A 461,373-nucleotide genomic window follows, 5' to 3' on the forward strand; every position below is an offset into this window, starting at 1 on the left:
CGCGCCAGTTGCTCGGCACTTCCTCGTAGCGGCGCGTGACGAAGCCGTGGATGAACGGACGCACCGACTCGAAGTCGTCGCGCGTGATGCCGTAGTTGCCGATCAGCGGAAACGTCATCGTGACGATCTGCCCGCAATACGACGGATCCGAGATGACCTCCTGATATCCTGTGATGCCTGTATTAAATACGACCTCGCCCACCGAAGCGCCTTCTGCGCCGAACGATTGCCCCGTAAACAGGGTGCCGTCTTCAAGTAAAAGTCTCGCTTGCATCCCGATCACTCCTCGCTGCTATTAAGTATGCCTTGTTCTTCGCTCCAGACCGTCTTGCCTGCGACTATTGTGAGCGTCGGCCAGCCCGACAGCTTCCAGCCCGTAAACGGCGTGTTGCGTCCCTTCGTCAGGAAGCTCGCCGGATCGACTTCGCGTTCGCCGTCAAGATCGATCAGCGTAATGTCCGCCGGCGCCCCGACTTCCAGCTTGCCCGTATCCAGCCGGAACACCCGGGCGGGATCGCTCGTCATTCGGCTCAGCAGGAATCCGAGCGTCCAGCGGCCGGTCTTGACGAACTTCGTGTACAGCAGCGGAAATGCCGTCTCGAAGCCGACGATGCCGAAAGGCGCGCGCTCCATGCCCTTTGCCTTTTCTTCCTCGCTGTGCGGCGCATGGTCGGTGACGATGATGTCGATCGTCCCTTCCTCTAGCGCCTTGATGCAGGCTTCCACGTCCCGCGGCGTACGCAGCGGCGGGTTCATCTTCCAGTTGGCGTCCATGGTGTCAGGAATATCCTCGTCCGACAGCAGCAGGTGGTGCGGACATACCTCCGCGGTGACGTTCACGCCGACCGACTTGCCCAGCTTGATCAGCCGAATCGACTGCTCGGTGCTGACATGACAGACGTGGTAGTGCACGCCCGTTGCCTCCGACAGCAGAATGTCACGTCCGACGTGAATCGCCTCGGATTCGTTCGGAATGCCCTTCAGCCCATGGCGCTTTGCAAACGCACCTTCGGAAACCGCGGCGCCGACGACCAGCGAATCGTCCTCGCAGTGCGCGATGATCGGCATGTCCAGCGACTTGGCCAGCGCCATCGCGTTTTTCATCATTTGCGCATTCTGCACGCCAACGCCGTCGTCGGTGAAGCCGATCGCGCCGGCGCTTTTAAGCGCCTCGAACTCGGTGAGCTCGCGGCCGAGCTCGTTTTTGGTAATTGCCGCGTACGGGAGGACGCGCACGCCGCAAGCCTCCTGGGCTTTGTCCAGCACCAGCTTCACCGTGTCGGGCGTATCAATGACGGGCCGCGTGTTCGGCATGCAGGCGATCGTCGTAAAGCCGCCCTTCGCCGCCGAGGCCGTGCCGGTCGCAATCGTTTCTTTATGTTCGAAGCCCGGCTCGCGCAAATGCACGTGCATGTCGATCAGTCCGGGCGATACGAGCTTGCCTGCGGCGTCGATCACTTCCGCGCTTCCCGCGTCCGGCTCAGCAGAGCCGTCGAGCCATTGCGCGACCAGGCCGTTCTCCAATTTCAAGTGCTTCTTGACCGTATTGCCGGTCTCGGGATCGATCGTAAGTCCGTTAAGTATCCAGGTCGTCGTCAAAGGATTTCCTTCCTCCTTTTGCTAGTAAAGCAGCCCAGTTCGATTACGATATGCTTAGCCGCCCACTTCCGCTTCTCGCGGATGCTTGATCATCACCCGGTCGTCGCCGTCGATCTCCGTCAGCGACACCTCGATCTGCTCGTGCTTGGACGTTGGCACGTTTTTGCCGACGTAGTCCGGCCGGATCGGCAGCTCGCGATGCCCGCGGTCCACGAGGACGGCCAATTGGATCGACTGCGGACGTCCGCAATCCATGAGCGCGTCCATCGCCGCCCTGATTGTGCGTCCCGTGTAGAGCACGTCGTCGAACAGGATGATGCGCTTGTCCTTCACGTCGAACGAGCGGTCCCCGTCGCTGCATACGATACCCGCCGCCGCCCCGTCCGCGAGCGGGCGATCGTCCCTGTACCGCGTAATATCGAGCTCGCATGCCGCGATCGGACTGCCCTCGATCTCGCGGATCCGCTCTGCGATCCTTCGGGCCAGGTAGACGCCCCGCGTCCGAATGCCGACGATCGCGCAGCCTTCGATCCCTTTGTTTTTCTCCAAAATCTCGTGCGCGATCCGCGTCAGCGCCCTGCGGATGGCTGCCTCGTCCATGATGATGTTCGGGGAATCCTGCACGGGTGCGCCTCCTTCTCGGTAAGACGGCATCAAAAAACCTCCTTGGCTAGCCAAGGAGGTCGGGACATACGAAGATGATGACGCTGGGAACCGTACCGCATAGCCAGTCCAAGTACGATCCGCGTCGGATCTCATCCATAGTATTCGCGCCACCTTGCCAGTCTCACGGGACTGAATTAAAGGTACGGTTTCATTGGAACTCATTATCTCATTTTCGACATGGACTGTCAACAAAAAGCGGGGGCCCGAAAGCCCCCGCCTAAGCCAAATCTTAAAATTCGAATTCGACGTCCGTCAGACGGCGCTTGATCTCGCCGATGACGCGGCGCTCCTCTTCCTCGCCGGCGGCGAGGAACGTGACGGAGAAGCGTACGAAGTGTCCTGCATCGTCCCACGGAACGGACGAGATGAGCTTTTCGCGAATGAGGAATTGGGAGAAATCCTCGCCCGTCTCAAAACGCTGACCGCCCTTGATGCCCTTCGGCGCTTCGACGTACAGGAAAAACGAGCCCTTCGGTTTTTCGGCCTTGAAGCCGATTTCGTTCAGCGCGGCGACCAGCAGGTCGTGGCGGCGCGAATACTTCTGCGCGATCGCTTCCGTGATCGAAGGATTCGCAAGGCCGTATGCGGCGGCTTTTTGAATCGCGATGAACTGACCGGAATCGTTGTTGTCCTTGATGTCGCTGAACGCCTTTACGATCAGCGGGTTGCCCGCGACGAAGCCGATCCGCCAGCCGGTCATGTTGTAGGACTTGGACAGCGAGTGCAGCTCCACGCCGACATCCTTGGCGCCGGGTACCGACAGGAAGCTAAGCGGTTTTACGCCGTCATAAGTGAGTGCAGCGTAAGGCGCGTCGTGCACGACGACGACTTCGTTTTTCTTCGCCCATTCGACGACTTCGGCGAAAAACTCGGGGCTGGCAGCCGCGCCTGTCGGATTGTTCGGGTAGTTCAGGTACAGCAGCTTGGCGCGCCTCGCGATATCGGCCGGAATGGCGGACAGATCGGGCAGGAAGTTGTTTTCCTTCGTCAGCTTGACGTTATAAACTTCGCCGCCCAAATACTTGGTGTGCGTGCCGAGCACCGGATAGCCGGGTACGGTCATGATGGCGACATCGCCCGGATTGATAAATGCCGAAGGCATCATGGCAAGCGCGGGCTTGGAGCCGATCGAGTGGACGATCTCGGTGGCCGCGTCGATGCCGTCGACCGAGAATACTTCCTTCAGGTACTTCGCGGCCGCAGCCTTGAATTCGGGAATGCCGTTATCGGCGTAGCCGCGGTTTTCCGGCTTGGCCGCTTCCTCGGCGAGCTTGGCGATGATGCCGTCGTCCGCCTTCTCGTCCGGCTCGCCGACGCCGAGGTCGATCAGCTCGATGTCGGGGAACGCAGCCTTGGCCGCGGCCTTGGCGCGCTTGATCTTTTCAAACTTGTAGATGTTCGTATCCTTGCCGTAGTTCGCGCCGCCGATGCGGTCCGCGAATTGTTGTTGAATGAAGGTTCCTTGATATTGTTCGACGCTCACTTGACGACACTCCTTGTCCGATGGCGGACGTGTGATGGGATCGCTTGCTTAATGGTATCACTATGCCTTAAAAAGGGCCTTCGCCGCCATGGACAAATCCGTCGATCATTTGCAGAAATTCTAGCGCGTGCGGAGCATGTGCAGCGCATGCTCCATGTCCTGGGGCAGCGGGGCCTCGAACAAAATCCGCTCCCCGGTGCGCGGATGATCGAACCCGAGCACGCCGGCATGAAGCGCTTGTCCTTCCATGCCTAGCGTACGGCCGGCGCGCCCACCATAGAACGGGTCGCCGACGATCGTATGTCCGATATATTTCATATGAACCCGGATCTGATGGGTCCGTCCCGTCTCGAGCTGCAGCTCGACCAGCGTATAATCTCCGAAGCGCTCGAGCACCGTGAAGTGGGTCACGGCCCGCTTGGCGCCCTTCTCGGTCACCGTGAACAGCTTGCGGTCGCCGCTGTCGCGCCCGATCGGCGCGTCGATCGTCCCGCGGTCGTGCGGCACGTTGCCGTAGACGAGCGCGGTATAGCGGCGGGTGACGGAGTGATCCTTGAGCTGCTGGGCGAGCGAGGCATGCGCGAGGTCGTTCTTGGCCGCCATGAGCAATCCCGACGTATCCTTGTCGATGCGGTGAACGATGCCCGGACGCAGGTTCCCGTTGATTCCGGACAGATCCCGGCAGTGATGCAACAATGCGTTGACAACTGTACCCGAGGCGTGGCCCGGCGCAGGATGCACGACGAAGCCCCGCGGCTTGTCGATCACGATGACATCCCCGTCTTCATAGACGACATTCAGCGGGATATCTTCAGGCTGAGCCTCGATCGGCGCCGCGTCGGGCACGTCTACGTTCAAGACGCTGCCGGCATGAAGCTTGGCGTTCGGCTTCACCTTCATGCCGCCTACCGTCACATGACCGTCGCGGATCCAATCCTGGATTTGCGAACGCGACACGGACTCGTCTTCGATCGCGCCGGCCAGAAACTTGTCGACCCGCTGGCCCGCCGTTTCCTCGTCGATTTCCCAGGACAATGTGCCTGCAGTAACTTCTTCATCCTCGTCGGATATGGCGGACGGACGCTCTCCTTGCGGAGGCGCAGTTAAAGTCAATTCATCGTGTTCAGACGGGCTGGCGTTCGCTCGGTTCGTTCTGTTGTTCATTCTTGGTCTCCTGTGTCGGTGTTGGCGTGAGCAGCGAATCGAGAATAATCAGACATACGCCGACGACGATCGCGGAATCGGCAATATTGAAGATCGGAAACGTATAAGAGCCGAAGTTGAATTGCAGGAAATCGACGACCTGTCCGTAAAAAGCGCGATCGAGAAAGTTGCCAAGCGCCCCGCCCAAAATAAGCGACAGCGCGGCGAGCATCAGCCTTCTGTTGTTCCGGTGCGACCGGTTCAGATAGATGACGATGGCGCTCACGACGACAACGGTGATCAGCAAGAAAAACCAGCGCTGCTCCTGCAAAATGCCGAAAGCCGCTCCACGGTTATGAATAAACGTGATGAGGAAAAAGTTGCCGATGACCTTGATCTGCTCGTTCAGTTCCAGGTTGTGCTCGATGAGCTTCTTGGATACGTAATCGATGGCGAATACGATCGCAGCCGCGAAATAGTACACCCATAAGCCGATTTGACGTCGTTGCATGTCCGGATTGCCGCCCTTCCGCGAATGATTCTGACCGCTTTGGCCGAATGCACTGATTTTAACATACCGCCGGAGCGGGCGTCCAACGTCTTTCGCCAATTCGCGGCAATGCCTCCAGTAGATGTTCATCCCTTGCCCGACATGATTCGCCGGCCGTCCGAGCAAACTATCTCTCGTATGGAACGCCATGTCGCTTCGCGACAAAATCAAGGAGGGATCGGCATGCATCGTACGTTGCCCGACAGCTTCATGTCCCTGCAGCGCCGCCGGCTGCTGGACCTTCGGGCCGATATCGAGCGCCGCGTCGGCGCGAACGGTCACTTCGGCCTGACGGATAGCTACCGCGACGCCACGGGCGAACTCAGCGGCATCGATAATCATCCCGCGGACGCCGGTACGGAGACGTTCGAGCGGGCCAAAGATATCGCCCTGCTTGAACGCGAGGCGCTGACGCTGGAAAAAATAGAAGCCGCTATCCGCCGCATGGAAACGGGCGAGTACGGCATTTGCGAAGCCTGCGGCAAATTTATTCCGACAGAACGGCTCGCAGCGCTGCCGACAGCGGTGTACTGCGTCGAACACGAGCCGATTCAGGCCGAAAAAGAAGGCCGGCCGGCCGAGGAGCTGTTCCTGCATCCGCCGTTCGGGCGCACCAGCATGGACGAGAGCGAAGATCAGAACGGCTTCGACGGCGAAGACGCCTGGCAGATCGAATCGTGGGGCAACTCGGACAGTCCGGCCATGGCGGAAGGCAACAATAACGACGACTACGGCGCGCTTTATATCGAATCGGATGAAAACGACGGCTTCGTGGAGCCGATCGAGAGCTTTCTCGCCGCCGATATTAACGGCCGCTCGAGCGGGATCGTGCGCAACAGCGCCTATCGAAGGTATCTTGAAGCGCATGAAGGCGAAGGCTTGCTGGAGCCTGACGTTTGGACCGACGAACAAACGAACGACTGAAAAACCGGACGCCGGCCCGCAAGGCCGGCGTCTCTTGGTATCTCAAGAAAAGCCCCCACGACCTTTCAATAATGCTCGATCTCCAGCTGCCGCTGCACGATCTTGACGATCTCGGCGATGTAGTCGCCGATAATCGGCAAATTCAGCGCGCCGAGAATTTGAAGCAGCCATACGATCGTAGCCGCAAAAAAAGTAAAGCCCAGCGCGATGCCGATCCCTCTGGCGATGCCCGACAGCCAGTTGCGCCATATGAGCTGCCACGGCCTGCTCATCAGGTTGACGTAATCTTTAAGCTGTGCCTTTTCCATCTGCACGGCCAATTCGTCAAGCCTCGTGGACAAGCCCTCGAGCAACCTCCGCAGCGCGCCCGCTTCTTCCGCCAGCGTCTTCATCCTGGCGTCCGATCTCGCGCCTGGTTTGTCCTCGCTCATGCCGCCTTCCCGCCTCCCGCGCAAAAAACGAGTCCTGCCGCCGGAACGCCTGGCCGGATGGCCTTGCGTTCAACTGCGGACAGGACTCGTTATAGCTTCCTGCTCTTAATCAGGTTGGCACAAATCGCCGCGGTTCATACCCCTTCGGCGCGGGGCGATCATCGGTTGCAATAGCATGCCGGAGCATTACCGAAGCTTAACCGGCGTTTAGCCGGCAACGATCGCGATGCCGATCCGCAGCTCGCCGGCCTGCACCGTCTCCGTCGCATCGGTGCGTCCGAACGACACGTCGTTCACGAGCACGTTGTCGCGGAGCACGTCGTCGAAGGCGCGCAGCGCCGCTTCGGTCTCGGCGTCCGCCTCGAGCACGAGGCCGACTCTTTGCTCGATCGGCAGATCGAGCTTTTTGCGCTGATCCTGCACGGCGCGGATGACCTCGCGCACGATGCCTTCCTGCACGAGCGCAGGCGTCAGCTCGGTGTTGAGCGCGACGGTGACGCCGCCGCCCGACGCGGACGCGAAGCCCGGCTTCGCCTGCTTTTCGACGAGCAGTTCGTCCAGCGTCACCGTGAGCGCCTCGCCTTCCGGCGAATTATAGGCCAGCTCGCCGGACGATACGATCTCGCGCGCTTCCTCCGCCGACAACGACTTCAGTCTGCCCTGGATGGGGCCGACGTGCTTGCCGTACTTTTTGCCCGCGAGCTTCAGGTTCAGCTTAAGCGTATAGTCGACGAAGCCGCTGTCTTCGGTCACAAGCGTCACGGACTTGACGTTGATCTCGTCCTTCACGATCTCCTCGTACTCGGCAGCGTCGAACGGCACGCTCAGCGCGACGAGCAGCTCGGACAGCGGCTGGCGCGTCTTGAGGCCCGTTTCGTTGCGTACGTTGCGGGCGAGCTCGACGATACCGCGCGCGGTCTCCATGTCGCGCTCGAGCGCGACGTCGATCTCGCCGGCATCCGCTACCGGATAATCGGCCAGATGAACGCTGCCCTTGCCGCCAAGGTTGCCGTATAGATCTTCGGCAAGGAAAGGCAGGTACGGCGCGATGAGCTTCGCCAACGTCAGCAAAACGTTGCCGAGCGTCTGGTACGCCGCGACCTTGTCTTCGCCCAGGCCGCTTCCCCAGAAGCGGTCGCGGGAACGGCGCACGTACCAATTGGACAGCTCGTCGACAAACGCCTCGATGCGCTTCGCAGGATTAAGGAAGTCGTTGCCGTCGAGTCCTTCGACGGTGGCGCTGACGAGCGAGTTGAGACGCGACAGAATCCAGCGGTCCAGCTTGTTCGCCGAACGTTTCGCCGGGTGCTCCTCCGGCTTGTAGCCGTCGATCGTCGCATACAGCGCATAGAATGCGTGCGTGTTGACGATCGTGTCGACGACCTTCGACTTCGCCTCGGCGACGATGCCCTTGGAGAACCGCTTGCTGTTCCAAGGCGCGCTGTCTGCGAGCAGCGCCCAACGGAAGGCGTCGGTGCCGAACTCTTCAATGATGTCCCAAGGGTCGATGACGTTGCCCTTGGATTTGCTCATTTTCTGACCGTTCTCATCCAGTACGTGCCCGGTCGAGATGACTGACTTGTAAGGCGCCCTGCCGTTGTATAACGTGGATACCGCCAGCAGACTGAAAAACCAGCCGCGGGTCTGGTCGATTCCTTCGCAGATGAAGTCCGCGGGGTATTGCTCCTCGAACCGCTCCTTGTTCTCGAACGGATAATGCTGCTGCGCGAACGGCATCGAGCCGCTGTCGAACCAGACGTCGATGACTTCCGGCGTCCGGTGCATCTTGCCGCCGCAGTCGCAGCGAAGCGTGATGGCGTCTACGTAAGGCTTGTGCAGCTCGATATCCTCAGCCACCTCGCCCACGGCCGCAGCGCGCAGCTCCGCGATGCTGCCAGGCGATTTTTCCGCGCCGCAGTCTTCACAGGTCCATACGTTCAGCGGCGTGCCCCAATACCGGTTGCGGCTGATGTTCCAATCGACCAGGTCTTCGAGGAACTTGCCGAACCGGCCGTCGCGCAGGTGCTCGGGATACCAGGCGATGTCTTTGTTGTTTTCGATCAGTTGCTCCTTGACCGCCGTCGTCTTGATGAACCAGCTCTCGGTCGCGTAGTACAGCAGAGGCGTCTTGCAGCGCCAGCAAAACGGATAGCTGTGCTCGTGCTTCTCCTTGTGATACAGCAGGCCGCGCTCGGACAGCGACTTCACGATGTCGATGTCGACCTCCGGATCCTTGACGAAACGTCCGGCAAAATCCTTCACCTCGTCCGTGTAGCGGCCCTGGCCGTTCACCAGCTGCAGCATCGGCACGCCGTGCTCGCGGGCGACGCGATAGTCGTCCTCGCCGTGCGCCGGCGCGATGTGGACGATCCCCGTACCGCTCGAGTCGGAGACGAACGCTGCGTCGATGATGCGGTACGCGCCGTCGAGCGGCCCGCCTGTATAAGGGAACAGCGGCTCATAGGCCAAGCCGACGAGGTCTTTGCCCCGCACGGTGCCGAGCGTCTCGTACTCGCCCTTCATGACCTTTTCGGCCAGCGTGCCGGCCACGATAAATGTCTCGCCGTTTTGGCTGACGCGCACGTACTCGATGTCCGGATGCACGGCGAGCGCGACGTTGGACGGCAGCGTCCAAGGCGTCGTCGTCCAGGCGAGGACGAACTCGCCGCTGTCCTTCAGCTTGAACTTGGCCGTAGCGGTCAAGTCCTTGACGTCCTCGTAGCCTTGGGCAACCTCGTGCGAGCTGAGCGTCGTCTGGCAGTCCGGGCAATATGGACTGACGCGATGGCCGCGGTACAGCAGTCCTTTGCCGTGAATCGCGGACAGCAGATGCCACACGCTCTCGATGTATTTGTTTTCCAGCGTGATATATGGATTGTCGAGATCCGTCCAATAACCAATCGCCTCGGTGAGCTCTCTCCACTGGCGTTCGTACTCGAACACGCTCTCTTTGCACTTTTTGATAAACGGCTCGACGCCGTAGTTCTCGATCTCCTGCTTGCCGGAAATGCCGAGCTGTTTCTCGACGCCGAGCTCGACAGGCAGGCCGTGCGTGTCCCAACCTGCCTTGCGCGTGACGCGATAGCCGGACATCGTCTTGTAGCGGCTCACGAAGTCCTTGATGACGCGGCCGAGCACATGCCCGATGTGCGGTTTGCCGTTCGCGGTTGGCGGGCCTTCGTAGAAGACAAAGTTCGGCTTGCCGTTGCGGTTCTCGATGGACTGACGGAACGTATCCTCGGCCTTCCATTGCTCCAGTACGCGCAGCTCGCGGCTGCGGGCTTTTTCTTTAACGTCCACGCGACGCATGACCATCATTCCTTTTCTCGTAAGTTGCGATCGGTTCTGAAAATAAAAAAAGCCCGTCCCCGTAAAAGGGACGAGACATCTCTCGTGGTACCACCCTTGTTCAGCCGCTGTCCCAACCATGGATAGGATACGGCGCTCAAGCCGGACGTCCGGCATGCGCGAGGCATGGCGGTCGAGCCGGTATCCCGTAACGGGGGAAGGACCGGCCGGTCTTAGTAATCCGGCACTGGCGCCGGACGTTCGGATCGGCGTCTCGGGGAGGATGGGCGATGCGGCGTCCAACGTTGGCTCGCAGCAGCCGCCAACTCTCTGGGATGGTTCATCCGCACGCCGTTCCCGTCGTCGACGTTAACGCGTATAACCCATTTATACGGCGAAGAGGCCGATTTGTCAAATCGGCGTTCGTCCATATTATCGTCGCTTCGCCTTCGTCTATTCGACGATCTCGCGAACCCGCGGCTCATTGTCCCGCGAGCGGGACTCCGGCGGCTCGAGCTTCTCCCAGCCGTCCTGCGTAAGCAGGTCGAGCTGCGTCTCGACAAGCGTACGGAAGCGCGCTCGATAGATCGCCGCCTGTTTCTTCAGCTCCTCTACCTCCAGCGCGTACTTGCGCGATTTGGAGAGCGATTCGTTGATAATGCGGTCGGCGTTCTTCTCCGCTTCCTTGACGATGAGCTGGGCTTCCTTCTTGGCATTGCTCTTGACCTCGTCGGCAGCCTCCTGCGCGACGATAATCGTTTTGCTCAGCGTCTCCTCGATGTTCGCGAAGTGGCCAAGTCGCTCTTGAAGACCGACAATCTGGTTCTGAAGATCTTTGTTGTCGCGGATCATCGCTTCGTAATCCTTGATGATCTGATCGAGGAACTCGTTCACTTCGTCTTCGTCGTAGCCGCGCAATCTGCGCCCGAATTCCTTGTTATGAATATCCAATGGCGTTAATGGCATTGGCCGTTCCTCCCGTGAATCGTGTTCTTAATCCGCGACAGCTCGCTAGATCGCTATTTAAGGCAGATTCGACGCGAGACGCGCAATTCCTGCTTGATTCTACACATATTTGCCGATCCGCAAGCGAATCCGGCCGCTTTTAGAGATGCCTTCGGCCTCCAACACGCGGAATCTGCCGAATCCTTTGAACGATACGATGTCTCCTTCGCGCAGCTGTGCGGACGGATCCTCCACCGTTTTGAAGTTCACGCGGCAGCGCCCGGCGCGGATCGGATCCATGATCTTTGCACGGCTGACGCGCAGCACGTCGCTCGCGATGCCGTCGAGCCGCATCGAGGCGACGGAGATTGCGCTCTCCTCAAGCTTCACCGGAACAGCTAGGAGCCGGTCCAGCGGCAGCACCGACGTCGACGTCTCGAGCCGGTGCACCTGCTTCAAATGTGAGCGCAGGAAGTCTCCGATCTCGGTGGCGATCAGCACATGGCAGCCGTCCTCGCGGACGTGAATGTCGCCGATTTTCTCCCGCTTGATCCCGAGCCCAAGCAGCGCGCCGAGATAATCGCCATGATCGAGCTCGGCTTGGCGGCGGTCGTCGCTTGCGATTTCGAGCACCGCGATGCCGGCATCCTCGTCCTCAAGCGGCCGGTAATCCGGCGCGATCAGCGCCCTGACCCGCTCCGCGCCTTCGTAACCGCCCTCGAGCCGGATCGCGGCGTCCGGGTGTCGATTCGCCAGCGCATACAAAATATGCGCCTGGCGCGGGTCGAGAAAATCGGTGCGCCGAAGCTCATGCTGCTCGGCGGCCCGCTCGACCCACTCCCAGGCGCGGTCCACGAAGGACTTTTCGTCAGGAAGGAAGTGTGCGTAAATATCGCTCTTGCTCATGCTGGTCCGTTCCTTTCCCTTTAGGACACGCCGAACAGGCCGGCGACAAAGCGGATAACTTCTTCAAGGCCTCTCACCAAAAACCTCAGTGCATACCAAGCGATGATCGGCGAAATGTCCAGCACGCCGCCGATCGGCGGAATGATCTTGCGAAAAGGCTTTAGATAAGGTTCTACGATCTTGCCGAGCAGCTCGCCGATGTAGCTCTGCTTAACGTTGGGCAGCCAGGACATCAGCACGTAGATTAGGATAAGCCAGCTGTAAATGAGCTGCAAACTATACAGATAATTAATGACCTGATCCAAAGCCGTCAATGCTGCTGTCACCTCATTTTAGTGTAGTCCGCATCCTCCGCGAGAAGCTCCGAGATCGTCCCTGTGATCTCGACCGAATCCGGCGTACACAAAAAGATGTTCGGTCCGAGCTTGGAAATGTGTCCGCCGAGCGCATAGACTGTTCCGCTCAGGAAATCCACCATCCGGATCGCCTGATCTCTGCGCACCCGCTGCAGGTTCACGACGACGGAACGTCTTGATTTCAGATGGTCCGCGATCTCCTGAGCTTCGTTGTCGTACGTTCGCGGCTCCGTCAAAATCACCCGAACGTTTTTCTGCGAATGGATGCTCACGATATTATTCTTCCCCGTAGGTTTACGCGCCTCGAAGGCCGAGGTTTCAACTTCCGGCTCATCCTCGTACCCCATCGGCTCTTCCCGCTCCCGGTCCCGCTCTTGTTCGTCCTGAAGGCCGAGATAGTTCAAGAACTTGTTAACCACGCCCATCATGATCCCTCCGTTATCCGTCGTTCTCTTCGTGACCGACCAGGACGCTGCCCAGACGCACCCATGTGGCGCCTTCTTCGATCGCGACTTCAAAGTCGCCGGACATGCCCATCGACAACTCCGTCAGCGGCTCGTCCAGCAAAGACATGCCGTTGATCTCGTCCATTAACTTGCGAAGGCCGGCGAACACGGGCCTCGTCTTCTCGGCATTGTCTTCGATCGGTGCCATCGTCATGAGACCGATCAAGCGGATACCGGACAGCTTGCCGAGCGATGCGACAAACGCGGACACCGCCCCGGGAGCAAGACCATGCTTGGAGTCTTCGCCGGATACGTTCACCTGCAGGAAACAAGGCACACGAATGCCCAGCGCTTCGGCACGCTTATGTATCTCCTCTGCAAGTGACAAGCGATCGAGTGAATGGATGTAATCGAACTTGCCTACGACATCCTTGACCTTTCTGCTCTGGAGCGAGCCGATATAATGGAAAACGGCCTGTCCCTCTAGCAGCCGCCACTTCTCCTCCGCCGCGGGCCAGCGATTCTCGCCGATATGCCGCATCCCGGCTTCGACCGCGCGCTTGGCTGTCTCCGCGGACACGTATTTCGTCACGGCGACGACATTCACGCTCCCCGGCTCCCTGCCGCATCTTGCGCAAGTCTCCGCGATGCGACGCTCTACGTCCTTTAGCCGCTGCTCCAACGTCATCGCGGCATTCACCTCTATTTCTTCTTACCCAGCCAGCTCATCATTCGCCCGGTTTGTCCCCGTTCCTTGCGATGGGAGAAAAACAAATCCGTGCTGCAGCTGGTGCACCACCCAGACATTTCGATGCGGCTCGGCAATATTCCTGCTTTAATCATAAGATGCTTGTTGATTTCTTTCAAGTTTAGCCGAGATTTGCCTTCGGAAGACGGAACATGGAAGCGTTCGTCGTCGGGTACGATGCCGCGCACGCGATTCATGACGATATCGTCCACTTCGTAGCAGCAAGCCCCGATTGACGGCCCGATTGCAGCATGCAAATCCGACGGCTGGGTACCGAACGCGTCTCTCATTGCGCGGATCGTCTCGGCGGCGACGTCGGCTACTGTCCCCTTCCAGCCTGCATGGGCGAGACCGAGCGCGCCATGCACGGGATCGTAAAAATATAAAGGCACGCAATCTGCGAAGTACATGACCAGCAAAATGTCGGGCTCGTCCGTAATAAGCGCATCCGCGTCCTGAATCGCGCTTTTGCGCGACAGCTTTCCGAGGCCCCGCTCCGCGTCCGTGACCCGGACGACGCGGCTGCCGTGCACTTGCTCTGCGCAAGTCCACGCCTCGAACGGCCAACCCAGCGCCTCCGCTATCGCGCGGCGATTAGCGATGACCGTTTGCTCATCGTCGTCCACATGGAGCGCCGTATTCAAGCCGTCTCTCGGCGGCAAGCTGCTCCCGCCAAGTCGCGCGGAGAAGCCGGCGGTTAAGCCTTCAAATTGCGACCAGGGCGCTAGGGGCAACAATCCGGGCTCGTGACGCTCGGCTTCCGCAGACTCGATCGTAAATTCGAATGGTTCCATATTGCCCCACCTCCGCAACAAGTTTACCACAGGGGCGGCGCCGAGGCGATATTCGTCAGCGCCCGCCGTTTTCAGCCTCGATGCTTTTGTATGGCCTCGCTTCCTCTAACCGGACCAGCACGACGTCGGTTCCTATCTTGACGATGCTTCGCCAGGGGATAACCACATCCTCGCCCCCGCCGAAAATACCGAGCACTCTCCCTCCGACCGGCACTACGATCGCGTCAATACGCCCCTGCCTGAGATCCAGCTCCAGATCGGCCACATGGCCAAGCTTTTTGCCGTCGACGATATTAATGACGTCTTTCGCCTGAAAATCGGATATTTTCATGCCAGCGCTCCCCGCTTTCCGCGGCCCGGGACGCACTGTTTTAGACCCGGTCAACCGCCCATGATTTAATATATGAGCCATGCCCGGAAATGTTGACCGCCGGGCCTTGGCCTGCTGCTCTCGCGGCGCAAACGACAAAAAGACCGGAGTCGCCTCCGGTCTCGCAAGCTATTTTAGGCTTACGCTCAAGTCTTGACGTGCTTTTGCATTTGCTGGATCGCCGACTTTTCAAGCCGGGACACCTGCGCCTGCGAGATGCCGATCTCGTCGGCCACTTCCATTTGCGTCTTGCCTTCGAAGAATCGCATGGACAAGATCATTTTCTCCCGGTCGTTCAGCTTGCGCATCGCTTCCCTGAGCGCGATCTCCTCTATCCATTGAATGTCTTTGTTGCGTTCGTCGCTGATTTGATCCATCACGTAGATCGGGTCTCCCCCGTCGTGGTAGATCGGTTCGAAGAGCGACACGGGGTCCTGTATGGCGTCCAGGGCGAAGACGATGTCTTCTTTGGGAACGCCGAGCACTTGCGATATTTCCAAAATCGTCGGTTCGCGGGAATGACGGTTCGTCAATTGATCCCGGACCTGCAACGCTTTGTAGGCAATATCGCGCAGGCTTCTGGACACCCGAATCGGATTGTTGTCCCTCAAGTATCTGCGTATTTCACCGATGATCATGGGCACGGCGTAGGTGGAAAAACGGACGTTTTGGCCTAAGTCGAAGTTGTCGATCGCTTTCATCAGGCCGATACAGCCGACCTGGAACAGATCGTCTACGTATTCGCCGCGGTTGTTGAACCGCTGAATCACGCTGAGCACGAGGCGCAGGTTTCCGTTGACGAGTTTTTCCCGGGCTTCGAGTTCACCGCGGGTTTGCAGAGCCAGGAACAGTTCCCTCATTTCGGCGTTGGTGAGGACGGGCAGCTTTGAGGTGTCCACTCCACAAATCTCCACTTTGTTGCGGGTCAAGTTGTTTCCCTCCCGGGAGCAGCATTACTGTAAAGTATCTCCTGGGATGGGCTTTTTATTCCCATGTCAGTCTGCCGGCTACGGGTCATACCATCTTGTTGAATTCCTTGCGGAGCCGTTTAATAATTCTTTTTTCTAATCTTGAAATGTAAGATTGAGAGATGCCGAGCAAATCGGCAACGTCCTTTTGAGTCTTTTCTTCGCCGTCGGCCAGACCGAACCGAAGCTCCATAATCGTGCGCTCGCGGTCAGCCAGCTTGTCGAGCGCCTTGTGCAGCAGCTTCCGATCGACTTGCTCCTCGATATTGCGATAGATCGTATCGTTCTCGGTGCCAAGAACGTCGGACAGCAGCAGTTCGTTGCCGTCCCAATCGATATTTAGCGGCTCGTCGAAGGACACCTCGGTCCGGGTCTTGCTGTTGCGGCGCAGATACATCAAAATTTCGTTCTCGATGCATCTTGAGGCATAAGTGGCGAGCTTGATTTTCTTTTCCGGATCGAACGTGTTGACTGCTTTGATGAGTCCGATCGCACCGATCGATACGAGATCCTCGATATGGATGCCGGTGTTCTCGAACTTTCGGGCGATGTAGACGACTAATCGCAAATTACGTTCGATCAGCATCGCGCGAATCGCCGAGTCGCCAGAAGGAAGCCGCTCCAGCAGGTACTCCTCCTCCTCCCTTGTAAGGGGAGGCGGGAGCGCTTCGCTGCCGCCGATATAGTACACTTCTTCGCTTTTCCAGCCCAGCCAGAACAACAGGCGATAGTACGTCAGCTGATACATCAACTTTAATTTAACGGGCACTTGCACAACCTCCTGTTAAGCGGTCTGGGGTGATGATTCCGGTACTTCAACGCTCGCGAGCGTCAGATCGGAATGGATGATCGCACGATAGGCGCCCTCCGAGGACAACGATCCCCCGTCGAGGCCGACGAGGACGCGGCGATGGACGCAAGCCGCTTCCTTCCCGGCAGGATCCTTGATTGACACGCTGTCCGGCTTGACGGCCAGCATCAGCTTCGAGCTCCCCCCGGCAGCTCGGTAGGGAACGAGACGGTATCGGTCCCTGAAAGCGGACAAGCCGCCCTCGGCTTCCTCCAGCTCGCCGATAAGTCGATCTGCGGATTCGGACTTCAGACGATCCGCCCAGCCTATCGGAAGATCATCGCGCCATAGGGAAGCCTCGAGAATCATGACCGGAATGCGGGTGAGCGGATCGTAGAGACGGTTGCCCGTATCGACGAGCCCTCTGCACGACCATTCCCGTTCACCGATTCGAATCGTTACGTCTACAACTAGTGCCTCCAACCGTTTCCTGCTTTCCCTGCTCTCCGCCTCGCTTCTGTACAGCCAGATCGCCACGCCCAGCGTCACGGCCAGCATGAAGGCCTGTACGTCAAACGACAGCACCATACCGCCGTCTTCCGTGAAAGCAATTCCTCTCCAAGGCGACCCCGACCATTTGACCAGCGAAGAAATGCCGATCACAGCGCCAAGCGTCGCAAAGTTCACCAGGTAAAACGAACCCATCGTTCTGGCGAATTTGAGAGGTCCTCCATAACCGAACGTCACATAAACCATCAAAGCCGAAATCATGAGTTTGGCGCCGAACGAATACAGATAAGGTACGGAAGTCACGAACATGGCAGCCGCATACGCCGCCCCGATACTGGCAGACAGCGCGACCCGTCTTCGGCGCGGCCGAAGGTGCCTCACCTTTGCCGTCGTCATCAGAATGGACGCGTCGATCGTCAGATTGGACAAAAAAACCAAGTCCACGTATACCGTCATCGCGCTCCACCCTTTCTTGCACTCCCATCGCTTACGTTTGTCCCTAGGGCGAAATGGATTGCTCTCAGTATACGCGGGCACCTGCGAGGTGTCTGTCTAAACACGCCGCAAGTTCGGCTGTTTTTTTGTCGAGCAAAATCGGGTTGAGAGTGGTAGAAACTAGCCCTCAAGATACTGTAATATTATCCCAGACCCAACGGCGCATAGGGGTTCCTGTCTCGTTTCCGACCTTATCCCCTTCGCTCACTTTGACTTAATATGTCAATAAAAAGCGCTGGTTCGTTTTAATAATTTAATATATCGGAAGAAGAAAATTAGAAGCCGAAGAAGAGCGGTCGTTATAAATTAGCGCGGAGTCAATCGAGTCAAAAAGTACAGTGCTTCGTTTATAAAAATAGATCTCCAACTAATTCATCTTATCCCCTTTGCTCAAAAAATTTGCATTTAAACATAGTTAATTTAGTAGATCGGACGCTACTAACTTGCCCCAGTGAGTTCGCGATACGTAATCCTATCGCTTATTGCACAGAGACGCAGCAGATAAGGAACGACTTTGGAGGCTTTCTTCGCCATGTTATAAACGAAAGATTGATGGTTCAAATAGGCCTGTAAGTGCTTAGGCCCAATGCCTTGGAGCGTATGATCGAGCCAACGAAAAACGTGCGTTAAAGCTGCCGACAAAGGCGCAAGCTTGTTCATGCCAAAGTAAGGAAAAGCTTTAACTGCCTTCACGTCATCGGAAACATAAAAGTCTGAGAATTTCATATGCGCAAAGCGACTGATTAAACGTGAATTCCCGGAATCGCGTCTGTCAAGGTGCTCCATCTTAATCTCTCGGATTTCTTGATCGCTGTCCATCGTTCCTCCTATTGCGACCGGCTGATCCGTAGGCTTCATTTCCAGGCTGCTGGAAGCCCTCCTCCATCCATAGATTCCGCCCGTAACCGCAACGACGCCGGACAATTGCTGCTCATTCGCTTCTTGAGTCAGTGCATCTCGCAGTTTATGTCCGATAAGCCAAGCTGTCTTGTAGGTAACACCCAATAAATCGGAAAGTTCGACAGAAGTAGCTTCTTCTACGAGCCAAATCATAGCCCGAAACCACATACGCAGTGGCGTTCGTGTACCATGAAAAACAGTGCCTGCGGTAACGGAAGTTTGATGTCGGCAAGAAGAGCAAACGTATAAGGGATACTTGCGGGATCTGATCACTGAGCAATGAGCATATGAACAACGCGGGCACCGAAAACCATCCGGCCAACGCGCATTAAATAAAGCCTCGACGCAGCGGTCTTCTGTCCAAGTTTCCCAAGAACCTTCAGGAAAGGCGAAAAAACTCATTTCTTCACCCCTCATAATAGGAACGTTTGTTCTTATTTTAGAACGTACATTTGTTCTTGTCAATCTCTTCCCATGGAAAATATGAGCAATCGGGATAAGCTCAATAAGGCGGATAACTTCTCCTTGAGCAAACGGGATAAGGTCAAGAAAGGGGACTACGAGGCGCATGCGACAAAATTGAGCGAAGAGCATGAGGGTCGTAAAGTCAGAAATTCGAAGATGTCGCTCGCTGAATTGAGCGAAGGGGATAAGGTCGGTAAAGGGTGAAAATAACATGTAATTGTGCTCAAAATTATTGCAGCAATTAAAAAGCCTTCGCACAAGCGAAGGCAAGCTAAAAAAGCACACGTGGAATTATCCGAACTTTAATTATGCTAACTTTAAACGACTTTAGGGAGTAATTCGTCGAGCGACAGAAATTGAATATCCTGCTGCGACATTTCGCGAACACGCTGCAGCGTATCCGGAGGCAGTTTCATAAAGGCTTCTACGACTGCGGGACAAAATTGGGAGCCTGCGAAGCGGCTCAGTTCGGCAAGCGCCGTTTCATGAGATTTGGAAGCACGATACGGACGGTCCGATGTGATGGCGTCATAGGTGTCGCACACGGCGAAAATTCTTGCGCAAATCGGAATCTGTTCGCCGCTCAGGCCGTCCGGATAACCGAGACCGTCCCAACGTTCATGATGGTAGCGGACGACGTCCAGCGCGGGTCCTAAAAATTCGATATGCGCGAGCATTCGCACGCCCATATTGACATGGGTCCGCATGATCGCCCATTCCATCTCGTCCAGCGGTCCTTCCTTGCGCAAGATGGCGTCCGGAATGCCGATCTTGCCGACATCGTGCAGCAGCGCACCGCGGTATAGCATCTCCAGTTCTTCCCCTTCGATGCCCATTTGCTTGCCCAGCAACCATGCATAGGCCGTTACACGTAAAGAATGTCCTTGCGTCTCGTTGTCTCTGCTATCCAGCGCGCTGCTCATCGCCTGTAAAGATTCGTCATAAGTGCGATGCACGCGATCGAGCATATCGCTTAGTTCTTTGTTCTGACTCTCGATGACGCGCGACGATCGCAAAAAAATATGCCGCAGGCTGAAAAAGAGAATCGTCATCCCTGCAGCCACGAGGAGGACGATCGTCAAGCTGATTTTGAATATTTTAGCGCTCTGTGCCGACCAATCTTTGGACACTTCCGCGACGCCTATCAATGTCCCCTCTGCCGAACGGATCGGGATCCACAGATTTAGCACTGTCGTCTTTTTCGCGGTCAACATTGACCCTTCATCCATCACCCGGTCAAATCTCACTCGATCGTGTCCGGTTAACGCAAGACCGATGTTAGCGGGACTATAGCTGAACCATACTTGAGCGCCTTGGCCCATGAAACGAATTTGCCTTATACCGTAAGGATCAAAAGCGGCATGAATATTAGCCGTTAATTCCTCTTCGTTCGCCCTGGAGTTAGTCTCGACCTGACTGGCGTCAGTTTGACCAGCGACCGTTTTATCCGAAGGCGGCTTCTTGAAAAGCATCTCTGCGTCCGGCAAGCCGGATATGTATTCTTCAACCGCATCGCGCGTCAGGCCGCTCGTCTCGCCAATCAGCTCATGAGAGATAAACCAATAGGAAACGGCGGAAAGCAGCACCCCAAAGATGACTACAAACGCCGTCAGCATAGTTGTAAAGGAACGATAGGGATTGCTCATCATGTGCCTCCTGTGCGGATAACGCTAAGCTGTGCTCAGAGAGTTCGACAGACAAAAGGCGATTACCTGCTTCTTGAAGCCAAAAAAAGAAGACCGCATATTTAGCCGGTCCTCGACATGAGTGAATACTATAGGGTCAAAAGCGCCGTAATGCCTGTTATCGATCGCCGCGCGGACGATTCCGCAAAAATGCCGGAATGTCCAGTTGCTCGCTGGAAGTGGAACCACCGCCGAAGGGACGCAGGTTATGACCGCTCGCACGCGAATCCTGATGCTCTGTCTGCGACGGAGGATTCGATTGAGGCGAGGAAGACGAGATCGGCCGACGTACCGGACCCTTGTGTTCGAAGCCGGTAGCAATAACCGTAACTTTGATGTCGTCCTTCATGCTGTCGTCGATGCTCGCTCCGAAGATCATGTTCACTTCGGGATCGGATGCCGAGATAACGATCTCTGCCGCTTCGTTCACTTCGAAGAGCGACAGGTTCGAACCGCCAGTAATGTTCATGATGATGCCGCGCGCGCCTTCGATCGAGGTCTCGAGCAGCGGGCTCATGATCGCCTTGCGCGCCGCGTCCATCGCGCGGTTTTCGCCGGAGGCGACGCCGATTCCCATCAGAGCGGAGCCGCGCTCCGTCATGATCGTCTTGACGTCCGCAAAGTCGAGGTTGATCAGTCCGGGCACGGCGATCAGATCGGAGATGCCCTGTACTGCTTGACGAAGAACATTGTCCGCTTCGCGGAACGCTTCCATCATCGGCGTCTTCTTGTCGACGATCTCGAGCAGACGGTCGTTAGGAATGACGATGAGCGTATCGACCTTTTCCTTGAGGGCTTCGATGCCCAGTTCAGCCTGTCCGGAGCGCTTGCGCCCCTCGAACGTGAACGGCCGCGTCACAACGCCTACCGTAAGCGCGCCGCACTCCTTGGCCAGCTCGGCGATGACCGGAGCCGCGCCCGTGCCCGTGCCTCCGCCCATACCGGCAGTAACGAATACCATGTCCGCGCCCTTGAGCGTGTTCATGATGCCATCCCGGGATTCCTCAGCAGCCTTTTTTCCGACATCGGGATTGGCGCCCGCACCCAATCCGCGTGTCAGCTTGTCGCCGATTTGAAGCTTTTGCTCGGACTTGGTCAGGTGCAGGGCTTGCGCGTCGGTATTGACGGTAATGAATTCGACGCCCTTGACGCCGTTCTCGATCATGCGGTTAACTGCGTTGCTGCCTCCGCCACCGACACCGATGACTTTTATTTTCGCGAGCGGTTCCATTTCAAAATCAAATTCCAACATATTTCAATACTCCTCCTCGCTTCGCTGGTGAATCCTCGTCAGTGGCGGCTTATATGAATTCTTTGAACATATTCTTAAACCATTCCATGACGCCCGTCTTGTTGGCAGGCGCTGTGGCCGCCGAAGCCTTGCTCTTCGTCGGACGCTTGGCGGGCGGCGCCCCCCGTGTCCGTACGTACTTCATCACGTACTGGATCATGCCGACGCCGCTGCTGTACGAAGGATCCCGCACCCCGATAAAATCGGGAACAGCGATCCTCACGCTCGCTTCCAGTTCGATCTGGGCGAGGGACAACACGCTCGGCATGGATACGGATCCGCCCGTCAGGACGTAGCCGTTGAGCTTGTCCAGAAAGCCCAGGCGCTTGACCTCTTGGCGGATCATATGGAAAATTTCCTGCATGCGCGGCTCGATGATGCTGGCAAGATCGACTTGGGAAAATTCCTTTTCCACATTGCTGCCGACCCGCATGACCTTGAATCGGACGTCGTCAGCCGCCTCGTCCTGGCGCGCGCAGCCGTATTTCAGCTTGATCTTCTCGGCGTGCTCCGTCTGCGTCTTGAGACCGTAGCAAATATCGCTCGTCACGTAATCCCCGCCAATCGGCAGCGTCGATACGGCTGCCAGGCTGCCGCCTTCGAAAACCGCGATCGTCGTCGATCCTGCGCCGATGTCGGCCAGCACCGTGCCCATTTGCTTCTCGTCCTTGGTCAGGGCCATCATCCCTGAAGCCAACGACATCAGCACGATGCCGGAAATGCGTAGGCCTGCCTTCTCGACGCAGCGCATAAGATTATGTACGGCAGCCTTCGTCCCGGTAACGATCGTACATTCGACTTCGAGCCGCACGCCGATCATGCCGCGCGGATCTTGGATGCCAGCCAGCCCGTCTACGAGGAACTGCTTGGGCAGCAAGCCGATGATCTCCCGCTCGGGCGGAAGCGCTACGACCTTGGCCGCTTGCAGCACGCGTTCGATATCATCCTCGCCGATCTCCCGGTCTTCGTTCGAGACGGCGACGACGCCATGATTGCTCTGCAGCGAGATATGGTTGCCAGCGATGCCGACATATACTTCGCCGATGGTGATGCCGACCATTCGCTCGGCATGGTCCACGGCGTTGCGGATGGACTGGACCGTCTGATCGATGTCGACGATGGCGCCTTTTCGGATGCCATCCGAGTCCGCCGATCCTACGCCGATGATATTGATCGCTCCGTTGCTTATTTCTCCGATAATCACCCGAACCTTAGAGGTTCCGATGTCCAGACTGACGATGAGGTCGTTGTTGCTCAACCGGTGGCACCTCCCGTAAATACATAAAAAACTTTGCAATCCGGCCGTCCGGCCATTCGTTAGATTGGTCGCGACTTATTGAAATCCGTTGCGGAATGAAGGAGTTGTTCAAGGGGTTCCGAACGAAGCCAAATCGGTACACATTCAGTACTTATTCAACAAAGACGGGATTTTCCCTCTTTTTTCAACAAAAAATTTAGTTCCCTCATTCTAGCAATTCTGCTTGAGGTTCCGTCTCGCTCCCGCATTCGCGCGGGGTAAGCATACGCAAATTCTAGCATTAAACCGCGCGGTTGAGTAGAGTCCTTTTCCTTAAGTTACGGGGCTTCTGCGTCATCCGGCGGGTCCGTTTGTGCCGAATAAGGCGAGTATGTGTCCGAATCGAGCAGAACGACAGTACCCGGCTCCCTATTCTCTACGAGCTCGCTTAAAATCGCGATCTTTTCCTTAAGCATGCCGACGGTCGTCAGTACGTCGAATCCGGAGCGCGTGAAAATGCGAATGCGGTCGGGATAAGCGCTCGAAGGATCCGGCGAGATCTCCGAGAAGTCGGCAAGCCCCTGTGGGGTCAAGCTGCCCAGTGCCATACACAACGCGGCGCGCTGTGGATCGTTTTTCGTCCAGCCGGTGAGTACGGGCTTGGCCGGAAGCGCCTCGCCGGCTGCAGATTGAACGCCGACGCCGTTGGCCAGAATGACGGACAAGCCGCCTTTGTCATCCAGCTCGAGCGCCACAGGCGCGTACTCCTGGACCTTAACGTCAAGCTTGCCGGGAAAATGCTTGGAAATCTTAACGTCCTTGATCTGTGGCAACTGCTTGACCCGCTCCGCAAGCTTGTCCGAAGCCGGCATGAAAAAGGAATCTCCGATTCCGACGCCGAGCTGCGTCTTGACCTGGTCTTGTTTCAAATAGGTCAGGCCCTCAACCTCTATCACGCTGATGCGGGAAAGAGAGGATCTGAAAAACAGTACGATCAGCACCGCGACGAACAAGGCAATGACGATCCACAGCAGCTTGCCGCCGCGCCGTCTCGTCCCCGTCCGTTCCCGCGGCAAAGCGGGAATTCGCTCTATCATCTTGCGCGCTCTCCTCTCGACAGCCGGCGGAAACGCATAGCTTGTCCTCAATCCGAAAAGCAAGGCGGCCCGCCCGGACGGCCGATCGGAGGCGAGATACTCCCGTTCCCCCGCCGGCCCGGAAGCGGATAAGCAAAAACGCTTATCCCTCCCGGTCGATCGTCGCTTGATTAGGTCTAGCTGTCGGTGACGCGAGAGATATCGCCGCCCAAGCTTGCGAACATTCGCTCGATCTCGTCGTAACCGCGGTCGATATGATGCACCTGCTCGACGATCGTCGTGCCTTGTGCCGCGAGCCCCGCGATGACCAATGCGGCGCCGGCTCGCAGGTCCGTCGCTTCGACCGTCGTTCCGTAAAGCCTGGGCACGCCCCGGACGATCGCGGAGTTCAGGTCGATGCGTATATCCGCGCCCATACGGCATAATTCGTCTACGTGCTTGAAGCGTCCCTCGAACACCGTCTCCTTGATCACGCTGACGCCGCCTGCAAGCGACAGGAGCACCATCAGCTGCGCCTGCATATCGGTCGGAAACGCAGGGTAAGGAGAGGTGACGATTCGGTCGACCGCTCGCGGCCGGCCTTTGGCGCCGACTCTTATTATACCATCCCCGGTCTCGATGTGAACACCGGCGCGGCGCATGACGTGAATCAAAGAGATCAGGTGGGCCGATTCGGCGCCTTCGAGGATGACCTCGCCGCGGGTCGCCGCTGCGGCTACCATCGCCGTTCCCGTCACGATCCGGTCGGGAATGATCTGAAAATCGCAGCCGTGGAGGCGCTCCGTGCCGTCGACCGTAATCGTATCCGTGCCTGCTCCGCGCACTTTGGCGCCGATCGCGTTGAGAAACCGCTGCAGGTCCTGAATCTCGGGCTCGCGAGCGGCGCCGATAATCGTCGTGCGTCCCTTCGCCATGACGGCGGCCATCATAATATTTTCGGTGGCGCCGACGCTAGGGAAGTCCAGGCTGATCTCGGCGCCGCTCAAGCGGTCTGCCTTGCATACGATCCTGCTGCCCGTCTCCTCGATCTCCGCTCCCAGCGCGGCCAGGCCGCGTAGATGAAGATCGATCTTGCGTTCGCCGATCGCGCAGCCTCCCGGCTGGTAAACCTGTACTTCGCCGAATCTGGCCAGCAATGGCCCCATTAAAAATACGGAGGAGCGCATCAAACGCATCAACCGCTCGGGCACGTGCGAGGAGCTCGCCACCGTGCCGTCGACCGTCACGGCGTCGCCGCGGCGCAGGACGACACAGCCGAGATCCCGCATGATGTCCAGCATGACTTCGATATCCAACAGCTTCGGAATGTTGCGAAGAGTTACCGGCTCCTGTGCGAGCAGCGTCGCGGCCAGGATCGGCAGGGCGGCGTTCTTGGCTCCATGGATGCGGATGGTGCCCGAAAGCGGTTTGCCGCCTTCAATCACCAGTTTGTCCAAGGAATTCACCTCCGGAATTACCGCTCGCCCATCAGGAGCACCTCGGGCACGAGTAATATGCCGAACCGTTCGTTCACGGTCCGTCTTACGCGTTCCATCAAGGCGAGCACGTCTTCGGCCTTCGCATGGTCTTCGTTAACGATGAAGTTGGCGTGCAGCTCCGACACAACGGCTCCGCCTTCCCTGGTGCCTTTAAGCCCTGCCGCCTCGATCAGCCTCGCTGCATGGTCCCCCTCCGGATTGCGGAATACGCTGCCCGCGCAAGCAAGCTGCATCGGCTGCGTACGCAGCCTCCGATCCTTGTAGGAAGCCAGCATGGCTGCGATCTCCTTGCGGTCGCCGGGCTCCAGGGCGAACACCGCTTCGGTCACGATGCCCCTTTTTTCTTGCAAAATCGAATGACGGTAGCTGAAATGCAATTCCTCGTTGCCGTACGTCCCCTTCGAACCGTCTTCCCAGACGATGTCGGCCGACTTTAAGATGCGCGATACGTCCGAATGATGAGCCCCGGCGTTCATATAAACCGCGCCGCCTACGTTGCCCGGAATGCCGCCGGCAAACTCCAGGCCGGTCAACCCTTCCTTGCCCGCCATGATCGACAGCTTGATGAACGAATACGATCCTCCGGCGATTACGAGATTGCCCTCGAACCGTACCGAGTCGAATCCTCCGCCCAGCTTGATCACGGCGCCGCGGACGCCGCGGTCGGAAACGAGCGTGTTGGAGCCGCGTCCGAGGACGGTCCAGGGGACGCCGTGACGGCCGAGGACGGCGATGGCCGAAGCCAGCTGCTCCGCGTCAGCCGGTACGATGAACAGGTCGGCGGGGCCGCCGATCTTCCAGGTCGTATGGGCTGCCAGCGGTTCGCTTACTTTGACGACTCCCGAATACGACCGTTCCAGGTCCGCGATCAACTGCTCCATCCAAAATCTCCTCCAATTCATTCTAAGGAGCTGCGGGTTCCGCTCGGCGCCTGGCTCATCATTGCGGACAGCCGCGACCACACCCTATCGTATGTCGCGCCGCACGGCATGGTGACAATCGCCCAGCCGGCCGCAACTTCCGCCGCGGCAGTCCTGGTCCCGCAGTCCTTTGCTTCTATAGAGCCCGCTAACGGCGGACGATGCGTTGCAATTGCTCGTAAATAACGCCGGCCGCTTCCGGCATGCCGATGGACCTGGCCGCTTCCGCCATTTTCACGCGGCGGGCTTCGTCGCCCATAATCCCTGCGACAGCCTCATAGAGCTTGGCGCCGTCTAGCTCGCGCTCGAGAATCATCATGCCGCCGCCGACGCGCACGACGCTCTCGGCATTGGCCTGCTGATGGTTGTTCGTCACGTTCGGAGACGGCACATAGATGGCCGGCACGCCGAGCGCGGCAAACTCGGCGATAAACGAAGCGCCTGCGCGCCCGACGACGAGCGACGTCGCCGCAAGCACTTCCGCCATATTGCTTATGTACGGCTTGACATGCAGCCGGCTCGCGACATTCGGGTCCGAGATTCGGCCGACTTCCGCCTTTAGTTCCTCATAATACCGCTCGCCGGAGGCAAATACAAAGTGCACGTCAGGCAAGCCGCCAAGCATGGCCGCCGCTTCCGCGGCCGCCCGATTCAGCGTCTGCGCGCCTCGGCTGCCGCCGACGATCAGCACGAAGCGCGTACCCGGCGCAAGCCCCAACGAGGCGTACCCGTTCATCGGATCTCCTCCGAGAATGGCCGTCGCGCAAGGGTTTCCCGCATATTCAACGCTTTTAACTCTGGCGAAATGCGGCTTGGAGTCGGCGAAGCTGACGGCCACCGCATCCGCATAACGGCTCAGAAACTTGTTCGTTAGGCCGGGCACGACGTTCTGCTCGTGGAGCAGCGTCGGAATGCCGAGCTTGGCCGCCGCATAGACGACAGGCCCGCATACGTAGCCGCCGGTGCCGACGACCGCGTCGGGCCTGAATTCCCGCAGCAGCGATTTGGCGCGCCGCACCCCGCGGATGAACCGCAGGGCGGTGCGAACGTTTTCCAGGGACAACGATCTTCGTATGCCCGTTATGTCGATGCTCTCGAAGCGCACGCCCCGTTCGGGCACAATACGGCTCTCGAGTCCCCGCTTCGTGCCGATGTACAGCAGCTCGCTGGCCGGATCGCGCCGCTCGGCCTCGCGGCCGATCGCGAGCGCCGGATAAATATGGCCGCCGGTTCCGCCGCCGGTCAACACGATACGCATAGCGTCACCTCGCAAATCTGGATAAGTTAAGTAATATGCCGAGCGCCGTCAATAGCAGCGTAAGCGACGAGCCGCCGTAGCTGACGAGCGGCAGCGTAATGCCCGTGACGGGCATCAGCCCGATGACGACGCCGATGTTGATGAGCACCTGGACGGCAATGATGCCCACGATGCCCGCTGCCAGGAAGCTGCCGAACGGATCGTCGATGGCGATCGCCGTCCGCATGCCGCGCCAGATCAGCAGCAAAAACAGCACGAGCAGCAGGCTGCCCCCGATAAAGCCGAGCTCCTCGGCCAAAATGGAGAAAATAAAGTCCGTTTGCGGTTCGGGCAAATAGTTGTATTTCTGCCGGCTCATGCCGAGCCCGAGTCCGACGAGACCGCCCGGCCCGATCGCGTAAAGCGACTGGATCGATTGATAACCCGCGCCCAGCGGATCCTGCCACGGATCGAGAAAAGCCGTGATCCGCTGCAGTCGGTAAGGCGCAGCGGCGATCAGGCCGACGAGGCCGACGACGCCAAGCATCGCAAGTCCCCCCAGATGCCCGATTCGGGCCCCGGCCGCATAGATGACGAGCAGCGCCGCACCGATCATGACGGCGCCCGTTCCGAGGTCCGGCTGCAGCATGATCAGCCCGAACGCGCCGAGCAGAATGCCGAGCGGCGGCAGAAGCCCTTTCGTGAACGACACGAGCTTTTGCTGCCGTTCGGCAAGGAAGCGGGCGAGAAACAAAATCATCGCCAGCTTCATAAACTCGGACGGCTGAATGCCGAAGCTGCCGATGCCGAGCCAGCTGCGCGCGCCGCCGCGCACGACGCCGACGCCCGGCACAAGCACGAGCAGCAGCAGTCCGAAGCACAGCAGCAAGCCGGGCAGCGCCCAGCGCCGCCAACGGCTGTAGTCCACGTTCATCGTCACGAACATCATGAAAATGCCGAGCGCGGCGAACAACAGCTGCCGCTTTACGTAATAAAACTTGTCGCCGTAATCGTGGAAGGCGGCTACCGCGCTCGCGCTGTATACCATCACGATGCCGACCGCCAAAATGCCGAGCGTCGCAGCGATCATCCAAATATCGGGGGCCTTGCGGACCTTGGCCATAAACCGGACACCTCGCCAAACGAAGAAGTGGGGACGAGCCCCCTTCTTACAGCGTATGCGCCGATTGCTTAAAAATGCGCCCCCTTACCTCATAGGAAGGGAACATGTCCCAGCTTGCGCAAGCGGGCGAGAGCAGCACGGTATCTCCCGGCCCGGCCAGGGCCGAGGCTTCCAGTACGGCTCTCTTCAGCGTCTCGGCGGCATCCTCTACAGGTTCGACGACCACGACGTTGGTTAAACCGGCTTCCTCCGCGACTTTGTGAATCTTTTCCCGCGTTTCTCCAATCGCGACGACGCCCTTGACGCGATCGCGAAACAGCGGAATGAGCTCGCGATAGTCGGAGCCCCGGTCGAGCCCGCCCGCGATCAGAACAAGCGGCGCCGGCAGCGAAGAGACCGACATGATGGTCGCCGTCGGATTGGTCGCTTTGGAATCGTTGTAGTAGCGTACTCCGCGAAAGGTTCCCACGTACTCGAGGCGATGCTCGACGCCCTTGAACGCCTCCAGCGGTTCCCGCAGCGACGCCGGCTCCGCGCCGGCGGCCAGCGCGATCGCGACCGCCGCCAGCGCGTTGGCGCAATTGTGCCGCCCCGGAATGCCGAGCCGGTCGACAGGAACGATACGCGTCTTTGCGCCGCTCTCGTCGCGCGAGACGATCCAACGCTCTGCGGCGCGCGTCTCCCGCGATTCATCTTCGCCGACCGCGGTAAAAGGAGGCTCGACGGATACGCCGACCGTAAGCCGCTTTGAGAGCGAGAACGGCCACTGGCGCCCGGCCGACGCGCGCCCGATCTCCGCACAGACGGCGTCGTCCGCATTGTAAACGGCCGTATCCCCTTCGCTCAGGTTGGCGAACAGCTTCGCCTTGGACGCCACGTAGTCTTCCATCGTGCCGTGATAATCAAGATGCGTCTCCGCCAGATTCAACAGACAAGCGATGCGAGGATGAAAATCGGTCGTTCCTTTAAGCTGGAAGCTCGATAGCTCGGCCACGAGCCAGCCGTCGGGACCGATCTCCTGCGCCGCGTCGGAGAGCGGACGTCCGATATTTCCCGCGACGATCGGCGAGAGGCCGGCTGCGGACAATATTTCGCCCGTCCAAGTCGTCGTGGTCGTTTTCCCGTTAGAGCCCGTTATGCCGATAATCGGAGCCGGAGACAGCTGCCCCGCCACCTCGACCTCGGTCACGATCTCTACGCCCATCGCCTCGGCCTGCCGGATGGGCGCCGCCGAATACGGAATGCCCGGATTTTTCACGAGCAGCGCCGTGTCCGACGTCACCAGATCGTCCGGATGTCCGCCGCAAACAACAGAAATGCCCAAAGCCTCGAGCTCCGAGGCTTCGGGACAGGCTTCCCTCTCCTTGCGGTCGTTCGCCGTCACGACGCTGCCCGCCTGATGGAACAGCTTAGCGGCCGCGGCGCCGCTGCGGGCAAGGCCCAGCACGACGACCTTGCGGCCGCGGTAATTCGCAAGTGGCATCATAGGTTCCCAATCCCCTTATACAGAATCAGACCGATCGCGGCGAAAACGAGCCCGGCCAGCCAAAAGGTCGTCACGACGCGCCACTCGGACCAGCCCGTCAGCTCGAAGTGATGGTGGATGGGACTCATCTTGAATACCCTTTTGCCGCGGGTCTTAAACGAACCGACCTGAATGATGACGGACAGCATCTCGAGGACGAAAACGCCGCCGATCACGATGAGCAGCAGCTCCGTCTTGGTCAGGATCGCGACCGCGCCTATGCCGCCGCCAAGGCCGAGGGAGCCCGAATCTCCCATGAACACTTTGGCAGGGTGCGCGTTGTACACGAGGAAGCCGAGCACCGAGCCGACGACGGCCGCCGAGAAGATTGCGGATTGCTGCTGCGTCGCCTCAAGCGCCACGATGGCGAAGGCGCCGAACGCGAGCGCGCTTGTCCCCGACAGCAGACCGTCGAGCCCGTCGGTAAAGTTCACTGCGTTTGTAGCCGCGAAAAAGATGATGACGACCAGTATGTAGTACGCCCAGCCAAGGTCCAGCGACCAATTCGTCCCCGGCACGCCGACTGCGGTGCTGAGGTCCATCCGGTGGATGATGAAGCAGAACGCGATCGAGACGACAAGCTGTCCGAAAAGCTTCTGCTTGGCCGTAAGGCCCAGCGAGCGCTTCATCGCGATCTTGATGAAGTCGTCCAGGAAGCCGACGAGCCCGAAGCCGAGACTGGCGACCAGCAGCGCCCAGAAAGGCCAGCCGCGATCCGAAAATTTCAGGAACGCCACAGTCATGGCAAGCAGGATAATAATGCCGCCCATCGTAGGCGTGCCTGTCTTTTTCAAATGAGACTGCGGCCCGTCATCCCGTACCTGCTGCCCGAACTTCAGCCGGCGAAGCATCGGAATGCATAGCGGGCCCAGCAATACGGCGAGCAGGAAGGAGACGCCGAGCGTCCAAAGCGTAGATGCGTAATCCATCAGCGTTGCTCCTCCTTCCCTTCTGCGAGGCGACGCACGATCTCTTCAAGCTTCATGCCGCGCGATGCCTTAACGAGCACGAGATCGTCGGGCTCAACGAGCGCCAGCAGCGCTTCGGCCAATTCGTTTTTGTCCGCGAAATGCCGAACCCTGCCCGCCGGCATCGACTGCGCTGCGGCTTCGGCCGTGTGCGCGGACAGCGGTCCGTAAGCCAGCAGTCCGTCGGCTTGCCCCTGCGACAGCTCTCGTCCGATGGAAGCGTGGAACTCGGCCTCGTCCGGGCCGAGCTCGAGCATGTCGCCGAGCACGAGCCATTTGCGGCGGTAGCCCTGCAGCTGCGCGACGAGCGAGAGGGCCGCGCGCACTGAAGCCGGGCTCGCGTTGTACGCGTCGTTCAGGACAAGCGCGCCGCTCTTCGCCCGTATGCGCTCGATGCGCATGCCCGTCAGCTTGGCTCCGGCCAAGCCGCGCGCGATGTCCGCGTCGGAGACGCCAAGCAGGCGGGCGACTGCGATCGCCGCGAGCGCGTTGACCGCGTTGTGCCGGCCGGGAATCGGCACGGAAAAGCGGAAAGTCTCTGTCTCGGCCGCTCGCTCGTTCAGGCCATTGTCGCCGTCGCCCGGAGAGCCCGCGGGGGCGAAGGCGGTTGCGACAAACGTCGCGCGCTCGGCATCCGTCGCGATGTCCGTCGCGCGCAAATCGCACGCAACGGACTCCCCGAACCTAATCGTCCTGACGGCGTCCGCCGGCAGCGCGAGCGCCGCCAGCTCCTCGCGAAGCAGCGGCTCGTCGCCGTTGTAGACCAAAGTGCCGCCGTCCTTCAGCCCCTCGGCGATCTCCAGCTTCGCCTGCGCGATGCCGCGCCGCGAGCCGAGATGCTCCAGATGGGACTCGCCGATGTTCGTGATGACGGCGATGTCGGGCTTTGCGATGCGAGAGAGCAGCGAGATCTCGCCGAAGCCGCTCATCCCCATTTCCAGCACGAGAACCTCCGTATTGCGGTCCGCCCGGAGGATCGTCAGCGGCAATCCGATATGATTGTTAAAATTGCCTTCGGTCTTCGCCGTCCGGTAGACGGTTGCGAGCGCCGAGTAGATCAAGTCTTTGGTCGTCGTCTTGCCGTTGCTTCCTGTGACGCCGACGACCTTCGGCTTCCAGCTCGCCAGGTAGGACTCGGCCAGCCGCTGCAAGGCGGCGAGCGTGTCATCGACGAGCAGCAGCGGAAGCCCGGCGCCGGCCGGCAGCGCGCGGTCGCGCTGCCAAAGCGCGGCTGTCGCGCCTGCGCTGGCGGCCGTCTCTATGTAGTCGTGTCCGTCGAACCGGTCTCCCGCGATCGGCACGAACAATTGCCCGGCTCCGATCGAACGCGAGTCGATCGATACGCCGGCAATCTCAGGCTCCGCGCCTGCCGGCATTCCTTGCAGCTCTGCGCCGCACCATGCGGCCGCTTCGCTAAGCGTCGCTCTTATCACAGCATCCTGCTCCTTATCGCGTCGCGCGCCGTCAGCCGATCGTCGAAGTCGTGCGTTACGCCGCCGATAATTTGGTAGGTCTCATGCCCTTTGCCCGCTATCAATACTACATCCCCGGGGCCGGCCATTTCAACCGCTTTGCGGATGGCCGCGCCGCGGTCCGGATCGAGCTCGTAGCGGTCCGGATCGATCGCGTCTTCCTTAAGCCCCGCCTCGATATCCCGCAGAATCGCAAGCGGATCCTCCGATCGCGGATTGTCGCTCGTCACGAGCAGAACGTCCGCAAGACCGGCCGCGATCTTGCCCATGATCGGGCGCTTCGTCCGGTCGCGGTCGCCGCCGCAGCCGAATACGCAGATGACCCGGCCCTCCGCGATCTCGCGCACGGCGCGGAGCACGTTGTCCAGGCCGTCCGGCGTATGCGCGTAGTCGACGACGACCGCGTACGGCTGACCCTCGTCTACGGCTTCGACGCGACCCGGCACGCCGGGCACCGCCTCAAGGCTCGCCACGGCGGCTTCAAGCCCGATGCCTTCGCACAGCGCGGCCGTCAGCGAAGCGAGCGCGTTGTATACGTTAAACTTGCCGACCATGCGCAGCTGTACGCTTCTCGAGCCGCGGAACGTCTCTACGTCGAACGACGTGCCCCGGGACGAGATTCGCACATTTCTGGCGCGTACGTCCGCGTTCCGCTCGATGCCGTACGTGACGACCTCTGCGGCGGTCAGCTTCGCGAACTTGGCCGAGACGGGATCGTCGGCATTCAACACGGCGTAGGCGCGGTCATCGGGACCGGCCCCGTAATCGTTGCCGAGTCTCGAAAAGAAAAGCCCCTTGGCGTCGGCGTAAGCTTCCATCGTCACATGATAATCCAGATGATCCTGGGTCAGGTTCGTGAAGATCGCGGTCCGAAACCGCGTCCCCCAGGTTCTGCCCTGCTCCAGCGCATGCGAGCTGACTTCCATAACGGCCCGATCTGTGCCGGCTTCCGCCATCGCGCCCAGCAGTCGCTGCAAGGGCAAAATGTCCGGCGTCGTACCCGACATCGGATAGCTCGCGCCGGCATATCTCGCTTCGATCGTGCCGATAACGCCGGGCGACACCCCGGCATCGCTTAATATGCGTTCGATGAGATAAGTCGTCGTCGTCTTTCCGTTGGTGCCGGTCACGCCGATCGGTCGCAGCTTGCGCGACGGATGCCCGTACCAGACGTCGGCCAGCACGGCGAGCGCCCGTCTCACGTCGGGCACGACCAGCTGCGGCAAGGCCAGCGGCAGCTCCCGCGACACGACAAGCGCCGCGGCCCCTCGCTCCAGCGCCTGCGGCGCGAAATCGTGGCCGTCAACGGTATGTCCCGGCAAGCAGAAAAAAAGCTGTCCCGCCTGCACGGCTCTCGAGTCAGCCTCGATTCCCTGAATAACGACGCCGCCATCGCCGACAATCCGATGCAGCAGCAGTTCCTTTGCTAATTGATCCAGTTGCATCGTACGTTCAGCTCCTTCGACTGCAGCAAAATAGTTGATTTAACACGGATAAGAATGCAGGGTTGCTTGATTTACCTATGCGTACATTATCCGCCAGGAGCGCTTTTCAAACAAGTGTCAGGAAACACTTGGCAGTCCGCTGCAAATCAATTTCGGATAACCGGCTAAACCGGGGGCACTCCAACGAAACGATCCCACGCGTCGTCGCCCCCAGCATTGTTACCCGATTTTTCCGGCTGTCACACCGCGGCGCTTGCAGCTCCGCCATCGCGGTTCAATGCGCGCCGTCCTCGGCGGGCGCCTGCTCGCCCTCGTTCCCCAAATATATACGAATGACCGAGCCCTTCTGAACCCGCTGCCCCGCTTCGGGCGCCTGGCGCAGCACGGTGTCTCCCTTGCCGGAGGCGGACAGCTGGAAGTTCATGTTCATGTCCTCGTACAGATCCGTCACCGACTTGCCGACAAGATTCGGCACGTTCACCATCGGCAGCTCGCCCAGCTTGTATTCCTTGCCGATCTGGTCCTTGCGCGGTTCTACGCCAAGATATGGCAGCGCGTCGGCCATAATGTTGCGCACGATCGGCGCCGCTACGACGCCCCCGAACTGAATGCCCTGGGGATTGTCGACCGCGACGTATACGATCAGCTGCGGGTCGTCCGCCGGCGCGAAGCCAATGAACGAAACGATGTGCTCGCTCGCCGAGTACACGCCGTTAATGACCTTTTGCGCCGTCCCCGTCTTGCCGCCGACCCGGTAGCCGTCCAGAAACGCATTGCCCCCCGTGCCCTGCGCCACGACGCTCTCGAGCGCTTCGCGCACCTGCTTCGACGTCTCCGGCGAGATGACCTGGCGTACGAGCTCAGGCTCGATCTCCTGCAAAGTTTCGCCCGTATCCGGGTTGACCCAGGCCTTCGCGACATGCGGTTTGAAGAGCTTGCCCCCGTTGATCGCGGCGGCGACCGCCGTGATCTGCTGGATTGGCGTCACCGACACACCCTGCCCGAACGCTGTCGTAGCCAGTTCGACGGGACCGACGTTCGCGAGCTTGAACAGAATGCCGTTTTCTTCCCCGCCGATATCGATGCCGGTTCTTTTACCGAAGCCGAAGTTTTTAATATACTCGAACAGCTTCTCCTTGCCGAGCCGCTGCCCCAGCGCCACAAAGCCCGGATTGCAGGAATTTTCGACGACCTCCAGGAACGATTGGCTGCCGTGCCCGCCTTTCTTCCAGCAGCGCAATCTCGCGCCGCCGACCTCGACATAGCCGGGATCGTAAAAGGACTCGTTTTTCAAATTGACTTTGCCTTCCTGAATGGCCGCGGACAACGTAATAATCTTAAACGTGGACCCGGGCTCGTACGTCATCCAGATCGGAAGATTTCGGTTGTATACTTCTGGCTCCGCTTCCTGATAACGGTCGGGCTGAAAAGTAGGACGGCTGCCCATCGCCAAAACTTCTCCGCTTTTCGGATCCATCGCGATGGCGATGACGTCCTTCGCCTGATACTTCAGCATCGCCTGATCGAGCTCGCGCTCCACGATGGACTGGATCTTCTGGTCGATCGTCAGCTGCAGGGTCAGTCCGTCCCGCGGCGGCTGGTAGGCTTCGGAAGAATTGGGCATCTGACGGCCGGCCGCGTCGGTCAGAAACGAAATGTTGCCTCGCGTCCCGGACAACAGCTGATTATATTGCTTCTCCACGCCGGTCAGCCCGCTGTCGTAGCCGGTGATGCCAAGCACCTGCGCGGCCATCGTACCGAACGGGTAAAAACGCTTGTTGTCCTCCGCCACATAGATGCCGGGCAGCGCCAGATCCCGAATCTGCTGCGCCAGCTCCAGCGTAATCTTGCGCCCCCCGGGGCGAAGATTCACGTTGCTCGCCTTCTTTTTGAGCATCTCCAGCACTTTGTCCCGGTCCATGCCGATGAGCGGAGCCAGCTTGCCCGCCGTACCTTCTTTGTCCTTCACCTGCGCCGGCACCGCATAAACGGTCGGCGAACTGATGTTGTAAGCGAGCTTGATGCCTGTGCGATCCGTGATCGTTCCTCTTTTGGCCTCGAACGGAATCTGGCGGCGCCACGACTCCTCCGCCTGCTCGGCCAGCTTGCCACCTTTGACCAGCTGTACGTATGCGAGGCGCGCGATCAGCGCCATAAACCCGATCCCCACTGCGAGCAGCGCCAGCAGCAAGCGCCGCCTCACCGTCACTTGCGAGATTCTCACGCAGGTCAGCCCCCTCCCCGGAATATCGGTGCGTTACTCACACCCTATTCCTTGGAGAAGGGGCTTAGAACAAGCTATGCTTGTCTCGCCTGACGAAGCCTTGACGGAAAACGCGTCAATCGCCTGCGTCATCCACCGCGCTGTCATCCACATCCGCTGCGCCCGCTCCGTCGCCGCCGGTGCCGCTTTGGACCTGCTTGTCGGTCGCGGTTTTGGTCGCGGCCGGCTCGATCGTCGTGCCCGCAGGCGGCGACAGCGTCAAGGCGATCGACAGCTTGTCGCCGTCCCTGGTCGCCTGCTGTCCGGACACGTAGCCCTGTCCGCTCGCCGTGCAGGAAGCGCCTAGAAGCGAGCACATGTCGAGCGCGTCGCGAAGCGACAAGCCCTTCAGGCTCGGCACGCTGCCTAGCGTTTTTTCGGTCATCAGATATACATGCTGGGAGGTCGGCAAAACGGCGCCCGCTTTGGGAAGCTGGGACACGACTTTGTCGCCCTTGCCGAGCACGATCGCCTCGAAAGAGCTGTTCCCAAGCTTGCTTTTCGCCTGCGTCACCGTCTGGTTCGTCACATCGGTCACTTTGGCGGTGACGGGGGCCGGCGTCGCTTCAGCTTCGTCCTTCTTGTCCTTGTCCGCATCCTTTTTAATGTCGGGCAGCACGCCGAGGTGCAAAAGCGATTTTTGCATAATCTCCTTGAAAATCGGAGCCGCGACCGAGCCGCCGCCAAGCGTCTTGTCGTCAGGCTCGTCGACGAGCACGTAGAGCACGATCTTCGGGTCCTCCACGGGTGCATAACCGATAAAAGATACGACGAACTTGTCCTCGGCGTAGCCGCCGGCCGCCTGCGCCTTTTGCGCCGTGCCTGTCTTGCCTGCGATCCGGTAGCCCTCGATGTAAGCGTTGCGTCCGGTGCCGATTTCTTTGTCGCTGACGACCTGCTCGAGGTACTCGCCGACCTTTTTGGACGTCTGCTCCGAGATGACCTGGCGGATGACCTTGGGCTCGGTCACGACCTTCTCGCCGGTATTCGGATCCGAGATCGACTTGATGATATGCGGCTCCATCAGCTTGCCGCCGTTGGCTACCGCGGCGACCGCCGCGACCTGCTGGATCGGCGTGACGGAGACGGCCTGGCCGAACGTAGCGGCGGCGTAATCCCGTTCCCACGTCAGCTGCGTCGTTCCCGCGATCTCGCCCGCCAGCTCGATGCCCGTCTTTTGACCGAAGCCGAAGTTGTCTATATACTGCTTGAACTTCGTCTTGCCGAGCTTCTCGTACCCCAGCTTGACGAACGCCACGTTACTCGAGCGCTTCAAACCTTCCAGGTAGGTGATCTCGCCCCAGCCGCCGCGCTTGATATCGTTAACGGGCTTGGATTTCGGGATCTGCACGGTGCCCGACATATACTTGTCGTTCGGGTTGAACAGCCCTTCCTGAACGGCTGCCGCCAGCGTGACGATTTTAAACGTGGACCCCGGTTCATAGATGGACTGCACCGCGTTATTTTTGAACGAAGACAGGTTTTTCGCGTAATCCCAGTAGTTGTTCGGATTAAAATCGGGCAGGCTGACCATGCCCAGGATGTCCATCGTCTTCGGATCCGCGGCGATCGCCGTCATGCTAAGCGGGTGATACTGCTCGTAAGCGGTTTTCATCGCCTGTTCCATATAATATTGAATATCCCGATCGATCGTCAGCATCACGTTTTTGCCGTCGACCGCCTGCTTCGCTTCGATCTCGCCGTCCGCGAGCTGCGTGCGCTTGCCGTCCTTGACGTACGTAATGGAGCCTTCCTCGCCCCTGAGATCGTCGTCGAGCGTCTTCTCCAGTCCCATGATCGCAACGCCTTCTTTGTTCTGGTAGCCAAGAATTTGAGAGGCGAGGGAACCGTTCGGATAGTAGCGCTTTTTGTCTTCGATCAGGTAAATGCCGACGTCCTTTTTCCCGGTCAGCTCACGCATCTGATCGCGGAAAGCGGTCAAGCGGTCGGCGACTTCCTTGTCGACCTTCCAGCCTTCGGGCTGCACCTCGCGCTGCGCGAAATAGGCGCCTTTGCTAGTTTTCGCATCGATGATCTTGCGCACTTCGGTCTCCGGCTTGCCCAGCACGCTCGTCACCTTGGCCGCGATCTGGTCGATCAGCTTCCACTGCGGATTGGCATCGTCAAGCTGGTGGATGATCTTGGGACTAAGCGCGAGCGTATACGCCGCGGCATCCCCGGCCAGCACCGTACCGGTACGGTCGGAGATCGTGCCGCGTTCCTGGACGAGCTTCTTGGTCGTAACCCATGTACTGCGGGCTTGCTCGGACCAGAACTCTGCGTGTGCCACCTGCACCCAGTAGATTCGCCCCCATAAAGCGACAAACAGGAGGGTAATTACCCCTCCCGCCAGCAGCGTGCGCAATTTGATTCGTTTCGTCATGCCCCTCACCTTCCGTTCAATCTCGGACTGCGTCTGTAGTCACGCGTCCGTCAGTTGCCGTCGGCGGACAGCGTCAACGGCTTTTTACCGTTGTCGTAGACATATCCCTTCTCGGCAGCCAGCTTCGAGATTCTGGCGGGATCCCGCAGCTTGTCCACTTCGCGCTGCAGTTCCTTCGTTTGATCGGCGCCCGTTTCGTACTCGCTCGTAATTTTTTGAATGCTGCGGTTCATCTCGTACAATCCTGCGTTGCGATACAAGATCAATCCCGCTACGGCGACGCAGACGAACACGGTAAGCAGATACAGCAGCTTCTCCCCGACCGGAATGCTCTTGCGGCGAACTTGGGACGCCGTCTGCGGCGCTGCCGTGCGCTGCTGCTTTTTCTGTTCCGGCTGACGCTCCTCGCGAACCGCCAGATTGCCATAATAACGCATGTTCTTCGCTCCCCCCGCGCTTGGATGTCTCCAGCTTGTCTATTTGATTTGCGGAAATCCGATTGTGTCCGAAAACCGGTGCGAAACCTACCCGCGCTCGTTCGCCGCGTCCGGATCCAGCTTTTCGGCGATTCTGAGCTTGGCCGACCGCGCCCGGTTGTTCAGCTCGAGCTCCGCCTCGGAAGGTACCATCGCCTTGCGCGGCGTAAGCTTGAGCCTGCCTTCGCCCCATACCGTAACAGGGAACCCGGGCGGACTGATGTTGGCCGGCACTTCCTTGACGAACGTCTCTTTGCAAATGCGGTCCTCGAGCGAATGGAACGTAATGACGGCGATGCGTCCGCCCGGGGCGGTGCAATCGATCGCCTGCTCCAGCGCGTCGCGGAACGCTTCAAGCTCGTCGTTGACGGCGATGCGGATCGCCTGGAAGGCCCGCTTCGCAGGATGGCCTCCCGTTCGCCTTGCGGCGGCGGGAATCGCGGTTTTCACCAGCTCGGCGAGCTGCGCGGTCGTCTCGATGGGTGTCTTGGCCCTTGTCTCTACCAAATGGCGGGCGATTTTGCGCGCGAACTTTTCCTCGCCATAGTCGCGCAGGATACGCGACAGCTCCCGTTCGTCCCACTCGTTCACGATCTCTCGCGCGGTGAGCGGTTGCGCGCGGTCCATGCGCATGTCGAGCTCCGCGTCGTGATTGTAGCTGAAGCCTCTGTCGGCTTCGTCAAGCTGCGGACTCGATACGCCCAGATCGAACAGGATGCCGTCTACCTGAGGCACGCCGTCTTTTTCCGGTACGCCCGCTTGCCGCAGCGCGTCCGCGAGATGCCGGAAGTTGCTTTTCACCAGCGTTACGATGTCGCCGTACGGCGCCAGTCGCTCCCGCGCGTGGGCGAGCGCAGTGTCGTCCTGATCCAGACCGATGAGCCTGCCCCCGGGGGCGAGATGCGAAGCGATCAACTCGCTGTGCCCTGCGCCACCCAAGGTGCAATCGACGTAGATGCCGTCTTCGCGGATATTCAGACCTTCTACCGCTTCTTCTTTAAGCACGGTGATGTGGTGGAACAAAGTATGGCCTCCCGGCAACCCTCGCGGTCATGCTGTCGGTTGCTTCTGTCTATGTAGTGGTGATGTGTAAACACGATTCGTGGCTGCGCGACGACGTCCTCTGCGATCAGAAATGAAAATCGAAATCGACCAGTTTCTCCGCGATCTCGTTGAACGATTCCTCGGAGGCATGACTGTAGGCTTCCCAAGTCGCCTTGTCCCAAATCTCCACTCTCGTGGATACGCCGATGATCGTGCATTCCTTGTCCAGCTTTGCATAGTCTCGCAGGTGGTTCGGAAGGTTGACCCTCCCCTGCTTGTCCCATTCGCCCTCGGAAGCGCCGGAGAACAGCAGCCGTGAAAAAGCTCTCGCGTTGGCCGCCATGGACGGCAGCGCGCGTATTCGCTGCTCCAGCTGCGCCCACTCTTCGCGGGGATAAACGAACAAGCAGCTGTCGAGTCCGCGGGTGACGATAAAGTCGGTGCCCAGCGCGTCGCGGAATTTAGCGGGAATAATGATTCGGCCTTTGTCGTCGATCGAATGCTGGTATTCCCCTAAAAACATGACCGCTGCACACCCCCTCCATATTCCACCACTTGGCCCCACTTTAAACCACTTATGATGACTATTCGCGCAAAAAAAAAGAAATCCTGCTTGAAAAGCAGGATTTCCTCAAAATATTTTAGGTTATTAAAAAATCGTCATTATTCGTGCCCGGCCCAGCTGTCCAGGTACGTTTTTTGCTCTTCGCTCAGGGTGTCGATCGAGATGCCGAGGGATTCCAGCTTCGCTCTCGCCACTTGTTCGTCCAGCGCGTACGGCACCTTGACGACCTGCTTGCCGATCGACTCGTATTTCTCGTTGACGTAGCGAAGGGAGAGCGCCTGCAGCGCAAACGTCATGTCCATGATCTCCGCAGGGTGACCGTCGCCGGCAGCCAGATTCACGAGACGCCCTTCGGCGAGCACGTAAATCTTGCGGCCGTCCTGCAGGCGATACTCCTCGATGTTGCGGCGCACGGTGCGCTTCGACACCGACATCGCTTCGAGCTCGACGAGGTTCACCTCGACGTCGAAGTGGCCCGCGTTGGACAGAATCGCCCCATCCTTCATCTGCGCGATGTGCGCGCCGGTGATGACGTCCTTGTTGCCCGTGACGGTGACGAAAAACTCGCCTACCTTGGCCGCTTCTTCCATCGACAGCACCGTGAAGCCGTCCATGTACGCTTCGACCGCCTTGATCGCGTCCACCTCGGTAACGACGACGTTCGCGCCGAGCCCCTTCGCGCGGAGCGCCACGCCTTTGCCGCACCAGCCGTAGCCGTTGACGACGACGGTCTTGCCCGCGACGACCAGATTGGTCGTACGGTTGATGCCGTCCCATACCGATTGACCGGTGCCGTAGCGGTTGTCGAACAAGTATTTGCAGAAGGCGTCGTTAACGGCCACCATCGGGAATTGAAGGGAGCCTTCGTTTTCCATCGCCTTCAGGCGCAGAATACCTGTCGTCGTCTCTTCGGCGCCGCCGCGGATGCCAGGCAGCAGATCGCGGCGCGTCGTGTGCAGCATCGTGACCAGGTCGCCCCCGTCGTCGATGATGAGATCCGGCTTCGTCTCGAGCGTCCGCTCGAGCAGGCCGTGATACTCTTCGGGGGACGGGTTGTACTTGGCGAATACGGCGATGCCGTCTTCGGCCAAGGCGGCGCACACGTCGTCCTGCGTGGAGAGCGGATTGCTGCCGGTGATTGCCACTTCGGCGCCGCCGGCCTGGACGACCTTCGCCAGATAAGCCGTCTTCGCTTCGAGATGGAGCGAGATGGCGACCTTCAGTCCCTTGAACGGGAGCTCCTTGGCGAATTGCTTGCGGATCCGGTTCAGCACGGGCATATGGGCGGAGGCCCAATCGATTTTGAGCTTGCCCTCGGGGGCGAGCGACGGATCGCGGATGATGCTGGACAGCGTCGATTTCATGAACAACAAACCTCCTGATGTCGGCCGCCGGGCTCGGCCTGCTGTTGGGCCATCAGGCGATGGCCACCGGTAACGTCGAACGGAATACAGCGAAGGGCGGACAGCCAGCCCATGCCGTAGCGATTAATAAAATGAACGATGCCGTAGACGCGCTCCTGCGGCTGCTCGAGCGGGCGGAGCGACTGAAGCATCCGGTCCCACTGGCGCAGCGAGGATTCGTGGCGCCCCGCCAGCGCGCCGGCCGTACGCTGCTCGAGGTAGGCGATCTGCTCGAGGATGAGCGCCAGGTTGCTCTCTCCCAGCTTGACCAGTCCCTTGTCCACCTGGGATACCATCTCGAGCACCGGCGCGTACAGCTCGCCGAATCGGTCTTTGACCTCGGCGAACCGGCCGCCGATATCCCACTTGTCCTGCGCGGCGAGCCATTCCCGCTTCAGCCGTTCGCCGTCCGCGGCGATCTGCTCCGCTGTGACGCCGTACTTGGCCAGCAGCTTCTCCACCTGCGGCTCGAGATAGGTGAACGACTGCCTGGGCACGATGACCGGCATCTCCAGCCCGAACGCCGCGAACGCCGGCCCGAGCGACGCCCAGTAGGCGATCTCGGAAGGGCCCAGCACGGTGGCGAGCACGGGGAACAGGTAATCCTGCATGAGCGGCCGCGAGAGCGCGTTGTTGCTCAGCTGCTCCGGACGCTCGGCCGCCATCCGCAGCAGCTCGTCTCTGCCGTAAGCGAGTCCGCCCTTGCGGTCCTCGAAGCGGTCGCCTTGCCGGAAGAGCAGCATGCGACCCTGCTCCGCGTGCACGAACAGGTTGGCGCCGTCGGGCGCAGACTCCGCCTGAATCGGGTACCCCAGCCGCCTGACAGCTTCCTCGCCGGCGGCGAGCGCGTCGCTCAATCGCTCGCTGCCCGTGACGAGCTCTCCGAACAAGCCGCCTTCGAGCCGGCGGATCGCAGGATCGTCCGCGTCCATCAGGACGAGTCCGTCGTCCGCGAACCACTCGGACAGCAGCCGGGCGAACGCCAGCGTCAGCGTCGGCGCGTCGCTCGCGTGCATCCTGATTTGCCTTAGCAAATTCGGTTTAAATTCGGTATCAGGGAGCGTCAGCGCAAGTTCCGTGAGCGCGACCTCCCAATCGACCGCGGAGAGAGGCGTTCTGCTGACGGCATGGCGGGGCCCTTCCGGCCGGCCCAGCTTGACCTTGCGCGGTTCGCCTTCGCCCGGGGAAACGTATAAATGATTGGCTTCTTCGAAGTCGTGGTCCTCGCCGGCGATCCAAAATACCGGCACGACCGTCCGGCCCAGGCTGCGCGACGCATGCTTCGCGGCCTGGATGACGGTCAGCGCCTTGTAGGCGATCAGGAGCGGGCCGCCGAACAAACCAGCCTGCTGGCCGCCGACCACGGCGAGCGCGCCGCCGCTCGCGAGCGCTTCGATGTGCTGCAGGGCCATCGGCCCCGGGCTCAGCCGGCGCTGGTAATCCAGCAGCGCCTCGCCGAGCCGCCTTCTGTCGACGCGGCCGCCCGCGCCTTGATCAAGCCGCGCGGCGCGCCGGCTCCAAGCTTCTATATCTCTGCAGTAGGCGCTTCCGAACAGCGCAGCGACCTGATCGTCGCCGCGCCTGTATGCTTCGGAGAGAGACTGCGCCGTCCCGTCATTAAAGGGAGTCGTATTCATCCCGGACATCCTCCCGTCCGAATGGTGTCATTCTCGATTGTACATGAAGCGGCCGGATATCGTCAAAGAAAGAAGGAGGAATTCCTATGTCCTTGCATTGGCGCATATTGAACGCGGCCGGTTGGCTGGGCGTCGTCGCGGTCAACGCGGCTGCCGCAACCGGCGGACTTTTCGGCAGATCGTCTGGCGAGATATCGGACAAAATCCCGACGCTCGTCACGCCTGCCGGCTATGCCTTCTCCATCTGGAGCGTCATTTATTTGCTCGCCCTCTGCTACGTCGTCGCTGCCTTCCTGCCAAGCCGCCGCAACGACAGGACGATGAAGGCGACCGCGCCCTGGTTTTTCGCCAGCTGCCTGTTCAATGTCGGCTGGCTGCTCGTCTGGCACTCGGAACGCTATACGGCGTCCGCGTTCGTCATCGCAGGCCTGCTGCTGACGTTAATCGGCGCGTATCTCTCCTCCCGTCCCGCCGCCCGCACGGCGAGAGACAGAGCCGGCTTCTTCCTGATCGCGCTGCCCTTCTCCGTTTATCTGGGCTGGGTGACGGTCGCGACGATCGTCAATATCTCGGTCGCGCTTCGGGCGGGCGGCTGGGACGGCTGGGGCGTCCCCGACCGCGCATGGGCCATAGCCCTGTTTGTCGTCGCAGCGACCCTTGCGGCCTTCGCCGCCTTTAAAGACAAGGATCCCTGGTTCCCGCTGACGGTCGCCTGGGCGCTCATCGCGATCGGCGTGAAGCAGCAAGCCGCTTCGCAGCTCGTCGCCGTCGCCGCCTGGACGGCCGCCGGCATCGCGATCGCCACCGCGCTGCTCAAGCTTCGCGGCATCGCAGGAATGAAACCGCGAAGAATGTGACTTCGCCTAGAAGGATTTGGCGTTCAACGATCGAGACCCGCCCCTTGCAGCTGCAAGGGGCGGGTCTTCGTTCTGCATGCGGGCTTATTCCCACTCCCCGCTGGCCAGAAATCGCACGATCTCGATCAGCATGAACAGCACGTACAGGGCTGCCAGACCGAAAAACGACAGCCGCCAGATCGCGCGGAACAGCTTGAGGCTGTCCACCTTGCCGCGTACCCGGTATTGCGCATTGCCGATCAGGCCTGCCCCCAGCAGCATGAAAAGCAGAATGATATAAAAGCCCATATGAATGCCGAACACCCGATTAAGCAGATAGCTCACAATTCCGATTAAAAAAATCGTCGTCATGTCCATCGCAAGCCCCATCGCGCGTTTCTTGTCCCCCGTCTGCATCGTGGAGATGCCGTACACGGCAGCGAACGGAATGACGGAGCCGATGGCCAATACCGCATAAGCGGATACTAACGCATTCCACAAGCGCGTTCACTCACCCTTCTCTGTCTTCGCCCCGCATCGCCGACACCAGCGCGACAAGCGACTCGTTATAAGGAGCGTCCGCCCCATGCTGCGCTGCCAGGCGCGTGACGGCGCCGTTGATCGCACCGATCTCAGTGGGACGGCCCGCAAGCACGTCCTGCAGCATCGACGAGCGGTTGGCAGCCGTGCGCGCGCAAAGGTCGAGCAGCTCTTCCCAAAGGCCTTCCGTCCGCTCGAGTCCGAGGGCCTCCAACACGGACAATGTCTCGTCGAACAACGTCCGCATAAGCGCGATCCGCTCGGGCGTTCGTACCAATTCGCCGTTCCGAACCCGCAGCAGCGACGTCAGCGGATTGACGACAGCATTGCCGAGCAGCTTCCGCAGCATTCTCTGTGCCATATCATTCGACAGCGTCGCGGAAAATCCTGCCTGTTTCAGCATCGACGCGAGCGGCGCCACGACGTTTATATCCCCCGCCGTAATATCCGCGCTTACCGGCTCGAATAATGGCGCCGGACCGAGCCGAATTTCGCCCCTGCCCGTATGGCGCACGGTCGTCGTCCCGACCCGAAGCGCCCCCTCCGTCGTTACGGCCGCAAAAAGGCTTCTCCCGGGCAAATGCGCAGCCAGCAGGTCGGTATGGCCGATGCCGTTGCAGAAAGCCGTTACCGACGCGCCAGGCGGCAGCACAGTTCCCAGGCGATATAGAAAAGCGGGCGTCAGCGCCGTCTGCTTGACGGCAAGCAGCGTATCGCTCACCGGCCCGGCGCCCTCGTCGTCCAGTGCCGCTGCGTCCACATCGGCGCGCACGTCCGCTTCTCCCAGCGAAGACTGCACGGTTACGCCCAATGCCGCCAGCTCGTCCGCCTGTGCGCGCGTTCTCGTTCTCACGCATACGCGGACGCCCGACGCCGCCAGCCTGCCCGCCAGCAACAGCCCGATCGCGCCGCCGCCGATGATCTGAATGCTTGCCATAGCGAAAACCCCTCCCGTTTCGGCGCTCGCCGTCCTTTTTATCCGTTCAGCCTGTCCAAGAAATACCATACCTTGTCTCGACCGCACGCACAATGGCGAATGGAGTCACCGCTCGATAACGCAAAAAGCCGTCCTCTTCGCCGCATGCGGCGAGGGACGGCTTTTCATCGGGTTCAATCTATTCGATTCGTTCCAGGTTGCCGTTGGCATCCATTTTAAATCTCGTTTTTTCCTCCTCCGACTCCTCGGACAGAATCGCGAGTCTGCGCGCCCGGTCCATGATTCGGATAAGCGCTTTATAATCGTCGTTGACGACCTGGTAGTCGGTTTGCGCCGCGTCGGCCTGCTTGGACAGACGGTCGTTGATCTCCCGGAGAGCGCTGAGCTGCTCGTTTTTTTCTCTCAATTCTTTTTCCAGCTGCTTCACTTGTTTGCCCAGCTCCTGAACAGAGCCCTTCCACTGCTTCAAATATCGGATGACGGCCTCGAGACTGAGCGCATCCGAGCTGATCAGCTCCCCTTTGCCCGTGTTCTCTTCTTCGGCGGAAGCCGAAGGCCGTTCGTCCGAAGGCAGTGCGATGGCGCCCTGCTTCTTGAGATAATTGCGCTTTTGCCGCTGTTGCTTGGAAATGCTGATCGCATCGTCGTAGCGCTTTCGAACGCAGCTGTTCCATCGGAATCCGCATGCCGCGGCCGTTCTTGCGATCCGCTGCCCGACCTCCTCGAACGCGGCGAGCTGCGTGCTCCCCTCCCGTATGTGGCGAAGCGTAATCTCCGCCAAAATAAGATCGTCATCCGCGCTCCATGCATCTTGTCTAATAGCCGCCATGCGGTCTATTCCCTCCTCGATCGCTCGCATAACTTGCTTTCTTTTTTTATCTGTATGCCCGTGATAGAAATCATAGAATCTATCGGATACCTCTAGGTATATCCATTTTTGCACGTCGTATACCTTCCGATCGCATGCTCCGAAAACTTGCTCGCGGCCATGCGAATAGCGGCTCGCCGGGAAGGCATAATAGGCTTGGACGAAAAGTTTGCCATTTCGTCACGAATCACCGTTTACACTGCCCCCGAACCGTGGGTATAATATGCTGTAGAAAAATGGTTAGAGAAACGCTGAAGGGGGATTACCATGGCACGCATGTTCCGGATGCTTGGTTTCTGGACGCTCGCGATCGCGCTCATGTCGTTTGCAGGCGATATGTATGAAATGGCGCTTCTGTTCTTTATCCAGACGGCCGCCTTCTTCTTGCTCGGTTACCTGAAGTTCACGGAGCGCACATACGTCTTCATGTTCTGGGGCTATATGATCATCGCGTTCCTCGGCTTTACCTACTGGTCCGTATTTGAGATGGGCTTGCCGGCATAACCGCAGGCATGCCTGAAGGCCGGAGCTAACCGCTCCGGCCTTTTTATGTTCATGAACGATTTTGCGCGATTTCAGGTTTCCCCACCGCCCCTCTCTCTTGCGAGGGTTCTTTTCGTCTATAATGAGGTAGAAATGCATAAGCTTGACTACCGCCGTACCCGTCTGCCAGAGAGAAAGGAGGGCCAGATGCGGAGACTCGTCCTGTTTGCCGTCGCCGTCATGCTCCTCATGGCGCTTTTTCCCGGAAAAATCGTACCGACGCCGCCTCCCGTCTATGCGGAGCCGCTCGCGGAGACGACCCGGCAGCTGCTAGAGAAAGGACTCAGCGTCGTAGAGATCGACAGAGAGATCGATCGGATCTCGGGGCTGCGAAAAGAAACCGAAAAAAGCATCGCGCTAAACGAAGCGAAGCTCGCGGAGCGCCAGCTCGCCATTGCGGCGCAGCGCGAAAAGGCGGGACGCGTACTGCGAGCCTACTATATGGGTCAGAAGGAAGCGATGCTCGGCGTCCTCGTCAGCTTCAAATCGCTCGCCGGACTGCTCAGAAGCTGGGACCTGATGGATACGATATTCGAAGCCGACCGCCGCACGCTGGCCGACTTCAATCGGGAATACGAAGAGATCCGCAAAGGCCAGGAAAAGCTGCAAAAAGACAAGGACGAGCTGTCCCGCGTAGCCGCAGACCTTGCGAGTCAGCGAGACCGGGTCGCGGCGCTGCAGGCCGAGATCCGCGCTGCCATCGACGGCAGCGCGGATCCCGCGATTGCACGCAAGCAGCTCGAGGAAATACAGTCCTATTGGCAAAGCGCGGGGCTGTACGAAGTAAGGCGCCACTTCAGCGCGCTCGCCAAAGCGATGAACAAGCTGCCGGATTGGATTCAGGAGCACCCGGAAGCGTTGAAAACGAAAGGCTTGTCGACGACGCTTACGTTGAGCGACGCGCAGTTGAACGAATTCCTTCATGCGCAAAGCGAACTGCTTAAAGACTTCAGCATTTCGTTTAAACCGGATCTTTTGTCTCTGCAAGGAAAAAGCGGCTCGATGGAGGTCGCCGTCACAGGTACTTATACGGTCGAGAACGAACCGAAAAACGCCATCATGTTCCATATGAATACGCTCGTTTTCAACGGGCTGGCGCTGCCCGATACGACGCGCGACGACCTGGTGCGCGACTTCGATCTCGGCTTCTACCCGCAGCAGGTGATGGCTTATTTAAAGGCCGACAGCGTGTCTCTCGAGGAGGGCAGGCTAATCGTGAAGCTCAAGATCGGCAAGTAGGCCGCTCCATCTCGGCGGCCAATCCGTCAAGGCAAGCCGGCCTTGCCGCCAGTCCGTCCAGTAAAGACCGACTTTTGTCATCAGCAGCGGCCATTCGGGGCCGACTTGAGGCGCCCAGTTCGGAAACTGCTGGGCCCCTCTGCCTGCCAGGTCCGGCAGGTTGCGTCGCTCGGCATACAACGACCGGTATACGGGCAAATACCCCGCCGCGTCATAATTATCGAGCTGACGCTGCGCTTCGGTCATCGCCGCGATCCAGGTTTTTGCCGCGCTCTCGCCCTGCGTGCCTGCGGCGATGACAAAGGAGGCGCCGCCTTCAAAGGCATACGCCTTGTCCCATCCGCTGCGGTCGATGGACAATCCGGCCGCCGCGTCCGCGCCGAGACTCGCAATGCCGGCCTGTGCCACCGATAGCCGCGTGACTGCGGCCGCGTATTGTCCCGATGCCATCGCTTCCCAGAACGGAGCGCCGGAATCGGGCGCCCGCAATCCGACCGTGCCGCGAAGGGTATCCAGCATCGTCGCGGCAGGGCCGGCGCCCCACTGTCCATTTCCATCGCCCAGCAGCAAATCCGGCCTGATCCCCGTCGCCGCGCCCAGCCAGGTGAGCAGTGCCGCCGAATCGCGCTCGTCGATCGCAAGCCAGGGCCGGCTCCCCTCGTTTGCCATCTCAGTCCCGAGCGTCGCCCAGTCTTCGGGACCGAGCGGCAGCGTCAAGGCGCTGCCGTCTTGTCGCGTAGCGGCCGACAATCGCGCGCGATTCCACACGACGACATAAGGATCGATATGATGCGGCACGCCCCATATGTACCCGTTCCACTTGAGCGGGGCGGCGACCGCCTCGAACTGTTCGGACAGCGCATCGCCTTCGAACGCCGAGTCGGCAGGCAGCAGCAGACCCGAGACGGCCATGCGCTTGACCCATAAACTCGGGACGAGCGCGACGTCGGCGATTTTCTCCGCCTCGCGCCATCCGTTCGGCAGGTCCCCAGAATTGCCGGGGTCGATGCGCTCCAGGCTGACGCGAATGTCCGGATGGCTGCGCTCGAAAACCGCCGACTGCCGCTCGAGCAGTCGAAACGTCTCCTCGTCCTGTATGATTTTCACGTTTAGCTCCGCATGCTGCTCCGCGAAGACGGGCTCCTCCTCGATCGCCTCTTGCCCCTCAGGCACCGCGTCCGGCGCAAGGTCCGGCTCCGGCGCGGAAGCCCAAGGCGAAGTGAGCAGCACCGCCAGCATAAGCAGCATGAGCACGACGACATACTTCCGGCGCGTCACGGTTAAGCCCCTTCCTCCGCCCGCTGCCGCAGGCGCGATTCGTTTTTTCCATGATAGCAGGATTAAGCCGCCTTGTCGCCTCCGTTATGCAAACGCTTTAGCCGCTATGCAGCCAGAATCGCGATTCAGACCAGCGGGACCGCATAGAGCGGGCCGGACGCCTTGCTCGCGTCCGGCCCTGCTTTTTTGCCCCGGCGATCTCGTTTACAGCTTCTCTGCGGCCAGTTGGGCAAGCTTGGAGCGCTCTCCCTTTTCCAGCGTCACATGCCCGCTGATGCCTTCCGCCTTGAAGCTCTCCACCAGATACGTCAGACCGTTGCTTTGCGCGTCCAGGTATGGATGGTCGATTTGCTCCGGATCGCCAAGCAGCACGATTTTACTATGCTCGCCGACGCGCGAGACGATCGTTTTCACCTCGTGCTTGCTCAGATTCTGGGCTTCGTCGATGATAATCAACTGCCCCGGTATCGAACGCCCGCGAATGTACGTGAGCGCCTCGACTTGGATGCTGCCGAGTCCCATCAAAATTTTGTCCAGATCCCCCGATTTTTTCGTATCGAACAAAAATTCCAGATTATCGTAGATCGGCTGCATCCATGGCCTCAGCTTCTCTTCCTTCTCCCCGGGCAAATAACCGATATCCTTGCCCATCGGCACGACAGGACGGGCGATGAGCAGCTTCTTGTACTTGTGTTCGTCTTCGACCTTCATGAGCCCCGCGGCAAGTGTAATGAGCGTCTTGCCTGTTCCGGCCCTCCCCGTCAGCGTCACGAGCGGAATATCGTCGTTCAGCAGCAGCTCGAGCGCCATGCGCTGCTGCGCATTGCGGGCGGTGATGCCCCATACCGGCTCGTTGGACAAATGCAGCGGCTCAAGCCTTGCGCCGTCCTGGCTCACCTTCAGGAGAGCAGACTTTGAAGTACCGAGCTCGTCGCGGAGAATGACGAATTCGTTCGGATGAAGCTTTTGCTTGAGTCCCATCTGATTGATGCTGAGGAAGCGATACGTATAAAATTCATCGATCTGCGCCGGATGGACGTGCAGCGTGACCTGGCCCGTATAATGGTCGGTGCCTTCGGCGATCCGGTCCGACAAGTAGTCCTCGGCGGTGACGCCCAACACGTCCGCCTTGACGCGAACCAGCACGTCCTTGCTCACGAGGATGACAGGGCGCGCCGATTCGGGCTGCTCCTGTTCCTCCAGATGATAGTTCAGCGCGACCGCCAGGATGCGGTTGTCGTTGGTCATTTCCCCGAATAGCTCCTGTACCCGTACAAAGCGGCGATGATTCATTTCCACCTTCAGCACGCCGCCGTTTTCCAGAGCAACCCCGTTGTGCAAATGCCCGATCTCCCGCATACGGTCGAGCTCCCTGGACACGAACCGGGCATTGCGCCCGATCTCGTCGGCCAGCCTTTTCTTGGAGTCGATCTCCTCGAGCACGACCGAAGGAATGACGACCTCGTTCGAGCCGAAGGCAAACAATGCGAGCGGATCATGGAGCAGCACGTTCGTATCGAGCACGTAAATTTTTTTCACGGCGGTTCCTCCCGGTTAAGACGGATTGTGACGTATTTACATACCGGCGCTTGGGACAGGGAAACATAATGCGAGGCGGAGCTTGCTTGAAGCCTTTAAGGCCTTCGGACATCCCCCCTTAAAAGAATTGATACCCACGAGGACGGTGATCCCCACATGTACGTTGGTAAGCCGGCCAAAGCCGGATTAATCTTGCTGCTGGCTTCGGCTCTGTTGTCCGCCGCCGGATGCGGCAACCGGACGGCAGCTCCCGGGCAGCCCGGACAGGACCGCCTGCAGGCGCACAGCGCGCCCGGCAGCGATGTCTCGGTTGGCGACCGCTCCGTCGCGGTCCGGCCGAACGCGAAGGCCGTCGCCGCCCACCTCGAGCAGCTGGCCGAGGGCGTCCGCGGCGTTCGCCACGCCAATTGCGTTATTTTCGGCAAATATGCCGTCGTCGGCATCGACGTCGACCCGAAGATGGAGCGCTCGAGAGTCGGGACGACCAAGTACGCCGTCGCAGAGGCATTCCGCAAAGACCCGTACGGTATCGATGCGCTTGTGACCGCGGACATGGATATGGCCCAGCGAATCCGGGAGATTCGAGCCGACGCGAAGCGCGGCCGGCCGATCGCGGGCTTCGCGGAGGAGATGGCCGATATCGTCGGCCGGCTCGTTCCCCAAGTGCCGCGCAGCATCGTGCCTCCAGCCTCTCCGGACGGTGCCGGACCGGCTGCCAGGTCGCACGCGGATACGTCCGCAAATACGCAAAGAACCCAGTGAAATCACTGGGTTCTTGTCCGTATACACATATGAGTTCAACGCGCGGCGCACAGACAGCGGAGACAGAACACGCGACGGCGTTCCGAAACCGAAGGAACGGCCCGGGACAAGCCTGACGCTCTGCGGGGACGACAGCAGGACGACTTCGCCGAATCCGGTGGATCTAGACCTTCTGCCTGCCATCCGCAACACTCCCTCGGCATCGTGGTTTAGAGACTTGGACACATTGCAACGGGATACGTTGTGCTCAGTATACCATACTGCTTTCGGTGAGGCCAAGCGATGCTTGCCCGAATCGCGCGGCATGACCGCCCGCCGATTATTTCGTTTCGCCGTCCGTTGCGGCCGCGACGCGGCCTTCGGGGGACATCTCTTCGGCAAGCGCGGCTTTGGCCTCCGCCACCGAATCTTTGTCCAAATAAACGTAAGGGCTTTTCCAGACGCCCGTGAGCGGGATGAAGCGGATGTCCTCGCGATTGATATCATAATATGTCTTTAACATATTCGTGATCTGCGCCTTCGGAATATCCGTCACCACATTTTTGCCCGCCACATCGATCACGCCGCTCAACTTCGTAATTCCGCCGAACGATTTCATCTTTTCGACGATGGCGCCAAGCACCTGGCTCTGACGCTCGTTGCGCTCGAAATCGCTTGAGGCCGCGGTGCCGCGGTTGGACTTGCGGTAGCGCACGAAGCCGAGCGCGTCCTCGCCTTTCAGCGTCTGCTCGCCCGCCTTCAGATCGATGTCGGTCCCGTCCGCATTGTCGACATAACGCATATCCTTGTCCACGTTCACCTTTACCCCGCCCAGCTTGTCGACGACGTCGACAAACCCCTGAAAATTCAGCACGGATGCATACTTGATGTCGATGTCGAAAAACTTGCCGAGCATTTGCTTCATTTCGTCGCGGGCATAGGCGTTCGCCGCCTCGCCTTTGGCGTCGCTCTTGCTGTGGAATCTGGCGTAAAAGGCGTTGATCTTCTGCGTCGAATAACCGTCCAGCTGCAGGTCCGAATCCCGTGGGATCGTCACGACCGTCGCCGTGTTGGACTTGGGATTAAAAGCCGCCACCATGATGACGTCGGTGTTCATGCCGCCGATCTTGGGTCTGTAATCCATTCCCAGCAGCAAGAGCGAGATCGGTTTGACCTGCGCCTTTTCGCCCTCCGGCACGGCCTGCGTCGACGCGCCCGAGGATGCGTCGTCCAGCGCGCCGTCCACCTCTCTCCATAACGAATATGCGTAAGCACCGAGGCCTAGAATGACAAGCAGGATAATCGCAAAAAGAATACGAGGCCATTTTCTTTTTTTCTTTTTCGGAGGATTCGCCCTGACAGTTGCTTTCGCGGCGCCCGAACTCCGGCGCGGCGGCAACGGGGTATTGGAACTCATCGCTTCACCTCTTCAATAAATTTAAAAAGGCGAATCCCGAAGAGCGCGGGGCTCTCCCGGGGTTCGCCGGAGCTGCATTCGATTCTAGGATTCCGTCCGCTTGACGGCCGCTTCGGCGCCGCCCCGCTTGGCCCGCCATTTGTCGTACATTTGGCGGCCGCGAAGCATGAGCATCATAATCACGGCGACCGACATGCACTGAATGATCGGCAGCTTGTCGAGCTGTAGCAGGAGGAGCACGAGGCACCCGATCGCCATGATGATATGCACGATGATCTCCTTCAGAATGGGCAGTCGGCCCATCCGGAAGACGGCATTAAAGATATAGATCGTAAATGCCAAGATCAGCAGGTAGGAAACGACGGGGTGGTCATGAAACCAGGTCTGCACTTGCGCTCCTCCTCCTCGTTTTTCGCGGCTGTCCGATTAAACGCCGGACTCGGCCATCTTGCGCTGCTTTTCCGAACGCTCGCGCTCGCTCTTGTTCAGCAGCTTCTTGCGCAGTCGGATCGACTTCGGCGTAATCTCGCACAGCTCGTCGTCGTTCAAGTATTCGAGCGCTTCTTCCATCGACATCAGGCGAGGCGACTTGAGCTTGACCGTCTCTTCCTTGTTGGCCGTACGGATGTTGTTGAGCGCCTTTTCTTTGCAAATGTTGACGATGATGTCGTTGTCGCGGGTATGCTCGCCGACGATCATGCCTTCATAGATTTCCGTGCCCGGCTCGACGAACATGATCCCGCGGTCTTCGACGCCCATCATGCCGTAGACGGTAGAAGAACCCGTCTCGCTGGCGACGAGCACGCCTTGGTGACGGCCGCCGACTTGGCCGCCCACGACAGGGCCATAGCTGTCGAATGCGTGGTTCATGACGCCGTAGCCGCGCGTCAGCGTCAGGAAGTTCGTGCGATAGCCGATCAGGCCGCGCGCAGGAATGAGAAATTCGAGACGGACTTGGCCGTTGCCGTTGTTGATCATGTTCACCATGTCGGCCTTGCGCGTGCCGAGGCTCTCCATGACGTTGCCCATGCTCTCCTCGGGCACGTCGATCATCAGGCGCTCGATCGGCTCGCTTTTGACGCCGTCGATATCGCGGAGGATGACCTCCGGCTTGGACACCTGCAGCTCGTAACCTTCGCGGCGCATGTTCTCGATCAGGATGCCGAGATGCAGTTCGCCGCGGCCGCTGACGACGAAGGCGTCGGGGCTGTCTGTCTCATCGACGCGCAGCGCAACGTCCGTCTCAAGCTCCTTGAACAGGCGCTCGCGCAGCTTGCGCGAGGTGACGTGCTTGCCTTCACGTCCTGCAAACGGGCTGTTGTTGACAAGGAAGCGCATCTGCAGCGTCGGCTCGTCGATCTTAAGCACCGGCAGCGCTTCGGGATTGGCCGGGTCGGCGATCGTCTCGCCGATGTTGACGTCCTTGATGCCCGCGATGGCGATGATGTCGCCGGCTGCCGCTTCTTCCATCTCGACGCGCTTCAGGCCCTGGAAGCCGAACAGCTTTTCGATACGGGCCTGGCGGATCTTGCCTTCGCGGTCCAGGACGGCGACCGGCTGTCCTTGGCGGATCTTGCCGCGGTTGACGCGGCCGATCGGAATGCGGCCCAGGTACTCGTTGTAATCGAGCAGCGTGACGAGGAACTGCAGCGGCGCGTCCTGATCTTCGGTCGGGTGCGGAATCTTAGCGATGATCGTCTCGTACAGCGGCTCCATCGTCGTGCCGAGCGTGCCGGCATCGAGGCTCGCGATGCCGTTCAGGCCGGACGCGTATACGACCGGGAATTCAAGCTGCTCGTCGTTCGCTTCGAGCTCGATAAACAGCTCGAGCACTTCGTCGATGACTTCGGCCGGACGCGCGGCCGGACGGTCGATCTTGTTGACGACGACGATCGGGGTCAGGCCCGCTTCGAGCGCTTTGCGAAGCACGAACTTGGTCTGCGGCATGCAGCCTTCGAACGCGTCGACGACCAGCAAGACGCCGTCGACCATTTTCATGATCCGTTCGACTTCGCCGCCGAAATCGGCGTGTCCGGGGGTGTCGACGATATTGATCAGGTGATCCTTGTAACGGACGGCGGTGTTCTTCGCCAGAATCGTAATGCCGCGCTCCCGCTCGAGATCGTTGGAGTCCATCGCTCTCTCCTGGACTTGCTCATTTTCGCGGAACGTGCCCGATTGACGCAGAAGCTGGTCGACGAGCGTCGTTTTCCCGTGGTCGACGTGCGCGATAATGGCGATATTGCGGATTTGTTCTTGTTGCATGGTTCCACTCCTTGTAATTTTTATATCTGTATCCATTACGACCGGCAGGCCCGCTTCGGCTAACGCGAACCCGTCGTCCCTAATTTACCGTGTCCAACACAAAACGCCGACGCGAGGCCGACGTTGTCTACATCCCTTCAATTATACGCTAAGCAGGCCCGATTGCCAACCCTCAGTTCGAGAACTCGGACAAACGGATCATCGGCGGCGTCTGCGCGGCTTGCGCCGGCTCAGAACGAGCCAGACCCCGAATCCGATCAGGGCGGCGGCGAGGAGATAAATGCCCCACGTCCATAGCAGCATGATGGCGAACAACAGCAACGATAGCGCTCCGATGCCCATTGCTGCATTCCAGACCGCGCGGTCTTTGCCGACACCGAAAACGGCGTATTCGTAAAGGCCGATCGCGATCGAGAGCAAAAAGAGCGGCCATATATACCGCATCGATCCCCAGCCGAACCAGTTGCCGACCATCAGCAGCAGCGAAGATCCGGTTAGGATGCCCGCGGGCACCAGCGTGACGGCCGGTACGATGCCGCCGAAATAAAGCACGTGGAGCAAGATGCCGACGATTAAAATCAGGATCGGCCAGAAAACGGCCCCGATAAATGAAAAGACGCCCAGCTTGCCGAGCAAAATGATCAATCCCGCAGCCAAAATCCATATTCCGACCGCGGCGGATTGCTTGTTCAACGCGTCTCCCCCACTTCGCTTGTCTATTGCGAACGAACGATATTCGTTTCTTTTATCTAACAGTTTAATGGAAGTCGGGGTAAAAAACTAGTTCGACGCCTTTAAAAAACATGAAAAGCCACAATCCTGTCACGAATGGACGCGGCTTCTCCGCTTCATCCACAGTGCCGCCGACAGGAGGGCGGCTACGGTTGCGAAGGGCAGCGCATGCAGTCCGCTCTCGCCCAAACCGGCGAGCAGCGGCGCAAGCCCCTTGTCCTTCAGCGCCATCTCGCAAGCGGCATAGGCGAGCAGCGCTCCGCCCGCGTACAGCAGAACGGGATACCGGTCGAGGAGATGCATAATGAACGAGCTCCCCCAAATAATGATAGGTATGCTCATCGCGATGCCGATCAAAAGCAGCGCCGTATCCTCGCCGGCGACGGCCGCCACGGCGAGCACGTTGTCCAAGCTCATGACGAAGTCGGCGACCACGATCGTCCAGACGGCGCCTGCGAGCGTAGAGGCTCCCGTGCCTGCGCTTACCTCCTCTTTATGATCCGTGAGCAGCTTGAAGGCGATCACAAGCAGCAGAACGGCGCCTGCCGTCTGCAAATAAGGGATGTCGAGCAGAAGCGCTGCCAGCACCGTGAGCGCGCACCGCAGCAGCACGGCTGCCGCCGCTCCCCACCAAACCGCTCGCCGACGCTGCGCCGGCGGAAGCCTGCGGCCGGCCATGGCGATAACGACTGCGTTGTCGCCGCTGAGCAGCAGATTAATGAGCACGATTTGCGCGAAAACGACCAAATGACCCCATAATTCCATGACGCGCACCTCCTTCCCCTGTTATATGTACAGGCAGGTCTGAATATGAAGGAGGCCCGCGGCGCAATTTTTTTTGAATCTTTCTTGTCCGGCCGCCGTATAACCGTTTATCAATTCAATGTTGGAGGGTCGGAAATGGATTTTTTGAATGCCGAATTTTTTACCGCTTTGATTACGATCGTCCTGATCGACCTCATGCTCGCCGGGGACAACGCGATCGTCATCGGCCTGGCCGCGCGGAACCTTCCCAAGGCCAGTCAGAAAAAAGCGATATTATGGGGAACGGCCGGCGCTGTCATCATTCGCGTGATCGCGACGCTGCTCATCGTATATTTGCTCAAGATTCCTTTTCTGCTCGCCGTCGGCGGCGTGGTGCTCATCTGGATCGCCTACAAGCTGCTCGTTCAGGAAGAGTCGCACGAGCATGTCGAAGCCGGCAGCAATCTGTGGAGCGCGGTACGGACGATCGTGATTGCGGATGCAGCAATGGGCCTCGACAACGTAATCGCCGTCGCGGGCGCCGCTTCCGGCAGCAATTCTTCCGATCACAGCACGCTGCTTGTCATCCTTGGATTGCTTATCAGCATTCCGATCGTCGTATGGGGCAGCACGCTGTTCGTCAACTTAATCACGCGTTTCCCGTGGATCATCTACATCGGCTCCGCGATTCTGGCTTATACCGCAGCCAAGATGATCACCCACGAAAAGAAATTCGAAGAGCTATTCGACAACGCCCCGACAAACTGGGCATTTATTATCGTCATCGTCATCGCGGTCCTGGTCCTCGGCATCTGGAGCAACGCCGCCAAAAACCGTAAAAACAATGCCCGCAAGCTCAACTCCCCGAATACGCCTTAACGGAAAAATAGCCTGTCCGGTCAACATCTGACCCGGATAGGCTATTTTTATGTTTCCCTTTAAAACCACCGATCCTCGGCCGACGGGACAGCCCGCTTTTCCTCCGGCCCCTGCGCCGTCATGACAACCGTATCGGTGCCTGCCACCGCTTCGGCCACCATACGCTCCAACTGCTCGCCGAGCGCATGCTCGATGCCCTCTACGACCCGCAGATTCGGATTCGTCGCCGGCGATTTGGGCACGAACAGCGTGCAGCAATCCTCGTAAGGCAAGATGGAAGTCTCGTACGTGCCGATCCGCTCGGAGATGCGAATGATCTCCAGCTTGTCCATCATGACGAGCGGACGCAGCAGCGGCAGCTGGGCGGCGCGCCCGATAACGTTCATGCTGCCCAGCGTCTGGCTGGCCACCTGGCCGAGGCTGTCCCCCGTGACGAGAGCGAGCGCCCCGGAGCGCTCCGCAAGCCGCTCCGCGATTCGAAGCATCGAACGCCGCATCAGCGTAATGATAAGATGATCCTGCTTCTGCTGGGCCAGCGTCGTCTGCAGCTCGGTAAAAGGCACGAGGTGCAGTTTAATGCGTCCTCCGTAGTAAGCGAGCCGCTTCGCCAGTGCGATCACTTTGTCGGTCGCCTGTTGGCTTGTGAACGGATAGCTGTGAAAATGGACGGCTTCGATCTCGAGTCCTTTGCGCATCGCGGTCCAGCCCGCAACGGGGCTGTCGATGCCGCCGGACAGCAGCAGCATCGCCTTGCCGTTCATGCCAAGCGGGAACCCGCCCGCTCCCGGCACAACCGTGCAATAGACGAAAACGCCCTGCTGTTGAATGTCCAGCCGCAGCTCGACGTCGGGTTCGCGCACGTCGACCCGAAGCGAAGGCGTGTTGCGCAGCACATGGGCGCCGACCAGATGATTCATCTCCATCGAATCGTGAGGAAAAGCCTTCCAGGCGCGCTTTACGCTCATTTTAAAGGTATACGGAACCGGCTGGTGCGCCTCCATGACGGCCAGAGCGGCCTTGCGGATGTCCTCGAGATCGTGCCTTGCCTTCAGTACCGGGCTGATCGTCCAGATACCGAACACGTCGGTCAATCTCGACAGGACGCGAGCGCCGTCCGCGCCGTTCAGCTTGATATAGACGCGGCCGAAGGCGCTCTCGTAAGAAAGCTCCGGGTATTCAGTGAGCGCCTGCTTGATCTTGCCGAGCATAAGCGACTCGAATTTGCCGCGATTGCGCCCCTTGAGCGTGAGCTCCCCCAGACGGACGAGCAGATAGTCAAAATTCATCGTTTAGTCCCTCTCCAACGGCTTCAGCTTGGCTACGGTCATCCGCAGCCGCTCGGCCAGTGTATCGATGTCCTCGGCGGCATGCTCGTCGCCGAAGCTGATCCGGATGCTGCCTGCGCCCCTCGCTTCTCCCAGTCCCATCGCCATCAGCACGCGGCTCGGTTTGAGGCTCTTGGAAGAGCAGGCCGATTGGGTGGACACAAGAACGCCGTGCTCCTCAAGCATGTGAAGCAGCACCTCGGGCCGCATGCCCGGATAGGATAGGTTGACGATCTGCGGGGATGCGACCCGTTCGTCCTCGGGACTGTTCAGTACAAGCTCCGAAATATCCTTCGCATAGGCTAGCAGCCTCCGCCTCAGCTCGTACATGCGCGAACGCCGTTCCGGCATCGATTCGAGAGCGAGGCGAAGCGCCTGCGCCATGCCGACGATGCCGGGCAGGTTGTGCGTGCCGCTGCGCGCATCGCTCTCCTGGCCGCCTCCGGCGAGCAGCGGACGAAGCTTCAGTCCTTCGCGAACGAGCAAAAAACCGGCCCCTCGCGGACCTCTGAACTTGTGGGCCGAAGCGCTGTACAGGTCCGCGCGGGAACGTGCCCAGTCGAACGGCACCTTGCCCACCGCCTGCACGCCGTCCACGTGGAACCGGATCCTCGGATGATCCCGGAGCAGCTCGCCGATCTCGTCGATCGGCTGCAGCGCGCCGGTCTCGTTGTTCACATGCATGACGCTCACGAGCGCCGTGTCTTCGGCGATCGCCGAAGCGACGTCCGCAGCGGCGATCCGGCCTTGCGCATCCGGCATCAGGTAGGTGACGCGCACGCCTTCGCTCTCGAGCTGCTTGGCCGTGGCGTGCACGGAGGAGTGCTCGATCGCGGTCGTGATCAGGTGCTTGCCCTTGCGCCCCGTCTGCCCCAGTATGCCCTTCATCGCCAGATTGTTGCTTTCGGTGCCGCCGGACGTGAAGACGACCTCGCTTGGCGCTGCGCCGAGCAGCGAGGCAATGGCGGTTCTGGCGCGTTCGACCAGCTTGCCCGCATCGGTGCCTGCCCGGTGAAGCGCCGATGGATTGGCATAATGCTCGGCCATCAGCTCCGCGACCGCACGGATGACGGATTCGTAGGGCGGCGTCGAAGCGCTATGATCGAAGTAATAGGTTTTCAATAGTCGGATTCCCTTCTTTGCCGCAAACAAAGAAAAAGACCAGAGGCGGCACGAGGCCGCCTTGATCCCTTCTCGCGTCAGCGTTCATTAATCTGGCGAACCGTCGCTTAAGGCAGCGTCCAGCCGCTGCGCGCCGCCAATACCTTGCCGATGTATGCCTGCGTCTCTGCCGGCAGCTCGGACAAGCGGGCCGCTACGTCCGCGTCCGATCGCAACCCGACGCGATCGACGCGTCCCGGCCCCGCGTTATAGGCGGCAAGCGCGGTCATCTCGCTGCCGTCGTATTTGCGCAGCAGATAAGACAAGTAACGGCTGCCGCCGTCGATATTCTGCGCGGGATCGAACGAATCCTCTACGCCAAGACCTGCGGCGGTCTTGTCCATCAGCTGCATAAGACCCTTGGCGCCGGCGGACGAGCCCGCGTTCGGATTAAACGAGGATTCCGTCTGAATGACGCCCTTGATCAAAGCCGGATCGAGCCCGTAGCGTGCGGCGGCTGCCTGGATCAACCCGTCGTAAGCCGAGGTGGAGGCGTTGGCGTCGGCCGAGAGCTCGCCCGTTCCGTCGAGATCTAGACTCTCGGTCGGGCTCGGGCTGTAAGAGCCAGTATTCATGGAGAGCAAGCCGAGACCGGTCGTCAGTCCCGACGTATCGGTAGACATGCTGTCCATCTCGCCTGCGCCGGCATAGCCGTAGCTGTCCATGCTGCCCATATATTGAGAAAGCAATTGGGTGAACAAATTATTGTCGCCGGTCCCCGACGTCACCGCATCGGCGCTGCCTGCGAACGGATCGACGCCTGAAGTGAACTGCGCCAGCAATAGCTGCTTCAACATACGCGGGTCGACAGAATTGCCTGCGATGCCGTTAATATATGTCATCGACGAATCCGCCCTTTTATTCGACATTTTTACCCTTTCCATTGTACAACACTTCGCGTCGGACGACCAGCTTAAGACAGCGAATATCCTTCATACGCACAATCGCCGTCCGCACCGGGCAAAACCGGTACGAACGGCGATCGGCAATACGGATGATCAGGCATTCGGCTTGAAGGTCAGGCAGCAGGTGCTCTTCGAGCTGACGGCTTTGTCGCGGTGTCCGGCGAACGATTCGTCCGCGAACTCCTCGTTCCAGTCGGCCCTGGCATGCGCGTCGATCTCGATGGCGATCTCTTCGGCGCCGCACCGGTTGCCCTTGTCCCAGAACGCGCAATTGCTAACGCTGCAGGCTACGCCTCTAGGCATAACGGATCACCTCCGCCGCTTAGTCTGGCCTTGAAAGGCCATCGCATGCGGGCGTCGGCAAGGGATGTAAAGGAGTGCTTGGCCTTATTTGGACTGCAGGCGGCACTGAATCAAGTATTCGCTCTCATAATAGGCGAGATCTTCCCGAAGCTCCTCGTAAACGCGCGAGACGCTCAGCACGAGATCACGGGCCGCAAGTACGGGCTTGGCGCGAAAACGAATCGCATCCTGGCCCGTGTACGCGTAACGGCCGTCTTCGGAATAGCCTTCGTTTTTCGGATAGAAAAAGGCATTGACGCAATAATGATAAACCTCATAAAGCGAACGCTCGGCAGCCTTCTCGTCAAAGTTCGGCCTGCGGAGCAGCGCGCCCAGCTTCTCGTACGACACCTCGGAAAAAACGAGCAGGTGGCGGAGATCGGACAGCAGTCCGGCATAAAACGATTCGGTGTTATCTTCGGCAACCAACTGCGGCAGCGCGTGTCCGTTCAGGAAGGACTCCAGTGGATCGATGGCCGCTTTGAGTTTGTCGCGGCTGGACTCGGCTAACGCCTTCACGTTGGCGGATGGCATAAATTGCTTTCCCCTTTCCGTCTATGCACATGCATGGGACGCCTCACAGATTTCCCGAGAGACGCAATGCCTTTATCGTATCATAAATCCGCTTCGAACGGTACTGCGCGAGGCGCAATTCCTCCGTATAATTTTCCTCCCTTTTCAAAGCCTATAAGGGTGAGGAATCAGAATCTTCGCGTTCACCCCTACATGCCAAAGGAGTCGATCCGCCCATGCGCCGCCGATATGCGTTTATCGGATTATTATTTACCGTAGCCGTGGCCATCTTCGCCGTGCCGATCATCGTACCGCAGCCTGGCGGACGGGACCATACTGCGTCTCCTTCTCCGCAGCGGCAAGAAAGCCGATACTCGGCTGCGGCCAAGGAGGAGCATGCCGAAAAGCTGGGGACGATTAAACAGGATATGGAGAGGACCGGCATGCTGTGCCGGATCGAATGCAGCAGCGACATGCGCAAGCTAGCGTCCGCGGCTTCAAAATCCGGCGCCGCGCCTCTTTCCGCTGCTCGAAAAAAAGCGTTGATGAAGGACATGCTGGCGGCCAATCCCCACTTTGAAGCGATGGCGTGGACCACCGCCTCGTCCGAAGCCGCTGTCGGCGTGAAACTGGACAACTATGACCGGCCGGTGCGGCAGGCCTGGCAGGAAGGCGTGTCCGCGGTCCGACAAGGACACAGCTATGAGTCCGCTACCCTGCCGGTCCGCAGCGACGGAGGCTACGTGCTCGCCGTTCCATCCGGAATTGGCGGCGACGGTCTCGTCGCGCTGATTCATAACGACGCCGTCGACGAGGTCGAAAAGCATCAGCGCCGCAATCTGCGGCTCGTTCCTTATCCCGACAATAACCGCTTCAGAACGCAGGCAACGGAGCCAGGCAGGCTGAAGGATAAAGAGGTGACGTCCGGCGACGCAAACGGCAACGCCAGCCATTACGCGGTCGACGAGGTCGTCGTCAAGCTGCGCCGCCAGCTCACGCCGCGGGAACTGCTGCAGCTGCGCAAAACGCTGAACCTCTCGGTCGCCCGCGAGCACCGCAGGCAGACCTACGTTTTCCGTTCGAAAACGCTCGGCACTGCGCAGCTGATCGCTTATTTCAAGAAAAACTGGAACCCCGTGTTCGCGGAGCCGCATTACTTGTATTTGACGAACGACGGCAAGCCCGCCAAGCCCATAGCGCCGCTTGCCGGACGCATGACGCCGCTCGCCGACGGCAAGCCGCTTCAAACCGACATCGTGCCCAACGACACGCTCTACGGGCAATATCAATGGAACCTGCCGGAGATCGCGACCGAGCGAGGCTGGAACGTCACCCGCGGCAAGCAGGACATTATCGTCGCCGTCGTCGATACCGGCGTCCAGCTGGATCATCCGGACCTGAAGGGCCGTCTGGTGAAAGGCACCAATATCGTGGATCCTTCGGCGCAGCCCGAGGACGACGTCGGCCACGGCACCCATGTCGCCGGCATTATCGCCGCCGAGGTGAACAACAATGAAGGCGTCGCCGGGATGACCTGGTATACGAAGGTGATGCCTGTCAAGGCGCTGGACAACTCCGGCGCAGGGACGACTTATTCCGTTGCCGAAGGCATTATCTGGGCGGCGGACCACGGGGCGAATGTTATCAATCTCAGCCTGGGCAACTATGCGGAGGCCCAGTTCTTGCACGACGCGATCAAGTACGCGCACGACAAAGGCGTGCTCGTCGTCGCCGCCAGCGGCAACGACAATACGGATCGGCCCGGTTATCCGGCCGCCTACCCTGAAGTCGTCGCCGTCGGCGCGACCGGTTCGGACGAGCTCCGCGCGCCTTATTCCAATTACGGCGACTATATCGATGTCGTCGCGCCGGGCACCTCTATCGCCAGCACGTATCCAGGAAGCCGGTACGCAGCTTTGTCTGGCACGTCAATGGCTTCCCCGCACGTAGCGGCGCTCGCTTCGCTCATGCTGGCCGCGAACGGCAGCCTCACGAACGACCAGCTCGCAGATCTGCTCGACAAGTCCGCAAGAGACCTTGGCGCAGCCGGCAAGGACACGGAATTCGGCTACGGCCAGATCGACGTGCTCGCGGCCGTCGACGCAGCCGCAGGCAGCAACGCCGCCCCTGCCGCCAGCAAACAAGCCAACCAGACGGCACAAACCGACATGCAAAACGCCGGCCAGCCCGACGTCGTCCAACAGCGGCTCATGGAGAGGCTCCAAAACTTGTTGTCCGACTTGCTCAGACGATGATGTCTTTTCCTCAAGTTTTGCCTTGCCGCTTCTAAACAATGCCGCACCTCTTGTCAATTTTCGGCCGACGAACCGTTTTGCTGCGAAGCTCGGGACGATCCGTTCCCGCGCCTCGCGCGGAACGGCTTTTATTTTGCCGCCTCGAAAACTACGATTTGTCGTTTGACCTTCGGACTTCTATAATAGAGAGAAGCGCGATCCGAAAGATCGACGAAATTGCGATGATTTTTCATCCGGAACGAAGGGGTAGAGCGTATTGGACAAGGCACAGCGGAAAAAAGAAGAACGTTTGAAAAGGGAAGCGCAAGCGCTCAAGCGGCGCAAGCAATCTCGGATCTGGGTTTGGACGACGGTCGTGGCCGCCGTCGCGATCATCGTGCTGGCGATCGTATTCCGCCCCGAGCCCGAGGATTTGAATTTCAATTACGAGACGCTGCCGACGGTCGGCCAGGCCGATGCGCCCGTCAAACTCGTCGAGTTCGGCGATTTCAAGTGCACGACCTGCAAATATTTCAACGACGAGATTTATCCGAAGCTGAAAACGGACTTTATCGATACCGGCAAAATATCGCTCAGCTTCATGAACTTCACGATCATCAGCCCGCAAACGGACTCAAGAACCGCTGCGCTAGCCGCACAGGCCGTCTATCATCAGAACAACGACGAGTTTTGGAAGTTTTATCATGCCGTATACGAGAATCAGGGCGCCGAGAGCGCGACATGGGCGACTTCCGACTTTCTCGTCAAGCTGGCGCAGGACAAGTCGCTCAAGCTGGACTTCGACAAGCTGAAAAAGGACATCGACGACGCTACATACAAGTCCGAAGTGGACAAGCACAACAAAATCGCGCGCGACAACAACTTTACCGGCACGCCGACGCTGATTCTGAACGGCAAAAAGCTGTCCGACAGTCAGGCGCTCACTTACGAAAATCTGAAAGCCGAGATCGAAAAGGCGCTGAAGGAGTCGCCGGAAGCACCGGCCGCCTCGTCCGCGACCGCTTCCGCCTCGGCCTCCTAAGGGGGACGTCAAGCGATGCGCTCGTTTATCCGGGCTAACTTCCTCTACCTGGCATGGGTCGTCTCGCTCGTCGCGACAGGCGGCAGCTTGTTCATGAGCGAGGTGCTCAATTACGCCCCCTGCAAGCTGTGCTGGCTCCAGCGGATCTTCATGTACCCCCTCGTGCTGCTGCTTGGTCGGGCCGCCATCCGCGGCGATCGGCGCATCGTGGGTTACGTCGCGCCGTTGATCGCCATCGGCGGTTTTATCTCGCTTTACCATTACGGCGAGCAAAAGGTGCCCGGCATGGCCAGCATCCTCCCCTGCACGGTGGGCGTTCCGTGCAATGAGGATTACCTGGATTGGTTCGGCGTCATCACGATTCCGCTTTTGGCGCTTATCGCTTTTATCTTGATCGGACTGCTGCTGTGGTTTGGGAGCAGGAAACGGGATCAGGACGGCTGGACCGATGTTGACGACTCGGAATTCGACGAACGTTAAGGGCAACAGCCATAGATATAACAGCCATAAAAAGAAAAAAAGGAGCTGCCCCAAGTCATGAGATGACGGGGCGGCTCTTTTGCTTTTCCGAGAGGACGGGCAAGCGGTTGGGCGAGGGCCATAGTTACGGGGTAGCTTAATCTTGCGCTATTTTGGAGTGTCGCGTATGCGGCTAGGGAGTTGGCTGGGGCTTTGGGTACGAGCATAACGCAATTCTGCGCTATTTTTGGGTGTCGCGTATGCGGCTTGGGAGTTGGCCGGGGCTTCGGGTACGAGAATAACGCAATTTTGCGTTATTTTTGAGTGTCGCTTGTGCGGCTTGGGAGTTGGCTGGGGTTGAGGGTGCGAGCATAGCGCAATTTTGTACGCCTGTTGATTATCAAAAAAATGGTAGCAAAAAGACCGCTCATTCCTGTAAAGTGTTTGTACCCCTACAAACCTTACGGAGGGTGAGACGGTCTCATGAACCATCGTACAATGTTAGCCCCTATTCTTCAATCCTTTATTCCTACTGAAGAGATTCAACCTTTGTTACAGCAAGTAGGTTATGTCGATACAGCAAGGAAATTTACAGTCTACGAGCTCTTTATTTTTCTTGCTCAAGCGGCGCTTGGGCAGTGGGATGGCTATCGGGACGGAGAAAAGCGAATGGTCGCCTGTGGGCTGCGCCAAGCAGATCACTCTACGATCTCCAAAAAAGCGAAAGAGGTTCCGTTCAGCGTCTTTAAGCAACTGCTTCATCTGTTGATTCGTAAATGCAATCGCTCCACGCGCAGGCGTCTTCGGCTTCCGAAAGAGCCGCTGGCAGTCGATTCCACGACCATTTCCGCCGGTCACAATCGGCTGCCTTGGGCGCCATCGGCCAAAGGAGAGAAGTGCGGCATTAAGCTGCACGTATCTTTGTTGACAGAGACCAGCGAACTCCATCGTGTAACGGAATCGACGGGGAAACAGCACGATTCGACCCTGTGCAGCATGGTAACAGACCCAAATTTCATTCTGGTTGCGGATCGTGCATACGGAAAGCATAAGCAGTTTGATGCCTACATGGAGCAAGAGCAGCGGCAGTATTTTGTCATCCGGGTGAGACACAACACGTTCCTGCATGAGCCTGTTTTTCGCGATCGAAAACGTCCCTACGAACATACGATTGAGCAAGATTTGACCTGCCAACTCGGAACAAAAGCGCGCTTGACCCGCCATCGATTTCGGGTCGTAAAGCTGAAGGATCCCCAAGGCAACCCGGTTGTTCTCGTGACCAACTTGCACCGTCCCTCGGCGGAGAAAATTGCAGAAATCTACCGACAACGGTGGCAAGTGGAAGTGTTTTTTCGATGGATTAAACAGCATTTGAATGTGCCCAAACTATTCGGAAGGACACCGAATGCCGTTTACGGACAATTATATACCGCATTGATCGTGTACGTGCTGCTTCAGTACGTGTATGTGCAGGGAAATAGCCAGGTTCACCCCAGTGCACGGTTGTGTTTTGCTGCGTTTGACCGACTGATGAGTTTAGCTGCCTTGCCTCCCGAATGGGTGGTTTATTTGGCTCACCATTTAAAACTACCATAACCTAGATACTGGTAAATCAACAGGCGTACAATTTTGCGCTATTTTTGAGTGTCGCGTATGCGGCTTGGGAGCGGGCCGGGATTTGGGATACGAGAATAACGCAATATTTGCGTTATTTTTGAGTGTCGCGCATTCGGCTTGGGAGCCGGCTGGAGTTAGGGGTACGACATAGCGCAATATTGCGCCATTTTTGAGTATTACGTGAGCGACGGGAAAACAGGTTGAGGCTGCGCAAGCGAGAATTCCCTTGCAGGTGCTGAAAACCGCGAAGAGGCTCTACCCAGAGCCTCTTTGTCTTGTCTATTGTCTATGGTTCCTAAACTACGCCGAGGTTCTGCCAGATGCCTCTTGCCTCTTCTAAGGTCGCGAAGCCGCGAATCCTTGACAGCCGAGCATCATGCCCAATTGCCGCTTCTGAAAATAGGCACGACCGTGCCGTCCTCCTGGTAGCCGTCGATATCCATCTCGGCAGACCCGATCATGAAGTCGACATGGGCGATGCTCGTATTGACGCCGTTTGCCGCCAGCTCCTCGGGCGTCATCGTCTTGCCGCCTTCGACGTTAAAGGCGTAGCCGCTGCCGATCGCGAAGTGATTGGACGCGTTTTCGTCGAACAACGTGTTGTAGAACAGGATATTCGACTCGGAAATGGGCGAGCGATGCGGGACGAGCGCCATCTCTCCGAGATAATGGGAGCCTTCGTCGGTCTCGACGAGCTGCTGCAGAATCTCTTCGCCCTCCTCGGCTTCGGCCTTGACGATCCGCCCGAGCACGAACGTCAGCTTGAAGCGATCGATAATATTGCCGGCGTAGCTGAGCGGCTTCGTGCTGCTCACATAGCCGTTGACACCGTCGCGCCGCGGAGCCGTGAACACCTCTTCGGTCGGCATGTTCGCCATAAAGTTGACGCCGTCCGGCGCGACGCTCGAAGCGCCGACCCACAGATGGCGATCCGGCAGTTCGACCGTCAGATCCGTGCCCGCAGCCTTGTAATGCAGCTTGCGCAGACGCAGGCCGTTCAGCCAGTCGACCTTGCTATGCAGGACGCGATCATGCTCGCGCCAGGCTTCGACCGGATCCTCCGCATGCAGCCGGACCGCGTCAAAGATCGCCAGCCACAGCTTGCTGAGCGCGATCTCGGGGGCGTCGCCGGGAAATACCTTTTGCGCCCAATCGTTCGAGGCCGCGGCAGCGACCGTCCAAGCGACCTTGTCCGATTGAATCGCCCTGCGGAATTCGGCGAGTCCTGCGCCGGCTGCCTTTTGATAATCGCCGATCCGCTGCGGGTCGACGCCCTTCAGCACGTCCGGCCCGGACGAGACGAAGGAGATGAAGCAAGCGCCTTTTTCCACAAAGCTGTTCCGCTTCAACGTCTCCCAAGCGGGAAACGTGCGGAAGACTTCGGGATGCGCGTGATCGTACTTAAGGCGGGACACCGCATCGTCGCTCCAATCCACATAAACGTTGGACGCGCCGGCCTCATAGGCCGCCGCAGCGACGAGACGCGTCAGCGGCGCGATCTCGATCTGGCTGACCACAAATACTTCCTGCCCTTGCTGAACGTTCGCGCCGACCTTGACGATCAGCTCCGCATACCGGGCCAACTGCTGCTCCAATGGTTCCACAGAATCATCCTCCGCATCGTGTAAATGTAGTCGACCGCAAACGCGTCAGTTCGCCCAGTTCCCGCCGCGGAATACAGGCACCGCGGTGCCGTCTTCCAAAATCCCGTCTATATCCATGTCGGCCCTTCCCACCATGAAGTCGACGTGAACGACGCTCGCGTTGACGCCGGCTTCGCGGAGCTCTTCGGGCGACATCGTCTTGCCGCCTTCGAGCGTAAACGGGAAGCCGAGTCCAATGGCAAGATGGTTGGATGCGTTCTCGTCGAACAGCGTGTTGTAAAATAAAAGGTTCGCGTTCGAGATCGGCGATCGATGCGGCACGAGCGCGACTTCGCCAAGATAATGCGAGCCGTCGTCCGTCTCGACGATCTGCCGGAGAATCTCCTCGCCTTCTTCCGCCTCCACGCCGACGATACGCCCGTTCTCGAACGTCAGCTTGAAGCGGTCGATGAGCGTGCCGCTATAGCTGAGCGGCTTGGAGCTGCTCACATAGCCGCTGGCGCCGTCGCGGCGAGGCACCGTGAACACTTCTTCCGTCGGCATGTTTTTCATAAATCCAACGCCATCTGGCTTGGTACCGCCGGCTGTCATCCACAAATGGCCCTTAGGCAGTCCGATCGTCAGATCCGTACCCGGCGCCCTGTAGTGCAGCTTGGCGAAGCGCTGCTCGTTCAGCCAGGCGGCCCGCTCCTGGAGGCTCGCATCGTGCGCGCGCCAATTGTCTACCGGATCTTCCGCATGCAGCCTGACCGCGTCGAAAATCGCCTGCCATAGCTTGCGGACGGAAACCTCGACGGATTCTCCCGGGAACACCTTGGAAGCCCATGCCTTGGTCGCGCTGCCCGCGATTGTCCAGGCGATCTTGTCCGACGCAGTCGCCTGCCGGTATACGGCAAGCGCCTCTCCTGCCGCCTTTTGATATTTGCCGATCTTCTGGGGATCGACACCGCTTAACAGATCTGGGTTGGACGAATTCAGGAAAATAAAGCAGCCTCCGCGCTCCACGACTTCGTTGCGGCGCAGCTTTTCCCATTGGGGAAATTGCGTGAAAACGTCCGTCGCGGCATGGTCGTACTTCAGACGGGTGAGCGCATCGTCCGCCCAATCCACGATCACGTTGCCTGCGCCGGCCTTGTAAGCATGCTCCACGACCAAACGGGCCAGCGGCGCTCCCTCGATCTGGCTGGAAACGTATACGTCCTGGCCTGGCTGCACATTGGCGCCGATCTTGACGATCAGTTCGGCGTACTTGGACAAATCACGTTCGAACTCCGACATGTCACACGCTCCATTTTCAGAATGCACGCTGATTTCTATATTGTACCGAATTCGCACATCGATCACAAACTGAACTGACCAGTCATTTTAAAGAAGCCTCGGACCCGGCTTTTCGGACAAACAAAAAACCCCGGGGTGGCCGGGGCTCGGCTACAGAGTTCATAACGCTTAACGCTTGTCATGTATTTAACGATTTCTCGATCGCGGATAAATTTTGTTTCATCATTCCGATGTAATCGAGGCCCCGCTCCTTGTCGTCCTTCGTCAGCCCTTCGATCGGATTGAGCACATCCGTCTTCGCGCCCGTCTCGCTCGCGATCGTCTCCGCGATCTTCGGGTCGACAAGCTCCTCGAAAAAGATCGTAGAGATGCCGAGCAACTTGATCTCCTTGACAACGGAAGCCATCTGCGCAGGCGTAGGCTCCTGATCCGGAGACAGTCCCGAGATCGGCAGCTGCGTCAGTCCATACTCGCGGGCCAAATAGCCGAATGCGGCATGCTGCGTCACGAATGTCTTGCGCTTCGCTTGACCCAGCGCCGCGCGGAAGTCTGCATCCAGCTGCTGCAGCTTGTCCATATAAGCTTCGGCATTCGCTTCGTAGTCGCCGCTGTGCCCCGGATCTGCCTTCGACAAGCCGTCCCGGATGCGCTCGACTTCCCGCTGCGCCAGCACGGGACTGAGCCATACGTGCGGGTCCATGCCGGCATGCTCGGCGCGGTCCGGCGCTTCTTCGCCGCCGCCCGCTTCGAGCACAAGCCCGGCAGAAGCTTCAACGTCGACGCGTTGCCCGCTTCCCGCGCTTGAGATCGCCTGCCCGGCCCAGCCTTCCACGATACCGTTGTACACAAAAACGTCTGCCTTGGACAGCAGCGCCATATCCTTGGGCGTCGGCTCCCAATCGTGAGGCTCCACGCCGCCCGGCACCATCAGGGTCACATCGGCGAGGTCGCCGGCGATCTGCCTGGCGAATTCGTACATGGGATAAAAACTGGCCGCCACCTTAAGCTTGTGCTGCGAGCCCGAATTGGGATCCGCCTTCGAGGCCGTGTTGGCCGCGCCGTGCGAGCCGCAGCCTGCAAGCAGCGTCGATAGGGCCAGCGACGTCAGTGCCGCCTTGGCCAGCATTGCCTTCATCCTCGCGATTCCCCCTTATCGAGAGCATCGGCGACGCGCGCCGTACTGCTGAAGCGTGCCGCTTCGTACGGCGAATCCGGCGCATCGACGGATCCGGCGCGGCCAAGCCTGCTCTTGCGCTTCGCCGCGCGAAGCGCCCCCTTCTTCAGCCCGATGCCGACGAGCAGGATCGCAAGCAGAATGAGCGCGATCGTCGCGCCGGGCGGCGTGCTGAAGGCATAGGAGGCGGCCAGTCCGGACCATACGCCGCCGAGGCCGAACGCCATCGACAGACCGATCGCCATCGCGAAGCTGGAAGCAAGCCGGATGGCGAGCGCCGCAGGCAGGACGACGAGCGAAGAGACGAGCAGCACGCCGACGATCGGCATCGCCGCGGCGACGATCATCCCGGTGACGACGCTGAACGCAAGCGACAGCCAATGAACCGGCAGCCCGGACGTCTTGGCCGTATCTTCGTCGAACGTCATCTGGTACAGCGGACGCCGCATTAAGATGAAGAACAGCGCGGCCAGCGCCGATACGACCAGCATGAGGATCAGCTCGGTGCGGTTGACGGCTACGACCGAGCCGAACAAGTAGGACGAGAAGCTTTTGTTCACGCTCTGGTTCAGGTTCATGATGATCACCGCGCTGGACAGCCCGCCGACCATTATGATGGCGACGGAGATCTCGCTGTACGTCTTGTACGAACGGCGAACGTATTCGACGGCGACAGCGCCGACGATCGCGATGGCAAATCCGGTAAGGGTGGGATTCCAGTGGAGATATGCGCCGGCGGCGATGCCCGCGAGAGAGACGTGCGAGAGCATGTCGGCCATCAGCGCCTGCCGGCGAAGCATCAGGTAGACGCCGAGCGCGGACGCGACGAGCGCTATGAGCGCGCCGGCGAGAAATGCCCTCTGCATGAAGTCGTAGTGCAGCATCTCCACTTGCCATCCTCCTTCCGTTCCAGCTCGACGATTCGGTCCAAATAAGGCGATACTTCGTCCAAGCCGTGCGTGACCATGACGACGGTGCGCCCGTACTGCTCCGTCTGCGTCTTCATCAGTTCATAAAAACCGAACCGGCTCTCCCGGTCCATACCGGTCGTCGGTTCGTCCAGTACGAGCAGATCCGGCTCCATCGCGAGCGCCCGCGCGATACAGATCCGCTGCTTCTGGCCGCCGGACAGCTCGCCGATCTTGCGGTGCCGCAGATGCCACATCCCTACCTGCTTAAGCGCCAGCTCCGTCTGCTCATGATCCCGGGCATTCATTCTTCTAAGCCAAGAGCCTTTGGTATATCGGCCGGAGCGCACGAACTCCAGAATGCTGCTCGGAAACCCGCTGTTGAACGCAGCGATCTGCTGCGGAACGTAACCGATCGTCAGCTTGCCGCCGCCAGTGCCTCTGGCGGCCAGACTGATCTTGCCTTTCCAAGGGGCCAGCAGGCCCATCATGAGTCGGAGCAGCGTCGTCTTGGATGCGCCGTTCGGTCCGGTTACGGCGACGAATTCGCCTGCGCCAATCTCAAGATTCACATCCTCCAGACTCGGTACATCGTCGTATCCGAACACGACCTGCTCCATCGCTACGAGCGCCATAGCTATCTCCTCCTCGTCCTTTATCGTAAAAGTTACGCTTTTATCGCATAACGAAAGCCCGCTTTTCAGCCGGCTTCGGAATCCTATTCATCTTTTATCCGTAACAATTACACTTTAACAATATAGCAGTAGGCCGAAACCGCGTCAACACGCATTCTTGCTACGACGGTTAACGGGCGATCGTCTTGGCGCCTTCCTGCTGGCATTCCTCGCATACGCCGTAAATCTCAAAACGGTGGCTCAGCACGCGATAGCTGCCGGGCAGCTCCAGATCTTCCTTCATCGGACAATAATCGAACGACAGCGTCTTCTCGCAATTGGTGCAGATGAGGTGGTGATGGTGGTGCTTGGCGCAATTCGCCCTGAACTTGAGCCCGCCGTCCATAAAATAAAATTGCTCCAGCACGCCCATATCGCTGAGCATCCGGAGATTGCGATATACGGTATTAAAGCTGACGCTCGGATACTTCACGGAGAGCTGATCGTATACGTCCTTCGGAGACAAATAGCCCTCGGTATCGGCGAAAATGCGGGCAAGCGTCCGGCGTTGGTCGGTAATGCGCCATCCGGCCCTGCTCATCATGGACACCATCTCTTGGACAGTCGCGGCTTCGCGATCCGAATCTTCGTCATGACCGCATGCTTCGTTGTGCTCGTGCACGCTCACCTGTGTCGACCTCCTATCCTTTATGTAAAAAGCAAGGACGGATTCATTAGCGCATAATCGGAAAGCGCAACGTAAGCCGGGTTCTGTACTTCCGGTGGTAAGACGGACCTGGCGGTCCTCCCACGGATGGAAGCGACAATCATCTATCTAGGCCGTACGTTGCCGCACGGCTCGAGCGACCAACCCGAACGCGCCCCGGGCAAGGGCCGCGGCTCTAGGCCGCTGCGTTCCTCTTCGGTCTTGCTCCGGATGGGGTTTACCAGGAGCAAAGTCGCCAGTGCTCCTCGTGGTCTCTTACACCACGGTTCCACCCTTGCCTGATCCGCGACAAGTCGCGGCCATCGGCGGTCCATTTCTGTGGCACTATCCTTCGGCTCGCGCCGACTGGACGTTATCCAGCATCCTGCCCTGCGGAGCCCGGACTTTCCTCTCGCGGCGCGAAGCCGCCAGCGATTGTCTGTCGAACTTTCCGATATGCACCGATAAGTATAACCAATATCGCGCCGATACACAATGGCAGACGCATCCACCGTCGAGAGATTGAACGCGAGCGGGGCTACTTCAGCCTAAAAGGATCCGTGTGCACCTCGGAGGCGAACACTTCCGTGGCATAGCCTTTCTCCGCCAGACGCTCACGCAGCCATTGCGCGGTCTTGGGACGCATGATCTTCTCTGCGTAATGACCCGGGTCGACGATCGCAAGCCCGCCCGCTTCGGCGTCCTGCGCCGAATGGAAGTCGATGTCGCCGGTGACGAGCACGTCGGCCCCCATAAACATAGCCCGCTTGATATAGCTGCGGCCCGAGCCGCCCAGCACGGCAATCTTGCGCACCTGCCGCGCGCCGTCTCCGACGACGCGGACGAAAGGCATGCCGAGCCGCTCCTTGACGAGCTCCGCGAAGTCGTCCAGCGGCATGGACGCGGGCAGCTTGCCGACACGCCCAAGCCCGAACGAGCGGCCTTTCAAGTCGACGCCGTACAGATCGTAGGCGACCTCCTCGTACGGATGCGCCTTCAGCATCGCCTGCACGACGGCCTTCCGCGCGCTCTCGGGAACGATGATCTCGATGCGCGTCTCCTCGGCGGTCGCCAGCTTTCCTTTTTCGCCGATGAACGGATCGCTTCCCTCCCGCGGCATGAAGGTGCCGATGCCCTCCACGTTAAAGCTGCAGTGGCTGTAATTGCCGATCCATCCGCCGCCCGCGCGGAACATCGCGTCGCGGACAGCCTCGCCATGCGTGCGCGGCACGAATACGGCCAGCTTGTACAGCTTGTCCGTGTGGACCTCCTCCAGCACTTCGCGGCCATCGAGGCCTAGTGCCTCCGCCATCCAATCGTTAAGACCGCCCTCGGCCGTGTCCAGGTTCGTATGCGACACGTAGACGGCGATATCCCGCCTGATCAGCTCTGCGGCCAACGCGCCTGCAGGCGTATCCGTCTGCAAATGGGCGAGCGGCCGATAAATGACCGGATGATGGGCGACGATGAGCTCCGCGCCCAAACCTGCCGCTTCCCGCACGACGTCCGTATTGACGTCGAGCGTCACCAGCACGCGCTTGATCTCTTTGCGCAGCGAACCGACCTGCAGGCCGATTTTGTCCCCTTCGACCGCAAAGTGCTTCGGCGCGAGCCGCTCCATCAACTGGGCGATCGTCTCTCCCCTCGCAAGCATGCCAACACCTCCTCGATCTCGGCCGTCGTACGCGTCCATGCTTCAAGCTTGGCCCGCGTGTCCGCGGCGTCCGATTGCTTCATCCCTTGCGCGATTCGCTCCCGCTTCGCCAGCTCGCCGCGCCACTTGGCCATAAAAGCTTCGTCCGGCGAACGGAGCAGTAGCGGCCCCATCTCGTACAGCAAGCCGGACGGGACCGCCTTGCAGCCGGCGCCGAGCAGCGCCGGATCGTACAGTTCCTTGTGTCTCGCGTCTGACTCCGCTGCGCTTGCGGCACGCTCCGCCCGCAGCAGCGTATAAATCTCGCCGTCTTCTTCGACAAGACGCTCGAGCTCAAGCACGTAGCGATTGTTCTCGAGCCAGCGCCGCACCTGATCCTCGGCCACATGCGGCGACAGGATAAGCGTCGTCACGCCGGACAGCGCCTCGCCCGCTTCCTCCAGCAAACGCACCATCAGACTGCCCCCCATGCCAGCGATGCAGACCGTATCCACTTCATCCGGCGCAAGCACGGACAAGCCGTCGCCATGGCGGACCGACACGATGTCACCGACTCCGGCAGCACGTACCTGCCGTCTGGCCGCCTCGGCCGGGCCTTTGTTCACGTCGCCGGCGACCGCATAGGCGATCGTGCCGGCGAGCGCCAGGTGCACGGGCAGCAGCGCGTGATCGGTGCCGATGTCCGCGAAGCGCGCGCCTTGCTTCACGAGACCCGCGAGCGCGTAGAGACGCTTCGACAGCTTCGGCGCTTCTATCGATAGCTTGCCGTTATTTTCATTCATGCTCATGCAACCCATTCCATCCATTGTCTGCGCAGCCGAAACATAAGCGTGCCGACAAGCGCGATTTTAACGAGCAGCTCAACTTGAATCCAGTTCCGATCCACGCCGAACAGCGCCGAATATACTTCAGGCATAAACCATAGAATGAGCGCCGTCGCAAACAGCACGGCGCCGGTCGATTTAAACTTCACGTGCGAAAACCAGCTGAGCCAGGCGAACAGCAGCGCCGCCGGCACCCAGAACACCTGCACCTCGAGCCAGCTCGGATCCGGCACCTGGCGAGTCAGTACCGACGCATAGAGGGCGATCACGCCCATCCAGCCGAGCCAGTGCAGCACCGCGAAGCGCTCGGCGATGCCGCACACGATCCAGATGAGGGCGCTTGCGAGCAGCAGCACGAACAATCCGGGCCCGTCCATCCAGCCCTGAACATAGAGGATGGCCGTGCCGGCAGCCGGCAGCAGCAGCATTCCGGTGCTAAGCAGCGCCAGGCCGCGAGCGGGCAACCGTTCCCTGTAGCGCGAGCCGAGGCCGACGAGCCCCCCGGTGCCGATGACCGCGACCGCTATTTGCAATGCCAGCGGAAACGCGCTAAAATGAAGGACAACAAGGCAGATCAAGGAAAATATGCCAATGACATACAACCATTGTTTTCCGGAAGCCTGACCGATTTGACGCAGCTTTTCGCCCGCCGCGCTTTTGGGCCGGACCGACAGATCGTCCAAATACAAATTAAGCAGGAAGTCGCAATACTGTTCGGGCAGCATCTTCGCCCTGCGCCAGGATTCGATTTCCCGCACGACCCATTTCCTCTTGTCCTCATCCAATGGAGGCATGTCGATAGCTCCTCTCGCTACGTAGCTTCCCGGATGCCAAGAGGACCTTGCTGCCCATGAATCGGCGCAAGGTCCTCTGCATGAACGCAGTCCGGCGTTCGGCGCTTATTCCAGGAAGTCCTTCAGACGCTTGCTGCGGCTCGGATGGCGAAGCTTGCGAAGCGCCTTGGCTTCGATCTGCCGGATCCGCTCGCGCGTAACTCCGAATACTTTGCCGACTTCCTCCAGCGTACGGGTACGGCCGTCGTCGAGGCCGAATCGCAGCCTGAGCACGTTCTCCTCGCGTTCGGTCAGCGTGTCCAGCACGTCCTCCAACTGTTCCTTCAGCAGCTCGTAAGCCGCCGCATCCGCCGGCGCGAGCGCCTCCTGATCTTCGATGAAGTCGCCCAGGTGAGAGTCGTCCTCTTCGCCGATCGGCGTCTCGAGCGATACCGGCTCCTGCGCGATCTTCATGATCTCGCGAACTTTGTCTACGCTTAGTTCCATCTGTTCCGCGATCTCTTCGGGCGCCGGCTCGCGTCCCAGCTCCTGAAGCAGCTGCCGCGACACGCGGATCAGCTTGTTGATCGTCTCCACCATATGCACGGGAATCCGGATCGTCCGCGCCTGGTCGGCAATCGCCCGCGTGATTGCTTGGCGAATCCACCAGGTGGCGTACGTACTGAATTTGTAACCCTTCGTATGGTCGAACTTCTCGACGGCCTTGAGCAGACCCATATTGCCCTCTTGAATCAGGTCGAGGAACAGCATGCCTCTGCCGACATACCGCTTCGCGATGCTGACGACCAGACGCAGGTTCGCTTCGGCCAGTCGCTTCTTGGCTTCCTCGCCGCCTTCGCCGCCGATCTCGATCTTCTTGGCCAGCTCGACCTCGTCGTCTGCGCCGAGAAGCGGCACGCGTCCGATTTCCTTCAAGTACATGCGAACCGGATCGTTGATCTTGATGCCGGGCGGAAGCGACAGATCGTCGTCGAAATTGAATTCGTCGCGTTCTTCGTCTTCGCGCTCGCGGTCGCGGCCGCCTCCGATCTCGTCGTGATCGTTAACGACCTCGATGCCGTGATCGGCCAGCTGCTCGAAGAAATCGTCGATTTGCTCGGCGTCCTGGTCGAACGGAGACAGCTTCTCCATGATGTCTTTATAGGTCAGTCCGCCCTTTTTCTTGCCTTGTTCGATGAGCAGCGATTTGACCTGCTCCAGCGAGCTCTCCGTCTCGAGTCCGGTGTGTTGATCGTTCGCCATTTCCGACTCCCTCCTCCCTGCAGCGGCGGCTTCAGCTTTCCTTCTGCCGTCTCTCCAGGGCGATAATCTCTGTCAATATTTGCGCGGCGCGCAATGGATCACCGGTACGCTCCGCTCGATTCATTTCCTCGTACAAGCTCTGCAAATCGTCCTTTTTGGTCACCTGACGTTCGACCGTCCGCATGCAATCGGCAAGTTCCCGCTCTCCGAAGGGCACTTCGATCAGCGCGATGGCGCTGGTCGCGCGCTCTAGCCGGTCGTCCTGCAGCGTCGCGATAAATCGTCCTATGTCAGGAGGGTTGCCATGCGCGTAGTAGGCATATAGATAAGCAGCGATTGCCGCGTGATCCTCCACATGGAAGCGATCGCCCAACCGTTCCTGGACGATTCCCGCCGTCTCGCCGTCCTGCAGCATCCACGAGAGAAGATACTGCTCGGCCTTGACATAGTCGACGGATACCTTGGGAAGCTTGGCCGAACTTCGGTTATCATTCCATTCATTATTCCACGATCCGCCCGGAATATCCCCAGCCGTTCCCAATTTCTCCTGCTGCCTGATCTTGAATACGTCCTGCTTCAAACTGTCCGTCGATGCCCCGAACTCCTGCGCCAGCTCCTTGAGCATCAATTCGCGTTCGGTAGCCGATTCGCGACGGGCTACGAGCTTGATGGCGTCTTCGAGGTACCGGAGCTTCCCGTCTTCTTCTAGCAGTATATGGGACTTCCTCAAATAGATGAGCTGAAATTTGAGGGCGGACACCGCGCCTTCTACGATCTCCCGCATATAAGCTTCGGCGCCATATGCCGAGATGTATTCGTCCGGGTCCATCTTGCCGGGCAGCACGCCTACCCGCACTCTGAAGCCGGCATTCTCCAGAAGCGGGATGCTCTTGCTCGCCGCGGCCATTCCCGCATCGTCCCCGTCGTAACAGACGATCGCCTCGTCCGCATAGCGCTTCAGCAAGGAAGCATGCTCGCCGGTGAGCGCGGTCCCCATCGTCGCGACGCCGTTGTGCACCCCTGCCGACCAGGCCTTGATGACGTCCATGTAGCCCTCGAGCAGCACGACCTGCCTTGTCTTGCGGATCGTGCCCTTCGCCGCATGGAACCTGTACAGCGTCCGGCTCTTGCTGAACAGCGGCGACTCGGGCGAATTGAGATACTTGGGCTGGCCATCCGACATTAACCTTCCCGCGAACGCGATGATCTTGCCGTCGCCGTCATGGATTGGAAACATGACGCGATCGCGAAAGCGGTCCACGAAGCCCTCGCCCTCGTGCCGTCTGGAAAGCAGACCGCCCCGGTCCATCTCGGACAGATCGTAGCCTTTCTTGTCCAGCGCCTGCGTCAGCGTGTCCCATCGGGCCGGCGCGTAACCAAGCCCGAACTCCTCGATCAGCTTGTCCGTCATGCCGCGGTCCCGGAGATAGTTCATCGCTCCGGTGCCCGCCGCGGTGTTGCGCAGCACGGCGTGATAGAACTTCGCCGCGTAGGCGTGCGCTTCCGTCATGACGGAGCGTTCCTTCTGGCGCTCGGACTGCTCGCCTTCGGGGGCCTGCCAGGAAATCGGAATGCCCGCTTCCTCGCACATGCTCCTGATCGCTTCGGGGAACGTCTCGTTTTCGATCTCCATGACGAACTTGACGACGTTCCCGCCCTTGCCGCAGCCGTAGCAATGAAAAATCTGTTTCTCGGGCGTGACCGTAAAGGAAGGCGTGCGCTCGGAATGGAACGGGCACAGCCCCTTCAGATACTTGCCGTTTCTGGACAACTGAACGTAACGACCGACGGTCTCCGCAATGTCGTACCGCCGAAGAACCTCGTCGATCGTCTCTTGTGGAATCATGCCGTTATTCATATTAAGCCATCCGCTCTGCCGTTCAATTTCGGCACGTAATACAATTCGCTAAGCGAACGAATTCTCCTGCAACTTTCGAAGCAGCAATGTCAGTTTTTGTTGAAAGCGGTCGCGGTCCTCGTCCGTGAAAGGCTTGGGTCCTCGCGTCCGCATGCCGCCGCGCCGCTGTTTGGCGGAAAAATGACGCTGCGCGAGCAGTCCGTCGATATCGTCCTCGCCGATCATCTTGCCGCGGGGCGTCAGCACCGCCGCCCCGCGCGCCAGGCCGAGCGCGGCCAGACCGTAATCGCCGGTGACGAGAATGTCGGAAGCCTTCAGCGCGTTGGCAATGTAAAGATCCGCCGACTGGTCGCTGGCGTCCACCGTCACGACGTCGACGCCCTCCTCGGCATGGAGCACGTGCGCATGCGAAGAGACGAGGAGGGCTCTTGTACCCGCGGCTCTCACGCATGCGGCGATCTCCGGCTTCACCGGGCAGGCGTCCGCGTCGACGACGACCCGGACCGGATGTTGCAGCATTCGACACCACCGCTCATCGATTATGTTGTGAGTCCCTATTATATACGCTACCGGGACGATAAATCCTTCCTGCTGCCCAAAATTTCAGGTCTCGTTCCCGTAAGAAAGCAACAACCAGCCGCCTTAGAGGCGAGCCGGTTGTGCGCCGATTTTGTCGAAACTCAGCTATTTTTCCAACTGCTCCATAATCAGGCTGGCCGTCTCCTCGACCGCCTTGTTCGACACGTCGATGATCACGCAGCCGAGCTTTTTCATAATGCCGTGCGCGTATTCGAGCTCCTGCTGAATCCGCTCCGCCGTCGCGTAAGAGGCCGTGTTCGGCAGCCCCAGCGCTTTAAGGCGCTCGACGCGGATCGCGTTCAGCGCGTCCGGCCGAATCGTCAGACCGAAAACCTTGGCCTTCGGCACGAGGAACAGCTCCCGCGGCGGCGTCAGCTCCGGCACGAGCGGCACGTTCGCGACCTTGTACGTCCGGTGCGCGAGCACCATGGACAGCGGCGTCTTCGACGTGCGGGAGACGCCTGTCAGCACGATATCCGCCTTGCTGACGCCGGTCACGTCGCGGGCATCGTCGTAGCGGACGGCGAACTCGACCGCTTCGACCTTGCGGAAATAGCCGGCGTCGAGCACATGGTTCAGTCCCGGCTCGTGCCGGGACTGGCAGCCGAAGCGCTGCTCCATCTGGTCGATAAGCGGACCGAGCAAATCGATCGCCGAGATGCCGCGCCGTGCCGACTCCGAGGCCATGTACGCGCGGAGAGCGTCGATGACCAGCGTATACAGCACGACGGCCCGCTCGCTCTGCGCCGCCTCGAGCACGGCGTCGATCGCCGCCTCCCGCTGGATGAAGCCGGCCCGGCGGATCTGCACCTTGAGCGGGTGAAATTGCGCCGCGGCGGCTCGTACAGCGAGCTCTCCGGTATCGCCGGCGGAATCGGAGACGACGTAGACGGTTATGCTTGTTGCTTCCATGGTGCTTCCCTCCGTTCGATTGGCTGGCGGCGCGGCCAGGATCAGCCCGCGAGCTTGGCGAAGTCCGCGAAGCCGCGCACGTCGTCCGCGATCAGCCCGAGCAGCGCCAGCCGGTTGCGGCGGATCGCCTCGTCGTCGGCCATGACCATGACCGCTTCGAAAAACGCGGCGATCGGTTCGCTTAGCGCGGACAGCGCCGCCAACGCCTCGGACAGTCTTGCCTCGGCCGTCGCGGTCAAAATCTTGCCGTGCGCGTTCATCCACGCTTCGTACAGCGCGCCTTCGGCGGGGTCCGCGAACAGCGACGCGTCCACCTGGCGCGAATCCCCGCCCTTCGCCGCGAGATTCGCGACGCGTCCGAACGCCTCCGCCGCGGGACGGAACGTCTCGCGGTCGTCGCCGCCGGCAGCGGCCTGCAGCGCCTGCGCGCGCAGCACCGTGCGGCGGACGTCGTCGCAGCCCGCGCCGAGCACCGCGTCGGTGACGTCGTAGCGGATCTGCTGCTCCGTCAATACGTTCTTTACCCGCAGCGCGAAAAATTCGCTCAAGTCCCGCGACGCTTCGAACGCTTCGCGCTTGCCGAGGCCCGCGGCGGCGTACACGTCGAGGGACAGCTTGAACAGGTCCGACAGCTTGAGCTCAAGTCCGTGCGCCAGCAGCGTGGACACGATGCCCGCGGCCTGGCGGCGAAGCGCGTACGGATCCTGGGAGCCCGTCGGGATAATGCCGATCAGGAAGCAGCCGACGATCGTATCGAGCTTGTCGGCGATGCCCACGATCGCGCCTACGAGCGAAGCCGGCGGATTATCCGACGCGTTGCGCGGCGAATAGTGCTCGTTGATCGCCTTGGCGACCGCAGGCTCCTCGCCGAACTTAAGCGCGTAGTCTTCGCCCATGATGCCCTGGAGCTCGGGAAATTCGTACACCATCTGCGTCACCAGGTCGAACTTGCAAATGTCCGCGGCTCGCGCGGCCTGCGTGCGCACCGTATCGTCGGCCCTAAGCAGCGCGGCGAGCTTGTCGGCGGTCACGCGAATGCGGCGCACCTTGTCGGCGACCGTGCCGAGCTCCTCGTGGTAGACGATGCTCTCCAGCTTTTTCAGGAAGGCGTCGATGCGTCCCTTTTGATCTTCGGCGTAGAAAAATTTCGCGTCCGACAGCCGCGCGCGCAGCACCTTTTCGTTGCCCTTCGCGACGTTGGCCAGCGAAGCCGCGTCTCCGTTGCGCACGGTGACGAAGTGCGGCTGCAGCTTGCCCTGCGCGTCCAGCACCGGGAAGTAGCGTTGATGCTCGCGCATCGACGTGATCAGCACCTCCTGCGGGATGTCGAGGAAGGCCGGATCGAACGAGCCCGACAGCGCGGTCGGCGTCTCGACCAGGAAGAGCACCTCTTCGAGCAGATCGTCCTTGATCGCGATCTCCCAGCCGCGAGACTCCGCCAGCTCGCCGAGCTGCGACAAGATCGTCTCGCGGCGCTCCTCCACGTCGGCGATGACGTGCTGCTCGCGAAGCTTGGCCACATACTCGGACGGATCGGCGATCTCCGCGTCTACGCCGAGGAAGCGATGTCCGCGCGTCGTGCGCCCGGTTTCGACGTCCGTGATCGTAAACGGCACGACCGCTTCGCCATGCAGAGCCACGAGCCATCGGATCGGACGCACAAAGCGTAGATCGTACGCGCCCCAACGCATGTTTTTCGGGAACGTCATCGACGTGACGATCGCGGGCAGCGCCTCGGGCAGCAGGCCGGCCGTCTCGACGCCGATGCTGGATTTATTGGCGTAGACGTACTCGACGCCGCCGAGTTCCTTGAAGAACAGCGCCTCGGGCTCCACCGCGTTACTGCGGGCGAAGCCGAGCGCGGCCTTCGTCCATGCGCCGCTCTCGTCCAGCGCGATCTTGCGCGCCGGTCCTTTGACTTCTTCGCTGACGTCCTCCTGGCGGTCGGCCAAGCCGTTCACGATGACGGCCAGCCGGCGCGGCGTCGCGTAGGCGGTCACGCCTTCGTGCGCAAGACGGCTCGCTTCGAGCCATTTTTCGGTCTTGTCCTTGAGTTGTTCCATCGCGCCGCGCACGAACCGCGCGGGCACTTCCTCGAGTCCGATCTCGAGCAGCAGATCCTTAGGCATTGTCGTTCGCCTCCTTCTTCAGCAGCGGGAATCCGAGCCGCTCGCGCTCCTGCAGGAACGTCGCGGCGACCGAGCGCGCCAGATTGCGCACTCTTGCGATATAGCCCGTACGCTCGGTGACGCTGATCGCCCCGCGGGCGTCGAGCAGGTTGAACGTATGGGAGCATTTGAGCACGTAGTCGTAAGCCGGAAATACGAGATTCTCGTCCATCGCGCGCTTCGCCTCGGCCTCGTAGGTCGAGAACAGATTGAACAGCATCGCGACGTCCGAAACCTCGAACGTATACTTGGAATGCTCGTATTCGGGATGCTTGAACACGTCGCCGTAGGAAACGCCGTTCACCCACTCCAGGTCAAATACGTTCTCTTTGTCCTGGATGTAGGACGCAAGACGCTCCATGCCATACGTGATCTCGACGGCAACCGGGTGGCAGTCGATGCCGCCGACCTGCTGGAAGTACGTGAACTGCGTAATCTCCATGCCGTCCAGCCACACCTCCCAGCCCAGGCCCCAGGCGCCGAGCGTCGGCGATTCCCAGTTGTCCTCGACGAATCGGATGTCGTGCTGCAGCGGGTCGATGCCGAGCCGTCTCAGGCTCTCGAGGTACAGCTCCTGGATGTTGTCCGGCGAAGGCTTCATGATGACCTGAAATTGGTGATGCTGGTACAGCCGGTTCGGATTTTCGCCATAGCGTCCGTCCGCCGGACGGCGGGAAGGCTCCACATACGCGACGTTCCACGGCTCCGGGCCGATCGTGCGCAGGAACGTCATCGGGTTCATCGTGCCCGCGCCCTTTTCGGTGTCGTACGGCTGGACGACGATGCAGTCCTGCTCCGCCCAAAATTGCTGCAGCGTCAATGTCATCTGCTGAAAATTCAAGTCCGCCACTCCTTCGTAAATTTGGGATCGAATCCGCTATTTCCGCGGCGCCGGAACAAGGCAAAAAACTCCCGTCCCACGTCTGCCGCGCAGACATAGGGACGGGAGCTTAAATCCCGCGGTTCCACCCTACTTGACGCCCGAAGCGACGCCGAGCAGGCTGAATCCGTCCGATCCGGATCGCCCTCGCGTAACTTCGTTTGCCCGCTCTTGTGATGGCCGTTCTCTCCGGAGCGCCCTTCGCCGATTCGTCGCGCCGGGCTCTCACCGCCCCCGGCTCGCTTGCAGCTGCCGACAGGCAACCGGCTACTCTCTCCTTCAACGAGACGCATGTCATCGATATGCAACATTTTAGCCGATGGACGCTCGGCATGTCAAATAACGGCGACTACTCCCGGATCGTGACTTTCACCGGCGAATACTCCGCAATGACGGTCTGGCCGTGCACCGACACGCTGCCCTCCGGCGACAGATCCTTCTCGGTCATGATTCCGAGCGCGATCGTAAAGCGGTTCATTTTAACCGGCACGTCCCGCTCGCGCCGCACCTCGGTTCCGTTGAGGTAAAAGACGACCTCGTTCTCCGCGCGATTGTACACGATCTTGTACGTATTAAATTCGCGCGCCTTAAAATTCGTATCCTCCTGGAACACGCAGAAAAACCGGGTCTTGTCCGACTTCGGCACCTCGACGCCCGGGAACGGCAGCACCGCGTAGACGGAGGCGTACTTGTCGTTGCCGGCGAAAAAGTCGAGTGCCGCGCCCGTCGTGAAATCGAGCAGATTGAGCGACACGTAGCCGTCGTACAGATCGCCAGGCGCCGTGCCGGTGCTGCGCGCGCGGATGTCGAGCTCGAAGCTGACCTCGCCGTTTTCCGGCACGACGACCTCGTCTACCGAATAATACATATGCTTCGCATTGTCCAAAATCTGAATGCGGTCGTGGCTGCGGCTGAGGGGCGCTCGCACATAAAGAATGCCGTTGCGGACGATGACGACCGCGTCGGGCTCCCGGTACTCCCAGAACGTGCCGTCAGGTAGCGGGAACCCGCCGATTTTCCATGTCTCGCCTTCGGAGAGAATGCGGTGAAAATCACCGAATACCAGCTGCTTTTCCATTGAAGCGTCACTTCCCGTCATTTTATTGGATGAGGCCCTGAACAATCAGACATACGATAAGAACGGAGCCGCAGCGATTGGCGGCGCGCACGGAAGCGCCCATCAGCGGCAAATACGCCCGCGAGCTGTTCTGATCCTGCAGGCGGCCGTAAGTCAGATACAGCGGAATCGCGGTGATCAGACCGACGAGCGCATAAACGGGCAATGCGCCCGCGAACGCCGCCGCGATCAGCGACAGTGCCGCGAGACCGAGCAGCAGCCTGGAAAATTGCAAGGCGCGGCGTTCGCCCCAAACGACGACCAACGTACGCTTACCCGCGGCCCGGTCCGCCTGCCAATGAAGAAAGTGATGGTTAAACAAAATCAGCGTCGTAAGCAGACCGATCGGAAGCGACAGCAGGATCGCCCTGTAATCGAACGTGGACGTCTGTACATAGTAGGAGCCGAGCACCGGCAGCACGCCAAAAGCGAGCAAAATCGCGATCTCGCTATAGCCCTTGCCCCGGTAGCCGAAACGGATCGGCGGCGCTACGTAGAAATAGGCGATGAGTCCGCCCAACGCCCCGAAGACAAACGCCCAAATGCCGGAAAGGAAAGCCAGTGCAACGCCGCTTGCGGCGGCGATCGCGAACAATCCCCAAGTGACCGCGGCAAACGTGCGCATGCTCCATACGCCGTTCGTCAAATAGCCCGAATTCGTGCCGATCGCGTCCGCCGTATTTTTCGCAGCTTCGTCCGTGCCGTTTTTATAATCCCAGAGGTCGTTGATCATATTCGAAAACAGATGAGCCGCGCCCGAGCCGATCAGCGTGAGCAGCAGCAGCCATATGTCGAATTCTCCGTCCCACACATAGGCGCCGAGCGCCCCGAGCGCGACGGGCATGAGCATGACCGGTATGACGCGCATGCGCGAAGCCTTCATGAACCGTTTGAATACGTCCATCCGAGCAGCATCCTTTCCAAGTCTATTGGGCAAATTGCGCATAAGAAAACGGCTTCGCCGATCTGCCCGAATCCAGCGAACCCGTATCTTGACTTGCATCGCGTATGTTACTTACGATAGTATAGCACACTTTGTCGAATCAGGGTACCGGTTTGAAAAAATCTTCGCCCCGCTCCCACTGATCCAAAAAATGCCGGGACTTCAGATTGAGCGCCATATGGTGATCGAACCAACGGCGCATGACCGTCTCCAGCTGCTTGGCCGTCGACTCCTTCACGGCAATGTTGCCCAGTCTTCGCATATCCATCGCCGAAAAGACGCGGAGCAGCTTCCATACGCCGTCCTCCAGCTCCATCGCCCTCGGATCGCGGTGACGGCATAACGCGCATAATGCACCGCCTCCGGCGGCGCTGAAATAAAAAGTCCCGTCCTCCCGCCCGCAGTTGGCGCAGGCGTCCAGCATCGGCGCATAGCCCGCGATCGCCGCAATTTTCATCTCGAACAGCCGCGCGACAATACGAGGATCCTTGCCTTCCGATATCGCGGTTAATCCTGCATGCAGCTGATGATAAAGGAACGCGCCCGCATCCTCGTCCTGAATGGCGCGGTCGCACAATTCGACCAGGTAAGAGGCATAGGCGGCTTGATCCAATCCTTCTCTGAGCCCTCTATACGAATCGATAATCTCGCCGCTGTTCAGACTGCCGAGACCGCCGCCCTTGTAAAAGGAAAAATCGCCGAGCGTAAACAGCTGGGCGAGCGATGCGTAACGGCTTTTCGGTTTGCGGGCGCCGCGGATGACGATGCCCTGCTTGCCAATAGACGGCGACAGGATCGTGACGATCTTGTTGCCTTCTCCGTGATCGATACTGCGGATGACGATGCCTTCCGTCCGATAAAGCAACGGCCTCTCCCCGTTTCTGTCGCCCCTGCAGGGCCGGGTCGCGCGCCATGTAAAGGTGCGCGACGAGCGCGTGCCGAAGCCGGTCGAGACGACTTAGGCTCCCGCTCCGCTCTCTTCCCTTTCGCCCTCTGGAGCCGGTTCTTCCGACGCCAGGCCGGCGGCTCCGGGCTGAATCATTTCCTTGTAAAGCAGGTAGGCTTCGATATCGCCGGTCTGCGTAAACACGTGCCACGTGAAGTCCCGCATAGCGCCCACATCCTCCCCGGTGGAAATGAAATCTTCCCAAATCGCCACCGTTAGAATGCCACCGTCGCCGTGCGGGTATGCCTGACAACATTTGTCCGTTAAGCCCGGGATTCCGCCAAGACGGCCAAGCTTACGGGTTCTAGTCGTGCCGGAAGCCAAGCGTCTTCAGCACCGACTCCCGGTTGCGCCAATCTTCCTTGACCTTAACCCAAAGCTCCAGGAAAATCTTGGACCCCAGCAATCTCTCCATATCGTGTCTCGCGCGTTTTCCGACCTCTTTGAGCGCGGCGCCGTTTTTGCCGATGATAATGCCCTTTTGCGAAGGCCGCTCCACGTAGATGACCGCGCCGATGTTCACGACGCCGTTATCCCCGGTTCCCATGCTCTCGATCTCGACGGCGATAGAATGCGGGATCTCCTCGCAAGTCGTCTGCAGGATCTTCTCGCGGATGAGCTCCGCGCAGATGAACTGCTCGGGATGATCCGTGATCTGGTCGGCGGGATAATACATCGGACCGTCTGGCAGGTATCTGCCGATCTGCTCGAGGAGCGTATTCACGTTGTTGCCGTCGCGGGCCGATACGGGCACGACCTCGGTGAAGCTATGGAGCTTGCTGTATTTGTCGATGATCGGAAGCAGCGCTTCGGGCTGCACCTTGTCGATTTTGTTCAGCACGAGGAAGACGGGCGTATTCACCTTTTTGAGCTGCTCGATAATAAAGCGGTCGCCGCCGCCTAGTTCCTCCGATACATCGGTCAGGAACAGGATCGCTTCGACCTCTTCGAGCGCCCCGAGCGCCGACTTGACCATGAAATCTCCGAGCTTGGAATTCGACTTGTGAATGCCCGGCGTATCGAGAAACACGATCTGTTTGTCTTCCGTCGTATAGACGCCGTGAATCTTGTTGCGGGTCGTCTGCGGTTTGTCGCTCATGATGGCGATCTTCTGGCCGATCACTTGGTTCATCAGCGTCGACTTGCCTACGTTCGGCCTGCCGACGATGGCGACGAAGCCCGACTTGAATTTTCCTTTTGTCTCGCTCATTCTGCGTTCCTTCCCTCCGCCAGCCTCGCCGGCGTAAATGCGCCGGGCAGCAGCTCGGCGACCGTCATAATCGATACGTCTCCGTTAGTATTGCCCATAATGACCGGCATGTCCGGTCCGCCAAGCTCGACGAGCACCTGCCGGCAGACGCCGCAAGGCGTGATCGGCGCGTCGGTCCGGCCCGTCACCGCAATGGCCCGGAAGCTGCCCGGCGCATGGCCGTCCGCGATCGCGCGGAACAGCGCCGTGCGCTCCGCGCAGTTGCCGGGGCTGTATGCCGCGTTCTCGATGTTGCAGCCGTAATGGACCGCGCCGGTGCCATCGACCAGCGCCGCGCCGACCCTGAAGCCCGAATAAGGCACGTAAGCCTTCTCCATCGCCTTGGCCGCCTCCGCCAGCAGCTGCTGCGGCGTCCAGCCGATCGCCTCTATATTGATGTCCCCCATCTGTCATCCTCCGAATCGGTCTTTGCAGGGACCGAAGTCATTTAACCCGAGAGCCGCTCCCATAGGGGCGGCAGAAGCACGATCAAACCCACGGCTGCGGCGAATACCGAAGCGATCAATACCGCCCCCGCCGCCGTGTCCTTGGCCGCTTTTGCCAGCTCGCTCCGCTGCAGGGAGGCATGATCGACCGCGCGCTCCACGGCCGTATTGACCAGCTCCGCGCAAAGCACGGCCGTGCAGGCTGCGAGCAGCCACATCCAGTCCCCGCGCGGCAGCCGAAGCCAGGCGGCGACGATCAGCACGACCGCGCTCGCCGCCAGATGGAACCGCATATGCGGCTCTGTCCGCAGCGCGTACGCGATTCCCGCCAGCGCATGCCGGAAGGACGCCGGCTCGGACTGGTTGCGGCTCACCGCGTCAGGCCCGCCTTGGCGAGTATCGCTTCCTGCTTGGCGAACATCTCCCGCTCCTCTTCCTCCGTGCCGTGATCGTAGCCCAGCAGGTGGAGGAAGCCGTGCACGAACAGGAAGCCAAGCTCGCGCTCGGCGCTATGCCCGTATTCCACGGCCTGCTCGTGCATCCGCGGCACCGAGATCACGATGTCTCCGAGCAGTTCCTCGATGCGGCCGGCGCCAGCCTGCAGCTCCTCGTCGGCAGACATCCCGTCGTCTTCATCGCCATTTGAGATATCGACCGTCGCCGTCTCGTAATCGTCCTCGTACAAAATTTCGAATTCCTCCGCGCCCTGCTGCCGCATCGGAAACGACAGCACGTCCGTCGCCTTGTCCAGATTCCGGTACGTCCGGTTCAGTTCGCGGATGCCCTCGTTGTCCGTCAGCGTCAGCGTGACGATCCCGCTTAAGACGCCCTCGGCCGCTCCCGCTTCGTTCAGCAGATCCGTCAAAAGGGACGGCCACCCCTCTTCGCCTGCCGATGCTTCCTCGCGCTCGTCCACCCATTCCAGCTTCAGGCTCATGCTTCCCTCTCCTTTTTGTCCGTCTCTTTTTTTACGGCGCTTTCTTCCGGATATTTGATCCGCGAATGGAACATGCCGATGACGGTCGTCTTCAGTGTCTCGGCGATCTGGTTAAGCTCGCGCACCGTCAAGTCGCATTCGCTCAGCTGCCCGTCGTCGAGCCGATCCTTGATAATCTTGGCGATGATCGATTCGACCTGCTCCACCGTCGGGGCCCCGAGCGACCGCACCGCGGCTTCGACGCTGTCCGCGATGCCGACGATGGCCGCTTCCTTGGACTGCGCCTTGGGACCGGGATAACGGAAGTCGTCCTCCGTCCATTCGTTCTCGACGCCTTCCTGCTCTGCCTGCTTGACCGCCTTATAGTAGAAAAACTTAAGAAAAGTCGTGCCGTGGTGCTGCTCCGCAATGTCGCGGATCTGCTTGGGCAGCTTGTGCGCCTTCAGCATCTCCGCGCCGTCGCGGGCGTGCGCGATAATGATCGACGCGCTGACCTTCGGGTCGAGCTTGTCGTGCGGATTGTCGCCGCCGTTCTGATTCTCGATAAAATAGAGCGGCCGCTTCGTCTTGCCGACGTCGTGGTAGAAGGAGCCCACCCGGCATAGCAAGCCGTTCGCGCCGACCGACTCCGCGGCCGCCTCGGACAGGTTGCCGACCATCAGGCTGTGGTGGTACGTCCCCGGCGTCTCCGTGAGCAGCTTGCGAAGGAGCGGATGGTTCGGGTTGGACAGCTCCACCAGCTTGAGCGCGGACAAGATTCCGAACGTCATCTCGAAAAACGGCATGATGCCGATCACGAGCACGGCGGTCAATAGGCCGCTCGCCAGCATGAAGCCGACCGACTGGACGAGCTGGGTCCGATCCGGATCCGGGCCGACCAGCGTGAGGGCGGTCACCGCGAACGACCCGAACAGGCTGACCATAATTCCTGCCTTCAAGATGGCGGAACGCTGGCTCGCCCGATGAATCGCGAGGACGGAAGTGAACAGGACGACCGCGGCGACGAAGCCATAGCGGAAATCGAACAGGCTGGTCTGTTCGACGTTCATGACGATGCTCGCGTGAATCGTGAACAGCAAGGAACCGACCATCGCGGTCTGGACATCGACGAGGAGCGTCATCAGCATGCTGCCGAGCGCCAGCGGCGCGATATAGATGATATAGGGCCATGCCTCGCTGTGCGCCAGCGCGACCAGATGCATGACCAGTATATTGATGGCGAAAATGAATAAAAGCATCAGCCAGTCGACGTTCGTCCGCTTCATCGCAGGCTTGGCTGCCGAAGCCGTCAGCTCCGCATAGCTATAGAGCGCGAGCATGAACAGCACCGCCAGCATAAGCGCGCCGAGCTGCGGCCAATACGTCTTCTGCTCCTGCAGAAGGCCGAAGGCGTCGAGCCGCTCGTAAGATTCCTGGTCGATGACCTGTCCGGCCTTGACGATCACGTCGCCTTGCTTGATGACGACAAGCGGCGTGTTCTGCTTGGCCTGCACCTTGGCTTCCTCGGTCGCGTCCTTGTCGTAGAACTTGTTGGGCGTCAGGACGAACCGCGACAGCTCCTGCACGATCTCCCGCTGTGTCTTGAGCGTCAGCGAGCTGCCGTTGACGAGCTCCGCCACCTTGGCGCGCGCGGCTTCGGCGTCCGTAATCGGATCGGCCATCAGCCTGCGGACGACGTCGCGGCCCACCGTACGCATCTCTGCGATCTGCTCCGTCGTGAGCTTGGGCAGCTTGTAAAAGGTCTCTTCGGGAATCCTGTAGGCCTGCGCCTGCACCGCTTTTTTCATCTCCCCGAACAAGCTGGCGGAATACACGCCCGAGCCCGAGTTCGTGCTGATGAACGTATCGATAAATTGATCCACCCGGTCCGGCAGCTCGGTGCGGTAGATCTCGATCTTCTGTTCCAGCGTTACCTGGTCGTCCTGGTTAAGCTGGTCGATGCGGACGAGAATGCTGTCGATGAGATTCTCGTTGTGCAGCGCCACGTACGGATAGATGGCGCCGATCTTCTCGGCCGCTTCCTCCTGGGCCTTAAGCGTCGCTTTCTCGTCGGTCGCCTGGTGCGGCGCCTTGATGTCGTGCTCGCTTTTTGCGCCCAGCGTGATATCGTAAGTCTCCGGCACGAGGCGCGTCGACAGGCTGAAATAAAACAGCAGGACGAACGCGAGCAGCAGCAGTCCCTTGACCGCCGCGCTCTGCTTCCATCCTGCAGCAGCAAAGGAAGATAAAATACCCGCCGGGCCGCTTCGTGTCCGATTCATCCGGCGCTCGCTCCTTTACGTATTTGTCTCGTCGTCCTTCTGATAGGCCACGATGATCTTCTGCACGAGCGCATGACGCACGACGTCCTGCTCGGAGAAGTACACGAGGCCGATCTCGGGAATATCCTTCAGAATGCGCTGCGCTTCGTTCAGGCCGGACTTCTTGCCCTTGGGCAGGTCGATCTGCGTTACGTCGCCGGTGATGACCATCCGGGAGCCGAAGCCGAGCCGCGTCAGAAACATCTTCATCTGCTCGCCGGTCGTATTCTGCGCCTCGTCGAGAATGACGTAAGAATCGTCGAGCGTACGGCCGCGCATATACGCGAGCGGCGCGATCTCGATCATGCCCCGCTCCAGCGCCTTGGCGACGCCCTCGGGACCGAGCACGTCGTTAAGCGCATCGTAAAGCGGTCGCAGGTACGGGTCGACCTTTTCTTGCATATCGCCGGGAAGAAAACCGAGATTCTCCCCTGCTTCCACGGCGGGACGGGTGAGCAGAATGCGCTTGACGCGTCCTTCCTTCAGCGCCGCCACGGCGGATACGACGGCCAGATAGGTCTTGCCGGTACCGGCGGGTCCGATGCCGAACACGATGTCTTTCTTGCGGATCATCGTAATGTAATGGCGTTGGCCGAGCGTCTTGGGGGCGATCGGCTTGCCTCTGAACGTCGTCGTAATCTCGCCCTGGAACAGCGCCAGCAATTGGTCAGCCTTCATCTCGCGCGCCAGCTCGAAGGCGTAGCGCACGTCGCGCTCCCCGACGGTGAGGCCGCTGCGGATCAACTGAAGGACTGTGTCGAAAAATTGCTGAAGAGACCGCAGGTCGCTCTCCTCGCCCTCGACGGTAATCTCCGCGTCGCGGGAATGGATAACGGCTGCCGTCTCCTGTTGAATCATGCGCAGATACTTGTCCTGCGGACCGAACAAAGCCAGTCCCTCCGCTGCGTTGCGGAGAGGAATCGTAATGAACCGCCTGCTGTCTGTCAAAAAGCCTCATTCCCCCTGCATATTGGAATCGGTCGCGATCGGGCGCCGTACGGCAATCGATTGTTCAATTTCAAACAGTACACGTATCATCACTTTACCATTCTCCGTTTGTTCATGCAAAATTTTTTCCGCCTTGATGACGGCGTCATTGCCCGCTGCGGACAACGCTTCCGCCCGTGCTTGCGCCAGTCCCGCTTCTCTCGCCGCCTCGGACGTCAGGCGCTCGCTCCGTTTTTCGACCGCCAGCTCCTTTTCCTTCAGAACGGCAAAGGGCAGCGTCCAGTTCCCCCATTTGAACGTCCGCCAATCCGCGAACGTATTGGATACCGCGTACGGCTCCTGGCCGTAGCCGCTCGTCTGCAACGCGCGGTTCCCGATGACGAGATAGGTCCGCTCCGCCGAATCGCCCGTATAATAATTCGTGCTCCGCGCAAGCGGCGATACGATGCCGTATTCGTACCAGACAAGCCCGCGCACTTCGCCTTCCGAAGCGACCAGCTTGACCCGGTCCGCTTCCCCGAGCTGTCCGGAGATCAGCACTTCTCCCTTGCGCACGCGCGTATTGCGCGAGACCTTCGGCTTGCCGCTCTCCGCGACGATCCGCGTCACGACGGCGTCCGCCTTCGCAATCAGGTCGCTGGGCCCGCTCTCCTTTTTTACTTCGGGCTTGTTCGACCGAATGACGTTGATAACGTAGCGGGTCCCGCTTTTTTCTACGCCCACCCATGCCGCGTCGGGCAGCCTGCGCGCGAGCCGGTGCGCCAGCTCCGTAGCGTCCGGCAGACGGGGCGACCATTGCAGCGGCCGGATGCCTTCCGCGGCCGCTGCCTTGCGGATCTCCGCCTCTGGGACCGTATCGTCCGTGCGGATCTGCACGTCCCAAACGAGCGTAGACAGCGCAAACAGCGCTACGATAAAAAACAGCAGGCCGCCCGCAAACGTCTTGCGCCTGGACAAGCGGCCGAGCTTGAACGGCAGGCCCCGGCGTTCCAGCACGCGCGGACGGGCGCCCGCCATACGAAGAATCGGCCGCAGCGAGAAAAAGTCGGGCACGGAAACCCAAAACGATAGGCGTCCATCCCGGTCGTAAGCAATATCCCACAGCTCGATCCGGTTCGAGCCGGCCGCGTTCAAAAAGATTCGGCTGTCTCCGCCGACGAGTCTGACGCGCACGCTGCCGCGTATAAAACTTATCCATTGACCCTTCAACGGCTTCTCCCCCTCTTCAGGCTTGTCCTCCAGCTTCGATGACGGCGCCCACTTCGCGGCACCGCGTGAGTGTGTCTATATAGCCGGCTGCGATCTCGGGCCCGGACGAGTCCTCGCGTCCGGGCGCTGCCGGCGGTTTTCAATCGCCCTGATGCAGCAGTACGCCGGTTATTTTCCCTTCGACGAACACTTCCTCGCCGCCGATGAGCCGGATGACGAGATCGCTCCCGACGATCTCCAGCTCGCCGCGGTCCATCGCGAGCCGCAGCCGATCCTGCGAAAAGTGAAGCACGCCCCGGTGATTTTCCACCGTCAGCTGGAGTCCCGCGATCATCGTAATCCGCGGCACGTCCAATACGACGTCCTGCGGCAAATCGAGAACGCGGGCCGTCCATTTGCGCAGCTTGCGTCCGACACGCGGCATGACGCGTCCCCCTCCCATACGTTCCATCTATATGCGGGGCGCGCGGGGATTATGAGAACGGGAGCGTTGATGATCGTGTCGAGAGCGCAAAGAAAAACCGCCAGGGAAGATCGTCCTGACGGCTCTTATAACTTGGGTGTATCCGAAACTCGAATCGCGCGAAACCTCGATTGGCTGCTCATCTCGCCGACCGCGTCGTTTTGTCGCAGATTAAGCGCGCTTGCCTGTCCACAATCGCCTCCGACCCATCAAGAAGAAAACCATCGCCTCTTCGGCTAGCGGCCGGTTGAGCAGGCTGACAACGCATGAAGGCGCTGAATCCTCTTGTTTACTGGACGCACTGCAATAACATACTTTAGAAACCCGATTCATCTTCGCGGACTTGTCGGACTATGTTTTTCAGAACGGACGCATCCTCTAGAAACTGTCCGATCTCTCCGTCTTTGACGAATTCCAGCAGGAGATAACGCGGTTTGTCCGTGCTCCGCAATACGTCCGTGTAAGATTGCCAAGCCGTGTTGCCGACCTTCAGCGGCTGCTGCCTTCGTCGTTCGTCATAGTGAAATACATGAACATTGGAAAGCCAAGGCAAAAAGGCGGTCAGCGTCGTCAAATTACGTTGAGGAGAAACTTCAGGTTGCGGTTGCCAATACAATTTTACGTTGTTGCTTGCGATCGACCGGATAAGCGATACGGCCGACACCTCCGTGTCCGCGAGCGTACCGTCGTGAAATTCCAAGGAAAGTCCGATGCCCCGCTGTTGCGACAGCTCCGCCATCCGCTGGATCTCTTCTACGATCCTTCGGCGAGAATCGTCGTCCGCTTCGGCCGAGCCGACGCTGCCCGCCCAGATTCGTATGGCTGGGGCGCCCAGTGCATCCGCTGAATCCAAAACTAGCGAAAAGTTATTGTCATCGCCGACTCGATAATAGGAACCGTAGGACGACACCTGCAGCCCCGCAGACTCGGTCATGGCGCGAACTTGCCCAGCTAGCCGAAGATCGCCGGGCGGTACGTGAACGTCTCCACCCCATTCGATGCCGTCAAGGCCGGCTTGCGCTGCAAGCGAGACGATCTCTTCGGGGGACAAGCTGCGGAAGGTTACGGATACAAGACCTGTAAATAACATACGATTCATCCTTTCGGTTCTAGGGCGAGCGCGTTCGCCTGCCAGTTCAATCCTTATAAGCGTATTCTAAACCATGCATGATTCGTTCGAAAGCGACTCCTCAGCCTGACGCGCATTTCTGCCACCCTTTGTGCTTCGGCGCTGGAGCGCGAACCAGCCCCACCTAAGCTCGCCACCATGCGAAAAACCGCCTTGCCGGGGTTGCCCCATAGCAAGACGGTCTATTTTTCCTTGCGGACAAGCAGCATTCGCTATCTTCTAAATGGCTTGCGCGAACGCGGCGGTCCCAAAATTTCTGCCCACATTACGGCGCGAGCCAGCTCGCTGTGCTTCGGTCGGGACGGCGCAGCAGGTTGCTGCGCTTGTGGGGGCGCATAAGGCACCGCATTCGCGGCCGCGTGGTACGCCGCATCCTCGCGCGCCGCTTGGGCTGCGGACGCGGAGGGTAGGCCTTCTCCGCCCGATTCGCCTTCGCCGGCCCACGGAACGGGCGTCGGCGCCGGAGTGCCCGGACTCCGGTAGACGATCTGCTTGTCGCCGTCGGGAGCCCGACGCTCTTCCTCCGCCCGCTCGACGTTACGCGGACGCGTTGGCAGCGTCACAAACGGCGGCTGCCTTCGTTCGGACATCGCCGGCCCCTCCCGCCGCTCGACCGGCCGTTGGGCCGTCATCGGCCTTTGAGCCGGCTTCGGATCCGCGGCCGGTCTCATCGGACGCGGCAGCCCGCCTCCGCCAAAGTCCGGCATGCGGCCGGACGGGCGGTTGCCCGGCTTGCCCTCCGGCGGCTTTTCAAGCGGCGATTTGCGGAAAAGAACGAACAGGATGCCCAGCGCCACGATAACAAAATGAATGTTTCCCAGCAAAAAGCCGACCAACTGCTCCATGGCGATCAGCGCTCCTCGCCGCTGTTAGAACCCGCCTCGCCCTTGCCGATCGAACCGCGCATTTGCGTATCCGCCTCGAGGTTCTTCAGATTCATGTAATCCATGACGCCCATCTTGCCGCCGCGAAGCGCTTCGGCCATCGCAAGCGGCACGTCGGACTCGGACTCGACGACCTTCGCCCGCATCTCGACGACACGCGCTTTCATCTCCTGCTCCTGCGCGACGGCCATGGCGCGGCGTTCCTCCGCCTTCGCCTGTGCGATGCGCTTGTCGGCCTCCGCTTGTTCCGTCTGCAGATGGGCGCCGATATTCTTGCCGATGTCGACATCCATGATATCGATGGAGAGGATCTCGAAGGCGGTGCCGGCGTCAAGCCCTTTGGCTAACACGGTCCGCGAGATGAGATCCGGGTTTTCAAGCACGTCCTTGTGAGAATTGGCCGAGCCGTTCGTACTGACGATGCCTTCCCCGACGCGAGCGATGATCGTCTCTTCGCCGGCGCCGCCGACGAGCCGGTCGATATTGGCACGTACGGTGACTCGCGCCTTGACCTTGACCTCGATGCCGTCTTTGGCGACAGCCGATACGACCGGCGTCTCGATGACGCGCGGATTGACGCTCATCTGAACGGCCTGCAGCACGTCTCGGCCCGCCAGATCGATCGCGGCCGCACGCTCGAAAGGCAGCGGAATATTGGCGCGCTGCGCCGCGATAAGCGCGTTGACGACGCGGTCGACGTTGCCTCCTGCGAGAAAGTGGCTTTCCAGCTGGTTGATGTTAAGGCCAAGTCCGGCCTTGGTCGCCTTGATCATCGGGTTGACGATCCGGCTGGGCACGACTCGGCGGAGCCGCATGGCAACCAGCGTGATAATGCTGATTCGCACGCCGGATGCGAGAGCGGAAATCCAGAGCATAAACGGGAAAAAGCTGAAAAACACGGCTAGCGCGATAATAATCAAAGCGCCGATTATCAAGAGCTGTACATTCGGATCCAAATATAATCCCTCCATATCAAAATCAAAATAAGTTTATTCGTCCACCAATATGGCCTTGACCAGAATTCGCGTACCATCGACGGATACGACCTCGATCCGCTGCCCGGCGTTCAAAAACGCTCCGTCCGAGATGACGTCAACACGACGTCCACCGATCTCCGCGACGCCGGAAGGACGAAGCGGAGACAACGTCACCCCATAGCTTCCGATCAGGAGCTCGCGATCGTCCCCGCTCGGGACAAAGCCCTGCTCCGCAGTGAGCCGCTCCTGCAGGATGAAACGGTTCCATATCCCCCGCTTGCGGAAAACGTAAGCAATGACAACAACGAGCGCAAGCGCGATCAGCAAGGCGTAGCCGAGGGATTCGAACGCATTGCCGGTATCGTAGGCAGCCGTAACGACGCCGCTGACGATGCCCGCCCCGCCCAGTAAACCGAGAATGCCGAAGCTCGGAACGAACATTTCCAGGACGATAAAAACGACGCCGGCCACAAACAGCACGATCGATTCTCGACCGGCGAAGCCGGCCACCTGCTGCCCGAAAAAGTAGAGGCCGAACGACAGCAAGCCGAGTATGCCGGGTACGCCGAACCCGGGGACGATCAACTCGATCAATACGCCCGCGATGCCGACAATCAGCAGCAGCGTCATGATCGCCGGACTTGTCAGCGTCTGGGAAGCGCGCTCGGCAAGCGTCGGATTTTCGTGGACGACCGTGAGCCCTTCAAGCCCTTCTGAGGCGATCGCTTGTTCAACCGTCTCCGCTTGCCCTTCAGCATACCCTGCCTTGAGCGCCTCGTCGGCGCTTAAGGAAATAATCTCGCCCTTCTGTTTGGTTCGGTTCAAGCCTTTAATCTCGACGACCGCGTTCGGATCCACCATGCCGACCGCAATCCGCCCGTCGCGGCCGTTCATCTCTGCCGCCGAGCTCATCTGCTTGCTCCAGAAGGACACGATCTTAGGGCTCTCGACAGCTTCGCCTGCGGCATTCACCACCATCGCGGCTCCAATCGTGGATCCGGGCGACATATAGAGACGTTTCGCGTTTAATGCGATGTAAGCGCCCGCCGACGCCGCCTTGCCTTTGACGAAGGCCATCGTCGGCACCTTCGCCGAACGGATGCGCTCCCCGATCGCTTCCGCGCTCGCAAGGCTTCCGCCGGGCGTATCGATCTCCAGCACCGCGAGTGCGGCGCCCGCTTCCTCCGCTTCGGTCAATGCCCGATCCAGAAACGAGGCGAGTCCGCGTTCTACCGTCATTTTAACCGGTATGACATAGACCGAGTAGCCGTCCGCTGCGGCTGGCGATGCTTTCGTTTCCGCCTTGGCGGAAGGCGCGCATGCCGCAAACGAGAATGCCACCAGCATCAGCATGGCCAGCGGCCAGAGCAGCCGCGCGTGCGGCCGCCCTGCTTTTCCTATCGCTTTTCCTTGACGGGTCAAAAAGCCTCTCCCCCTCCCTCGGGAACCTCCGGTTGCGGTCATCTTACGGCATACCGCAGCCCCGTATGACTTTTTGTACGTTATGTAAGGGCTTTACGTTTCATCATATGCGCGGTTGACCGTCTATTCATCATACCCTTAAACGGCTGCGAAGACGCAAAAAGCACTCTCCGGAAGGAGAGTGCCTGTCGTTCTCGAGATAATCATTGCAGTAGTTGTTGGACGATCTGGTTGACGAGCTTGCCATCCGCGCGTCCCTTCACCTTGGGCATCAGAGCGCCCATCAACTTGCCCATATCGGCTTTAGAAGAAGCACCGGTCTCTTGAATGGTCTGTGTAACGAGAGTCTTGATTTCTTCTTCGCCTAGCTGTGTGGGCAGGTACTCGCTGATGATATCGATCTCAGACGCTGCGGCCGTTGCCAGATCGTCGCGGCCCGCTTTGCCGAATTCCTGGAGGGAATCCTTGCGTTGTTTGACTTCGCGGCTCAGGATCTCGATCACTTCGTTATCCTCGAGCGGGCGGCGCAGCTCAATCTCTTGATTCTTGACCGCCGCACGAACCATGCGAATCGTGGTCAGGCGAAACTTATCCTGGGCTCTCATCGCCTGCTTCATGTCTTCGTTCAAACGGTCCGCGAGGTTCATAATGCGTAATTCCTCCTAGAACTTGCGTTTACGAGCAGCCTCGGACTTCTTCTTCCGCTTAACGCTCGGTTTCTCGTAGTGCTTGCGTTTTTTCAGTTCCGCGAGAACGCCGTCTTTAGCGATCGAACGCTTGAAGCGGCGGAGTGCAGCGTCGAGTGTTTCATTTTTGCGAACTTTCGTTTCGGACACCTGTTTTCCCTCCCTCCGGAACAGACCACAACACACGGTTATCAAACTTCATTATAGGCGAACAGGAAAGGCAGTGTCAACTTTCCCGAGGCCGATTTTCAAGAGAATTATGCTTGCGTCGGACGAGCGTTGAGCGGACCCAGTTTTTCCCCGCCCAGTACGTGGAGATGCACGTGGTACACTTCCTGTCCGCTGTCGGGATTGCAGTTGTTGATCAGGCGGTAACCGCTCTCCGCGACGCCCGCGTCCCTGGCGACTCGCTGCGCGGCCAGCATGAGCTTCCCCAGCAGCAGCGCGTCCTCCGGCTCGGCGGCGTCCAGCGTCGGAATCGGCTTTTTCGGAATGACCAGCACATGCACGGGCGCCTGCGGACGGATGTCCTTGAAGGCCAGCACGTCCTCGTCCTCGTACACGATGTCGGCCGGAATCTCGCGGTCGATAATCTTTGTAAACAGCGTATCCATCAGCTAGGCCTCCAGATTGTATGAGTGATATACCAACATCATACTCTACGCCCGCGGGGCTCGTCCAATCGATGCCGATGAGAGCGGATAAGCGCCGTCACGATTTGAAAAGCCCACCCGGAACGATGCCGGGCAGGCTGGTCAAGAAAAGGCGAATCGCACGCTTCGCGTCCGTCAATAATACGGCAGCAGCGTAAGCGCGGTCAGCGCGTACAGCGGGAGCGCGAGCCTGGTGAACCGCCTTGGCCGAAAAGGGAGCGGACCGGGGCCGAAGCCAGGACCGGGGCCGGGGCCGAAGCCCGGTCCGAAGCCAGGACCTGCCCCGGGACCGAAACCGGGGCCGCCCCCCGGGCCGAACGCCCGGTCTTCCACCGCTCCAGGCACGGCTAGGCAAAGCGTCTCTTCGTCGATATATTCCACGATGCCGTCAAAACAAATGCCGTTTTGATCCCGCACCTCGACGTAACGATGCATATGCGCTTCGCTTAAAGCTTTGATATCCTGCCTGAGCATGCAAACACCCTCCCGATCGCCGCCGTTTGAATCAGCATATGCCCAGGCGGGCAATCGGCTACCGGATTAACGATCATTTTGCGTCCGGACGCATTCTATCGCAGGCGCAAAGGCTTGCGGGAATAACAAAAATGCGCCTGCGCTCCTATTGTCCGATTGCGGCTGCCGCCTCTTTAAGCTCTTGGACGAAGCGCTGCGCGACGGGCACCCAATCGACGCCGGCCTCCATCTGCCGAAACCGGTCGGATCCCGTCGGCGCCGTATATGCGCTCAGCACGCCCGACAATTTGTCGGCGGACGCCGCCGCCGCGGTCAAAGTCGCCCGCTCGTTTTCGGTGAGCGCACCGCCGCTCGCGCCGATGGGGGCGAGCGCCTCGCTGATTTTCTGCATAGGCTCGGAGACCGCGGCTAAGGCTTCTTCTTTGCTCTGGCCGGTGCGCGTGCCGGATTGCACAAGCACGCCGGTGCCGCATTCTCCGGCGGAGACGTCAAGCTTGCCCAACATCTTCGCAGCCTGCATGCGGGCTTCCTCGCCGTCCGCGTCGAGCAGGCCTGCAGTGCCATCCTTCAGTACGGTGGCGTATAAGATGCAATAGTTGTAGCTCGACGCAAGCCGCTGGCCCCGCTCGGTCTTGAGCGATTGTCCGTCCAGAAGCACGCGGGAGAACAGCACGACGATCAGAAACGTCAGCATCGTGATGATGGCCAGCATGATCGGTACGGTATATTTCCTTTTGCCTGACATGACCCCAGTCCTCTCAATCGGAATTCAGGAGGTAATACGGCGCGGCGGCCGCGCCGTTGCGCATATGGCCGAATTAATAGAGTCGAACGCAGACGCCGCCTTCCACGAAGTATATATGGCCTTCGTCGACCTTTCTCTCCATGATGCCTTCCACGGCGCGGGCGTACATTTCCATCTGAAAACGGTGCTTTTCCGCAGCCGCCTGCCAGTCGCGGTCCGGGACGGCATCGGTCTTGTAGTCGACCAGCACGAGCCTCTCCCCGTCGTCGAACAGACAATCGAGCACGCCCTGAATGAGCACCGTCTCCCCCAACATGTCGCCGGGGGCGACCGAGGGATGCGCCTCTGCCGCGGAAATGCCCGCGCTGAACGGCCATTCCCTCCACAGCCTTGCGGCACGGCTCATCCGCGCATACAGCTCCGTTCGAAAAAATGCGGCAATATCTACGCGTTCTGCCGCCTCGCGCTGCTCCTGCGTCAGAATCAGTTGGCCGATCAGACGTTCGAGAAGTGCCGCCACTTCGGCTTCCGCGCGATCCGGGGATAGGCCGATCGGCAAATGCTGCATCACCAGATGCACGGCCGTGCCCCGCTCCGCCGCGCTCATTCTTCTGGCAGCCATGAACCTCGGCCGGCGCAGCCGATACGTCCAGTAGCCCGAATCGGGCACTTCCTCGGGATTCCACGCCGGATGCCGCATTTCCTCCAGATCCGGCATTTGCGTCGCGTCGGGCAGCTCCCGGACATCCGGCTTTACACCGCTGTCTTGCTGCGCAGCGAGCTCCGAAGCTTCTCCCCAGGCCGGCAACCGTTCGCTTGCAGCCGCTCCAACCCCTGGATGGCCGACAGCACCGAAGTCGCGCGCAGATTTCATGGCCGTGACCGAGGTTTTGGCGGCGGCACGCGCGGCGGCCGCATGAGGATCCTGCCAGGAGAGTACGGCGTAAGCTGCTTCTCCCGCCGGGGATACCGGGCCCGGCAATGGCTCAAGTCGCATCGCGACGTTCCAGAGAGGTTCTCCCTCCAGCGCCGATCGTTCCTGCATCCTGGGCGAAAGCAGCGCGCGGGCCGGCATGACGCGGCACGTCCAGGCTTCCGCCGCAGGCTCACGCATCGTTCTGTACGCTGCGGCGTCTCCGCTTGCGGCTGCTTGGCCGACCGCTTCGGCCATATCGCCAGTACCGGACAATCCGCCGGTCGTCCAGTTCGCTCCCGTCAGGATGGAGGCCGGTCCAAGCCAGTCCAGATAGCGTCCTGCCGCCGCGACGGCATGATCCTGCAGCCGGTCGGTCGCGTCAGCGGCCGTACGGCGCCAGTGGTCCAGGTCGCTCGCCGCATCCTTGGTCGTGCCGACCAAGATCAGCTTCTCCTTGGGACGGGTCAGGGCGACGTAGAGCACGCGCATCTCCTCCGCAAGCAGCTCGGCCTTCATGCGCCTGCGGATCGCCAGCTGCGGCAGCGTCGGGTAAGAGACGCGCGTCACCCGCTCTACCATGCGCGGTCCGAAGCCAAGCTTCTTGTGACGCAGAAACATTCCGCTTAAATCCTGCCGGTTGAACCGGCGTCCGAGGCCGGCTACGAATACGACGGGAAACTCGAGACCTTTGCTCTTGTGGATGGAAACGACCCGCACGACGCCCTCCTGCTCGCCGACCGCCCTGGCCGCGCCCAGATCGCCGCCCGTATCGCGCATGCGTCCGAGAAACCGTAAAAACCGGAACAGCCCGCGGTAGCTGGAGTTACGTTCATATTGTCTGGCGCGATCGATTAACGCGCGCAGATTCGCTTGACGCTGCCCCCCGCCGGGAAGTCCGCCGACGAAGTCGAAGTACCCGGTATCCCGGTATAGTGCATGCAGCAGATCGCCGAGCGGCTCCCTGCGCGCGAACGTTCTCCAGTCTTCGAGCGACCGGACGAATGCGGCCAGCTTGTCCCGAAGCGCCTCGTCCTCGGCGTCAGCCGCGGCCGAACGGACCGCGGACCAGAAGGAGCCTGCGCGGTCAGCGATTCGCACGGCGGCAAGCTCGTCCGCGCTAAGTCCGACAATGGGGGAACGAAGCACCCCGGCAAGCGGGATATCCTGGTCGGGATTGTCGATGATGCTAAGCAGGGACAGCATCACCTCGACCTCGACGGCGGCGAAATAGCCGGTCGCCAGATCCGCATAAGCCGGAATCCCTGCCGCCCGCAGCTCGTCGAGCACGACGGGCGCAAGCGAGGTCGCGGCCCGAAGCAGAATGACGATGTCTCGGTAGGCCAGCGGACGGTGAAGGCCGCTGCGCCCGTCGTAGACGGCGAACGGCGGACGCCCCGAGCCGTCCGTGCCGGTCAGCCGGGCGATCTCCGCCGCGACGCACCGGGCCTCGAGCTGGGCGCTCTCGAGCTCCTCTTCGTCGGCCTCCGTTCCCTCATCGCCAGTTCCCGCTGCATCGGGGCCGGTATCCGCCGCGGCGGCCTCGGCTTTGCGGGCGCCGCCGCCTGCCGCGCCCGTATCGATAAGCAGCATCTCCACCGCATACGACGGCATCCCGTTCCTGCCGACTGCGTCCGCGTCCGTCTCTTCGGCCGGATACCCCTCGCCGTAGATCAATTCTGCGCGACGGTCGTAGTCCATCTCCCCGACGGGCTCGCGCATAATCAGCCTGAATACGCGATTGACCGCGTCGAGTACGCGGCTGCGGCTGCGGAAATTGCGTGCCAGGTCGATCCTTAGTCCGTGCGGGCCGCCGCTTGCGGCGCCTAAGTCAGCGTTTCCGCCCGCTCCTGCCGGCTCCGGTCCTTGCGTCGTCCATACGTCGTACGACTTGTACTTGGCCAGAAACAGCCCGGGCTCCGCGAGCCGGAAGCCGTAAATGCTCTGCTTGACGTCGCCGACCATGAACACATTGCCGGGATCGCTCTTCGCGATCAGCGATACGATCGCCTCCTGCACCTCGTTCGTATCCTGATACTCGTCGAGCAGAATCTCCCTGAAGCGCTCCCGGTAGGCAAGCGCGGCATTCGATGGCCGAACCGTTTGCGGCGAGCTGTCGGGCGCACGCAAGATCCGAAGCGCATAATGCTCCAGATCGCCGAAGTCGAGCAGACCCTTTTCCCGCTTCGCCGCTTCGTACTTGTCCCCGAACGCGATGACCAGTTCCGCAATCTCGCGCATTCTAGGCGCCAAGGCGGCGAGCTCCTCCGCATATTGCGAAGGGGAGCGCACAAACCATTCTTCCGCAAGCCGGGTCACCGTCTTCTTCGCTTCGTCGCGCATCTGCTTCACCCGTTCCTGCAGCTCCGGGTCGTAGCCGTCTCCGCGGCAGGCCTTGAGCCGTCCGAAGGCGGCGGAAGCGAACGGCTCGCGCCACGCCGTCCAGGGCAGGCTTGTCACCGTGTCCTTGAGCGCAGCCACGAGCGCCGCATCCTCGGCCAGCGTGGATGCATACGGCTCCGGCCCTCCCGGCGCCGAGGCGAGCTCGCGCGCGCCGTGCAGCAGCCCTTCGGCCCCGGACAGCGCGAGGAGCACGTCCGCCCGCATGCTCTGCACCCAAGGCGACGAGGCAAGCTCCGCTTCGCCGCCGATATCGAAGCTGTCCGCTGTCGCTCTCAACCATGCATCCGGCCAGGGATGGCTTCGGGAAAAGTCGTACAGCTCCAGGATGAGACGATGCAGCGGCTCGTCGCTGCGTTGGCCGCCGTACATGTCCGCCAGCGTCGCCAGCGTCCCTTCCTCGCCGAGCGCAAGCTCCTGCTCGTAGCGCGCCTCGAACAGCTCGTCGAGCGTGTCCATGCGCAGCAGCTCCGCCTCGGTCTCGTTCGCGATCCGAAATCCCGGATCGAGCCCGATCAACGGCGAATAGCGCTGCACCGCCTCCATGCAGAACGAGTGCAGCGTCGTGATCGAAGCCCGCGGCAGCAAGGCGAGCTGCCTGCGCAGATGCGCGGAGCCGGGCGATTGCTCGAGCTTCAGCTCCAGCGCCGCCCGGATTCGCTCCTTCATCTCGGCAGCGGCGGCCTTCGTGAAGGTGGCGACGAGGAGCGCGTCCACGTCGAGCGGGTCCCGCTCGTCGGCGATGCGGGAAATGATCCGTTCGACCAGCACGGCGGTCTTCCCCGAGCCTGCGGCCGCAGCGACGAGCAGATGGCGACCTCCGGCCGCGATCGCCGCCCATTGCTCCGCAGTCCAGCGGCTGCCTTCCGGCCTGGCATAGGTAGCCGCCAGCCCGTCTTCGCCGCGTATGACGCCCGCAAATGCGCTCTCGCGTGCGGCTTCGTTCACATTCTGTCCGGCAGCCGCCTCCGCTCCAGGCAGCGACGGTTCGGATGCTTCTTCGGAAGCGGATGCCTCTTCCGTACGCCCGCCGTCGTCGAACAGACCGTTCCAGTCGAAAGCCAGCTGTTCGTCGTCTTCTTTTCCCCGCGATCCGCTCAAGCTTCGTCTCCTCCTTCCTCATCTTCTTCGCCGAGCCATTCCCATACTTCGTCCTTGTTCGCCGGGCGACGCAGCGCATGATGACGGTTGCCCTCGAGCTGCCCGTCGAACTGGCACACCGGCCGGAACTCGCACACCGTGCACGGGCTGCGCTTGCCAAGCCGGTAAGGCGCGATATCGACGTCGCCTTCTACGATGCGCTTGCCGATCTTCGATATGTTGCGGCGAACCGCTTTGCGCAGCGTTTCCCATTGCGCGCCGTCGGCCACCTGCGAGCGGGCGGAGAAGCTGCCGTCCTTTTTGTACTCGACCGGGACGACCGACGACTTGGCGCTGCTCTCTAGCGACTCGTCCATCAGCTGCACGGCTTCGCCGTCGGCCAGCACGAGCCCTTCCATGCGGTACTCCTTGCGGATCGCCTCTTCTGCGCCCGTCTCGTCGAGGCCGTTGGCCGTATGGAGCAGCGGATTGTGCACGTGCAGATACAACACGCCTGCTGGCTTGGCCGGACGCCCGAGCCAATGCGGCGCGTGCGTGACGACGACGTCCAGATAGGTCAGCATTTGCAGTGAAAGGCCGTGCGCCACTTCGTCGAGCCTCAGCTTCACCGCGCTCGATTTGTAATCGAGAATCCGCAGCAGCGTCCCGTCCTGCGACTCCGCAGCGTCGACCCGGTCGATCCGGCCGGCGACGTCCATCCATCTGCCGTTGCCCAGATACAGGCTGAGCGGCGGCATGATGCCTTGCGGACCGAAATCCACTTCGAGGCCGACCGGGCGAAATGCGGACAGCGACGCATGCTCCCCAAGCATCGCCGACGTCTGCGAGACGATCCGGCTGAGCTTGCGCGCCATCGTGCGGTGCCGATTCGTGGACAACAGAATCTGAGACTGCACCTTCGGCAGCAGCCGCTCGACGGCGGCCGCGGCTTCGCTATGCCACAGGCCCGCGTCCCCGTCCGACGGGTCGCCCATCAGCAGCTTTTCCGTCGTCTGCCTTAGCGCGGCATGGAAAAGCTGTCCGATATCCGGCGCGTCCACACGGTACATGCGGCGCTCCTTGAGCCGAAGCCCGTGCGCGGCGTAATGCCTGAACGGGCAAGCGACGAACCGCTCCATCCGCGACACGCTGGCGAGCAGCCGGTCGCCGTACAGCAGGAGGCTCGTATGCGGCTGCAGCGGCCGTTCTTCGTTGCTGTAGCGCAGCGACGAGAGCAGGACGGAAATGCGGGAACGCCACGGCTCATGCTCGATGAGCCAGCGATACGCGGAGCGCCAGCCCGGTGCCAGCGCGTCGCCCTGTCTGTGCCTGCGCAGCATGGCGACCGTATGCGTAAGCGCGCGTCCGGGACGGACGGCGAAAGCCAGCTGCGCCTCGTCCGGAGATCCGGGCTGCGGCTCGGCAGACTCGGCCCGAATCGGAAGTCCGGGAAACCAGGAGCGAATCCGTCCGATCAGGCTGGACTTGATCAGGCTCTGGCCTTCTTCGTCCGCAAGCGCGTAGCTGATCCACAGATGCCGGGACGGCGTCGTCAGCGCCAGATAAGCGAGAAACTCTTCGTCCAGCAGTCTGCGGCGGGCACCCGGCGCCATGGCGATGCCCGATTCGGCCAGCTTGACGCGCTCTTCCTCGTTCAGCAGTCCGTCGTCCTTGATCGCTCTCGGCATCACGCCTTCGTTCACGCCAAGCAAATACAACACGGATACGCGATCCGTGCGCGTGCGTTCCGGCGTCCCGATCAGGACGCGGTCGAGCGAAGGCGGCACGACGCCCAGGCGGATCGACTCCAATCCGGCGTCGATCATGCCCGCGAACAATGCCGGATCCGCCGGCTCGTCCCCCATCAGCTCCACGAGCTGATCGAGAAGCCCGATCGCGCCGTCCCATAGTTGACGATGTATCCGCGCGCGCAGCGGCTCGCCGGCCAGCTCGTCGTGCCTGCTCCAAAGCTCCAGCCTGTCCGGCGCCGCCGTCTCTTCCAGAAGCAGAAAAAGCGCGCGGCATAAGTCGGCCAGCGTCTTGGACCGCTTGAAGCGCGACTCGAATGTCCTAAGCGGCGCGAGCAGCGCATCCCGGGTCGCGCGGATCGCCTGCATGGAAGGGCCGCCTCGCGAAGTTCCGTCATCGTCCTCTTCCTCGGCCTCCAGGTCGCGGGCGGACAGCGAATACCAGCTGCGGTCGTCATGCCAGCGCCAGCCGTCGATGCCGGCTGCCAACACGTAGTTCTCGAGCGCATCGACCGACTCCCTCGCGACGCTGCCGTCCTGCGGATGAAGCAAGTCCGTCTTCGCGCAGCGGAAAAACGCCTCGTAGCGCCAGCCGCCGATCACGCATTCCAAGGCCGAGCGAACGAACTCCACGAGCGGATGCTGCGAGCCTCTCGCTTTGCCGTCCAGGAAGTACGGGATGCCGTAATCGTCGAAAACGGATGCCAGCAGCTCGCCGTAATCCTCCAGATTGCGGGCGAACACGCTCATCTCGCGCCAGCGCATGCCGTCCTCGCGGACGCGGCGCAGCATATCACGCGCTGCCGCCTCCACTTCGGCTCTGCGGCTGGCGGCCTCGCGGATCGACAAGCCGCAGCGCGGATGCTCCGGCTGCAGCTGCGTCTCGCCGCCGGTCCAGCGATGCCGGCCATCCATCGCCCGCTCCAGATGCGCCAGCATCGGACATTCCGCAAAGCGCGGCGAAACGCTCGGCCGCAACAAGACAGGAGGCTCTAACTGCGCGCCAGCCGCCTCCGCCGCCGCGCAAAGGCGCGCCGACGTGTCCGCGGTCTGATAGAACAGGTCCAGCTCGTCCGGACGTTCGCCGGCTCCGTACAATCGATCCACGCAGAGCGCGGCGGACACGCGCTTGCAGCGTCGCAGCAGCGCCTCGATGACGGCATATTCCTTGGGCGTAAAACCATGGAAGCCGTCCAGCCAAATCTCCGCATCCTGAAGCAGCGTCGACGCCTGCGCCCCCTTGACCAAAAAGTCGAGCGAATCTTCTCCGTCGAGATAATGGCCCGCCAGTTCGCGCTCGACGTCTTCGTACAGCAGCGACAGATCGTGCAGCTTGTCCGACAGCAGGCCTTCGGCGGCCGCGGCGGCTTGTTCCGCAGCGCCGGCCGGCCCTGCAGGCACGGTGCTGCCGGCGTGCAAAGCGCCGCGTACGGCCAGCGGCACGGCGTTAATCGCAGCCGGGTCCGTGCCGTATCGCTTCCATTCCGTAAGCAGTTCGCCGATCCGCTCGGCCAGCCCCGCTCCGCCCGCGCCGCTCCGGTACAGCTTGAGCTGCGCCTGCCGGCGGACGAGCGCCTTGTGGATCAGCATCGTCTTCCCGTTGTCCGCGATCGGCACGACGGCCGCGCCTCCAGCCTCCTGCATGACGCGGAAGGCCAGCCGCCTGAAGCTCAGCACCTGCAGTCGCATAAAGCCCTTGGAGCCCGGAGCGGAAGCGAGCGCATACTCGGTCTGGAATGTGGCCTGCTCGGGCACGATCAACAAAAGCGGCGGTCCCGCAGGATCCTGCGCGATCCGCTCGGCGATCTCCGTCCTGATCAGATGCGACTTGCCGCTGCCCGAGCGGCCCGCGATCAGTCTCAGCTTCATGGCCTGCGCCTCCCTTTCCCCTCACCGATTCGTTCCATTCCGTTCGACTACGATTCTAGCGACCATTGTACCACACCCGCACAGACGTTCGCACCGCAAAAAAAGAACCGTCCGCTCCGCAGGTAGGCGGGTCGGACGGCCGACGCTCTTGCGCTTACAGCTCTTTGCGGCTCCTGACTTCGAAAATGCCGAACTTCAGGTAATGCCCTTCCTCGACGCCGACCAGCTGCGGATGATCGCGCCCTGCGCCGGTCCAGACGATGCGCCGCAGCACTTTGCCCGCATCGCGCGCGGCTTCGAGCAGCGTCTCCATGAACAGCTCCGGACGGACATGGTACGAGCAGCTCGCCGTGACCAGGTACCCGCCCTCGTTGATCAGCTTCATGGCCTGCAGGTTGATGTCCTTGTAGCCGCGGATCGCGCCCGGCACGGCGCGCTTCGTCTTGGCGAACGCCGGCGGATCGAGGATGATGACATCCCATGTGCGCCCCTGCTTGGTCAGCGGCTTGGAGGTGTCGACCTTAGCCGCAGGCTTGCCGCCTTTGGAATCCCCCTCCGCCGAGCCGGCTCTCGCCGCCCGCTCCTCGCGTCCCTTGACCTGCTCGCGCAAATACTCGAACGCATCGGCGACGACGAATTCGACGCGGTCCTCGAAGCCGTTGCGCGCAACGTTCGTCCTCGCGGTATCGATGCCGTGCTCCGAGATGTCCAGGCATGTGACGCGCTTGGCGCCGTACTTGCAGGCGTGAAGCGTGAAGCTGCCGGTATGCGCGAAGCATTCCAGCACGGTGGCGCCGTCCCAGTACGGGAACGTGACGACGCTGCCGTTGGCGTTGACGGGAACCGGCCTGACGCCTTCTTCCGTGGCGCGCTCCTCGACCGTGATGCCGCTTCGTTTGCCCCAGCCCTTCATCAGCGGCTCGATCGCCGCGCGGTTTTCCCGCTGATCGAAGAAGTAGCCCGTCTTCTGGCCGCCCTCGATATCGACCTGGACGGATAGACCATTCTCCACGATCTGCAGGTAACGCGGGCAATCGCCGTACAGAACGCCCGTGCGCTCCTCGAGCCCTTCGAGCGTGCGGACGCCGACGTCGCTGCGCTCGTACACGCCCTTCGGCGCGAACACGCGCACCAAGGCGGGCAGCCACGCTTCGCGAGCTTTGTCCATGCCGAGCGTCAGCACCTGAACGACGAGCACGCCGTCGAAGCGGTCGACGACGAGCCCCGGCAGGAAATCGGCTTCCCCGAATACGAGCCTGCACGATTCGTCGCCGGGCGCGAACCGCTCGCGATAGTCCAGGCATGCGCGAAAGCGCGCTTCGAAGAAGGATTCGTCCATCGCGTCCAGCGGTCCGTAAGCTACGATCCGGATCGCGATCTGCGAAGCGGGGTTCCAGTAGCCGGTCGCCAAAAATTGCCCCCGGTGGTCGCGGACCTCCACCAGACTGCCCGGCTTGGGCTCGCCTTCGGTACGCTCGATCTCATTGGCGAATATCCAGGGGTGCCCGAGCTCCAATCTCGGGCGGCGCGAGCGGTTCAGCACGGCAAAAGGCTTGTTTTCGGTCGGCATGCGCTCATTCCTTTCTCTATCATGTCTTGTCCGATCGCCGCATACGATGGTCCAGACAGGACTGGTCGGGCCTGTATTCCCTGCCGTCCGCGGCTATGTATCCAAAAGGAGAAACGATGGTATGCTGCTATATTTAATCTCGCTGTCGATCGTCGGCCTGGCGCTGCTGCTGTCCGGCATGAAGGTGATGGAGGCCGCGCTCTCCGGCTGGGCCGGCGACCGTATGGCGCTCGCCGTCGCGCGCTCCACGTCGACGCCGCTCCGGGGCTTCGCCCTCGGCACGGCATCGAGCGCGCTGCTGCAAAGCGGCACTGCCGTCACGCTGCTTACGATCAGTCTCGTCAACAGCGGTATCCTGCCGTTCGCGCGCTGCTTCGGCATCCTCCTTGGCACCAACGTCGGCACCTGCCTGACGACGGAGCTCATGAGCCTGGAGCTCCACCGCTACGGCTTGCCTCTGCTAGGCGCCGGCACCGGCCTGTGGCTGCTGTCCCTGCTGTCCGGGGAGTGGCGGGCGCTGCCGCCGCTGCCCCGCCGCGTGCACGACGCCTGCCGCTTCGGCGGAGCGGTGCTCGCGGGCTTCGCCCTGCTGCTGGCCGGCTTCGCGCTGCTGCGCACGATGGGGCCGCTGCTTCAGCAGCAGGGCACGTTCGCGCGGCTAATGGACATGGCCTCACAGCAGCCCGCGCTCGGCGTGCTCGGCGGCGCCGTGCTCACCGCGCTTATTCACTCCGGCGCCGCCGTCATCGGCATGTCGATGGGCTTCGTATCCGCCGGCGCCATGAGCCCGGACACCGCCGTCGCGATCGTGCTCGGCGCCAACGTCGGCACCTGCGCGACAGGGCTGCTCGTCTCGCTCGGCGGCAGCCGAGGCGGCAAGCTGGTGGCGCTGTCGCAGATCGCGCTTAACGTTGGCGGCGTGCTGCTGTTCTACCCGCTGCGGCACGAGCTGCTCGCCGCCGCGGCCTACATCGCGCCCGGCAATGCCGCCGCCCAGATCGCGCATGCGCAGACGATCTTTAATGTCGCCTGCTCGCTGCTGGCGCTGCCGCTCGCCTATCTGTTCAAGCCGCCGGCCAAGCCGGCATTGCCCGCAGCCGCTTAAGCGGCTGCCGCAGGCGCCTCAGACAGCGTCACGTCAGTATGCGCCGGCAGCCGCCGGGTCGCCGCCGACGATCGCGATGCCCGAGCTCGTGCCGATACGGCTCGCCCCGGCCAGCAGCATCGCTTCGGCCGTCGCGGCGTCGCGAACGCCGCCCGACGCCTTCACGCCGAGATGTCCGGACACGGACGAGCGCATGAGCCGGATATCCGCCTCCGTCGCCTTGCCCGGACCGAACCCCGTGGACGTCTTAACGTAATCCGCGCCTGCCGCTTCGGAGATGCGGCAGGCTTCGCGCTTCAGCTCGTCCGTAAGCGCGCCTGTCTCCAGGATCACCTTGACGAGCGCGCCGCCCTGTACGGCCCGTACGACGGAGGAGATGTCGCGCTGGACCGAGTCGAAGTCCCGGTCGAGCAGCTTGCCGATCGACAGCACCATGTCGATCTCGGAGGCGCCGTCCTCGACGGCGGCCGCCGCTTCGAACGCTTTGGCGCGCGTCGCGGCGGCGCCGAGCGGGAAGCCGACGACCGCGCATACCTTAACATTCGTGCCGCCGAGCCGTTCGCGGCTCAGCCGTACCCATCTGCCGTTCACGCAGACGCTGTAAAACTGATAGGCGAGCGCTTCCTGGCACAGCTGCTCGATGTCCGCGGTACGCGCCTCCGCCTTGAGCAGCGTATGGTCGATAAAAGGAGCGACCGATTGGCCCGGCGTCCAGATCGGAAAGCGGCCCGCCGTGACGACATGGCCGTCCTGCGGCTCGAAGCCGAGCTGGCGCAGCGCTTCGCGCAGCACCTCGTCGTTGTTGTCGTATCCGCCGCTGCGCTGCAGTCTCCAGCTCTCCGCGGGCGAATACCAGGCGACGCCTTTGATCTCCTCGACCTGTGCCTGCAGCGTGCCCTCGCCGGCCTCGACGAGATAATAGTGTACCTCTTTTTGCACGGTTGCCCTGTCCGCGGCTTCATATTGGTAACGAATGACGGATAAAGGAGAGCGAATGTCTCCCCGAATGCCCGTCTCCTCCATAATCTCGCGCAGCGCCGTTTCTTCGATCGTTTCGCCGGGTTCCATCTTGCCTTTGGCCAGCGTCGTCTTGCCGAAGCGGTCCTCGATCATTTGAATCTCGATTTTACCGCCGTTTTGGCGGTAAACGACGCCGCCTGCCGATATCTCCAACATTTCCGTTATCCCCCTATTTAAGCCTGCATGGCAGGCATAAGCCCTGCCGCCGGCGCCTCGATCAGCTCGCCGCGGCATTCGTTCGCGCCGCCCTCGGTAATTCTCACCCGGCACAGCTGGCCGACGAGGGACGGGTCGCCTTTGAATACGATGTTCAAATAATTGTCCGCATGACCGCTCATCAGGCCGCTGCCCGCCGGACCCTTTTCCCCGCGCTCCGGTATGATCTCGAGCACTTCGCCGACCCAGTCCGCCGCATAGTCTGCCTGCATGCGCTCCGACAGCTCGATCAGCTGCTGGACGCGCGCGTGCTTCGCCTCTTCGTCCACCTGGTCCTCCATGCGCGCGGCAGGCGTGCCTGTCCGCTTGGAATACGGGAACACGTGCATCTCGGCAAAGCCGATCTCCTCCATAAAGCGGTAGCCCCGCTCATAATGCGCGTCCGTCTCGCCCGGGAAGCCTACGATGACGTCGGTCGTGATCGCAACGCCAGGCATCGCCGCCTTGATCCGTCGGATCTTGTCCGCGAACTCGGCCGTCGTATATTTGCGCCGCATGCGCTTCAGCACCTCGTCGTCGCCCGCCTGCAGCGGGATATGGAGATGCCTGCACATTTTTTTCGAGCCGTTCAGCACCTCGATCATCGCGTCGTCGATCTGGCTGGCCTCGATCGAGCTGATGCGGATCCGCTCAAGCCCTTCCACCTGGTCCAGATCGCGAAGCAGATCCGCAAGCCGATAATTTTCAAGATCGTCGCCGTAGCCGCCCGTATGAATGCCTGTCAGCACGATCTCCTTGTAGCCCGATGCGACCAGCTGCCGCGCCTGGGCAAGCACGCTCTCGGGACTGCGGCTGCGCGACAGACCGCGCGACCAAGGGATGATGCAAAAGGTGCAAAAATTGTTGCAGCCCTCCTGGATCTTCAGAAAGGCGCGGGTATGGTCGGCGAAGTCCGGCACGTCGAGTTCCTCGAACTCGCGGGTCTTCATAATATTGCGCACCGCGTTGACCGGCCTGCGTTCGGATTGGATGTCCGCGACGTACGACATGAGCTTGTCCCGGTCCTGCGTGCCGACGACAAGATCGACGCCCTCGATCGCGAGGATCTCGGCGGGCGACGTTTGCGCGTAGCAGCCCGTCACCGCGATGACGGCGTCCGGGTTGCGGCGCACGGCGCGCCGGATGATCTGCCGGCTCTTCTTGTCGCCGGTGTTGGTCACCGTGCACGTATTGATGACGTACACGTCCGCAGCGCGCGACTCGAAGTCCACCTGCTCATAGCCTTCTTTTTTAAAAAGCTGCCACATCGCTTCCGTGTCGTAGAAGTTGACCTTGCAGCCTAGCGTATAAAATGCCACCTTAGACATGGCGAGCTTCCCCCATCTCTCCGGATTCGTATCCGATTGCGGCCAGCGCTACGAGCGCCGCCGTTTCCGTGCGCAAAATGCGCCTGCCCAGCCCGACGCTTACCGCGCCCGCGGCCTCCGCCTGCCGGGCCTCGTCCTCGTCGAAGCCGCCTTCCGGGCCGACGACGACGAGCAGACTCGGCCGAAACGAGCCCTCCGCCCCCTCGGGGAGCCGGCTTGCGAACGCTTCGAGCTCAGGCTTAAGTCCCGCGCCTTTGCGCCCTTCTTCCTCATAACAAAGCAGCACGCGGTCGAATCGGCCGAACCCGGCCAGCAGTTCCTTCCACGTCGCGACTTCCCCGACTTCGGGCACGATGCCGCGATGCGCCTGCTCCGCGGCCTCCTTGGCGATCTTGCGCCAGCGGTCGAGCCGCTTCGCCTCCTTGCGCGCGTCGTACTGAACGACGGTCCGCTTCGAGACAAAAGGCAAAAACGCGGCCGCGCCGGCCTCGGTCCCCTTCTGGATGACCGTCTCGAGCTTGTCGCCCTTGGGCAAGCTCTGAGCGACCGTGACGCGCCAGGCCATCTCAGATTCGGATGCGCCCGTTCGCACGACGCGTCCTTCGACGCGTCCGCCCTCTATGTTTACGATCTCGGCCAGGCACTCCCGCCCCGACCCGTCGCAGGCGATAAACTGTTCGCCGGTCCTCGCCCGCATGACGGCGGACAGATGCCTGGCATCCTCCCCCTGCAGCACGACGGCGTCGCCGTCGATCTGGCCGGGATCGATAAAGTAACGCTGCATTCGCTTGAAGCCTCCACGATCGATTCAAGTTCCACCGTCCATCATACCTCGAAACGCGTTCAGGCGCTACCTTCGGCTCTCCACAAATGCCCGTCGGCTTCGAGGCAGCTTGTCTTCTACCCCGACCGGACTTCCGCCGGTTTGTTGTGCCTGGCTTGGCTCGGTGCGCATATGCCAAAAAAAGCCTCCGGGGACGAGACCCGAAGGCGAATCAGGACAAGGCTAATTGCCGCAGCCAACCCTATGCAAATCCGTAAAAAGGCGTCGTAATATGAAGCAGCTTCGCTATCCACAGGGTTGCGTGGTGAATAATAGGATCGCCTAAAGAAAACAGCGGCGTAAGCGTCATGGCCTTAAGCGGCGGCAGGAACACGAAAAGCAGGAACAAAAACATCCCCCACTGCTCGAACTGCATCATCTTAAGCCGCAGCCGCAGCGGCGCGAACTCCTCGACGATCCGGTAGCCGTCGAGCGGCGGCAGCGGAATCAGGTTGAACAAGAACAGCATGACATTGATCGGGACAAAATAACGAAATAAAGTCCAGACGGTCTCCTGCGTCGCGAACTGGTCCAGCGCGCCAATCTTCACGAGCACCAAGTAAATAACCAAACCGATGAAGGCCAATAGCAGATTGCTGATCGGACCCGCGGCCGTGACCGCGATGCTCATCAGACGCGGGCGACTGAACCGGCTGCGCCGGACGGGCACCGGCTTCGCCCATCCGAAGCCGGCCACGAGCAGAAACAGGATGCCGAACAGATCCAGGTGCGCCATCGGGTTGAGCGTGACGCGCCCCTGCTCGTAGGCCGTCGGATCGCCGAACTTGTAAGCCGTCCAGGCATGCGCAAATTCGTGCACGGTGAACGCGACGAGCATCGTCAGCAGGACGAACGGCAGCTCGTTCAGCGGAAACCACAAAAAGGTCATTCGTCCTCACCCTTCGGCTTGCCGCAGACGAATGCGATCCAGTCGTCCTGCCGCACGCGATCGACGATCTCGAAGCCGGCCGCGAGCAATCCCGCCTCGACGTCCTCTTCTTTGTTCTTGTAAATGCCGCTTGCGATATAAATGCCGCCCGGCTTTAACACGTCAAAAACATCCGCGATGAAAAGCAAAATGATCTCTGCGAGGATATTCGCGACGACCAGGTCGACGGGCGGCACGACTTTCGAAGCGGCTGCGGCGGGGTTGCCGTCCGCGGCTTCTCCGTCTCGCAGCACGCCGAGCAGGTCGCTCAGCCGCACCTCGATATCGTCCTGCAGGCCGTTCAGTTTCACGTTCTCCGTCGCGCTGGATACCGCGACCGGGTCCAGGTCGAGCGCAAGCACGCGCGAGGCGCCCAGCTTCATCGCGCCGATCGCGAGAATGCCCGAGCCGGTGCCGACGTCAATAACGGTGTCGCCCGCCTTGATTGCGCCTTCGAGCGTGCGCAGGCAGAGCGCCGTCGTCGGATGCGTCCCGGTGCCGAACGCCATGCCCGGATCCAGCTCGATAATGAGTTCGTCCTCGCGAGGCGTATAATCCTCCCAGGTCGGCTTGATCGTGAGACGCTCGGATACCGGCAGCGGCTTAAAATACTTTTTCCAGGCATGCGCCCAGTCGTCCTCGTTCACTTCGCGGGTCTGCACGGTAAAGTCGCCGGCGTCGTAGCCGAACTCCGGCAATCCGCGCAGAAGCTCGGTCAGCTCTGCGACCAACGCTTCCCCGTAGATGTCTTCCGGAAAATAGCCCGCGATTACGGCCAGGCCGGCCGGAATATCGTTCAGCGGCTTATCGTACCATTGCCCAAGCGACGTATCCCTCGGCTTGTCGGGCGACCACGATTCTTCAATAGATACGCCGCCCGCGCCCAGTTCATGCATATAGTGAGCGACCATTTCCTGCGCCTGCTCGTTTGCCACGATCGTTATTTCAAACCAACGCAATCCCGTTTCCCCCTAGACGAATCGTCGTTAGCCCCCATTATACATCCAGCTCCGAACGGGAAGCAAAAGCGGGAGCCGAGCGACTTACTTGACGATTTTCACCAAACTGTAGTTTTTCTTGCCCTTGCGGATAATCACGAACCGGCCGCCGATCGCGTGGCTCGCCGACACTTCCAGCTCCAGATCGCTGACGCGGTCGCCGTTCAAGTAAATCGCGCCTTTGGTAATGTCCTCGCGCGCTTGGCGCTTGGAAGGCTCGATCTTCAGGTCCACCAGCCAATCGACGATATTTTTGGCTTCCGGCGTCGCTTCGAAGGTCGGCATCTCCTTGAAGCCCTGCTCGATCTCGTCGGCGGTCAACGCCTTGATGTCCCCGCTGAACAGCGCGTCCGTGATACGCTTGGCTTGCTCGAGAAGATCGTCTCCGTGCACGAACCGCGTCATTTCCTCGGCCAACGTTTTTTGCGCCTCGCGTTTGTGCGGCTCGGTCTGCACCTTCTCGGCCAGCTCGTCGATCCGCTCCTTGGACAAGAACGTAAAGTACTTGAGGTACTTGACCACGTCACGATCGTCGGTATTGGCCCAGAACTGGTAGAACTCGTAAGGCGTCGTCTTGTTCGGATCCAGCCATACGGCACCGCCCGCCGACTTGCCAAACTTCGTGCCGTCGGCCTTCAGCATGAGCGGAATCGTGAGTCCGAACGCCTTCGCCTCCGCACCCTCCTTTTTGCGAATCAAATCGAGGCCGCTCGTAATGTTGCCCCACTGATCGGAGCCGCCGATCTGCAGCTGAACGTCCTCTTCCTTGTACAAATGGAGGTAGTCGAGCGATTGCAGGATTTGGTAAGAAAATTCGGTAAAGGAAATGCCGCTGTCGAGCCGGCTCGCCACGACGTCCTTGGCCAGCATCGAGTTGATGCTGAAGTTTTTGCCGAAGTCGCGCAAAAATTCGATCACGTTGATCTTGTGCGTCCAATCGTAGTTGTTGACGATGCGCATCGGCGCCTGGCTCGTGTCTTCCGTCAGAAACAGCTTGGTAAGCTGTGCCGCGAGCGCCTCCACGTTGGCCTGAATCTGCTCCAGCGTCTGCAGCGAGCGCTCCGTGGTGCGTCCGCTCGGATCGCCGATCGTGCCGGTCGCGCCGCCGATAAGGATAACCGGACGATGGCCGGCGAGCTGGAACCGCTTGAGCACCATGAACGGGATCAGATGCCCGATATGCATGCTGTCGCCGGTCGGATCCACGCCGCAGTACAGCGAGACCGCCTTTTGGTTCGTCAGTTCGCGAAGACCTTCGGCGTCGGTCTGTTGATTGATCGCGTCGCGCCATTCGAGTTCGTCGATAATGTTCATGCTCATTGGTACCCGCTCCCCTTGTCTGAAAATAAAAAATCGCCCCTTGTCTAAATAGACATAGGGACGATTGGACCACCGTGTTACCACCCAAATTGCACCGATGTACGCCGCAAATATGCGCGCGCCATGGATGCCGCTCTCGGCGAGATATCGATCGCCAGGCCGCCCGGCATTACCCGGGTTACTCCAGAACGTAATTCGCTGGCCAGCGTGTGTACCGGGTCTCATCGACCCCCGGCTCTCTGAGACAGGGACGAGGCAGCTACTGATTCCTTCAACGTAATGCATATGAGTTACAGACATTTTATTGATATTAACGGACGATGTCAACCTCAATCGTTAAGCGAGTGTACCGCCCGTGTCTTGTATGACTCTGCGCGCCTGCTCGACGGATTCGCCCGGGATGTCGGCGGTCAGATGGATCGTCGCAGCCTTCGAAGCCCCCGGTCCGTACTCGGCCGCACCGGTTCCGAGCTCCTCCGCCGCCTCGAGCTCCGCGCCGCCATACAGCATCGCGCTGGCGACGCCGCTCGCGATCGCATCCTGGCGTCCCGCCTTGGAGCCAAAGTCCGCCCCCGCTGCCGCGCTCTCCATACGAAAGCGATCGCCGCGCAGCGCCGTCAGCTTGCGAACGGCGGCTTCCGCTTCCTCCTGCGAGTCGAAGCTCGCTTCAAGCGTCGTCTTGTCCACGTCGCTCACGTCCCTTCGTATTGCTGCGCCCGGCGGTCGGCTTCCTCCGAGCGCTGCAGCGCTTCCAGATCGTCCGCGTCCGCATTGTCGGCCGCGAACTCGACGTCCTCGGCTCTCGCTACGGGTAACTGCTCGTTGCTCTTGCTTTGCTTGCCCATCGATATTGATCCTCCCGTAATGGCGAATAAATTGCTTGCAGTCGCCGTTTAGGATGCGCGTTCGGCGGCGGCTTATGCGCGGGAAATGAATATGCGGGCAGACTGAGAATCGCTATTCCCGAAAACGGCGGGCGGAATATGCCGCAAGAAGCCTGCATGAGAGACGCAGTGAATGACGTGGAACAGGCCGAGATAACGCGCGACGCGAAACGATAATCCGGAACAAGAAAAAGAAGCCGACCCCCCGTCGCCTTCATGACCGGGGAATCGGCTTCTTTTCCATCGGACTAGTCGCCCAGGATCGCTTTTTTCATGCGTTCGAAAATCGATTGGTGCTGCTCGTGCGTGGACTCGCCCGTCGTGGATCCGAATTCCCTCAGCAGCTCGCGCTGCGCTTCGTTCAGATTGGTCGGCGTGACGACCGTCACCTTGACGTGCTGGTCGCCTTGTCCGTATCCGCGCAGCTTAGGAACGCCTTTGCCCTTGAGGCGGAAGTACGTGCCCGTCTGCGTGCCCGCAGGGATCTTGAGCTTGACCTTCTCGGTCAGCGTCGGAATCTCGATCTCGTCGCCCAGCGCCGCCTGCGCAAATGTCAGCGGCACCTCGCAGTAAATGTCGTCGCCGTCGCGCTCGAAAAAGTCGTGCGCCTTGACGCGCAGGACGACATACAGGTCGCCCGAAGGTCCGCCGCGCGTGCCGCCTTCGCCCTCGCCGCTCACGCGAAGCTGCGAGCCGTCGTCCACGCCGGCCGGAATCTTGACGTGGATCTTGCGCTGCTTCTTCACCTGGCCGCTGCCCGAGCACACTTTACAGCGGTCTTTAATAATTTTGCCTCGTCCGCCGCAGGTCGAGCAGGTTCTGCGGTTGACGATGCGCCCGAACGGCGTGTTCTGCGCGACTTCCTGCTGGCCCGTGCCGCGGCAGGTAGGACAATTGTCGACCTTGGAGCCCGGTTCGGCACCGCTGCCGTGACAGTGGTCGCAGCTCTCGGTCCGGGGAATGGTGATATCGAGCTCCTTGCCGAAGATGGCTTCCTTGAACTCGATCGTCATCGTATATTGCAGGTCGTTGCCGCGCTGCGGCGCATTGGGATCGCGCCGCCCGCCGCCGCCGCCGAAAAACATATCGAAAATATCGCCGAAGCCGCCGCCGAAGTCGCCCTGTCCGCCGCCCATGCCCGCCATCGGGTCCTCGTGGCCGAACTGGTCGTAACGGGCGCGCTTCTGATCGTCGCTCAATGTATCGTACGCTTCCTTGACTTCCTTGAACTTGGCCTCCGCATCGGCCGCCTTGTTCACGTCGGGGTGATACTTGCGGGCGAGACCGCGATACGCCTTCTTGATGTCATCCGCGGATGCGCCCTTGCCGACGCCAAGCACCTCATAAAAATCCCTTTTGTCCGCCACTATTCAACCTCCATCTCCATGACAAAGTCAAAGCGGGTTCCGCCGCGCGCCACAAAGGCAGCGCCATGCGGAACCGGCTTTGACTACTCGCTGCCGCCGGCAGCCGGCTATCTATGCTTTATTTCTTGTCTTCGTCCACGACTTCGTAATCGGCGTCGACAACATTGTCCTTTTTCGCGGAAGAGGGACCGGCATCTGCACCGCCGGCTTCGCCTTGCGCGGCTTGGGCATCCTGCGCCGCTTGCTCGTAGACCTTGACGGACAGCTGCTGTACGATGCCGGACAGTTCGTCGGAAGCGGCTTTAATCTCGTCAAGGTTGTCGCTCTCGAGCGCCTTCTTGACCTTTTCCTTCGCCGCTTCGACGTTGGCAGCCTCGGAGGCGTCGACTTTGTCGCCAAGATCCTTGACGGCCTTGTCGGCAGCGTAGACCAGTTGATCTGCGCTGTTCTTCGCTTCGATCAGCTCGCGGCGCTTACTGTCTTCTTCGGCGTGCAGCTCGGCTTCCTTCTGCATGCGCTCGATTTCTTCCTTGGAGAGACCGCCCGAAGACGTGATCGTGATCTTCTGGCTCTTGCCCGTGCCCTTGTCGAGCGCGGAGACGTTAACGATACCGTTGGCGTCGATATCGAACGTGACTTCGATCTGCGGCACGCCGCGCGGAGCCAGCGGGATGTCGGTCAGGTTGAAGCGGCCGAGCGTCTTGTTGTCCTTGGCCATGGCGCGCTCGCCTTGAAGCACGTGAATCTCGACCTGCGTCTGGTTGTCCGCGAAGGTGGAGAACACTTGGGACTTGCTCGTCGGAATCGTCGTATTGCGGTCGATCATCTTCGTCAGAACGCCGCCGGCCGTCTCGATGCCGAGCGACAGCGGCGTGACGTCGAGCAGTACGACGTCCTTGACGTCGCCCGTCAGGACGCCCGCTTGAACCGCGGCGCCGAGCGCGACGACTTCGTCCGGGTTAACGCCCTTGTGCGGTTCTTTGCCGGTCAGGCGCTTGATCGCTTCTTGGACGGCGGGAATCCGCGTGGAGCCGCCGACCAGCACGATCTTGTCGATTTGCGAAGCGGACAGGCCGGCATCGGACATCGCTTGACGCGTCGGGCCCATCGTACGTTCGACGAGCGAGGACGTGATCTCATCGAACTTGGCGCGGGTCAGGTTCATCTCCAAGTGCTGCGGCACGCCGTCGACGACCGTGATGAAAGGCAGGGAGATCGTCGTTTGCAGAACGCCCGACAGCTCCTTCTTCGCCTTTTCGGCTGCATCTTTCAGACGTTGGACGGCGGATTTGTCCTTCAGGAGATCGATGCCCTGCTCCTTCTTGAACTCGGCGGACAGCCATTCCATGACCGCTTGGTCAAAGTCGTCGCCGCCCAGGTGATTGTCGCCGCTCGTCGCTTTGACTTCGAAGAAGCCGGAGCCGAGCTCGAGGATACTGACGTCGAACGTACCGCCGCCAAGGTCGAACACGAGAATCGTCTGGTCTTCGGCCTTCTCGAGACCGTACGCAAGCGCTGCGGCGGTCGGCTCGTTGACGATACGCAGCACTTCGAGGCCCGCGATGGCGCCTGCGTCCTTCGTAGCTTGACGCTGGCTGTCGTTAAAGTAAGCCGGAACGGTGATAACGGCTTGCGATACCGTCTGACCGAGATAAGCTTCGGCATCTGCTTTCAGCTTTTGCAAAATGATGGCGGAGATCTCTTGCGGCGAATAGTCCTTGCCGTCGATCGACTCCTTGTGGTTCGTGCCCATGTGACGCTTGATCGAGATGACGGTACGGTCAGGATTCGTGATCGCCTGGCGCTTCGCCGTATCGCCGACGATGCGCTCTCCGTCCTTCTTGAAGCCGACGACGGACGGGGTGGTGCGGTTGCCTTCCGGGTTCGGGATGACGACGGCTTCGCCGCCTTCCATGACCGCTACGCAAGAGTTGGTCGTGCCCAGGTCGATGCCGATAACTTTGCTCATGATTCAAGTCCTCCAGTCATTAAATGCGTAAATTTGAGATTCGGTTAAATGTAAGTAGGAATTACCCGCTAACCTTGACCATGGCCGGACGGATGACCTTGTCGCTGAGCCAGTAGCCCGGTTGGACGACCTCGACGACAATGCCTTCCTCGTATTCCTCGGACTCCACCGTCATGATCGCCTGGTGAAGCTCGGGATCGAACGGCTGGCCGACCGGCTCCATCGCCTTCAGCCCTTCGGCTTCGAGCACTTGCCAGAGCTGGCGGTTAATCATGTCGATACCCTTGACGAACGAGTCGCTCTCGGCGCCTTCGGACGAGGTCTGCAGCGCGCGCCCGAAGTTGTCGAGCACGGGAAGCAAATTCGTCACGAGCTTGAGCGAAGCGTACTTCTGCAAGTCCGCCGTCTCCTTGAGCGTGCGGCGCCGATAGTTGTCGAAGTCGGCCTGCACGCGAAGCTGACGCTGATAAGCCTCCTCGGTCTGGCGCTTCAACTCCTCGAACCGGTCGTCCTCCGGCGCTGCCGACGCTTGTTCGGCTTGCTCCGCTTGCGTTTCGACCGTTTCTTCCGTCTCCGGAACGGCTTGTTCCGACGCTTCAGCGTTTGGCTCTTGCTTCAAATCCTGTTCCATTGCTCGGCTCCTTCCTCATCAAGATCATTTTGCGCGTTCGCGCGTTATTTGTACAATTGATTGTAAAGACGGGTCAAATCTCCGGACAAATAATCCAGCAGTCCGATGACCTTGCCGTACTCCATGCGCGTCGGGCCCAATATGCCGATCGTGCCGAGCAGATGGCCGTCCGCGGAGATCGTCGCCGTCACAAGACTGCATTGGTTAATCGCCTCTACGCCGTTCTCCGTCCCTATCCGTACCTGTATCCCTTCGGACAAGGACTGAAACAACTGCATCAGACGCGGCGTCTCCTCGAGCACGTCCAGAATTCCTTTGACCTTGTCGACGTCCTTGAACTCCGGCTGCGTCAAAATGTTGGTCGCGCCGCTCAGGTACACCTTGGGCTCGGTCTCTTCCTTCAGCGTATCCTCGAGCAGGGACAAAATATGCTCGCAATGGTCGATATAACTGCTAAGCTCGTTGGCCACTTCTGTATACAGCACCGTCTTCACCTTATAAAAGGGAACGCCGGTCAACTTGTCGTTGAGCAGGCCCGCGATTCTCCGCATATCGTCCATGCTCACGCCCTCGGGCAGCGTGATGGTCCGGTGCTCCACATGCCCCGTATTGGCGACCACGATGGCGACGGCCGTCGTATCGGTCAGCGGCAGCAGCTGGAAGTGCTTGAGGCTCGTATGAAACGAGTCCGGTCCGAGTACGATCGACGTGTAGTTGGTCAGCTGCGACACGATCGTCGCGGCATGACTGACGGCACCCTCCCAGTGATTCATCTTCTCGGCGACCAGGCCGCGAAGACGCTTCACGTCCTGCTCCTTCACGCCGCCGAGCCGGATCAGATGGTCCACGTAATAACGATATCCCTTAATGGAAGGAATGCGGCCTGCCGACGTATGCGGCTGCTCCAGCAGCCCGAGCTCCTCGAGATCGGCCATATCGTTGCGGATGGTGGCGGGGCTGAACGAAACGTCGCTGCGCTTGGAAATGCTGCGCGAGCCGACGGGCTCCGCCGAGCGGATATAATCGTCCACAATGGCGCTAAGAATCATACGTTGACGCTCGCTGAGCATGAATCGTTCCCCCTCCTCGCCGTCGTTAGCACTCAACGATCATGAGTGCTAATCACTATTACAAAAATACCAAACCGCGCCTGTCGTGTCAAGACGACCGTTGCGGTTTGGCATCCATTCGGGCAAACGCCCATTCGAACGTGCGACTATTCCAATATTCGTACGACCGCGATCTCGTCGCAGTTGTTGCGCTTGCTGCAGTGCACGCAGTCGGTCCACACTTTTTCGGGAAAAATCTCCTTGTCGACGACGCTGAAGCCATTTTTCAAAAAGAACTTCACTTCATAAGTAAGCGCCATGACCTTCGGAATATTCATGCGGCGCGCTTCATCGATCAGTGCGTCGACGATGCGGGAGCCGATGCCCATGCCCTTATATCCTTCGCTCATCCCGAGCGAACGGATCTCGACCAGATCGGAGCCAAGCCGGAACAATGAACCGCAGCCGATCAGCTTGCCGGCATCCTCTACTACGACGAAGGAGTCGATATGGCGCAGCAGGGCCACTCTCGATCGCGGCAGCATAATTCCTTTTTCCGCGTACCCCTGGATCAATTCGAACAGCGCCTCGACGTCTTCCGGCCTTGCCTTGCGGCTCACGATCGTTGTGTTCATGGTCCCCCTGCTTTCCGTCCGCGCCGACGGCGCCTCCTGATAAGATGATGTGAATAAATATACATGAATACGAATGAATTCTCAATAACATTTTTATGAGGCGACCGCATCCGGCTATAAATGGCAAAAATTCATTGACATCTATTTATTACCCCATCATAATAACGATCACTAAGTAGTATTTAATAATACGACTAACGTAAAGGGCGGTTATGCCATGATCGAAAGGTTAAAGCGGCTCGGACTTTCCGAGCTGGAAGCGCGCTGCTACCTGGCGCTCCACGATGAAGCGACATTGTCGGGCTACGAGGTCGCCAAGCGCGTTTCGGTATCGCGGACCAACGTCTATGCGGCGCTGCGCTCCCTGGTGGACAAAGGCGTATGCAGAACTGCGGAGGGCGATCCGGTCATGTACGGCGCCGTACCGATCGGACAAGTCATCCGCATGCTGCGCTCCGAATTCGACGAGATCGCCGACGTGCTCGTCAGGGAGCTCAAGCCGAAGCCTGCGGCGGCTTCCTTCTACAATTGGTCGGGCGAAAGCAACATTCGCTTGTCTCTTCGGCGCATGATCGCCAGCGCGGAACGCTCGATCGTCGTGGACATATGGAGCGAGGACTTTGCGGAGCTCGAGCCGCTGCTGCTGGAAGCCGAATCCAGAGGCGTCGTCGTCGTCGCGATCACGCTCGGCCAGGTAAGGTCGAAGCTTAAGCATGTGCGCACGCACAAGCGAATGGAAATGTGGCTGCCCCAGGACGCGCGCGATTATTACATCCTGTGCGACTGGAAAGAAGGATTTATCGGCAGCTTCGGCGCCGTCGGCAAGTCGGCCGCGCTGGAAACGAACCACCCGGCCGTCGCGCATGTGCTCAAGCAGGCCTTCCAGCACGACGTCATGATGATGGACATCGAGCGGGACTTCGGCCCCGCGCTCGAACGCGCGTACGGCGGCGATTACGAGAAGCTGCTTGAACGCTATCGCGACGAATACGGACTCGAATAAGATCAAGGGAGAGAAGCAGTCACATGAAAACCGCAGTCGCCCGCGCGCTGCCTGTCAGCGCCACCGTTTTTCCGATCCTGTACATGATCAGCACGGTTCACCTGCTCAACGACTCCATGCAATCGACCGTCACCGCGCTGTTCCCGGTGCTGCGCGAGTCGCAGCACCTGAGTTACGGTCAGATCGGCCTCATCGCATTTATGATGAACATTACCGCTTCGTTTTTGCAGCCGCTCGTCGGATGGTTCGCGGACAAGAAGCCGCGTCCCTTCATCCTGCCGCTCGGCGTCTGCTTCACGCTGCTCGGCGTCATTATGCTCGCGCTGGCGCCCAACTTCGCGACCATCCTGTTGTCGGTGACCGCGATCGGGGTCGGCTCAGCCGCGTTTCACCCCGAGTCTTCGCGCGTCGCCTATCTTGCCGCGGGCAATAACCGGGGGCTGGCGCAGTCGATCTTTCAAGTGGGCGGCAACATCGGCAGCGCGCTCGGACCCGTCATGACCGCGACCATCTTCATTCCTCTCGGGCAAAAAGGCGTTCTATTGTTTATCATCGCCGCCGTGGCGGGCATCGTCCTGCAGACGCTGGTTGCACGCTGGTATGCGGCAGTCGGCGCGGCGCCCAAGCCAAAGAAGGCGGCGCAGCCCCTGCAATCCGCCAGCAAGCTCACAGCCGGCAAAGTTCGCATGTCGGTCGGCATCCTGGTCCTGCTCGTTTTTTCCAAGCATGTCTATCTTTCAAGCTTCACCAGCTTTTACTCGCTGTATTTGATCGACGATTTCGGCGTGGGCAAGCAGGCGGCGCAGTGGTATCTGTTCGCGTTCCTCGTCGCATCCGCAGCCGGCACCTTCATCGGCGGCCCGCTCGCGGACCGGTTCGGCAGACGCAACATCATCTGGCTCTCGATATTGGGCACCGCGCCCTTCTCCATCGCGCTCCCTTATGCCGACCCGTTCTGGTCCGCGGTATTGTGCGTTTGCGCCGGATTCGTGCTCTCCTCCGCTTTCTCGATCATCGTCGTCTATGCGCAGGAGCTGCTGCCCGGCAAGATCGGACTCGTATCCGGCCTTTTCTTCGGCCTTGCGTTCGGCCTCGGCGGACTCGGCTCCGCGCTGCTCGGCGAGATCGCGGACCACACCAGTATATCGACGGTTATGCATATTTGTGCCTATCTGCCGCTGCTGGGCATTTTCACTTTGCTGCTGCCGAAGGACGCGGAGCTGCGGGGAAGGTGAGCCGCAAGCAACGATAGAATCGAGCAGGAGGAGGCGGCCGTCCTCCTTCCTCTCACCACCGTACATGCGGGTCCGCATACCAATAACGAGAAAGCAGACTTTTCAGCCCTTTCGCCTCTCAGTAGGAGGTCGGAAGGGCGTTATTCATGTTCCGGGACATTTCCCAAGGGTCGCGACGAGCGTTCGCTTGTTTTCAACTTAAGCTGGTCGATTTTGACAATATCAAGTAAACTTACAGCGTCAACCTATCAGCGAGGTACGTGATCCTATGAAAAACTACATTGCCCATTATGCGGAAACCTTTACTCTGAATAAGTATACAGGCCGCTTCTTATTCGCAATCGCATTTCTTGCAGTTGTTGCGGTCGACATCTATTTTGAAAATTACATCCTGTTCCAGTTCGCTTATTTAATCCTCAGCTTATTGTTAGGCCTGTCTTTTTGGAAGGAAACCTGGATTCGCAGCATGCTCGTCATTCTTATCGTTTTCTTTCGCGTTTATTTGGAGCAAGAGCCGGTACTGTTCAAACAGGATGAATTCATCTTGAGAGTCTTCACCCTGGTCGTTACGTATTTCTCAACCTCTTCCTCTATTTCGTTTATGATCTTGTATTACAACAGGCAGAAGCAAAATATGCTTCAGCTCACATTTACGTTAGCTAAGGCCCTGGATTCAAGAGATCATTATACGGCCGATCACTCGGATAGCGTGGCTTATTATTCAAAGAAAATCGCCGAGGAAATGAATATGTCCAAGCTGGCGTGCGAGCGCATTTATATTGGAGGAATTCTCCATGACATCGGGAAGATTGGCGTGCCCGAGCATATTTTGCTCAAACCATCAAGACTGACCGACGAGGAGTTTGAAATCATCAAGCAGCATCCCCTTACAGGCTATACAATGTTAAACCACATCTCCCATCTTAAACGCTCCGGCATTTTGGATATGATTCTTCATCATCATGAGAGATTTGACGGATGCGGCTATCCGAGCCGGATCGGACATTCTAACATTCCGATTGCAGCTAGAATTATGGCCGTGGCCGATACTTTCGATGCGATGACCTCCCGGAGAGTGTATAGAGGAGAACTGGATATTGCGTTTGCGATAGAGGAAATTCGGAAACATGCAGGAACGCAATTCGATCCCGACGTAGTCAAAGCCTTTCTGAGCATCTGGCAGCGCGAAGGACCTCAAATATTGTCCAAGCACGGCGCAAAACCAGCCGTCGGACAACCCTCGAATGAAAAGACAGCTGCAAACTCGGACCTAAAAGCGTCGTCCTAGCCCACGGTATGCAAAAAAACATCCCTGCGTAGTACGTATGCCAGGGATGTTTCGTTTCGCATTTATGGAGCGGTGATCCGCTCCAGCTCCGCTAAATATGCGAATGCGTCTTCGTTGCGGGCGCCGCACATCTCGGCAGACGCCTGAAGCTGTCCGCAGACGGCAGGCCGTTCGGGAAGGCCGAAGATCGAACAACGGTTGTCTTTGGTGAGCTGCACGCAGCGCACGCCCGCCGGCTTGCCATCCGGCATCCCGGGGATCGGCGAAGAGATGGAGACGACGATGCAGCATGCGCCGCAGCCGGGCCTGCATTCCAAATTGATCCCCTCCTCGTTATCTTTCGTCCCCGCGCAGCCGTCTCACGCCAGAAACGCCCCGAACACCTCGTTGCCCAGCGGCACGCCCGCCTCGCTTAACCGGTACCCGTCGTCCTCAGGCGTTCGCTCAAGCAGCCCTTGCGCCAGCAGCTTGTCAAGCACCGGACCGAACGTCTCGGCAAGGCTAGCTCCTCCGAACTGAAGCGCAAAGTCGGCATCGCGCACGCCGGCCCGCAGCCGCAGCCCGACCATCATGAAGTCCTCCATCGCTTCCTTCGCGGATACGGGATTGCGCTCGAGCCGGGGCAGTCCAGCCAGCGCCGCGTCAATATAAGGCTGCACGCCTTTAATATTGAGATGACGCTCGCCTAACGCATAACCGTGAGCGCCCGCACCCAGCCCAAAATAGGGCTCGTTGTGCCAATAAGCGGAGTTGTGGCGGCTCTCGAAGCCGGGACGGGCGAAGTTGCTGATCTCGTAATGCCCGTATCCGGCCTCGGTCAGACGGCGCCGCAGATGCGCGAACATCTCGACTTCGACGTCCTCCTCCGGCAGCGGCAGCTCGCCCCGCTCGTACAAGCGATGGAACAGCGTGTTCTCCTCTACCTTCAAGCTGTACAGCGAGTAATGCGGCAAATCCAGCTCGAGCGCTCGCTCCACGCTGTCGGCCAGCTGCTGCAGCGTCTGGCGCGGCAGGCCGAACATGAGGTCGATCGACAGATTCGTGAATCCCGCCGCCTTGGCGTTGGCAATGCTGTTCACGACGTCGTCCGCCTCGTGGATGCGGCCGATCGCGGCCAGCAGCGCATTATCGAACGTCTGCGCGCCGAAGCTGATTCGGTTGACGCCGCCTTCGCGCATGGCCGCGAGCTTGTCCGGGTCCGTCGTGCCGGGGTTCGCCTCCATCGTGAACTCGGCGCCCGCCGCGATCGGAAAATGGCGATTTACCGATTCAAGAAAACGCGTCATCTGCGCGGGATTCAGCACGGTAGGCGTGCCGCCGCCGACGAACACCTTGCCGATCGCCTCGGGCGGAAGCGCCTTGACCGTATTTTCCATTTCCCGCTCCAACGCATCCAGATAGGCGTCGATCGGCTGGCCGGCGGCCACGTAGGAATTGAAGTCGCAATAGTAGCATTTGTTTGTGCAAAACGGGATGTGTATATAAAGCGCACGGGGCGTCCACGCGTGTAGCGATGGCACCGTAGCGGTTGCGTTCATAGGTTAAGCTCCTCTCGGATGCGGCGAGGCCTGCTTAAAGGAAGCAAAAGCTCCCCGGGACGATGCCTTCGGAGAGCTTGCCGCAATCGTTACTCTATCAGATGTTGTTTGGCGAGAACGAGGGCTTCGATGATCTCTTGCAGCTCCTCAGCCCGCTCGACGTACAGGGAGACGTAACGTTCCCGGTAACCCGTGCTGGACAGCTCGATGTGAACATGTCCTTTGGCCGGGTCCGCGCTGATCTGCATTTGTTCGCCTGCATAGATCGGCACGATGGCCATGACGCGTCGCCTCCGTTCCAATCGCTAGTCGTCCAGCTTCAATACCGCCATGAACGCTTCCTGCGGCACCTCGACGTTGCCGACCTGCTTCATGCGCTTCTTGCCTTCCTTTTGCTTCTCGAGCAGCTTGCGCTTCCGCGAGATGTCGCCGCCGTAGCACTTGGCCAGGACGTTTTTGCGCATCGCCTTGATCGTCTCCCGGGAGACGATCTTCTGGCCGACGGCCGCCTGGATCGGCACCTCGAACATTTGACGCGGAATCAGGTCCTTCAGCTTCTCGCAAATGACGCGTCCGCGCTGGTAGGCACGGTCCCTGTGCACGATAAAGGAGAGCGCGTCCACTTGCTCGCCGTTTAGCAGAATGTCCATCTTGACGAGGTTCGACTGGCGGTAGCCGGTCAGCTCGTAGTCGAAGCTGGCATAACCCTTGGTGCTGGACTTGAGCTGGTCGAAAAAGTCGTAAACGATCTCGGCGAGCGGAATGTCGTACTTGAGCGTGACGCGGTTGGCATCGAGGTACTGCATGTCGATGAACTCGCCGCGCTTGCCTTGGCACAGCTCCATGATCGCCCCGACGTAGTCCTTGGGCACGATGATCGACGCCTTGACGTAAGGCTCTTCGACGAAATCGAGCTTGCCCGCCTCCGGATATTCCGAAGGGTTGGAGATGTCGAGCTGCGCGCCGCTGGTCAGTGTGACCTTGTAAACAACGCTCGGCGCCGTCGTGATCAGCGGGATGTTGAACTCGCGCTCGATCCGCTCCTGGATAATCTCCATGTGCAGCATCCCGAGGAAGCCGCAGCGGAAGCCGAAGCCGAGCGCCTGCGACGTCTCGGGCTCGAACCGCAGCGAAGCGTCGTTCAGCTCGAGCTTCTCGAGTGCGTCGCGCAGGTCGTTGTAGTCCGAGGACTCGATCGGGTACAGGCCGCAGAACACCATCGGATTGATGCCGCGGTAACCCGGGAGCGCCTCGGCCGTCGGACGCTTCGCATTGGTGATCGTGTCGCCCACGCGCGTGTCCTTGACGTTTTTGATCGACGCGGTGACGAAGCCGACGTCTCCCGGCCCGAGCTCGTCCACGATCGTCGAGCGCGGCATGAACGTGCCGACCTCGACGACGTCGAACGTCGCGCCCGTCGCCATGAACTTGATCGGCGTGCCCGCGCGGAGCTTGCCGTCAATGACGCGAATATAACAGATAACGCCCTTGTACGCATCATAATAAGAGTCGAAAATCAGCGCCTTGAGCGGCGCTTCGGGATCCCCCTGCGGCGCCGGCACCTTAGCCACGACCTGCTCGAGAATCTCCTTGATGCCGATGCCGTTTTTGGCGGAAGCGAGCACCGCTTCGCTCGCGTCGAGGCCGATCACGTCCTCGACCTCCTGCTTGACCCGTTCGGGCTCGGCGCTCGGCAGGTCGATCTTGTTGATGACCGGGAGAATCTCCAGGTTGTTGTCCAACGCGAGGTAGACGTTCGCAAGCGTCTGCGCCTCGATCCCTTGCGCCGCGTCGACGATGAGCAGCGCGCCTTCGCAGGCGGCAAGGCTCCGCGAAACCTCGTACGTGAAGTCGACGTGTCCCGGGGTGTCGATCAGGTGCAGCGTATAGATCTCGCCGTCGTCGGCCTTGTACTTGAGCCGGACGGCCTGCAGCTTGATCGTGATGCCGCGCTCCCGCTCCAGGTCCATCGAATCGAGCACCTGGTCCTGCATCTCGCGCGCGGTCAGCGTGCCCGTATATTCCAAAATGCGGTCGGCCAGCGTCGACTTGCCGTGGTCGATATGCGCGATAATGCAAAAATTGCGAATATGGCTTTGCTTGTGTTGGATGTCTGCCATCTTCTTTGTCCTTACCTCCACCGATACATGCCGTTATCCGGCTATCCCATCTATTATATCAGCAGGGTCAAGACGCTTCAATCCGCAGGTTCCGACTTGCCGGGAGCCGCCTCATCGTATGCCGACTTGGCGAGGCGGTAAGCCTCGCTGCCCTCGACGGAATCGGGGTCCTTTTCCAGCTTCCGCAGATTCTCTTTGTGGGACTTCAATTCCGACGCATAATCGGCGCGGCCCTTCTCCAGCTCCTGCTCCCGGCGCAGCAGATTCTGAATACGGGGATCGGAGGGATCCAGCCCTTTGAGCGTCTCCAGCTTGCCGTTAATCGTGGCGATTAAAAAAGCGAGATGCGCCAATTTTTTGAGCGTCTCGTCGATTTTGTTTCTGTACGAGTCGGCGGCCTGCGTGTACGCGCCTGTCTTGAGCTTGGCGCGGGACTGATCCTGTACCGCCTTAAAAGCCGCGTCCTTGACTTGGTCAGAGAGCCCTGCGGCTGTCAAAACGCGTCTTGCAGCCGTCTCCCAAGCCGCCACCGCCGCGCCTAGTTTGGACGGGTTGCCGCCCGCCGACACCGGCGGCTCGATCGAACCAAGCGCCGACAGCGCGCCGGAAAGCGCCTTGATATCGCGATAGCCCATCGATTCGAGCGTTTCGCCGGAGCCTGCATTTTCCAGACCGGCGGCCGTCTCGCCCGGATGCTCAAGTACGATCCGCTTGGCCTCCTCCGCCAGGTCCGCCAGATGCTTGCGGAACGCCTCCCGGTCGAATCCGGACGGATTCGCCGACATGCCGTAAGCTTCCAGCCGGCCGCTCGCCCCGCCGAAGAACGCGTCGAAACGGGCGGTCAGCCGGTCCGCGGCCTCGCCCGTCACTTCGCCGTATACTTCGTCCAGGAGCTTCAGCGCTTGCGACGGGTCCGCCGTTCCGCCGCTCAGCAGCTCCTGCCGGATCTGGCCGTAGGTTTCTGCGTACGAAGACAAATAGGAAGCCGAGTTATCTTCGCCCTCCATCGCCTTGCGGAATCGAACGAGATAGTCGGACTTGATGCTGCCGGCGTCCGATATGGACACTGCGAGCGGAGTTGCCGCGGCGTCCGCCAATCTTCGGAATTGAAATGCGGAATGATTGACCGTGAGCGGCGATAGCGCCGGCGGCAGGTTCGCGCCATGGATTTTCATCGTCGAAAGCCTCCAAAAAAGGGTTATTCCCCTTTTATCGGCAGGGTAATTTTGGAAATGAAGGGCAAAATGCGCGGCCATTACAGTTCATTAAAAACTGTAACCGCCGCGCATTTTATGAAAAAGCGTATAAGGCAGGATTAACCGATCAATACATTTCTGAGCTCGCCTAATTTCTCGATTCGGATCTCCACCCGATCGCCCGCCTTCAAGTACACTTGACGATCCTCCGGATAGCCCATGACTACGCCCTCGGGCGTTCCCGTCAAAATGACGTCGCCAGGCTGCAGCGTCATATGCCGGCTGATGTAGCTGACGACCGTTTTGCAATCGAAGATCATGTCGCTCGTGTTGGAGTTTTGCCGCTGTTCGCCGTTGACGAAGCTCTGGATCGCCAGCCGGTTCGGGTCGCCGACTTCGTCCGCGGTAACGAGCCAGGGCCCAAGCGGACAGAAGCCGTCGAGGCTTTTGCCGAGCAGCCATTGGGAGGTGCGAAGCTGCAAATCCCGGGCAGACAAATCGTTGGCCGCGCAATAACCGAACACGTAATCCAGCGCATCGTTCTCGCTCACGTTAAACGCGGTTTTTCCGATGACGATGGCAAGCTCCGCTTCATAGTCCATCTTGGCGGTGACGTCCGGAACGCGGACGGGCGCTTCGTGAGCGGTCAGCGCGTTGGAGAATTTGTTGAAGAGAATCGGAAAGGCGGGGATCGGCGAGTTGGTTTCTTCTGCGTGCTTCTTGTAATTCAAGCCGACGCAAATGATCTTTCCCGGCCTTCCGACGCAAGGCGCCAATCTTGCTCCTTCGAGGCTGAGCGCGGATGCCTCTGCCAGCGCCTCGTCGCGAAGCGCTTCTTCGATTCGAGCAGCGAGCGCCGCGAGTCCTTCGTCGCCCATGCCGATCAGATCGTCGGTCGATCCGGCGGACAGCGCCGCCCCCGCGCCCGCCATCAACCGTTCGACGTCCAGCAAGCGATCGTTATCGATCGCGCCCAGCTTCAGCGTACTCTGATCATCCCAAAAGTTTACCAGCTTCAAGGTCTATTCCTTCTTTCTTATCATTAAGGCTGCAGCAAAATCTTCGCGATGGAGCCAGGGCCTCCGATCAGCGTCTCGAAACATTCGCCGCCCTGCTCGAGCGGCCGGTGTATCGTCCAGGGCAGCAGGTCCACCTTGCCCTCCGCGATCCAGCGCAGCGCCTGCTCGAAGTCCTGCGGATCGTAAGCGAAGGCGCCCAGCAGCTTCAGCTCCTCGCGGATGATCGTGTTGACGGGCAGCGTGCTGTCCGCCTCGTGCAGTCCGGTAAGTCCGATCCGCGCGCCTCTGCGCGCCGAGGCGATGCAGCGCAGCCGAGTCGCCTGCAGGCCGACGGCGTCGACCGCCGCCTCGAAGCCTTCGGCCGGCTTCAGCCGTTCGATCTCGGCGTCGCCGTTCGCGGGAATGCCGCCAAGTTCGGCCGCGATCCGCAACCGATCGGCATTCAGATCGGCCACGACGACTTCGCGTACGCCGAGCAGCCTCGCGGCCGCGACCGCGAACAAGCCGATCGGTCCGGCGCCCATTACCAGCAGCCGGTCTTCGGGCTGCAGCGCGATCAGCCGGCACAGATGGACCGCGCAAGCCAGCGGCTCGGCCATCGCCGCCAGGTCAAAGGACAAATCGTCCGGTATCGCGTACACGTTGGATTCGGCCACGACGGCATATTCGGCGAATGCGCCGGGAAGGTGCGCGCCGAGCAGCTTGCGGTCCGGGCACAGCTGCGCTTCGCCGCTTAGGCAATCTCTGCACTTGCCGCAAGTCTGAAGCGGATTGACCGCCACCCGGTCGCCGGGCTTGAAGCGCGACGCGCCCTCTCCCGTCCCCGCGACCGTGCCCGCGAATTCGTGCCCCATCACGAGCGGAGGCTTGCGGAGCGAGTTATGCCCCAGGTAGCCGCTCAGCTCGGAGCCGCAAATGCCGACTCGCTCGATCTTGACCAGCACTTCTCCCGCCGCCGGCTCCGGCACCGGGAGCGTCCTCATGTTCATCAGCCGCGGTCCTTCGTAGACCAGCGCCCGCATCGTCTGCGTCATGGACATTCTCCTATTCTCCTCCTAGCGGACTCTGTAACGGTTCAGCACCTGCTCGTCGATCTCGATGCCAAGTCCCGGCCGATCCGTCGGTACGGTAACGTAGCCGTCCTTGAACTCGATCTCGCGGCTAACGAGATCGCGCGCGAGCGGGGAGTTGGATACGGTGTATTCGATCATGAAGCCGTTCGGAATGGCCGCCGCGAAGTGCGTGCTCGCCGCGACGAGGATGCCGGTCTTGAAGGCATGGGGCACGACCTTCTTGTGCCGGTCGTAAGCCAGGTACGCAATGCGCTTGCCTTCGGTCAGGCCGCCGACGCGGGCGAGATCCGGCTGAATGATATCGAGATGGCCCTCGTCCAGCAGCCGCTGGAAAGCCATCCGTCCGCTCTCCTGCTCCCCGCCTGCGATCGAGATGCGGCTGCGGTCCGCAAGCGCGCGGTAGCCGGCGATATCGTTGGAGTGCACGGGCTCCTCCAGCCAGTAAACGCCGTACCGCTCATACACTTCCGCCATGCGCAGCGCGCCCTTCAGGTCCCAGGCGAGCCCCGCGTCGATCATGACGTCGACGTCGTCTCCGACGGCTTCGCGGATCGCCTTGATCTGCGCCTCGTCGAACTTGGCGTCCCGGCCGATCGGCCCCCAGCCGAACTTCATCGCTTTGTAGCCTAGCTTCGCATACTGCTCGGCCATGGCCGCAGCTTCGGCGATCGTCTCGGGCATCAGGGCGCTCGCATAGGCCTTGAGCTTGCGGTTGAACACGCCGCCCATCATCTCGCACACCGGACGGTTCATCGTCTTGCCCAAAATGTCCCACAGCGCGATATCCACGCCGCTTATCGCATGCAGCGCGGGACCGGTGCGGCCGAAGTAAATCGTGCCGCGGTACATCTTGTCCCACAGCCGCTCGATCTCGATCGGATTTTCTCCGATCAACAGGGTACGCAGGCCCGTTGCGATCGAATGCGAGGCAGGCGCTTCTACGACCGCCTTGGCGACCAGCGGTGACGAGTCGACCTCGCCGACGCCGACGATGCCCTCGTCCGTATGGATGCGGATGACGAGCGTATCCTGCGTGCCGTCGCACTGCGCGGCGTCCAGGTCGGGGATGCTCAAATAAATCGCTTCGACTTCGGTAATTTTCATAAGGCCAGCTCCTCTTCTATCGTTAGCTTCCCAGCAAATCCTCCCGCAAAGGGGTGAATACTTCCAGCACCAGCGAATCTTCCAACGCCTCGACCGAATGAGAGACGCCGCCCGGAACGACGACTTGCTCCCCCGCCGAAGCGACGATCTCGGCGCCGTCCAGCACCATCCGGATTTTCCCGGACACGACATACCCCAGCTGCTCGTGCGGATGCGCGTGCTCCGGACCGATACCGCCTTTTTTAAATTCGATCGCCATGCTCATCAGCCGCTCTCCCGGCGAAAATACTTTGCGGCGGATCAGCGGGTTGATCTGCTGCCACTCGTTAACCGGCATCTTGTTCCCGCCCTTTCTAAAACGTAATCGATAATCCCCCGTCCACGGGCACGATCGCGCCCTGTACGTACGAGGCTGCCTCCGAGGCGAGGAACGCGATGACCGCAGCCACTTCCTCGGACTGGCCGGGACGTGCCAGCGGAATCTTGCGTTCGCCTACGTAATAACGTTTGAACCACTCGGTCTCCAATTCGTTCTCGCCGCCGACGACGGACAAGCCCGTATCGATAAAGCCCGGCGCCACGCCGTTCACCCGGATGCCGTGAGGCGACAGCTCGGCCGCCGTGCAGCGTGTCAACTGGTCGAGCGCGCCCTTGGCCGAATTGTAATGGCTGGACCGGTTCAGGGCACGGACCCCGTTGATCGAAGAGACGTTGACGATAACGCCGCCGCCTTGTTCCTTCATCGCGACCGCGGCTTCGCGCGTGCACCAGTAGGCGCCGTTCACGATCGTGTCGAACACCGCGCGCCACCGGTCCGTCGTCTCTTGCAGGAAATCGCTTTCGTAGAACATCGCCGCATTGTTGATCAATACGTCGATGCGTCCCGTATGCGCCATCGTACGTCCGATCAAGTGTCGTACGGCGTCCTCGTCGCTGATGTCGGTCCGGACGAACAGCGGCTTTCCGCCGATTGCCGCGAGCTCCGCCAGGGCAGCAGTCCCGCGCCCCTCGTCCCGGCCCGCGATGACGACGTCCGCCCCTTCGGACGCAAGCAGCTTGACCGTCGCGAGCCCGATGCCGGTCGCGCCTCCGGTGACGATTGCCGTCTTTCCTTCGAATCGACTCATTTTCGCCTCTCCTTTCGTCATCCCCGCTCTTAGGGCAAGATCACGGCAGCAGTGTGCCGACGATGTTGCGCGGATACGCCTTGGCCCGGATAAATCCTTCCGCGTAGCGGACCCCGCACTGAATGCCGCGGTAGCGCGAGGTTACCTCGACCATCTCCATCGCGTTGGAACCGTACTGATCCTGCAGCCAATCGCCGACCTGGCTCTCGTGCGCGGCCAGCATCCGTTTTTTCGTATCGATATGGTCCGTGATATCCACGTACTCGTCGGGCTGGAAGCCGATGCCGGCCATGCTGTCTACAAAATAAACGATCGGGATTTTCTTCAGCGCGGGACTTGCGGTCACGATATTCGGCACGGTCGTCATGATGGCGACGTCGTTGGCAATCTGGCCGGTCAGCGTATGATCCGGATTGTACAGGTCGTCCGGCCAGTGCGTCAGCACGACCTCGGCTCCGCTCGCACGCATCGCTTCGATAAAGTCGAGACGCGTCTTTTCGGTATCGAACAGGAACTCGTCCGGGTATCCCATCCAGATCAGGTCCGCGCCGATCAGATCCGCGGCGGCCTTCGCCTCCTGCCGGCGAATCTCGGCGATCTCCGGCTTGGACAGCGTCGGCGAACCGACTTCGCCGTTGGTCGAGATCGCGATCGTGATCTTGTCCCCGCGCGCCGCATACTTCGCCAGCGTACCGCCGCATAAAATCTCGGCGTCGTCCGGATGCGCGCAAATGGCCAGTACGTTCATCTTTGTTCCTCCTCGTTTAACGCTGGACTTTGGCTTCTCAGCCCATCATAAATGCGATTTTGGTAGATTGTCAACAATCGATCCTCTGCAATTGATCGTTGAATTTACCCTGGCACTGAACTATACTGGGGGCATCGCTAATCGAACATTCGAATTAAACAAGCAGGGAGTCTTAGAAATGAAGCCCTATCAATTCAAGAGCCAGGAAAACCTGTCGCTTCGCCAGCGCGTATTCGCGGATATCCGCGACGCGATCGTACGCGGCCATCTGAAGCCGGGAGACAAGCTGCGGGAACTCGACATTGCCAAGCAAATGAACGTCAGCCGCGGGCCGCTGCGCGAGGCGCTGCGGGATCTGGAGGCGCTGGGCCTAGTCGTGAGCTCCCCCTATCGGGAGACGGCGGTCGCCGACGTGCGCAAGGAAGAGGTCGTCGGGCTGCTCATTCCGGTAAGGCTGCAGCTGGAGCTGTTCGTGCTGAAGCAGAGTCGCGGCAAACGGGACGAAGCGTTCTTTGCTTCGCTTGAAGAGATCGTGGAGGAAATGAAGCGCGCCTCGGCCGAGAAAGATTTGTTCGCGCTGGTAGAGGCCGATATTCGCTTCCACGAGCAGGTGCTGTCGCTCGACGAATCGACCCACACACAGCAGATCTGGCTCGGCATCGTGAACCGGCTTCGCCTGCACTTCATTAAAAATACCGGCGCGTTCGGCGATCTCGGGCGCGTGCCCGCGGAGCATGCGGCGCTGGTGTCGGCGCTGCGGAGCGAGAGCGACGAACGGATCGAGACGCTGTGGACCCGGCATATCCGGGACGAAGATTGCCTGCTCTGCTTTGACGAAAAGACCGATTAAGGAGAGATACGGATGTCCGAATCGCGGGAAGCGCATCTGAAGCAATTGGGCGAGCCCTATGTGAAACTGACCGCCGAAGACGGCGGAACGCTGCTTGTGCTCGTGCGGGGCGGTCGCGTGCATGATATGACCGTCCCGGGGGGTCAAGCGGGCGCTGCCTTCTGGACGAACCCTCCGGCGCTTGCGGCAGGCGGCTGGAATACGGGCGGAGACCGCACCTGGGTCAGCCCCGAGATCGAATACTTCACGGACAGCGCCGGCAGCTACGCGATTCCGCCGCAGCTGGATCCGGGACAATGGTCGCTGGTCGCGTCTACCGGGCGCGAAGCGATTATACGGATGACCTGCGAGCTGTCCCGCCGCACATCCGCCGCCCCGGTCCGGTTGGACCTGGAAAAACGGTACGCGACGCTACCGAATCCCCTTCTGTTGAATTCGTCCCTGGCCGCGCGTGACTGGGCCGGCGTCCGCTACGTCGGTTACGAAGTGCATACGGCGCTTGAATTGACGCCGGTCGCGCATGGCGGCAGCCCTGAAGGCGATGCGTCAGGTTACTGCAGCTTGTGGAGCATCATGCAGGTTCCGGCCGGCGGCGTCGCGCTGGTGCCGACCCGCGGACGAGTAGCGCCCATGACGATGTTCGCTCAGCGCGAACCGGCCGACATCGCGACGACGGCCAGCGGCGTCCGCATTCCCTGCGGCGGCAGCTACAGCTACAAGCTCTCGTTCGATGCCATTGCCTCGACCGGACGCTACGGATACATACGCGAGCTCGACGCGGTCGAAAGCAGCCTCATGATTCGGCAGTTCCGCGTCAATCCCGCCGGCGTCTATCCCGACTATCCGCCGGACCGGCCGGATTATACGGGCTCCTGCATGCAGATCTATAATGACGGCGGCCACATGGGCGGCTTCGCGGAGCTCGAGTACCAATCGCCCGCCCTGGCGATCGAAAGACCCGGACGGACGACGGATGAATCGCAAGTGTTCCATTTTACGGGACCGACGGAGAGGATCAGGGAAATCTCGGGGCTGCTGCTGGGAATGGACGATGTTGGCCGGATAGGCCTTAGCTAGCTAGCCGACCACCGCGCGAATCACGGCTCTGCCCAACGCTTCGTCGAAGCCGCCCCAGTCCGGGTCAACGTTGCCGAACGGATGGTTGATCATGTTGCCCTTCAGCTCGGTCAGCGGGTAAATGCCGAATTCGTGCAGACGCTCATAATAAGCGTAGCCGCCCACGAAGGCGCAGCCGAAGGAGGCAGCTAGCCGCCTGTAAAGGTCATGCGTCTGCCCGGTCCGCCCGGCCGTTCCTTCGAACAGCGGATGGATGCCGTTGTTGGTGACGATCAGACACGGGATGCCATCCTCCCGCAGCCGCGCCAGAATGCCGGACAGCGCCCGCTCCGAGCGGCCGTCCGGCAGGAAGCTGTCGTTCAGCATATACTCCAGCACGACCAGATCCGGCGCGGCCGCGCGCACCTCGTCCGCATAACGCAGCGCGCCCTGCGCCGAGTTCTCCCCGCCGATCGCGACATTCGAGGTACGCAAGGTCATTTGGGGATAGGTCTCGCGCAGCGCCCGGGCCAATTGATACGGCCAGCGGCCGGAGCGGGTCGTGCTCTCGCCGAAAAAAGCGATGCGTACCGGCCCGCCCTGCCTGAGCTTGGTCCGAAAGGGCGCGAGCGCGCCGACGTTGTCGATCGGCATGACGGAGACCGGATCGGGGGGAGGCAGCATGAGATTCATGACCGAAAGCGGGGCGGCCGCGATCCGATAGCAGGCGCCCGGAAGCAGGAGTTTGGCAGGAACGCCGGACAGATCGAGCCGGAGACCCCAATCGACGCTGTGACCGTATGCGCTCCGAAGCAGCAAGGGGAAGGGGTTCGCCCGATCGGCAGCCCGCAGCTCCAGCCAGCGCATGCTCTCGCCCGCTATCGGCTCGTCCAGTCCGTAATCGATGCCTTCGGCGCCGATTCGCATGTCCAGGCTGCCGTCTGCGCGTACAGCCGTCAGCTCGACGGCATACGTTCGCGGAGAAGCATCCAGATAGCGTCCCGATACCCTGGGCAGCAGCGCCGCTTCGGATGGATCGGGGAAGTTGCCCGAGATCACTTTTACATCAACGCCCCCGTCGTACAATCGGGGCTCTCCCCAACCAGTGAAAATATGAGCCAGCGCGTATCCTTCCCTAACCTGCGGCGGATCCGGGAGCAACAGCTCCCGCGACTCCGGCGCTTCCTCTTCCCCCTCGACGACCGTAAGCGTGCCGTCCCGCAGCAAAACGACGGCATCGTATCGGCATAGCCATACTTCATAATCCAGCAGCAACAGCTCGCCCGGCTGAATCGCCCCGTGCGGATGACGCTTCACGGTCCCCCAATAGAAATCAAAACAATAGTCGACATCCGCTTGATAGTCGATCGTGCGGCTCTTATCGCGGACGCGCAAGCTGCCCGGCACCATTCGCTGGTAAGGCGCGCCGCCGCTGCCGCGGATGCTCTCGGTATTCCAGTAACACGGGGAGGACTGCGCCTCACCTGCCATCGTATAGCGCTGATCGGGAAAAGTCCGCTTGCCCGCGGGACGAATCTCAAGTACGCCTCCCTCCGTCGCAAGCACGGTGCCGTCCGCAAGCTTCAGAAGGCCGGGCTCGACTCTGATCCGCCAATCGCCATCGATGCGAACGTGCATGCCGATTTTCTCCAGCACGTCCGGCCTTTCCTCTCGAATCACGTTCATGTCCCCCCCTTCTTAAAATCTCAGCTCGATAACCGCACGGCCGCCGAAGCCGGCGATCCGTACGGATTCCGAGGCTTCGTCGTAGACGCCGCCTTCGACATGGACGGGTCGCCGGTAATCAGGATGCGGCGTCCGAATCTCGACGTTCGTCGGACCGCGCCTCCCCTCGCATGCGAGGCTGACCCGCAGAATGTCCGCCCCCAGCTCCGCCTTAAAGGAGATCGCGCCAAAATAACTGGCTGCGCCGCTTACGGCGATCGGTCCATCCGCCAGCCAGCGGCGCGGCACGCCCTTCAGCAGCTGGAGTGTGTCGCCCGCTTCCATATACAGCATCCATCGCGTCTCCATCAGGAACCAGGCTTCTTCGTGCGTCTTGTGCTCGCTGATCAGCGGGTTCAGATGTTCGGCGAACGTATACGTCTCCCGGTCGGCCATCGATGCCATCGTATAATAATAGGCTTGCAGAAAAGAATGCGTTTCGCCGCGCTGAAGATGAATGCGAGGATGACGGCTATAGTACGGCTGTGTATACGCGACGTTGTCGAGGCACAGCAGCTCTCGGTGGGCGTTCAGCATGAAGTCTGCGCCGGGCTCCGCGGGGTCGACAATCTCGCCGAACACGAGATAGAGGGGTCCGCAGAGCGAGTCTCGAATGCCGACCGCGCCGTGAGAATACCACTGTCCCGGCTCCGCGAACAGGGCGGCCGGGCCTTGTCCTACCGCCCAAGGAGCGACCGTCGGGCACCAGGTGCCGTCTGCAAGCGGGACAACCGGCCCCCGCGCCAGCGCGTCCTCATAAGCGCGCCGGATATCGGCGCGCAGCGCCTCTGCTTCGGCGCGCAGCGTCTCGGCTTGCGCCGGGTCGGTCGCGGCCAGCATCTCCGCCGCCCGCGACAGGCCGAGATAGGCATAGGCGTTCAGCATAAACACGCGTACAGGCTGCTCGTCCTCCGGATCGGCCACTTTGCCGTCGAGCATGCCATAGCCTTGCGCGCTGCCGTCGCCGGACAGATTGCGGGCGCGCCACTCCCTCATATAGCGGCAGGAGCGCAGCAGCTTGTCCTTGATCGCCGCCACCCATTCGTCGTCGCGCGTATAGCGATAATGCTCGCCCAGGCTCCACAGGACGCAGCCGGTCTCGATCATATAATGAAGGAAGTTGAAAATGCCGCCGTCTTCCTGCTGCTTATCGAGAAAATAAGCCAGACAGCGTTCCGCAAGCCCATGCAAGCCCATCGAATCGAGAAACTGGATGATCGGCGCGCTCTCCGAGCCGATCGGCGGGTAGACGCCGATCGTAGGCGTCACGGGCCCGCCCGGCTCCAGTCCGTACAGGATCAGATCGAGATGAAGCAGGCCCGCCTCAACCATCTCGCCGACGCGCGGCTCGGGCAGGTCGAAGCGCGCGCCTGCGTCCAGCTTGGACTGCCAATAGGAGCGGCAGCCCGCAAGCAGCTCGCCTCTATCCCGTTCGCTCAGGCAGGCGGCTCGCTCCTGCGACAAGGGCCGATGCGGAACGAGGATGTCGTATGCAAGCGTACCGCCCGGAGGTACGAGTACCGCAAGCTCCTCCTGCGGAGCGGGAACGCCGTCCAGCAGCGCGATGAAGCCGACGCGCCCGGTCTCGAACACGCCGAAGCCCCGCGCGCCGTCGTACACGCAGCGCATGCCGCTCGGCAGCACCGAAGGCACCCAGGTGCCGTTCGGCACCGGCGCTTTGAACCAGGCATAGCGCGGAACGGCCGCCCGGTTGACCGCTTCGATGCGGTAGACCAGGACAGTCTCCTCGTCCTGCGCCAGCTCCGGCGCCAGCAGCGCGTCATAGGCCGTCTGCTGCTCCGCGGTAAACGTGATGCCGGACGTATGCCCGGCCGCCGTCCAATGATGCGTGCCGCGCACATTCGCCGCCGTCAGCGGATTGCGCTCCAGCGTAGCGAAGGCGGTCGTGCGATACAGCATATCGCCGTCGTCGACCTCGCCGCGCAGGATCGGCAGCCTGCCGTCCGCAAGGCGCCGCGTCGTTGCCCGCCTGCAGCCGTCGCCGCGGCCGAAGCGGAAGTTGTAACGAACCGGCGCGTCCCCGCTCTCGGGCAGCGACACCCGGCGCGCATGCAGCCTTGGCTCAATCCAGTCGTACGAATGCGCGTCGTACTCCGCGAAGCCGACGCCGAACAGACGAATGTCGCGCCCGATGCCAAGCCAAGTCCCGAGCCGCTTTTCCTTGACGATGCCGGCCGCTTCCTCGAAGCTCGGCTCCGGCTCGCACGGCCGTTGACCCACGTTCGCGCGGTATGGTATGCCGTCCCTAAGCTCTCCGCAGCTTCTTCCGTCGTCCGCCGTCGTAACTGCGACGCCGTAAGCGGGAATCACTACCGGATACGACGCGTTCACGTCCCGCAGAAAAAATGAAAACGGATTTGCCTCGGTGCGCAGGCTTACGATCGCAGCGCCCGCTCCGGTAGCCGTATTGCCCTCCAATTCCAGCTGCAAGGCAACGCCTCCCATGCCGGTTCCTTCAAAAGCGGCTCCCGCAATGCTGCCGCTACCGCGAACGAACCGAGCCCCAAGCAAAGAACCGCCGGCAATGCCGACGGTCCCTTGCACGGACTCCACCTCCCAATACACGATAATCGATTTTCGCAAAGCGATTCCTCACCTTTCCGTATGTCTGCTTGCTTGACGAATTCCTCTTTGATATCGCCCGCGCCCTTCGCCCGCAGCCAGGCAGCCGTTACCGGTTCCGCACCAGCTTGAACGTCACGTCGTCGAACCAGGCCGTGCCGGAGGCGTTCCATACCCGGCTCTCGAGATAGACGTATTCGGTATTCGGCGGCAGCACGATCTTCCCGCTTACGTACGTCCAGCCGTTAGAACCCGTTGCATACGAAGTCCGGGCTTCCTGCACGATAATCCCGTCGAAGTCTTTAGCGGAAACCGCGATTGCCGCGCCGCCCGCGCCTGCAATAGCCGAGGTTTTCACCCAGCCGCCGAATTCGTATTCGCCGCCCCGCGCCACGCTCGGCAGCAGTTGATTCCACGACGAGAACGCCGCGCCGCCGTTGACAATCTTGAGCGATCGCCCGCCCGAATGGCGTTCGGCCGAATCCCAGCTGAACGGCGCGCCTGCGGTCGTCCATGTATTCCAGCCTTCCGGCGCGGCCGCGCCGGTCTCGGCGCCCGGATTGTTCGCGCCGTTGTCCGCGGGAGCGACGACGATATCGTCGAACCACGCGGTGCCGGCAGCCGTCCACAGCCGGCCTCCGATATTAAGCGATACGGTCCCCGCCGGCGGCGTGAATCGCACGCTCACCTTTGTCCAGTCCTGCGTGCCGGTCACGACCGGCGTCCACTGTTCCGCGAGAATCGTGCCGGACGCGTCTCTCGCTTCGATCGCGATCATCGCGCCGTTCGCGCCGGCGACCCCCGAAGTCTTCACCCAGCCCGAAACGTTAAGCTCCTTGTTGTACTCGGGATTAGCAACAACCTGCAGCCAGGCGGAGTTTGCCGTCGTCGCGTTGACGATTTTGACCGACTTCGATCCCGTATGGGCGGTCGTGCCGTCCCAGGAGAAGGCGCCCGTGCCGCCCGTCCAGTTCGACCATCCGGCCGGCGCGGCCGTCCCCGTCCCCGCCTCCATACCGGCATTCGCGCCCATATTCGTTTTCGGGAACGTAATCGTGTAAACCTCGCCGCTGTTCACCTGGAACCGCGGATAATAGCCTCGGATCCGGTAGCCGTTCTGAATCGACACCGGCTTGGCAGCGCCGAAAGCATACTTGATCTGATAAGGCGTGTTGAACTGCTGCAGCGCCACGGAAACGGCGGTTTTCTGCGCGCTTTTCCAGAGTCCGATCGAAGCCAGATCGCCGACCGTGCCGTCCGGCCATAACGCGCGTCCGCTATACTTGTACGGATATCCCGCCTCCTCGATCAGATAGCCGCCGGCCTGCGGGCCCGTCACCTTCATCTCGATGCGGTCCGGATAGAAGTCGTAAGTGAGCGTCTCGTTGCCTTGCGCGGTGACAATTTGCTTGTGCGAGGCGGCCAGGTCGTTCGCCGTCACCGACGTCGGCCCGTTCGTCAGATCGGGAATGACCTTGGTCCCCGACTTGACGAGGCTGACGTCGTCGAACCAGGCGGTGCCGGCCGAGCCGTAGATGCGCAGCTGGATCAGGACGGAGTCGGTCCCTTCGGGCGCCTTCGCGGAAATATTGTTGTAGAACCAGTTGTGCGTGTCCTTCTTGGAGTCCAGCTCGCCCGTACTGGCGATCTGATTGCCGGCGGCATCCTTGAAAACGATGACCGCGCTGGCGCCCTGGCCTTCGTAGCCGATCAGCGACACGTTCTCGAGCTTCATCCAATAGCCGAATTCGAAATTGGTGCCCGGCGTCACGTTCGGAATTGCCTGCAGCCAAGTGCTGTTCTGCGTATTCGCGGTATTCATTACTTTGAGCGAGCGGCCGCCCGTATGCGAGACGCTCGAATCCCAGCTCAGCGTGCCGCCGCCGCTCGTCCAATTCGACCAGCCGTCGGGTGCGGACGCGCCGCTCTCCATACCCCCGTTGGCCAACTGCTCGGCGAATGCGCCGCTGTCGTACTTGTACACGATCGGATACGTGAAGCCGCCGCCCGCGATGTTCGTCCACGAGGTGCCGTCCGCGTCCTCGACGTACAACCCGCCGCCCGAAGCCTTGGAGACGCGGTATTTGTAGCCGCCGTCATAGGTGCTCGCGACCTCGTAATATTGGCCGGTCGCACTGTTTGTGAGCGTGAGCGCGTTGCCGAAGCTCTCCTGCGGAACGGCCGCGCTCGCCTGGGCGGATGCCGCGCCGACATTTTCCGAGGTATCGGCCGCCGCCACCTTGTAGTAATACGTCCGGCCCGGCGCGACATTCCGGTCGTGATAGACGGGAGCGGCGCCCGTTTGAATCCATACTTCGTCGATCAGATTCGCTTCCGTCGGCGTGAACCCGGCGATCTCGGACCGGTAGACCTTGTAGTAGGCCAAATCCGCATCCGCGTTGGCCGTCCAAGTGACCGTCGCCGTCTTCGCCGCGGCCGAAGCGGTTGCGCCGGTCACTTGAGCCGGTGCGGTCGCATCCGGAATATCCGTATAGACGTAGAGCGTCCGCGGCGGGATCGTATCGCTGAAGGCGGTCCCGCTCACGTTTTTCGTCCCGATGCTGGCCGGGAACTTGCCCAGTCCGTCAAGCTGCTGCGACTCGTCATATTTATACACCTTGAACGTCGTCGAGAGCGCGCTCTGCAGCGCGAAGCTGACGGACGCTGGCTCGGAGCTCCAGTTCACGACGGCGACCGTATGCTTACCGCCAGGCGCAGAGACGACGGCAGGCACGACAAGCGGATTGCTGGACGCCGTCGTATAGGTCGTCGAGCCCTTCGGCACGAACTTGGCCATCAGCGACATCGCATAATAGGCGGGCTTGGGCGTATAGTGCTCTTGCTTGCCGTTGATCGCGCCCCAGCCGTAATCGCCTGAGCCCGTCATCGTCTGGTTCGCGCCGACGAGCGCCGAATACCAGTCGTCGTAAAGCCGCCATTTGGAGAATCCGGCGACGCCGTTGCGCAGGCCGTCCGCGATCTCGCTTGCGAAGTGCAAGCCGTCCAGGGCCACGCTGCGGGTCTCGAGCGCTCCCATCTCGGTAAACATGAACGGCTTAACGCTGCCGTTCGCGTCATTCGTATTTTTCATTGCCGTCCATGAGGCGACACGGTCTGAGAAACTGCCGTCCATCAGCTGTGATACCGAAGGCCCGGCATGCGTCGTATAAGCGTCCATGTAATCGCCCATCGTCTGCGTGAAGCTCTCGAACCACGGCTGGCCGAGCGTATCGAGGAAGCCGACCTCGATGCCGGACAGATTGATCGCGGAGGACAGCCCTTCGGCCGACAGACGATTCGCCACATCCTGGTACACTTGTTTGTAATAACCGAGCCTGTCCTTGCCCGGAGGCACGGTGATGATATTTTCCGGCTCGTTGTACAGCGATAGAAACTTGACGTTGGTATAGCCTTCGGTCACGACCAGATGCTTGACCAGCGCGGCCATGCTCTCCGCGAATTCGGGCCGCTTGTCGTCGGCCGGCAGCGCATCGCCCCAATTGTCCCACAGCAGCCACGGATAGAGCTTGCTCGGGTCGTTGATCATCGTGTTGAGCTCCACGTCCACGCCCGCGTCCTTGAGCGCGGACAAATAACGTTTGAGACTCGTCATCTCCGTGCTGTTCCAGGCAAATCCGGCGTCGTTCATCGTATTCGAATCGCCGTTGTCGTTGACCGGCTCCCACCAATCGACCTGAATCCACATCCGTACGAAGCTGATGCCTCCCTTTTTGATGCGCGACATCAAGACGGCGAAGTCGTCGTCCGATACGCCGCGGATCTGCTCGTGCGGGAAGAACATGAAAGGATCCGTCTGTCCCCCGATACCGACGACCGTGCCGCTAAAGGCGGGGGTGGCGTTATTCAGGCTCACGTTTACGTTGATCGCCGCGTACGTCGGCTCCGGCCTAAGCAGCAGCGCTCCGAGCGCGACGGCGGCCAATCCCGCCGCCCCGATTCCCAACCTTTTCAACCACATTCCCGACATCATGCAGCCTCCCTTGTATTGGATCGCCGGCGCCCTCTTCAGCCTTTGACGGCCCCGGCGGTGATGCCCTCGATAATGAAACGCTGCGCGAACAAATACACCACGATCATGGGAAAGACGATCATGCAGACGCCGGCGAAGATGAGCGACCAGTCGTTGAAGTACATCCCCTGGAACGAAGCGAGCTGTACGGTGATGGTCAGCTTGGCGCTGTCCTGGAGGTAGAGCATGGGCATCAGGAAGTCGTTCCAGATCGTAAACAGATTCAGGATCGAAACGGTCAGCAGCGCCGGCTTGAGCAGCGGCAGTACGATACGGAAAAAGGTGCCGTACAGACCGCAGCCGTCAATGCGGGCCGCCTCCTCGAGCTCTCGCGGCACCGACTTGACAAAACCGCTCAGCAGAAACACCGTGAACGGGGCCAGCGCCGCCAGATAAATAAAAATGATGCCGTGATAGGTGCTGATGAGCCGGAACGTAAGCATGATCTTATACAGCGGGATCATCGTCATCTGGAACGGAATAATCAGCCCCGCCAAAAACAAGAGATACATTGCGTTGTAAAAACGGTTGGCCCTTCTTGCGATCGCATAGGCCGCCATCGCGCCGATCGTCGCGGTGACGGCGATCGAGACGAAGCCGATGAGCGCGGTATTGCCGAGCGAGCGGAAATAGTGCATCGTCCGGAACGCCGCAGAGAAGTACTCGAACGTCAATGCCTTCGGAAGACCGTATGGCGATATGGATAAATCGCGCTTCGTCTTGACGGAGGAGATCAGCACGAGCAAAACCGGATAAAGATTGACGATACACAGCGCCCACAACAAGGCGCGCCTTGCATAGTCGGCCAAGCGTCGGTTCGCGGCGGTCATAGCTCGACCTCCCTTCGGCGCAGCAGCGTAACCGAGACGGTCGTCAGCAGAAGAATGAAAAGAAACAGCACGATCGACATGGCCGAACCGTAGCCCCAGCGTCCGCTGCCGCCGGAGCCGAAGCCGAGATGATAGATCATCGAGGCTACCGATTCGGTCCGATAGCCGGGACCGCCGCCGGTCAGCACGTAAATCTGGTTGAAAATTTGCAGATTGCCGATCAGGCTCAGCACGATGTTGATCGTAAAGGCCGGCGCGACGAGCGGAAAAGTGATTTGGATAAACTTTTTAAAACCAATTGCGCCTTCGAGCTGGCCGTATTCGTAAAGCTCCTGGTTGATCGACTGGAGGCCGGCGATATAAATCACCATCGAATAGCCCATGAACTGCCAGGTCGTGACGAGCGAGATCACCCACTTCGCCCAGAAAGGATCGCTCAGCCAGCCGACTTGCAGCCGCTCAAGATGCAAGCTCGCCAGCAGGTTGTTGACGACGCCGATATTTGGCTCCAGCATGAAGCTCCATACGTAGCCGATCAGCAGCGTACTGAAGATGCTCGGCAGGAAAAACATCGACCGCATGAAATTTACGCCTGCGAACCTGCGGACGAGCAGCAGCGCAAGCAGAAGGCCGAACAGATTTTGCAAAACGGTAATCGTGACGGTGAACTGCGCGGTGTTCCAGAAGGCGGTCAGTATCATCCGGTCGGCGAACATCTCGGCGTAGTTGTCCATGCCGATAAACTTGCTGGTGACGCCATTCCAATCCGTAAACGAATAGTAAGCGGAGCTCAGCATGGGGAACAGGGAAAAACAGAGGTAGAAAATTAAAGCGGGCAGCAGAAACAGCAGCCAGCCCAGCTCGTAACCGAGCTTGAAGCGGCCCAGGCGGTAAGGCTTCATGGCGTACATTCCCTTCCGCTTGAAGCAAACGGCAGGCCTTGGGTACGCTTGCCTGCCATTTCTTCAAGGTATTTCGCAATTCAAGATCGTCGTATCGTCACGGCGGCGCCTTTACTTGGCGGCTTCGAGCGCCTTGGCGATGCCCTTGTCGTAGCCTTCGATGAACCGGTCCGGCGTCGTGCCGTCCGCGAGCAGGCTCTGGAACTCCTTGTCCGGCGCGAAGCCGGACAGGCTTGCCGGGTGATAGTAGTTAACGCCCCACCAGTCGGGCTGCACGTCGCCTGCCGCCATCGCTGCGTTGATATCGGCGACGAACGCATTGTCGACCTTGACCTGCGTATTGGTCGGGATGCCGTTAAGATCCGCCATGATGCGGGTTTGATTTTCCGCGCTTAAGTAGACATCCATCGCCAGCTTGGCCGCTTCCGGATTCGCGGTCTTCGCGCTGATGACGAGTCCGCCGGAGGCGCTTGTCGGCACGACCGTCTTCTCTCCCGGCTCGTTGAGCGGAAGTGCGAAGAAGCCGATCTGCGCCTCCGGATCCGCGTCCTGGATCGCCTTGTATTGCCAGGTGCCGCTGACCAGCATGGCCGCCTTGCCCGTACCGACCATGGTGCTTGCGACATTGGCGTCGGTGCCGAGGAAGTCCTTGGGGAAATAGCCGCGGTCCCGCCAGTTCTGCTGTACGGCGAGCACCTTCTTGAAGTCGTCCGCGATATCCGCCGCCTTCATCGTTCCGTCGGCGATCTTGATCCGCGTCGTCATGTCCTTGGCGTTGATGTATTGGCCGTATGCGATAAACGGAATGATCTGGGTCGTCCACGAGTCTTTGAATCCGCCCGCGATCGGAATGAGGCCGGCGCTCTTGAGCTTGTCGCTCGCCGCCTCGAACGCCTGACGGTCGGTCGGAACGGCGATGTCGTTGTCCGAGAATGTTTTCTTGTTGTACAAAACGCCCAGCGCGTTGGTCGAGACGGGGACGAAGTACAGCTTGCCCGCCTTGTTGTCCTTCGCGTCGGCGACGACCGAGGGAATGTACTGTGAGACGGACGGGACGTCGGAAATGTCGAGGAACAGATCGGGGTCCATCTGCGTGCCGTATAAGGTCAGATCCTTCGAGATCGTATGCGTCATGAGCAGATCCGGGATATCGCCCGCGGCCAGCTTGGTTTTGACGGCCGTCTCGTACTGGTCGGTCGGCACGTTCTGCAGCTCGATCGTAATATTGTACTTATCCTTCATGTCCTTGATCCAGGCATCCGTCGATTTGGTGCGGTCCGCGTACGTATAAGTCATAAACGTCAAAGTGACCGGCTTGCCCGACTCGGCGGATGGCGTCGCTCCTTCCGATTGGCCGGCGGCGGCCGACGACGATGCGGCCGGCTTGTCCGGCGTATCGTCGCTCCCGCAGCCTGTCAAAGCCGCGGATGTCATTGCAGCCGCGAGCGCCAGCATGGACAGCTTTCTCATGGCGAATCCTCCCTTTTCTTTATCAAAGGCAGCTATGCCCCGTAAACCCATCATAGAGGGATTCCGTCCGCGCCAAAATCAACTTTTATGTCCGAATCGATTGCAATATTTCTACTCGGCCCGCGCATGCAGTTTTCTGTACGCCGTCGGCGTGCAGCCGTATCGCTCCTTGAACTTCTTCAAAAAGTAGCTGACGTTGCCGTAGCCGACCATGCCGGATATATCCTCCAGCTTCAGGTCGGCCTGTTGCAGCAGCTTGGCCGCCGCGTCCATCCGCAACCGGTTCACGTACTCGTTGAAATTTTCGTTGTAGGCTTGTTTGAAAATGCGGGACAGGTAGGCCGGGCTCATATAAAATCGCTCCGCTACGCCGTTTAAGTTAATATCCTCGCAATAATGCTTGTCGACATAGTCGACGACGTCGTCGAGCGTACGCCGCGAACCGGTCTTCTTCGCGGCCGCGATCCGGTCCAGCGTCCGGTCGGTCTCGGCCCTCAGCCAGTGCACGATGTCGGCGTAGGTAAGCAGCTCGCGCATCAACTTTACGTGCATATGGGACTCTTGCAGCAAGTCTCCGCCTCCGGAAGGATAGGATAAAGACGCCCTGCGCAGGTTCATGGCAAGCTCGAGCGAAGTCATTCGCAGGCTGAGCGGATGATAGGAACGATCTGCCCGGATGTCCGCCAGGACGCTGTCGATCCATGTCAGCGCCTGGATGCGGTAACCGTTATCCAAATAGTGCAGGAACGCCTTCTCCTTGTCCTCCGGATAAACGTAGTAGCGGCTCCGGCCGGAGAGCGAGGAAAAAAATACGATGCGGGTATCGCTCTCTAAGCCTGCATAAAGAACCGCAGCAGCAGCTTCCTTGTAGGCGCGGGATATCTGCTTCGGATCGTCGGCAATTCCGCCGAACCCGACGTACAGCTCCATGCCCAAAAACGCGCGGGCATCGGCCGAAGCCCGGCCGCATTTGACCCGAAGCGTCTCCAGCAACGCCTCGCCTTCTTCTATGGAATCGCAGCCCGCGACCAGGACGATCTCCTCGCGCCTGTCGCCATGCCTGAAGAGGACCTTGTTCTCCGTATCCCCATAGTGCTCCCCGATGAGGTTGAACAGCGCGTATCCGGCGAGCTCGCGGTCGCCGCCGAAGCGTGCAGCCGACACCTGCTCCTCGTTCGCCGCGCGGAATACGGCCGCCGCGAAGCAAGCGCCTGACAGCCGAAGGCCGCTGCGGTCCAGCTTTGCAAGCAAGGAGGACACTTGGTCTTCGGCCCCTTCCGCCAGACGGGTCAACAGCCGTTCCTCGGCAAGCGCGCCGTTCTCTCTCAAGCGCCGGTCCATGCGAAGCAGGTCCTCTCTCGCTCGCTGCCGTTCTTCGAGCTTGTCGATCGCGCGGACCAGCACCGCCTCAAGCTGTTCCTCCTCGATCGGTTTCAGAATATAGTCGAACACCTGGAACGTGACTGCCTTCCTGGCGTATTCGAAGTCCGAATAACCGCTGATGACAATAATGAGGATATCGGGATAGTCCTTATGAACGGTCTCCATCAGTTCAATGCCGTCCATGAGCGGCATGCGGATGTCGGACAGCACGATATCCGGACGCAAAGTCCCGATCATCCCGAGCGCATCGCGGCCGTTCGCCGCTTCGCCAACGATCGCGACGCCGAGCGCCTTCCAATCGATTTGCTCGCGCAGCCCCAGCCTTATCCACGCCTCGTCGTCTACGACCAATGCCCGTATCATTAAAGCTCCCCCTATACGCTGTTTTTGCCGTCCTCCGCCGATTCCCTTTATACGCTGTCGCTTGTCTCTTCAGCCGCTATCGGCCATTCGACTGTCACCTTCGTCCAAGCGCCGCGCTCGCTGTCGATCGAGATGCCGTACGACTCGCCATAAATGAGCTTGATCCGTCGATGAATATTGCGCAGCCCCACGTTGGTATGGAGCCGGTCCGCCGATTCCGCGTCCGATCCGGCATCCGGCGCATCCAGCTTGCGCGTCAAATCGGCAACCCGCTCCGGCGGCATCCCCGCGCCGTCGTCACGGACCTCGATGCGCAGCCTGCCTCCGGAGCGGCTGCCGGAAATGCGGATCAAGCCTCGTCTACCCGTCGGCTCGATCCCGTGGCACACCGCATTTTCCACGATCGGCTGCAGCACGAGCTTCATCATCGGCGCGGCGCGCATCGAGTCGTCGATATCCGTCTCGTAGTCGAGGAGATCGCCGAATCGCAGCTTTTGGATATCCAGATACCCGGTCACCGCGTTCAGCTCGTCCTTAACGGTTACGGGTCCAGGCCTTTCGGAGATGCTGTAGCGCATCATACGGGCCAGACTTTTCGCCGCGGTGTTGATAGGGGGCACCTTGTGGACGACCGCCATGCTGCTGATGATTTGGAGCGTATTGTAAATAAAGTGCGGATTGATCTGGGCCTGCAAAAACCGGTACTCCGCTTCCTGGCGGGCGAGCCGCTCCTCGTACTTTTCCGTAATGAGCGACTTGATCGTCGATACCATCGTATTGAAGCTGCCCACGAGCTGTCCCAGCTCGTCGTTCGCCCCGTGCGGGAGCCGGAAGTCGAACTGGCCCAGCTTCACCTTGCCCATCCCGCGCTGCAGCTTCAGGATCGGCTTGAATAGCAGCCTGGAAAATCCGTAGGTGAGCAGCGCGGTGAACAGCAGCGCGACGATGCCAAGCGTCAGCGTGAAAACCAGGAGCCGGTCGGCGCCTTTTTCGATGACGGAGAAGGGCGTGAACGTCAGCAGCTTCCAGCCCGTAATCTCTGATGTACGATAGGAAACGAGGTACTTGGCGCCGGCCAGCGTTAAGGTCAGCTTGCCTTCCGCCGACCCGGCGAGCTTGTCCCGGTCGATCTTGCGCAGCGCCTCTTGCTCATAAGCCGGATGGGTCGTATAGATGGACCTCCCTGCATCGTCCAGAAACAACACGCCCGTCTCCGCGCCAAGATTGACCTTGTCGACGAGGCTGCTAAGCGAATCCATCGAAAGATCGATCAGAATGACCCCATATGGCGCCGCGTTGCGCGTATCGATGTTTTTAAGCAGTCTGGAATAGGAAATCACAGGCTTGTCGTAGTTGAGCTGATAAGGCCGATGAGGCGCGAAAATGCTCGTCTTGCCGCCGGCCGCCACCGTCTGCCGGTACCAGTCTTCGCCGGTGGGATCGTAGTCGAGCTTGTTCGTGCCGAAGAGGGCGTAGGAGAATGACTTCTGCGGGGAAGCGTACAAATAGATGCTGTTGAAGTCTTTGCGGAGATACATAAGGCGCTGAAAAAAATTGCCGACCACCTTGATCGCGTTCAATTCTTCGCTGTAGTCGGCGAAGGACGGCGTCGCGAGCACTTTTTTTAACGTATTGTTGGAGTCCGCGTAATCCGTCTCCGCGTAGATGGACTGGATGATTCGGTCTACCTGGTCCAGGTTGTCCTCGAAGCCCGTGTTGATATTGTCCACCAGTCTCGCCGCGCTGCTCGCGGCCTCCTGCTCGTAGATGCCGCGCGAATAGGAAAACGAGAAAAATCCGGAGACGGCCAGTTCGACGACGACGATGATTAAAATGCCGTAGAAAATCTTATTGAAGATGCTGATATCCGCGATCATGCGCTTGTACAAACGCCGCGCGACCGATGCCATGGCCGACTCACTTCCCGCGATCCGATTTTTACAACATTTTAACAGAGGATCGTGTCGAGTTATAGGACTTAATTGACGACGGCGGGGAGCAAAATGCGGCGGCGGGAATGTACGGGGCTCGGATATGCGATTCTTTATTTACTCCGGAATCACGGCTTCGGAGTAGACGGTGGCCCGGCCCATCATACAAACCGCCTCTCCGAAGAGAAGCGGTTCGCGATTCGTGGCCTATTGCTTTATTCGAGCTCTTCCCGCTCGATCTTAAGTCCTTCTACATGCCGCTTGGCCATGAGACTGCGTTTTTTACGGTTCTCGACAGAGTCGAAGACGATGTCCATGTCGTAGTCGTCCGGATACAGATGCTTGCTCTCGATCTGCAACCGCACCCGCTTGCGGTTGATGGGCTGCTTGACGCCGCGAACCTGGACGATAAGGTTGCCCCGCTCGTCGGCGAGCCGGTAGACGACGCCGCGCTGACCGAGCGACGGAATCCAGACGAGGTCGCCGATGGCGAGCTCCGGCTGTGCGGCCGCGGTCTCCTGGCGTTCGCTCATCGCCCCCGCTGCGCCGGAGTCGCTCCCTGCGCGAGCCGCAGGTCGCACGCCCTCATTCGCAACGTCCTTCGCAAGAGGGATGATCCCCTGCACGCCTTCGCGCAGCCCATCGCCGTGCGATCGGTCGCGCTCGCCGCCCTTCAGCCCCCGTGCGATCTCCTTCGCCCGGTCGATGATCTCTTCGCCGATGCCGAACTTGCGGGCGATGACGAACGCGTAGCTGTCGCCCGCCTCGCCCATGTCCAGCCGGTAGAGCGGCTGCAGCGTATCCTCGTCGAACGCCATCCGGGCATTGCGGAAGCCTGGCGCGAGGCGCGCGTATTCCTTGATCTCGTTAAAGTGCGTCGTCGCGAGCACCGCCGCCCCGCGCCGGTACAGCTCCTCGAGCACCGCGATCGACAATCCGACGCCTTCGCCCGGATCGGTCCCCGTCGCGAGCTCGTCGAGCAGGACAAGCGTCGAGCGGTCGGCCACGGAAAGGATGTCGGTGACGTTGCGAATATGCGACGAGAACGTGCTGAGCGAACGGTCCAAGCTCTGTCCGTCGCCGATATCCGCCTCGACGGCGCGGAACAGCCCGACGCGGCTGCCCGCTGCCGCCGGAATCAGCAGGCCGGTCTGCGCCATGAGCGTCAGCAGGCCGACCGTCTTCAGCGCGACCGTCTTGCCGCCGGTATTCGGTCCGGTAATAAGCAGCGACCGATAGCTATCGTCCATGGCGATGTCGAGCGGCACCGGCTTGGCGCTAAGGAACGGATGCCGCGCCGCCCGCAACTCGAACGTGCCGTCGCCGGTGAGCGCCGGCGGCAGCGCGCCGATCGCGAGCGCCCACTTGGCCTTGGCGAGCAGGAAATCGTAATGCGCGACCGCCTCCGCGTTTACGGACAGCTGCGGCAGCGCAAGCTCGGCCTCGCCGGTCAGTCTCGCGAGCACCTGGAGCTCCTCGCGCTGCTCTTCCGCCCGCAGCGCGGACAGGTCCATCTGCAAGCCGGTCGTCTCGGACGGCTCCACGAATACGGTTTGCCCGCTGGCTGATTCGTCCAGCACCGTGCCAGGGACCTTGCGGCGGTGCTCCTTTTTCACGGACAGCACGTATCGTCCTCCCCGCGAGCTGACGATCCGCTCCTGCAAATGCTCGGCGTGCTTGGACAGCAAGCCGTCCAGCCGCTTCTGCAGCTTCTCCTCCGCCTGCCGGAGCTTGCGCCGGACGCGTCCGAGCTCTTGGCTGGCGCCGTCCAGTATACGCCCGCGGTCGATGCTCCGATCGATCTCGCCGAGCAGTCCGCCCAGCTCGTGCATCGACGACGCATAGCCGGCAACCGCTGGCGCCGATTCGCCTTTTGACGCCATGAACTTGCGGAGCTGTCCGCAGCTGCGCACGAATTGCGCCAGCTGACCGAACTGCTGCTCGCTCGGCACGTAGCCGGTGCCGAGCAGCGCAAACAAATCTTCCATGCCTTCCATCGAAGGCAGCGGCACATGCATGCCCTTCTCCAGCATCGCGCGCGCTTCTTCGGTCTCGCCGAGGCGGGCGGCAATGACGCGGGCGTCGTAGAGCGGTTCGAGTTGCTCCGCAAGCTTGCGTCCCATATAAGTGGTCGTGCGAGCGGTAACCGCTTCGACGGCGCGATTATATTCTAATTTTTCGAGGGAATGGGTTCTCATGATTTGGGGATGCTCCTTTGTTTTAGGGAATGGAAATACACCGAACGCGGCGAAAAACGCAAAAAAAACCGTACCTGATCGGCACGGTTCGCATTCCCGCTCCTCGCCGCAGCGACGGACGGAATGTCGGACAGTTCCTCCCCGGCAATCAGAGCCGTCAGACAAGCGCAACAAAATAAACGGGTCGAATCGCTCCGACCGTCCGTGCGCTCTCTAACGGGCTATCCAATTGATCAGTTCAGAACCGTCGCAGACATCAAGTCGTTCCCCTTAAGATAAACAAAGTTAACTTTAACTTACCACAAGTTACATCTCGTTCACAAGCCATTTTTCCAGCCCGGCCCGGTCCTTGACCTGAATCATCTTCTGCTCGATCTCGATCAGCCCCTCGTCCTGCATGTCCTGCAGCACTTTGGATACGGTCTCGCGCACCGCGCCGACCATATCTGCGAGCTGCTGATGCGTGAGCTTGATCGGAATGCGCACGGACGCGGCCGGATCCGCGGCATTGCCGAATTCCTCGCACCAGTTGGCCAGCCGCTTGATGATTCGCGAGCGGACGCTAAGGAAGGTCAAATCGTATATTTGCTGGTTGGCCTTGCGAAGCCGGTTCATCGTATCTTCGACCAGGTAATGGAGCAAATTGCGGTCGTTCTCGAAAAGCAGCTGGAAGTGCGTTCGCCGAAGCGATAGCAGACGGGTCTGCGAGGCCGTCTCCGCGGTCGCCGACCGGACGAGGCCGGGCTTGATGAGCGCCATCTCGCCGAAGTAGTCGCCTTCGTGGAAAAACGCAAGCACGACTTTTTTGGATTTATTGATCGTATGAATGCTGACTGAGCCCGAAAGGATGAAATAAATCTCGTCTCCTTCGCTGCCCTCGAGGAAAATAATCGAGCCCTTGCGGTACACTTTTTCCTGAACGTACGGGAGGACGCGGTCGAACAATCCGGGATCGATGCCTTTGAAAAAAGGGATCGCCCTCAGCTTGCTGGCGGTGATCGGCATATTTGCCCCCTTGCGCTTGTGTGGCAGCTGCGCCGTGCGTCCCCCTAGACGACAGCCTCCACCATAAAACTTGGATGCTCCATCAAGTTGAACTTCGTGCCGAACTGGTTCAGACGGACGACCGGCCTGGCCAGATGTCCTTTGTTCAGTTCGACGACCGTCGCGTGCAATCCGCCGGTCAGGCGGATCTCGGTGCCTACCGGATAAGGAACGAATGCTTTTAGGAAGCCGCGGACGACGGCATAGCTGTATGATGTATCTATTTTCGACATGACGTACTCGATTCCTCCACAGGGAAGCTTGTCGGCAAGCTTATCGTTCATAAAATAATCGAATTCGCTGCACAAGCCGCAGATCTGGGCTTCCTCCGTCAACTCTGCGCCTTTCGTCCCATGCGGAAATCCTCTGCCGTCCAGCTGCTCGTGATGCTGCGCGACGATTTTGAGCGCCGCAGGCGCAAGGCCCGCGTACTGGCGCAGAAGCTCGTAGCCGACCTGCGGATGGTTGATGACCATCGTGCCGTCGTGCGGCTTGAACAGGCCGATGTCGTGGAGCAAGCTCCCCACGGCCACGCTCTTGATCCGCTGCGTGCTGTAGCCGAGCGCCTTGGCCGTCAGCATGGCAAGGAAGCAGACGTTCACGCTGTGCGCGATCAGGTCGCCCTCCCCCCGCAGCAGGTCCTCGTAATGATAGAGCAGATCGCGCTCCTCCATGACGATGCCGGCCATATGTTCGGACCATGACAGAACTTCATCGACGGGGACGGGTCCGCCCCGACTCACGGTATCGAGCACGAGCGTCAGCAGGTCCTTCATCTGGTCCCGCAAATTTTCCTTCAGCGCACGCGGATCCGCGCCGTACGCCGGCGTCGTTTCGATGGACAAATAGCGTAGGTTCCGTTTTTTTATGGCTTCGATGAGCCGCTTGTCCAGCACGACTCCCTGCCTTAGTATTAGCCGACCGTCTTCCGTATAAAGGCTGCGGCCGAGCTTGTCGCCTTCTTGCAGCTGGTCTGCACGAACTACCCGCACAGTCTCTCACTCCCACTTTTCTCTTTACGAGTTCCTCTTCGCTGATACGATATTACTATCTGCGCCTGTGCCGGTTCTGTAACTCAAATCACACAAAAAGGAAAATAGTCACAGACCATTTTCCCCAGTAAATAGACCTTATGAACCGGACAGCTTATCGAACAACGACACGACCGCCCGCACGCCGCCCTGGGACAGCGCCTGCAAAGCCGAAGCCGTCTTGTCGGCCAGACTGTCGACCAGCGGCTCTCCGTCCGGCCGCGGAATCGCGTACGGATCGTAGGCGTCTGCCGCTGGATCGCGCTGCGTTCGCGCCGAATCGGCTGTTCCTCCGGTTCCCGCGCCTCCGGTTCCCGCGCCCCCGCCCGACGTGCCGGCATTCCCGTAATCTCCCTCATACGCAATGCCCTGCGGTTCCTCGGCGTAGTAGCGGCTGCGCTGCTCGGCGCGGCGATCGTCGGCGGTACCGCCGTCGACAGTCGCCGTCGACGTACTGTCGTTTATCGGACCGTATACCGTACGAATGCCGTCGTCCGCCAGCTCCATCCCGAACAGGATGGCCAGACCGATCAACGCCGACAGCAACGCGAATCTCGTGAGCGAACGTCCCATTTCCGATCTCCTCCGTTAACCAGCCTTGGCTGCATTAGTCTTGCCGACATTCGCCGCTTCGGCGTTTTGATTGTGCCAGTACAGATCCGCGATCGTTTTGGCGAGCGCATCCGCCGTGCGGTAGCATTCCTCGAGCGTATTGTCGACACCGCCGATCTCGATGAGCACGCTGTCCGGCGCCAGCGACTGATTGTATTCGCCGTTGCCCGTCGCCGCCGTCTTGCCCCAGATGCCTCGCGACAAGCCGGGATAAGACGCCTCCAGCTTCTCGTGAATCTCGTTCGCGAAGCTTTCGTTTTGCTTCCAGTTCGGATTGCGCTGTCCGATGATGAAAAAGACTTGCGCGTAATCTTTGCCGCCGATCATGACGGTCGATTCCTTGCGGCGAAGCGAGTCTCTATGAATATCGAAGAAAAAGGTCAGGTTCTTGTCGCCGGCCATCGCCTGCATGACCGTCTGCTTGGAATACTTGTAGGATTGGTTCCAATCGTAGTCTTTAACCGTGCCGGCGTAATCTTTGGAAGAGTGCAGCGCGCCAATCCCCCGCTTCTCCAGCTGATCCGCGAGGCGTTTGCCGACCTGCGTTACGTTGACCTTGCCCGAGTTCGGATCCTTGACGCTAGGCGGCAGCTCGGGAAAGTAGGATTCGCGATTGTGAGAATGATAGATAAATACGACCTTGCGGCCCTCGGTCGTCTTTGTCTCGCCCGACGGCGCTTCTTCCTTGTCGGGCGTCGGCGTCGGGGGCGGGCCCTCCCCATTCTGCTCCGGCTCCGGCGTGGCGGACGTATCGGGCATGTCATCGCCGCCGTCCGGCCGGGTCCCAGGATCGGTGCCATGATCGTCCGACGTGCCGGAAGCCGGCGGACTATAATCTTCCGGCGCGCTGTCCGAGCCGCCGGAGCCCGTCCGGAACAAGATCGGCTCGTCCCCGCCCGCGCCCGGCATCTCGGCGGCAAGCAGGCTTTTCGGATCGCCCGGATTGACGTCGGTCAGGAAGCGCAGCAGAAAGGCCGCGATTCGCTCCCCGTCCATGCTGCCTCCTTTGCCCTTCTCGGCCATCTGCGGCAGCTCGAGTCCGAGCATGGAAGAAAAAAACGTATCGGATACGGAAGCAGCGAAGCCCTTCATCGATTGCGCCGGCGAGGCGGCCAGCTTGATCTGCAGGATGCCGCCGAGCCCAAGAAGGACGAACATGACCATCGAGCAAAAGCTGAGAAGCAAAAATGCGCGTCCCGATGCCAAAAATCTTCGGAATTGTCTGCGCCAGACCGGCAAATATTGCGATAGCGCCGCACGGAACATCCCGCACCCCCGTTTCCCCTGTCAAGGGTCTCTTAGACTTTCTATTCTTCCGGCTTGCGAAAGCGATAGTGAAGTCTATGAGCATCCGAGAAATGCTAGAACTAGATTCGTCGCGGCGATGCGCGCTTATGATCGGCCATCGTGCTTGAATTAAGACACAAATAACCGTTCAGGCAAATAAAGATTGCCTAACGGTTCGCACCGATCGCAAATACGCTCAGCGGGCGGACTCAGCCGCCCTGAGCGCCCACCATTCACGACAACGCAGCGGGAGTCGGTCTGCGATGCGCGGGATTTCACCGATTCTACTACCTCTTCACCTCTCCGCCTAACTAGCATTTTACGCCCCCGCCTCTCGACCTCTTCGCACACCTCCGCTTTTTGCTCCCCGCCTCGCCGTCTCTCGACCACTCGATTGGATCACCTGGCTCCACCGCCTCTCTGCCCCATCAGCTCTCCGCCTCATCACCTCTCAACCTTTCACCTCTCCGCCTACTCGGGGTAACAGCCGAATGCCTGCAAATTTACATCCTTTTCATACATGACAAACCCTGCGCGATAAAAAGATGCGGATGTGCAGGCTTTATTCTCATTTCGGTTGCGATATCGGATTTCGCCGTTAAAAAGATGCTGATTTGCAGGCATTTCCGCTTCTGCATGTCGGATCGGGTTTAAAGCCTGCACGGTTGCAGGCTTTTATTAACCTTGTTTACTTGCCCTTGTTTACTTGCCCTTGTTTACTTGCCCTTGTTTACTTGCCCTTGTTTACTTGCCCTTGTTTACTCGCCACGCCGTCCCGTCCCCCGCTTCTCCTCCATGGCTTCCTCCCTTTCGGCTCTGCTTTTTCTTGTCGGCACTTTGGCCCTTAACCCCGCATCGTTGTTTCAGAAGGAGGTTTTCCTTCCGAATATACGGAAGTCGCAAAAAAACCTCCCGGCGGCTGCCGGAAGGCTTGGGTTTGACGGCGTCGTGCGCCGTCGCTATGCGGTTCTTGATGCGGTTCTTGTTGCTGTTCTTGTTGCTGTTCTAGATGTTGCGATCGGTTTAGCTAGCCCGGCTCCGGCTTAATAGCCGAGATCCTTGCGGGCCTTCGCCCACTTGGCGTTCAGGTCGTCGAACGCTTTCTTCAGATCCTTGGCCACGATCAGGTCTTGGTCGACGGAGCCGGTGCCGAGCGCGATCTCGGCCTTCTTGGCGATCTCGTTGTAGCGAGGGTCGACGGCGACGCTCTCGATGTACGTCGGGTTAGCGGCGTTGAACTCGGCCAGCTGCGGTACTTCCGGCGTCTTGGTCTTGTCGACCGGCAGGAAGCCGGAGTCGGTGTCGTAGCCGGATTCTTTGACGAAGAAGTTAACCCATGCGATAGCCAGATCTTTGTTCTTGCTGTCCTTGCTTACGCCGACGAAGTAGTCGCCGCCCAGCGGCGCGTTGTACTTGCCGCTGTTGTCGTAAGGGAACGGGAAGAACCCGATGTCTTCGGAAGCTGCGCCAGCGCCGATGACTTGCGGAATGACCCAGTTGCCGAGGAAGTACATGGCGGCTTTGCCGGATGCGACTTCGCCCTTGGACATTTCCCAGTTGTTGGTGGACAGGTCGGACTCGACCCACTTGTTCTCGACGAATTTGCGCGCGATCGTGATCAGTTGGCCCCAAGGTCCGTCAACCGTAAACGGCGTGTCGGTGGAGATACGGGTATCGGTCCACTTGGCGTCGCCCGCTACGTACGTGTAGGAGTTCTCGCCCCAGTTGCCCATCGGCCATTGCGCGCCGAAGTTCATGTACAGCGGCACGATGCCTGCGTCCTTCAGCTTCTGCGCGTCGGCGTACAGCTCGTCGAGCGTCTTCGGCGTGGCGGTGATGCCCGCCTTCTCGAACGCCTTCTTGTTGTATACGATGCCTTGGGTGTTGACGCCGGAGGTGATGCCGTAGCGCTTGCCTTCGTAAGCGTCATAGTCGGCGAAGTAGACATTGTCGAACATCGAATCCGGCAGCGGCTCGTAATATTTCGGGAATTCGCTGGTGGCAAGCGCCGAAGGAATCATGTTGACGTCGCCGGCTTCGCCGGTCGTCAGACGCGTGTTGATGTCGGTCGCATAGTTCGTCAGGCCTTCGAATTCGACTTCGGCCTTCGGATACTTTTCTTTGAACTTGGCTACGTACTTGTCGAACGTGCCGTCGCTGATGTAGTCGGTACGGTGAGTCAGCACGAGAATTTTGCCGGAAAGGTCGGCGTTCGCTTCGCCGCTCGATGCCGACGCGGAAGCGGATGCCGAAGCGCTTGCGGACGACGATGCCGATGCGGAAGGAGATGCGTTGTTGTTATTGTTGTTGCTGCCGCAAGCGGAGAGTACGGCGGAAGCCGTAAGCAGCGACAAAATGGCAAGCGTGCTTTTCTTCATTTGTTTGACCCCCAGATTGATGGTTTAGCTGAGTATCCAGCTTTGTAAGCGCTGCGTTGGGATCGCTTACATGACCTAATTATACGCCGTTCCTTATGCAAAAACAGGCAACCGTTTTGTTTTTATTGTCATCTATTATGATAACAAATAAAAACTTTTAGCTTAAAAACCCCTAACCGGGCATTAGTATGCGCCGATTAGGGGAATTTTACCCATTCATTTTCATTTAACTTGCAAGCCTTAGCCGCGCTTCAAAAACGCGTATTCCGGGCGGTCCAGCAGCTCGAGGTTGCGCGAGATCAGCGCATGACGCGTCTCTACGCTCGCGCGCGAACGAAGCCGGTCTTCAGGCGTGTTCACGACGTAATCGAGCATGCGATCGATCGTCGTCGAGGCTACATGCAAGCGCGTGTCGGACGAAGCGTAGTAGATGTACAATTCGCCGGCTTCGTCGGCGATCAGGCCGTTCGTGAAAACGACGTTGGACACGTCGCCGACGCGCTCGATGCCCTCCGGGGCGATCAAATGGCCGGCCGGGGCGTGAATGACGCGGCTCGGATCGTCCAGCGCGGTCATGAACGCATAGATGACATAACGAAGTCCGGCAGCCGTGTTGCGCACGCCGTGCGCGATATGAAGCCAGCCCTTTTCCGTCTTGATCGGCGCCGCGCCCTGGCCGTTCTTCACTTCCTTGATCGTGTGGTACACCTTCTCGTCCACGATCGCTTCATGGTCGACGATCGCCGGATTCATGCTGTCGGACAGCCCCCAGCCGATGCCGCCGCCGGCGCCCGTGTCGATGAAGCCGTCCTGCGGACGCGTGTAGAAGGCGTACTTGCCGTTCACGAATTCAGGGTGCAGCACGACGTTGCGCTGCTGCGGCGAAGGGGTCTGCAGATCCGGGAGACGCTCCCAGTTGATCAGGTCCTTCGTGCGGGCGATGCCGCCTTTGGCGTTGGCGCTGGACGTATCGCCCTTCGGCGCGTCCGGGTCCTTGCGCTCGCTGCAAAACAGGCCGTAAATCCAGCCGTCCTCATGCTGCACGAGACGCATGTCGTATACGTTGATGTCCGGGTCTTCGGTCTCGGGAAGCAGCACCGGATAGTCCCAGAAGCGGAAGCCCTCGGTCGGCTTGTCGCTCTCGGCGACGGCAAAGAACGATTTGCGGTCGACGCCTTCGACGCGGACCATGAGGTAGTACTTGCCGTTCAGCTTGATGGCGCCCGCATTAAAGGCGGCGTTGACGCCGATTCGCTCCATCAGGTAAGGATTCGTCTCGGGATTCAGGTCGTAGCGCCAGTAGAGCGGCGCATGCGCGTTCGTCACGACGGGGTGCTCATGGCGCCAGTAGACGCCGTTGCCGGGCTCGACCTTCGGGTTCGGCTGCGCGATCAGCTTTTCGTACTGCTCGTTCAGCTGCTTGATCTGGTTCAGAAAATCGCTCATGGATTATACCTCCGATTTGAGATGTTCGAGTCTCTCCAGCACTTCGATGCATGCGCGGCTGTTGTGGTAAGGGCACTTCCATTGGCCGACCTTCGGCTGGTTGGCGTTCGCGACCGGCTCGCCGGCGCGTGTCACTTGCCAGTGCCATTCCCCGCCCTCGCGGTCGCTTACGAAGTTCGAGATGAACGACCAGCTATGCTTGGCCGCTTCCAGATACTTCGCCTCGCCCGACAGCTGGTAGGCGTTCAGGAAGCCGACCATCGCCTCGGCCTGCGGCCACCAGTCCTTGCTGTCGTCGAGGTGATGTCCGTCGTACTCGTTGAACAAGCCGCCGTCCTCGTCCACGCCCTGCTCGAGCGTCGCCTTCGCCATGCGGACGGCTGCTTCCTTGACGCGCGGCAGCAGCGACTCGTCGCCGAGCACCTCGGCCGCTTCCCACAGGAGCCAGCTGCCTTCGATGTCGTGTCCATAGGAGACGTGCGGCGCCTTGGAATGCCACTCGTCATCGAAAAACAACAGGAAATGATCGGTGTTCGCATCGATGATCTTATCCAGATGGACCTCGATCAGCTCCTTGAGCTTTGCCTTAAGGCCTTCCGGCTTCCACACGCGGTACAGGTTCGTGTAGGCTTCGAGCACGTGAAGGTGCGTGTTCATCGACTTGCGCTCGTTCAAGTCCTTGCCGGAGAGGCTGAGCTCGTCCGTCTCGGTCCAGTCGCGCGCGAGCGCTTCGACATAACCGAGATGCACCGGATCGTAAGCGTGCTTCTCGAGCAGCCGGTAGATCTCCTCCGCCCAGGCGAGCGCCTCTTGATCGCCGGTCACGCGTACGTATTCCGACAGGGCGTAGATCACGAACGCTTGGCCGTACACTTGCTTTTTATCGGACACCGCCGCTCCGTTTATGTCGATCAGCCAGTACAGGCCGCCGTGCTCCGGATCGCGGAAATGCGTCTTGAGCGCCTCGTAAGCGCGCTTCGATGCGTTCAGGTACGTCTCGTCCTTATAGAGACGATAGGCAGACGCGAACGTCCACATGATGCGCGCGTGCAGCACGAGTCCCTTGTCCGCTTCCGGAAGCTTCTCGCCGCTGCTCGCAATCTCGCCGATATAGCCAAAGTATTTTTCGTCCACCGTATTTTTCAACCAGTAGCCGAGGATGTTGTCCTTAAGCTCCGCGGTCAGCTCTTCCCGCCACCGCGCGCCAGTCAATAGCTGCGTCATGCGTAAATCCTCCTCTTCTCGGTCCGTCGGCGAACGTTCGGACGTTCGGATGTTCAGGCGTTCAAGCCTTCCGGCGTCTGTCCCGACTTGTAGTAATCGCCGACGGTCTTCGCCGCCGACTTGCCGTACATGCAGTAATCGTCATTGGCCGCCGCATCCTTCGCGTCGTACAGCTTGGCCGGCCAATCCCACAGCATAAAGCCGCGCATCCAGTCGCGCTTGGCGCAAGCGCCGAACATCGCCTCGTAGTAGCGCTTCTGCTCCTCTTCGGACGGACCGCCGGGCAGCGACCAGTCGTTCGGACGCAGCGGCGAGCCTTCGCGACTCGGGCAGCCGGCTTCCATGAAGAAGAACGGCTTGTTCCACTGCGCAAGCACGCCCTCGATGCGGTCGAGATGCGCCTCCCACTCGTGGATCGGATAGTAGCCGCTCGAAGAGATAATGTCGACCGCGTCCCACCATTTGACCCGGCCCTCTTGATATTTATCGCAGTTATACGTAATCAGGCCGGCGTAGATCGGACGGATGTCCGCGATGAGCGCGCGCCACTCGGCTTCGCGCTTGTCGGTCTGCACCATTTCGCAGCCGATGCACAGCATCTCGCAGCCCTCTTCCTCCGCGATCGCCGCATAGTGGGCGATGAACTTGCCGTAGCTCGCGAACCATTGCGCCCAGCTTGGCTCTCCCGGAACCTCTTCGTCGAAAAAGCCGATGTGCGCGCGCCACGTTCCGTTTTTCACATTGACGACCGGCTTGAGGCATACCTTCATGCCCAGCGACTTTGCCTTGCGAATGGCGGCGCGCACCTCGTCGTCGGTCACCGTCGGATCTTCCCAGAACGGAATTTCCGTGGACTGCGGCGTCTCCTGCAGTGCCGACAGCGCGATGGCCGCCCAGTTCACGCCCAGCTTCGCCATCTCCTCCATCGAGAAATCCGCTTCTTTCCCCGTCCACGTACCGCGCGTGCCGACCCAGCCCCAGGTCATGCCGCTGACCGTCTCGTTCCAAGCCTGTTTGCTCATGCGTGCAGCTCCTTTTAGCGATAACTTTGTAAACGCGTCTCGTTGTATTGTTATCTATTTTGTTAGTCAAATACGATAACAATAATCTCAAAGTGATTGTACCACCTGGGGGAGAGAAGTCAATGGGAACCGGCATCGTTCATTATTTGTCCGCAGAGCAAAAAAGAACCGGAATAAGACACCGGCGCCGTTATATCGTTTCAAAATGGCAAATAACGGATTTCCAGTCCACGAGCCGCATACAAAAACGCAGCAACGACAAAAACGCCGCAGAATCACCTGCAGCGTCTTGTAAATGTATCGGCTTTTTATATTACGTTAACCGTTCGCCAGCCCCGTCGACTGCCTGAACACGAAATCCCCCGACAGCAAGATCCGCTCCTTGGGACTGTCCGGATGGTTAATGCGCCACAGCAGCGTCTCCACAGCCCGCTGGCCGAGCGCTTCTTTGTTGACGTTGACCGTGCTGAGCGTCGGCGTCGAGAGCGCGGCGTCGTCGATGTTGTCGAAGCCGGTGACGGAGACGTCCTCGGGCACGCGGATGCCGTGCTTCATCAGCGCGGTGACGACGCACAGCGCGAGCGAGTCGTTCGCGCAGACGAATGCGGTCGGCAGCGCCTCGCGGGCCTTCATGTCGCGTACGATTTCCGTGAGCGCTTCCGTATGCTCGGAACGGTTTTCCCCCTCCAGCGCCACCAGTCCCGGCTCCTGCTCGGACGGTACCTCCTGCTCCTCGAGCAATGAACGGTAGCCAAGCCAGCGGTCGTAGAAACTGCGAGAATAGCGTGTATTGCCCACGAATTGGAGCTTGCGGTGGCCGTTGCCGAGCAAATAATTGGTCACGCGGCGCATGCATTCGTAGTTGTTCATGAACAGCGCGTCGGACGGAATGAGCGGATCCTCGTGGTCCACCATCACGAACGGGATCGACAGATTGCGAATCTCGAGCAGCAGCTGATTGCTGATGTGGCCCACGCAGACGATGCCGAGCACGCCGTCAGGATTGATCAGCTGGATAAAGTTGTCCGTGATATGCTCCGTGACGATCATCATCCCGAGCCGATGCTGCTCGAGGCCGGTCGTGATCCCGTCGATGATGCGTCCCCAGTAGAAAGAGTGACGATTCTGCTCCCGTATATTCGGGATGAGCACGATAATCGTTTCCCGCTGGGTCCTGCCGGCGGAATCGGTCGCGGCGCGCGACGCCGAGCTCTTGATCCGCTTGCCCGCGAAGTAGCCGAGCTGCGTCGCCGAGCTGATGATCTTTTCCCGGGTCTCCGCGCTCACGCCGGATTTGCCGGCGAGCGCCTTGGACACGGCGAACTTGGAGACGCCGACATGATCGGCGATTTGCTGCATCGTTACTTTCTTAGACATCTCTCGTACGACCCTTTCCGCCCATAAAAAATCCGAATGCGTTGATAACAAGATTAATTGTTATCATAACACATTCGGATCGTTAGCGTCATGGCCGGAAATCGTCTCTTATTTGACCGCGCCGTTCGTGACGCCTGCGAAAATATAGCGCTGCAAGAACAGGTAAATCACGAGCGTCGGGATAAAGATGATGAGAATGCCCGCCGAGATGACGTTGATCTGCGCCGCGTTCGGTCCGACGAACGAATAGATCGCGGTCGAGACGACCTGCAGCTTGCGGCTCGGCATATACAGATACGGCGTATAAAAGTCGTTGTAGATCGAGATCGTCTTCATGATGATCAGCGTCGCCGTCGCCGGCGCGAGCAGCGGGAAGATGATCGACCGGTAGATCTTGAACAGCGATGCGCCTTCCACCATGGCGCTCTCGTCAAGATCGCGCGGGATGTTGTTGACGAATTGCAGATAGATGACGATCTGCAGCACGTCGGCGCCCAGGTACAGCAGCATCGGCGCGTAAATCTCGTTGTAGGCGCCCAGGAACTTGATGACCTGGAACGTGGCGACCTGCGTCGTGATCATCGGGATGACCTGCGCGACGAGGTACATGCCCATGATCGGCTTCTTCATCTTGAAGTCGAAGCGGCCGAGGGCGTAGGCGACCATCGTGCCGATCAGGACGTTGCCGGCCAGCGACACGACGAGGATGATGAAGATGTTTTTGAAGCCGAGGCCGAGGCGGCCGACCTTGAACACCTTCCTGAAGTTGTCGAAGTTGAACCAGTCGTGCGGCAGCTGCAAGCCCGAATTGTAGTATTCGGTCTGCGTCTTGAAGGCCGAGATGAGCACCGAGTAGATCGGAAAGAAAACGATGAACAATCCGATCGCAATCGTGACGTAACGGAATATCGTCCATGCTTTATTTTGACGCTCCATCGCTTATTTCTCCTCCCTGAACAGCAGCTTGCGCTGCAGGATGATGAAGGCGATGACGATCAGCAGTAGGACGACGGCCATCGCGGACGCGAGTCCGGCTTGCTGGAACTTAAAGGCCATATCTACCGTCTTCGAGACGAAGGTGTGCGTATCGTTCGCGCCGAGCATCATGATGTATGGAATATCGAACGCTTCGAGCGCGCCGGTCAGCGTCAGGATCAGCATCAGCTCGAGGACGCTGCGGATGCTCGGGAGCGTGATGAAGCGGAACGTCTGCCAGCCCGAAGCGCCGTCGATCTTGGCGGCTTCGTAGTTGTCGGCCGGAATGGACTGCAACGCGCCGATGAAGATGACCATCGTCAGGCCGAAGTATTTCCAGATCGAGATAAAGGCGAGCGAGAAATTGACCAGATGCGGATTGCCCAGCCATTGCTGCTGCCAGGAGCCGAGACCGATCGCTTCGAGGAAAATGTTCAGCGAGCCGTACTGGACATGGTAAACGTTGCGGAACATGATGACGATGGCGACGCTGTGCAGGACGTAAGGAATGAACAGCATCGAACGGAAGATGTTCCGGCCCTTGAGCCTGCTCGTCAGCACGATCGCGAAGTAGAGCGCGACGCAAGTCTGCAGTAAGCCGCCAACGAAGTAATAAGCGTTGTTCTTAAAGACGCCGAATATTTCCGGACGGGAGAAAATTTCCTTGTAGTTGTCGAATCCGACCCAATTCATTTCCCAACCAAGGCCGCTCCAGTCCGTAAAGCTGTAGTAAAGCAACGACAGCGCCGGATAGTACGAAAAGGTCAACGACAAGAGGACCGGAATCGTAAGGAATCCGAAAAGAATGAGAATCCGCTGCGTTTTGTAACTCAGGTTAAACATAGACACCCCTGCTTTCGTCGTCGGTCAAGTCACCGTATGGAAATCGCTTACAATGATTATACCCGATTCAGTTATGCCTTTTAAGGTTCTACGTTTGTTTTCCTTGTCTTCAATTTGGATAACTACAACCTAACACGCTCCCGATACTCCTTCGGCGTCAACCCGACCACCTTTTTGAAAACCTTGTTGAAGTACGCGGGGTCGCCATATCCGACCATCTCGCCCACCTCGTACGTTTTGAGCGCCGGGTTGCGAATCAGATGCTCCTTGGCATGGGCGATACGTACGGAAATGATGTAATCCGTAATCGTCTCGCCGGTCTCCGTCTTGAACAGCTTGCTCAAATAGCTGGGCGTCAAGTAGACGCGGTCCGCGAGCCGCTGCAGCTCGAGCTCTTCCGTAAAATGCGCCTGTACGTAAGCCTTTACGGTTTCGACGACGCGATTTTCCTGCCTTGCTTCCTTAAGTATGTGAAGCAGAGCCGCCGCCGACTCCATAAATTCCGTTGTAAATGTATGCCAGCTCACGAACCTTACCGGCGACAGTCTCAGCTGCTCGTCCTCGAACTCGCCGGCCGGGAGCCGTGTCTGCCGGCCGCTCAGCTCGCCGCGAAGCAGGCCGAACACCGCGGACGCGGCTTCGCTCAAAGTCGGCCAGGCCGGACGCAGCTTGCCCGTCTCCTCCAGCCAAGCCCGCAGCGCGTTCTCGGCACGGGGCAGATCGAGCAGCTGCAGGGCGGGCCGAAAGTCTTTGTCCAGCAACCGGAGCAAACCGGACACATCTTCCGGCCGCTTCGACAGATGCAGAAAATCGTTCATCGCCTTGATGCCGTCCTCGTACCATACTTGCTGCATGGCGGCTTCCGCTTCCTGGTAAGCGTCACGCAGCTTGAGCGGGCCCTGATGGACAGCGCTCACGCCGATTCGCGCATGGACCGCATGCGGGATGCGCTGGAGCAGCGTCGAGGCAATGCCGCGAGCGGTATCGTCATGATCGCCCTTGCCGATCGCCACGACGATGACCGATTGTCGCGGCTCCCAGACGAAGCTGCGATGCTCCCGATTCCACGCTTCCATATAAAAGGCGAGCCGCTCGCCCGTGAGTTCCGGGTCCGTCCGCAGCAGAACGACCGCGAAGTGCTCCTTGAACAAGCCGATCTGCGACAACTCTCGTCCAGCGCCTTCCGTCATATGGGCGGGCAGGTGACGGACGTCGCTGCCGAGCAGCAGCCGGATATGTTCCTCCGCTGCGACGGCTTTTCGGTAGCTTTCCAGCTCAAGGTTATGTTTGACGCGGCGCAGCAGTTCTCCGAGTTCGTCCTGGTCGACCGGCTTCAGCAGATAGTCCTCGACGCCTTGCCGGATGGCGCCTCTAGCGAACTCGAAGTCGCTGAAGCCGCTGAGCACGGCAAACTTCACCTTCGGCCTCCGGCGCTGCACCTGCTCGATGAGCTGCAGTCCGTTCATTTGGGGCATTTTGATATCGGTGAAAATGAGGTCGACTTCGAGACTGCCCAGCTCGCCGAGCAGTTCCAGTCCTCCCGAATAAATACCGACGATTTTATAGTCATCGCCCGTCATTTCAATTAATTTGGCGAGCCCCAGCCTGATTTTTTCTTCGTCGTCGACGACTGCGATATTGACGATCATGTCGATTCTCCCCCTTGATGCGCTGCGGGCGTCGCTGGCAGCCGGACGGTCACGACCGTGCCGTGGCCGAACCGGCTGCGAATCGAGAGCCCGTAGGTTTCTCCGTACTTAAGCTTGATGCGTTCGTTGACGTTTCTTAGCCCTATGCCGGTATTGTCGCCCTCGCCGTCCGGCGCCCGAACCAGCGAAGCCTGCAGCTTGTGCAGCGTCTCTTCGTCCATACCCTCTCCGTCGTCCTCTACATCGAACAGCAGGTCCGTCCTCTCCTGCTTGCACAGGACGCGGATCCGCATCCCGCTGCGGGACTCATGAAGCCCGTGATAGACCGCATTTTCCACGATCGGCTGAAAAAGCAGCTTGATTACGCTTAAATTCTCGGTCTCCCGCGCATCGGGCAGCTCCAGCTCGAAGCGGCTGCCGTAACGGTAATTCAGCAGCTGCACGTAAATGCCCAGATGCTCCCATTCCTTCGCGATCGGCACGCTCTCGAGCCCCCCGTGAATGCTGTAACGGAGCAGCTTGCCGAGAAGCTGGGTCATCGTCGCCACTTCTTTATTGTCGCTGAGCACGGCGGTCATGCGAATCGATTCGAGCGTATTATAAATGAAGTGCGGATTGATCTGATGCTGCAGCGACTGCAGCTCGGCCTCTTTCTTGCGCTCCTCGACCGCGTAAATATCTTGAATGAGCGTCTTGATCCGGTCGATCATCCGGTTGAACGCGCTGCCGACCAGCCCCGCCTCGTCGCGGCTGACAACGGGAAACGCCACGTCGAGATTACCCGTCTGCACTTCCTTCATCATGCGGACAAGTCCCCGGAGCGGCCGCGTGATCGCGAACACCAACACGAGCGAGATCAGCAGGGCGAACGCCATAATGGCGAGCGCCGCGGCGATCGTATACGTGCGGGTCCGCAGCGCGTCCGCCATCAGCTCGTCCTCTGGAATCGTGATCAGCACCTTCCACCCCGTCACCGAGGACTCTTTGAAAATCGCCAGCACGCTTTTTCCGTCGATTTTCGTATGGAAGCTGCCTTGCTCGGTCAGTACGCCCGGCATCAGCTCGCTGTTTTTTAGATTTTGCCCGATGAGCGACTTGTCGCTGTCGTAAACGACGCTGCCGCTCTCGTCGACGACGAGCGTTTTCCCGTGCGTGGACTTGTCCAAATCTTTAATGATGTTGTCGATGACGCCGATGTTGGCGTCGATCGCGATCATCCCGATCGATTCGAACGTGCGCGGATCGATGATCTTGCGTACGACCGTGAACACGTAGCGGCTGCTCGTCGCCCTTCCGGCGACGTCCTGGGTGCTGACGAGTACCGGCGTACCGTGCGCCTCCTCGGCGAGCTCCGTCCATCTGGGCAGCACGTCCTGCAGGTCGGAGCGGATGGCCGTATTTTTAATGGCGAAGTAAGGATTGCCGTATACGTCGAACAAATAGACGACATTCGTGCTGCTTTTAATATTGTTGATAAAATAAATGCTGCTGCCGATCTTGCGGTCGATGGCGAGCCGCGTGCGCTCCTGTTCGGTCAGTACGCCGCTGTCTCCCGCCTCGCCTCCCGTCTGCCCGCCGTAGAAGCTGTTCGACATTTTGAGTCCTTCCATAATATCGGCCTGGTAAGAAGGAATGATCGATATTTTTTTCATGTCTTCAATATAATCGTCCATCTTCCCCATCATCTGGTCGGACAATTGAGAGACGAACGTGACCGTATTGCGCTCGATCGAATTCGAATAACGCTGTGCGGCGACGTAGGTGAGCACGCCGATCGGCAGGATGATCAGGAACAGGAACACGATGATCAGCTTGCTCTCCATCCGATCCGGCCACCATTTCCGCGTGCGGGCGAGCCGCCGATTCCTTTTTATCATAAGCTTCTCCTCGCCGAAGGGCATGCCCTAACAAGTATGATGCGCCGATTCCGGTTATCGTTAGCGATACTCATTATACATAACAAAGGCTAACGAAGTAAGCGGATACGATGGGATGCCGGTAAAAAGACAAAAGCCGCCTCCCGGCAACTGAGCGCTGCGCGAAGAGACGGCCCGTCCGATCTGCCGGAAGGCGGCGGATCGCTTCAGTGCGTATAAGCGGCCACGTTGTCGGTGTCGATCGCCTGGTGCATCGCCGCATTCAGACCGCTCGCGACGATGTTGCCGAGGTCCTCGATGAAGTCGTCGATCTCCTTCGGCGTGACCAGCAGATCGTGGCCGATCGGCTGAAGCACCTCTTTGACCAACTGCAGCCGTTCCTGACCCGCCATCGTGCCGAAAACGCCGAACAGCGGATCGGTATCGGGCGTATGCTTTTTCATATGAGCCAGCACCATGTCCATCGCGTCGTTGACGATCGTGGATGCGTACAGTACCGTCGGCACGCCGATAGCCAGCACCGGCACGCCCAGCGTCGCGCGCGTTAGTCCCTTGCGCTTGTTGCCGATGCCCGAGCCCGGGTGAATGCCCGTATCCGCGATCTGGATCGTCGTGTTCACGCGCTCGAGCGACCTCGCCGCCAGCGCGTCGATCGCGATGACGAGCTCCGGCTTGGCCTGCTGCACGGCGCCGAGCACGATGTCGCTCGATTCGATGCCCGTCGTGCCGAGCACCCCCGGCGCGATCGCGCTGACGGAGCGATAGCCTTCGCCCACCTGGTCCGGCATCAGCTCGAAAAACTGGCGCGTCACCATCAGATTGTCGACGACGATCGGTCCGAGCGCATCCGGCGTCACCTTGCCGTTGCCGAGGCCGACGACCATGACTGAAGTTTGCGGTCCGACGCCGATTCGGGCGAGAAAAGCCTCGAATTCTCTGGCGAACGTCGTCGCGACGCGGTTTTGCAGCTCCGAATCCCCTCGCCTTAGCTCCGGCACCTCCAGCGTGACGTAGTGCCCCTGCATTTTGCCGATCGCCTGCGCGCCCTGCTCCGTCTGAATCTCCATCCGCGTGACGGTGATGCCGCCCTCGCGCTCGGTCTCGGTCCAGACGCCCGGAATGCTGCCGCCGGACTGCGATTCCGCTCTCTCCTTGGCCTCAAGCGCCAAGTCGGTTCTGACGTCGTACATGCTTAGATCAAGATCGCTCACCGCAAATTCGCTCCTCTCCGACTGCTGAACGGGGCAGCGCGATCCGCACGCGTGCCTGCCGCGTAAATGCGCCTTACGGACGCAGCCGCGCCAACTCCGCGATTGTCTTGCGTTTTGCCCCCTTGCATGATAGAATGTTACAAGTTGTGTGGAGAAATACTTGCAGTTTTTGCAGGAGGTGAAATCAATGCCGAACATCAAATCCGCAATCAAGCGCACCAAGACGAACGAGAAGCGCCGCCTTCGCAACGCTTCCCAGAAGTCCGCTCTTCGTACCGCCGTCAAGCAAGCGGACGTAGCCGTAGTGGGCACGGACGTCGAAGCAGCGAAGAATGCGCTTCAAGTGGCACAGAAGAAGCTGGACAAGGCAGTAACCAAGGGCCTCATCCACAAGAACGCGGCTTCCCGCAAGAAGTCCCGTCTCGCCAAGAAGTTGAACGCGCTGTCCGCGCAAGCGTAAGCAGCGACTGAATCCATAATGGCGTTTAAAAGCCGTACCCTCCGGGGTACGGCTTTTTTGAACGTTGGAAGCGAATGGCGTCTGGATTCGACTAAGGCTCCCCGCATCCGCTCAGCTTTTCCGCTCGATCACCCGAAAAGACGCGGTCGCCATCGAAGACAGTTTGCCGTCCGCCGTATACAGCCTTCCCTCCGCGGTCACCATCCGCCCCGACATATGCACGACGGTCGCGGTCGCCCGCACCCTGCCCGCCAGCGCCGGAGCCGTAAAATGAATGTTCAGGCTGGACGTCACGACGTCCTCGTCCGGGCGCGCCGCCATCGCGGCCAGCCCCATTGCCGAATCAAGCAGCGCCGTATGCACCCCGCCGTGCATCATGCCGATCAAATTCATATGCCGCTCCTCGACATCCAGCTCGACGACGGTCTCGCGCGCGTCCCGTCGGATCAGCTCGCACCCCAGGTATCCCCAGAACGTGCGCCCGGCCCGCTCGACCATCTCCTCCTCGGACCCGGAAGCCGGGTTCGGTCCTTCCATGACGTTCCCTCCCCTCGGGCCTGCCGCGCGAAGCGGCGCCCGGTGCCATTATCGGTCGTCGTGATCGCGGCCGGCCGACTCTTCTTCGAGCAGCTTGCGCCGCAGCACTTTCCCCGCCATCGTTTTCGGCAGGCTGCTTCTGAATTCATATACGCGCGGCACCTTGTAGGCGGCAAGGCGCTCCTTGCACCAGGCTTTAAGCTCCGATTCGGTCAGCTTCGTTCCGGGCTTCAGCACGGCGTACACCTTGACGGTCTCGCCGCGATACGGATCGGGTACGCCGAGCGCCGCCGCCTCCTCGATCGCGGGATGCTCGAACAGCACTTCTTCGATCTCCCGGGGAAATATATTGTAGCCGCCCGCGATAATCATATCCTTCATCCGGTCCATGATGTAGAAAAAGCCTTCCTCGTCCATTCGCGCCATGTCGCCCGTGCGCAGCCAGCCGTCACGAAGCGCCCGCTCCGTCTCCTCCGGCCGGTTCCAATAGCCCTTCATGACCTGCGGCCCCTTGATCGCGAGCTCCCCCGTCGACCCGATCGGCAGATCCTCCCCGGTGTCGGGATGCACGATTTTCGCCAAAGTATCCGTAAAAGGCAGGCCGATCGATCCTTTTTTGCGGTATTCCCAGATGTTGTTCGCATGGGTGACCGGCGACGCCTCCGTCAGTCCGTACCCTTCGATAAGCCTGCCGCCGGTGATGGCCTCGAACCGCTCCTGCACCTCGTGCGGAAGCGGCGCGGCGCCGCTGATGCAAATTTCGATCGAAGACAAATCATAATCGCGGACGTTCGGATGGTTGATGAGCGCGATGTACATGGTCGGAGCGCCGGGAAACACAGTCGGCTTCTGCTTGTCGATAATACGCAGGATGTCGCCTGCCTCAAATCTCGGCACGAGGATCAACTCGCCGCCCAGCATGATCGCCTGGTTCATGAGCACGGTCAAGCCGAACACGTGGAAAAAGGGAAGCGCCGCCAAATAACGTTCCCGGCCGGGCTTGCTTTTGTAAAACCACAGGCTCGTTTGCATCGTATTGGCGACGAGATTGGCGTGCGTGAGCATGACGCCTTTGGCAATGCCGGTCGTGCCCCCGGTATATTGGAGGAGCGCGAGCTCGCGTTCGGCGTCCACCTCCGCGTGAAGCGGCAACGGAGGCATATCGCGCAGCAGCCGGGCGTACCGATGTACGCGCGGCCCATAGGACACGTGCCGATCGAGTCCCTCCCGCCTCGCTTTGATCGGGTACAGCCAGCTTTTCGGAAAAGGAAGCCCGTCTTGGATGGAGGTCACGATGATGTGCAAATCGGACAGCTCATGCGCCGCCTCCTTCACTCTGCGGAACAGCAGATCGAGCGTCAGGATGACAACGGCGCCCGAATCCTTGAGCTGATGCGCGATTTCCCGCTGCACATACAGCGGGTTGGTCATGACCACGACGCAACCGGCGAGCAGCGTGCCGAAATACGCGGCGACGAGCTGCGGACAATTGGGGAGCATGATCGCGACCCGCTCGCCGCGTCCGACGCCGAGCTTCCCCAGGACGCCTGCGAACCGGTACGCGGCGTCCAGAAGCTGCGCGTAAGTTGTTTTTTTGCCCATGAAGCTGAGTGCGGTCCGATCGGGAAAACGTTCGGCTGAGGCGACGAGGAAGGCGGCCAGATTATGCTGCGGATACGGGCAGGTCTTGGGCACTTCGCTAGGATAATGCGCATACCAAGGCGCTTGCGGCAAACCCATCACCTCACGGTCCGGAGTCTATCGCTGTTCTAGCTGATATAGCCTTCCTCCCGGATAACGGCCGCCGCAATCTGCCGTTTGAGCGCCACCGTGTCCACCGGACTGCGGCGCGTCAGCTTCTTGAGCGCCGACAGCTGCGTCCGCAGCGAATCGCCGGTATCCACGGCCGACAGCGTTTCTTTGGCGAGCGCTTCGATCTGTCCGAAGGCGTCGTGCGCGAACGCTCGCGTCATGGCGACGGCCAGCGCCGCGCGCTCTTCCCCTTTGCTCGCCAGCTGCTTTTTCGCGCGGAGAACCGCGCTCTCCATCGCATAGAGCTGAATCAGCATGTCGGCCAGCGCCGTGAGCGCCTCTTGCTCCTCCTCTAGCCGCGGACCGAAGCGCTGAACGGCGCCGGCCCCCGCCATTAAAAATATGTTTTTGGCCATCGCAGTCAGATGCGTCTCTTCTTCAAGGGTGCCTTCGAACGTTCGTCCCGGTACGAGCTGCAGCAGCTCGCCCTGGAGCGCCTGCGCCTTTTGCAGCAGCGGCAGCTGGCCCTTGAGCGCCCGCTTCACGAGCGTGCCCGGAATGAGCAGCCGGTTGATCTCGTTCGTCCCCTCGAAAATGCGGTTGATGCGCGAGTCGCGGTAAATCCGCTCGATTTTGTACTCCTGAATGTAGCCGTAGCCCCCGTGAATCTGAACGCCTTCGTCGGCGATAAAGTCCAGCGCTTCGGAGCCGAACACCTTGTTAATCGAGCATTCGATGGCGTACTCCGCGATCGCCTTGGCCGAGTGAACGCCGGATGCAGGCGAGGCATGATCAATCTCGGACAATCCTGAATCGATGAGCCCGGCGGTACGGTAGATGACGCTCTCGAGCACGTAGGCGCGGGTGTTCATCTCGGCGAGCTTTTTCCCCACAAGCGGAAAAGCGGAGATCGGCTTGCCGAACTGGACGCGCTCGTTCGCATACTTCGCGCTTAAGGCGATCGCCTCCTTGGCGCCGCCCAGACAGCCGACGGCAAGCTTGAAGCGCCCGATATTCAAAATGTTGAAGGCGATCAGATGGCCCTTGCCGACCTCCCACAGCAAATTGTCGACCGGCACCTTTACGTCCTCAAGCACGAGCGGACGCGTCGAGCTCCCTTTGATGCCCATTTTTTTCTCTTCGGGTCCGACGCTTACGCCCTCCATCGCGCGTTCGACGATAAAGGTGCTGAAGTGCAGCCCGTCGACCTTCGCATATACGATAAAGAGGTCCGCAAAGCCCGCGTTCGTAATGAATTGCTTCGTGCCGCTGAGCACGTAATGGCTGCCGTCATCGGCCAACCGTGCCGTCGTCCTGGCCCCGAGCGCGTCCGAGCCCGACGACGGCTCGGTCAGGCAATACGCGGCTATTCGGCGCCCGCTCGCGAGATCGGGCAAATACCTTTGCTTCTGCGCCTGCGAGCCGAAATAGACGATCGGCAGCGTGCCGATCCCGACATGCGCGCCGATCGACAGGGCGAAGGAAGCCGCGCGGGACAGCCGCTCGCTGATGAGCGCAGAGCTGATCTTGTCGAGACCGAGGCCGCCGTATTCCTCGGGGACGTCCGCGCCGAGCAAGCCCAGCTCTCCTGCCTTGCGCATCAGCTTTACGGTCAGCTCGTAATCGAGCTTCTCCAGCCGCTCGTCATGCGGCAGCACGTCGCGGTCGACGAACGTCTCCGTCGTCTCGGCGATCATGCGCTGCTCCTCGGTCAAGTCCTCGGGCGTCGCGATCGATGCGCAGTCGGCGTCCGCGACGACAAAACCGCCGCCGACCGTTTTTGCGAACGTTTTTCCTGTCATTTGCGTGGAACCTCCCTTGAACGCTTATTACGCTGATGTGGCGATACTAAAGCCGGCTTACCGCGCCAGGCGGGAACACCTCGAACGCGCCGGCCGCTCCCATGCCGCCGCCGATGCACATCGACACGATCCCGCGTCCTCCGCCGCGCCGGCGCAGCTCGTAGATCAGGCTCGCGCTCAACTTGGCTCCCGTGCAGCCGAGCGGATGGCCGAGCGCGATCGCGCCGCCGTTGACGTTCACCTTGTCTTCGTCAAGCGCCAACGCGCGAACGATGTGCAGGCATTGCGAAGCGAACGCCTCGTTGATCTCGAACAGATCGACGTCGGCCAGCGACCAGCCCGCCATCCGCAGCGCTTTGGGGATGGCCTCGACAGGGCCGACGCCCATGACGTCCGGATCGACGCCGGCCAGGGCAAACGACCGAAAAGCGGCGAGCGGCGCGAGATCGAGCGCTTTCGCCCGCTCGCGGCTCATGACGAGCAAGGCCGCGGCGCCGTCGCTCATCTGGGAGGCATTGCCCGCCGTGACCGTGCCGCCCACCTTGAAGGCCGGCTTCAGCCTGCCGAGCGCCTCCGTCGTCGTATCCGGCCGCACGCCTTCGTCCGCCTCGAGCACAAGCCGCCGCTCCCATGGCCTGCCGTCCGCGCCGAAGCCGCGGACCGACGTCGCCACGGGTACCGTCTCCTCCCGGAAAGCGCCCGATGCCTGCGCAAGCGCGGCCTTGCGGTGGCTGTCCGCGGCGAAGCGGTCCTGATCCTCGCGGGAGATGCCGAAGCGTTCGGCGACGTTCTCCGCCGTATGGCCCATCGCGATATAAACGTCCGGCCGCTCGTCGACGATCGCCGGATGCGGGGAGGGCTTGAAGCCCGCCATCGGCACATGGCTCATGCTCTCGACGCCGCCCGCGACGATGACGTCCGCGCCCCCGGCTGCGATCCGCTCGGCCGCGAAGGCGATCGCCTGCAGCCCGGACGCGCAGAACCGGTTGATCGTAATTGCCGGCACCGCGGACGGATACCCCGCGTACAGCGACATGATGCGCGCGAAGTTGAGCCCTTGCTCGCCCTCCGGCATCGCGCAGCCGACGATGATATCCTCGACGTCCGCCTTGGAGACGCCCGGCGCCCGCGCGATGACGGCCTCCAGCACGGTCCGGCCCAGATCCTCGGCGCGCGTATGGACGAAGCTTCCCTTTTTGGCGCGGCCGACGGGCGTTCGCGCGGCCGATACGATGACTGCCTCTCTCATGGGTTCTCGGCCTCCTTCGCTCGTTAGTTGCGCAGCGCCTTGCCCCTGGCGAGCATGTGCTGCATGCGCTGCTGGGTTTTCGGCTCTCCGCACAGGCTGAGGAACGCCTCGCGTTCCAGATCCAGCATGTACTGCTCGGTCACGAACGTACCGGCAGGCACGTCGCCGCCCGCCAGCACATGCGCGAGCTTGCCCGCGATCAGCAGATCGTGATTGCTGATGTAACCGCTCGTATGCATGCCGCGCGCCCCCAGCTTCATGACCGCCTTGCCTTCCGCCCCCACGACGCGGATCCGCTGCGGCACGGGCGCGGGGATGCCCGTTTGCGCGAGCCGCAGCGCGCTTCTCTTCGCTTCATGAACGAGTCGCTCCTGGCTCATGACGATCCGGTCGCCCGCCCGCAAATAGCCCAGCTTTTTTGCGTCGTGCGCGCTCGTTGACACCTTGGCCGTGCCGATGTTCAGGAACAGTCGGTTCACGTGCGGCTGCAGGTCGATCTCCGGGTCCGGATTGTCGCCGCTGATCCGAAGCGCGAGCTCCTTGCAGCCGCCGCCCGCCGGAATGAGGCCCACGCCGGCCTCGACCAGACCAAAATACGTCTCGGCTAGCATGACGATCTTGTCCGCGGGCAGGCACACCTCCACGCCGCCGCCGAGCGCCATCCGATGCGGCGCCGCTACGACCGGCTTCTCGAAGCGCTTCAGCTTCGTCATCGTGTCCTGAAACAGGCGGATGATCGCGTCCACTTCGTCCCATTCCTCGTCCTGCGCTTCCATAAGGAGCAGCATAAGGTTCGCGCCGACGCAGAAGTTGCGCCCTTCGTTCGCGATGACAAGCGCGTCGTAGTTGCGCCGCACCTCCTCGACGCTCTCCCCGATCATCGACAGAATGTCGCCGCCGATCGCATTGCTGCGCGAGTGGAACTCGAGCGCCGCCACGCCGTCGCCGACGTCGATCAGGCTCGCGCCGGCGTTCGATCGCACCACGCGCCCTTGTTCCTTAAGCGTTCGCAGCGAGATCGTGTCCGGCCGCTCCTCGAGGTCCCGGTAGACGCCGCGGTACGAATAAGCGATATGACCTTTCTCCCTGCGATAAAAAGACGGGTTTCCCGCCGCGATCCAATCCTTCACCCAACCCGGCACGACCGCACCATCCGCCTCCATCCGGGCCGCGGATCTGACGAGCCCGATCGCATCCCACAGCTCGAAAGGCCCGAGCTCCCAGTTGAACCCCCATCTCATCGCCTTGTCGATGTCGTCGACAGAGCCTGCGATCTCGCCCACCTTTTCTGCCGAGTAGATAAGCGTCTGCTTCAAAATCTGCCAAGCCAGATCCGCATAGCGGTCCTTTCCGCCGAGCAGCGCCTTCGTTTTTTCCTTCGCTCCCTTGGCTGCCGCAGCCGCCTCTAATGAAGCCCCGCTCGGCTTGGCGGCCTGAACGTACGTCATCGTGCCTGGATCCAGCGACAGGATTTCGCTGCCCGCCGCGCCTTTGACTTTTTTGTAGAAACCGGCGCATGCCTTCTCTCCGATCCAGCCTCGCGACGCCAGTTCCCGCAGCAGCTTAGAAGGCGCGAACGCCGCTTTTTCCGCCGGATCGTCCGTCTTTTCGAATACGTTGTTCGCCACGTGAAGGAACGTGTCGATGCCGACGAGGTCGAGCGTGCGCAGCGTCGCGCTCTTCGGACGGCCGATCGCCGGCCCGGTGACGGCGTCCACTTCTTCTACGGTAAAGCCGCCTGCCTCCATCGCCTGCAGCGTCGCGAGCAGTCCGTAGGTGCCGATCCGGTTGGCGACGAAGTTGGGCGTATCCTTGGCGACGACGACGCCTTTGCCCAGGATGCGCTCGGCGAATTCGGCCATTCCGCTTACGATCGCCGGATCGGTCTGCTGTCCGGGAATGAGCTCCAACAGCTTCATGTAACGGGGCGGATTAAAGAAGTGCGTGCCGAGAAAATGCGCTTTGAACGCTTCGCTTCGCCCTTCGGCCATCTCCCGGATCGAGATGCCCGACGTGTTGGAGCTGACGATGAGACCGGTCCGCCAATAACGCTCGATTCGTTCGAGCACGTCGCGCTTCACGGACAGCTTTTCGACGACGGCCTCGATCACCCAGTCGACCTTCCGGATGCGGTGCAGGTCGTCATCGATATTGCCGGGCTCGATCAGGCTCGCGAACGCGTCGTCGTAAAAAGGCGACGGATGGACGGACGGCAGCCGCGCGAGCGCGCCGAGCGCGAGCCGGTTGCGTACCGCGGAGTCGGCGAGCGTAAGCCCTTTTGCTTCTTCGCCGGCCGCGAGCGAATCGGGCACGATGTCCAGCAGCAGGCTCGGAACGCCCGCGTTCGCCAGATGCGCGGCGATGCTCGCGCCCATGACGCCGGAGCCGATGACGGCTGCTTTCCTAATCTTTAGAGCCATGCGCGTATCCTCCCGTTCAGGGTATATTCCAGTTTGGCATCGAAGCGATTCGCCGCGTTTTCAAGATGCGCCGAACACTGCCAGCTCCAAAATCTCCGCGACGTCCCGCGCCTTGACTCGGTCGTCCGCTTCCTTTTGCTTCGTGCCGTCTTCGAGCATCGTCAGGCAATACGGGCACGCGCTCCCGATCATCGTCGGCCGCGTTTCCAGCGCCTGTTCCGTCCGCGCTACGTTAACCCGCTTCCCCGCCGATTCCTCCATCCACATCAGGCCGCCGCCCGCCCCGCAGCACATCGCGTTTTCGCGCGTACGGTCCATCTCTGCGAGCTCAACTCCCTCGATCGCGCGCAGAATATTCCGAGGCTGATCGTACACGCCGTTGTAGCGCCCCAGGTAGCAGGAGTCGTGATAAACGATCCGTTCCTTGACGGGCTGCGAAGGTACGATCCGGCCTTCCTGCAGCAGACCGTCGAGCAGCTGCGTATGATGCAGCACCTCTACGCCCTCCAGGCCGAATTCGGGGTATTCGTTTTTCAGCGTATTAAACGTGTGGGGACAGGCCGTTACGATCCGGCGAACGCCGTATTTGCGAAAGGTCTCGATGTTCTCCGCGCACAGCTGCTGGAACAGCAGCTCGTTGCCCATCCGCCGCGGGGTGTCGCCCGAATTTTTTTCCTCGTTGCCGAGGATGGCGAAATTGACGCCCCCCTCCTGCATCAACCGAACGAAGGCGCGAGAAATCCTCCGGCTGCGGTTGTCGTACGAGCCCATCGAGCCGACGAAAAACAGCGTGTCGAAGCCCGGATTGTCCTTGACCGTCGGCACCGCAATGCCGCCGATCTCGCCGGTCCACCGGGCACGGTCGCCGCGGCTAAGGCCCCACGGATTGCCCTGTCGCTCGATGTTCTGCATCGCGCGCTGCGCCTCGTGCGGCACGCTGCCTTCCGTCAGGACGAGATAACGCCTCAGGTCGACGATCTTGTCGACATGCTCGTTGCCGACCGGACATTGATCCTCGCAGTTGCGGCAGGTCGTGCACGCCCAAATTTCCGATTCCGTCATCACGTCGCCGATCAGCGACACCTCCTCGGGCTTGCGATCCGTCCCGCTCCAGCGCGCCCGCTGCCAATCCGTCGTCGGCCCGATGTCGGTGACGGCGCCGGCGGCTGCGCCTTCGTGCCAACCGGGGCCCGCGGGTCCGCCCGATTCCGCGGCCGCGGACATGCTGTGAGCGCTTCCATTTTTAAACGCGAAGGCAGGTACCCATGGCGACTTGCTCGTGATCGCCGCCCCCTTCTCCGTGAGATGATCACGCAGCTTCGTAATCAAGTGCATCGGAGACAGCGCCTTGCCTGTACCGGAGGCCGGACACACATTCGTACATCTCCCGCACTCCACGCATGCGAAGAAGTCGAGCATCTGCCCCCTGCCAAAATCTTCGATTTTGCCGACGCCGAACGACTCCGCCGTCTCGTCCTCCAGATCTAGCTTGCTCAGCTTGCCGACGGGCTCCGCCCGGCCGACGAACAGATTGATCGGCGCGGTGATCAGATGAAAATGCTTCGACTGCGGCACATAAACGAGAAACGTCAGCAAAACGACGAGGTGCGCCCACCAGCAGACGAAAAATGCGGCCTCGGCTGCAGCCGGCGTCAGATTGGACGCAGCGCCGGCGATCAACGAGGACACCGGCGCGTAGGCTGAAGCGGCCTCTCCCTCCCAAGCGCGGTGGAAGCCGAGCGACAGCAGTACGGTCAGCATCAAGGCGCCGATCAGAAGCAGCACGATTGCGGGCTTCCACCCTCGCTTGAGCCGTGCCAGCCTCTCGCCGTACCGGCGGTACGCGGCATACCCCGCCGCCGCAAGCACGAGAAGCGCGGCAATCTCCTGCGTAAGCCCGAAGACGCGACGCCCCGGTAACGGAAGCGGCTCGCCGCCGGACAGCCCGGTATAGATCAGGTCGAGCGCGCCGAATTGAAGCACGATGAAGCCGTAGAAAACGAACAGATGTATGACGCCGCTGCGGCGGTCCTTTAGCAGCTTCGTATGTCCAAGCGCCTGCACCGTCACCTCGCGGAGGCGGTTCTGCCAGTCCGGCGGCCGGCCCGAAGCTTTTCCAAGCCTCATGTAGGCGTATCGATGCCGGACCGCCTGGCAGAACAAAAAAAGGGCGTAACCCGTTACGAGCAGAAACGACGCGAAATGCAACCAGGACAGCAGCACAAGCACCCTCCCTTCTTGATCGCGTTTACAGCGGCAGAGGAACCAGGTTATTTTTTGCCGGCTCTTAAATATAGATCTAGAAATGAATGAGTATTCATTTCATTTTTAATGGCATTTGTTCGGGAGGCGGTCGCATGGCGGTCGGCAGGCTGCATAAATTTGAAGGGATACTGGACGCGGCCGTGAAGGTGTTCGCCGAGCACGGGTATCACGGTTCGCAAATATCGAAGATCGCGAAGGAAGCGGGCGTCGCGGACGGCACGATTTATTTATATTTCAAAAATAAGGAGGATATCCTCGTTTCATTGTTCCGGGAGCGGCTCGGCAGGTTGATCGGCAAATTCGAGGCTTCGGCACGCGATTCGAAAAGCGCCGAGGATGCGCTGCGCACGATCTGCGCGCTTCATTATGCGGAGCTCGAGCGTCATCCCCTGCTCGCCCACGTTACGCAGATCGAGCTGCGGCAGAGCGCGCTTGCGCTGCGCAAGGAGATTGGCAAGACGCTTAAGCCCTATCTTCGTCTCATCGAAAACGTGCTCCTCGACGGCATCGCTTCCGGGGCGTTCAGGCCCGAGCTGAACGTGGTGCTGTCGCGCCAGCTCATTTTCGGAGCGATGGACGAGGCGGTGTCGTCCTGGCTGCTCTCGGAACGCAAATACTCGCTGGCGGCACAGGTCGAAGGAACGGTCGACTTTTTTCTGCGCGCGCTGAAGTCCTGACGAGGTTTTACGTATCGCCGTCCCGATTGAACCGGACCGGTCTTTATGTACGATTCATCCTTATTTCGAGAGGAGCACGTCCGATGAATATTGCGGTGCTGCTGAAGCAGACGTTCGATACCGAGGAAAAAATCGTCCTGCGTGACGGCAAAGCAAGCGAGGACGGCGTGAAATTTATCGTCAATCCGTACGATGAATATGCGATCGAGGAGGCGATCCGGCTCAAGGAGGCGCACGGCGGGCAGGTGACCGCGCTCTCGCTCGGTCCGGCCAGAGTCGCCGAAGCGCTGCGCACCGCGCTCGCGATGGGGGCCGACGAGGCGATCTGGATCGACGACGCCGGGATCCCGCAGGATGAGTCCGCAGCCGCCGAAGCCATTGCCGCCGCGCTGGGACAGCAGTCCTTCGATCTCGTGCTCGGCGGCAACTTCTCCGTCGACACCGGCGGCGCCCAGGTCGCCGTCCGCGTGGCTGCCGCCCTGGGCCTTCCGCATGTCACTTCGATTACGAAGCTGACGGTGGACGGCGGTACGGCAAGCGTCGAACGCGACGCCGAGGGAGACCTCGAGCGGATCGACGTGACCTTGCCCGCGCTGTTTACGGCGCAGCAGGGATTAAACGAGCCGCGTTACCCTTCGCTGCCCGGCATTATGAAAGCGAAGAAAAAGCCCTTTAAGTCGCTAACCGCGCAAGACTTGGGCTTTACCGACGGCCGGACGGCCGAAGCTGCGAGAACCGTCCGTATCTCCTTGTCGCTGCCTCCTGGCCGGCAGGCCGGGCAGATGCTGCATGGAACGCCGCAGGAGCAGGCGACCGCGCTCGTCGGCTTGCTGCGCAACGGGGTCAGGACGATATGATGCCGTCCGCCGCTTCATGGCCACCAGAGGAGGAATGCGATGATGAGCAAAACGTATTTGATTGTGACGGAACAGCGGGACGGCAAGCTTCGGCGCGTATCGCTGGAGGCGCTTCGGGCGGCTCTGGACTGCGCGGAAGCCGGAGACGAGATTCATGCCGCGCTGCTTGGCGAAGGCTTGGACGGTCTGGCTGCGGAGCTGGCGGGCTATCCGCTGGCGCAGGTTCACGCGATCGAAGGCGAGGAGCTCAGGCATTATAATCCCGAGGCTTATATCGGGGCGCTGGCCCCGCTGCTCGAAGCCCTCCGGCCTGCCGGCCTGTTCCTCGGGCATACCGCGCTCGGACGCGACCTGGCCCCTGCGCTTGCTGCGAGGCTGTCCGCAGGCCAAATCTCCGACGTGACGGCGATCGAGCGGGACGGCGGCGAGCGGGACGGCGGCGAGCGGGACGGCGGCGAGCGGGACGATGGCGAGCGGGACGATGGCGAGCGGCATGGCGGGCAGATCGTCTTCGTTCGCCCCCTGTACGCGGGCAAGGCGATCGAGCGCAAAGTATTTACCGCTTTTCCGCAGGTGGTGACGGTGCGGGCGAACAATTTGCCGGCGGCGGAGCCGCGTAGAGACGGCGGGACCGCGATTGTCGCGAAGCGGGCAGCCGCGCCTGTCGCAGACCTGCGTACCGTCGTAAGGGAGGTCGTCCGCAGAACCGCGGGCAAGATCGATCTGACGGAGGCCAGGATCGTCATCGCGGGCGGGCGCGGCGTTAAGAGCGCGGAAGGCTTTCGGCCGCTCGAGGAGCTGGCCGGACTGCTCGGAGGCGCCGTCGGCGCGTCGCGGGGCGCATGCGATGCCGGGTATTGCGACTACGGCTTGCAGATCGGCCAGACGGGCAAGGTCGTCACGCCCGAGATCTATATCGCCTGCGGCATCAGCGGAGCGATCCAGCATCTCGCCGGCATGAGCGGCTCGCGCGTTATCGTCGCCATCAACAAAGATCCCGAGGCGCCGATTTTTAGCATCGCGGATTTCGGCATCGTCGGCGATCTGTTCGAGGTCGTGCCGCTGCTTACGCAGGCGTTTCGACAGGCGCTCGCCTAAGAAAAAAACCAGCTAAGACTTGTTAAGTCTCCATGTCTTGGCTGGACTTCGGCTAACTGAATATTTTGTGAGCATACCAATACCCTCCAATGCCATGGAGGGTATTGGTTAAATAAGGTATGGCCGATATCCGAAACTGGAGTCGCGCTGAACGCCTATCAATAGCTCGTCGCCAGCCGTTCCGACGGTTCGGCGGGCCAGCGTATCGCCGCCAGCGGGTAGCGTCAGGACGGTGGCATAAGCTCCCAAAGCGTTCGTCATAGTCGATCGCCTCGAGATGAATAATCTCGCGAGCGTCGTTCTTTCGCCGCAATACCTGCAAATAAAGTCAATTTCATAAACATTTTTTACCAGAATAATTCCGAACTTTTAATACAAAATAGAACCTCTGAGATTCGGAAATAAGCCCAAAACCGAACGTTATTCGTCAAATCTTTGATTAGGTTTGTTTAAACTAGCGATTTTTTGAATTATGAAATTGACTTAAAATATACATCTTTTTGGGCCGATTTCGATGCCTTTGCACCGTAAAGATGCAAAAACGCAGGTATTTACCTTCGTCGGCCAGATTTTCAGCTCGTTCTTGGCATTTACCTGCATTTTTGCAGGTATTTCATCGCATCCGTTGGTCCGCGGAGAAATACATGTATAAATGCAGTTTTTTGACCCGCAAACTATCCGACAAACTCAGGCAAGCCGATCGCGCGCTGACCTGTCTTCGAATCGCTGCCGATTGAAACGCTGCCGCCCGAATCGAATTCGCTATACCTTCATTCCTGCGCCGGATCCGGTCCGCAGCAGCCATAGCTCTAACCCGAGCGTCTTGTCGACGCGTCCGGTTTTCATCTCGTAGTCAAGCTCGGCGAGGCCGCCGAGAAGCGCGGTCAGCCGTTCGATGGTGAACGCCTTGGCCTGTTCGGCGGTCACCTTGACCCCGAAGGGGTGCATGCCGAGCTGACCCGCCATCTGCTGAGGCGAATAGCCTTGCTTGCCCAGCTCCTTGACATACAGCATGCTTCGGAACTGCCTGACGAGCAGCGCCGTCAGCTTGATCGGCTCCTCGCGGCGTCTGAGCAGGTCGTGGTACAGCGCGATCGCTTTATCGGTCCGCAGCGATGCGATCTCCTCCGTCAGCTTGAACACGCTCTGCTCGACGCCTGCGGGCACGAGCTCCGCGACGGCCGCGGCCGTCACCGTACCGCCCTCGCCTGCATGCAGGCACAGCTTGTCCGTCTCCGCCGACAACGCGCCCATTTCAGTGCCCGCTCGCCGGATCAGCTCTTCCGCGGCCTGCCTGTCCAGCGTGCGGCCCTGCTTGGCCGCGCGGCCCGAGACCCACTGAAGCAGCTCGTCCGGTCCGAGCGGAGAAAAATTGACGACGATGCCGTCCTGCTTGGCCGCCTTCGACGTCTTCTTGCGCTCGTCGAGCTTGTCGTGAGGCACCATGAAGACGAGCACGGTCGTCTCGAACGGCCTGCGCATATATTCAAGCAGACGATCCGGCCGATGCTCCGTCTTCGCCGATTCCTTGGCCGATCCGAAGATGACGCTATCACGGACCAGCACCAGCTTGCTCGGCACCAGAAAAGGCATCGTCTCCGCCTCTTCCAGAATCGTGTCGAGGGAATGCTCCGCCGTATCGAAGCGCACGATCGCCATGTCGCGATGCTCGGGCTCGGCCACGGCCGCGGCGAGACGCTCGGCGAACTCGTTCATGCGGTAGCTCTCCGTGCCGAAGCATATGTACAGCGGACGGATCTGTCCGTCCCGTATCTCCTTAAAAGCCTGTCTCGATTCCAATCCGACCACCTCGCACTCATTATACAGCAAAGAGACCGCGCCCGTTAACGGCAGGCGCGATCTCTTTGTCCTTGGAATCTATGTCAACGTTCGACGTGCAGGCCCATGGTGCCTTGCGCGAACGATCGTGACTGCGCCTCCAGGGGGCGCGGCGGTTGTCATAAATCCAATATACGCAGTTGTAGATCAATTGGTGACTGCCGATCAGCGTGCCTGCTCGCGATTTTCTTTGGCGTTCCACCAGAGATCCGTCGCCTTGCCGGAAGCGTCCGTCCAGGTGTAGTACAGATCCTGTCCGTCCTGGCCCCAGGAGACGTCGGACACCGTGCCTTCCCGGTTGCCGCTCTCGAAAACCGTCTCGAGTCCTTCCGTCTTCACGATGCGAAGGCCGCCCTGGTAAGCGAGTGCCGTCAGCTTGCCGTCGGGCGATGCCCAGGACGGCATGGCGGCCGATAACGACATCTCCGGCAAGCCCGCGACCGAGGGCGCTTCCGCAGCGGCAGGTCCGCTAGCGCCAGCACCGCTCTTGGCAGGTCCTTCGCCTTGGGCGCTCGCAAAGTTGCGCGTATCTTGATCCGTCTTGTCCGACGTGCCGGACGAAGAGGCAGCAGGAGGCGCAAACTCCAGCCTCGACCCGGCAGCCGAGTCGGGCGTGGCGCTTAGACTCGCTGTCGGCGACTGCGTCTCGGTCTTGGCAGCCGGCACCTCCCCGGCCGAATCGACCGAGGAGCCGGATTCGCCGCCGCCGGCGGAACCGTGCAGGCTCGTGCCGCTGACCGACTCGTCCCCACCGTCTGCCGAGCCTTCGGACGAGCTCGAACTTTGGCTCTGTTGGTTAAACTCGCTCGAGCTAGCGTTGTCTTCTGCCATCTCCGGCACGGCTTTTTCGTTCATTACGTTCTTGCGCATAATGTCGGACGAAGCCGCACCAGGTGCGGACCCGGCTGCCGACTCCTGCTGCAGGGCAGCCTTCTGCTGATCCGATTGCAGCGAGAACGGCTGGGCGATCAGCAATACGCCCGCGACTACGCCGGCCGCGACCACCGCTGCCAAGCTGCGATAGACGGACTTGCGGCCGCCGATCCTTCGGGAGCGCGGCTCGTATGCGGCGGCCTCTGCGGCCGTCGCCTGCTCGGCGTCCGGCGCGGGCTCCGGCACGATCCGCTCCAGCTGGGGCAGGATCGCATCGACCAGGCTGTATCTCGGGGTTACGTGCGGCAGCTGCGTCAGTTCTTCGGACAGCCGCGTCAGCCGACCGAGCAGCGCGGCGCACTCCGGATAGTTTTGCAGGTACAATTGCAGTCGCGACGACTCTTCTTCGTTCAGATCGCCGTCGATCGAACGCTGCACGAGCTCCATCCCCTCTTCGCGATTCATCCCCGGACACCCCCTTTCCGATAGTCATGAAGCAATGTCTGCAGTTGTTGTCGGGCGCGGAATAAGTAAGATTTAACCGTATTTAACGGCAAGTTGAGCGAATCGGCGATCTCGTTATAAGAGAAATCCTGCAGATAACGAAGCACGACCACGGTGCGGTGATGCTCCGGAAGCTTGCCGATCGCCTCGCGAATGTCTTCGGAAGCGTAGCCGCTCATCACCTCGGCCTCGACGTCTTCGCTTGCTTGAAATACCATCTCATGTTCGTCGATCGAAACGGAAGGACGTTTGCGACGGAACTTGTCGATGCAAATATTCGTTACGATGCGCTGAACCCACGTGCGGAATTGCGCCTTTTCTTCATAGGAATTGATCTTCGTGTATACCCGAATCAACGCTTCCTGCGCGGCGTCCATCGCATCCTGCTCGTGGTTAAGCAAATAATAGGCCGTACGGTAAACCTGGTGTTCGATCTCGCGAAGCAGCGCGACAAGCGCTTCCCGATCGCCGGCCTGCGCAGCTTTGATCAATTCCGGCTCCACCACGGGAGATCCTCCTTCTCTCGCATCCCCTCTGACGAAAACGTGCGCCAAAAGGTTGCAAAAAACGCAAGGTATAATCTAACAAAAAAATAAAGGCGTAAACGCCCTTCGGAACCGCTTATGTGCAGCAATCCGTTATTTCCATATATACTCGGCGAGAAGCCGAAAAGTTGTGAAGGAAGTCCCGTTACAGTCTATCATAAGCGCCGCTTTTTGTCGTTAGGGCCGCTTGGTGCGCCGTTCGAGCCGGCCGTCCGGACGGACGCGGTAGGCGATCTCGCCCTGTATGTCGGTCCGTTCGAGGGCGGCGCCGGACGCCAAAATCCGGTCGACAATCTCGGCATGCGGATGACCGTACAGATTGTTTTTGCCGGCCGACACGACGACATCGGTCGGGTTCCACCAGGCCAGCCATGGCGCTGTCGTCGACGTTTTGCTGCCGTGATGTCCAGCCTTCAGCACGTCTATGGCAGTCGCTCCCTCTCCGACTCGCCGGCGCAGCTCGCCGAGCACCGCGGTCTCGCCCGACGCCTCCAGGTCGCCGGGGAGCACAAACACGCGGCCGTATAACGTAAGCCGAAGCACCACGCTCATGTCGTTCTGCTCGCCGATCGACGGTATCCGGTCGTCGCCGTCCGAATTCAGCGGATACAGCGCTTCAAACGTCGCCGACGCATCCGGCCGCCATGTGGCGCCTGCCTCGATCGCATACAGCGGAATGCCTGCGTCTATCGCTTCATGAAATAGACGAAGCACGTCGGCATCCGGTTTAATCGTTCCGTTAAACCAAATGCGCCCTACCTGTAGCTCCCGGATAATCGCATGCGCGCCCCCGATATGGTCGGCGTCCAAATGCGTCAGCACGAGCGCATCAAGGCGTCGGATGCCCCGCTGCTTAAGCAGCGGCACCAGCGTCTTGCGGCCGACCTCGTAAGGGTCCTTGCGAAGGCGCCACGGTTCCTTCGACGCTCCGAATGTGACCGTGCCCCCCGCGTCGACGAGCACATGAAGGCCGCTTCCGGTCGTAATCAGGATGCTGTCTCCCTGACCGACGTCGAGAAAAGAGACCGCGCCCGTCCGATCGAGCTCGACCGGGGGCGCTTCCCAGGCGAGCATGCCCAGCCAACTCAGCGCAAAGAGCGCGGCAGAGAGCCGCCGAATGCGGCGCGCATTCAATGAGAACCTTATCGCCGCAAGGCCTTCGCCGAATGGAGACGTTGCGGAAGCCCGTTTGGAGCGCCAGCCGGCAGAGACGGACTCTTCCGGAGCGACGGCGGAGGGGAAAACGCTGCGCGGACGGAGCAGCGGACCGTGCAGCGGCTCGGTCCATTCGCCTCCGGTCTGCGCGCCCCCGGCATACGCGGCGATACGCTCGGCGCGCTCGTCCGGATCGAACGGATCCGAGGCGGCAAGCTGCGCCGCGGCAGCTTCGGCCGTCGCAGCCAGCTCCTCGCGAAGCCGGAGCGAGCGGCGTGCGAAGGCAAGCGTTGCCAGCAGCAACGCATAAAAGGCGAGCACCCAGATAAAATCGGGCTGATGCCATACTGTCGCTAAAGCTTTAACCGATCCGAGCCAGTCGGTCGCCGCGAAGGTCGCGCGGTTGCATAGCGTGGCGAGCTTCGCGGCGACGAGGCCGAGCGGCAGCCAGACGGCGCCCAGCGCCAGCGCGGCCATCCCGAGCGGCATGACGACAAAGCTGATAAACGGCACAAGTACAAGGTTAGCAAGCAGCGACAGCAGATGCAGCTGATGAAAATAATACGCGGTGACCGGAAAAGAAAAGAGCTGCGCGGTTAAAGCGACGGCGAGCGACGAGCGGATGAACGGCGAGCGTATGCGAATGGCAAGCAGCTCATTCATGACCGGCACACAGAGCAAGAGACCCGCGGTAACGATAAAGGAGAGCTGAAAGCTGACGTCCTCCACGACGGACGGACGCCAGACGACCATGATGAGCGCGGATGCGGCAAGCAGGTGAAGCCCGTCCTTCAACTTCCCCTGCCGCGCGAGCCACAGGGCGATCATCGACATCAGACAGGCGCGGACGGCCGACGGAGAGGCGCCGGTAAGCAGCATATAGACGGGCATCGCCGATGCCGCAAAGCCAAGCGAACGCTCCCGGGTCCAGCGCACGAGTTTGCCGAGCATCAGCAAAATGTAAACGACGACAGCGACGTGCAGGCCGGAAATGGCGAGCACATGCGTCAGCCCGAGCCGGGAAAAGTCATCGTATTGCTCCGGATCGATATCGTCTACGATGCCTGCGACCAAACCTTTCATATAACCGGCGTCCTTTTTGCCGTACAATTGATCGGTCAGCTTCCCGATCGCCTCTCGGGACTCGTCGAACCAGCGGAGCGTACGATCGAGGAGCGGCACGCGGCCGTTCGTTCGCCTCACGGCTTCCGCGCCTTTGGCGCTTACGGTCCAATAGATGTCTTGCCTGCTCAAATAATGACGATAGTCGAAGCCGCCGAAATTACCCGCGTCGGCGGGAAGCTTGAGCGTGCCGGCGACCTCGACGGATATCCCGCGCTTCCAGGATGCCGCGGTCGCCAGCTCTTCCTCGGCGGACAGCCTAACGCGGATCAGCAGCTTCTCGACGGTGCGCAGCGCTGCTTCGTCGCCTGACCGGACAAGACTCGCGCGCAACGGAAAAGTCACCGTATCGCCGTCGATCGCCGCAGGCTCCAGCAGTCGTCCGGACGCGATCACCGACCGTCCCTCCGGCCCGGTCCATGCCGCCGTCAGATCGGAGCCATGCCCGGATTCGTTCCATATCCGCAGGCCTGCCGACAGCAGCAAGGCCGCTGCGCATAACGCGCCCGTCCGCGGCCGAATCCGCCCGGCGAGGACGAATGCCGTAAGCGCGGCGACGATGCCGACATAGACGAGCGTTGCGGGCAAGCCGTGCCGGACCGACCAGACGCCGCTGCCCGCGACCCAGAACCCCGCTACGCATACCAGCGGCCTGCGATCCATTGATTTCACGCTCCTTTTCATAAAAAGAAGAACCCTGCGCGTTCAGCAGGGTTCTTCCCGGTGGCCTTCTCTATATTTGAAGCATTCGAACTTTATACTTTAGTCGGCTTCCTTCACTTCCGTATCCTGAGGAGGCGCATAATCCGGAATCGTCCTGAAAACGATGCGGCGTTCGGCCATCAACGCGGATACTTTGTCATGATCCTTCGGGTAACCGCGATGGAATACGATCTCGACGATGCCGCTGTTAGCGAGCATGTTGGCGCAAGTCCAGCACGGTTGATCGGTCACGTAAACGGTAGAGCCCTCTCTGTCAATCCGATCCGTGAACAGCAGCAAATTCTGCTCTGCGTGAATCGTGCGAATGCAGCGCTCTTTTTTGACCATGGCCCCTGGTTGGCCTGAAGGCGACGGCGCGAATTCTTCGACGATCATGCAGCCGGCCTCCGAACAATCGGGTACGCCCATCGGCGCGCCGTTGTAGGCCGTGCCCAGCAGCTTCTTGCCTTGTACGAGCACGGCGCCCACATGCCGCCTCGGACAACGCGACCTTGTCGATGCCATGAAGGCGATGTCCATAAAGTAAGTATCCCAATCCTTGCGAACCGCAAGCGCCATCTGGCTTTGCCTCCTGTCGTATATCCCCGGACGCCGCTTGGCCTAATCTGCCTTGATAAGCGGCAACAGCTTCGCGAGCAGCTTGTCTCCGATTCCTTTGACGTCTCTCAGCGACTCCGCGGATTTGAACCGCCCGTGCGCATCCCGATATTGTACGATCGCTTCGGCTTTGGCCGGCCCGATGCCCGGCAGCGCATCCAGCTGAGCGGCGCTGGCCACATTGATATCGAGCCGTCCGTCCGCCGCCGAAGCTTCGGGTTGGGTCCCCTGCCGCGCCTCGTCGTCCGCATTCGTAACCGGTCCGGCGTTAATTACGTCTTCTGCTTCAACGAAAGTGTCCGTTGTTTTATCAATATTCTTCAAGGGAGTGCCGGAATCTCCCGAAGCGCCAGATTCGCTGCCTGACGCCTTGCCTGTTATTTCTGAATTTCCAGCGACCACGCTTGCGTTCGTTTTCGATCCGCCCGCTGGCGGCCTGACAGCGCCCTCAGGCACGATGGATTGGGCGGTGGCCGTCAAACCTGTTTTTGGCGCGTTACTTGTCGACTTGTCCGTGCCTTCGGCCTTCCTGTTCCCTGCCTCCGCTTCTGCCACCGCCGCCGCGACCTGCGCATTGACCGGCTCCCAGCCGGGCACCTTTCCGTCGGACGGCGCAAGCCACCCCCAAGCGAGCAGAGCTGCCGCTGCCGCACCGGCTATGAGAGCCGCCTTGCTTCGCAGTCCGGCGCTTCGTGCCGATTGCCTTCCCATTAGCTTCTCCTCCGTGTTCGTCGCCTGACGCGACTTGCATTCGTCCATTTTTAAAACGCATAAAAAATCGAGTCATGTCGGCCAAACCTGCTGACATACAATGGAAAGAAGCCATGCAAAATGCCAATAGCGGGAGGAGGACCTCAGATGAAGGTCGGCTTCATCGGCGCCGGAAGCATGGGCGGTCTGCTAGCGGGAGCCTTGCTGCGCGCCCGGGCTTTTGAGCCGTCGGAAGTGACGATCGCAACCCGCACCTCCTCCAAAGCGGAACGTCTGGCGCAACAGTTCCCGGGCCTTCGGATCGGGCCGACGAACGCGTCAGCCGTCCGGGACGCGGATATCGTCTTTCTGTGCGTCAAGCCGCTCGACTACCGGGCGGTGATCGGCGAGATTCGAGAATCGCTCCGTCCGGAGCAGCTGCTGGTGTCGATTACCAGTCCCGTCACGCTGGAGCAGCTTGAGCGTTTATTGCCCTGCAAGACGGCGAAGATCGTTCCAAGCATCGTCAACGGCGCAGCGAGCGGCGCTTCGCTGTTCATGTACGGCACGAGGCTCGAGCCCGCCGACAAAAAGCTGCTGATCTCCATGTTCGCGCGCATCAGCGAGCCGATCGAAGTGCCCGAGGACAGCGTACGCGCCGCTTCGGATCTGTCCAGCTGCGGCCCTGCCTTTATGGCGTATCTGCTGGAGCAATTCGTGGAAACGACGGTCGAATTCGGAGGGCTCGCGCCCGAGGTCGCAGCCAGAGTCGGCGCCGAGATGATGCTCGGCACGGCGAGACTGCTGGAACAGGGCTGCACGACGCGGGAGCTGCAGGAACGCGTCTGCGTGCCCGGCGGCATTACGGCGGTAGCGATGGAAGAGCTGCGGCTCGCGACCAAAGACGCCTTCCGCAAAGTCATGCGGAAAACGCATGACAAGTTCGCGGAAGATCTAGCGAAAGTCGAAGCTTCGCTTTCGGAGCAGTCTTTTTCCTCCGATTAGAGAAAACGCGCTGCGGCGACGCAAAGGGCGGCCCGGTCATCCGATCGGGCCGCCCTTGACGTGTCAGTTCGCTACGATGTTGACGAGCTTGCCCTTGACCGCGATAATCTTGCGCACCGTCTTGCCTTCCGTGACGGCCTTGACCTTCTCCAGTGCGAGCGCGGCTTCCTGCAGCGCTTCTCCCTCGAGATCGGCCGCCACGAACACGCGGTCTACGATCTTGCCGTTGACCTGAACGGCGATCTCGACTTCGGCGTCTACCGTCAGCGCAGCGTCGTAGGTCGGCCAAGCCGCATAGGTCACGCTCTCCGTATGGCCGAGCTTCTCCCAGAGTTCCTCGGCGATATGCGGCGCGATCGGCGACAGCATCTGCACGAAGTGCTCCATCGCCTGCTTCGGCAGCTCCTCGACCTTGTACGCATCGTTGACGAAGATCATCAGCTGGCTGATCGCGGTGTTGAAGCGCAGGCCCTCGTAGTCCTCGGTAATTTTCTTGACCGAACGATGCCAGGTTCTGCGGAACGCTTCTTCGCCCGCCGTATCCGTGATCTTTTCGCTAAGCTCGCCGTTCTCCCCGACGAACAAGCGCCAAACGCGGCCGAGGAAGCGGTACATACCCTCGACGCCGTTCGTATTCCACGGCTTCGTCGCTTCGAGCGGCCCCATGAACATTTCATACACGCGCAGCGTATCCGCGCCGAACTCGCCGACGATGTCGTCGGGATTGATGACGTTGCCGCGCGACTTGGACATCTTTTCGTTGTTCGTGCCGAGGATCATGCCTTGGTTGACGAGCTTGTGGAACGGCTCCTTGGTCGCCACGACGCCCAGATCGTACAGCACCTTGTGCCAGAATCGCGCATAGAGCAAGTGAAGCACGGCATGCTCGGCGCCGCCGATGTAAAGGTCGACCGGCAGCCATTCCCGCTGCTTGGCCGGATCGCAGATCGCGTCCGCGTTCTTCGGATCGATAAACCGCAGGTAATACCAGCAGCTGCCCGCCCATTGGGGCATCGTATTCGTCTCCCGGCGCGCCTTGCGACCGTCCGGCAGCGTCACGTTCACCCAGTCCTCGACGGTGGCAAGCGGCGACTCGCCCGTGCCCGAAGGCGTAATCGCGTCGACTTCAGGCAGCAGCAGCGGAAGCTCATCCTCAGGCACCGTCTCCATGCTGCCGTCCTCGAAGTGCAGGACCGGAATCGGCTCGCCCCAATAGCGCTGGCGGCTGAACAGCCAATCGCGCAGCCTGTAAGTAACCTTGCCGCGGCCTTTGCCCTGCTCCTCCAGCCAGGCGATGCTCTTCGCGATCGCGTCAGGCGTGGACAGGCCGTTCAGGAAGCCCGAATTGACGTGTTCGCCTTCTCCGGCATGCGCCGCTTCTTCGACGTTGCCGCCGCTGACGACCTCGACGATCGGCAGCCCAAACTTTTTCGCAAACGCCCAGTCCCGCTCATCATGGCCCGGCACGGCCATGATCGCGCCCGTGCCGTAGCCGCCGAGCACGTAATCGGCGATCCAGATCGGCACGAGCTCGCCGTTCACCGGATTGACCGCATATGCGCCCGTGAAGACGCCCGTCTTGTCCTTGGCCAGATCGGTCCGCTCGAGATCGCTCTTGCGCGCAGCCTGCTCGACATAAGCCTCGACATCCGCCTTCTGCGCGGTGGAAGCGATGGCCGACACAAGCTCGTGCTCCGGCGCCAGCACGCAATACGTGGCGCCGAACAGCGTATCCGGACGCGTCGTGAACACCGTGAGCGAGGCGTCGGCATGGCCGTCGATCGCAAAGGTCACCTCGGCGCCCGTCGACTTGCCGATCCAGTTGCGCTGCATGTCCTTGATGCTCTCCGACCAGTCGAGCTCCTCGAGATCCTCGAGCAGCCGCTCGGCGTATTCGGTAATCTTGAGCATCCACTGGCGCATCGGCTTGCGGATGACCGGGTGGTTGCCGCGTTCGCTCAGCCCGTTGATGACCTCTTCGTTCGCGAGCACCGTACCGAGCGCCGGACACCAGTTGACAGGCACTTCGGCGACGTAGGCGAGTCCCTTTTTGTAAAGCTGGATAAAAATCCACTGGGTCCATTTATAATAGTCGGGATCGGTCGTGCTGAACTCGCGGTCCCAATCGTAGGAAAAGCCGAGCGACTTGATCTGGCGGCGGAAATTGTCGATATTCTCCACCGTGATCTCGCGCGGATGACGCCCCGTCTGGAGCGCGTATTGCTCCGCCGGCAGTCCGAACGCGTCCCAGCCCATTGGATGCAGCACGTTGAATCCGCGCATTCGCTTGTAGCGGCTGACAATATCGGTCGCCGTGTAGCCTTCGGGATGTCCGACGTGCAGTCCGGCGCCGGACGGATACGGGAACATGTCGAGCGCGTAAAACTTCTCCTTGCCCGGGTCCTCCGTCGTGCGGAACGTCTTGTTCTCGTCCCAGTAGCGCTGCCACTTGGGTTCAAGCGTCTGCGGCTTGTAGCCGGGTTGATTGTTGTCTTGTACCATGGTTCATGCTGCCCCTTCCGTCTGACTGCTCGTTTAAAACGTCAAAAAACCTCCCGCCCCAGCGAAATCACGCTAGGGACGAGAGGTTAAACTCGCGGTACCACCCTAGTTGACGCCAGCCCTGCCTGGGCATGCCGTCCACTCTTCCTCCTTAACGCGGAGGGACTCGCCGCGCTTGCCCGCCAGGCGACAAGCCTGGACATGGATTGCACGCGGGGCTCCAAGGCGAGTTCGTCGCTGACGTCAGCCGGCTCGCACCTTCCGCCGGTTCTCTGGGTTGACGCTGCACGATTACTTTTCCTCTTCACAGCCTTTATTGCCTCGATTATAGCGGTTGCCGTCAATCCGTGTCAAGCGCGCGGTCCCGCGCCATGCCAGAACAAGTCGACGATCCGCTCGGGCAAGTCCTCGCGAGCATCGCCGCCGTAATCGCGGCTGCCGACCATCAGCAGCGACGAAAAAGCATGCGCCAGCAGCAGCGGATCTTCGCCGCCCCGCATCTCCCCGCGGACGGCCGCCTCGGCAAAGCATTCCGCCAGCACTTCGTGTATGCGGTGCTCCGCTTCGCGAATCTCGCGCCGCTGCTCCTCGCTTAGCGATGCGATCGCTTCGCGCATCATCGATTCGAACTCGACGTGCGTGTCCGCCATCTTCGCGGCCGCCACCTTGATCAGCCGCTCTCTGAGCGTCCCTTCTTGCTCGAGAATCCGGCGCGTGAATATGCAGATCCGCCCCATCATCTCGGTCACGGACGCGGCGAACAGTTCCGATTTGCCGCTGAAATAATAATAAATCGAAGCCTTCGTTACGCCCGCGCGCTCCGCGATCTGATTCAAAGACACCGGCTCGTAACCGAATTCCATAAAAAGAGCCGAGGCGGCGCCGAGCAGAACGGCCCGGCTGTCCGTATTTCCTTTGGGCCGCCCCGGGGCCCGTCCTGTTTGTTTTTGTTTCAATTGATGCGCCTTCCCCTCAAACATGTTGCAATATTAACCTTCCGGTATATATAATTATTGACGGTAACATTATAACTCATTATATCGCAATCGAATCGCGAGGGGGAGCTCGAGTGAAGGAAGTACGCGTTCATGGCAAAGGAGTAACGGGCCCCGTCGGCCGATGGGTGACGCTCGCGGTATGGATCGTCGCGGCCGCCCTTTTAAGCGTTCTGCTGCCGCAAGTCGGCAAACAGGAGACCAACAATGCGCCGAATCTGACAGACGGCAGGCCGTCCGTGCAGGCCGCCGCCGTTGCGGAGCGGGAATTCGCCAGCGGCGCGGACGTGCCCGCTTTAATCGTATGGCATAAGAAGGGCGGTCTGGAGGACGGCGATCTGGAAATGATCCGCAAGCTGGCGGGACAATGGACCAGCTCGCCGGTCCCGCATCAGACCTCTGTAATTCCGCTCCATCAAATGCCCGCCGAAGCCCTCAAGGCTCAGCTTTCCGAAGATGGCAGCACGCTCGTAACCCCCGTATTCTTCGATAAAAATGCAGATACGGATCAGTTGAAGGAAAGCGTTGCGGAACTGAAAAAACAAACTGCAGAGTTGACCGGAAGCAATCCGTTCGAAGCGGACCCGGGCAAAGAAGGCGCGCTCAGCGCGCGCGTCACCGGTCCGGTAGGTATCCAGATCGATGCCACGGGACTTTTCGAGAACGCCGACTTCGCGCTTCTGATGGGAACCGTTCTGCTCGTACTCATTTTGCTGCTGCTCATTTACCGGTCTCCCATCCTGGCCTTCATCCCGCTCGTGGGCGTCGGCTTCGCCTACGGCGTCATCAGTCCGCTTCTCGGCTGGATGGCCCGCGAGGGCTGGATCGTCGTCGATTCGCAGGGCATCTCGATCATGACCGTGCTGCTGTTCGGCGCCGGAACGGACTACTGCCTGTTCCTCATCTCGCGTTTCCGGCAGCTCTTGAAGCACGAGACCGATAAAGGAAAGGCGCTTCGCGCCGCGCTGACGGACGCATCAGGCGCCGTCGCGATGAGCGGCATTACTGTCGTGATTGCCCTCCTCACGCTGCTGCTCGCCGAATACGGCGCGTTCCGCCGGTTCGCCGCGCCGTTCAGCATCGCGATTTTTATCATGAGCATCGCCAGCCTGACGCTCGTGCCCGCGCTGCTCGCCGTCATCGGACGCGCCTCCTTCTGGCCGTTCGTTCCGCGCACGCAGCAAATGCGCGAGGAACGCGCCGCGAAGCGCGGCAAGCCAAAGCCTGCGCCCGAGCCCGCTCCCCGCTATCGCACCGGTACGCTCGTCGTGAAACGGCCCGGCTTGATCGCCCTCGTCTCGGTCGTTTGCCTCGCCGTGCTGGCCGGCGTATCGAGCCAGATCAAATTCACGTACGACATTTTATCGTCGTTCCCGTCCACGATGGAATCGAGAGAGGGCTACGCGCTGATCGGCTCCCAATTTTCCGAAGGCGAGCTTGCCCCCGTCAAAGTTATCGTAGATACAGGAGGACGGGAAACCGAACTTGCGGAAAAGTTGTCCGGCTTGCCTTATGTCAGCCGCGTATCCGAACCGGCGCAAGGACAGCAAAATAAGCAAATTGTCGCCTACGACGTGGAGCTGGCTCTTAACCCGTATTCGCTGGAGGCGCTGGACAAAATTCCCGACCTTCGCGAAACTGCGAATGCCGCGCTCGCCCAAGCCGGGGATGCGAAAGCCGCCGACCATGTATGGGTCTCGGGGCAGACCGCGGAGCAGTATGACACGAAAGAAACCGGGGAACGGGATACAAGACTGATTTTGCCGGTCGTTATCGGACTGATCGCTTTGCTGCTGCTCCTTTATTTACGCTCTGTCGTCGCGACCGCCTATTTGGTGGGTACCGTCATCCTGTCGTATTTTTCCGCGCTCGGGCTGGGGTGGCTCGTCATCCACTACGTGCTCGGCGCAGATGCGATACAAGGCTCTATCCCGTTGTATGCGTTCGTGTTTTTGGTGGCGCTCGGGGAGGATTACAACATCTTCATGATCTCGAGCATCTGGCGCAAGCGCAAGGAAATGCCGCTGCGGGACGCGATTCGCGAGGGCGTCGGCGAAACGGGCGGCGTCATCGCCTCGGCCGGCCTCATCCTGGCCGGCACGTTCGCGGTGCTCGCGACGCTGCCGATCCAGGTGCTCGTACAGTTCGGCGTCATCACCGCGATCGGCGTGCTGCTGGATACGTTCCTCGTTAGGCCGTTTTTGGTGCCGGCCATCACGGCGCTGCTCGGCGACCGGTCATTCTGGCCGGGGAAGAGACAACTGACGGAGAAGGCGAAGCTGCGCGGTTAACAATTAAAGAGCGGTCCCCAGCGTCTTTAGGCACAGGGGACCGCTCTTGTTGTGATTGGGCTCGCAAGGTATTGCTTGGAGGTGCGTTCGCCTGCATTACGCCAAGTGCTCACCTCGCGCATTTGCCCCCGCCAACAGACCCATCGCCTGCACTACGACAGGCGATCGCACATATGCACCCGCCAATAGGCCCATCGCCTGCACTACGACAGGCGATCGCCCATTACTTTTACCCATCAAGCCTCGCGCGATAAGAAAAACCATCAGGGATTATCACCCTGACGGTCCTTTTAAGTTTGGCGGATATCTGAAACTGGCATCGCACGGAACGCAGGTTGATAGCTCGTTCTACAGCAGTCCTGACGGACCCGCATGTCTTCGCCCGTATTGTTCCTTTTCCGCAATGCCTGCAAATATACATCTTTTTATGCCGATCTCGCCCCGTTAAAACAGGAAAGATGCAAAAACGCAGTTATTTTACGCCATCAGCCGGATTTCTGACTTGAACTTTGCATTTACCTGCATATTTGCAGGTATTTCATCAGGTGGTCCGAGTCGGTAGAGAATACCTGCACGAATGCAGTTATTTGGCCCGTCAATCATCCATAAAGTGACGGTACGCCGAAATCGCGCTTACCTTTCCGCAAATAGCCGCCCAAATATATGCTCTTTGACCTTCAGTCATAACCACCGGCTTAGCCGGTGGCTTCCATCTGCCCTATAAGGGCATGTTACAAGCACGCGCCTATAAGGCGCATTGAAGATCTGCCAACCGCGTGCTACCACGGGCGAGCCCCTAAAGGGGCCACGTTACCTGCCCTTTTTTGTCGACTCACCCGTAAACGGGTCAATCAGTTCTTTCATCGTAAGTTGTTCATAATTTTTGTCTTTTACCATCTGGTTACGGATGTATTCTTCAATTACTTTTTTGTTTCGACCTACTGTGTCCACGAAATACCCTCTGCACCAAAATTGACGGCTTCCGTATCGATATTTCATATTGGCAAATTTGTCAAATATCATGAGCGAGATTTTGCCCTTCAGATACCCCATAAATTCCAAAACACTTAATTTTGGCGGTATGCTCACCAACATATGAATGTGGTCAGGGCAAGCTTCGGCTCCAATGATTTCAACGCCTTTTCGCTCACATAACTCCCGCAGTATCTTTCCGATTTCTCTTTTTAACTTCCCGTAGATGACTTGTCTTCGATATTTCGGTGCAAATACGATATGATATTTGCAGTTCCATTTGGTGTGTGCTAGACTGCTCTTGTCCATTCCCTTGTCCTCCTTGATTGATGGTGCAGTTGGCAGACCGGCTACCATCTTAGCATGGAGTTCAAGGGATTTTTACTCATAGCTATAAGCTTTTGGAACCCCCAGTCGAACTGGGGGTTTTCGTATACAAAAAAACGCCAGGCAGCTCCGCCTGGCGGTCTCTCTCGTCTTTGTCTTCTATTCCGGGCGCCGCGCGACAAAAAACAGTCGTTCGCTCTCAGCCGTCGGCGCATGCCAGGAAAAGTCGGCGCAGCGGTGAAGCAGCTCAAAACCCGCTTCCGTCAGCTGACCGGCGAGCCAATCCGGCTCGTAGGCGCGCTGTACGTGTCCCTCTTCAAACCGTCTGTACAAGCCGGCGCCGGCCCCGCCTTCCTCGCGTACGAAGAAGGTAAGCTCATGCTCCACCTCCCGGCGGTCGGGATCGTAATCGCACGTCCACAAATAGGCGATGTCCTTGTCGTCGAGCACGAACGGCTGCTCCTCGCCGTAGCGGGCGAGCTGCGACGGCGCATGCACGTCGAAGACGAACAACCCGCCGGGCCTGAGGCCGGCATACGAATGCTTAAACGACGAGACCACGTCCTCGGGCTCCGTCAAGTAGTTCAAGCTGTCGCAAAACGACAGCACGCAATCGACGGGCTCGGGAATCTCCCAGTCCCGCATGTCCTGCTGCAGCCAACGAATGCCGCCTTCCTCGCCGCCCGAGGCGCGGCCGATGCCGCGTTGAGGCACGGACTCCCACTTGGCGCGGGCGACGGACAGCATGTCCGCCGACAGGTCGATGCCGAATATGCGAAATCCGGACTTGGCAAGCGGTATGGCAATATTGCCCGTCCCGCAGCCCAAATCGACGACCGTCCCGGGCATGCCGTATTTCTCCCAGCATTGTCTGGCAAAGCTCAGCCATTCCGGGTACGGCATATCCTCCATCAACCGGTCGTAGACCGAGGCGAACTCACGATAGCTGCGCATGGATGTCTCCTCGTTGTCGGGCCCCGCCTTCCTAAATTCCGGAATCCGGGGCCTTTCAGTTTTCGATGGCCGGGCGTCTCAAACGAAGCGCCTCAGGCCAGTGTCTGTTGGCGACAGTCCGAATCGCTGCCGCTGCCTTTACTCCGGCGTCGGAGCGGCGCCGGCATCCCGCGAAGCTCCCATATCCCGCGATGCTCCCACATCCTGCTCGCTCCCTTCAGAAGCGGCAAGCCGGGTCCAATTCCCGTCCTGCACCACGAGCCTGTCCTTCATGAGCTTGCCGAGCGCGCGCTTGAAAGCGGACTTGCTGAGTCCGAACCGCTTCTGGACAACGTCCGCAGGCGTCGAATCAGAATACGGCATCGCACCGCCCGGCCTTGCCTGCAAAAAGGCCAGAATGCGGTCCGAGTCCTCCAGACGACCGACTTCCTTGGCCGGCCGCATCGACATCGTCACTCTGCCGTCGTCCCGTACCTGCGTCACGCGTGCGGTCGTCTTTTCGCCGAGCCGCAGCGGGTGGATCATGGACGCGTTCGGCAAGTAGCCGAGCGCCCCGTATCCAAGCACGCCACCGTGCGCGAGTACGAACACGCCATCCTTATAAATATCGGTCACCCAGCATTCCCGTTGTTCGTGGTGCCAGGAAGACGGCGCGCGGAACACGACGCGCTCGTAATCTTCGATCTTGGCAAGGCGGGCCAGCATGCGCCCTTCCTTGTCGTGCTTCATGATCACATGAAGCTCGTCGCCCGGCTGCGGCCAGCGGTCGCGGTTATCCGGCAGCTCCTTGATCGGCAACAGCAGCTGGCGCCCGATGCCGAGCTCGAGGAAACAGCCGAATCGCGGATGAAAGTCGGCCATAACAAGCCGGCCCATCTGCCCAAGCTGTAGCAGCGGCCGGCGGGTCGTCGCCGTCAAGCGGCCTTTGTCGTCATGGAAAAGGAAGACGTCCGCCGAATCGCCGACCGAAGGACGATTGCCCGATGCTTCGCCGTAAGGGAGCAGCACCTCGGGCGAAGTCTCCGCCTCGTCTTCGGCCAGAAACCAGCCGTAAGGCGACACCTCGCGCCGCACCAGCAGACTGGCCGTCGTGCCGGCGATCAACGTCATGCGAATTCAACCGCCTTCGCGTCCGACCACAAGCGCTCGAGCGAGTAGTATTCGCGTTCGTCCCGATGGAAGACGTGCGCGACGACGTCGCCCATGTCGATGAGCACCCATCTCGCCGTATCCATGCCTTCGATCCTGACGCGGGCGCCGGCTTCCTCTGCGCGCTTCTTGATCTCGGTCGAGATCGATTGGACCTGCGTATCCGAATTGCCGTGGCAAATGACGAAGTAATCCGCCACCAGCGAAATATGCTGCAAGTTAAGCGCCACGATGTCGTTTGCTTTTTTGTCGTCGGCCGCGTCCACGACCTGCCTCATCAACTGTTCCGATTTTGCCATCGTTCAGCCTCCCTCAAGATTTAATCGTAGTGCCCGCCGCGCGAATTTCCCTTACCAGGTCGTTACGCGCCAATACCGTCAGCGGGAAAATCGTTTTTCCTTTTTCCAATAAATGAACGATCGTCGAGTCGAAGCCCGCGACCAGCGCCTCATTAAGATTCGTCTCCGCAAGCTCGCGGATGCGCTCTACGCCGGGAAATGCCCGGCTCGGCTCCATGTAGTCCGCAAGGCAGACGATGCGGTCCAGTAACGTCATGTTCTCCCGGCCCGATGTATGATAGCGTACGGCATCCAGCACTTCTTCATCCTCGACGCCCAACTCCTCGCGAACCGCCCAAGCCCCGACATGCGCATGCCATAGCTCCTTGTCGTATTCCAGCAGCTCGGGCGGCAGGCCTTGCTCGCGGATGATCCGCTCCATACGGTCCGTCTGCCAGGCCTTGGCATAATCGTGCAGCAGCGCGGCAAGCCATGCCTTGTCCGGATCGCCGCCGTATCGCTGCGCCAGCACGAACGCCGTATCTACGACGCCGGCGACGTGCCGGTACCGCTTTTCGGGCATCTGGCGCTTGACGGCCTCAATCAACAGTTCGCGATCCATACAAACCCTTCCTTTCGATCTCCGCTCTTACGCGCTCGGGCACCATGTACCGGATCGTCCGCCCTTCGGCGCAGCGCCTGCGGATATCGGTGGACGAAATGCCGATTCCCGGCATCTCTCCGCGCACGATACGGTCCCGCAGATACGGCGGCAGCTCGGCTTCGGCTTCTGAACGGCCTGCATCTGCGCCGCTTACCGGACGATTCAGCGTAATAAAGACGACAAGGCTTGCCAGCTCTTCGATGCGCCTCCAACGCGGCAGGTCGTCCCGCATGTCAGCGCCGACGATCCAGTAGAACGCCACGTCCGGATAGCGTTCGCGCAGCTCCAGCACGGTGTCGATCGTATAGGAGGCGCCCTGCCGGTCGAGTTCGGCCGCCTCCACCCGGAACGACGGATGCTCCGCAATCGCTGCCTCCACGAGCGCCCGGCGCTGCTCGCCGGAAGCGCCGGGCTGCGGCTTGTGGACGGGCACGGAGGTCGGTATGAACCAGACCTCGCTTAAGTCCGCCGCCTCGCGCGCCGCTTCGGCCGCAAGCAAATGGCCGATATGGACAGGGTCGAAGGTGCCGCCCATCAGCCCGATGCGTCTCATGCGCGTACCTCCTTTAAGGGAGCTGGATCTGCTTGTTGTCGCGGGATTCCTTGTACAGCACGATCGTCTTGCCGATCACCTGTACGAGCTCGGCGCCCGAGCGCTCGGAAAGCTCCTTGGCGACTTCGTAACGGTCATCGTCGTTGTTATTCAGGATCGACACCTTGATCAATTCGCGCACTTCGAGCGCTTCCTCGATATGGCGGATCAGATGGTCGTTCGTGCCGCCCTTGCCGACCTGGAAGATCGGGGTCAGGTGATGGGCCTCGGAACGCAAAAATCGTTTTTGTTTGCCGGTCAGCATGCGTATTCCCTGCTCTCTGATAGATAAATGTTCAAACCTTCGCCGCTTCGGAAAAGGAAGCCAGCACCGCTTCGCGCATCGCCGCCGCCGGTGCAGGGCGCCCCGTCCAATATTCGAACGCATAGGCGCCTTGATAAACGAACATGCCGAGACCGCCGTGAATGCGGCAGCCCCGCCGCTCCGCACCGTGCAAAAACGCTGTCGTCAGCGGATTATAAATGAGATCGCTCGCGACAGCGCCCGGACGCAGCCAGGCCGGATCGGCGGGAACCGCCTCCGTATGGGGGGCCATGCCGACGGACGTCGTATTGATGACGATGTCCGCCGCTCCGCACGCCTCCGCCAGCAAATGCCAAGGCAAAGCCTTCAGGCGGCCGCCGGACTCGAACGCCGCGGCAAGCTCCTCCGCCCGCGCCTCGGTCCGATTCGCGACAAGCACCTCTGCCGGGGCCTCCCGCAGCAGCGCCCAGACGATGCCCCGCGCAGCGCCGCCGGCGCCCAGCACAAGGATGCGCTTGCCGGCCAGATCCGGCTCCGCTTCTTCCTTAAGCGAACGGACGTAGCCGATACCATCCGTATTGTAGCCGGCGAGCCTGCCGTCAACGTTCACGATCGTATTGACCGCGCCGATCGCCTTGGCGCTCTCGTCGATCTCGTCCAGGTAATTCATGACTTCGATCTTGTGCGGGATCGTCACGTTCAGGCCGCGGAAGCCGAGCGCGCGAATGCCTCGGATCGCGTCGCCGAGCCGGTCGGGCGCCACGTGGAAGGCGCCGTATGCGCCGTTCACACCGCTCTCTCTAAACGCCCTGCCGAGCATGATCGGCGATCTGGAATGGCGGATCGGGTCCCCGATAACGCCGTAAAGTATCGTATGACTGTCCATGCCAGCGGCTTCCTCCCGACTCACAAGATGCAATCCCTGAGCAATACCTTGATGCCTTTGGGCGCGTATACGTCTACGACGGCGCCGGTCGAGCCGTTTGCCTTGATCCAGCCGAGCCCGGATATGAATATATCCTTCGGTCCGCCTGGCGGGATGCGCAAATTGTGCCGTACGAGCGGCGGCATGTCCGCCAGCTCCTCGCGGGACGGCGGAGACAGCATCTCGCCGCGATGATTGTCGTACAGCTCGTCGGCCCGCTCCTGCTTGGTGCGGTGCACGGGAATGCCGGAAGACAGATACGCGGTGAACGACTGGCGCTCTCCTGCCGTAAAGTCGAAGCGGGCCAGCCCGCCGAAAAACAGCGTCTGCTTTTCGTAAAACTGGTAGGTCAGAGGCTTGAGCGGCTTGTCCGGCAGCAGCGCATGCAGCGTCTCGCGCGGAACGATCTCCGACAAGCGCGACTTGTATACGATGCCGGGCATGTCGATAATGCTGCGGCCGTCGTCCAGCGGAATGCTGATCGCGTCCAGCGTCGTGCCCGGATAGCGAGACACCGTCAATTCCCTGCCCAGATCGCTGTAATCGGCGATGAGCCGATTGACGAGCGTGCTCTTGCCGACATTGGTCGCGCCCACGACATAGACGTCGCGATCGCCCCGCAGTTCCCCGATCGCCTCGACGACCCGGTCGAAGCCGATGTTGCGGCGCGCGCTGCACAGGACGACGTCGACGACGCGTAGGCCGCCGGCCTTGGCTTGCTTTTGAACCCAATTGCGAAGCCTGTTCCAATTGGTCACCTTAGGCAACAGGTCGATCTTGTTCACGACGAGCAGCACCGGGTTGTTGCCCACGAAGCGCTGCAAACCCGAGATCATCGAGCCCTCGAAGTCGAACAGGTCGACGATATGCACGACGAGACTGTTCGTGGATCCGATGCCGCCGAGCAAACGCAAAAAATCGTCCTGATCGATGGCGACCGACGAGGCGTCGTTGTAATGTTTAATTCGGAAACAGCGCTGGCAGATGATCGGCTCGCGCTCGCGGGCGGCTTCGGGCACGAATCCCGGCCTCGACGCGTCTTCAATCTGCAGCGATACGCCGCAGCCCGCGCACTTTTTCGTACTCCAATTATTCTCGATTGTCGGCAATGCTACTTGTCCCCCTTATCCGGCCACAAGCCCTGCTTGGTCAGCCTTGACAGCGCGATCTTCTCCACGCGGCGGTTCATCCTCGTGCCCCAGCCTTCCTCCGCTCTCGCGATCGGCGTCACGAGAATCGTATGCAGGCCCATCCGTCGTCCGCCCAGCACGTCGGTCATCATCTGGTCGCCGACGACCACCGCCTGTTCGGCCTTGAGACCCAGCAAGTTCAGCGCTTGCTTAAACGCCTTGTTAAACGGCTTGCGCGCCGCCGGAATGAACGGAATGCCTAGCGGCTCGGCGAACTTCGCCACGCGCGTTAAGTTGTTGTTCGATAAAATGACGACCTGGAATCCGAGCGACTTGACCTTGTCCAGCCAAGCGATCAGCTCAGGCGTCGCAAGCGGGGTGCGCGCGCTTACGAGCGTGTTGTCCAGATCGGTGATAATGCCGCGTACGCCCATGCTAGCTAGCGACGCCAGATCTATATCGAAGACGGTGCCCACGAGTTGATGGGGCAGCAATCGTTCAAACATGCCGCAATGCTCCAGTCTTTATCGGATTGTTCAAAATATACCACACCCGCCCCGGCCTTGCAAAAGGGAACGCTGTCGCCGCCCCGATCGGCATGTTGCGCGGAAATAAAAAAAGAAGCGCCTCGACGGGCGCTCCTTAAGCGTTTATAGCGACTTGCGGATCTTGTCGGCCATGGCGTTGAATTGCTCCAGATCGCCTTCGCCTCCGGATTGACCGCCGTAGCGGGCGGACTCGAACTTGCGCAGCACGCCATCGAATTCGGGCTGCAAGGAGGAGAAGCGTCCGCTCCAGGCGGTAAACGACTCCCGCAGCGTGTCATGCTGGCTGCGCTTCAAGCCTCGTCTGCCGAGATAGGCGATAAGACGCTCCATCTCCCGCACGATCCGCTGGTTCGGCGTCGCGCCGCGGTAGCGGACGCGGCGCCATACCGTCGCCGTCCAGGCGCGCCTGCGGACGAGCAGCGCAGCGACGCCGACTACGATCAGCGAGGCGCCGGCGATCGTCCATGTCATAGCCGACCAGCCGCCTTTTTGCGTCGCAGTCTCCGTCTCTTCGGTGGCGGTGTCGTCTGCGCCGACCGTCGAATCCGGCGTAGCGATCGGCGCGATCTCGGCCATCGGCTGAGGTACGGTAAAGCCGGACGTCGGCTCGAACGGAACCCACCCGACGCCTTCGAAGTAAACTTCCGCCCAGGAATGCGCATCCGCATTGCGGACGGTGTACGTGCCGGCGCCGTTCGGATCGGCGATATAACCGAGGCCGCTGCGGAAGCCTTCTTCGTCCATCTGATTGCTGCCTGTGGCATAGCCCTTGACCCACCGCGTCGGCAGCCCCAGGGAGCGAGCCAGCACGACGAAAGCGGTGGAGTAATAATCGCAGTAACCTTGCTTGATCTCGAACAGGAAAGCGTCTGCGATATCCTTGCTTTTCTGCAGGCTCACGTCCGGCGTGTTCGTGTACAGATAATTCGTTCTCAGATAGCTCTCGAGCGCCTTGGCCGCGTCGTAATCGTTGCCAGCGTCCGCCGTAATCGAGAGGGCCAGCTCCGAGACCCGGGCCGGAACTACCGGCAGTTGTCCGTAGGGGGTCAGATCGAAGGGCGCCTCGGCCTCCTTCGAGCGGGTCGCCCGCAGCTTGTCTTCGTCGATTACGATCATGTCGGATACGACGGTGTAGGATTCCACCGTGGCGGAGCGCTGGAACTTGAGCTCCTGCTCTTCCTTGTTCCATGTAAGCCTGGCATTGCCGTTCACGCCCTGCCACTCCGACAGGCCGTCGATCGCTCCCGCGCCGAACAGCACGGGAAGTCGGTCTTTGCGCAAAATGTGGAACGTCTGCGTTACCTTTTTCGTCTCGATGCCATCGAGCGTAGGTTTGTCCGCCGGCAGCTCGGCCTCGCCGGGAGCCGCGGACGTCGTTTCCATCCCTTTGCGGTCCGTCCATCCTTGTCCGGTATAAACCGCCTTCGTCTCCCCGCGCCAGTAGGCCCGCTGGCTCGTATCCACCGTCATGACGGGCGAATAGTCGAATTCGAAGCCGCCGCCGATCTTGGCGTCGCTGCGCCCGTATCCCGACTTGGAGGACGGTCCGGATCCCGTACCGCCGCTGTCGCCGCCTCCGATATAGCCGCCTTCGCCGGAAAAGGCCGGCACTTCTTTGTTCTGTGCCTGAAGCCACAGCGTATACGGATCCTCCAGCAGCACGGGGGCGCGCGGCACCGCGATGCCCGCGAGCATGAGCAGGCCGATGACGATAATCGCAGGCACGGCTAGCTCGAACGGACGCTCGGCGAGCGCGCTCCAGCTCTCGAAGTGCCGCTCTCTCAATTGCCTGAGATGAAGAACGACAAGCCAACCGAGCCCGGCCACCACGGCCCAGGCGATGTTCGTCCAAAGCTCGAGCGGAAAAAAGGAATCGATGATGGCAAGGGTGGCGATCGACATCAGAATAAAGCCGATGGCCCTGATCTTGTTCGTGCCCAGATAGGCCATGTAATGAATGATCAGCACGACGCCGGCCGTGATCTCGAAAAACGGATGAAGCGGCTTGCCGTTCACGATCGCGAACTCGCGGAGCGCCTCCCACCCCTTCAACCCTTCCGGCCAGCCGGTCCAGACGTAGGGCGTGAAAATCAGCACCGCCGCAAGCACCGCGGCTAACTGCATAACGATTCTGAGCGCAAAGGCGCGGCTGACCAGAAGCTCGATCGCCGCCGCCGCCGCTACGGAAGCGTAAACGACCGCATACGTTTCCGGCCACCAGTAATTTTTAAAAACTTGTATCAATTGCAGCACGATCACGATTACGAAAAGCCGGTGGAGCCGCTCAAGCACGAGCCTCCGGAAATAGCCGCTCTCCACCCGGCGTCCTGCGCTTGCGATCATCGTATTCAAGCGGTGCCCGCCTCCAATGCCTTGGGAAGATCCTCCAGGCGCGTAATCGAGCATAGCTCCCACTGCCTGCCGCGGAATGTGCGCGACCACTGCTGCAGACGTTCGGACGGCTCGGCTTGCGGCGTCCGCTCTGCGATATGGATATGGCTCGGTCCGGTCCGTCTGGCCGACAAGCCTTCAAGCGCGAACAAGGTTTCGTCCTCCATCGACGGACTGACGAGCACATAGCTCGCGCCGGCCTCGAACTTCTCCGACGTCTTGCGGAGCACGCGATCGAGCGCATCCTCCCCGTCCGCCTCGACGTCGATCAGATGCTCCATTAACAAATCCCGGTTCACCGGCATTTTGCCGGCGCCGAACCAGGCGGTGTCCTTGCCGGCGGATACGAAGCCGACCGGCATCCCTCTTCGCAGCGCGAGATTCAGCAGCGAGGTGGCCGTCGACACGGCCAGCTCGAACGCGTCCGCGCTGCGGTAAGCGCCGGCGCGCCGGTCCAGCACGATGACGAAGCGGGGCAGCGCCTCGCGCTCGTATTCCTTGGATTTCCACTGCCCCGTGCGGGCGGTGGCGTTCCAGTGAATACGCGACATCCGGTCGCCGTGGATGTAGTCTCTGACGCCGTCGATCTGCGTCGTCTCCCTCGCCCAGAGGGAGCTGGCGCGCTGCTCGATCTGACCGGTGCGTGCCTTCCTCAGATGGCGCCATTCCTGCAGCTCGATCATGCGCGGCAGCACCTTGATATGCAGGTCTTCCCGAAATGCGCCCTGATGCTCGAAAAGGCCGAAAATATCGCGTGTGGAGCACTTGGTCTCCAGAAATTGATAACGGCCCCGCCGAAGCGGCGCGGATTCGTATTCGACCTGGCCGCGGCGTTTGTAATCGGGCACGAAGGACAATTCGTATTCCTGGAGATCCGAGCCGCTTAAGCGGACCAGCCGTTCGCGGACAATAACGTAAGGCAGCGGCCAAAACCCTGGGACTTGCAGCTGCAATCGGACCTTGAGGCGGGAACCCGCCGCGTACAGACCGTCTTGGCCGGGAACGGCGCCAAGCGCCCGCTTGCCCTGGATGCCGCCGATGCCGCTCCATCGTCCCAGGAGCAGGTAGAGCCCCAGGCCGTTCATAATAACGAACAGCATCAACGAAGTTTTGCCGCCCTGGAAAACGACAAACGATAAAGCCGACAAATACAAAATCCCGCAGAACCAGCCGAAGCGGACCTGAGGCAGGCGCTTCATGCTCAACGCTCCAGCGCTACCGGCACGGGCAGCTGCTTGAGAACTTCCTGGAGGACGCCGCCGGCCGTAGCGCCCTGCATGCGGGCTTCCGACCGAAGGTGGAGACGGTGGGCAAGGACGAACGGCGCGGATATCTTGATATCGTCCGGAATGACGTAATTGCGGTGGTGCAGGAACGCATATGCCTTCGCGCAAGCGGCAAGCGCCACCGAGGCGCGCGGGCTGGCGCCGAGCAGCACCGAAGGATGCTTGCGGGTCGAACGGATCAGCTGCACCAAATAGTCGGCTACGCCGCCGTCCAGGTGGCAGCCTGCCGCAAGGCGCTGAATGCTCACGATGTCCTCCGCCATGGCGACCGACTCAAGCTGCTCCGCCGCGCGCGACGTGCCGGGCTCGAGCACCAGCCTTTTCTCGGACTCCTCGTCCGGATAGCCGAGCGAGATCTTCATCAGGAAGCGGTCAAGCTGAGCCTCCGGCAAATTATAGGTGCCTTCGAATTCGATCGGGTTCTGCGTGGCAAATAAAATAAACGGCTGCGGCAAAGGGTATGTAACCCCGTCGACGGACACATGACGCTCCTCCATCGCCTCGAGCAGCGCGGACTGTGTCTTGGTCGTCGCTCGGTTGATCTCGTCGGCAAGCAGCAGATTCGACATGACGGGACCCGGCCTGAACACGAACTGCTCCTGCTTCGGATGATAGATGGAAACGCCGGTGATGTCGGTCGGCAGCAGATCGGGATTGCATTGGATCCGATGGAACGAACCGCCGATCGAACGGGCGAGCGCCTTGACGAGCTGCGTCTTGCCGGTGCCGGGCACGTCTTCGATGAGCACGTGTCCCCCGGCGACCAGCGCGGTCAGCAGCCATGCGATCTCGTCTTTTTTTCCGTATATACAAGATTCCATATTGCGTCTGATCGAATCTAATAATTGCATGGCGGTCTGTTGTTCCATTGAGGTCCCTCCTAATGGGATCTGGCGGTAGTCCGAGGCTACTCTACTATTATACTTGATGGGGATTCGGGACTACAATTTTGCAAAACTCCAAATAATCATAGAAAAAAAGCCAATTCGCGCTAGGCGAACCGGCAGTTGGAAATAGGTACGGCGTCCCGAAAACGGTGCGTAACGCGGCAAACCGCGTCCGCAAGCGATTCGCGCAGGCTTCCCGAGCAGGCGCGGCTCGTCGCGCCGTCGCCCCATTTGCGTTCTCCTAAAATTTACTTAAACAAGCTTAGCCTTTTGGCTTTACAGCCAGCGCAGCCAAAAACGAGAAAATAATCGCCGCGGATATGCCGGCGCTCGTGATCTGGAAAATGCCGGTGATGATCCCGATCCACCCTACCTCTTGCAGCTCGCTCAGCGCACCGTGGACAAGCGCGTTGCCGAAGCTCGTTATCGGCACGGTCGCCCCCGCGCCTGCGAAGTCCACGAGCGGATCGTACAGGCCGAGTCCGTCCAGCACAGCGCCTGCCACGACGAGCGTCGCCATCGTATGGGCGGGCGTCAGCTTGGCGACGTCGAACAGCAGCTGGCCGACGATGCAGATCGCTCCGCCGACCAGGAAAGCCCACAAGTATTGCATCGTTTGTCCTCCTTGGAATCGTATTAACGTTCGATGGATACGGCGTGAGCGATGCACGGAATGCTCTCTCCCTGTTGAAAAGACAGCGGCGAGAGCAGCGCCCCGGTCGCTACGACGAGCAGGCGGCCGAGCTCTCCCTGCGCGAGCCGCCTAAGCAGATGCCCGTACGTGACGGTCGCGGAGCAGGCGCAGCCGCTCCCCCCGGCCTGAACCGTCTGATTGGCGAGGTCGTACATAAGCAGACCGCAGTCGTCGAACTGCGTCTCCGAGATCGGCACGCCATGCCGCTTAAGCAGATCGGCGGCGATCGGATGGCCGACCGACGCCAGATCGCCGGTCACGATCATGTCGTAATAGCCCGGCTCGCGGCCCGTCTCCTGCAGATGCGCCTGAATCGTATCCACGGCGGCCGGCGCCATGGCCGAGCCCATGTCGAACGGGTCCTTGAGCCCGAGGTCCATAATTCGCCCGATCGTAACCGAAGTGATCCGCGGCCCGGCGCCCTCCGCCGCGACGACGGCGGCGCCCGCGCCGGTTACCGTATATTGGGCGGTCGGCGGCTTTTGGGATCCGTACTCCGTCGGATAGCGGAACTGCTTTTCGGCCGTGCAATTGTGGCTGCTCGTCCCCGCCATCGCATACCTAGCCGCCCCCGTCGACACGAGCAGCGCGGCCAGCCCCAGCGACTCCATCGAGGTCGAGCAGGCGCCGAAAACGCCCAAATAAGGCGCGCCGAGCGTGCGGGCGGCGAACGTGCTGCTGATGATCTGGTTAATAAGATCGCCGCCGATATAGAAGTTGATCTTGTCCTTCGAGAGCGCGGCCTTGGAGAGCGCGATATCCGAGGCTTGCTCGAGCATGAGCCGCTCCGCTTTCTCCCAACTCGGCTGCTGGATCGTCATATCCGGGTGCACGAGGTCGAAGTCCGCAGCCAGCGGTCCTTCGCCTTCATCCGGACCCACGACGGTGCCTGTGCCCAATATGACCGGGGGCTTGTCGAAGATCCACGTTCGCCTGCCCTGCAGCATTAGTGACTCACCCCCAGGATCCAGTAGACGATCCCGACGAAAAAGGCGGCAACGGTCCCGAAGACGATAACGGAGCCCGCCAGCTTGAACATATTGGCGCCGACGCCGAGCACAAGCCCCTCGCTTCGATGCTCGATCGCCGCCGAACACATCGAATTGGCGAAGCCGGTAACGGGAACCGCCGTTCCGGCGCCCGCCCATTGCGCGATTTTGTCATAGACGCCCAGGCAAGTCAGAATGACCGAGATCAGGATCATGACGGCCACGCTCGGATTGCCCGCCTGCCTGCTCGTCATGTCGAATGCGGCCATAAAAAAGTGCTGCACGCCCTCGCCGATGAAGCATATGAAGCCTCCCACCAAAAACGCGCGGACGCAATTGGCGAAGACGGGCCGCGAAGGCTGCCGGCTTTTCGCAAATTGCTGGTATTCCTTGGGCGACATGGACAACGGCTTGTATGAAGCAGGGCCCCTTCCGGCCTCTTTGGTTGCCATGGCTGCCATCCCCTTTCCGATACGGACTGTTGTCCCATTCATTATTTGCCGAGGCGAAGAAGGTTATGGATGGGAAAAGGTGGGGAACGCCGCGGCGAATCGGTCGAATCGCCGTCCTTTTTGTTGCTGACAAGCACGGATGGGCGCCGGCCCACATACAATGGTAATGGTCGCGCGTCACCCTGAACTTACAACCGGAGGAGGCCGTCACGTGCCCGGATTCTTTACCTCGATAGCGCTCTTCATCAAGCAGCTCTCCTTGCTCGTCTCTTATGTCAAAAACAATGCGTTCCCCCAGCCCCTGTCCGAGCAGGAGGAAAGCAAATACTTAGGCCTCATGGCGGAAGGCGACGCCAGAGCGCGCAACCTGCTGATCGAGCACAATCTGAGGCTGGTCGCGCATATCGTCAAAAAATTCGACAACACCGGCGAGGATCTCGAAGACCTGATCTCGATCGGCACGATCGGCCTCATCAAGGCCATCGAGAGCTTCCAAGTCGGCAAGGGAACCAAACTCGCTACGTTCGCGGCACGTTGTATAGAAAACGAAATATTGATGCATCTCAGATCGCTGAAGAAAACGCGCAAAGACGTGTCTCTCCACGATCCGATCGGAACCGACAAAGAGGGCAACGAAATTACGCTTCAAGATATTTTGGGCAGCGAGCCCGACGACGTCGTGGAGAAAGTGCAGTTGAAAATCGAGAAGAGCAAAATCTATCAAAATCTCGACATTCTCGACGAAAGGGAGCAGGAGGTTATCCGGGGCCGGTTCGGCCTGGACGGCAAGGGCGGGGACGAACGAACCCAGCGCGAGATCGCGCGGGAGCTCGGCATCAGCCGCAGCTATGTGTCGCGAATCGAGAAGCGGGCGCTTATGAAGCTGTACCACGAATTTTACAAGGTTAAAAAATAGCGCGAAAAAAGCGGGCTGCTCCCCATCTTGCTTAAGGGAACGCCCGCTTTTTCGTGCAAAGGGCCTGTCATATGGAATCTTTTCTACGTCCGCTCAACTTGCACCAGCGCGATTTTTTTCAACGCATACGTTCCGAAAAGCTGCTCTTCCTTCAGCACGTTCAGCTTCAAGAGACCTGCCAGCTTCGACGGGTCCGCGCGGGAAATGAGCCGCCACAGCTCTTCGTCGGGAAGCGCCGCCTTGATTTTCTCGTCGTCGTATTCCCTTCGCTCCTGCTGCACGATCTTCACGCTGTAGCCTCCGAGATCGGTCTGGGAGAGCCCCTCCGCTTCGCAAAACGTCAAGATTTGCCCGCGCAGCTCCGACAGCTCTTTTTCGATTTCTTTCTGTTTGCTTCTCAGATCGTAGAACCGCTTGACCGCAGCCTTGTCCAAACGCCCCACACCTCTCGTCTTTTTGCTCCATATATATGACGGGAAGCGACGGAATAGACAAAAGCCGCCTGATCGCTTGCGGCCGCATTCGGCTCAACTGATCCGGAACTTGGTGTAACTGCAGCCGTCCGCCGATTTTCTCACCTCGAGCACGGCAGGAATGGCCTGCTTGAGCTCTTGTACGTGCGAAATGATGCCGATCATACGCCCTGTCTGCTGCAGCTGGACGAGCGTGTCTACCGCCTTGCTCAGCGACTCTTCGTCGAGCGAGCCGAAGCCTTCGTCGATGAACATCGTCTCGAGCGACACGCCGCCCTCGTAGGCCTGGATCACGTCCGCCATGCCTAGCGCAAGGCAGAGCGAGGCGTTGAACTTCTCGCCGCCGGAGAGCGTCTTCACATCGCGAAGCTGGCCGGTGTAGTTGTCGAAGACGTCCAGGCCAAGTCCGCTTTGCTTGCCGTGCTTTTCCCGGCGGTCGCTGCGCACGAGATAGAACTGTCCGCCGGATATTGTCCGCAGCCGCAGGTTGGCCGCCGAAAGGATGCGATCGAGAAATTCGACGAGCAGATAGCGTTCAAAAGAAATCTTGTGCCGGTTGTCCCCGCGCACGACGTCGTAAAGGTCCTTGACGAGCTGAAAATCCTGCTCCGACTTACGCCATTTTTCTTCCGCTTCCAGCAGTTTGGTTCGCCCTTCCGCACCCTTATCCAGCTGCGCCTGCGCCTCGTGCAGCGAGAGTCGCGTCGCCTCCGCCTGCCGCTCCATCCGCTGCGCTTCCTCGGCAAGCGCGGCCAGATCGGCCCGTTCCTTGCCTTCCAGCTGAATGCCAAGTTCTTCGATCTGCCGCACGACTGCGGCAAGTCCGGCCAGGAATCGCTCGATTTCCGCCTTCATGTCCGCGATGTCGCGTTCCGGCAGCTTGGCCGCCCGATAGTCCGCCTCCGAGCCAAATCCCGCCCGGGCCAGTTCCGCAGCGAAGTCGCTCTGCGCCTCCGCCAGCCGCGCCTGCGCCTCGGTCGTTTGGCGCTCCGCGGCGTCCAGATGCGCCTTTGCAGCCGCATGACGCTCGCCCGCTTGCCGCAGCTGCTCCTGCGCGAGACGCCAGGCCGCTTCCAGACGCTTTTTGGCCTGCTCCGCCTCGCGGAGCAGCCGCTGCAGCGCCTCAAGCGTCCGATGCCCCTCGGGCAGACCGGCCAGCGTCCGGTCATAAACCGCCTGCGCGGCGGCAAAGGCCGTACGACGCTCCTGCGATAAGGCCGTTCGCCGCTCCTTGTCCGCAGACGCGGCCTCCAGCCCGGCTTCCTCCTCAGCCAGCTTGCGCCGCAGCTCGTCCAGCGCCGCCTGCTCCGCTTTAAGCCCGTCTACCCGGACGCGCATCCGCTTGCCGTTCTCGACGAGCTCCGCATAGTCCGCCTCGGCTTGCCCGGGCACCCGCCCGTTGCGCTCGATCTCTTCCGCTTTGTCCCGCAGCTGCGCTTCCGTGTGCTCCCGCTTCGCCTTCGCCGCCAAATACAGCGTCTCCCGCTCCGCCCTGTCCGTACGCTGCCGGTCGAGCGTCTCGCGCGTCGGCATGTCGGCCGGCGGCTCGGCCGGACGGGGATGCGCCTCGCTGCCGCATACCGGGCAAGGCTTCCCATCGTGCAGATGCGCGGCCAATTGCCCGGCCTGGCCTTCCAGCCATCCCGCCTCGAGCGCCAGATAGCGCTTCGCGGCTTCCTCGTGCGCGAGTCGGAGCTCCGCCTCCTCCGCCGCCTGCGTCGCAGCGCCGCGCCCGAGCAGCACGAATTCGCGCAGCAGCGTCGCCTCCTGCAGCATCCGCTCGAAGCGCTCGGCGAGCTCCGGCAGCTCGCGCACGGCCTCCTCGGCTTGCCGCGCGCGCTCGGACAGCGCCTTGCGCGCCTCCTGCCGGGCCGCGGCCGCAGCTTCTGCCGCCTGCTGCTCACGCTGCGCGGCCTCGGCTTCGCGCTGCAGCCTGCCGAGCGCGGCGCGGCGCTCCTCCAGCTCGCGGACCGCCGGCAGGTCGCGCGCGAGCCGCTCAAGCTCGCGCACGAGCGCTTCGCGCTGCCCGGCGCGTCCCTCCTCCTGCGCATGGCGCTCCTGCGCGGCGGCAAGCTCGCCCGCCGCGCGCCCGGACGCTTCAGCGGCCGACTGCCGTAATCCCTCCGCCGCCTTCGCCTGCGCTTGCACGCTTGCGCACAGCCGCTCCCGAACCTCGAGCGGCAGCGTCATCTCCGCCAGGGCGAGTCTTCGCTTTTTCTCTTCGATCTCGGGGATGCGGGCTTCGAGCGCCTGGCGCTCGCCCGTCTTCCGGTCCAGTTCGCCGAACAGCTCGTTTACCCGAGAGGCAGCATGATAACGCTCGACCAGCGTTTTGTGCAGCCGGCTCTCTTCGTCCAGACGGGACTGCCGGACGGTTTTTTCACCTTCGTAATAAACCATCTCCGCATCCAGCGCCTCGAGCACCTGATGCACGTTAAAATGCGCCTGCTCGAACACGCGCGCGAGCGCCGAATCTTCCCTTTGCGCCAGAGACAGCTTCAGGTTCGCCGCCTGCATGTCGAGATCGCGCCTTGCGAGCTCCCATTCGGACTGCGACGCTTTTCGTTTTTCGTTCAAATACTCGGCGACGAACTTGAACAGATGCGTGCGGAAAATCCGTCGCATGATCTCTTCCTTATTCTCCGTATCCGAAGTAAGCAGCTTGCGGAATTCGCCCTGGGGAAGCATGACGATCTGGCTGAACTGGTCCTTGGTCAGTCCGAGCAAGGCCTGCATCCGTTCGTTGATCTGCCGGACGGCATGGCGGTCGACCATCATCGTCTCCGCCCCGCCGGTCGTCTCGACGAACTCGTACTTTTCGCCCGTCGCGCTCTTGTTGCCCGTCTTCACGTGCGGCAGCTGACGCAGAATGCGGTACGTCCGGCGCTTCAGCTCGAACTCGAACTCGACGGACGTATACAGGTCGTCCGAGGCGAACTGGCTGCGCAGCATGCGGACGTCGCTGCGGTCCTCGCCGCTCGCTTCGCCGTACAGCGCGAAGCAGATCGCGTCGAAAATCGACGTCTTGCCCGCGCCCGTATTACCCGAGACGAGAAAGAGCCGGTTGCCGGACAGCTCCGCGAAGTCGATGACCTCCTTGTCCTTATACGGCCCGAACGCCGTCATCGTCAGCCGCACCGGCATCATAACGCTCATCCTCCTCGTTTTCGATATCCCGCAGCGCCGCAAGGAACAGACGCTCCGTCTCCTCGGACGCCTCGCCGCCCTTTGCCTCCAGGTAGAAGGCGCGGAACAGCGTCAGCATGTCCATGCCGGCCTTTCCGCCCGCCGCAGTCCCTTCCTCTGCCGCAGCCGCCGCCTGCTGCATCGCCAGCTCCCGCTCCACGTGCATTGCGTTCGGATAGACCGACCTGACGCGCTCCATCGGAGACAGCACCGGCACCTCGTCCAGCAGCCTGACATATATGTAATCCTCGCTCGGCGCCTGCCGCTCGATCTCGTCGATGTACCCTCGAACGGTACGCATGTCGCGCCGCGGGACCAGCACCCGCTTTTCGACCGAGGCGTTGCCTTCCCCGTCCAGCTCCACGATCAGGTAGCCCTTCTGGTGGCGCTCTTCGGAGATCGAATACTTGAGCGGCGAACCTGCGTAGCGTACCGTCTCCGAGCCGACGAAGTGAGCCTGGTGCAGATGGCCGAGCGCCGTATAGTGGAAGCCTCGGAAATGCGACGCGCTCACGTGCTCCGTCCCTCCGATCGAGAGCGGCCGCTCGGAGTCGCTCGTGTTGGGCTCCGCCTCGCCGCGCGGCGTCACGAACGCATGTCCGACCAGCACATGGCGCGCTCCGGGGTCCGTCGCGCCGCGGATTCGCTCAGCAATCGCGGCCATCGCGCCGTCGTAGGATCGGATCGTCTCGTCCCCCAGCGCGAGGCGCACGGCGGCCGGATCGGCGAACGGCACGAGGTGAAAACAGACCGGGCCGTGCGCATCGTGCAGGACGACCGGGCCGGCCGAGGGGTCGTATTCACCCGCGATGTGCAGACCCGCCGCCTTCATAAGGCCGCTCCCGAAGTTGAGACGGCTCGGACTATCGTGATTGCCGGAAATGGCGATCACGGGCGTCTTAAGCTCCAGCACGATACGCTGCAGCGTGCGGTCCAGCAGTCCGACGGCGTCCGTCGGCGGCACCGCCCGGTCGTACAGATCGCCCGCGATCACGACCGCATCGGGCCGCTCCGTCTCGATATCCCGCATGAATTGCTCGAGCATATATCGTTGATCTTCGGTCATGTATACGTTCTGAATCAATTTTCCGAGATGCCAATCCGCCGTATGGAAAAATTTCAAAGAGAAACACCTTCTTGTCATTCTTTTTTGTTCATTATACATCACCGTCCGCGCAGGATGCGCCGCGGAAAGGATTTCATGCGTGTCATTTAAAGCTGAAAACCGCCGTTTGTAATGTGACTTGTCATGCATATCCGTCATTAAAAGTGATGACAGCCCGCATAAAAATACCGTGCTAGCATGGGATTATACCGTTAAAACGAGAGGAGAACGAACAAAAAATGTCGTTTACTGGTTACGCCTATCTGGAGGAGAACTGGCTTGGCCTGCTTGTCGCGGTGCACGTAATCTCCGCGATCGTCGGCATCGGCCCGACCTATTTCGGCCACGTCCTGCTGCGCAAGGGTCAGACGCTCGGGCAGCTGCGCGACTCGCTAAAGCTGTCCGCAAAGCTTGAGATGTTCCCGAAAACGCTTGGCTCCCTCGCCGTGCTGTCCGGCCTGCTGCTCGTATGGCTCGGCGATTACGGCTGGGACCAGCTGTGGATCATCGCAGCCATTGTCGACTACGTGCTTATCCAGATCGTCGTCATCGCCTTCATGGCGCGGGCTGCCGCCGATGTCGCGGCCAAGGCGCAAGTCGATACCGGTCCCGCCGACAAGCAAGCGTCGCCCGCGCTTCAAGCCGGCGTCGCCAAGGTCAACGCAATCAATTATGTGGCAACCGTCCTTGGGATCGTCCTTTTTCTTCTTATGTTTTTCAAGCCCACGCTTTAAATACGGAAATACGTACGACCGGGTGCCGGCGATCGTCCCTTCCAAGGGACGGCAGCCGGCATTTTGCCGTGAACACCATGACAAATAATTGGCGGAGGTCTATAATACGTAAAGCCGGACTATTATTACGCGATGTTCCGCGGGGCGCAGCGCCGCGCGAACAGCCCGAGGTGTGATTCCTTGACTTACATTGTATATGACCTGGAGATGACCGTTCGCCGGAAAAAGGGGCAGATCGCCGAGATCATTGAGATCGGCGCGGCCAAGATCGGCCTTGTCGAAGGCGTTCCGGGCATCCTCGATACGTTTCAGGCCTTTGTCAGGCCGACCGTCGTACCGACGCTTTCTACAGATACGACCGCCTTCACCGGCATCACCCAGGACGATGTCGACGCCGCAAGCCGGCTTCCGGAAGCGCTCGCCGCCTTCGTTTCATGGATCGGCCCCGACGAGTATTATTTGTGCGCCTGGGGCCCCGACGACCTGCGTCAGCTGCTCCATGAATGCCGTCAGATGCAGATCGATACGAACTGGATGATCAACCACAACAATTTGCAGAAAATGCTGTCCAAAGTGTTCAAGCTGGAAAAGCACCAGCAAATGGGGCTTAAAGCCGCGCTCGAGATGCTTGAGATTCCTTTTTCCGGCTCTCATCACCGCGCGCTGGACGACGCGCTCAATACGGCGCAGGTGCTCGTGAAGCTGCACGACCGACTGGCCTTCCGGCGCAACAAGCCGGCCGAGGAGCCGCAGACGGAATCCGAGGTCGTTTACAAGACGGGCCACTTCGAGAATCTGCCCTTTGCGGCGCTGTCTGGGCTGCTGCCCACAGATCCGGACAATTGACGCTTTGATTCGACTCGCGCCCCTCTGCCTACCGGCAGGGGGCGTTCGCGCATGTGCCTCCGCCGGCAAATGCCTGCAATCGCCTCGGAGGCACAGTAGCCGTTAGACGCCATCTTGTGATAAAATTATTTCTATTCGCACTTGTCCTACCCAGGTCCTAGGCACGGCATTCATAAGAAACGGGGGATTTCATCATGGCTTCCAAAATGCGCTCCGATATGATCAAAAAAGGCTTCGACCGCGCGCCCCACCGCAGCTTGCTGCGCGCCGCGGGCGTCAAGGAAGAAGACTTCGGCAAACCGTTCATCGCTGTCTGCAACTCGTACCTGGACATCGTGCCGGGCCACGTCCACCTGCAGGAATTCGGCAAAATCGTAAAAGAAGCGATCCGCGAAGCGGGCGGCGTCCCGTTCGAATTTAATACGATCGGCGTGGACGACGGCATCGCAATGGGCCACATCGGCATGCGCTACTCTCTCGCGAGCCGCGAGATCATCGCCGACTCCGTCGAAACGATGGTCAACGCCCACTGGTTCGACGGCATGGTCTGTATCCCGAACTGCGACAAGATCACGCCGGGGATGATGATGGCCGCGCTGCGCGTCAACATCCCGACGCTGTTCGTCAGCGGCGGACCGATGAAGGCCGGACGCACCAAGGACGGCCGCGCCATCTCCCTGACGTCCGTTTTCGAGGGCGTAGGCGCCTATATGACGGGCAAGATCGACGAGCAGAGCCTGACCGAGCTCGAGCAGTTCGGCTGTCCGACCTGCGGCTCCTGCTCGGGCATGTTCACGGCGAACTCCATGAACTGCCTTGCCGAAGTGCTCGGTCTTGCGCTGCCGGGCAACGGCACGATCCTGGCCGTTGCGCCAGAGCGCCGCGATTTCGTCAGAAAGTCCGCCGCACAGCTGATGGAGCTCATCAAGAAGGACATCAAGCCGCGCGACATCGTGACGCTCGACTCGATCGACAATGCGTTCGCGCTTGATATGGCGATGGGCGGCTCGACCAACACCGTTCTCCATACGCTCGCGCTGGCACATGAGGCCGGCATCGAATACCCGATCGAGCGCATCAACGAAGTGGCCAAGCGTACCCCGTACTTGTCCAAGCTGGCGCCGGCCTCCGACCACCATATCGAGGACCTGCACAACGCAGGCGGCGTGAGCGCCATCATCAACGAGCTGTTCAAAAAGGAAGGCACGCTGAAGGGCGACGTCATGACGGTGTCCGCCAAGACGCTGCGAGAGAACGTGGAAGGCGCCGAGATCACGGATCACACCGTCATCCGTCCGATCGACGATCCGCATACGAAGGAAGGCGGCCTGTCCGTCATGTTCGGCAACCTCGCGCCGGGCGGCTCGATCATCAAGGTCGGCGCGGTTGACAAGTCGGTCGGCGGCTATCACCGCGGTCCGGCAATCTGCTTCGACTCGCAGGACGACGTGCTGCGCGGCCTGGCGGAGGGCAAGGTCAAGGAAGGCCACGTCGTCGTCATCCGCTACGAAGGTCCAAAGGGCGGCCCGGGCATGCCCGAGATGCTCGCGCCGACGTCGCAGATCGTCGGCATGGGCCTCGGCACGAAGGTCGGCCTGATCACCGACGGCCGGTTCTCCGGCGCTTCCCGCGGCATCGCCATCGGCCACATCTCGCCGGAAGCGGCGGAAGGCGGCCCGATCGCGTTCGTCGAGGACGGCGACATGATCGAGCTCGACATGAACAACCGGACGATCACCCTCGAGGTTAGCGACGAAGAGCTGGATCGCCGCCGCGCGAACTGGCCGGGCTTCGAGCCGAAGATCAAGCGCGGCTACCTGGCCCGCTACTCCGCGATGGTAACCAACGCCAGCCGCGGCGGCGTCATGAAGATGTAACGACTTGTTGACTCGAATAAACCCGATCCACCCAAAGAAAGCGGGAGCCCTCGGCTCCCGCTTCTTTTTCGTATCGCCGTTTCGTATCGCCCCCCCCGTATCGCCCCTCCGTATCGTCCCTCCGTATCACCCCTTCGTTCCCTCTAGCGCTATTCGCCCTCCGTCATCGCCTGTATTTCAACCTCACCCATACGTTCCTCCCTTCCGCCGCATCCCTTATAGCATCACGATAAAGGCGGTGACGGCATATGCCCAAGATGAGCCGACGTATCCGACTGCAGCGTCCTTGCAAGTTCGTGCGGTCGGACAAGATTCAAAGCTCGGCTGTCGGCTGGAAGTCCGGCAACTGGAGCGGCTACGCCCAATCCGGAAGCGCAGGCGCTTACAACCGCGTCTCCGCGTACTGGACAGTCCCTTTTGTTTTACCGTCTGCTCAGCCTGTTTACTCGTCCGCCTGGATCGGCATCGACGGCTACAAAAACGGCAGCTTGATCCAGACCGGCACCGGACATGACTTCGCAAACGGCAACGCAAGCTATTATGCCTGGTGGGAGATCCTGCCTTCTGCAGAAACGGTCATCCCTTATCCCGTTCATCCCGGCGATCGCATGCATGCCGTCATCGCTAACCAAGGGCATGGCAAGTGGTCGATCTCGCTGCGCAATTTAACGCGGGGATGGCGGTTTCGTACCGTCCAAACCTATAAAGGGCCGCGCACGTCCGCCGAATGGATTGTAGAAGCCCCGCAAGTCGGGAGCACGATCAGCAGCCTCGCAAGGCTGACTCCGGTGGTCTTCTCCTGCTGTCGCGTGAACGGACGCAATCCCTGCTTGAAGCTCGACCAGCGAGGTATCATGGTTCAAAACAATCGGGTGGTGTCGATCCCTTCCCGTCCTAACCGGGCAGGCGACGCCTTTCTCGTAAGAGCCAGACGGTCGAAACAAAGTTAAAATGAATGTAGGAATGAGCAAACGGAACGCCGACAAGACAATAACTTTGCAAATAGCGCTTTTTCGCCACCGTTGGCGGCGAGGAACGGCGATGTCATTGTCTATTTGCCACGGTAATCGGCGATATCCCTCCATTTGACGCTGTACAGCGTCTCTTCGCCAAGGATGGCGACGTGGCCCCTCCATGTGACGCCGTACAGCGCCTCTTCGCCTCCATCGGCGGCGTGGCACCCCCATGTGACGCTGTACAGCGTCTCTTTGCCTCCATCGGCGGCGTGGCACCCCCATGTGACGCTGTACAGCGTCTCTTCGCCTCCATCGGCGGCGTGGCACCCCCATGTGACGCTGTACAGCGTCTCTTCGCCTCCATCGGCGGCGTGGCACCCCCATGTGACGCTGTACAGCGTCTCTTCGCCACTGTTAGCGCAGTTGTTCGCCTTGGGGCTGTAAGAATAGAGCAGATCCTGAAAAAAAAAAGAGATCGGCCAGGCAAAAGCATCCCCATTACGAAAACCAAACGACGATGGAGAATGACGACGAGATCCGTACGCGCTTTGACCGAGCGCAGACTGTGAAGGCTGCCCGCTCAGGGCAGCATTTATCAAAGCGAAGGAAACCTTGATAGATCCATAACCCAGATGTACTGGCGGAAAATGACTGCGATGCGGGCACGATTGCGATGCGAGGACGGACATGAACTGCCCGTTTGGCGCATGATCGAGCCGGGGAGCCATAGACCAAAACGCAAACAGGACGAAGCAGGAAATTTTTCCGCTTCGTCCTGTTTTGCTAGTTCGACATCGTTTCAGCCACTACCAAACCCATTAGTTGCCCCGATCGTCGGTGACAATTTCTGTTACGCCCGATCGCCCGTTCCTTCGCTGCCAGGCCGAGAATTCGCATCTTCGTAGCCCGCAGCCCCGACGGCCGCCATGCCCTGCTCGATCTCTGCCTTCGAAGCGCGTTCTCTGGCAGGCGAATAGCTCCCTTTTTCCCATTGCATGAGCTTCATTCGCGGCATAATGAGCATCCTCGGCTCCATCCGTTCGCCGTGCGCCTTGACTCGCGTCCGGCCCTGCGGGTGAATAATGGCGGTCAACATGCGCAAATAACGATTTGTAAACCATGCAAACACGCCTTTCTGAAGCGCGAACGTCTCGAAGCCCAAGCCCTCGGAGCCCCGGTTGATCATCGAGATGCCGTACAGCGCCTTGACGTTGTCGCCGCCTGGGATCGTACGCAGCTCCTTAGCAGCGGCAGGAAGCGTCTTCTTGACGCTTTGGATGACCCGGATGGCGATCTGCATCTCCGAACGGGAGCTCATGCCGATATCGAGCATCATTTTGTTGACGAAGTGCAGCTCCATCACGCGGTCGCCCTTGGCGATCCTTCCGCCGTCCTCTAGCGTGAGCGTCGGTCCGCCGTACCTGATAATCCGGTAATGGAACGACTTGCCGTCACCGATCGGCCGCAGACGGAACAGCCAGCCAAAAACGTCCTCCCACAGCATCCAGGCAGCGACCAGTACCCGCTTGAACGGTCCTGGCTTATGCGCCTCGGCCGATTGAGCAGAACCGCTCGAGACGATGCCTTCCGCCGGTGCGGCGTTCCATCCGCGGGATCCGGCTTTGGCGCGCTCCTTGTTCAGCTCGGTCGTCCGCATCAGCTCGCCGATGCCGACAAACCGCAAGCCCTCGCGCTTGCCGTCCTCGAGGATGCGGCCGACGGCTTCGATCGTGTTGGCCGGAGCGTCCGGATCTGCGCCGAACGTGTCGCCGCAATCATGAAGCAGCAGCACCGCGCCCGGCTGCAGCTTGCGTCTGATCTTTCCGTAAAGCCGCTCCGCGCCCACCTTCAGCTTCCAGTCGCCGAACAGCGCGGTCCACAGCACGATCTGCGGCTTGCCTCGTCCGATAAAGTCGAAGACGTTGACGATGCCCCAAGGCGGCCGATAATATCTTGGACGCATTCCCGTGATGTGCTCGACGATGTCCCCGGTTCGTACGACATGCCGTCTGACGCTGACCGGCCCCATGATCCAGTTGCTCCGGTGAACGTAGTTGTGGATACCGATGTCGTGCCCTTCCTCGTGCATGCGCCGCACGATGTCCGGATGCTTCTCCGCATGCGCGCCGACGACAAAAAAGGTCGCGTGCGCGCCATGCGCTTTGAGCAGGTCCAGCAGCCGCGGCGTGTATACCGGATGCGGCCCGTCGTCGAAGGTCAAAGCGATCTCGCGCTCGGCGACTCCCTTGGAGAAGACGCGGAATCCGAACATCCGGCTGATAAAGCCCGGCAAAAACGCGTAAAAAGTCCAAAAATAAAAGCCCCACCATAGGATGACGTCCATGCCGTTTCCACCATCTTGCTTTCTGTTATAAATGTTGCTCGCGTTCAACTTCTTATATTTTAACATAGGTCGTACGAAAATTGACGATGCGTCGTATTTCTTTTTAAGGAGGCGCGCGTTCCCTTCAAGCGCTTTTAGATTTTGAGACGCCGTAGCCTTGTCCGCGTATTATCGGTTAATATATTACCAATAGCATCTTCTAATCGGCAAAGGGGAAATACAAAATGCTGTCGCTGTACCAAAAATACTGGAGAACCGCCTTCGACATCGCTTTGATCGTTTTTACCGTATGGCTTATCATGTTCGCTTTTAGTTATTTGTATAAGATTGCTACGCCGGTATTCCTTTCCTTTCTCATTTTTTTATGCATTGAGCCGCTCGCCCGCAGACTGAACAAGCTGGGCATCCGCAAGGCGATCTCATCCGGCATCAGCGTGCTGCTGTTCACGGCCGTGCTGCTCGGCGCGCTCGCCGGCATCGGCTTCATGTTTTACCACCAAACCTCTGAGCTCGTCGAAAAGCTGCCCAAATACCAGACCCAGGTAGAAGCCCAGATTCGCTCCATCACGGCCGAAATTCAGCAGCGCTCGGACAGCCTGCCTGACGGTCTCGCGGACAAGCTGCAGGGCGCCGCCGAAAATATCGTCAAGTTCGGCACCAAGCTGGCGACGAACCTGTTCAACGGCACCGTCGGATTCGTGAGCTCCTTTTCCTCGTTCGTGCTGAATTTCTCGATCGCCCTGATCCTGGCCTACTTCTTAAGCGTCGAGATCGATATGTGGAAACGGCTGGCCGGTCAACGCTCGCCGAAGACGCTGAAGACCGCGTTCACTTTTTTGCGCGAAAATGTATTCAGGGGCATCGGGGCTTACCTTAAGTCCCAGCTCAAGTTGATCAGCATTACGTTCCTCGTCATCCTGATCGCCCTGCTCGCGCTCCAGGTGAACAACGCGCTGACGATCGCACTCCTCGCGGCTTTCTTCGACGTATTGCCGCTGCTCGGCGTCAGCACCTTGTTTATCCCGTGGATCTTATATCTTTTTATCGTCGGACAAACGGGCCTCGCCATCTGGCTCACCGCGCTGCTGCTCGTCGTGACGCTCACCCGCCAGTTCCTGGAGCCGCGCATTACGGGGCAGACCGTCGGCGTCTCCGCCTTTACGATGCTGGCATTCATGATGGTATCGCTGTCCTTCTTCGGCTTCGCAGGCCTCATCCTGGCGCCGATCCTGATGATTCTGCTCAAGGCGCTGTACGACCAGGGCTACTTCCACAGATGGATTCGCTGGCCCAAGGAAGAGTTTATCGTCTCGCCGTTTCATCCTTCTGCGTCCGGGACGACCGTTCCTGGAGCTCCGCTTCCGCCCGATCCATCAGACGAAGCGCGTCCATAATGTCGCCGAACACGGCCGGCGCCGCATTGCGGACGCCGGCCGTGCGATTTTCCAGCAGTACCGATACGGCGTAGCGAGGACGGCCTTTAGCCGGACCATAGCCTACGAACCATTGATCGTTCAGCGCCGGCCGCTTGCCGGCAAGCTCCGCCGTGCCGGACTTGCCTGCGAGCGGCCATTCGTTTGCCCCGAGCGCCTGCTCTGCGGTGCCTTCCGTGACAACGGCCCGCATCGCTTCGCGCAGGGCGGCCGCCGTAGCCGGCTTGATGCGCCCGAATTCGGAAGGCGCTCCCCGGGCCGGCATGTTCGCCAGCAGCCCGCCGTCGGCATATCGGATCTCCGTCGCGATCCGCGGCGCCTGCACGCGACCACCGTGCAGCAAGGTTACGACCAGGTTGGCCGCCTGGAGCGGCGTCACTCTCACGTCGCGCTGGCCGATGCCCGTCCCTGTCCTTACGCCCCCGTCCTTCCCGGCTTCAGGCGTTGCGAATATCGCGCCCGGCTGCTCCTCCCCCAGCAGGCGCAGCGGCTTGCCGTCGACGAAAGATCCGATCTGCCATCCGATCTGCCGTCCGAGCCCCAGCTTGTCCGCCGTCTCCGCGAGCAGCGCCGGATCGAGCCGCTCGGCGAGCGCGGCGAACACGACGTTGCACGACTCGGCATACGCCTCCTTGACCGTCAGCACGCCATGACCGCCATGCAGCCAGCAGTTCAGGCCGTACCTGCCGTAGGATCCCGCGCAGCGGAATGTCTCGTCCAGCGTCGTGACGCCTGCCTCAAGCGCGGCAGCGAGCGTGACCGTCTTGAATACGGAACCAGGCGGCACCGCAATGAGCGCATGGTTCCGTTCGTCCGTGCCGGCGAAGCCGATATGCGCCGGGTCGAAGGCCGGCAGCGAAACCATGCCGAGAATATCCGCATGTTCGACATCCAGCACGACGACAGCGCCTTCCTTGATGCCATGCTTCTTCAATGCCGCCTCGGCCGCGCGCTGCACGGCCAAATCGATCGTCGTTCGGACCTGAAGCGGATAATGCGGATTCGCCGGCCCCGAGATTCGCATCCCGATGCCGGCGAGCGGCCGCCGCGCGCCGTCGGTCGTCGCGACCGCGAAGGTACTGCCGATGCCCCGGATCAGCCTGTCCAGCGACAGCTCGAGGCCCGCCTCCCCGATCGGGTCGGTCGTTCTCGCCTTTCCCGCAGCCAGCTCCTTGCCGTACAGCTTCGTCAGACGCGCGGGATCCTGCGCCGTATAGCCGATCGCCTGCAGTGCCGGCCCGCGCCCCTGCTCCGCGCCGTAGCGGTCGACATAGGGCACCACGGCGACGCCGGTCAGCCCAAGCGCAACGATTCGCCGCTCCTGTGTCTCCGTCAGTGCGACGACCGTGCCCGTCTTCCCTTTCCATACGAGCGGCTCGCGAATGCCGTCCAGCCATGCGCCGATTTGATCGGCACTCTCCCCAAGCGTATCCGCCAGCACCTGCAGCTGACCGTCGGAGCCGCGAGGCATACCGCCTGTCGGATAGGCCGCAAGCGCGCGAATCGTCCTGCCGGTCAGCGGGCGGCCGTCGCGGTCGACAAACTGTCCGCGGCCGCTGTCCAGCTCCAGCGGATCCGAATGCTGCCTGTAGGCTTGTTTCGCCAGACCTGCGGCCGCATTTTCGCTCCCGCCGCCGCCCCCAAGCTGCACCCACGCCAGCCTCGCCTCCATTACGCCAAAGACCGCGGCCAGCGCAATCATCAGTTTAAAAATCCGAGCAGGCACCGGTCCGTTCAACGGCCATCCCTTCCCTGTCTGCGAATTGTAACGCTGTTATTCCCATTGTTGCCCGGCCGTCCTTCGGATAACCTACCAACCAACAACCTGGCAGGACCCATAAAGGCTGTACATGCGCAAAAAAGAATGCCGCCCCCATATACGGGAACGGCATACTGTGCAATTTATGAAAATTAAGCCACGGTGAACTGCGACAAAGATTGACGCAGCTGCTGGGATACCGTCTCGAGCTTGTTGGACAGCTGCACGAGACCGTCGCTGATGCCGAGCTGCTCGTTGCTCAGCGAGGCGACCTGCTCGCTCGTAGCCGATGCTTGCTGCGCCACGGCACTGACGTTCGTCATCGTGAGCGTCAACGTCTCCTGCGCTTGCTCGAGCTGCGATACCGACGCGGTAGCGGCATGGAGGCGCTCATTGAAGTCGCTCATATGCGACTGCACGTTTTCGAAAATTTTGTTGGCATCCCGCACCGCTTCGATCTGCTCCCTGAACAACGGGTACGCGTCGGAGAGGACGGATACCGTCTCGTCGATCTCCTGGCCGATCCGGTCGACGATCTCGCCGACGACGCCGATCGATTGGCGGGACTGGTCGGCGAGCTTGCGGATCTCGTCGGCGACGACCATGAAGCCTCTGCCGGCGGCGCCCGCACGGGCCGCTTCGATCGTTGCGTTCAGCGACAAAATGTTCGTTTGCTTCGTCATGTTGCCAAGCACGTCGAGAATCTTGCTGATCGAACCGGTGCTTTCCTTCAGCTTGTCGACCTTATCGACCATCGAGCGCGTCATCTCTTCGGTATGCCCGGTCTTCTCCATCAGGCCTGCCATATACTGCGTGCCTTTACGGCCGGCTTCCTCGACCTCGTAGGCCGACTTGCCCATCTCCAAGTTGGAGTCGATAACCGAGACGACCTTGTCGCCGATCTGTCCCGTCATCTCGCTGCCGCGCTCGGATTCGACGGCCAGGTTCGTCGCGCCGCCCGCGATCTCTTCGGTCGCCACGGCGATCTCCTTGGCCGCGCTGGCCGTCTTCGTCGATGCCAGCGTCAGGGAGCTTGCGGTCTCCAGCACTTCGCTGGCGGATTGATTCGTCTGACGCACGAGCTCCGTGATGCGCTCCATCATCCGGTTGAAGCTGTCGGATACTTGCCCGATCTCGTCCTTCTGCCGGATGGTGCTGCGCACCGTCAGATTGCCGCGCTCGCCCTGGTTCATGAGGTGGCGAAGCTGGCCGAGCGGCTTGCCTACGGTCCACATGATGAACAGTCCGATAAGCGCCGCGATGAGCACGGACAGACCGCACATGAGGAAAGTCAGGTTGCGGATGACCTTCGCGTCCTTGACGAGCGAGGAAGTCGGGATGTTGCCGACGACGGTCCAACCGCTGCTGCCGACGGATGGAGAACCTACGGAGAGCATCTCGCGTCCGTCCGCCTTGATCTTGACCTCGCCGGATGCGTCCGGCAGCTCGTACTCGTACTTCTGCCCCATCAGAGCGGCATCCGCCGCATAGACGATCGTGCCGTCCGGTGCGACGATATACGTCGAGCTTCCGTCGCCGAAGCTGACGTTCGACAGCATGTCCTGCAGCGACTTGATGCTGAGCTCAATGACAAGCAAGTACGGATTGCCCGAATTGACGTTCATCAATGCGCGGCCGACCGCGATCGTCGGGGCCGTCTGCTTGCCGGTAATGCCGGTCGCCATCGTCGGCACCCATACGACCTTGCCGGCCGCTTGCTTCATCGTGTCGAGAAACGCAGGCGGATTTTCCTTCATGTCGGGCACGCCGCCCGAATTGGAGGATCCGATCACGGCCATGGACGGGTCGGTCGGCAGCAGGAATATGCCGGCGATCGAATTGTCCGAGATCATGACATTGGAGAGCTTCGTCGTGATCGTCCGCTGGTTGTCGAAGCGCTCGAAATCATCCGTCGACGAGATGGCCGAGCCGACCTGGGAGATGAACTCCGAATCCGACAAAAACTCCATCGACTTGCGTTCGTAGCCGGTAAGGAGCAGGTCCATCCGCCCGGATACCTGCTTGGCCGTCTCCATGCTGGATTCGGACACTTTTTTTTCGATAACGGATCGGGACTTAGAATAGGAGAATAGTCCTAGCGACACGACGCACAGCAGGATCCCGCAGAATACAAGAATGAATAACTTCACGCCGACAGAACGAATCGGGCTTTCCAGCTTCGTTTCTTTCATTTGCTGCCCGAATTTTTTCGCATACCCTCCCAGCGTGCCGGCTCCTTGCTTCCACTCCACCGACTTGACACGATCGCGCCAACTTTGCTTCATCTGACACACCCTCCGAGACTTAGTTAAATGACTCTTTGCCGCCGAGAAACGCGCCTCTATGCGCAGCGAATCCCGAGCGGGAACCTGTTACCACGTGCCATCGCGGATGCCGGCCAAACAAAAAAGCTTGCCGAACATCCGACCGCGCAGAATCATCTCCGAATATATATCGGCCATCTGCACTATCAGTGTTAATTCGACAAGCTGATTTAATATCCTTTTGAAACGTTTTCTTGGCCAAACTATTTATTTTTTTGTCGAAAATCAGAAAGAGCCGATCTTTTTTCGCATCATGTCGAGCGGCGCGACAGGTTCGGAAGTCCTTATCCGTAGCAGCTGGAGCGGATGCCTGGCCACATCGACGGATGCGCCGTCCAGGTCCGAGAGGGGACCTGCGACCTGCTTGAAGCTGCGTCCGCCCGGTCCGACGAACTCGACCTCGGTGTTCGGACGGAACGGGCTGCGCTGTTCGACGACCGCGATGCCTGTCTCAGGATCGTACTCCCGCACGATTGCGGCAAAGTCGTAAGGCGCCGGCTTTTCCTCCGGCTCGTAAATATGCTCGGACGCGCCGGGCGTGCTGTAGAAAAATCCGGTGTTGAGCGGACGGTTCGCCGCTTTGCCGATCTCTGCCTCCCACTCCGGGCGAAGAACATAGCCCTCAGGATCCGCCATATAAGCGTCGATCGCCTGACGATAGGCCCCCACGACCGAAGCGACATAATGGATGCTCTTCATCCGGCCTTCGATCTTGAAGCTGTCCACGCCCGCCTCGATGAGATCGGGAATATGCCGGATCATGCACAGATCCTTGCTGCCCATCGTGAACATATGGTCGCCCGGATCGCCGACCGGCCCATGCTCCTGGTGCAGGTCGTACTTCCAGCGGCACGACTGGCAGCAGCCGCCGCGGTTGGAATCGCGGTCGGTAAAATGGTTGGAGAGCACGCAGCGGCCCGATACCGAAGAGCACATCGCGCCGTGAATGAACACCTCAAGCTCAAGGTCCACGTTATCCTTGATCTCGCGGATCTCCTCCATCGACGTCTCTCTCGCGAGCACGACCCGAGGCAGTCCGACTTCCTTCCAAAACTTTACGGCCTGCCAGTTCATCGTCGACTGCTGCGTGCTAAGATGGACCTCGAGTCCCGGCGCATGCGCCATCGCCGTCTCGACAATGGCGGGGTCGGCCGTAATGATCGCCGCGATACCGGCAGCTTCGAGCTGTTTTAAATATTCGGCAATGCCCGGGAGATCCTCCTGATGGGCATAAATATTGGTTGCCACGAAAACCTTCGCGCCGTAGCGGGCGGCGAATTCGACGCCCTCGCGCATTTCCTCGAAGCTGAAGTTGTCCGCGTTCGAACGCAAGCCGTAGCTCTGTCCGCCGATATAGACGGCGTCCGCGCCGTAGTGGACGGCAAACTTCAGCTTTTCGAGATTGCCGGCGGGCGCAAGCAGCTCCGGACGGTCCAGCCGATAGCGGCGGCCCTTCCCGGCAGCGGAAACGGCGGCATGGGCGGCAGTGCCGTTCATCGTCAACACCTCCATTAGTAAACTTGCTCCTTGTATAAAAATCCGAAGCTGAGCTCGCGGCCGGGATCTTGCAGCGCCCGGATCGGCTCCAGCCATTCCTCGTCGAATTCATAAGCAGCCGGATCGCGATGCCAGGCGTCTATCGCATGCCGATAGCTGCGGAGCACCGCAATATTGTAGGCCTCGGACTTGAGCAGCGGCTCGATATAAAAGCTGTCGATGCCCGCCTCGAGCAGTTCCGGCAGCGCTTCGAGCAGGCAAATGTCGTCCGCGCTCATCACATGCGTACCGTCCGCGTCTTCGTAGACGGGCAGACGCTCGTCAGGACGCTCGGCCTCGATCAGGAACCGGCCCTCGCTCGGTCCGAGATCGACCAGACTTGCTTCTCGGCCGAGGTAGTCCATATAGCTCTGAAGCAGATTGCGCTGGGAATGGTAAATATTCGTCATGCCGTGTACCTGGACCTGCACTTCGATCGACCCGCTCCGCTTGAAATCGGCGATCTCCTCGCCGTTCAGCTCGCGCGCCAGAACGGCGCGGGTTACGCCGCGCTTCGCCCAGAAGGCCGCCGCTGCCGAGTTCGTGCCCGTCATCTCGACGTTCCAGTGCAGCGCGATGCCCGGCGCCGCGTCGCGTGCGGCCATCCATACGGCCGGATCGCCGAACGTCACGCCGTCCGCTCCGGCTGCGGCGGCTGCGTGAAGATAGTCGGGCAGCCCCGATAGCTCATGGTTGCGCAGCAGCTTGCCCGCCGCGATATATGCCTTAACGCCGAGCGCATGCGCGCACGCGACTGCATCCATAAGGTCGGCCTCCGCGATCGAGCCCGGCAGGCGCGCCCCGAACCTGGAATCCCCGATGAGCACCGCGCTAGCGCCCGCTTCGGCATAAACTTTGATCTGGGCGATCGAGCCCGCCGAGATCAACAGCTCCGTTGTCATTTCCCTCACCTCATCCAAACGTGAGGCCCGGCGCCTGCCTTCGCGGTCGCGCATCCGCTCGGGATGACGCGACGCGCGATAGCCGCCGCCGGGCCGTAATATCGGTCGCACGCGCTTCGCTTGCGCCGTTTACTTCGCGTTCTTTTCGCTTTCGCGAATGTTTTTCTGATGCTGCTTGAACGTCTCCGCGAACAAATGCGTGTTGGAGCCGTCCTTTTTCGTAACGTAATACAGATAGTCGGTATCGGCCGGATACAGCACCGCTTCGATCGACTTGAGGCTCGGACTCGATATCGGTCCCGGCGGCAGCCCTTTATTCTGATACGTATTGTACGGACTGTCGACCTTCAGGTCGTCGTTCGTCAGTTTATCCTTTTGCTTGTCCAGCAAGTACTGGATCGTCGCGTCGATCTGCAGCGGCATCTTCTTGTCCAGACGGTTCAGGATAATGCCGGCCACGATCGGCCGCTCTTCGTCCACGACCACCTCTCGCTCGACGAGCGACGCCGCGGTCAGCAGCTCGTGAAGCGTCCAGCCCCGCTCCTCCAGCACGCTCTGCCAATCTTCGGGCAGCGTCCCCAGCTTGCGGTCGAGCTCTGCGAGCATCCGGTCGATGATGTCGGACTCGGTGCTGCCTTTTTTGAGCTCGTACGTTTCCGGGAACAAATATCCTTCGATCGGATAACGCAGGCCATCGTCCGTCGGGATCAGCTTGGTCCAGGTCGAATTGGCGAACTGCGAAGGATTGCGCACCGCATTCATGAATTTGTCCTTGTCGACGATCCCTTCCTTCGCCAGGCGGTCCGCGATCTGCACGACGGTGAATCCTTCGGGAATCGTGAAGCGGATCGTCTCGGCGGCGACCGTCTCGCCGTTGTTCAGCTTGGCGACGATCTCGCCGTTCGTCATGCCCGGCTTGAAGTCGTAGTCGCCCGCCTGGAATCTGGAGCCTTCGTTTTTGTACTTGAGCCACATGCTGAATAAAAAGGTGTTGCGGATAAGGCCTTGCGCTTCGAGCGTCTCGCCCACTTTTTTGGCGCCCATGCCCTTGCTGATGGTAACGCGTACGGCCTGATCCGAAGATCCGGGAGGGCGAAGTCCGTTCCATACGTAAAATAGGATCGAGGCGGCGGCGAGGACGACGAGTCCGAGCGCGATCAGAAAGGACCAAAAACCGGCGTGCCCCTTCTTCGGCGGCTCGTCGTCTTCGGCCTCTTCTTCCTCCGGTTCGGGCGCGGATTCGGGCTTGCTGGCGGCGGCATTCCTCGCAGGCGCCGCCGACGACCGCTCGGGCGGCGATCCCGGTCGCGCTCGCGGCGGCAGCGGCGCATTCGCCGGCCGTTCCTCGTCCCCGCGCGCCCGGGCGGGCTCCGCGTCGGGTTCTTCGCGGTCTTCCGGAAGATTGCCCGTATACACGGATTTCCACCCGTTGTTGTCGTCGTCTTTGCTCACGCTCTCGTCCCTCCTGCTAAATAAAAAGCGGCCGAATAGCCGTGAAGAGCGGTTGCCCGCTCTCCACGAAAATCGCGCCCATCCTTAAGGCCGATCGTCCGACCCGAACTGCATGTCGTCGTACGCTTCGGCGACGTCTTCCCATTCCTCGTCGTCGTCCACCGACTCGAGCTTCGGCTCTGCGGCATCGTCGAGCAGGACGCGGAACACCTCGATCTCGCCCTCCTTGCGCATCGCATCGCTCTGCAGCACGGCGTAGGGGTTGCCGTTCACGCTAAGCTCGGCCAGAATCCGGTACACCTGCACCGACCCGCTCTCGCCGGTCAGCTCGATCTCGGTGCCGAACGCCTGCTGCAGCGCGCCGCCTGGGGAGCCATGACCCTGCTTCCCGGCTTCGCTCATTGCTCCTCACTGCCGCCGAACTCGGCCGCCAGCGTGTTGAACGTCTCTTCGACGATCTCCCACTCTTCTTCGCTCTCGATCGGATACAGCTTGATCTCGTCGTCCTCTTCGTCGAAGCGGAACGCATAGACCTCCTGCTCTTCGTCCTCGGCGTCGGCAGGAACGACCATCATGTATTTGCGGTCGGTGCCGTCGTCGAGCTCGAAGCGCATGATCACTTCGAACGCTTCGTCGTTGCCGTCGTCGTCCGGGATATAAATAATCTCCGCTTCTTCTTCAGGGCGGATCGTATCGTCAGCCATGCAGGTTAGCCCCTCTCGATCTGGAATCCAAATAACTCTGAAGCAGTATTGCCGCGGCCATCTTGTCGATGACCTGCTTGCGCTTCGCCCGGCTGACGTCCGCTTCGAGCAGCGCACGCTCCGCGGCCACGGTCGTAAGACGCTCATCCCACAGCTTGACGGGAAGCTTAAGCGTCTCCTCGAGCCTGGCCCCGAACGCGATGCACAGATCGCCCCGGGGGCCGATGGTGCCGTTCATGTTCTTCGGGAGGCCGAGGACGATCTCCTCGGCCTCAAGCTCGGAAGCCAGCTCCGCGACCCGCCGAAGGCAAGCGTCCTCGGTCTTGTGCTGGATGACCTCGACGCCCTGGGCGGTCCAGCCGAACGCGTCGCTGACGGCTACGCCCGTGCGCCGGTCTCCGTAATCCAACGCCATGATCCTCGGCATCAGCGGTGCTGCTGAAGATAAAAGCGGACCATCTCTTCGATGAGTTCGTCGCGTTCTTTCTTCCGGATCAGACTTCTTGCGTTGTTGTGCCGCGGAATGTAGGCCGGATCGCCGGACAGCAGATAGCCTACGATTTGATTGATGGGATGATATTCCTTCTCCACCAGCGCGTCGTGCACCGTCAGCAGGATATCCTTCGCGGAGATCTCCTCCGGATCGGGCATGACGTCGAATTTGACCGTCTTATCCATGTGATTCTTGTCGGACGAGCTCATTGTCGCAGCACCTCGCTTTATGCCAACATCATATCATATTCTCCGCTGGACGGGAAATGGAAGCGCACTCCCGCCCTGTGCGGAAGGACGGTCCGCCAGCCGAACGGATCGGCTGTTCGACGGACCGTCGTCCAGTACGGACCGGTCGTCCGGGAGCTTCCTGCGCCGCGGAATTTCTTTATGCGCCAGCGCCCGCGGCCGCCACCAGTCCTTCGGCCGCGCGCAGCGCCTCGCCGAGCTTGGCGGGGTCCTTGCCGCCCGCTTGCGCGAGTTCCGGCTTGCCGCCGCCGCCGCCGCCGCAGATCGCGGCCAGCTCCTTGATCAGCTTGCCCGCGTGCAGGCCGCGCTTCACGAGCGTCGGCGATACGGAGACAACTAGGCTCACCTTGTCGTCGTGCACGGCGCCCAGCACCAGCACGGCCTCCGGCAGCTTCGCCTTCAGCTCGTCGGCGACGCCGCGCAGCGCGTCCATGCCGCCGACGTTCACCTGGGCGGCCAGCAGCGTCAGGCCGCCCACTTCCTTGGCGCCGCCGAGCAGCTCGGCGGCCTCGAGCCGGCCGAGCCGGCCTTGCAGCGACTCGACCTCGCGCTGTGTCTGGCGCAGCTCGCCTTGCAGCGACTCGACGCGGCGCGGCACCTCGGCTACGCCCGTCTTGAGCAGCGCGGCCGCGCCCTTCAGCAGGCCGATCTGCTCGTCCATGTACGCATAAGCGTGACGGCCGGTGACGGCTTCGATCCGGCGCACGCCGGAGCCGATGCCGCTCTCCGCCACGAGCCTGAACAGGCCGATCTGCGCCGTGTTCGATACGTGGCAGCCGCCGCACAGCTCGAGGCTGTAGTCGCCGACGCGCACGACGCGCACGATGTCGCCGTATTTCTCGCCGAACAGCGCCATCGCGCCGAGCGATTTGGCTTCGTCGATCGGCTTCAGGCTGATGTCGACGTCGGTGCCGAGCCAGATTTGCTCGTTGACTCTGCGTTCGACGTCCGCCAGCTCGGCTTCCGTAATCGCGCCGAAATGCGAGAAGTCGAAGCGCAACCGACCCGGCTCTACCAGCGAGCCGGCCTGGTTGACGTGCTCGCCAAGCACTTGCTTCAGCGCCTTGTGAAGCAGATGCGTAGCCGTATGGTTACGGACGATGTCGGCGCGGTCCACCGCGTCGACGCTGGCCGTCACCTTGTCGCCGACCTTCAGGGTGCCCGAAGTAACCGTCACTTGATGCAGCGGCTGACCGTGCGGCGCCTTGCTCATGCCGGCGACTGCCGCGACCAGGCCGTTCTCGCCGACCAGCATGCCGGTGTCGCTCACCTGGCCGCCGCTCTCGGCGTAGAAAGGCGTCCGGTCGAGAATGACCGACACTGTCTCGTCGGCGCCGGCGGCGTCGACGAACCGGTCCCCGGACACGATCGCCGCGACGGTCGCGCCGAGGGTCAACGCGCCGTAGCCGTCGAACTCGCTCTTCACGGTGTAGTCGGCAAGCGGGCCGCCCTGCACCTTCATGCTCTCCGTTTCCTGCCGGGCTGCGCGCGCCCGCTGGCGCTGCTCGTCCATCGAAGCGTCGAAGCCTTCGCGATCGACCGTCATGCCTTGTTCGGCGGCATAGTCCTCGGTCAGGTCGAACGGGAAGCCGTACGTATCGTACAGCTTGAAAGCGTCCGCGCCGGCAATCTTCTTCTCGCCGGCCGCGACGGCCTTGGCGCACAAGTCCGCCAGCAGGGACAACCCGTCGCTCAGCGTCTCGTGGAAGCGTTCCTCCTCGGTGCGGATGACGCGCTCGATGAATTCGGCTTTTTCGACTACGGTCGGATAATAGCCGCCCATGATCTCGCCGACGGTCGGCACAAGCTCCCACAGGAACGGACGGTCTACGCCGATGACCTTGCCGTAACGGACCGCGCGGCGCAGCAAGCGTCTGATGATGTAGCCGCGGCCCTCGTTCGAGGGCATGACGCCGTCGCCTACGGCGAAGGCGACCGTGCGGATGTGGTCCGCGATGACCTTGAGGGCGACGTCGTCCTCCGAATTCGCCTTGTACGAGATGCCGGCAATCGCAGCAGCCCGCGTGATGATCGGCTGGAACAGGTCCGTGTCGAAGTTCGAATCGACGTCCTGGACGATCGAAGCGAAACGCTCGAGGCCTGCGCCGGTATCGATGTTCTTGTTCGGCAGCGGCGTGTAGCTGCCGTCCTTGTTATGGTTAAATTGCGAGAAAACGAGGTTCCACACCTCGAGAAAGCGCTCGTTTTCGCCGCCCGGATAGCATTCCGGATCGGACAGGTCCCCGTAGGCGTCGCCGCGGTCATAGAAAATCTCCGTGCATGGACCGCAAGGTCCTTCGCCGATATCCCAGAAGTTGTCCGTAAGCTTGACGATGCGCTCGGCCGGAATGCCGATTTTTTCGTTCCAGAACTTGAACGCTTCCTCGTCCTCCGGATGCACGGTGACCGACAGACGTTCAGGCGCGAAGCCGATCCATTCCGGACCGGTCAGGAACTCCCAAGCCCACGTGATCGCTTCCTCCTTGAAATAGTCGCCGATCGAAAAGTTGCCGAGCATTTCGAAAAACGTATGGTGGCGGCGCGTCTTGCCAACGTTTTCGATATCGTTCGTGCGGATGCACTTTTGAGAGTTGGCGATGCGCGGGTTTTCCGGCTTTTCGCGGCCGTCGAAATATGCCTTGAGCGGCGCCATGCCGGCATTGATCCACAGCAGCGAAGGATCGTTGTGCGGGACGAGCGATGCGCTGGGCTCCACGCGGTGTCCTTTGGAAGCGAAGAAACGAAGCCATCTGTCGCGAATCTCGGCGGCTTTTAACGGTTGCATGATAAGGTTCCTCCCTTGAATGTTGGCGCTTTGGCCCGTTCTATACCTGTAAAAAAATAAAAAACGCCCCTGAAATTCAGGGACGAATCGATCGCGGTACCACCCTGGTTATTCCCGCTGACGCCGGCAAGCAGCCGGACGAATCGGCAAGGAATCGCCTTATTCAGGCTGTAACGGGCCTGCCCGTCGGATCGACTCCGAAGCTCGGAAGCCGGCTTCCCCCGCCCTTCGCACGAAGACGCTCGCAGCCTGGCCGTACCGCTTGTCCGCGGAGCCGCTAAGCTCGGGGGGCGATCTGGCAAGGCGTCTTCTCTCTGCACTGCGGACTCTCGGGGTACTCTTGCTTCTTCAACGCTCGATAGCTATGTCTTGCCGATGCTTTTACATGCGACGATATCATTATAGAGTTGCGCTTTCGGCGGTGTCAAACGGTTTTTCGCCGGATGTAGTACGCGAACAGATGCTGGACGACGACGCGCAGCGCGGCATAGAACGGCACTGCAAGCAGGAGCCCGACTACGCCGGCCAGCTCGCCCCCGATCAGCAGGACGAAGATGATCGTGAGTGGATGCATTTTCATCGACCGCCCCACCACCTGCGGGCTGATGACGTTGCTCTCGAGCGACTGGCACAGCGTATTCACGATAACGACGAACAGCGCCATTTTCCACGAGATCGTGCTTGCCATAATGAGCGCAGGCAGCGCGCCGAGGAACGGACCGAGATAGGGGATGATGTCGAACAGCGCGACAAACGCGGCCATCAGCAGCGGGTAAGGCATGCCGATAATGAGATAGCCGATATAGGCGGCAAGCCCGATGCACAGCGACACGATGAACTGTCCGCGAATATAGCTCCCCAGCGCCATGTCGATCTCCTTAAGCAGCCGGATCGTGCCCTGCCTCCTCGCGCGCGGCAAATATTTCAGCACGGCCCGCTCGAAGACATCCATATCCTTTAAGATGTAGAATACGAGAAAAGGGACGATCATCAGGAGGAAAATGACGTTGACGACGGCGCCGATATTGTTCAAAAAATGAGAGATGCGCATCGAAACCTGCTTTTCCAGTCCGATCACGGCCCGGTTAATGCCGCTTCGCACCGTATCCGGCAGGGAATCGCTTTTGTTGAAGCTGTCCACGAGGCTCTGCGCCCGCATCGTAAGCTCGGGCATATGCTCGTTCAGTTCTCTAACCTGCGCCGTGAACATGGGGGCCACGTTCACCAGTACGACGACGCTGCTGCAGACGAACACCGCGTAGATCAGCAGCACTGCGGCGGTTCGCGGCATTCTCCGATGATGCAGCATCGCGACGATCGGATTAAGCACGTAAGCGATAATCATCGCGATCAGAAATGGCGCGGACACGGCTTTGGCGAATCGCCACACCGACAGCAGCATCGGTCTGACGAGCGTCGCCAGATATAGCGCGAGCAGCGCCAGCACAATATAGACGAGCACGGCCAGCAGACGGCTTTGCGACAGCCGGTTCATCCTTTTCACCCCCCGACCGTTCTAGTCCGGTCCACCCTCCAGTATATGTACAAGCGCGCCTGCATAAACCTGTATCAAAGGACGAACTCCGGGAAACCGAACAAACAAAAAAGCCCCTGCGCTCGATTAGAGCGCGGGGGCCGTCAGGGAGTGATGATAATCCGATTGCCCGGAATGAATCGTCACATGCCTCCTGCGTGAATATGAGGAGGAATCGGCTCTCCGAAAAACAGATCGTCGAGCGAGCTCAGCGTGCCGTCCTCTTCGACTTGATAAACGGACATCTTGTCCCCGTTCACCGTCAATTCGATAAAGCAACTCCAGCAGTAAAACTGATGCGATCCGATCTTGCCGATATCTTTGGAATTGCAGTTCGGGCATCTCATCATCGGTTATCACCTTTCACTTTCCGCGTTAGGGTCTCTATCCATAATTCGCTCATAGGATGCGGGTACGAGGATTGCGTCCTCGCCCAATGTCAAGTCCTGGGGGCCGTCCGGCAAGTACATGCGCCGCCGTCCTTCGAACACGTCCGCGAGTAATCCGTCCGTCAACTCATAGCCTGCTATTTGTGTACCCGCGGTCTTGCGAAAATAAACATCGGAGACGCGGCCAAGCTCCTGGCCCTCCAACGTATAGACGGGAAGCTCTCGCATTCGGATCAATCCCGTGTGAAACGTCCGCTGCAAGCTCTTGCGAGGCATGCTGCGAATGGCCTCCTTGCCCTTAAGGACAAGGGCGTCTTCGCCGCTCGTGAGGACATCCGTCCACTTGGCGATGCGGACCTTGCGCCGGAGTCCGAATCCGCCGTCCAGGACGACGTACTCCGCTTCCCAAAACTCGTCGAATCCGATGTCCAACAGGCGGCCTACTCGCTTGCCGCTGGGAAGCAGAATCGGCAATCCGATCATCTGCTGCAGGCTTCGAATCATAAAAACCTCGCATGTATAGGCGACTGCCTGTTATCTCTTACGCAAGCGAGCGACAATGGTTGCAATTATTTCTGCCGTTTTGTCCGCTTGAGAGATAGTATTGCCCATTCCGAAGCTAAATCTTACCGAATTTTTGCAAAAATGAGGCGATAGACCCATCGCGGTCAGCACATGCGATGGCTGCAGCGAACCCGACGTGCATGCCGACCCGCCGGAAGCGGCTATCCCCTGTAAATCTAAATTCATCAACAAGGTCTCATTAGAAACGCCTTCGATGCCGATATTCAAAATATGAGGCAGCCGCCCTTCAGGGTCGGCATCGCCATTAACGGTAACCAAGTCGGGACCGAGCCGGTCTATCAAGCCGCAGAGCAAGGCGTTCCGAACGGATTCGGCATGCGATCGCCGCGCGTCGATCGCATTCGCTACGAGCGATGCTGCGGCCCCGAACGCGGCGATTCCCGCCACGTTCTCCGTGCCCGCCCGCTTGCGGCGTTCCTGGGATCCGCCGTACAGCAAGGGCTGCCACGGCGTTCCCGTACGCACGTATAGCGCGCCTACGCCCTGCGGCCCGCCGATCTTGTGCGCGGACAGACTAAGCAGGTCGACCGGCAGCGTGCCGACATCGATATGCACGTAGCCGAGCGCTTGAACGGCATCGACGTGCATGACGGCGCCATGGCGACGAGCCAGCTGGCCGATGTCCGCGATCGGCTGCAGCGTGCCGGTCTCGTTGTTCCCGTACATGACGCTGACGACCGCGGTCGTCTCTCCGATCGCGGCTTCTGCGTCATGTACGGAGACGCGCCCCGCGCGATCGACAGGCAACACGGTCAGCTCGAAGCCTTCGGAGGCCAGCCGCTCGGCGGCATGCAGCACCGCGTGATGCTCGACGGCCGTCGTCACGATGCCCGTACGGCGCGGATCCCTGGCGCGCTGCGCCCGTGCCGCGCCGAACAGCGCGGCATTGTCGCTCTCGGTGCCGCCGCCGGTGAACGTCAGTTCGTCCGGCCGGCAGCCGAGCGCGCGCGACAGCGCGTCCCGCGCCTCGGTCACGCGGCTGCGGGCGCCACGGCCGAAAGCATGCAAGCTCGACGGATTGCCGGGGGCGTCTCCGGCAGCCGCCACATACGCGGCGAGCGCCTCGGAGAGCATCGGCGCCGTCGCGGCGTAATCCATATAAATGCGATCCATACCCATCACCGGCTACATCTAAATGTAGAACATGTAGCTGTCCGGCTTGCCCTCATCCTTGTAGTTGATGAGGTCCGACAGCGTCGTAGAGTCCAGCACGCTTGCGATACTGTCCCGAATGCGCAGCCACAGGTCGCGCTTAGCGGCGTCGTCTTCCTCGGTAAAGTCGACCGGGCTAATCGGTCCTTCGAGTATGCGAATAATATCCCCCGCCGTGATCCCTTCCGGATCCTTCGAGAGAATATAACCGCCGTAGGCCCCGCGAATGCTCTTAACCAATCCCGCGTTGCGAAGCGGAGCGATCAGCTGCTCCAGGTAATGCTCTGACAATCCGTTTTTCTCGGCGATGCTTTTCAGGGAGATCGGGCCCTCGCCGAACTTGGAGGCCAGTTCCATCATAATCGTCAGTCCGTAACGGCCCTTCGTCGAAATCTTCAAATCGGCACCTCGTTCCACGCAGACAGCGGCGCAGTCGTCTCTTTTATATTGTTCGGTTCATATCATGGATGGAAAAAAGGGAGTATCCCCATATCACATCTATGTTATCACATCATCCATCGTTGTGGTCAAAAAATCGGTGACATATTCATGTTATTTAGAATGCGCCTTCTTTTCGACCTTTTTGCTCGCGCGATCAAGGCTGCAGCTCCCCGCTCGGCGTATGCCGCGAACTTGTGCTACAATGAGGAATGCCGGTTCGGCCACATCCCATTCGCTTGCGCAGGAGTGATTATTATAATGAAAGATTTAAGGTTTGCCAACCCCAAAGAAACCCGCGTCGTCGTCGGCATGTCCGGCGGCGTGGACTCTTCGGTTACCGCGCTGCTGCTCAAGGAGCAGGGCTTCGACGTGATCGGCGTATTCATGAAAAACTGGGACGACACCGACGAATCCGGAGTGTGCACCGCCGATCTGGACGCCGAGGACGTACGCCGCGTTTGCGATCAAATCGGTATTCCCTACTATACCGTCAACTTCGAAGAAGAATACAAGGACAAAGTATTCGCCTACTTCCTCGACGAGTATCGCAGAGGGCGCACGCCGAATCCCGACGTCATGTGCAACCGCGAGATCAAGTTCGGAGAATTCCTGCAGAAGGCGCTGGATCTCGGCGCTGACGTCATCGCCACGGGCCACTACGCCCGCGTCGCGTTCGAGGACGGCGAGTACAAGCTGCTTCGCGGCGTCGACGGCGGCAAGGACCAGACGTACTTCCTGCATGCGCTCGATCAGGACCAGCTGTCCCGCGCAATGTTCCCGATCGGCCACCTGCCCAAGCCCGAAGTACGGCGCATCGCCGAGGCGGCAGGCCTTGCGACCGCCAAGAAAAAAGACAGCACGGGGGTCTGCTTTATCGGGGAGCGCAACTTCAAGCAATTTTTAAGCCAGTACCTCCCCGCCCGTCCGGGCGATATGATCGATGCGGCTACCGGCGAGGTCAAGGGGCGCCACGACGGCTTAATGTACTACACGCTGGGCCAGCGCCAGGGACTCGGCATCGGCGGATCAGGCACGGGCGAGCCCTGGTTCGTCGCGGACAAGGACCTGGAGCGCAATGTGCTGTACGTCGTACAGGGCGAACGCGATCCGATCCTTTATTCGCAAGGCTTGACCGCGGGACAGGTCAATTGGATCGCTCCGGTCAAGCCCGAGGCGCCTCTGCGCTGTACCGCCAAGTTCCGGTACCGCCAGCCGGATCAGGGCGTGACGCTGACGCCGCAAGCGGACGGTACGTTCGAGATCGCCTTCGATACGCCGCAGAAGGCGATCACCCCCGGCCAGGCCGTCGTTTTCTACGACGGCGAGACTTGCCTGGGCGGCGGAACGATCGAACGCGTGCACAAGGCCGCGCTGGCTGAGCGAAGCTAAAGCCGGCGCCGACTGCACGAAGACAACGCGAAAACCCCGGCAGTCTTGTCTTTATAGACGAGGCAGCCGGGGTTTTGGTTTGGCGAAATGGAGCGTTAAACGAAAAAAAGAACCCCGGGCGTCGTCGCCGGAGGCTCTTCGGTAGACTGTCGTGCTATAATGAGCGGCCGCGCGGGCGGTGCTTACAGCTTAACGACGTTGGATGCTTGCGGTCCGCGGTTGCCGTCGGTGATCTCGAATTCTACCGCTTGGCCTTCGTCCAAGGTCTTGAAGCCGTCGCCTTGGATAGCGGAGAAATGCACGAATACGTCGTTGCCGTCTTCGACCGAGATAAAGCCGTAGCCCTTCTCTGCGTTAAACCACTTAACTGTTCCTCTCAAATGAAAAACCTCCTAAAATCTCGCCGTAAGTCGGCGAATGACATCATTATAGCCGAAACCTTGTCAAGACGCAATATGTGAATTTTATGTCTCATTTTGTCTGCTCTTAAACGTGAATCTTTTTGCGAAGCGCCAGCACGCTGCTCTCCCTTGGCACGAACGGCAGGCAACATGGAACGAGCGAAGCTTCGGCCTCCTCCGCCAGTAAGTCAAGCAGCCGGTTCATGTAGGGCACCGGCTCCCAGGCTAGCGTAACCAGCGGATAAATTCGAATCTCGCCGCCGGGCTTTGCCGCGCGCAGCAGCTCGCGAAGCGCCGCCTCGTGGAAGGCCTGGTCGAATTGGTCCGCATACAAAAATAAAAAATGGCTGCACACGATCAGGGAAAACGTATCGTTCCCGAACGGCAATTGCGGCAATGACGCGGCCACATACCTTTCCCCTTCCGCTTCCGATTGAAAGTGAACGGCGAAGGCTTCAAGCGACGCATCGCGGATCTGCCTATGACGCGCCGGCGATCCGTAATAGCTCCAGTCGTACACATGCTTCATGGCGGCGATCTTGGCGGAGGACGTGTCGATCTCCCTTCGCGCCCGGGCAATGACCGCTTGCCGGTCGCCTGCGTAAAAAGGGTCCGCCGCGTATGCGTCGATCCCCCGATCGCATAGCTGCGCCGTGAACGAAGATGCGCCCCCTGCGACGTCCAGTACCTTTTCACCAAGAAGTTTGTCCGGCTCGATTCCGAACATCCGCTCGTATTCCTCGTATGAACGGCAAGTCGAAGCGACCCCTGTCTGGGGGTATGCAGGCTTTTTCTCCATGTTGCGCCAGTCTCCTCTCATCTCTTCAAGCTCGTCTCGTCTTTTCTCGTCTATGCTTCGGCCCCTGCGGGTTATCCCTACTTTGCCACCGTGCGCCGAGGCTGTCAATCCCTTGCTTGCTGCTCGTTTTTCCCGTCGGGCCGCGGGTCGACATTGATTTCTGCCTTCATCTCTTCTATAGTCATGAATAACGGCTTCGCCGTATCAGAATCGGCACCAAGATGCCGGACGGGAGGCGTTAACGATGTTCGCCAAGCACGTTATTTACAAAAACGACCATTACAACATGCTGACCGTGGAGGTCCAGGGCAAGACGCTCGTCGTGCGCCAGATTTCGGATCAATGGGGCGAGGAATGCCACAAGTTTCTAAGCCGTCCCGAGATGATGCACTGGGCCGAGAGACACCTTGTTGCGGAAGACTTCCCGGGCGGAGAGCAGCAGCTGGCCGAAGTCATGAACAGCCTGCGCAACGTCTAGGCGCCGGCCGCCGGAATAGGAGGACGCGACCTACATGGATTACAGTGCCACGCTGATTTACGCTATCGCGGCATTCGGACTCGCAGCCGTGCTCATCTGGCAGCGCGACCACGTGCCGGCCAAGCTGCGCAGAGGTCTCGCGACCGTGTCGCTGGTGCTTGTGGCGTTCGCTTTTTTTCTGATCGTCTACGCCTTTTTCTCGGCAGGCAGCGCTTAGGGCCAGCCTAATGAAGTGCGAGCAGTCAGGATATACTACGTCGGATTGCCATTCGTTGCTAAACGGGGGTCCGTCCGATGAGAATATCCGCGAAGCCGCTGGCCGCGCTGCTCTCGGCTGCGATGCTGTCCGCGGCATGCGCACAGGCGCAGCCGGGGGAAGCCGCCGCGCAAGGCGGCAGCAAGACAACGATCGCGCAGGCCGAGGCCCGCGGCGAATCCAACGTTCCGAGGAGGCATACCAAGATGAACGAAGTGCTCAAACGCGGCGAAGTGCCCGCCGAACATCGCTGGCACCTGGAAGACATTTATCCGGACCAGGCAGCCTGGGACCGCGAATACGCGCAAGTGCGCGCGCAGATCGGCGAGATTGCGTCCTACCAGGGCAAGCTGAACGACGCCGCCTCGATCTCCGCCTGCTTCGCCAAGGACGACGAGCTGTCGCTTCTCGCGGAACGCCTCTACGTCTACGCGAATATGCGGAGCCATGAGGACATGGCCGACTCCAAGTATCAGGCGCTTTCCGAGAAAGCCAAAAAGCTGAGCGTCGAAGCCGGCGAAGCGACTTCCTATATTACGCCTGAGATTCTGAGTCTGTCCGAGGAAACGCTCAAGGGCATTATCGCGGATCCGTCGCTTAAGCCTACATACCGGCGCACGCTCGAGGAAATGCTGCGGCGCAAGCCTCATACGCTCTCCAAGAGCGAGGAATCGCTCCTCGCCCAGGTCGGCAACCTGTCCCAGGCGCCGAGCACGATCTTCGGCATGCTGAACAACGCAGACATGAAGTTTCCGAAGGTGAAGAACGAAAAAGGCGAGGAAATCGAGCTGACGCACGGCCGGTATATCCAATTCCTCGAGAGCCGCGACCGCGGCGTGCGCGAGGCTGCCTTCAAGGCGGTGTACGACACGTACGGCAAATGGCGCAACACGCTCGCCTCGACGTTGAACGCGAACGTGACCAAAAACCTGTTTTACGCGCATGCCCGCCATTATCCGTCCGCCCTCGAGATGTCCCTCTTCGGAGACAACATCCCGGTGAGCGTCTACGACAACCTGATCTCTACGATTCACGAGCATCTGCCCCTTATGCACCGCTACATGGCGCTGCGCAAGAAGCTGCTCAAGGTGGACGAGCTTCATATGTACGACCTGTTCGCGCCGCTTGTCGAGGAGTTCGATATGGACATCGGCTACGAGGACGCCAAGAAGACCGTATACGACAGCCTGAAGCCGCTCGGCGACGACTACCGCAAGGTGCTGCAGGAAGGCTTCGACAAGGGTTGGATCGACGTATACGAGAATGAGGGCAAACGCAGCGGCGCATACAGCTGGGGCGCCTACGGTACGCATCCGTACGTGCTGCTCAATCACAAGGACAACCTGAACAGCATGTTCACGCTCGCGCACGAGATGGGTCACGCGCTGCACTCGCATTATTCCGACGAGAGCAACGAATACCGCGACGCGCAGTACACGATCTTCCTCGCGGAAGTCGCCTCGACGCTGAACGAAGCGCTGCTCATGGATTACCTGCTGGACAAATCGAAGGATCCCAAGGAAAAGATGTACCTGCTCACGTACTATGCGGATCAGTTCCGCACGACGGTGTTCCGCCAGACGATGTTCGCCGAGTTCGAGAAGATCGTGCACGCGAAGGCCGAGAGCGGCGAATCGCTCACGCCGGAAGAGTTGTCGGCGATCTACTACGACCTGAACGTCAAGTATTACGGCACCGATATGGTCGTGGACAAGGACATCGCGATGGAATGGGCGCGCATTCCCCACTTCTACACGAGCTTCTATGTGTACAAGTACGCGACCGGCTTCTCGGCGGCGACGAGCTTCGCCAAGCAGATCCTGAGCGAAGGCCAGCCCGCGGTCGACCGTTATCTCGGATTCCTGAAGAGCGGCGGCAACGATTACTCGATCAACATTCTCAAAAAAGCCGGCGTCGACATGTCGACGCCGGCCCCGATCGAGCAGGCGCTCAGCGTGTTCGAAGGGTTGATCGAGCAAATGGAGCAATTAACAGAGAAATAAGGCCTAGCGCGCATGAGACTTTGGAACGCCCGCCGATCGCGGGTGTTCTTTTTTTATACTATCGAACCAGAACTCGGCAGGAATCGAGCCCTATCGACACGAATAGATACACGGAATGTTGACGGGGAGAGGGATAGGATGCAGCGGAAAGACTTGACGTCCGAACAATTGCTGACCATTATATTCGAATATATGGCCAAGATATCGAGCGAATCCAAGCTGGACAAGGTGCTCGTGCTGATGGCGAATATGGGGCGCGAGATGATCGTGGCCGATCGATGTACGGTCTGGCTCATCGACGAAGCAAGGAGCGAATTGTACACGACCGTCGCTCACGGCGTCAAGGAGATCCGGATCCCGATCGGTTCGGGCCTTGTCGGACATGCCATCGCTACCGGAGAACCGGTCATCATCGAGGACGCCCGCCACGATCCTCGCCACAATGCGGAGAACGACCGCAAGACGGGCTACCAGACGAAGTCGATTATCACGATTCCGTTCAGGAACAACGACGGCGAGACGATCGGCGCCTACCAGGCGATCAATAAAATGACCGAAGCCGGCAAATTCACCGATTACGACATGAACCTGCTGTCGCTTGCCGCCTCCTATGCGGGCAAATCGCTCGAGTCGGTCATGCTGCATCAGGAAATCGCGGACACCCAGCGCGAGATTATATCCACGATGGGCGAGATCGGCGAGATTCGTTCCAAGGAGACGGGTAATCACGTCCGGCGCGTCGCCGAGTACTCCTACGTGCTGGCCAAGGCGTACGGTTTGAGCGGCCGCGAGGCCGAGACGCTGCGCGACGTGTCCCCGATGCACGACATCGGCAAGGTCGCGATTCCCGACGCCGTGCTGAACAAGCCGGGCAAGCTGACCGACGAGGAGTACGATATCATCAAGTCGCATACCCGGATCGGTCATCAGCTGCTCAAGGGCTCGCGCCGCGAGCTGCTTGCCGCTGCCGCGATCATCGCGGAGCAGCATCACGAGAAGTGGGACGGCAGCGGATACCCCAACGGGCTCGCCGGCGAAGACATTCATATTTTCGGCCGGATCACCGCCGTTGCCGACGTGTTCGACGCGCTTAGCGCGGAGCGCGTATACAAGGCCGCATGGCCGCTCGACCGCATCGAAAAGCTGTTCCGCGAGGAGCGCGGCAGGCACTTCGATCCCGCCGTCGTGGACGTCTTTTTCGACAAGCTGGGCGAACTGGTCGACATTCGCGACCGGTTGAACGACGGGATGAACGAAGAGACCGGGTAGTCGGAAGCGGTAAGGCAGTTAGTCTGTAGCGGCAAGACGGTTAGTCGGTTTGTCGATTCAAGCATCCAGCCGCCCCTTAACGAACGGCGACAGCGCCTCAAGCCAAGCCGCCGCCTTCTCCTCGAGCCCCTTGTGCTGCCGCGTTGGAATCGGACTCGTCGACGGCAGCTTCAGCACGACGCGCCTTTGCACCTCCGGATTCCGACCATGGTGCCTGGCAAGCGTGTCGTATGATTTTCCCCCGTTGCATACGATGAGCTCGATGTTCGGGTAGGCCAGCAGCAAGCCCGGAATATCCGTAGGCTCGGCCTCTCTTATATCGGCGTCCAGACTTCCCTCCCGCTCGCAAGCCGCGATCGTATCCCAGAGCGCGCATCCGTGCGCCAACGCAAAACGAAGCCGATCCTCATAAGACGCGTCCGGCGTATCTGCGCCGTACAGTCTATAGAAGATCGGCCAAAAGTGGTTGCGGGCATGCCCGTAATATCGGCTCGCGGCGAGCGATGCCGTCCCCGGCATGCTGCCCAGAAAAAGAATCCGCGAACGCGCGTCAACGACCGGCGGCATGGCATAAACCTTGTTTGACGTCGTCATCTCGGCTCACCTCCATCCCTCCATTTTGTCATAGCGGAGGGTCGGAAGGCAAACGAGACGCCTTTTGGAGAAGCGACTCTGCGTCCAAGCGCCTTTAGCCCTTCACGCTGCCTGCGGTGAGGCCTTCGATGATCTGCCGCTGCAAAAACGAATACAGGAGCAGCACCGGCAGCACGCTGAACACGATGCCTGTGCAAACGAGCGCATAGTTGGTCTGGAAGGCGTCGCGGAAGCCGACCATGCCCGTCGGCAGCGTCCGGAGCGCATCGCGGCTGATGAAGAAGTTGGCGAGCAGATATTCGTTCCAGTTGCCCAGAAAGTTCACGATGAACACGGTGACGAGCGCCGGAATCGTAAGCGGCAGGATGATCTTCCAGAACATGCGGATCGCGCCCATGCCGTCGATCGTCGCGGCCTCCTCGAGCTCGTGCGGGATGTTGTGCATGAAAGCAACGAGCAGCAGCACGCTGAATGGCAGCGCGCCAGCCGTGTAGGGCAGGAACAGCGCCCAGTGCGTATCGAGGATGTGAAGGTCCCGTACCAGAAAGTACTGTGCGATAAACAGTACGTTGCCGGGAATCAGCATGCCGACCAGCACGAGCTGATAGATCCATTTGCTGATCCGCGTCAGCTTCATGCGCGCCATGGCGAATGCCGTGGCGGCGGCCATGAGCACGCCGACGACTGCAGCGCTCGCGGCCAGGTACAAGCTGTTGAAGAAGTAGACGCTGATCTTCGCTTTGACCCAGGCTTCCTTGTAGTTCTCGAACACCCAGGTTTTCGGCAAGCCGAACGGGTGCAGCGCAATTTCGGTATTGTTGGCTTTGAGCGAGGAAAACAGCACGAACAGGAACGGCACGAGAATGATGACGACGTAGACGATCATGAAAAAGTGCGGAATAGTTTTTTTGACGGCGACCGGCATCAGTACTCAATCCTTTCCTGTCTTCTCGCGATGAGCAGCTGATACAGCGCGGTAAGAATGAGCGCGATGACAAAAATGATGATGGAGAGCGCGGAGCCGTAGCCGTAATCGCCGTACTTGATCGCTTTGTTGACCATGTAGGAGGCCATGACCTCGGTGCTGCCCGCAGGTCCGCCTCCCGTCATGACGAGGACGATGTCGACGACGCGCAGCGCGCCTGCGATCGACAGCATGATCACGACATTGATGATCGGCCGGATCAGCGGAACGGTCAAATACCAAGCGCGCTGGACTCCGGTCGCCCCGTCGATCATGGCCGCCTCGTCGATATCCTTCGGAATGCCGAGGATCGCAGCCAGAATAAGAACGATATAGAAGCCCATCCACTGCCAGGCGTTCGTCAGCAGGATCGAGAACATTGCCCACTTAGGCTCGGCCAGCCAGTAGATCGGTTCGATGCCGAACAAGTTCAAAAAGTTGTTGAGCAGTCCCACGTCCGGATCGTAGATATAACCCCAAAGGATCCCGATGATCGAAGTCGAGAGAATGGAAGGCATGAACACGGTCGTCTTGTAGAAGCCCTGAAATCGCTTGACGTTGCTGATCAGCAGCGAAAAAATAATGATGAGCGGCACCTGGATGCAGCAGGAAAACAGCAGGATGATCAGGTTGTTCCAGATCGAACTGCGGAACTCGGCGTCCTTGAAGGCATTGACGAAGTTATCCAAGCCGATGAACTGCCTGGGGTTCAATCCGTCCCAGTCGGTGAAGCCGAACACGAACGACGTGATCGTCGGGTAAATAAAGAACAGAAAGTACATCGCGACCGTAGGCACGACAAACAGCATATAGACATAGGGATTTTTTAACGTCGTTTTCATTCGGGACCCTCCCCCGCCGTCTTCTAAGGTGAAGAGAAAACGCCGCCTGCGCTGGGCGGGCGGCGCTGCTCCGTTACTTTAGCCTGAACCTTACTTCGCGGCGGCGTTTTCTGCGTCTTGTACTTTTTGGATGGCGTCGCCCACTTGCTGCGGCGTAGCCTTGCCTGCGATGAGCTTTTGCAGCTGCGTCTCGGTCTCGGTGTAAACCTTGGACTGCACGACGGAGTCGAAGTGCGGGAACGTCTTGCCCGCGGACTTCAGCACGTCGAGCACTTGCTTGAGCAGCGGGTCCGTCACTTGCGCGATGGACGCGTCGGACAGCTGCATCGAAGGCAATACGCCGTCCTCAAGCAGGCCGCGAAGCTGCATTTCGTCGGAGTACATATTTTTGATAAACGCCTTGACGGCGGCGAGCTCGTTGTCGTTCAGGTCGGCGGAGAAGCCGTAGCCTTCGCCGTAGTTGGCGTTGACGGCCGTCTGGTCGCCTTTGCCGTTGGGCACTGCCGGCAGCGCCACATAAGCGACCTTGCCCGCAATCGCCGCGCCGACGGCGTCGTTCTTGAACGCCGAGTTGCGCCAGGAGCCGTCGAACATCATACCGGCTTTGCCGGCGACGAAGTCGTTCAGCATGTCGCCGTATTCCTTGCCCAGCTCGCCTTTCGTGAAGTAGCCCTTCTTCTCCCAGTCGGCGTACAGCTGGTAAGCGGCTACGACGTCCGGGGAGTTCCACTTCGCTTCGCCGGACTTGAAGCCCGGAATGGCGGCTTCGCCCGCGACGCGGCCGATCAGCGTGTTCACGAGCATATTGGGCACCCACGCGCCCTTGGAGCCGACGGCGAACGGCGTGATTTTGTTCTGCGCCAGCGTGTCGGCCGCTTTGACGAGATCGTCCCACGTGGTCGGCGGATTCAGGTTATACTTCGAGAAGAGCTCGGTATTGTAGAAAATGCCTTCGGTATTGCCGCCGATCGGCAGGCCGTACACCTTGCCGTCAACGGAGAAGGAATCGAGCACGTTCAGGAACTTGTCTTTGATGCCCAGCTCGTCAAGAATCGGGGTCAGATCGAGCAGGCGTCCGGCTTTGGCGTATTTCTGCGCGTCGCCGGCGCCGCCGAACAGCGAAAATACTTTAGGCGGATTGCCCGCGGCCATTTCGGCCGGCAGCTTCGTGAAGCGATTGACGCTGTCTTCGACGCCGTCGAGTTCGAATTTCAGTCCGGGCACTTCGCTTTCCGTCTTTTTGACGACGTCGTCGAGAATCGCCTTGCGGAATTTTTGCGGCTCGCCGATCTGAATGTGGCGGAGTGAGACCGTGAAGTTTTCTACCTTTGCAGGCTCGGAAGCGCTGGCCGAAGGCGAAGCGGACGCCGAAGCCGTAGCGCTGGGGCTGGACGACTCGCTTGCCGAAGGAGATGCGGCGCCGTTGTTGTCATTGTTACCGCCGCAGCCTGCCAGCACCGCGGACATGGCGACCGATGCAGCCAATACGGAAGTCAGTTTCTTTTTCACTCGTTGACCCTCCCAAGATTTGGTTTGAATTGGTTCGATTTGACTTCTTCATTGTAGAATGAATCGGCCGATATGTAAGGACGTCAAACCCCTAACCGGGGGATACAATTCTATAGTAGCCCTATGATAGCCAAAAGGACGCGCCCGGACGCGCTCTCCTGCTGCGCTCGTCCGATATCGCGTCCTTTTTATGTACCGCCGTTTGCTGCGAAGTCAGGCTTCGCGCCGGGGCGCAGCCATCGGCTAGAGGCGGAACGTGCCTTTCCCGATCGTGTCGTCGCCCCACAGGAGCTCGACCTCGTCGCCGTCGGATAAACGGCCCACGCCAGCCGGCGTTCCTGTGAAGAGCAGATCGCCGGGACCGATGCCGTACAGGCCGCCGACGTGCGCTGTAAGCGCGGCGAGATCGAACACCATATCGTTCGCGTCGCCACGCTGCACTTCTTTGCCGTTCAGCCGCATCGCAAAAGTACGTCCCTGCGTCTCCGCCTCCGCTTCATATGGCAGCCAATCGCCAAGCGGCGCGGAATGACGGAAGCCCTTGGCCGCAAGCCACGGATATCCCTTCTCCTTCAAATCGTCCTGAACGTCGCGCAGCGTAAGATCGAGACCGGCCGTAAAGTGCGAATACAGCTCGTGCAGTGCGATGCCGGGTTCATAGTGCCTGCCTGCGATCCAGACAAGTTCGGCTTCATAATGAACCGCCCCGCGGTCGGCCGGCAGCGTTATGGTCGTACCGTCCAACCGTACGGCGGCATGCGACGGCTTGGCGAATATCATCGGAGAAGCGGGCACCGCATTTCCCAGTTCGGCGGCGTGCAAGCGGTAATTGCGTCCGACGCAGTAAATATTGCGGCAATCGGCTGTGCCAGGGATCGTCATGCTGCAGTCTCCTTATTTAACGGCCGCGAGCCAGCGGTCCGGATAATTCGTGCATAGCTGAAAAGATTGCGAATAGGCTGCGAGCTTGCCAAGCTCCCGCTGCTCGTTCACCGTCCATGCCATGACCTCGATGCCGGCGGCTTCGGTCTGCGCGAGCAGCGCGACGTTCACGTACTTGTGGTTAATCGACAGTACCTTGGCGCCCAGCGATTCGAGAACGGCGGCAATGTTGGAAGGCCGCTTGTCCAGAATAAGTCCGGTTCGCGTGCGCGGCGCATGGCGCCTCGCGGCGAGCAGCAGCGCGTGGTCGAAGGACGTCAGGATCGAGTCCTCCTCGCGCCCCGCCGATTGCAGCTGCTCTCCCACCTTGCGAGCGAGCAGGTCCTTGTCCGACTCCCCGTCTTTGAGTTCAATATTCAGCCTGCATCTGCCGGCAGTCAGCTCAAGCACCTGCGAAAGCGTCGGGATGCCTTCGCCCGCATACATGCGGTGAAACCAGCTGCCCGCATCCAGCGCGGCCAGCTCAGACGCGGTTTTGTCTCTCACCCTCGCCTTGACGCCGGCCGTCCGTTTGAGCGACGCGTCGTGAATTACGACGGGAATCTCGTCCTTCGACAGGTGTACGTCAAGCTCGATCCACTTAACCGCAGGCTCGCTAAGCGCCAGTCTGAATGCGGCCATCGTGTTCTCCGGTGCTGCGCCGGACCAGCCGCGATGCGCGACGCAGGGATGCAAAGCGGCCTTTTCAGTCTCGTACATGCGGTTCGTCCTTTCGTTATGAGCCATGCACCGATTACTTAGCCGTAATGCGGCCGTTCGAATCGACGGTCGCGCGATAAGACACCTTGTTCAATCTGGCCAACAGCGCTTTGCCCTGCTCCGGCTCCATCGGTCCGGGCTGCGAAGCCTTGGCATACATCGGATCGAACTTCAGCCGGCAATTGCCGTCCGCAGCGCATGTCGCGGTCAACACGCCGGTATCCTGCGTCTTGGAGTACTCCTGCTTCGTGGTGAAAACGAAATTGCCGAGGCTGTATGCAATCCATTTGCCTTTGTAAGCTTCAAAGCCCTGCAGCACATGGGGATGGCTGCCGATAATCAGGTCGGCGCCCGCGTCGATCAGCGTATGGCCGACGTTGAACTGCGCGTCTTTTGGCGTATCCGCCCGCTCGTTGCCCCAATGGACCATCACGACGACGATGTCCGCGAGCTCGCGCGCCTTCTTGACCGCCGCTACGGCCCGGGTCGTATCGTAAGTCTCGGCGACACCGGGATGATCGGGTCCTGCTTTCCACGAGCCCTCGGGCACGACGTTGGAAACGCCGATATAAGCGACCATCAGGCCGTTATGCTCGATGTAGACGGGCTCGAACGCTTCCTTTTCGTCCGCGCCCGACCCCATATGCTTGAGCTTGATGTCGTCGAGCGCATCCATCGTGTCGCTTAAACCCTGCCAGCCCTGATCGAGCGTATGGTTGTTGGCGAGACTGACGACGTCCAGTCCGGCATTTTTGAGTCCTGCCAGGTACGCCGGCTTGCCTTTGAATACGAATTGTTTGTTCTCCGCGGGCGTGCCGCGCGTCGTGATCGGCGCCTCAAGGTTGCCGGCCGCGATATCTGCCGACTCCAGCAGCGGCTTCGCCAGCTTGAACGGGTAATCCACGCCGTACTGGTCGATAAGCTTGCCGACGGTGGACGCAGGTAAAATATCGCCGACGAAGGCTAGCGTGACGGTCGCGCCCGTTGGCGCCGAGGTGCCTGGATCGTTTGTAGTCCCAGTCTCAGGCGTGGCCTCCGGCTCTTCGGTAGAGGGAGAAGCCGTTTCTGCAGGCGCGCCCTCATCCGGCTGATCTACTTCCCCATTATCGTCAGGTTCGGACGAAGGCGCGGAGTCAGGCGTCTCTGCAGGCTGAGAAGATTCGACAGGCGATGCCGTCGCATCGTCCGGCGGCGAACTCGCGGACGCGGAGGCAGATGCGGACGAGGTGGAGACCGGCGGCGCAGGCGGCGACGCATCTCCGTCTCCGTTGCCCGCCAGAATGGCCGCGTACACGCCCACCGCCGCGATCAGCGCTACGGCAAGCGCGCTGATCGCGACGATAGGCCAGCGGCGTTTTCGCTTGGCTTTTTGCTTGGATTGAACGCGGGAATAAGGCATTCAGATAAGACCTCCGACGATCGCTTAATGCCCGTTATTATAACATAGACTCGAGCCTCGAGGCGAAGCCCCCATCCGGTCGATCGGGCCGTCGACGCAAAGAAGCCGCAAACGGCGCAGCGGCTGAATGCGGCAAAACAAGTCAAAAGCTTTCTTTCAAAGGCTACTTTTCATAGTCCAGCGTTCACGAGCATGGGTATTCGCCGACGGTCACGGGCAACCGTCCAAGCGCCGGCAATCTGCCGGCCAATACGCCCGCAAGCGCGGACATCATCGCCGGCTTGTTCTCGTATGCGCAAATATAGACGGGAACCGCCGGCGCTTCCAGCAGATCGTAGGGCGTGCGCAATGACGTCAGGACAAATGCCCGCCCCGCCGCGTCAGCCGACTCGTACAGCGACCGAATAAGCGCAGACTGACTCTGGGAGAAGCATGAATCGTAGGAAGCGAACACGATCGCATCCATTTTTTCTGCTGCAGCCGTTACATCCGCACGCTCTACTTCCGTCGGCTCGAGACCGATCGCGATCTCGGCGACGTCCAGCCCCTCCGCGCGGAGCGCCTCGCCGAGCGTCCAGCTCTGTTCGACCGCTTCGACGACCTCGGTGCTCGCGCGGGCCTCCGCCCAGACGACGAGGTGACGGACGCCAGGGCGAAGCGGGAGCCGCTCCTCGCCTTTCACGACCGTCACAGCCTGCTCGCTCAGCTTGCGCGCCGCCGCTGCTGCCTTCGTTGGGTCCGGGGCCGCAGGATTCGTCCCCGCGAACAGCCCGCGCCTCTCCTTCAGCGCCCGAACGCGACGGACGGCTTCTTCGATGCGGGACGCGGGGATTTCGCCCGCCAGCACCGCCTCGTACACCGCTTCGAGCGCCGCGACCTGCCGGTCGAGCCGATGGCTGACGAGGATGAGGTCCGCGCCGCCTTTGACTGCTTCGACCGCGCCCCTCGCGACGCCGATCGTCTCCGAGATGGCATTCATCTCCAGGCAGTCGGTTACGACGACGCCTTCATAGCCGAGCTGATCGCGCAGCAAGCCGGTCAGAATGCGCTTCGACAGCGTCGCAGGCACGCCGTCGGGCTCATACGCCGGAAAAACGACGTGCGCCGTCATGATCGCGTCGACGCCGGCTGCAATGGCGGCCCGAAACGGCACGAGCTCGACCGCGTCCAAGCGATCGCGCCCATGCGGCACGACCGGCAGTGCGTGATGAGAGTCGGCAGCCGTGTCGCCATGTCCCGGAAAATGCTTGGCAACGGCCGCAATGCCGCTTTCCTGGTAGCCGCCAATCGTTGCCGTGCCGAGCTCGGCCACCTTATGCGGCTTCTCTCCGTATGAGCGTATGCCGATAACGGGATTGCGCGGATTGTTGTTTACGTCCAGACACGGTGCAAAGTTCATATTGATGCCTAAGGCCCGCAGCTCCGCGCCGGCCCGCATGGCGGCCTCGCGGGCCAATTCGGCATGCCCGGCCGCGCCGATGGCCATCGCGCCGGGCATGACCGTTACGCCGTCTTCCAGGCGGACGACCATGCCTCCCTCCTGGTCGATCGAGATCAGCAGCGGCACCGCGGCTTTTTCCTGAAGCGACTTCGTCAGACTGGCGACCTGGGCGGCATCCTTCAAGTTGCGTCTGAAATAAATGACGCCTCCAAGCCCGTATGCCTCGATCAGCCGACAAATGCCGTCGGTAGGCACATGCCCGTCAAATCCGCATATGAACAGCTGGCCGACCTTTCTCTTCAAATCCAAATCTTCCGGGCCTGCATTAAGATTCGACATCGCTGTTCTCCTTCGCTGCGCCGCGAGATGATCGGCCGGGTTCGATTTGACCCTGCGCCAATGTCCTGCCCTGGGTTTGTTCTCTGTATTCGGAAGGCAGGAATCCGGTATATTTGCTGAATACGCGGGTGAAATACCTTCGTTCGGCATATCCGACCATCAGGCCGATAGCCGTGATGCTCTTGTCGCTGATGGCAAGCATCGACTTCGCCATTTCCATCCGCTGCTTGGTAACGTACTCGACGAACGTCTCGCCGAATTGCTGCTTGAACAGCAGGCTGAAGTAGCTGCCGCTGATTCCTAAATAGTCGGCCATCGCATCGATGCTGAGCTCCGAGGACAGGTTGCGTTCGATATAATCGCGCGCCGACAGCATCAGGACGTCGCTCGTCTTCTTTTTCATCACATTGTCGATCGAACGGTCCACCAGCCGGTTGATGACGGCCAAGGTCTCGCGGATGCCCGGGTTGCGGTCGAGCTGTTTCCAAAAAGCCGTCTCGTCTTCCCCCTGAATCACGTCCATCGAACGCATTTCACGGAGCAGATGGAGGCACAGATAGTGCAGGATCGGCTGGACCCGTTCGTAAGAAGCGTCAGGGAGCTGACGGAAGCTCTCGTTCAGTTCCCGCAGCGCACCTTCCGTCTTCCGGCGGTCGCAGCGTTTGAGGCCCGTAACCATTTCCTCGATCCGGTCCCACAATCGCTGCGAGTGCTCCGAGTGCGCCTTCGTCCGTTCCGGTACAATAACGGCGTCGTCCAGGCCCGCATTCAAACTGAGCGAGCGCTGCAAAATTTTATAGACGCGCGCCAGCTTCTCCAGCGACACCGGCGCCGGATGGAGCGCCACCCGGATCTGAATCTTGAGATATCGCTCGACGGCTTCTCTAAGCTGACAGCTCCAGTCCTCGCATTGCCCCCTGTCGAACGTTTCAGCCGGCATGCGCTCGATCAGCACGCACCATTCCCCGCTCCTCACCTGCAGGACGGTATACGGAATTTGCAGCGACGACAAAAATTCCTGAAGTACGTTATGCACGGCAAAATTCCAGAGCTTGCGCTCCTTTTCGTCCCAATTGCGCTCCTTCTGCGAATAATCGGCCACGTCTGCGAGCAGCATCGCAAAGTTCAAGTCGCCGCCAGACAACTCATGCTGCTTCAAGAAAGGTTTGGCCGAGCAGCCCCCCACCTCCATCAGCACGTCGTAGAGCACCTTTTCGTAGGCCAGGTGAAATACCTGATGCCATTCCCGCTGAATGTTCTGCTGCTCCGCCTTGCGTTCCCGAATGCCGTCCGCCAGCCTGCTGATCGTCTGACCGAGTTCGTCGTAGTCGATCGGCTTCAGAATATAGTCTTTGACCTCGTACCTTATGACGGACCGCACATAACTGAAGTCCTGATAACCCGTCATCATAATCACTTCGGCGTCTGAGCCCATCTCGCGCAGCCCCTCCAGAAACTGAATGCCGTCCATAACCGGCATGCGGATGTCGCACAGGATCAGCTCCGGGGAATGCTCCCGCGCGAGCGCAAGCGCCGCTTCGCCGTTTTTGGCCGTTCCCGCGACGTCGACGCGCAGCTCCTCCCAAGGAATGACGGCTTGAAGATTTTTTAAAATGTTAATCTCGTCATCCACCAACAACGCCTTTATTCTCACGTTCGCCGCCCCCCGACTCGCTTGGTATGACGCACTTGATGATCGTCCCCTGCCCCGGCGCGCTGCACAGCATCACTCCATAGCTTGAACCATAATGAATCCGCAGCCGATCGGCGACGTTGCCTACGCCCATTCCGCGCCTCTCGCCCGTCTCCGGCGATTCGCCGTACAGCTGCTCGAGCGTCGTCACGCCGCTGGAAGCAAACAAGGCGAGCCGCTCATCCGATATGCCGATGCCGTTGTCCTCCACGTAAAAAACGATGTTTTCATCCTCAAACGCCGCCGACACGCGAATTCTGCCTAAATAATCGATGCCCTCGAAACCGTGCTGAATGCAATTTTCGACGAGGGGCTGAAGCGTGAGCTTCAGGATCGAATGCGCCATCATTTCGGGCGGGACCTCGATCGTATATTCGAACAATTCCTCGAATCGGAACTTTTGAATCTCCAGGTAGCTGCGCAGATGCTCCAGCTCCTGCTCGATCGTGATTTCCTCCTTTTGCGTAATGCTGATCCGGAAAATGTTGCCCAGCCGCTGCACCATTTTGCTCACTTTTCTTCCTTCGTTTTGTACCGCCAAAATGTTAATCGACTCCAACGCGTTAAACAAGAAGTGCGGCTTGATCTGCGCCTGGAGAAGCATCATTTCCGCCTTCCGCTTGCGCCGCTGCTCCATCGTAACGTCGCTCAGCAGCTCCGATACCCGCTCGACGAGACTGTTGAAGCCCTTGGCGAGAATAACCGTCTCGTCGTTGCCCGTCACGGGCACCCGAGTCGTCAGATCGCCCCGCTCCACCTTCCTCATCGCGCCGACGACGCTCACGATAAAGCTGATGGTCCTGCGGACGAACATCAGGTTGAACACGAGCGCGCAGGCCAGACAGCCGATCGTAATCATAACGACGTATCGGAGCATCGATGCGAGGTCCCCCGACAAATATCCCCAGTCCGTCACGGTAACCAGCGTCCAGTCCCCCGTACCAAGTCGTTTGATGTCGCCCAGATTATGCACGGAGACAAGGCTTTTCTCGCCGTCGAACATCATTTTTCGGGTTTGGAAGTTCCGGGACAGGTTCAGCTTGCCGTCCGGGTCCGTTGCGGCGAACGACTGACCTTCCGTTTTTCCCGCGCTGTCGTACACCACGACGCCACCTCGGCCTACAATCAGATAGCGCCTGTCGCCGTCCCCTTCCGTGTTGTAAAAATTAAACGTCCGCGCCAGCTCGGTCATCCCGAAGCGCATCACGAGCACGCCTTTCGGTTTAAGTGTATCGATGTCGAGCAGCACCCGGATTTGCGTGAACAAGTTGTTGGAGCCCGTCAGCCTCGCATCCTCGTTCGGACCGATCCAGACCGGAGCGCCGTTTTTCTTCAGCACTTCGGGGTAGATCGGATTGCTCTCCAAGACATCCCTCGGGATCGGCTCGTCGACGACGAACCGAAGATTCACGACCCTGCCGTCTACGTGATACAGCGTGACCGACTTGATGCCCGGATACGTAAGAAGCACCCTGCCGGTAAGCTTTTGTTTCTCAAGCAACTCTTCGTAATCCCCGCTCTCGGTCTCCTTGGACTTGTCTTGCTTGCCCCCGGTGCTCTGCACGCCCGCGCCAAGCGCCTGCTCCACGCTCTCCACGCTGTCCTCCGTCGTCACCCAGAAGTCCGAGAAGTAATTCGCTTCCTTGATCATATTGTTCAAATTGCGGCCGATCGCGTTCATCGACAGCTCCATTTGATCCGAATATTTCTGCTCCGTAATATGCTGAAAGGTCAAATAAGAGATCGTTCCGAGCACGACGAGCGGCATGATAATAAAGAAAAAAAAGGCGGTAAATACGCGCTTGCCCAGACTCATCGGCCCCAGCCTTTCCCGTGTCCCCATCGCGAGGAAATTGTTCGTCTGACTTCATGGTGTCATTATAGCAGGATGTAAGCGGGCCGTAGTCACATTATAGGGCGCAGTTGCAGGGAGGATAAGCAGGCATTCATATGATCGAGGGATAAAATCGTCTACAAGTCTTGCGGGCACGTTGTACCTTGTTTTTTTGAAATCATACCATTATCCCCGTCGCTCAGAAAAAGCACTTCCGCTTCGTTCGGGTGATTTGAAATTAACAGGAATTTGGAATTTTTCATTTGAAACGAGAACGTTTGTTTGGTATAATTTGCATGTAATCGAGTTTTGATAAAAGGAGCGACTATGCCATGGTGGATGCCCCGATGACAAATGACGAGTTTCTAGCCGCCTTTGGCACGGAGCAAGCCTGTGCCGACGCTTTGTTCAACGCGCGCTGGCCGGACGGATTTAGCTGCTCGGCGTGCGGGGGGGCCCGTTATTATGAGATATCGACGCGACGCCTGCCTTTATACGAATGCGCTTCATGCCGGCTCCAGACCTCATTAATTGTCGGCACGGTTATGGAAGGCAGCCGGACGTCCTTGACTAGATGGTTCCATGCGATCTATTTGTTGTCCCGCACGGATGGCATCAGCGCTCTCCGCCTCAGCAGCTTGATTCTGGTCACCTATAAGACCGCCTGGCTGATGGCCCATAAGATCAGAAATGCCATGTCCGAAGCCGACGCTTCCGTCTTGCTAACCGGCAATGTCCGTATCGACCGCTGTTATTATGGGGACCCGACTTTCGACGATGCGCGTCAGCCGCTGCTGATCGGCGCTGCTTTTAACGATGAAGCTTCGCCCGCTTATATCAAGATCAAGCAACCTCACCCGAGTCATGTTTACGAAAATAATCGCTTTATCAAACCAGAGGGTGTCCAAGCCTTCCACGAAGAGCATACCGATTGCTCTTCCAAGCCTGAAATTTACGGTTATCGCAAAAACAATCCTGCTTTAAGCCTGGTCGCCCGCCAATTTAACGCATGGCTTAACTTGACGTTCAACGGCATCGGGGCCAAGCATTTGCAGCGCTATTTAAACGAATTCGCCTTTCGCCTCAACTGCTCCTATCGAGAAGTCCATGTTTTTCGAGAGACCCTCGCTTGGTGCGCGAACTCACCGGTTGTTACCTATCCGCAGCTTATCGCATATAAACCTATGCTTCAGGTACCTTGGTTAGTTTTTGGAAGTAAAGCCCGTTGGAGAGGCGCGCATTTGTCCCGATGGGGAGCCTGATTTAGAACTATTAAGAATTCATAGTTGTGTTCTTGATTCGCAGGGGTAGTAACAAGGAGATATTGGTATTCCGTCTAAGCGCGGATTCTGTTTGCTATGTCTTCGGGTATTCTTGCATAGCATCCAGACCTGTTTCCTGAGCGACGGGGATAGTGGCATAAAGTTGAAAATAAGAGACAACTATTCGTTATGGGTTTTTATGGAAAAATATCAAAATAGCCGCTTCACCGAAAACGGCGGGGCGGCTATTTGTTTGCTAAGGACGAAGCATTTGGATCGCTGCGTTTTTGCCCATCTCAACGCAATCGGGCAACCCTACCGCATCGAACGGCGCGCCGGTCGCATAGACGCCGGGCAAGGAAGATTCGAGCTGCGCTCGGAGGCTTGCGATAGCATCCGTATGTCCGACCGGGTATTGAGGCATTGAGCGGCGGAGTCTAGTGATCTCGACGAATTCGGGCGCTGCAGTCAATCCCATCAGTTCTCTGAGGTCTCGCCGTACGGCTTCGACGAGGCGGTCATCGGACCAATCGACGCCCGATTCGTCGCCGGCCCGACCGACGTAGCAGCGTATCAGACGTTTTCCGTCAGGTGCGGTATGCTGCCACTTGGCCGAGGTCCATGTGCTGGCCGTGATCGTCCGATGCTCGGAATGGGGAACCAGGAAGCCCGAGCCATCCAGCTTATGCCCGAAGCCTTTCGCATCGAAGCCCATTACGACGTTCGCGACGGAAACGTAATCGATACGATCCAACGCCGAAATGTCGGCATGCGGGCCTAGCAATTCGGCGGCCGTGAATGCAGGCACAGCAAGAAGCACGCGATCGGCTTCGTAAATGGAATCATCGTCCAATTGCAAGGTGTACGTTTGATTCGCAGACGGAATGGTGGCCTCCTGCGCTCGTTCCAAGGAACGTACGCCGACACCGAGTCGAATGTCAGTGCGATAAGCCTGGAGCTTCGCTTGGAGCGACTCGATTAACGTGGACAAGCCGGAACGGAAAGTTAGAAATGCGGTCGGCGGAATCGGATAACCGCCGACCGCCTCCGACCTGGCTGCGGCAGCTTTTGCGCCGGCGGAGGGCGCTTTTTGCTTCGCGTCGATCATGCCGCGAATGACGCTGCCGTACTTGCGCTCCATGTCCGCAAACTGCGGAAATGTGGCCTTAAGACCAAGCTTATAGAGATCGCCTGCATGTATGCCTGCTAGCAGCGGCTCGGCGATCGCTTCGACCATCTCACGACCGAGCCGTCTCTCGAGGAAATCGCCTACAGACTCGTCTTCATCGGACGTTCTGGGCGGCAGACGAAGCTCGTCGAGCGCCCGCAGCTTGCCTTGCGGCGACACGAGCGAGTTTTGCGCGAACGCGCCGAGGTCGTTCGGAATGCCCAGATTAAGACCTTTGGGCATCGGCCGGAGCTTGCCGCCATGGGCAAGATACGTCTTTACAGCAGCCGGATTCGTACCGACCAGCTCATCCAACAGTCCGAGGTCTTTGGCCAGATGCAGCATCGGAAGCTTGCGCCCAAGAAAGGAATCCGGCCCCCGCTCAATTACGAATCCGTCGCGCCTAAGCGTATTGACCTTCCCGCCAAGCCTATCCGACGATTCGAAGAGGGCAACGCTTGCACGGACGCCCGCTTCGTCGGCCAGCCTGCAAGCGTAAAAGGCGGCTGTCAACCCGGTCAACCCGCCGCCTACGATCGCGATTCGAAGCGAACGGTCCCCGCTCATGGTTGGGACTTTCCGGCGGTATCGGTCTTTGCATCGAATCCGCCGACCGTGCCGATAACCGAATCCGCAAGCGCCTGCATGTACTTGGGATCGTCATTGAGCATTTGAATGCGATCCAAGGCAAGCCCCAGCTCCGACGCATGGCGTTTTGCCTCGATATCGATATCGTACAGAACCTCCAGATGGTCGGAGACGAATCCGACCGGCGTCACGAGCACGAAGTTGACGTTCTCCTTGGCAAGCCCGTTCAGCGTCTCTAAAATATCAGGACCGAGCCATGGCTGGCCCGTCTGGCCGGCGCTCTGCCACGTGAATTGCCAACGGGAAATTCCAGCGGCTTCGGCGACGGCCTTCGACGTCTCGAGCAGTTGATCCTGATACGGGTCGTTCATCTCAAGAATTCGGGCGGGCAGACTATGAGCGCTGAACAGCACCAATCCTTCGTCTGCGGACACGCCTGCCTTCACCAATCCGGCATTGACCCGCTGAGCCAACGCATCGATCAGCACCGGATGAAGATGATAGCTCTCCACGCCCGCGAAGGCGATCTCGTGCCGCTCGGCCGCTTCCCGCGCTCTCTTCAAATATCCGCCGACACTCATCGACGAATATTGGGGCGTCAGCACGATGCCTACGGCTCTCTCGATGCCGTCACGGGCCATGGCCGCGATGCCGTCTTCGATAAAAGGCGACGCATGCTTTAAGCCCTGATAGCAAACGTAACGTCCTTGGCCCCCCAGCTCATCCAACCTGCGCTGCAGCGCCTCAACCTGCCGGTTCGTATTTTCCCGCAGCGGAAAAACGCCGCCTACGATCGCGCGGTACCTGGACGTCAGATCCTCCAGCTGTTCCTCCGTCGGCGGATGCCCCCGCCTGATATGCGTATAATAAGCCTCGACGCCTTCCAAGCTCTCTGGCGTGCCGTACGACATAACAAGGACGCCAATCGGCGCATGGTCGGAAACGCTCATAAGGATACCTCCGATGCCAGCTTCTGGCCGGTATAGTCGTGGACGTAATCGGTCAGTTCTTTTAACTTCTCGAGCGAGGCTTCCGGAAACAATCCGTGACCCAGATTAAAAATGAAGCCCGGCTCGCGCATGCCTTCGTCCAAAATGGCACGCGCTTTGGCGTGAATGACTTCCTGCGGCGCGGTCAGCACGTACGGGTCGAGGTTGCCTTGAACGGCGAACCGGCCGCCGGTGCGCGCGCGGCCTTCGGAAATGGATACGCGCCAATCGAGTCCGATTACATCGGCTTGCAGGCTTTTCATATAAGGAAGCAGCTCGCCGGAACTCACGCCAGGGAAATAAATCTTCGGGATGGCGATATCCGCTGTCTGCGCGAAGATTCGCTCGACGTGAGGCAGCACGAATTCGGCAAAATCCTGCGGCGCAAGCGCGCCAACCCAGCTGTCGAACAGCTGTACCGCTTGCGCGCCGGAGGAGGCGTGCGCGCGCAAATATGCGGCGGCCATATCGGCGAGCTTGCCCATCAGCTTGTGCCAAACCGCCGGCTCGCCGTACATCAACGCTTTGGTTCGAATATAGGATTTGGAAGGGCGTCCCTCCACGATATAGCTGGCCAGCGTGAACGGCGCGCCGGCAAACGTAATCAAAGGCACGTCGAGTTCCCGGCTCAGAATGCCGATCGTCTCGAGGACATGTCCCAGATCCCGCTCGACATCGATCGGTTTCAAACGATCCACGTCAGCCTCAGAGCGGACCGGGTTGTCGATAACCGGGCCGATATCCTTGACGATATCGAAATCGATGCCGATGGAAGCGACCGGATTCATGATATCGGAGTAAAGAATCGCGGCGTCCACGCCAAGCTTGCGTACGGGCATCATCGTCACTTCAGCCGCGAGTTCAGGTTGCCGGCAAATCTCGAGCAAGCTGTATTTCTCTTTGATTTTGCGGTAATCGGGATCGTATCTTCCGGCTTGGCGCATATACCAGACCGGCACCCGGTCGACGGGTTCGCGCCTGCATGCACGCAAGAAGCGGTCATTCATATTGCAGTATCCCCTTTATGTAATAGGATGGGTCCCGAACAATAAGCGATCATTCGGTTTTATTATGCCCTTTTTGACCGAACGTCACAACCTTCCGCTCTCGTACCTTATGACAATCCGTTGACAAACCGTTAATTATCTCATGTGGAAGAGCGAGGTGCGAGATTGGATCGCTGGAAAATCAATTTAGCTGTGCTGTGGATCGGAAATTTCCTGGTGATGGCCGGCATGACGATGATCACGCCTTTCCTGTCCCTTTACCTGCAGCAGGATCTCGGCGTCGTAGGCGAGCATGCAATCGGCGTCTGGGCAGGGCTCATTTTCGCGGCGAATTTCGTCACTTCTTTTTTCTTCCAACCGCTCTGGGGCAAGCTATCCGACCGTTACGGACGTAAAGTGATGCTGCTGCGCTCGGGGTTCGGCATGTCGATCGTGATGGTGCTGATGGGCTTCGCGGCGACGCCGCTCCATCTGCTGCTGCTCCGCATGGCGAACGGCATTATTTCCGGGTATTCCCCAGCAGCCGTCTCGCTCGTCTCCGCCTCGACGCCCAAAGAGAAGATTGGCTTCGCCATGGGAACGCTGCAATCCGGCGGCACTGCCGGCACGATCCTGGGACCTCTGATCGGCGGATTATTGGCCGATACGTTCGGGTTTCGGCCGATCTTCTATATTACAGGCTCGCTCATGTTCGCCGCTTCCGTGCTTTCCTGGCTCCTCGTGCGCGAACGCTTCGACCGGAAGGCCGCTCGCATCGCCCCCAGTGTCAGTCTGGCTTCGGGGCTGCGGGAGCTCGCGGCCATCCGGCAACTGCCGGCGCTGTTCTCCGTCACCTTTCTGATCCAGTTCGCGATGCTGAGCCCGATGGCGCTCATCCCGATCTTCGTCCAGCATTTGCACGGCACGACCGAAAATCTCGCCTTCTGGGCGGGGTTCGTCGGCTCGGTGACTGGCTTTTCCAACATGATCAGCGCACCGCTCCTTGGAAGGCTGAGCGATCGCAAGGGCGCCACGCGCGTCCTTGTCTATTCGCTGCTCGGCGCCGGATTGCTGTTTATTCCCCAAGCCTTCGTGGCGAACGTGGGCCAACTGCTCGTCTGCCGTTTTTTGCTGGGCTGCTTCGTGGGCGGACTCATCCCGACGGTCAACGCGCTCATTCGCCGCCATACGCCCGACGACAAAGTGAGCATGGCGTTCGGCTTCAACAGCAGCGCCGTCGCGCTCGGCAACATGGCCGGCCCCGTTATCGGTGGCGCCCTGTCCGGCTTTATCGGCATCGAAGGCCTCTTCCTGGTCTCCGCCGCCGCGCTTCTCGGCACTTCGCTATGGGCGAAAAGCTCGCTCGTTAAAGGAGCGTCAAGCGCGCCTAGCGGACCATGAACAACGCGAGACCGTCATAGGACGGCAAGTGTGTGCCGAGCAAGCGGGGATCGGTCGCCAGACGGCGATTAAAGTCCCGCACCGCTTGGACGGCCGGCCCTTGCTTCCCTTCGTTTAATGTACGCCCTCTAAGCAGCGTATTGTCGGCCGCAATTAACGCGCCGGGCACGGCAAGACCGATCGCTCGCTCGAGATAGTTCGGATAATTTTCCTTGTCGGCGTCAATGAAAAAAAAGTCGAACCGCCGTCCTGATGCCATGAGCTTGTCCAACGAAGCAAGCGCGTCTCCTACGATCATTTCCGCGCAATCGCCGTAGCCCGCTTCCGCAATATTTGCAGTCGCCAGCTCGGCATATTCGGGCTTCAGCTCGAGCGATGTCAGCTTGCCGCCCTCCGTCAAGCCGCGGGCCAGACATATGCCGCTATAGCCGGCCAGCGCGCCGATCTCCAGCACCGCCTTGCATCGCGCCGCGGCGACCAGCATCGTCAGCAGCCTGCCATACCCAGGCGCCACCGATATATCGGGCATTCCCCGTTCCCGGATCGACTCGCTCACGCGAACAAGGTCTGCGTCCTCGTCGAACAATCCGTCGAAGTACGCTTCGGGACTGACCGCCCTTTCATCTTCCCTGCTATCCGTCACGCGCTTTTCCTCCCTCGAATACTGAATTCACGACCTTTACCTAAGCGAACAAAATTATATACGTTGTCCGCCGATCCTGCAAAATGCAGCATAGTTCGCACGTGAAAAAAAAGTGTGGAAGCGTTATACTGTTTTTTGTGTGTAAACGCGTCATTTTTACTGTGTAAAAGCGTGCGCGAAGGGGCATGCCCGCAAAGGAATTCTCGGTCCAAGAGGAAAGCGAGGAATCATCATTTCATGACTACGCAGCTTCGTACGACGGCTTTAAAAGGGGTCAAACTGGCGCTTAGAGGTCTGGCCTCCTGGCCGTATTGGGCCGCCATGCTGGTCGTTCTCTCGATCGTATACAAGTTGAATTGGCTTGACCATCAGCTGAACGTCGGGGGCATGAACCAGTGGAAATGGAAGGTTAACTACGGCGCCATGGTCATTGCGACCTTCTGGGTGGTCTGGCTCGGAAGACGGGCGCGCGCGGTATCGCTCGCCTTGCTGGACCTACTACTATCCGTCCTCTTATTCGCGGATTTGGTCTACTTCAGATATTTCAAGGATTTCATTTCCATTCCCGTGCTCCTTCAGGCTAACCAGGTCAGCTCACTAGAAGACAGCATTTGGAGCCTGGTTCATCGCGGAGATCTCGTGCTGCTGTGCGACATTCCGGTCGCGCTCGCCTATGCGGTATGGGCTTGTTGGTACTGGCGCCCTGCGCGAATGGCACGCCGCAACGGAACGATGTCGGCGCGAGTCAAGTCCTGTTCCCGCCTCATGCTGAACACCGCGTTGGCCAGCGTCCTGCTAGCAATGGGCATCACTATGATCGTCGGCCCGGTGAATCAGCAGAAAAACGGCTGGGCCAGCGGACTTTTCGTCGGCAATTGGTGGAACATCCCGATCTATAATGTGACGGGGCTGCTCGGTTTCCACGGCTACGATACGTACCGGTACGCGAAGGAGCATTGGTTCAGCGGGGGCGTCAGCGAATCGCAAATCCAGGAAGCCAAGGACTGGTTCGACGACCGCAAGCAGCTTCAGGAGCAGGCCGAAACGGAGCCGCTGTACGGGGCCGCCGCGGGAAAAAATATTTTAATGATCCAAGCCGAAGCCTTTCAGTCGTTCCTCATCGGCCAGTCGGTAGGCGGACATGAGATTACTCCGAACCTGAACGCGCTGATCGGCAAAAGCTTGTATTTCTCCAACTTTTATCATCAGACCGGACAGGGCCGCACGTCGGACGCCGACTTCCTGACCAGCTGTTCGCTCCATCCGATGCCGACGGGATCCGTGTTCATTCGATTCGCGGACCATGACTTCAACTGTCTGCCGGAGATCTTGAATGCCCAGGGCTACGATACGACGGTCCATCACGCGTACGACGGCAGCTTCTGGAACCGCAACAATATGTACCACAACATGGAATACGGCAAGTTTTACAGCATCAAGGATTTCGACGACGACGAACCGCTCGGCTGGTCGATCGGCGACAAAACGTTCCTGCAGCAAACGGTCGATCAGATCAAGGAACGCGGCGCCTCGCCGTTCTATGCTTTCGCGATTACCATTTCCGGTCATCATCCTTTTAATCTGCCCGACTACAAAACCGAATTCGAAGTCGGCGACTTCGACGGCACGACGTTCGGCGACTACCTCAAGGCTGCGCACTACGTCGATGCCGCAATCGGAGAGCTCGTGGACCGGTTGAAGGAGGAAGGGCTGTGGGAAGACACGGTGCTCATGCTTTACGGGGATCACGACAATTCACTATACGATAAAAAGCCATACGAGCAGCTGCTCGGAAAATCGCTGTCCGACGAAGAGATGGATGCAATCATCCGCAAAGTCCCTTTCTTCATTCACTTCCCGAACGACGAACATGCCGGCGTCAGCGAAAAGGCGGTCGGGCAGCTCGATACTGCTCCAACCATCCTGCAGATGCTTGGCATCCCGATGGGAGACAACAAGATGATGGGCGTCAGCATGCTGTCCGCCGCCGAAAAGCCCGTCGTCTTCCGGACGGGAGGGTTCACGGACGGCAAGGTATACTATATGCCTTCGAACGGCGGCATGGACGATGCGGGATCCTGCTACTCGCTCGCGGAAGGCAATGCGACGGACGTGTCCGCGTGCACCGCAGGCAAGGAAGCCGCCGAACGGGAGCTTCGCGTCTCCGACGTCGTCGTCGAGCACGATCTGCTGCCGGAGCTCAAAAAGAGAAACGACTGAGGCGCGAAAACAGGATTGACCGCCCCAAAAAGGATCCACAAACTCGCATAAGGAAATAAACGAATGAAAAAAGAGCGCTCCGGCTGCATGAGGCGGGGCGCTCTCTTTATGATTTGCGGGCTTTGATAAACGGCTTAACCTTCTCGAGCGCCTCGTCTTCGGTCGGCGCGGCGATGTACCGGCCGTTGATGAAGATAAACGCCCGCTTGGCGCAAGGGCCGCAGTAAGACTTGCAGCCGACGCGAATCTCGGCCGCCGGGTCCAGCTTCTGCAGCTTGCTAGTTAAGGTCTTGACCCGGGTATGGTTGCACTTGTCGCAAATGCGGATGTCGTTGGGGCTCGGGCCCGCATGGGGGTCCGCGGCAGGAATAACGCGGACCTCCGGGGGCGCCGCCCGATCAATGATCGCCATGGTTCCCCTTGCTCGGATTCGTAATCACGAAGCCTTCTTGCGGAAAATAGAGGTAGTCGATCTTGACGCCGTCAAGCAGCTCGGCGCCCTTAGTCAGCAGTACGTCGATACCTTTATCAGTAGAGACGATCTCGTCGTCCGCGGTCGGCTTGGTCATATCCAGGCCGTAGTGGGCGTGATCGCCGTGGCTATGCGTAATCAGAACGCGAAGATACAAGCCTTCGTTCTCCGGCTTGTCCATCTCGAGCTTCAGGATCTTGGCCGCATTGCGCGTAATCTTGCATTGCATGATCGTATTCACTCCAATCGTCGGCATCTCTCCCTGCGGTTGACATGCCTCGCCGGGGAGATCATGTTCTATTGTATAATCACCGAGGACTTAAGTCCAGCGCTTCCGTAAGCAGCCGCAAACAATCGTCGTACATGTCCTCGAAAGCCGAGACCGGCAGCGGATTGCGCCCGCAGCCCGCCTCGACCGTAAAGCCGGGACGGCGATACCGGGCGATGAACCAGTCCTTGTATCCCGCATCGCTGCCCGTCAGTGCCAAAGGCCGGTAGCCAGAAGCGAGGCCGAGACGGTGCGCCCACTCCTTCGACTCGGGCGGCTCGAGTCCCCCGTAATTCCAATAGATCTCCTCGCCCTGCGTATGAAGCGCGATGACCGCGTCGAAGCACTGGTCCTCCGTAAACTTGGCGAGCGCAGCCGCCTCCGGTTCGGAGAGCGGCGCATCGCCGCTGTAATCGCGCGGCGCAGGCCCATGCACCCCGCGCCGGAGGCGCTCTTCCTCCCAACCGGCCGGAAACTGGTCGTTCAGGTCGACGCCTCTCGCATTGGCCTTCCAGTTGCGAAAGGAGGCGGAGCCGCGGTTCCATCGGCCGATCCGCGCAGCCAGCGGGTGGTTCGGACGCAGCCCCTCCTGCACGAGTTCGACGCCGTCGGGATTGACCATCGGCACGACCCACAGGGTCGTCCGCCGATACAGATCGGCCGCATCGAACCCGCCGATCTGCAGCTTGCGCCGGCAAGCCCGGCCGTAATCCTCCAGGAAACGCATCGCGATCAGCGACGTAATCCATTCATTGGCGTGCATGGCCGCATTCAGGTGCCAGCGGAAGGGGCCGTCGCCAATGCCTGCAGCGAATATCGGCTTGCCCATGACGCTGGTCCCGATCGTCGTCGTCTTGATAAACGGAAACGCGCTAACCAACCGCTTCAGATCGACCGCCACATGGTCAGGCCCATAGGCGTAGGAAGGCAAAACGATGCGGCTGGCTGCCTGTACCGGCAGCGCGAGCCGCATCCCCGCCGCCGGCTCGGCGCCCGAAGGCAGCTGCGGATTGAGCGCCCTCAACCGGCTATCCGTGCAGCCGAGCCATTCGGCGATCGCTGCCAGCGAATCGCCGGGCTGCATGACATATATCCGCTTGCGCATCGGATCCGCAGGCACATACAGCAGCTCGCCCGCACGGATCGGCTCGTCGGCGGGACGCTGCGGATTCGCCCGGGCGAGCTCTTGTACGCCCACATGGGCCGCGCGGGCAATCGATCTGTACGTATCCCCTTGGACGGCCACGTATTCTTCCATACGCATCTTACGATCCCTCCCTGCGTTTGTTGCGCGTACGCTTCGTGCCCGCGTTCATTCGCGTCGATGCGGTATATTTTTGTATGCCGTAGCAGTTGGGGATATGACGCCGAAGGACGCAGAAGACGCTGAAGACGCCGAAAAACAAAAACAAAGCCCTCCGGCCGTCCAAAGACGACTGAAAGGCTTCTGTAATTGGATTGCTTATGCGCCGATATGCGGCACCTGCCAGACGACCGGCGTCAGCCGGATCTGCTCGCCGAGCCAGGTCTGGGCGATCTCCCGGAACTTCGCCGGATCGCCGCTGCAGAAAAACTGATGCAGCGGTGCGCTGTCCGCCTCCGCAAGTTGGCCGGACCGCTCCAGAATCGTGCGGATCTCTCTGGCGGTCTCGTCGGCCGAGCTGATGAGCGCGACGCCAGGTCCCATGGCCTCGGAGATCGCTTCTGCGAGGAACGGATAATGGGTGCAGCCCAGAATCAGGCTGTCCAGATGCTTGCCCCGCAGCGGTGCGAGCGACGACTCTACGATCTCTTGCGTCCGCTCGGATCGGAAGTTGCCGTCCTCCACCAGCGGCACGAAGCCCGGGCAGGCGCGGCTGACGACTTGAACGCTGCCGCCCGACAGCATATTCAGCGCCGCCTCGTAGGCGCCGCTGCGGATCGTACCCTCGGTTCCGATGACGCCGATGACGCCCGTACGCGTACGTCCAAGCGCGGCGCGCGCGCCCGGACCGATGACGCCCACGACCGGTACGGAGACGCGGCTCGTGATATCCTCGAGGGCTACCGCGGTCGCCGTATTGCAGGCGATGACAATCATTTTAGGATCGAATTGGATGAGATAATCGACAATCTCCCGGGTAAATTCGACCACTTGCTCGGCGGAGCGGGATCCGTAAGGTGTGCGCGCCGTATCGCCGAAATATAAAATCTTCTCTCGGGGAAGCTGACGCATCACTTCTTTGACGACTGTCAGTCCGCCCACGCCGGAGTCCAGGACTGCGATCGCTTGCTGCACGAGAACACCGCTTTCTGCTAAGGAGATGACGAATCTAGATAAATTATGAGATTTTCGCGCAAAAGGTACCTACATATTAGCGCATATTCGGATGCGGTTCAAGGCATGGAGCGGCGCCGCCCGGACGTGCCGGACGGCGCCTTCATGACGTTCCTGCGGGCAAGTCGAACTCAGATCGCCTCGTCGTCGGCAGAAGCGGTCTCGTTGTCCCCGGCCTTCTTGCCGAACTTGGCGCGAACGCCGCCGGCCCAATCCGCTGACTTCTTCGCCACCGTCTGCGCGGCGCTGCCTGCCGCCTTGCCGAGGTCGGCTGTCTTCGTACCGACAACCTGAGCGGTGTCGGCGATATCCTTGCGAAGCTCCTTGCCGGACTTCGGCGCGAACAGCAGTGCTGCGGCCGCGCCGAGTGCGGCGCCGGATAAGGCACCAAAAAGGAATGATTTTACAACCTTGCGTTCCGCCATCTTAAATCCCTCCGATTCTCGAATTCCGTCGTTCCTTGCGTCGGATTCGCGCTTGCGGCGTCAGCCGGTCCTGCCTGCGCCTTCGGAAGGAGAGACTTCGCCGGCCTGTTCGCGTTCGTCCGCGGCATCCGCGATGCCCTGCGTCCAGCGTACGAACCGCCCGCGCCACGCATCCAGAAGCGCCGCCGCGGTCTCGGCCGAACGCGCGGCTGCTTCGCCGAACGCCCTGCCGCCCTCGGCCATCCTGGCCGCGGACCTCGCAGCGCCGCGACACAGCTCAGCGGCCTCCGCAGCGCCGGATGCGAGCCGCCCCATCTGCCGCAGCGATTCGGCTCCCTCCGCCTCGAGCATCCTGGCCGCTTCCCTGCACGCGTTCAGCGCCCGCGCCGCCGACATGCATACGACCAGCGCCGCGACCGCCACCGCCGCAAACATAACCGCCGCCGCGTATCCCGCAACCGTCCAGGCCATCGTCTCTCCTCCTTCCGAAATGAACCTTCGCACGTGAAGCCGGGCATCCGCCCATGCGCTTAAAACAGTATAAGAACATCCTGCACGTCCTGACACAACGGACAAGATATATTTTTCCCGATGGCGCATCCGAAGCCGTTCCGATGGGGCGGCCTCACGGCCGCACGCGTCGCTCTTGTGCAGAAATGCCTGCAAATATACATCTGAGCATTATGATACCTGTACGGATGGCAGTTCTTTCGCCCCGCAAAAAAAACCGGCCGGAGGCTTCTGCCCCCGCCGGTTGCATCGGTGCTCTATTCATGCCATTATCCCTCAAGACGTGGCGGCCCGCTCCGCCGGACGCCGGATCGCATAAGCGCACTTCAAGCCGCCGTCCGCAATGCATTCGGTCCGCTTGACCTCGGCGCCCAGCAGCGCCTCGAACAATTGCTGCTCGCAGCGGCACGCCTCTCGGTATTTGCCTGCGACCTGGGCGATCGGACAGTTGTACTCGTACAGCGTAAACCGCTCTCCCGCTCCGTCCCGCTCCCAGTGGGACATATAGCCGCCGGCCTGCTGGATGGCAGCCAGCTCAGCTACGCGCTCCTCGAGCGTCGCGCCTGCCATCGTCGACTTGTGCCTCGCGATAAGCTTGTCTCGACGTCCTGCGAACATGCGGCCGATGATCGCTTCGCCCGCAGGATCGTCTTCAAGCTCGCCGAGCAGATCGAGCGCAAGCTGCGGATAGTTTTTGGGAAACAGATCGTCCGCGCGCGCCGTCAGACGGTATACGGCGACGGGTCTTCCCATTGCCTGCTTCACGGTCTCGGCTTCGACGAGTCCCTCGCGCTCCAATGCCTGAATGTGGCGGCGCACACCCATTTCGGTGATCGACAGCGCCTGCGAGAGCGAGGCGATGCTGTTGCCGCCGCCCGTCCGGAGCGTCTGAAGCAGCTGCTGGCGTGTTGTCCTTCCTTCGTCGTGCGGCAGCATAGGCCTCTCCTCCCACGTGCGGACGGCGCCAAACAAAAAAAGCCGCCCGCTTATGCTCCTATTGTATAGGAATAAGCGTGCAGCGTAAATTGCCAATCCTCGTCAGCGTGGCTGCTCCCAAGGATCGAGCTCGCGTCGCAGGTACGATTGTACCGATTCGGAAAAAGAATCCAGCAGCGCCTTGAGCTCGCCGGTAAGCGGATGAAGCTGCGACCGCTGCCAAAGATCGTAATCCTGCACGAGCGGCCTGCGAAGCGATACGAGCGCGCGCAGACGTTCGGCCAGATGCTCGTCGATAACACTCTCGCCGCCGATGACGCCGACGATGTCCTCGTAGCTGCCTGCGTCGCGCATCATGAAGCCGTCGATCAAAAAGCTGCCGACGTCCGTCACGATCTCGAGCGCCAGATGAAGGCAGCGCTCCTGCGCCAGCCCCTGCAGCAAATCGCCCTGCCACGAAGCGGCAAGTCCCGATGCCGCGGCGCCCAGGTCAGGCACGCAGCGGAGCCGGCTTGCGATCGCTTGTCTGTTCACGTAATACATGCCATCACCCTCAATCCTTCTTGCCGCGCTTGTTGCGGCCTTTGCGCCGCAGCCAATAGACCATAATCAACGCGCTGATGATGATCACCAGCAGATAAGTCATCATTTCGTACAGATCGCCCGCGCCGGAGTCGGTCGTCGTGTTCACCCGATTCGCTCCCTCAGCTCTCGTAATCGACGACGGCCTGCGCTTCGCGCGCAACCGTCATATGCTCGATTACTTTTTTGTGCTCAGGGTGCACCTGATACGCCTGCATGTCCGCAAGCGAAGCGAACTTGGTCACGAGCGAGATATCGTAGGAGCGTTCGGAATGAACGACGTCCGTACCGACCTCGATCGAGAGCAGCTGTTCGACTTTCCCTTCCATGTTGCGGAGCACGGCCGCCGTCCGGGCAACGCTCTCGGGGCTGCGGTCCTTTAATTTGAACAATACGATATGGGTCAGCATATTTTTGTCCCCTTTCTGATTGTGCGCATGTATCCGCCGGGCTATCCCGCATGTACGCTCCGCGCGACGCGCATACTATACGCATTCTCGCTGAACGCCGCGGAAGGAGGCAGGTCATGCGGCTCACTTATACGATTTTGTTCACGGTGATCGGGCTTGCGCTATGCTTGTTCAACGCGACAGGGTACGATCCCCACAATGCTTTTTTGTTCATGTTCAGCGTGCCGATCTGGTTCGTCGAGCTCTTCGGCGACATTCATAAGGTCAGCGTGATGGGTATGTACGCTCTCACTGTACTGAGCTATGTCGTCATTGGAGCGGTCTGCGACTATTTGATCGCCAGGCTCTACCGTCGAAGAAGCGCCTGACGGATCCGTCAGGACAAGTGGGCCTTATGAAAAAAAGGAGCCGGCAACGGCTCCTTTCTCCTTTGCGCAAGGCTCGTTATTCGATGATGATCTTGGACTTCATGGTCGAGTGGCCTTGTCCGCACATGACGGTGCAATGCAGCTCGATCGTCTTGCCCTTGTCGCTCTCGGGGAACGTATAGTCCGCTTCCGGCTTGTCGGCGCTCAGCTCGAGGCCGGCAGCTTCGATACCCGCTCCGTGCACGCCCAGCTTGTTCGAAAATTTGATCTTGTAGTTGGTGCCGGCCTTCACGTGATACTCCGCTTGGTCGAACTTGTAACCTGCCGATGTCGCGGTGATCTTCAGCAGCTCCTGGCCTTCGGCCAAACCTGCTTCCTCGCTCTCGGGCTTCGCCGGCAGATCGTTAGCCAAGAGGTACACAGCAAAAAGACAGGCCACGACAAGCAAAGCCGGCATGATCCATTTAAACATCGTTGCTCCCCCTGCTTCCTCGAAATGTCTACCTCTTATATTACCTAAAAGGGGCGCTTCAACTCAACTATTGACGGCGTGAAAGCGTCAACTTTTTTTCACATTTGACAATTTGATGAACGAATCGTTAATAATTTTTGCCATTTTTACGATTTTAAATCATCGTCCTTGCTTTTTAGTTCTTTGTCCTTGCTTTTGTCCTTCAGCATCTGGACAGTCTGCTTCAGACGCTCCGGAAGCGGCAGACCGAGACGTCCGCAATTTTCGACGACGGAGATCAATTCATTGGCCAAATAAAAATACGTCGCGCCTCCCATAACCGCGTTGACGCCCAGCAATTGGTCGATTCGGTGACAAACGAGCAGCACGAGAAGCACCATGCCCTTTTTCGCCAGTCCCCTAAAGCCCGTTCGACTGTTCAGTCCGGGCCCGGACCGGATAGCCGCATATACGCCCGTTACGTAATCGACGCCCATGGCGACGACCAAAAGCGTCAGCGCTTCGTTCCATAGCCCGAATGCGAACGTCAGCACCGAACCCGCCACGGCGACCGCGCAGTTCATTTCCCAAGACATCTTCCTCTCCTCCCTCCGAGCCGTTCGCTCTTCCGGAATGCTCCGGCAGGCTCCGTACAACGTATGCGCGCGGGACAAGACCCGAGGCGGCATCAGCGGCTTCGCGCGCAAGAAGCCGCACCTCTCACGAAGATCCGAGCAAGCGTGAGGTCGATTCGATTGGGGTAAGGGATGCTGACGGGCAATGGACGCGCGATTGTCCGCCCGACGGCATGGCGACGAACCATCATACGATCGGAGGGAATTCGATGTCTCACTATGTGGAAGTCCAGAAAGGGATTCGAATCTATGTCGAGGATATCGGCGAGGGTACGCCGATTATTTTTCTGCATGGCTGGCCCGTCAATCACAAAATGTTCGAGTATCAATTCCTGGAGCTGCCGCGTCTCGGGTACCGCTGCATCGGCATCGATCTCCGCGGCTTCGGCAAGTCTGACGCGACGTGGGACGGGTACAACTATTGCAGCCTGGCGGACGATATCAAGGCGGTCATCGATCACTTGGGCGTGACGGGCGCGACGCTCGTCGGCTTCTCCCTCGGCGGCGCCGTAGCTGTGCGGTACATGGCCAGACATGGCGGATACGGCATCTCCAAGCTGCTGCTCATCGGCGCAGCCGCGCCTTCGTTCGTGCAGCGCGACGACTTCAAGCACGGGACGCCGCCGGAAAAACTGGACGACATGATCCTGCAGGCATATACGGACCGACCGACGCTCGTCTCGCAATTCGGCAAGATGCTGACAGCAAGCAAGCCGAGCGCCGGCATGGCGGCATGGCTTCTGTCGCTTGGTTTGGAAGCGTCCGCTGTCGGTGCCTATAAGGCGCTGGAGTCGCTGCGCACGGAAGACCTTCGCGAGGATCTGCCCTTGATCGCCGTGCCGACCGCCATCTTCCACGGGGTTAAGGACGAGATCTGCCCGTTCGAACTTGGCGAAGAGATGCACCGGTACATTCCGCAATCGACGCTCCATCGCTTCGAGGACAGCGGGCATGCCCTGCTGTTCGACGAGCCGCAGCTGTTCAGCGAACGGTTGACGGCATTTCTCGCCGGCACGCTTGCCATCCCCGCGCCGATCGAGGTGCAGCCCGAGCAGACGCCGGTTCTATAAAAGCGCAGCTTCACGCAAAAAGAAGGCTTGGTCCGGAACAGCCGGAGCAAGCCTTCTTTTTATACTTTAAATGCAGCTCAAAATGCAGCTCAAAACCCCTGCGTCTTCAGCCAAGCCGCGGCGGCCGACGTCCATCCCGATGCAAACGGATGATCCTCGGCCAAGCCGATCCCGTGCGCTCCGCTGCTGTACACGTGCAGGTCGAACAATACGCCCTTCTCCTTCAGCGCCGCGGCGAACAGCAGGCTGTTCTCGACCGGCACCGCAGCGTCGTCTGACGTATGCCACAAAAAGGCCGGCGGCGTCTCGGACGTGACGCGAAGCTCCGCAGACATCGCGTCGACCAGCGCCGCCTCCGGCGACTCGCCGAGCAGGTTCTGACGGCTGCCCGCGTGCGTATGCGGATCCCTGAGCGTAATGACGGGATAGCAGAGCACGATCAGGTCCGGCCGGTCGGAGACGCGGTCGATCTCGTCCGCCGCTTCCGGATTCGGACCTTCCCATTGCGTGCCGGCCGAAGCGACCAGATGGCCGCCCGCCGAGAAGCCCAGCAAGCCGATGCGCCCGGCGTCGATGCCGAACTCCGCGGCGCGGGCGCGCACGGTTCGAATCGCGCGCAGCGCGTCCGTAAGCGGAGCAGGATGCTTGTACGGCGCGACGCGGTACCGGAGCACAAAAGCGGATATGCCCAGGCCGTTCAGCCACCTCGCGATGGGCTCCCCTTCATGGGCGGCCCGAACGCCGTAGCCGCCGCCCGGCGCCACGATGACGACCGGACGATCGCTCCCTTCGAGCAGATAAGGAAACAAAGCGGGACGGTCCTCCGGCGTGTCGCCCTCGGCATAAGGAGCGCCATTAAGCCAGAGCAGCCGTTCTTCAGGTGTAAACGCTGACATCATTGCACCTCGATCGGGATTATTATCGCTGTTTCTCAACCTATATCCTAGCACACCGTCCTGATTTTGCCGATAGGATTCGTCACGTTCGAAACTATCCGTTGCCAAGCCTTCGCGCACGTGCTACTATTGTTAAAATTTATCGAGCGAGAGCTATGGGAGGATGATAGACTTTGGCCAAATATTACACGGAACCTTCGCGCACGTTCAGCGAATACTTGCTGATTCCGAACTTGACGAGGCGCGAATGCACGACCGAGCGCGTATCGCTCCGAACGCCGATCTCCAAGTACGGCCGCGGCGAGCAGCCTCGCCTGTCTCTTAACATTCCGTTCTCCTCCGCCGTGATGCAGTCCGTTTCCGACAATGCGATGGCAGTCGCCCTCGCCCGCAGCGGCGGCATCTCGTTCATCTTCGGTTCGCAGCCTGTCGCCGAGCAAGCCAGCATGGTCGGCAAGGTCAAATCCTTCAAGGCCGGCTTCGTCGCCAGCCGCTCCAACCTCACGCCGGATCACACGCTCGCCGACGTCAAGGCGCTTAAGGCTTCGACGGGGCATTCCACGGTCGCGATCACCGACGACGGCTCCCCCAGAGGCAAGCTGCTCGGCATTGTCACGAGCCGCGATTACCGCGACAGCCGGGATCCGTCCGACAAGCAGATCCGGGAATTCATGACGCCCTATGCCTCGCTCGTTTGCGGTCGTTCCGGCATCTCGCTGCCGGAAGCGAACGACCTTATCTGGGAACACAAGCTCAACTGCCTGCCGATCGTGGACGAGACGCAGCGGCTCGAACACCTCGTTTTCCGCAAAGATTACGACGCCCATAAGGAATATCCCCTCCAACTGCTTGACGCCAACAAAAGCTATGTCGTCGGCGCCGGCATCAACACCCGCGACTATGAAGAACGCGTGCCCGCCCTGGTGGCGGCCGGCGCGGACATCCTCGTAATCGACGCCTCCGACGGTTATAGCGAATGGCAGCGCGATACGATCGAATACGTCAAGGCCAACTTCGACATTCCGATCGGCGCCGGCAACATCGTCGACCGCGAAGGCTTCAGGTATCTCGTCGATGCCGGCGCAGACTTCGTCAAGGTCGGGATCGGCGGCGGCTCCATCTGCATTACCCGCGAGCAAAAAGGCATCGGTCGCGGCCAGGCTTCCGCGCTTATCGAAGTGGCCGAGGAGCGTGACCGTTATTATCAGGAGACCGGCATTTACGTCCCCCTTTGCTCCGACGGCGGCATCGTGCACGATTACCACATTACGCTCGCACTCGCCATGGGCGCCGACTTCGTCATGATGGGCCGCTACTTCGCCCGGTTCGACGAGAGCCCGACGCGCAAGCTGAAGGTCGGCAACAACTTCGTCAAGGAATTCTGGGGCGAAGGCTCCAATCGCGCGCGCAACTGGCAGCGGTACGACAGCGGCGGCAAAGAGAATCTGTTGTTCGAGGAAGGCGTCGACTCGTACGTGCCTTATGCGGGCGGTCTTCAGGAAAACCTCGACAAGACACTCGGCAAAATCAAGTCGACGATGTGCAACTGCGGCGCCATCAGCATCCCGGAGCTGCAGCGCGAAGCCCGCATCACGCTCGTATCGGCGACCAGCCTCGTCGAGGGCGGCGCCCACGACGTCATGATCAAAGATACCGGCTTGTCCGGGGACTAATATACGTGAGCTCGGCCCGCCTCCCTTTACCGGAGAGCGGGCCGATTATTTATATGACGCGCATACACCGTTACTTCAGCCCCTCCTCCAGGGAGACAATGCCGCTTTCCCTGGCACATGCCATTATCCCTTTCGCTCAGTATGCTTCACACCATACAGACGCCGAAGAAAGCACGCTCATAACATCCTATTGCGCCTGCGCTGCAACCCGTGCCATTATCCCTTTCGCTCATGATGCGCCCCATGCCTTGCGATACACAAAAAAGATACCATCTGCTGGGGAATCGGTCCTTGCCGGCGCCGCATTCTTTCGCAAAACAACTCACCGGGGAAATCATGCACCTGAGTGAACGGGATAATGGTATGAGACTCGAAAAAAGCCAACTTCCCGCGAGGAGTTCGTGTCCGACAATGGACGATTCTCAGGCGAAAAATAAAAGCCCAAGGCTGCCTTGCGCCTTGAGCCTGAATAACGGAAAGTGCTTAGCTCAGCCGAACCGCCCGCTGATATAGTCCTCCGTCCGCTGATCGGAAGGATCGGAGAAGAGCTTCTCGGTGGCGCTGTACTCGACGACTTCTCCGTTCAGGAAAAAAACGGTCTGGTGAGAGACGCGTGCAGCCTGGTGCATGTTGTGCGTGACCATGACGATCGTGTAACGGTCCTTTAGCTCTTGTGCGAGCTCCTCGATCTTGATCGTGGAAATCGGATCGAGCGCCGATGTCGCTTCGTCCATGAGCAGCACGTCGGGACCGACCGCGAGCGCGCGGGCGATGCAGAGGCGCTGCTGCTGACCGCCCGAGAGGCTGAGCGCGGAGCGCTTCAGATGGTCCTTGACCTCGTTCCAGAGCGCTGCGGAGCGCAGGCTGTTTTCGACGATCTCGTCCAGCTCGCGCCTTTTGGAAATACCGTGCAGGCGCGGGCCGTACGCGACATTGTCGTAGATGGATTTAGGGAATGGATTCGGCTGCTGAAACACCATGCCGATCTTTTTGCGGAGCGTCTCGACATGCACGTCTCCGCCGTAGATGTCCGTCCCGCCGATCTCGATGCTGCCCTCTACGCGCGCGCCGGGAATCATGTCGTTCATCCGGTTCAGCGTGCGGAGCAGCGTCGACTTGCCGCAGCCCGAGGGGCCGATAAAGGCGGTGATCGCCCGCTGCGGAATTTCCAGCGATACTTGCTTCAGCGCATGAAAAGCGCCGTAAAACAAATCCAGCTTATTGATTTCGATGAGCGCCGTTCCTTGCACGATAAATTCCTCCTTGACTACGATAAGTCCAGTGCGATAGCTTCAGCCGGCAAACGGCTAGCCCTTCATTTTGCGCGCTTTAATCCAGAGCGGCAAGCGGAACACAAGGTTGATCGCGAGCACGATCATAATGAGCACGGCCGTCGCCTTCTGCGCGATATCGCCGGCGTCCGGAACGATCGCTTCGGATTGGACGTACCACAAATGCACGGCGAGCGTCTCGCCCGGGGACAGCAGATTGAAGTCCCATAGCTCGCCGGAGGTGGTGACGCCGGCGGTCAAGATGATGACGGCGCTCTCCCCGAATGCGCGGCCGGCGGTCAAGCAGATGCCGGTGATGATGCCGTTCAAAGCGACCGGAATGAGCACGGTCCTTATCGTCTGCAGATGCGTGGAGCCCAGCGCGAACGAAGCGTTCTTAAGCTCCGTCGGCACCGACCGCAGCGATTCTTCCGTGACGCGCGTCAACATCGGCAGGTTCAGGAAGGCAAGACTGACCGCGCCGCCGAGGATCGTCAGATCAAGATGGAAGATGTCGACGAACAGCGAGATGCCGAACAGGCCGAAAATGATCGACGGTACCGACGACAGTCCTTCGACGCAGATACGGATAAAACCGATAAAGCGGTTGTCCGGCGCAAATTCAGCCAGGTAGATGCCTGCGGCCATGCCGAGCGGGATCGAGATCGCAAGCGACAAGAACAAAATATAAAACGAGTTGAACAGCGCGGGCCCGATACCGCCGCCTTCCTCGATCTCGCTGGGCAATCCGGTCAGGAAATCCCAGCTCAGATTGGGCAGACCCTTGCGCAGCAGCATGAACAGCAAGCCGAGAATAAACAGGATAACAAGAATGCCCAGGGCCCAGACGAACACGTTAAAAATCCGGTCGTTTCTGGCGGCGGAGCTTGACGATCTCGCAAACGCGTTCGCGCGGCGAGCGGCAGCAGCGCCAGAATTGCCGCCGGGTACCGGTGCGATCGGCATGCCATTTTTGGAGGAATCGCTCACGATGCTTTCGCCCCCTTCTTCTGCAGCAGCCGTACCGCGACGATCAGCAGCAGCGAGATCGCGAGCAGAAGGAAGCCCATCAGGTACAGCGCGTAATTCCAGGTCGAATCGAATTCGACGCTCGTAATCTGCATGACGATGTTACTCGTCAGCACGGCGGTTGGCGTGAAGAGGCTGTCAGCCAGCTGCGGCGTATTGCCGATGACCATGACGACGGCCATCGTCTCGCCGATCGCGCGGGCCATGCCGAGGATGACCGCGTACACGATGCCGCTGCGCGCAGCAGGCAGCACCACGCGGAATATCGTCTGGAAGCGCGTCGAGCCGAGCGCGTACGAGGCATCTCTGTATTTCTTAGGTACTGCGGAGATCGCATCGTCGCTGATGCGGGCGATCGTCGGCAGTACCATGATGGCCAGCACGATAGCCGCGGCGAGCAGCCCGTCAGCCAGATCGCGTCCTGTCAGCTCGCGGAGCATCGGGATCAGAATGGTCAGTCCCAGGTAGCCGTAGACGACGGAAGGAATGCCGACGAGCAGGTCCATAATGGGTCGCAGCGTGTCGCGCAGCCAGACCGGCGTGATCTCCGCCAGGAACACGGCGATCAGAACGGCGATCGGTACGGCCAGTACAAGCGTAAGCCCGGTCAAGGCGAATGTGCCGAATATGAAGAGCAGCGCGCCGAAGTGCCCGTTTTCGGGATCCCAATTGGTGGAAAAGAAAAACTCTTTGAACGAAACCGTTTCGAATGTCATAACGCCCGTCTTGAACATCAAGATCAAAATGCCGAACAGGACCAGACAAACGAAGACGGCAGCGGATACGCACAGAACTTTAAAAGTCGAATTAAAAAATCTCAGACGGGATCTGCGGTCAAGCGGATCGCCGCCGGCTTGGCGCAAACTGTTGCCCAGCTCCGCCGGCGCGATGACGCGGCTCTGCGCGTTCATCTCAAGCATAGGACGAATCTCCTCTCCCAGGTAAAAACGTAAAGAAAAAGCCGGCCTTAAGCGCTTTGACGCTGCAGCCGGCTTGATGGCGCGATACGATCGATTGTGCTTGGATTACTTGACGGCTGCCAGCGGGATGAACTTCAGCTTTTTCAGCGAGCCGTTTTGGAATTTGGCGCTTTGAATGTACTCGATGAATGCCTTGGTTGCGCCCGTCGGCTGGCCCTTCGTCATGAAGTAGCCGATGCCCCATACTTTGTACGTTCCGTTCAATACGTTTTTCTCGGTCGGCGCAGCGCCGTTGATCGACAGTGCCTTCATCTTGTCGGTCACGTACGGCAGGTCGATATAGCCGATGGCGTTAGGCGTCGTTTCGATGGCGGTCTTCATGTCGCCGCTCGAGCCCGTTTCCTTATAGTTGTCGCCCTTGGTCATGAAGTCCTTGCCTTCAAGCGCCTTCAGTTGGAAGTTAACGCGCGTGCCGGAGCCGAACTTGCGGTTGACGACGACGATGTTGGCGTCCGAGCCGCCTACGTCCTTCCAGTTCGTAATCTTGCCGGAGAAGATGTCTTGCAGCTGCTTGGTCGTCAGGTTGCTGACGCTTACGTTCTTGTTGGCGACGGCAGCGAAAACCGTGACGGCGACCGGATTGGCCACTTGGCCGTCAAACTTCTTGAAGCCCGGCACATCGGTCGATGCATCCCAGTCTACTGCGCCGATGTCGGCGATGCCTTTGCGGACCGATTGAGGACCGGCGATGGAGCTGACCGCGGATGCCGAGATCTTGACCTTCGGGTTCAGCTTTTGGAATTCGCTCTTCGCTTGCAGCGTCAGCGGCAGCAGTGCCGAAGAGCCGTTGATGACGATTTTGCCTTTAAGCGAGCTTGCCGCGGATGCGACGGATGCGCCGCCGGCAGCCAGGGAGACCGCAAGCGCGACCAGCGCGGCGGGTTTGAACCATTTTTTCATAGGAATGAGTGCTCCTCTCGTATTTGAAAAAGATTAACGGGTGACCGGCTTCCAGGAGCCGTTTGCGTTCACGTACAAGCCATCTTCAAGCGCGATGATCATTTGCGATCCGTTCACGGCAAGACCGGATGCAGAAGCAGGTACCTTGTACAACAGCTTTTGGGATGCCGTCGCAGGATCGACTTCATAGATCGCCGACTCGTCGGCGTTCACAGCGGTCAGAACGTACAGCTTGCCGCCGGACAGAACCAGTTCTTCTACGTCGCCTTCGGCGAGCAACGTAGCCGTTTTCTTTTCCTTGTCTACCGATACGACCGTCGCGCTTGCGTTCTCGTCCGCCACGCTTACATAGTAAACCGTGCTGCCGTCCGGAGAGACTACGAACAGCTTGTCGTCCTTCGCCGAAGTGAGCGCGACTGCCGCCGGCTTCTCGGCCGTAGTGTCGAACAAGTTCACCTGCACTTGCTCGCCGCTCGCGTCGATGGCGACCGTATCCTTGTCCAGATCGGTACCGTCGGCCGTCGCCTTCGGCGGCGTCGTAACCAGGTATGCGAACTTCTTGCCGTCCGGAGAAACAGACAGCGCGGATTTGTAATCGACCTTGTCCTCTACAACTTTGGAGATCGTGCCCGTCGCGACGTCTACCTTGGCGATGACCGAACCCTTGTCGCCTTGCAGGAAGTAGATCGCGGAGCCGTCTGCGGACCATACGAGCTCGGTCTTGATCGAGGTGTCATTGCTGATTTGCTTCGATTGCTTGCTCGCCAGGTCGAGGACGTACACCGCGCCTTCCCCGTCCGTATAAGCAGCCTTTGCGCCGCCCGGCGCGACGATCAGGTCCGAACCGCCTTCGGTAGAGAGCAGCTCCGCCGATTTGCCGGTCGCCACGTCAACCAGATAGTCGGTACGTTTCGCGTCCGTCTCGACGGAGACGATCGCCTGGCTCGCGTTTACGAAGCGCGCGTTCTCGCCGCCTGCGATCAGCTTGATCGTGTTGATCGCCAGCTTGCCGTCCTTCAGCGCCATCGTCCCGCCGAGAGCTTGTACAAGCGGCTTGACCGCTACGAATGCCGTTCCGTTCAGAACCTTTACCGGTTGATTCAGGTTAACGACGTTGCCGTCGACCGATGCTTGCTTGACCCCCGTCTTGAAAGCAAAGGAATGCGAATCGAGCGTAACCGTCGTGTAGCCGTTCAGCGTCGACAGCTTCGCGCCGAGTGCCGCGCTCAGATCGCGCACGGAAACCAGCGTTTCACCGTTCGAGAGCACCGTACGCACTTGCACGTCCGTGTAGTTGACAACGAATGCGGATTGCTTAACCGTCAGCGTTACGGCTTTTGCCGCGATCGCCTTGGCAGAAGTTGTCGAGCCCGCTTGCGCAGCGCCTGCCGTTCCCGCTGCCGCCGTCCCCAAAGCCGCTGCCAAAATCGTTGCCGCGATTGCTTTCTTCATCACCATGTGCGCCCAGTCACCCTTCTTTTGATTGATCTGACTTCATTATAGGAACGTTTTGTAAACCGGGATGACGACCTATATTTTGGATATGTAAATTTTTCCGCGCGTTATCATTTCGGACAATTACGGGACTTCTGTCGCGATTTAAATACAAAAATCCCGGCGATTTCTCCCTTAAGAGAGAATCGCCGGGACCTGAGTGCCCGAATCAGCCTGGTTTCGATATGCAGTACTTGTATTAAACGTAATCTAGCGTCTTGACTTCATTTAAACAGACGGCTTTGACGTTTGCGCCTTGCGGCAGTCCGCCTTTGAGCACAATGTCCCGCTTTTCGCCCGCGCGCAGGTCGAAGTAGTTGTCCGAGAGCGTGCCGGGCAGATCGATAAGACCCACGTCCTTGGCAAAAGTGTCCGTTGTCAGCGTGAAGCGCGTATCGCCGTTTGCCAGCGTCTCCTGTTCGACCTGGACGGCTGCCGGCTTGAGCGCAAGCTGATGGGGCTTGCCCAACAGGTACGTATTCACGATCAAGGCGGTCTCGCCCTGATACAGGCTCACGCAGACGATCGTCCTTGCCGCATCGAAGCCGGCCACGGAGAACGTGCCGATGCGCGTCGACCGGTGCCCCGTTACTTGCACTTCGTTCACGACGGACTGTACGACGCTGTCCGTGTCCAGATCGTACAACTCGACCACGATGCGTCCTTCGAAGTCGCCGTGATCGTGGATCAGGTACAGCTCGGCTTCATCCTGGCCAGGCGTAATCTTCGCATACGCATTTGGCGACTGGAAGCTGCGTTTCATATAGAAATAAGAAGGCTTGTGCACCTTGGCGTAGTCGACGAGCGCCCAGCTAATGGACGGCCACAGGTCGCTCCACTGCCAGATGAGCGCGCCGGACGTATCCGGCATCCGGGACACCCAGTGCTCGACGCCGAACCGAAGCGCGTTGGCCTGCAGAAGCTGGTTGACGTATACGAACTGGTCCTTCGATGCGGGCAGCTTGTAATCGCCGACCGTATAATAGAACAAGCGCTGAATGCCGTGAGGCGCCTTCTGCATCGCGTCCAGCTTCGGATCGCGCAGCGTGCAGCTTGGATCGACGAGATCCAGCAGGTAATTCGAAGGGTAGGACTGCATCCCGAATTCGGAAAGGAATCGGCCGTTCACCTCGCGGTACTCCTCGTACGGATGGGTCTGCCCCCATACGAACCAGGAGTGCAGGTCGCCGTAGTTGCCTTCCAGCTTCGTATGGTCGAACGTAAGCGAGTACGGGCTCGAAGGCCAGTAAGGACGCAGCGTGTCGACCGCGCATGCATCGTGCAGCACCTCGAAATACAGCTTTTCGCCGTAGCCGTGCAAGCGGCGGGCGCGGCTGCGCTCGACGAAAACCTGGTTCTCGTTGTTGCCGCACCAGAGCACGATGCTCGGATGGCTGCCGAACTCGGAGATGACGTAGTCGGCTTCCTTGCGTACGAGCGCGCTGAACGCGTCGTCGTCCGGATAGTCGCCGCACGCGAACATGAAGTCCTGCCACACCATGACGCCGAGCCGGTCGCAGGCATCGAAGAAGTCGTGGTTCTCGTACGTGCCGCCGCCCCAGACGCGAATCATGTTCATATTGGCTGCCGCGATGCGTTCGATCTCAACCTCGTACTCTTCCTTGGTGTCGAGATTCGGGAACAGCTTGAGCGGAATCCAGTTGATCCCCTTGCATAGCACGGGAATGCCGTTGACCTGTATGATAAACTTGCGGCCCTGCTTGTCGTAAGGCATATCGATGCGAATCTCGCGCAAGCCGACCGCGCGGGACATCGTCGCAACCGGTTCCCCGCCTTCGTCGAGCACGGAAGCCTCCAAGCGGTACAGCGCCTGCTCGCCGTGGCCGAGCGGGTACCAACGCTTCGGCTGCGAGATCTCAAGCGCCGCTTCGTACGTGCCGGTACCCGCTTCCAGGCTGACGCGTTCGCTCCGCTCGGCGACGACCGTCTCGCCGTCGAAGATCCGGTAGCGAAGCGCGGCCTCCACAGCTTCCGGGCCGGCGGCGGATACTTTGAACGATGCGTTTACGATCGCCTTGCGGTCCGTCAGATGCGTGATCGCATAGCCGAGGCTGTCGGTACGCACAACGTCGTAGGCTTCGATCGACACCGGCTTGTGAATGCCGACGGTCACGACTTTGGCGCCCCAGTCCCAACCATAGCCGTATTGCGCCTTGCGGCCGAACAGCCGCGCAGGTATGCCGTTCCACAGGTTCAAAGGTTCGCCGAACGCAGCTTCCTTTTCCTTCAGCGTCTTCGTCGGCGAGGCAATGCGGACACTCAATACGTTGTTTGCCTGCGCGATCCCCTTGATATCGAAGCGATAAGCGATAAACATATTTTCAGTCGTGCCCAGCGCCCGGCCGTTCAGGGCGACTTCGGCGTAAGTGTCGACGCCCTCCAGCACCAACTCGATCGCGTCGCGCGACAGTTCGTCCTCGCCTAACGCGAATTCGCGGGCATAGGTCCAGTCGTCGAATTCGACCCACTCGATTTTCGGCTCGAACAGCGTATCGTATTCATTGGCAAGCACGCCCTGCTCCATCAGATCCTTTTGCACGAATCCAGGCACGATCGCCTTGTAGCACTCGCCGGTGCGCTCGTTCGAGAGCTCCCAGCTTCCGTTCAACAACAACGTGGTCATGTCTTTTGCTCCTAATCCCGATTGGTTCGATATTGTTATTCTTGCCCTATTGTACCTTATCCGAATCGTAAAGTTTAGGCTAATTGTTATTGTAATTTGACTATTGAATTCAAAAATAATAGTTTACAAAAAGATTGAAACGTCTAAGCCCCCGTCCGATGGACGAGGGCTGGATACGGGACAATTGGCGGCCCGACTTTGCAGCAGGAATGCCTGATTATTAAACTTGGCCCGCCGTCATCGTTTTCGTTTTCCTACGCTGCACTCTGAGCGAGCGTACGTACTCCATCGGCTCGACTTTGTATTTGTCCTTGAACATCTGAACGAGGTGCCGCGGACTGATCTTGGACAACCCGGCAAGCCGCTTGACGGACAGCGGTTCATAGTAGTGCTGCTCGATATACGTCCGCAAATGCTCCAACGCAATATTTAGCTCGTCGCTGGGCTCGGCCATCCACTCGTTGAACATGCGATGAAGCAGCTCCTGGAACATGAATTGGCTTCGGAAGCGCTCCAGTCCGCTCTGCCCGGTTATGCTGCCATAAGCGGCACGGCACATCGCGGAGAGCGATACCGGGGGGATGCGCACAGGCTTGCCCGCTTGGGGCATCGGCCGGAGCTCCGTCCGCGACTCGCCGGCGGAATCCCCGCTCCGGTCGCGCATCACGTCGAAGTAAAACAAATATAGCTCCATTGGCCCGTCGCCCTCTGGCAAAAGCGTTATCGATCCGCCCGGCTCCGCGACATAGATCGTCCCTTCTTCGACGCCGAACGCCTGGCCGTCGGCGAGCAGTACGCCGCATCCTTCCGTTACCGAGAGCAGCGTATAGGATCCCCTGCCCGGAGAAATGGAAATACCCGCTTGAGCGCTTTTTTTGGCGACGCGCCTAGCCTTTCTGAGCTTAAACCACAAATGATCGAGGTCCTTCCACCCGTCAGCCTGCAGAATGCTCCCCTCCTTTGCTTAGCCGTCTGAAGGCTCTTTTCGGCACGATGGCTTCTTTACCCCTATTTTATTGATAATGATTCTCATTGTCAAATTTGGACCTGCGCCTGATTGTCGTTCTCCACGGCGTAACACTTCTGTCCTTCGCATTCCATAAAAAACACCCCTTAAAATTCATTGGTGATACCCAAAGGGCCCAATGTCTACTTTAAGGGGTGCCGCTCAAATTCGTTCTTGGAAAGTTTTATCGCAGGCAATCTTTACCGTTCGGAACAAGCTCATCCGATCCGCTCCCGTTCGGCCCGCTCTCGCTCGGCGGACGACGGCACCTCGCGCTCCTTGCCCGTTTCCGCGGAGCGATAGATCTCTTCGATGACGGCGACGACGCTCCGCGAGTAGGCCATCGAACAGGCCGGCTCGCGTCCGTCCCGGATGTACCGGTGCAGATCGTCGAGCTGAAGCTTGAAGGCGTCGGCGTCGGTCGCTACCGGGATCTCCCGGAAATTGCCGCCGTCGCTCACCCGCAGTCCTTCGCGGGGATTGAGTTTCAGGATGCCGCCCGTAAAGATGAATTCAGTCTCGTCCTTCGGCGCGCCGGGATAACCGGATTGCGACAGCACCGCAGGCAGGCCGTGCTCGTTTTCCAGAAAGGCGATGCCGCCTCCCTCCACGTCGCCCCGCGTGCCGTAGCGGCTGACGGCAGCCTTGACGTTGACGATGCGCCCTCCGCCGAGCCACTGGATCTTGTCGACGGAATGCGCGCCGAGGTTCGCCAGTATGCCTCCGCCAGCCTTTGCTTTCTCGAAAAACCAGTCCGCCCTCGCCTCGCTGAAATAATGGAAATCGCGCGTATCGCGTATCATCGCGAGCGTGCCCAATCGGCCGCTGTCGATCACTTCCTTGGCCGCGAGATTGATGGCGAGATAGTGCTGGGTATGACCGACCATAACGCGGCTGCCTCCCGCCAGCGATGCGCCGATAATCTCGTCGCATTCCCGAACATTGAGCGCCATCGGCTTTTCCAGCAGCATATGGCAGCCCCTCGCCGCGCAGAAGACGGCCGCTTCCCGGTGGAGGAAGTGCGGCAGTACGATAATCGCCGCATCGGGTTTCTCTTTCTCCACCATCTCCCGGTAATCGCCGTACGCGCGCAGCCCGTAGATCGCTGCCAATCCCTCCGCTCGTTCCGTCGCCAGATCGGCTACGGCTACGGCCTTAAACGCCGGATGAAGCCGCAGCGCTTCCAGATGATGTCCGGCGATCGCGCCGCCGCCGATCAATACTACCCGATAGGACATCGCTATCTCTCCTTTCGCGAACGGCATCAGAAGCCGAGACCGCCCAAATCCGCCACCTTGCCTTCCCGCTCGGCCTCGTAGAGCCGCCAGATGACCCGCAGTCCTTCGAGGCTCGTACGTCCGTCCGTCAGCGGCTTCGTTCCGTTTTGGATGCACGACAGAAAATGCTCGATCTCGAAATGCGTGTATTTGCCGCCCGATTCGTCTTCCATAAGCAGCTCCGTCTCCGATGCGTTTTCCATATTGGCGTTTTCCGGCCGTATATTCGTATGCGCGTACAGCTTGCGCTCCGAGATATGCGCCTCCAGCATGCCTTCCGTGCAATGCGCGTGGATGCTGTAGCCGAGCCGCGTTCCCCGCGCTCCCCACGTACCGAAGTGATAGCCGAGCGCGCCGCTCTCGAAGGCGATCGCCACGTTGCTCGTCCCTTCCTTTTCCATCCACGGCGTACCGAAGTTCGTCCCCAGATGCGTGCCGCGGACCGGCTTGCCCATGAACCACAGCATCAGATCGATGTAGTGGCAGCCATGGCTGAAAAACTGCCCGCCGCCCAGACGATCGGCCGACAGCCCCCAGTGCCCTTCCGGATAATGCGTATACTGCTCCGTCCAGATAGACAGCTGGAACAGTTCTCCGTAAGTCTTGGCGTCGATCAGCTCCTTCAACTTGACGACCAGCGGCCAGAAGCGGACCGGATAGGCCGTCATCAGCACTTTATTCGCTTCTTCCGACGCCCGGATCAATTCGAGACACTCGGCCTCCGTATTGCACATCGGCTTCTCCATCAGCACGTGCTTGCCCTCCTGCAGGAAATACATGCCCGCTTCGTAGTGAAGATCGTGCGGCAGCACGACGAGGACGGCGTCCACGAGCTCGGTCAGCTCGCGATAGTCCTCCACCGCGACCGGCGCGCCGTACAGCTCCGCCGCTTTCTCCGCCCGCTCGCGCACGATGTCGCATGTCGCCGCGACCTCCATCCGGTCGGACAGCTTATGAAAGCCGAGCGCATGCGTATCCGACATGCCGCCGCACCCGATAATGCCAAGCCTGATTTTGCTCATCGCTACTCACCTTTCGACGCTGGTCTGGTTATTGCCTACCTCCTACTTTAGGCAATCCCCTGCAGACCCAAAAGCGACGAAACCGACCTTTGGTTGCCTTTTAAGACTTCTTCGGCATCAGCGACTTCCGCGGTTCCAGGGCTAATTTGGGGCTTTACGCTATCGTCGGCCGCCCGCAGGCAGCGGCAGGAGCGCTACGGCGTCAGCGTGGCGCCCGGATCGGTCACCGTTTGCGTTACGACGCCGTTTTCGCTGCGGATATAAGCCTTCGCTCCGTTGTAGGAATAGCTGCCGAATTGCCTGGTCGTGCCGCTGCCGTCATGCGAGATGAGATACGTGTCGGTATACGTATGACCTCCGTCCGTAATCGTCATTTGCAGTCCAGACGCCTGCGTCGGCGAAAGCGTCGTCCCGTTCTCGGAGACGCCGAGCCGGGTGACGGTCACCTTGGGCGACATCCCCTTCGCGCCCGGATAGAGAATCGTATCGTAAAAGGCGTTGCCCGTCGCCGTTTTGACGATTTTGATATAGGGCGCCTTCTCGTACCGGCCGGCATTGTAATACACCCAGCCGGTATAGGCGTCGACCGAAGCGACGGCGCCCGGATCCGCGGGGACGATCGTCATATTGTTATGAATGCTGCCGACGAAGCCGATGTTGTCCACATCGATCGTGCCCGTTGCGCTGCCGCCGTTGCGCTCCACCCGCAGCTCGAGCGACTTGACCTGCGGTTCGCCCATGACGATGGCCGGGTTCGCTTCAAGCGTGAAGTCGCTCCAGGGGAAGTAGACGGTGTTCCACCCCGTCGAGGCGAGCGAGATTGCCGGCGAGATGTAGCCGTTCAGCAGCAGCCGCAGCTTGTTGTTCGCGTCCCCGTTGCCCTTGACGCGCAGCGACACGCCCGCGTACAGCCCGTTCGTGGCGATATAGCTGCCGGTCTTCAGCGCGGCGGACTTCGTCGCGCCGGCGCCCATGGAGAAGCTAAGCTTCAGCGCGTTCGCCCCTTCGAACTTGTTCGCCGAATCGAGGGAGAGCGTCATCGCCGAATCGGCCGCCGACCAGGTGTCCAGCCCCACATCGAACGTATCCTTCTCCTGGTAATAATCGAAGAATCCCAGCTCGTCGATCTGCACGACCGGATTCAAGGCCGTCGAAGACGATCGGATGAAGCGCGTCTCGACGAAATTAACCTGCTTGACGTCCGCCGACGTGAGCGCCAGCGACGTATTGCTCGCGTTAACGAAGCTGCTCCAGGGCAGGTAGTACAGCCGCCAGCCGGAATAGTTCATCGTATAGCTCTGCTTCAGTCGCCAGACGTTGGTCGCGGTCCCGTTCGTCGTGCTCAAGTAAAAGGTGAAGTTGATCGGCGTGCCCGTACCTTTGACCGCAAGCACCGCACCGCCCGTCTTCGAGGCGTCGTAGCTTTGCGTCTTGCGGATGTAGTCGAAGTCGCTGGAGGTGCCTCCCGCCGGGAAGGAGAGCGTGTACTTCAGGCTCTTCGCGCCCGAATAGGAAGAGGTGGTGTCGATCGCTGGCGAGCTCAGCCTGCCGGTCCAGCCGCTCAGGCTGCCGTCTTCGAAATTCGCGATGCGCTGCGATTCGAAGTTGTCGATATCGTAGAAGTCGTAGAAGCGGATATCGTCAAAATACACGGTGCCGGCTCCGGTGCCCTGAAAGTGAAAGTCGACCGACGTAATGCCCGTCGCCTGCCCCGGTCCCATCGCGATCGTACTGTCGGTTTCTTTCGCGAACGTCCGCCACGGAAGGGTGAATTGCTTCCAGCCCGTATAGTTCAGCGACAGCGTCTGGCCATAAATCCAGTTGCCAGACGAGGTGAGCAGGTACGGCTTGATGGCATCCGCGCTGGCGTTGCCCTTGATCCACACGGAGATCCCGGAGACGGCGGTCGCGTTGTAAGGCGCGTTTTTGCGGAACCAGTTGCTGCCGAGCGCCAGATTGTAATCGACCTTCAAGCCCCGCTGCCCCTCGTACTTCTCCGTATCGACGTTCGCGATCGTCGTGTAGGCCGATTTCGTGTAGGCGGACAGCGAATTGACCTCAAAGTTGTCGATCGTATCGTTCACCTCGATCGCCTTGGTCGTCGCGTTCACCGAGATCGCGGACGGCGAGAAGTGAAACTGCTGCGAATACGTATGCGAAACTGCCGGATCCGTCGGCGTCAGCAGGTCGTTCATGATCCAGTAGTTCGGCTTGGCAAAATAAACGTTGCGCTCGGCAGCGAACGGCGCCCGGTTGGCGGCGATCGGCGTATCCAGGCTGCTGTAGTCGACGCTTGCCGCCGCAAAATCGTGGCTCGCGTCGGTCTCCCAGGCTTTCTCAACCGGCGTCGGATACTGCGAATTGACGTAGTTGTCCATGAACACCGTATTGTGCGCATTGTAGACGAAGTAGGAGGGATAGTTCTCCCAGTCGGAATAATTGCCCTTGCCGGGATCGACGATCATCGGTTCCCCGTTCGATTCGGCAATGATGTTCAGCTGGTCTCGGTGATAATGTCCCGCCAGATAAGGCGCCGCGTCAAAAACGAAGTAGTGGCCGTCGTTCCAGCCCGTGCGCATCGCATAATACTTGGCATCGTCCAGCCGGACCGAGGTGAAGCTCGGCACGGTGGACGTCATGTTGGCCAGATTGGCCTGCGTAGCGGAGGAGAGCGACCAGAAGTAGGCGCTATTGATTTTATTGTCGCTCAAATACTTGAAGTCTCCCCGGCTGTATAGCGCGGCCCCGAGCGAGAGCAGCGAACGGCGGTTGAACGGCTGGCTGTCGCTGATCGGCGGCGTGTTGCCCTTCGGATCCATCATCTTCATATCGACTTCGAACATTTTTTCCAGCTTTGCGTCCATGGCGGGCGAGAACGGGTCGCCGCCGATGTCGCCGAGCGACTTCATCCGGAAAAACGTCTCGATCATCCATTCGTGGTAGCCGAACGTCAGCTCCTTGAAGAAGCCGTCGCTCAGCACGCCGTCGTCCAGCTGCTCCTGCAGAAACGCTTTGGCGCGGGCGTTCCAGTCGGCGGCATGCGCGAACTCGGGGAACATGACCGAGGCCGCATACAGTCCGTAGCATTCGATGATCTGCATATTGCCGGGGCGATACGCGCCCTCGTAGCCGTACAAATATTCCGCTTGATCGAGCAGCGATTGAAGGAACAGGTAGTTGTCCTCGGCGGTGAACGTCGGAGACTGGACGAAGAAGGCGTAAGCGCCGACCCAGTTGTCCATCCGGATGCCGGTATCGAGCCCGCCCCACAGATTGCCTCCCGGCACGTAGAACGAGGCCAGATCGCTGTTGCTGAACGTGCTGAACAGAATCGTATGCGGCATCGGCGCGTCCCGGTAAAAGTCGCGAAGCGAAGCGACGAACGCCGCTGCGTACGATTCGTCGGCGATGCCGAGCGCGCTGTTCCAGTAGGCTTTGCCCAGATCCAGCCACCAGCCCGTACGCGCCAGATACTGGGTGAACACGTTGTTGCCCTGCTGCCAGACGATATCGCCGTCGCCGTCGGGATCGAGCTGCCTGTGATCTCCTTCGAACGTAAAGTCGCTGTTTTTGGCCAGCCCGGCCGAAGCGACGATGGCGTCGATGGCATTCGGATATTGGGAATTGAAGGCATTCATGATCGACGTACGGTCGGACCAATTGTAAAAATAGGAGGGGGACGTTCTGGCCTGCATGTAAGCGAGCAGATCGGCTTTGGCGCTCTCGTAGTCCTTGACGGCGATATCCGCCTGCACGGCCGACATCGCCGGCTGCGACAGGTCGAGATTCGCGAACAGGTCGTGCGTGTCCGTGAACAGCACCGAGTCTACGTAGACGGTCGATGCGGATGCCGCGCCCGCGCGCTCAATCGAGAACGATACTTGATCGATGTCCGCGAGATCCGCCGCCGTAGGCGAGACGTAGGCGCCTTGGTAGAATTGGCCCCAGTAGATGGGGATGCGCCGCCAGCCTTCGAAGTCCAGGGCGAACGGCTTCGTGACGAAGGTCGCCCCCGCTCCGGTATGCAGCCCGGCCGAGAAGCGCTGGCCGGAGCCGTCGCCCTTGACGAGCAGCGAGAGGCCGTTCCATTCGCTCGCGTCCGCTTCGGTAGCGAAGCCATAGGTCGCCGTCGATACCGAGCCGGCAGGCTGCCCGGCGAAATCGGTATCGATGCGCAGCGCCGAAGCCCCTTCGAACGCTTCGCCGGCGCCGGCGCTCTGAGACAGCGTCGAGTAAGCGTCCGCGGTCCATCCCGAGATGCCGCTCTCGAAGTCGTCCACCCGATCTTCGGCCCAGCGGATGTCGTCCAGGTAAAGCGTGCCGGAGACCGACGGCGCGGTCTCCCCGAAACGCCGCCCGATCTGGAAGGTCAGCTGCGAGACGGAGGCCATGTCCGCCGCGGTCGCGACCACGGACAGATCGCCGCTCTTGCGAAAGCCCGACCAGGGCAGGAAGATTCTCGCGAAGTCGAAGCTGCCGAACTGCATCGGCGCGGTCTGCCACGTCCCTGTGGCGGTCGTTACTTTAAACGTGTAGCTGCCGACGACGTCCGGCCCCTTGAGCCGGAACTGCACGCCGTTATAAACGCTCGCATCGACGCCCGGCAGCGTCTTGGATACCGAAGCCGTCGTCGTCGACGCGTCCAGCGCGTAGTCGAGCGCCAGGCTGTAAGCCCCTTCGTAAGCGACGGACGACGCGCTCATGGACGTAATGCCGGACGAGCTCGTCCAGCCGGACGGCGAAGGCCCCGGGAAGTCCTCCACCACTTCGTAATTGTCTACCGCAGCCGCTCTGTCCGGCATCGCCAGCAGCAGCGGGGCGGCAAGGCCGAACGCCATCGTCAAACTGACAAACCTGCTCATCCCTTTCATCCAAGCTTTCATAAACGCCCTCTCCCTTCGGTCCGATATGAAGACAGCTTCATTGAATCAGCTTCGAAGACGGGAAGGTAGTCCCGGATCCGACCTTTCTGTTCCATTTCCGTCGATGTCGCACGAGCTTCTGCGATCTCCCGCGGCGCGCCGTCGGAACGTACGGAAAAAGCCCTTCGCAGGCCGCAGATCAGGCGAAGGGGCACTTCCTTGGCGTCATTCAAACGCTATGCGCTTGCGCGCAGGCTTAGGGGGAAGGGCGCTAATATCTTTTTGCGCTTATCGGCACCTTTTCGAGCGTCCCAGCGGTGGCGTTAGTGACCGTTTTCGCTTATCTGCACCTTATCGAAGTTCCCAGGAGTGGCGTTAGTGACCGTTTGCGCTTATCTGCACCTTATCGAAGTTCCCAGGAGTGGCGTTAGTGACCGTTTGCGCTTATCAGAACCTCTCCAAGCATCCCAGCGGTGGCGTTAGTGACCGTTTGCGCTTATCGGCACCTTTCCGAGCGTCCCAGCGGTGGCGTTAGTGACCGTTTGCGCTTATCGGCACCTTTTCGAGCGTCCCAGCGGTGGCGTTAGTGACCGTTTGCGCTTATCGGCGTATAGTTTTACTATTTTCCGTGTTACTCCCCCTTGCCGACAGCGGATTCTGCGGGAGTTGCACGGTTATTCCGTGTTTCGCTAACGGGTGATGGCTACGGCAGTTGGTGTCGCGGAAAAGACGGGACGGCGACCTTTGGCACGAGCGCGGTCAGGAAGCAGTTATACCGCGTAAATCAGTAAGCGAGCCGCGAATTCACCTTGATTTCAGGCGTTTTGACAAGTCGAAAAAGCCCTTCGCAGGGCCGCAGATCATGCGAAGTGCACTTCCGATAGAGGGTCAATCCCGCCCCTCGTCGCGATACTCGGAGACGGATTTGCCGGTTACTTTCTTGAAGGTCTTGGCGAAATAGCTGGGGTTCTGATAGCCGACCCGGAAGCCGACCTCGTAGCTCTTGGTCGATACGTCCTTCAGGAACCGCTTGGCCTGGTCGATCCGGTAATTCGTCAGGTAGTCGATAAAGCTCTGCCCCGTCGCTTTTTTGAACAGCCTGCTCAAGTAGTCCGGATTCATGAACAGCGAGTCGCCGATGTCATGCAGCGTGATTTGCTCGTGGTAACTCTTCTCGATCAGCTTTTTAATATGGCTCACGATTCGGCTGTTGTGGCGGTCTCGTCCGTCGAGAATGAGATCGACCATCAGATCGATGCGCTCCCTGAACCACTGCTTCAGCCGGTGCAGCGTCGCGAAGTCGGCCAGATTCAGATAGAGCAGGCGCTTCTCGTCGAAAATATCGGATACGCCCTCGTGCTGCGATTGGAACTGTCTGCACAAAATGATGATCATCTCGAGGCAGATTTTGTACACCTGGGCGGGGAGCAGCCGCTCGTCGGACAGCGCCGTGCGGAACAGGTCGTCCACCGCCGCTGCGGCTTCCTTTTTGCTGCCCGAATCGATCGCCGCGATCAGTTTCTTCTCGTATTCGGACGGGTATTCGGCGGACATGGGTTCATCCGGCAAGGGGCGATATCGGAGCACCGTCCGATACCCGCGGAAAAAGACGGACTGCAGCGCGATCAGCGACTGCTTGTAGGATTCGTACGCCTGCGCCAGGCTGCGGACCGGCTCGCCCAGTCCGACATTGGCGACGACGTCCTCCCGCTCGAGCATCGCGATCGTTCGCCTGCCCGCTTCCGCGAGCTCCTGCCTAAACGCCCCTTCCCCCTCGAGCGGGCAGGCGCAGAGCGCGACCAGATGTCCCAGCTGATCGGCCGCGACGAACGCATCAAGCGGGTCGCCGAACTGGCGGAGCAGCCGATCCTCCAGTCCGAACGGCAGATTGCGATCCTTCGCCTCCTGCGGCTTGACGGTCGCTACCGCGTATACGAAGGCTCCGGGGCGAAACGGCAGCCCCGCCTCCGCAGCCGCTTCCGCCAGTTCCTCCTCCCCTTTGCAATGCCCGTACACGATGTCTTTGATCGCTTTCTCCCGGAGCAGCTTCGAGCTGACACGCTGTCTGGCCTTATTGGATCGCTCCTCGTCCAGCTTCCGCTTCAGCTTGCCGAATTTCTCTTTAAGCTCTGGCAGCTTGGTCGGCTTGAGGACGTAATCGAACACGCCGAGTTCGATCGCCCGTTTCGCATACTGGAAATAATCGAAGCCGCTGAGAATGACGAACTGCAGTTCAAAGCCGCGCTCCTTCGCCTGCTCGATCAGCCCGATCCCGTCCATCACGGGCATACGAATATCGGTCAAGATAACGTCGGGGCGTTCGGCTGTCGCTTCGATCAGCTTTAGCGCATCCGCTCCGTTCGTCGCTTCGCCGATCAGCTCGAAGCCGAGCGACGGCCAATCGACGATCGTCCGGAGTCCGACCCTGATCTTCTCCTCGTCGTCCACGATGACCAGCTTGTACATCGACATCGATTAACTCCCCTCCGCTTCAAAAAATGGCGGCGCGCCGTAAGCGTCCCCGTCCTCGTGGATCGGCAGGCGAATCACGATTCGCGTTCCCGCGTTCCTCGCGCTGAACACCTCGATGCCGTAGGACTCGCCGTAATACAACCTGATTCGCTCGTGCACGTTCCGAATGCCGATGCCCGCGGGCTGGGACGGGCGCTGCTCTTCGATCGAGCTGCGAACGGCCTCCAGCTGCGCCTCGTCCATGCCTAGGCCATCGTCCGCGATCTCGAGCGCAAGGCCGCCGTCCGCCAGCTGCCCCTTGATCGAGATCACGCCAGGTCCGTCCTTCAGTTCCAGACCGTGATAGATCGCGTTCTCCACGAGCGGCTGCAGGATCAGCTTCAGCGTCCGGTACCGATACAGCCGCTCGTCGATCTGCCACTCCACTTCGAACTTGTCGCTGTACCGCTCCTTCTGCAGGATCAAGTAGTTTTTGACATGATCGATTTCGTCCTGGAACCAGACGATCTCTTTGCCCTTGCTGATGCTGAGGCGAAGCAGGTCCGACAGGGCGGTCACCATCTCGCTCACCTTGTTCGGCCCTCCCGTCATCATCATTGCTTCCCAGTTAATCGATTCGAGCGTATTGTACAAAAAATGCGGGTTGATCTGAGCCTGCAGCGAATTCAGCTCGGCTTCCTTGCGCCGGATTCCCTGCATGTAGGTTTCAGCCATCAGTTCGTTCAGCCTGCGCACCATATCGTTGAAGCCGTCCGCCAGCTGCCTTACCTCGTCTCTCGAGCGGATGTCCGCCCGGACGCTCAGATTGCCGTTCGCGACCTGCTCCATCCCTTGGTTAAGCTGCCGTATGCCCCGCATGAGATAATGGAGAAAGGTGTAAATGCCTGCCGAGATCGCGAGAAAATCCGCCAGCATCGAGCTCCAGAGCAGCAGGCTGTTTTTGGGCATTTGCGCGTTCAGCAGCCCGTTCGGGATTCGTTCCGCCAGCAGCCAATCGGATTCCGACAGCGGTTCGGTCAACGTGACCCCGCCTGCTTTTTTTTCCGGAAGCGCCTCGCCGCCGGACGAGTTTTCGCCGCCAATACGGGACTTCCACGGATGCGACACAACCGTCCCGGCTTCGTCCGTCAAATACAGCGCGGTGGACGTCTCCTCCGGGCGCGGATCGTACACATTTTGCAAGAGCTGTTCATTGAACGACAGCACGACGAACCCGATCGAATCGAAGAAGCCGACGCCGTCGTAGTTGGTCAGCGCGACAAGCCTTTTTCCATACGCCGCGTAGTACGAGCCGCAAGCCGATGCGGTCGCGAACCAGACCGTCCGGTTGCTCGGATTGTCCTCGAGCCGCTGCAGCATGCCGCCCGCGAAGGGGGGCGCGCAGCCCTTGCTGTATATGAGGTTGCGGTCGGCATCGTACACTGCGACCGACAGCGCGCCGGATGCGACCGCCTCCAGCCGCATCGCCGTCCGTTCGGCCGTTCGCGCCCATTCCTCCCGGCCGATGGCGCCGGCCGCATATCCGGCCGCGTCGGCGTTAAGGCTTTTTTCCCCGAACAGGTATTGAAGCTTCTGGTCGTACAGATCGAGCGCCGCATCGATGCGACGCGCGGTGAACTTCAATTGATTCTGATGATGGCTCAGCGTCTGGGAACGAATCGACTTGCCCGCCTGCTCGTTCATGATCAGTATCGACAGGACCATCGGGAGGATGACGATCGTCGCGTAAATCAGCGTCACGCGAACCTTGCCCGACAAACCGCGGCTGCCCGCGAGGCGGGAACGCGAAAAAACCTGTCCGTCAGCCAGTCGGCCCGACGTTAAATCGCCGATCTGGCGGCGCACCTCGTCGAGAGATTCCGTCAGGCGACCCGAGACGAATAACGAGAAAAGGAACGTTAAAAAGAAGGAGAGCAGTCCGACCATGACGATGAGAATGCCGACTTGGGAGATCTCGTTCAAGAGCGCGTGCATGCTCGTAAGGCTGACGAGAACGAAAAGGCGGTTGGCGGTTCGCTGGGAGGAGACGATATAGGCATCGCCCCCGATCCGGCGAACGTCAAGGGTTGACGCTTCGCGAAAAAGCTTGGAATCGGGATCGAGCTGTGCGGCGGCCGGGGCCGCGTCGCCGGTGGCATAGACGAGACTCCCCGTCGAGGTGGCGAGGCGAAGATTCACTTGATTGCCTTGAACGAACGACGGCCAGACCGATTCGCGCAGGAAAACGGCCACGACGCCAAGCGTCGGGCCGGCAGTCTGTTCGCGGATCTGCCTCAGATAGACCGGCTTCGCGGCTCCGTCGCCGCTGCCGCTCATGATCCAGCCGGAGAGCGGATCCCGCTCCTCCCATACCGCGCGGCTCCAATCGAGGCCGGAGCGGCTGAATTCGTAGCCGGTGGAAAACTTGAGATCGCTGCCCGCCTCGGCAGGAACGATCTGCGCATATTCGACTTCCTTGTTCATCTTGACGGCGAACTCGTTTAACGCGCGTTCGAGCGCCGCTCCCGCGCCGGACGGGTCGCCGGTGCGGGCGTATTTCCCCAGAAAGTCCGTAACCTGCGGGTCCTCGGCGACGAGCTTCGTCCCGTCGGACAGACGCGCGAAGAAGGAATCGAGGTTGCCCCCGATGGAGGCGACCTGCGTCCGGCTCGTATCGTAGGCATTCTGCTTGATCGCATTGGCGTAGACGCTGTAAAACAGCGAGCAAGTCATAAAGTAGCACAGCAAAGAAAAGCCCGTGACAAACAGCGTAAGCTTATGCCTGATGTTCAGTTGCCACACCCCCGCCGGAACGAATGAGAATGGGGATAGCCGTGCTTTCCTTTTAATATACCGAACGATGTCGAATCCCGTCGATCTTTTTTTAAGAAAATCCGGTTACCCTTTCGTTCCCGAGAAGGCGATGCCCTGCACGAAGTATTTCTGGGCGGCCGCGAACAAGACGAGAATCGGGATGAGCGAGCAGACGACGCCCGCCATAATGCCCGGATAGTTCACGTTGTAGATATCGTCGACCATCACCTTAAGGCCGAGCGGAATCGTATACAGCTCCGGGCTTCTTAAGTAGAGGAGCGGCGTCTCGTAATTGTTCCAGGTCGCGATGTAGGTGAGCACGATGAGCGACACCATCGCCGGCTTCGTCAGCGGCAGAATCATGCTCCAGTAGATGCGCAGATGCCCGGCTCCGTCGATGCGGGCGGATTCGGTCAGATCGTCCGGGATGCCGCGGTAAAACTGCCGGAGCAGAAACACGCCGAACGAAGAACCGAGAAACGAAGGCAGCCACAGCGCGGCGTGCGTGTCGAGCAGGCCGAAGTTCCGGTATAGGATGAACGTAGGGATCATCGTCACCTGAAAAGGCACCATCATCGTGGAGATCTTGATCAGGAAAAACAATTCCCTGCCTTTAAAAGCGATTTTGGAATAAGCGTACGCCGCGAGCGAACAGGAAAAGTAGGTGCCGGCGATGACGATGAGCGCGACCTTGAACGAGTTGAAATAAAAGACGACGAACTTGACGCCAAGGCTCGATCCGGACCAGATGTACCGGTAGCCGTCCAGGTTGATCGGATCGGGGATCCACCGGATCGGGAATTCGAACACGTTCTGCGCGGTCTTGAAGGAAGTGGACACCATCCATAAAAAGGGAATGAGCATCGAAGCGGCCAGCGCGTACCGGAAAGCGTATTTGAGCAGCGTTCCCATCGTTATCCTCCGGTGACTAGTGATTAACCCATTTTTTCTGGCCTCTCCATTGAATGAGAGTGATCATCAAAATGAGGACGAACAACAGCCAAGACATGGCCGAAGCGTAGCCCATCTTGGAATAGCCGAACGCGACCTTGTAAATGTAGAAGCCGATGACGGTGCTGGAGGTACCCGGTCCCCCGTCGGTTAAAATCTGGATGTTCGACCACATGAGAAACGTATCGATAATAGAAATGATCAGTATGAAAAAAGTGACAGGGGCGAGCATCGGCACCGTTATCCGAAAAAACTTGTGCCAGCCGGATGCGCCGTCTACCTCCGCCGCTTCGTAGAGATGCGCGGGAATCCCTTGCAGTCCCGCCAGGTACAGCAAAATTTTATACCCGAGCGTCTGCCACGTCAGCACCATGAAGATCGACGGCTTGACCCAATCGCTGCTTCCGAACCAGCCGGGCGGATGGTGGATGCCGATGCTGCGCAGCAGTCCGTTGACCGCGCCGTCCGACGGCTGAAGCAGCTGGAACCAGATGAGCGAAACGGCCACGAAGCTCGTAATGTAGGGCAAATAAACGACGGACCGCACAAGGTAGCGTCCCACGAATTTCTCGTTCAACACGACGGCGCAGACGAGCGCGAGCAGCAGCTGGACGGGCACGAGGACGAGGAAAAACAAATTGTTCCGCAAGGAAGCAAGAAAGCGGTCGTCCTGGAAGGCATCCGCAAAATTCGCGAAGCCGATGAAGTGTAGATCGTGCCAGGACGACATCATGTCCCAGTCGGTAAAGCTGATGACGAGCGAGAACAGTACGGAGAAAAGCGTGAATACGCCGAACCCGACAATGTTGGGCAGGATGAACAGATAGCCGGCGATCGTTTCCTTCGTCCGATATTTAAGCCGCAGCGCGATCCTCTCCTTCGGAAGCAAGCGGGGAGCGCGCACGCCCCTCGCCTTGCTCCCCGTTTCCGATTATTTCTTCTCTTTGGCGTATATTTTTTCCGCAGCCTTCTGCGCGTCGGCCAAAGCGTCGTCCACGCTTTTCTCGCCGGCCAGCATGAGCGAGAGCTGATTGTTCAGCTCGTCAAGCATCATGGAGGAGTAAGCGTATTGATCGCGGTATTTGGGGAAAATCGGCACGATCGACGGATCGAGAACCTGCTTGTAGAGCGCGGACCTGTCTTTGCCCTGCACGATGTTGCCGTCCTTGTCCTTGTAATAACGCCAGCCGTCGATCAGCACGTTCTGATCGGCATTCGTCCAGGTCGGCACCCGGTGAACCGCCTTCGCCGACAGCTCGGCGCCCTTGGTGCTGTACCATTTCAGGAACTGATAGGCCTGCTCCGGATGCTCGGAATTTTTCGTCACGGCGTAGCTGACGACGATGTTCGTCGCTTGCCCGGCCGGGGAGCTTGCGTCCCAACGCGGCATTTTCAGAATGACGAACGGATCCTTAGCGTCCGTCTCCTCCGTCAGATTGCCTTGCAGCTTAAACGTGTCCATCTGAAGCGCGCTGCTGGAGGCGCCCATCATCGTCGCGAACTTGCCCTTGAGCATGTCGTACAGGGCAATCACCTTGTTCGCCTTGACGTCGGCTTCGGTCGGAATCGTCTTGTCGACGAACATCGCCTGGTAGAAATAATCGGCCGCCTGCTTCAGCACCGGATCATTCGCGTTCGGCGTACCGTCCTCCTTTACGATATCCCAGCCGCCGTAAGTGGCGATGTCGAAAATACCTGTCGCGACCATCGGCGCGCGCTGCCAGTGAATGCCGCCGTAAGTGGTCGTCTTGCCGTCCGCGCCTTTAATCGTCAGCTTCTTGAGCAGGTCGAAGTAGTCCTTGAACGTCCAGGTACTATCGTCGGGCACGGGGACATTCGCCGCCTGCAATATGTCCTTGTTGAGCCAGATCGCGCTCGGTACCGCGATGTTCGCGATGCCGTAGACGTCGCTGCCGACCATCGTGGCGCGGCCGTATTCCCCGAACTCCTTCAGATATTCTACGCCGTCCTTCGTGAGCAGATCGTTCAGCTTGTAATACAGCTTCGGCGCCTTGTCACGGAACGAATCGCGCTCCATGTACGCCAGGTCGATCTTCTCCCCGCCCGCGATCGCCACGCGGATTTTGTCCAGCGAATCGTCGCCGGAGAGGACGACCATCTCGACCGAGATGTCCGGATGCGCTTTGCTCCATTCAGGATAAGCGGCATCGAATACATCCTTGTCCGAAGGCGAGATCGTGTAAAACTTCAGGCTGACCGGCTCCTCGGATGCCGGCGCTTCGGCCGAAGGCGAAGCGTCGGTCGAGCCGGAGGCCGCGGGCGCCGAAGCCGACGGCGCGGAGGCGGACGGCGAGCCGGAAGCGTTGCCGTTGTTGTTGCCGCCGCAGCCCGCCGCGATCAGGAGCATGCCCGCGATGAGCGCGAGCGGAAAACTTTTCTTAAACCGTTTCATAGGAGTCCCCCTCAAAGTAAGATTACCTTACACTTCATATTTAAGCGATTTTGGGCACCGTTCAAAAGCGAGGGAAATTACTTTTGTATTCCTTTCATGACTTCTTGTATCGTTCAGCCTTGTCTCCGCTAGCCCGAAATGGCAATGTCAACCCCATAGGCGGGTTCGGAGGCTACCCAGCTTCTGGAACGCTACGGTCGCGATGTCTCCGGGCAGCAAATGAATCCTCTCCTCCTTCGGCAGACCGAGCAAGACGCCCTCAGGCGTCCCCGTCAAGATGACGTCTCTCGGCTCTTATGTCATATAACCGGACACATAGCTGATGATTTCATCGCAGCGGAAAATCGACGCACCCGATTTTGCCAAGCTGCGGGAGGCAAGACCCGAACGCGAGGTCCTTTTCCTGCCTACATTATAAAAAGAAAGCGGTTGCATGCTCTACCTACAAATCTGACTTTTCGTTTCGATTTCCAACCGATTCTTCGGCACCGCAGCACCGACGAACAAAAAAAGAAGCGTTCGGATCGCCGCGGAGGCTGACCAAACGCTTCTTTTTTTGGCTACAAGCGTATAGAAGCGAACTTCGACGAAAACCATTCGACGGCGTCATCCGCGAGCTCGGCAACCCTTCTTCGCTTCGCCATCCTGCGCAGACCGGCCCAGGAAGCGGCGGACTCGCCGCTCCGGAGGCGGCGCTGCGCATCCGTAGTCCGACCCGGCTCGCTCCACGGCCTCCCGGCCGGCTCGTCGATGTCGCGAAGCCGATCTCGGTCGAGCAGCGGATAATCGTACAGGAGACCTTCGTATACGGTCTCCAAGCCGCCGTGCGTCCGGAAATGATCGGGTGCCACGAGCGCCGACGGCCGCTCCCAGAGCCGCACCCCCGCTTCGCGCAGCGCCTCGGCGACGAACTCCGAACAAAAATAGGCATCGTCCGCCCCCATCTCTCGGTCGAGCAGCACGCCGAATAGTCCGATCAGGTTATAGCTGTACCGTTCCGGCTGACGCTTGAACGTGCCGACAACGCCACGCGCCCGCTCCAACTGCCGTTCCGAAACGCTAAGTCGCAGCAGCGCGCAGCGCGTATTCGGGAAATGCCGGAACGTGCCCGTATAAACGTCCTCCTCGACGAATCCGCCGGCAAAAGGATTGGTCGGCTTCTTTCGTCCGAAGCTGTATACTTCGCTTAAATCCGCGCCGAAGACGAGCGAAGCATGATTGTAGGGCGCATCCGTGAACCGTTTGATCATCGACGTGAACAACGTCCCCGTGTCGGTCAATAAAATATAAAGGCATTTCTCCCCATCTTCTCCGCGCTTCCCTTTGCTCATCTTCGCCCGCTCCCCGCCACTGATTCCTTGTGGCTTTAGCATATCAAAACGCAAATGTGCCAGAATCTGGCGCAGGTGCGGTTTGCGGGACAGACTTTGGTCTTGGAACAGACTGGACTCTGGAGGAAATTACCTATCCGAAACCATTCTCGGGCTGACGAGCAGCAAAATTAAAACCCGCAACCGATAAGCCGGCTGCGGGGCGACACGATGCATCTATATAAAGTTGTCTCAAGCTTCGGAATGATTAGAATACGAAATCCTCGTCGCGGAGCTGCTGCACATTCGTCGTGCGAACGTAGCCGTTGCCCTTTTTGGAGAAAAAATCGTGCTGCTTGGTCCGCGTGCTGATGCCATTCTGGACGATCGGATTGATCTCCTCGTCCTCGAACAACGGCTCGAGTCCCATGTTCATCATCGCCTTGTTGGCGTTGTATCGAAGGAATGCCTTCACTTCGCCGGTCAGGCCGATCGTGTTGTACAGGCTCTCGGTATAACGCTCCTCGTTGTCGTGGAGGTATCTGAGCAGCCCTTTGAGCGTCTCGTAGGCGGCCGTCTGCTCGTCTTCGTCCAGCTTCGCATAGATCTCCTGCGCGAGCAGCCCGACATAGACGCCGTGGATGCTCTCGTCGCGCAGGATCAGGTCGATGATCTCGCCGCTGCTCGTCATCTTGCCTTGTCCGGCCAGGTAGAGCGGGTAGAAGAAGCCGCTGTAGAACAGGTAGCTTTCGAGGAGCACGGAAGCGCCCATCGCCAGGTACAGGTCCTTCGGCGTGTTGATGTTGTTGTAGTATTGGGCGATCGTCTCCGCCTTCGTCTGCAGATGCGGATTGCGTTCGACCCAAGCGAAAACCTGGTCGATCTCCTCCGTCGTCGCCAGCGTCGTAAAGATGCTGGAGTAGGACTTGGCGTGAATCTGCTCCATCATCGCCATGAAGCCGAGCACGGCTTTGCGCTGCAGGCCTTCGACGTGCTCCAAAATCTTCGGCATGCCGACGCCGCCTTGCACGGTGTCGAGCAGCGTAAGGCCGCCCAGCACCTTCATGTACAGATCGCGTTCGTCATCGTTCAGCTCCATCCACGACATCTTGTCGTCGGAGAGCGGGATCTCTTCGTCCGTCCAGAATTGCATGATGTTCTGATTCCAGAACATCGCGGAGAAATCGTCGTCGGGACGGTTCCAGTTGACCGCCTTGTGCGTTGCCATAGCTCTAATCTCCTTCAGATTCGCCTGTCCGTCTTAGACGGCGCAAGCGATGCATTCTTCGACGGACAGACGGTTCGTCCGCGTATAGTACAGGGACTTGAGTCCCAGCTTGTCTGCGTAAATGTAGTAGCGGGCCAGCTCGCGCGTCGTCACGTTGCTGTTGACGTGCAGCACGGTGGAGATGCCTTGGTCCACATGCGCCTGAATCTCCGCGATCAGATCGAGTACCTTGAACTGATCCATCTGATAGGCCGATTTGTAATAGAAGAAGTTGTCCTGACGCATAAAAGGCATCGGATAATACGTCGTCGAATTCGCGTACGTCCGCGTCTCGATCTGCTCGACGATCGGCATAACGCTGGAAGTGGCGTTTTGCACGTACGAGATGCTCTGCGTCGGCGCGATCGCCAGTCGGTACGCATGGTACAGGCCGTGCTTCATAACGTCGGCCTTCAACTGCGCCCAATCCTGCTGCGTCGGAATCGCGATGCCGGCGAACAGTTCCTTGACCTTGTCCGTGCGCGGCGTGTAGTCGGTCTCCGTATAACGATCGAAGTACGCGCCCTTCGCATACTCGGATTTCTCGAAGCCGTCGAACGTAATGCCCGATTTTCTGGCGATATCCATGCTCTTCTCGATCGAGTGGAAATTAATGCTCATGAAAAACGTGCGTGCGAAATCCTTCGCCTCGTCGCTCTCGTAAGCGATCTTGTTCTTCGCGAGATAGCCGTGCAGGTTCATCGCGCCGAGGCCGATGGAGTGCAGCTCGCGGTTCGCCTTGGCGACGCCCGGCGCGTTGGCGACGGTCGTCATGTCGCTCACGGCGGTCAGGGCCATTACGCCCTCATGCACCGATTCCTTGATCTTTTTGTGTTCCATGACGTTCGCAATGTTCAGCGATGCCAGGTTGCAGCTGATGTCGCGGCGGATGACGTCGGGCTGGCCGTAGTCGCCGATCTCGCTCGTCTCCTGCAGCTGGAAAATCTCCGTGCACAGGTTCGACATCTTGATGGCGCCGATGTCCTTGAGCGCGTGATCTTTGTTCGCGTTGGAGCGGTTCATAATGTAAGGATAGCCGGATTCGAGCTGCGTCGTCGCGATCTTGACGAGCATGTCGCGGGCGGTCATGATCGCTTTCTTTTTCACCCGGTCGTCGGCGAGCAGCGTGTCGTACATCTCGTCGATATCCATATCGTCCAGATGCTTGCCGTAAGCCTTGAACACCGTATATGGGGCGAATACGTGCAGCGGCTTGTTTTCCTCGGCCAGCTTGTAGAATTTCGAAGGAACGATCAGGCCGATCGACAGCGTCTTGAGACGGGTTTTCTCGTCTGCGTTGATCTTCTTGCTGTCGAGGAACTCCATGACGTCCCAGCCGAAAATATTGTAGTAGCCGGCGCCCGAGCCTTTGCGTTGGCCCATCTGGTCGGCATAGGAGAAAGCGTCCTCCATCAGCTTGAGCACCGGCATGATGCCCTTGGCCGCACCTTCGACGCCCTTGATGCTCTCGCCGCGCCCGCGCAGCTTGGACAGGTTGACGGCGACGCCGCCGCCGATCTTGGACAGCTGCATGCAGGTGCCGAGCACATGGTTGATCGAGTTGAGCGCATCGTCCATCTCCAGCAGGAAGCAGGATACCATCTCGCCGCGGCGGCTCTTGCCCGCGTTGAGGAAGGTCGGCGTCGCCGGCTGCACGCGCTGTTCCATCATGGCCTGCGCCAGAAGATGGGCCGTATTGACGTCGCCGCGCCCCAGGTGCAGCGCGACGATCGCAACGCGGTCCGGGTAATGCTCCAGGTAGATGCTGCGGTCGTTGCTCTTCACCGCGTAATCGGTGTAGAACTTGGAAGCCGCCATATAAGAAGGAAACTTGAAGTCGTAGCCGTGCGCAATCCGGTACACCTCTTCGACCTCGTGCTCCTTGTACTTTGCAAATACGTCCTCGTAGTAGTCGTTCTCGATCATATAATGGACCTTGGACAGATGCCCCGTGAACGACAGGCTGCGCTGCTTCACTTCTTCCATAAACGCATCGACGGCCTCCAGGTCCTTGTCCAGTTGAAAGAATCCGTCAGCGTCGCGCTGCATCAGCAGGTTGTTCAATTCAATATGCCGCAACTGCGCTCACCTCCCGCTTAAAATTATCGACGTCGCGCTGCGTTCCCGACAGCTCGAACTTGTAAAGCACCGGTACCCCGTACCGCTCGGCGATCGTATCCGCGCTCTTCGCGAAGCCGTTCCCCCAATTGCGGTTGCCGCTGGCCGATACGCCAATCATCTTGCTTGCATTGCGCTCCAGGAAGGAGACCACGTTGTCCGGCACTTGTCCGAACCCGGTCGTATAGGTGACCAGGACGAACGGCTCGTCCAGCGTCTCGGTCTCGTCGATCGGCACGGCCGGCAGATTCAGCTTGCCCACGAACCTCCGTACATTCCCCGTCTTCGATGCGTATGCGATCAGCATGGCGCAATCCCCCTCCTGAAAAGTTGAAAATATGTAATAAAATAGAAGAATCGGCGCGCAGAAATACGCTGTGCGGGCATCACGAAAAAGCTTTCGCTCGTACTGCAATGCAGCCTTCGAAAACCCGCCGAATATCCTGTTGTTTGCACCGCCGGCACTGGCTTGCCGGGTCAACTTATCGTCATTTTCCGCTACCGTTTATTAACCAACGCCCGCGGAGTTCAAACCGATATGTTGAGGACATTTATAAATTTATATCAATATATTGTGCCTGTCAATCCATGGAGCGGCTTAAAATTTATAAGATGCAGGCAGGAATTCGCAAAACCCGCGTCCCGCAAGGGTTACGGTCGATTAAGATCGATTCGTAAAAAAACGACGGGCAGACAATTGCTGCCGTCGGCCCGTCCATACTACATATAGGGGGACTTCTTGTCCGATTTGTCAAGGGATTGTTTTCGAATTTTTCGCCGTCAATTGCGCATGCGCTGTCTGAACTCTTTGGGCGAATGCTGGTTGTGCCGCTTGAACAATTTGTAGAACTGCGCCATGTTCCAGATGCCCACCTCGAAGCTGACCTCCATGATGCTAAGGTCGGTCGTAAGCAGCAGGCGCTCCGCCTTTTTGATTCGGTTAAAATTCACGTAGTCGACGAACGGGATGCCCATCGTGCGCTTGAACGTCTTGATGAAATGATGGTAGCTCATGCCGAGCAGGCGACGTACGTCGTCCACCGCGATCTTCTCCCCCAGACGGCTCTCCACATAGTCGAGCACCGGCCGCATCCGCACGATGCCCGCCTCTTCCGTCCCCCGCAGCACGCCGCGGTCGTCGCCTCTGAGCATCAGCAGGAGCAGACGCTTGATCGACGCGCTGACCGCGATCTCGTAGCCCGTACGCCCCCTGTACGTCTCCTCGTAAATATCGGCGATCAGCGCATGAGCCTCGTTCCGCGCCGAAGGACTTGCTTCAAATATGTAGTTCAAATCCTCAAGCGGACCGGTCAGCTCCGAGAAGTGATGAAGGTAGGGCAGAATGCTCTGATCGAAGTGCCGCACGAGATCCACCTGGAAAACGATGTATCTGACAGGCTTGCCAGCCGCGCTCCACGTCCTGTGCGGCCGGGAGGAACCGATTACCATGACGTCCCCCGGCCCGAGCATCGTCAGCGACGACATCGTCTGCACCTCAAGACCGCCCTCGATGATCGCCAGAAACTCTACTTCTTTATGATAATGCCAATGCCAGGCGTCCGTGGCTCGGCGAATCCGCTCCGCGCCGTGGAGCTCCCACACTTTGAGGAACAGCAGCGGATTTTGGTACACGACTTTTTCGTTGACCGCGTCCGCGTGCGTATCGATAGCGTTCGGCATTTTGGATCGTTCACCTCTTTAATAGCTTCATCAAGCAGTATAACACTTTTGAATATAAATGAATTAAGATCAGACATATTCCGGCAAGCTCCGATTGTCTATACTGAGAACAAGAAAGCATATACAAGTATACGAGGATCGGGAGGCTGCATTTAAATGGCACAGCGTATCAGAGTCACCGTATGGAACGAGAACCGCCACGAAAAAACGAGCGAAAAGGTGCGCGAGGTGTACCCTGAGGGCATTCACGCCGCAATCGGGCAAGGACTCGGCACGGACGAGTTCGAAGTTCGCTACGCAACGCTCGACGACGACGAGGAGCACGGACTGTCCGAGCAGCTGCTCAGCGAGACCGACGTCCTGTTCTGGTGGGGACATATGGCGCACGGCGACGTCAAGGACGAGATCGTCGAGCGCGTGCAGGGCCGCGTGCTGCGCGGCATGGGGCTTATCGTGCTGCACTCGGGCCACTTCTCCAAGATCTTCAAGAAGCTGATGGGCACGTCCTGCGATCTCAAATGGCGCGAAGCCGACGAGAAGGAACGCATCTGGGTCGTGGCGCCCAATCACCCGATCGCGGAGGGCATCGGCGAATACATCGACATCGAGGCCGAGGAAATGTACGGCGAGCACTTCGACATCCCGGCGCCTGACGAGTTGGTCATGGTAAGCTGGTTCGAGGGCGGCGAAGTGTTCCGCAGCGGCTGTACGTTCCATCGCGGCCAAGGCAAGATTTTTTACTTCCGCCCCGGGCACGAGACGTATCCGACCTATTACAACGAGCAGATTCGCCGCGTGCTGAGCAATGCCGCCAAGTGGGCCGCGCCTTCGACGCGCGAATACCCAAAGTACGGCAACCACAAGCCGCTCGAAGCGATCAAGCCCAAGTCCTGATCCACGCGTTTAAAAGACAGTCCCGCCGGTTCGCGCCGGCCGGGCTGTCTTTTTCTCTTAGGCAGGCTAGCTTTGGATGTCCCTTCACTGCCGCGGGCAACTGCGGTAAAATAGAACGATGCCTCCGTGACGGGACATGAACGATATGGGACGAAATGGAGATGAAAAGAATGACGGAAATGACGGGAACTCGGGGGGAGCCGGGAATTCCTCCCGAGGCCCGAATCCTTGTGATGGCCGCGGTAGAAGCGGAACGGGACGCGGCGCTCCGCGGCTTGGACGGCGACAGCCGCTTCGAGGTGCGGCTGTGCGGCGTCGGACCTGCGAGCGCGGCCGCCCGCACGGCCGCCGCTCTCGCCGGCGGCGAAGATTGGACGCTCGTCGTCAGCGCCGGCATCGCGGGCGGTTATCCCGAGCGGGCGCCCGTAGGGACGCTAGCCGTCGGCGCCGCCTCGATCGCCGCCGATCTTGGCGTCGAGACGGCGGAAGGTTTCGTCTCGGTCGACGAGCTCGGCTTCGGCACGTCCGTCCTTGCGGCGGACGCCTCGCTCGCCGAAGCGCTGCTGCAGGCGCTGAACAAGGCCGGGCTGGTCGCCGTCGCCGGTCCGATCGTGACCGCGTCGACGGCAACGGGCACGGCCTCCACGGCGGCCGTGCGCGAGGCTCGCGTGCCAGGCGCTGTCGCCGAGGGCATGGAGGGTTACGGCGTGGCGGTTGCCGCGTCCGATGCGGACAAGCCGTTCATTGAATTGCGCGCGATCTCCAACGCGGTCGGTCCGCGGGATCGCGACGCCTGGCGGATCGGAGACGCGCTGGCGGCGCTGTCCGCCGCGTTTGCCATTTTGAAGGAGGTCGAGCTGTAATGAAAATCGCGTACTCGCCTTGCCCTAACGACACTTTTGTATTCCACGCATGGTCGGCCGGTCTGATTGCCGGCGCGCCAAGCCTCGACGTGACGTATGCCGATATCGATATCACCAACGGCCTGTCCGAGGGCACCGACGGCCCAGAGGTCATGAAGATCTCTTATGCGGCCCTGCCTTGGACGCACCCGGACTACGCGCTTGTGCCATGCGGCGGCGCGCTGGGCCGCGGCTGCGGTCCGCTCGTGCTCACTGCAGGCTCTCCCGCGGACGGCCAGCCGGACCCCGCCCGTCTTGCCGGCAAGACGGTGGCCGTTCCGAGCGAACGCTCGACCGCCTACCTGCTGTTCCGGCTCTGGGCATCGCAGAACGTCCCGGGCGGCGTCGGAAGGATTATCGTCATGCCTTTTCATCAGATCATGCCAGCCGTGCAGCGCGGCGAGATCGACGCCGGCCTCGTCATCCACGAAGCCCGCTTCACGTACAAGCAGTACGGCCTCTCGATGCTGCAGGATCTGGGCAGCTGGTGGGAGCGGGATACCGGCCTGCCGATTCCGCTCGGAGCCATCGTCGCGAAGCGCTCGCTCGATCTGGAGGCGATAGCGAACTGGATTCGCGCTTCTGTCGACTATGCCTGGGCGCATCCGGAAGCTTCGCGCGAATATGTCATGTCGCACGCGCAGGAGCTTTCGTCGGAGGTCGCCAAGTCTCATATCGACCTGTACGTGAACGGCTTCACCCGCGACCTGGGCGCGGACGGCTTCGCGGCCGTCGACGCGCTCCTTGGCCGCGCCGCCGCCGAAGGACTCGTGCCCGAGGCGCGCGTCGCGTCTCTGCGTTTGCGGAGCGGTATCAACGTCCGCTAATCATAGCAAGCTTGCCCGCGCCAAAACGGCCGCGTTCGTCCCGATCGGACGGCGCGGCCGTTTTTTTTGTGCGCGACCGCGATTCACGCAGCCGTCTGGCGTGTATGTACTAAACAGCGAAGAAGGCTGCATGTCGCAGCGACTGGAGGTTATGCATGTGGCGTCAAGCAGGTCGCAAGTTCCCTTCGAAGCGGTCAAGTCGGCGGTAGCCGGGTCGGCCACTTATGCGTCGGGGGGCCGGTTCGGGCCGCGCAGGCAGCGCGATTTTGAGCTCTTGCTGCTGGATGCGGGAGAGATGCGCGTCACGATCGACGGCGCGCCTCAGCAGGTCAAAGCCGGACAAGCCATTTTGTTGAAGCCGGGACACGTAGAGTCCTTCGATATAACGGGCGACGACGTAACGAGACACAACTGGGTCGCCGTACAGATCGACAGGCAATCGCTCCCCGGCGACGATGCCGGAGAACCCCCGGGCGTGTGGCCCGTATCGCCGGAAATGAACAAACTCGTCGAGCTTATCCTGACCGTCCAGAACGAGCTGCCGAGCAACGGCGCGATCATGCGCAGTCTCGGCGCCGCCGTGCTCCGTCTCCAGCCCGATATGGAAGGCTTGGCTTCTGAAGGAGGAGACGCTTCGACTGGCTCGCCCGCAGTGGAGCGGGCATTGGCCTGGATCAGATCGCATTACGGCGGCGAGATCAAGCTGGGCGATCTGGCCTGGGAGGCCGGGGTCACGCCCGAGCATCTGGTGCGGCTTTTCAACAAATACGAGCATGAAACGCCGATCCATTATGTGTGGCGGTACCGGACCGAACGCGCCGTGGAACTGCTCGAGCATACGGGACTGCCTGCCGCGGAGATCGCGAGACAGTGCGGATTCAAGACGCCCCATCATTTCTCCCGAACGCTGAAGCAACTGACAGGACGCACCCCGTCGGAAATCCGCAGGGCCAGCTGGAATGGCGAAGAGCTTTAGTCTTCGCCTTTTCCTGCTTCGCCTTTTCCTGCTTCGCCTGTTTTCGCTTCCAGCACTCCCGTTTCTCCCGTTTCTCCCGTTTACGCTTCTCCCGTTTACGTTTCTCCGTTTACGCTTCTCCTGCTTCCGCTCCGTCAATCCCTGCTTCGCCGCCGGGCTGCACGCTGCCAAGCGCCCGGGCGATCCGGCTCAGCCCCTCTTCCAAATTCTCGCGCCGGGTCGCCAGATTGATGCGGATGCGCCCCTCGCCCTCGCTCACAAATGCGCCGCCGCCGCTTACGGCGACGCGCGCTTCCTGCACAAGCAGACGCCCGAGTTCTTCCTGGCTCAAACCGTAAGCACGCAGATCGACCCACAGCAGATAAGTCGCTTCAGGCACATAGACGACCGCATCGGGCAGCAGCTCGGCCAGGTAATCGGCCGCAAACGAAACATTTCCGCGCAAGTACGCAAGGCAAGCCTCCAGCCACTCTTCTCCTTCGCGGTAAGCGGCCTCCGCGCCCGCAATGGACAATGGATTCGGACTCCGGTAACCGAGCGCCTGGTCGAGTCCTATTCTTAACGTTTCGTCGGTCGCAACGGCGAACGACGTGTGAAGCCCCGCCAAATTAAACGTCTTGCTCGGCGCGATGAATGTAACGGTGCGCTCCGCCATGCCCGGCAGCGACGCGATCGGGATATGCTGACCGCTCAGAATCAGATCCGAATGAATCTCGTCGGAAGCAACCGTCACGCCATACGCTTGGCAGAGCGCTGCGAGTCTGTTCAGCTCTGCCTCCTCCCACACGCGTCCGGCCGGATTGTGCGGACTGCATAGCAGCAGCAGCTTCGCGCCAGTGAGCCGAAGCTTGGCCTCCAGGTCGTCAAAGTCCATCTTGTACTTTCCCTGCTCGATCTTCAGCGGGTTCAGCACGAGTTCCCGGCCTTGGCCGGTCACCGCATCGCCGAAGGGCCCGTATACCGGCGGCTGAACGACGACGCTGTCCCCGGGCTGCGTAAAGGCGAGTACGGACGCCTTCAGGAGCGTGACGACGCCCGAAGCGAACAGCAGGTCGCTTGGCGCGACCGGCCAATTGAATCTGCGGTCCAGCCAGCCGGCCACCGCCTCGAACAGCGAAGGCGGCAGCTCGGTATAGGTGAACAGCCCTGCGTCGACACGGCGCCGGATCGCCTCCAGCACGGGGGCTGGCGCCTCGAAGTCCATATCGGCTACCCATAGCGGCAGCAGGTCTTCTCCTTTGAACAGTCGATTTACGCCCGACCATTTCAAGGAGTCCGGGAGCCGAAGCTCCACCTTTTTGTCGAATCGGTTCATTTCGTAATCCTCCTGTCCATCTTAACTGCCGCTTGCGGCGTTGCTCAGCTTGAACGCTTGTCCCGCGACCGCGAGGAAAACCAAGCGGCCTTCCTCCGTCTCGAACGGCACCGCTCGTCCGTCCTCGTCCGCGATCGCGACTGCTTCGGCCGCCTCCAGCCTTACCGCGCAGTATCCGTCCCGCTCGGCCGCGATGCGAACCTCTGTCCAATCGCCATCTTGCCAATCGATATCGACTACATAGCCGCCCCGTGCGCGCAAGCCGCGTACGCTGCCGTCCGGCCAAGCCGCAGGCAGCGCAGGAAGAATCCGAAGCTCGCCCGCATGGCTCTGCAGCAGCATTTCCGCAATGCCGGCCGCCCCGCCGAAGTTGCCGTCGATCTGGAATGGCGGATGCGCGTCGAGCAGATTGGGATAGGTGGACTTCGCAAGCAGCTGTGCGATGTAGCGGTGCGCCTCGTCGCCGTTGCCCAGCCTCGCCCACAGATTCACGAGCCAAGCGCAGCTCCAGCCCGTATGCCCGCTGCCTGCGGCAAGACGGAGCTCCAGGCTGCGACGGACAGCCGCGGACAACTCGGGCGTGCGAACGACGTCGATCTGCTCGGCCGGGTACATTCCGTACAGATGGGAGAAGTGCCGATGGCCGGGCGACTCCTCCTCGAATTCTTCCGACCATTCCAGCAGCTGGCCCTTCGTACCGATCCGGTACGGCTCGATCCGGTCCAGCGCGTCCTGCAGCTCCGGCCGCCAGGCTTCGTCCACGCCCAGTTCGACGCTCGCATCCAGCACGCTCCGCAGCAGCTCGGAGAGGATCGAGAGATCCATCGTCGTGCCCACGGAGAGTGAGCATTGGCGTCCCCGCTCATCGAGAAACAAATTTTCGGGCGTCGAAGCGGGCGACGTGACAAGCCGTCCCGAGCCGTCCGGCACGAGCCAGTCGAGCGCAAAGCGCGCCGAATCCTTCATGATCGGGTAGAAACGCTCGCCCAGTTCGGTCTTGTCGCCCCCGTACAGGTACCGCTCCCACAGATGCCGGCACAGCCACCCGGCGCTCATCGGCCAAAACGCCCAGCTGGCGGATCCGGACACCGGATTTGACCTGCGCCAGATATCCGTATTGTGATGAGACGACCAGCCCCGGGCGCCGTAATGAATTCGGGCCGTCTCCCTGCCCTTGACGCTAAGCTCTCCAATCAGGTCGTACAGCGGTTCGGCCAGCTCATGCAGACCGAGCGCTTCGGCCGGCCAATAGTTCATTTGCGTATTGATATTAATCGTATAATTGCTGCGCCACGGCGGCGTCAGATGATGGTTCCAGATGCCTTGAAGGTTGGCCGCCTGCGTGCCGGGCCGCGAGCTTGAGATCAGCAGATACTTGGCGTAGTGAAAGTACAGCTCTGCCAGCCCCGTGTCCCAGACGCCTTGCCCTGCGCGCTTCAGCCGCTCGTCCGTCGGCAGCGCTGCTGCCCGCTCGTCCTCGTTAGCGTCGCCCAGCCAAAGATCCGTTCTGTCGAAATAAGCGCGATACGAATCCGTATGCCGCCGGATCAGCGCATCGCCGTTCGACAAGGAGGCGTCCGCCAGGTCCTGCACGCAGCGTGCAACCGGATCCGGCCCGCCAGCGGGATCTTGGTCGTACCCGGCGAAGCTGGTCGCCGCCGACAGCAGCAGCGTCGCCCGCGAAGCGCGGGATACGCACACCCGGCCGTCTTGGAGCGTCTCGGACCGTCCGTCCGTATCCGCCACGCGAATGGCCGCGGCAAACGCGGTGCCGCGATCCGGCGCATAGGACACCGCCGGATCGATGGAGATCGGGGCACGGCCGCTGATGACCGCGCCGCCCGCCTCCAAAAGAGACGTTTCCGCTGGATGCGGACTCTCGAGCGAAGCCGCGAAGCTGAGCGCGCCAGGCCTGTTCGCCGTCAGCCTCACGATCAGCACCTGCTCGGCGGCCGAGACGAACGCTTCCCGTGTAAAGGCGACGCCGTCCTCCTCATACGAGATGACGTGCACGGCGCGCGCGAGATCCAATCGCCGGATATACTTGGCCGGCGCCTCGGGGAGGAGCGCCTCCACATCGATAAGCAGATTGCCCAGCGGCTGATAGGCTTCCGTATCGGCGCCGAGCATATTCGCTTCGACAAGCTGCTGGGCTTCCCAATACTTTCCTTCGGCGATCAGCTCCCGGCTGCGCGCCAGGTACGGGAGCGCGCCGTGATTGTTCGTATCGACCGGCTCTCCCGACCATAGCGTATCCTCGTTCAGCATCATGCGCTCGCGCCGGGCATCCCCGAATACCATCGCGCCAAGGCGACCGTTGCCGATCGGCAGCGCTTCGTTCCAATCCAGTGCGGGCCGCTCGTACCATAACGTCCGCGAACCGTCTTTTCTCAAGCGAGACATCCGTCTTCCCTCTTTTCGATTGCAGGCTGTTCCGGCCGCGGCCGGACGAATATCTCCATGCTATCAGAAGGCATCGGGAATGTGAACGCCTTTTTGAAGGCGCTGCGGTATACTTGGAGGATAGATCGGAGGGGTTGCAAATTGAAGCTAAGCATATTGGACCAGGCACCCGTCGTTGCCGGCCAAACGCCGGGCGACGCGCTCCGGTCGTCGGCATTGCTCGCCCAGGCAGGAGAGCGCTTCGGTTATTCGCGCTACTGGCTGGCCGAACATCATGGACTCGGGGGGCTCGCCTGCTCGACGCCCGAGGTGATGCTGGGCATGATCGGCGCCATGACCTCGCGCATCCGGATCGGGGCCGGCGCGATTCTGCTGCCGTACTACAAGCCTTACAAGGTTGCGGAGACGTTCAGGCTCCTCGCCGCCTTGTTCCCCGGGCGGATCGACCTCGGCGTCGCCCGGTCTCCCGGCGGTCCGGCCGAGATATCCATGGCGCTGTCGGACAACTATCTGGAGCGGGCGCTTCGAATGCCGGACGACTTTGCCGCGCTCGTTGGCTATCTGAACGGCGAAAAGCCCGGAACGCAAGAACCGGGACTTGGGCAAAAGTTTCGCGCGGAAGCGGAGGCGGAAGCGGGATCGGGATTGGGATTGGGATCGAGATCGGCCGGTACGCTTGGCACCTCCGGCGATGGCCCCGCGCCCTGGGTGCTCGGCACGAGCGGCAAGAGCGCGAGCCTGGCCGCCGCGTACGGAACGGGCTACGCTTACGGCTACTTCATGAACCGCGAAAATGCAGCGGAAGCGATCGCCACTTATCGTAAAAGCTTCGACCGTTCAAGGGGCGAACGCCCCTATGTGGTCCTGGCCGTGTCGGCCGTATGCGCCGATTCGCAGCCGCGGGCCGAAGAAATCGCCCGCAGCGTGCGGGCCTGGCGTTTGCTGTCCGGGCAGGGACGGGGCGAAGCAGGTATTCCCGGTCCGGACGAAGCTGCCCTCCTGCTCGGCGCATCCGGGCCCGCAGGGCCGGACGAGCCGGGCTTGGCGAATGCCATGATCGTGGGCGGCCCCGCTCAGGTGCGCGACAGGCTGTCGGAGCTGCGCGAGACGTATGGAGCCGACGAACTCATGATCGTGTCGTACGCGCATGACTTCGCCGACCGGGTACGCTCCTACGAACTCATCATGGAGGCTTGCGGCGACTAGCGCAATCGTTCGTCCAGCCGGTCCGTCAGCCAGGGCCATACCGCGGCAAGCGTCTTGTCCATGTTCGTCCTGCCGTCGCCAGCGATATAAGGCGCGCGATCGCGAAAGTAATCCGCATGCCCGCCGGCGATCCGCACGGCGGCACGGGCGCCTGGCGCATGGCGATCTCCCTGCCAGCCCGGCAGCAGCCGATCCGCGTTTTTGCCCCAGCCCCCGAAGGACCCGATCCGGCAGATCGGGTCTGCCGTGCGGCTTGCGAGACCCGCTCCCGAACGCGATGTCGCCGCTTTCGAACCGCGCGCCTCGCCTCGCGTTTTCCGTTCCCGCTCCGCCTGCACGTAAAGCACGGCGTCTCGCAGCGGCCCGGGAATTCGGCACTTCGGCGACCCGATCATGACGACCGGGCTCGGCATTCCGCCTTCGCGCGCAAGCAGCAGCCCCGACGCATGAACGGCTGCCACTCCGCCCGCGCTATGGCCGACGAACAACGCAAGCTCCTTTGGACGAGTAAGCGGCATCGCAGATGTCGCCGGTACACCGACTGCGCGATCTCCTTCCGCCTCATGCCGCGCCGGCACTATAACTGCGGAGGCCCCTTCTTTTTCATCCTGCGCCCGACGCCCTGCCTCGCCGGCCCGATCACGCTCCAGCAAGGCCAACGCCCGCTTCCCTCCGATGGATCGCTCATAGCTGCGATAGGGCAGCATGATGTCGAAGCGCGCCTCCCGTATTTGCGGCAGCAGCCTCCTGTGCCAGTCGTCATAAGGAAAGATGACGTGCCCGCGCACGTCGAACCCCAGCAAAGCCAGGCGCTCCGTCAGCGTTTCCTTCAGACGATCGAGAAAATGAGGCGCGCTTCGTACGCCGTTAAGCAAGTACAGACGCAGCAACGGCGCTGCGCCGGTCCAGCCATCAATCCCGGCTGCCGGCGCTTCCTTTACCTTCACCTTTACCGTCTCCGTTTCCTGCGAAGCTGTCATGGCGTTGTTTCCCCATGCTGTTCGGCATAGCGTTCAGCCTGCACGATCCGCGCCATATCGCTCGGATGGGTCGACCGCAGCCACTTCACGAGCAGCGGCGGATTCACGTCGCTAAGCGCGGCGACGGCCAGCTTCTGATGCATCGATACCGCGCCGTCGGCCGTGCCTAGCAGCTCGAGCGCGTATCGGTCCGCATCCGCCTCGGCTTGTCTGGACACGGCGTTGGAGACGGGCAGCGATACGAAGTTCAGCACGGACAGCAGCAGTAAAATGAGCGGCAGCGCGTTCATGTCCGTTATTCGGGAGATCCCCCATTCCCTGCCTCGCGTTCGTACGACGATTTTATAAACGGCGCCGCCGATCCAGAGCAAAGCGAAGGAGCTGCCGATCGCGCCGATCGCGCTCCACTCCAGATGATGCTTGACGTAATGCCCCATTTCATGTGCCATAATTTGCATGATCTCGGGCCGCTCCAGCTTGGTCAGCGCCGTGTCCCACAGCACGATGCGAAGCGAGCTTCCGATGCCGGATACGTAAGCGTTGATTGCATTCGTCTTGTCCGACATACGCACTTCGTACACCCGGTCCGCCGGAATATCGGCTTTCCCGGCCAAGTCCAGGATCGCGGACTCGAGCGTCGGATCGGACAATTCCTCGAACTTGTTGTAGAGCGGGTCGATAACGACAGGCTCGACGTACATCATGAACAGCGTGAACGGCACCGAAATAAGCCATAACCGAAGCCACCATCGTCCGCCCCGCGACATGACCCATCTGGCCACGGCAAATACGGCCAATGCCGTAATATAGCCGATAACGAAGTCGAGTCCCCGGTCCTCCAGCCAGCTCCCTGCCGTCTGCGTCGAGATGCCGTAGCCGCGGGATACGGCATAGCTCGCGATCTTAAGCGGCAAATAAAGCAGGACAGACACCGCATATACGAGCAACACGTAAAGCGGCAGGCGAACGAACGCCGGCAGCCTGCCCGCTTCGATCCGCTCCTTCCAGGCGCGTGACCAGCCCCCGGTCAGCAGAAACAGATAGATCGCCCATTGCCACGGCCAACTGAAAAAAAAGATGCCGTTGCGGATCGCATTCAGCGTCGCGCTCTCGCGGAGCTGGTCCGACGTATAAAAGAGGAACGGATCGGCAGCCGTTCCCTTGTAAGCATCCGGTACCGCGTTGGGCGACGTGTACCATACGTACAGCAGCACGATCGCCGCGCAGCCTGCCAACCACAAGCCGTACATTCGAAGCCGCGAGACGGTGGACATGTCGACTCTCCTTGCCGGTCGTTTTCTTCATCATAAAAGCTGGCCGCAGCAATTGCAAAAAACGCCGGTTCGTCCTATGATCAAAGCATCGTCCTTTATTCGCCACGCCCTGGAGGTTCAGCCGCAATGCAGACGCACCCGCTTCAATTCGTCATTTTCGGCGTTCTCATCGTCATTTTCGGCGTCGCCGACCTTATCTTCCTGAATCCGTACGTCGGTATCGTCCTCGTCGCCGCCGGCGTCGCGCTGGCCGTTTTCGGCTGGCAGCGCGTGCGGGCAGCGAAAAAAAAGCGGCCGCCTCAAGCCTGAAATCGGTCCGTATAGGCTATAGCATAAGCCGATCTCCGCGATTCACATACACTGTCTGAGCAATGAGCAGTTCACTTCGGACACGGTGGTGATAGCGTTGGGATATCCGGTTGAAGGCGGAGGCAGCGGCGCAGCGTTCGCGCTCGTTATGTTCGTATTGCTCGTCATCATTCTGCGGGTCGGCTTCTACTAATCGATATGGCTTAAAAAATGGCCTCGAAGGGGCGACTGTCGCCCCCTCAAGGCCATTTTAACGTTTTCCGCAAGGTCGCACGGCTGCTTAGCCCAGCCATCCGTTGCGCTCCGCGATCAAGGTCGCTTCGATCCGATTTTTGGCATCCAGCTTCTGAATCGCCTCCGACAGATAGTTGCGTACCGTACCGTGCGACAGGAACAGCCTCGACGCGATCTCGCCCGCGCCCAGCCCTGCACCGGCCAGCTTTAGCACCTCCCGCTCCCGTTCGGTGAGCGGATTCTCCGCATCCCACAGCTGTACCGCCAGCTCGGGACTGACGGCGCGACCGCCGCCATGAACCGAGCGCAGCGCAGCGCCGAGCTCGTCGATCGGCGAATCCTTTAGCAGGAATCCTTTGACCCCCGCCCGCATGGCCCGCTGAAAGTAACCCGAACGCGAAAATGTCGTCAGAATGACGACCTTGCAAGTATGCTTCGCGTTCTTAAGACGTTCCGCAACGTCTAGCCCCGTCAGCTTGGGCATTTCGATATCCATGACGCAAATGTCTGGACCAAGCGATTCGATCATCTGAAGCGCCTGCTCGCCGTCCGCCGCCTGGCCGACCACTTCGATGTCGTCCTCGAGATCGAGCAACGCGCTGAGCGCGCCTCGCAGCATGCCCTGGTCCTCCGCGACGATGACTCTCATATGCCCGTCGCCTCCTCATCTTTCGTTTTTTCCACCAGCGGCAGCTTAATGGTCAGTTGCGTTCCCGCTCCCGCTTCCGAACGCCATTCGAGCTCTCCCTCGATAAGGCGCAGCCGCTCCCGCATGCCGCGCAGGCCGGAGCCTCCCGCTTTCTCCCGTTTGTCGTCAGGCGGACAGCCGCGACCGTCGTCGCTCACCGTCATTACGATGCCCGAATCATCCTTGGCCCACGAGATTCGGCACGACGACGCGCCGCTGTGTTTGACCGCATTCGTCACCGCCTCCCGCAAGCACATCGCCATCATGTTGTCGACGAGCGGCGGCAAGTCCGCCAGACGGTCCTCGCCCCGCACCTGCAGACGGATGCCGGCAGCTTGCAGCAGCTGGGACGCATGCGAAGTCTCCTCCCTCGTCGTAGCCGCGTTCATGCCGGATACGAGCTCGCGCAGCTGCTTTAGCGCAGCCCGGCTCGTATTTTGCACATCCCGGATTTCGGCCGCTGCCCGTTCCGGATTTTTGGCGATCAAGCGTTCGGCCAGCTCGCTCTTCAGCGTGATAAGGGACAAGGTATGCCCGAGCGTATCGTGGAGATCCCGCGAGATGCGCTGACGCTCCTCGCTTTTGGAGAGCCGGGCGATCTCGTCGTTGGCCAGCGACAGCTTGTTTTTAAGCTCGTTCGAGCGCCTGGTCAGCTGCATGCCGAACGGCACCGTCAGCATGATCAGCATCGCGGGCAAATATTGAAAAATATCGGTTTCGTTTTCGTACAAGCCAAAGTAAACCGCGACCGCTCCGAGCAGCGCAAGCATCGCACCCATGCCCGCGAATCGCTTCCAGCGGACGTTCAACGTGCCGACGAGCGGCGATGGATAAAAGGTCAGGAACACGAAGTTCTCCCCGTACAGCCAGCAGAAAACACCGACCATCGCGAGCAGCAGCAGGGCGGCGGTAAACCGGAACCGGGGCGCCTTGAAGCTGTACAAGTAGGTGCCGACGAACAAGCCCAGCAGCAGCAGGCTCGGGATCATTTGCGCGGCAGGCATGCTCAGAATCGTTTCAAGCGGAAATATCAAATAGACGAGCCATATCAGGGAAAAATAAAGGGGCGGCCCGTTGCGAGCCTGCCCGCTTTTTTGCTTCATGCTACACCGCTTCCTGCTTTTTCATAATATAGGAAGATAATATCACGAAAACGAGAGCGTACGCAGCCAGTATTCCAATGCCGGCCCAGTCGGGATGCCCGCCTCCGACCAGGTTCCAGGCGCCCTGGCCGACCCGATAGGTCGGCAGCCACTTCGCGATATTCTGCATGACCTGCGGAAACGTGCTCGTTGGCATCCACAGGCCGCCCATGACAGACATGCCCAGATACAGGATCATGCTGAGCACCTGAACCGCATCCGCGTTTCGCATCGAACCGACGAGCGTAGCGAGCGCCATAAAGGCGAAGCCGCCCAGCCAGATCCACAGCCCGCTCTCGAGCCAGACCGCAGCCGGCAGATCGATGCCTTTGGTCAGCCCTGCCACTGCGAACACGAGTACGATAATTACGAGGTTAATCAGCGCTTGGGCCACGATCTTGGACAGTACGTAAGAGCCCGAGGGGAGCGGCGTAATCCGCAGCAGACGGATCCACCCCTGCGCCCGCTCCTTGGCGATGCGGGGCGCGAACGAGGTGAGGCTTGCGCCGATGACGCCGTAGGAGGTCATGGACATCAAATAGTACGGAATCCAATCCGTGCCGTCGATCGTCGCATCCGCATTCATCGTACCGGTAAAAATGAAGAAAAAGGCGATCGGCATAATGACGGAGAAAATGACGAAACGCTTGTTTCTCGCCGTGCGCAGCATTTCCGATTTGCACTGAGCCCAGGTCGCGCGCGCCGTCTGATTCATAGGAACAGCTCCTTCTATCTTTGAATATGGGTCGTGGTACTGTACTTATTCCGCCTTGCGCACGAGCGCCTGGAAAGCTTCTTCCAAGCCTCCGCTGCCGATCTCGATATCCCGCATATCCGTTCGCCTGGCGATCAGCTCGGCGATCAGCCGGTCCGTATCCTCGCTCATCAGCTTCACGCGCCTGCCGCTGCGGCTGAGCTCCGTTACGCCGGGAATATCGCGCAGCTCCTCGTCGCTTGTCCGCTCGCCAGCCGTGAACGAGATGATGCGCCCCGTCGTACGGGCTTTGATCTCGCTCGGCGAACCGTCCGCAACAATTCGGCCGTCGCTCACGACGACGATCCGGTCCGCGATGCTGTCCGCTTCCTCCAGATAATGCGTCGTCAGCACGATCGTCTTGCCCCGGTCCGCCATCTTCCTCACCGTGTCCCAGAAAAGCTGACGCGAGGTGACGTCCATGCCGACGGTCGGCTCGTCTAGGAACAGCACCTCCGGATCGCCGGCAAGCGCGAGCGCGAATCCGAGTCGGCGCTGCTGGCCGCCGGAGAGCGCGGAAGCCATCTTTCCCCGTTCCGATTCGAGCGCGGAGATCCGCAGCAGATCGGCGAGCGGGAGCGGCTTGTCGTAGTAGCTGCGGAACAGCTCGATCGTCTCGGATACCTTCAGATTGTCGATGACGCTCACTTCCTGCAGCATCGCGCCGATTCTTTTTCGCACGCCAGCCTCGCGAGGGTCGCTCCCCAGCAGCTTGACCTTCCCTTCCGTCGGCTGCAGCAGGCCGAGGATCATTGAGACCGTGGTCGTCTTGCCGGCGCCATTTGGCCCCAGCAGAGCGAGCACGCTGCCCTTGGACACGCGAAGCGACAGCCCGTCGACCGCGCGTTTGCCTTTATATACTTTGCTGACCCTATCGAGTTCGATGACATGGTCCATCCCGTCTTCCTCCATTCGTCTAACCGCTAGAAACATTGTATCGTTCGGAAAACGGTTCATGCACTCACAAGCGTAATCTTCCTGGCATGACAACTGTCATATGAAACGTGTTGCCGTCCATGCCTCGCATGCCTTCCCATCCTATGCTTGAATTAGTACAATAGGGAAGTCAGGCCAGCTTGACCGGTCCTCAAACTCTATATGGCAAAGGAAAATGCGAACCCATGATCATCCAACCGAAAACTCGCGGCTTCATCTGCACGACCGCGCATCCGGACGGCTGCGCTATCCAGGTTCAGCGTCAAGTGGAATATGTGAAAGGCAAGCCTGCCATCAAGGGCCCGCGCAATGCGCTCGTTATCGGCGCATCGACCGGCTACGGCCTCGCTTCCCGCATCGTCGCGGCCTTCGGCGCCGGCGCGAATACGATCGGCGTCTACTTCGACAAGGCCGCCGAAGGCGCCCGCACGGCCTCGGCCGGCTGGTACAACTCGGCTGCCTTCGAAGAGGCCGCTTCCGAAGCCGGCCTCAAGTCGTTCAGCATCGTCGGCGACGCCTTCTCGGACGAGATTAAGGACAAGACGATCGCCACGATCCGCGAAGAGCTCGGTCAAGTCGACCTCGTCGTCTACAGCGTCGCTTCGCCGCGCCGGACCCACCCGAAGACGGGCGAGACCTTCTCCTCCGTCATCAAGCCGCTGGGCGGCACTTACACGAACAAGACGGTCAACTTCCACACAGGCGAAGTATCGCTCGCTTCGATCGAACCCGCCACCGAGGAAGAGGTTGACCAGACGGTCGCGGTCATGGGCGGCGAAGACTGGGAGATGTGGATCGATGCGCTGCGCGAAGCCGGCGTTCTGACCGAAGACGCAACGACCGTCGCCTATACGTATATCGGGCCGGAGATCACGCATGCCGTGTACCGAGAAGGAACGATCGGACGCGCCAAGGAGCATCTGGAGGCGACTGGGCTTCGCCTGAACGATCGGCTGTCTGCGACCGGCGGGCGCGCGTTCGTATCGGTGAACAAGGCGCTGGTCACCCAGTCGAGCTCCGCCATTCCGGTCGTACCGCTCTATATTTCCGTGCTGTACAAGGTGATGAAAGAAAAAGAGCTGCACGAGGGCTGCATCGAGCAAATGTACAGGCTCTTCTCCGAGCGGCTGTATGGCGGCGGTGAGACCGCTGTGGATGAGAAAGGACGTATCCGCATCGACGATTGGGAGATGCGTCCCGAGATTCAAGCCGAAGTCGAGAAGCTGTGGGCGGCGCTCTCCACGGATAACGTTTACGAGCTGTCGGACCTTGAAGGATACCGCAAGGAGTTTTTCCAGCTGTTCGGATTCGAAACCGGGGCCGTCGATTACGAGGCGGAAGCCGAACCGGACGTGGCCATCGCGAATTTGCGCTAGACGACAAAGGGAGCCCCTCGTTGGGCTCCCTCTTTTCATGAAGCTAATGGATGATGCCGATAAAGGCCAGATCAAAGTGCGTGCCGCCGCAATCCGGTTTGTTGCCGTGAATGACTTCGAGTTCGACCTCATGCCTGCCGCTCGGCAATTCGTCGGTTATCGTCTCCAGCTTGAGCCATCCGGCCGGCCCGCACCAGACAGGGCGCTCCCTGGACGTCTCCTTCCATTCCCCGCCATCGATCCGGTACCGGCACTCTGCCGAATTTTTGCCGAAGTCGAACGCCAAGGCAAGTCCCCTTCCCTCGAACGAAAAAGCCAGCTTCGCTCCGACCGCCGACGTCGACAGCGCACGGTCGATCCATTCCAGCGTCACCCATCGTCGAATGGACCACGGCCCTTCCGTCCGCACCTTATCGAACGGTACGAACGAAACCTCCTGCCAATGCCCCGGATCCAGCGGCTTGGGCAAGCCTGCGGTTGCTGCCGTATCTGCCCGTCCCGCCAGCCCATCCCCTTCTACGAGTGCCGTTTGTAAATATCCGATGACGCTCTGGCCGTAGCTGTAGCTGCCCCGTTCCGTCGGATGGAGTCCGTCAGGAAGCCATTCCTCCCAACGGAGGTAGCCCGCCTTCACCTCATTAAACGCATGCATGCCCATCCACACGGAGCTGAGGCCGTAATGCGCCGCCAAAATCTCGAACTCCTCGATGCTGGGCGGCATATGTCCCTCCGACATCGGTCCGTACATGTCCTGGCAGTATGTATAAACCAGTACCACATCGGTCGTTCCGCTCGCAAGCAGCTGCCGCAGCAATCCTTCGCGCGTTTTTTTCCGCCGCTCGGTCGCTACGCCGTTGTCGTTAACCGCAAACTCTACGAAAACGAGATCGCAGCCCCGATCGATGAGATCCCGCTTGGCACGGAAAGAAGCGAGATCGCTTCCTGTCGCGCCGATGCCTGCATTCTCCACAGCTACGCGGACCTGCGGATAATTCGCCACCAGCCAGCGCGTGACCGGCTCCGGCCAATTGTGTCCGGCCCGTTCGTCCGTAATCGATCCGCCAATATATCCGACCGTCAGTCCGCCTTCCGCCAGCTTGCGCTTTGTGTTCGTCAATGGTCCGCGAATGCGGACGATTTCCGGCTTGCTCGCTGCCCCCGTTCCCACTCGATCGCTCCCCTTCTTATTTTGCTGTTCGAAGTTATTTTAACAGCATGGCGACTATTGGCAACCGTTATTATTGCGAATTTTTATCTCGTCCTTGTTTAATCTCGCCAAATTGGGTAATAGAAGATATCCCCTTACGATATGGAGGTCATCACAATGGTACTCGTACTCGGAATCCTAGCGGTTATCGTAGCCATCGTACTTTGGTTGGCCAAAGCAGCGGTCGAATTCGTCTGGTCGTTCGGCGGCATCGGTCTGATCGTACTGATCATCGGTCTCGTCCTTCTGTCCCGCGGCCGCAGAAACGCGTTATAACCACTCTACTTAGAAGAAGCCGCCGGCTTGAGCCGGCGGCCTTTTCGTGTCCAATCGTAGAGGTGTTCTCCGCGGCTTCTCAAGCTGCCGCTCGTTATGGCTTTAGAGTAACTTTTTGCCCTTTCAGCACCGTTTAGATTGGTTCGCGAGGCTGTAGAGTAGCTTTTTGCCTTACACCACCCGTTATATCGTATCAAGAGCCCGCGGATTTAACGCATGAAAAAACCACCTTCCGAAGAAGGTGGTTCTCACTGCTGCGCTTTGGCCTGGCGACGTCCTACTCTCCCAGGACCCTGCGGTCCAAGTACCATCGGCGCTGGAGGGCTTAACGGTCGTGTTCGAGATGGGTACGCGTGGGACCCCTCCGCCATGACCACCAGACCTACTGTGCGACGAGTGTCGTACAGATTTGCAGCTTCACAGAGCTTGCGCCCTGAAAACCGGATGCGAAACGAACCTGCGCTTAGAAATGCTCTTACCTGTGCGGCTTGCCGTTTGTTCCTCGGAAGGAACAGTAGGATAAGCCCTCGACCGATTAGTACTCGTCAGCTGCACGCATTGCTGCGCTTCCACCCCGAGCCTATCAACCTCGTGTTCTCCAAGGGGTCTTACGAATTGGGAAATCTCATCTTGAGGCGGGCTTCGCGCTTAGATGCTTTCAGCGCTTATCCCTCCCGCACTTGGCTACCCAGCGATGCTCCTGGCGGAACAACTGGTACACCAGCGGTGCGTCCATCCCGGTCCTCTCGTACTAAGGACAGCCCCTCTCAAATTTCCTACGCCCGCGACAGATAGGGACCGAACTGTCTCACGACGTTCTGAACCCAGCTCGCGTACCGCTTTAATGGGCGAACAGCCCAACCCTTGGGACCTACTTCAGCCCCAGGATGCGATGAGCCGACATCGAGGTGCCAAACCTCCCCGTCGATGTGGACTCTTGGGGGAGATAAGCCTGTTATCCCCAGGGTAGCTTTTATCCGTTGAGCGATGGCCCTTCCATTCGGTACCACCGGATCACTAAGCCCGACTTTCGTCCCTGCTCGACTTGTAGGTCTCGCAGTCAAGCTCCCTTATGCCTTTGCACTCTTCGAATGATTTCCAACCATTCTGAGGGAACCTTGGGGCGCCTCCGTTACGCTTTAGGAGGCGACCGCCCCAGTCAAACTGTCCGCCTGACACGGTCCCTTCACCGGATTCACGGTGACAGGTTAGAACCTAGATACGATCAGGGTGGTATCCCAACGGCGCCTCCATTGAAGCTTGCGCTCCAACTTCTTAGGCTCCCACCTATCCTGTACAGACCGTACCCAAGTTCAATATCAAGCTACAGTAAAGCTCCATGGGGTCTTTCCGTCACGTCGCGGGTAACCTGCATCTTCACAGGTACTAAAATTTCACCGGATCTCTCGTTGAGACAGCGCCCAAGTCGTTACGCCATTCGTGCGGGTCAGAATTTACCTGACAAGGAATTTCGCTACCTTAGGACCGTTATAGTTACGGCCGCCGTTTACTGGGGCTTCGGTTCACAGCTTCGGGTTGCCCCTAACCGCTCCCCTTAACCTTCCAGCACCGGGCAGGCGTCAGCCCGTATACTTCGCCTTACGGCTTCGCACAGACCTGTGTTTTTGCTAAACAGTCGCTTGGGCCTATTCACTGCGGCCCCCTCGGGCTATTCACCCTACCGAGGCACCCCTTCTCCCGAAGTTACGGGGTCATTTTGCCGAGTTCCTTAACGAGAGTTCTTCCGCGCGCCTTAGAATTCTCTTCTCGCCTACCTGTGTCGGTTTGCGGTACGGGCACCTTCTCCTGGCTAGAGGCTTTTCTCGGCAGCGTGAGCACGGAACCTTCGGTACTGTAATTTTCCCTCCCCATCACAGCTCAAGGTATTAGTGTGCGGATTTGCCTACACACACCCCTCACTGCTTGGACGAGCTATTCCATCAGCTCGCGTTCTTGCCCTCCTGCGTCCCCCCATCGCTCGTAACGGATTACGGTGGTACAGGAATTTCAACCTGTTGTCCTTCGACTACGCCTTTCGGCCTCGCCTTAGGTCCCGACTTACCCTGAGCGGACGAACCTTCCTCAGGAACCCTTAGGCTTTCGGCGGACAGGATTCTCACCTGTCTTTTCGTTACTCATACCGGCATTCTCACTTGAATGCAGTCCACCGGTCCTCTCGGTCCGACTTCAACCCGCATTCAACGCTCCCCTACCCAAGTACCAAAAGGTACATGCCATAGCTTCGGTGGTGTGTTTAGCCCCGTTACATTTTCGGCGCAGAGTCACTCGACCAGTGAGCTATTACGCACTCTTTAAATGGTGGCTGCTTCTAAGCCAACATCCTGGTTGTCTTCGCAACTCCACATCCTTTCCCACTTAACACACACTTGGGGACCTTAGCTGATGATCTGGGCTCTTTCCCTCTTGACGACGGATCTTAGCACTCGCCGTCTGACTCCCGAGCATACATCCATGGCATTCGGAGTTTGACTGGACTTGGTAACCCTTGGCGGGCCCCGCACCCAATCAGTGCTCTACCTCCATGATGCTAAATCTCGAGGCTAGCCCTAAAGCTATTTCGGGGAGAACCAGCTATCTCCGAGTTCGATTGGAATTTCTCCCCTACCCCCACGTCATCCCAGAGCTTTTCAACGCTCACGAGTTCGGGCCTCCAGTAAGTGTTACCTCACCTTCACCCTGCACAGGGGTAGATCACCCGGTTTCGGGTCTACGACTACGTACTAAAGCGCCCTATTCAGACTCGCTTTCGCTGCGGCTCCGTCTCTCCGACTTAACCTCGCACGTAAACGTAACTCGCCGGTTCATTCTACAAAAGGCACGCCATCACCCCTAGATCGGGCTCTGACTTCTTGTAAGCGCACGGTTTCAGGTTCTTTTTCACTCCGCTCCCGCGGTGCTTTTCACCTTTCCCTCACGGTACTGCTTCACTATCGGTCGCCAGGGAGTATTTAGCCTTGGCAGATGGTCCTGCCGGATTCCCACGGGGTTTCTCGTGTCCCGCGGTACTCGGGATCCGTCTCGGAGGGAACAGATTTTTGGCTACAGGGCTTTTACCTTCTATGCCGGGCCTTTCCAGACCTCTTCGCCTAACCTGCTCCTTTGTAACTCCATGTGAGACGTCCCACAACCCCTGAGAGCAAGCTCTCAGGTTTGGGCTAATCCGCTTTCGCTCGCCGCTACTGACGGAATCACTCTTGTTTTCTTCTCCTCCAGGTACTTAGATGTTTCAGTTCCCTGGGTGTGCCTCCTTATGAGCTATGTATTCACTCATAGGTGACTGGGCATGACCCCAGCCGGGTTTCCCCATTCGGACATCCCCGGATCAAAGCCTGCTTACGGCTCCCCGAGGCAATTTCGCTGTTCGCCGCGTCCTTCTTAGGCTCCTGGCGCCTAGGCATCCTCCGTGCGCCCTTAATAGCTTAACCAATCGCTCCGCATGGCCGATTTCAGCGCGTTCTCCCATCAACCCGTCTTCCCGTTTGTACGGTAAGACCGATTGTCGAAAGGCGACTTCAATTCGTCCATGCTTCGCTCTTAGCAAACTACACAAGGCAAATGCATGAGAATTTCTAATTTGCGCATTTTCGTTTCGCTATCCGGTTTTCAAGGTGCAAGCAAGTGATCGTAAGATCAGCTTGCCGAAGGATTTCTCCTTCAAAACTGAACTCGAGCGATTAAAACAACGGACTTCGTATTGCCCCGAAGGGCTCCTTAGAAAGGAGGTGATCCAGCCGCACCTTCCGATACGGCTACCTTGTTACGACTTCACCCCAATCATCTACCCCACCTTCGACGGCTGGCCCCCTTGCGGGTTACCCCACCGGCTTCGGGTGTTGTAAACTCTCGTGGTGTGACGGGCGGTGTGTACAAGACCCGGGAACGTATTCACCGCGGCATGCTGATCCGCGATTACTAGCAATTCCGACTTCATGCAGGCGAGTTGCAGCCTGCAATCCGAACTGAGACCGGCTTTGGTAGGATTGGCTCCGGATCGCTCCTTCGCAGCCCGTTGTACCGGCCATTGTAGTACGTGTGTAGCCCAGGTCATAAGGGGCATGATGATTTGACGTCATCCCCGCCTTCCTCCGGTTTGTCACCGGCAGTCGATCTAGAGTGCCCACCCAAAGTGCTGGCAACTAAATCCAAGGGTTGCGCTCGTTGCGGGACTTAACCCAACATCTCACGACACGAGCTGACGACAACCATGCACCACCTGTCTCCTCTGCCCCGAAGGGAAGGCCTATCTCTAGACCGGTCAGAGGGATGTCAAGACCTGGTAAGGTTCTTCGCGTTGCTTCGAATTAAACCACATACTCCACTGCTTGTGCGGGTCCCCGTCAATTCCTTTGAGTTTCAGTCTTGCGACCGTACTCCCCAGGCGGAGTGCTTAATGTGTTAACTTCGGCACCGAGGGGTGGACCCCCCCAACACCTAGCACTCATCGTTTACGGCGTGGACTACCAGGGTATCTAATCCTGTTTGCTCCCCACGCTTTCGCGCCTCAGCGTCAGTTACAGTCCAGAGAGCCGCCTTCGCCACTGGTGTTCCTCCACATCTCTACGCATTTCACCGCTACACGTGGAATTCCGCTCTCCTCTTCTGCACTCAAGTCTCCCAGTTTCCAGTGCATCACGGGGTTGAGCCCCGCACTTAGACACCAGACTTAAAAGACCGCCTGCGCGCGCTTTACGCCCAATAATTCCGGACAACGCTTGCCCCCTACGTATTACCGCGGCTGCTGGCACGTAGTTAGCCGGGGCTTTCTTCTCAGGTACCGTCATCGAATGTGCAGTTAACACATCCTTATTCTTCCCTGGCAACAGAGCTTTACGACCCGAAAGCCTTCCTCACTCACGCGGCGTTGCTCCATCAGGCTTGCGCCCATTGTGGAAGATTCCCTACTGCTGCCTCCCGTAGGAGTCTGGGCCGTGTCTCAGTCCCAGTGTGGCCGTTCACCCTCTCAGGTCGGCTACGCATCGTCGCCTTGGTGAGCCGTTACCCCACCAACTAGCTAATGCGCCGCAGGCCCATCCCAAAGCCACAGCTTGCACCGTGTTTCTCAGCAAGATGATGCCATCTCGCTGCCTATCCGGTCTTAGCATTCGTTTCCGAATGTTATCCCGGTCTTCAGGGCAGGTTGCCTACGTGTTACTCACCCGTCCGCCGCTAACTTAGTTTGTAGCAAGCTACAAACTAAATCCGCTCGACTTGCATGTATTAGGCACGCCGCCAGCGTTCGTCCTGAGCCAGGATCAAACTCTCCATAAAGGGTAGTTCAATATAGCTCATTTCATTGCTGGTATAACTTTTGCTTCCGCCTCGAAAGGCTTCAGCGTCCGTTTGTTTTAACGCTCGATGTTCAGTTTTCAAGGAGCAATCTCTTAAAGCTTGTCTGCTTCGTTTCCGAGGCAGGAATTAGATCTTATCATAATCTCGCGACACTTTGCAACACTTTTTTTTTCAACTGTTCAAAATTCAGAATATGTATTCCTTCATTTCGAATCGCGTTTACTTGGCGCTGCAAAAGGCACAAGAAGTAATTTAACACATACAAGTTCAATTGCGCAACTCCTTTTTTTCAAAAACTTTTCCTCTGCCGAATCAGACCAGAATGCGTAAGGAATGAGCAAATATCGAAATAGCGCTTCCTCCGTTCGATGCTATGCTGAAACCAGAGTCGGAATCAACCTTCTTTTCATTAGAAGAAAGCGAGGCGAGAAGCTTTTGTCCTATCTATCGTTAAGTACCTGGAGCCTGCACCGCCTGCTCGGCCCGCTACGGTGGACGACTTGGGATGGGGTCGGCGAACGGCATATCGTAAACGAACAAAGCCAACCACAAGTACTCGAGCTGCTGCAATTGCCTGCCGAAGCCGCCAGAAGAGGAGATACCGCCGTAGAGATTTGTCACTTTCACTTTCCGAGCACGGACCCTGCTTACTTAGATGCGCTTCAAGCGTCCTTTCGTTCTGCCGGTGTCCGCTTCGATACGCTGCTGCTGGATTACGGAGATCTGACGTCGAAGGATCCGAAGAGGCTGACCGAGGACTTGGCTTTGATGCGCCATTGGATCGACGCGGCGGCGCTCGGCGGAGCCAGGCAAATACGAATCGTCGCCGGCGAAGCGCACGGATCCGACAATACGGCTCTGGCGCAGTCAGCTAAATACTTACTTGAATTGGCAGCGTACGCAAAAGGAAAACGTGTCTCCGTCATAACAGAAAACTTCAAAGCGCTGACGGCCACGGGCGATCATTGCCGCGAGCTTGCCAGGTTGACCGGGTCCGAAGTGCGCTGGATAACGGACTTCGGCAATTTCTCGGGCGCGCGCAAGTACGATGAACTCGACATCATCCTTCCTCTTAGCGTGTCCGTGCACGTCAAAGCCCAGTATGACGAAAAGGGCATGCCCGATCGCCCGGAATTCGAGCGATGCCTGGATCGAGCGATCGCAAGCGGCTTCGACGGGGCGTACGTATTGATCTACGATGGCCCGGGTGACATGTGGGAAGGGCTTGCGCGAATCAAGACGATCGTCGAGACCCGGCTGGAAGAAGCGCAATAAACAAGTTGCCCCGCATGCTTGGCATGCGGGGCGGTTAAACAGCGATTTTATAAAACTCGTTTAGCGGTCACATATCTGGCCTTCCAATAGGTGCTGTTCATGCTCGATACGGTGACGCCTTGGCTAGTGCTGGCATGAAGAATCTTGCCGTCTCCGGCGTAAATGGCAACGTGCCCGATCCAATTGTTGGAGGAGCTGAAAAAGACAAGGTCGCCGACGCTGAGCGAAGCCTTCGTTACCTTGGTGCCTTTAGAGGCCATGGCTGCAGCCGTACGAGGCAGCGCCGTGCCTTCTTTGCCGAAAATATATTGTACGAACGACGAGCAATCGAATGCGGATGTCAATCCGCTGGCGGCGCCGTACACATAAGGCGTGCCTATGTATTGTTTGCCGAACGAGAGCAGTGCGAGCGATTCTTGTGTTGCGGCGGAAGCTTTCGAAGTTCCGAGCGCGGACGCGCCTCCAAAAAACACGCCGGCGGCAAGGACGGCAGCGACGACAGGTTTGACCAGCTTACGTACGTTCATAGGTTAAGATCCTCCGTGCAATCGTAAGTTATTCTTGCTTGGGATTGATCTTAACACATCTGAATCACCCTCTTTTTCCCAAAAAGAACGCAAATCCGCGGAAATCGCCGCTCAAACGCCGATTGTTAAAATAGCGTGAGAAAACATTAATGATAAAAACCGCCGGGAATTGTTCCCGGCGGTTCGTCCCTTAGCGTCGATCGTCGCTCGATTGGCGCGAACGCATGCCAGCAAGGCCGAGCAAGCCCAGCAGACCGAGCCAGCCCCAGTTCGAGCCGCGACGAGTCTCGGTAGTAGCCTTGGCTCTGTAAGTGCCGTCCGTCGAACGTGTGTGGTAAGTGCCGCCCGTTGTCGGCGTGTTGTACCCGGTGTAGCTGCGAGCGTTATACGTGCTCGAAGTCGTGCCGGTGCCGGAATAAGGGCTGACCGTCCCCGTCGAATACGAACGGTAGCCGCCCATCGTGCCGCCGGTGCCCATGCCGGAGACGCCCGTATCGCCCGTGCCGTACATGCCGGTAGTACCATGGGTACCATAAGTTCCGGTCGTGCCCGTCATGCCGTAAGTTCCGGTGGTGCCATACGTCCCAGTAGTACCATACGCCGAAGGAGTCGGCGAAGGACTCGGTACCGCCGTCGAATACGAAGTGGCGTAGGCCGGAACGGCCAACATCATGGACAAGCAAGTGCAGGCTGCTGCTTTGCGGAGCGTCGAATTCAAAATGTGTTCCTCCTCGGGAATGGGATTGACAAGTCCAAGCGCGATTGCCCTTGTAATGTCCCTCGCATTGCCCGCGCGCATACCGTGAGAAAACTGCCATTCCGATCAATCAAGCCCTGCTTATGCAGCAACACACAAAAAAGTACCGGAATTTATTTGAACGCGCTTAGCGGCACCGCAAATTCCGGCATGCCTGCAGCGTACGGCGTATATTCGTATTGCTCGAAGTAAACGACGACGGCTCCGTTTTTCATGAAGAAGGGTCGGTCTGCTCCAATTGTTTTGAAAGGCACCAGCAGTTCCAGCTTACGTTCTTTGATCTGTGTCTGGATCGCGCGATTAATGATCGACACATAATCCGCGCTGCCGCCTGCGACATCTTTAAGCGTAAGCAATTTCCCCGTTTTCAGGTCAAACGTATAAGGGACGCGTTCCGTTCCGCCGTGCGCTCCGCCCAAATAAATATAATAATCGACGTACAAGCTAAGCAGACCGGCTGATTTCTGAGCGATCGTATAGATGCCCTCATACTCGACCGGCGGGATGTTCGTATCCGGGTAGCTTTTCTCGGCATCCGCGTTATCTTTTGCCGCTTTTTCAAGCGTTTGGCGGCCGGACGCCGCGTATTTTTCGGCATCGGCCTTCAGCTTGGCGTTTATTTTTGCTTGCGCCTCCTGATTTTCGAAGCCGGAGAATACTGGATAGGAAACCGTCAGCGACAGCTTAGTCGCCGCATGCGTCAGCTGCTCCGTCTTCCAGGACAGGCCGTTCTCGGCGATCGGCGTTATGGATACCGTCTTGGAAGCAGCGTCATAGCCGATGCTGTAACCGAAGCTCTCCAGGACGAATCGCAGCGGTACGAAGGTCGAGCCCGCTTGAATATAGGCAGGCGAGGCGTAAAGACGCTCTCCGTTGAGCCGATATTCCGAAGAGGGAGTCAGCTGCATCGTACGTCCGCGTCCGGTCAGCGTCGTTATCTTTGTTTTCGGATCCCAGGACGTGCCGATGCCGAGCCGGTCGTTCAACGAACGAAGGCCGATATAAGATTCTCCATTCACAAGCGCAGCCGGCAGAAAAACCTTTTTGCCTTCGATCGCAAAAGGCCGCGCGGAAACTTGAAGCTGCGTGGCGGACACAGCGGCGCCGGCACGGGCGTCTCCGTTAATGCCCGCGAATCCGGCGACCGCCAACATGGCGGCAATCGCGGCGATTTTAGTCCGGCGCAGCACGAACGAATCGGTTGCTTTGCGAGTCTTAGCCATAAATGCGGCCTCCTCTGGTTGGGTTTGTATGCCTTTACGCCTTTACCCCACATTGCCCTTGGAAGATCAGGTTCCGTTAAAAAGAAGTTCGATAGATGGCTTTGTTCTCGAGTCCCCTGATCATCGGCGTCCAGGATTCGCCTTCGGGAAGCGCGCTCAGCGCATCCTCCGCCATTTGCAGCTTGGCGTCGAGCGAATCGATGAAGTGCAAGGCGATGGCTTCGGCCGTCTGCGGCTGTACGGGGCTGCCCCATTCGCCCAGATTGTGATGCGATAGAATCAAATGCTGCAGGGCGACGACCTTCGGCGAATCGGCCGGAATGCCGAGCTTGAGTGCCGCCTCGGTCACCCAGGTCGAAGCGAGAGCGATATGGCCGATCAGTCTGCCTTGAAGGCTGTATTCGGATACGATGCCAAGGCTTGCGGTCAGCTCCTCGGTCTTGGCGATATCGTGCAGCAGAATGCCCGCGCGAAGCAGATCGGCGTTCAAGAACGGTCGCTGACGGCAAATAAACTCCCCGATTTCCAGCATGCGAACGGTATGATAGGCCAAGCCCGAATAATAGTTATGATGATGGGTTTTGGCCGCGGGGTAATGCGATAATTTGTCCCCCACCTTCGACAAGCAGTACTCGACGAGTCCGCGCAGCTCCATGTCCGAGATCTCGGAGGCCGTCCGCTCAATCGTGCGTACCAGGTCGACGGCGGCGATCGGCGCAGACTTGATAAAGTCGGCTATCGCGACGCCGTCTTGATCCACCGCCAGACGAATCCGGTTGATCTTGATCTGGAGCTTCTCCCGGTAGAGTTGGACGACGCCCTGCACTTTAACCAGTCCCATCGGCGCAAAAAGACTCTTTTCGGCGGGTGAGACATCCCAATACTTCGCCGGCAGCTGTCCGGAAGCATCGCACAGAACGATGTCGAAATAATCCTTGGCGGGCGTTCCGTTCGTCTGCTTGACTTCAAATTCTCGCAGCAGGTAGAAGCCGACGAACTCGCTTCCGCTGCTCATTTCCCTGATTAACGTCACGTTGTCATCCCTGCTTTCCTTCTCTTGCAGACAGTATAGCAGAATCGCCGGAACCCTACTAGGAACTGGAAATGGCGGTCGTTTCATGATTGATCTATCTAATAGACGACGCGGCGACGCAAAAAGTTGACGGCATTCGCGATGTTTGGAGAAACCCGGTGTTGGCTAATGAAAGATAAAAGGAAAGGAGCTGACAGGCCATGCCGAACCAACATGTAGTGCCTCACGAGAAAGGCTGGGCGGTGCGCGGAGAAGGCTCGAGCCGGGCGGAGCTTGTAACGGATACGAAGCAGGAGGCCGTCGAAGCGGCGCGCAAGCTGGCGAAGGAGCAGCGTTCCGAGCTTGTCGTTCACGGTAAAGACGGGCGTATTCAGACCAAGGACAGCCACGGCCACGATCCCTATCCGCCAAAGGGCTGACGAGCCGCCTCCCGCCCCCGCGCCGGTCATAAAGCGTGCTTGAGCCAATTGCGGGACGTACGAGGAAAAAGAAAAACGGGACGCGGCAGATCAAGCGATCTGCTGTCGTCCCGTTTTTGCGGAGCGTATCCTTTTGCGGATGGGTTGCCGTTATACCATCACCTTGCAAATATCGTTGGTGAACTCGACCGGATCCTCGATCGGCAGTCCTTCGATAAGCAGCGCCTGATTGTACAGCAGCGCCGTGTAAAGGCCCAGCTTTTCTTTGTCGGACTCGAACGCGCTCTTGAGCGATTTGAATACGTCATGATGCGTATTGATCTCGAGCACCTTGTCCGCCTTGACGTCCGGGTTGTTCGGCATCATGCGCAGCACTTTTTCCATCTCGATCGTCACTTCGCCCTCGGTGGACAGACAGACCGGGTGCGACCGCAGCCGCTTGGAAGCCTTGACGCTCTTGACCTTGTCCCCGAGCAGCTCCTTCATCGCGCCGAACAGCCCTTCGTTCTCCTGCTGCTCCTGCTGCGCTTCCTTGGCCTCGTCCTCGGTCTCAATGCCCAGATCCCCGCTCGAGACGCTGCGGAATTCCTTTTCCTTGTACTTCATGATCATCTTGATCGCGAACTCGTCGATATCGTCGGTGAAGTAAAGAATCTCGTAGCCCTTGTCCGCAACCAGCTCGGTCTGCGGCAGCTTCGCGATTCGTTCGTTCGAATCGCCGGTGGCATAGTAGATATACTTTTGATCCTCCGGCATCCGGGACACGTAATCTTCGAGGCTGACCAGCTTCTTCTCTTTGGAAGAGTAAAACATCAGCAGGTCCTGCAGCGCGTCCTTATGCATGCCGTAGTCGCTGTAGACGCCGTACTTGAGCTGACGGCCGAACGCCTGGTAGAACTTTTCGTACTTCTCCCGGTCGTCCCGCTGCAAGCGCGTCAGTTCGCCCTTGATCTTGCTCTCGATGTTCTTGGCGATCAGCTTGAGCTGGCGGTCGTGCTGCAGCATCTCGCGGGAAATGTTGAGCGACAGACTCTCGGAATCGACCATGCCCTTCACGAAGCTGAAGTAGTCGGGGAGCAGGTCTGCGCACTTGTTCATGATGAGGACGCCGTTCGCGTACAGCTCGAGACCCTTTTCGTATTCCTTGGAGTAATAATCGAACGGCATGCTCTCGGGGATGTAAAGAATCGCCTGGTATACGATCGCGCCGTCCGCGCTGATATGGATATGCTTAAGCGGCTTGTCGAAGCCGTAGTGCTTTTCGTTGTAAAAGTTCTCGTAGTCCGCATCCGTAAGTTCGCTCTTGTTTTTGCGCCAGATCGGCACCATGCTGTTCACGCGTTCTTCCTCGGTGTAGGACTCGTACTCGCTTTCCGTGCCTTCCTTGAGGCGGCTCTTGGTGGCGTTCATCTTGATCGGATAGCGAATGAAGTCGGAGTACTTCTTGATAATCGAACGAAGACGGTACTCCTCGAGATACTCGTCGTAGTTGTCGTCCTCGGTATTGTCCTTGATCTTGAGCGTGATCTCCGTGCCGACCTCGTCCTTGGAGGCAGGCTCGATCGTATAGCCTTCGGCGCCGTCGGACTCCCACTTGTAAGCGGTATCGCTGCCAAGCGCGCGGCTCACGACCGTGACATTGTCCGCCACCATGAATGCGGAATAGAAGCCGACGCCGAATTGGCCGATGATGTCGTGCCCTTCCTTGGACTCGTTCTCCTGCTTAAAGGCGAGCGAGCCGCTCTTGGCGATGACGCCCAGATGCGTCTCCAGCTCTTCCCGGGTCATGCCGATCCCCGTGTCGCGAAGGGTTAGCGTGCGTGCGGCTTTGTCAGGAATGACTTGAATATAGTAGTCGTCTTTGTTGAACACGAGCTTGTCGTCGGTAAGCGCCTTGTAATAGATCTTGTCGATGGCGTCGCTCGCGTTCGAGATCAGCTCCCGCAGGAAGATCTCCTTCTGCGTATAGATGGAGTTGATCATCATCTCCAGCAGCCGCTTGGATTCGGCCTGGAAAGGTTTCTTTTCCATCGCTCTACTCTCTCCTTCAATCCTGCGCGTAGTGTTAGCACTCTCTCGCCGAGAGTGCTATTTTCCTTCTTTTTTATAACACTGGAATCTCGGTAAAGTCAATACGAATCCCGTCGGTTAGTCTCCGGCAAGCTCGCGCTGGAAGGCTGCGATTGCCCGGTATTCGTCCTTCAGGCTTCGCGATACGCCGATAAAGATCGGCAGCAGCTTATGATAAACCGCCGCGTGCGCCGGATCGGGCGCATGCCGGTGCGTGGCGCCGACCATGCCGGCCGCAACGTTCAGCGAGCCGATCCTTCCGGTCGCGTACAGGCCGAGCACGGCCGCGCCGAGGCAGGAGCTCTCGAAGCTCTCCGGCACGATCAGCTCCTGGTCGAAAATGTCCGCCATCATCTGCCTCCACAGCGCGGACCGCGCGAACCCGCCTGTCGCATGAATGCGTCTGGGGCGCCCGATTCGTTCTTCTACGGCGAGCAATACAGTATATAAGTTGAAGATGACGCCTTCAAGGACGGCGCGCAGCATATGCTCCTTGCCGTGATGCAGCGTGAGTCCGAAAAAAGAGCCTCGCGCGTTGGCATCCCAAAGCGGGGAGCGCTCGCCGGTCATATACGGATGGAAAAGGAGGCCTTCGCTGCCCGGCCGCACCTTGGCCGCGATGTCCATGAGCAGATCGTTCGGATCCATCTTAAGCCGCTTGGCGGTCTCGGATACCGACGATCCGAACTCCTCCCTGGCCCACCGCAGCAGAACGCCGCCGTTGTTGACCGGGCCTCCGATCACCCAGTGTCGCTCGGTGAGCGCGTAGCAAAACGTGCGTCCCTTCGGGTCTGTCGCCGGACGGTCGGTCACGGTCCGGATGGCGCCGCTCGTGCCGATCGTCGCGGCCACGACGCCTGGCTCGATCGCGCCGACGCCGAGATTGGACAGCACGCCGTCGCTGGCGCCGACGATAAACGGCGTGTCCGCCGCAAGCCCCGTCTCCCGCGCGTAAGCATCGTTCAAGCCGGCGAGCTTATAAGTCGTCGGCACGAGCCGCGACAGACGATCCGCGGTCACGCCTGCCGTCGCGAGCGCTTCTTCGTCCCAGTCCAGCCGCTCCAAATTCATCAGTCCGGTTGCCGACGCGATCGAATGATCGACGACGTATTCGCCGAACAGCTTGGCAAATATGTATTCCTTGATCGAAATGAACCGGCGCGCGGTCCTGAACAGCTCGCTCTGCGATTCGCGCAGCCACATCAGCTTGGTCAGCGGAGACATCGGATGGATCGGCGTGCCCGTTCGCAGGTAAATCGCATGGCCCGTTCCGTCCTCCCGCAGACGCTCCGCCCATGCCGCGCTGCGGTTGTCCCCCCACGTAATGCTCCGGGTGAGCGGGAGGCCCTCGCCGTCCACTGCGATCAGGCTGTGCATCGCCGAACTGAAGGAGACGAACAGCACGCGCTTCGGATCGACGGCGCTCCGGTCCAACACGCCCCGAAGGGTCTGAAGCACGGCCCGGAAGATCTCGTCCGGATCCTGCTCGGCAACGACGGGCGAAGGCGTATAAAGCGGATATTCCACCGTAGCCTGCGCCGCGACCTTGCCGCTTTCCTCGAACAGCACGGACTTGGTGCTGGTGGTGCCGATATCGACGCCGATCATGTACATGGAGGCATGCATGGCGCAACCTTCTTTCCCTTCAATAATGAAACAATAAAACGAATAAAAAGCTGCGAATGATTTTAGGCGTTTATCTTAAAACGCGCCAGGCTAGACAAAGACGCTGACCAGCATGATGACCGCAAGCGCGAAGACGGACAGCAGCGTCTCCATCACGGTCCACGACTTCAGCGTCTGCGGAACCGTCATGTTGAAAAATTCCTTGACCATCCAAAATCCCGCGTCGTTGACATGGGACAGCACGAGCGAGCCCGCTCCCGTGGCGAGCACGGCCAACTCGACGCTGGAGCCCGGATTGAGCGCCAGGACCGGCGCGACGATGCCGGCCGCCGTCGTCATGGCGACGGTTGCGGAGCCGGTCGCCACGCGGATCAGAGCCGCGACCAGCCAGGCGAACAGCAGGACGTTCACGTTTGCCTGCGTGGCGATGGCCGCAATCGCGTCGCCTACGCCGCTATTGATGAGCACCTGCTTGAAGGCGCCGCCGCCGCCGATGATCAGAATGATCGAGGCGGTAGGCGCCAGACATTCGTGCGTGAACCGGGAAATGTCGTTTTTAGTGAAGCCTCTGGCGAAGCCGAGCGTGAAAAACGAGAAGACGACTGCGATCAGCAGCGCGACGACCTCGTGCCCGATAAACGCGCAAAAGCGGGTCACGGGGCTGGACGCATGCGGATCGGCGATACTCGCGATCGATCCCGCCAGCATTAGAATAACAGGCAGCAGAATGGTAAACAATGTAATGCCGAATCCAGGCAGGTCGCCCGTCTCCCGCGAGCTGAACTGCTTGGCCAGATTTTCGGGCGGCGAGACGGCAATACGCCTGCCGATCCATTTTCCGAACAGCGGCCCCGCGATGATCGCCGTCGGCAGACCGACGATGAGCGAAAAAAGAATCGTCTTGCCCAGGTCCGCTTGGAATGCGTCGATCGCGATCATCGGCGCCGGATGCGGCGGCACGAGTCCATGCACCGTGGACAAGCCGGCCAGCACGGGAATCCCGATCTGCAGGAGCGGCATCTTGACCTTTCGCGCGACGATGAACACGATCGGAATAAGCAAGATGACGCCGACCTCGAAAAAAACGGGAATGCCGACGATAAAACCGACGATCATCATCGCCCAATGGACCCGCTTTTCGCCGAATCGGTCGATCATCGTCGTCGCGATGCGTTCAGCCCCGCCCGACTCGGCCATCATTTTGCCCAGCATCGTGCCAAGCCCGATGACGATGGCGATCGTTCCCAGCGTCCCCCCAAGTCCGCCGGTCGCCGACTTGATCAGCTCCTGGCTGTCCATGCCGGCCAAAAAGCCGAGAAGCAGCGCGGAAAGCAGGAGCGTGACGAACGGATTCCATTTAAATTTGGCGATCATCACGACCAAAAACACAATCGAGATCAGCGCCCAGACGAGCAAGGTTGCGTTATGCCCCATACCGAACAAATGGTCCAAGATCCAAACCTCCGTTAATCGTTTTTGCGGATTCTTCTTCTAAAAATGGTATACCCCGCGCACACGTATACTAGTCGACAAGTTTGCACGAAAAGAAGAGCTTCAACCCGGACGCAGATTCGCGTTCCCTGAAGCTTTGAAGACATCTTGAAGCTTTGAAGACATCTTGAAGCTTTGAAGACATCTTGAAGCTTTGAAGACATTTGCAAGTTAGGACCAAGTGCTGCGAAGCGTCTTGCTCGAGTCGGCGAAATAGTCCCGCACGACGCCTGCAATACGGACTTCCTCACCCGATTCCAGGGCGTCCGCAATCGCTTCATGCTTGGCGACGACGCGTTCGAGACGGTCCGCACCGTCTCCGAAAATCTCCTCCGTCGTGAGCAGCATGACGGTAAGCACAACATGGCGGATGCTGTCCCACAAACGCGCGATCCGCGCGTGTCCCGCCGCAGCGATCAGCCCGTCGTGGAATTGGAAATCAAGCCAGGCGAACTCGGCGATATCGGCATACTTGGCTGCGATCCGCATGCGGTCGATGCGGTGACGAAGACTCGCGATCAAATCGGGCGTGCAGGACGAAGCGAGGCGCTGCTGCGCAAAGCTCTCGATCAGGTAACGAACGTCGTACAGCTCGGCGATATCGTGGGCGGAGAGCCCCTGCACGACCGCCCCCATCCGCTCGAGACGGATCAAGCCTTCGTTGGATAGCGCTTTCAGCGCTTCTCTGACAGGAGACCGGCTCGTGCCGAAGTCCGCAGCGATTTTATTTTCCGAAAGGACGTCGCCCAGCTTTAAGGTACCTTCCACGATTCGCAGCCGCAGCTCGCCTGCGATCGCTTCTCCTCGAGACTGTCCCTTCAGCCAGGCGGCAGGATATTGTCGCATCGAATCCAACCTTTCTTCCACCAAATCCAATCTTGTCGACAAGTCGACCTGTTAATTTTAACTTGCGCAATTCGACCTGTAAATAGTACTGAGGATTGGCGGATGAATCCTCTCGCTTACAGCACTCTCGACAACTTGCGGTATTCTCGCGGAGAGATGCCTTCGCCAGCCGTGAAAACGCGGCTGAAGTAGTGCAGGTCCGGATAGCCGATCCTTGCCCCGACGGTCTCGACCGACCAGTCCGTCTCCCTTAACAATCTGCGGGCTTCGCGAAGTCGGATCGACTGGATCATGCGCCCTGGGGGCATGCCGGCGATCTGCTTGAACAGCTTGGACGCATAATCCTCGCTGACCTTCAGCTCTCGCGCGACGCGCTCGGCGCTCCATGACGAGCCGGGCTCTCTTTCCATCGCTTCGACCATTTTGCGAATTCGCTCGCGGTGCACGGAATCGCTCCCGTCGGTTCCTTCGTTCCCGGACCGCAGCAGCATCGCGAGTATGCCCAGCATCAGTGACTTGCACGCGAGCTCGTAACCGCTTCGACGCATCGTGAACTCCCCGACGAGCCGATCCATCAGTTGAAAGCATTCGGGCCCGCACGCATAAACGGCGCGCGAAGATAACGCATCGAGATCGGGTGCGATCGGCTCTTCCGCGAATTTATCCAAGTCCGGCTCGGCGTCCAGATCGAACGACACCATGTCGCTCTCCGTTACGATCCGAAGCAATCCGTCAAAATCGAAGTGGATGCCAAGCAGCGTCGCGCCGTTCGCGGACACGATCGCATTGCGGTGGGGTACGCCGGACGGGAGAACGACAGCCTCGCCTTCTCCGATCGTATAGCGGGTGCCGCGCATTTCGGTCGCCAGCTTCCCCTTGCACACGCAGATCAGCTCAAAATCGTAAATATACCTTTCCGGCAGCTTGCCAGGCGGGAGCTTCTGGTACTGCGCATAGTGGACGGTCGGCGACCAGTCCTTCGCCGGCAGTGCCCGTTGCAGCGGAAAACGCGTAAAATCCATCCAAAGCCACTCCCTTCGTTCCATCATTTTATCATAAGCGGCTTTGTCAGAACGGAATCGTGCAAGTTTTAGCTTTCTTCTCTAAATGAACGCGGCTGCGCCTTCCTTATAATGAAGACATATAAAACGCTTCCCAAGGAGGACTACCCCGATGAAAAAAGGCATCAATATTTGGTCGTTCGGCGATGGCGTCTCGATCAAGGACGCGATCGCGACGGCCAAGGACGCAGGCTTCGACGGCATCGAGCTGTCGCTCAACGAGACCGGCGAGCTCGGTCTGGAGGCAACGGACAGCGAGCTCAAGGACATCAAGCTGCAGCTGGCTGATACGGGGCTGGAGCTGGCCGGCCTGGCGACGGGCTTGTACTGGTCCTACGCGATGACGAGCGAGACCGAAGCGAACCGCCTCAAGGCGATCGACGTATGCAAAAAGCAAATCGAAACCGCGGCCAAGCTTGGCGCGGACGCCATTCTTGTCATCCCCGGCGCCGTTGGCGTGGATTTTATCCCTGGCAGCGAAGTCGTCCCTTACGACATAGCTTACGACCGCGCGCTCGAAGCGATCACGAAGCTCGCGCCCGAAGCCGAGGCAGCAGGCGTATCCATCGGCATCGAGAACGTCTGGAACAAGTTCCTGCTCTCCCCGCTCGAAATGCGCGGATTCATCGACGCGACCGGCTCCAAGTTTGTCGGCTCCTACTTCGACGTCGGCAATACGGTATACAGCGGTTATCCCGAGCACTGGATCCGCATTCTCGGCAATCGCATCAAAAAAGTACACTTCAAGGATTACCGCAGACAAGCGGGCGGCTTGCACGGCTTCGTCGACCTGCTGGCCGGCGACGTCGACTATCCGGCGGTCGTGGCGGCACTGCAAGAGATCGGCTACGACGGGTACGTCACGGCGGAGATGATCCCGCAATACACGCACCACACCAAGCAAATCATTTACAACACTTCCGGCGCTATGGACGCCATTCTGGGAAGAAAGGGCTGATCGCATGCTTAAAATCGGACTTATCGGCTTCGGCTTCATGGGAAGAATGCACTTCGACAACTACGTGCGGCTGGCGGGCGAAGGCAAGCAGGTCAAAGTCGTCGCCATCTGCGACGTCGCGATCGAGACGCTGAAAAACGCCAAGGCCGGCGGCAATATGGCAACCGCGCAGGAAACGTACGACCTGTCTGGCTACGCGCTGTACGATTCGGTCGACAAGATGCTGGCGGGCGAAGAGCTGGATATGATCGATATCACGCTGCCGACTACGCTGCACGCGGATCTGACCTGCGAGCTGCTCGAGAAGGGCTACCACGTATTTTGCGAAAAGCCGATGGCTCGCCGTTCGGACGAAGCGCGGCGCATGGTCGAGACGGCGGAACGGACCGGACGCAAGCTGCAAATCGGACAATGCCTCCGCTTCTGGCCGGCTTACGAGTACCTCAAGGCAACCGTGGAAGACGGCCGCTACGGCGCCGTTAAGGGCGGCTATTTCTATAGAGGCTCTCACGCTCCGGCCGGTTGGTTCCTGAACGGCGATCTCAGCGGCGGCGCCCTGCTCGACATGCATATTCACGACACGGACATCGTGAACTGGCTGTTCGGCAAGCCCGAGCGCGTATCCACGATCGGACGCAACGTCATCCCGGGCAGCGGCTTCGACGTCGCCTCCACGCACTACGGTTTTGCTGACGGCAAGGTCGTCAACGCCCAGGTCGACTGGACGCTCGAAGGCGACTTCGGCTTCGAGATGGGCTTCCGCGTCAACTTCGACGGCGCGAACATCATCCTCGGCAAGGACGGCCTGACCGTCAACCCGAAGGATGAAGCCGGCTTCCAACCGGAGCTGGCCGCTCACGACGGCTATTATGGGGAGCTGCTCAGCTTCACCAACGCCATCCTGAACGACGAAGCCGTCTCCGTCTGCACGCCTGAGAGCACGCTCGCGACGCTCGAGATCGTCGAGGCCGAGCAGCAATCCGCCGAGCGCGGCGGCGAATGGGTGAAGCTGTAAGGGAAGCATACGGAATGATGAGCATGGGAGACCGCACAGCGATGTGCGGTCTTTTTGTCGTGCGCCGGATCGCCTCGAATGTCTTTTTTAGTTTGTGGATATGCGAAACTAGGGCCCATCGCAAGGCCTGGCGCGGTGTTTTCCGACAACCGTTCCGATGGGCCCTCTTATCGATGTCCGCGTCGTTTCTTCGCCGCTATGCCGCAATGCCTGCAAAAATACATCTTTTTTTGTCGATATCGTCACTTGGGCACAAAATAAATGCAAAAACGCAGTTATTTCCCTGCGTAAGCGGGATTTGAGGCTCACGCTTTGAATATACCTGCATATTTGCAGGAATTTAATCCAGTGTCGCAACTTGGTTGAAAATAGATGTACAGACGGCTAGGCCCCCTAAAACTGGAGTCATACCCTACAATGATTCCAATTTCATAGCGCAGCTCGTTATTTCAAGCGATTACACCGATCTGTAAAAGGCTGAAGCATCGTCCAATGTCTTAACCCACGCTGCGAACGCTGTTGGAGCCATGTTTTTTAGGCTGCCGTGCATCTTACGGTTGTTATAAAAATCCATGAATTGGTCGAACGCTTCATAAGCTTCCTCCAGCGTCATGAATGTACGATTGCTAAACAAACAACGCTCAAGGATGCTGTGGAAAGACTCGATGTAGGCATTCATATTCGGTGTCCGCGGCGGAATCCGTTCATGGACCATGTCCCAGCACTCGCACATGTCTTGAAACAGCTTGCTGACGAACTGGGGGCCGTTGTCCGTGCGGATGATAGGCAGTGCTTCACCCGGCTGAAGGCGCTGCTGCAGCGCGATCCCCAGGGTCTGCACCGCGTGCTTGGCCTCGCAAACAGGGCCGCGGTATTGCCCTACGACGACGCGGTCGAACACGTCGATGATGCTGAGTACGAAAAAGAAACGCTCCTGACCCAAGGCATAGCCATATTTGATATCCATTTGCCAAAGTTGATTCGATGCGGTGATGGTGTGATTTCTCGGCAATCGCCGAGGATGCGTCTGTAGGCGTTGCCGCTTTTTTTGAAGAATGCCGAGTGCCTTGCACATGCGATAAGCCTTTTTCTTGTTCAGCTTCACCCCGTACTGCTTGCGAATACAGCGCGCTAACAGCTTATAGCCATAGACGTGCTCTTCGCCCTCCAGCAGTAGCAACAGCCATTCCTGGATTTGCTCGTCGCAGACTTTCTCGCCCGATTCGTTGTAGGCGTATCCGGGCACAGGGCGTCCCCTGCGGACCGGCTCGACGCGTTCTGCGTCAGGCTGAGCGGCACGCTTACGCCGCTCATAATAGGTGGACTCATTCAACTCGAGAATGCGCAGAACCCGTGCTACAGGCTCCCCCCGTTTAATAAATGGTTCTGCTACTTCGAATTTTTCGGATAAACGGGGGTTGTTTTTTTTAGCAGTTCACGCAGAATTTCAATTTCGAGTTCTTTTTCACCAAGCGCTTTAACCGCTCTGTCATACCGCTGCTCGACTTCCTGCAACCGCTGGATTTCTTGCAAATGCTCGTCTGCCGAGGGAATGTCCTCCGGTGGAATAAAGTCACGATGCTCGCGTATCCACAAACGAATGGTTTCGGGGTGAATGTCGTACATGCGAGCAAGCACCCCCACCTTAACCCCAGCCAATGCTTCCTTAACAATTCTAAGCCGTGTTTCTTCCTTTAACCTTTTTCCCATCCCGCTCATCTCCCTTATCCCTAGTTTAAATCATTGTAGGGGGGGACTCCAATTCGATTAGGGGGCCTAGGAGCAGATGCAGGTTTTTCGATTCGCGAAACCTCCGAAAAGCGCCGGCACGCCGAAAGCGCGCTTAACGAGCCGTTGTTTCGCCGCTGTCCCAATCCGGAAGGAACCTGAAAAAGCGCTGCCTGGGCACAAAATGCCCGGCAGCGCTTTTTCGGTTTATTTCTGCTCTTCCAGCCAATCGACGATGGCCTGCGCGGCGGCCTCCGGCGTCTGGCTGCCGGCGTCCACTTTGCAGTGATGTCTCTCGTAGATGGCCTGGCGCGAATCGTAGAGCGCCTTGATCTCCTCGTCCGTCTTGTTTTGCAGGATCGGACGGCTATCCCGGATAAGCGGCAGTCTCGTCTTCCATTGCTCCCAAGGAATATCCATCAAAAAGACAGCCGCGTTCGCCATGCAAAGATCGCGGATCTCTTCTTGCAGGAAGGCCCCTCCGCCAAGCGACAGAACGGCGCCGCGCTGCTGAAGGCACAGTTCGCTGATATACTCTTTTTCCATCCGGCGAAACGCCCCTTCGCCCAACGTTCTGAAAATCTCGGTAACCGGCATCCCCTGCTCCGCAGCTATAAGCTCGTCTACGTCGATGAATTCGCGGGAAAGCTTGGCCGCGAGCGCCTTGCCGATCGTTGTCTTGCCCGCGCCCATAAACCCGATCAATACGATATTGCGTTCGTGGTACGGCTTGGACTGTTGCGCTTGCATGAACTGGATCACTCTTTTCCGTTGACAGTTATCCCTTAATTATAGCGATATGCCGATAGCCCGCCAATTAAAATAAGGAATATTCAGAAACAGTGTTGCATATATACTGTTTATATAATACACTGTGTACATGATATACAGTTATTCGAATGAAGAGAGGAGCCTCACCGATGAAATTTGCCATTGAGGTCAAGGACTTGCGCAAAAGCTTCGGCGAACAAACGGTGCTCGGCGGTGTCGACATCGCCGTTCCGGAAGGCCAGATCTACGCGCTGCTCGGACCTAACGGCGCAGGCAAGACGACGCTCATCAACATCCTGACGACGCTCGTGGCGGCGGACGGCGGCAGCGCTCGGATCGCCGGCTACGACGTCGCCGCCGAGAGCGGCAAGGTCAAGCAGTCGATCAGCCTGACGGGTCAGTTCGCGGCGGTCGACGAGATGCTGACCGCCGAAGAAAATCTGCGGATGATGTGCAGACTCTCCGGCATGAAAAGCGCAGAGGCCAAGCGGAGGTCGTCGGAGCTGCTGAAGCAGTTCGATCTGGCTGCGTCGGCTCGCAAGCGCGTCAAAACGTATTCGGGCGGGATGCGCAGGCGGGTCGACCTGGCGATCAGTCTCGTGGCAAGCCGGCCGGTGCTGTTCCTCGACGAGCCGACGACCGGTCTCGACACGGTGAGCCGTCGCGCCCTGTGGGACATCATCGAACGGCTGAAGGCGTCGGGCATGACCATTTTCTTAACGACGCAATATTTGGAGGAAGCCGATCAGCTTGCGGATCGGATCGGCGTCATTAACGGCGGCCGCATCGTGGCGGAAGGCACGGCCGCGGAATTAAAAGCCCGGATCGGCGGCGAAGTCATCGAGCTGACGAACGAACGGGAGCAATGGAGCCGCACGATCGCGACGACCGGATCGGCGCAGGATATCGGACGGATCCTGAGCGGCCTCTCCCCCGCATTGCCCCCGGATACGCAAGTGACGATTCGAAGACCGAGCATGGACGATGTATTTATCGCATTGACCCGCCAATCATCGGAGGTGTCCGTATCGTGAACAGATCCGTTTCTCCGCTTGCCCCGCCTTCATTTGCCGCGACCAATGCCGTCTTTATCCGCCGGAGCCTGACGCTCAGCCTTCGCAATACCGAATCGCTCATGATGGCCATTATCCTGCCGGTCATGCTCATGTTAATGTTCACCTACGTATTCGGCGGCGCAATCGATCCTGGAGGCGACTATGCCAACTATGTCGTACCGGGCATCATCCTGTTGTGCGCAGGTTACGGCGCGGCGACGACGGCGGTCGACGTATCCACGGACATGACGAACGGCATCATCGACCGATTCCGCACGATGCCGATCCGCAGCCTGTCGGTCGTCACGGGCCATGTCGCCGCGAGCCTCGCGCGCAATCTGGTTGCAACAGGCGTCGTTATCGGCGTGGCGCTGCTCGTCGGCTTCCGGCCGAACGGCTCTCTCCTCGAGTGGCTGGCCGCGCTCGGCGTCATCGTCCTGTTCATCCTCACGCTCACCTGGCTTTACGCCGCCATCGGCCTCGTCGCCGGCAGTCCCTCGGCCGCGAGCGGCTACGGCTTTATCTTGCTTTTCCTCCCCTACCTCTCCAGCGCGTTCGTGCCGATCGACACGATGCCGCATTGGCTTCGCGGCGTCGCGAGCCACCAACCGATCACGCCGCTCATCGAGACGATCCGCGGCCTGCTGCTAGGCACGCCGATCGGAGATCACGCCTGGATCGGTGCCGTCTGGTGCGCGGCACTTATACTCATCGCGCTGGTCTGGTGCGGCATCGCCTTCCGCAAGCGCGCCGGACGGAGATAGGACGAATCGTACGTTTACGAAAAAGAGCATGGTCAAGGTCTAAAGACCCTGTCCATGCTCTTTGTACGCGGTACGAAACGCCTTCGTCAAGATGTCGCCCGGGACACGTGGAGCTCGATGCCGTCGAGAATTCGCTCCAGGCCGAAGTCGAAGTCGTTCTGAGCCTCTTCCTTGTTGCCGTCGTCTTCGGTATATACGCCCGCGGCGACAATGGGATAAAGCGCTGGATACCGCTCCGGCGTGACCAGCTGCCTCAGCGCTCCGCCGTACATAAGCCCGGAAAAGCTGTCCGGGTTCGCGCCCGACTCGATGGCCCGGTCCATATCCCGCATCATGACGCCGTAAAACCGGGAATAACCGCTGATCAGCAGAACGGTAGACATTTTCTCGTATTCGCTAAGCGGCAGGTCCCGAAGAATGCGCAGCGGCCAATCCACCATCTTCAAATTGTTCGGCGTGATCGGCACGCCCATGATCGGGACGTCCGTGAACCACGGATGCGCGCGCATGAGCCGGATGCAGGTCTCAACATATTCTCTGAGCCGCTCCCGCCACCCTTTCCCTTCGCTCTCCTCCGGCATCTGTATATCGCACACCGCTTCGGTCATAAGCATCAGCAGGTCGTCCTTGCTCTTGATATACCGGTACAGCGACATCGTCGTAAACCCAAGCGAGCTCGCCACCCGGTTCATCGACACTGCCGACAGCCCTTCGCGATCCGCGATGCCGACTGCGGCTTCGACGATCTTGCCGACGCTCAGCTCGCCCTTCGGGCCTCTCGTCGACGGCTTCACCAATCCCCAGGCAAGCTGCGCGCCGTGCGGCAGACTGCTCACGCTGTCATCGTCGATTTTATCGTTGCCGCTCATTTCCCCGCGCCCCTTTTCCACGAAATAATTGTATATGGTATATACAGTATAGCACAGGCATTTAGACGGCGCACGCAGGCTGCCAATATCCGGGCCGACTTTAAAATGAAGCTGTATGACGTTTCTTGTTTATCCATCCGAAGGTAAAAAAGGAGTATAGTTTGCCCAATTTTTTTCGGATTATGCTACAATGGACATTCAATATCGGTATGGCCGAATTACGAGGTGACAAACTGCAATGATGAATTCTCCCCCTCTGACGGAAACGAGAGCGCAGATCGGCAGCACGGAGAGACCCCCGAGGAGAGCGGCGAGAAGATCCGTCGTGCCGTTCATCTGTTTATGGCTATTGCTGATCGGAGCGGGCGTCGCCGGCACGGTCTGGTACACGGGACAGCAGCGGGAGCAGGTATCCGCGCAGCTGCAGCGGCAGACCGCGAGCCAGATCGCGGCGATGCAGCAGGATTACCGCGCCAGATTGGACAAGCTCGAGAGCGATTATGCCGCACAGATGACTCAGCTCTCGTCGAAGGTCGAAGCGCTGAACGAGCTGCTCACCTTCACGCAGGACAACGCCAGCGACAAGACGGATAACAGCAACAAGCTGTATACGCAAATAAGCGAGCTGAAGAAACAGCTGGAACAGCTGAAAAAAGAACTGGACGTGCTCAAATGAGAACGGGCGTCCAGCAAATGAACCGAACCGTGCTGCTCGCCTGCGCGCCCTTTCTCGGCATGGTGATCTGGCTGTTCGCGGCAGGCGTCAAGCCGGAAGCGCCGGAGATCGGACCTGCCCTGCAGACGCCCGAGCCTTCGCTCGCCGGCTATACGGAGCGGCAGCTCGAATCGTTAGACAAGGCCGGCGCCATCGCCAAGGACATATCGGCCTCCGTCAAGCGCGTATCCGAGCTGTATACGATGACGAATATGAGCATGAGCGCGATGATGTCCACTGCCAAGGCGCAGGTCGGGCGACCCGCCGCCATCTATGACCGGCGCATCTCCATCAAGCTCGGGTATCCGCGCGACTCGGTGCAATCGGACAATCTGACGGCTCAGCTCTACACGATCCGCGCGCAGCACTTCAGCGGCTATGCGCTGAAGGTCAGACTCAAGAGCGACAAGGCGATGTCCTTGGCGCTGGCCGGCAACAATCCGGGCAGCTCGGAGACGACGCTTGCGGCCGTCAAGCGGACCGGGGCGATCGCGGGCGTCAATGCCGGAGGCTTCGCGGACCAGGGAGGCAAGCGGTACCCGCTAAGCACGACCGTCGTCGGCGGCGAGTACGTTACCGGCTTCGAGCCGAGCTTCAACGATCTGTTTTTCGTCGGCTTGAACGAGGACCTGAAGCTGATCGGCGGCAAATACAGCAATAAGTCCCAGCTGGACAAGCAAAAACCCAAGTTCGGCGCTTCCTTCGTCCCCGTGCTCCGCAAGAACGGCTTAAATCTGCCGATTCCCGCCAAATGGCGGACGAACCCGCTCCGCGCGCCGCGTACGGTCATCGCGAACTACAAGGACAACCAGATTCTGATGATGGTCATCGACGGGCGCGGCGAGGACGGCAGCTCCGGCGCCACGCTCGAGGAGCTTCAGATTCTGCTCTCCCGCTTCGGGACGATCGACGGCTACAATCTGGACGGTGGCGGTTCATCCACCCTGGTGTTCAAGGGCAGAGTCGTCAACAGTCCTTCCGACGGGCAGCTTCGGCGCCTGGCGACCAACTTTCTTTTCTTCAAATAAAAGAGGCCCTCGTCGGCCTCTTTTTCGTGATTTTATTTTACGCGATCCGTTTATTCGATCCGTTTATTCGGTCCGTTTTGCCAAACGGCCTCGGTCAAGCTGTCATCGTCCTGAAGTAGCGGTATATCTTGTCCAGCTTCTCCTTGTGCTTGCCGCGCGGGCTTTCCATGCTGCCGAATTCGAAAAACTTCACCTTGCCGAAGCCGACGTACCGCAGCAGCGCCTTGCGCATCAGCGTCTTGTGCGCATTGTACAGCCAGAACAGCATATAGCCGGCCGGTCCCTTCATCGTCGACACGCATACGGCGGTCTTGCCCTTCAGCAAGCCCTCCGGAAGCAGCTTGCCGTTGTCCCGGTACGCAAAGCCCGAAGCGAACATCCGGTCGATATAGCCGAGCAGCATCGCAGGCGGCCTGCCCCACCAGATCGGATAGACGAAGACGAGCTTGTCGGCCCGTTTAATCTGCTGCCGGTACCGCTCGAGCGCAGGCTCGGCATGCATATCTCTTCTCCTTTTTTCCTCGTTGAACACAAGCACCGGGTCGAAGCCCTCCGCATACAGGTCGAGCACCTCAACCTCTTCGACCGCGTCGTTCTCCTCGCTCCCGCGCACGATTTCCCGCAAAAACGCATGATTCAAGCACCGATGATTCGGATGGACGTAGATCACGAGCAGCTTCATGACGCGCCTCCAATAATTATCATATGATAACTATAAATTAGCACGACGTCATTTAGTTGTCAAATGATCATTTTTATTTGATAACAATTATACGAAAAGCACGTACTTTGTGGGGCGCGTCTTGCGTTTATGATGCGTGCGCTAGCTCTTCGGCTTGTGATAACCGTTATCTCCGTAAGGCTGCAGCTTTTCAACCCACAGCTCGGCGAGCGCATCAACCTCTTCCTGATATTTTTTCAGCTCGGCGCGATCGGTTACCGTCTCCTCCTTCGGCTTGATCCGATCCAGTTCCGAAAACTCGAAAACGCTGCCCCCGTATCGATCCCAGTCGGTCTTCAGCTCCGGCAGCGTGTTGTTGTTCATTTGCTTCATAAATTCAAACCGGTTGCGGGCGCCGTCCAGATCCATCGAGGAGCGGACCAGCACCTTCCCGTTCTCCGCATTGCGGATCTGGTAGACGCCCATCGCACGAAAAGATTGTGCGTAGGCTTCAGCCAGCTGTTTTTTACGCTGTTTGTCCATCGTCAGTACCCCATTTCCTTCAAAATGCGGGACAGCGTCTGCAGCCGCTCGCCGATCAGCTCGCCGTCCCCTTCAAGCGCGGCGCCGAACAGCTTGATGTCCTCGCGAATGCGCTCGTTGTCCGTGCATATCGCCACAGTCATGGCATCTCCTTGCAGACCGATCCGATCGATGACCGGATTGTCAGGATCGTACAGCTCCTCATGGCGGTAGGCTTCGCGGAAATGACCGAGCCCGCGCGCAACCAGTATCGCAAGATCGAGCACGCGGTGAAGCGGCAGCTCCTCCGATTGCCGGGACCACTTCTCCCCCGTGTACCGCCATACCTTCGCCGAAATGTCCACCTTGCCGCGGTCGTTCCACTGCGCAAGTCCGAGCGAGAGGCCCTTGGCGTCCGTATGTCCGGCGTATCGGCCGTCCACTTTTTCGTAATTGTCGGATATAATAACAGGCTTATGCTTGAGCGATGTCGGGATTTTCACAATGCGACCTCCGTTTAAAATTTAGTAATTTACTAAATTACTAATTCAGTGCTTCTAATATATCGAACGAAAACGGATCGGTCAATCCCGCATCAAGCAAAAACGGCGGGCCGCAGATGAACGGGCTCTGCACGCTGCCCCAGAAGGCTTTCTCCGTGCTGTCGATGGCAGACGTCTCTGGTGAAGGGACAGCGGCGGTCATCGGCAGGAAAAATAGTTGCTGAAAGGATGTTAATTCTCCGCCAGTGCGACTCGGCTCCGGATAATTGCTAAAAGGCAGTTATTGTCTGGAAAAATCCGAAAAATTTGCGTCGACGCTCGAAATAAATGCCTTTTGACAACAATTTCTGCTGGCAGCCCAATAACGCCAAAATGAGCTGCGCTTTAACAATTATCCCTCTATCGCATCCGAAATCGGCGCATCAAAAAACATCGACGCCAGCGCCTCCTATCCCGGCACTTGAATCGATGCTTTTTGACTGCTTCCGCTTATACGTAAATGCGAATCTCAACTAGCTACGCACACAGCGCTGCCGTACTCCTCGAAACGCCAGTCAACGCCACTTGTAGATCGGCCGCCAATTCAGCGTCTCCTTAGCAAGCGCGTTGGAAAACAAAGGCGCCCTCCCGCCGAGATCCGCGCGAATGTCCGTCACCTCGGGGTAATGCTCGGCGATCAAAGCTGAGGTATCCCGCTCGCTCAGGACTTCGTCCCCTGTTATATTCAGCGAGACCGAGCCGCCCTCCAGCCGCGCCGTCAGTGCCGCCGTGCACGCGGTCGCCGCATCCCGAATGTCGATATAGCTCCACAAAATTTTGCTGAACCGCTCGGGATGACGCGCGTCCTCCGCCATTCGCCCGTATTCTTCGGGCGCCGCGATCAGCGAGAAGCGCAAATTCGCGATTTCCAGCGCGCCTCTGCGCGCGAACATGTCCGACGTCAATTCGCCCACCGTTTTAGACAGCCCATAACCCTCCTGAGGAAGCTGCGGATGCGCCTCGTCCACGGGCAAGTATGCCGGCGAAAAAGGCTTGGACGCCCATGCGAATCCATAGCAGGACGTACTCGAGCCCATCACGACCCGGCGTATGCCGAGCAGTTCCGCCGCCTCAAGCACATGAAAGCTCCCGAGTACGTTGTTCGCAAAAATCGTGTGATGCGGATAACCGAGAGGCGCCGGAATCGCCGCCAGATGAATAACGGCATCCGCGCCCTTTAGCCCGCCGACCACTTGCCCGAGGTCGCTCATATCTACGCGTGTCTGCTTGCAGGGAAGACCTTCGGCGATGCGGTGATCGAGCGACACGGCTAGATAGCCTTGCCTGCGCAGCTCCTCGATAACATAACGCCCCAGCTTGCCGCTGCCGCCGGTAACGGCGATCGTACGCATACGTATTCACTCCTCTCATCTCTCATCTCTCATCTCTCATCTCTCATGTCAAGGACGGACGATCGTGCCGTCGGCTTTGCGGTCCAGCCGGTAAGGCGAATGATAGCTGTGGCGCGACCAACCTTCGCCCGTCAGCGCTGCGGCCAGCGTCTCGTCGATGTCGATCCCGAGTCCCGGCTTGGACGACGGGTATAGATAGCCGCCCACTCGTTCGATATGCCCTGGAAAAGCGGCCAGCTCCTCCGGCCTGAAGTGATTGACCTCCTGAATGCCGAAGTTCCAGATCGCCATGTCCAGATGCACGGCAGCCGCCTGGTTGACGGGATCGTTCTCCCCGCCCTCCTGCCAGGCGGTGCGCACGCCGAACGCTTCGGCCAGCGCCGCGATCTTGCGGCAGGCGCTGATGCCGCCGGCCTTGGAGACGCGGACGCGGATGAAGTCGATCAGACGCTCCGAGATGAGCGGCACCCATTCCTGCGGGTTCGCGAACAGCTCGCCTACGGCCTGCGGGGTCGCACTTTGCTGCCGGAGCTGCCGGTACCACCCGATCTGATCAGGCGGCAGAACGTCCTCAAGGAAAAACAGGCCGTACGGCTCGAGCCGTCGCGCCAGACGAACCGCCTGAATCGGAGACAAATGCTCATGCACGTCGTGCGTAAACTGGATATCGTCCCCGAACGCCACCCTGAGCGACTCGAACATGGCGGGAATAGCGTTCACGTACAGGTGCTCGTCGAATACGTGGCCGCCGGTATCGGCCCCTCGGGGAACATTGGCGCGATCCGCCCCGATGAAGCCGCCTCCGCCGTAGCCGCCCATCTGTACGCGCAGCACCGTGTAGCCTTCTTCGATAAAGCGGGCGACGTCCTCCTTGAGCTCCGCGATATCCTCGCCTCCCGCGTGACCGTAGCAGGCGACGGCAGATCGGGCTGCCCCGCCGAGCAGCTGATACACGGGCAGCCCGGCTTCCTTGCCCTTAATATCCCAAAGTGCCATGTCAATGCCGCCGATCGCGGTGTTCAGCAGCGCGCCGCTTCGCCAGTAGCCGCTATGGTGCATGAGCTGCCACAGGTCTTCGATATTGGCCGCTTCGCGGCCGATCAAGAGCGGCCCCAGCAGCTGCTCGACGATCTGCACGACAGCTTCCGGATTGAAGAGATCGGTCGCCGATCCCAAGCCGTACAAGCCGTCCTGGTCCGTCGTCACCTTTACGATCGTCCAGGTCCCGTTTTTCCTCGTCCTGATGCACGTAACCCCGGTAATTTTCGCCACTTGTCCGTTCGCCTCCTTCAGGTTAGCCCTATGTAAGCCTCATTCTACTTCACATGTACGCCGCGCTTAATGAGACGATGACAAACTTAACTCGGCGATCTTATCCGATTGAAAAGGGCCGCAAGCGCAAAAAAAAACGAAGCGCTTCGGACGCCTCGTTTCCTTATCTTATTTCTACTATTATAAGATTGCCGTTCCTTAACCGATCGCAAGTCTCGCCTGCGCCTCCAGCAGCAGGAGCTGCTCCCGCACCAGCACGACTTCGCCGATGACGATCAGTGCGGGATTGCCGATTTTCATCGCTTCGGCGAGCTTGTGAATGCGATCGAGCGCGCCAGTCACGACGCGCTGCCTGTCGGTTGTGCCGCGTTCGATCAACGCGACCGGCGTAGCAGGCGGCTTGCCGTGACGAAGCAGCTCCGTCCGAATCTCGTCCAGCCGTCCGATGCCCATGTAGACGACAAGCGTATCGACGCCATGCGCCAGCAGGTCCCAACGGATCGGCGCCGCATCCTCGCGGCATCGATTGCCCGTGACGACGGCGAACGAAGCGGCCAGATCGCGATGCGTGAGCGGGATCCGGCTTGCGGCCGCAGCGCCGATCGCCGACGTCACGCCGGGAACGATCTCGCAGGGAATGCCGCGCTCCGCGAGCGCGAGCGCCTCTTCCCCGCCTCTGCCGAACACGAGCGGATCGCCGCCCTTGAGCCGAACCACCGTCCGGCCGCCGAGCGCATGCTCGATCAGAAGCGCTTCGATCTGCCGCTGGGACATCGTATGCTGTCCGGGGCTCTTGCCGCAGTAGACGAGCGTGGCGCCAGGCTTGGCATAAGCCAGCAGCTCTTCGTTGACCAGGCGGTCGTAAAGGAGGACGTCCGCTTCCCGGATGCGACGGATCGCCTTCATCGTAATGAGCTCCGGGTCTCCCGGACCGGCACCGACGAGGTAGACCGGCGCGGGCCTCATGCGCGCCGCTCCGCGTGCAGCGTCTTGGGCGAATCAAGCGCGGACAGCGTCCCGGCGCGCAGTCCGATTCCTTTTTGCGACAGGTAGAAAAGAATGCCCGTGAACAACGCTCCGCCGACGAAGTTGCCGACCAGCACGGGAATCTGGTTCCACAGCCACCAATCCCCGAAGCCGACGTCCGCGCCGAGCAGCATGCCCGCCGGGATAACGAACATGTTGACGACCGCGTGCTCGAACCCTTGACCGAAAAAAGTGAGAATCGGCAGCCACATGGCGGCGATCTTGCCGACGGTAGAAGTCGAAGTCATCGCCATGACGACGCCCAGCGTTACCATCCAGTTGCACAGGATCGCCTTGATGACGACGAGGATCATGCCGTCCGCGCCCATGTGCTTGTAAGCGATCGTCTTCGCTTCGGCCGTCGCAATCAATGTCTGTGCCAGCGGACTCGCCATATCGGAACCCATCTTGGTCGCCGTCAGATCGTAAAGAACGGCGTATACGAGACACCCGATCAAGTGGCCGGCGATGACCCAGACGTAATTTTTGAACATCCGGCCTACTGTCGTTTTCTTTTGCAGCACGCTTAAGGGAATGAGCGCGAAGCTGCCGGTCACGAGCTCGAGGCCCAGCAGCACGATCATAACGAAGCCTACCGGAAAAATGACGGCGCCCGCCATCCCGATCTTCGTCTGGGCGACGGCCGTGAACGCCAGCGTCGTGGCGAAGGCGAGAATCGCCCCGCCCAGGAAGCCCCGAACCAGCATCTGCGAGGCGCTCATCTCCGCCTTGGCGGCGCCGCCCTCGATCATCGCCTTCAATACCTCTTTCGGTGCAACGAAATCCATGCGCTCATCTCCTTGCTGCGTAAATGGTCTAAATGGTGATATAGATCGAGCCTGCGGCATCTACTTCGGTCTCGTAGGAAGTCACGCACCCGTCGTCGGGCTCATACACCTTTCCCGTTTTCAGATCGATCTTCCAGTCGTGAAGCGGACAGTGAATAGCCGTGCCGCACACCATCCCCTCCGACAGCTTGCCGCCCTTGTGCGGACAGCGGTTCTCGACGGCGCGGATCTGCCCGTCGGACAATTTGAAGATGGCGATCTCAAGTTCTTGATGACGGTAAGTGCGCGACCCTTTGGCATCGATATCGGCAACGTGAGCGACCAGCATTTTTGTCATGTTCTCCGCCTCCAATCCTTAGTTCAGCGGCGCGGGCACCGCGAGCGCTTCGAAGTTTTTGCGCAGCTCTTTGTCCGCGATGATTTCTTTCCAAGGATCGTTGATGTAGCTGAGCGAGGTCTTGATCCGACCATGCAGCGCTTTGCGCTCGGCCGGATCGTCCAGCACGGCCTTGATGGCTTCCAGACCGACGCGTTCCACCCATACCGAAGTCCGCTCGCCCCAAGTCGCATTCTCTCTATAATATTGAAGGAACGCGCCGCCCCACTCGACGACCTCGTCCTCCGTCTTCACGACGCACAGCAGGTCGGTCGCCCGGACGTGTACGCCGCCGTTGCCGCCTACGTGCAGCTCCCAGCCGCCGTCGATCGCGACGATGCCGTAATCCTTGATCGTCGCCTCGGCGCAGTTGCGAGGGCAACCGGATACCGCGAACTTAACCTTGGCCGGCGCGTTCATCCGCTCGAACTCCTTTTCGAGCCGGATGCCCATTCCGATCGCGTCCTGCGTGCCGAACCGGCAAAACGTATTGCCGACGCAAGTCTTAACGGTGCGCAGCATTTTCCCGTAAGCGTGGCCAGACGGCATATCGAGGTCCTCCCACATGCCCGGCAGGTCTTCTTTTTTGACGCCAAATAGATCGAGACGCTGTCCGCCCGTGAACTTGACCAGGGGGACGTCGTACTTTTCGGCGACCTCCGCAATTTTTTTCAGCTCCGACGGCGTGGTGACGCCGCCATAAATCCGCGGCACGACCGAATAGGTGCCATCCTTCTGAATGTTGGCGTGATAACGTTCGTTGGCGAAACGGGATTCCTTCTCGTCCTTGTAGCGCTCGGGCCACAGCATGCCCATATAGTAGTTCAGGGACGGCCGGCACTTGGTGCAGCCTTCCGGCTGCTTCCAGTCGAGCGCGAGCATCGCTTCCTTGACCGTGGCCGGCATGAGACGCTTGAGCCCCGCGACGATCTCGTCCCTGTCCAGGGACGTACAGCCGCAGATGCCTTCTTTGACCGCTTCGCCGGCACGCTCACCTGCGTAGAGGCCAAGCAAGCCTTCGACGAGCGGCTTGCAGCCGCCGCAGGAACCGGTCGCCTTGTTGCAGGCTTTGATCTCGCCGACCGTGGAGCAGCCCTTCGTCTCGATCGCGTCCTTGATCGCGCCCTTGGAGACGCCGTTGCAGCCGCAGACGATCTCATCGTCGGCCATGTTCTCGAGCCGGCTCGCAGGAGAAGCCGCCTGGCCGCCCGGAGCGAAGCCCAGCAGCAGCTCCTTCTCCTTGCCCTTGATCGACTCGCCTTTTTTCATGATCGAGAACAAGGATGCGCCATCCGACGTGTCGCCGAACAGCACGGCGCCGACGAGCCTGTCGTTTTCGATCACGAGCTTTTTGTAGATGCCGTCCAGCTCATCCTGGTAGCGCAGCGCGCGCGTGCCCGGCGTCTCTTCGTATTGGCCGGCGGAGAATACGTCGACGCCCGATACCTTGAGCTTGGTGGAGGTCATCGATCCTTCGTACCCGGCCGTGTCTACGCCCGCCAGCCGCTTCGCCAGCACCGCGCCCTGATCGTACAATGGCGCGACGAGACCGTAGGCGATGCCTCTGTGCTCCGCGCATTCCCCGACAGCGTAAACGTTCGGCACGTTCGTTTCCATATAATCGTCTACGACGATGCCGCGACCCACCGCAAGGCCGGCGGACTTCGCCAGCGACACATTCGGCTTGATGCCGACGGCCATGACGATCAGATCCGCCTCGACCTCGCTCCCGTCCGTGAAGCGAAGTCCCTTCACGCGTTTTTTGCCGTAGATCAGCTCGGATTGCTTGCGAAGCAAAAACCTCATGCCTTGCGCTTCAAGTTCCTTTTGCAGCATTTTCGATGCCGGTTCGTCCAACTGCCGATTCATCAGATTCGGGCTGATGTGAACGACCGACACGTCCATTCCAAGGTTCAGCAGTCCGCGTGCCGCTTCCAGGCCGAGCAAGCCCCCGCCGATGACGACGGCGTTCTTGTACGACCGCGACGCCTCGAACATCGTCTCGCAGTCCGCGATGTCGCGGAAGCCGATGACGCCTTCTTTGTCCGCGCCCGGCAGCGGCAGCATGAACGGCCGCGATCCCGTTGCCAGGATGAGCTTGTCGTAATCCGCTTCGACGCCTTGATCCGAATATACCTTGCGCGCGTCCGTATCGATGCGCGTCACCGTGTGACCGGCATGGAGCGCGATGCGATTTTCGGCATACCAGTTCCAGTCGTTAATGACGATATCCTTGAGCTCCGTGCCCCCGGCCAGCACGGACGACAGCATGATGCGATTATAGTTAGGATAAGGCTCGGCGCCGAATATCGTGATCTCGTACAGTTCAGGGGCCAGCTTCAGCAGATGCTCCAACGCCCGCACGCCCGCCATTCCATTGCCGATCATCACCAGTTTCTTTTTGTCCGCCATGTTCGCGTCTCCCCCGTTTCGGATATATCGTTAGGAACTCAAAAAGCCTGCCTCGCGGCACGGGGACACAAAAATCTCCCGTGGCACGAAAGCAGGCTCCATTGCCGCTTTATCCGAATACGCCATTGTATTCGCAAGTGATTAACCCGAATATATTACGAAATAACACACATGTCAATATAGTTAACATAAAAAAGGGCACTATCTTTTCCCTCGACACTCCGCTTTCTTTTGTGTTATAAAAAGTAACGGAGAAAAAGTGTCGCCTTCATTCGGAATGGCGAAGCGATAGGTGAGGAGGGCGTCGATGCGTTCATTGCTCGTTGTTCATAACCATCCGTCTGCCGCCGAGCGGCTCGAATCAGTAGCTTCGAGGCAGCAGCTCCCGGAAGCCGTCATGCGCGCGGCCGGTTATACCGTAGCGACGGCGCGGGGGGAAGAACAGGCGCGCCAGCGAATCGCGGAAGCCGACGCCTTGATCCTCGATCTGCCCATTCCGCAAATCGAGGCGTGGAGCCGCAGCGTCCTCGAGTGGAAAGTCGTGCCGATTTTGTGGTGGTGCAGCGAAGCGACCGCGACACTATCCGTCGAAGCCTGCGAGGACGGCGTGATGGCCGACGGCGTACTTAGCGCATCGATGCTGCAGACGGAGATTCATTGGACGCTGCAGTTCGGAGCCAAGCAGTGCTTCGAGCGCCAGCAATGGCATCTCGAGCGCAGGCAGCTGCTCGCCAAGATCGAAGAACGCAAGTGGATCGACATGGCCAAAGGCATCCTCTGCGAAGTGAAAAACATTACGGAGACCGAGGCGTACGACATACTGCGCAAGCAAGCGATGAACGAACGCAAGCGGCTGGTCGACGTCGCCACCTCCATCGTTAATGTCTACAATCTGCTGCAAGAGCAAAAACAAGGGAGGTCGAAGCGATGATCCAGCTGCTCAAGGAAGTCGCACGCGGAAAACGCGGCGCCCGCGATCTTACCTACGACGAAGCCGTTCTGGCGGCAGAAGCGATCCTGACGCAGGAAGCGACGCCCGCTCAGACCGGCGCCTTTTTTATCGCGGAGCGCATTAAAATGGAAAGCGTCGACGAGCTCGAGGCGTTCGTTCGGGTATCGCGAAAATATGCGCGCCGCGCCGAGGGACTCGGTATCGGATTGGATTGCGCGGGGCCTTACGACGGGCGCAAAACATCCTTTTACGCGACGTTTCCGACAGCCTTTCTGCTCGCCGCGGCCGGTCTGCCAAACGCGCTGCACGGCACCGCCTCGCTCCCGCCCAAATGGGGCATTACGCTGCAGGACATCGCCCTGTGCGTCGGCATTACGGCCGCCGACTTGACGCCCGAGCGGACGCTGCTTGCATTCGAACGGTCCGGCGTGTTTTTCGCGTCGACCGAGCTTTGGTGTCCGCCGCTTGGCCGGCTGCGCCAGATTCGCGAGGAGCTCGGCATGCGCACGGTGCTGAACAGCGCGGAAAAGCTGCTCGACCTTGCGTCTTCGCCGCGCATCGTGTTCGGCGTTTACCATAATACCGTGTTCGACAGGCTCGCCAGACTATTCATCAAGCTGGGCTACGAGCAGGCGCTCATCGTGCAGGGCGCGGAGGGCTCCGAGGATCTGCACATCAACCGTCCGACGCGGGCCTATCTGGTGGAAAACGGCGAGTTCAGGCTGCAGATCTTCGATCCCGAGACGTACGGCATCGAGGCGGAGCCGCCGGAACGGACATGGACGCCCGCCGATCAGTTGGCGGTCGCGGAGGCGGCGCTGCGCGGGGAAGCCGATCTGGCGTACACGAACCAGGTGCTGTTCAACGGGGCCGTGCGGCTGCATCTTGCCGGCAAAGCGGAGTCGGTCGAGCAAGGGCTGTACGCCTGCAAGGCGCTGCTCGACAGCGGCGAAGCGCACGCGGCGTACCTGAGCTGGCGGACGGCACTGCTTGAGCCGATGAGCACCGTGCCCGCGGCGGCTTCGCGGTGAGTCATGTAACGACAAAGTAAAACCGTCAGGGAAAATCGCCCTGACGGTCTCTTTGGGTTTGGAGGGTCTTTGAAACTTTATCGGATGATGGCGCATGCGAGAGCGGGCTCGATTGTTGGTCTATGCGGCACACACGTTACGGCTTGATTGCAATAAAATTCCTGCAAAAGTACATCTATTTCCAGCCATGGCTAACGTTTAGATAGATATAGATGCGAATATGCAGGCTTTTTACTGAATTATCTGTATTACAGGTAATTTGTTTGATTTTACCTGCATATTTGCATTTATTTCGTTCAAAGTCGCCGTTCGACAGAAAATTAATGTACAAGCAAATGCAGTTTTTTTGGCCGGGACACATCCGAGAAGCGCCACTTCCGTACGCGCGCTTAGTTTGCAACGAACCGCCGCGGATTCGGCTACGACAGGCGATTGCCCCGGCTTGCGCGGGATTCGACGCAACGCCTGCTATATGAGAGGCGATTGCCCCGGCGTGCGCGGGATTCGGCGCATCGCCTGCTATATGAGAGGCGATTGGTCCGCTGCGCACGGGATTCGGGGCATCGCCTGTTATATGAGAGGCGATTGGCCCGGTGCGGGCGGGATTTGGTGCATCGCCTGCTCTACGACAGGCGATGCACCATCCTTTTTTTATTGTCCGCGCTCGTAGACGCGGTACAACAGCACGGCCGCCTCCGCGCGGGTCAGTTGGCCCTGCGGGCGCAGCTTGCCGCCGGCGCCCTGCATCAGGCCGGCGCCGACGAGCGAGGCCAGATCCGGCCTCGCATACGCAGCCGCATCGGATTCGTCGGCGAACGCTGCGAGCGCCGCGGCGCCGCCCTCAGGCAGCCCCGCGCCTGCGCTGCGGAGTGCGCGTGCGACCATCGCCGCCGCCTCCTGACGGCTGACCGCATCGAGCGGCAGGAACCGGCCGTCCCCGGAGCCGCCGGCGATGCCTAGCGCCACGCCGACGCGAACGGCGTCGGCAAAGTACGCGCCAGCAGCCACGTCCGCAAACTCGGCGGTACCATCTTTCCGACTGGGCGGCACGTCCGCGAAGCCCGCGTCCGCGTCGCCCGACTTCGCATTCAGCTCGAGCATCCGCACGAGCAGCAGCAGGAAGTCGGCACGGCTAACCTGCTCGCCGGGAGCATAGTTGCCGTCGGCGCGACCTTCCACGATGCCTCGGGCTGCCAGCGCCTCAACGGCTTCGCGTGCCCATTCGGCCTTGCCAAGATCGACGAAGCTTCGGTCGACATACGCAACCGCGTACTGGCTGAAATGCGTCGTCCTGAAGGTTACGACGCCCCGCGCCGCATCATAATGACCGCTGACGACCGGGTGCGCTCCTCCATGCTCGTCGATGTAGCGAATCGTCAGCTTTTCCGGATGGCCCGCTTCGTTCGCGGCAGGCGAGTAAGGAATGGAGATTATCGCGGACGAGTCGCCATTGCGCCAGGCGATCGGCACGCCGCCAGACATCAACGATACATCGACCGCAGGACGATCGCCGAGCAGCATCCCCAGCTCTTCGCTCCATGACTTTCGATCCGCTGCCCGTACGACCAACGTTATCTTTCCTCCCACGACACTTGCCAACCCGGCTTCCGTCAGCATATCCCCGGTCACCGCAACGGTACCGAGCGGCGTGGACAGCTCCAACCGGCGTTCGGCTCCGCCATCGGCAAGCGCGCTCGAGGGCAGCTCGACCGCGTATCCGGTCGCCCCAGCCGCACTGGACAATACGATCTTAACCAGCTTAACGCCATCTTTGGCGTATGCTTGGTCAAGCTCGCCTTTTCCGACCGTTGCCCGCACGAGACCGCTTGCCGCATCAACCGAAGCAGCGGGCGTAAGCGTGACCGTCCCGGCTGCCGACGTTGGCGTAGGCGTCGGCCCGTTCTGCACCGGCGGAGGCGTTGGTGTCGGTGTTGGTGTCGGCGTTGGCGACGTTGTCGGTTCCCCGCCTTCCTCCTCCAGCGCATCCAGCTCAGCCGCAAGCGCCGTCCGATCCGCACCCTCGGGCAGCAATACGACAAAATTGCGCGCCGCATCGATCGACGTATCGCTCTTTTCCAGCTTCGCTGCAGCGACGGCCGCCTGCGCAGAGGCCATCGACCAATCCAGGAAGCTGCCATCCAGCAAATACAGGTCGCCGAACAGCGTGAAGTCCTTGCTTGCGCCGATGCCTTGATTATATTCCATGTAGCCTTCGCGTCCGCTGCCATCGTTCTCGTTCATGAGCAGCGTAAACCCGAGCGCACTCCGCGGATCGAAATCGTAGCCAGCGCCGTGCAGCTGTTCCAGCGGAATCGCGATCGCATAATGCGTCACGCCCGCTCCCTCATCGCGCGTCACCGTCGCCTCGACGCCCGCGCCGAGCGCGCCGGTCTGCAAGCCTTCCGGTGCCTTCCAGCGCCACTTGACGACGCTGCCGTCGTCGCGCAAGGCAAAACCGAGCTCGCTCACTTGCTTGCTCCCCGCGCCCGCGTCGCGATTCAGGTCGATACCGAGCTGGATGCTGTCGCCCTGCCAGATATCGACGCCGCCGTAGGACTGGTTGTGGACGTCGTCGCGGACATCGATGTCGAAATACAGCTTGTCGTTATCCCAGGCGACGCCCGCATCCGCGCTCAGATCGGCCGTGCCCGACCGTCCGCCCCCGGCGTATTCGTCCTGCGCGGACAGATCGATCCGAGGCGCATCCGATCCCTGCGCAGCGAAAGGTCCGGCGAACGTCTGTCCGAGCTTTACCGAGGACAGATACGTCCGGCCGTCGTCGAGCGTCACCTTGAACTTCAGCGAGGCGCCCGCCAGGTACGGCAGGTCGATCTCGACGCTTTCCCCGTAGGCGATGTCCGCAAATCGAATCGGCTTCAGCAATCCCGCGTACGCCGATGGCTGGACAAGCTCGATCTTGCCGGACAGCGCCGCCGCGTCGGTCGCGTTGGACAGCACGAGCCGCGCGTTCGACCGCTCCATGTGCGCCGGATCGAGCGCCGTTTTCTCAAGCCGCAGCGCGACCGGCACGAGGTTGGAGCCGCCGACCTTGACGCCCGCTTCGTTCACGAGCTGGAGGCCGCCCTTGAAAAGGTTGTTCGTAAGGGTCATCCGCTCAATGTCGGGTCCCGCGTACACATGCGTCGTTCGCGGCTGTTGAAAGTAAGAGTCGTACAGCGCCACGTCTCCTCCGAGCGCGTTGATTCCCTTTTCCCCGACCGTCGTAAAATTGCTCTGCTGCATTCGCAGACGTCCCGAACGGATATCGACCGAGCGCGACGTATCGCCCCACATCGAGGTGTTGAAAAACCGCGCTTCAGCGTCAAAGCCGTCCTCAAGGGTGATGTATACTTTGTCCGTGGAGCTCATCGACACCAGCTCCGTGTTGACGAAGGTCAGTCCCTTCTCTCCCGCGCCCTCCAGATACACGCCCTTTTTGCTGCCGTCGGTGCCATGCCCGAGTACGGTCGCAACCGGACCCTCGCCGTTCTCCGCGGCGAAGTGGATGCCGTACTGCGAGCCGTAGACGAATGTGTTAAAAATCGTTTCCCCGTCGACATGCCCGATGCGGAACGCGTCCAGATGCTCTTTTTGGTAGCTCCACACCTTATCGAAGTCCGCATCCGTGGACGGATGGTTCGGATAGTTGTTGCGTCCGTAATAATGCGGGTTGAACTGTACGTTGCGCATGACGCCGCCCTCGGCGCCTCCGCCGAGATAGATGCCTTCCATGAGCGGAGAGCCCGCCACATAATCGATATAATGGCCGCTCGTATCGTACGTGCCGAAGTCGATGCCTTGATAGGAATTGATCAAGGTCGTATCAATCGCATACACGCCGTGTCCTTCGCCGCGAATCGTCCAGGCGTAAGGCTTGGCGTTGTTCCAATTCTGCTCGTCATAGTAGACGGACAACCCGCGCACGCCTGCCGAAGCCGCCAGCGTGATCAGCGCGGTGGCGCCTTCCGGCGCGCCTTGACCATATCGGGTGAACAGCACGGTGCCGCCGCCGATCGTATGATGCGGCACGTCCCAGGAGCCGCGAAGCTCGACGCCCGAAGGCACAGTGAGCGGCGAATCGACGCGGTAAATGCCGGCCGGCAAATACACGGTGCCGCCCCCTGCTTCTTCGGCCGCGTCCAGCGCCTGTTGAATGGCGACCGACGCGTCTACGACGCCGCCCCGGTCCGCATTATACGGCGCCGCGGTCGCGTCGAACAGCTGCCGGCTTGCCGGTTTAGGCCGTACCGCCGCATCCGTCGCGATCTGGCTCGGCAGCCGTTCCAGCGCATAACCGGCGTTCTGCGTGACGTTAACCTCCGCCGCCTGGCTCTCATCCGTCACCTGCAGGCTGCCGTCCAGGCCCGCGTTCACCGCGTTCAGCGCTTGCGCCGCGCCGGTCAGCTTCACCTGCTTCGCGGCCTTGGCGAAGCTCGACTGCCCGAGGATGAGCGATCCGCCGCCCAGCTCGATCGCATAACGGCCGTTCGCGTCGTCCCAGCCCGCGAACGCCGCATTTTCGAACGACAGCACGCCGCTGCCTTCGCTGACGACCGCGCGGCCGCCGCTGCCGTCGACTTGCACGTCCTGGAACTGCGCGATCGAGTGGAAGCCCGCTGTCGCGTAGATCGCTGCCGGCGATTCGCCGACGCCCGCCGCGAAGCTGCTGCGCGTCACCAGCAGGCCGTAATCGTTGACGCCTTCGATCTTCAGCCCGATCCGGCTGTCGCTCACATGAACGTCGTACAGCTGCGCGTTCGCCGTCTCGGCGGAGCCCGTGCGCGTCGTCACGCGCATGCCGTTGTCGAAGCCCGACAAATGAATATCCGACATGTACTCCCAGTCGGAACGGCCCATCACGATGCCTTCGGCATGCGTCGTCGTGTAGGCGCGCAGCTGTCCCGCGTCCGGCGCGCCGGCCAGCCCGGACGTCGCCCAGTAGGACGGCGCGAGCCGGATGCCCTCGAGCCGGCCGATATCGGTCGTGAAGTCGAGGAAGATACCGCTATGAAGCACGGTGCCGTACAAATTTTTCACGTAGTGCAGCTCGTTCCATTCCGGTCCGATCTTGATGCCGCCATAGCTGTTGACCAGCGTGATGTTCTCCATCGTCGCGCTGTCGCCCGGCAGCTGCTCGAACGTCCACGGATACGCCGCCGGATCCGAGAGCGTCTGCTCGGGATACCACACCGACAGATTCGTGACGCCGCTCACCGGCTGCAGCTGGATAAAGCTCTCGCCGTCCGCCTGCCCCCGTCCGCCGTACGACGCCAGCACCGTGCCCAACACCTGCCCGCCCGCCTCGTCCGGGCTGATCCAGTCGCCGCGAAGCGTCACGCCGGTCGGCACGTTCAGATGGCCGTTCAGCCGGTACGTGCCCGCAGGCGCGAACACGACGCCGCCCCCGTTGCCGCCGGAAGCATCGAGCGCCGCCTGAAACGCGGCGGTATCGTCGCTCTCGCCGTCGGCCTTCGCGCCGAAGTCGCGCACGCTGAAGTCCGCGATGACGACGTCATCCGTCGCGAATTGCGTATCGTACACCTTCGTCTGCGTCGCCGTCGACGTCCGCGCGACCTTTTTGACCGACACGCGCGCCACGGTCAGGTCCGGATTGTTGTCCGGATTGCCGCCGCCGCTGATGCCGATGCGGAAGTCGGAGCCGTTCGTCCGGTTGGCGAATCTGGCGTCGATCAGCTTAAACGTCTTCGTCTTCCATTGCCCGCTGTTGCCGTACGTGAACAGCGGCGAGTCTTTAAATGCCGCCGACAGCGCGTCGTACTGCAGCACGAAGCTGCCGCTGCCCTGGTCCAGGTACTCCACGGTTACATAGACGTCCTTGTCCGCATTGTCGTACAAATAGGCGTCGTCCACATTCATGTACAAATAAAGCGTGCGGTCGCCCGGCGCGCCGCGATTCGTTTTCCAATAGCCCTTGCCGTCCAGCGCGCCCTTCACGAGACCGGATTCGTTGTCCCCGCCCCGTCCGACGATGCCGTGCTCGACCGCCGTCTCGCCGAGCGCGATGCTCGCCTCGTCCGCCGCGGCCGCCTTCAGCGTCTTGGTCACGACGACTCGCGCCAGCTTCAGCTCCGCATTGGTCTGCCAGCTCGCGCCGCCGCCTTCGATGCCGATACGGAAATCCGAGCCGCCCGTCCGGTTGGCGAAGTTAGCATCGGTCAGCTTGTACGTATGCGTCTTCCATGCGCCCGTATCGCCATAGCTGAACAACGGCGCGTCCTTGAAGCCGTTGCCGTCTCCCTGTGCGTCATACTGCAGCACGAGCTTGCCGCTCCCCGCATCGTAATAATCGACCGTCACTTCGACGTCGTATGCCGCCATATTCGCGGAATAGCCGTCGTCCACGTTCATGTAAAAATATAATATCCGCTTGCTCTCGTCGTCCGCGGAACGGTTGGTCTGCCAATACGTACGGCCGTCCAGTTCTCCCGCGACGAGTCCGTCCGGTTCTCCGTCTCCCGGCCTCGCAGCAATCCCTTGCTCGGCCGGCGAAGCGCCAAGCGCGATGCTAACGCTTTCATTTACAGTCGGATTTTCCGCCGCGTTTGCCCTTCCGAGCCTTCCGCCAGGCGCATCTCCCGGCCAACTGCCGAGCAGCAGCAAGACGGCCATTAACCCTGATATCCACGCGCGCCACACACTTCTCGTATATACTCGCATCATTGTACCCCTCCAATGCCTGTTTTGGACAATATAAAGGGAGCCCTGCCCGCGAATCATCGACAGCTATGATGAGTTCGAGGCGGGCTCCCGCCGTTCAAAAAAGTATTACTTCTTGGCTGCGAGGAAGGCGTCGACCTGCTTTTGCGTTTCCGCGATAATCTTGTCGAGGCCGTTTTTCTTTTGCTTTTCAATGTAGTCGTCGACCGCTTTTTCCGGATCCTTCACCGTACCGAATTCGATCGGCTTATTGAATTCCTCGATCGCTTGGTCGCGCTTGGCCAGCTCGTTTTTCATCGGCTCCTCGGAGACGAACAACCCGTCCAGCGGCGAATTGACGTTGATCGGCTCGCTGGCGAACTCGGCCTCATGCAGCCAGAAGTCCTTCGGATATGTGGACGTCGGACGCATGAACTGCGGCTTCCAGAACGCCCATTGGCCGCCCCACTCCATGTAATTGCTCGTCGTCGTGCTCATGCCGTCCGGATACACGGCCGTATCGCCGTCGAGCTTGTACGTCTTGCCCTCGATGCCGTACTGAACCAGATCGTACAGCGTGCGGTCCGTCTCGATCATGTCGAGGAAGCGCAGCACGCGGTCGGGATGCTTGGAGTTGCGGTTGATCGCGGCGACGTTGGCGAGCGGCGTGCGGTTGACCTGTTTCTTGTCCGGATAAATGAGCGACGAGTCCAGTTTGAACGACGGATCGGAGAAGCCCGGGTCGGCACTGACCCATTCGTGCGAGGTGAGCGTGAACACCGATTTGCCGTTGCGCCATTCGGCAGCCCCATCCGTCTTGTCGATCATCGCGTCGCGATTGATCAGCTTCTCGTCGTACCACTGGCGTGCCTTAACCGCGGCTTCCTTGTAGAACGGCTGCTGCTCGATCGGCTGGATCTTCATCGCCGGATCGCTCAGGTAGTAGCCAAGTCCGTGCTGGTTCAGGTCGATCCACTCTTCGCGGATCTTGATCAGCGTCAGCGGACCGGTGCGGTTCAGCTTCATGTTCGGATAGGCCTTGCGCAGCTCGCGCAGCAGGTTTTCAGTATCCTCGATCGTCTTGACCGAGTCCTTGGCTACGTTGATGCCCGCCTTCTCGGTCAGATCCGAGCGCCAGGTGACGAACTGCCGCTGGTTCATCTTCATCGTCCACGGCAGGCCGACGATATTGCCGTCGATCGTCGCCGCGGATAGCGTGCCTTGCTCCTCGTATTTCTTGTACAAATTGGGCGCGTATTGCGGCAGCAGGTCGTTCAGCGCCATGTAGGAGCCTTTGGCCGCCATCTGGTTGTAGGACAGCCAGTCGCCGTCGAAGTTCAGGTCCCAGTTGTCCCCGGAAGCCGCCATGACGAGCATTTTGTCCTTGAAGTCGTTGAACGGGATAAAGTTGATGTCGAATTTGACGTTCAGTCCCTTGTCTTTGACATAGTCGCTGACTTTGGACCAAACCTCGTCGGTCGCCGCCTTCTTGTCGCCGCCGAAGTAGAACTTGAGGGTGACCTCATCCTCTGCCTTGGCCGTAGAGCTTGGACTTGCCGCTCCGCTGGCGCTGGCGCTTGAACCTGCCGTCGCCGTACCCGACGGACTTGCCGTGCCGTTGTTGTTGTTGCCGCCGCAGGCCGACAGCATCGCGCCGAGCAGCATGACGCCGGCGAGTACCGCGGTAGCCGATTTCCCCTTGCGCATGTGAACCTCTCCCCTTAATTGTGAGATATATACTATCACGGACGAAGCCGGTATAGTCAACCTTTGACTGCGCCTACCATGAGGCCTTTGACGAAGTAACGCTGGACGAACGGATACAGGAAGATGATCGGCCCGATCGTAATGACGGTGAGCGCCATCTTGATCGATTCGGACGGGATCGTCGCCGAGATCTGCTGCATGGCCGCGGCGTTGCTGGAGCTCTTGAGGAACTCGACGTTGGAGACGAGCGTCCGCAGCAGCAGCTGCAGCGGCTGAAGCTCCTGCTTGTCGATGAACATGAGGCCGAGAAACCAGTCGTTCCAGTAACCCAGTGCGACGAACAGGCCGACGGTGGCGAGCACCGGCACGGACAGCGGGGCGATCAGGCGGAAAAAAATCCGGTATTCGCTGGCGCCGTCCATTTTCGCCGATTCGTACAGGTCCTCCGGGATCGCCATCATGAAGTTGCGGATGAGGAACATGTTGAAGGCGTTCGCCAGCGGCGGCAGAATCATCGCCCACAGCGTGTCCTTCAGATCGAGATAGCGGACGCAAATGATGTACCAGGGCACGAGCCCCCCGCTGAACAGCATCGTGATGATCACGTAGATGGACAGCACGTTGCGGTATTTGAAAGATCGCCTCGCCATGACGTATCCGCCCATACCGTTCACGATGATGGACAGCGCGGTGCCGATAACGGTGACGAGAATGCTGATGATGTAAGCGTCGACGATCCGGCTCGAGCCGAGCAGCAGGATCTTGTAGGAGCTCAGCGTGACATGGCGCGGGATAAGCGCGTAGCCGTAATTGACGATGTCGTTCTCGGTGCTGAGCGAGCCGGAGATGACCATGATGAAGGGAAACAGGCATGCCAGGCTGAACAGCAGGACGATCGCGCCGATCGCGGTCTGACTTAGCGAAAATCTTCTGGTGAGCATCGGTAGGAGCCTCCTTGCCGGGAAACGTAGTTGGGGAACGAGATGGATCAGAAAATCGCCGAGTCTCTGTCGATCCTGCGGGCGGCGTAATTGCTGGAAAGCACGAGCACGAAGGCGACGACGGACTGGAGGAAGCCGGCCGCGGACGCCATGCCGATATCGCCGGATTGGCGAAGGCTGCGGTAGACGAGCGTGTCGATAACGTCGGTCGTCGGGAACAGGAGCGTGGCGTCGCCGACCATGGCGTAAAACATCCCGAAGTCCGCGTTCATGATCCGCCCGATCGCGAGCAGCGTCAGAATGACGACGGTGGGTCTGAGCATCGGCAGGCTGATGTACCGGATCTGCTGCCATCGCGAAGCGCCGTCGATCGAGGCGGCTTCATAATACGAGTTATCGATGGAGGTGAGAGCAGCCAGGTAGATGATCGTGCCGTAGCCCGTCACCTTCCACCGGATCGCGATGGTCAGGATGAGCGGCCACAGGCCCGCCTCGCTGTAGAAGTCGACGGGTCCCGCGCCGATCCACTCGAGGAACCGGTTGACCGCGCCCGTTTCGTAATTCAGCAGGTTGTAGGTGAACACGCCGACGACGATCCAGGAGATAAAGAACGGGAGGAACGTCAGCGACTGGGTGACGCGTTTGAAGTACTTGTTCCGAAGCTCGTTGAGCATAAGCGCGAAGCCCACTTCGAAGATCAGGCCGACGGCGATAAAGAGCACGTTGAGCAAGATCGTGTTGCGCACCGCGCGGAAGGCCGCGTCGGAGGATAGCAGGTAATCAAAGTTGTTGAACAGCGGGTGCATCCAGTCGCTTCCGAAAATGCCCTTCTGGAAGTCGAAGTTTTTGAAGGGGATGATGAGTCCGGACAGCGGCAGGTAGCAGAACAAAAACAGCAGCGTCGCGACGGGCAGGAACATGACGAGCAGCTGATGGTTTTGCACAAGGTCCCGGACCAGGCCGTTTCGGCGTTTCATGCGCGATGTTCCTTTCTGTTAAGGTGATACCTTCATGATAAAGGGGGGCTGTTCGGGGTTCCATGAGCGGATCTTATCCTTTGCGGTCCGTGAATGTCCTGTTCGGACAGAAGCGTCCGATTGCGCAAAAACCGCCAGGAAAATCGCTGATAGCCTTTACGGTCCTTTCAGGTTGAACAGACATCCGAAACTGAATTCGCGCGAAACGCCGAATGGTAGCTTGGCCGATCGATGGCTTATCCGACAGCCGCTTCGACGTCTTGCCGATCCTCACCAGTTTCGTTCTCTCGCCGCAATGCCTGCAAATATACATCTTTTTTTGCCGATGTCGCCCCTTTTGGACAGGATAGATGCCAAAACGCAGTTATTTTCCTCTCTGATCCCGATTTACGGCTTGTGCTTTGAAAATGCCTGCATATTTGCATGTATTTCATCAGGTGTCGCGGATCGGCTGAAGATACATGTACAAATGCAGGTTTTACGGCCCGCCAAACATCCGACCAACCCCGGCACCCCGAGGCCGCGCTTGCCTGTCCACGATTCGCCGCCATCCGAGATAGAAAGATAAGACAAGAGCCGCCCCTACTCGGGACGGCTCTTCTCTTCTTTGTCCAATATCGGGTGCCGAAGCGCGATCTTTGTGCCGAACTCGGGCCCCGTCTCGATGTGCAGGCGGTAGCCCTCGCCGAAGTACAGCTTGAGCCGGTTGTTGACGTTGCGCAGGCCGACGCCCTTCGCGCTCTCCGAGCTGCGGCTGCCGGGCGGCTCCTCCATGTCGAGCTTTGCCAGTGCTTCAGGCGGTATGCCGCCGCCGTTGTCGATAATATCGATCTCGATATCGCCGCCCTCCCGGCGCGCCGAGATCAGAATTTTCCCGCTCTCGAAATCGTTGCGGATGCTGTGCTGGATCGCGTTCTCGACCAGCGGCTGGAGCAGCAGCCTGAGGAAAGGCAGCTCCTTCAGCTCGTCGTCGACGCCGTACAGGATCCGGATCGGCCGTCCCATCCGGGCTTGCTCGATCTGGACGTAGGCTTTGACCTGCTCCAGCTCCCTGCCGAGCGTCGTAATCTCCTTGCCCTGGTTCAGGCTGAGCCGCAGCAGGTTGCCGAGCGACGCGACCATCTGCGCCACCTCGCCCGCGCCGTGCTTCTCGGCCTTCCAGCGGATCGACTCCAGCGTATTGTACAAAAAGTGCGGATTGATCTGATGGCTCAGCACCTGAAACTCCAGCTCTTTCTTGTCGCGCTCCGCGCGCGAGGCTTCGACGATCAAGCCTTCGATCTTGCGGATCAGACTGCCGAAACCGCGATATAGCCATCCGACCTCGTCTTGTCTGCGAGACGGCGGAATCTGCTGCTGGTAATCGCCCGATTCCAGCTTGCGCATATAACGTACCAGACGCACGATCGGCTGGGTGAATGACGCCGTAATATACAGTACGACGCCTACGCAGCAAAGCAGATAGCCGATCAGAAAATAGACGGTCGCCCGGTTGATCTCGTCGATCGTGCCGGTCAGATCCTTGAGCGGGGTCAGACTGACGATCGCCCAGGGCTCGTTGTCCATCCGGACGAAGCTCGCCAGGTATTTGCTCCCGCCGAGCGCGATCGTTTTCTCCCCTTCGCTGCCCGCGCGGAACTGCTCCACGAAGCCGGACGAGGGGAACGGCGTGCCGGTCCAGCCGTTTTCGAACGAATCGTACAGCACGACGCCGTCGTCGTTCCTCAGCAGCAGCAGACGCTGCTCGATCATCTGCCCGCTCGGCGAGAAGAACCGTTTGAATTGGTCCTCGGACACGTCCGTGGCGACGATGCCACGCGGCGTCTGGTCGTACAAGCCCGAGAAGCGTTTGACATAGGACAGGAGCGGACGCTCCAATCTGCCCTTCTCCGGCAGCTTCAGGTACCAGGATGGGCTAACCTGAGCGGCGGATTGCCGGAACCATGCCTGCGCGCCGACGTTCGGTTCGCCGATCGTGCTAAGGTAATCGGCATGCCGGCCCAGATCGATCGGATACACGCTGACCCGGAAGGCGTCGACGGACGAAGTGCGCTGGTACAGCCAGGTCAGCAGATCGACCGTAAACGATTCCTCGCTGGCCGCGCCGCCGCTGGCCGGCTCGAGCAGATCCTGCAGGCGCTTGTCGCCGATCAGATCGTTGACCTGCTCGTTCAGCGCGCCCAGATAGTTTTGAAAATTTTTGCGCACCTGCAGCAAATAGTTGTTGGTCATCGACAGATTGGCGTTGGAGATGCCCTCGATCGACTTGACGTGCGCGTAATAGGCAAACCATAAAAAAGGGACGACAATGATCATGAAGAAGATCAATATCATCCGATTGCGAAGCGACGAGGCCAGACGCAGCGAGATCGTCTTACTCATCCGCGATGCCCTGCAGCCTGCGGTATTCCTTCGGCGTCAGTCCGGTCTGCCTTTTGAACACCTTGGTGAAATGTACGGGATCCTTATACCCGACCTGCGCGGAGATCTCGTAAATTTTATATTGCACGTCCGCCAGCATCTTTTTCGCCTTTTCCATACGGATATCGGTCAGATACTCGAGGAACGTTTTGTGCATTTCCTTTTTGAACAGCTTGCTTAACCATACCGGGGTCACATGCACCTCGGCAGCGACGCTTGGCAGCGTGAGGCTCTCCCCGTAATGCGCGCGAATGTACTTGTCCGCCTCCTGGATGATCTGGCTGGGCGGCGCCGCGTGGCTGCGAAAATCTTGAGCCATGGCGAGCAGGAACTGCTCGGACTGTTCCCTAAGTGACCCCAGCGTATCGAACTTCTCCAGCCGTTCCCAGACGATCACCGGGTTGCGCTCCCAGGAACGGTCGGTCCAGCCGAGCGTGGCCGCCTTTTTGAACAGGCTGAGCAGCCATTCGAAAATCCGCTGCTGCGTATCGCGAATATGGCCCGCGCCCCAGCACTTCACCATCTCGACGAAGCGGTCCATCGCTGTGCGGATATCCTCGTCGGTGCCGTAGCGAACCAGGTCCAGCACTTCGTCCGTCTGCGCGATCGAGGGTACGTCTCGTTCCGCCTCGTTTTCCCAGCCGAGACTCGTCAGCATGCGGTTGCCGCCGTAGACCGCCTTCTGCATCAGAATATCCTCCGCTTCCTGATACAGCGCATGCAATCGCTTCGTATCGCCGCAGCCCGAACTGATCGCGACGCTCACGTTCACCTTGACGTACTGATTCACGCGGCCGATCAGCATTCCGGCCAGCTCCTTGCAAGTCTCGAGCCAGCCGTCCTCCGGACATTCCAGTACGATCGCCCACCGGTTCCGCTGGTCGGGCGCGAGGACGGACAGATGCGGCATGTCCTCCTCGAGCGTTTGCTTGGCGATGTTGCCGATGCCGAACAGGATTAGCTCCTTTTCCAGCCGCGAGCCGTCCCGCGTCTCGATCGACCTGAGGTCGTCCACCTCGACGAGCAGGAGCGCCAGATGGCCGCCGAGCAGCCAATCGAGCTCCAGCGTCCGCAGCCTGTGCAGAATTCGCGTCTCCCGGTACGGGTCGTACGGCAGTTCGATCAGCTCCCGCACGACCTCGTCCCGCATCTTGGGCAAGGCCGAGGTCAGATGACTCTGCAGTCGGCTCTGGCGCTCGCGCTCGAGGCGTTCCTTGCGCAGCTGGCCGATCATGCGGGTGACGATCTCGCCGAGTTCGCCGGTGTTAACCGGCTTTAATATATAGTCCATCGCGCCTAGCTTCATGGCTGTCCGCACGATATCAAAATCGTCGTAGCCGCTGATGACGATGCCCTTCCAGCCTGCGGGACGCTCGGCGGACAGACGCTCGAGCAGCTCGAGTCCCGACATGCGGTTCATCCGGATATCCGTGACGACGAGGTCTGGCAAGCGCGCTCTGGCGATCGCCAGCGCCGTATCGCCGTCGTCCGCGACCACCGTCTCCTCCACCCCGTAATCGGCCCAGGGAATTTGCGTTTGAAGCCCTTCTCGAATTTCCAGTTCGTCGTCCACGATCAGAGCCAGCATGAGGGTCTCCCCTTTCCCATGAACCCGTTATTGTCAAAAGCGGACATTCGTCAGAAAAGCATACCCTCGGGGCTCGCAAATCGCAATGAGCATATCTTAGCTTTTTAGGGGGAATGCGATATTTATCCGCGACGTGCTAGGGCGACCGCCTGCGTCATAGGTTGTACAAGACGTACCAGTCTATCGAACCGGAGGCGTTAAACGATGAACGTTTTTATTAGCCATATGCTGCTCGGGCTGTCGCTGGCCGCGCCGATCGGGCCGATGAACGCGGCGCAGATGGACAGGGGCGTCCGCAGCGGGTTTTGGCATGCCTGGCTCATCGGTCTGGGCGGCACGATGGCGGATTGCATTTTTATGCTGCTCGTTTACTTCGGGATCATCCACTTCCTCGGCATCCCTTTTATGCAAACGTTTCTGTGGCTGTTCGGTTTTCTCGTGCTCGCCTACATGGGCGTGGAAAGCATCGCAAACGCAAGAAAATCGGCGACGCGGCGGAGCGAGCACAAAGAAGCCGCGGTCAAATCGCTCGCGGCCGGATTCTTCATGTCTTTGTTTAATCCGCTCTCCATTCTGTTCTGGCTCGGCATCTACGGCTCGGTTCTCGCCGATATGATCGCCAAGTACGAGGCCCGCGAGGTGTTTTTATACAGCGCCGCCGTGCTGGCCGGCATCATGCTTTGGGACGTGTTCATGGCGCTGCTCGCAAGCTCCTTCCGCCAGCTGCTAACGCCCGGGCTCCTTACCGCCATATCTGTCGCGTCCGGCTTGTCGCTGATCGGCTTCGGCATATACTTCGGGCTCGAAGCGTACCATGCCTTGTTCGGATAGCCTTTTTCGGCCGCGAGCGCTCTTTCCCGCTCTATGTTTGTTCCATTGCCGCTGCATGATCAGCGTGACGCCCCCGATGACGGCGACGAAGCCCAGGCTGATCCAGAATCCGGGGCGGCTCACGCCGTGGAGCCAAGTGCCGGCAACGGCAAGCGAGATTAATCCGATGCCCGCATACTGCTTGGCTTTGCCCCATGCGCCTGTCTTCAGCAGCCGGCCGGACGTTACCAGAATGAACAACCAGTTGTATAACAGCATGAGGCCCGCCGCTGTCGTGATGTATTCGTAGACGCTCTTCGGCATGAGCAGCGCGAACACGACCGATGCCGTCATTCCTCCGGCGGTGAGCCCGAGCGCGGGCAGCCTTCCCTTCCTTCCCCGATCCGCTTTCGTCGCGAACGTGGGCGGCGCGTCCCCCTCTTTGGCCAGCGTGGCGACCATCGACGTGACGGCGAACATGGAAGCGGTCATCGTGGAAAAACCTGCTACGATCAGGATGCCGTTGAACAGATGCGGAACGAACGGCAGCCGGTAGTCGGCCAATGCAATGACAAAAGGACTCTTCTCGCCGGTAAACGACTTCCAGGGCTCGAGCACGAGCACGAACGCGAGGGAAGCGACGTAAAGAAAGGTCAGCATCAACAGCATGACCGTGCCCGCCTTTGGCGCTTCCTCGGGCTTTTTGAGCCGCACGGCCATGAGCCCCACGACCTCCAGACCGCCAAAGCTGTAAAACGCGAAAATCAGCGCGGACCACACGCCCATCGCCCCGACGGGAAACCAGTTGCCCGGCATCGCCGGTCCATGCTTGTCCGTCGTCAGGACGCCCGATAGGACGAGCGTCGCAATGACCAGAAACATGACGACGGCCGCGAGCTTCATGACGGCGAACGCGTTTTCCATTCGCTCGAAGCCCTTCGTCCCCCCAAAAATAATGAGCAGTCCCAGCGCGTCGTATCCTGCGGCGAAACACCACATCGGCACTTGCGGAAACCAAAACTGCGAAAACAGGGACAATGCCGTAAGCTGGCTGCCCATGATCAATAGCTCCGACGACCAATACATCCAACCGCTGCTGAAGCCCGCCCATCTCCCGAACGCCTTTTTTGCATAGGATCGGAACGAGCCCTCGAGCGGCGTCTCTGCCGTCATGCGCGCCAGCTTGTCGAACACCAAATACGCGCCGAGCGCTGCAAGCAGGTAATCGAGCAGAATGGCCGGTCCGCCGACCTCGATCGCGATTCTGGACGCCAAAAAGAAGCCGGTGCCTACCGTGCAGGCGACGCCAAGCAAGCTGAGCTGCCACCATTTCAGCTTGTTATCCGATTGCTGATTTGAATCGCTCGCTGGCATTGGCACGCTCTCCCGGTTCTAGTTGTCAGTTTCGTTCCGCTTACACTTCCCTGTTGAGGATAGAAATATGAAGCCGGTTCGGTCCGGTTCAGTCCTGTCCGGTCCGGTTAATTCGATTCGCTTATGGACAAACGGCGCACGGCTGCTATAATTTTACATAACGAGACGAAGCACGTCCCTCTTCATTCCATGACGAATGATGAAGGGGCGTTTTTATTTTAAGGGAGGTTTTGATGAGCGATGTCGTTTGAACAAGCGCATGCCGAATTTATTGAATCCCATTTGACCCGACGAACCGGGGAACGCCGAGGCCGGCTTGAGCGCGGTCACCGCGAGGCGGAGAAGCTATTTTGCAAAAACGTATGGTGGCGGCTTCGCGGCAATTTCGACGGGTTGCATCCCGAGTACGAAGTGATGGATTGGCGCGGCATATCCTATTTTTGCGACTTTGTATGGATTATTCTAAGCGTCAAATTCGTCATTGAAATCAAAGGCTTCGGCCCGCACGTCCGGGACATGGACCGGCAAAAGTATTGCAATGAGCTGAATAGAGAAACGTTTCTCGGCGCCATGGGTTACCAGGTCGTCTGCTTCTCGTACGACGACGTGATTGGCCGACCGGATCTGTGTGTAACCTTGCTCCGCATGTTGATCAGCCGTTATCAAGTCGAAGCCGCTCGCATCGGTCTAGACGGACTCGCCGAGCGGGAGACGATTCGCCTTGCATGCGGTCTATCCAGGCCGCTGCGTCCGATCGACGTAGCCGAGCATTTAAAGGTCAGCCATCGCATCGCCGTCAAGACGCTGCGTTCGCTGTGCGAGAAGGGTCTGTTCACGCCGCTGTCGGGTTCCCAAGGCAAACATATCGTGCGGTATGAATTGAATCCGGCTGCATTGCGACTGCTGTAAGTGAGATGAGGATGGGTCGTGCTGTAACGGAGTGTTGCTGGCGGCTGTGCGTGCGGTGGCGGTTGGTGCGGGATGCTGTTTGGCGCGGGTGGCGGGTGTGGTGCGGATGGTGGGTTTGTGCGGGCGGCTGTTTGTGCGGGGGCGGTTGATGCGGGACGGCGTTCGGTGAGAGCGTTTGGTTGGTGCAGTGAATCATGGCGTATCCATGAGTCGGCGCAATCCACTGAGTGCTTTTTTGGATATGAGAAAGCCTGCAAATATGCAGGCTTTTCAGTCACATCATCCCGTTCACAGCTAAATTCCTGCGTTTATGCATCTATTTTAACTCGATACGCCTCATCTTAGACCGACATGCCGAAAAGCCTGCATATCCGCAGGTATTTAATGCAGCGTCTTTATCAGCCAATTAAAGCCTGCAAATTAGCAGGCTTTTTATAAATTTGGATGAGCGGAAATCCTAAAAGTACGCATGAGCAGGCTTTCATAAGTTCGGCAAAGCCGGACTTCTAAAATTCGCATGAGCAGGCTTTCATAAGTTCGGCAAAGCGGACTTCTAAAATTCGCATGAGCAGGCTTTCATAAGTTCGGCAAAGCGAGCTTCTAAAATACGTATGAGCAGGCTTTTCACAAGTTCGCTTGAGCAGGCTCCTGTAAATCCGCCAGTTTTATTTTCGGCTAACAAAAACATCTACCACACTACCATACAAGTATGGTAGGATGTTTGTGAAAGCTTGGAAGGAGTCTTGCCGCCATGTACACGAACGGACGCGCACAGGAGCCCTCGGCACGGGAGACGGTGTATGCGAAGCTGAAGGAACAGATTTTAAATCTGGAGCTTCCCCCCGGCACCGCCCTGTCCGAGAAGGAATCATCGCTCGTTCTGGGCGTCAGCCGGACGCCGGTGCGCGAGAGCTTTGTGCGGCTCGCCCAGGAAGGCCTCGTACAGGTGCTGCCGCAGCGGGGAACGTTCGTCTCGCTGATCGATCCCGCGCTGGTCGAGGAAGCCCGCTTCATGCGCGAGCATCTCGAACGGGCGGTCGTCAGGCTCGCTTGCGCTCATTTTCCCGACGGTCACCTGCACGCGCTCGAGGACAATCTGGCCCTGCAGCTCAAGAGCATCGAGCGCGAAGACGACCGCAGGCTGTTCGAGCTCGACGAAGCCTACCACCGGATTTTGTTCGACGGCTGCGGGAAGCTCAATACGTGGCGCGCGATCGGACAGATGAACGTCCATCTGAACCGCAGCCGAATGCTGCGGCTCGTGGCGGACCGCCACTGGCAGCATCTGTACGAGCAGCACGAGACTATTTTTAAGGCCGTCAAGGACGGCGATGCCGACAGGGCCGAGCGCGTCATGCAGGAGCATCTGCTGCTCGGCGTTCGCGATCTGGCGCATCTGATGGACAAGTATCCGCAATATTTCGTATCGGGAGGAGACGGCAAGCCATGAGAATGACGTTCCGCTGGTTCGGCACGGGCAACGACACGATCTCGCTCGAGCAAATCCGGCAGATCCCCGGGGTCGAGGGCATCGTGTGGTCGCTGCACGACATGCCCGCCGGCGAAGAGTGGCCGATGGAGAAGATTGTCGCTTTACGGGATGAGGCGCACGCTGCCGGACTCAACATTGACGTGGTTGAAAGCGTGAACATCCACGAGGATATCAAGCTGGGGCTTCCAAGCCGGGACGCCTACATCGAGAACTACAAGCGTACGCTGGAGAAGCTGGGCCAGGTCGGCGTCAAGGTCGTCTGCTACAACTTCATGCCCGTGTTCGACTGGCTGCGGACCGAGCTGCACAAGGAAATGAAAGACGGGTCCACCGCCCTGTTCTACGAAAAAAGCCGGATCGACAACATCGACCCGTTTGAGCTGGTTCGCCAGATCAACGAAAACTCGGAGCTTACGATGCCTGGCTGGGAGCCGGAGCGGCTCGCGCATTTGACCGCATTATTCGAGGCTTATAAGGGCGTCACCCAGGAGGATCTCTGGGAAAACGTGCGTTACTTTCTGGACGAGGTCATCCCCGTCGCTGCCCGTTGCGGCATCAAGATGGCGATCCACCCGGACGATCCGCCGTGGCCGATCTTCGGTCTTCCGCGCATCATGACGAGCCAGGCCAATTTCCGCCGATTCCTCGCGCTCCACGACAGTCCTTATAACGGCATCACGCTGTGCAGCGGCTCGCTCGGCGCCAATCCGGCCAACGACATCGTGTCGATGATCCATGAATTCGCGGACCGCATCCCGTTCGCGCATATTCGTAATGTACGGGTGTACGAGAACGGCGACTTCATCGAGACCTCCCACCGTACGCAGGATGGAACGGTCGATATCGCCGGCATCGTCAAGGCGTACCACGACGTGGGCTTCACGGGCTATGCGCGTCCCGACCACGGGCGTCATCTGTGGGGCGAGGTATGCCGTCCGGGCTACGGACTTTACGATCGCGCGCTTGGCATCATGTATTTGTGGGGACTGTGGGACGCGGCGGCGCGTGCGGCGGCGGACGCGGTCGCCGAATCGAAGGAGGCTGCCGTATGAGCGCGAGTCTGCTCCCGATTCACGAATCGCTTGCGGGCAAAGTCACCGTCATCACCGGCGGCTCGGGCGTCCTGTGCCGCGTGATGGCGAAGGAGCTCGGTCGGCAAGGCGCCAAGGTGGCCGTTCTTAACCGGACGTTAGAAAAAGGCGAGCAAGTCGCCGGCGAAATACGCGCGGCCGGCGGGACGGCGATCGCCGTCGCCTGCGACGCCACGGATTCGGACAGCGTTCGCGCGGCCGAGGCCGTCGTCTCGCGGGACCTGGGTCCTTGCGACATCCTGATCAACGGCGCCGGCGGCAATCATCCGAGCGCCAACACGACAAATGAAATTTTCCGCCTCGAGGATCTTGGGCGCGAAGGCGTGACCACCTTTTTTGATCTGAGCGCCGCGGGCTTCCGAGGCGTGCTCGACCTGAATCTGATGGGGACGCTGATCCCGTCCCAAATTTTCAGCCGGTCGATGGCCGAACGAGGCAGCGGCGTCATCGTCAACGTCTCCTCGATGAGCGCCCCCTCGCCGATGACCAAGGTACCCGCTTACAGCGCGGCGAAGGCCGCCATCAACAACTGGACGCAATGGCTCGCCGTGCATCTGGCCGAATCGGGCATCCGCGTCAACGCGCTGGCGCCCGGCTTCTTCCTGACCGAACAAAACCGCGCGCTGCTTAAAAACGAGGACGGCTCGCTAACAGAGCGCTCCGGCAAAATCATCGCGCATACGCCGATGCGCAGATTCGGCCAGCCCGAAGATCTGCTCGGCACGCTGCTCTGGCTCGTCGACGATGCGGCTTCCGGCTTCGTGACCGGCGCCTTCATTCCGGTGGACGGCGGATTCATGGCGTACGCAGGCGTGTGAACGTTACTACGTCGTCTTAGCGCCAAGCAGCGAAAAAGCCCAGCAGGATCCGAAAGCGCAGCGGAATCGTCCGCTCCGCCGCCGAATCGGTAGCTGGGCTCTTTTCGTGAGGCAAAAATCAGGACTCCATGGCGAGCAGCTCGCTGGCCGTCACGAAGACGTACCCTTCCTTTTTCAGCGTCCGCACAAGCGCGCGCACCGCCTCAACGGTCTGGGACCGATCGCCGTAGCCGTCATGGAAAAGAAGAAAGCTGCCCGGCTCCGCGACGGCAAGCGATGCCTCGAGAATATGGTCGGCCCCGGGCATTTCCCAGTCCCGCGCCGCCCCGTTCACGCCGCCGATGACGGCGTAGCCGAGCTCGCGCGCGATGCGTTCGACCTGCGCATCCGTTGCCAGATAAGGCGGGCGGAACGTGGCAGCCTGTACGCCGACCGTCTCGCGGATCAAGTCGCCGGTGCGGACAAGCTCCGCTCTGACGGCCTCTTCGTCCAGCTCCGTCAGATGGGGATGCGTGTAAGTATGATTGCCGATCTCATGGCCGGTCTCTTGAACGAGCCTCGCCGTATCGGGATAACGCGCGATCTGCTCGCCGGTCATATAGAACGTCGCCCGGCCTTCCTCCTCTCGGAAAATATCCAGCATTTGCGGCGTAAATTCGGGATTCGGGCCGTCGTCGAAAGTAATGGCGACCGCCTTGGCGGAAGTGCCGTGAATCGAGATCATGTCGGATATAGCGCGAGTTTGGGCTTCGGCTTCGCTCATACGGTCAACGTCTCCTTATGTAAGAAATGAAAGGCCGACTACTTTCCACCACGAAATTCAAAATTGCTTCAGCAACTCATTCTTCCAAAAATTAGCTTATACGATTTTCGCGATTTTTTCACTCTTTTTTAAAGATTGCTTAAGTCGTTGTGCGAGGCGGCGATAAGCGCTTTTGGGCGTCATCTCGGCGGAAATGCACGGCTGCGGGGCGGCGATAAGCGCTTTTGGGCGTCATCTCGGCGGGAATGCATGGCTGCGGGGCGGCGATAAGCGCTTTTGGGCGTCATCTCGGCGGGAATGCATGGCTGCGGGGCGGCGATAAGCGCTTTTGGGCGTTATCTGGGCGGGAATGCATGGCTGCGGGGCGGCGATAAGCGCTTTTGGGCGTCATCTGGGCGGGAATGCACGGCTTCACCTTCATCCGCCGCGCCGCCGCTTGCGACGGCGGCGAAGCGGCATGCCGTTTACTCATAGTGATGGCGCCGTAGCGCGTACCTGCCGACGAGCGCGACGACGCCGTACAACGCCATGGAAAGCACCGCGAGCATCGCGATGGCGACCATGACCATGTCCATCTGGAACACCTGTCCCCCGTAGATGATCATGTAGCCGAGCCCGGCTTTCGACGACAAAAATTCGCCCATGATGACGCCGACGAGCGTAAGTCCGACGTTGACCTTGAGCGTCGCGATGAGATTCGGGACGCTCGCGGGCAGCAGCACCATCCGCAGCGTCTGCAGCCTGGTCGCGCCGAAAGACTCCATCAGCTTCAGCTTGGATTGGCCGATCTCCCTGAAGCCTGACTCGAGCATCATGATCGTGACGATGACCGAGATCGCGATCGCCATGCCGTACACCGAATAGCGGTCGCCGAGCCAGATATAGAAGATCGGTCCGAGCGCTACCTTGGGCAGCGCGTTCAGCACGACCATGTACGGCTCGAGCACCTTGGACGCGTACGCGGACCACCAGAGCGCGACCGCGATCGCCAAGCCGAGCGCCATCGACAGCGCCAGTCCGATGACGGTCTCCGACGTCGTCACCCAGGCGTGATGCCATAGCCTGCCCTCGTGCGCCAGACTTCTGAACGAAGCGACCAGCTGCGAAGGACGGCTCGTCAGCATGGCGTCGACCCACTTGCGATCCGCGGCCAGCTCCCAGATACCGAGGAACGCCGCGAGCAGCGCGAATCGGGCGAGCCAGACGGCCATGCGCAAACGCCGCTGCACGCGCAAGTACTTCCTGTACTGCGGCGAAGCTGGACCGGCGGAGGCGACGGATTGACGGTCCTGCGCGTCCGGCATTTCGTTAACCCTGTTCGACGACATGACTGTCCAGCTCCTTCCATATCGCGTTGAAATACGAATGGTAACGGCCCGCTTCCCGCTTTTTCCATGGAGACAGCCCTTCGCTCTCGTCAAAGTGAATGTCGTGGACGCTGGCGATCGTGCCCGGCCGCTTCGACATGACCATCACGCGGTCGGCCATGCCGATCGCCTCGGAAATGTCGTGCGTCACGAGCACGGCCGTCTTGCCTTGATCCTTGATGATATGAAAAACCTCGTCTGCCAGCGTCAGCCGAGTCTGGTAGTCGAGTGCGGAAAAGGGCTCGTCGAGCAGCAAAATGTCCGGCTCGGTCACGAGCGTCCGAATAAGCGCCACCCGCTGCCGCATGCCGCCGGACAGCTGGGCGGGGTTGTGCCCCGCGAACCCGCCCAGACCGTAGCGCTCGAGCAGCTCGAGCGCCTTGCGCTTCGCCTTCTTCAAGTCCATGCGCCGGATCTCCGCGCCGACGAGCAGGTTGCTCAGCAGGTCCCGCCACTCGAACAGATGGTCGTGCTGAAGCATGTACCCCACCTTGGGGGAGGCGCCTCGCACCTCCGCCCCGTCGATCAGCACCTTGCCCCTCGTCGGCTTCTGCATGCCCGAGACGAGGGAGAGCAAGGTGCTTTTCCCGCAGCCGCTCGGTCCGACGACGCTGATGAATTCCCCGCGTTCGATCGACGCATGAATGTCGCTCAGCGCCTCGGTTTCCTGCTTCAGGGTGAAATAGCTCAGTCCGACGCCCTGCAGCTCGATTTGTGCCATCGGTTCATTCCGCCTTCCCGATCCGCTGGACGAAGGACATGTCGACGATGGCGTTCATATCGACGATCTTATCCTCGGCCTTCAGCACGCCGTTGTCGATCAGCACGCTTTGCAGCTTGTCGAACGCTTCGGGCGTCAGCACCGGCGTTGCCGGCCAAGTGTCTTGCTTCTGGTAACGGCGCACCGATTCGACGATCCTCTCCTTCGGCGTCCCTTCGAAATAAGGCGAGAGCGCCGCCGCGATCTCGTCGTCCGACGCGCTCGCAAGCCAGGCGGTCGCCTTGGCGACGGCGTTCACGAAGCCCTGAATGACCTGCGGATTTTTCTCGATATAGTCCGAAGTCGCGACGAACGACGTCTCCGGGAAGTCGCCGAACGTCTCGCCGAGCGAAGCGACGTAGTAGGCTTTTCCTTCCGCGATGAGCGTGGAGGCAACCGGCTCGAACAGCTGGATGTAATCGCCCTGCCCGCTCGCGAACGCGCCTGCCATCGCCGGTGCGGCGATGTTCGTGACGACGTTCGCCCCATCTGCGCCCTGGGCTTTGAGCGCCGAAGCCATCACCATCTGGGGCGCGCTGCCGGGACGCCAGCCGATGATTTTCTTGCCTGCGAGCGCGTGCCAGTCAAAGGCATCCGTCTTGTCTCGGGACAGCAGGAACGAGCCGTCCTTCATCGTCAGCTGGTGAAAAATTTTAAGCTTCTTGTCGCCCTGCTGGTTGTAAATATAGATGGCGGTCTCCGGTCCGACGAGCGAGATGTCCGCCGTTCCCGCGATGAGCGCGGCCGCGCCCTTGTCCGAGCCCTGCGCCGTGTTCATGTCCAGCTTCAAGCCCTCTTCCTCGAAGTAGCCTCGGGAGATTGCGGCATAGTACGGCGCGTAAAAGATCGAGCGGATGACTTCGGAAAATTTGATCGTCACGATCTCCTTCGGCGCGGCGGACGGGCTCGGGCTCGGATCGGCGGCGGACGTCGAGGGGGATGCGGACTCGGTGGGCTTGGCGCTCGGGCTCGCAGACTTTTCGTTCGCGCCGCCGCACGACGACGCGAACGTCAGCAGCAGCGCGGCGAGCAGCAGCATGACGGGTCTTTTCGGCTTGAACATGTGGTTGGCCTCCTTTTGATTTGAAATACGGGACGGGGAAATCGCGCAATTTTGCGCGAATCGTATGGACGGCGGGCAATCCCCTCCTCTCCAGGCGCTGCGACCTAAGGGGCAAGCTCCGTGCGCAGCATCGCATAGCCCGGATACGCGAAGGAAATGCATTATATGCCGGGCGGGCTTATCCCGCGCCCCTTCCAAGCCTGCAAGATCGACCGCTATGCGCCGCCGCCTGGCGAATCGAACGCAAGCGGCATAAAAAACGCCGGTCAAGCGCATGCAGAGATCATCGACGATGATCGCCATATGCCTTGAACGGCGTTTGAATATCGTTAGAATAAGCGCTTAGCCAAGCTCGCCTTCCAAGCGCAGTCGAATCGCTTCCTGCACACCTTCCCAGTAAGCCTTCATCTCCTCGCGGACGGCCGGACCGGACAGCTTGTCCTGATGAATGCTGATCGTGGCGCCTTGCTTGGCCGCAAGCACTCTGATCTGGAGCGACGACGGCGCTTCCCAGCCGCTTCTCATCCATTGCAGCCGTACATGGGACAAAGGCTTGACGACCGTGAACCTTCCCGAGTTCCCCTCCCGCGTCGCAAAGTTCTCCCCCTCGCGAACGACGACGTCCTCGGCTTCCCCAAGCCAGACACGCAGACCGTCCGCGCCGGTCAAATAACGCCATGCCGCCTCCACCGTAACCGGCAACGTCCTGCGAATACCGATCTGATAACCCGCATCCTTCGTTTTGCCGACCGAGCTTTCCGCTTCGTGCTTTAACGTCGTGTCCATCGTTTTGTCGCTCCCCCATTCGTCATAGCGAGGCGTCAATGCCTTCTCGTACAGTGCCGCGCTCGATTCGATGACGTCCGCCATGGACGCTTCGGACGACGGGCCGCCCCCGTACAAGCGGGAGACGAACGCGCCGAAATGCATCCACATAAACGTCATCGCTTGCATTTGCGTATCCGTTTCGACCAGCATGCCCCTCACCCGCATCTCGTTCAAGTAGTCCGTCAGCAGCTCGAGCATCTTCTTCGGATGGCGCTGCGCCTTCTCCCGCACCCCGGCGAGCGCATCGTCCTTCAGCACGATCAGGTACAGCTTGCGATTGCGCGCCATGATGTCGTGATAGACCCGGCCGATTGACTTCAGATCCTCGCCCAGGCTCCAGACGATTTGATTCTCGAACGCTATCGTCATCTCCACGGCGTAATGGTAACGCTCCACCGCCTGCTCGAGCAGCGTCAGCTTCGTGCCGAAGCGCCGGAATAAGGTCATCTCGCTGACGCCCGCGGCAGCCGCGATCTCCTTGGTCGATACGCCCTTAAAGCCTTTGTCTGCCATCAGGTCGATGGCGGCCTGCATTAGCTTTTCTCTGCTGTCGAATTCATCATGTGCAATAAAGTCCGCCTCCGATTGATAGTTAGTGATCACTAACATTCGATACATTCTAAGATACTGTTTTTTTCCATGAATGGCAACCTCACGGCTTATAATAAAACACGAAAAGCACGCTCCCAAGAACGTGCTTTTCGCGACAAAACGCCTTTTTATCCTCTTGCGGGCGAAAACCGGGCCGTCGCTTTGCCGGAGGCGGATTTTACGCTGCGGGATTGAAAGGACGTGCCTAAGTAGTCGAACTTGACGTTGGGGTAGCTGCCTTTGCGCGTTCCGTCCTTGCAATAAACGATTTTCGTTTTGTCCGGATGTGCGACGAGGCCGTGCGCCTTCAGCCGGCTGCGGATCTGCTTGAGCAGCGATTTGGCTTCCGCTTCGCTTTTGCAATGACAGAGGATGTCGTCGGTGTACCGTTCAAAGGGCACATGGGGACGATTTTTTTGCATCCATGTATCGAAAATGCCGTGCAAATAAAAATTGCCAAGCAAAAAATTTAATTTGTTGCCCTGCGCGAGTCCCTTCTTCTTTTGAATCAAGGCGCCGGATCTCGTCCGTTCGGGCGATTTGATCGTGCGCTCCGTGTACAGCAACACCCATCGATTGCGAATGTGCCGTTTAAGCATATTCATGAGCAGGCGGTGATCGACGCTGTCGCCGAAGCTTCGAATATCGAGCACGACCGCCCAATTGTATCGGAGGCACCGCACGCCGGCGGTGCGGATCGCTTCCTCGCGCGCCTGCCGCTTCTGCCTGTGTCCGTAGGAATTCGGATGAAAAAGACCTTCCAGGCGCGGATACAGCTCGTTTTTTAGCATCGTCTGCACGATAAAATCTTTGACCGTCGGAATGCCGATGGCCCTTTTTCCGCCCTTCCGCTTGGGAATATACACCTTGCGGACCGCAGACGGCCGATACGTGCCGGAGGTCAATTGGTCGCGTTGTTCGCGCAATCGCTGGGCTAAATTTCGTTTATAATCCTGGATCGTTTGTCCGTCCACGCCGACGACTTTGGTTTTCCGGGATTGCTTGAACGCTTCTCGAATCAATCGGGGCGATATTTGAAACCTGGCGCGTTTCACGCGAACCCCCCTTTAAATAGATGTGGCCTGATCCTACTGTATATGTCGTTGCGTTTCTTGTGATTGTGTCGTTATCCCGTTGGCGCGCTTCCCAATTTATCGAAGGTTGACGTGAAAGCGGCTTTTAGCTAAACTTAAATTAGTTAAAAGATATTAACTATTTATTAACAAATCGTTAAAAGCATTGAAATAAATAGATTCGAGGTGGCCGGACTGGACAAGCAAGACACGCTGTCTACGTTATTCGCGAATCAGATGCTGATGGTCGTCGCGAGCTACGCCAAACTGCTGGAGAGCCATATGACGGCCCCCCAGTACTACATGCTTCAGACGCTGGCAAGGACGGACCGGATGACCGTGTCGCAGTTCGCGAGCCTGCTGGACGTGTCGCTGCCCGCCGTGACGAATCTGAGCGGCAAGCTGGTGAGCAAAGGCTATGCGGAACGAGTCGTGTCCGAGGAGGATCGCAGGCAAGTTTTTCTAAGAATCACCGATAACGGCCGGGCGTTCGAGAAACGCATGCTGGACAAGTACAAGGAACTGACGAACGGGATGTGGGACGGATTCTCGGACGCGGAGACGGATTTGCTCATCGAGGCGTACCGCAAGATGTCCGCGCATTTGCAAACGAAAATATAACGGGAGGTTATCGATCATGGGAAGATTGGAAAACAAGGTCGCGATCATTACAGGCGCTGCTGGCGGCATGGGAAAAGCGGATGCGCTGCTGTTCGCGCAGGAAGGCGCGAAGGTGGCGATCACGGACCTTCAGGAGGAGAAGCTTCAGGAGGTCGTCAAGGAAATCGAAGCGTCCGGCGGCACCGCAATCGGCTTCAAGCATAACGTCGCGTCCGAGGAGGACTGGAGCCGTATCGTGGCTGAGGTCGTCAAGGCATTCGGCAAAATCGACATTCTGGTCAACAACGCGGGCATCTCCAACGCGACGCCGTTCCTTGAGATGACGGCCGAAAGCTGGGACAAAACGATGTCGATCAACGTATCGAGCGTCTTCTACGGACAAAAGCACGTCATCCCGCACATGATCGAAGCCGGCGGCGGCTCGATCGTCAATATCTCGTCGATCGCCGGCCTCACCGGCGGCAGCGGCGCCGGCCCGTACACCGCCAGCAAGGGCGCGGTGCGCATGCTCACCAAGGCAACGGCCGTCGACTACGCGCAGTTTGGCATCCGGGCAAACTCCGTGCATCCGGGCTACATCGAAACGCCGATGACAGCAGGCCTTTTCAACGACGACCGCATGACCCAATGGGCGCTCTCCCAGACGCCGCTCCAGCGTCTCGGCAAGCCCGAGGACATCGCGCGAGGCGTCCTGTTCCTGGCGTCGGACGAGTCGTCGTATATTACGGGCGTCGAGCTGCCGATCGACGGCGGCTATTACGCCAAGTAAGCTCGCGTCGCGTACATTACCGGCGTCGAGCTGCCGATCCATGGCGGCTATTACGCCAAGTAAGCCCGCGTCGTCGGGGTCCGTTCCGTCCCCGATCGCGATTTACAGCAGTGCCTTCGCCTTTCCCAGTTGACGCACATCCAATCGTCCGAGATTGAGGCGGAGATCTCCGCGATTTCAGCCTCAACCTCGGACGCGTGCCCGGGAAGGGCTTTTTGCGTTTTTGGCGCTGCCGGTTCCATGCGTCGCCTTCTGATGGGATGGCGATGCGGCGGTGCGGGGCGCCTGGGGTGGATCGCCTTCTGTTGGGAAGGCGATCCGGCGGTTCGCAGTACTTGGAGGCGTATCGCCTTCTGTTGAGATGGCGATACGGCGGTGCGGCACGCTCGCGGGCGTATCGCCTTCTATTTGGAAGGCGATGCGGCGGTGCGGGGTACTCTCGATAGGATCGCCTGTTGTAGGAAGTGACTAGGAGTAACTAAGAGCAGCTCGGCGGAACAGCGACGGTCACCGTAGGGGACAACAGTTGTCAAAAGGACGTTATTTCTTCGCTGATGCCGCTCAGCGATTCGATAGTTGCCAAAAGGCAGTTAATTTCTCTTAAAACCTGCAAAAGACCCGTTGACGCTCGAATTAAATGCCTTTTGACAACTATTCCGCTTAACTGCATAAAAACGCCGAAATTAACTGCTCTTTAACATCTATTTCAATTCCGCAGACGTAATCCGGACACGCCAAAAGCATCGACGCCGGCGCCGCTTTTCCCGGCACTCGGATCGATGCTTGTTTGCCTTACTATGCGTAAACGCGAATCTCGACCAGCTCCGCGCAGGCGGCGCCGTTCGTGCGCTCGACAACGACGCGGACGGCGTCGGCCGTTAGCGCCGCGGGCAGCTCGATGCGGCTTGCGCGGCGCCGGTTGCCGGTCACGGCAGCGACGACCGTCCATTCGCCGCCAACACGCGCTTCGACGCGGTACGCCTCCGCCAGTTCCGGGATCACCTCGAACGGCGTGCGGTGGTGATGCAGGTTGATCAGGTCCTCGTTTACGTCGTCGTTCCAAGTGAGGCGCACCTCGCGGACGGCGACCGGCTGCTCCCATTCGAGCGTGAGCCAGGCTTCGCCGTCCAGCGGCTCGGACGCCCACAGATTCGGGCCGCCGTATGGCCGCTTGTAGCCCCCGACGGCCTGCGCGGGCGAATAAGCTGCCGTCTCCCCGAGCACGCGGAAGCAGAACGGCCGGCGGACGAGCTTTTTCATGCTCCACGCGACGACGGGCTGCGTCTCGTCGTGGTCTTCGAGCGTCGCCGCCGCGTTCGGCGTGGCGCCGCGCTCGAACGCGAGCACGCCCGTGAACGGCTCGGCGGCCTGATGCAAGCGGACCGCCGCGTTGCGCCGCACGACGACGAACGCGTTCTGCGGCCGCGACGGCGTCCACGGCAGCTCGAACGCCGCCCACTGCAGCCCGCCCTGCGGCACTGCAGCGCGAGCCGTCCCGATGAGCCCCGCCGGCACGTAATTCTCCGCCCGCCCCGTATCCCATAGCTCGACTGTGAGCTCCGTGTCCGCGTCCGCCGATACGAGCAGCTCCAGCCCAGCCATAGCCGGATTCACCGGAAAAAGGATGCCCGCATCTCGCATGAGCGGATAGACGGTCACGGCCTCTTCGACCTCGATTCGCGTCCGCGACGACGAAGCGCTGGCGGCGGCTCGCAGCGCCAGATCGTCCGGATCGTCGCTGACAACGCCCACGATCGCCGCGTCTTGGCGCAGCAGCGTCTGCTGCAGCTCCGCCAGATGCGACGCGTAAATCTCGCGCGGCGGCACGCCCTTCTCCGCGCACAGCGCCGCCGCGGTCCCAGCCGCCTCGCCGATGACGGCGCAGGTCGCCATGACCCGCGTCGTGCCGAACGCGACGTGCGAGGCGCTGACGTTGCGACCGGCGAACAGCATGTTGCGCACGTTGACCGAATACAGCGAGCGGTACGGAATATGGTAGACGCCGTCCGCGTGCATATGCTTGGAGCCGCTCTCTTCGGCGTACATGCCCTGCGGCGGATGCAAATCGATCGACCAACCGCCGAAGCCGATCCGGTCGTCGAACGGTTCTTGCGCCATAATGTCGTTTTGGTTCAGCACATAATCGCCGACGAAGCGTCTGTACTCCCTTTTGCCCGGCATCGATCCGACCCATTCGAGCGTCATCGTGTCGGCGTCGAACTGCCCGGAATTTTTGATATAATTCCAGATGCCGTAGATGACCGCCCATAGCTCGTCGCGAATCCGCTCGTTATCGTGCACCGTATCCAGCTCGCCGCCCCATTCGATCCACCAGTAATGGCAGCCCGAATCGCCGCTCTTGATCACCCTGCGAATCGGAATCGGCGTCTGCGCGATGTCCTTGGCGAAGCTCGGCGGCACGAAGCGCACGGGCTGTCCCGCGTCCTTCGTATAGAACAGCAGCGTGCTGCCCAGCGTGATATCGTCCGCGACATCGGGCGCCCACGCCTCGCCATACTCGCTTCGCGCCTCTCTCCCGATCCGATATCTCGCGCCCGCCAGGAAGCCGATCAGCCCGTCCCCCGTACAGTCGAGAAAAACCGGACTCTCGAATCGTATACGCCGCTCCGAGCCCATCATCCAGCCCGTGACCGAGCGGATCGTCCGATCGTCCTCGCCGCCGTCTGCCTCTACCTCGTGCACGTCGGTATTGAGCAGCAGCGTTATATTCGCCTCCGCCCGCACCGCTTCCAGCAGCACCAGATCCCACAGATACGGGTTGCCGTCGGGATTGCGGTACAGGTTCTCGACGAACAGCTCGCCCATGATGCCCGTCTCCCGGGCGTACCGGTTCGTGCCGTGCGCGGTCGCGCCGCACACCCACACCCGCACCTCGCTGCTCGAATTGCCGCCGAGCACGGGCCGGTTGTGCACGAGCGCGACCTTGCGCCCGAGCCTCGCCGCGGCGATGGCGGCGCAGATGCCCGACAACCCCCCGCCTACGACCGTAATATCGCTAATCATCGTTTCCGTGCGCATCTCGCCGAATCACCCTTTTACCGCAGAATTGGTCAAGCCTTGAATGATGAAGCGCTGGCCGATGACGAAGACGGCGATCATCGGAAGGATGCCGGCCGACGCCGCGGCCATCATGCCGTTGTAGTCGACCGTGTTTTCCAAAATGAAGTTTTGCAGACCCAGCGGGACCGTATACAGCTTCTCGTCGATCAGGAACACGAGCGCGTTCTCGTAGTCGTTCCACTGCCAGGAGAAATCGATAATGGCGAGCGTCGCGAGCGCGGGCTTGGCCAGCGGCAGAACGAGCCGGAAAAAGATCCGGAAGTGGCCGGCCCCGTCGAGGAACGCCGATTCGGAAATCTCGTGCGGGATCGACAGGAAAAACTGGCGCAGCATGAATACCCCGAATATCGTGAACAGTCCCGGCAGAATGAGCGCCAGATGCGTATTGTAAATGCCCGCCCACTCGAACATGATGAACTTCGGTACGAACAGCACCTGCGGGGGCACCATCATCATCGACAGGTAGATCATGAACAGCGCGTTGCGTCCTTTAAACTCGATGCGGGCGAAGCCGTACGCCGCGAACGCCGACAGGAACGTCGCGCCGAGCATGCCGATGATCGAGATTTTGAGCGAATTGAGATAATACGTTCCGAAGCTCTTCGGACCGGTCCATACCTTGTGATGATGCGCCCACGTCGGATGCGACGGAATCCATTCGATCGGATACTTGAATACTTCGGCCGGCGTCTTGAGCGACGTGCTGATCATCCACAGGAAAGGAATGACCATGACGATCGCAAGCGCCAGCATAATGACCGTGACGAGCAGCCTCCCGGCCGCGCCGGACGTCAAACTGCGTTTAAGCTCCATCTCCGGTACCCTCCCTGCGGCTTAATAGTGAACCCATCTTTTTTGACCCAACCACTGCAAGAGGGTGATCAGCAAAATGATCGCGAACAGCGCCCAGGAGATCGTAGCGGCATAGCCCATCTCGTAGTAACGGAAAGCGTTCTGGTAAACATAAAGCGACAGGATCGTCGTGCTGTTGCCCGGCCCGCCTTGCGTCGTCGCCTGGATGATGCCGAACGTCTTGATCGTCATGATGAGGCCGGTAATCAGCAGCAGGAACGTCGTGGGACTGACGAGCGGCCAGATGATTTTGCGCAATATTTGCGTCGGCCTCGCGCCGTCGATCTTGGCGGCTTCGAGCAGCTCGGACGATACCTCCTGCAGCGCGGCCAGATAGATGATCATGTTGTAGCCGAGCAAAAACCATACCCAGATGATGTCGATCGCGTACATCGAGGACGTCGTCGTCGACAGCCAGCCCGGCGGATGCTCGATGCCGACGCTGCGCAGAAACCCGTTGATCGGCCCCTGCTTCGGCTGGAACAGCAGCATCCAGACGAACGCGACCGCGACCCCGCTCGTGATGTAAGGCATGAAGTACAAGCCCCGCAGCAGCTTTTTCAAATAAATCTTCTGGTTCAAAATGACCGCGACGACGAAGCCAAGCGCGATCGACACCGGCACCGCGAGCAGGAAAATGACCGTGTTGCGCAATGACAGGTAGAAGAGGTCGTCGTGCAGCATGCGGACGATGTTGTCCATGCCGACGAAATCGACGTTCGGGCTCATAAACTTGTAATTCGTGAACATGAGGCCGAACGAATAGACGGCCGGAATCAGGAAAAACACCAGCACCCCGAGCATGCTGGGGCCGATGAACACATAGCCGAGCAGGCGCTGCCTTCTCATCCAGTTGTTGTACATGCGCATTAACCTCGCTTCTCGAATGAATAGCTTCAGTCTATCAACCGCGCGCCGATCCCATAAGGAACAAAACCATCGTCTTCATCGCACATATCCATGCAAAAAAAGCCGCCCGGGGGCGGCTTCGAGAAGCGGAAAGCATCAAAATGTTCTATTGGTCGTTAGGTGCTATGAGCTAGCGCGCCTCGCCGTACCTGTCGGATGCGCGACGCGAGGCTGCGGATAAGCGCCCGCGCGGACGTCATTCCGAATATCCCATCAGGCCGATGTAAGCCAGATTCGGCTGGGCGATGTCCATCCTGCCGTACTGGATGACGACCTCGATATCGCTGCGAAAGCGCAGCGAATACTGAACCTGCCGCCCCAGCTCGACGCCGCCGATCTCCTCCGGATGGTCCATGCGAATGCATTTGACCCGGCGGGCGGGCACGACGATCTCGATGCCGGCATCGGGCTCCCGATCCTCGTAATAGATGTCCATCTGTACGATTGCCTGCTCGTCGTGGCAGTTCAAGATCATGATCGCCTCGTGCCCTTCGAAAGGCTCGTCGTCTACCTTCCCTTTAAACGGAAGATAGCCGTCGATCACGTACCAGTTTTTCGCCCCTTGCTTGCTCATGACGCCCTCCTATCCGACCGATACCGTACCGGTCTTTTTCCAATTGGCGCTCAGCGTTCGGACGAGCGCGGACATCGATTCGTAGCCGTCGGCCGTGACGACCAGACTCTCTTCAACCCGATTCGAGCCGTGGGGATGGCCGAACAGGCTGATATCCGTGTTCACCGTCATCCCGATCTCAAAGCTCGCAGCGCTGTTCTCGTCGGGATACGGCGACTCCGCCTCCGCCAGCCCGCAGCCGTGAAGGGGCGGGTACAGGTCGTAGCGCGTCACGTTCCGGTCCGCGAAATAACCTTTGACCGCTTGCACCAGCTCGCGCTGAAGTGCGCCGGGCTTCAGCTTGGACAGCGCGATATCTTCGGCCTCGACCAGCAGGTCGATAAAAGCGCGCTGCTCGTCGCTCATCGTGCCGGCCACGAATGGGAAGCCGACCGTAGCTACATATCCCTCGAATTGAACCGCAATCGCGGTCATGATCATGTCGCCGTCTTCGATCACCTTGCTTGTCGGACGTCCGATGATCGTGCGGACCCGCTCTCCGCTCGCCATAACGATAAACGGCACGGACTCCGCGCCTTGCTTCATACATTCGCCGTATGCGAACGCAGACAACTCGAGCTCCGTCATGCCGGGCTTCACGTTCTCGATCATCCGCCGGTAGCCCGCGTCCGCGATGCGGGCCGCCGTCCGGAGGCATTCCACTTCGGCCTCCGTCTTGGTCATGCGCAGCCGGAACAGGAGATCGCCGGCATCGATCCAATCCGCGCCCTCCAGGCTGTCCTTGATCGACTTCAGCAGCGGCGCCGACATCGCGTCGATTCCCGAGATGCCGATCCGGCGCAACGGCCCCTGTGCCCTCAGTTCATCCATGATGACTTTAAGGCTCGTATAGTTCGCCTGTGGATATTCGATCTCGTCCGGCACCGTGACGCAGGTGAACTGCGGCAGCAGGCGGATATCGTCCCATGCCGTCATTTCCCTGCACATCAGCTCGCCTTCCGGCGCGGCGATCACGATCGGGTCTCCGTGCTTACGGACGAGCGTCGCTCCCCGTTCGAACAGTGGCCAGTAATTGCTGACATAGCGCAGATTTTCCTTGCGGTACTCGTCGCCGTAGACGAGGCAGGCATCCAGTTCTTGTTCGGCCATGAGCTGCTTCAAGCGTTCGATTCGTTCCTTGTACTCCGCAGCGGAGATATTCCCAGCCATAACCTATAACCTCCGATTAGTAAATGACTTTGCGGATCTTCATCAAATCCGCGATATGCGAGAGTTCTCCGGTCATGTCGCCGTAGCCGATAATGCAGTGATGCGCAAAGCCCTCCGTGATCAAATCCCGCAAAAACGCCTTGATCGGCTTCTCGACCCGCACGACAGCCGTGATCTCCTCGCAGGGTATGTTTTCCGGCACGTCCAGCGCTTCGCCCTTCAAAATCAGCATCTTGTAGCCTTCGGCATCGATGATAAGATGCGCGATCGTCACCATGCCCGGCTTCAGCGTATATTCGAAGCCGAAGCCCGCGCCCTGCAAGCCCCATTGCTCCGGCGAGCGGTTGACCTTGACCGCGCTCCGGTCGCGCGCGTAAGACGGGTCCGCAAAGCCGTGATGCACCATGAGCAGCGCGTTTAACGACTCGTCATATTCGCCCCACTCGGCATATGCGGGCACCTTTCCGCTGAGCTTGTGCATCAGCATCATGACGATGAGTCCGTGAACGTCGCCTTCGGTGTTCACGACATAGCGGCTCTCTTCGTGCAGCAGCGTGTTCGCGAGATAAGGCGTCGTGCCCGTCTTCTGCTCTACGTAATGCTGGCCCAGCAGCGTCAGGCCGTCGAGCCGGAAGCGCTCCAGCGTATTGCGCAGCGCGACGGCCAGCCGCGCGGACTTGGCGACGTCGTCCGCGCCGAGACCGACGATGTTGAACCGGCTCTCGGCCTCCTGTCGGACGGCGTCGATCTCCTCCGCCGTCGCCTCGCGGAACCGCTCCAGCAAATGGTCCATCTGGATGGCGATCAGGTTCGGACCCAGCGTCCCTTTGATCATCGTCTTGTCGTACTCGAAGTCGTACATGCCCCGGAATACATGACCGATGACGCCGATATTCGTCTGCCGCAGCTCGCGGAACGCCTTGAACGCACGGATGTACGTACCCATTTCGCGATAGGCTTCCTCGTCGCCGATCGTGCCGACGACCACCTTCAGGTCCGGATACCAGCCCATTTTGCGGAAGGTAGCCGCCAGCTGCAGATTCGCGATCAGTGCGCTGTTGCGCAAAATATTTTCATAGTTCGTCTTCAGATCGATCTTGTTGTCGTGCTGTGTATTGAACAGCAGCACCGGCACGTGCCGGACATGCTCCAGCACCTGAATCGCCATATAGTCAGGACAGTAAGTGCCCGCCGCATAAATAATGAAGTCCACATGCTGCTCGGCCAGCATACGGCCCGCGGCCTCCGCCGCATCCAGCGTATCGATCAGGCCCGGCCAGACGAGCTCCTCGCCGGACAATTCCTGCGCCAGCCGTTCGCGCACCTTTGTCATATCTGCGGTGACGTTCTCCTTGAGCGTCACCGGGAACATCCGCCAGTACTCGAAGAAACCTACCGTCACCAATCCAATTCGGAGCGGCCTCTGCGCCGTCCGCTCCGTCAGCAGATCGCCGAATACATTTCCTTTTGCCGTCTCGAACGATTCGAATACGATATCCGTCAAGCTGTTCACTGCCTTTCCCTTATGTGCGGCCGAAGGCGTTATCGCCCCAGCAGCCGCTTCGCGTTGTAATAAACGATGTGGCGGATCTCTTCGTCCCCGATGCCGGAGAACAGCACGCTCCCCAGCATGTAATGCGGGTCGTACCAAGGGAAGTCCGTGCCGAACAGCACCTTCTCCGCGCCGGCCTCCCGCACCATTTTGCCGATCATGCCGCTTAGCCGCCCCGTGTCGCACAGCTCCAGATAAACGTTGGGCTGCGCCTTCGCCAGGCCGATCGCATAATCGGTCTCTCCCGGCGCGGAATGGCCGAGGAGGAACGTCATATTGCCGTATTCGCGTGACAGCTCGGCGATCATCTGCGGCGGATTGTACGGACTGTGTCCCCACGTGTGGGACAACAACAGCAGCCCGCGCTCGTTGGCGAACTCGTAGATGCGGCGGTACCGCTCTCCCGTCAGCGGGTACTTGTGATAATCCGGCAGCACCTTAAAACCGATATAGCCGCCGACGCTGTCGAATTCGGCGAGATCCCGCTCCAGATCGTGATCGTAGTGCGGGTTGACGACGTAGTAGCCGAGTACCCTGTCGGGATACTGCGCCATCGCCGCGCGGATCTCCCTGTTGCCCCCGACCGGATCGAAAAGAGCGCTGTGCGGCGCGGACAGAATCAGCTCGATATGCTCCCTGTCCATCGTCTCGATCATCGTCTCGAGGCTCGCCTCCGGCAAATACGTGCCGTAGAACGGTCCCATATGCGTATGCATGTCGATGATCGGCTGGCTGTCCATCCTGCCCGTGTCCGCGAACTCTCTCGCCAGCAGCGACGGATTGGTCATCCTGCCCAGCCTCATAGCTTCACCTCGCTCCACAGCCGTTCGAGATTAAGGCTTGCGATATTCGCCAGCTCTTCGCGGCCGATGCCCGACCCGAGCAGCGCCGCCAGCGGACCGCCGATCGCATTGCTCGGGAAGTCGGAGCCGAACAGGATGCGCTCGGACCCGAACTTGCCGCAGATTTCCTTAATCTCGCCCGCCGTCTGCATGTCCCCGCTCTCGATGTACACGTTGCCGTACGCCCGGAACAGCGGGAACGTGAAGCGCGAATGGCTCCACAAACCGTAGTTGTACAAAATGACCGTCAGGTTCGGATATTCCTTCAGCACCTCGTAAATCATCGGCCAGCCTTCGCTCGGCGACAGATACAACGGGATGCGCGCCGCTTCGATCTCCCCGAGCAGCTCGCCCATGCCCACCCTGCTCAGCATGTAGCGGTTGCGCTCGGGGTAAGCGCGCAGCATCTTGACGCCCGAAGCCTTCATCGCCGGGAACAACCGCTCCGGCGCGTACTGCGCCTCCGTGACGGGCGGGAGAATCGTCCACGTCGGATAGAGCCGGTCCGGCGCCTTCGCGACCTCCTCCATCACGAAGCGGTTGCCGTAGTCCGGGTCGACGTCGGCCATCGTCTGATGGCTGACGACTGCGCCGTCGATGCCGCAGAAGTCCAGCTCCGCGAGCAGCTCCCCGGCGTCCCGGGCCTGCTTGACCTTCTCCCGCACGAGGAAGTTCTCGTGATTGACCACTTCGTAGTTGACCGTCTTATAGCCGATGGCGCAGCTGCTGTCGATCAATCTCATGCCAACTCCCCCCGATCCGGGCGGGTCGTGTCCGCATCGCCTTCATCTTGCCTGGCCGCTTCGCGGACCGCGGCCGTGTAGCTCGCCCAGGCCGCCTGCGGTTCGTCGCAGCGGAGAAACCCCATGTTCGCGGAGCCTTCGAAGCCCCAAGCAAAGATGTTGCGGATGCCTGCGCCGTAAGCCGCCCTGACGGCAACGGCAACCTCTTCTTCCCTGCCGCGCGGGATCATGAAGTTCTGAATCCAGATCTGCCCTTCCTTGCCGTACTGCGCGCACAGCTCCTTCACCTTGCCGGCGTAGAACGACACGAACTTCTCCGCACCGAGGCTGTAGTAGTCGTCAAGGCCAGTCTCGCCGAGCATCGTATACGGATCCGTAGCGAAAATGTCGATGTCCGGATGCGACGCGATCTCGTGCCAGTGCTGCCAGTCCCGCTCGGACTTCAGCATGGGCAGCAGGCATACCGCCACCCGCAGGCCGAGCGACTTGGCATAGGCGGACAGCCGGAAGAGCAGCCGCGCGGCGCTGTCGTGCTTGAAGCCGACGACTTCGTCCGTCTCCTCGTGCGGCATCTCGGCATCGTACCGCTCTCTGTAAAGGTCCTTGCATCGCGCGCACCGGCATCCCCAGACGGACGGATCCATGTCGAACAGTCCCGTCTCGTACAGCAGCCAGTGCGGCTCATCCCAGAAGACGACGTCGGCGCCGGCTGCTCTGACGGCGTCGATCCACCGGATCATCAGCTCGAACAGCTTCTCGCTGTTGAGACAGGCGGCCGGATACGTCTTCCCGTCGGAGCCGACCTGACATTCCCCGGGATGGTAGCCGACGAACTTGGAGAGCGCCTGTCCGCCGAAAATATTGGCCACCGACCAGGGACTCATGTAGACCGTCAGTCCGCGGGCATGACTCTCCGCGGCGATATCCCGTACGGAGTCCCGATAATATTCCATATCCTCTTCGCTGAACGTATGGAGCACGTCCGTGAAGCCCAGCAGGCGCAGCCGCTCCATGTCGCCGGCGACATGCCGGACCGCGCGGCTGCCGAAGTAGCTCGTTCCGATTCTCATCTGCCGCTTGCTCCTTTGCTCATTTTGCTAGTGCTTGACGAAGTAGAACCGGTCGACGTATACGGCTTGCACCTGGCTCGCATTGGCGGCCGGCGCCACGTAGACGTACTCCGTATGCGTCTGGGACGGCACGAAGGTGCCGATCTTGACCGTGTGCCAGAACATGTTCTCCATACTGCCGGCCGCCACGGTAATCGGCGCCGTCACGTACGTATTCGTCGTACCGTCGAATGCGGCGGCCATGAAGGCGTCGCCCGTCGGCAGCGGGAACGACGGATACTGATTAGCGTCGTAAACGACGTCGTGCTTGTACTTGATTTTCACGACGGCGTACAGATCGTACGTCGCGCCAGGCACGAAGCTCGTTTTGTTCCAATACCATTGCATGTTCCAGTCGGCCGTCGTGCCGGTCGTCTGGAAGGCCGACGACGAATCCGAAGCGGAGACGTCCGCCTGGTTTTTCTGCGCGCCGCCGAAGACGGTGAACGCGCCGTCCTGCCCCGATACGGTCTGCATGGCCGCGCTCTTCGTCAACTTGAGCACCTTTCCTTCTCCCGGCGCGAAGCTGAGCCCGCTGATCGTGTAGCTGCCTGCTGAAGCGGTGTAGGTGACGGCGGCATTGGCGTATACGTCGGTAATGCCGCTAATGTCGATGCCCAGCTTGCTCCTGTCGATCGTAATCGTGACCGGCGCGCTCGAAGCGACGTTGTGATTGACGACGACGAGGTATTTGTCGCCGGTCGCCGAATTCTCGTGCGTCGTCACGTCGGCGTTCGCATAAGCGCCGCTGCCTCCGCCGCCGCCCGATGCCGTCGCCGCGTTCGCGATCTTGCGCATGCCGAGGATCGTCGGCTTCAGCGTCTCGATCTCGGAGAGCAGCTGGGAGATCCAGCCGTACTTGACGGTCGGGACGCCCTGCGCGTCGACCATGCCTTCCCAGTCGATCTCCGTCTGGTACATGAAGTAATAGAAGCCCTTGGAGCCTCTTCCGATCGCTTCGTAGGTCATGGCCCGGATCTCGGGCTCCGTCGGCTCCCGGTACCAGCCCTCCTGGCCGAACGCTTGCAGAATCGTCCAGAACGGCGCGGCGTTGGCCGGCGTTCTGCGAACCTGCAGCGTCAGCAGATCGAGCAGGTTTTCATAATGGACGTTCGGATAGCCCAGATTCGTAAAGTCGCCGGCATTGCGTCCGGCCAGCGCGCCGTACGGATCGGAGGTGAGCATCTGCGTCTGGGTCGAATGATAGTACTCCTCGGCGCTATGCACGCCGCTTAAGTCGACCATGACCGGGTGCGCGGGATCGATCGTCTCCATCATCCGCTTCATGTCGGTCAGCGTATCGACCAGCCGCGGATTGTTGTGCGGCGGCTCGTCGTACAGCAGGTAGCCGAACAGCGCGCTATGGCTTTTGAGCGGCGCCAGGTTGGCTGTGATCGCCTGGTACATGGCGCTTTCATCGTTATTCAGCGCATCGTTGTAAACGGTGCGGAACACGTAGGCGTGAATAATCAGCTTAAGATTGCAGGCGGCCGCCTCATCCAGCACCGCCGCAAATACGGCTGGATTGTCCGGGTTGAAGTTGGCGATGATGACGGTATTCATCCCGGCATCCCGGATTTTCTCGAACGCCGCTTCGGCATAAGCCGCCGCGTCCGTCGGATTTTTCGGAATCGCCGCTCCCTCGAACCAGACGCCCTTGGGGAAATAATCCTTGGCCGTGTTCACGGCAGGCGCGGTCACCGATACGCCGTTTTGCACGAGCACGTTTTGCGACAGCAGCACCGTGCTGCCGCTCTTCACTTCCACCGTGTACAGATCGTTCGGCACGACCCCGCCGCCTGCGTTTTTCCCGTCCCAGGTCAGCTTGTTCGAGCCGGATTGCGACACGCCGCTCAGCAAAGTCCTGACGACCGAGTGGCTCGAATTGCTAACCGTGACGGTGACGGTCTGCGTGCCGGTCAACTGATAGTTGATCTCCGTCGTATCGTTCAAGCCGTCGGCATTGCCGGGCGAGATCTTGTACGGGTAGGCGCTAATGAGTGGAGCAGCGCCGTCGTCGACGGTATGCTTGGTCAGGATGACCTTGTCGACGCGAAGCGCCTGATACTGTACGGCATTGTCCACCTGATAGAAGACGACGCGATTGTCGTGCGCGGGATTCAGGGTTATGCTGGCCGGCAGCGTGATGCCCCACACGAAAGCGTAGCGAAACTTAATCGCGTCGTCGGCGGTCGTATACACCTTCGGCGGCGATACAAAAGCGCCGGCAGTTGCATCGTATACGCCTACGCCGAACGCATCGCCGGTCGCGCGCAGGAAGTTCGACCGCTCCGTGTTGACGACGACGCTGACATCGTACGGCACGCCTGCCTCGATGCGGGCGCCGTTAATCGGCGCTTGAATGTTCCAACCCGAGCCGGGACCGTTCGCCATGCGGGCAGCGCTGCCATCCGCCGCGGTCGGCTCATGCACGAGCGCCGCGCCTCCGGCCAGCAGAAAGCTGTTGTCCTCGATCGTATACGGCACATACTCCCGGAAGATAAACTTGTCGACGTAGATGTCGGACACCTGGGCGGCGTTGTTCGTCTGCGCGACGTAGAACGAGAGCAGATTCACGCCGTTGTCCGGCTTGAACGTGCCGATCTTGTAATCGGCCCATACGTCGTTCGTCGTAGCCGCAGCCGCGATCGTCCGCTCGGCCAGTACGTAGCGGGCGTTGGTCATATCGTAAACGGCCAGGCTGAAGGCGCCGCCCGTCGGCGCGGCAACCGCGTGGTGCACTTTGACCCGGGCATAAACCTCGTAGGATGCGCCGGGCTTCAGGCTGCCGAAGTCCCAATTGCGATACTGAATGTTCCAGCCCAGTCCGCTGTTGCCCATATGCGCCGCTGAGCCGTCGGAAGCGCCGGTGTCCGATACGGACGCTGCGTCTCCGAACAAGACGAAGCTGCCGTTTTGAATATCAGTGTCGGCAGCCTCGGACGAGGCCGGCCATAAGACGAGAAGTAAGGCGAAAAAGAAGGAGGCCAGTAAAACGGGAAGCAGTCGCTTGGACATAGTTACACTCTCCCGATCCGAATAGTCGTATTAATGCGAAATACGGGACGGCCGCCGCCGTCCGGCGCTCGGTTTCTTTTTACTTCGCGTTCAACTTAACGTGCCGGTACCCGCTCCGCTTACAACGGCTTGCCGTCGTCCATGAAGACGGCCGGATTGCCGCGCATCAACGTCTCGATCTGCCAGGTCTCGATGCCCGCATCCTCCATCATCGGCACGATATTGGTCAGCATATGGTCGTAACCCCAGCCGCCGTATCGGTGCAGGCCGTTTTTCAGGCAAATATCGTTCGAGACGAGGATCTGCTTCAGGTAGCCCCATTCGATCAGCGTCCGGATCGCTTCGACGCGCTCGATATCCCTGGCGAACCGCCCCCGCAGCACGCTTCTGTCCCGCTTGTCGGCGTAGAACTCCTTGCCGAAGTTGTCGAACTCCACGTATACGCCGCGCTCCAGCAGCCCCCGCAAGTAGTCCATCCGGATATCCACGTCGATATGGTTGATGCAGATCTTGCCAGCGTCGGCGCCGTGACCGGTCAAAATATCGATGACCTCGTAACCGTTGGTCTCGTAGAGATCGGTGTGCACGTGCAGGCCAAGCCCGGTTTCCTTCTGTACGAGGGCGGAGGCGATCAGCGTCTTGCGCTCGTTGGGATAGATGATCTCGCTGGTGCCGATCTCGCCGATGACGCCGGCTCTGACGGACGTGCCCTCCATCCCTTCGCGAATGTCGCCGAGCAGCTCCGCCGCGATCTCCTCCACTGTCTTGTCATCCATATCCGGCGGGTGCGTCGCGCGGATATAATAGCCGCACCCCGCCACGATGTGAATGCCCACTTCTCTCGACAGGCCGGCCAGCAGCAGCGGATCTCTGCCGATATCCCGCAGCGTCAGGTCGACGAAGGTGCCTCCCCCCGCCCGCTTGAACGCCAGCAGCTCGTCGCGGGCGACCGCCGCTTCGTCCAGTACGGCGTTGTCGAGCACCGCGTATGGATTGCGCCGCAGCCGGCCAGAGTTGGCGAGGTTGACCTTTTCGCGCAGCAGCGCCTTGGCCGAGATCAGGCTCGGCTCGGGCACCAGCGGCCGCAGATCGATAAAGGCATGCTCATGGGGCAGCACCCAGCCCAAGCTGTCGGCGGATACCCGTCCGGTAACCGTCATGATGGCCATGTCATTCGCCTCCTCTGAGCACCGGCGTCACTTGGACGCGGCCCATTTCGCCACTTCCGCGGTGATGGCGTCTCCGCCGAGCTTCTTCCAATTCGCGACGAAGTCGTCGAACGAATCGACCGAAGCCCCGCCCATGACGATTTTCGTAAACGTTTCGAGCTCCAGCTTCTGCAGGGTAGGCTGCTTTTCGACCATCGCCTCGGTCGGCGACGCGATGAATTCCGTTAGCTTCAGGCCGTCGTTTTCGTTGTATTGATTGATGATCTCCTGGGCGCCGCCGACGTCGAATACGCGCGTATAGCCCCAGCCGCTCTGATCGCCGGCCTTGAAGTCGTTGATCGCCTTGTAAATGATCGGCTGGCCGGGCGCTTTCGGATCGAGCAGCGACTCGTCCTGCTTTTCGATCGCTTCCTTGACCCGTTTGTAGGCGTCCAGATTTTGCGTCGGATTGGCGCCCGTCACGAGCGCGTAAGCCCACTTTTGCACGTCGCCGTTCTGGCTGATCTCCGTCGCCGGATACTTAACGGGGTCCCAGCTGTTATGGAAGGCGTTCAGCATCTTCACCACGGCCTCCGGATGCTCGGAGCCCTTGCGCACGGCGTAATATTGCGTGATATTGAATACGGTCTGCGGCTTGGCCGGCTCGCTGTCGACCGAAGGCAGCGGGAGCGGCTTCCAATCCATGTTCGGATCGAGCTTGCGGCCTTCGCCGAATACGAGCGGCACCCACATCGGTCCGTAGAACAGTCCGAGCTTGCCCGAGTTGACGGCCTGGATCAGCTTCTCCGAATCCTTGACGCCGAACTCGCGGTCGATCAGGCCTTCCTTGTACATCTTTTGCAGCTCGGCGAGCGCCGTCTTCACTTCAGGCTGGATGCTGCCGTACACGAGCTGGCCGCTCGCGTCCTTCACCCAAATATGCGGATAAGCGTGGTAGGCGTTAAAAAAGCCTTCAACCGCCGACATCCCGCTGCCAAGCTCCGGAATGCCGCCGTAAAATTCCTTGGACAATCCGAGTCCGTACGTATCCTTCTTGCCGTTGCCGTCCGGATCGTCGTTAACGAACGCCTGGGCGATCTTGTAAATGTCCTCCGTCGTCTTCGGCTCGGGAAGGTTCAGCTTCTTCAGCCAATCCGTCCGTACCCAGAGCAGCGTCGCGCTGTCCGTCGAGCCCGGATTGACCGGCAGCGCCAGCAGCTTGCCTCCGAACGTCGCGGAGTCGAGTCCGACCCCGCCATCCTTCGCGAGCAGTTCCTTCGTCCGGTCTGAACCGTACTGCTCGAGCGGCTGCGAGAGATCCTCGAGCTGGCCGGCGTCCACAAGCTGCTGCAGCTGAATGCCGCTTACCGGCATAATGTCGGGCAGCTTGCCGGATGCCATCGTGACGTTGAACTTTTGCGCGTACTGGGAAGGGTCGGTCACCCACATGTACTTGAGCTTAATGCCGAATTCCTGCTCGTACAGCTTCGTCCAGGCATTCTGCTCGATCGTGTCGCCGTTCTCGTACTTGACCGTCGGGTCGATCGACCGGACGGCCGTCAGTTCGACGGGCGGGTCGATTTTGCCGAACGGATCCGCTTTTTCCGCGCTGCTTGCCGAGCTGGTTGCCGTACCCGAAGCCGAAGCAGTACTTTTCGACGTCGCTCCCGCTGTCTGGCCGCTCTCTTCCTTGTCCGTTCCGCTGCACGCCGATACGAGCACCATGGCGCCTGCCAGAACGGACATAAGCCCGACCTTTGCCGTCCGTCTTTTCATTGCCGATTCCTCCCGTTTCTATGTTTCTGTCGTCTTCTGCTTCAGTATAGAAGCCAGCCCGGCAGGCGGCTATTTGCCGATGTTGCCTTCCTTGACATCTGTTGCGATGTTCCGACCGCAGGCGGATGGCCTGCGTTATTCGCCGTAAAGCAGGCGATCCCTGTACTCCTGCGGCGTCATTTTGTATCTCTTCTTGAACGACCGGTTGAACTGCGGCGCCGCCTCGTACCCAATCCGCGACGCGACGTCCTGGATGCGAAGCGCAGGCTCGGCCAGGAGCGTCCGGGCCCGCTCCATCCGCTCGTCCGTAATATAATCCGAGAGCATCCGGCCCGTCATGCGCTTGTAAAGGCGGGACAAATAGGTGGGGCTATGGTGCACGACCTCGGATAACCGGGTCAGCGACAGATCGCCGTGCAGATGGTCCTGGATATAACCGTTTAGACGGACGACCAGCCGATGCTGCTGCGCCTCTTCCGACTGATCCTGGCAAGCCGTTCCGGCGCCTTGCCCGTTGCCGGGGATATGTTCGCCGTCCTGAATGAGCAGCGACCGCGCATCTTTGCGATCCTCGCCGAGCAGCCCGTTCAGGTGACGGAAGGACGCGGACATCCCGTTCCACGGAACGGGCGCGCGTCCGATCGCGAACGAGACGGACAGCCGCAGCATGCGGCGGCACGTGTCCTGCACGACCTCCATGACGCCGTACAGTCTCGACTTGAGGTTGTCCCAGACCTCCTCCGCCGGACGATCCGCCATTGACCAGGGCGTTTCGCCGCCCTCGCCGCCAGGCTGGATAAACCACAGCAGCCGGTTCGAATCGAAGACGAGCGACACAAAAACAGCGGAAGGCCGCAAATACTCCTCCGCGATGTTCTGGCAAGCATACAGAAGCAGCGGATGATCGGCTTCGTCCGTCCCTTCCTTCCAATCGTCGATGCGGCCGACGACGAGGAGTGCCGGCTTGTCCGCCGTCAGCGCGATGCCCGCGCCGGCGAACAGGTCCGACCGGTCTCCGCCCGCTACCAGCGGATCGAGCATCTGGCTGAGCAGGACGGCCGACCGCAGGGAGGATTGCTGCACGTACAGCTTGCTTTTTAATTCAGCCATGTATTTTTCGCGGCTCTCCACCTGTTCCAACTGCTCGAGCGCCTTGCGGACGGCATCGATCAGCACCTGGTCGTCCTCGTTTTTTAACACGTAGTCGACGATGCCGCCGGAGCGGATCGCTTGCCGGGCATAGTCAAAGTCGTTGTAGCCGGTTAGGAAGATTATTTTGCAGCGCGGCCAGGACCGCACGATGCGATCCTGCAGCTCGATGCCCGTCATGCCCGGCATCCGGATATCCGAAATGACGATATCGATGCGTACCCGCTGCAGACAATCGAGCGCCTCGTAGACGTTATAGGCGCAATGCAGGGTGAGATCCATCCGTTCCGTCTCCGAGAGCAGTTGATGGATGCTGTTGACGATGATCGGTTCGTCGTCGACGATCAGGACTTGCGTCATGGCTTAGCGCCTCCTACGCAGGGGATATAGATGCGGATCCGGGCGCCGCCGCTGTCGCCGTTGGTAGCTTCGATGCCGCCGGCGCTGCCGAACTTGAGCTTGAGCCGTCTCTGGATATTGACCAGGCCCGTCGTCTCGCCCTCTTCCTTGTCTTTGAACAGCTTGCGATGCAGCTCGTCCTCCGCTTCGGCCGTGAAGCCTTTGCCGTTGTCCTCGACGGTGAAGTACAAGCGGTCTCCCTCGGTTTCGAACGAGATCCGGAGCCGTCCCTCGGTCACGACATCGCCCAAGCCATGCTCGTAAGCGTTTTCGATCAGCGGCTGGAGAATCAGGCGCGGTACTTTAATTCGTTCATATGGCTCGGGGAGCGGGCCGAAGTCGACGCGGATGCGGTTCGAGAAACGAATATTTTGAATCTCAATGTAGGAGCTGATGTGACGGACCTCGCTGATCAGATCGACCTCCTCAAGACCGTTGCGGGTGATGTACTGGAAGTACTCGCCCAGGTTTTTGGACATCAGCTCGGCCGTGTCGTTATCCCCGTTGCGGATGAGCCGGTGAAGAATGTAGAAGCTGTTATAGAGAAAATGAGGCGCGATCTGCATTTGCAGCTGCTTGAGCTCGGACTGCTGAAGCCGGATCTTCTGCACGTACAGCTGGTCGATCAGCGTCCTCAGCCGGTCCATCGTGCGGTCGAACCGCTGGTACAGATAGCCGAACTCGTCCTTGCGCAGGGACTTGAAGGCAGCCTCGAAGTTGCCCCGCTCGAGATTGACGAACCGCCCGATCAACTGCTTGAACGGCCGGTGAACGAGCAGATAGATGCTGTAGGACATGAGGATGATGACGATCAGGGAGGCGCATACGAGCAACCAGGACCACGTGCCGTACGTTTTGAGCTGACCGACGATCACGTCCTTGGGAAAATAGACGATCAGGGACGTGTCCAACACGGTCGACTTTTCGTACATGGCTATATAAGTATCGCCGCCGATGCGCAAGGTCCGGGTGAACGCCGTCTCGCGCTCCCTCTCCGCGGCCGTACGCCGCATCACCTCGGGCAGCAGCTCGTGCAGCGGATCGCGCGCAGTTTGCCAGCTGTCGCCGAACAGCACCGCGCCTCCCTGGATCGGCAGGGCTTCCAACGCGCGGCGCAGCGCAGGCATCGAGAGCTCGATGTTTTGCACGAATTGAGGCGGCTTGGCGGATTCGTCCGGCTTGACGGGAAAATACGGATACGTCAGATTGAGGTAGAGGCCGTCGTTCCAAGAGGTCAGCGGAATTCCCCCGTCGTAGATCGCCCGGGAGATCTGCATCATGTCAGATGCCTCGCTCTCCGAGTAATCCACCCCCTCCTTGGTCGAAAAGGTCACGCGATTGGATGGCACGTAGACGCTTATGTTGGCGATATACGCGCTTGAATCCTTGAACGCTTTGAGTCTGGCCAGCAGCGCATTGGTCGCTTTCGTACGGTCGTAATCGGTCAGGATGGCGTATTGATTGCTCAGCTCGAGCAGGCTCTCGTCGTTGATGAACTCCTGCTGCGTGCGGATGACGCGGCCGAGCTCCTGCTCCAGCGTCATGAAGTAGTAGTGCATGGCGGTCGTAATCGAGTCTGCGATCTGGCGCTGGACTTCTCGCTTGCCCTGTTCGTTCAGGGTGAGGGAGAGCGCGAACAACGGAATCATGATGGCCAGCAGCGTGAGGAGAAGCTTGGGAAAAAGGGGGAAACGGCTGTTGCGAATCGCTCTCCAGATAGGGCAACCCTCCTCGGTGTGAACTCATCGTAACATGAAAAGGAACAGCGCGAATACGACATCATTCGACTGTTCCTGACGAATATGGAAGAACTGGAATTAGTAGAAATCGGCTTCGATCGCGACCATGCCGCGGCCCGGCACCGACAGGCGGACATGCTGCCCCTCGGGCAGCACGGGAACCCCCGGAAAATCGGTCAGCGTATCGATCCGACGGATCGGCCGCCGCAGATCGAGCTGCGCGATCTTGTAATTCATGGCGAGATTGCGGATCAGAATGCGCCAGCGGGACGCGGACATGCGAAGCGGGATCAGACGGATATCCGCCTCGTTCTTCGTCGGTCTTGGCGCGCCGGTTTCGCTTAGCAGCGCCTGCACGATGCGCTCGTGGAAGGGCTCCTCGATCGGCGCGTAATACAGCGGCACGAGCCAGTTGTGGCTGTCGTTGATCGCTTCGTCCCGCTCTGGCGCAGCGCGCTGCACGGGCTCCTCGCGTAGGGTCTCGAGCCAACTGCCATTGGCCGACCGGATTGCGCAGAAGCGCGCATCCGGGATATCCGGGATTGCAAGACCTGCTGCATGGAGCATCTCCGACAGCGTATCCGTCCGGCGTCCGGCGAGCAGGACGGAGCCGCCGCGATAGCCGAGTACGGTGGACAGCTCCGCCTCGGGCAGCAAATGCGCATGCGTTACGACGATTACGCCCTCGTGCGCGCCCAGATCCCGGACGTTAACGACGCTGTGCAGCGGCGCTCCGCGCTCCAGCCATTCGTGGACGAACTTGTGCACCGGCCATTCGCGTCTGTCCGCGTAGTCGGCGAGCGAACGATGAAGCACCGCATCGGACCAGACGAAGCTGGCGCCCAGCGTCCGCTCCGGCATGCCCTCGTAACCTGCCGCCCACAGCTTCGCGATCCGGGCCCAGCCGTGGGCGGCGACATCGTCGCCGAGACAGGCGACGAACCCTTCCGTGCAGCGCCGAATGCCATTTTGATCATGCAAGTACAAATTGGAAAAACACAGGATGTCCCTGTCCAGCAGCGTCGGCGCATGGTTCAGTACATCCCACTGCTCGTACGTATCGTGAACGGCGTTCAGGCAGATGAGCCGTACGTCCGGCAAGTAAGCTTTGAGCGACAGAATCGTCGCCATGAATTCCGTGCACGGCTCGTAGTCCCAATCCTCGCCGCCCGAGGACAGCGCGGCGGCGCCCGCCTCCACGACAAAGCCGTCGATGCCGCAAGCGGCCAGCCGCTTGTAGTCTACGCCGTAACGATACATCGCCTCGAATGGGTCGCGTGTCCAGGCGGTGTTGAGCACCGCTTTCTTGCCGTCAGCCTTCAGCGCCGTCATAATCTTGCGCCACAGCTCCGCCCAACGCCCGGCGTGAAAGTCGATCCACTCCAACCTGTGCCCGGACCAGATCTGCGCCGCGCGCGCCTCCATCGCCTCGGGGTCGCCTTCGCATGCAAGCTCGAAGCCTGCGGCCAGGCCCCGCTGCTGCATATATGCCGCGAACTGGCCGCTCATATCGTCCGAGTAGTCGATCTCGGCGATGCATAGGCGCGGACTCGTATAGCCGTCCGCGCCGTGATAGCCGTCGAAGCCGTAGTCGCGCATGACCGCCGTCAGGTCGCGGACGAACAAATCTTCGTACAGCGTGCCGTCGAGGAGCCGACGGAGCGGGTTGATTACCCTGAACGCTTCGCCCGATCTGCGCATCTCGTACAGCTCCGGATGGGCAGCGCACCATTCCGTAGGCCGAAGCCGCTCCGGATTATGCGTCTGGAACATATCGAAAAAGCTGCAATACACCTGCGTTCCGGCCCGCTGCAGCTCCCGCACGAGTCCCCGCAGCTGGAGGTTCGTCCAGGACTGCAGCATCCGCGATTTGCCGTAAGGCCTGGCCCCGTAGGAGCAAACCTCCGGCGGAAGCGGCCGTTCCTCCGACATGCCACCGTGCGTATGGATGAAATCCGACGTAAACAGCAGCAGCGACATGGCGTCCGGGACGAAGCCCGCGTTTTCCATGTAGGCGCCTACGCCATAGTCGGGCGAGGTATTGTCGAAGCCGATCAGCTCGATCCAGATCCATTTTTCGTAATACGCGTGCATCTTCTTCGCTTCCCTTCTTGTCGGATCAAGCCTTGACGCTGCCGAGCACGATGCCTTTGACGAAAAACCGCTGCAGCATCGGATAGACGATCAGGATCGGCAGCGCCCCCAGCAGAATCTGGGCGGCCCGCGTCGTCCGCTCCGAGATCTCCAGCGCGGCGCTCAGGTTGGTCGGATCGAGCTTCATCGGATTGCTGTTGATGACCATAAGCTGCAGGTAGGTGGAGAGCGGATATTTCTCCGGAAAATTCATATAGATCAGCCCGTCGAACCAGCTGTTCCAGTGCCCGACAAGCGTCAGCAGCGAGACGGTCGCGATGACGGGCAGCGACATCGGCACGATCATGGACCAGAGCGTGCGCCAGTGTCCGGCGCCGTCGATGAACGCGGATTCCTCGACCTCGCGGGGCAAGCCGCGGAAGAAGTTGAGCATCAGGATGATATTGAACACGGGAACCGCGACCGGCAGCACCAGCGCCCAGACGGAGTCTAGCAGATACGTTTTGCTGACGGCGATATAAGTCGGAATGAGGCCCCCGCTGAACAGAATCGTCACGATAAAAAACCAGGCGTAGCGGGTACGCGACCGAAAATCCTTCGTTTCCTTGGACAACGGATATGCGCATAGGATTGACATCAGCATGTTGACGGTAAAACCGAGCGCGACCCGCTCCAATGTGACGATAAAGGAAGCGATAAACTCCTTTTTCTGCAGGATATACCGGTACGAATCGAAGGTCGCGTCGACCGGCCAGAACCGGACGAGGCCGCCGGAGGCCGCAGCGCTGGAGCTGAGCGACACGGCCAGCACATGCAGCAGCGGGAAGAGGCACATGAGAGACAATGCGATCAGGAATGCATAGTTAAGCGTCAAAAAGAGTCGTCTGCCGACGGTGGCTGTCGCGTGCATGTTCCGTCCCCCCTTTTAGAAAATCCTGTAGTTGGCGTAGCGATAAGCCATCGCGTAAGAGATCGAGATCAGCGCCAGCGATACGACGGATTTGAACAGGCCGATCGCTGTCGCGACGCCGAACTGCGCATCGACGAGGCCGATCCGGTAGATCAGCGTATCGAGAATGTCGCCGCTCTCGTATACGACCGGGCTGTACAGGTTGAACACCTGGTCAAAGCCTGCATTGAGCACGTTGCCCAGGCTAAGCGTGGCCATCAGCACGATGATCGGCAGCATGCCGGGGAGCGTGACGTGCCACATCTGCTTCCAGTGGCCCGCGCCGTCCACCGTCGCCGCCTCGTACAAGGCCGGATTGATCCCGGTGATCGCGGCGAGATACACGATGGTCGAGAAGCCGAATTCCTTCCAGACGTCGGAGAAGACGAGTACGAACCGGAACCAGCCGTTGCTCCCCAGGAAATAAATCGGATCGAAGCCAAGCCATACGAGCAGCTCGTTCACGATGCCGGTGGACGGCGAGAGGATCTCGACCAGGATGCCGCCAAGGATAACCCACGAGAGGAAGTGCGGGAGGTAGATGAGCGTCTGCACGCCTCTTTTGACCAGGGCCGAACGAATCTCGTTAAGCAATATCGCGATGACAAGCGGCACGATCAGGCCGGCTGCCATCTTCATCAGCGCGATGCTCACCGTGTTGCGCATCACCTGCCAGATATCGGGCATATCGAGTACGTAGCGGAAGTTGTCCAGGCCGACCCACTTGGAGTTAAACAAGCCGTTGATGGGGACGAACTTCTGAAAGGCGATGACCACGCCGGCCATCGGAAAATAACTGTAGACCAGCAGGAGAATGACGCCGGGCAAGAGCATCAGATGCAGCGGCAGCTCCCGTTTGCGATAGTTTGTTTTCATGTTCTCCTACCTTCCTGACGGTGTGGCGTATCTAGTTCAAATTATAAGAGAGCGCCCGCCCCCCTTCTATTTGCCGTTGTTGCCTTCCTTGACATCTGTTGCTGCATTGCTCCGATAAACGGCAAACGCCCGCCCAGCGGCCGGTTGACCGCGGGACGGGCATTGTTGATGCGTCTCTATCCTTATTTCCAATGCATGAGATCCTTGATCTGAGCAATGAGCTTCATCGCCGCTTTGGAGTGTGTGGCTTTGGACGGGTGCCAGTCGGCGCCGTATCCGTCAGACGCAAGTTGATTGTCAAATTTCATTGCAGCGATATTCCGGTCTCCAGTTTCTTGGATATAACGGCTAACCGCTCGTTCGATATACGGATATAGAAGATCTCCCATGATACCCAATGTGCAGAGAATCGTGGCACGGGCATTGTTGTGCCTAACCATTTTAAGAAACTCGAAATACCGCTCGGCATATTCCTCCTGTCTGTCGGCATGCTCCTTCGTATAAGATTCATCATTCGTTCCCAAATTGATGACGACAAGATCCGGTACAAATCGCTTGAAATCCCAATTTACGGCTTGAGGCTCCAGTGTCTGGTCAAACTTCCCTTCAGATTTGGCCACCTTTTCGTAATATTCAGGTACGAGGCTAGAGATCTTTTTTTGATCGTTCTCCGTAAAGCCCGACAGGATGCCATAACCACTGTAAGAAACCATGCTGTAGTCTGCCTGAAGCGCCTCCGCCGTTTGGTAAGCGTAGGCTTGCGTGACATCTTCAGTCGCAGTGGAAAAATGATGCTGCTCGTTTTCATCGTCGACGCCATAGCCGCAAGTGATGGAATCACCGATGAATTCAATTTTGCGCGCTTGTGCAGGGATAGGCTTAATTCCCTTGACGGCATCGACAGCGATATGTTGAACTCCAACAGTCGACATGGCCGCTTCCGATAATTTAACAATTTTAACCGTGACGTGCTCGTTGGTATCGCTCTGGAAGACGGTATACGTTTTCAAGAGTCGGGTTACCTGATCGTCGACGACTCGTTCTCCGTTGATGTAAATGCCGATCCTGGCTTGATGCGATAGGCTTGAGGCCATATCGTCGCCTTTTATCGTGATTTCCGCCTTCTTGCCGTAAAACGCAAACGCAATGCCGCTACCGGACAACGCGAGCCATACCGCTTCATTGTAGTCGTAGGTTCGCCCGATGATTTTTACATATGAATCTGTCGCCCGGAATACTTGCATCGCCTCATGCATTTGAAAACCTCCTCCTCCGCTCATGCCTAACACCAAGCAGCCCAGAAAAAGAGGAACCCTATTTTTATAAAGAGCCCTCAAGTACCAAATTATAAGAGAGCGCCCGGCCCCCTGCTATTTGCCGTTGTTGCCTTCCTTGACATCTGTTGCTGCACGGCCCCGATAAACGGCAAACGCCCGTTCGGCCGCTTGTCCGTCGGATGGGCGCTGCTGATCTGACGTTCGATTGAGCGGGGCGAGCGACCTTTTAGCGACGAGCCTGCACCGTCCGCGCGTATTCCGACGGAGACATCCCCGTCTCGTGACGGAAGTGCCGCGAGAAATTGTGCACGGTCGGATAATGCAGCATCGCGGCGATCTCCGTAAACGTATGCATTTGCTCGCGGATGATGGCCTTGGCGCGTTCGATCTTGAGCTGCCGGTAGTACCGCATAATGCTAAGTCCCATGCACTTCTTGAACAGAGCGAGCGCATGCGTCTTGCTCATATGAAAGTGACGGCAGATCAGTTCAAGGCGTACTTGCCCTTCGACGTGAGCTTCAAGATAAGCTGCCATCCGCGAAGCGAGATCCGCTTCGCTGCGGATCGTAACGGCGCTGGACAGCCGCTGCTCGCGCGCCGGCTCGCAGCCGGCCTGGTACAGGTCGATCAGCAGCAGCTCCAGGTACAGCTTGATCGACTGCTCCGCTCCGAAGGGCGCGTCAGGTTTGCGCAGCAGCGTATGATCGAGCGGATCGTCGTACGGCGGCAGAAAAGCGGCGAACCCGCTGCGGATCAGCTGGGCGAGAAGCTCCTTCTGCCGATCGTTCAGCGACAAGATCCGATTATTAAAGTGAGCGATGGCGGGCGACGGACATTCGAAAGAGACGATGATGACGTTGGGGGATCGAACGCCGTTCGCCCAGACGCCGTGGAACTCTCCCGGCTTGTGGAAGATAACGTCGCCCTGCCTCAGCAAGTAGCCTTCCGTGTCCGCGAATACTTCAAGCTCCCCTTTGTCCACGTAGACGAACTCCCAGAAATCGTGCTTTTCTCCCTCGAACTTGAAGTCCGGCGCGAATTCGAAGTAGTGGAAGGAAATGAGTCTGCGGACGGAAAGTTCGATCTGCAGCCTGGTCCGCGGATAGGCGATGGTCGGCGCGCGATCCTCCGTTGCGCCGTTCCCCTCGGCTCCGCCGGTCCCGCCGTGGCTGCCTTCGGCTTCGATTGCCGGCTCTGCCTGCAAACCGTATGCCCGCTCCGCTTTGCCGTTCCGCTCGCCTGCATGCTCAGCGGCTTCCATCGTCTCACCTCGCTCCGATATCCCTCTCGTTTGTCATATTATAGCATCCGGCGGGGGGCAGGCGAAGTTCCGGCACAATTGCTACAAGCCGCGCTCTTTTTGATAAATCGCCCGACGCGCCTCGCCGCTACAATGAAAAGCGAATGGAATTGCTGTCACCCAATAGCCAATAGGAGCTGATATCACATGAACGTGCTGGCCGTAGGCTGCCACCCCGACGATCTGGAGATCGGATGCGGCGGGACGCTTGCCAAGCTTGCCAAGCAGGGGCACCGCGTGACGATGGCGCATGTCGCGAACGGGAACAAAGGGCACCGTACGATACCGCCGGAAACGCTTCGCGATATGCGCAAGGAGGAAGCTCGCCAGGCTGGCGCGTTGATCGGCGCAGAGGTCGTGAGCCTGGACATCCCCGACTTGTCGGTGAAGGCCGATCAGGACGAATTGATCGCGGGACTCGTGAACCTTATTCGCCGCGTGCGCCCCGACTATATCATTACGCATCCGCCCGAGGATTATATGAAGGATCATATGGAAGTTTCCCGCGCCGTTTTCGATGCCAGCTTCGCAGCCTCCATTTCGCACTATGCGCCTGATTCCCCATATCCTTTTCACGACAAAGTTCCGCCGATCTACTACATGGATACGCTCGCTGGCGTCGGTTTCCTGCCAACGGAGTATGTCGACATCACCGGCGAGATCGATGTGAAGATCGCCATGAACGATAGCCATCAGAGTCAGATCAAGTGGCTGTACGAGCATGACGGGATCGATTTTCTCGACTTCGTGAGGACCGTCTCCAAGTTCCGCGGCCTGCAGTGCGGCGCCGGTTATGCGGAGGGCTTTAAAGCCTGCCAGGCATGGCCGCGCATTCCGACGCAGCGATTGCTGCCGTGAAGATGACAAGAACGTTTTCTTAAAACCTAGCACGTTTAACAAATTAAAAGGAGCTGTTCGAATGGATCTCATGACGACGATAAAAGGCTCGCTGCTGGAAAATTTCTATCCCGAAGGCTGGGATCTGGCCCGGATCGACGCCTGCTGCGCCCAAGCCCCCGATACGATCGGCGAGCGCCAGCCGTTCTGGCATCCGGCATTCGCGCCGGTAGGCTGCGCGGATGTCGGCGAACTCGACGTTAAGCTGGGACATGCCATTGCCCTTGAAATTCGCACGGCGAAGGAGCAAGGCCGAAAACTGGCGATGATCCTGCCGGCTGGCCCGATGGGCATGTACAAGTGGACCGCCTACTTCCTGCGGCAATGGGGCACGGACTGCGGACACCTTCACACGTTTAACATGGACGAATGGAGCGACGCGGAAGGCCGGACGCTGCCGTCCGACAACCCCGGCTCGTTCCAGTACGCGATGGAGCAGGCGCTCTTCCTCCCGCTCGGCGAACTCGCCGTGCCGGAGAGCCAACGGAACTTTGCGACGGCCGACAATCTGCCGACCTACGCAGGCAAGATCGCGGCGCTCAAGGCGGACGGCGCCGAGCTCATCACGGTGTTCGGCATCGGCCGCGCGATGCACATCGCCTTCTGGGAGCCCCACTTCGGCGGCGAATTCGCGGACGATGCGGCCTGGGCGGCCGCGACGCACCGCGTCGCCGCGCAGCTGCATCCGCTGACGATCGAGCAGAACGCCATCACCAGCTTCAAAAGCCGCACGACGCTCGTCCCTTGCCGCGCCAACACGATCGGCCCCGGCCTGTTCCTGCAGTCCGACCGCATTCTCGGCGGCTGCGACGGCGCCTTCGGCCGCGGCATGCAGTGGCAGGGCCTCTCGCTGTGGACCACGCTCCGCCACGGTCCCGACCGCTGGCTGCCGTCCACCTTTATGCCGACGCTGCCGGGCACGCTGTTCTATCTGGAAGAGCTGGCGGGACCGCTTGGCGCGGAGATCAACTGAATCGGCCGTTCTTATAATAACGGGAGGAAGCAGCGTTTCGAGCTGTCTTCTCCCGTTTTTGTGCTGGGTTTTTGTGCTGGGTTTTTGTGCTGCGGCTCGTTGCGCCGGATAAAGTTCTTGCCAACATTTGTCTGACATATTCGCCTCTTATATTGAATGCAGCACCCCACTACAGCTCAATATCGAGAGGAGATCGATCACATGAACAAGAAATCGAAAAAAATCGCCGTTACGCTCGTCGCCCTGGCCGCATTCGGCTTCGGCTCCATCCAGCTTGCCCTAGCCGCTGTGGACGGCGGCACAAGCAACCAGACGAAAGTTTCCGCAGCAACGGCGACGCCGACACCGACGGGTGCTGCAGGATCGAGTTCGGCCAAGTCTTCGGCATCCGCACAGAAAAGCTCGGCTCAAGCAGATCAAGGGCAAGGTAGCCAAGGACAGGCAGGTCAAGGGCAAGCGGATGCGGGTCAGAAAAAGCCGCGGCCGGCTCCACGCGAACGCGGTCCGGGGCAAGCCGGCGGAAAACAGGGAAGCGGTCAGCGGGATGGCGGTCAGCCAGCCTCGAATTGCGACCGGCAAGCCGGAGCTGCACCGTCCGGCAAAGCACATTCGGGGTCTGCTCCTTCCGGCGCTGCGCCGGCCGGCCCGGCCGCAACGGCAGCCACGAGCGCGGTCGATGCCAATGGATATACGATCACGATCGCGGGCGGTTATGAGACCGACCCGGCTGATCACGGCCGTCCAGTCGCGCTCATCGCGGCCGCGCTCGGCGTGCCGGCCGAGACGTTCCGCGAAGCGTTCAGCGGCGTGACGCCTGCCGGCGCCGACAGCGGCGGTCCGACCGAAGCGGAAGCCAAAGCCAACAAAGCTGCGCTCCTCAAGGTGCTCGCTCCGTACGGCATTACGAACGACAAGCTCGACGAAGTGTCCAACTACTATCGTTATTCCGGCAGCAAAGGCGAGGTCTGGAAGCGGACGCCCGCCGTTCTGGAAACGATCGTTGAAAACGGCGTCCTTAAAGGCGTCAAAATCGTGAAGCCAGGTGCCGGCTACTCGTCGACGCCGACCGTGACGATTGAAGGCAAAAGCGGCAAGCTGACGGCCAAGGTCGAAGTTGCCTACACGACGGACTTCTCTGAGAACGGTAGTATCAAAACTGTCACGTTGCAATAACGGTCCTAGACCGCCAGGCTTCGACGCAACGCACAAACCGCATTGACGCAACATTGGCAAAGCTCAGCCGATGTTGCATCGATGCGGTTTTCTTGACCTTGATATCGTCCAGTAACGCTGTCCAGCGTCTCTTGACCCGCAGCACACTCGTTTCCCGGCCATGTAGCTCTATCCGGAGCTTCTTGCCCGCAGCACCTTCGTTTCCCCGGCCATGTAGCTCTATCCGGAGTCTCTTCGCCTCAGCCTACTCTTTTCACGAAAAAAATGGCCGCGCCCCCACTATGAGAGGCATCGGCCGTACATTTTACTTTTATCCGTCGCTGCGATGGGCTGCGAACCACGACAGCGCGTCCTGCAGCATCGCCTCCGTGAACGTATGGCCGACCCCTTCGTACTCGGTCACGACGAAGCGTTCCGGGCAAGGCGCATACGCATCCGCCAGTGCCGCACGAAATCGTCGTGCGCCATCTGGCGGTACGTGGCCGTCCTGCGCGCCGTTCAAGAACCGGATCGCCGGAGCGTGGGCATACAGCGCGGCGTTCGTAAGCGGATTGCACCGCCGATAGCAATTCCAGGCATACGTGTCGGGCTCGCTCGGCGCTTCGTCCGAGCCCGGACGAAGCCAGTCCGGGGTAGAAATGCAAGCCGCTACCGCCCGGATGCGCCGGTCGAGGCCCGCCGCCGTCACCGCGATGTCGCCGCCCATCGAGATTCCGCCCGCCAGGACGACGCCGTCCAGGCCGAACCGCTCAAAGGCCCAGTCGATTACGCGCGGGTATTCTTCGGCCGTAAGTGCGATCATCGGCCAAAAGTATCGCCGTTTGTTCGCGCCGAGCTTCTGCCGGAACGCCTCCGGCGTCTCGCGCATACGGTCCCCGTGCTCGTAAGGATCGTAGGAAACGGCCGTAAATCCTGCATCCGCAAACAGACGCAGATGCTCGCGCAGCTTGTCCTTGCTCCCCGACAGTCCCGGCAGCCAAACGACCAGATCCCGGCCTGCGCCTGACATCGGTCGCTCCCAGATTAACGGAATATGATCCACTGTCTCGACGCCGCCTGCGGTGCCCCGATCCTCTTGCTTGTCTCCGCTCATGCCGCCTGCTCCCCCGAATCACTTTGAAATTTGATATTTCTTGCGGCATTTTTGCGGTTACGCCCGTACTGGAACGAATCGCCTGACCGCGTAATTCTGATCGTCGAATAAATAGTTCCATCTTCATCGAGCATTTCCTCTTTTGCGACTTGTTTCTCGGCGCCCGCGCAAGCTGCCGCTTGGCAGTCGGTGACGCGCTTCGGACGACCGAGCAGCCGAGGGCAAGTGGGCCGTGGCCATGCGAGCATTGACAATTCCCCGTTCATAGGGCGTGATTGCGCAATTTCATCGGACATTATTGGGAGCGACGGCCGGCGGTCTGCCGTCGCTCGCTTACGGCCGGCTCGACATAAACCCGGGTCACGGCGCCATCCACGATCTCCAGCGCGTTCAGCTGATAGCCGTACGAGCATCCGCCGTCGATGCCGATCTTGTCGCCGCCGAACCAGACGTCCGGCTTGTTGTGCAGCTCGATCGCTTTGGTATGGCCGAAGACGACCGTCTTGCCGGCCTTCACCGGATGCTTGTAGAACGCCTCCCGGATGAACAGATAATCCATGACGCTCTGCTGCCGCCAATTCCGGATATCCGGATTCAGCCCGGCGTGCACGTATATGAAGCGGTCGTCCTCGTAGTAATACTGCAGACGGTCCAGGAAACGAATATGTTCCTCGCAGCAGGACAGGATACGCGCGCGATACTCGGCGACTCGCTCTGGCACGATTTTCGACGTATGCCCCGCGCCTAAATAGCTTGCGATCGCCTCGGCGCCTCCCTTTTCGAAAAACTTGCGAAGCTCCTCCGGATGCGCCTTCCCCTGTATGACCCGGACGAAACGCCGATCGTGATTGCCCTGCAGCGCGATCGCGCCCGACTCTCTGACCAGACGCCGGACGAGAGCGACGGCCTGCCTGCTCCGGGGGCCGCGGTCCACGTAATCGCCCAGCAGGACGAGCTGGTCGCGAGCCGCGTCGAAGCCGCATCTGTCCAGCAGGCGCTTCAACTGCTCCGCGCAGCCGTGAATGTCGCTGATCGCCAGTGTACGCGTCTTGTTCATGACGCCCGCACCTCCTGTGGCGGGAATCGCCTTCGCAGGCATAGTGCATGCGGGGCGAATCGCCCGAATTTTGTTCCGCTTGTCCTTCTTTACCCGGGACGGCGCAATCCGCACGCATGGGAGGTATGCATCATCCCCCCCTCCCCCGCCGTTTGTCATAAGCTTCCTAAATCGAGCGCGCGCAGGCAAAAACGGCAAAGCGGCCGCGCGCGCAAATGCGCGGCCGCCGCTTCGCCTGGCTTCTCATTCCTTCTCGAACTTATTCCTATTTCAAATAAGGGCCATCCGTCCCGATCTTGCCCGGCGCCGGGTTGCCCGGCAGGTCCAGCACGTACACCCGCAGGTTGCCCTTGCCGGACAGCGATACGGACAGCGTTCCGTTCGTTACCGTCTTGACGTCGCCCGTAATCGCATCCTTGTAGGTGCCGTTCGGGATGCCCGTGTAGCTGGCGGAGCCGCTGATTGTCACGAGCGCGAAGCTGTCGACGCCCTTGGCGCTATCCGTAAACCGGCGCTTGAACGCCATGCCGCCCGAGATGCCGTCGGTCGAATACTGGCCCTTCTGCAGCGCAGGAATCTGGCGGCGGATTATATTGAGCCGCTGCAGATGCTTGACAAGCGGCTGCTGCAGCGTCGTCGCGACTTGCCCGGTCGCGGAAGCGACCTGGCCGAAGCCGGACGCGACGACCGTACCCGCGAGATGATCGCCGAAGTAGGCGCGGCGCGTCGTCGCGAGCGGGCAAGAAGAACCGCAATCGATCGTCTTGCCGGCCTGGAACTCGATCTCGTCGCCGTACATGATCGTCGGGATGCCGCGGAACGTCCATATCAAGCTCATATTTTCCGCCCAAGCGTCCGTGCCGCCGTTATAAGCCGTGCTCGACTTGTTCGGCCCATAGTCGTGGCTACTCACGTAGACGACGTTGTAGGTCGCATCGTTGTACGAGTCGTCGGAGTCCTTGCCGTTGGTGAACGCATTGTACGCGTCGCTGAAATTCATATGCATGCGCATGTCGATGACGTTCATGCCCGAGGCCTGGCTGTGATCGGGGGTATGATAGTTGTTGCCTTGCAGGAACGCGTTGTTCGAGGTCGGCTGGTTCGCCGTGCCCTGCTGCTGCTCGTAGTTGTACATCTCGAGCGAGGCGGCGGCGTCGTCCGCGCTGTACGTCTGACGCTCCTTCCACGTATAGAACTGGGCGGAATGGTTCACCGAGCCGCGGTTCCATTTGTCGTTGACGAAGGCCGCCACCTCGCCGAACATGAAGAAGTTCTGTCCGTTCGCGCCGAACTTCGTCGCCGAATGACTCTGCGCCGCCGGCAGGAAGCGCCTGTTCCACGTCGTGCGCGGAATGTGCACCGCCGTATCGAGCCGGAAGCCGTCGACCCCCATGTCGATAAAGTTGTTGTAGGCGCCGATCAGGTAATTCTGCACCTGCGCGTTCTCAGTGTTGAAGTCCGCCAGGTCCTCGTGCAGCCAGCAGCTGCGCGCGTCTTCACCCTCCCAGTTGCCGATCCAGCACTGATGATAGAGCGAGGACGGGAACATGCCGGACGTCGGACTCGGCCATTGGCAGTTGTAAATGCGGTAGCCCTCCGAGCTGTAAAAGTTCGTCGGCGTGCCCCAGTTGCGGCACGTATTGCCCGCCGGCTCGGCCGTCGACCACAGATCGCCGTTGTAGGTCTTGGCGGAAACGCCCGTCGGATACAAGCCGTCATACTCCTGACCCGGGATTTTTTCGTCGTAATACCAGCTCCATTGCGTGTCGCGTATGCCGAAGACAGTCGGGGTGAACAAGCCCTTCGCGCCCCAGCGGCTGGAGTGATTGTAGACGACGTCCTGAAAAATCTTGATTCCCTTGTTATGCGCGGCGTTGATCAGATCCTGGTAGCTCGCTCCCGACGATTCCAGTCGTGGATCGACGCGGTAGAAATCGTAGCCGTGATAGCCGTGGAAATCGTAGTCCGAACGGTTAAGCACGACCGGCGTAATCCAGATCGCGGAGAATCCGAGCGCCTTGATGTAATCGAGCTTCTCCATCAGGCCCTTGAAGTCGCCGCGGAACATCGGATCGTTGTTGGCCGCATTGCCGGACTTGACGTTGAGCTGGCCGCCGCGGTTGTTCGACGTGTCGCCGTCGTTGAAGCGGGCGGTCACCACGAAGTAAATCGAATCCTCGCGGGCATCACCGCCAAGCGGCGTACCGCCGGCCGGCGGCAGCGGCGCATCGCCCGTCTTGGCCGCAGCGGCCGCGCTGGCTGCCGATTTATTGGCGGGCACGGCCTTGTCGTAAGCCTTGACCGTGTACGTGTACGTCGTCTGCGCTTCCAGATTGGACTCCGAGAAGCTCGTCTGCGTCGTCGTGTACACCTTCTGTCCCAGCGTGCCGCCGGTGCGCGTGATCTCGTAGCCGTCCACGCCCCTGCCGCCCGCGTTGTCCGTCGAGGCGGTCCAGCTGAGCGAGATCGTCAGGTTGGTCGCCGAAGCGGTCACGCCCGTCGGCACCGACGGCGGCGTCGTGTCGGACGGGAGCGGCTGGCAAGGCGCGGCCGCATTCGCGGTCACGACGCCGTCCCTCACGGTCGTGATGCCGGTCCCGATCGTGTAGTTGTTGCCGTTGTTGTTGTCCCAGGCGGTGCCGTTGTTGAACGCGGCCTTCATGGAAGTCGCGCTGCCAAGGTTGACCGTCAGCTTGGTCCAGTCCGTGCACGCTTCCTCGCTCATCGCGACGCCGGGCGACGTCGTCCAAGTCCCGCCCGTCGGCGCGTAATGCAGATTGACCTGCGTCCAGCCCCGCGTCGTCTTGTAATAATAGACCGTGGCTTGATTGCCCGTGCCCGCAGCCGAAGTCGTCACGGACAGCGCCGCAGACTGCGCCGACTTATTACCCGCTGCATCCTTGGCCAGCACGGTAAACGAATACGCGGTTGAGGCGGTCAGTCCCGTGAACGTGTAGGCGGTCGCGGTCACATTGGCATCGACCAGCACGCCTCCCTTGTACACCTCGTAACCCGCGACGCCGCTGCCTCCCGCGTTGTCCGTGCTCGCCGTCCAGGAGACGGAGACCGTCGTATCCGTCTTCGTCGTCATGGCGAGCCCGGCAGGGACCGAAGGCGCCGTGGTGTCGGGCGTCGTGCCCGCCGGCGCGCCTGCCGTGATGACGCCCGCATTGTACGTCCACGTGCCGACGCCGAACAAATAGTTGCTGCCGTTGTTGCTGTCCCATTGGCCCAGGCCGTTGTTGAAGCAGGCCTCAAGCTGCGTCGCTGAGCCGATGTCGATCGTTTTTTTCGCATAGCCCGTCACCTCGGCCGCGTCCATCGCGACGCCGGGCGTCGTCGTCCACGTCCCGCCGGCCGGGCGATAATGGATGTAAGGCGTCGTATAGCCCTTTTTGTAGTAAACCGTTACCTTGTTCGTCGTGCCGGGCGCGTTGGTCGTCACCGTAATCGCGGCGCTGTCGGCCGACCAGTTGCCGGCGTTGTCCTTGGCCCGCACCGTGTACGAATAAGCCGTCGAGGCGGTCAGTCCGGTGTCGGTGAAGGACGTCCCCGTCACATTGGCGCTGACTGCCGTGCCGTTGCGGTATATGCCGTAACCGGACAGGCCGCTGCCGCCCGCATTATCCGTGCTGGCCGACCACGACAGCGACACCATCGTATCGGTCTTGGCCGTGCTGGCCAGATTGGCCGGCACGGACGGCGCGGTCGTGTCGGGCGCTTCTGGATTCGTATCCGTCCATGTCGTGCCGGTATACCAGCCTTCCTTGTCGCGCAGCAGTCCCGCCTGCCCGGAAGCCGGCGTCTGATGATTGCTGCTATCCTTGAAAATAACCCGCGCGCTCGTCGCGCCCGTGATCGTGTAAACATACCAGCCGCCCGTCTCCGCCGTCATCGCGGGCGAAGAAGCCCAGACGGGCTCGGTGACGGCCGGACTCGTCTGGTAATAATACACTTGCGGCGCTCCCCATCCGGTAGGCGGCTTGAAGTGTACCTTCAGATCGGTGCCCGCCGCCTCCGCGGGCCGGTCCGACGCGACCGGGCTCAGAATCGACAGCACGAGCATGACCGCCGCCACGAGCCCCAGCCATTTTTGCCTGCTACCTCGTCTCATTCCTTCATTCCCCTCTCTATGATCATGCCGCTCATTATAATGCGCTTACATTTGTTGTGAAGCCGGTTATCGTTCGCACACCTCCTACGCTATCCCTCGATTGCGAAAACGTTTGCACAAATATCAAAACGTCGACTTTGAAACGGTTAAGCTGGGCCCAATCGAATCGTAGCATCCTGCCTGCGAGCGCGTCAACAACTTTTTGAAACCGGTTTCCCCAATGGGTGTGACAAGAACAAAAAACGGGATCAAGCGGCATTCTGCTCCGCTCATCCCGTCTCGCTCATCGTTCGCTTGCCTAATACAGCATCGGACGCATTCGCTCCGCAAGCCGCTCGCCGATGCGGATCATGCCGTGCGCGCCGGGATGCAGCAGATCGTGCGAAAGTCCGCGCCAGTCGTCCAGCAGCTCGCTGCCGTCCGCATAAGCCAAATTCGCGAAGCCGCTGTCCTCTACGATCGACCGCAGCGCCTGTCTGTACGCCTCGCTCGTCGCGCGGACTTCGCGTCCCGGCCAAGTCCAGCCCAGATCCGGGAATCCGGTGAACAAGCCGACGCACAGCACGGGCTTGTCCGGATTCGCGGACGCGATTGCAGTGATCATCGCTCCGGCGCGCGCCGAGAACTCGTCCGCGGTCACGCCTTGATTCAGCATGTTCACCGAGAGGCAAAGCGTCGCGATATCCCAATCGCGACGGCCCGCGATATGCGCGGCGATGGCCGGCTCGCAATGCGCGTTGCCCGGAACGCCGAGGTTCAGCGGATCGAGGCCGAGCCGCCAGGCGGCCTGCGCGACATAGGTGGCGTCCGGCGAAGACACCGAACCGCCATAGGTGATCGACGTGCCGTAGGCGAGATAGCGCAGTGCCGGCTTTTCGTCCGCGCGCGGCGGGCGAATCGAATCTCCGCAAATCTCGAGAAGATGGACCTCGCCGCCGTGGACGAGAATTCGCCATACCGGGCCGAACGACTGCCGCGGCACGCCCTCCCGCCAAGGCGAATCGAACTGAAAGCGAGGATCCCGAGCGCCCAGCGTCAACGTCTCCGGCTGCTCGCCGATCGTCCGGTCCTCCACCCAGTAATCGCCGTAATAGATTTGTACGGCGCTCGGCCAGCCGTGACTGGCGAGCGTCACCTGCGCCTCGCCGGCCTCCGCGACGAACCGGATCTCGGTCAAAGCGGCCTTGCGAATCTGCTGCTGCCCGCCCTCGGTCAATCCCTCGCGCACGGCCTCCGGCACGCGCTGCAATAAATAGCCCGGTCTACCGTGAATTTCAACCAACGCTTCGACGTTATGCAACTCCGCTTGCCATGCGATCATCGTCATTCCTCCCGCTAATGTTTATTCGCAGCCTGCTCCGCATGAACATCGATTCATTCGATCCTTCTTCCCGGCAGTCTGGCAACCTTCCTATTTCTCTCGCCAAACAGGCAAAAGGACTGCCGTCTCTGACGGCAATCCTGGCCTCGCGCTTATTTGGACTTCTTCAAAAATTCGTTGTGCCGACTCACCATGGCGGCGATCGTCGCATCGAGGTTCTGCGAGCCGAGGAAATATTTCTCGTATTCCTGTGAGCGCAGGTCCATAACCTCCTGCGGCACGGAACGAACAAAGGTCGGCGTCTTGTTGTCGAAAATGACGTACATGAGCGAGTCCTTGTCGTACGTCTCGGCCTTGTCGCCGAGCATGCTCGCGAGCGCGGCGTCCTGATCGGCGTCCTTGGAAGCCGGCAGACGCCCGCCGGCGGCCATCGGCGCCATGCCGCCATCCGCGTACCACTTCAGGAACGTCCAGGCCGCCGCCTGGTTTTTGGACCTGGCGTTGATCGAGATGTAGTCGCCGAGACCGCCGCGCGTCATGAAGCCTTCCGCGTCGTCCTGAAGACGGGGCACCGGCGCGAACGCGATTTTGAAATCGCGCGGATAATCGGTGAAATTGTTGGAGCTGCGGAGCAGCCAAGCCCCGATGTTCAGCATCGGCACCTCGCCGCTCAGGAACATCTGCTCGACCGGCATCTTGCTCGTCAGCTGCTCGCCGAGCGGCGGCGTCGTCTTGTCGTCCTTCATCATGCCGTTCAGCGATTCGAGCCACTTGCGGACGAGCGGATGATCCAGGTTCGAGGTGCCGTCGGCCTTCGTGTAGCCGTCCTTCGACAGCACGGCGTCGACCGGATCTGCGTACGGCTCGGTGTTCTGGATAAAGCCGTAGCCGTCGCCTTTCTTGAGCTTCTTGGCGTACTCGCGCATCTCGTCCCAAGTCCAGTCCTTCGGAACCGTAAGCCCGGCCGCGTCCAGGGCGTCCTTGTTCAGCGCCACAAAGTACGAGCTTTTGGTCGTCGGCATGCCGTAATATTTGCCGTCGATCTTCCAGCCCGCGGCATCGGCCCCCATTTTTTCGTCAATGTTGTAATCGGTAAATTGACTCAGATCCGCCGCAAAGCCGGATTCGACCCGCTTGGCCGTCTGCGACAGCGTGTAATTGACGAAGAGATCGACGTCCTGTCCGGTCATCATCGCCGTATCGAGCTTCAGATTGCCTTCGTCGTCGTTGACGTAGCGCACGTATTCGATCTGGATGTCCGGATGTTCCTTGTTCCAATTGTCCATGACCTCCTGCGGGCCGGCTTCGGGCGGCACCCCGCCCCACATCTTCAGCTTAACCGTGCCGCCGCTTGCCTTCGATCCTGCCGATGCCGATGAAGACGCTTCCGTTTTTCCGCTTGCCGACGGACTTGCGTTACCCCCGTTATTGTTGCCGCAGCCTGCCAATGCGCCCGTCACGAGCGCCAGCGAAGCGATGCTTGCCAGCCAGCCTTTTTTTCTCACCAGAGACGCCCTCCCCGAATGAACCGTTGTTGTTGTGTGCAAATCAAGGATAACAGGACGGCAAGGCGGTCCATAAGTAACAGATTCATGATCTCGATGGAACAGATATACACAATACGACGGCGTCGCGGAGTCATCGAAACGATCAAATCGTTCTATGGTTCCGATACTGGCTCGGCGTCATCCCGGTCATGCGCTTGAAGATCTTGATGAAATAGTTGTCGTTCATAAAGCCGACGCGCTGGCCGATCCGGTTGACCGGCTGGTCGGTGCTCATGAGCAGCTCGATCGCCTTGTCCACGCGCGTGCGGTGCAAATAGTGAATGAGCGTCTCACCCGTCTTCTTTTTGAAAAGCGCGCTGACATAGTTCTCCCCCATCATGACGTAACGGGACAGCGTTCCGAGCGTGATGTCCTGGTCGTAATGCTGCTCGATGTACTGAATGATTTTGTTCACTTCGGGATGCGTAATTTGCTCCTTGACCGCGACCGGCGGAAGAGAAACGGAAGGCTGATGCGCCGCGCCGGACCGGGCCGCTGCGGCAGCCGCAGATCCGCCAGACAGCTCCCGCCCCACCTTGGCCAGTGTCTCCCGCAAATCCTTTACGCTCATCGAGAGCTTGAGTATATAATTGGACGCGCCGTATTCCATCGCTTGGCGCATCGCCTCGAAGTCGCCGATGCAGGTCAGCATGACGAACTTGGAGCCGATGCCAGCGTTTCTCGTCTCCTTGAGCAGCGCGAGCCCGTCCATCTGCGGCATGACGATATCGCACAGGACAAGATCGGGCGGATCCCGCTTGATATGCGCCAGCGCTTCGACCCCGTTGCTCGCTTCGCCGGCCAGCGTGAAGCCCATCTCCTCCCAGCGGATGATCTCCTTGACCGACTCCCGGACAAACGTCTCGTCCTCGACCAGCAGCACCTTGTACATCGCTTACGCCTCCATTTCGTCTTGGCGAGTCAATTCGTGAAGTCCGCTCTCGTAAGGCTGGGACAGCAGCAGCGGCAGACGCATCCGGCATAATGTGCCGCGCGGCAGCGGCTGGATGTCGAGCTCCCCCTTGTCCTTGAACAGCAGCCGCAGCCGCTCCCGCACATTGTCCAGCCCGATGCCCGGCCGCTTGCGCCCTTCCTCGCGGATGCGCCTGGACCGTTCGAGCCCGACCCCGTTGTCCTCGACCTCCAGCGCCAGCCGGTCCGGGTATTCGGCGTCCCGGTCCATGCGAATCAGGATGCGCCCGCCCTCCTGCATGTCGGCGATGCCGTGCCGGATCGCGTTGTCGACGAGCGGCTGCAGGCTCAGCTTCGGAACCAGCGCGTAAACGAGCTCCTCGTCGTAGCTGAATTCGATCTCGAAGCGGTTGCCGTACCGCACCTGCTGAATGTAGAGGAAGGCGCGCGTCAGTTCGATCTCGTCCTTCAAGTAGATGAGATCCACGTCGGAGTTGAGGCTCGTCTCAAGCAGCTTGCCGAGGGACAGGCAGATTTCGACCGTCTCTTCGCTGCCGCCGCGCAGTCCGATCCACTTGAGCGTATTAAGCGTATTAAGCAGAAAATGCGGGTTCATCTGGGCGAGCAGCATCTGGAAATGGACGGCATCCTTCTGCCGCTCCTCCGCCCGCAAGCGTTGGATCAGCCCGTTCATATCGACCATCATCGTATTGAAGGTGCGTGTCAGCTCGAGAATTTCGCCCTTATAGTTCTTTTCGGGCAGCCGAATCCGCAGATCCTTGCGCACGGCCTCTCTCATCTTCATCTGCATGCGGGAGAGGGGGCGCGTGAACGTATAGGCAAGCATAAAGGCGACTGCGACGAATATCGCCGTGATGATATAAAAGGTGACGAAGTATTGCTGCTTCAGGCTCTCGATCTCGTTAAACAGTACCTGCAGCGGAATCCTATCCACCAGGTACCAGTCCAGCGACGACAGATAGCTGTAGTTGACGAGCGCATCCCCGCTTTTGTCGGTCCAGAATCCATTGTCCGGGGCGCGCGCGACGGCATCGACCGCCGCAGGCGACAGCTCCGAGCCCGGGATGGATCTTGCGATCGTATCTCCTTTTCTCGTCATGATGAAATAGGCCTGATCGCTTTCCGACTTCTGAAGCATGGACTGGAACCAGAAGGAGAAATCGATGCTGATCCTTGCAAGTCCGTACGTCCGGTTGCCGCGGTCCCGCAGTTCGGCATAAAGCGAGAGCAGCATCGGACTCTTGGTAATGTCGCGGGACACATAATTCTCGTCGTCCGGCACCCATAGATAGGAGGCCTTCGTCTCCCGCATCGCGGCAAACGATGCGTTTGACGCGATCGCGTCGTAGTCGAGCGGACGTCTCGGCTGATACGACGTATACACATGGCCGTGATCGTCGAGCAGCGTGAAGTACACGGACGGGTTGTACAGAAAGAAGCTGTTGTTCAAGCCTTTGAACTTGTCCTCCATCAAGTCCTTGTTGTCCAGGACGGAGTGCTTGTCCGGCTCCTGAAGAATCTGCCGCACTTCCGTATCCTGCTCCAGGAAAATGAGCGTCTTGAACGCGATACTGAGCTGATCCTCGAGGGAACGGTGCAGATTGTCGAGCTGCTCGTGGCTCTGTTCGCTTACTTTTTTCTGAACGAGCGACTCGATCTTCCGGTAATTGTAGATGTTCAAAATGCTGAACGGGAGCAAGATGACGAGCACGAACGCCGCGAACAGCCGGTACTTGAGCTTATGGGGAACGAGATGGGACAGCAAGCCACGCATGTTGAGCGACCCCTTTGCGCGAGTGGTGACCTCATTATAACATCGGAAGGAGGGGCGCTTCGGCTCGGGCGCGCATAATCACCAAATCGTAGGATCGTTGCGTTAAGATCATCAAATCGTTCTATCGGGACATATTAAAATGGGAAATTGAAAATTGGAAAAAAGCCCGCCTCATCGGTAGAGACGGACTTCGTGCGGGACGGATGTTTACTTTACCTTTACGCGAAGCTGCGGCGAAGATGATGTTCCCGTTGCGATGCGCTGCGGCGCAGCCTGGATGCCCGCGGCTTTTTTCACCGAATCGGTCACCGTCTGGATGACTTCCCCGACGTCATGTGCCGATTCGAACAGCGGATCGATCGTCTGCATCTTCCCCTTAACGTCGCGGGTCACCTGATTGGCGTTCCGGATGAGCTGGGAAGCCTCCTGGGTCAAGCCATGGACGGCGTTGCGTACCTCGGCGAGCGTCTTGTTCGTCTCCCCGAGCGTCGTCATGCTCTTGCGGAGCGTTAAGATCAGATACACGGCTAGTCCGGCAAAAGCGATCGCGGCGACCGCGACGCTGATTTGAATGACCATATGCAGCACCCCCTCTCCTCCTTCACTGTATGTCCGAAGGGGACGGGACATTCCTTTGACGTCAGTTGGCGGCGCGGTTCCGGCCGGAGAAGAAGCTCCATATGCTTCTTCTCCGCGGCTTATTAACCTGGAAGCGAAGTTACACGGAAAAACCGCGCAAATGTGTGACGATAAGCGCATTTTGGCACTAACGCCGCAACTGAAACCCGCCGGACTGTGCCGATAAGCGCATTTGGGCATTAACGTCGCCTCCGCGCCGCCCGGAAAGGTGTCGATAAGCGCAAAAAGGCATTAACGCCCATCCTCCTCTACTCCGGACTGTGCCGATAGGAGCATATGGGCGCTAACGCCAGCTATGATAGTCCATTCTTGCAAAAGCGATTACGGCTTCTCCCCCCGGGTACGGGTTGGTCGTTCCGCAACCGGCTCGAGCCCGATCGCGAACTAATCCTGCGCTTGCGCCAAGTACATCCGCGCCTCGTACGGACGCAGCGTTCCGCGCTGCGGTTCGTCCGCATAGTTGGCGATCAGCAGACGCATGTCGCGAGACAAAGTCTCGGGCAGCTCGAACGTGACGTCCGCGCCGTAAAAGTTGCACAGCACGAGCAGCGTCTCGCCGTCTAGCTTGCGCGTATACGCGAATACGTCGCGATGCTCGGGCAGCAGCAGCTCGTAATCGCCGTAGACGAACACCTTGTGCGCCTTCCGAAGCGAGATCAGCTGCCGATAATGGTGGAAGATCGAGTCCGGATCGTCCCGCTGCGCGTCCGCGTTAATGTCCGCATAGTTCGGATTCACTCTGATCCAAGGTTCCCCCGCAGTAAAGCCCGCCTGTGGCGTCGCATCCCACTGCATCGGCGTGCGCGCATTGTCCCGCCCTTTCGCATAGATCGAAGCCATCACCTCTTCATGCGGGTAGCCCCGTCCGGTGCGCTCCTTATACAGATTGAGCAGCTCGATGTCTCTGTAATCCTCGATCGGATACCGCACGTTGGTCATGCCGAGCTCCTCGCCCTGGTACACGTACGGCGTCCCTTGCATGCCATGAAGCAGCGTGGCGAGCATCTTTGCGGACTGCACCCGATATGCCCCGTCGTTGCCCCATCGGGAGACGATGCGCGGCAGGTCGTGGTTGTTCCAGAACAGGCTGTTCCAGGCTTCGCCCTTCAGCTCCGTCTGCCACTTGGACAGCACCGCCTTGAGCCTCAGAAAATCGAGGGGCGCGAGGTCCCACTTGCTCCAGCCTTCCTTCTCGTCGAGGCCGATATGCTCGAACTGGAACACCATCGACAGCTCGCTGCCGTCCGGATTGCTGTACAGCTTCGCGATGTCCGGCGTCGCTCCCCATGTCTCCCCGACGGTGAGCAGGTCCGCTCGCCTGAATGTCCGCTCGCTAAGCTCGCGGATGTAATCGTGCAGCTTGGGCCCGTTGCCTGTGATCATGCGATCGGGCTCCTTGGCGATGAGGTCGATAACGTCCAGGCGGAAGCCGCCGACGCCCTTGTCGATCCACCAATTGATCATGTCGTAGATTTCTTCGCGAACGCGGGGATTCTCCCAGTTCAGATCCGGCTGCTTGACGGAAAATAAGTGCAGGTAATATTGGCCGAGTTCCGGCACCCATTCCCAGGCCGAACCGCCGAAGATGCTGCCCAGACCGTTGGGCGGCGATCCCGGCTCGCCGTCGCGCCATACGTAGTAGTCGTGATAAGGGTTGTCCCTGCTCTTTTTCGCTTCGACGAACCAGGGAAGCTCGTCGGAGGAATGGTTGAGCACGAGATCCATGACGATCTGGATTCCCCGCCGGCCAGCCTCCTCGATCAGCCGTTCCATGTCGGCGAGCGTGCCGAACATCGGATCGATGTCCCGATAATCCGAGATATCGTATCCGTTGTCGTCCTGCGGGGACTTGCACACCGGAGACAGCCATATTGCGCCGATGCCGAGCTCCGCCAGGTAATCGAGCCGCGAGATAATTCCCGGCAGGTCCCCGATGCCGTCGCCGTCGCTGTCCTGGAAGCTTCTCGGGTAAATCTGGTACACGACGGTTTCTTTCCACCACTTTTGCTGCTGCACGACGATTCGCCTCGATTCCTTTAAGCTGCACCGCTTCTCTTCGCAACCTATTTTACCCGTTTCCGGCCCCACCGTCTAAAATAGCCGCTTCCTGCCGGACACCCCGCGAGGTGCCAGGTCCTTCGCCAGGTCCTAGGCCAGCTCCTCCGCCAGACAGTCCGGGCGCGAGCATGCGGCACATTCCGTAGCCGACCAGGCCGCCGAGCGTATTCAGGATCAGATCGTCCACGTCGAAGCTACCCATCATGAAGACGATCTGCGCGCATTCCAGCGCCAGGCTCACTCCGAAGGCGCGAATGGCCGCGCCCCTCCAGCCGCAGCCCGCCAGCAGCGCGACGAATACGCCAAGCGGCACGAACAGCGCGATGTTGCCGAACAAATTGACGATATCGTAAGGCCTATCCAAACGCTCCAGATACATGGAGATCGATCTGAACGGCGTCAGGTTGGCGGCATGCCACCGGTACAGCATGTTGCCCGGCCGTTCGAGCGCGCCGATCAGCTGGCGTCCGAGAAAAAGAACGCTCACCTGGCCGAATTTGAATAGAATGATTTTAACCAGCACGTACAAATAGCAAATGAGCAGCATGGCTGCGCCAAATCGCATCGCGAGGGCAAGGCTTGCGGCAGGTCTGGTTGTCATGAAATTCGCTCCTATCTAGGTTTTGATCCCATCTTAACGTCCATTTTTAAATGAAATGGAAGGAACGGCTTTAAGTTTTTCTTAAATCGGGCGCTTTACAAATCATTGTCGGCATGTTACCTTATTTCTATAATTTTAGAAATTGCGATGAATAAGGCGGTGAGCAAGCCATGGTCCCGGACAACGAGGAAGTCAAGCAAGCGGTAAAGGTATACAAGGCACTCGGCGAACCGACCCGCATCAAGATCGCGATGCTGCTCACGGAGGAGCAGACGCTCTGCTGCTCCGACATTAACAGCAAGCTCGAATCGGTCGCAGGCTCCACGCTGTCCCATCATCTCAAGCAGCTGACGGAGAGCGGGCTGCTCCAGCTGCGCAAGGACGGCACTTACATTTATTACAGCGTCAACAAGGACGTCGCGCGTAAGTACGCGCCTTACCTGCTGGGTTAGCCGGCTTTCGGCATTCGCGGCAGGTCGTCTTTCGCTCTTTATTTCGATAAATTTAGAAATATAAAACTTTAAGGGAGCTGGGGAATATGAGTAATGCTTGGAAAATCTACATGCTCGCCATTGTAAGTTTCCTCGTCGGTACGTCTGAGTTCATCATCGCGGGTATTCTGGACCAAGTTGCCGCCGATATCGGCGTCTCGCTGGCGGCAGCGGGACAATTGATCACCGTATATTCGCTGGCGTATGCCTTCGGCACGCCCTTCCTGATGGCTGCGACGGCCAAGGTCGACCGCAAACGGCTCATGCTTTACTCGCTCGCCGTATTCGTCGTCGGCAACTTCGCCGCGCTTGCGTTTTCCGGCTACGGATTCCTGATCGTGTCCCGCGTCATTTTGGCGCTCAGCAGCGGCGTATTCGTCGTAACTTCGCTCACGGTCGCCGCCAAGCTCGCCCGGCCCGAAAAACAGGGCAGCGCGATCGCCACGCTCGTCATGGGCTTCAGCACCGCGCTGATCGTCGGCGTGCCGCTGGGCAGGCTTATCTCCTCTCTGTATAACTGGCAGCTCGTGTTCGGCGCTATCGGGCTCCTCGGTCTCCTCGGCATCGCGCTTGTCGCGTATACGGTGCCGAGGACGGAAAATGAACGCCATGTCCCGCTTCGCGAGCAGGTCCGTTTGGTGGCGAACCCGAAGATCGCCGTCGCGCTGCTCATTACGCTGTTTTGGATCGGCGGCTACTCCATTACGTACACGTACATCTCTCCGTTTCTGCTCGACATTACCGGCTTGAGCGAACGTGGCGTCAGCATCGGCCTGTTGGCGCTCGGCGTCGCGAGCCTCGTCGGCTCCAAGCTGGGCGGCTTCAGCACCGACAAGTGGGGCTATCGCCGTACGCTCGTCGGCGGCATGACGCTTCACGCGACCATCCTCGTCCTCATCTCGCTGCTGGCCCATTCGCCCGCTTTCGTCATTCCGCTGCTCATGCTTTGGGCGTTCGCAGCCTGGTCTTCGGGCCCGACGCAGCAATACCATCTCATCACACTCGCGCCGGAAGCCTCCAGCATCATGCTGAGCCTGAACAGCTCCGTGCTGCAGCTGGCGATGGCCGCCGGCGCGGGCATCGGCGGCGTCGTCGTCGAGCAGACCTCGCTCGCCGCGGTCAGTTGGATCGGCGCAGCGGGCGTCGCCGTCGCGGCACTCGTTGCAGCAGCGGCCTTCGGTTACTTCAGGCCCGCATCGGCAGCGCTGCGCCGGAAGGAAGCGGAGCTTGCGGCGAAGCTCGGCGCGCAGGATTTGAGCTAAGCTGACATACAGAGAAGCCGCGGCCCGGGGCCGCGGCTTTTTTTTGCGAATTCCATCTGCTAATTCCATTCCGTCACCCTTAGCCGCGTCACCTGCAGAAATCGTTTGTTACATGAACGCAAAACGATCGTGACAACCTTGGCATTCTTACGTTGGCAGAAAAGGAAGCTCGTGTTATCATGATACATATCGTATCATTTCCAAGGAGCGTCCGAGCATGTCCGTGAAGATCAGCGTAGCCGTACCTACGCATAAACGCGCGCATTATTTGAAAGAGACGCTGCTGTCCATATGCGCGCAAACCCGCATGCCCGACGAGATCGTCGTCAGCGAGGACGGCAGGGACGGGCCCACATTAGAGACCGTCAAGGAAATTCGGGCGATGTACCCGGCGGTAGCGATCAAGCATATCGCCAGCATTTCGGACGACGTGCGGATCGGCCAGCTTCAAAACCGGCAGCAGGCGTTCCGCGCCACCACCGGCGATTTCGTCGCAATGCTCGACGACGATGACGTGTGGGAGCCCGCGTTTTTAGAACTCGCCGAGGCGGCGCTGCTCTCGCATCCGGAATGCGGGTTCGTGTCGAGCAATCATTACTTCATGGACGACTCGGGGAGCAGGCTCGCCCAGCAGAGCAGGGACTTTGCCGCTTATTGCGGGAGAACCGCGATGAGCAGCCAGCCTTATGCGGATGTGCTGTCCCATACGCTGCGCAATAATGCTTGCGTATTTTCGCTGCAGTTCAGCCTCTTCAGAAAAGGCGCGCTCGAACGGGTCGGATTTTTTCAGCCGAGCGGCGGTCTGGTACCGGACTATATGCTGATGCTCGCGCTTGGCGCACGCGGGCTCAGCGGCTATTTTCTAACCGAGTATTTGGGTTCGTGCCGGGTCCACTCGGGACAGCAGACCGCGAAGCGGCTGGAAAACGTAAAGAGCAAATTCGAAGGACTCGCCTACATGATTCACGTATTCGGCGAGCGGCTGACCCCGGAGCAGCGGCGCTTGCTCGTGAAAAAATATCAGCAGACCGTGCTGGAATACGCAATCGCGCTGGCGCATGCCAGGCAGCGGTCGGCGGCTATGCAGATGATGACCCGTCCTTTAAATCGTTTCGGGTCGGCGCTGCCTTCTCCGAAGCGATTGGCCGTGCTCTTCGCGCTGCTGATCGGCGTTCGGAGGCTGCGTCACTAAGCGCATTTCATGCAAAAAGTCCGGGGATTAATCCCCCCGGACTTTTTGCTGCGCTCGCGATGCTGCGCCTGCAGGCTTAGCGACGCGTATTCGGCGTGCTGAACAGATCCTCGTTTTCTACGGCAGGGTGACCGGAGCGATCAAGCTCCGCTCGTTCCTTGCGCACGGTCTCGGACACATGCTCGGTATCCTGCACGACTCGCTTGCCGATCGAGATCTCCTCGGTCGCAACCGGCCGTTTGGTCACTTCTACGCGCTCCTCGCTGACCGGAATACGAATCGTCTCGTCTTTTCCGATCGCCGCGCCGTCCGTTGCTTCGTCATGGATCGCATGACGTTCGATGACGACCTCTTCGCGCTGAACGGGAACTTCGATCGTCTGCCGTTCCTCGATGACGTCCTTATGCACGGACACCTCGCCGGTGCGGACGCGCTCCTTGTCCACGTTCAGCCGCTCCTCGTGCAGTCTGAGCGTATCGGCATCCTGCGCGTCCACGTCGGATGAGGCCGACGATCCGGAAGCGGCGCTGACCAGATCGTCGCGCGGCTCTCCTTCAAGGCTCGAATAGGTATCCGCGTTCAGCGAGCCGTAGCGGCGGAAAATATCGTATACGCGACCTTGCCGAGTCGTGTCCGCGTCGATGATGACAAGCAGCTTGTGATCGTTGACATACTCGTTGTAGCGCTCCGCTTCTTCCTTCGGGATGCCGAGGCCGATCAAGCCGCCTACGAGACCGCCTGCGCCCGCGCCGACCGCCGCGCCGGAGAGCGTCGCCGCGATCGGGCCGGCCGCCAGCAGCGGTCCGATCCCCGGCACGGCCAGCAGGCCGAGACCCGCGAGCAGCCCCGTCACGCCGCCAATCACGCCGCCCGTGGCGGCGCCGGTCGCGATGCCTTGAGGCGCCTTGGTGCCCGTCTCCTCATGAATGTCCTTAAGTTCCTTTTTATTTTTGCTGACGACCGAGATTTCGTCCGAACTGTAGCCGAGCGCCTTCAAGTCCTCGATCGCAGAGATCACCGCTTGCTCCGAATCAAAAACGCCTACGACATGCCGATTTTCACTGTGTCTCAGTTGATTTGTCATAATCCTCAGCCTCCTGATCGGTAAAGTTGTGTTTTGTTTGTTCACAACCTCTATTTAACCGTTAGGCGGCATTATAAAATTAAAAAGGCAGGTTTAAAATGAGAGGCAGATGAACTTTTCTTAACGCAAATTTCTGTTTCGAATTAAATGATCTCGGCGATTGGCGTAATTTAGCTGAGCTTCATTACGTTATCCCCTTCACCGACGCCAGCCAGGAAGTCTTTAATCGTCCGATCCAGCTTTTCTTTTTCAGACCCGCGAATGTTGTGACCGCTCTTAGTGAAATTCTCGATTCGCAAGTTACTGAAATGAAGCCTGTATGGCAGCAGCTCCTCGTCGGAAATCAGCGAATCCTCCAGCAATCCTCTCATAACAAGCACGGGCTTCTCGAACGAAAATGTAATTTCACAGGCGGTGGAGTCCTTTTGAATGCCATGAACGGCCTCCGCGCGAATATTTGTCGATAAGCGGTTCGTGGGGATTAAATATTCGTCGATGTAGGATCGGGGCCACTCCGCGGTCATCGCCTTATGCTCAGCAGGGTAATCCTGGACGATTATTGAAGCGATTCGGTGGGGATGGCGCCTGGCATATGCCAACGCATAGGAGACGCCGCGCGAATAGCCATAAAGGTGGAACTTAGTCAGTTGGAGCTGCTGTACCACAGACTCGATATCCGCCACGTGGTCCTGCAGATCGTAGCCTGAGAGCGGCGTATCGCTGCGGCCTCTCCCGCGAAAGGAAAGAACGATGACTCTTCTTGGCAGCATCTCGGCTATGAAATCTTCGTATTCTTCGGCCGTTTCAGAGAGCCCCGGACAAACGAAGACAGGCACCAACGATGCATCCGATTCCTGGAGAGTATCCAGATAGTGAATACGAAGGCCGTTTAAATCTGAAGTCGCCGAGATGCGTTGCATGGAGGTCCTCCTAATCTTCTTCCTACGCGAGACGGACTTCCTCACTTTTTAAATAGCTCATCGATCGGAGAATGCATGCTTTTAAAACTTCAAGATTCATGTCGGCCACCTTATTGACGTATACGCAGCCCTTCCCGGCCGTGTGCTTGCCCAACTGGTTTAACAGTATGACTCGATCGTTTTCGTTCATCGATAGATATAGACTGATCTTCGCTTTTCTAGGCGAAAAGCTGGCGAGCGGCGCGTCTCCTTCGTGTCCGGACGCATACTTATAATGATAGGAGCCAAATCCGATAATGCTCGGTCCCCACATCTTTGCTTCTAAACCGGTCGTTTCCGTATAAATATCCAGCATTCTGTAGGCGTCTTCCCGCTTTTTGGGGTTATCTATGCTTTCGATAAACGCGCTGACGCTTGCATCAGTTTCTTTCGTTTTAAGTTCGTACATGGATAGGTACACCTCTACGTCGAGAATATGATTAGCGTTAGATCACTTTTATGCATTCAACTCGATTACCAAAAGGATCCCTGAATTCAAAGCGCTCAAATCCTTCAATCGGCACCGACTCCAAAATTTCGATTCCGTTTTCCTTTAATATCGCTTCGATGGCGCTTAAGTCCTCCACTTCGTAGGCCAGATGCGCCTTGGTCAAAAGACGGTCAACGCCGTCTTCCGTTCCGATGTGCAGCTGCTGATCGCCGACCTCGACCCAGAAACCGCCTCTGCCGAGCAGCGATTCCGGTTTTGGAGTTTCCTTCAGCTTTAACACGCCGCAATAAAATGCTTTGGCCTGGTCTTCTTGGCCTTTAGGAATTGTGATTTGCGCATGGTGAAAACGTGTAATCATGAAATTCCCTCCTCTTTTCATTGCAGTTGTTTTCTCATATTTGGATTAACCCACAGATGGCTCTTCCTTGTAGTGCTTAATGTCGCCGTGCAACATAATTTCTGCGTTATTGTTTTCGATAACGATTTTGCATAAAGAAGCCGGGTGAATATAAGGCAGGTTCCACAATTCCTGTAAGGGGCGTTTTTCAAAATAAGCCATAATTAATTTTACGACCACGGTATGCGTTACGATTAAAATGGAACGCCCTTCGTTGATGTGCACAATCTCATTTAGCTTTTGAATCGCGCGGCACTGAACATCTTCAAATCTTTCGCTTCCAAGGACATAAAATTGCGCAGGATCGTTCCAGAAATAATGGAGTTGTTCGGGATCGTTAGCATTCAGCTCAGACTGAGTTTTGCCCTCCCAAGCTCCCAAACTGATTTCTTTGAAATCATCGCAATCGGTAATGTGCAACTCTCTTTTTCCCATTACAATCTCAGCCGTCCTGCGCGCCCGCCTGCTGGAGCTTGAATAGGCAGCGTCGATTGGTTCTTGTCGAAGAGCTTCCTCCAACCATTCAGCTTGGCTGATTCCTAACTTCGTCAACGGAGAGTCCTGATGGCCTTGCATTCTCTGTTCCACATTCCACTCGGTCTGTCCGTGCCTCACTAGATAAATGATGGTTTTAGATAGCATCTAGATCAACCTCCAATCTACAAGTTATACTGTCTTATTATTTCTTTAATCGCCTCATTCTTGACTCCGTCCCATACAAAGCTTAATCCAAATGTCCCTTCTTTAAAATACAAGGGGAATCTTCTTTTAAACCAATCCTGCATAGGCAGATCTAGCGCCTTCTTATTGTTTATAGTGGCAAGATAGTTTAATGTCACTTCGTTTTTCGACCGTCTTGTATTCCATGAAATTACAGATTCTCATTGAAGTGCCGTGCACGGTGTCTTCCATTTGCGATACCGTTTTTCGCTGCAAAGCTTCAGCTTCATCTGAAGTGAAATTGCTTGTTTCTATGACCTTAACATTCATATCTTCAAGTTTTTTCTTCCTTAGTTCATTGATGACCTTATATATTTTTTCTTTAAATTGTACGCTTTCAGCGTCCTCGCTCAAAATCGTTAATGTAATTGCTGTTTTTTCCGGTTCAAAATCGTCATTCTCTTTATCTTCGATGTGATTTGAATAAGAGATATCTAAAACAATATCTTTTCCAGTTATGATTCCTTCTAAGAAAGCCCCCCATTTCTTCAAAGTATAATCGTCATTTGGCATGTTCCCGTCGTTTTGAGGAACAACTGCATTAAAATACTCCTTTGTATTTAAGGCCTCGATTCGGCAATAAAGGCGCTTCCCGCCAGACGGCCCAAAACTTTGGTAGGACGTTACCTGGAACTTTTCTGAATACTTCGTTTCAAGAGAAGCAATCATTGCTTTCAAGGCATCCTTTTTTGAAGGCGTACTAATCAAGCCCCTAAGGTTAATCCACATGATTACAAACATCGCCAACATAAAGACGGTTACCGAAAATATGAAAACTGTTGCCAATTGTTTTTTAATGGTCAATTCGTCACTTCCGTTCGCATGGCGACCTCGCAAATTACTTAACGACAGTACCAAATGAAATTTTCATATTTGGTGAATAGGTTAGCCACGAGCTTATGCTAAACGCTTTTGAAAGCAGCAGCTCAGCTTCATATTGGATCTTAGCTTCGTCAGCCATTAAACCGCGTTGCGTGAGCTGGTCTAATGTTTTCTCCCTATCTCCCGGCGAATGTCCAATTCCTTCAGCTCTTAAAGCGTTGAAAAGTTCTTCATTTATAGCCTGATCGACCGTCGGGGCCAAGAAATTCACTTTGTCGCTCACTCTGCATTCAATGTTTTTTAATCCCAGTTGACTTAATAATGCCGGAACACGAATTCCGATATTCCCGTCCTTGCCATCTTGCTCACAGTCTTTTTCAAATAGCTTTTGCAATATCCCTAATGGAATCACGTTCGATTGTTCCAGCCCTTCAAATCGATAGTTAGCCATGTTGGCAATCCAATGGGGTTCAAAGCATATGACCTTTCCAAGATGGCGGACGCTTCGTATCATCTTCTTAAGCGATATTCGATCTGATTATCCCATTCATATTCGGACATGATCGTACTCCACTCCTTGGTTTCTACGCGAAATGCCTAAATCTCCATTATGGAATATCCAAATGCATTAATGATCTTTGTACGATTATAGTGATGGATCCTTTCATTTCTCCCGTAGTTTAAGTGCTGGTGTCCATGCAATAGCAGCTTGGGACGATACGCATCCATAAAATCTCTAAAACAGACAAAGCCTTTGTGGCATAAGTCCTCCCCATCTCCAAGCTTGTACACCGGAGCGTGCGTAATCAAAATATCGATGCCTTTATGAAGCCACAGACGGGGTTTTAATTTGGAGAGTCTCCACTTCATTTGCCTTTCGGAATATTGATGGTCGCCAGCACTGTATTTATGACTTCCTCCGAGTCCAAGGAATCGCAAGCCTTTGTAAGTAACAATCTTATCCTCAATGCACTGACAGCCCTCAGGAGGATTCACTTTATAATCAGAATCATGATTGCCATGAACGTAAAATAAAGGAGCATGGATCACACTCACCAGGAACGATAAATATTCCGCCTTCAAATCGCCGCAAGAAATAACTAATTCAATATCTTTAAATTTTGTCGCATCGAAATAATCCCATAAATATTTCGATTCTTCGTCGGAGACAACTAATATTTTCATTAATCCTCCTCCAGAAGTTTTTATCGCGCATAAAATAAATATACCACTACACCTAAATATTGGTAGTGGCATTATAACTTCAAATATTTTTTTCATCCGTAAATTCAATACAAAAGGGTTGGGCTGTAGGATTCATTAAATCCAAAATATCCCGTTCTCATCCACCGCTTTTAGTTGCGTTTCAAAGTTCGTATCAGGTTCAATGTCATCGATAAAATGCCATTTGTTTCTGCTGTCCTGCCAGTAAACTTTCCAATGGCTATCCTCAAATCTGAATTGCGCAATCGGAAATTCTACACGTTCGCCCGGCATATAAGAAGGTTTCTCTTGCGATAAGGTAACCGTATTGCCTCTGAACTTATGTTTAATTTGAATTTCATGCTTCAAGTGATGAGGAATCTTCTTATCCTTATAATTGATAAGTATTTTTTCGATCCGTTTTTTAGTAAATGAATCCAACATGTGCGTGCTCCTTATTCTCAAATGCTAGCATGGATATGTCATATGTATTGTAATAAATTTATTTGCTCCGATGCTATTCAATTTCATATCCTCTTCGCCCTTATAAACATTAGCGTATGCCACCACTTCTTGCGTAGCGTCGTCGATAATAACGGTCGGCTCAAATCTATCCTCTACTAAACTCAATATTTGCTCTGGCGTCAGCGGGAAAACAAATCTGGGACTTACATAAAATAATTCCTCTTCTGATTGAGGAAACGTGCAAATCGTATCCAGATCTCTGCTTTCAAGGACTCTTTGAACGTACATCCTCCGCCTCCCCACCCTCATTTTTACTCAGCTGCTACATGAATTGCTTCATGATCCCCTTCGCTTCTTGCCGCGACTTTACAATAATGATTCTCTTATTATCTTTAAAATGCATGATTTGGTCCAGTACACTTGTCCTGCTTCGTTGCTTATAATTCCAAACCCACTTAAAGAACACCCAATCAAGCTTTTCGGGGCATCCTTCATTGAGATCGGGTCTCGTTTTTCCGTGAAATTTAATTCTTCGTTTGATAATTCGATATACACACAACCATGTAGGCATATCTAAAAAAATAACCGTATCGGCGCGTTTCAACCTCAAATTCAAAGTTCTCGAATAATTGCCGTCCATAATCCACTGCTCTTGGTCGGCCGCCTTTATGACGAATTGATCCCATTCCTCATTCGGAGTTGGAATCCAGTTAGGCTTCCAGTAATGCCGGTCCAGATGAATGATGGGCAAATTTAATTGTTCACCGAGTCGTTGAGAAAGGGTAGACTTCCCCGAACCGGCGGACCCGATAATTAATATTCTTTCCATAAGTTTCTCCTGTTTGAAAATTGACGGAGGCTACTTAGCGCCGTTGAGCCTATCGAACTCTTCCTTTACGCCTTGCATTTGGACGAGATGACGTTTGGCATGCTGGCATAGAAAATAAATGTATTGATAAACATCGATTTTCCCAAGATTATTGACTGTCATCGTAGTCTTATACAAAACACCTTCGCCACCAAGTATTTCTTTGAGAATTGCTCTGCACTCATTTATTTGCGCTTCCAGGAGGTCTTTAATTTCTGCTATCGTTTTCTCGCCTCGCGGCTCCATATGCTCCGGTCGTATCCATTCAAAGGATTTGTGCTTCGCAATTTCGTCGAGTTCCCCTAGATTATAATGATAATTTAAAAGCGCTTGGTCCAAGTTTGCTTTTAATGCAAGCTCCTTAGCCTTACTCTTTCCTTTTCGAATCAAGATTAACAGAAAGTGACTTGTTAATGTAACATGCTCTAAAATTTGCTCCAAGCTCCAACCTGTTCGAGGCGTATAACGAAGTACATCAGAATTTAGATCAAACCAAGGAGCGTAATCCTTCAACGTTTGTTGAAGCTCTTCGTCTATGAATTTTATTGTCTGCTGCACTGTTATAAGCTGTTCTCTTGCCTGGACTAGCCATGAGTGTACTAGCTTCAATTTTGATCTTTGTTCCCAAATAGAATCCAGATATATAAGCACGCCCTTATCGAGATGTCGATTATAAACCTGCTCTCTAATTTCTAACAAGTACGCATGGTCACCTGGCAGCTCCCATGAAATTTTGTCCGAAATAAATAACACCTTGTCCAACAATGCGGCATCGGGTTTTAGCGTCGTGTGACATTCGATTGCTGACAAAATATCTTTATCCGTAATATTGAAAATGGCTTCTGCCATGGCTCGCGAAAGTTTCTGATGCAAAATCCGCTCGTACTTCAGCTCTTCCTCTAAAATGTCGATTGAAAGCTGCTTCGCAGTCTCTAGCATGCTGCTTACCGGGATTACATTGCTTATATCATGCAATAAACCTGCTTGCTCAGCCTTCGCAGGATCGACATCATAAAGTCCTGCCACCTTTCGAGCTTCCGCCGCGACCTTTAATGTATGTTGAAGGGTCTCGCCATCGTTATGCAGCTTAAAAAATGCTTCAATGTCCCTCATCAAGTCCCCGGACAACGAGATTTCATAGGCTTTAAGCGCTAGATTCATTATTTTCACCTCTACCGTTAGCTTCAAAAAAAGGCAGCAAGGTCCTATGACTGATGCCCAATGATCCAGTCCTCTATATCAGCACTTTAAATGTAACTAAGTTATTGATTATCCCCATCTCTCGATGCTTGGATAAATTAATCCACTTAATGTCCCGGGAATAACTAAGAATAGAAACATCCATTTAAAATCATAGGACAAAAGACAAACAATAAATATTCCCGCTAAAAAACTAAGTCCTCCCAACAAAATAGACGAGTATAGAACGTTTCCTTTTATATTTATCTTCCTAAGCAGAAATTCTTTAAGATAAGATAAGGGCAGTAAAATCAAAATATTGTAGATCCACATTACTCCTGTTATTCCTAAAGTCGTCATCAAATAGATCCCTAGATTTGAAGCCTTGAACTCTATAGAAAAAAATACAAAAATAGCGATAACCAATGAACAAAAAAACGATGCAGTCAAACAGCTCGTCACTTTATCATTAAACTTGTCCATAAGCCTTCTCGTGCTTGATCATTAAGTTTTGCTCCCCGTCGGTACAGATTACCGCATCCGTTTGCGCTTATATATTTTCCAAACGTAGATCCCCGCTGCGGTCACGAGCACGATGGCCGATATATATAAGAAGAGATTCAAAGACGGATCTCCCTCGCCGTTGCCGTCAGCCAGAGAGGCGCCCTCGATTTCCGCTTTGCCAAGCTGCGCGATTGCATCGTCCGCCTTGATTAGCGGGATATTGCCACTGCAAAGACTGGTCCGCAGCTGCTTGTGCTCATCCTGATAGGCGAATACAAGATAAGTATGATTTCTTTTGAAGCCGGTACCGCATGACGAAGCGTCTCCGTCAATACTCTGAATCGTGACTCTTTTAGTCGCTACGCCTTTCCACGCCCGCTCGACTTTAAAGGAGTATTGCCTCGTTTCCCTGGCGGTAAAAAAGCTCGAGAACCCTTTATGAGCCACTTTGCCCACAAAAACGGCAGAAGCGTCTT

General features: G+C 59.6%; 396 protein-coding genes, 3 rRNA genes, 1 other RNA gene, 1 pseudogene and 1 other annotated feature (2 of these 402 cut by a window edge). Of the genes and pseudogenes, 71 read left to right on the forward strand and 330 right to left on the reverse strand.

Going from position 1 to position 461,373, the window contains the following annotated elements:
- The 6 genes from carA to lspA form a co-directional block, all read right to left on the reverse strand.
- Positions 1–274, reverse strand: the 5' portion of a protein-coding gene (gene carA, locus KB449_RS16265; RefSeq protein WP_282909377.1) for a glutamine-hydrolyzing carbamoyl-phosphate synthase small subunit. It extends 872 nt beyond the left edge of the window; only the first 274 of its 1,146 coding nucleotides appear in the window; its start codon is at positions 272–274; its stop codon lies beyond the left edge, outside the window.
- A gap of 5 nt (positions 275–279) precedes the next feature.
- A complete protein-coding gene (locus KB449_RS16270; protein WP_282909378.1) occupies positions 280–1,599 on the reverse strand; it encodes a dihydroorotase in 1,320 nt (439 codons plus the stop codon).
- Between the two features lie 54 nt (positions 1,600–1,653).
- Positions 1,654–2,253 (reverse strand): bifunctional pyr operon transcriptional regulator/uracil phosphoribosyltransferase PyrR, encoded by a 600-nt coding sequence (gene pyrR / locus KB449_RS16275; RefSeq protein ID WP_282909379.1) that lies wholly within the window; start codon positions 2,251–2,253, stop codon positions 1,654–1,656.
- 241 nt (positions 2,254–2,494) lie between these two features.
- Complete coding sequence (locus tag KB449_RS16280) at positions 2,495–3,748, reverse strand: LL-diaminopimelate aminotransferase (RefSeq protein WP_282909380.1); 1,254 nt, start codon at positions 3,746–3,748, stop codon at positions 2,495–2,497.
- A 120-nt stretch (positions 3,749–3,868) separates the two neighbouring features.
- The gene (locus KB449_RS16285) at positions 3,869–4,912 is read right to left on the reverse strand and encodes an RluA family pseudouridine synthase (RefSeq protein ID WP_282909381.1); all 1,044 of its coding nucleotides are present in this window, start codon (positions 4,910–4,912) and stop codon (positions 3,869–3,871) included.
- On the reverse strand, positions 4,872–5,402 hold the full coding sequence (lspA, locus tag KB449_RS16290) for a signal peptidase II (RefSeq protein ID WP_282909382.1): 531 nt from the start codon (positions 5,400–5,402) through the stop codon (positions 4,872–4,874). The genes KB449_RS16285 and lspA overlap by 41 nt, the downstream gene beginning before the upstream one ends.
- Before the next feature lie 222 nt (positions 5,403–5,624).
- On the opposite strand from lspA, the gene KB449_RS16295 reads away from it, so the two are divergent.
- Positions 5,625–6,365 (forward strand): TraR/DksA C4-type zinc finger protein, encoded by a 741-nt coding sequence (locus KB449_RS16295; protein WP_282909383.1) that lies wholly within the window; start codon positions 5,625–5,627, stop codon positions 6,363–6,365.
- A 65-nt stretch (positions 6,366–6,430) separates the two neighbouring features.
- On the opposite strand, the gene KB449_RS16300 is transcribed toward KB449_RS16295, so the two are convergent.
- The 32 genes from KB449_RS16300 to bshC form a co-directional block, all read right to left on the reverse strand.
- Positions 6,431–6,796, reverse strand: a complete 366-nt coding sequence (locus KB449_RS16300) for a DUF5665 domain-containing protein (protein WP_434082510.1) — start codon at positions 6,794–6,796, stop codon at positions 6,431–6,433.
- Between the two features lie 207 nt (positions 6,797–7,003).
- Positions 7,004–10,105, reverse strand: a complete 3,102-nt coding sequence (gene ileS, locus KB449_RS16305) for an isoleucine--tRNA ligase (RefSeq protein WP_282912833.1) — start codon at positions 10,103–10,105, stop codon at positions 7,004–7,006.
- A 432-nt stretch (positions 10,106–10,537) separates the two neighbouring features.
- Entirely contained in the window at positions 10,538–11,050 is a 513-nt protein-coding gene (locus KB449_RS16310; protein ID WP_282909384.1) for a DivIVA domain-containing protein, read from the reverse strand.
- Between the two features lie 99 nt (positions 11,051–11,149).
- Positions 11,150–11,935 (reverse strand): YlmH family RNA-binding protein, encoded by a 786-nt coding sequence (locus KB449_RS16315; protein WP_282909385.1) that lies wholly within the window; start codon positions 11,933–11,935, stop codon positions 11,150–11,152.
- Between the two features lie 20 nt (positions 11,936–11,955).
- Complete coding sequence (locus KB449_RS16320; RefSeq protein ID WP_282912834.1) at positions 11,956–12,240, reverse strand: YggT family protein; 285 nt, start codon at positions 12,238–12,240, stop codon at positions 11,956–11,958.
- A 17-nt stretch (positions 12,241–12,257) separates the two neighbouring features.
- Positions 12,258–12,716, reverse strand: coding sequence for a cell division protein SepF (locus KB449_RS16325; protein ID WP_282909386.1), 459 nt, complete (start codon positions 12,714–12,716; stop codon positions 12,258–12,260).
- Between the two features lie 13 nt (positions 12,717–12,729).
- On the reverse strand, positions 12,730–13,425 hold the full coding sequence (locus KB449_RS16330) for a YggS family pyridoxal phosphate-dependent enzyme (protein WP_282912835.1): 696 nt from the start codon (positions 13,423–13,425) through the stop codon (positions 12,730–12,732).
- Positions 13,426–13,439: 14 nt separating this feature from the next.
- Positions 13,440–14,279 carry a peptidoglycan editing factor PgeF gene (gene pgeF, locus KB449_RS16335; protein ID WP_282909387.1) on the reverse strand — a complete coding sequence of 280 codons (840 nt, stop codon included), beginning with the start codon at positions 14,277–14,279 and terminating at the stop codon, positions 13,440–13,442.
- A 55-nt stretch (positions 14,280–14,334) separates the two neighbouring features.
- Positions 14,335–14,610: a YlmC/YmxH family sporulation protein gene (locus tag KB449_RS16340; protein ID WP_090115208.1), complete on the reverse strand. Its 276-nt coding sequence runs from the start codon at positions 14,608–14,610 to the stop codon at positions 14,335–14,337.
- Between the two features lie 185 nt (positions 14,611–14,795).
- Positions 14,796–15,578, reverse strand: a complete 783-nt coding sequence (gene sigG, locus KB449_RS16345; protein ID WP_090115206.1) for an RNA polymerase sporulation sigma factor SigG — start codon at positions 15,576–15,578, stop codon at positions 14,796–14,798.
- Between the two features lie 85 nt (positions 15,579–15,663).
- Entirely contained in the window at positions 15,664–16,386 is a 723-nt protein-coding gene (sigE, locus tag KB449_RS16350) for an RNA polymerase sporulation sigma factor SigE (RefSeq protein ID WP_282909388.1), read from the reverse strand.
- A gap of 15 nt (positions 16,387–16,401) precedes the next feature.
- Positions 16,402–17,373 (reverse strand): sigma-E processing peptidase SpoIIGA, encoded by a 972-nt coding sequence (locus tag KB449_RS16355; protein WP_282909389.1) that lies wholly within the window; start codon positions 17,371–17,373, stop codon positions 16,402–16,404.
- Between the two features lie 477 nt (positions 17,374–17,850).
- On the reverse strand, positions 17,851–18,990 hold the full coding sequence (locus tag KB449_RS16360) for a transposase (protein ID WP_282909390.1): 1,140 nt from the start codon (positions 18,988–18,990) through the stop codon (positions 17,851–17,853).
- Between the two features lie 104 nt (positions 18,991–19,094).
- Positions 19,095–20,426, reverse strand: a complete 1,332-nt coding sequence (locus KB449_RS16365; protein WP_282909391.1) for an HD-GYP domain-containing protein — start codon at positions 20,424–20,426, stop codon at positions 19,095–19,097.
- A 154-nt stretch (positions 20,427–20,580) separates the two neighbouring features.
- Positions 20,581–21,714: a cell division protein FtsZ gene (gene ftsZ, locus KB449_RS16370; protein WP_282909392.1), complete on the reverse strand. Its 1,134-nt coding sequence runs from the start codon at positions 21,712–21,714 to the stop codon at positions 20,581–20,583.
- Between the two features lie 49 nt (positions 21,715–21,763).
- A complete protein-coding gene (gene ftsA / locus KB449_RS16375; protein ID WP_282909393.1) occupies positions 21,764–23,011 on the reverse strand; it encodes a cell division protein FtsA in 1,248 nt (415 codons plus the stop codon).
- Positions 23,012–23,328: 317 nt separating this feature from the next.
- Positions 23,329–24,087, reverse strand: coding sequence for a cell division protein FtsQ/DivIB (locus tag KB449_RS16380; protein WP_282909394.1), 759 nt, complete (start codon positions 24,085–24,087; stop codon positions 23,329–23,331).
- 176 nt (positions 24,088–24,263) lie between these two features.
- Positions 24,264–25,523, reverse strand: a complete 1,260-nt coding sequence (gene murA, locus KB449_RS16385; protein ID WP_282909395.1) for a UDP-N-acetylglucosamine 1-carboxyvinyltransferase — start codon at positions 25,521–25,523, stop codon at positions 24,264–24,266.
- A 17-nt stretch (positions 25,524–25,540) separates the two neighbouring features.
- Positions 25,541–26,446: a UDP-N-acetylmuramate dehydrogenase gene (murB, locus tag KB449_RS16390; protein ID WP_282909396.1), complete on the reverse strand. Its 906-nt coding sequence runs from the start codon at positions 26,444–26,446 to the stop codon at positions 25,541–25,543.
- A 187-nt stretch (positions 26,447–26,633) separates the two neighbouring features.
- Positions 26,634–27,743: an undecaprenyldiphospho-muramoylpentapeptide beta-N-acetylglucosaminyltransferase gene (gene murG, locus KB449_RS16395; protein ID WP_282909397.1), complete on the reverse strand. Its 1,110-nt coding sequence runs from the start codon at positions 27,741–27,743 to the stop codon at positions 26,634–26,636.
- A 4-nt stretch (positions 27,744–27,747) separates the two neighbouring features.
- On the reverse strand, positions 27,748–28,845 hold the full coding sequence (gene spoVE / locus KB449_RS16400) for a stage V sporulation protein E (RefSeq protein WP_282909398.1): 1,098 nt from the start codon (positions 28,843–28,845) through the stop codon (positions 27,748–27,750).
- 46 nt (positions 28,846–28,891) lie between these two features.
- The gene (murD, locus tag KB449_RS16405) at positions 28,892–30,331 is read right to left on the reverse strand and encodes a UDP-N-acetylmuramoyl-L-alanine--D-glutamate ligase (RefSeq protein WP_282909399.1); all 1,440 of its coding nucleotides are present in this window, start codon (positions 30,329–30,331) and stop codon (positions 28,892–28,894) included.
- Positions 30,328–31,299 carry a phospho-N-acetylmuramoyl-pentapeptide-transferase gene (mraY, locus tag KB449_RS16410; RefSeq protein WP_282909400.1) on the reverse strand — a complete coding sequence of 324 codons (972 nt, stop codon included), beginning with the start codon at positions 31,297–31,299 and terminating at the stop codon, positions 30,328–30,330. The genes murD and mraY overlap by 4 nt, the downstream gene beginning before the upstream one ends.
- Positions 31,299–32,771 carry a UDP-N-acetylmuramoyl-tripeptide--D-alanyl-D-alanine ligase gene (locus KB449_RS16415; RefSeq protein WP_282909401.1) on the reverse strand — a complete coding sequence of 491 codons (1,473 nt, stop codon included), beginning with the start codon at positions 32,769–32,771 and terminating at the stop codon, positions 31,299–31,301. The genes mraY and KB449_RS16415 overlap by 1 nt, the downstream gene beginning before the upstream one ends.
- Positions 32,768–34,255: a UDP-N-acetylmuramoyl-L-alanyl-D-glutamate--2,6-diaminopimelate ligase gene (locus KB449_RS16420; RefSeq protein ID WP_282909402.1), complete on the reverse strand. Its 1,488-nt coding sequence runs from the start codon at positions 34,253–34,255 to the stop codon at positions 32,768–32,770. The genes KB449_RS16415 and KB449_RS16420 overlap by 4 nt, the downstream gene beginning before the upstream one ends.
- A 274-nt stretch (positions 34,256–34,529) precedes the next feature.
- The gene (locus tag KB449_RS16425; protein ID WP_282909403.1) at positions 34,530–36,479 is read right to left on the reverse strand and encodes a stage V sporulation protein D; all 1,950 of its coding nucleotides are present in this window, start codon (positions 36,477–36,479) and stop codon (positions 34,530–34,532) included.
- A gap of 115 nt (positions 36,480–36,594) precedes the next feature.
- Positions 36,595–38,901 carry a penicillin-binding transpeptidase domain-containing protein gene (locus KB449_RS16430; RefSeq protein WP_282909404.1) on the reverse strand — a complete coding sequence of 769 codons (2,307 nt, stop codon included), beginning with the start codon at positions 38,899–38,901 and terminating at the stop codon, positions 36,595–36,597.
- A 50-nt stretch (positions 38,902–38,951) separates the two neighbouring features.
- A complete protein-coding gene (ftsL2, locus tag KB449_RS16435; RefSeq protein WP_282909405.1) occupies positions 38,952–39,338 on the reverse strand; it encodes a cell division protein FtsL in 387 nt (128 codons plus the stop codon).
- Positions 39,339–39,425: 87 nt separating this feature from the next.
- Complete coding sequence (gene rsmH, locus KB449_RS16440) at positions 39,426–40,400, reverse strand: 16S rRNA (cytosine(1402)-N(4))-methyltransferase RsmH (protein WP_282909406.1); 975 nt, start codon at positions 40,398–40,400, stop codon at positions 39,426–39,428.
- Between the two features lie 106 nt (positions 40,401–40,506).
- The gene (gene mraZ / locus KB449_RS16445) at positions 40,507–40,944 is read right to left on the reverse strand and encodes a division/cell wall cluster transcriptional repressor MraZ (RefSeq protein ID WP_090115165.1); all 438 of its coding nucleotides are present in this window, start codon (positions 40,942–40,944) and stop codon (positions 40,507–40,509) included.
- A 140-nt stretch (positions 40,945–41,084) separates the two neighbouring features.
- Positions 41,085–42,350 carry an adenosylhomocysteinase gene (locus KB449_RS16450; protein WP_282909407.1) on the reverse strand — a complete coding sequence of 422 codons (1,266 nt, stop codon included), beginning with the start codon at positions 42,348–42,350 and terminating at the stop codon, positions 41,085–41,087.
- Positions 42,347–44,026, reverse strand: coding sequence for a bacillithiol biosynthesis cysteine-adding enzyme BshC (gene bshC, locus KB449_RS16455; RefSeq protein WP_282909408.1), 1,680 nt, complete (start codon positions 44,024–44,026; stop codon positions 42,347–42,349). Before bshC ends, KB449_RS16450 begins: the two co-directional genes overlap by 4 nt.
- Positions 44,027–44,112: 86 nt before the next feature.
- On the opposite strand from bshC, the gene KB449_RS16460 reads away from it, so the two are divergent.
- The gene (locus KB449_RS16460; RefSeq protein ID WP_282909409.1) at positions 44,113–44,883 is read left to right on the forward strand and encodes a TspO/MBR family protein; all 771 of its coding nucleotides are present in this window, start codon (positions 44,113–44,115) and stop codon (positions 44,881–44,883) included.
- Positions 44,884–44,967: 84 nt separating this feature from the next.
- Here KB449_RS16460 and KB449_RS16465 read toward each other — a convergent pair whose 3' ends face one another.
- From KB449_RS16465 to KB449_RS16475, 3 genes are all read right to left on the reverse strand, one after another.
- The gene (locus tag KB449_RS16465) at positions 44,968–45,363 is read right to left on the reverse strand and encodes a DUF3397 domain-containing protein (protein ID WP_282909410.1); all 396 of its coding nucleotides are present in this window, start codon (positions 45,361–45,363) and stop codon (positions 44,968–44,970) included.
- A gap of 10 nt (positions 45,364–45,373) precedes the next feature.
- The gene (locus KB449_RS16470) at positions 45,374–46,339 is read right to left on the reverse strand and encodes a ketopantoate reductase family protein (RefSeq protein ID WP_282909411.1); all 966 of its coding nucleotides are present in this window, start codon (positions 46,337–46,339) and stop codon (positions 45,374–45,376) included.
- A gap of 178 nt (positions 46,340–46,517) precedes the next feature.
- Positions 46,518–47,168: an RsfA family transcriptional regulator gene (locus tag KB449_RS16475; protein ID WP_282909412.1), complete on the reverse strand. Its 651-nt coding sequence runs from the start codon at positions 47,166–47,168 to the stop codon at positions 46,518–46,520.
- 306 nt (positions 47,169–47,474) lie between these two features.
- Between KB449_RS16475 and KB449_RS16480 the strand changes: the two genes are divergently transcribed.
- Both KB449_RS16480 and KB449_RS16485 read left to right on the forward strand, forming a co-directional pair.
- Positions 47,475–47,711: a DUF2626 family protein gene (locus KB449_RS16480; protein WP_090115152.1), complete on the forward strand. Its 237-nt coding sequence runs from the start codon at positions 47,475–47,477 to the stop codon at positions 47,709–47,711.
- Between the two features lie 186 nt (positions 47,712–47,897).
- Positions 47,898–48,989 (forward strand): coiled-coil domain-containing protein, encoded by a 1,092-nt coding sequence (locus KB449_RS16485; RefSeq protein WP_282909413.1) that lies wholly within the window; start codon positions 47,898–47,900, stop codon positions 48,987–48,989.
- Here KB449_RS16485 and KB449_RS16490 read toward each other — a convergent pair.
- The gene (locus tag KB449_RS16490) at positions 48,960–50,267 is read right to left on the reverse strand and encodes an extracellular solute-binding protein (RefSeq protein ID WP_282909414.1); all 1,308 of its coding nucleotides are present in this window, start codon (positions 50,265–50,267) and stop codon (positions 48,960–48,962) included. The genes KB449_RS16485 and KB449_RS16490 overlap by 30 nt on opposite strands.
- A 204-nt stretch (positions 50,268–50,471) precedes the next feature.
- On the reverse strand, positions 50,472–51,806 hold the full coding sequence (locus KB449_RS16495; RefSeq protein ID WP_282909415.1) for a PhoH family protein: 1,335 nt from the start codon (positions 51,804–51,806) through the stop codon (positions 50,472–50,474).
- A 156-nt stretch (positions 51,807–51,962) separates the two neighbouring features.
- Here KB449_RS16495 and KB449_RS16500 point away from each other — a divergent pair, with 156 nt between their 5' ends.
- A complete protein-coding gene (locus KB449_RS16500; protein ID WP_282909416.1) occupies positions 51,963–52,568 on the forward strand; it encodes a YhcN/YlaJ family sporulation lipoprotein in 606 nt (201 codons plus the stop codon).
- A gap of 319 nt (positions 52,569–52,887) precedes the next feature.
- Here the strand turns inward: KB449_RS16500 and KB449_RS16505 are convergent, their stop codons facing one another.
- The 5 genes from KB449_RS16505 to KB449_RS16525 all read right to left on the reverse strand — a co-directional run bounded on the left by KB449_RS16505 (position 52,888) and on the right by KB449_RS16525 (position 57,726).
- A complete protein-coding gene (locus KB449_RS16505; protein ID WP_282909417.1) occupies positions 52,888–53,964 on the reverse strand; it encodes an LCP family protein in 1,077 nt (358 codons plus the stop codon).
- Positions 53,965–54,048: 84 nt separating this feature from the next.
- Positions 54,049–54,354: a YlaH-like family protein gene (locus KB449_RS16510; protein ID WP_282909418.1), complete on the reverse strand. Its 306-nt coding sequence runs from the start codon at positions 54,352–54,354 to the stop codon at positions 54,049–54,051.
- Positions 54,355–54,390: 36 nt separating this feature from the next.
- Complete coding sequence (gene typA / locus KB449_RS16515) at positions 54,391–56,229, reverse strand: translational GTPase TypA (protein ID WP_282909419.1); 1,839 nt, start codon at positions 56,227–56,229, stop codon at positions 54,391–54,393.
- Positions 56,230–56,427: 198 nt separating this feature from the next.
- Entirely contained in the window at positions 56,428–56,922 is a 495-nt protein-coding gene (locus KB449_RS16520; protein WP_282909420.1) for a hypothetical protein, read from the reverse strand.
- Between the two features lie 129 nt (positions 56,923–57,051).
- Complete coding sequence (locus tag KB449_RS16525) at positions 57,052–57,726, reverse strand: YjbE family putative metal transport protein (RefSeq protein WP_282909421.1); 675 nt, start codon at positions 57,724–57,726, stop codon at positions 57,052–57,054.
- A gap of 135 nt (positions 57,727–57,861) precedes the next feature.
- Between KB449_RS16525 and KB449_RS16530 the strand changes: the two genes are divergently transcribed.
- On the forward strand, positions 57,862–58,584 hold the full coding sequence (locus KB449_RS16530) for a TerC family protein (protein WP_282909422.1): 723 nt from the start codon (positions 57,862–57,864) through the stop codon (positions 58,582–58,584).
- Between the two features lie 59 nt (positions 58,585–58,643).
- Here the strand turns inward: KB449_RS16530 and thiI are convergent, their stop codons facing one another.
- From thiI to KB449_RS16555, 5 genes are all read right to left on the reverse strand, one after another.
- A complete protein-coding gene (gene thiI / locus KB449_RS16535; RefSeq protein WP_282909423.1) occupies positions 58,644–59,870 on the reverse strand; it encodes a tRNA uracil 4-sulfurtransferase ThiI in 1,227 nt (408 codons plus the stop codon).
- 3 nt (positions 59,871–59,873) lie between these two features.
- A complete protein-coding gene (locus KB449_RS16540) occupies positions 59,874–61,031 on the reverse strand; it encodes a cysteine desulfurase family protein (protein ID WP_282909424.1) in 1,158 nt (385 codons plus the stop codon).
- Positions 61,032–61,138: 107 nt separating this feature from the next.
- Positions 61,139–61,912, reverse strand: coding sequence for a lytic transglycosylase domain-containing protein (locus tag KB449_RS16545; protein WP_282909425.1), 774 nt, complete (start codon positions 61,910–61,912; stop codon positions 61,139–61,141).
- Between the two features lie 156 nt (positions 61,913–62,068).
- Complete coding sequence (locus tag KB449_RS16550) at positions 62,069–62,278, reverse strand: DUF1540 domain-containing protein (protein ID WP_282909426.1); 210 nt, start codon at positions 62,276–62,278, stop codon at positions 62,069–62,071.
- A gap of 84 nt (positions 62,279–62,362) precedes the next feature.
- Entirely contained in the window at positions 62,363–62,851 is a 489-nt protein-coding gene (locus KB449_RS16555) for a YpuI family protein (RefSeq protein ID WP_282909427.1), read from the reverse strand.
- Between the two features lie 215 nt (positions 62,852–63,066).
- Between KB449_RS16555 and KB449_RS16560 the strand changes: the two genes are divergently transcribed.
- The 4 genes from KB449_RS16560 (at position 63,067) to KB449_RS16575 (ending at position 68,161) form a co-directional block, all read left to right on the forward strand.
- A complete protein-coding gene (locus tag KB449_RS16560; RefSeq protein WP_282909428.1) occupies positions 63,067–65,085 on the forward strand; it encodes a S8 family peptidase in 2,019 nt (672 codons plus the stop codon).
- A 256-nt stretch (positions 65,086–65,341) separates the two neighbouring features.
- Complete coding sequence (locus KB449_RS16565) at positions 65,342–66,106, forward strand: DsbA family protein (RefSeq protein ID WP_282909429.1); 765 nt, start codon at positions 65,342–65,344, stop codon at positions 66,104–66,106.
- Positions 66,107–66,121: 15 nt separating this feature from the next.
- Complete coding sequence (locus tag KB449_RS16570) at positions 66,122–66,586, forward strand: disulfide oxidoreductase (RefSeq protein ID WP_282909430.1); 465 nt, start codon at positions 66,122–66,124, stop codon at positions 66,584–66,586.
- A 462-nt stretch (positions 66,587–67,048) separates the two neighbouring features.
- Positions 67,049–68,161, forward strand: coding sequence for an IS4 family transposase (locus tag KB449_RS16575; RefSeq protein ID WP_282909431.1), 1,113 nt, complete (start codon positions 67,049–67,051; stop codon positions 68,159–68,161).
- Between the two features lie 395 nt (positions 68,162–68,556).
- Here the strand turns inward: KB449_RS16575 and KB449_RS16580 are convergent, their stop codons facing one another.
- The 40 genes from KB449_RS16580 to KB449_RS16775 all read right to left on the reverse strand — a co-directional run bounded on the left by KB449_RS16580 (position 68,557) and on the right by KB449_RS16775 (position 112,485).
- Positions 68,557–69,786, reverse strand: coding sequence for an aminopeptidase (locus KB449_RS16580; RefSeq protein WP_282909432.1), 1,230 nt, complete (start codon positions 69,784–69,786; stop codon positions 68,557–68,559).
- Positions 69,787–69,831: 45 nt separating this feature from the next.
- Positions 69,832–71,064 carry an aminopeptidase gene (locus tag KB449_RS16585; protein ID WP_282909433.1) on the reverse strand — a complete coding sequence of 411 codons (1,233 nt, stop codon included), beginning with the start codon at positions 71,062–71,064 and terminating at the stop codon, positions 69,832–69,834.
- A 178-nt stretch (positions 71,065–71,242) separates the two neighbouring features.
- Positions 71,243–72,199 carry a metal ABC transporter substrate-binding protein gene (locus tag KB449_RS16590; RefSeq protein WP_282909434.1) on the reverse strand — a complete coding sequence of 319 codons (957 nt, stop codon included), beginning with the start codon at positions 72,197–72,199 and terminating at the stop codon, positions 71,243–71,245.
- Positions 72,196–73,128, reverse strand: a complete 933-nt coding sequence (locus tag KB449_RS16595; protein WP_282909435.1) for a metal ABC transporter permease — start codon at positions 73,126–73,128, stop codon at positions 72,196–72,198. The genes KB449_RS16590 and KB449_RS16595 overlap by 4 nt, the downstream gene beginning before the upstream one ends.
- On the reverse strand, positions 73,071–73,781 hold the full coding sequence (locus KB449_RS16600; protein ID WP_282909436.1) for a metal ABC transporter ATP-binding protein: 711 nt from the start codon (positions 73,779–73,781) through the stop codon (positions 73,071–73,073). Before KB449_RS16600 ends, KB449_RS16595 begins: the two co-directional genes overlap by 58 nt.
- A 169-nt stretch (positions 73,782–73,950) precedes the next feature.
- Entirely contained in the window at positions 73,951–74,448 is a 498-nt protein-coding gene (locus KB449_RS16605) for a Fur family transcriptional regulator (protein ID WP_434082511.1), read from the reverse strand.
- 57 nt (positions 74,449–74,505) lie between these two features.
- An RNA gene (gene rnpB, locus KB449_RS16610) (RNase P RNA component class A) lies at positions 74,506–74,917 on the reverse strand.
- A gap of 87 nt (positions 74,918–75,004) precedes the next feature.
- Complete coding sequence (locus KB449_RS16615) at positions 75,005–76,120, reverse strand: Nif3-like dinuclear metal center hexameric protein (protein ID WP_282909437.1); 1,116 nt, start codon at positions 76,118–76,120, stop codon at positions 75,005–75,007.
- Entirely contained in the window at positions 76,087–76,908 is an 822-nt protein-coding gene (locus KB449_RS16620) for a tRNA (adenine(22)-N(1))-methyltransferase (RefSeq protein ID WP_282909438.1), read from the reverse strand. Before KB449_RS16620 ends, KB449_RS16615 begins: the two co-directional genes overlap by 34 nt.
- A complete protein-coding gene (locus tag KB449_RS16625; protein WP_282909439.1) occupies positions 76,905–77,738 on the reverse strand; it encodes a hypothetical protein in 834 nt (277 codons plus the stop codon). Before KB449_RS16625 ends, KB449_RS16620 begins: the two co-directional genes overlap by 4 nt.
- Positions 77,739–77,843: 105 nt before the next feature.
- Positions 77,844–78,980, reverse strand: a complete 1,137-nt coding sequence (rpoD, locus tag KB449_RS16630) for an RNA polymerase sigma factor RpoD (RefSeq protein ID WP_282909440.1) — start codon at positions 78,978–78,980, stop codon at positions 77,844–77,846.
- A gap of 31 nt (positions 78,981–79,011) precedes the next feature.
- On the reverse strand, positions 79,012–80,838 hold the full coding sequence (gene dnaG / locus KB449_RS16635) for a DNA primase (protein ID WP_282909441.1): 1,827 nt from the start codon (positions 80,836–80,838) through the stop codon (positions 79,012–79,014).
- A gap of 48 nt (positions 80,839–80,886) precedes the next feature.
- Positions 80,887–81,357, reverse strand: a complete 471-nt coding sequence (locus tag KB449_RS16640) for a YaiI/YqxD family protein (RefSeq protein ID WP_282909442.1) — start codon at positions 81,355–81,357, stop codon at positions 80,887–80,889.
- A 165-nt stretch (positions 81,358–81,522) separates the two neighbouring features.
- Positions 81,523–82,329 (reverse strand): pyruvate, water dikinase regulatory protein, encoded by an 807-nt coding sequence (locus KB449_RS16645; protein ID WP_282909443.1) that lies wholly within the window; start codon positions 82,327–82,329, stop codon positions 81,523–81,525.
- A gap of 41 nt (positions 82,330–82,370) precedes the next feature.
- Positions 82,371–84,458, reverse strand: a complete 2,088-nt coding sequence (gene glyS / locus KB449_RS16650; protein WP_282909444.1) for a glycine--tRNA ligase subunit beta — start codon at positions 84,456–84,458, stop codon at positions 82,371–82,373.
- Positions 84,451–85,338 (reverse strand): glycine--tRNA ligase subunit alpha, encoded by an 888-nt coding sequence (gene glyQ, locus KB449_RS16655; protein WP_282909445.1) that lies wholly within the window; start codon positions 85,336–85,338, stop codon positions 84,451–84,453. The genes glyS and glyQ overlap by 8 nt, the downstream gene beginning before the upstream one ends.
- 388 nt (positions 85,339–85,726) lie before the next feature.
- Positions 85,727–86,455, reverse strand: a complete 729-nt coding sequence (locus KB449_RS16660) for a DUF6081 family protein (RefSeq protein WP_282909446.1) — start codon at positions 86,453–86,455, stop codon at positions 85,727–85,729.
- 22 nt (positions 86,456–86,477) lie between these two features.
- On the reverse strand, positions 86,478–87,398 hold the full coding sequence (locus KB449_RS16665) for a prenyltransferase (RefSeq protein ID WP_282909447.1): 921 nt from the start codon (positions 87,396–87,398) through the stop codon (positions 86,478–86,480).
- Between the two features lie 139 nt (positions 87,399–87,537).
- Complete coding sequence (gene recO, locus KB449_RS16670; RefSeq protein WP_282909448.1) at positions 87,538–88,302, reverse strand: DNA repair protein RecO; 765 nt, start codon at positions 88,300–88,302, stop codon at positions 87,538–87,540.
- A 93-nt stretch (positions 88,303–88,395) separates the two neighbouring features.
- Positions 88,396–88,548: a YqzL family protein gene (locus tag KB449_RS16675; RefSeq protein WP_282909449.1), complete on the reverse strand. Its 153-nt coding sequence runs from the start codon at positions 88,546–88,548 to the stop codon at positions 88,396–88,398.
- Positions 88,549–88,687: 139 nt separating this feature from the next.
- Positions 88,688–89,593, reverse strand: coding sequence for a GTPase Era (gene era, locus KB449_RS16680; protein WP_282909450.1), 906 nt, complete (start codon positions 89,591–89,593; stop codon positions 88,688–88,690).
- Positions 89,590–90,039 (reverse strand): cytidine deaminase, encoded by a 450-nt coding sequence (gene cdd, locus KB449_RS16685; RefSeq protein WP_282909451.1) that lies wholly within the window; start codon positions 90,037–90,039, stop codon positions 89,590–89,592. Before cdd ends, era begins: the two co-directional genes overlap by 4 nt.
- Before the next feature lie 41 nt (positions 90,040–90,080).
- Complete coding sequence (locus KB449_RS16690; protein ID WP_282909452.1) at positions 90,081–90,452, reverse strand: diacylglycerol kinase family protein; 372 nt, start codon at positions 90,450–90,452, stop codon at positions 90,081–90,083.
- A complete protein-coding gene (gene ybeY, locus KB449_RS16695; RefSeq protein WP_282909453.1) occupies positions 90,449–91,015 on the reverse strand; it encodes an rRNA maturation RNase YbeY in 567 nt (188 codons plus the stop codon). The genes KB449_RS16690 and ybeY overlap by 4 nt, the downstream gene beginning before the upstream one ends.
- Positions 91,012–93,276 (reverse strand): HD family phosphohydrolase, encoded by a 2,265-nt coding sequence (locus tag KB449_RS16700; RefSeq protein ID WP_282909454.1) that lies wholly within the window; start codon positions 93,274–93,276, stop codon positions 91,012–91,014. Before KB449_RS16700 ends, ybeY begins: the two co-directional genes overlap by 4 nt.
- Before the next feature lie 15 nt (positions 93,277–93,291).
- Positions 93,292–94,263 (reverse strand): PhoH family protein, encoded by a 972-nt coding sequence (locus KB449_RS16705; RefSeq protein ID WP_282909455.1) that lies wholly within the window; start codon positions 94,261–94,263, stop codon positions 93,292–93,294.
- A 6-nt stretch (positions 94,264–94,269) separates the two neighbouring features.
- Entirely contained in the window at positions 94,270–95,472 is a 1,203-nt protein-coding gene (gene yqfD / locus KB449_RS16710; RefSeq protein WP_282909456.1) for a sporulation protein YqfD, read from the reverse strand.
- 139 nt (positions 95,473–95,611) lie between these two features.
- Positions 95,612–95,896 (reverse strand): sporulation protein YqfC, encoded by a 285-nt coding sequence (gene yqfC, locus KB449_RS16715; RefSeq protein WP_282909457.1) that lies wholly within the window; start codon positions 95,894–95,896, stop codon positions 95,612–95,614.
- Between the two features lie 355 nt (positions 95,897–96,251).
- Positions 96,252–97,025: a sugar phosphate isomerase/epimerase family protein gene (locus KB449_RS16720; RefSeq protein WP_282909458.1), complete on the reverse strand. Its 774-nt coding sequence runs from the start codon at positions 97,023–97,025 to the stop codon at positions 96,252–96,254.
- Positions 97,026–97,276: 251 nt separating this feature from the next.
- Positions 97,277–97,909, reverse strand: a complete 633-nt coding sequence (locus tag KB449_RS16725; protein ID WP_282909459.1) for a hypothetical protein — start codon at positions 97,907–97,909, stop codon at positions 97,277–97,279.
- A gap of 5 nt (positions 97,910–97,914) precedes the next feature.
- On the reverse strand, positions 97,915–98,904 hold the full coding sequence (gene floA / locus KB449_RS16730) for a flotillin-like protein FloA (RefSeq protein WP_434082512.1): 990 nt from the start codon (positions 98,902–98,904) through the stop codon (positions 97,915–97,917).
- Between the two features lie 33 nt (positions 98,905–98,937).
- Entirely contained in the window at positions 98,938–100,347 is a 1,410-nt protein-coding gene (locus tag KB449_RS16735; RefSeq protein ID WP_282909461.1) for an NfeD family protein, read from the reverse strand.
- A gap of 203 nt (positions 100,348–100,550) precedes the next feature.
- Positions 100,551–100,994, reverse strand: coding sequence for a GatB/YqeY domain-containing protein (locus KB449_RS16740; RefSeq protein ID WP_277567029.1), 444 nt, complete (start codon positions 100,992–100,994; stop codon positions 100,551–100,553).
- A gap of 15 nt (positions 100,995–101,009) precedes the next feature.
- Positions 101,010–101,183 carry a 30S ribosomal protein S21 gene (gene rpsU, locus KB449_RS16745; protein ID WP_080840534.1) on the reverse strand — a complete coding sequence of 58 codons (174 nt, stop codon included), beginning with the start codon at positions 101,181–101,183 and terminating at the stop codon, positions 101,010–101,012.
- 107 nt (positions 101,184–101,290) lie between these two features.
- Entirely contained in the window at positions 101,291–101,647 is a 357-nt protein-coding gene (locus KB449_RS16750; protein WP_282909462.1) for a histidine triad nucleotide-binding protein, read from the reverse strand.
- A gap of 174 nt (positions 101,648–101,821) precedes the next feature.
- Entirely contained in the window at positions 101,822–102,160 is a 339-nt protein-coding gene (locus KB449_RS16755; protein WP_282909463.1) for a hypothetical protein, read from the reverse strand.
- A gap of 145 nt (positions 102,161–102,305) precedes the next feature.
- Entirely contained in the window at positions 102,306–102,905 is a 600-nt protein-coding gene (locus KB449_RS16760) for a hypothetical protein (RefSeq protein ID WP_282909464.1), read from the reverse strand.
- 73 nt (positions 102,906–102,978) lie between these two features.
- Positions 102,979–107,319: a UvrD-helicase domain-containing protein gene (locus tag KB449_RS16765; protein ID WP_350356228.1), complete on the reverse strand. Its 4,341-nt coding sequence runs from the start codon at positions 107,317–107,319 to the stop codon at positions 102,979–102,981.
- Entirely contained in the window at positions 107,316–110,915 is a 3,600-nt protein-coding gene (gene addB / locus KB449_RS16770) for a helicase-exonuclease AddAB subunit AddB (RefSeq protein WP_282909465.1), read from the reverse strand. Before addB ends, KB449_RS16765 begins: the two co-directional genes overlap by 4 nt.
- 154 nt (positions 110,916–111,069) lie before the next feature.
- A complete protein-coding gene (locus KB449_RS16775) occupies positions 111,070–112,485 on the reverse strand; it encodes a class I SAM-dependent rRNA methyltransferase (RefSeq protein WP_282909466.1) in 1,416 nt (471 codons plus the stop codon).
- Positions 112,486–112,606: 121 nt separating this feature from the next.
- Here KB449_RS16775 and KB449_RS16780 point away from each other — a divergent pair, with 121 nt between their 5' ends.
- Entirely contained in the window at positions 112,607–113,590 is a 984-nt protein-coding gene (locus tag KB449_RS16780; RefSeq protein ID WP_282909467.1) for a Na/Pi symporter, read from the forward strand.
- A 33-nt stretch (positions 113,591–113,623) separates the two neighbouring features.
- On the opposite strand, the gene deoC is transcribed toward KB449_RS16780, so the two are convergent.
- From deoC to KB449_RS16850, 13 genes are all read right to left on the reverse strand, one after another.
- Positions 113,624–114,766 carry a deoxyribose-phosphate aldolase gene (deoC, locus tag KB449_RS16785; protein WP_350356229.1) on the reverse strand — a complete coding sequence of 381 codons (1,143 nt, stop codon included), beginning with the start codon at positions 114,764–114,766 and terminating at the stop codon, positions 113,624–113,626.
- Between the two features lie 17 nt (positions 114,767–114,783).
- Positions 114,784–116,133, reverse strand: a complete 1,350-nt coding sequence (mtaB, locus tag KB449_RS16795; protein ID WP_282909468.1) for a tRNA (N(6)-L-threonylcarbamoyladenosine(37)-C(2))-methylthiotransferase MtaB — start codon at positions 116,131–116,133, stop codon at positions 114,784–114,786.
- Positions 116,126–116,917 carry an RsmE family RNA methyltransferase gene (locus tag KB449_RS16800; protein ID WP_282909469.1) on the reverse strand — a complete coding sequence of 264 codons (792 nt, stop codon included), beginning with the start codon at positions 116,915–116,917 and terminating at the stop codon, positions 116,126–116,128. Before KB449_RS16800 ends, mtaB begins: the two co-directional genes overlap by 8 nt.
- A gap of 241 nt (positions 116,918–117,158) precedes the next feature.
- Positions 117,159–117,845 carry a site-2 protease family protein gene (locus tag KB449_RS16805; protein ID WP_282909470.1) on the reverse strand — a complete coding sequence of 229 codons (687 nt, stop codon included), beginning with the start codon at positions 117,843–117,845 and terminating at the stop codon, positions 117,159–117,161.
- Positions 117,842–118,843, reverse strand: coding sequence for a 50S ribosomal protein L11 methyltransferase (gene prmA / locus KB449_RS16810; RefSeq protein WP_282909471.1), 1,002 nt, complete (start codon positions 118,841–118,843; stop codon positions 117,842–117,844). Before prmA ends, KB449_RS16805 begins: the two co-directional genes overlap by 4 nt.
- A gap of 84 nt (positions 118,844–118,927) precedes the next feature.
- Positions 118,928–120,196, reverse strand: a complete 1,269-nt coding sequence (gene tyrS / locus KB449_RS16815) for a tyrosine--tRNA ligase (protein ID WP_282912838.1) — start codon at positions 120,194–120,196, stop codon at positions 118,928–118,930.
- A gap of 342 nt (positions 120,197–120,538) precedes the next feature.
- Complete coding sequence (locus tag KB449_RS16820; protein WP_282909472.1) at positions 120,539–120,889, reverse strand: hypothetical protein; 351 nt, start codon at positions 120,887–120,889, stop codon at positions 120,539–120,541.
- Between the two features lie 5 nt (positions 120,890–120,894).
- Positions 120,895–121,047, reverse strand: a complete 153-nt coding sequence (locus KB449_RS16825) for a YfhD family protein (RefSeq protein WP_282909473.1) — start codon at positions 121,045–121,047, stop codon at positions 120,895–120,897.
- A 287-nt stretch (positions 121,048–121,334) separates the two neighbouring features.
- Positions 121,335–122,453, reverse strand: coding sequence for a molecular chaperone DnaJ (dnaJ, locus tag KB449_RS16830; protein WP_282909474.1), 1,119 nt, complete (start codon positions 122,451–122,453; stop codon positions 121,335–121,337).
- Between the two features lie 118 nt (positions 122,454–122,571).
- Complete coding sequence (gene dnaK / locus KB449_RS16835) at positions 122,572–124,422, reverse strand: molecular chaperone DnaK (protein WP_282909475.1); 1,851 nt, start codon at positions 124,420–124,422, stop codon at positions 122,572–122,574.
- A gap of 61 nt (positions 124,423–124,483) precedes the next feature.
- Positions 124,484–125,053 (reverse strand): nucleotide exchange factor GrpE, encoded by a 570-nt coding sequence (grpE, locus tag KB449_RS16840; RefSeq protein WP_282909476.1) that lies wholly within the window; start codon positions 125,051–125,053, stop codon positions 124,484–124,486.
- Between the two features lie 44 nt (positions 125,054–125,097).
- On the reverse strand, positions 125,098–126,123 hold the full coding sequence (gene hrcA / locus KB449_RS16845) for a heat-inducible transcriptional repressor HrcA (RefSeq protein WP_282909477.1): 1,026 nt from the start codon (positions 126,121–126,123) through the stop codon (positions 125,098–125,100).
- A 146-nt stretch (positions 126,124–126,269) separates the two neighbouring features.
- Positions 126,270–126,737, reverse strand: a complete 468-nt coding sequence (locus KB449_RS16850; RefSeq protein WP_282909478.1) for an N-acetyltransferase — start codon at positions 126,735–126,737, stop codon at positions 126,270–126,272.
- Between the two features lie 217 nt (positions 126,738–126,954).
- Between KB449_RS16850 and KB449_RS16855 the strand changes: the two genes are divergently transcribed.
- Both KB449_RS16855 and KB449_RS16860 read left to right on the forward strand, forming a co-directional pair.
- Positions 126,955–127,740, forward strand: a complete 786-nt coding sequence (locus KB449_RS16855; RefSeq protein ID WP_282909479.1) for a TrmB family transcriptional regulator — start codon at positions 126,955–126,957, stop codon at positions 127,738–127,740.
- A gap of 23 nt (positions 127,741–127,763) precedes the next feature.
- The gene (locus KB449_RS16860) at positions 127,764–128,975 is read left to right on the forward strand and encodes an MFS transporter (protein WP_282909480.1); all 1,212 of its coding nucleotides are present in this window, start codon (positions 127,764–127,766) and stop codon (positions 128,973–128,975) included.
- Positions 128,976–129,093: 118 nt separating this feature from the next.
- Here KB449_RS16860 and KB449_RS36715 read toward each other — a convergent pair.
- Positions 129,094–129,162: pseudogene (locus KB449_RS36715) on the reverse strand (group II intron maturase-specific domain-containing protein); the annotation flags it as partial.
- Between the two features lie 81 nt (positions 129,163–129,243).
- Here KB449_RS36715 and KB449_RS16865 point away from each other — a divergent pair.
- Entirely contained in the window at positions 129,244–130,263 is a 1,020-nt protein-coding gene (locus tag KB449_RS16865) for an HD-GYP domain-containing protein (protein WP_282909481.1), read from the forward strand.
- A gap of 62 nt (positions 130,264–130,325) precedes the next feature.
- Here the strand turns inward: KB449_RS16865 and KB449_RS16870 are convergent, their stop codons facing one another.
- The 11 genes from KB449_RS16870 to KB449_RS16920 form a co-directional block, all read right to left on the reverse strand.
- Positions 130,326–130,580: a YkgJ family cysteine cluster protein gene (locus KB449_RS16870; protein WP_282909482.1), complete on the reverse strand. Its 255-nt coding sequence runs from the start codon at positions 130,578–130,580 to the stop codon at positions 130,326–130,328.
- A gap of 42 nt (positions 130,581–130,622) precedes the next feature.
- Positions 130,623–131,801 (reverse strand): radical SAM family heme chaperone HemW, encoded by a 1,179-nt coding sequence (hemW, locus tag KB449_RS16875; RefSeq protein ID WP_282909483.1) that lies wholly within the window; start codon positions 131,799–131,801, stop codon positions 130,623–130,625.
- An 89-nt stretch (positions 131,802–131,890) separates the two neighbouring features.
- Complete coding sequence (locus KB449_RS16880) at positions 131,891–132,082, reverse strand: hypothetical protein (protein WP_282909484.1); 192 nt, start codon at positions 132,080–132,082, stop codon at positions 131,891–131,893.
- A 24-nt stretch (positions 132,083–132,106) separates the two neighbouring features.
- On the reverse strand, positions 132,107–133,921 hold the full coding sequence (gene lepA, locus KB449_RS16885; protein ID WP_282909485.1) for a translation elongation factor 4: 1,815 nt from the start codon (positions 133,919–133,921) through the stop codon (positions 132,107–132,109).
- Between the two features lie 77 nt (positions 133,922–133,998).
- Complete coding sequence (locus tag KB449_RS16890) at positions 133,999–135,096, reverse strand: hypothetical protein (protein WP_282909486.1); 1,098 nt, start codon at positions 135,094–135,096, stop codon at positions 133,999–134,001.
- Between the two features lie 140 nt (positions 135,097–135,236).
- Positions 135,237–136,136, reverse strand: coding sequence for a fumarylacetoacetate hydrolase family protein (locus KB449_RS16895; protein WP_282909487.1), 900 nt, complete (start codon positions 136,134–136,136; stop codon positions 135,237–135,239).
- A 23-nt stretch (positions 136,137–136,159) separates the two neighbouring features.
- Positions 136,160–137,176, reverse strand: a complete 1,017-nt coding sequence (locus KB449_RS16900; RefSeq protein ID WP_282909488.1) for a zinc-dependent alcohol dehydrogenase — start codon at positions 137,174–137,176, stop codon at positions 136,160–136,162.
- A gap of 15 nt (positions 137,177–137,191) precedes the next feature.
- Positions 137,192–138,313 carry a mandelate racemase/muconate lactonizing enzyme family protein gene (locus tag KB449_RS16905; RefSeq protein WP_282909489.1) on the reverse strand — a complete coding sequence of 374 codons (1,122 nt, stop codon included), beginning with the start codon at positions 138,311–138,313 and terminating at the stop codon, positions 137,192–137,194.
- 22 nt (positions 138,314–138,335) lie between these two features.
- On the reverse strand, positions 138,336–138,650 hold the full coding sequence (locus tag KB449_RS16910) for a cupin domain-containing protein (RefSeq protein ID WP_282909490.1): 315 nt from the start codon (positions 138,648–138,650) through the stop codon (positions 138,336–138,338).
- Positions 138,651–138,666: 16 nt separating this feature from the next.
- Entirely contained in the window at positions 138,667–139,440 is a 774-nt protein-coding gene (locus KB449_RS16915; protein WP_282909491.1) for an SDR family NAD(P)-dependent oxidoreductase, read from the reverse strand.
- 40 nt (positions 139,441–139,480) lie between these two features.
- Positions 139,481–140,188 (reverse strand): PIG-L deacetylase family protein, encoded by a 708-nt coding sequence (locus KB449_RS16920; protein WP_282909492.1) that lies wholly within the window; start codon positions 140,186–140,188, stop codon positions 139,481–139,483.
- Between the two features lie 178 nt (positions 140,189–140,366).
- On the opposite strand from KB449_RS16920, the gene KB449_RS16925 reads away from it, so the two are divergent.
- Together KB449_RS16925 and KB449_RS16930 are read left to right on the forward strand one after the other, a co-directional pair.
- Positions 140,367–141,038, forward strand: a complete 672-nt coding sequence (locus KB449_RS16925) for a GntR family transcriptional regulator (RefSeq protein ID WP_282909493.1) — start codon at positions 140,367–140,369, stop codon at positions 141,036–141,038.
- A gap of 12 nt (positions 141,039–141,050) precedes the next feature.
- Positions 141,051–142,115, forward strand: a complete 1,065-nt coding sequence (locus KB449_RS16930; protein ID WP_282909494.1) for a DUF6786 family protein — start codon at positions 141,051–141,053, stop codon at positions 142,113–142,115.
- On the opposite strand, the gene KB449_RS16935 is transcribed toward KB449_RS16930, so the two are convergent.
- The 23 genes from KB449_RS16935 to gpr form a co-directional block, all read right to left on the reverse strand.
- A complete protein-coding gene (locus tag KB449_RS16935) occupies positions 142,116–143,780 on the reverse strand; it encodes an SGNH/GDSL hydrolase family protein (protein ID WP_282909495.1) in 1,665 nt (554 codons plus the stop codon).
- A 12-nt stretch (positions 143,781–143,792) separates the two neighbouring features.
- Positions 143,793–146,423 carry a glucosidase family protein gene (locus tag KB449_RS16940; protein ID WP_282909496.1) on the reverse strand — a complete coding sequence of 877 codons (2,631 nt, stop codon included), beginning with the start codon at positions 146,421–146,423 and terminating at the stop codon, positions 143,793–143,795.
- Positions 146,424–146,511: 88 nt separating this feature from the next.
- A complete protein-coding gene (locus tag KB449_RS16945) occupies positions 146,512–150,390 on the reverse strand; it encodes a carbohydrate binding domain-containing protein (RefSeq protein ID WP_282909497.1) in 3,879 nt (1,292 codons plus the stop codon).
- A 38-nt stretch (positions 150,391–150,428) separates the two neighbouring features.
- Entirely contained in the window at positions 150,429–151,262 is an 834-nt protein-coding gene (locus KB449_RS16950) for a carbohydrate ABC transporter permease (RefSeq protein WP_282909498.1), read from the reverse strand.
- Positions 151,259–152,164 carry a carbohydrate ABC transporter permease gene (locus KB449_RS16955; protein WP_282909499.1) on the reverse strand — a complete coding sequence of 302 codons (906 nt, stop codon included), beginning with the start codon at positions 152,162–152,164 and terminating at the stop codon, positions 151,259–151,261. The genes KB449_RS16950 and KB449_RS16955 overlap by 4 nt, the downstream gene beginning before the upstream one ends.
- 111 nt (positions 152,165–152,275) lie before the next feature.
- Complete coding sequence (locus KB449_RS16960) at positions 152,276–153,634, reverse strand: ABC transporter substrate-binding protein (protein ID WP_282909500.1); 1,359 nt, start codon at positions 153,632–153,634, stop codon at positions 152,276–152,278.
- 111 nt (positions 153,635–153,745) lie between these two features.
- Complete coding sequence (locus KB449_RS16965) at positions 153,746–155,380, reverse strand: response regulator (RefSeq protein ID WP_282909501.1); 1,635 nt, start codon at positions 155,378–155,380, stop codon at positions 153,746–153,748.
- Between the two features lie 47 nt (positions 155,381–155,427).
- Positions 155,428–157,290: a cache domain-containing sensor histidine kinase gene (locus KB449_RS16970; RefSeq protein ID WP_282909502.1), complete on the reverse strand. Its 1,863-nt coding sequence runs from the start codon at positions 157,288–157,290 to the stop codon at positions 155,428–155,430.
- 236 nt (positions 157,291–157,526) lie between these two features.
- Positions 157,527–159,509, reverse strand: coding sequence for an endonuclease MutS2 (locus KB449_RS16975; protein ID WP_282909503.1), 1,983 nt, complete (start codon positions 159,507–159,509; stop codon positions 157,527–157,529).
- Positions 159,510–159,815: 306 nt separating this feature from the next.
- Entirely contained in the window at positions 159,816–160,514 is a 699-nt protein-coding gene (locus KB449_RS16980; RefSeq protein ID WP_282909504.1) for a Crp/Fnr family transcriptional regulator, read from the reverse strand.
- Positions 160,515–160,558: 44 nt separating this feature from the next.
- The gene (locus tag KB449_RS16985) at positions 160,559–161,545 is read right to left on the reverse strand and encodes an HD-GYP domain-containing protein (RefSeq protein WP_282909505.1); all 987 of its coding nucleotides are present in this window, start codon (positions 161,543–161,545) and stop codon (positions 160,559–160,561) included.
- A 138-nt stretch (positions 161,546–161,683) separates the two neighbouring features.
- Positions 161,684–162,157, reverse strand: coding sequence for a hypothetical protein (locus KB449_RS16990; protein WP_282909506.1), 474 nt, complete (start codon positions 162,155–162,157; stop codon positions 161,684–161,686).
- 15 nt (positions 162,158–162,172) lie between these two features.
- Positions 162,173–163,462 carry a stage II sporulation protein P gene (locus KB449_RS16995; protein WP_282909507.1) on the reverse strand — a complete coding sequence of 430 codons (1,290 nt, stop codon included), beginning with the start codon at positions 163,460–163,462 and terminating at the stop codon, positions 162,173–162,175.
- 1,064 nt (positions 163,463–164,526) lie between these two features.
- A complete protein-coding gene (locus tag KB449_RS17000) occupies positions 164,527–165,861 on the reverse strand; it encodes an extracellular solute-binding protein (RefSeq protein WP_282909508.1) in 1,335 nt (444 codons plus the stop codon).
- Positions 165,862–166,101: 240 nt separating this feature from the next.
- Positions 166,102–167,307: a glycoside hydrolase family 130 protein gene (locus tag KB449_RS17005; protein ID WP_282909509.1), complete on the reverse strand. Its 1,206-nt coding sequence runs from the start codon at positions 167,305–167,307 to the stop codon at positions 166,102–166,104.
- A gap of 3 nt (positions 167,308–167,310) precedes the next feature.
- Positions 167,311–168,531 carry an AGE family epimerase/isomerase gene (locus KB449_RS17010; protein WP_282909510.1) on the reverse strand — a complete coding sequence of 407 codons (1,221 nt, stop codon included), beginning with the start codon at positions 168,529–168,531 and terminating at the stop codon, positions 167,311–167,313.
- A 53-nt stretch (positions 168,532–168,584) separates the two neighbouring features.
- Positions 168,585–169,553: a glycoside hydrolase family 113 gene (locus KB449_RS17015; RefSeq protein WP_282909511.1), complete on the reverse strand. Its 969-nt coding sequence runs from the start codon at positions 169,551–169,553 to the stop codon at positions 168,585–168,587.
- 318 nt (positions 169,554–169,871) lie between these two features.
- Positions 169,872–170,930 (reverse strand): LacI family DNA-binding transcriptional regulator, encoded by a 1,059-nt coding sequence (locus KB449_RS17020; RefSeq protein ID WP_282909512.1) that lies wholly within the window; start codon positions 170,928–170,930, stop codon positions 169,872–169,874.
- A gap of 108 nt (positions 170,931–171,038) precedes the next feature.
- Positions 171,039–171,866: a carbohydrate ABC transporter permease gene (locus KB449_RS17025; RefSeq protein ID WP_282909513.1), complete on the reverse strand. Its 828-nt coding sequence runs from the start codon at positions 171,864–171,866 to the stop codon at positions 171,039–171,041.
- 3 nt (positions 171,867–171,869) lie between these two features.
- Positions 171,870–172,748: a carbohydrate ABC transporter permease gene (locus KB449_RS17030; protein WP_282909514.1), complete on the reverse strand. Its 879-nt coding sequence runs from the start codon at positions 172,746–172,748 to the stop codon at positions 171,870–171,872.
- Positions 172,749–172,870: 122 nt separating this feature from the next.
- Positions 172,871–174,397 carry a response regulator gene (locus KB449_RS17035; RefSeq protein ID WP_282909515.1) on the reverse strand — a complete coding sequence of 509 codons (1,527 nt, stop codon included), beginning with the start codon at positions 174,395–174,397 and terminating at the stop codon, positions 172,871–172,873.
- Complete coding sequence (locus KB449_RS17040; protein ID WP_282909516.1) at positions 174,394–176,274, reverse strand: cache domain-containing sensor histidine kinase; 1,881 nt, start codon at positions 176,272–176,274, stop codon at positions 174,394–174,396. The genes KB449_RS17035 and KB449_RS17040 overlap by 4 nt, the downstream gene beginning before the upstream one ends.
- A gap of 206 nt (positions 176,275–176,480) precedes the next feature.
- On the reverse strand, positions 176,481–177,464 hold the full coding sequence (gpr, locus tag KB449_RS17045) for a GPR endopeptidase (RefSeq protein WP_282912839.1): 984 nt from the start codon (positions 177,462–177,464) through the stop codon (positions 176,481–176,483).
- Positions 177,465–177,672: 208 nt separating this feature from the next.
- On the opposite strand from gpr, the gene rpsT reads away from it, so the two are divergent.
- Positions 177,673–177,945, forward strand: coding sequence for a 30S ribosomal protein S20 (gene rpsT, locus KB449_RS17050; RefSeq protein ID WP_090114936.1), 273 nt, complete (start codon positions 177,673–177,675; stop codon positions 177,943–177,945).
- A gap of 111 nt (positions 177,946–178,056) precedes the next feature.
- On the opposite strand, the gene KB449_RS17055 is transcribed toward rpsT, so the two are convergent.
- The 6 genes from KB449_RS17055 to KB449_RS17080 are packed head-to-tail and all read right to left on the reverse strand — an operon-like array spanning position 178,057 to position 187,925.
- Positions 178,057–178,482 (reverse strand): PaaI family thioesterase, encoded by a 426-nt coding sequence (locus tag KB449_RS17055; protein WP_282909517.1) that lies wholly within the window; start codon positions 178,480–178,482, stop codon positions 178,057–178,059.
- Positions 178,483–178,530: 48 nt separating this feature from the next.
- Entirely contained in the window at positions 178,531–180,222 is a 1,692-nt protein-coding gene (locus KB449_RS17060; RefSeq protein ID WP_282909518.1) for a long-chain-fatty-acid--CoA ligase, read from the reverse strand.
- Positions 180,223–180,251: 29 nt separating this feature from the next.
- Positions 180,252–182,036: an acyl-CoA dehydrogenase family protein gene (locus KB449_RS17065; protein ID WP_282909519.1), complete on the reverse strand. Its 1,785-nt coding sequence runs from the start codon at positions 182,034–182,036 to the stop codon at positions 180,252–180,254.
- 46 nt (positions 182,037–182,082) lie between these two features.
- Positions 182,083–183,285: an acetyl-CoA C-acyltransferase gene (locus KB449_RS17070; protein ID WP_282909520.1), complete on the reverse strand. Its 1,203-nt coding sequence runs from the start codon at positions 183,283–183,285 to the stop codon at positions 182,083–182,085.
- A gap of 23 nt (positions 183,286–183,308) precedes the next feature.
- On the reverse strand, positions 183,309–185,705 hold the full coding sequence (locus tag KB449_RS17075; protein WP_282909521.1) for a 3-hydroxyacyl-CoA dehydrogenase/enoyl-CoA hydratase family protein: 2,397 nt from the start codon (positions 185,703–185,705) through the stop codon (positions 183,309–183,311).
- Between the two features lie 60 nt (positions 185,706–185,765).
- Positions 185,766–187,925 carry a heterodisulfide reductase-related iron-sulfur binding cluster gene (locus KB449_RS17080; RefSeq protein WP_286672441.1) on the reverse strand — a complete coding sequence of 720 codons (2,160 nt, stop codon included), beginning with the start codon at positions 187,923–187,925 and terminating at the stop codon, positions 185,766–185,768.
- 137 nt (positions 187,926–188,062) lie between these two features.
- Between KB449_RS17080 and fadR the strand changes: the two genes are divergently transcribed.
- The 3 genes from fadR (at position 188,063) to KB449_RS17095 (ending at position 190,602) form a co-directional block, all read left to right on the forward strand.
- Positions 188,063–188,647 carry a fatty acid metabolism transcriptional regulator FadR gene (gene fadR, locus KB449_RS17085; protein ID WP_282909523.1) on the forward strand — a complete coding sequence of 195 codons (585 nt, stop codon included), beginning with the start codon at positions 188,063–188,065 and terminating at the stop codon, positions 188,645–188,647.
- Positions 188,648–188,730: 83 nt separating this feature from the next.
- A complete protein-coding gene (locus KB449_RS17090; protein WP_282909524.1) occupies positions 188,731–189,504 on the forward strand; it encodes an electron transfer flavoprotein subunit beta/FixA family protein in 774 nt (257 codons plus the stop codon).
- Between the two features lie 42 nt (positions 189,505–189,546).
- Complete coding sequence (locus KB449_RS17095) at positions 189,547–190,602, forward strand: electron transfer flavoprotein subunit alpha/FixB family protein (RefSeq protein WP_282909525.1); 1,056 nt, start codon at positions 189,547–189,549, stop codon at positions 190,600–190,602.
- 762 nt (positions 190,603–191,364) lie between these two features.
- On the opposite strand, the gene holA is transcribed toward KB449_RS17095, so the two are convergent.
- The 6 genes from holA to KB449_RS17125 all read right to left on the reverse strand — a co-directional run bounded on the left by holA (position 191,365) and on the right by KB449_RS17125 (position 198,671).
- On the reverse strand, positions 191,365–192,402 hold the full coding sequence (gene holA, locus KB449_RS17100) for a DNA polymerase III subunit delta (RefSeq protein ID WP_282909526.1): 1,038 nt from the start codon (positions 192,400–192,402) through the stop codon (positions 191,365–191,367).
- 204 nt (positions 192,403–192,606) lie between these two features.
- Positions 192,607–193,779 carry an anti-sigma factor family protein gene (locus KB449_RS17105; protein WP_282909527.1) on the reverse strand — a complete coding sequence of 391 codons (1,173 nt, stop codon included), beginning with the start codon at positions 193,777–193,779 and terminating at the stop codon, positions 192,607–192,609.
- Complete coding sequence (locus KB449_RS17110; RefSeq protein ID WP_282909528.1) at positions 193,776–194,324, reverse strand: RNA polymerase sigma factor; 549 nt, start codon at positions 194,322–194,324, stop codon at positions 193,776–193,778. Before KB449_RS17110 ends, KB449_RS17105 begins: the two co-directional genes overlap by 4 nt.
- Before the next feature lie 216 nt (positions 194,325–194,540).
- Positions 194,541–197,303 carry a ComEC/Rec2 family competence protein gene (locus tag KB449_RS17115; RefSeq protein WP_282909529.1) on the reverse strand — a complete coding sequence of 921 codons (2,763 nt, stop codon included), beginning with the start codon at positions 197,301–197,303 and terminating at the stop codon, positions 194,541–194,543.
- A gap of 99 nt (positions 197,304–197,402) precedes the next feature.
- Entirely contained in the window at positions 197,403–197,921 is a 519-nt protein-coding gene (locus KB449_RS17120; RefSeq protein ID WP_282909530.1) for a deoxycytidylate deaminase, read from the reverse strand.
- 42 nt (positions 197,922–197,963) lie between these two features.
- Positions 197,964–198,671, reverse strand: a complete 708-nt coding sequence (locus KB449_RS17125; protein ID WP_282909531.1) for a ComEA family DNA-binding protein — start codon at positions 198,669–198,671, stop codon at positions 197,964–197,966.
- Positions 198,672–198,818: 147 nt separating this feature from the next.
- On the opposite strand from KB449_RS17125, the gene comER reads away from it, so the two are divergent.
- On the forward strand, positions 198,819–199,655 hold the full coding sequence (comER, locus tag KB449_RS17130; protein WP_282909532.1) for a late competence protein ComER: 837 nt from the start codon (positions 198,819–198,821) through the stop codon (positions 199,653–199,655).
- A 63-nt stretch (positions 199,656–199,718) separates the two neighbouring features.
- On the opposite strand, the gene leuS is transcribed toward comER, so the two are convergent.
- Positions 199,719–202,157 (reverse strand): leucine--tRNA ligase, encoded by a 2,439-nt coding sequence (leuS, locus tag KB449_RS17135; RefSeq protein WP_282909533.1) that lies wholly within the window; start codon positions 202,155–202,157, stop codon positions 199,719–199,721.
- 71 nt (positions 202,158–202,228) lie between these two features.
- Positions 202,229–202,474, reverse strand: a binding site (T-box leader).
- A 33-nt stretch (positions 202,475–202,507) separates the two neighbouring features.
- On the reverse strand, positions 202,508–203,113 hold the full coding sequence (locus tag KB449_RS17140; RefSeq protein WP_282909534.1) for a TetR/AcrR family transcriptional regulator: 606 nt from the start codon (positions 203,111–203,113) through the stop codon (positions 202,508–202,510).
- 113 nt (positions 203,114–203,226) lie between these two features.
- Here KB449_RS17140 and KB449_RS17145 point away from each other — a divergent pair, with 113 nt between their 5' ends.
- Entirely contained in the window at positions 203,227–205,443 is a 2,217-nt protein-coding gene (locus KB449_RS17145) for an MMPL family transporter (RefSeq protein ID WP_282909535.1), read from the forward strand.
- An 810-nt stretch (positions 205,444–206,253) separates the two neighbouring features.
- On the opposite strand, the gene tnpA is transcribed toward KB449_RS17145, so the two are convergent.
- The 16 genes from tnpA to spoVAC all read right to left on the reverse strand — a co-directional run bounded on the left by tnpA (position 206,254) and on the right by spoVAC (position 219,946).
- A complete protein-coding gene (tnpA, locus tag KB449_RS17150; protein WP_282909536.1) occupies positions 206,254–206,724 on the reverse strand; it encodes an IS200/IS605 family transposase in 471 nt (156 codons plus the stop codon).
- A gap of 177 nt (positions 206,725–206,901) precedes the next feature.
- Positions 206,902–207,696 (reverse strand): class I SAM-dependent DNA methyltransferase, encoded by a 795-nt coding sequence (locus KB449_RS17155; RefSeq protein ID WP_282909537.1) that lies wholly within the window; start codon positions 207,694–207,696, stop codon positions 206,902–206,904.
- A 138-nt stretch (positions 207,697–207,834) separates the two neighbouring features.
- Positions 207,835–208,806 (reverse strand): CvfB family protein, encoded by a 972-nt coding sequence (locus KB449_RS17160; RefSeq protein ID WP_282909538.1) that lies wholly within the window; start codon positions 208,804–208,806, stop codon positions 207,835–207,837.
- Positions 208,803–209,144, reverse strand: a complete 342-nt coding sequence (gene rsfS, locus KB449_RS17165) for a ribosome silencing factor (RefSeq protein ID WP_282909539.1) — start codon at positions 209,142–209,144, stop codon at positions 208,803–208,805. The genes KB449_RS17160 and rsfS overlap by 4 nt, the downstream gene beginning before the upstream one ends.
- 13 nt (positions 209,145–209,157) lie before the next feature.
- Entirely contained in the window at positions 209,158–209,745 is a 588-nt protein-coding gene (yqeK, locus tag KB449_RS17170) for a bis(5'-nucleosyl)-tetraphosphatase (symmetrical) YqeK (RefSeq protein WP_282909540.1), read from the reverse strand.
- Entirely contained in the window at positions 209,723–210,340 is a 618-nt protein-coding gene (gene nadD, locus KB449_RS17175) for a nicotinate-nucleotide adenylyltransferase (protein ID WP_282909541.1), read from the reverse strand. The genes yqeK (KB449_RS17170) and nadD overlap by 23 nt, the downstream gene beginning before the upstream one ends.
- Positions 210,341–210,353: 13 nt before the next feature.
- On the reverse strand, positions 210,354–210,644 hold the full coding sequence (gene yhbY / locus KB449_RS17180) for a ribosome assembly RNA-binding protein YhbY (RefSeq protein WP_090114891.1): 291 nt from the start codon (positions 210,642–210,644) through the stop codon (positions 210,354–210,356).
- A 31-nt stretch (positions 210,645–210,675) separates the two neighbouring features.
- Complete coding sequence (locus tag KB449_RS17185) at positions 210,676–211,530, reverse strand: shikimate dehydrogenase (protein ID WP_282909542.1); 855 nt, start codon at positions 211,528–211,530, stop codon at positions 210,676–210,678.
- A 20-nt stretch (positions 211,531–211,550) separates the two neighbouring features.
- Complete coding sequence (yqeH, locus tag KB449_RS17190) at positions 211,551–212,669, reverse strand: ribosome biogenesis GTPase YqeH (RefSeq protein ID WP_282912840.1); 1,119 nt, start codon at positions 212,667–212,669, stop codon at positions 211,551–211,553.
- Positions 212,670–212,680: 11 nt separating this feature from the next.
- Positions 212,681–213,205 carry a YqeG family HAD IIIA-type phosphatase gene (locus KB449_RS17195; protein WP_282909543.1) on the reverse strand — a complete coding sequence of 175 codons (525 nt, stop codon included), beginning with the start codon at positions 213,203–213,205 and terminating at the stop codon, positions 212,681–212,683.
- 144 nt (positions 213,206–213,349) lie between these two features.
- Positions 213,350–215,590, reverse strand: coding sequence for a DUF4129 domain-containing transglutaminase family protein (locus KB449_RS17200; protein WP_282912841.1), 2,241 nt, complete (start codon positions 215,588–215,590; stop codon positions 213,350–213,352).
- Between the two features lie 5 nt (positions 215,591–215,595).
- A complete protein-coding gene (locus KB449_RS17205) occupies positions 215,596–216,837 on the reverse strand; it encodes a DUF58 domain-containing protein (protein WP_282909544.1) in 1,242 nt (413 codons plus the stop codon).
- A 2-nt stretch (positions 216,838–216,839) separates the two neighbouring features.
- Positions 216,840–217,793: an AAA family ATPase gene (locus tag KB449_RS17210; protein WP_282909545.1), complete on the reverse strand. Its 954-nt coding sequence runs from the start codon at positions 217,791–217,793 to the stop codon at positions 216,840–216,842.
- Between the two features lie 280 nt (positions 217,794–218,073).
- A complete protein-coding gene (gene spoVAE, locus KB449_RS17215; protein ID WP_090114878.1) occupies positions 218,074–218,424 on the reverse strand; it encodes a stage V sporulation protein AE in 351 nt (116 codons plus the stop codon).
- 23 nt (positions 218,425–218,447) lie between these two features.
- Positions 218,448–219,452 carry a stage V sporulation protein AD gene (spoVAD, locus tag KB449_RS17220; RefSeq protein ID WP_282909546.1) on the reverse strand — a complete coding sequence of 335 codons (1,005 nt, stop codon included), beginning with the start codon at positions 219,450–219,452 and terminating at the stop codon, positions 218,448–218,450.
- Positions 219,452–219,946 (reverse strand): stage V sporulation protein AC, encoded by a 495-nt coding sequence (gene spoVAC, locus KB449_RS17225; RefSeq protein ID WP_282909547.1) that lies wholly within the window; start codon positions 219,944–219,946, stop codon positions 219,452–219,454. Before spoVAC ends, spoVAD begins: the two co-directional genes overlap by 1 nt.
- Before the next feature lie 211 nt (positions 219,947–220,157).
- Between spoVAC and sigK the strand changes: the two genes are divergently transcribed.
- Positions 220,158–220,862, forward strand: coding sequence for an RNA polymerase sporulation sigma factor SigK (gene sigK, locus KB449_RS17230; protein WP_282909548.1), 705 nt, complete (start codon positions 220,158–220,160; stop codon positions 220,860–220,862).
- 83 nt (positions 220,863–220,945) lie between these two features.
- Here the strand turns inward: sigK and KB449_RS17235 are convergent, their stop codons facing one another.
- The 3 genes from KB449_RS17235 to KB449_RS17245 all read right to left on the reverse strand — a co-directional run bounded on the left by KB449_RS17235 (position 220,946) and on the right by KB449_RS17245 (position 225,644).
- Positions 220,946–221,296, reverse strand: coding sequence for a hypothetical protein (locus KB449_RS17235; protein ID WP_282909549.1), 351 nt, complete (start codon positions 221,294–221,296; stop codon positions 220,946–220,948).
- A 93-nt stretch (positions 221,297–221,389) separates the two neighbouring features.
- On the reverse strand, positions 221,390–224,482 hold the full coding sequence (locus tag KB449_RS17240; RefSeq protein WP_282909550.1) for an AAA family ATPase: 3,093 nt from the start codon (positions 224,480–224,482) through the stop codon (positions 221,390–221,392).
- Positions 224,439–225,644, reverse strand: coding sequence for an exonuclease SbcCD subunit D (locus KB449_RS17245; protein WP_282909551.1), 1,206 nt, complete (start codon positions 225,642–225,644; stop codon positions 224,439–224,441). The genes KB449_RS17240 and KB449_RS17245 overlap by 44 nt, the downstream gene beginning before the upstream one ends.
- A 221-nt stretch (positions 225,645–225,865) precedes the next feature.
- Here KB449_RS17245 and KB449_RS17250 point away from each other — a divergent pair, with 221 nt between their 5' ends.
- The 4 genes from KB449_RS17250 to KB449_RS17265 all read left to right on the forward strand — a co-directional run bounded on the left by KB449_RS17250 (position 225,866) and on the right by KB449_RS17265 (position 230,033).
- Positions 225,866–226,360: a DUF2269 family protein gene (locus KB449_RS17250; protein ID WP_282909552.1), complete on the forward strand. Its 495-nt coding sequence runs from the start codon at positions 225,866–225,868 to the stop codon at positions 226,358–226,360.
- A gap of 180 nt (positions 226,361–226,540) precedes the next feature.
- A complete protein-coding gene (locus KB449_RS17255; RefSeq protein ID WP_282909553.1) occupies positions 226,541–227,206 on the forward strand; it encodes a 3'-5' exonuclease in 666 nt (221 codons plus the stop codon).
- Positions 227,207–227,412: 206 nt separating this feature from the next.
- Positions 227,413–229,083: a dihydroxy-acid dehydratase gene (gene ilvD / locus KB449_RS17260; RefSeq protein ID WP_282912842.1), complete on the forward strand. Its 1,671-nt coding sequence runs from the start codon at positions 227,413–227,415 to the stop codon at positions 229,081–229,083.
- Positions 229,084–229,331: 248 nt separating this feature from the next.
- On the forward strand, positions 229,332–230,033 hold the full coding sequence (locus KB449_RS17265) for a G1 family glutamic endopeptidase (protein WP_282909554.1): 702 nt from the start codon (positions 229,332–229,334) through the stop codon (positions 230,031–230,033).
- A 101-nt stretch (positions 230,034–230,134) separates the two neighbouring features.
- On the opposite strand, the gene KB449_RS17270 is transcribed toward KB449_RS17265, so the two are convergent.
- Positions 230,135–230,638 (reverse strand): hypothetical protein, encoded by a 504-nt coding sequence (locus tag KB449_RS17270; RefSeq protein ID WP_282909555.1) that lies wholly within the window; start codon positions 230,636–230,638, stop codon positions 230,135–230,137.
- Positions 230,639–230,889: 251 nt separating this feature from the next.
- Positions 230,890–232,383 carry a polysaccharide deacetylase family protein gene (locus KB449_RS17275; RefSeq protein WP_282909556.1) on the reverse strand — a complete coding sequence of 498 codons (1,494 nt, stop codon included), beginning with the start codon at positions 232,381–232,383 and terminating at the stop codon, positions 230,890–230,892.
- A gap of 224 nt (positions 232,384–232,607) precedes the next feature.
- Between KB449_RS17275 and ytvI the strand changes: the two genes are divergently transcribed.
- Positions 232,608–233,777 (forward strand): sporulation integral membrane protein YtvI, encoded by a 1,170-nt coding sequence (gene ytvI, locus KB449_RS17280; protein WP_282909557.1) that lies wholly within the window; start codon positions 232,608–232,610, stop codon positions 233,775–233,777.
- Here ytvI and KB449_RS17285 read toward each other — a convergent pair.
- The 15 genes from KB449_RS17285 to cymR form a co-directional block, all read right to left on the reverse strand.
- Complete coding sequence (locus tag KB449_RS17285) at positions 233,686–235,554, reverse strand: peptidoglycan D,D-transpeptidase FtsI family protein (protein WP_282909558.1); 1,869 nt, start codon at positions 235,552–235,554, stop codon at positions 233,686–233,688. The two genes, ytvI and KB449_RS17285, sit on opposite strands and share 92 nt — an antisense overlap.
- Positions 235,555–235,727: 173 nt before the next feature.
- Complete coding sequence (locus KB449_RS17290; RefSeq protein WP_282909559.1) at positions 235,728–237,860, reverse strand: methyl-accepting chemotaxis protein; 2,133 nt, start codon at positions 237,858–237,860, stop codon at positions 235,728–235,730.
- Between the two features lie 264 nt (positions 237,861–238,124).
- Positions 238,125–239,411 carry a peptidase U32 family protein gene (locus KB449_RS17295; protein WP_282909560.1) on the reverse strand — a complete coding sequence of 429 codons (1,287 nt, stop codon included), beginning with the start codon at positions 239,409–239,411 and terminating at the stop codon, positions 238,125–238,127.
- A complete protein-coding gene (locus KB449_RS17300) occupies positions 239,411–240,337 on the reverse strand; it encodes a peptidase U32 family protein (RefSeq protein ID WP_282909561.1) in 927 nt (308 codons plus the stop codon). The genes KB449_RS17295 and KB449_RS17300 overlap by 1 nt, the downstream gene beginning before the upstream one ends.
- A 129-nt stretch (positions 240,338–240,466) precedes the next feature.
- Entirely contained in the window at positions 240,467–241,789 is a 1,323-nt protein-coding gene (gene mltG / locus KB449_RS17305) for an endolytic transglycosylase MltG (RefSeq protein ID WP_282909562.1), read from the reverse strand.
- Between the two features lie 84 nt (positions 241,790–241,873).
- Positions 241,874–242,191: a DUF1292 domain-containing protein gene (locus tag KB449_RS17310; RefSeq protein WP_282909563.1), complete on the reverse strand. Its 318-nt coding sequence runs from the start codon at positions 242,189–242,191 to the stop codon at positions 241,874–241,876.
- The gene (locus tag KB449_RS17315; RefSeq protein WP_282909564.1) at positions 242,188–242,493 is read right to left on the reverse strand and encodes a DUF1292 domain-containing protein; all 306 of its coding nucleotides are present in this window, start codon (positions 242,491–242,493) and stop codon (positions 242,188–242,190) included. Before KB449_RS17315 ends, KB449_RS17310 begins: the two co-directional genes overlap by 4 nt.
- A complete protein-coding gene (gene ruvX / locus KB449_RS17320; RefSeq protein ID WP_282909565.1) occupies positions 242,486–242,920 on the reverse strand; it encodes a Holliday junction resolvase RuvX in 435 nt (144 codons plus the stop codon). The genes KB449_RS17315 and ruvX overlap by 8 nt, the downstream gene beginning before the upstream one ends.
- Complete coding sequence (locus tag KB449_RS17325; RefSeq protein WP_271749126.1) at positions 242,920–243,195, reverse strand: IreB family regulatory phosphoprotein; 276 nt, start codon at positions 243,193–243,195, stop codon at positions 242,920–242,922. The genes ruvX and KB449_RS17325 overlap by 1 nt, the downstream gene beginning before the upstream one ends.
- Before the next feature lie 178 nt (positions 243,196–243,373).
- Complete coding sequence (alaS, locus tag KB449_RS17330) at positions 243,374–246,019, reverse strand: alanine--tRNA ligase (RefSeq protein ID WP_282909566.1); 2,646 nt, start codon at positions 246,017–246,019, stop codon at positions 243,374–243,376.
- A 424-nt stretch (positions 246,020–246,443) separates the two neighbouring features.
- Entirely contained in the window at positions 246,444–247,514 is a 1,071-nt protein-coding gene (locus KB449_RS17335; protein WP_282909567.1) for an AI-2E family transporter, read from the reverse strand.
- Between the two features lie 182 nt (positions 247,515–247,696).
- The gene (locus KB449_RS17340; RefSeq protein ID WP_090114827.1) at positions 247,697–247,903 is read right to left on the reverse strand and encodes a hypothetical protein; all 207 of its coding nucleotides are present in this window, start codon (positions 247,901–247,903) and stop codon (positions 247,697–247,699) included.
- A 6-nt stretch (positions 247,904–247,909) separates the two neighbouring features.
- Positions 247,910–248,446 (reverse strand): PRC-barrel domain-containing protein, encoded by a 537-nt coding sequence (locus KB449_RS17345; RefSeq protein ID WP_282909568.1) that lies wholly within the window; start codon positions 248,444–248,446, stop codon positions 247,910–247,912.
- 30 nt (positions 248,447–248,476) lie between these two features.
- Entirely contained in the window at positions 248,477–249,640 is a 1,164-nt protein-coding gene (locus KB449_RS17350; RefSeq protein ID WP_282909569.1) for a cysteine desulfurase family protein, read from the reverse strand.
- 18 nt (positions 249,641–249,658) lie between these two features.
- Positions 249,659–250,078 (reverse strand): cysteine metabolism transcriptional regulator CymR, encoded by a 420-nt coding sequence (cymR, locus tag KB449_RS17355; protein ID WP_282909570.1) that lies wholly within the window; start codon positions 250,076–250,078, stop codon positions 249,659–249,661.
- 300 nt (positions 250,079–250,378) lie between these two features.
- Here cymR and mnmA point away from each other — a divergent pair, with 300 nt between their 5' ends.
- The gene (gene mnmA / locus KB449_RS17360) at positions 250,379–251,509 is read left to right on the forward strand and encodes a tRNA 2-thiouridine(34) synthase MnmA (protein ID WP_282909571.1); all 1,131 of its coding nucleotides are present in this window, start codon (positions 250,379–250,381) and stop codon (positions 251,507–251,509) included.
- Between the two features lie 182 nt (positions 251,510–251,691).
- On the opposite strand, the gene KB449_RS17365 is transcribed toward mnmA, so the two are convergent.
- Positions 251,692–251,889: a cold shock domain-containing protein gene (locus KB449_RS17365; RefSeq protein ID WP_090114820.1), complete on the reverse strand. Its 198-nt coding sequence runs from the start codon at positions 251,887–251,889 to the stop codon at positions 251,692–251,694.
- Between the two features lie 106 nt (positions 251,890–251,995).
- Positions 251,996–252,709 (reverse strand): class I SAM-dependent methyltransferase, encoded by a 714-nt coding sequence (locus KB449_RS17370; protein WP_282909572.1) that lies wholly within the window; start codon positions 252,707–252,709, stop codon positions 251,996–251,998.
- Between the two features lie 244 nt (positions 252,710–252,953).
- Between KB449_RS17370 and KB449_RS17375 the strand changes: the two genes are divergently transcribed.
- The 4 genes from KB449_RS17375 to KB449_RS17390 all read left to right on the forward strand — a co-directional run bounded on the left by KB449_RS17375 (position 252,954) and on the right by KB449_RS17390 (position 256,715).
- A complete protein-coding gene (locus KB449_RS17375) occupies positions 252,954–253,187 on the forward strand; it encodes a hypothetical protein (protein ID WP_090114816.1) in 234 nt (77 codons plus the stop codon).
- Positions 253,188–253,221: 34 nt separating this feature from the next.
- Entirely contained in the window at positions 253,222–253,404 is a 183-nt protein-coding gene (locus KB449_RS17380; RefSeq protein WP_217598003.1) for a hypothetical protein, read from the forward strand.
- A 245-nt stretch (positions 253,405–253,649) separates the two neighbouring features.
- Entirely contained in the window at positions 253,650–255,446 is a 1,797-nt protein-coding gene (gene pepF, locus KB449_RS17385) for an oligoendopeptidase F (protein WP_282912843.1), read from the forward strand.
- Positions 255,447–255,584: 138 nt separating this feature from the next.
- On the forward strand, positions 255,585–256,715 hold the full coding sequence (locus KB449_RS17390) for an HD-GYP domain-containing protein (protein WP_282909573.1): 1,131 nt from the start codon (positions 255,585–255,587) through the stop codon (positions 256,713–256,715).
- Positions 256,716–256,772: 57 nt separating this feature from the next.
- Here the strand turns inward: KB449_RS17390 and KB449_RS17395 are convergent, their stop codons facing one another.
- The 10 genes from KB449_RS17395 to KB449_RS17440 form a co-directional block, all read right to left on the reverse strand.
- Complete coding sequence (locus tag KB449_RS17395; RefSeq protein ID WP_282909574.1) at positions 256,773–257,309, reverse strand: DNA-deoxyinosine glycosylase; 537 nt, start codon at positions 257,307–257,309, stop codon at positions 256,773–256,775.
- Positions 257,310–257,403: 94 nt separating this feature from the next.
- A complete protein-coding gene (locus KB449_RS17400) occupies positions 257,404–258,234 on the reverse strand; it encodes a carbohydrate ABC transporter permease (protein ID WP_282909575.1) in 831 nt (276 codons plus the stop codon).
- The gene (locus KB449_RS17405; protein WP_282909576.1) at positions 258,234–259,115 is read right to left on the reverse strand and encodes a carbohydrate ABC transporter permease; all 882 of its coding nucleotides are present in this window, start codon (positions 259,113–259,115) and stop codon (positions 258,234–258,236) included. Before KB449_RS17405 ends, KB449_RS17400 begins: the two co-directional genes overlap by 1 nt.
- 90 nt (positions 259,116–259,205) lie before the next feature.
- A complete protein-coding gene (locus KB449_RS17410) occupies positions 259,206–260,624 on the reverse strand; it encodes an extracellular solute-binding protein (protein ID WP_282909577.1) in 1,419 nt (472 codons plus the stop codon).
- Between the two features lie 243 nt (positions 260,625–260,867).
- A complete protein-coding gene (locus KB449_RS17415; protein ID WP_282909578.1) occupies positions 260,868–261,506 on the reverse strand; it encodes a fumarylacetoacetate hydrolase family protein in 639 nt (212 codons plus the stop codon).
- A gap of 12 nt (positions 261,507–261,518) precedes the next feature.
- Positions 261,519–262,265: a glycerophosphodiester phosphodiesterase gene (locus KB449_RS17420; RefSeq protein WP_282909579.1), complete on the reverse strand. Its 747-nt coding sequence runs from the start codon at positions 262,263–262,265 to the stop codon at positions 261,519–261,521.
- Positions 262,266–262,299: 34 nt separating this feature from the next.
- Positions 262,300–263,664: a CapA family protein gene (locus tag KB449_RS17425; protein ID WP_282909580.1), complete on the reverse strand. Its 1,365-nt coding sequence runs from the start codon at positions 263,662–263,664 to the stop codon at positions 262,300–262,302.
- 184 nt (positions 263,665–263,848) lie between these two features.
- The gene (gene nagZ, locus KB449_RS17430) at positions 263,849–265,444 is read right to left on the reverse strand and encodes a beta-N-acetylhexosaminidase (RefSeq protein ID WP_282909581.1); all 1,596 of its coding nucleotides are present in this window, start codon (positions 265,442–265,444) and stop codon (positions 263,849–263,851) included.
- Positions 265,431–267,098, reverse strand: a complete 1,668-nt coding sequence (locus KB449_RS17435; RefSeq protein ID WP_282909582.1) for a response regulator — start codon at positions 267,096–267,098, stop codon at positions 265,431–265,433. The genes nagZ and KB449_RS17435 overlap by 14 nt, the downstream gene beginning before the upstream one ends.
- Positions 267,070–268,953, reverse strand: a complete 1,884-nt coding sequence (locus tag KB449_RS17440; RefSeq protein WP_282909583.1) for a cache domain-containing sensor histidine kinase — start codon at positions 268,951–268,953, stop codon at positions 267,070–267,072. Before KB449_RS17440 ends, KB449_RS17435 begins: the two co-directional genes overlap by 29 nt.
- A gap of 350 nt (positions 268,954–269,303) precedes the next feature.
- On the opposite strand from KB449_RS17440, the gene KB449_RS17445 reads away from it, so the two are divergent.
- Positions 269,304–270,233 carry an IS1595 family transposase gene (locus KB449_RS17445; RefSeq protein ID WP_282909584.1) on the forward strand — a complete coding sequence of 310 codons (930 nt, stop codon included), beginning with the start codon at positions 269,304–269,306 and terminating at the stop codon, positions 270,231–270,233.
- Positions 270,234–270,489: 256 nt separating this feature from the next.
- On the opposite strand, the gene hemG is transcribed toward KB449_RS17445, so the two are convergent.
- Genes hemG through hemE form a run of 3 tightly spaced genes read right to left on the reverse strand, consistent with a single transcriptional unit; the run spans position 270,490 to position 273,985 of the window.
- The gene (gene hemG / locus KB449_RS17450) at positions 270,490–271,968 is read right to left on the reverse strand and encodes a protoporphyrinogen oxidase (RefSeq protein ID WP_282909585.1); all 1,479 of its coding nucleotides are present in this window, start codon (positions 271,966–271,968) and stop codon (positions 270,490–270,492) included.
- Positions 271,965–272,939 carry a ferrochelatase gene (gene hemH, locus KB449_RS17455; RefSeq protein WP_282909586.1) on the reverse strand — a complete coding sequence of 325 codons (975 nt, stop codon included), beginning with the start codon at positions 272,937–272,939 and terminating at the stop codon, positions 271,965–271,967. The genes hemG and hemH overlap by 4 nt, the downstream gene beginning before the upstream one ends.
- The gene (gene hemE, locus KB449_RS17460) at positions 272,936–273,985 is read right to left on the reverse strand and encodes a uroporphyrinogen decarboxylase (protein WP_282909587.1); all 1,050 of its coding nucleotides are present in this window, start codon (positions 273,983–273,985) and stop codon (positions 272,936–272,938) included. The genes hemH and hemE overlap by 4 nt, the downstream gene beginning before the upstream one ends.
- Positions 273,986–274,150: 165 nt before the next feature.
- On the opposite strand from hemE, the gene KB449_RS17465 reads away from it, so the two are divergent.
- Positions 274,151–275,365 (forward strand): MFS transporter, encoded by a 1,215-nt coding sequence (locus KB449_RS17465; protein WP_282909588.1) that lies wholly within the window; start codon positions 274,151–274,153, stop codon positions 275,363–275,365.
- Here KB449_RS17465 and KB449_RS17470 read toward each other — a convergent pair.
- Positions 275,352–276,008, reverse strand: coding sequence for an O-methyltransferase (locus tag KB449_RS17470; protein ID WP_282909589.1), 657 nt, complete (start codon positions 276,006–276,008; stop codon positions 275,352–275,354). The genes KB449_RS17465 and KB449_RS17470 overlap by 14 nt on opposite strands.
- Before the next feature lie 237 nt (positions 276,009–276,245).
- On the opposite strand from KB449_RS17470, the gene KB449_RS17475 reads away from it, so the two are divergent.
- Positions 276,246–278,228: an LTA synthase family protein gene (locus KB449_RS17475; protein ID WP_282909590.1), complete on the forward strand. Its 1,983-nt coding sequence runs from the start codon at positions 276,246–276,248 to the stop codon at positions 278,226–278,228.
- A gap of 106 nt (positions 278,229–278,334) precedes the next feature.
- Here the strand turns inward: KB449_RS17475 and KB449_RS17480 are convergent, their stop codons facing one another.
- The 10 genes from KB449_RS17480 to KB449_RS17525 all read right to left on the reverse strand — a co-directional run bounded on the left by KB449_RS17480 (position 278,335) and on the right by KB449_RS17525 (position 284,148).
- Positions 278,335–278,598 carry a YuzB family protein gene (locus KB449_RS17480; protein ID WP_282912844.1) on the reverse strand — a complete coding sequence of 88 codons (264 nt, stop codon included), beginning with the start codon at positions 278,596–278,598 and terminating at the stop codon, positions 278,335–278,337.
- Positions 278,599–278,626: 28 nt separating this feature from the next.
- Entirely contained in the window at positions 278,627–278,929 is a 303-nt protein-coding gene (locus KB449_RS17485) for an iron-sulfur cluster assembly accessory protein (protein ID WP_282909591.1), read from the reverse strand.
- A gap of 79 nt (positions 278,930–279,008) precedes the next feature.
- Positions 279,009–280,232, reverse strand: a complete 1,224-nt coding sequence (locus KB449_RS17490; RefSeq protein WP_282909592.1) for a M14 family metallopeptidase — start codon at positions 280,230–280,232, stop codon at positions 279,009–279,011.
- A 198-nt stretch (positions 280,233–280,430) separates the two neighbouring features.
- Positions 280,431–281,246 carry a glutamate racemase gene (gene racE / locus KB449_RS17495; RefSeq protein WP_282909593.1) on the reverse strand — a complete coding sequence of 272 codons (816 nt, stop codon included), beginning with the start codon at positions 281,244–281,246 and terminating at the stop codon, positions 280,431–280,433.
- A gap of 170 nt (positions 281,247–281,416) precedes the next feature.
- Positions 281,417–281,710, reverse strand: coding sequence for a YtxH domain-containing protein (locus KB449_RS17500; RefSeq protein WP_282909594.1), 294 nt, complete (start codon positions 281,708–281,710; stop codon positions 281,417–281,419).
- 60 nt (positions 281,711–281,770) lie between these two features.
- Entirely contained in the window at positions 281,771–282,181 is a 411-nt protein-coding gene (locus KB449_RS17505) for a hypothetical protein (protein WP_282909595.1), read from the reverse strand.
- Between the two features lie 315 nt (positions 282,182–282,496).
- Positions 282,497–283,156: a helix-turn-helix transcriptional regulator gene (locus KB449_RS17510; protein ID WP_282909596.1), complete on the reverse strand. Its 660-nt coding sequence runs from the start codon at positions 283,154–283,156 to the stop codon at positions 282,497–282,499.
- A 102-nt stretch (positions 283,157–283,258) separates the two neighbouring features.
- Entirely contained in the window at positions 283,259–283,699 is a 441-nt protein-coding gene (locus KB449_RS17515; protein WP_282909597.1) for a DUF86 domain-containing protein, read from the reverse strand.
- Between the two features lie 10 nt (positions 283,700–283,709).
- Positions 283,710–283,847, reverse strand: a complete 138-nt coding sequence (locus KB449_RS17520; RefSeq protein ID WP_158543932.1) for a hypothetical protein — start codon at positions 283,845–283,847, stop codon at positions 283,710–283,712.
- Positions 283,848–283,860: 13 nt separating this feature from the next.
- Positions 283,861–284,148 carry a Dabb family protein gene (locus KB449_RS17525; RefSeq protein WP_282909598.1) on the reverse strand — a complete coding sequence of 96 codons (288 nt, stop codon included), beginning with the start codon at positions 284,146–284,148 and terminating at the stop codon, positions 283,861–283,863.
- Positions 284,149–284,264: 116 nt separating this feature from the next.
- Here KB449_RS17525 and KB449_RS17530 point away from each other — a divergent pair, with 116 nt between their 5' ends.
- Positions 284,265–284,516 (forward strand): hypothetical protein, encoded by a 252-nt coding sequence (locus tag KB449_RS17530; RefSeq protein ID WP_282909599.1) that lies wholly within the window; start codon positions 284,265–284,267, stop codon positions 284,514–284,516.
- A 76-nt stretch (positions 284,517–284,592) separates the two neighbouring features.
- Here the strand turns inward: KB449_RS17530 and KB449_RS17535 are convergent, their stop codons facing one another.
- Complete coding sequence (locus KB449_RS17535; RefSeq protein ID WP_282909600.1) at positions 284,593–284,988, reverse strand: cupredoxin domain-containing protein; 396 nt, start codon at positions 284,986–284,988, stop codon at positions 284,593–284,595.
- Positions 284,989–285,134: 146 nt separating this feature from the next.
- On the reverse strand, positions 285,135–285,563 hold the full coding sequence (locus KB449_RS17540) for a phage holin family protein (protein WP_282909601.1): 429 nt from the start codon (positions 285,561–285,563) through the stop codon (positions 285,135–285,137).
- A gap of 248 nt (positions 285,564–285,811) precedes the next feature.
- On the opposite strand from KB449_RS17540, the gene KB449_RS17545 reads away from it, so the two are divergent.
- Positions 285,812–286,672 (forward strand): alpha/beta fold hydrolase, encoded by an 861-nt coding sequence (locus KB449_RS17545; protein ID WP_282909602.1) that lies wholly within the window; start codon positions 285,812–285,814, stop codon positions 286,670–286,672.
- An 89-nt stretch (positions 286,673–286,761) separates the two neighbouring features.
- Here KB449_RS17545 and KB449_RS17550 read toward each other — a convergent pair whose 3' ends face one another.
- The gene (locus KB449_RS17550; RefSeq protein WP_282909603.1) at positions 286,762–287,568 is read right to left on the reverse strand and encodes an alpha/beta hydrolase; all 807 of its coding nucleotides are present in this window, start codon (positions 287,566–287,568) and stop codon (positions 286,762–286,764) included.
- A gap of 173 nt (positions 287,569–287,741) precedes the next feature.
- Between KB449_RS17550 and KB449_RS17555 the strand changes: the two genes are divergently transcribed.
- On the forward strand, positions 287,742–289,241 hold the full coding sequence (locus KB449_RS17555; protein WP_282909604.1) for an IMP dehydrogenase: 1,500 nt from the start codon (positions 287,742–287,744) through the stop codon (positions 289,239–289,241).
- 488 nt (positions 289,242–289,729) lie between these two features.
- Here KB449_RS17555 and pstB read toward each other — a convergent pair whose 3' ends face one another.
- The 21 genes from pstB to KB449_RS17655 all read right to left on the reverse strand — a co-directional run bounded on the left by pstB (position 289,730) and on the right by KB449_RS17655 (position 320,730).
- On the reverse strand, positions 289,730–290,491 hold the full coding sequence (gene pstB / locus KB449_RS17560; RefSeq protein ID WP_282909605.1) for a phosphate ABC transporter ATP-binding protein PstB: 762 nt from the start codon (positions 290,489–290,491) through the stop codon (positions 289,730–289,732).
- 57 nt (positions 290,492–290,548) lie between these two features.
- Positions 290,549–291,502, reverse strand: coding sequence for a phosphate ABC transporter permease PstA (gene pstA / locus KB449_RS17565; RefSeq protein ID WP_282909606.1), 954 nt, complete (start codon positions 291,500–291,502; stop codon positions 290,549–290,551).
- Positions 291,499–292,452: a phosphate ABC transporter permease subunit PstC gene (gene pstC, locus KB449_RS17570; protein ID WP_434082558.1), complete on the reverse strand. Its 954-nt coding sequence runs from the start codon at positions 292,450–292,452 to the stop codon at positions 291,499–291,501. The genes pstA and pstC overlap by 4 nt, the downstream gene beginning before the upstream one ends.
- 114 nt (positions 292,453–292,566) lie before the next feature.
- Positions 292,567–293,421, reverse strand: a complete 855-nt coding sequence (locus KB449_RS17575; RefSeq protein ID WP_282909608.1) for a phosphate ABC transporter substrate-binding protein — start codon at positions 293,419–293,421, stop codon at positions 292,567–292,569.
- A 33-nt stretch (positions 293,422–293,454) separates the two neighbouring features.
- The gene (locus KB449_RS17580; RefSeq protein ID WP_282909609.1) at positions 293,455–294,873 is read right to left on the reverse strand and encodes a stalk domain-containing protein; all 1,419 of its coding nucleotides are present in this window, start codon (positions 294,871–294,873) and stop codon (positions 293,455–293,457) included.
- A gap of 241 nt (positions 294,874–295,114) precedes the next feature.
- A complete protein-coding gene (locus KB449_RS17585; RefSeq protein WP_282909610.1) occupies positions 295,115–297,559 on the reverse strand; it encodes a beta-mannosidase in 2,445 nt (814 codons plus the stop codon).
- Between the two features lie 220 nt (positions 297,560–297,779).
- Positions 297,780–298,472 carry an AraC family transcriptional regulator gene (locus KB449_RS17590; RefSeq protein ID WP_282909611.1) on the reverse strand — a complete coding sequence of 231 codons (693 nt, stop codon included), beginning with the start codon at positions 298,470–298,472 and terminating at the stop codon, positions 297,780–297,782.
- A 311-nt stretch (positions 298,473–298,783) separates the two neighbouring features.
- Positions 298,784–299,803, reverse strand: coding sequence for a Gfo/Idh/MocA family protein (locus KB449_RS17595; RefSeq protein WP_282909612.1), 1,020 nt, complete (start codon positions 299,801–299,803; stop codon positions 298,784–298,786).
- Between the two features lie 26 nt (positions 299,804–299,829).
- Complete coding sequence (locus KB449_RS17600; RefSeq protein WP_282909613.1) at positions 299,830–300,864, reverse strand: Gfo/Idh/MocA family protein; 1,035 nt, start codon at positions 300,862–300,864, stop codon at positions 299,830–299,832.
- A gap of 194 nt (positions 300,865–301,058) precedes the next feature.
- Positions 301,059–305,747 carry a heparinase II/III family protein gene (locus KB449_RS17605; protein WP_282909614.1) on the reverse strand — a complete coding sequence of 1,563 codons (4,689 nt, stop codon included), beginning with the start codon at positions 305,745–305,747 and terminating at the stop codon, positions 301,059–301,061.
- Positions 305,748–306,614: 867 nt separating this feature from the next.
- The gene (locus KB449_RS17610) at positions 306,615–308,198 is read right to left on the reverse strand and encodes a response regulator transcription factor (RefSeq protein WP_282909615.1); all 1,584 of its coding nucleotides are present in this window, start codon (positions 308,196–308,198) and stop codon (positions 306,615–306,617) included.
- Between the two features lie 3 nt (positions 308,199–308,201).
- A complete protein-coding gene (locus tag KB449_RS17615; protein ID WP_282909616.1) occupies positions 308,202–310,979 on the reverse strand; it encodes a cache domain-containing sensor histidine kinase in 2,778 nt (925 codons plus the stop codon).
- A 96-nt stretch (positions 310,980–311,075) separates the two neighbouring features.
- Complete coding sequence (locus KB449_RS17620; protein ID WP_282909617.1) at positions 311,076–311,903, reverse strand: carbohydrate ABC transporter permease; 828 nt, start codon at positions 311,901–311,903, stop codon at positions 311,076–311,078.
- A gap of 16 nt (positions 311,904–311,919) precedes the next feature.
- A complete protein-coding gene (locus KB449_RS17625; protein ID WP_282909618.1) occupies positions 311,920–312,846 on the reverse strand; it encodes a carbohydrate ABC transporter permease in 927 nt (308 codons plus the stop codon).
- A gap of 27 nt (positions 312,847–312,873) precedes the next feature.
- Entirely contained in the window at positions 312,874–314,355 is a 1,482-nt protein-coding gene (locus KB449_RS17630) for an ABC transporter substrate-binding protein (protein WP_282909619.1), read from the reverse strand.
- Between the two features lie 147 nt (positions 314,356–314,502).
- Positions 314,503–314,634, reverse strand: coding sequence for a hypothetical protein (locus KB449_RS36515; protein ID WP_350356273.1), 132 nt, complete (start codon positions 314,632–314,634; stop codon positions 314,503–314,505).
- A 281-nt stretch (positions 314,635–314,915) separates the two neighbouring features.
- Complete coding sequence (locus tag KB449_RS17635; protein ID WP_350356230.1) at positions 314,916–315,686, reverse strand: hypothetical protein; 771 nt, start codon at positions 315,684–315,686, stop codon at positions 314,916–314,918.
- A 247-nt stretch (positions 315,687–315,933) separates the two neighbouring features.
- Entirely contained in the window at positions 315,934–316,893 is a 960-nt protein-coding gene (nrdF, locus tag KB449_RS17640; RefSeq protein WP_282909620.1) for a class 1b ribonucleoside-diphosphate reductase subunit beta, read from the reverse strand.
- Positions 316,894–316,926: 33 nt separating this feature from the next.
- Positions 316,927–319,011, reverse strand: coding sequence for a class 1b ribonucleoside-diphosphate reductase subunit alpha (gene nrdE / locus KB449_RS17645; protein ID WP_282909621.1), 2,085 nt, complete (start codon positions 319,009–319,011; stop codon positions 316,927–316,929).
- Positions 318,998–319,357 (reverse strand): class Ib ribonucleoside-diphosphate reductase assembly flavoprotein NrdI, encoded by a 360-nt coding sequence (gene nrdI, locus KB449_RS17650; RefSeq protein ID WP_282909622.1) that lies wholly within the window; start codon positions 319,355–319,357, stop codon positions 318,998–319,000. The genes nrdE and nrdI overlap by 14 nt, the downstream gene beginning before the upstream one ends.
- Before the next feature lie 473 nt (positions 319,358–319,830).
- The gene (locus KB449_RS17655) at positions 319,831–320,730 is read right to left on the reverse strand and encodes a helix-turn-helix domain-containing protein (RefSeq protein ID WP_282909623.1); all 900 of its coding nucleotides are present in this window, start codon (positions 320,728–320,730) and stop codon (positions 319,831–319,833) included.
- Between the two features lie 156 nt (positions 320,731–320,886).
- On the opposite strand from KB449_RS17655, the gene KB449_RS17660 reads away from it, so the two are divergent.
- From KB449_RS17660 to KB449_RS17675, 4 genes are all read left to right on the forward strand, one after another.
- Positions 320,887–321,624 carry a ThuA domain-containing protein gene (locus KB449_RS17660; RefSeq protein WP_282909624.1) on the forward strand — a complete coding sequence of 246 codons (738 nt, stop codon included), beginning with the start codon at positions 320,887–320,889 and terminating at the stop codon, positions 321,622–321,624.
- A 170-nt stretch (positions 321,625–321,794) separates the two neighbouring features.
- The gene (locus tag KB449_RS17665; protein ID WP_282909625.1) at positions 321,795–322,487 is read left to right on the forward strand and encodes a futalosine hydrolase; all 693 of its coding nucleotides are present in this window, start codon (positions 321,795–321,797) and stop codon (positions 322,485–322,487) included.
- Complete coding sequence (locus KB449_RS17670; RefSeq protein WP_282909626.1) at positions 322,487–323,353, forward strand: 1,4-dihydroxy-6-naphtoate synthase; 867 nt, start codon at positions 322,487–322,489, stop codon at positions 323,351–323,353. Before KB449_RS17665 ends, KB449_RS17670 begins: the two co-directional genes overlap by 1 nt.
- A 157-nt stretch (positions 323,354–323,510) precedes the next feature.
- Complete coding sequence (locus KB449_RS17675; RefSeq protein WP_282909627.1) at positions 323,511–324,329, forward strand: AraC family transcriptional regulator; 819 nt, start codon at positions 323,511–323,513, stop codon at positions 324,327–324,329.
- A gap of 109 nt (positions 324,330–324,438) precedes the next feature.
- Here KB449_RS17675 and KB449_RS17680 read toward each other — a convergent pair whose 3' ends face one another.
- On the reverse strand, positions 324,439–325,644 hold the full coding sequence (locus KB449_RS17680; RefSeq protein WP_282909628.1) for a MalY/PatB family protein: 1,206 nt from the start codon (positions 325,642–325,644) through the stop codon (positions 324,439–324,441).
- A gap of 21 nt (positions 325,645–325,665) precedes the next feature.
- A complete protein-coding gene (locus KB449_RS17685) occupies positions 325,666–328,047 on the reverse strand; it encodes a glycoside hydrolase family 95 protein (RefSeq protein ID WP_282909629.1) in 2,382 nt (793 codons plus the stop codon).
- A gap of 141 nt (positions 328,048–328,188) precedes the next feature.
- Here KB449_RS17685 and KB449_RS17690 point away from each other — a divergent pair, with 141 nt between their 5' ends.
- Complete coding sequence (locus KB449_RS17690) at positions 328,189–329,253, forward strand: LLM class flavin-dependent oxidoreductase (RefSeq protein ID WP_282909630.1); 1,065 nt, start codon at positions 328,189–328,191, stop codon at positions 329,251–329,253.
- Here KB449_RS17690 and KB449_RS17695 read toward each other — a convergent pair.
- Both KB449_RS17695 and KB449_RS17700 read right to left on the reverse strand, forming a co-directional pair.
- Entirely contained in the window at positions 329,250–330,233 is a 984-nt protein-coding gene (locus KB449_RS17695) for a hypothetical protein (protein WP_282909631.1), read from the reverse strand. The genes KB449_RS17690 and KB449_RS17695 overlap by 4 nt on opposite strands.
- Positions 330,230–331,507: a M48 family metallopeptidase gene (locus KB449_RS17700; RefSeq protein WP_282909632.1), complete on the reverse strand. Its 1,278-nt coding sequence runs from the start codon at positions 331,505–331,507 to the stop codon at positions 330,230–330,232. The genes KB449_RS17695 and KB449_RS17700 overlap by 4 nt, the downstream gene beginning before the upstream one ends.
- Before the next feature lie 126 nt (positions 331,508–331,633).
- Between KB449_RS17700 and KB449_RS17705 the strand changes: the two genes are divergently transcribed.
- Positions 331,634–331,816, forward strand: a complete 183-nt coding sequence (locus KB449_RS17705; RefSeq protein WP_282909633.1) for a hypothetical protein — start codon at positions 331,634–331,636, stop codon at positions 331,814–331,816.
- A 97-nt stretch (positions 331,817–331,913) separates the two neighbouring features.
- Complete coding sequence (locus tag KB449_RS17710) at positions 331,914–332,009, forward strand: sporulation protein YjcZ (RefSeq protein WP_286672224.1); 96 nt, start codon at positions 331,914–331,916, stop codon at positions 332,007–332,009.
- A gap of 87 nt (positions 332,010–332,096) precedes the next feature.
- On the opposite strand, the gene KB449_RS17715 is transcribed toward KB449_RS17710, so the two are convergent.
- From KB449_RS17715 to KB449_RS17730, 4 genes are read right to left on the reverse strand one after another with little or no spacing between them, the layout of a single operon-like run.
- Complete coding sequence (locus KB449_RS17715; RefSeq protein ID WP_282909634.1) at positions 332,097–332,699, reverse strand: response regulator transcription factor; 603 nt, start codon at positions 332,697–332,699, stop codon at positions 332,097–332,099.
- Positions 332,696–333,841, reverse strand: coding sequence for a sensor histidine kinase (locus KB449_RS17720; protein WP_282909635.1), 1,146 nt, complete (start codon positions 333,839–333,841; stop codon positions 332,696–332,698). Before KB449_RS17720 ends, KB449_RS17715 begins: the two co-directional genes overlap by 4 nt.
- 1 nt (position 333,842) lies before the next feature.
- Positions 333,843–334,595 (reverse strand): ABC transporter permease, encoded by a 753-nt coding sequence (locus tag KB449_RS17725; RefSeq protein ID WP_282909636.1) that lies wholly within the window; start codon positions 334,593–334,595, stop codon positions 333,843–333,845.
- 45 nt (positions 334,596–334,640) lie between these two features.
- Positions 334,641–335,531, reverse strand: a complete 891-nt coding sequence (locus KB449_RS17730; protein WP_282909637.1) for an ABC transporter ATP-binding protein — start codon at positions 335,529–335,531, stop codon at positions 334,641–334,643.
- Between the two features lie 224 nt (positions 335,532–335,755).
- Here KB449_RS17730 and fabV point away from each other — a divergent pair, with 224 nt between their 5' ends.
- Positions 335,756–336,946 carry an enoyl-ACP reductase FabV gene (fabV, locus tag KB449_RS17735; RefSeq protein ID WP_282909638.1) on the forward strand — a complete coding sequence of 397 codons (1,191 nt, stop codon included), beginning with the start codon at positions 335,756–335,758 and terminating at the stop codon, positions 336,944–336,946.
- 43 nt (positions 336,947–336,989) lie between these two features.
- Here fabV and KB449_RS17740 read toward each other — a convergent pair whose 3' ends face one another.
- Positions 336,990–338,114 (reverse strand): SGNH/GDSL hydrolase family protein, encoded by a 1,125-nt coding sequence (locus KB449_RS17740; protein ID WP_282909639.1) that lies wholly within the window; start codon positions 338,112–338,114, stop codon positions 336,990–336,992.
- Between the two features lie 156 nt (positions 338,115–338,270).
- On the opposite strand from KB449_RS17740, the gene KB449_RS17745 reads away from it, so the two are divergent.
- A complete protein-coding gene (locus KB449_RS17745) occupies positions 338,271–338,429 on the forward strand; it encodes a hypothetical protein (protein WP_158543922.1) in 159 nt (52 codons plus the stop codon).
- Between the two features lie 264 nt (positions 338,430–338,693).
- Here KB449_RS17745 and rrf read toward each other — a convergent pair.
- From rrf to KB449_RS17760, 3 genes are all read right to left on the reverse strand, one after another.
- A 5S ribosomal RNA gene (rrf, locus tag KB449_RS17750) occupies positions 338,694–338,810 on the reverse strand.
- A 134-nt stretch (positions 338,811–338,944) separates the two neighbouring features.
- A 23S ribosomal RNA gene (locus KB449_RS17755) occupies positions 338,945–341,875 on the reverse strand.
- A 290-nt stretch (positions 341,876–342,165) separates the two neighbouring features.
- Positions 342,166–343,718 (reverse strand): 16S ribosomal RNA (locus tag KB449_RS17760).
- The 16S, 23S and 5S rRNA genes sit together here, the layout of an rRNA operon.
- Before the next feature lie 456 nt (positions 343,719–344,174).
- On the opposite strand from KB449_RS17760, the gene KB449_RS17765 reads away from it, so the two are divergent.
- Positions 344,175–345,014, forward strand: a complete 840-nt coding sequence (locus KB449_RS17765) for a sugar phosphate isomerase/epimerase family protein (protein WP_282909640.1) — start codon at positions 344,175–344,177, stop codon at positions 345,012–345,014.
- Positions 345,015–345,061: 47 nt separating this feature from the next.
- Here the strand turns inward: KB449_RS17765 and KB449_RS17770 are convergent, their stop codons facing one another.
- The 4 genes from KB449_RS17770 to KB449_RS17785 form a co-directional block, all read right to left on the reverse strand.
- Positions 345,062–345,541: a C40 family peptidase gene (locus KB449_RS17770; protein WP_282909641.1), complete on the reverse strand. Its 480-nt coding sequence runs from the start codon at positions 345,539–345,541 to the stop codon at positions 345,062–345,064.
- 190 nt (positions 345,542–345,731) lie between these two features.
- Positions 345,732–346,259, reverse strand: a complete 528-nt coding sequence (locus KB449_RS17775) for a WGxxGxxG family protein (protein ID WP_282909642.1) — start codon at positions 346,257–346,259, stop codon at positions 345,732–345,734.
- Positions 346,260–346,411: 152 nt separating this feature from the next.
- Entirely contained in the window at positions 346,412–347,521 is a 1,110-nt protein-coding gene (locus tag KB449_RS17780; protein ID WP_282909643.1) for a PdaC/SigV domain-containing protein, read from the reverse strand.
- Between the two features lie 76 nt (positions 347,522–347,597).
- Complete coding sequence (locus KB449_RS17785) at positions 347,598–348,554, reverse strand: 3'-5' exoribonuclease YhaM family protein (RefSeq protein WP_282909644.1); 957 nt, start codon at positions 348,552–348,554, stop codon at positions 347,598–347,600.
- Positions 348,555–348,754: 200 nt separating this feature from the next.
- On the opposite strand from KB449_RS17785, the gene KB449_RS17790 reads away from it, so the two are divergent.
- Positions 348,755–348,973, forward strand: a complete 219-nt coding sequence (locus tag KB449_RS17790) for a DUF2188 domain-containing protein (RefSeq protein WP_282909645.1) — start codon at positions 348,755–348,757, stop codon at positions 348,971–348,973.
- Between the two features lie 150 nt (positions 348,974–349,123).
- Here KB449_RS17790 and htpG read toward each other — a convergent pair whose 3' ends face one another.
- From htpG to KB449_RS17815, 5 genes are all read right to left on the reverse strand, one after another.
- Positions 349,124–351,004 carry a molecular chaperone HtpG gene (gene htpG / locus KB449_RS17795; protein ID WP_282909646.1) on the reverse strand — a complete coding sequence of 627 codons (1,881 nt, stop codon included), beginning with the start codon at positions 351,002–351,004 and terminating at the stop codon, positions 349,124–349,126.
- A 117-nt stretch (positions 351,005–351,121) separates the two neighbouring features.
- Positions 351,122–352,669 (reverse strand): gluconokinase, encoded by a 1,548-nt coding sequence (gene gntK, locus KB449_RS17800; RefSeq protein ID WP_282909647.1) that lies wholly within the window; start codon positions 352,667–352,669, stop codon positions 351,122–351,124.
- Between the two features lie 90 nt (positions 352,670–352,759).
- The gene (locus KB449_RS17805; protein ID WP_282909648.1) at positions 352,760–354,121 is read right to left on the reverse strand and encodes a GntT/GntP/DsdX family permease; all 1,362 of its coding nucleotides are present in this window, start codon (positions 354,119–354,121) and stop codon (positions 352,760–352,762) included.
- Between the two features lie 210 nt (positions 354,122–354,331).
- Positions 354,332–355,006 (reverse strand): GntR family transcriptional regulator, encoded by a 675-nt coding sequence (locus tag KB449_RS17810; RefSeq protein ID WP_282912846.1) that lies wholly within the window; start codon positions 355,004–355,006, stop codon positions 354,332–354,334.
- Positions 355,007–355,122: 116 nt separating this feature from the next.
- On the reverse strand, positions 355,123–356,028 hold the full coding sequence (locus KB449_RS17815) for an AraC family transcriptional regulator (protein ID WP_282909649.1): 906 nt from the start codon (positions 356,026–356,028) through the stop codon (positions 355,123–355,125).
- Positions 356,029–356,179: 151 nt separating this feature from the next.
- Here KB449_RS17815 and KB449_RS17820 point away from each other — a divergent pair, with 151 nt between their 5' ends.
- Positions 356,180–357,025, forward strand: coding sequence for a sugar phosphate isomerase/epimerase family protein (locus tag KB449_RS17820; RefSeq protein WP_282909650.1), 846 nt, complete (start codon positions 356,180–356,182; stop codon positions 357,023–357,025).
- Positions 357,026–357,029: 4 nt separating this feature from the next.
- Positions 357,030–358,040 carry a Gfo/Idh/MocA family protein gene (locus KB449_RS17825; RefSeq protein WP_282909651.1) on the forward strand — a complete coding sequence of 337 codons (1,011 nt, stop codon included), beginning with the start codon at positions 357,030–357,032 and terminating at the stop codon, positions 358,038–358,040.
- A gap of 457 nt (positions 358,041–358,497) precedes the next feature.
- On the opposite strand, the gene KB449_RS17830 is transcribed toward KB449_RS17825, so the two are convergent.
- From KB449_RS17830 to KB449_RS17840, 3 genes are all read right to left on the reverse strand, one after another.
- The gene (locus KB449_RS17830; RefSeq protein ID WP_282912847.1) at positions 358,498–359,418 is read right to left on the reverse strand and encodes an IS3 family transposase; all 921 of its coding nucleotides are present in this window, start codon (positions 359,416–359,418) and stop codon (positions 358,498–358,500) included.
- A gap of 11 nt (positions 359,419–359,429) precedes the next feature.
- Positions 359,430–359,750 carry a transposase gene (locus tag KB449_RS17835; protein WP_282906615.1) on the reverse strand — a complete coding sequence of 107 codons (321 nt, stop codon included), beginning with the start codon at positions 359,748–359,750 and terminating at the stop codon, positions 359,430–359,432.
- Between the two features lie 225 nt (positions 359,751–359,975).
- Positions 359,976–360,518, reverse strand: coding sequence for a shikimate kinase (locus tag KB449_RS17840; RefSeq protein ID WP_282909652.1), 543 nt, complete (start codon positions 360,516–360,518; stop codon positions 359,976–359,978).
- Between the two features lie 170 nt (positions 360,519–360,688).
- On the opposite strand from KB449_RS17840, the gene KB449_RS17845 reads away from it, so the two are divergent.
- On the forward strand, positions 360,689–361,573 hold the full coding sequence (locus KB449_RS17845) for an ATP-binding cassette domain-containing protein (RefSeq protein ID WP_282909653.1): 885 nt from the start codon (positions 360,689–360,691) through the stop codon (positions 361,571–361,573).
- Complete coding sequence (locus KB449_RS17850; RefSeq protein ID WP_282909654.1) at positions 361,570–362,358, forward strand: ABC transporter permease; 789 nt, start codon at positions 361,570–361,572, stop codon at positions 362,356–362,358. The genes KB449_RS17845 and KB449_RS17850 overlap by 4 nt, the downstream gene beginning before the upstream one ends.
- Before the next feature lie 86 nt (positions 362,359–362,444).
- On the opposite strand, the gene KB449_RS17855 is transcribed toward KB449_RS17850, so the two are convergent.
- On the reverse strand, positions 362,445–363,227 hold the full coding sequence (locus KB449_RS17855) for a TetR/AcrR family transcriptional regulator (protein ID WP_282909655.1): 783 nt from the start codon (positions 363,225–363,227) through the stop codon (positions 362,445–362,447).
- Positions 363,228–363,465: 238 nt separating this feature from the next.
- On the opposite strand from KB449_RS17855, the gene KB449_RS17860 reads away from it, so the two are divergent.
- The gene (locus tag KB449_RS17860; protein WP_282909656.1) at positions 363,466–363,903 is read left to right on the forward strand and encodes a hypothetical protein; all 438 of its coding nucleotides are present in this window, start codon (positions 363,466–363,468) and stop codon (positions 363,901–363,903) included.
- Positions 363,900–364,970, forward strand: coding sequence for a phosphodiester glycosidase family protein (locus KB449_RS17865; RefSeq protein WP_282909657.1), 1,071 nt, complete (start codon positions 363,900–363,902; stop codon positions 364,968–364,970). Before KB449_RS17860 ends, KB449_RS17865 begins: the two co-directional genes overlap by 4 nt.
- A 94-nt stretch (positions 364,971–365,064) precedes the next feature.
- Here KB449_RS17865 and KB449_RS17870 read toward each other — a convergent pair whose 3' ends face one another.
- From KB449_RS17870 to nirB, 9 genes are all read right to left on the reverse strand, one after another.
- Entirely contained in the window at positions 365,065–365,652 is a 588-nt protein-coding gene (locus tag KB449_RS17870; protein ID WP_282909658.1) for an NAD(P)H-dependent oxidoreductase, read from the reverse strand.
- A 141-nt stretch (positions 365,653–365,793) separates the two neighbouring features.
- The gene (locus KB449_RS17875; RefSeq protein WP_282909659.1) at positions 365,794–366,174 is read right to left on the reverse strand and encodes a GIY-YIG nuclease family protein; all 381 of its coding nucleotides are present in this window, start codon (positions 366,172–366,174) and stop codon (positions 365,794–365,796) included.
- Between the two features lie 2 nt (positions 366,175–366,176).
- The gene (locus KB449_RS17880) at positions 366,177–366,656 is read right to left on the reverse strand and encodes a DUF6530 family protein (RefSeq protein WP_282909660.1); all 480 of its coding nucleotides are present in this window, start codon (positions 366,654–366,656) and stop codon (positions 366,177–366,179) included.
- Between the two features lie 554 nt (positions 366,657–367,210).
- Positions 367,211–368,047, reverse strand: coding sequence for an NAD-dependent epimerase/dehydratase family protein (locus KB449_RS17885; RefSeq protein ID WP_282909661.1), 837 nt, complete (start codon positions 368,045–368,047; stop codon positions 367,211–367,213).
- A 48-nt stretch (positions 368,048–368,095) separates the two neighbouring features.
- Positions 368,096–369,319, reverse strand: coding sequence for an enolase C-terminal domain-like protein (locus KB449_RS17890; RefSeq protein ID WP_282909662.1), 1,224 nt, complete (start codon positions 369,317–369,319; stop codon positions 368,096–368,098).
- 198 nt (positions 369,320–369,517) lie between these two features.
- Entirely contained in the window at positions 369,518–370,285 is a 768-nt protein-coding gene (gene cobA, locus KB449_RS17895) for a uroporphyrinogen-III C-methyltransferase (RefSeq protein ID WP_282909663.1), read from the reverse strand.
- Positions 370,282–371,133 carry a formate/nitrite transporter family protein gene (locus KB449_RS17900; RefSeq protein ID WP_282909664.1) on the reverse strand — a complete coding sequence of 284 codons (852 nt, stop codon included), beginning with the start codon at positions 371,131–371,133 and terminating at the stop codon, positions 370,282–370,284. The genes cobA and KB449_RS17900 overlap by 4 nt, the downstream gene beginning before the upstream one ends.
- A 28-nt stretch (positions 371,134–371,161) precedes the next feature.
- On the reverse strand, positions 371,162–371,470 hold the full coding sequence (gene nirD / locus KB449_RS17905; protein WP_282909665.1) for a nitrite reductase small subunit NirD: 309 nt from the start codon (positions 371,468–371,470) through the stop codon (positions 371,162–371,164).
- An 18-nt stretch (positions 371,471–371,488) separates the two neighbouring features.
- Positions 371,489–373,921, reverse strand: a complete 2,433-nt coding sequence (nirB, locus tag KB449_RS17910; RefSeq protein ID WP_282909666.1) for a nitrite reductase large subunit NirB — start codon at positions 373,919–373,921, stop codon at positions 371,489–371,491.
- Positions 373,922–374,228: 307 nt separating this feature from the next.
- On the opposite strand from nirB, the gene KB449_RS17915 reads away from it, so the two are divergent.
- Both KB449_RS17915 and KB449_RS17920 read left to right on the forward strand, forming a co-directional pair.
- The gene (locus tag KB449_RS17915; RefSeq protein WP_282909667.1) at positions 374,229–374,852 is read left to right on the forward strand and encodes an ANTAR domain-containing response regulator; all 624 of its coding nucleotides are present in this window, start codon (positions 374,229–374,231) and stop codon (positions 374,850–374,852) included.
- Positions 374,849–375,904 carry an anthranilate phosphoribosyltransferase gene (locus KB449_RS17920; RefSeq protein ID WP_282909668.1) on the forward strand — a complete coding sequence of 352 codons (1,056 nt, stop codon included), beginning with the start codon at positions 374,849–374,851 and terminating at the stop codon, positions 375,902–375,904. The genes KB449_RS17915 and KB449_RS17920 overlap by 4 nt, the downstream gene beginning before the upstream one ends.
- 651 nt (positions 375,905–376,555) lie before the next feature.
- Here KB449_RS17920 and KB449_RS17925 read toward each other — a convergent pair.
- From KB449_RS17925 to KB449_RS17950, 6 genes are all read right to left on the reverse strand, one after another.
- Positions 376,556–382,534, reverse strand: a complete 5,979-nt coding sequence (locus tag KB449_RS17925; RefSeq protein WP_282909669.1) for an S-layer homology domain-containing protein — start codon at positions 382,532–382,534, stop codon at positions 376,556–376,558.
- A gap of 156 nt (positions 382,535–382,690) precedes the next feature.
- Positions 382,691–384,268 (reverse strand): extracellular solute-binding protein, encoded by a 1,578-nt coding sequence (locus KB449_RS17930; protein WP_282909670.1) that lies wholly within the window; start codon positions 384,266–384,268, stop codon positions 382,691–382,693.
- A gap of 56 nt (positions 384,269–384,324) precedes the next feature.
- The gene (locus tag KB449_RS17935) at positions 384,325–385,209 is read right to left on the reverse strand and encodes a carbohydrate ABC transporter permease (protein ID WP_282909671.1); all 885 of its coding nucleotides are present in this window, start codon (positions 385,207–385,209) and stop codon (positions 384,325–384,327) included.
- Positions 385,210–385,256: 47 nt separating this feature from the next.
- Positions 385,257–386,186, reverse strand: coding sequence for an ABC transporter permease (locus tag KB449_RS17940; protein ID WP_282909672.1), 930 nt, complete (start codon positions 386,184–386,186; stop codon positions 385,257–385,259).
- Positions 386,187–386,768: 582 nt separating this feature from the next.
- Entirely contained in the window at positions 386,769–388,568 is a 1,800-nt protein-coding gene (locus KB449_RS17945; RefSeq protein WP_282909673.1) for a cache domain-containing sensor histidine kinase, read from the reverse strand.
- Positions 388,561–390,195, reverse strand: a complete 1,635-nt coding sequence (locus KB449_RS17950; RefSeq protein WP_282909674.1) for a response regulator — start codon at positions 390,193–390,195, stop codon at positions 388,561–388,563. The genes KB449_RS17945 and KB449_RS17950 overlap by 8 nt, the downstream gene beginning before the upstream one ends.
- A 204-nt stretch (positions 390,196–390,399) precedes the next feature.
- Here KB449_RS17950 and KB449_RS17955 point away from each other — a divergent pair, with 204 nt between their 5' ends.
- Positions 390,400–391,026 (forward strand): LysE family transporter, encoded by a 627-nt coding sequence (locus tag KB449_RS17955; RefSeq protein WP_282909675.1) that lies wholly within the window; start codon positions 390,400–390,402, stop codon positions 391,024–391,026.
- On the opposite strand, the gene KB449_RS17960 is transcribed toward KB449_RS17955, so the two are convergent.
- Positions 390,922–392,379 (reverse strand): amino acid permease, encoded by a 1,458-nt coding sequence (locus tag KB449_RS17960; protein ID WP_282909676.1) that lies wholly within the window; start codon positions 392,377–392,379, stop codon positions 390,922–390,924. The genes KB449_RS17955 and KB449_RS17960 overlap by 105 nt on opposite strands.
- A gap of 240 nt (positions 392,380–392,619) precedes the next feature.
- Here KB449_RS17960 and KB449_RS17965 point away from each other — a divergent pair, with 240 nt between their 5' ends.
- The 4 genes from KB449_RS17965 to KB449_RS17980 all read left to right on the forward strand — a co-directional run bounded on the left by KB449_RS17965 (position 392,620) and on the right by KB449_RS17980 (position 396,689).
- Positions 392,620–393,288 carry a PDDEXK family nuclease gene (locus KB449_RS17965; protein WP_282909677.1) on the forward strand — a complete coding sequence of 223 codons (669 nt, stop codon included), beginning with the start codon at positions 392,620–392,622 and terminating at the stop codon, positions 393,286–393,288.
- 751 nt (positions 393,289–394,039) lie between these two features.
- Positions 394,040–394,738, forward strand: a complete 699-nt coding sequence (locus tag KB449_RS17970; protein ID WP_282909678.1) for a GntR family transcriptional regulator — start codon at positions 394,040–394,042, stop codon at positions 394,736–394,738.
- Positions 394,735–395,832: a mannonate dehydratase gene (uxuA, locus tag KB449_RS17975; protein ID WP_282909679.1), complete on the forward strand. Its 1,098-nt coding sequence runs from the start codon at positions 394,735–394,737 to the stop codon at positions 395,830–395,832. The genes KB449_RS17970 and uxuA overlap by 4 nt, the downstream gene beginning before the upstream one ends.
- Positions 395,829–396,689, forward strand: coding sequence for an SDR family oxidoreductase (locus KB449_RS17980; protein WP_282909680.1), 861 nt, complete (start codon positions 395,829–395,831; stop codon positions 396,687–396,689). Before uxuA ends, KB449_RS17980 begins: the two co-directional genes overlap by 4 nt.
- Before the next feature lie 118 nt (positions 396,690–396,807).
- On the opposite strand, the gene KB449_RS17985 is transcribed toward KB449_RS17980, so the two are convergent.
- From KB449_RS17985 to KB449_RS18010, 6 genes are all read right to left on the reverse strand, one after another.
- The gene (locus KB449_RS17985; protein WP_282909681.1) at positions 396,808–397,452 is read right to left on the reverse strand and encodes a polysaccharide deacetylase family protein; all 645 of its coding nucleotides are present in this window, start codon (positions 397,450–397,452) and stop codon (positions 396,808–396,810) included.
- Between the two features lie 464 nt (positions 397,453–397,916).
- Entirely contained in the window at positions 397,917–398,780 is an 864-nt protein-coding gene (locus KB449_RS17990) for an ABC transporter permease (RefSeq protein WP_282909682.1), read from the reverse strand.
- A complete protein-coding gene (locus KB449_RS17995) occupies positions 398,761–399,540 on the reverse strand; it encodes an ABC transporter ATP-binding protein (protein ID WP_282909683.1) in 780 nt (259 codons plus the stop codon). Before KB449_RS17995 ends, KB449_RS17990 begins: the two co-directional genes overlap by 20 nt.
- A 4-nt stretch (positions 399,541–399,544) precedes the next feature.
- Positions 399,545–400,642 (reverse strand): ABC transporter substrate-binding protein, encoded by a 1,098-nt coding sequence (locus KB449_RS18000; protein WP_282909684.1) that lies wholly within the window; start codon positions 400,640–400,642, stop codon positions 399,545–399,547.
- Positions 400,643–400,984: 342 nt separating this feature from the next.
- Positions 400,985–402,079 (reverse strand): TetR family transcriptional regulator, encoded by a 1,095-nt coding sequence (locus KB449_RS18005; protein ID WP_282909685.1) that lies wholly within the window; start codon positions 402,077–402,079, stop codon positions 400,985–400,987.
- A gap of 110 nt (positions 402,080–402,189) precedes the next feature.
- Complete coding sequence (locus tag KB449_RS18010; protein ID WP_282909686.1) at positions 402,190–403,116, reverse strand: reverse transcriptase domain-containing protein; 927 nt, start codon at positions 403,114–403,116, stop codon at positions 402,190–402,192.
- Between the two features lie 204 nt (positions 403,117–403,320).
- Here KB449_RS18010 and KB449_RS18015 point away from each other — a divergent pair, with 204 nt between their 5' ends.
- Positions 403,321–403,755, forward strand: coding sequence for a MarR family transcriptional regulator (locus KB449_RS18015; protein WP_282909687.1), 435 nt, complete (start codon positions 403,321–403,323; stop codon positions 403,753–403,755).
- A gap of 16 nt (positions 403,756–403,771) precedes the next feature.
- Entirely contained in the window at positions 403,772–404,524 is a 753-nt protein-coding gene (locus KB449_RS18020; protein ID WP_282909688.1) for an SDR family NAD(P)-dependent oxidoreductase, read from the forward strand.
- Between the two features lie 795 nt (positions 404,525–405,319).
- On the opposite strand, the gene KB449_RS18025 is transcribed toward KB449_RS18020, so the two are convergent.
- The 19 genes from KB449_RS18025 to KB449_RS18115 all read right to left on the reverse strand — a co-directional run bounded on the left by KB449_RS18025 (position 405,320) and on the right by KB449_RS18115 (position 431,081).
- Positions 405,320–407,563: an FAD-dependent oxidoreductase gene (locus tag KB449_RS18025; RefSeq protein ID WP_282909689.1), complete on the reverse strand. Its 2,244-nt coding sequence runs from the start codon at positions 407,561–407,563 to the stop codon at positions 405,320–405,322.
- 9 nt (positions 407,564–407,572) lie between these two features.
- A complete protein-coding gene (locus tag KB449_RS18030; protein WP_282909690.1) occupies positions 407,573–408,418 on the reverse strand; it encodes a carbohydrate ABC transporter permease in 846 nt (281 codons plus the stop codon).
- Between the two features lie 21 nt (positions 408,419–408,439).
- A complete protein-coding gene (locus tag KB449_RS18035) occupies positions 408,440–409,321 on the reverse strand; it encodes a carbohydrate ABC transporter permease (RefSeq protein ID WP_282909691.1) in 882 nt (293 codons plus the stop codon).
- 241 nt (positions 409,322–409,562) lie between these two features.
- Positions 409,563–409,940, reverse strand: a complete 378-nt coding sequence (locus KB449_RS18040) for a sensory rhodopsin transducer (protein ID WP_282909692.1) — start codon at positions 409,938–409,940, stop codon at positions 409,563–409,565.
- Between the two features lie 9 nt (positions 409,941–409,949).
- The gene (locus KB449_RS18045) at positions 409,950–411,149 is read right to left on the reverse strand and encodes a M24 family metallopeptidase (RefSeq protein ID WP_282909693.1); all 1,200 of its coding nucleotides are present in this window, start codon (positions 411,147–411,149) and stop codon (positions 409,950–409,952) included.
- Between the two features lie 16 nt (positions 411,150–411,165).
- Positions 411,166–412,662, reverse strand: a complete 1,497-nt coding sequence (locus KB449_RS18050; protein WP_282909694.1) for a hypothetical protein — start codon at positions 412,660–412,662, stop codon at positions 411,166–411,168.
- 29 nt (positions 412,663–412,691) lie between these two features.
- Positions 412,692–413,504, reverse strand: a complete 813-nt coding sequence (locus tag KB449_RS18055; RefSeq protein WP_282909695.1) for an amidohydrolase family protein — start codon at positions 413,502–413,504, stop codon at positions 412,692–412,694.
- Positions 413,501–414,286 (reverse strand): amidohydrolase family protein, encoded by a 786-nt coding sequence (locus KB449_RS18060; RefSeq protein WP_282909696.1) that lies wholly within the window; start codon positions 414,284–414,286, stop codon positions 413,501–413,503. Before KB449_RS18060 ends, KB449_RS18055 begins: the two co-directional genes overlap by 4 nt.
- Entirely contained in the window at positions 414,283–415,356 is a 1,074-nt protein-coding gene (locus tag KB449_RS18065) for a hypothetical protein (protein ID WP_282909697.1), read from the reverse strand. The genes KB449_RS18060 and KB449_RS18065 overlap by 4 nt, the downstream gene beginning before the upstream one ends.
- A 27-nt stretch (positions 415,357–415,383) precedes the next feature.
- Positions 415,384–418,413: a FlgD immunoglobulin-like domain containing protein gene (locus KB449_RS18070; RefSeq protein ID WP_282909698.1), complete on the reverse strand. Its 3,030-nt coding sequence runs from the start codon at positions 418,411–418,413 to the stop codon at positions 415,384–415,386.
- A 119-nt stretch (positions 418,414–418,532) separates the two neighbouring features.
- Positions 418,533–419,582 (reverse strand): phosphotriesterase family protein, encoded by a 1,050-nt coding sequence (locus KB449_RS18075; RefSeq protein WP_282909699.1) that lies wholly within the window; start codon positions 419,580–419,582, stop codon positions 418,533–418,535.
- A 27-nt stretch (positions 419,583–419,609) separates the two neighbouring features.
- A complete protein-coding gene (locus KB449_RS18080) occupies positions 419,610–421,337 on the reverse strand; it encodes an extracellular solute-binding protein (RefSeq protein ID WP_282909700.1) in 1,728 nt (575 codons plus the stop codon).
- A gap of 135 nt (positions 421,338–421,472) precedes the next feature.
- Positions 421,473–422,846, reverse strand: a complete 1,374-nt coding sequence (locus KB449_RS18085; RefSeq protein ID WP_282909701.1) for a response regulator transcription factor — start codon at positions 422,844–422,846, stop codon at positions 421,473–421,475.
- On the reverse strand, positions 422,843–424,534 hold the full coding sequence (locus KB449_RS18090) for a sensor histidine kinase (RefSeq protein WP_282909702.1): 1,692 nt from the start codon (positions 424,532–424,534) through the stop codon (positions 422,843–422,845). Before KB449_RS18090 ends, KB449_RS18085 begins: the two co-directional genes overlap by 4 nt.
- Before the next feature lie 168 nt (positions 424,535–424,702).
- Entirely contained in the window at positions 424,703–426,718 is a 2,016-nt protein-coding gene (locus tag KB449_RS18095) for a hypothetical protein (protein ID WP_282909703.1), read from the reverse strand.
- A 25-nt stretch (positions 426,719–426,743) separates the two neighbouring features.
- Entirely contained in the window at positions 426,744–427,628 is an 885-nt protein-coding gene (locus KB449_RS18100) for a carbohydrate ABC transporter permease (protein WP_282909704.1), read from the reverse strand.
- A 15-nt stretch (positions 427,629–427,643) separates the two neighbouring features.
- The gene (locus KB449_RS18105) at positions 427,644–428,543 is read right to left on the reverse strand and encodes an ABC transporter permease (RefSeq protein WP_282909705.1); all 900 of its coding nucleotides are present in this window, start codon (positions 428,541–428,543) and stop codon (positions 427,644–427,646) included.
- A gap of 182 nt (positions 428,544–428,725) precedes the next feature.
- Positions 428,726–429,799 carry an SGNH/GDSL hydrolase family protein gene (locus KB449_RS18110; protein WP_282909706.1) on the reverse strand — a complete coding sequence of 358 codons (1,074 nt, stop codon included), beginning with the start codon at positions 429,797–429,799 and terminating at the stop codon, positions 428,726–428,728.
- A gap of 247 nt (positions 429,800–430,046) precedes the next feature.
- A complete protein-coding gene (locus KB449_RS18115; RefSeq protein ID WP_282909707.1) occupies positions 430,047–431,081 on the reverse strand; it encodes an AraC family transcriptional regulator in 1,035 nt (344 codons plus the stop codon).
- Between the two features lie 186 nt (positions 431,082–431,267).
- Here KB449_RS18115 and KB449_RS18120 point away from each other — a divergent pair, with 186 nt between their 5' ends.
- From KB449_RS18120 to KB449_RS18130, 3 genes are all read left to right on the forward strand, one after another.
- Positions 431,268–431,978: a PIG-L deacetylase family protein gene (locus KB449_RS18120; protein ID WP_282909708.1), complete on the forward strand. Its 711-nt coding sequence runs from the start codon at positions 431,268–431,270 to the stop codon at positions 431,976–431,978.
- 61 nt (positions 431,979–432,039) lie between these two features.
- Positions 432,040–432,990, forward strand: a complete 951-nt coding sequence (locus tag KB449_RS18125; RefSeq protein WP_282909709.1) for a sugar phosphate isomerase family — start codon at positions 432,040–432,042, stop codon at positions 432,988–432,990.
- 201 nt (positions 432,991–433,191) lie between these two features.
- Positions 433,192–434,163, forward strand: coding sequence for a hypothetical protein (locus KB449_RS18130; protein ID WP_282909710.1), 972 nt, complete (start codon positions 433,192–433,194; stop codon positions 434,161–434,163).
- Between the two features lie 310 nt (positions 434,164–434,473).
- On the opposite strand, the gene KB449_RS18135 is transcribed toward KB449_RS18130, so the two are convergent.
- From KB449_RS18135 to KB449_RS18180, 10 genes are all read right to left on the reverse strand, one after another.
- Positions 434,474–435,256 (reverse strand): dienelactone hydrolase family protein, encoded by a 783-nt coding sequence (locus KB449_RS18135; protein WP_282909711.1) that lies wholly within the window; start codon positions 435,254–435,256, stop codon positions 434,474–434,476.
- A 295-nt stretch (positions 435,257–435,551) separates the two neighbouring features.
- Complete coding sequence (locus tag KB449_RS18140) at positions 435,552–436,313, reverse strand: metallophosphoesterase (RefSeq protein ID WP_282909712.1); 762 nt, start codon at positions 436,311–436,313, stop codon at positions 435,552–435,554.
- A gap of 265 nt (positions 436,314–436,578) precedes the next feature.
- Positions 436,579–440,427: a carbohydrate binding domain-containing protein gene (locus KB449_RS18145; protein WP_282909713.1), complete on the reverse strand. Its 3,849-nt coding sequence runs from the start codon at positions 440,425–440,427 to the stop codon at positions 436,579–436,581.
- 298 nt (positions 440,428–440,725) lie between these two features.
- Positions 440,726–441,748, reverse strand: a complete 1,023-nt coding sequence (locus KB449_RS18150; RefSeq protein WP_282909714.1) for a GDSL-type esterase/lipase family protein — start codon at positions 441,746–441,748, stop codon at positions 440,726–440,728.
- 152 nt (positions 441,749–441,900) lie between these two features.
- Positions 441,901–443,253, reverse strand: coding sequence for an ABC transporter substrate-binding protein (locus KB449_RS18155; protein WP_282909715.1), 1,353 nt, complete (start codon positions 443,251–443,253; stop codon positions 441,901–441,903).
- Positions 443,254–443,398: 145 nt separating this feature from the next.
- Positions 443,399–444,187: a response regulator gene (locus KB449_RS18160; protein WP_282909716.1), complete on the reverse strand. Its 789-nt coding sequence runs from the start codon at positions 444,185–444,187 to the stop codon at positions 443,399–443,401.
- 3 nt (positions 444,188–444,190) lie between these two features.
- Entirely contained in the window at positions 444,191–446,002 is a 1,812-nt protein-coding gene (locus KB449_RS18165; protein ID WP_282909717.1) for a sensor histidine kinase, read from the reverse strand.
- Between the two features lie 207 nt (positions 446,003–446,209).
- Positions 446,210–446,581, reverse strand: a complete 372-nt coding sequence (locus KB449_RS18170) for a DUF948 domain-containing protein (RefSeq protein ID WP_282912848.1) — start codon at positions 446,579–446,581, stop codon at positions 446,210–446,212.
- Positions 446,582–447,025: 444 nt separating this feature from the next.
- Positions 447,026–448,657, reverse strand: coding sequence for a glycoside hydrolase family 13 protein (locus tag KB449_RS18175; protein ID WP_282909718.1), 1,632 nt, complete (start codon positions 448,655–448,657; stop codon positions 447,026–447,028).
- Positions 448,658–448,709: 52 nt separating this feature from the next.
- Positions 448,710–449,300 carry a VanZ family protein gene (locus tag KB449_RS18180; RefSeq protein ID WP_282909719.1) on the reverse strand — a complete coding sequence of 197 codons (591 nt, stop codon included), beginning with the start codon at positions 449,298–449,300 and terminating at the stop codon, positions 448,710–448,712.
- 170 nt (positions 449,301–449,470) lie between these two features.
- On the opposite strand from KB449_RS18180, the gene KB449_RS18185 reads away from it, so the two are divergent.
- The 3 genes from KB449_RS18185 (at position 449,471) to KB449_RS18195 (ending at position 452,245) form a co-directional block, all read left to right on the forward strand.
- A complete protein-coding gene (locus tag KB449_RS18185; RefSeq protein WP_282909720.1) occupies positions 449,471–449,752 on the forward strand; it encodes an ArsR/SmtB family transcription factor in 282 nt (93 codons plus the stop codon).
- A gap of 86 nt (positions 449,753–449,838) precedes the next feature.
- A complete protein-coding gene (locus tag KB449_RS18190) occupies positions 449,839–451,053 on the forward strand; it encodes an MFS transporter (protein WP_282909721.1) in 1,215 nt (404 codons plus the stop codon).
- 217 nt (positions 451,054–451,270) lie between these two features.
- Positions 451,271–452,245: a glycosyltransferase family 2 protein gene (locus KB449_RS18195; RefSeq protein WP_282909722.1), complete on the forward strand. Its 975-nt coding sequence runs from the start codon at positions 451,271–451,273 to the stop codon at positions 452,243–452,245.
- 76 nt (positions 452,246–452,321) lie between these two features.
- Here the strand turns inward: KB449_RS18195 and KB449_RS36720 are convergent, their stop codons facing one another.
- The 13 genes from KB449_RS36720 to KB449_RS18260 all read right to left on the reverse strand — a co-directional run.
- Entirely contained in the window at positions 452,322–453,329 is a 1,008-nt protein-coding gene (locus KB449_RS36720) for a YsnF/AvaK domain-containing protein (RefSeq protein ID WP_282909723.1), read from the reverse strand.
- A gap of 170 nt (positions 453,330–453,499) precedes the next feature.
- Positions 453,500–454,249 carry an alpha/beta fold hydrolase gene (locus tag KB449_RS18205; protein ID WP_282909724.1) on the reverse strand — a complete coding sequence of 250 codons (750 nt, stop codon included), beginning with the start codon at positions 454,247–454,249 and terminating at the stop codon, positions 453,500–453,502.
- A gap of 22 nt (positions 454,250–454,271) precedes the next feature.
- On the reverse strand, positions 454,272–454,697 hold the full coding sequence (locus KB449_RS18210; protein WP_282909725.1) for a DUF1801 domain-containing protein: 426 nt from the start codon (positions 454,695–454,697) through the stop codon (positions 454,272–454,274).
- Between the two features lie 37 nt (positions 454,698–454,734).
- Positions 454,735–455,097 (reverse strand): VOC family protein, encoded by a 363-nt coding sequence (locus KB449_RS18215; RefSeq protein ID WP_282909726.1) that lies wholly within the window; start codon positions 455,095–455,097, stop codon positions 454,735–454,737.
- A 45-nt stretch (positions 455,098–455,142) separates the two neighbouring features.
- Complete coding sequence (locus KB449_RS18220; protein WP_282909727.1) at positions 455,143–455,778, reverse strand: histidine phosphatase family protein; 636 nt, start codon at positions 455,776–455,778, stop codon at positions 455,143–455,145.
- A gap of 162 nt (positions 455,779–455,940) precedes the next feature.
- Positions 455,941–456,660, reverse strand: a complete 720-nt coding sequence (locus KB449_RS18225; RefSeq protein ID WP_282909728.1) for a hypothetical protein — start codon at positions 456,658–456,660, stop codon at positions 455,941–455,943.
- Positions 456,661–456,694: 34 nt separating this feature from the next.
- Positions 456,695–457,129, reverse strand: coding sequence for a hypothetical protein (locus tag KB449_RS18230; RefSeq protein ID WP_282909729.1), 435 nt, complete (start codon positions 457,127–457,129; stop codon positions 456,695–456,697).
- 146 nt (positions 457,130–457,275) lie between these two features.
- Positions 457,276–457,863: a metallophosphoesterase family protein gene (locus KB449_RS18235; RefSeq protein WP_282909730.1), complete on the reverse strand. Its 588-nt coding sequence runs from the start codon at positions 457,861–457,863 to the stop codon at positions 457,276–457,278.
- 135 nt (positions 457,864–457,998) lie between these two features.
- Positions 457,999–458,325: a DUF3024 domain-containing protein gene (locus KB449_RS18240; protein WP_282909731.1), complete on the reverse strand. Its 327-nt coding sequence runs from the start codon at positions 458,323–458,325 to the stop codon at positions 457,999–458,001.
- A gap of 24 nt (positions 458,326–458,349) precedes the next feature.
- Positions 458,350–458,634: a hypothetical protein gene (locus KB449_RS18245; protein WP_282909732.1), complete on the reverse strand. Its 285-nt coding sequence runs from the start codon at positions 458,632–458,634 to the stop codon at positions 458,350–458,352.
- A 34-nt stretch (positions 458,635–458,668) separates the two neighbouring features.
- Positions 458,669–459,175: a DNA topology modulation protein gene (locus tag KB449_RS18250; protein ID WP_282909733.1), complete on the reverse strand. Its 507-nt coding sequence runs from the start codon at positions 459,173–459,175 to the stop codon at positions 458,669–458,671.
- 30 nt (positions 459,176–459,205) lie between these two features.
- The gene (gene yqeK, locus KB449_RS18255; protein WP_282909734.1) at positions 459,206–460,375 is read right to left on the reverse strand and encodes a bis(5'-nucleosyl)-tetraphosphatase (symmetrical) YqeK; all 1,170 of its coding nucleotides are present in this window, start codon (positions 460,373–460,375) and stop codon (positions 459,206–459,208) included.
- Positions 460,376–460,924: 549 nt separating this feature from the next.
- Positions 460,925–461,373 carry the 3' portion of a hypothetical protein gene (locus KB449_RS18260; RefSeq protein WP_282909735.1) on the reverse strand. 121 nt of this gene lie beyond the right edge of the window, so the window shows 449 of its 570 coding nt (coding positions 122–570); its start codon lies beyond the right edge, outside the window; it ends in the stop codon at positions 460,925–460,927.

Source organism: Cohnella hashimotonis (assembly GCF_030014955.1).
Lineage (GTDB): Bacteria > Bacillota > Bacilli > Paenibacillales > Paenibacillaceae > Cohnella > Cohnella hashimotonis.

Excerpts from the sequence above, each read along its gene's own strand:
- yqeK (WP_282909540.1), bottom strand. The coding sequence starts at position 209,745 with ATGGATCGCGAACTGTTGATTGAGGCCGTCAAGCGCCAGATGCCCGAA.
- KB449_RS17665 (WP_282909625.1), top strand. The coding sequence starts at position 321,795 with ATGACGGAAATGACGGGAACTCGGGGGGAGCCGGGAATTCCTCCCGAG.
- KB449_RS17530 (WP_282909599.1), top strand. The coding sequence starts at position 284,265 with ATGCGGCTCACTTATACGATTTTGTTCACGGTGATCGGGCTTGCGCTA.
- KB449_RS17105 (WP_282909527.1), bottom strand. The coding sequence starts at position 193,779 with ATGAATCGCGAAGAGGGGATGGAGCTCGTGCAGCGTTCGATCGACGGC.
- KB449_RS16915 (WP_282909491.1), bottom strand. The coding sequence starts at position 139,440 with ATGAGTCGATTCGAAGGAAAGACGGCAATCGTCACCGGAGGCGCGACC.
- KB449_RS16975 (WP_282909503.1), bottom strand. The coding sequence starts at position 159,509 with ATGAGAACCCATTCCCTCGAAAAATTAGAATATAATCGCGCCGTCGAA.
- KB449_RS17935 (WP_282909671.1), bottom strand. The coding sequence starts at position 385,209 with ATGCTCACCAGAAGATTTTCGCTAAGTCAGACCGCGATCGGCGCGATC.
- KB449_RS16530 (WP_282909422.1), top strand. The coding sequence starts at position 57,862 with ATGGATTTTTTGAATGCCGAATTTTTTACCGCTTTGATTACGATCGTC.
- murD (WP_282909399.1), bottom strand. The coding sequence starts at position 30,331 with ATGATGCCACTTGCGAATTACCGCGGCCGCAAGGTCGTCGTGCTGGGC.
- KB449_RS18210 (WP_282909725.1), bottom strand. The coding sequence starts at position 454,697 with ATGTACGAACTTAAAACGAAAGAAACTGATGCAAGCGTCAGCGCGTTT.
- mnmA (WP_282909571.1), top strand. The coding sequence starts at position 250,379 with ATGAAAGATTTAAGGTTTGCCAACCCCAAAGAAACCCGCGTCGTCGTC.
- KB449_RS17940 (WP_282909672.1), bottom strand. The coding sequence starts at position 386,186 with ATGAAACGCCGAAACGGCCTGGTCCGGGACCTTGTGCAAAACCATCAG.
- KB449_RS17980 (WP_282909680.1), top strand. The coding sequence starts at position 395,829 with ATGAGCGCGAGTCTGCTCCCGATTCACGAATCGCTTGCGGGCAAAGTC.
- KB449_RS17670 (WP_282909626.1), top strand. The coding sequence starts at position 322,487 with ATGAAAATCGCGTACTCGCCTTGCCCTAACGACACTTTTGTATTCCAC.
- yhbY (WP_090114891.1), bottom strand. The coding sequence starts at position 210,644 with ATGCTGACCGGCAAACAAAAACGATTTTTGCGTTCCGAGGCCCATCAC.
- KB449_RS17970 (WP_282909678.1), top strand. The coding sequence starts at position 394,040 with ATGTACACGAACGGACGCGCACAGGAGCCCTCGGCACGGGAGACGGTG.
- KB449_RS17055 (WP_282909517.1), bottom strand. The coding sequence starts at position 178,482 with ATGGAAGGACCGAACCCGGCTTCCGGGTCCGAGGAGGAGATGGTCGAG.
- KB449_RS16450 (WP_282909407.1), bottom strand. The coding sequence starts at position 42,350 with ATGAAATCGACGCTGTCCAGCATCATCCGCGATCCGTCGCTCGCCCCC.
- KB449_RS17845 (WP_282909653.1), top strand. The coding sequence starts at position 360,689 with ATGAAATTTGCCATTGAGGTCAAGGACTTGCGCAAAAGCTTCGGCGAA.
- KB449_RS17125 (WP_282909531.1), bottom strand. The coding sequence starts at position 198,671 with ATGGGAAGGCAATCGGCACGAAGCGCCGGACTGCGAAGCAAGGCGGCT.
- KB449_RS18105 (WP_282909705.1), bottom strand. The coding sequence starts at position 428,543 with ATGAAAACAAACTATCGCAAACGGGAGCTGCCGCTGCATCTGATGCTC.
- KB449_RS16315 (WP_282909385.1), bottom strand. The coding sequence starts at position 11,935 with ATGAGCAAGAGCGATATTTACGCACACTTCCTTCCTGACGAAAAGTCC.
- KB449_RS17025 (WP_282909513.1), bottom strand. The coding sequence starts at position 171,866 with ATGGAGCGTCAAAATAAAGCATGGACGATATTCCGTTACGTCACGATT.
- KB449_RS16570 (WP_282909430.1), top strand. The coding sequence starts at position 66,122 with ATGCGCTCGTTTATCCGGGCTAACTTCCTCTACCTGGCATGGGTCGTC.
- spoVAC (WP_282909547.1), bottom strand. The coding sequence starts at position 219,946 with ATGGCAACCAAAGAGGCCGGAAGGGGCCCTGCTTCATACAAGCCGTTG.
- KB449_RS16970 (WP_282909502.1), bottom strand. The coding sequence starts at position 157,290 with ATGGCATCGGTCGCGCGGCGTTTGTACAAGCGCATGATCGCGGATATC.
- fadR (WP_282909523.1), top strand. The coding sequence starts at position 188,063 with ATGGCGGTCGGCAGGCTGCATAAATTTGAAGGGATACTGGACGCGGCC.
- KB449_RS17015 (WP_282909511.1), bottom strand. The coding sequence starts at position 169,553 with ATGAGCAAACAGGCTTGGAACGAGACGGTCAGCGGCATGACCTGGGGC.
- KB449_RS18080 (WP_282909700.1), bottom strand. The coding sequence starts at position 421,337 with ATGAAAAGACGGACGGCAAAGGTCGGGCTTATGTCCGTTCTGGCAGGC.
- yqeK (WP_282909734.1), bottom strand. The coding sequence starts at position 460,375 with ATGAATCTAGCGCTTAAAGCCTATGAAATCTCGTTGTCCGGGGACTTG.
- spoVAD (WP_282909546.1), bottom strand. The coding sequence starts at position 219,452 with ATGCTGCAGGGCAGGCGAACGTGGATCTTCGACAAGCCCCCGGTCATA.
- KB449_RS17485 (WP_282909591.1), bottom strand. The coding sequence starts at position 278,929 with ATGCAATGCAAGATTACGCGCAATGCGGCCAAGATCCTGAAGCTCGAG.
- alaS (WP_282909566.1), bottom strand. The coding sequence starts at position 246,019 with ATGCAACCGTTAAAAGCCGCCGAGATTCGCGACAGATGGCTTCGTTTC.
- gpr (WP_282912839.1), bottom strand. The coding sequence starts at position 177,464 with ATGTACGACGTCAGAACCGACTTGGCGCTTGAGGCCAAGGAGAGAGCG.
- KB449_RS17030 (WP_282909514.1), bottom strand. The coding sequence starts at position 172,748 with ATGTTTAACCTGAGTTACAAAACGCAGCGGATTCTCATTCTTTTCGGA.
- KB449_RS18025 (WP_282909689.1), bottom strand. The coding sequence starts at position 407,563 with ATGCGCACGGAAACGATGATTAGCGATATTACGGTCGTAGGCGGGGGG.
- KB449_RS17440 (WP_282909583.1), bottom strand. The coding sequence starts at position 268,953 with ATGAGTCTGGGCAAGCGCGTATTTACCGCCTTTTTTTTCTTTATTATC.
- KB449_RS16310 (WP_282909384.1), bottom strand. The coding sequence starts at position 11,050 with ATGCCATTAACGCCATTGGATATTCATAACAAGGAATTCGGGCGCAGA.
- KB449_RS17810 (WP_282912846.1), bottom strand. The coding sequence starts at position 355,006 with ATGCGACAATATCCTGCCGCCTGGCTGAAGGGACAGTCTCGAGGAGAA.
- KB449_RS17210 (WP_282909545.1), bottom strand. The coding sequence starts at position 217,793 with ATGGAACAACAGACCGCCATGCAATTATTAGATTCGATCAGACGCAAT.
- fabV (WP_282909638.1), top strand. The coding sequence starts at position 335,756 with ATGATCATCCAACCGAAAACTCGCGGCTTCATCTGCACGACCGCGCAT.
- KB449_RS17375 (WP_090114816.1), top strand. The coding sequence starts at position 252,954 with ATGTTCGCCAAGCACGTTATTTACAAAAACGACCATTACAACATGCTG.
- KB449_RS16550 (WP_282909426.1), bottom strand. The coding sequence starts at position 62,278 with ATGCCTAGAGGCGTAGCCTGCAGCGTTAGCAATTGCGCGTTCTGGGAC.
- KB449_RS17915 (WP_282909667.1), top strand. The coding sequence starts at position 374,229 with ATGCGTTCATTGCTCGTTGTTCATAACCATCCGTCTGCCGCCGAGCGG.
- KB449_RS16910 (WP_282909490.1), bottom strand. The coding sequence starts at position 138,650 with ATGCCGGTTAACGAGTGGCAGCAGATCAACCCGCTGATCCGCCGCAAA.
- KB449_RS17070 (WP_282909520.1), bottom strand. The coding sequence starts at position 183,285 with ATGAGAGAGGCAGTCATCGTATCGGCCGCGCGAACGCCCGTCGGCCGC.
- KB449_RS17715 (WP_282909634.1), bottom strand. The coding sequence starts at position 332,699 with ATGAGAGTCATCGTCGCGGAGGACCAGGGCATGCTGCGAGGCGCGCTC.
- KB449_RS16800 (WP_282909469.1), bottom strand. The coding sequence starts at position 116,917 with ATGCAGCGTTACTTTATCGATCCCGGCCAGATCGACGGCGACGCCGTC.
- KB449_RS18245 (WP_282909732.1), bottom strand. The coding sequence starts at position 458,634 with ATGTACGTTCAAAGAGTCCTTGAAAGCAGAGATCTGGATACGATTTGC.
- KB449_RS16850 (WP_282909478.1), bottom strand. The coding sequence starts at position 126,737 with ATGAACACAACGATCGTGAGCCGCAAGGCAAGGCCGGAAGACGTCGAG.
- KB449_RS17855 (WP_282909655.1), bottom strand. The coding sequence starts at position 363,227 with ATGAGCGGCAACGATAAAATCGACGATGACAGCGTGAGCAGTCTGCCG.
- KB449_RS17990 (WP_282909682.1), bottom strand. The coding sequence starts at position 398,780 with ATGTCGTCGAACAGGGTTAACGAAATGCCGGACGCGCAGGACCGTCAA.
- KB449_RS16805 (WP_282909470.1), bottom strand. The coding sequence starts at position 117,845 with ATGACCTTTTTGTGGTTTCCGCTGAACGAGCTGCCGTTCGTCCTGCTG.
- ruvX (WP_282909565.1), bottom strand. The coding sequence starts at position 242,920 with ATGCCGAGGATCATGGCGTTGGATTACGGAGACCGGCGCACGGGCGTA.
- KB449_RS17525 (WP_282909598.1), bottom strand. The coding sequence starts at position 284,148 with ATGCTGACCCATATCGTATTGTTCAAATTAAAGGACCGCAGCCCCGAG.
- KB449_RS16555 (WP_282909427.1), bottom strand. The coding sequence starts at position 62,851 with ATGCCATCCGCCAACGTGAAGGCGTTAGCCGAGTCCAGCCGCGACAAA.
- KB449_RS16855 (WP_282909479.1), top strand. The coding sequence starts at position 126,955 with ATGATCGAAAGGTTAAAGCGGCTCGGACTTTCCGAGCTGGAAGCGCGC.
- KB449_RS17475 (WP_282909590.1), top strand. The coding sequence starts at position 276,246 with ATGACTACGCAGCTTCGTACGACGGCTTTAAAAGGGGTCAAACTGGCG.
- KB449_RS16505 (WP_282909417.1), bottom strand. The coding sequence starts at position 53,964 with ATGAGTTCCAATACCCCGTTGCCGCCGCGCCGGAGTTCGGGCGCCGCG.
- tnpA (WP_282909536.1), bottom strand. The coding sequence starts at position 206,724 with ATGGACAAGAGCAGTCTAGCACACACCAAATGGAACTGCAAATATCAT.
- KB449_RS17545 (WP_282909602.1), top strand. The coding sequence starts at position 285,812 with ATGTCTCACTATGTGGAAGTCCAGAAAGGGATTCGAATCTATGTCGAG.
- KB449_RS16955 (WP_282909499.1), bottom strand. The coding sequence starts at position 152,164 with ATGAAGCCTTACCGCCTGGGCCGCTTCAAGCTCGGTTACGAGCTGGGC.
- KB449_RS18065 (WP_282909697.1), bottom strand. The coding sequence starts at position 415,356 with ATGAGAATCGGAACGAGCTACTTCGGCAGCCGCGCGGTCCGGCATGTC.
- KB449_RS17350 (WP_282909569.1), bottom strand. The coding sequence starts at position 249,640 with ATGGATCGCATTTATATGGATTACGCCGCGACGGCGCCGATGCTCTCC.
- nrdI (WP_282909622.1), bottom strand. The coding sequence starts at position 319,357 with ATGCTGATCGCATACGCATCGAAGACGGGGAATGTACGGAGGTTCGTG.
- KB449_RS16905 (WP_282909489.1), bottom strand. The coding sequence starts at position 138,313 with ATGAAAATTACCGAAGTCGAAGCGATTTATTTGAGCATCCCCGACCTG.
- KB449_RS16750 (WP_282909462.1), bottom strand. The coding sequence starts at position 101,647 with ATGGATACGCTGTTTACAAAGATTATCGACCGCGAGATTCCGGCCGAC.
- KB449_RS18000 (WP_282909684.1), bottom strand. The coding sequence starts at position 400,642 with ATGTTCAAGCCGAAAAGACCCGTCATGCTGCTGCTCGCCGCGCTGCTG.
- KB449_RS17505 (WP_282909595.1), bottom strand. The coding sequence starts at position 282,181 with ATGGCCTGGACGGTTGCGGGATACGCGGCGGCGGTTATGTTTGCGGCG.
- KB449_RS16740 (WP_277567029.1), bottom strand. The coding sequence starts at position 100,994 with ATGAACCTCGCGGACCGTTTGAACGAAGACATGAAGCAGGCGATGAGA.
- hemE (WP_282909587.1), bottom strand. The coding sequence starts at position 273,985 with ATGAATGACCGCTTCTTGCGTGCATGCAGGCGCGAACCCGTCGACCGG.
- KB449_RS17250 (WP_282909552.1), top strand. The coding sequence starts at position 225,866 with ATGTCGTTTACTGGTTACGCCTATCTGGAGGAGAACTGGCTTGGCCTG.
- KB449_RS16890 (WP_282909486.1), bottom strand. The coding sequence starts at position 135,096 with ATGAAAATCCATGGCGCGAACCTGCCGCCGGCGCTATCGCCGCTCACG.
- KB449_RS16625 (WP_282909439.1), bottom strand. The coding sequence starts at position 77,738 with ATGCCTCCATTGGATGAGGACAAGAGGAAATGGGTCGTGCGGGAAATC.
- nagZ (WP_282909581.1), bottom strand. The coding sequence starts at position 265,444 with ATGTCGAATCTTAATGCAGGCCCGGAAGATTTGGATTTGAAGAGAAAG.
- KB449_RS16725 (WP_282909459.1), bottom strand. The coding sequence starts at position 97,909 with ATGGAGCAGTTGGTCGGCTTTTTGCTGGGAAACATTCATTTTGTTATC.
- KB449_RS16620 (WP_282909438.1), bottom strand. The coding sequence starts at position 76,908 with ATGAGCATGAATGAAAATAACGGCAAGCTATCGATAGAAGCGCCGAAG.
- KB449_RS17445 (WP_282909584.1), top strand. The coding sequence starts at position 269,304 with ATGGTGGATGCCCCGATGACAAATGACGAGTTTCTAGCCGCCTTTGGC.
- nadD (WP_282909541.1), bottom strand. The coding sequence starts at position 210,340 with ATGAGACGCATCGGGCTGATGGGCGGCACCTTCGACCCTGTCCATATC.
- KB449_RS17680 (WP_282909628.1), bottom strand. The coding sequence starts at position 325,644 with ATGAACCGATTCGACAAAAAGGTGGAGCTTCGGCTCCCGGACTCCTTG.
- KB449_RS17115 (WP_282909529.1), bottom strand. The coding sequence starts at position 197,303 with ATGGATCGCAGGCCGCTGGTATGCGTAGCGGGGTTCTGGGTCGCGGGC.
- KB449_RS17630 (WP_282909619.1), bottom strand. The coding sequence starts at position 314,355 with ATGAAACGGTTTAAGAAAAGTTTTCCGCTCGCGCTCATCGCGGGCATG.
- pstC (WP_434082558.1), bottom strand. The coding sequence starts at position 292,452 with ATGAACGCGCAGAGCCGCGTCATCGCGCCGGCGGAGCTGGGCAACAGT.
- era (WP_282909450.1), bottom strand. The coding sequence starts at position 89,593 with ATGAGCGAGACAAAAGGAAAATTCAAGTCGGGCTTCGTCGCCATCGTC.
- KB449_RS17835 (WP_282906615.1), bottom strand. The coding sequence starts at position 359,750 with ATGGGAAAAAGGTTAAAGGAAGAAACACGGCTTAGAATTGTTAAGGAA.
- KB449_RS16575 (WP_282909431.1), top strand. The coding sequence starts at position 67,049 with ATGAACCATCGTACAATGTTAGCCCCTATTCTTCAATCCTTTATTCCT.
- KB449_RS18055 (WP_282909695.1), bottom strand. The coding sequence starts at position 413,504 with ATGAGGCTGGGCAGGATGACCAATCCGTCGCTGCTGGCGAGAGAGTTC.
- rpoD (WP_282909440.1), bottom strand. The coding sequence starts at position 78,980 with ATGGCGAACGATCAACACACCGGACTCGAGACGGAGAGCTCGCTGGAG.
- KB449_RS17840 (WP_282909652.1), bottom strand. The coding sequence starts at position 360,518 with ATGCAAGCGCAACAGTCCAAGCCGTACCACGAACGCAATATCGTATTG.
- KB449_RS17160 (WP_282909538.1), bottom strand. The coding sequence starts at position 208,806 with ATGACGTTGATCGCCGGCACGACGGCCAGTCTGCTGGTGCGGCGCGAG.
- KB449_RS16365 (WP_282909391.1), bottom strand. The coding sequence starts at position 20,426 with ATGATGAGCAATCCCTATCGTTCCTTTACAACTATGCTGACGGCGTTT.
- leuS (WP_282909533.1), bottom strand. The coding sequence starts at position 202,157 with ATGGTACAAGACAACAATCAACCCGGCTACAAGCCGCAGACGCTTGAA.
- KB449_RS17400 (WP_282909575.1), bottom strand. The coding sequence starts at position 258,234 with ATGCCGGTCGCCGTCAAAAAAACTATTCCGCACTTTTTCATGATCGTC.
- KB449_RS16420 (WP_282909402.1), bottom strand. The coding sequence starts at position 34,255 with ATGCAACTGGATCAATTAGCAAAGGAACTGCTGCTGCATCGGATTGTC.
- thiI (WP_282909423.1), bottom strand. The coding sequence starts at position 59,870 with ATGAATTTTGACTATCTGCTCGTCCGTCTGGGGGAGCTCACGCTCAAG.
- KB449_RS17955 (WP_282909675.1), top strand. The coding sequence starts at position 390,400 with ATGAACGTTTTTATTAGCCATATGCTGCTCGGGCTGTCGCTGGCCGCG.
- nrdF (WP_282909620.1), bottom strand. The coding sequence starts at position 316,893 with ATGGCAACGCACAAGGCGGTCAACTGGAACCGTCCCGACGACGATTTC.
- KB449_RS16430 (WP_282909404.1), bottom strand. The coding sequence starts at position 38,901 with ATGACGAAACGAATCAAATTGCGCACGCTGCTGGCGGGAGGGGTAATT.
- ftsL2 (WP_282909405.1), bottom strand. The coding sequence starts at position 39,338 with ATGCGTTATTATGGCAATCTGGCGGTTCGCGAGGAGCGTCAGCCGGAA.
- pyrR (WP_282909379.1), bottom strand. The coding sequence starts at position 2,253 with ATGCCGTCTTACCGAGAAGGAGGCGCACCCGTGCAGGATTCCCCGAAC.
- KB449_RS17585 (WP_282909610.1), bottom strand. The coding sequence starts at position 297,559 with ATGACCACGTTGTTGTTGAACGGAAGCTGGGAGCTCTCGAACGAGCGC.
- KB449_RS16545 (WP_282909425.1), bottom strand. The coding sequence starts at position 61,912 with ATGACATATATTAACGGCATCGCAGGCAATTCTGTCGACCCGCGTATG.
- KB449_RS16960 (WP_282909500.1), bottom strand. The coding sequence starts at position 153,634 with ATGAGAAAGCTGTCCATGCTGGCGCTCGCGGCTGCAATGACATCCGCG.
- KB449_RS16645 (WP_282909443.1), bottom strand. The coding sequence starts at position 82,329 with ATGGAAGCAACAAGCATAACCGTCTACGTCGTCTCCGATTCCGCCGGC.
- KB449_RS17090 (WP_282909524.1), top strand. The coding sequence starts at position 188,731 with ATGAATATTGCGGTGCTGCTGAAGCAGACGTTCGATACCGAGGAAAAA.
- dnaG (WP_282909441.1), bottom strand. The coding sequence starts at position 80,838 with ATGAATAACGGCATGATTCCACAAGAGACGATCGACGAGGTTCTTCGG.
- KB449_RS16525 (WP_282909421.1), bottom strand. The coding sequence starts at position 57,726 with ATGGAATTATGGGGTCATTTGGTCGTTTTCGCGCAAATCGTGCTCATT.
- glyS (WP_282909444.1), bottom strand. The coding sequence starts at position 84,458 with ATGCCTAAGGATCTGCTGCTCGAGATCGGACTCGAGGAAGTGCCCGCG.
- comER (WP_282909532.1), top strand. The coding sequence starts at position 198,819 with ATGAAGGTCGGCTTCATCGGCGCCGGAAGCATGGGCGGTCTGCTAGCG.
- KB449_RS18240 (WP_282909731.1), bottom strand. The coding sequence starts at position 458,325 with ATGTTGGATTCATTTACTAAAAAACGGATCGAAAAAATACTTATCAAT.
- KB449_RS18195 (WP_282909722.1), top strand. The coding sequence starts at position 451,271 with ATGTCCGTGAAGATCAGCGTAGCCGTACCTACGCATAAACGCGCGCAT.
- hrcA (WP_282909477.1), bottom strand. The coding sequence starts at position 126,123 with ATGCTCAGCGAGCGTCAACGTATGATTCTTAGCGCCATTGTGGACGAT.
- KB449_RS18020 (WP_282909688.1), top strand. The coding sequence starts at position 403,772 with ATGGGAAGATTGGAAAACAAGGTCGCGATCATTACAGGCGCTGCTGGC.
- addB (WP_282909465.1), bottom strand. The coding sequence starts at position 110,915 with ATGAAGCTGAGACTGATCGCGGGCCGCTCGGGCAGCGGCAAGTCGCAT.
- KB449_RS18180 (WP_282909719.1), bottom strand. The coding sequence starts at position 449,300 with ATGACAACCAGACCTGCCGCAAGCCTTGCCCTCGCGATGCGATTTGGC.
- KB449_RS16590 (WP_282909434.1), bottom strand. The coding sequence starts at position 72,199 with ATGAAGGCAATGCTGGCCAAGGCGGCACTGACGTCGCTGGCCCTATCG.
- KB449_RS16930 (WP_282909494.1), top strand. The coding sequence starts at position 141,051 with ATGTCCGAATCGCGGGAAGCGCATCTGAAGCAATTGGGCGAGCCCTAT.
- KB449_RS17965 (WP_282909677.1), top strand. The coding sequence starts at position 392,620 with ATGTCGTTTGAACAAGCGCATGCCGAATTTATTGAATCCCATTTGACC.
- KB449_RS17745 (WP_158543922.1), top strand. The coding sequence starts at position 338,271 with ATGGTACTCGTACTCGGAATCCTAGCGGTTATCGTAGCCATCGTACTT.
- KB449_RS17345 (WP_282909568.1), bottom strand. The coding sequence starts at position 248,446 with ATGATTCGAAGCCTGCAGCAGATGATCGGATTGCCGATTCTGCTTCCC.
- KB449_RS17335 (WP_282909567.1), bottom strand. The coding sequence starts at position 247,514 with ATGAACCGGCTGTCGCAAAGCCGTCTGCTGGCCGTGCTCGTCTATATT.
- KB449_RS17380 (WP_217598003.1), top strand. The coding sequence starts at position 253,222 with ATGGATTACAGTGCCACGCTGATTTACGCTATCGCGGCATTCGGACTC.
- KB449_RS17605 (WP_282909614.1), bottom strand. The coding sequence starts at position 305,747 with ATGAAAGCTTGGATGAAAGGGATGAGCAGGTTTGTCAGTTTGACGATG.
- KB449_RS18005 (WP_282909685.1), bottom strand. The coding sequence starts at position 402,079 with ATGTTAGTGATCACTAACTATCAATCGGAGGCGGACTTTATTGCACAT.
- KB449_RS18235 (WP_282909730.1), bottom strand. The coding sequence starts at position 457,863 with ATGAAAATATTAGTTGTCTCCGACGAAGAATCGAAATATTTATGGGAT.
- KB449_RS17020 (WP_282909512.1), bottom strand. The coding sequence starts at position 170,930 with ATGTCTAAGAAAGTAACGATGCAGCAAATCGCCGATCATGTCGGCGTC.
- KB449_RS18165 (WP_282909717.1), bottom strand. The coding sequence starts at position 446,002 with ATGCGTGGCTTGCTGTCCCATCTCGTTCCCCATAAGCTCAAGTACCGG.
- KB449_RS17515 (WP_282909597.1), bottom strand. The coding sequence starts at position 283,699 with ATGTATTACGTGAACAGACAAGCGATCGCAAGCCGGCTCCGCTGCGTG.
- KB449_RS17925 (WP_282909669.1), bottom strand. The coding sequence starts at position 382,534 with ATGGCCGTCTTGCTGCTGCTCGGCAGTTGGCCGGGAGATGCGCCTGGC.
- KB449_RS18040 (WP_282909692.1), bottom strand. The coding sequence starts at position 409,940 with ATGAGCAAGCAAGGGGCGAAAAACTGGTACGTGATCGACGGCTATCTT.
- hemG (WP_282909585.1), bottom strand. The coding sequence starts at position 271,968 with ATGAGCGGGGACCGTTCGCTTCGAATCGCGATCGTAGGCGGCGGGTTG.
- KB449_RS16755 (WP_282909463.1), bottom strand. The coding sequence starts at position 102,160 with ATGCTCAGGCAGGATATCAAAGCTTTAAGCGAAGCGCATATGCATCGT.
- KB449_RS16780 (WP_282909467.1), top strand. The coding sequence starts at position 112,607 with ATGCTGCTATATTTAATCTCGCTGTCGATCGTCGGCCTGGCGCTGCTG.
- KB449_RS17705 (WP_282909633.1), top strand. The coding sequence starts at position 331,634 with ATGCAGACGCACCCGCTTCAATTCGTCATTTTCGGCGTTCTCATCGTC.
- KB449_RS17600 (WP_282909613.1), bottom strand. The coding sequence starts at position 300,864 with ATGAGCAAAATCAGGCTTGGCATTATCGGGTGCGGCGGCATGTCGGAT.
- KB449_RS17930 (WP_282909670.1), bottom strand. The coding sequence starts at position 384,268 with ATGCGCAAGGGGAAATCGGCTACCGCGGTACTCGCCGGCGTCATGCTG.
- KB449_RS18130 (WP_282909710.1), top strand. The coding sequence starts at position 433,192 with ATGAACAAGAAATCGAAAAAAATCGCCGTTACGCTCGTCGCCCTGGCC.
- KB449_RS17550 (WP_282909603.1), bottom strand. The coding sequence starts at position 287,568 with ATGTCAGCGTTTACACCTGAAGAACGGCTGCTCTGGCTTAATGGCGCT.
- KB449_RS16615 (WP_282909437.1), bottom strand. The coding sequence starts at position 76,120 with ATGCTTGCGAGGGGAGAGACGATCGCCCAGTTGATGGAGCGGCTCGCG.
- KB449_RS16965 (WP_282909501.1), bottom strand. The coding sequence starts at position 155,380 with ATGATACGGGCATTGGTCGTAGACGACGAGGCGTGGATAAGGCTGGGG.
- KB449_RS17185 (WP_282909542.1), bottom strand. The coding sequence starts at position 211,530 with ATGGACAGTCATACGATACTTTACGGCGTTATCGGGGACCCGATCCGC.
- KB449_RS17950 (WP_282909674.1), bottom strand. The coding sequence starts at position 390,195 with ATGCTGGCTCTGATCGTGGACGACGAACTGGAAATTCGAGAAGGGCTT.
- KB449_RS17985 (WP_282909681.1), bottom strand. The coding sequence starts at position 397,452 with ATGAGCGAAGCCGAAGCCCAAACTCGCGCTATATCCGACATGATCTCG.
- KB449_RS16860 (WP_282909480.1), top strand. The coding sequence starts at position 127,764 with ATGAAAACCGCAGTCGCCCGCGCGCTGCCTGTCAGCGCCACCGTTTTT.
- KB449_RS17920 (WP_282909668.1), top strand. The coding sequence starts at position 374,849 with ATGATCCAGCTGCTCAAGGAAGTCGCACGCGGAAAACGCGGCGCCCGC.
- KB449_RS17265 (WP_282909554.1), top strand. The coding sequence starts at position 229,332 with ATGCCCAAGATGAGCCGACGTATCCGACTGCAGCGTCCTTGCAAGTTC.
- rsfS (WP_282909539.1), bottom strand. The coding sequence starts at position 209,144 with ATGGCAAAATCGGAACAGTTGATGAGGCAGGTCGTGGACGCGGCCGAC.
- KB449_RS16995 (WP_282909507.1), bottom strand. The coding sequence starts at position 163,462 with ATGTTCCGTGCGGCGCTATCGCAATATTTGCCGGTCTGGCGCAGACAA.
- KB449_RS18185 (WP_282909720.1), top strand. The coding sequence starts at position 449,471 with ATGGTCCCGGACAACGAGGAAGTCAAGCAAGCGGTAAAGGTATACAAG.
- nirD (WP_282909665.1), bottom strand. The coding sequence starts at position 371,470 with ATGACAAAAATGCTGGTCGCTCACGTTGCCGATATCGATGCCAAAGGG.
- KB449_RS16355 (WP_282909389.1), bottom strand. The coding sequence starts at position 17,373 with ATGACGGTATACGTGGACTTGGTTTTTTTGTCCAATCTGACGATCGAC.
- KB449_RS18150 (WP_282909714.1), bottom strand. The coding sequence starts at position 441,748 with ATGATCGCATGGCAAGCGGAGTTGCATAACGTCGAAGCGTTGGTTGAA.
- KB449_RS16585 (WP_282909433.1), bottom strand. The coding sequence starts at position 71,064 with ATGTCGGAGTTCGAACGTGATTTGTCCAAGTACGCCGAACTGATCGTC.
- KB449_RS16295 (WP_282909383.1), top strand. The coding sequence starts at position 5,625 with ATGCATCGTACGTTGCCCGACAGCTTCATGTCCCTGCAGCGCCGCCGG.
- KB449_RS16825 (WP_282909473.1), bottom strand. The coding sequence starts at position 121,047 with ATGGGCAAGCAAAGCAAGAGCAACGAGCAGTTACCCGTAGCGAGAGCC.
- KB449_RS17205 (WP_282909544.1), bottom strand. The coding sequence starts at position 216,837 with ATGAAGCGCCTGCCTCAGGTCCGCTTCGGCTGGTTCTGCGGGATTTTG.
- KB449_RS16660 (WP_282909446.1), bottom strand. The coding sequence starts at position 86,455 with ATGGAAAAGCAGCTGGTATTCGGTGATTTTCACCGCATTCTCTCCGAA.
- KB449_RS17040 (WP_282909516.1), bottom strand. The coding sequence starts at position 176,274 with ATGATAAAAAGGAATCGGCGGCTCGCCCGCACGCGGAAATGGTGGCCG.
- KB449_RS17120 (WP_282909530.1), bottom strand. The coding sequence starts at position 197,921 with ATGGCGCTTGCGGTTCGCAAGGATTGGGATACTTACTTTATGGACATC.
- ilvD (WP_282912842.1), top strand. The coding sequence starts at position 227,413 with ATGCGCTCCGATATGATCAAAAAAGGCTTCGACCGCGCGCCCCACCGC.
- KB449_RS17540 (WP_282909601.1), bottom strand. The coding sequence starts at position 285,563 with ATGTCTTGGGAAATGAACTGCGCGGTCGCCGTGGCGGGTTCGGTGCTG.
- KB449_RS17415 (WP_282909578.1), bottom strand. The coding sequence starts at position 261,506 with ATGACGATCCCTGGCACAGCCGATTGCCGCAATATTTACTGCGTCGGA.
- KB449_RS16640 (WP_282909442.1), bottom strand. The coding sequence starts at position 81,357 with ATGCTGCAACATCCGGTCCGGGTCGTCGTCGACGCGGACGCCTGCCCG.
- mraY (WP_282909400.1), bottom strand. The coding sequence starts at position 31,299 with ATGGATTACGCATCTACGCTTTGGACGCTCGGCGTCTCCTTCCTGCTC.
- KB449_RS17825 (WP_282909651.1), top strand. The coding sequence starts at position 357,030 with ATGCTTAAAATCGGACTTATCGGCTTCGGCTTCATGGGAAGAATGCAC.
- ybeY (WP_282909453.1), bottom strand. The coding sequence starts at position 91,015 with ATGAGCCTGAAGCTGGAATGGGTGGACGAGCGCGAGGAAGCATCGGCA.
- KB449_RS17500 (WP_282909594.1), bottom strand. The coding sequence starts at position 281,710 with ATGGCGGAACGCAAGGTTGTAAAATCATTCCTTTTTGGTGCCTTATCC.
- KB449_RS16675 (WP_282909449.1), bottom strand. The coding sequence starts at position 88,548 with ATGCGGGACTTCACGTGGCACGTGTTTACGCAGACCGGCGATATCGAA.
- KB449_RS17820 (WP_282909650.1), top strand. The coding sequence starts at position 356,180 with ATGAAAAAAGGCATCAATATTTGGTCGTTCGGCGATGGCGTCTCGATC.
- KB449_RS17870 (WP_282909658.1), bottom strand. The coding sequence starts at position 365,652 with ATGAAGCTGCTCGTGATCTACGTCCATCCGAATCATCGGTGCTTGAAT.
- KB449_RS18170 (WP_282912848.1), bottom strand. The coding sequence starts at position 446,581 with ATGGTCATTCAAATCAGCGTCGCGGTCGCCGCGATCGCTTTTGCCGGA.
- lspA (WP_282909382.1), bottom strand. The coding sequence starts at position 5,402 with ATGCAACGACGTCAAATCGGCTTATGGGTGTACTATTTCGCGGCTGCG.
- ytvI (WP_282909557.1), top strand. The coding sequence starts at position 232,608 with ATGCTGTCGCTGTACCAAAAATACTGGAGAACCGCCTTCGACATCGCT.
- deoC (WP_350356229.1), bottom strand. The coding sequence starts at position 114,766 with ATGTTGGAGATATCGGCAGGCGGCGTCGTTTACCGCCAAAACGGCGGT.
- KB449_RS17420 (WP_282909579.1), bottom strand. The coding sequence starts at position 262,265 with ATGTACGAGACTGAAAAGGCCGCTTTGCATCCCTGCGTCGCGCATCGC.
- KB449_RS17535 (WP_282909600.1), bottom strand. The coding sequence starts at position 284,988 with ATGTTTAAATGGATCATGCCGGCTTTGCTTGTCGTGGCCTGTCTTTTT.
- KB449_RS17490 (WP_282909592.1), bottom strand. The coding sequence starts at position 280,232 with ATGCGTATGGAAGAATACGTGGCCGTCCAAGGGGATACGTACAGATCG.
- KB449_RS18145 (WP_282909713.1), bottom strand. The coding sequence starts at position 440,427 with ATGAGACGAGGTAGCAGGCAAAAATGGCTGGGGCTCGTGGCGGCGGTC.
- KB449_RS18075 (WP_282909699.1), bottom strand. The coding sequence starts at position 419,582 with ATGGCCATCATGACGGTTACCGGACGGGTATCCGCCGACAGCTTGGGC.
- KB449_RS17635 (WP_350356230.1), bottom strand. The coding sequence starts at position 315,686 with ATGAGCAAAGGGAAGCGCGGAGAAGATGGGGAGAAATGCCTTTATATT.
- KB449_RS18140 (WP_282909712.1), bottom strand. The coding sequence starts at position 436,313 with ATGAACAAGACGCGTACACTGGCGATCAGCGACATTCACGGCTGCGCG.
- KB449_RS17405 (WP_282909576.1), bottom strand. The coding sequence starts at position 259,115 with ATGAAAACGACGTTAAAAAATCCCTATGTCTATATGCTGTTTGTCGTG.
- spoVAE (WP_090114878.1), bottom strand. The coding sequence starts at position 218,424 with ATGCAATACTTGTGGGCTTTCCTGGTCGGCGGAGCGATCTGCATCGTC.
- KB449_RS16485 (WP_282909413.1), top strand. The coding sequence starts at position 47,898 with ATGCGGAGACTCGTCCTGTTTGCCGTCGCCGTCATGCTCCTCATGGCG.
- KB449_RS17200 (WP_282912841.1), bottom strand. The coding sequence starts at position 215,590 with ATGATCGCAAGCGCAGGACGCCGGGTGGAGAGCGGCTATTTCCGGAGG.
- KB449_RS36720 (WP_282909723.1), bottom strand. The coding sequence starts at position 453,329 with ATGACAAATCAACTGAGACACAGTGAAAATCGGCATGTCGTAGGCGTT.
- KB449_RS18190 (WP_282909721.1), top strand. The coding sequence starts at position 449,839 with ATGAGTAATGCTTGGAAAATCTACATGCTCGCCATTGTAAGTTTCCTC.
- KB449_RS17005 (WP_282909509.1), bottom strand. The coding sequence starts at position 167,307 with ATGAGCGATTTTCTGAACCAGATCAAGCAGCTGAACGAGCAGTACGAA.
- KB449_RS16480 (WP_090115152.1), top strand. The coding sequence starts at position 47,475 with ATGGCACGCATGTTCCGGATGCTTGGTTTCTGGACGCTCGCGATCGCG.
- KB449_RS16380 (WP_282909394.1), bottom strand. The coding sequence starts at position 24,087 with ATGATAGAGCGAATTCCCGCTTTGCCGCGGGAACGGACGGGGACGAGA.
- KB449_RS18095 (WP_282909703.1), bottom strand. The coding sequence starts at position 426,718 with ATGCACGCGTATTACGAAAAATGGATCTGGATCGAGCTGATCGGCTTC.
- KB449_RS17575 (WP_282909608.1), bottom strand. The coding sequence starts at position 293,421 with ATGAAAAAATGGTTCAAACCCGCCGCGCTGGTCGCGCTTGCGGTCTCC.
- KB449_RS17370 (WP_282909572.1), bottom strand. The coding sequence starts at position 252,709 with ATGGAGAAAAAGCCTGCATACCCCCAGACAGGGGTCGCTTCGACTTGC.
- rpsT (WP_090114936.1), top strand. The coding sequence starts at position 177,673 with ATGCCGAACATCAAATCCGCAATCAAGCGCACCAAGACGAACGAGAAG.
- KB449_RS17195 (WP_282909543.1), bottom strand. The coding sequence starts at position 213,205 with ATGTTTGAACGATTGCTGCCCCATCAACTCGTGGGCACCGTCTTCGAT.
- KB449_RS17695 (WP_282909631.1), bottom strand. The coding sequence starts at position 330,233 with ATGACAGCTTCGCAGGAAACGGAGACGGTAAAGGTGAAGGTAAAGGAA.
- cdd (WP_282909451.1), bottom strand. The coding sequence starts at position 90,039 with ATGGGGGACATCAATATAGAGGCGATCGGCTGGACGCCGCAGCAGCTG.
- KB449_RS17815 (WP_282909649.1), bottom strand. The coding sequence starts at position 356,028 with ATGGATTTTACGCGTTTTCCGCTGCAACGGGCACTGCCGGCGAAGGAC.
- KB449_RS16990 (WP_282909506.1), bottom strand. The coding sequence starts at position 162,157 with ATGGGACGTTCGCTCACGAGATTCGCGTTGCTGTCGGCGTTGATCGGT.
- htpG (WP_282909646.1), bottom strand. The coding sequence starts at position 351,004 with ATGGAAAAGAAACCTTTCCAGGCCGAATCCAAGCGGCTGCTGGAGATG.
- KB449_RS18100 (WP_282909704.1), bottom strand. The coding sequence starts at position 427,628 with ATGCACGCGACAGCCACCGTCGGCAGACGACTCTTTTTGACGCTTAAC.
- KB449_RS16865 (WP_282909481.1), top strand. The coding sequence starts at position 129,244 with ATGAAAAACTACATTGCCCATTATGCGGAAACCTTTACTCTGAATAAG.
- KB449_RS16920 (WP_282909492.1), bottom strand. The coding sequence starts at position 140,188 with ATGAACGTACTGGCCATTTGCGCGCATCCGGACGACGCCGAGATTTTA.
- KB449_RS17790 (WP_282909645.1), top strand. The coding sequence starts at position 348,755 with ATGCCGAACCAACATGTAGTGCCTCACGAGAAAGGCTGGGCGGTGCGC.
- KB449_RS18035 (WP_282909691.1), bottom strand. The coding sequence starts at position 409,321 with ATGTACAACAACTGGATGAGAAGGCAGCGCCTGCTCGGCTATGTGTTC.
- KB449_RS16360 (WP_282909390.1), bottom strand. The coding sequence starts at position 18,990 with ATGTTATTTTCACCCTTTACCGACCTTATCCCCTTCGCTCAATTCAGC.
- KB449_RS17770 (WP_282909641.1), bottom strand. The coding sequence starts at position 345,541 with ATGAACGTACGTAAGCTGGTCAAACCTGTCGTCGCTGCCGTCCTTGCC.
- KB449_RS17155 (WP_282909537.1), bottom strand. The coding sequence starts at position 207,696 with ATGCGCAGCTATCGTGAGTTCGCCTCGGTCTACGACCGGTTGATGGAG.
- grpE (WP_282909476.1), bottom strand. The coding sequence starts at position 125,053 with ATGGAACAGGATTTGAAGCAAGAGCCAAACGCTGAAGCGTCGGAACAA.
- KB449_RS17300 (WP_282909561.1), bottom strand. The coding sequence starts at position 240,337 with ATGACAACGGAGCTGTTGATCTCGGCGGGCTCGATCGCCCAGATCAAA.
- KB449_RS17720 (WP_282909635.1), bottom strand. The coding sequence starts at position 333,841 with ATGAAGCAAAAAAGCGGGCAGGCTCGCAACGGGCCGCCCCTTTATTTT.
- KB449_RS18115 (WP_282909707.1), bottom strand. The coding sequence starts at position 431,081 with ATGGAAGCCGCTGAGCATGCAGGCGAGCGGAACGGCAAAGCGGAGCGG.
- KB449_RS17945 (WP_282909673.1), bottom strand. The coding sequence starts at position 388,568 with ATGAGTAAGACGATCTCGCTGCGTCTGGCCTCGTCGCTTCGCAATCGG.
- KB449_RS17730 (WP_282909637.1), bottom strand. The coding sequence starts at position 335,531 with ATGGACCATGTCATCGAACTCGATAGGGTCAGCAAAGTATATAAAGGC.
- KB449_RS17655 (WP_282909623.1), bottom strand. The coding sequence starts at position 320,730 with ATGCCGAACGCTATCGATACGCACGCGGACGCGGTCAACGAAAAAGTC.
- KB449_RS17275 (WP_282909556.1), bottom strand. The coding sequence starts at position 232,383 with ATGGACGTCATCCTATGGTGGGGCTTTTATTTTTGGACTTTTTACGCG.
- KB449_RS17885 (WP_282909661.1), bottom strand. The coding sequence starts at position 368,047 with ATGCGTACGATCGCCGTTACCGGCGGCAGCGGCAAGCTGGGGCGTTAT.
- KB449_RS16500 (WP_282909416.1), top strand. The coding sequence starts at position 51,963 with ATGTACGTTGGTAAGCCGGCCAAAGCCGGATTAATCTTGCTGCTGGCT.
- KB449_RS16880 (WP_282909484.1), bottom strand. The coding sequence starts at position 132,082 with ATGGCCATCGTGCCGATCTATGCAGGCGAACAAATGCAGATCAGCGCG.
- KB449_RS18205 (WP_282909724.1), bottom strand. The coding sequence starts at position 454,249 with ATGCAACGCATCTCGGCGACTTCAGATTTAAACGGCCTTCGTATTCAC.
- yqfC (WP_282909457.1), bottom strand. The coding sequence starts at position 95,896 with ATGCCGCGTGTCGGACGCAAGCTGCGCAAATGGACGGCCCGCGTTCTC.
- KB449_RS17315 (WP_282909564.1), bottom strand. The coding sequence starts at position 242,493 with ATGGCTGACGATACGATCCGCCCTGAAGAAGAAGCGGAGATTATTTAT.
- KB449_RS16900 (WP_282909488.1), bottom strand. The coding sequence starts at position 137,176 with ATGTCCATGACGCAGACGATGCGGGCGCTGGTCTACGAAGGACCGCGG.
- KB449_RS17425 (WP_282909580.1), bottom strand. The coding sequence starts at position 263,664 with ATGCCTTATTCCCGCGTTCAATCCAAGCAAAAAGCCAAGCGAAAACGC.
- KB449_RS17340 (WP_090114827.1), bottom strand. The coding sequence starts at position 247,903 with ATGATGAGATGCCCGAACTGCAATTCCAAAGATATCGGCAAGATCGGA.
- KB449_RS18070 (WP_282909698.1), bottom strand. The coding sequence starts at position 418,413 with ATGTCCAAGCGACTGCTTCCCGTTTTACTGGCCTCCTTCTTTTTCGCC.
- KB449_RS17095 (WP_282909525.1), top strand. The coding sequence starts at position 189,547 with ATGAGCAAAACGTATTTGATTGTGACGGAACAGCGGGACGGCAAGCTT.
- KB449_RS17700 (WP_282909632.1), bottom strand. The coding sequence starts at position 331,507 with ATGTCCACCGTCTCGCGGCTTCGAATGTACGGCTTGTGGTTGGCAGGC.
- KB449_RS17295 (WP_282909560.1), bottom strand. The coding sequence starts at position 239,411 with ATGGAGGTGTTGACGATGAACGGCACTGCCGCCCATGCCGCCGTTTCC.
- KB449_RS17075 (WP_282909521.1), bottom strand. The coding sequence starts at position 185,705 with ATGGCTCTAAAGATTAGGAAAGCAGCCGTCATCGGCTCCGGCGTCATG.
- KB449_RS18250 (WP_282909733.1), bottom strand. The coding sequence starts at position 459,175 with ATGGAAAGAATATTAATTATCGGGTCCGCCGGTTCGGGGAAGTCTACC.
- KB449_RS16980 (WP_282909504.1), bottom strand. The coding sequence starts at position 160,514 with ATGCCGATCACCGCCAGCAAGCTGAGGGCGATCCCTTTTTTCAAAGGC.
- typA (WP_282909419.1), bottom strand. The coding sequence starts at position 56,229 with ATGCAACAAGAACAAATCCGCAATATCGCCATTATCGCGCACGTCGAC.
- KB449_RS16600 (WP_282909436.1), bottom strand. The coding sequence starts at position 73,781 with ATGGCGCTCGTAGCGATGGAGCAGGTCGTGTTCGGATACGACGATGTA.
- KB449_RS17865 (WP_282909657.1), top strand. The coding sequence starts at position 363,900 with ATGAGAACGGGCGTCCAGCAAATGAACCGAACCGTGCTGCTCGCCTGC.
- KB449_RS18030 (WP_282909690.1), bottom strand. The coding sequence starts at position 408,418 with ATGGAGCTTAAACGCAGTTTGACGTCCGGCGCGGCCGGGAGGCTGCTC.
- KB449_RS18135 (WP_282909711.1), bottom strand. The coding sequence starts at position 435,256 with ATGAGCGGAGACAAGCAAGAGGATCGGGGCACCGCAGGCGGCGTCGAG.
- cobA (WP_282909663.1), bottom strand. The coding sequence starts at position 370,285 with ATGAGGCCCGCGCCGGTCTACCTCGTCGGTGCCGGTCCGGGAGACCCG.
- KB449_RS16950 (WP_282909498.1), bottom strand. The coding sequence starts at position 151,262 with ATGACCGCCGCGAACCGACGCTTGGCCGACTATGCAAGGCGCGCCTTG.
- KB449_RS18045 (WP_282909693.1), bottom strand. The coding sequence starts at position 411,149 with ATGGCTGGGAATATCTCCGCTGCGGAGTACAAGGAACGAATCGAACGC.
- KB449_RS16775 (WP_282909466.1), bottom strand. The coding sequence starts at position 112,485 with ATGCCGACCGAAAACAAGCCTTTTGCCGTGCTGAACCGCTCGCGCCGC.
- bshC (WP_282909408.1), bottom strand. The coding sequence starts at position 44,026 with ATGAATACGACTCCCTTTAATGACGGGACGGCGCAGTCTCTCTCCGAA.
- KB449_RS16475 (WP_282909412.1), bottom strand. The coding sequence starts at position 47,168 with ATGGCGGCTATTAGACAAGATGCATGGAGCGCGGATGACGATCTTATT.
- KB449_RS16700 (WP_282909454.1), bottom strand. The coding sequence starts at position 93,276 with ATGAATCGGACACGAAGCGGCCCGGCGGGTATTTTATCTTCCTTTGCT.
- KB449_RS18085 (WP_282909701.1), bottom strand. The coding sequence starts at position 422,846 with ATGACGCAAGTCCTGATCGTCGACGACGAACCGATCATCGTCAACAGC.
- uxuA (WP_282909679.1), top strand. The coding sequence starts at position 394,735 with ATGAGAATGACGTTCCGCTGGTTCGGCACGGGCAACGACACGATCTCG.
- KB449_RS16285 (WP_282909381.1), bottom strand. The coding sequence starts at position 4,912 with ATGAACAACAGAACGAACCGAGCGAACGCCAGCCCGTCTGAACACGAT.
- KB449_RS16665 (WP_282909447.1), bottom strand. The coding sequence starts at position 87,398 with ATGGACGTATTCAAACGGTTCATGAAGGCTTCGCGCATGCGCGTCATA.
- KB449_RS16325 (WP_282909386.1), bottom strand. The coding sequence starts at position 12,716 with ATGGGCGTGGTTAACAAGTTCTTGAACTATCTCGGCCTTCAGGACGAA.
- KB449_RS16560 (WP_282909428.1), top strand. The coding sequence starts at position 63,067 with ATGCGCCGCCGATATGCGTTTATCGGATTATTATTTACCGTAGCCGTG.
- lepA (WP_282909485.1), bottom strand. The coding sequence starts at position 133,921 with ATGGCAGACATCCAACACAAGCAAAGCCATATTCGCAATTTTTGCATT.
- ftsZ (WP_282909392.1), bottom strand. The coding sequence starts at position 21,714 with ATGTTGGAATTTGATTTTGAAATGGAACCGCTCGCGAAAATAAAAGTC.
- KB449_RS16720 (WP_282909458.1), bottom strand. The coding sequence starts at position 97,025 with ATGTTATTTACAGGTCTTGTATCCGTAACCTTCCGCAGCTTGTCCCCC.
- pgeF (WP_282909387.1), bottom strand. The coding sequence starts at position 14,279 with ATGGAACCATTCGAATTTACGATCGAGTCTGCGGAAGCCGAGCGTCAC.
- KB449_RS17725 (WP_282909636.1), bottom strand. The coding sequence starts at position 334,595 with ATGAATCAGACGGCGCGCGCGACCTGGGCTCAGTGCAAATCGGAAATG.
- KB449_RS17395 (WP_282909574.1), bottom strand. The coding sequence starts at position 257,309 with ATGACGACGTCAAACAAGGTTTATGCCATGCCGCCGGTCGTTGACGCG.
- KB449_RS17060 (WP_282909518.1), bottom strand. The coding sequence starts at position 180,222 with ATGGGTTTGCCGCAAGCGCCTTGGTATGCGCATTATCCTAGCGAAGTG.
- KB449_RS16760 (WP_282909464.1), bottom strand. The coding sequence starts at position 102,905 with ATGTCAGGCAAAAGGAAATATACCGTACCGATCATGCTGGCCATCATC.
- KB449_RS18125 (WP_282909709.1), top strand. The coding sequence starts at position 432,040 with ATGGATCTCATGACGACGATAAAAGGCTCGCTGCTGGAAAATTTCTAT.
- KB449_RS16935 (WP_282909495.1), bottom strand. The coding sequence starts at position 143,780 with ATGAACGTGATTCGAGAGGAAAGGCCGGACGTGCTGGAGAAAATCGGC.
- spoVE (WP_282909398.1), bottom strand. The coding sequence starts at position 28,845 with ATGGCCAAGGTCCGCAAGGCCCCCGATATTTGGATGATCGCTGCGACG.
- mtaB (WP_282909468.1), bottom strand. The coding sequence starts at position 116,133 with ATGTCTAAGGTGGCATTTTATACGCTAGGCTGCAAGGTCAACTTCTAC.
- KB449_RS16460 (WP_282909409.1), top strand. The coding sequence starts at position 44,113 with ATGTCCTTGCATTGGCGCATATTGAACGCGGCCGGTTGGCTGGGCGTC.
- KB449_RS16330 (WP_282912835.1), bottom strand. The coding sequence starts at position 13,425 with ATGACGTTGGAGCAGCGGCTAAAGGACGTAGAGCGTCGCATCGCGGAG.
- KB449_RS16470 (WP_282909411.1), bottom strand. The coding sequence starts at position 46,339 with ATGGCAAGCATTCAGATCATCGGCGGCGGCGCGATCGGGCTGTTGCTG.
- KB449_RS17065 (WP_282909519.1), bottom strand. The coding sequence starts at position 182,036 with ATGACAGGAAAAACGTTCGCAAAAACGGTCGGCGGCGGTTTTGTCGTC.
- KB449_RS17960 (WP_282909676.1), bottom strand. The coding sequence starts at position 392,379 with ATGCCAGCGAGCGATTCAAATCAGCAATCGGATAACAAGCTGAAATGG.
- KB449_RS17685 (WP_282909629.1), bottom strand. The coding sequence starts at position 328,047 with ATGTCTCGCTTGAGAAAAGACGGTTCGCGGACGTTATGGTACGAGCGG.
- KB449_RS18120 (WP_282909708.1), top strand. The coding sequence starts at position 431,268 with ATGAACGTGCTGGCCGTAGGCTGCCACCCCGACGATCTGGAGATCGGA.
- KB449_RS17610 (WP_282909615.1), bottom strand. The coding sequence starts at position 308,198 with ATGTCGATGTACAAGCTGGTCATCGTGGACGACGAGGAGAAGATCAGG.
- KB449_RS17325 (WP_271749126.1), bottom strand. The coding sequence starts at position 243,195 with ATGAGCTCGTCCGACAAGAATCACATGGATAAGACGGTCAAATTCGAC.
- KB449_RS17620 (WP_282909617.1), bottom strand. The coding sequence starts at position 311,903 with ATGGGAACGCTGCTCAAATACGCTTTCCGGTACGCGCTGGCCGCTTCG.
- KB449_RS17310 (WP_282909563.1), bottom strand. The coding sequence starts at position 242,191 with ATGAGCGAAGCCGGGAAGCAGGGTCATGGCTCCCCAGGCGGCGCGCTG.
- mraZ (WP_090115165.1), bottom strand. The coding sequence starts at position 40,944 with ATGTTTTTAGGGGAATACCAGCATTCGATCGACGACAAAGGCCGAATC.
- KB449_RS17900 (WP_282909664.1), bottom strand. The coding sequence starts at position 371,133 with ATGGATTTCGTTGCACCGAAAGAGGTATTGAAGGCGATGATCGAGGGC.
- KB449_RS17595 (WP_282909612.1), bottom strand. The coding sequence starts at position 299,803 with ATGTCCTATCGGGTAGTATTGATCGGCGGCGGCGCGATCGCCGGACAT.
- KB449_RS17290 (WP_282909559.1), bottom strand. The coding sequence starts at position 237,860 with ATGAAGCAAAGTTGGCGCGATCGTGTCAAGTCGGTGGAGTGGAAGCAA.
- KB449_RS16925 (WP_282909493.1), top strand. The coding sequence starts at position 140,367 with ATGAAGCCCTATCAATTCAAGAGCCAGGAAAACCTGTCGCTTCGCCAG.
- murB (WP_282909396.1), bottom strand. The coding sequence starts at position 26,446 with ATGGAGCAGTTGATCGCGGACCTGGAACGGTCGTATTCGGGAGTCGTC.
- KB449_RS17010 (WP_282909510.1), bottom strand. The coding sequence starts at position 168,531 with ATGACGCAGCTATTGACTGGCGCGCGGTGGCGGGAAGAGCTGACCGCG.
- hemH (WP_282909586.1), bottom strand. The coding sequence starts at position 272,939 with ATGAGCGTTTCCGACCATGCGCCGATTGGCGTCCTTGTTATGTCGTAC.
- KB449_RS17510 (WP_282909596.1), bottom strand. The coding sequence starts at position 283,156 with ATGCTGCCGCACGACGAAGGAAGGACAACACGCCAGCAGCTGCTTCAG.
- KB449_RS17000 (WP_282909508.1), bottom strand. The coding sequence starts at position 165,861 with ATGAAGAAAAGCACGCTTGCCATTTTGTCGCTGCTTACGGCTTCCGCC.
- KB449_RS17390 (WP_282909573.1), top strand. The coding sequence starts at position 255,585 with ATGCAGCGGAAAGACTTGACGTCCGAACAATTGCTGACCATTATATTC.
- KB449_RS18110 (WP_282909706.1), bottom strand. The coding sequence starts at position 429,799 with ATGCATGAGGCGATGCAAGTATTCCGGGCGACAGATTCATATGTAAAA.
- KB449_RS16945 (WP_282909497.1), bottom strand. The coding sequence starts at position 150,390 with ATGTCGGGAATGTGGTTGAAAAGGTTGGGAATCGGGGCGGCGGGATTG.
- KB449_RS17580 (WP_282909609.1), bottom strand. The coding sequence starts at position 294,873 with ATGAAGAAAGCAATCGCGGCAACGATTTTGGCAGCGGCTTTGGGGACG.
- KB449_RS18230 (WP_282909729.1), bottom strand. The coding sequence starts at position 457,129 with ATGGCTAACTATCGATTTGAAGGGCTGGAACAATCGAACGTGATTCCA.
- KB449_RS17240 (WP_282909550.1), bottom strand. The coding sequence starts at position 224,482 with ATGATGCCGGTGCGGCTGACGATGACGGCGTTCGGGCCGTATAAGGAC.
- gntK (WP_282909647.1), bottom strand. The coding sequence starts at position 352,669 with ATGCATGCCTCCATGTACATGATCGGCGTCGATATCGGCACCACCAGC.
- KB449_RS17660 (WP_282909624.1), top strand. The coding sequence starts at position 320,887 with ATGGCACAGCGTATCAGAGTCACCGTATGGAACGAGAACCGCCACGAA.
- KB449_RS17780 (WP_282909643.1), bottom strand. The coding sequence starts at position 347,521 with ATGGCTAAGACTCGCAAAGCAACCGATTCGTTCGTGCTGCGCCGGACT.
- tyrS (WP_282912838.1), bottom strand. The coding sequence starts at position 120,196 with ATGAACATTATCGACGAACTCGAATGGCGCGACGCGATCAATCAACAG.
- KB449_RS17860 (WP_282909656.1), top strand. The coding sequence starts at position 363,466 with ATGATGAATTCTCCCCCTCTGACGGAAACGAGAGCGCAGATCGGCAGC.
- KB449_RS18220 (WP_282909727.1), bottom strand. The coding sequence starts at position 455,778 with ATGCTATCTAAAACCATCATTTATCTAGTGAGGCACGGACAGACCGAG.
- murG (WP_282909397.1), bottom strand. The coding sequence starts at position 27,743 with ATGCGTATCGTGTTGACCGGCGGCGGAACCGGCGGCCATATTTATCCG.
- KB449_RS18160 (WP_282909716.1), bottom strand. The coding sequence starts at position 444,187 with ATGTACAAGGTGCTGCTGGTCGAGGACGAGACGTTTGTCCGGGAGTCG.
- KB449_RS16340 (WP_090115208.1), bottom strand. The coding sequence starts at position 14,610 with ATGAAAATATCCGATTTTCAGGCGAAAGACGTCATTAATATCGTCGAC.
- KB449_RS17875 (WP_282909659.1), bottom strand. The coding sequence starts at position 366,174 with ATGGACAAACAGCGTAAAAAACAGCTGGCTGAAGCCTACGCACAATCT.
- KB449_RS16300 (WP_434082510.1), bottom strand. The coding sequence starts at position 6,796 with ATGAGCGAGGACAAACCAGGCGCGAGATCGGACGCCAGGATGAAGACG.
- KB449_RS17035 (WP_282909515.1), bottom strand. The coding sequence starts at position 174,397 with ATGATCGTCAATATCGCAGTCGTCGACGACGAAGAAAAAATCAGGCTG.
- pepF (WP_282912843.1), top strand. The coding sequence starts at position 253,650 with ATGAACGAAGTGCTCAAACGCGGCGAAGTGCCCGCCGAACATCGCTGG.
- ileS (WP_282912833.1), bottom strand. The coding sequence starts at position 10,105 with ATGCGTCGCGTGGACGTTAAAGAAAAAGCCCGCAGCCGCGAGCTGCGC.
- KB449_RS18215 (WP_282909726.1), bottom strand. The coding sequence starts at position 455,097 with ATGATTACACGTTTTCACCATGCGCAAATCACAATTCCTAAAGGCCAA.
- dnaK (WP_282909475.1), bottom strand. The coding sequence starts at position 124,422 with ATGAGCAAAGTTATCGGCATCGACCTGGGCACGACCAACTCTTGCGTA.
- nirB (WP_282909666.1), bottom strand. The coding sequence starts at position 373,921 with ATGGCGGACAAAAAGAAACTGGTGATGATCGGCAATGGAATGGCGGGC.
- KB449_RS18060 (WP_282909696.1), bottom strand. The coding sequence starts at position 414,286 with ATGAGATTGATCGACAGCAGCTGCGCCATCGGCTATAAGACGGTCAAC.
- hemW (WP_282909483.1), bottom strand. The coding sequence starts at position 131,801 with ATGAACGCAACCGCTACGGTGCCATCGCTACACGCGTGGACGCCCCGT.
- KB449_RS17995 (WP_282909683.1), bottom strand. The coding sequence starts at position 399,540 with ATGGCACAAATCGAGCTGCAGGGCGTCGGACTGAGCTATTTCACCCTG.
- KB449_RS18090 (WP_282909702.1), bottom strand. The coding sequence starts at position 424,534 with ATGATTCCGTTGTTCGCGCTCTCCCTCACCCTGAACGAACAGGGCAAG.